The organism is Streptomyces sp. NPDC012769 (assembly GCF_042901205.1).
Taxonomy (GTDB): domain Bacteria; phylum Actinomycetota; class Actinomycetes; order Streptomycetales; family Streptomycetaceae; genus Streptomyces.
Window position 1 is genome coordinate 56,285 of the sequence record NZ_JBIBCP010000003.1, and the last position, 458,378, is coordinate 514,662.

At 73.1% G+C, this 458,378-nt stretch carries 390 protein-coding genes, 2 tRNA genes, 3 pseudogenes and 1 riboswitch (2 of these 396 running past the window's edge); of the genes and pseudogenes, 214 read left to right on the top strand and 181 right to left on the bottom strand.

The window, feature by feature from the left end:
• The 7 genes from ACFY7C_RS15600 to ACFY7C_RS15630 form a co-directional block, all read left to right on the top strand.
• Nucleotides 1-5 carry the 3' portion of a class I SAM-dependent methyltransferase gene (locus ACFY7C_RS15600; RefSeq protein ID WP_389649686.1) on the top strand. It extends 922 nt beyond the left edge of the window, so the window shows 5 of its 927 coding nt (coding positions 923-927); the start codon falls outside the window, past its left edge; it ends in the stop codon at nt 3-5.
• Nucleotides 6-350: 345 nt separating this feature from the next.
• Entirely contained in the window at nt 351-1,178 is an 828-nt protein-coding gene (locus tag ACFY7C_RS15605) for a BTAD domain-containing putative transcriptional regulator (protein ID WP_389649689.1), read from the top strand.
• Nucleotides 1,179-1,238: 60 nt separating this feature from the next.
• Entirely contained in the window at nt 1,239-1,703 is a 465-nt protein-coding gene (locus ACFY7C_RS15610; RefSeq protein WP_389649692.1) for a group II truncated hemoglobin, read from the top strand.
• 303 nt (nt 1,704-2,006) lie between these two features.
• Nucleotides 2,007-3,233: a Cmx/CmrA family chloramphenicol efflux MFS transporter gene (locus ACFY7C_RS15615; RefSeq protein ID WP_389649695.1), complete on the top strand. Its 1,227-nt coding sequence runs from the start codon at nt 2,007-2,009 to the stop codon at nt 3,231-3,233.
• A gap of 110 nt (nt 3,234-3,343) precedes the next feature.
• Nucleotides 3,344-4,093: a methyltransferase gene (locus ACFY7C_RS15620; protein WP_389649698.1), complete on the top strand. Its 750-nt coding sequence runs from the start codon at nt 3,344-3,346 to the stop codon at nt 4,091-4,093.
• Nucleotides 4,094-4,172: 79 nt separating this feature from the next.
• Entirely contained in the window at nt 4,173-5,630 is a 1,458-nt protein-coding gene (locus tag ACFY7C_RS15625; RefSeq protein WP_389649701.1) for an NAD(P)/FAD-dependent oxidoreductase, read from the top strand.
• A gap of 294 nt (nt 5,631-5,924) precedes the next feature.
• Nucleotides 5,925-6,332: a RidA family protein gene (locus tag ACFY7C_RS15630; RefSeq protein ID WP_389649704.1), complete on the top strand. Its 408-nt coding sequence runs from the start codon at nt 5,925-5,927 to the stop codon at nt 6,330-6,332.
• Between the two features lie 61 nt (nt 6,333-6,393).
• Here the strand turns inward: ACFY7C_RS15630 and ACFY7C_RS15635 are convergent, their stop codons facing one another.
• Nucleotides 6,394-6,981 carry a flavoprotein gene (locus ACFY7C_RS15635; RefSeq protein WP_389649707.1) on the bottom strand — a complete coding sequence of 196 codons (588 nt, stop codon included), beginning with the start codon at nt 6,979-6,981 and terminating at the stop codon, nt 6,394-6,396.
• A gap of 224 nt (nt 6,982-7,205) precedes the next feature.
• On the opposite strand from ACFY7C_RS15635, the gene ACFY7C_RS15640 reads away from it, so the two are divergent.
• From ACFY7C_RS15640 to ACFY7C_RS15660, 5 genes are all read left to right on the top strand, one after another.
• A complete protein-coding gene (locus tag ACFY7C_RS15640) occupies nt 7,206-10,493 on the top strand; it encodes an amino acid adenylation domain-containing protein (protein WP_389649709.1) in 3,288 nt (1,095 codons plus the stop codon).
• Nucleotides 10,490-12,136 (top strand): GMC family oxidoreductase, encoded by a 1,647-nt coding sequence (locus tag ACFY7C_RS15645; RefSeq protein WP_389649712.1) that lies wholly within the window; start codon nt 10,490-10,492, stop codon nt 12,134-12,136. Before ACFY7C_RS15640 ends, ACFY7C_RS15645 begins: the two co-directional genes overlap by 4 nt.
• A gap of 2 nt (nt 12,137-12,138) precedes the next feature.
• Complete coding sequence (locus tag ACFY7C_RS15650; RefSeq protein ID WP_389649715.1) at nt 12,139-12,888, top strand: thioesterase II family protein; 750 nt, start codon at nt 12,139-12,141, stop codon at nt 12,886-12,888.
• A 4-nt stretch (nt 12,889-12,892) separates the two neighbouring features.
• Nucleotides 12,893-14,035, top strand: coding sequence for an acyl-CoA dehydrogenase family protein (locus ACFY7C_RS15655; RefSeq protein WP_389649718.1), 1,143 nt, complete (start codon nt 12,893-12,895; stop codon nt 14,033-14,035).
• Nucleotides 14,036-14,179: 144 nt separating this feature from the next.
• Nucleotides 14,180-14,782: a helix-turn-helix domain-containing protein gene (locus ACFY7C_RS15660; protein WP_389649721.1), complete on the top strand. Its 603-nt coding sequence runs from the start codon at nt 14,180-14,182 to the stop codon at nt 14,780-14,782.
• An 81-nt stretch (nt 14,783-14,863) separates the two neighbouring features.
• Here the strand turns inward: ACFY7C_RS15660 and ACFY7C_RS15665 are convergent, their stop codons facing one another.
• Entirely contained in the window at nt 14,864-15,850 is a 987-nt protein-coding gene (locus ACFY7C_RS15665) for an NAD(P)/FAD-dependent oxidoreductase (RefSeq protein WP_389649724.1), read from the bottom strand.
• A 127-nt stretch (nt 15,851-15,977) separates the two neighbouring features.
• Here ACFY7C_RS15665 and ACFY7C_RS15670 point away from each other — a divergent pair, with 127 nt between their 5' ends.
• The 7 genes from ACFY7C_RS15670 to ACFY7C_RS15700 all read left to right on the top strand — a co-directional run bounded on the left by ACFY7C_RS15670 (nt 15,978) and on the right by ACFY7C_RS15700 (nt 22,068).
• Nucleotides 15,978-16,835, top strand: coding sequence for a HipA family kinase (locus tag ACFY7C_RS15670; RefSeq protein WP_389649727.1), 858 nt, complete (start codon nt 15,978-15,980; stop codon nt 16,833-16,835).
• A complete protein-coding gene (locus ACFY7C_RS15675; RefSeq protein ID WP_345490587.1) occupies nt 16,832-17,215 on the top strand; it encodes a DUF3037 domain-containing protein in 384 nt (127 codons plus the stop codon). Before ACFY7C_RS15670 ends, ACFY7C_RS15675 begins: the two co-directional genes overlap by 4 nt.
• A 180-nt stretch (nt 17,216-17,395) precedes the next feature.
• Complete coding sequence (fabG, locus tag ACFY7C_RS15680; RefSeq protein WP_389649730.1) at nt 17,396-18,157, top strand: 3-oxoacyl-ACP reductase FabG; 762 nt, start codon at nt 17,396-17,398, stop codon at nt 18,155-18,157.
• 26 nt (nt 18,158-18,183) lie between these two features.
• A complete protein-coding gene (locus ACFY7C_RS15685) occupies nt 18,184-18,951 on the top strand; it encodes an SDR family oxidoreductase (protein WP_389649733.1) in 768 nt (255 codons plus the stop codon).
• A gap of 148 nt (nt 18,952-19,099) precedes the next feature.
• Complete coding sequence (locus ACFY7C_RS15690; protein ID WP_389649736.1) at nt 19,100-20,680, top strand: ABC transporter substrate-binding protein; 1,581 nt, start codon at nt 19,100-19,102, stop codon at nt 20,678-20,680.
• Between the two features lie 104 nt (nt 20,681-20,784).
• Complete coding sequence (gene ung / locus ACFY7C_RS15695) at nt 20,785-21,468, top strand: uracil-DNA glycosylase (protein ID WP_389649738.1); 684 nt, start codon at nt 20,785-20,787, stop codon at nt 21,466-21,468.
• 147 nt (nt 21,469-21,615) lie between these two features.
• On the top strand, nt 21,616-22,068 hold the full coding sequence (locus ACFY7C_RS15700; protein WP_389652659.1) for a hypothetical protein: 453 nt from the start codon (nt 21,616-21,618) through the stop codon (nt 22,066-22,068).
• Here the strand turns inward: ACFY7C_RS15700 and ACFY7C_RS15705 are convergent.
• The 3 genes from ACFY7C_RS15705 to ACFY7C_RS15715 all read right to left on the bottom strand — a co-directional run bounded on the left by ACFY7C_RS15705 (nt 22,065) and on the right by ACFY7C_RS15715 (nt 23,837).
• On the bottom strand, nt 22,065-22,529 hold the full coding sequence (locus ACFY7C_RS15705) for a hypothetical protein (RefSeq protein ID WP_389649741.1): 465 nt from the start codon (nt 22,527-22,529) through the stop codon (nt 22,065-22,067). The two genes, ACFY7C_RS15700 and ACFY7C_RS15705, sit on opposite strands and share 4 nt — an antisense overlap.
• A gap of 119 nt (nt 22,530-22,648) precedes the next feature.
• Entirely contained in the window at nt 22,649-23,176 is a 528-nt protein-coding gene (locus ACFY7C_RS15710; protein WP_389649744.1) for a DinB family protein, read from the bottom strand.
• 52 nt (nt 23,177-23,228) lie between these two features.
• Complete coding sequence (locus ACFY7C_RS15715; protein WP_389649747.1) at nt 23,229-23,837, bottom strand: TetR/AcrR family transcriptional regulator; 609 nt, start codon at nt 23,835-23,837, stop codon at nt 23,229-23,231.
• A 91-nt stretch (nt 23,838-23,928) separates the two neighbouring features.
• On the opposite strand from ACFY7C_RS15715, the gene ACFY7C_RS15720 reads away from it, so the two are divergent.
• Nucleotides 23,929-25,116, top strand: coding sequence for an FAD-dependent oxidoreductase (locus ACFY7C_RS15720; RefSeq protein ID WP_389649749.1), 1,188 nt, complete (start codon nt 23,929-23,931; stop codon nt 25,114-25,116).
• Nucleotides 25,117-25,171: 55 nt separating this feature from the next.
• A complete protein-coding gene (locus tag ACFY7C_RS15725; protein ID WP_389649752.1) occupies nt 25,172-26,077 on the top strand; it encodes a Gfo/Idh/MocA family protein in 906 nt (301 codons plus the stop codon).
• Here ACFY7C_RS15725 and lnt (ACFY7C_RS15730) read toward each other — a convergent pair.
• From lnt (ACFY7C_RS15730) to ACFY7C_RS15745, 4 genes are all read right to left on the bottom strand, one after another.
• On the bottom strand, nt 26,001-27,737 hold the full coding sequence (gene lnt, locus ACFY7C_RS15730; RefSeq protein WP_389649755.1) for an apolipoprotein N-acyltransferase: 1,737 nt from the start codon (nt 27,735-27,737) through the stop codon (nt 26,001-26,003). The two genes, ACFY7C_RS15725 and lnt (ACFY7C_RS15730), sit on opposite strands and share 77 nt — an antisense overlap.
• A gap of 119 nt (nt 27,738-27,856) precedes the next feature.
• Nucleotides 27,857-28,294 (bottom strand): nuclear transport factor 2 family protein, encoded by a 438-nt coding sequence (locus ACFY7C_RS15735; protein WP_389649758.1) that lies wholly within the window; start codon nt 28,292-28,294, stop codon nt 27,857-27,859.
• An 84-nt stretch (nt 28,295-28,378) separates the two neighbouring features.
• Complete coding sequence (locus ACFY7C_RS15740; RefSeq protein ID WP_389649761.1) at nt 28,379-29,254, bottom strand: undecaprenyl-diphosphate phosphatase; 876 nt, start codon at nt 29,252-29,254, stop codon at nt 28,379-28,381.
• A 109-nt stretch (nt 29,255-29,363) separates the two neighbouring features.
• Nucleotides 29,364-29,825: a winged helix-turn-helix transcriptional regulator gene (locus ACFY7C_RS15745; RefSeq protein ID WP_389649764.1), complete on the bottom strand. Its 462-nt coding sequence runs from the start codon at nt 29,823-29,825 to the stop codon at nt 29,364-29,366.
• A 142-nt stretch (nt 29,826-29,967) separates the two neighbouring features.
• On the opposite strand from ACFY7C_RS15745, the gene ACFY7C_RS15750 reads away from it, so the two are divergent.
• Nucleotides 29,968-31,137 carry a thiolase family protein gene (locus ACFY7C_RS15750; protein ID WP_389649766.1) on the top strand — a complete coding sequence of 390 codons (1,170 nt, stop codon included), beginning with the start codon at nt 29,968-29,970 and terminating at the stop codon, nt 31,135-31,137.
• 67 nt (nt 31,138-31,204) lie between these two features.
• On the opposite strand, the gene ACFY7C_RS15755 is transcribed toward ACFY7C_RS15750, so the two are convergent.
• Nucleotides 31,205-31,927: a TVP38/TMEM64 family protein gene (locus tag ACFY7C_RS15755; protein WP_389649769.1), complete on the bottom strand. Its 723-nt coding sequence runs from the start codon at nt 31,925-31,927 to the stop codon at nt 31,205-31,207.
• A gap of 190 nt (nt 31,928-32,117) precedes the next feature.
• Here ACFY7C_RS15755 and ACFY7C_RS15760 point away from each other — a divergent pair, with 190 nt between their 5' ends.
• The 5 genes from ACFY7C_RS15760 to ACFY7C_RS15780 all read left to right on the top strand — a co-directional run bounded on the left by ACFY7C_RS15760 (nt 32,118) and on the right by ACFY7C_RS15780 (nt 37,374).
• Entirely contained in the window at nt 32,118-32,834 is a 717-nt protein-coding gene (locus tag ACFY7C_RS15760) for a DNA alkylation repair protein (RefSeq protein WP_389652662.1), read from the top strand.
• A gap of 239 nt (nt 32,835-33,073) precedes the next feature.
• On the top strand, nt 33,074-34,252 hold the full coding sequence (tuf, locus tag ACFY7C_RS15765) for an elongation factor Tu (RefSeq protein ID WP_389649772.1): 1,179 nt from the start codon (nt 33,074-33,076) through the stop codon (nt 34,250-34,252).
• Nucleotides 34,253-34,727: 475 nt separating this feature from the next.
• Nucleotides 34,728-35,588, top strand: a complete 861-nt coding sequence (locus ACFY7C_RS15770) for a patatin-like phospholipase family protein (RefSeq protein ID WP_389649774.1) — start codon at nt 34,728-34,730, stop codon at nt 35,586-35,588.
• Between the two features lie 4 nt (nt 35,589-35,592).
• Nucleotides 35,593-36,438: a spermidine synthase gene (locus ACFY7C_RS15775; protein ID WP_389649777.1), complete on the top strand. Its 846-nt coding sequence runs from the start codon at nt 35,593-35,595 to the stop codon at nt 36,436-36,438.
• Nucleotides 36,439-36,507: 69 nt separating this feature from the next.
• Nucleotides 36,508-37,374 (top strand): GNAT family N-acetyltransferase, encoded by an 867-nt coding sequence (locus ACFY7C_RS15780; protein WP_389649780.1) that lies wholly within the window; start codon nt 36,508-36,510, stop codon nt 37,372-37,374.
• A gap of 119 nt (nt 37,375-37,493) precedes the next feature.
• On the opposite strand, the gene ACFY7C_RS15785 is transcribed toward ACFY7C_RS15780, so the two are convergent.
• Both ACFY7C_RS15785 and ACFY7C_RS15790 read right to left on the bottom strand, forming a co-directional pair.
• The gene (locus ACFY7C_RS15785) at nt 37,494-38,882 is read right to left on the bottom strand and encodes an MFS transporter (protein ID WP_389652665.1); all 1,389 of its coding nucleotides are present in this window, start codon (nt 38,880-38,882) and stop codon (nt 37,494-37,496) included.
• Nucleotides 38,879-39,967 carry a hypothetical protein gene (locus tag ACFY7C_RS15790; protein WP_389649783.1) on the bottom strand — a complete coding sequence of 363 codons (1,089 nt, stop codon included), beginning with the start codon at nt 39,965-39,967 and terminating at the stop codon, nt 38,879-38,881. Before ACFY7C_RS15790 ends, ACFY7C_RS15785 begins: the two co-directional genes overlap by 4 nt.
• Before the next feature lie 109 nt (nt 39,968-40,076).
• On the opposite strand from ACFY7C_RS15790, the gene ACFY7C_RS15795 reads away from it, so the two are divergent.
• The 3 genes from ACFY7C_RS15795 (at nt 40,077) to ACFY7C_RS15805 (ending at nt 44,154) form a co-directional block, all read left to right on the top strand.
• Nucleotides 40,077-40,514 (top strand): DUF4442 domain-containing protein, encoded by a 438-nt coding sequence (locus tag ACFY7C_RS15795; RefSeq protein ID WP_389652668.1) that lies wholly within the window; start codon nt 40,077-40,079, stop codon nt 40,512-40,514.
• Nucleotides 40,515-40,781: 267 nt separating this feature from the next.
• Nucleotides 40,782-43,349, top strand: coding sequence for a glycoside hydrolase family 3 C-terminal domain-containing protein (locus tag ACFY7C_RS15800; RefSeq protein WP_389649786.1), 2,568 nt, complete (start codon nt 40,782-40,784; stop codon nt 43,347-43,349).
• Between the two features lie 49 nt (nt 43,350-43,398).
• Nucleotides 43,399-44,154: a DedA family protein gene (locus tag ACFY7C_RS15805; protein WP_389649789.1), complete on the top strand. Its 756-nt coding sequence runs from the start codon at nt 43,399-43,401 to the stop codon at nt 44,152-44,154.
• A 113-nt stretch (nt 44,155-44,267) separates the two neighbouring features.
• Here ACFY7C_RS15805 and ACFY7C_RS15810 read toward each other — a convergent pair whose 3' ends face one another.
• Nucleotides 44,268-44,831, bottom strand: coding sequence for a gamma carbonic anhydrase family protein (locus ACFY7C_RS15810; protein ID WP_389649792.1), 564 nt, complete (start codon nt 44,829-44,831; stop codon nt 44,268-44,270).
• Between the two features lie 123 nt (nt 44,832-44,954).
• Here ACFY7C_RS15810 and ACFY7C_RS15815 point away from each other — a divergent pair, with 123 nt between their 5' ends.
• A complete protein-coding gene (locus ACFY7C_RS15815) occupies nt 44,955-45,839 on the top strand; it encodes an acyltransferase (RefSeq protein WP_389649795.1) in 885 nt (294 codons plus the stop codon).
• Nucleotides 45,840-46,113: 274 nt separating this feature from the next.
• On the opposite strand, the gene ACFY7C_RS15820 is transcribed toward ACFY7C_RS15815, so the two are convergent.
• Nucleotides 46,114-46,983: an EamA family transporter gene (locus ACFY7C_RS15820; protein ID WP_389652670.1), complete on the bottom strand. Its 870-nt coding sequence runs from the start codon at nt 46,981-46,983 to the stop codon at nt 46,114-46,116.
• A 104-nt stretch (nt 46,984-47,087) separates the two neighbouring features.
• On the opposite strand from ACFY7C_RS15820, the gene ACFY7C_RS15825 reads away from it, so the two are divergent.
• A complete protein-coding gene (locus ACFY7C_RS15825; RefSeq protein WP_389649798.1) occupies nt 47,088-47,660 on the top strand; it encodes a helix-turn-helix domain-containing protein in 573 nt (190 codons plus the stop codon).
• A 78-nt stretch (nt 47,661-47,738) separates the two neighbouring features.
• A complete protein-coding gene (locus ACFY7C_RS15830) occupies nt 47,739-48,314 on the top strand; it encodes a YbaK/EbsC family protein (RefSeq protein ID WP_389649801.1) in 576 nt (191 codons plus the stop codon).
• On the opposite strand, the gene ACFY7C_RS15835 is transcribed toward ACFY7C_RS15830, so the two are convergent.
• The gene (locus ACFY7C_RS15835; protein ID WP_389649804.1) at nt 48,307-48,726 is read right to left on the bottom strand and encodes a CoA-binding protein; all 420 of its coding nucleotides are present in this window, start codon (nt 48,724-48,726) and stop codon (nt 48,307-48,309) included. The genes ACFY7C_RS15830 and ACFY7C_RS15835 overlap by 8 nt on opposite strands.
• A 147-nt stretch (nt 48,727-48,873) precedes the next feature.
• Between ACFY7C_RS15835 and ACFY7C_RS15840 the strand changes: the two genes are divergently transcribed.
• The 3 genes from ACFY7C_RS15840 to ACFY7C_RS15850 are packed head-to-tail and all read left to right on the top strand — an operon-like array spanning nt 48,874 to nt 53,972.
• Nucleotides 48,874-49,500, top strand: coding sequence for a YigZ family protein (locus ACFY7C_RS15840; protein ID WP_389649807.1), 627 nt, complete (start codon nt 48,874-48,876; stop codon nt 49,498-49,500).
• A gap of 54 nt (nt 49,501-49,554) precedes the next feature.
• The gene (locus tag ACFY7C_RS15845) at nt 49,555-50,727 is read left to right on the top strand and encodes an exonuclease SbcCD subunit D (RefSeq protein ID WP_389649810.1); all 1,173 of its coding nucleotides are present in this window, start codon (nt 49,555-49,557) and stop codon (nt 50,725-50,727) included.
• The gene (locus ACFY7C_RS15850; protein WP_389649813.1) at nt 50,724-53,972 is read left to right on the top strand and encodes an AAA family ATPase; all 3,249 of its coding nucleotides are present in this window, start codon (nt 50,724-50,726) and stop codon (nt 53,970-53,972) included. Before ACFY7C_RS15845 ends, ACFY7C_RS15850 begins: the two co-directional genes overlap by 4 nt.
• Here ACFY7C_RS15850 and ACFY7C_RS15855 read toward each other — a convergent pair.
• The 3 genes from ACFY7C_RS15855 to ACFY7C_RS15865 form a co-directional block, all read right to left on the bottom strand.
• A complete protein-coding gene (locus ACFY7C_RS15855) occupies nt 53,962-54,411 on the bottom strand; it encodes an Lrp/AsnC family transcriptional regulator (protein WP_389649816.1) in 450 nt (149 codons plus the stop codon). The genes ACFY7C_RS15850 and ACFY7C_RS15855 overlap by 11 nt on opposite strands.
• An 83-nt stretch (nt 54,412-54,494) precedes the next feature.
• Complete coding sequence (locus tag ACFY7C_RS15860; protein WP_389649819.1) at nt 54,495-56,225, bottom strand: DUF885 domain-containing protein; 1,731 nt, start codon at nt 56,223-56,225, stop codon at nt 54,495-54,497.
• Between the two features lie 59 nt (nt 56,226-56,284).
• The gene (locus tag ACFY7C_RS15865; protein ID WP_389649822.1) at nt 56,285-56,782 is read right to left on the bottom strand and encodes an Lrp/AsnC family transcriptional regulator; all 498 of its coding nucleotides are present in this window, start codon (nt 56,780-56,782) and stop codon (nt 56,285-56,287) included.
• 60 nt (nt 56,783-56,842) lie between these two features.
• Here ACFY7C_RS15865 and ACFY7C_RS15870 point away from each other — a divergent pair, with 60 nt between their 5' ends.
• Nucleotides 56,843-58,033, top strand: a complete 1,191-nt coding sequence (locus ACFY7C_RS15870; RefSeq protein WP_389649825.1) for a trans-sulfuration enzyme family protein — start codon at nt 56,843-56,845, stop codon at nt 58,031-58,033.
• 40 nt (nt 58,034-58,073) lie between these two features.
• Here ACFY7C_RS15870 and ACFY7C_RS15875 read toward each other — a convergent pair whose 3' ends face one another.
• From ACFY7C_RS15875 to ACFY7C_RS15895, 5 genes are all read right to left on the bottom strand, one after another.
• Nucleotides 58,074-59,510 carry a GNAT family N-acetyltransferase gene (locus tag ACFY7C_RS15875; RefSeq protein WP_389652673.1) on the bottom strand — a complete coding sequence of 479 codons (1,437 nt, stop codon included), beginning with the start codon at nt 59,508-59,510 and terminating at the stop codon, nt 58,074-58,076.
• Between the two features lie 85 nt (nt 59,511-59,595).
• Entirely contained in the window at nt 59,596-62,280 is a 2,685-nt protein-coding gene (locus ACFY7C_RS15880) for a DUF6493 family protein (RefSeq protein ID WP_389649828.1), read from the bottom strand.
• The gene (locus ACFY7C_RS15885) at nt 62,277-63,665 is read right to left on the bottom strand and encodes an SWIM zinc finger domain-containing protein (protein WP_389649831.1); all 1,389 of its coding nucleotides are present in this window, start codon (nt 63,663-63,665) and stop codon (nt 62,277-62,279) included. Before ACFY7C_RS15885 ends, ACFY7C_RS15880 begins: the two co-directional genes overlap by 4 nt.
• A 104-nt stretch (nt 63,666-63,769) precedes the next feature.
• Nucleotides 63,770-65,365, bottom strand: coding sequence for an alkaline phosphatase D family protein (locus ACFY7C_RS15890; RefSeq protein ID WP_389649834.1), 1,596 nt, complete (start codon nt 65,363-65,365; stop codon nt 63,770-63,772).
• Between the two features lie 231 nt (nt 65,366-65,596).
• On the bottom strand, nt 65,597-67,111 hold the full coding sequence (locus ACFY7C_RS15895) for a PLP-dependent aminotransferase family protein (protein WP_389649837.1): 1,515 nt from the start codon (nt 67,109-67,111) through the stop codon (nt 65,597-65,599).
• Nucleotides 67,112-67,246: 135 nt separating this feature from the next.
• Between ACFY7C_RS15895 and ACFY7C_RS15900 the strand changes: the two are divergent.
• Nucleotides 67,247-68,161, top strand: a pseudogene (locus ACFY7C_RS15900) (DMT family transporter); the annotation flags it as partial.
• A 33-nt stretch (nt 68,162-68,194) separates the two neighbouring features.
• On the opposite strand, the gene ACFY7C_RS15905 reads toward ACFY7C_RS15900, so the two are convergent.
• Complete coding sequence (locus ACFY7C_RS15905) at nt 68,195-69,118, bottom strand: alpha/beta fold hydrolase (protein WP_389649840.1); 924 nt, start codon at nt 69,116-69,118, stop codon at nt 68,195-68,197.
• A 140-nt stretch (nt 69,119-69,258) separates the two neighbouring features.
• On the opposite strand from ACFY7C_RS15905, the gene sigJ reads away from it, so the two are divergent.
• Complete coding sequence (gene sigJ, locus ACFY7C_RS15910) at nt 69,259-70,140, top strand: RNA polymerase sigma factor SigJ (RefSeq protein WP_389649843.1); 882 nt, start codon at nt 69,259-69,261, stop codon at nt 70,138-70,140.
• Between the two features lie 304 nt (nt 70,141-70,444).
• On the top strand, nt 70,445-71,185 hold the full coding sequence (locus tag ACFY7C_RS15915; protein WP_389649846.1) for a GntR family transcriptional regulator: 741 nt from the start codon (nt 70,445-70,447) through the stop codon (nt 71,183-71,185).
• A 308-nt stretch (nt 71,186-71,493) separates the two neighbouring features.
• Here ACFY7C_RS15915 and ACFY7C_RS15920 read toward each other — a convergent pair whose 3' ends face one another.
• Entirely contained in the window at nt 71,494-72,651 is a 1,158-nt protein-coding gene (locus tag ACFY7C_RS15920; RefSeq protein ID WP_389649849.1) for an ROK family transcriptional regulator, read from the bottom strand.
• 164 nt (nt 72,652-72,815) lie between these two features.
• On the opposite strand from ACFY7C_RS15920, the gene ACFY7C_RS15925 reads away from it, so the two are divergent.
• Complete coding sequence (locus ACFY7C_RS15925; protein ID WP_389649852.1) at nt 72,816-73,184, top strand: hypothetical protein; 369 nt, start codon at nt 72,816-72,818, stop codon at nt 73,182-73,184.
• A 94-nt stretch (nt 73,185-73,278) separates the two neighbouring features.
• Complete coding sequence (locus tag ACFY7C_RS15930) at nt 73,279-74,415, top strand: barstar family protein (RefSeq protein WP_389649855.1); 1,137 nt, start codon at nt 73,279-73,281, stop codon at nt 74,413-74,415.
• A gap of 68 nt (nt 74,416-74,483) precedes the next feature.
• Here ACFY7C_RS15930 and mug read toward each other — a convergent pair whose 3' ends face one another.
• The 3 genes from mug to ACFY7C_RS15945 form a co-directional block, all read right to left on the bottom strand.
• Nucleotides 74,484-75,068, bottom strand: coding sequence for a G/U mismatch-specific DNA glycosylase (mug, locus tag ACFY7C_RS15935; protein ID WP_389652676.1), 585 nt, complete (start codon nt 75,066-75,068; stop codon nt 74,484-74,486).
• Complete coding sequence (purB, locus tag ACFY7C_RS15940; RefSeq protein ID WP_389649858.1) at nt 75,065-76,507, bottom strand: adenylosuccinate lyase; 1,443 nt, start codon at nt 76,505-76,507, stop codon at nt 75,065-75,067. Before purB ends, mug begins: the two co-directional genes overlap by 4 nt.
• Nucleotides 76,508-76,580: 73 nt before the next feature.
• Nucleotides 76,581-77,369: an SGNH/GDSL hydrolase family protein gene (locus tag ACFY7C_RS15945; protein ID WP_389649861.1), complete on the bottom strand. Its 789-nt coding sequence runs from the start codon at nt 77,367-77,369 to the stop codon at nt 76,581-76,583.
• 62 nt (nt 77,370-77,431) lie between these two features.
• Between ACFY7C_RS15945 and ACFY7C_RS15950 the strand changes: the two genes are divergently transcribed.
• Nucleotides 77,432-78,448, top strand: a complete 1,017-nt coding sequence (locus ACFY7C_RS15950; RefSeq protein ID WP_389649864.1) for a maleylpyruvate isomerase family mycothiol-dependent enzyme — start codon at nt 77,432-77,434, stop codon at nt 78,446-78,448.
• A 124-nt stretch (nt 78,449-78,572) separates the two neighbouring features.
• On the opposite strand, the gene ACFY7C_RS15955 is transcribed toward ACFY7C_RS15950, so the two are convergent.
• The 8 genes from ACFY7C_RS15955 to bioB all read right to left on the bottom strand — a co-directional run bounded on the left by ACFY7C_RS15955 (nt 78,573) and on the right by bioB (nt 86,427).
• Entirely contained in the window at nt 78,573-79,592 is a 1,020-nt protein-coding gene (locus ACFY7C_RS15955; RefSeq protein WP_389649867.1) for a hemolysin family protein, read from the bottom strand.
• The gene (locus tag ACFY7C_RS15960) at nt 79,589-80,929 is read right to left on the bottom strand and encodes a hemolysin family protein (RefSeq protein ID WP_389649870.1); all 1,341 of its coding nucleotides are present in this window, start codon (nt 80,927-80,929) and stop codon (nt 79,589-79,591) included. Before ACFY7C_RS15960 ends, ACFY7C_RS15955 begins: the two co-directional genes overlap by 4 nt.
• 192 nt (nt 80,930-81,121) lie before the next feature.
• On the bottom strand, nt 81,122-81,559 hold the full coding sequence (locus ACFY7C_RS15965; RefSeq protein WP_389649873.1) for a GNAT family N-acetyltransferase: 438 nt from the start codon (nt 81,557-81,559) through the stop codon (nt 81,122-81,124).
• Nucleotides 81,560-81,642: 83 nt separating this feature from the next.
• Nucleotides 81,643-82,524 (bottom strand): TIGR03621 family F420-dependent LLM class oxidoreductase, encoded by an 882-nt coding sequence (locus ACFY7C_RS15970; RefSeq protein WP_389649876.1) that lies wholly within the window; start codon nt 82,522-82,524, stop codon nt 81,643-81,645.
• A 27-nt stretch (nt 82,525-82,551) separates the two neighbouring features.
• The gene (locus ACFY7C_RS15975; protein ID WP_389649879.1) at nt 82,552-82,896 is read right to left on the bottom strand and encodes a VOC family protein; all 345 of its coding nucleotides are present in this window, start codon (nt 82,894-82,896) and stop codon (nt 82,552-82,554) included.
• Nucleotides 82,897-83,061: 165 nt separating this feature from the next.
• The gene (bioD, locus tag ACFY7C_RS15980; protein WP_389649882.1) at nt 83,062-83,778 is read right to left on the bottom strand and encodes a dethiobiotin synthase; all 717 of its coding nucleotides are present in this window, start codon (nt 83,776-83,778) and stop codon (nt 83,062-83,064) included.
• Nucleotides 83,779-83,875: 97 nt separating this feature from the next.
• A complete protein-coding gene (locus tag ACFY7C_RS15985) occupies nt 83,876-85,156 on the bottom strand; it encodes an adenosylmethionine--8-amino-7-oxononanoate transaminase (RefSeq protein WP_389649885.1) in 1,281 nt (426 codons plus the stop codon).
• 8 nt (nt 85,157-85,164) lie between these two features.
• A complete protein-coding gene (gene bioB, locus ACFY7C_RS15990; RefSeq protein ID WP_389649888.1) occupies nt 85,165-86,427 on the bottom strand; it encodes a biotin synthase BioB in 1,263 nt (420 codons plus the stop codon).
• 142 nt (nt 86,428-86,569) lie between these two features.
• Between bioB and ACFY7C_RS15995 the strand changes: the two genes are divergently transcribed.
• Together ACFY7C_RS15995 and ACFY7C_RS16000 are read left to right on the top strand one after the other, a co-directional pair.
• Complete coding sequence (locus tag ACFY7C_RS15995; protein WP_389649891.1) at nt 86,570-87,799, top strand: 8-amino-7-oxononanoate synthase; 1,230 nt, start codon at nt 86,570-86,572, stop codon at nt 87,797-87,799.
• A gap of 33 nt (nt 87,800-87,832) precedes the next feature.
• A complete protein-coding gene (locus ACFY7C_RS16000) occupies nt 87,833-88,444 on the top strand; it encodes a hypothetical protein (protein WP_389649894.1) in 612 nt (203 codons plus the stop codon).
• Between the two features lie 71 nt (nt 88,445-88,515).
• Here ACFY7C_RS16000 and ACFY7C_RS16005 read toward each other — a convergent pair whose 3' ends face one another.
• A complete protein-coding gene (locus tag ACFY7C_RS16005; protein ID WP_389649897.1) occupies nt 88,516-88,779 on the bottom strand; it encodes a hypothetical protein in 264 nt (87 codons plus the stop codon).
• 61 nt (nt 88,780-88,840) lie between these two features.
• Nucleotides 88,841-89,260, bottom strand: a complete 420-nt coding sequence (locus tag ACFY7C_RS16010) for a VOC family protein (protein ID WP_389649901.1) — start codon at nt 89,258-89,260, stop codon at nt 88,841-88,843.
• 288 nt (nt 89,261-89,548) lie between these two features.
• Here ACFY7C_RS16010 and ACFY7C_RS16015 point away from each other — a divergent pair, with 288 nt between their 5' ends.
• Nucleotides 89,549-89,980, top strand: coding sequence for an ATP-binding protein (locus ACFY7C_RS16015; protein ID WP_389649904.1), 432 nt, complete (start codon nt 89,549-89,551; stop codon nt 89,978-89,980).
• A 7-nt stretch (nt 89,981-89,987) separates the two neighbouring features.
• On the opposite strand, the gene ACFY7C_RS16020 is transcribed toward ACFY7C_RS16015, so the two are convergent.
• From ACFY7C_RS16020 to ACFY7C_RS16030, 3 genes are all read right to left on the bottom strand, one after another.
• On the bottom strand, nt 89,988-90,464 hold the full coding sequence (locus ACFY7C_RS16020) for a C40 family peptidase (RefSeq protein WP_389649906.1): 477 nt from the start codon (nt 90,462-90,464) through the stop codon (nt 89,988-89,990).
• 3 nt (nt 90,465-90,467) lie between these two features.
• Nucleotides 90,468-90,667, bottom strand: a riboswitch (cyclic di-AMP (ydaO/yuaA leader).
• A gap of 314 nt (nt 90,668-90,981) precedes the next feature.
• Complete coding sequence (locus ACFY7C_RS16025) at nt 90,982-91,287, bottom strand: hypothetical protein (RefSeq protein ID WP_389649908.1); 306 nt, start codon at nt 91,285-91,287, stop codon at nt 90,982-90,984.
• Nucleotides 91,288-91,294: 7 nt separating this feature from the next.
• On the bottom strand, nt 91,295-91,924 hold the full coding sequence (locus ACFY7C_RS16030; protein ID WP_389649911.1) for an ATP-dependent Clp protease proteolytic subunit: 630 nt from the start codon (nt 91,922-91,924) through the stop codon (nt 91,295-91,297).
• 56 nt (nt 91,925-91,980) lie between these two features.
• Here ACFY7C_RS16030 and ACFY7C_RS16035 point away from each other — a divergent pair, with 56 nt between their 5' ends.
• Nucleotides 91,981-92,265, top strand: coding sequence for a type II toxin-antitoxin system Phd/YefM family antitoxin (locus ACFY7C_RS16035; protein ID WP_389649914.1), 285 nt, complete (start codon nt 91,981-91,983; stop codon nt 92,263-92,265).
• A 91-nt stretch (nt 92,266-92,356) separates the two neighbouring features.
• Here ACFY7C_RS16035 and ACFY7C_RS16040 read toward each other — a convergent pair whose 3' ends face one another.
• Nucleotides 92,357-93,346: an ABC transporter permease gene (locus ACFY7C_RS16040; RefSeq protein WP_389649917.1), complete on the bottom strand. Its 990-nt coding sequence runs from the start codon at nt 93,344-93,346 to the stop codon at nt 92,357-92,359.
• A 119-nt stretch (nt 93,347-93,465) separates the two neighbouring features.
• On the opposite strand from ACFY7C_RS16040, the gene ACFY7C_RS16045 reads away from it, so the two are divergent.
• From ACFY7C_RS16045 to ACFY7C_RS16075, 7 genes are all read left to right on the top strand, one after another.
• Nucleotides 93,466-94,086, top strand: coding sequence for a TetR/AcrR family transcriptional regulator (locus ACFY7C_RS16045; RefSeq protein WP_389649920.1), 621 nt, complete (start codon nt 93,466-93,468; stop codon nt 94,084-94,086).
• Nucleotides 94,087-94,227: 141 nt separating this feature from the next.
• Nucleotides 94,228-94,530, top strand: a complete 303-nt coding sequence (locus tag ACFY7C_RS16050) for an urease subunit gamma (protein ID WP_389649923.1) — start codon at nt 94,228-94,230, stop codon at nt 94,528-94,530.
• Nucleotides 94,531-94,546: 16 nt separating this feature from the next.
• Nucleotides 94,547-94,888, top strand: coding sequence for an urease subunit beta (locus ACFY7C_RS16055; RefSeq protein WP_389649926.1), 342 nt, complete (start codon nt 94,547-94,549; stop codon nt 94,886-94,888).
• Nucleotides 94,881-96,602: an urease subunit alpha gene (locus ACFY7C_RS16060; RefSeq protein ID WP_389649929.1), complete on the top strand. Its 1,722-nt coding sequence runs from the start codon at nt 94,881-94,883 to the stop codon at nt 96,600-96,602. The genes ACFY7C_RS16055 and ACFY7C_RS16060 overlap by 8 nt, the downstream gene beginning before the upstream one ends.
• A gap of 9 nt (nt 96,603-96,611) precedes the next feature.
• Complete coding sequence (locus tag ACFY7C_RS16065) at nt 96,612-97,274, top strand: urease accessory protein UreF (RefSeq protein ID WP_389649932.1); 663 nt, start codon at nt 96,612-96,614, stop codon at nt 97,272-97,274.
• Between the two features lie 26 nt (nt 97,275-97,300).
• Entirely contained in the window at nt 97,301-97,978 is a 678-nt protein-coding gene (ureG, locus tag ACFY7C_RS16070; protein ID WP_389649935.1) for an urease accessory protein UreG, read from the top strand.
• Complete coding sequence (locus tag ACFY7C_RS16075) at nt 97,966-98,763, top strand: urease accessory protein UreD (protein WP_389649938.1); 798 nt, start codon at nt 97,966-97,968, stop codon at nt 98,761-98,763. Before ureG ends, ACFY7C_RS16075 begins: the two co-directional genes overlap by 13 nt.
• On the opposite strand, the gene ACFY7C_RS16080 is transcribed toward ACFY7C_RS16075, so the two are convergent.
• The 3 genes from ACFY7C_RS16080 to ACFY7C_RS16090 form a co-directional block, all read right to left on the bottom strand.
• The gene (locus ACFY7C_RS16080) at nt 98,758-98,901 is read right to left on the bottom strand and encodes a hypothetical protein (RefSeq protein WP_389649941.1); all 144 of its coding nucleotides are present in this window, start codon (nt 98,899-98,901) and stop codon (nt 98,758-98,760) included. The two genes, ACFY7C_RS16075 and ACFY7C_RS16080, sit on opposite strands and share 6 nt — an antisense overlap.
• Nucleotides 98,902-98,972: 71 nt before the next feature.
• Complete coding sequence (locus tag ACFY7C_RS16085; RefSeq protein ID WP_389649944.1) at nt 98,973-100,004, bottom strand: NAD-dependent epimerase/dehydratase family protein; 1,032 nt, start codon at nt 100,002-100,004, stop codon at nt 98,973-98,975.
• Nucleotides 100,005-100,068: 64 nt separating this feature from the next.
• A complete protein-coding gene (locus ACFY7C_RS16090; protein ID WP_389649947.1) occupies nt 100,069-100,782 on the bottom strand; it encodes a lysophospholipid acyltransferase family protein in 714 nt (237 codons plus the stop codon).
• Between the two features lie 95 nt (nt 100,783-100,877).
• Here ACFY7C_RS16090 and ACFY7C_RS16095 point away from each other — a divergent pair, with 95 nt between their 5' ends.
• Complete coding sequence (locus ACFY7C_RS16095) at nt 100,878-101,864, top strand: DUF3048 domain-containing protein (protein ID WP_389649951.1); 987 nt, start codon at nt 100,878-100,880, stop codon at nt 101,862-101,864.
• Between the two features lie 3 nt (nt 101,865-101,867).
• Here ACFY7C_RS16095 and ACFY7C_RS16100 read toward each other — a convergent pair whose 3' ends face one another.
• From ACFY7C_RS16100 to ACFY7C_RS16120, 5 genes are all read right to left on the bottom strand, one after another.
• Entirely contained in the window at nt 101,868-102,077 is a 210-nt protein-coding gene (locus tag ACFY7C_RS16100; protein WP_389652804.1) for a hypothetical protein, read from the bottom strand.
• Nucleotides 102,078-102,175: 98 nt separating this feature from the next.
• Nucleotides 102,176-103,129, bottom strand: a complete 954-nt coding sequence (locus ACFY7C_RS16105) for a cytochrome c oxidase assembly protein (protein WP_389649954.1) — start codon at nt 103,127-103,129, stop codon at nt 102,176-102,178.
• A 102-nt stretch (nt 103,130-103,231) separates the two neighbouring features.
• Entirely contained in the window at nt 103,232-104,260 is a 1,029-nt protein-coding gene (locus tag ACFY7C_RS16110) for a 6-phosphofructokinase (RefSeq protein ID WP_389649957.1), read from the bottom strand.
• A gap of 188 nt (nt 104,261-104,448) precedes the next feature.
• Complete coding sequence (locus ACFY7C_RS16115) at nt 104,449-105,177, bottom strand: glutamine amidotransferase (RefSeq protein ID WP_352075341.1); 729 nt, start codon at nt 105,175-105,177, stop codon at nt 104,449-104,451.
• A gap of 31 nt (nt 105,178-105,208) precedes the next feature.
• Complete coding sequence (locus ACFY7C_RS16120; RefSeq protein ID WP_389649961.1) at nt 105,209-106,450, bottom strand: MurT ligase domain-containing protein; 1,242 nt, start codon at nt 106,448-106,450, stop codon at nt 105,209-105,211.
• Between the two features lie 114 nt (nt 106,451-106,564).
• On the opposite strand from ACFY7C_RS16120, the gene def reads away from it, so the two are divergent.
• The gene (gene def, locus ACFY7C_RS16125) at nt 106,565-107,125 is read left to right on the top strand and encodes a peptide deformylase (protein ID WP_389649963.1); all 561 of its coding nucleotides are present in this window, start codon (nt 106,565-106,567) and stop codon (nt 107,123-107,125) included.
• Nucleotides 107,126-107,200: 75 nt separating this feature from the next.
• Here the strand turns inward: def and ACFY7C_RS16130 are convergent, their stop codons facing one another.
• Nucleotides 107,201-107,851, bottom strand: a complete 651-nt coding sequence (locus tag ACFY7C_RS16130) for a TetR family transcriptional regulator (RefSeq protein ID WP_389649966.1) — start codon at nt 107,849-107,851, stop codon at nt 107,201-107,203.
• 173 nt (nt 107,852-108,024) lie between these two features.
• Here ACFY7C_RS16130 and ACFY7C_RS16135 point away from each other — a divergent pair, with 173 nt between their 5' ends.
• Nucleotides 108,025-109,281, top strand: a complete 1,257-nt coding sequence (locus ACFY7C_RS16135) for an acyl-CoA dehydrogenase family protein (RefSeq protein ID WP_389649968.1) — start codon at nt 108,025-108,027, stop codon at nt 109,279-109,281.
• A gap of 25 nt (nt 109,282-109,306) precedes the next feature.
• Here ACFY7C_RS16135 and ACFY7C_RS16140 read toward each other — a convergent pair whose 3' ends face one another.
• The gene (locus ACFY7C_RS16140; protein ID WP_389649971.1) at nt 109,307-109,804 is read right to left on the bottom strand and encodes a VOC family protein; all 498 of its coding nucleotides are present in this window, start codon (nt 109,802-109,804) and stop codon (nt 109,307-109,309) included.
• A gap of 129 nt (nt 109,805-109,933) precedes the next feature.
• On the opposite strand from ACFY7C_RS16140, the gene ACFY7C_RS16145 reads away from it, so the two are divergent.
• Nucleotides 109,934-111,283: a cytochrome P450 gene (locus ACFY7C_RS16145; RefSeq protein ID WP_389649973.1), complete on the top strand. Its 1,350-nt coding sequence runs from the start codon at nt 109,934-109,936 to the stop codon at nt 111,281-111,283.
• A 33-nt stretch (nt 111,284-111,316) separates the two neighbouring features.
• Here the strand turns inward: ACFY7C_RS16145 and ACFY7C_RS16150 are convergent, their stop codons facing one another.
• The 5 genes from ACFY7C_RS16150 to ACFY7C_RS16170 form a co-directional block, all read right to left on the bottom strand.
• On the bottom strand, nt 111,317-113,023 hold the full coding sequence (locus ACFY7C_RS16150) for an alpha/beta hydrolase (protein ID WP_389649976.1): 1,707 nt from the start codon (nt 113,021-113,023) through the stop codon (nt 111,317-111,319).
• 131 nt (nt 113,024-113,154) lie between these two features.
• Nucleotides 113,155-114,432, bottom strand: coding sequence for a sensor histidine kinase (locus tag ACFY7C_RS16155; protein ID WP_389649979.1), 1,278 nt, complete (start codon nt 114,430-114,432; stop codon nt 113,155-113,157).
• Nucleotides 114,429-115,100 (bottom strand): response regulator transcription factor, encoded by a 672-nt coding sequence (locus ACFY7C_RS16160; RefSeq protein WP_389649982.1) that lies wholly within the window; start codon nt 115,098-115,100, stop codon nt 114,429-114,431. Before ACFY7C_RS16160 ends, ACFY7C_RS16155 begins: the two co-directional genes overlap by 4 nt.
• A gap of 123 nt (nt 115,101-115,223) precedes the next feature.
• Nucleotides 115,224-115,994: a putative protein N(5)-glutamine methyltransferase gene (locus ACFY7C_RS16165; protein WP_389649985.1), complete on the bottom strand. Its 771-nt coding sequence runs from the start codon at nt 115,992-115,994 to the stop codon at nt 115,224-115,226.
• A complete protein-coding gene (locus ACFY7C_RS16170; protein WP_389649988.1) occupies nt 115,987-116,469 on the bottom strand; it encodes a glutathione peroxidase in 483 nt (160 codons plus the stop codon). The genes ACFY7C_RS16165 and ACFY7C_RS16170 overlap by 8 nt, the downstream gene beginning before the upstream one ends.
• A 37-nt stretch (nt 116,470-116,506) precedes the next feature.
• Here ACFY7C_RS16170 and ACFY7C_RS16175 point away from each other — a divergent pair, with 37 nt between their 5' ends.
• Nucleotides 116,507-116,725: a DUF6011 domain-containing protein gene (locus ACFY7C_RS16175; protein WP_389649991.1), complete on the top strand. Its 219-nt coding sequence runs from the start codon at nt 116,507-116,509 to the stop codon at nt 116,723-116,725.
• A gap of 8 nt (nt 116,726-116,733) precedes the next feature.
• Here the strand turns inward: ACFY7C_RS16175 and ACFY7C_RS16180 are convergent, their stop codons facing one another.
• Together ACFY7C_RS16180 and ACFY7C_RS16185 are read right to left on the bottom strand one after the other, a co-directional pair.
• On the bottom strand, nt 116,734-117,597 hold the full coding sequence (locus ACFY7C_RS16180) for an acyl-CoA thioesterase (protein WP_389649993.1): 864 nt from the start codon (nt 117,595-117,597) through the stop codon (nt 116,734-116,736).
• Nucleotides 117,598-117,609: 12 nt separating this feature from the next.
• Nucleotides 117,610-120,183 (bottom strand): DEAD/DEAH box helicase, encoded by a 2,574-nt coding sequence (locus ACFY7C_RS16185; RefSeq protein WP_389649996.1) that lies wholly within the window; start codon nt 120,181-120,183, stop codon nt 117,610-117,612.
• Between the two features lie 95 nt (nt 120,184-120,278).
• Here ACFY7C_RS16185 and ACFY7C_RS16190 point away from each other — a divergent pair, with 95 nt between their 5' ends.
• On the top strand, nt 120,279-121,070 hold the full coding sequence (locus tag ACFY7C_RS16190) for a metal-dependent hydrolase (RefSeq protein ID WP_389649999.1): 792 nt from the start codon (nt 120,279-120,281) through the stop codon (nt 121,068-121,070).
• Between the two features lie 82 nt (nt 121,071-121,152).
• Here ACFY7C_RS16190 and ACFY7C_RS16195 read toward each other — a convergent pair whose 3' ends face one another.
• Complete coding sequence (locus ACFY7C_RS16195; RefSeq protein WP_389650002.1) at nt 121,153-121,617, bottom strand: Lrp/AsnC family transcriptional regulator; 465 nt, start codon at nt 121,615-121,617, stop codon at nt 121,153-121,155.
• 93 nt (nt 121,618-121,710) lie between these two features.
• Between ACFY7C_RS16195 and ACFY7C_RS16200 the strand changes: the two genes are divergently transcribed.
• Both ACFY7C_RS16200 and ACFY7C_RS16205 read left to right on the top strand, forming a co-directional pair.
• Nucleotides 121,711-122,523, top strand: coding sequence for an LLM class flavin-dependent oxidoreductase (locus ACFY7C_RS16200; protein ID WP_389650005.1), 813 nt, complete (start codon nt 121,711-121,713; stop codon nt 122,521-122,523).
• The gene (locus ACFY7C_RS16205) at nt 122,520-122,954 is read left to right on the top strand and encodes a nucleoside deaminase (protein ID WP_389650008.1); all 435 of its coding nucleotides are present in this window, start codon (nt 122,520-122,522) and stop codon (nt 122,952-122,954) included. Before ACFY7C_RS16200 ends, ACFY7C_RS16205 begins: the two co-directional genes overlap by 4 nt.
• A gap of 115 nt (nt 122,955-123,069) precedes the next feature.
• Here ACFY7C_RS16205 and ACFY7C_RS16210 read toward each other — a convergent pair whose 3' ends face one another.
• Together ACFY7C_RS16210 and ACFY7C_RS16215 are read right to left on the bottom strand one after the other, a co-directional pair.
• Entirely contained in the window at nt 123,070-124,851 is a 1,782-nt protein-coding gene (locus ACFY7C_RS16210; RefSeq protein WP_389650011.1) for an ABC transporter ATP-binding protein, read from the bottom strand.
• Nucleotides 124,848-126,725 (bottom strand): ABC transporter transmembrane domain-containing protein, encoded by a 1,878-nt coding sequence (locus tag ACFY7C_RS16215; RefSeq protein WP_389650014.1) that lies wholly within the window; start codon nt 126,723-126,725, stop codon nt 124,848-124,850. The genes ACFY7C_RS16210 and ACFY7C_RS16215 overlap by 4 nt, the downstream gene beginning before the upstream one ends.
• A 153-nt stretch (nt 126,726-126,878) precedes the next feature.
• Here ACFY7C_RS16215 and ACFY7C_RS16220 point away from each other — a divergent pair, with 153 nt between their 5' ends.
• Nucleotides 126,879-128,486, top strand: coding sequence for a peptide-N4-asparagine amidase (locus ACFY7C_RS16220; protein ID WP_389650017.1), 1,608 nt, complete (start codon nt 126,879-126,881; stop codon nt 128,484-128,486).
• 61 nt (nt 128,487-128,547) lie between these two features.
• Here the strand turns inward: ACFY7C_RS16220 and ACFY7C_RS16225 are convergent, their stop codons facing one another.
• The 3 genes from ACFY7C_RS16225 to ACFY7C_RS16235 all read right to left on the bottom strand — a co-directional run bounded on the left by ACFY7C_RS16225 (nt 128,548) and on the right by ACFY7C_RS16235 (nt 133,574).
• Entirely contained in the window at nt 128,548-129,945 is a 1,398-nt protein-coding gene (locus tag ACFY7C_RS16225; protein WP_389650020.1) for a Gfo/Idh/MocA family protein, read from the bottom strand.
• A gap of 184 nt (nt 129,946-130,129) precedes the next feature.
• Nucleotides 130,130-133,063: an FAD-binding and (Fe-S)-binding domain-containing protein gene (locus ACFY7C_RS16230; RefSeq protein ID WP_389650023.1), complete on the bottom strand. Its 2,934-nt coding sequence runs from the start codon at nt 133,061-133,063 to the stop codon at nt 130,130-130,132.
• A gap of 67 nt (nt 133,064-133,130) precedes the next feature.
• Complete coding sequence (locus ACFY7C_RS16235; protein WP_389650025.1) at nt 133,131-133,574, bottom strand: MarR family winged helix-turn-helix transcriptional regulator; 444 nt, start codon at nt 133,572-133,574, stop codon at nt 133,131-133,133.
• A gap of 92 nt (nt 133,575-133,666) precedes the next feature.
• Between ACFY7C_RS16235 and ACFY7C_RS16240 the strand changes: the two genes are divergently transcribed.
• Complete coding sequence (locus ACFY7C_RS16240; protein WP_389650028.1) at nt 133,667-135,502, top strand: ABC transporter ATP-binding protein; 1,836 nt, start codon at nt 133,667-133,669, stop codon at nt 135,500-135,502.
• 322 nt (nt 135,503-135,824) lie between these two features.
• Complete coding sequence (gene mltG / locus ACFY7C_RS16245; protein ID WP_389650031.1) at nt 135,825-136,706, top strand: endolytic transglycosylase MltG; 882 nt, start codon at nt 135,825-135,827, stop codon at nt 136,704-136,706.
• Here mltG and ACFY7C_RS16250 read toward each other — a convergent pair.
• Complete coding sequence (locus tag ACFY7C_RS16250) at nt 136,663-137,778, bottom strand: NAD(P)-binding domain-containing protein (RefSeq protein WP_389650034.1); 1,116 nt, start codon at nt 137,776-137,778, stop codon at nt 136,663-136,665. The two genes, mltG and ACFY7C_RS16250, sit on opposite strands and share 44 nt — an antisense overlap.
• Nucleotides 137,779-137,852: 74 nt before the next feature.
• Here ACFY7C_RS16250 and ACFY7C_RS16255 point away from each other — a divergent pair, with 74 nt between their 5' ends.
• Entirely contained in the window at nt 137,853-138,269 is a 417-nt protein-coding gene (locus ACFY7C_RS16255; protein WP_389650037.1) for a secondary thiamine-phosphate synthase enzyme YjbQ, read from the top strand.
• Nucleotides 138,270-138,597: 328 nt separating this feature from the next.
• On the opposite strand, the gene ACFY7C_RS16260 is transcribed toward ACFY7C_RS16255, so the two are convergent.
• On the bottom strand, nt 138,598-139,881 hold the full coding sequence (locus ACFY7C_RS16260) for a PucR family transcriptional regulator (RefSeq protein ID WP_389650039.1): 1,284 nt from the start codon (nt 139,879-139,881) through the stop codon (nt 138,598-138,600).
• 223 nt (nt 139,882-140,104) lie between these two features.
• Between ACFY7C_RS16260 and ACFY7C_RS16265 the strand changes: the two genes are divergently transcribed.
• Nucleotides 140,105-141,406: a lipase family protein gene (locus ACFY7C_RS16265; protein ID WP_389650042.1), complete on the top strand. Its 1,302-nt coding sequence runs from the start codon at nt 140,105-140,107 to the stop codon at nt 141,404-141,406.
• Between the two features lie 109 nt (nt 141,407-141,515).
• On the opposite strand, the gene ACFY7C_RS16270 is transcribed toward ACFY7C_RS16265, so the two are convergent.
• Both ACFY7C_RS16270 and ACFY7C_RS16275 read right to left on the bottom strand, forming a co-directional pair.
• Nucleotides 141,516-142,703 carry a helix-turn-helix domain-containing protein gene (locus ACFY7C_RS16270; RefSeq protein ID WP_389650045.1) on the bottom strand — a complete coding sequence of 396 codons (1,188 nt, stop codon included), beginning with the start codon at nt 142,701-142,703 and terminating at the stop codon, nt 141,516-141,518.
• 88 nt (nt 142,704-142,791) lie between these two features.
• Nucleotides 142,792-142,974 (bottom strand): hypothetical protein, encoded by a 183-nt coding sequence (locus ACFY7C_RS16275; RefSeq protein WP_389650048.1) that lies wholly within the window; start codon nt 142,972-142,974, stop codon nt 142,792-142,794.
• Nucleotides 142,975-143,211: 237 nt separating this feature from the next.
• Here ACFY7C_RS16275 and ACFY7C_RS16280 point away from each other — a divergent pair, with 237 nt between their 5' ends.
• The 8 genes from ACFY7C_RS16280 to ACFY7C_RS16315 all read left to right on the top strand — a co-directional run bounded on the left by ACFY7C_RS16280 (nt 143,212) and on the right by ACFY7C_RS16315 (nt 154,082).
• Nucleotides 143,212-144,168, top strand: a complete 957-nt coding sequence (locus ACFY7C_RS16280) for a DUF3068 domain-containing protein (RefSeq protein ID WP_389650051.1) — start codon at nt 143,212-143,214, stop codon at nt 144,166-144,168.
• Nucleotides 144,169-144,513: 345 nt separating this feature from the next.
• Nucleotides 144,514-145,686: a glycosyltransferase family 4 protein gene (locus ACFY7C_RS16285; protein ID WP_389650053.1), complete on the top strand. Its 1,173-nt coding sequence runs from the start codon at nt 144,514-144,516 to the stop codon at nt 145,684-145,686.
• A complete protein-coding gene (locus ACFY7C_RS16290) occupies nt 145,679-146,428 on the top strand; it encodes a class I SAM-dependent methyltransferase (RefSeq protein ID WP_389650057.1) in 750 nt (249 codons plus the stop codon). Before ACFY7C_RS16285 ends, ACFY7C_RS16290 begins: the two co-directional genes overlap by 8 nt.
• 37 nt (nt 146,429-146,465) lie before the next feature.
• Entirely contained in the window at nt 146,466-150,749 is a 4,284-nt protein-coding gene (locus ACFY7C_RS16295) for an alpha-(1->3)-arabinofuranosyltransferase family protein (protein ID WP_389650060.1), read from the top strand.
• Complete coding sequence (locus tag ACFY7C_RS16300; RefSeq protein ID WP_389650062.1) at nt 150,746-152,137, top strand: condensation protein; 1,392 nt, start codon at nt 150,746-150,748, stop codon at nt 152,135-152,137. Before ACFY7C_RS16295 ends, ACFY7C_RS16300 begins: the two co-directional genes overlap by 4 nt.
• The gene (locus ACFY7C_RS16305) at nt 152,134-152,949 is read left to right on the top strand and encodes a class I SAM-dependent methyltransferase (protein WP_389650065.1); all 816 of its coding nucleotides are present in this window, start codon (nt 152,134-152,136) and stop codon (nt 152,947-152,949) included. The genes ACFY7C_RS16300 and ACFY7C_RS16305 overlap by 4 nt, the downstream gene beginning before the upstream one ends.
• A 3-nt stretch (nt 152,950-152,952) precedes the next feature.
• Nucleotides 152,953-153,858 (top strand): DMT family transporter, encoded by a 906-nt coding sequence (locus ACFY7C_RS16310; protein ID WP_389650067.1) that lies wholly within the window; start codon nt 152,953-152,955, stop codon nt 153,856-153,858.
• The gene (locus ACFY7C_RS16315; RefSeq protein ID WP_389650069.1) at nt 153,855-154,082 is read left to right on the top strand and encodes a Trm112 family protein; all 228 of its coding nucleotides are present in this window, start codon (nt 153,855-153,857) and stop codon (nt 154,080-154,082) included. Before ACFY7C_RS16310 ends, ACFY7C_RS16315 begins: the two co-directional genes overlap by 4 nt.
• A 65-nt stretch (nt 154,083-154,147) precedes the next feature.
• Here ACFY7C_RS16315 and ACFY7C_RS16320 read toward each other — a convergent pair whose 3' ends face one another.
• The 3 genes from ACFY7C_RS16320 to ACFY7C_RS16330 all read right to left on the bottom strand — a co-directional run bounded on the left by ACFY7C_RS16320 (nt 154,148) and on the right by ACFY7C_RS16330 (nt 161,016).
• Nucleotides 154,148-156,946 carry a glycoside hydrolase family 2 TIM barrel-domain containing protein gene (locus ACFY7C_RS16320; RefSeq protein ID WP_389650071.1) on the bottom strand — a complete coding sequence of 933 codons (2,799 nt, stop codon included), beginning with the start codon at nt 156,944-156,946 and terminating at the stop codon, nt 154,148-154,150.
• 167 nt (nt 156,947-157,113) lie between these two features.
• Nucleotides 157,114-158,478 (bottom strand): PHB depolymerase family esterase, encoded by a 1,365-nt coding sequence (locus tag ACFY7C_RS16325; RefSeq protein ID WP_389650073.1) that lies wholly within the window; start codon nt 158,476-158,478, stop codon nt 157,114-157,116.
• A gap of 243 nt (nt 158,479-158,721) precedes the next feature.
• The gene (locus ACFY7C_RS16330; RefSeq protein ID WP_389650076.1) at nt 158,722-161,016 is read right to left on the bottom strand and encodes a beta-L-arabinofuranosidase domain-containing protein; all 2,295 of its coding nucleotides are present in this window, start codon (nt 161,014-161,016) and stop codon (nt 158,722-158,724) included.
• A gap of 631 nt (nt 161,017-161,647) precedes the next feature.
• Here ACFY7C_RS16330 and ACFY7C_RS16335 point away from each other — a divergent pair.
• The 3 genes from ACFY7C_RS16335 (at nt 161,648) to ACFY7C_RS16345 (ending at nt 165,979) form a co-directional block, all read left to right on the top strand.
• Nucleotides 161,648-163,075 (top strand): non-reducing end alpha-L-arabinofuranosidase family hydrolase, encoded by a 1,428-nt coding sequence (locus ACFY7C_RS16335; protein ID WP_389650079.1) that lies wholly within the window; start codon nt 161,648-161,650, stop codon nt 163,073-163,075.
• 90 nt (nt 163,076-163,165) lie between these two features.
• Nucleotides 163,166-164,836, top strand: coding sequence for a glycoside hydrolase family 27 protein (locus ACFY7C_RS16340; protein ID WP_389650081.1), 1,671 nt, complete (start codon nt 163,166-163,168; stop codon nt 164,834-164,836).
• A gap of 18 nt (nt 164,837-164,854) precedes the next feature.
• On the top strand, nt 164,855-165,979 hold the full coding sequence (locus ACFY7C_RS16345) for a ricin-type beta-trefoil lectin domain protein (protein WP_389650084.1): 1,125 nt from the start codon (nt 164,855-164,857) through the stop codon (nt 165,977-165,979).
• A 100-nt stretch (nt 165,980-166,079) separates the two neighbouring features.
• On the opposite strand, the gene yicI is transcribed toward ACFY7C_RS16345, so the two are convergent.
• The 3 genes and pseudogenes from yicI to ACFY7C_RS16360 form a co-directional block, all read right to left on the bottom strand.
• On the bottom strand, nt 166,080-168,362 hold the full coding sequence (gene yicI, locus ACFY7C_RS16350; RefSeq protein ID WP_389650087.1) for an alpha-xylosidase: 2,283 nt from the start codon (nt 168,360-168,362) through the stop codon (nt 166,080-166,082).
• 178 nt (nt 168,363-168,540) lie between these two features.
• Nucleotides 168,541-168,690 carry a hypothetical protein gene (locus tag ACFY7C_RS16355; protein WP_389650090.1) on the bottom strand — a complete coding sequence of 50 codons (150 nt, stop codon included), beginning with the start codon at nt 168,688-168,690 and terminating at the stop codon, nt 168,541-168,543.
• A gap of 131 nt (nt 168,691-168,821) precedes the next feature.
• Nucleotides 168,822-169,937, bottom strand: a pseudogene (locus ACFY7C_RS16360) (glycoside hydrolase family 3 C-terminal domain-containing protein); the annotation flags it as partial.
• A gap of 420 nt (nt 169,938-170,357) precedes the next feature.
• Between ACFY7C_RS16360 and ACFY7C_RS16365 the strand changes: the two are divergent.
• The 6 genes from ACFY7C_RS16365 (at nt 170,358) to ACFY7C_RS16390 (ending at nt 179,142) form a co-directional block, all read left to right on the top strand.
• On the top strand, nt 170,358-172,034 hold the full coding sequence (locus ACFY7C_RS16365; protein WP_389650092.1) for an extracellular solute-binding protein: 1,677 nt from the start codon (nt 170,358-170,360) through the stop codon (nt 172,032-172,034).
• Nucleotides 172,034-173,113: an ABC transporter permease gene (locus ACFY7C_RS16370; protein ID WP_389650095.1), complete on the top strand. Its 1,080-nt coding sequence runs from the start codon at nt 172,034-172,036 to the stop codon at nt 173,111-173,113. The genes ACFY7C_RS16365 and ACFY7C_RS16370 overlap by 1 nt, the downstream gene beginning before the upstream one ends.
• Nucleotides 173,110-174,036, top strand: coding sequence for a carbohydrate ABC transporter permease (locus tag ACFY7C_RS16375; RefSeq protein WP_389650097.1), 927 nt, complete (start codon nt 173,110-173,112; stop codon nt 174,034-174,036). The genes ACFY7C_RS16370 and ACFY7C_RS16375 overlap by 4 nt, the downstream gene beginning before the upstream one ends.
• Before the next feature lie 105 nt (nt 174,037-174,141).
• Nucleotides 174,142-176,388 (top strand): 1,4-beta-glucanase, encoded by a 2,247-nt coding sequence (locus ACFY7C_RS16380; protein WP_389650100.1) that lies wholly within the window; start codon nt 174,142-174,144, stop codon nt 176,386-176,388.
• Nucleotides 176,388-178,355 (top strand): beta-galactosidase, encoded by a 1,968-nt coding sequence (locus ACFY7C_RS16385; RefSeq protein WP_389650103.1) that lies wholly within the window; start codon nt 176,388-176,390, stop codon nt 178,353-178,355. The genes ACFY7C_RS16380 and ACFY7C_RS16385 overlap by 1 nt, the downstream gene beginning before the upstream one ends.
• 70 nt (nt 178,356-178,425) lie before the next feature.
• Nucleotides 178,426-179,142 (top strand): hypothetical protein, encoded by a 717-nt coding sequence (locus ACFY7C_RS16390; RefSeq protein WP_389650105.1) that lies wholly within the window; start codon nt 178,426-178,428, stop codon nt 179,140-179,142.
• Between the two features lie 163 nt (nt 179,143-179,305).
• Here ACFY7C_RS16390 and ACFY7C_RS16395 read toward each other — a convergent pair whose 3' ends face one another.
• From ACFY7C_RS16395 to ACFY7C_RS16410, 4 genes are all read right to left on the bottom strand, one after another.
• Nucleotides 179,306-180,310, bottom strand: coding sequence for a LacI family DNA-binding transcriptional regulator (locus ACFY7C_RS16395; RefSeq protein ID WP_389650108.1), 1,005 nt, complete (start codon nt 180,308-180,310; stop codon nt 179,306-179,308).
• A gap of 143 nt (nt 180,311-180,453) precedes the next feature.
• Entirely contained in the window at nt 180,454-181,968 is a 1,515-nt protein-coding gene (locus tag ACFY7C_RS16400) for a glycoside hydrolase family 43 protein (protein WP_389650110.1), read from the bottom strand.
• 52 nt (nt 181,969-182,020) lie between these two features.
• Nucleotides 182,021-184,156: an alpha-galactosidase gene (locus ACFY7C_RS16405; protein ID WP_389650113.1), complete on the bottom strand. Its 2,136-nt coding sequence runs from the start codon at nt 184,154-184,156 to the stop codon at nt 182,021-182,023.
• Between the two features lie 203 nt (nt 184,157-184,359).
• Nucleotides 184,360-185,238 (bottom strand): helix-turn-helix domain-containing protein, encoded by an 879-nt coding sequence (locus ACFY7C_RS16410; RefSeq protein WP_389650115.1) that lies wholly within the window; start codon nt 185,236-185,238, stop codon nt 184,360-184,362.
• 104 nt (nt 185,239-185,342) lie between these two features.
• On the opposite strand from ACFY7C_RS16410, the gene ACFY7C_RS16415 reads away from it, so the two are divergent.
• Complete coding sequence (locus tag ACFY7C_RS16415) at nt 185,343-186,533, top strand: Gfo/Idh/MocA family protein (RefSeq protein WP_389650118.1); 1,191 nt, start codon at nt 185,343-185,345, stop codon at nt 186,531-186,533.
• Here ACFY7C_RS16415 and ACFY7C_RS16420 read toward each other — a convergent pair.
• Both ACFY7C_RS16420 and ACFY7C_RS16425 read right to left on the bottom strand, forming a co-directional pair.
• Nucleotides 186,530-188,935 (bottom strand): SpoIIE family protein phosphatase, encoded by a 2,406-nt coding sequence (locus tag ACFY7C_RS16420; RefSeq protein ID WP_389650120.1) that lies wholly within the window; start codon nt 188,933-188,935, stop codon nt 186,530-186,532. The genes ACFY7C_RS16415 and ACFY7C_RS16420 overlap by 4 nt on opposite strands.
• A gap of 181 nt (nt 188,936-189,116) precedes the next feature.
• Nucleotides 189,117-189,920 (bottom strand): helix-turn-helix domain-containing protein, encoded by an 804-nt coding sequence (locus ACFY7C_RS16425; RefSeq protein ID WP_389652679.1) that lies wholly within the window; start codon nt 189,918-189,920, stop codon nt 189,117-189,119.
• 160 nt (nt 189,921-190,080) lie between these two features.
• On the opposite strand from ACFY7C_RS16425, the gene ACFY7C_RS16430 reads away from it, so the two are divergent.
• From ACFY7C_RS16430 to ACFY7C_RS16445, 4 genes are all read left to right on the top strand, one after another.
• Nucleotides 190,081-190,896 (top strand): phytanoyl-CoA dioxygenase family protein, encoded by an 816-nt coding sequence (locus ACFY7C_RS16430; protein WP_389650123.1) that lies wholly within the window; start codon nt 190,081-190,083, stop codon nt 190,894-190,896.
• The gene (locus ACFY7C_RS16435; protein ID WP_389650126.1) at nt 190,893-191,237 is read left to right on the top strand and encodes a hypothetical protein; all 345 of its coding nucleotides are present in this window, start codon (nt 190,893-190,895) and stop codon (nt 191,235-191,237) included. The genes ACFY7C_RS16430 and ACFY7C_RS16435 overlap by 4 nt, the downstream gene beginning before the upstream one ends.
• A gap of 79 nt (nt 191,238-191,316) precedes the next feature.
• Nucleotides 191,317-194,181, top strand: coding sequence for a glycoside hydrolase family 3 C-terminal domain-containing protein (locus ACFY7C_RS16440; protein ID WP_389650129.1), 2,865 nt, complete (start codon nt 191,317-191,319; stop codon nt 194,179-194,181).
• 173 nt (nt 194,182-194,354) lie between these two features.
• Nucleotides 194,355-195,338 (top strand): acetylxylan esterase, encoded by a 984-nt coding sequence (locus tag ACFY7C_RS16445; protein ID WP_389650131.1) that lies wholly within the window; start codon nt 194,355-194,357, stop codon nt 195,336-195,338.
• A gap of 34 nt (nt 195,339-195,372) precedes the next feature.
• On the opposite strand, the gene ACFY7C_RS16450 is transcribed toward ACFY7C_RS16445, so the two are convergent.
• From ACFY7C_RS16450 to ACFY7C_RS16460, 3 genes are all read right to left on the bottom strand, one after another.
• A complete protein-coding gene (locus tag ACFY7C_RS16450; RefSeq protein ID WP_389650134.1) occupies nt 195,373-197,529 on the bottom strand; it encodes a glycoside hydrolase family 9 protein in 2,157 nt (718 codons plus the stop codon).
• A 100-nt stretch (nt 197,530-197,629) separates the two neighbouring features.
• On the bottom strand, nt 197,630-198,910 hold the full coding sequence (locus tag ACFY7C_RS16455) for a glycoside hydrolase family 6 protein (RefSeq protein ID WP_389650137.1): 1,281 nt from the start codon (nt 198,908-198,910) through the stop codon (nt 197,630-197,632).
• A gap of 96 nt (nt 198,911-199,006) precedes the next feature.
• The gene (locus tag ACFY7C_RS16460; RefSeq protein ID WP_389650140.1) at nt 199,007-199,972 is read right to left on the bottom strand and encodes a glycoside hydrolase family 6 protein; all 966 of its coding nucleotides are present in this window, start codon (nt 199,970-199,972) and stop codon (nt 199,007-199,009) included.
• A gap of 349 nt (nt 199,973-200,321) precedes the next feature.
• Between ACFY7C_RS16460 and ACFY7C_RS16465 the strand changes: the two genes are divergently transcribed.
• The 14 genes from ACFY7C_RS16465 (at nt 200,322) to araD (ending at nt 218,246) form a co-directional block, all read left to right on the top strand.
• Complete coding sequence (locus ACFY7C_RS16465) at nt 200,322-201,335, top strand: LacI family DNA-binding transcriptional regulator (RefSeq protein WP_389652682.1); 1,014 nt, start codon at nt 200,322-200,324, stop codon at nt 201,333-201,335.
• A gap of 302 nt (nt 201,336-201,637) precedes the next feature.
• Nucleotides 201,638-202,948: an extracellular solute-binding protein gene (locus ACFY7C_RS16470; protein WP_389650143.1), complete on the top strand. Its 1,311-nt coding sequence runs from the start codon at nt 201,638-201,640 to the stop codon at nt 202,946-202,948.
• Nucleotides 202,949-203,070: 122 nt separating this feature from the next.
• Nucleotides 203,071-204,075, top strand: a complete 1,005-nt coding sequence (locus ACFY7C_RS16475; RefSeq protein ID WP_389650146.1) for a carbohydrate ABC transporter permease — start codon at nt 203,071-203,073, stop codon at nt 204,073-204,075.
• A gap of 13 nt (nt 204,076-204,088) precedes the next feature.
• Entirely contained in the window at nt 204,089-204,997 is a 909-nt protein-coding gene (locus ACFY7C_RS16480; RefSeq protein WP_389650149.1) for a carbohydrate ABC transporter permease, read from the top strand.
• Between the two features lie 50 nt (nt 204,998-205,047).
• Nucleotides 205,048-206,493 (top strand): GH1 family beta-glucosidase, encoded by a 1,446-nt coding sequence (locus tag ACFY7C_RS16485; RefSeq protein WP_389650151.1) that lies wholly within the window; start codon nt 205,048-205,050, stop codon nt 206,491-206,493.
• Between the two features lie 290 nt (nt 206,494-206,783).
• A complete protein-coding gene (locus tag ACFY7C_RS16490; protein ID WP_389650154.1) occupies nt 206,784-207,776 on the top strand; it encodes an ABC transporter substrate-binding protein in 993 nt (330 codons plus the stop codon).
• A 72-nt stretch (nt 207,777-207,848) separates the two neighbouring features.
• Nucleotides 207,849-209,417 (top strand): sugar ABC transporter ATP-binding protein, encoded by a 1,569-nt coding sequence (locus tag ACFY7C_RS16495; RefSeq protein WP_389650156.1) that lies wholly within the window; start codon nt 207,849-207,851, stop codon nt 209,415-209,417.
• Entirely contained in the window at nt 209,414-210,529 is a 1,116-nt protein-coding gene (locus ACFY7C_RS16500; RefSeq protein ID WP_389650159.1) for an ABC transporter permease, read from the top strand. The genes ACFY7C_RS16495 and ACFY7C_RS16500 overlap by 4 nt, the downstream gene beginning before the upstream one ends.
• Complete coding sequence (gene yjfF / locus ACFY7C_RS16505; protein ID WP_389650162.1) at nt 210,526-211,533, top strand: galactofuranose ABC transporter, permease protein YjfF; 1,008 nt, start codon at nt 210,526-210,528, stop codon at nt 211,531-211,533. Before ACFY7C_RS16500 ends, yjfF begins: the two co-directional genes overlap by 4 nt.
• Nucleotides 211,534-211,633: 100 nt before the next feature.
• Nucleotides 211,634-212,701 (top strand): aldose epimerase family protein, encoded by a 1,068-nt coding sequence (locus tag ACFY7C_RS16510; RefSeq protein WP_389650165.1) that lies wholly within the window; start codon nt 211,634-211,636, stop codon nt 212,699-212,701.
• Between the two features lie 111 nt (nt 212,702-212,812).
• Nucleotides 212,813-213,859: a LacI family DNA-binding transcriptional regulator gene (locus ACFY7C_RS16515; protein WP_389650167.1), complete on the top strand. Its 1,047-nt coding sequence runs from the start codon at nt 212,813-212,815 to the stop codon at nt 213,857-213,859.
• Nucleotides 213,860-214,204: 345 nt separating this feature from the next.
• Nucleotides 214,205-215,911: a ribulokinase gene (gene araB / locus ACFY7C_RS16520; protein ID WP_389650170.1), complete on the top strand. Its 1,707-nt coding sequence runs from the start codon at nt 214,205-214,207 to the stop codon at nt 215,909-215,911.
• Between the two features lie 74 nt (nt 215,912-215,985).
• Complete coding sequence (gene araA, locus ACFY7C_RS16525) at nt 215,986-217,494, top strand: L-arabinose isomerase (protein WP_389650173.1); 1,509 nt, start codon at nt 215,986-215,988, stop codon at nt 217,492-217,494.
• A gap of 38 nt (nt 217,495-217,532) precedes the next feature.
• Nucleotides 217,533-218,246: an L-ribulose-5-phosphate 4-epimerase AraD gene (gene araD / locus ACFY7C_RS16530; protein WP_389650176.1), complete on the top strand. Its 714-nt coding sequence runs from the start codon at nt 217,533-217,535 to the stop codon at nt 218,244-218,246.
• Nucleotides 218,247-218,304: 58 nt separating this feature from the next.
• Here araD and ACFY7C_RS16535 read toward each other — a convergent pair whose 3' ends face one another.
• From ACFY7C_RS16535 to ACFY7C_RS16545, 3 genes are all read right to left on the bottom strand, one after another.
• Nucleotides 218,305-219,732: an endo-1,4-beta-xylanase gene (locus ACFY7C_RS16535; protein WP_389650179.1), complete on the bottom strand. Its 1,428-nt coding sequence runs from the start codon at nt 219,730-219,732 to the stop codon at nt 218,305-218,307.
• A 344-nt stretch (nt 219,733-220,076) separates the two neighbouring features.
• Nucleotides 220,077-222,296, bottom strand: coding sequence for a glycoside hydrolase family 3 N-terminal domain-containing protein (locus tag ACFY7C_RS16540; protein ID WP_389650181.1), 2,220 nt, complete (start codon nt 222,294-222,296; stop codon nt 220,077-220,079).
• A 9-nt stretch (nt 222,297-222,305) separates the two neighbouring features.
• Nucleotides 222,306-223,319, bottom strand: coding sequence for a LacI family DNA-binding transcriptional regulator (locus ACFY7C_RS16545; protein WP_389650184.1), 1,014 nt, complete (start codon nt 223,317-223,319; stop codon nt 222,306-222,308).
• Nucleotides 223,320-223,582: 263 nt separating this feature from the next.
• On the opposite strand from ACFY7C_RS16545, the gene ACFY7C_RS16550 reads away from it, so the two are divergent.
• From ACFY7C_RS16550 to ACFY7C_RS16580, 7 genes are all read left to right on the top strand, one after another.
• Nucleotides 223,583-224,875: an extracellular solute-binding protein gene (locus ACFY7C_RS16550; protein ID WP_389650187.1), complete on the top strand. Its 1,293-nt coding sequence runs from the start codon at nt 223,583-223,585 to the stop codon at nt 224,873-224,875.
• Entirely contained in the window at nt 224,868-225,857 is a 990-nt protein-coding gene (locus ACFY7C_RS16555) for a carbohydrate ABC transporter permease (RefSeq protein WP_389650190.1), read from the top strand. The genes ACFY7C_RS16550 and ACFY7C_RS16555 overlap by 8 nt, the downstream gene beginning before the upstream one ends.
• Nucleotides 225,854-226,684, top strand: a complete 831-nt coding sequence (locus tag ACFY7C_RS16560; RefSeq protein ID WP_389650193.1) for a carbohydrate ABC transporter permease — start codon at nt 225,854-225,856, stop codon at nt 226,682-226,684. Before ACFY7C_RS16555 ends, ACFY7C_RS16560 begins: the two co-directional genes overlap by 4 nt.
• Before the next feature lie 200 nt (nt 226,685-226,884).
• Nucleotides 226,885-228,360, top strand: coding sequence for a non-reducing end alpha-L-arabinofuranosidase family hydrolase (locus tag ACFY7C_RS16565; protein WP_389650196.1), 1,476 nt, complete (start codon nt 226,885-226,887; stop codon nt 228,358-228,360).
• 217 nt (nt 228,361-228,577) lie between these two features.
• Nucleotides 228,578-230,128 carry a sigma-70 family RNA polymerase sigma factor gene (locus tag ACFY7C_RS16570; RefSeq protein WP_389650198.1) on the top strand — a complete coding sequence of 517 codons (1,551 nt, stop codon included), beginning with the start codon at nt 228,578-228,580 and terminating at the stop codon, nt 230,126-230,128.
• 279 nt (nt 230,129-230,407) lie between these two features.
• Complete coding sequence (locus ACFY7C_RS16575) at nt 230,408-232,771, top strand: non-reducing end alpha-L-arabinofuranosidase family hydrolase (RefSeq protein WP_389650200.1); 2,364 nt, start codon at nt 230,408-230,410, stop codon at nt 232,769-232,771.
• A gap of 39 nt (nt 232,772-232,810) precedes the next feature.
• Nucleotides 232,811-235,435: an RICIN domain-containing protein gene (locus ACFY7C_RS16580; RefSeq protein WP_389650203.1), complete on the top strand. Its 2,625-nt coding sequence runs from the start codon at nt 232,811-232,813 to the stop codon at nt 235,433-235,435.
• A 99-nt stretch (nt 235,436-235,534) separates the two neighbouring features.
• Here ACFY7C_RS16580 and ACFY7C_RS16585 read toward each other — a convergent pair whose 3' ends face one another.
• Nucleotides 235,535-235,747, bottom strand: coding sequence for a hypothetical protein (locus tag ACFY7C_RS16585; RefSeq protein ID WP_389650206.1), 213 nt, complete (start codon nt 235,745-235,747; stop codon nt 235,535-235,537).
• A gap of 136 nt (nt 235,748-235,883) precedes the next feature.
• The gene (locus tag ACFY7C_RS16590; RefSeq protein ID WP_389650208.1) at nt 235,884-237,392 is read right to left on the bottom strand and encodes a DUF4246 domain-containing protein; all 1,509 of its coding nucleotides are present in this window, start codon (nt 237,390-237,392) and stop codon (nt 235,884-235,886) included.
• Nucleotides 237,393-237,521: 129 nt separating this feature from the next.
• On the opposite strand from ACFY7C_RS16590, the gene ACFY7C_RS16595 reads away from it, so the two are divergent.
• Both ACFY7C_RS16595 and ACFY7C_RS16600 read left to right on the top strand, forming a co-directional pair.
• The gene (locus tag ACFY7C_RS16595; protein WP_389650211.1) at nt 237,522-238,304 is read left to right on the top strand and encodes an SAM-dependent methyltransferase; all 783 of its coding nucleotides are present in this window, start codon (nt 237,522-237,524) and stop codon (nt 238,302-238,304) included.
• A gap of 189 nt (nt 238,305-238,493) precedes the next feature.
• A complete protein-coding gene (locus ACFY7C_RS16600; protein WP_389650214.1) occupies nt 238,494-239,534 on the top strand; it encodes a substrate-binding domain-containing protein in 1,041 nt (346 codons plus the stop codon).
• Here the strand turns inward: ACFY7C_RS16600 and ACFY7C_RS16605 are convergent.
• Genes ACFY7C_RS16605 through ACFY7C_RS16615 form a run of 3 tightly spaced genes read right to left on the bottom strand, consistent with a single transcriptional unit; the run spans nt 239,518 to nt 243,055 of the window.
• Entirely contained in the window at nt 239,518-240,228 is a 711-nt protein-coding gene (locus tag ACFY7C_RS16605) for a sulfite exporter TauE/SafE family protein (RefSeq protein WP_389650217.1), read from the bottom strand. The genes ACFY7C_RS16600 and ACFY7C_RS16605 overlap by 17 nt on opposite strands.
• The gene (locus ACFY7C_RS16610; RefSeq protein WP_389650220.1) at nt 240,225-241,619 is read right to left on the bottom strand and encodes an amidohydrolase family protein; all 1,395 of its coding nucleotides are present in this window, start codon (nt 241,617-241,619) and stop codon (nt 240,225-240,227) included. The genes ACFY7C_RS16605 and ACFY7C_RS16610 overlap by 4 nt, the downstream gene beginning before the upstream one ends.
• On the bottom strand, nt 241,616-243,055 hold the full coding sequence (locus tag ACFY7C_RS16615; protein WP_389650223.1) for a uracil-xanthine permease family protein: 1,440 nt from the start codon (nt 243,053-243,055) through the stop codon (nt 241,616-241,618). Before ACFY7C_RS16615 ends, ACFY7C_RS16610 begins: the two co-directional genes overlap by 4 nt.
• 614 nt (nt 243,056-243,669) lie before the next feature.
• On the opposite strand from ACFY7C_RS16615, the gene ACFY7C_RS16620 reads away from it, so the two are divergent.
• From ACFY7C_RS16620 to ACFY7C_RS16635, 4 genes are all read left to right on the top strand, one after another.
• Complete coding sequence (locus ACFY7C_RS16620) at nt 243,670-245,043, top strand: nucleobase:cation symporter-2 family protein (protein ID WP_389650226.1); 1,374 nt, start codon at nt 243,670-243,672, stop codon at nt 245,041-245,043.
• Nucleotides 245,044-245,104: 61 nt separating this feature from the next.
• Nucleotides 245,105-245,803, top strand: a complete 699-nt coding sequence (locus ACFY7C_RS16625) for a helix-turn-helix transcriptional regulator (protein ID WP_389650229.1) — start codon at nt 245,105-245,107, stop codon at nt 245,801-245,803.
• 150 nt (nt 245,804-245,953) lie between these two features.
• A complete protein-coding gene (locus tag ACFY7C_RS16630) occupies nt 245,954-247,513 on the top strand; it encodes a carboxylesterase/lipase family protein (protein ID WP_389650232.1) in 1,560 nt (519 codons plus the stop codon).
• 274 nt (nt 247,514-247,787) lie between these two features.
• Nucleotides 247,788-248,747 carry a MurR/RpiR family transcriptional regulator gene (locus ACFY7C_RS16635; RefSeq protein WP_389650235.1) on the top strand — a complete coding sequence of 320 codons (960 nt, stop codon included), beginning with the start codon at nt 247,788-247,790 and terminating at the stop codon, nt 248,745-248,747.
• Nucleotides 248,748-248,994: 247 nt separating this feature from the next.
• Here the strand turns inward: ACFY7C_RS16635 and ACFY7C_RS16640 are convergent, their stop codons facing one another.
• Together ACFY7C_RS16640 and ACFY7C_RS16645 are read right to left on the bottom strand one after the other, a co-directional pair.
• Entirely contained in the window at nt 248,995-250,029 is a 1,035-nt protein-coding gene (locus ACFY7C_RS16640) for a TolB-like translocation protein (protein WP_389650238.1), read from the bottom strand.
• Entirely contained in the window at nt 250,026-251,432 is a 1,407-nt protein-coding gene (locus ACFY7C_RS16645; RefSeq protein ID WP_389650241.1) for an MFS transporter, read from the bottom strand. The genes ACFY7C_RS16640 and ACFY7C_RS16645 overlap by 4 nt, the downstream gene beginning before the upstream one ends.
• A gap of 603 nt (nt 251,433-252,035) precedes the next feature.
• Here ACFY7C_RS16645 and ACFY7C_RS16650 point away from each other — a divergent pair.
• From ACFY7C_RS16650 to ACFY7C_RS16690, 9 genes are all read left to right on the top strand, one after another.
• Nucleotides 252,036-253,244, top strand: coding sequence for a hypothetical protein (locus ACFY7C_RS16650; RefSeq protein WP_389650243.1), 1,209 nt, complete (start codon nt 252,036-252,038; stop codon nt 253,242-253,244).
• Nucleotides 253,241-254,023 (top strand): WecB/TagA/CpsF family glycosyltransferase, encoded by a 783-nt coding sequence (locus ACFY7C_RS16655; RefSeq protein WP_389650246.1) that lies wholly within the window; start codon nt 253,241-253,243, stop codon nt 254,021-254,023. Before ACFY7C_RS16650 ends, ACFY7C_RS16655 begins: the two co-directional genes overlap by 4 nt.
• Nucleotides 254,023-255,279 (top strand): nucleotide sugar dehydrogenase, encoded by a 1,257-nt coding sequence (locus ACFY7C_RS16660; RefSeq protein ID WP_389650249.1) that lies wholly within the window; start codon nt 254,023-254,025, stop codon nt 255,277-255,279. The genes ACFY7C_RS16655 and ACFY7C_RS16660 overlap by 1 nt, the downstream gene beginning before the upstream one ends.
• A gap of 5 nt (nt 255,280-255,284) precedes the next feature.
• Nucleotides 255,285-256,388 carry a non-hydrolyzing UDP-N-acetylglucosamine 2-epimerase gene (gene wecB, locus ACFY7C_RS16665; protein ID WP_389650251.1) on the top strand — a complete coding sequence of 368 codons (1,104 nt, stop codon included), beginning with the start codon at nt 255,285-255,287 and terminating at the stop codon, nt 256,386-256,388.
• A 112-nt stretch (nt 256,389-256,500) separates the two neighbouring features.
• Nucleotides 256,501-257,364, top strand: a complete 864-nt coding sequence (locus ACFY7C_RS16670) for a chain length determinant protein (RefSeq protein ID WP_389650254.1) — start codon at nt 256,501-256,503, stop codon at nt 257,362-257,364.
• A 14-nt stretch (nt 257,365-257,378) separates the two neighbouring features.
• Nucleotides 257,379-259,010 (top strand): oligosaccharide flippase family protein, encoded by a 1,632-nt coding sequence (locus tag ACFY7C_RS16675; RefSeq protein ID WP_389650257.1) that lies wholly within the window; start codon nt 257,379-257,381, stop codon nt 259,008-259,010.
• Nucleotides 259,000-260,058 carry a hypothetical protein gene (locus ACFY7C_RS16680; RefSeq protein WP_389650260.1) on the top strand — a complete coding sequence of 353 codons (1,059 nt, stop codon included), beginning with the start codon at nt 259,000-259,002 and terminating at the stop codon, nt 260,056-260,058. Before ACFY7C_RS16675 ends, ACFY7C_RS16680 begins: the two co-directional genes overlap by 11 nt.
• Nucleotides 260,059-260,198: 140 nt before the next feature.
• Nucleotides 260,199-260,867, top strand: coding sequence for a class I SAM-dependent methyltransferase (locus tag ACFY7C_RS16685; protein ID WP_389650263.1), 669 nt, complete (start codon nt 260,199-260,201; stop codon nt 260,865-260,867).
• Nucleotides 260,860-261,651, top strand: a complete 792-nt coding sequence (locus tag ACFY7C_RS16690) for a glycosyltransferase family 2 protein (protein ID WP_389650266.1) — start codon at nt 260,860-260,862, stop codon at nt 261,649-261,651. The genes ACFY7C_RS16685 and ACFY7C_RS16690 overlap by 8 nt, the downstream gene beginning before the upstream one ends.
• Here the strand turns inward: ACFY7C_RS16690 and ACFY7C_RS16695 are convergent.
• Both ACFY7C_RS16695 and ACFY7C_RS16700 read right to left on the bottom strand, forming a co-directional pair.
• Entirely contained in the window at nt 261,630-262,574 is a 945-nt protein-coding gene (locus tag ACFY7C_RS16695; protein ID WP_389650269.1) for a glycosyltransferase, read from the bottom strand. The two genes, ACFY7C_RS16690 and ACFY7C_RS16695, sit on opposite strands and share 22 nt — an antisense overlap.
• Nucleotides 262,571-264,622 (bottom strand): O-antigen ligase family protein, encoded by a 2,052-nt coding sequence (locus ACFY7C_RS16700; RefSeq protein WP_389650272.1) that lies wholly within the window; start codon nt 264,620-264,622, stop codon nt 262,571-262,573. The genes ACFY7C_RS16695 and ACFY7C_RS16700 overlap by 4 nt, the downstream gene beginning before the upstream one ends.
• Before the next feature lie 44 nt (nt 264,623-264,666).
• On the opposite strand from ACFY7C_RS16700, the gene ACFY7C_RS16705 reads away from it, so the two are divergent.
• The gene (locus tag ACFY7C_RS16705) at nt 264,667-265,395 is read left to right on the top strand and encodes a hypothetical protein (RefSeq protein WP_389650276.1); all 729 of its coding nucleotides are present in this window, start codon (nt 264,667-264,669) and stop codon (nt 265,393-265,395) included.
• Here the strand turns inward: ACFY7C_RS16705 and ACFY7C_RS16710 are convergent.
• The 8 genes from ACFY7C_RS16710 to ACFY7C_RS16745 all read right to left on the bottom strand — a co-directional run bounded on the left by ACFY7C_RS16710 (nt 265,370) and on the right by ACFY7C_RS16745 (nt 277,050).
• Nucleotides 265,370-265,978: an acyltransferase gene (locus tag ACFY7C_RS16710; RefSeq protein WP_389650279.1), complete on the bottom strand. Its 609-nt coding sequence runs from the start codon at nt 265,976-265,978 to the stop codon at nt 265,370-265,372. The two genes, ACFY7C_RS16705 and ACFY7C_RS16710, sit on opposite strands and share 26 nt — an antisense overlap.
• Nucleotides 265,979-266,038: 60 nt before the next feature.
• Nucleotides 266,039-267,085: a glycosyltransferase family 2 protein gene (locus ACFY7C_RS16715; RefSeq protein WP_389650282.1), complete on the bottom strand. Its 1,047-nt coding sequence runs from the start codon at nt 267,083-267,085 to the stop codon at nt 266,039-266,041.
• A 28-nt stretch (nt 267,086-267,113) separates the two neighbouring features.
• Complete coding sequence (locus tag ACFY7C_RS16720) at nt 267,114-270,371, bottom strand: DUF4082 domain-containing protein (RefSeq protein ID WP_389650285.1); 3,258 nt, start codon at nt 270,369-270,371, stop codon at nt 267,114-267,116.
• A 61-nt stretch (nt 270,372-270,432) separates the two neighbouring features.
• On the bottom strand, nt 270,433-271,557 hold the full coding sequence (locus tag ACFY7C_RS16725) for a DegT/DnrJ/EryC1/StrS family aminotransferase (protein WP_389650288.1): 1,125 nt from the start codon (nt 271,555-271,557) through the stop codon (nt 270,433-270,435).
• Nucleotides 271,557-272,261: a NeuD/PglB/VioB family sugar acetyltransferase gene (locus tag ACFY7C_RS16730; protein ID WP_389650291.1), complete on the bottom strand. Its 705-nt coding sequence runs from the start codon at nt 272,259-272,261 to the stop codon at nt 271,557-271,559. Before ACFY7C_RS16730 ends, ACFY7C_RS16725 begins: the two co-directional genes overlap by 1 nt.
• A complete protein-coding gene (locus ACFY7C_RS16735; RefSeq protein ID WP_389650294.1) occupies nt 272,258-274,405 on the bottom strand; it encodes an aminotransferase class I/II-fold pyridoxal phosphate-dependent enzyme in 2,148 nt (715 codons plus the stop codon). Before ACFY7C_RS16735 ends, ACFY7C_RS16730 begins: the two co-directional genes overlap by 4 nt.
• Entirely contained in the window at nt 274,402-275,538 is a 1,137-nt protein-coding gene (locus ACFY7C_RS16740) for a Gfo/Idh/MocA family protein (protein ID WP_389650297.1), read from the bottom strand. Before ACFY7C_RS16740 ends, ACFY7C_RS16735 begins: the two co-directional genes overlap by 4 nt.
• 39 nt (nt 275,539-275,577) lie before the next feature.
• The gene (locus ACFY7C_RS16745; RefSeq protein ID WP_389650300.1) at nt 275,578-277,050 is read right to left on the bottom strand and encodes a sugar transferase; all 1,473 of its coding nucleotides are present in this window, start codon (nt 277,048-277,050) and stop codon (nt 275,578-275,580) included.
• 352 nt (nt 277,051-277,402) lie between these two features.
• On the opposite strand from ACFY7C_RS16745, the gene ACFY7C_RS16750 reads away from it, so the two are divergent.
• From ACFY7C_RS16750 to ACFY7C_RS16760, 3 genes and pseudogenes are all read left to right on the top strand, one after another.
• Entirely contained in the window at nt 277,403-278,290 is an 888-nt protein-coding gene (locus ACFY7C_RS16750) for a glycosyltransferase family 2 protein (RefSeq protein WP_389650303.1), read from the top strand.
• A gap of 113 nt (nt 278,291-278,403) precedes the next feature.
• Nucleotides 278,404-279,693 (top strand): glycoside hydrolase family 6 protein, encoded by a 1,290-nt coding sequence (locus ACFY7C_RS16755; protein ID WP_389650306.1) that lies wholly within the window; start codon nt 278,404-278,406, stop codon nt 279,691-279,693.
• Between the two features lie 106 nt (nt 279,694-279,799).
• Nucleotides 279,800-279,937: pseudogene (locus tag ACFY7C_RS16760) on the top strand (hypothetical protein); the annotation flags it as partial.
• Here the strand turns inward: ACFY7C_RS16760 and ACFY7C_RS16765 are convergent.
• Both ACFY7C_RS16765 and ACFY7C_RS16770 read right to left on the bottom strand, forming a co-directional pair.
• The gene (locus ACFY7C_RS16765; protein WP_389650309.1) at nt 279,892-281,250 is read right to left on the bottom strand and encodes an exo-alpha-sialidase; all 1,359 of its coding nucleotides are present in this window, start codon (nt 281,248-281,250) and stop codon (nt 279,892-279,894) included. The pseudogene ACFY7C_RS16760 and the gene ACFY7C_RS16765 overlap by 46 nt on opposite strands.
• Nucleotides 281,251-281,373: 123 nt before the next feature.
• A complete protein-coding gene (locus ACFY7C_RS16770; protein ID WP_389650312.1) occupies nt 281,374-282,084 on the bottom strand; it encodes a helix-turn-helix domain-containing protein in 711 nt (236 codons plus the stop codon).
• Nucleotides 282,085-282,206: 122 nt separating this feature from the next.
• Here ACFY7C_RS16770 and ACFY7C_RS16775 point away from each other — a divergent pair, with 122 nt between their 5' ends.
• From ACFY7C_RS16775 to ACFY7C_RS16795, 5 genes are all read left to right on the top strand, one after another.
• Nucleotides 282,207-283,841 (top strand): amidohydrolase, encoded by a 1,635-nt coding sequence (locus tag ACFY7C_RS16775; RefSeq protein ID WP_389650315.1) that lies wholly within the window; start codon nt 282,207-282,209, stop codon nt 283,839-283,841.
• Nucleotides 283,842-283,959: 118 nt separating this feature from the next.
• Nucleotides 283,960-284,373: an SseB family protein gene (locus ACFY7C_RS16780; RefSeq protein WP_389650318.1), complete on the top strand. Its 414-nt coding sequence runs from the start codon at nt 283,960-283,962 to the stop codon at nt 284,371-284,373.
• A complete protein-coding gene (locus ACFY7C_RS16785) occupies nt 284,370-285,026 on the top strand; it encodes a hypothetical protein (protein ID WP_389650321.1) in 657 nt (218 codons plus the stop codon). Before ACFY7C_RS16780 ends, ACFY7C_RS16785 begins: the two co-directional genes overlap by 4 nt.
• 2 nt (nt 285,027-285,028) lie before the next feature.
• A complete protein-coding gene (locus tag ACFY7C_RS16790; protein ID WP_389650324.1) occupies nt 285,029-289,798 on the top strand; it encodes a putative T7SS-secreted protein in 4,770 nt (1,589 codons plus the stop codon).
• Between the two features lie 13 nt (nt 289,799-289,811).
• Nucleotides 289,812-290,561 (top strand): hypothetical protein, encoded by a 750-nt coding sequence (locus ACFY7C_RS16795; RefSeq protein ID WP_389652685.1) that lies wholly within the window; start codon nt 289,812-289,814, stop codon nt 290,559-290,561.
• 5 nt (nt 290,562-290,566) lie between these two features.
• Here the strand turns inward: ACFY7C_RS16795 and abc-f are convergent, their stop codons facing one another.
• A complete protein-coding gene (gene abc-f / locus ACFY7C_RS16800; RefSeq protein ID WP_389650327.1) occupies nt 290,567-292,198 on the bottom strand; it encodes a ribosomal protection-like ABC-F family protein in 1,632 nt (543 codons plus the stop codon).
• A 250-nt stretch (nt 292,199-292,448) separates the two neighbouring features.
• Nucleotides 292,449-293,225 (bottom strand): SGNH/GDSL hydrolase family protein, encoded by a 777-nt coding sequence (locus ACFY7C_RS16805; RefSeq protein ID WP_389650330.1) that lies wholly within the window; start codon nt 293,223-293,225, stop codon nt 292,449-292,451.
• Nucleotides 293,226-293,394: 169 nt separating this feature from the next.
• Between ACFY7C_RS16805 and ACFY7C_RS16810 the strand changes: the two genes are divergently transcribed.
• The gene (locus ACFY7C_RS16810; protein ID WP_389650334.1) at nt 293,395-295,455 is read left to right on the top strand and encodes a SpoIIE family protein phosphatase; all 2,061 of its coding nucleotides are present in this window, start codon (nt 293,395-293,397) and stop codon (nt 295,453-295,455) included.
• 29 nt (nt 295,456-295,484) lie between these two features.
• On the opposite strand, the gene ACFY7C_RS16815 is transcribed toward ACFY7C_RS16810, so the two are convergent.
• The 6 genes from ACFY7C_RS16815 to ACFY7C_RS16840 all read right to left on the bottom strand — a co-directional run bounded on the left by ACFY7C_RS16815 (nt 295,485) and on the right by ACFY7C_RS16840 (nt 300,619).
• Complete coding sequence (locus ACFY7C_RS16815; RefSeq protein ID WP_389650337.1) at nt 295,485-295,937, bottom strand: SRPBCC family protein; 453 nt, start codon at nt 295,935-295,937, stop codon at nt 295,485-295,487.
• A 70-nt stretch (nt 295,938-296,007) separates the two neighbouring features.
• Nucleotides 296,008-296,634, bottom strand: a complete 627-nt coding sequence (locus tag ACFY7C_RS16820) for a DinB family protein (protein ID WP_389650339.1) — start codon at nt 296,632-296,634, stop codon at nt 296,008-296,010.
• Between the two features lie 101 nt (nt 296,635-296,735).
• Nucleotides 296,736-298,694 carry an ABC transporter permease gene (locus ACFY7C_RS16825; protein WP_389650341.1) on the bottom strand — a complete coding sequence of 653 codons (1,959 nt, stop codon included), beginning with the start codon at nt 298,692-298,694 and terminating at the stop codon, nt 296,736-296,738.
• A 166-nt stretch (nt 298,695-298,860) separates the two neighbouring features.
• Nucleotides 298,861-299,256 carry a molybdopterin-binding protein gene (locus ACFY7C_RS16830; protein ID WP_389650343.1) on the bottom strand — a complete coding sequence of 132 codons (396 nt, stop codon included), beginning with the start codon at nt 299,254-299,256 and terminating at the stop codon, nt 298,861-298,863.
• 85 nt (nt 299,257-299,341) lie between these two features.
• The gene (locus tag ACFY7C_RS16835; RefSeq protein WP_389650345.1) at nt 299,342-300,115 is read right to left on the bottom strand and encodes an HAD family hydrolase; all 774 of its coding nucleotides are present in this window, start codon (nt 300,113-300,115) and stop codon (nt 299,342-299,344) included.
• A 30-nt stretch (nt 300,116-300,145) separates the two neighbouring features.
• The gene (locus tag ACFY7C_RS16840) at nt 300,146-300,619 is read right to left on the bottom strand and encodes an Lrp/AsnC family transcriptional regulator (protein WP_389650348.1); all 474 of its coding nucleotides are present in this window, start codon (nt 300,617-300,619) and stop codon (nt 300,146-300,148) included.
• Nucleotides 300,620-300,865: 246 nt separating this feature from the next.
• On the opposite strand from ACFY7C_RS16840, the gene ACFY7C_RS16845 reads away from it, so the two are divergent.
• Together ACFY7C_RS16845 and ACFY7C_RS16850 are read left to right on the top strand one after the other, a co-directional pair.
• Nucleotides 300,866-302,566 (top strand): FUSC family protein, encoded by a 1,701-nt coding sequence (locus ACFY7C_RS16845; RefSeq protein WP_389650351.1) that lies wholly within the window; start codon nt 300,866-300,868, stop codon nt 302,564-302,566.
• 291 nt (nt 302,567-302,857) lie between these two features.
• Nucleotides 302,858-303,904, top strand: a complete 1,047-nt coding sequence (locus ACFY7C_RS16850) for a lactonase family protein (protein ID WP_389650354.1) — start codon at nt 302,858-302,860, stop codon at nt 303,902-303,904.
• Between the two features lie 112 nt (nt 303,905-304,016).
• Here ACFY7C_RS16850 and ACFY7C_RS16855 read toward each other — a convergent pair whose 3' ends face one another.
• Both ACFY7C_RS16855 and ACFY7C_RS16860 read right to left on the bottom strand, forming a co-directional pair.
• Nucleotides 304,017-304,934, bottom strand: coding sequence for a sirohydrochlorin chelatase (locus ACFY7C_RS16855; protein ID WP_389650357.1), 918 nt, complete (start codon nt 304,932-304,934; stop codon nt 304,017-304,019).
• A 98-nt stretch (nt 304,935-305,032) separates the two neighbouring features.
• On the bottom strand, nt 305,033-306,085 hold the full coding sequence (locus ACFY7C_RS16860) for an N-acetylglucosamine kinase (RefSeq protein WP_389650359.1): 1,053 nt from the start codon (nt 306,083-306,085) through the stop codon (nt 305,033-305,035).
• Between the two features lie 114 nt (nt 306,086-306,199).
• Here ACFY7C_RS16860 and ACFY7C_RS16865 point away from each other — a divergent pair, with 114 nt between their 5' ends.
• Nucleotides 306,200-306,877 carry a uracil-DNA glycosylase gene (locus ACFY7C_RS16865; RefSeq protein WP_389650361.1) on the top strand — a complete coding sequence of 226 codons (678 nt, stop codon included), beginning with the start codon at nt 306,200-306,202 and terminating at the stop codon, nt 306,875-306,877.
• A 57-nt stretch (nt 306,878-306,934) separates the two neighbouring features.
• Here the strand turns inward: ACFY7C_RS16865 and ACFY7C_RS16870 are convergent, their stop codons facing one another.
• Nucleotides 306,935-308,020, bottom strand: coding sequence for a WD40/YVTN/BNR-like repeat-containing protein (locus ACFY7C_RS16870; protein ID WP_389650364.1), 1,086 nt, complete (start codon nt 308,018-308,020; stop codon nt 306,935-306,937).
• Nucleotides 308,021-308,195: 175 nt separating this feature from the next.
• On the opposite strand from ACFY7C_RS16870, the gene ACFY7C_RS16875 reads away from it, so the two are divergent.
• The 3 genes from ACFY7C_RS16875 (at nt 308,196) to ACFY7C_RS16885 (ending at nt 309,838) form a co-directional block, all read left to right on the top strand.
• Nucleotides 308,196-308,549, top strand: coding sequence for an ArsR/SmtB family transcription factor (locus ACFY7C_RS16875; protein WP_389650367.1), 354 nt, complete (start codon nt 308,196-308,198; stop codon nt 308,547-308,549).
• A gap of 74 nt (nt 308,550-308,623) precedes the next feature.
• The gene (locus ACFY7C_RS16880; RefSeq protein ID WP_389650370.1) at nt 308,624-308,944 is read left to right on the top strand and encodes a hypothetical protein; all 321 of its coding nucleotides are present in this window, start codon (nt 308,624-308,626) and stop codon (nt 308,942-308,944) included.
• A 54-nt stretch (nt 308,945-308,998) separates the two neighbouring features.
• The gene (locus ACFY7C_RS16885; protein WP_389650373.1) at nt 308,999-309,838 is read left to right on the top strand and encodes an arylamine N-acetyltransferase; all 840 of its coding nucleotides are present in this window, start codon (nt 308,999-309,001) and stop codon (nt 309,836-309,838) included.
• A gap of 32 nt (nt 309,839-309,870) precedes the next feature.
• On the opposite strand, the gene ACFY7C_RS16890 is transcribed toward ACFY7C_RS16885, so the two are convergent.
• The 4 genes from ACFY7C_RS16890 to ACFY7C_RS16905 form a co-directional block, all read right to left on the bottom strand.
• Nucleotides 309,871-310,473 (bottom strand): ankyrin repeat domain-containing protein, encoded by a 603-nt coding sequence (locus ACFY7C_RS16890; RefSeq protein WP_389650376.1) that lies wholly within the window; start codon nt 310,471-310,473, stop codon nt 309,871-309,873.
• 41 nt (nt 310,474-310,514) lie between these two features.
• The gene (locus ACFY7C_RS16895; protein WP_389650378.1) at nt 310,515-311,111 is read right to left on the bottom strand and encodes a heme-binding protein; all 597 of its coding nucleotides are present in this window, start codon (nt 311,109-311,111) and stop codon (nt 310,515-310,517) included.
• Between the two features lie 138 nt (nt 311,112-311,249).
• Nucleotides 311,250-312,626, bottom strand: a complete 1,377-nt coding sequence (locus ACFY7C_RS16900) for an FAD-dependent oxidoreductase (protein WP_389650381.1) — start codon at nt 312,624-312,626, stop codon at nt 311,250-311,252.
• A 133-nt stretch (nt 312,627-312,759) separates the two neighbouring features.
• A complete protein-coding gene (locus ACFY7C_RS16905) occupies nt 312,760-313,416 on the bottom strand; it encodes a DUF305 domain-containing protein (RefSeq protein ID WP_389650384.1) in 657 nt (218 codons plus the stop codon).
• A gap of 224 nt (nt 313,417-313,640) precedes the next feature.
• Here ACFY7C_RS16905 and ACFY7C_RS16910 point away from each other — a divergent pair, with 224 nt between their 5' ends.
• Nucleotides 313,641-315,179 carry an LVIVD repeat-containing protein gene (locus ACFY7C_RS16910; RefSeq protein ID WP_389650387.1) on the top strand — a complete coding sequence of 513 codons (1,539 nt, stop codon included), beginning with the start codon at nt 313,641-313,643 and terminating at the stop codon, nt 315,177-315,179.
• On the opposite strand, the gene ACFY7C_RS16915 is transcribed toward ACFY7C_RS16910, so the two are convergent.
• From ACFY7C_RS16915 to ACFY7C_RS16930, 4 genes are all read right to left on the bottom strand, one after another.
• Nucleotides 315,137-315,907 (bottom strand): TetR/AcrR family transcriptional regulator, encoded by a 771-nt coding sequence (locus ACFY7C_RS16915; RefSeq protein WP_389650389.1) that lies wholly within the window; start codon nt 315,905-315,907, stop codon nt 315,137-315,139. The two genes, ACFY7C_RS16910 and ACFY7C_RS16915, sit on opposite strands and share 43 nt — an antisense overlap.
• A gap of 129 nt (nt 315,908-316,036) precedes the next feature.
• Entirely contained in the window at nt 316,037-316,711 is a 675-nt protein-coding gene (locus ACFY7C_RS16920; RefSeq protein WP_389650392.1) for a phosphatase PAP2 family protein, read from the bottom strand.
• Between the two features lie 155 nt (nt 316,712-316,866).
• A complete protein-coding gene (locus ACFY7C_RS16925) occupies nt 316,867-317,805 on the bottom strand; it encodes a M56 family metallopeptidase (RefSeq protein ID WP_389650395.1) in 939 nt (312 codons plus the stop codon).
• Between the two features lie 91 nt (nt 317,806-317,896).
• A complete protein-coding gene (locus ACFY7C_RS16930) occupies nt 317,897-318,502 on the bottom strand; it encodes a DUF5134 domain-containing protein (protein ID WP_389650397.1) in 606 nt (201 codons plus the stop codon).
• Between the two features lie 185 nt (nt 318,503-318,687).
• Between ACFY7C_RS16930 and ACFY7C_RS16935 the strand changes: the two genes are divergently transcribed.
• Entirely contained in the window at nt 318,688-319,239 is a 552-nt protein-coding gene (locus ACFY7C_RS16935; protein ID WP_389650400.1) for a GNAT family N-acetyltransferase, read from the top strand.
• Nucleotides 319,240-319,323: 84 nt separating this feature from the next.
• Here the strand turns inward: ACFY7C_RS16935 and ACFY7C_RS16940 are convergent, their stop codons facing one another.
• On the bottom strand, nt 319,324-320,007 hold the full coding sequence (locus ACFY7C_RS16940; protein ID WP_389650403.1) for a glycerophosphodiester phosphodiesterase: 684 nt from the start codon (nt 320,005-320,007) through the stop codon (nt 319,324-319,326).
• 280 nt (nt 320,008-320,287) lie between these two features.
• Here ACFY7C_RS16940 and ACFY7C_RS16945 point away from each other — a divergent pair, with 280 nt between their 5' ends.
• The 5 genes from ACFY7C_RS16945 (at nt 320,288) to ACFY7C_RS16965 (ending at nt 324,980) form a co-directional block, all read left to right on the top strand.
• Nucleotides 320,288-321,694 (top strand): DUF6421 family protein, encoded by a 1,407-nt coding sequence (locus tag ACFY7C_RS16945; protein WP_389650406.1) that lies wholly within the window; start codon nt 320,288-320,290, stop codon nt 321,692-321,694.
• A 65-nt stretch (nt 321,695-321,759) separates the two neighbouring features.
• Nucleotides 321,760-322,521, top strand: coding sequence for an SDR family NAD(P)-dependent oxidoreductase (locus ACFY7C_RS16950; protein WP_389650409.1), 762 nt, complete (start codon nt 321,760-321,762; stop codon nt 322,519-322,521).
• Nucleotides 322,518-323,597 carry a threonine aldolase family protein gene (locus ACFY7C_RS16955; protein ID WP_389652688.1) on the top strand — a complete coding sequence of 360 codons (1,080 nt, stop codon included), beginning with the start codon at nt 322,518-322,520 and terminating at the stop codon, nt 323,595-323,597. Before ACFY7C_RS16950 ends, ACFY7C_RS16955 begins: the two co-directional genes overlap by 4 nt.
• Nucleotides 323,598-323,683: 86 nt before the next feature.
• Nucleotides 323,684-324,277, top strand: a complete 594-nt coding sequence (locus ACFY7C_RS16960; RefSeq protein ID WP_389650412.1) for a transglutaminase family protein — start codon at nt 323,684-323,686, stop codon at nt 324,275-324,277.
• Nucleotides 324,278-324,287: 10 nt separating this feature from the next.
• Entirely contained in the window at nt 324,288-324,980 is a 693-nt protein-coding gene (locus ACFY7C_RS16965; RefSeq protein WP_389650414.1) for a B3/4 domain-containing protein, read from the top strand.
• A gap of 42 nt (nt 324,981-325,022) precedes the next feature.
• On the opposite strand, the gene ACFY7C_RS16970 is transcribed toward ACFY7C_RS16965, so the two are convergent.
• Nucleotides 325,023-325,760 carry a lysophospholipid acyltransferase family protein gene (locus ACFY7C_RS16970; protein WP_389650417.1) on the bottom strand — a complete coding sequence of 246 codons (738 nt, stop codon included), beginning with the start codon at nt 325,758-325,760 and terminating at the stop codon, nt 325,023-325,025.
• Between the two features lie 222 nt (nt 325,761-325,982).
• On the opposite strand from ACFY7C_RS16970, the gene ACFY7C_RS16975 reads away from it, so the two are divergent.
• From ACFY7C_RS16975 to ACFY7C_RS17000, 6 genes are all read left to right on the top strand, one after another.
• Nucleotides 325,983-326,303, top strand: coding sequence for a TlpA family protein disulfide reductase (locus tag ACFY7C_RS16975; RefSeq protein ID WP_389650420.1), 321 nt, complete (start codon nt 325,983-325,985; stop codon nt 326,301-326,303).
• A 189-nt stretch (nt 326,304-326,492) separates the two neighbouring features.
• On the top strand, nt 326,493-327,104 hold the full coding sequence (locus ACFY7C_RS16980; RefSeq protein ID WP_389650423.1) for a flavin reductase family protein: 612 nt from the start codon (nt 326,493-326,495) through the stop codon (nt 327,102-327,104).
• A gap of 198 nt (nt 327,105-327,302) precedes the next feature.
• On the top strand, nt 327,303-328,088 hold the full coding sequence (locus ACFY7C_RS16985; protein ID WP_389650425.1) for an electron transfer flavoprotein subunit beta/FixA family protein: 786 nt from the start codon (nt 327,303-327,305) through the stop codon (nt 328,086-328,088).
• Nucleotides 328,089-328,178: 90 nt separating this feature from the next.
• Nucleotides 328,179-329,141, top strand: coding sequence for an electron transfer flavoprotein subunit alpha/FixB family protein (locus ACFY7C_RS16990; RefSeq protein ID WP_389650427.1), 963 nt, complete (start codon nt 328,179-328,181; stop codon nt 329,139-329,141).
• 166 nt (nt 329,142-329,307) lie between these two features.
• Nucleotides 329,308-330,597 (top strand): DUF6986 family protein, encoded by a 1,290-nt coding sequence (locus ACFY7C_RS16995; protein ID WP_389650429.1) that lies wholly within the window; start codon nt 329,308-329,310, stop codon nt 330,595-330,597.
• A gap of 97 nt (nt 330,598-330,694) precedes the next feature.
• Nucleotides 330,695-332,695 (top strand): protein kinase, encoded by a 2,001-nt coding sequence (locus ACFY7C_RS17000; protein WP_389650432.1) that lies wholly within the window; start codon nt 330,695-330,697, stop codon nt 332,693-332,695.
• A gap of 51 nt (nt 332,696-332,746) precedes the next feature.
• Here ACFY7C_RS17000 and ACFY7C_RS17005 read toward each other — a convergent pair whose 3' ends face one another.
• Complete coding sequence (locus ACFY7C_RS17005) at nt 332,747-333,784, bottom strand: LacI family DNA-binding transcriptional regulator (protein WP_389652691.1); 1,038 nt, start codon at nt 333,782-333,784, stop codon at nt 332,747-332,749.
• 172 nt (nt 333,785-333,956) lie between these two features.
• Between ACFY7C_RS17005 and ACFY7C_RS17010 the strand changes: the two genes are divergently transcribed.
• Nucleotides 333,957-334,901: an ROK family protein gene (locus ACFY7C_RS17010; RefSeq protein ID WP_389650435.1), complete on the top strand. Its 945-nt coding sequence runs from the start codon at nt 333,957-333,959 to the stop codon at nt 334,899-334,901.
• 95 nt (nt 334,902-334,996) lie between these two features.
• On the opposite strand, the gene ACFY7C_RS17015 is transcribed toward ACFY7C_RS17010, so the two are convergent.
• The gene (locus tag ACFY7C_RS17015) at nt 334,997-335,176 is read right to left on the bottom strand and encodes a hypothetical protein (protein ID WP_389650438.1); all 180 of its coding nucleotides are present in this window, start codon (nt 335,174-335,176) and stop codon (nt 334,997-334,999) included.
• Between the two features lie 144 nt (nt 335,177-335,320).
• Between ACFY7C_RS17015 and ACFY7C_RS17020 the strand changes: the two genes are divergently transcribed.
• Nucleotides 335,321-336,412, top strand: coding sequence for an NUDIX domain-containing protein (locus tag ACFY7C_RS17020; protein WP_389650441.1), 1,092 nt, complete (start codon nt 335,321-335,323; stop codon nt 336,410-336,412).
• A 65-nt stretch (nt 336,413-336,477) separates the two neighbouring features.
• Here ACFY7C_RS17020 and ACFY7C_RS17025 read toward each other — a convergent pair whose 3' ends face one another.
• A complete protein-coding gene (locus ACFY7C_RS17025) occupies nt 336,478-337,200 on the bottom strand; it encodes an MBL fold metallo-hydrolase (RefSeq protein ID WP_389650443.1) in 723 nt (240 codons plus the stop codon).
• Nucleotides 337,201-337,284: 84 nt separating this feature from the next.
• On the bottom strand, nt 337,285-338,649 hold the full coding sequence (locus ACFY7C_RS17030; protein WP_389650446.1) for a dipeptidase: 1,365 nt from the start codon (nt 338,647-338,649) through the stop codon (nt 337,285-337,287).
• 170 nt (nt 338,650-338,819) lie between these two features.
• Here ACFY7C_RS17030 and ACFY7C_RS17035 point away from each other — a divergent pair, with 170 nt between their 5' ends.
• Nucleotides 338,820-340,199 (top strand): geranylgeranyl reductase family protein, encoded by a 1,380-nt coding sequence (locus ACFY7C_RS17035; RefSeq protein WP_389650449.1) that lies wholly within the window; start codon nt 338,820-338,822, stop codon nt 340,197-340,199.
• A 61-nt stretch (nt 340,200-340,260) separates the two neighbouring features.
• Here the strand turns inward: ACFY7C_RS17035 and ACFY7C_RS17040 are convergent, their stop codons facing one another.
• The gene (locus ACFY7C_RS17040; RefSeq protein WP_389650452.1) at nt 340,261-340,758 is read right to left on the bottom strand and encodes a nitroreductase family deazaflavin-dependent oxidoreductase; all 498 of its coding nucleotides are present in this window, start codon (nt 340,756-340,758) and stop codon (nt 340,261-340,263) included.
• 151 nt (nt 340,759-340,909) lie between these two features.
• Here ACFY7C_RS17040 and ACFY7C_RS17045 point away from each other — a divergent pair, with 151 nt between their 5' ends.
• The 3 genes from ACFY7C_RS17045 (at nt 340,910) to ACFY7C_RS17055 (ending at nt 343,764) form a co-directional block, all read left to right on the top strand.
• The gene (locus ACFY7C_RS17045; RefSeq protein ID WP_389650455.1) at nt 340,910-341,614 is read left to right on the top strand and encodes a TetR/AcrR family transcriptional regulator; all 705 of its coding nucleotides are present in this window, start codon (nt 340,910-340,912) and stop codon (nt 341,612-341,614) included.
• A gap of 123 nt (nt 341,615-341,737) precedes the next feature.
• Nucleotides 341,738-343,012, top strand: a complete 1,275-nt coding sequence (locus ACFY7C_RS17050; RefSeq protein WP_389650458.1) for a sensor histidine kinase — start codon at nt 341,738-341,740, stop codon at nt 343,010-343,012.
• 86 nt (nt 343,013-343,098) lie between these two features.
• Nucleotides 343,099-343,764: a response regulator gene (locus ACFY7C_RS17055; RefSeq protein ID WP_389650460.1), complete on the top strand. Its 666-nt coding sequence runs from the start codon at nt 343,099-343,101 to the stop codon at nt 343,762-343,764.
• Nucleotides 343,765-343,795: 31 nt separating this feature from the next.
• Here the strand turns inward: ACFY7C_RS17055 and ACFY7C_RS17060 are convergent, their stop codons facing one another.
• Together ACFY7C_RS17060 and ACFY7C_RS17065 are read right to left on the bottom strand one after the other, a co-directional pair.
• A complete protein-coding gene (locus ACFY7C_RS17060; protein ID WP_389652694.1) occupies nt 343,796-344,539 on the bottom strand; it encodes a maleylpyruvate isomerase family mycothiol-dependent enzyme in 744 nt (247 codons plus the stop codon).
• A 212-nt stretch (nt 344,540-344,751) separates the two neighbouring features.
• A complete protein-coding gene (locus ACFY7C_RS17065; RefSeq protein ID WP_389650463.1) occupies nt 344,752-345,981 on the bottom strand; it encodes an MFS transporter in 1,230 nt (409 codons plus the stop codon).
• Nucleotides 345,982-346,188: 207 nt separating this feature from the next.
• Here ACFY7C_RS17065 and ACFY7C_RS17070 point away from each other — a divergent pair, with 207 nt between their 5' ends.
• The 3 genes from ACFY7C_RS17070 to cpt all read left to right on the top strand — a co-directional run bounded on the left by ACFY7C_RS17070 (nt 346,189) and on the right by cpt (nt 348,913).
• Nucleotides 346,189-347,424, top strand: coding sequence for an ROK family protein (locus ACFY7C_RS17070; protein WP_389650466.1), 1,236 nt, complete (start codon nt 346,189-346,191; stop codon nt 347,422-347,424).
• Between the two features lie 167 nt (nt 347,425-347,591).
• Entirely contained in the window at nt 347,592-348,299 is a 708-nt protein-coding gene (locus tag ACFY7C_RS17075; RefSeq protein WP_389652697.1) for an SAM-dependent methyltransferase, read from the top strand.
• Nucleotides 348,300-348,370: 71 nt separating this feature from the next.
• Nucleotides 348,371-348,913 carry a chloramphenicol phosphotransferase CPT gene (cpt, locus tag ACFY7C_RS17080; protein WP_389650469.1) on the top strand — a complete coding sequence of 181 codons (543 nt, stop codon included), beginning with the start codon at nt 348,371-348,373 and terminating at the stop codon, nt 348,911-348,913.
• A 6-nt stretch (nt 348,914-348,919) separates the two neighbouring features.
• Here the strand turns inward: cpt and ACFY7C_RS17085 are convergent, their stop codons facing one another.
• Entirely contained in the window at nt 348,920-349,501 is a 582-nt protein-coding gene (locus ACFY7C_RS17085) for a DUF4865 family protein (RefSeq protein WP_389650471.1), read from the bottom strand.
• Between the two features lie 17 nt (nt 349,502-349,518).
• On the bottom strand, nt 349,519-350,118 hold the full coding sequence (locus ACFY7C_RS17090; RefSeq protein WP_389650474.1) for a TetR/AcrR family transcriptional regulator: 600 nt from the start codon (nt 350,116-350,118) through the stop codon (nt 349,519-349,521).
• 190 nt (nt 350,119-350,308) lie between these two features.
• Here ACFY7C_RS17090 and ACFY7C_RS17095 point away from each other — a divergent pair, with 190 nt between their 5' ends.
• Together ACFY7C_RS17095 and ACFY7C_RS17100 are read left to right on the top strand one after the other, a co-directional pair.
• Nucleotides 350,309-350,617: an SHOCT domain-containing protein gene (locus tag ACFY7C_RS17095; protein ID WP_389650477.1), complete on the top strand. Its 309-nt coding sequence runs from the start codon at nt 350,309-350,311 to the stop codon at nt 350,615-350,617.
• A 271-nt stretch (nt 350,618-350,888) separates the two neighbouring features.
• The gene (locus ACFY7C_RS17100) at nt 350,889-351,287 is read left to right on the top strand and encodes a DUF6083 domain-containing protein (RefSeq protein ID WP_389650480.1); all 399 of its coding nucleotides are present in this window, start codon (nt 350,889-350,891) and stop codon (nt 351,285-351,287) included.
• Between the two features lie 72 nt (nt 351,288-351,359).
• On the opposite strand, the gene ACFY7C_RS17105 is transcribed toward ACFY7C_RS17100, so the two are convergent.
• Together ACFY7C_RS17105 and ACFY7C_RS17110 are read right to left on the bottom strand one after the other, a co-directional pair.
• The gene (locus ACFY7C_RS17105) at nt 351,360-351,923 is read right to left on the bottom strand and encodes an ATP-binding protein (protein WP_389650483.1); all 564 of its coding nucleotides are present in this window, start codon (nt 351,921-351,923) and stop codon (nt 351,360-351,362) included.
• A gap of 196 nt (nt 351,924-352,119) precedes the next feature.
• Complete coding sequence (locus tag ACFY7C_RS17110; protein WP_389652699.1) at nt 352,120-352,446, bottom strand: hypothetical protein; 327 nt, start codon at nt 352,444-352,446, stop codon at nt 352,120-352,122.
• Nucleotides 352,447-352,702: 256 nt separating this feature from the next.
• On the opposite strand from ACFY7C_RS17110, the gene ACFY7C_RS17115 reads away from it, so the two are divergent.
• Nucleotides 352,703-353,821 (top strand): PLP-dependent cysteine synthase family protein, encoded by a 1,119-nt coding sequence (locus tag ACFY7C_RS17115; RefSeq protein WP_389650486.1) that lies wholly within the window; start codon nt 352,703-352,705, stop codon nt 353,819-353,821.
• On the opposite strand, the gene ACFY7C_RS17120 is transcribed toward ACFY7C_RS17115, so the two are convergent.
• The 3 genes from ACFY7C_RS17120 to ACFY7C_RS17130 are packed head-to-tail and all read right to left on the bottom strand — an operon-like array spanning nt 353,781 to nt 355,670.
• Nucleotides 353,781-354,281, bottom strand: a complete 501-nt coding sequence (locus ACFY7C_RS17120) for an SRPBCC family protein (RefSeq protein ID WP_389650489.1) — start codon at nt 354,279-354,281, stop codon at nt 353,781-353,783. The genes ACFY7C_RS17115 and ACFY7C_RS17120 overlap by 41 nt on opposite strands.
• A 58-nt stretch (nt 354,282-354,339) precedes the next feature.
• Complete coding sequence (locus tag ACFY7C_RS17125; RefSeq protein WP_389650492.1) at nt 354,340-354,774, bottom strand: SRPBCC family protein; 435 nt, start codon at nt 354,772-354,774, stop codon at nt 354,340-354,342.
• Nucleotides 354,771-355,670 (bottom strand): DeoR/GlpR family DNA-binding transcription regulator, encoded by a 900-nt coding sequence (locus ACFY7C_RS17130; RefSeq protein WP_389650495.1) that lies wholly within the window; start codon nt 355,668-355,670, stop codon nt 354,771-354,773. The genes ACFY7C_RS17125 and ACFY7C_RS17130 overlap by 4 nt, the downstream gene beginning before the upstream one ends.
• A gap of 168 nt (nt 355,671-355,838) precedes the next feature.
• Here ACFY7C_RS17130 and ACFY7C_RS17135 point away from each other — a divergent pair, with 168 nt between their 5' ends.
• Complete coding sequence (locus tag ACFY7C_RS17135) at nt 355,839-358,382, top strand: hypothetical protein (protein ID WP_389650498.1); 2,544 nt, start codon at nt 355,839-355,841, stop codon at nt 358,380-358,382.
• Here ACFY7C_RS17135 and ACFY7C_RS17140 read toward each other — a convergent pair.
• From ACFY7C_RS17140 to ACFY7C_RS17160, 5 genes are all read right to left on the bottom strand, one after another.
• Complete coding sequence (locus tag ACFY7C_RS17140; RefSeq protein ID WP_389650501.1) at nt 358,352-360,772, bottom strand: right-handed parallel beta-helix repeat-containing protein; 2,421 nt, start codon at nt 360,770-360,772, stop codon at nt 358,352-358,354. The genes ACFY7C_RS17135 and ACFY7C_RS17140 overlap by 31 nt on opposite strands.
• A gap of 140 nt (nt 360,773-360,912) precedes the next feature.
• On the bottom strand, nt 360,913-361,530 hold the full coding sequence (locus ACFY7C_RS17145) for a hypothetical protein (protein WP_389650504.1): 618 nt from the start codon (nt 361,528-361,530) through the stop codon (nt 360,913-360,915).
• A 171-nt stretch (nt 361,531-361,701) separates the two neighbouring features.
• Nucleotides 361,702-362,535 (bottom strand): MOSC domain-containing protein, encoded by an 834-nt coding sequence (locus ACFY7C_RS17150; RefSeq protein WP_389650507.1) that lies wholly within the window; start codon nt 362,533-362,535, stop codon nt 361,702-361,704.
• 37 nt (nt 362,536-362,572) lie between these two features.
• Nucleotides 362,573-363,115 (bottom strand): DUF6643 family protein, encoded by a 543-nt coding sequence (locus ACFY7C_RS17155; RefSeq protein ID WP_389650510.1) that lies wholly within the window; start codon nt 363,113-363,115, stop codon nt 362,573-362,575.
• Between the two features lie 347 nt (nt 363,116-363,462).
• On the bottom strand, nt 363,463-364,638 hold the full coding sequence (locus ACFY7C_RS17160; RefSeq protein WP_389650512.1) for a glycosyltransferase: 1,176 nt from the start codon (nt 364,636-364,638) through the stop codon (nt 363,463-363,465).
• Between the two features lie 58 nt (nt 364,639-364,696).
• On the opposite strand from ACFY7C_RS17160, the gene ACFY7C_RS17165 reads away from it, so the two are divergent.
• The 7 genes from ACFY7C_RS17165 (at nt 364,697) to ACFY7C_RS17195 (ending at nt 372,489) form a co-directional block, all read left to right on the top strand.
• On the top strand, nt 364,697-365,482 hold the full coding sequence (locus ACFY7C_RS17165) for a glutamate racemase (protein WP_389650515.1): 786 nt from the start codon (nt 364,697-364,699) through the stop codon (nt 365,480-365,482).
• Nucleotides 365,483-365,542: 60 nt separating this feature from the next.
• A complete protein-coding gene (locus ACFY7C_RS17170; RefSeq protein ID WP_389650517.1) occupies nt 365,543-366,115 on the top strand; it encodes a hypothetical protein in 573 nt (190 codons plus the stop codon).
• An 81-nt stretch (nt 366,116-366,196) separates the two neighbouring features.
• Nucleotides 366,197-367,795: an apolipoprotein N-acyltransferase gene (gene lnt, locus ACFY7C_RS17175; protein WP_389650520.1), complete on the top strand. Its 1,599-nt coding sequence runs from the start codon at nt 366,197-366,199 to the stop codon at nt 367,793-367,795.
• Between the two features lie 73 nt (nt 367,796-367,868).
• Nucleotides 367,869-368,351 (top strand): NUDIX domain-containing protein, encoded by a 483-nt coding sequence (locus tag ACFY7C_RS17180; protein ID WP_389650523.1) that lies wholly within the window; start codon nt 367,869-367,871, stop codon nt 368,349-368,351.
• A gap of 55 nt (nt 368,352-368,406) precedes the next feature.
• Nucleotides 368,407-369,240, top strand: a complete 834-nt coding sequence (locus ACFY7C_RS17185) for a 3-hydroxybutyrate dehydrogenase (RefSeq protein WP_389650526.1) — start codon at nt 368,407-368,409, stop codon at nt 369,238-369,240.
• 101 nt (nt 369,241-369,341) lie between these two features.
• The gene (locus ACFY7C_RS17190; protein ID WP_389650529.1) at nt 369,342-371,231 is read left to right on the top strand and encodes a helix-turn-helix domain-containing protein; all 1,890 of its coding nucleotides are present in this window, start codon (nt 369,342-369,344) and stop codon (nt 371,229-371,231) included.
• Between the two features lie 58 nt (nt 371,232-371,289).
• On the top strand, nt 371,290-372,489 hold the full coding sequence (locus ACFY7C_RS17195; RefSeq protein ID WP_389650531.1) for a CaiB/BaiF CoA transferase family protein: 1,200 nt from the start codon (nt 371,290-371,292) through the stop codon (nt 372,487-372,489).
• On the opposite strand, the gene ACFY7C_RS17200 is transcribed toward ACFY7C_RS17195, so the two are convergent.
• A complete protein-coding gene (locus tag ACFY7C_RS17200; RefSeq protein WP_389650533.1) occupies nt 372,482-373,348 on the bottom strand; it encodes a LysR family transcriptional regulator in 867 nt (288 codons plus the stop codon). The two genes, ACFY7C_RS17195 and ACFY7C_RS17200, sit on opposite strands and share 8 nt — an antisense overlap.
• A 69-nt stretch (nt 373,349-373,417) precedes the next feature.
• On the opposite strand from ACFY7C_RS17200, the gene ACFY7C_RS17205 reads away from it, so the two are divergent.
• Entirely contained in the window at nt 373,418-374,320 is a 903-nt protein-coding gene (locus tag ACFY7C_RS17205; RefSeq protein WP_389650534.1) for a DMT family transporter, read from the top strand.
• Here the strand turns inward: ACFY7C_RS17205 and ACFY7C_RS17210 are convergent.
• Both ACFY7C_RS17210 and ACFY7C_RS17215 read right to left on the bottom strand, forming a co-directional pair.
• Nucleotides 374,309-375,388 (bottom strand): AI-2E family transporter, encoded by a 1,080-nt coding sequence (locus ACFY7C_RS17210; protein WP_389652702.1) that lies wholly within the window; start codon nt 375,386-375,388, stop codon nt 374,309-374,311. The genes ACFY7C_RS17205 and ACFY7C_RS17210 overlap by 12 nt on opposite strands.
• Nucleotides 375,389-375,470: 82 nt before the next feature.
• Nucleotides 375,471-376,439 (bottom strand): NUDIX domain-containing protein, encoded by a 969-nt coding sequence (locus ACFY7C_RS17215; RefSeq protein ID WP_389650536.1) that lies wholly within the window; start codon nt 376,437-376,439, stop codon nt 375,471-375,473.
• 143 nt (nt 376,440-376,582) lie between these two features.
• Here ACFY7C_RS17215 and ACFY7C_RS17220 point away from each other — a divergent pair, with 143 nt between their 5' ends.
• The 6 genes from ACFY7C_RS17220 (at nt 376,583) to ACFY7C_RS17245 (ending at nt 389,089) form a co-directional block, all read left to right on the top strand.
• Complete coding sequence (locus ACFY7C_RS17220) at nt 376,583-377,887, top strand: hypothetical protein (protein WP_389650539.1); 1,305 nt, start codon at nt 376,583-376,585, stop codon at nt 377,885-377,887.
• Nucleotides 377,877-380,087 (top strand): AAA family ATPase, encoded by a 2,211-nt coding sequence (locus tag ACFY7C_RS17225; RefSeq protein ID WP_389650542.1) that lies wholly within the window; start codon nt 377,877-377,879, stop codon nt 380,085-380,087. Before ACFY7C_RS17220 ends, ACFY7C_RS17225 begins: the two co-directional genes overlap by 11 nt.
• Nucleotides 380,084-380,752 carry a 4Fe-4S cluster-binding domain-containing protein gene (locus tag ACFY7C_RS17230; RefSeq protein ID WP_389650545.1) on the top strand — a complete coding sequence of 223 codons (669 nt, stop codon included), beginning with the start codon at nt 380,084-380,086 and terminating at the stop codon, nt 380,750-380,752. The genes ACFY7C_RS17225 and ACFY7C_RS17230 overlap by 4 nt, the downstream gene beginning before the upstream one ends.
• Nucleotides 380,740-381,429, top strand: a complete 690-nt coding sequence (locus tag ACFY7C_RS17235; protein WP_389650547.1) for an FHA domain-containing protein — start codon at nt 380,740-380,742, stop codon at nt 381,427-381,429. Before ACFY7C_RS17230 ends, ACFY7C_RS17235 begins: the two co-directional genes overlap by 13 nt.
• A 95-nt stretch (nt 381,430-381,524) precedes the next feature.
• Nucleotides 381,525-384,764: a hypothetical protein gene (locus ACFY7C_RS17240; RefSeq protein ID WP_389650550.1), complete on the top strand. Its 3,240-nt coding sequence runs from the start codon at nt 381,525-381,527 to the stop codon at nt 384,762-384,764.
• On the top strand, nt 384,761-389,089 hold the full coding sequence (locus ACFY7C_RS17245; protein ID WP_389650553.1) for a CHAT domain-containing protein: 4,329 nt from the start codon (nt 384,761-384,763) through the stop codon (nt 389,087-389,089). Before ACFY7C_RS17240 ends, ACFY7C_RS17245 begins: the two co-directional genes overlap by 4 nt.
• Before the next feature lie 57 nt (nt 389,090-389,146).
• Here ACFY7C_RS17245 and ACFY7C_RS17250 read toward each other — a convergent pair whose 3' ends face one another.
• The gene (locus ACFY7C_RS17250; protein WP_389650555.1) at nt 389,147-390,124 is read right to left on the bottom strand and encodes a serine/threonine dehydratase; all 978 of its coding nucleotides are present in this window, start codon (nt 390,122-390,124) and stop codon (nt 389,147-389,149) included.
• Nucleotides 390,125-390,300: 176 nt separating this feature from the next.
• Between ACFY7C_RS17250 and ACFY7C_RS17255 the strand changes: the two genes are divergently transcribed.
• On the top strand, nt 390,301-392,826 hold the full coding sequence (locus ACFY7C_RS17255; protein ID WP_389650558.1) for an MDR family MFS transporter: 2,526 nt from the start codon (nt 390,301-390,303) through the stop codon (nt 392,824-392,826).
• Here the strand turns inward: ACFY7C_RS17255 and ACFY7C_RS17260 are convergent.
• The gene (locus ACFY7C_RS17260; RefSeq protein WP_389650561.1) at nt 392,727-393,482 is read right to left on the bottom strand and encodes a LysR family transcriptional regulator substrate-binding protein; all 756 of its coding nucleotides are present in this window, start codon (nt 393,480-393,482) and stop codon (nt 392,727-392,729) included. The two genes, ACFY7C_RS17255 and ACFY7C_RS17260, sit on opposite strands and share 100 nt — an antisense overlap.
• Before the next feature lie 35 nt (nt 393,483-393,517).
• Here ACFY7C_RS17260 and ACFY7C_RS17265 point away from each other — a divergent pair, with 35 nt between their 5' ends.
• The gene (locus ACFY7C_RS17265; RefSeq protein ID WP_389650563.1) at nt 393,518-393,925 is read left to right on the top strand and encodes a hypothetical protein; all 408 of its coding nucleotides are present in this window, start codon (nt 393,518-393,520) and stop codon (nt 393,923-393,925) included.
• A 60-nt stretch (nt 393,926-393,985) separates the two neighbouring features.
• Here ACFY7C_RS17265 and ACFY7C_RS17270 read toward each other — a convergent pair whose 3' ends face one another.
• Nucleotides 393,986-395,140 (bottom strand): C45 family autoproteolytic acyltransferase/hydolase, encoded by a 1,155-nt coding sequence (locus tag ACFY7C_RS17270; protein WP_389650566.1) that lies wholly within the window; start codon nt 395,138-395,140, stop codon nt 393,986-393,988.
• A 98-nt stretch (nt 395,141-395,238) separates the two neighbouring features.
• Nucleotides 395,239-396,699, bottom strand: coding sequence for a purine-cytosine permease family protein (locus tag ACFY7C_RS17275; protein ID WP_389650569.1), 1,461 nt, complete (start codon nt 396,697-396,699; stop codon nt 395,239-395,241).
• Between the two features lie 130 nt (nt 396,700-396,829).
• Here ACFY7C_RS17275 and ACFY7C_RS17280 point away from each other — a divergent pair, with 130 nt between their 5' ends.
• Entirely contained in the window at nt 396,830-397,468 is a 639-nt protein-coding gene (locus ACFY7C_RS17280; protein ID WP_389650572.1) for a TetR/AcrR family transcriptional regulator, read from the top strand.
• A 42-nt stretch (nt 397,469-397,510) separates the two neighbouring features.
• Here the strand turns inward: ACFY7C_RS17280 and ACFY7C_RS17285 are convergent, their stop codons facing one another.
• From ACFY7C_RS17285 to ACFY7C_RS17300, 4 genes are all read right to left on the bottom strand, one after another.
• Complete coding sequence (locus ACFY7C_RS17285) at nt 397,511-397,891, bottom strand: BlaI/MecI/CopY family transcriptional regulator (protein WP_389650575.1); 381 nt, start codon at nt 397,889-397,891, stop codon at nt 397,511-397,513.
• 161 nt (nt 397,892-398,052) lie between these two features.
• On the bottom strand, nt 398,053-398,514 hold the full coding sequence (locus tag ACFY7C_RS17290; RefSeq protein ID WP_389650578.1) for an NUDIX domain-containing protein: 462 nt from the start codon (nt 398,512-398,514) through the stop codon (nt 398,053-398,055).
• Between the two features lie 15 nt (nt 398,515-398,529).
• A complete protein-coding gene (locus ACFY7C_RS17295) occupies nt 398,530-399,273 on the bottom strand; it encodes an NUDIX domain-containing protein (RefSeq protein WP_389650581.1) in 744 nt (247 codons plus the stop codon).
• Nucleotides 399,270-400,001: a hypothetical protein gene (locus tag ACFY7C_RS17300; protein ID WP_389650584.1), complete on the bottom strand. Its 732-nt coding sequence runs from the start codon at nt 399,999-400,001 to the stop codon at nt 399,270-399,272. The genes ACFY7C_RS17295 and ACFY7C_RS17300 overlap by 4 nt, the downstream gene beginning before the upstream one ends.
• Before the next feature lie 126 nt (nt 400,002-400,127).
• On the opposite strand from ACFY7C_RS17300, the gene ACFY7C_RS17305 reads away from it, so the two are divergent.
• From ACFY7C_RS17305 to ACFY7C_RS17315, 3 genes are all read left to right on the top strand, one after another.
• Nucleotides 400,128-400,199: transfer RNA gene (locus ACFY7C_RS17305), tRNA-Pro, on the top strand.
• Nucleotides 400,200-400,201: 2 nt separating this feature from the next.
• On the top strand, nt 400,202-402,802 hold the full coding sequence (locus ACFY7C_RS17310; RefSeq protein WP_389650587.1) for a hypothetical protein: 2,601 nt from the start codon (nt 400,202-400,204) through the stop codon (nt 402,800-402,802).
• A 118-nt stretch (nt 402,803-402,920) separates the two neighbouring features.
• The gene (locus ACFY7C_RS17315) at nt 402,921-403,745 is read left to right on the top strand and encodes an arylamine N-acetyltransferase (protein WP_389650590.1); all 825 of its coding nucleotides are present in this window, start codon (nt 402,921-402,923) and stop codon (nt 403,743-403,745) included.
• A gap of 62 nt (nt 403,746-403,807) precedes the next feature.
• Here the strand turns inward: ACFY7C_RS17315 and ACFY7C_RS17320 are convergent, their stop codons facing one another.
• The gene (locus ACFY7C_RS17320; RefSeq protein ID WP_389650593.1) at nt 403,808-404,203 is read right to left on the bottom strand and encodes a hypothetical protein; all 396 of its coding nucleotides are present in this window, start codon (nt 404,201-404,203) and stop codon (nt 403,808-403,810) included.
• Nucleotides 404,204-404,310: 107 nt separating this feature from the next.
• Nucleotides 404,311-405,348, bottom strand: a complete 1,038-nt coding sequence (locus tag ACFY7C_RS17325) for a glycerophosphodiester phosphodiesterase family protein (RefSeq protein ID WP_389652704.1) — start codon at nt 405,346-405,348, stop codon at nt 404,311-404,313.
• Between the two features lie 327 nt (nt 405,349-405,675).
• Here ACFY7C_RS17325 and ACFY7C_RS17330 point away from each other — a divergent pair.
• The 3 genes from ACFY7C_RS17330 (at nt 405,676) to ACFY7C_RS17340 (ending at nt 409,598) form a co-directional block, all read left to right on the top strand.
• Nucleotides 405,676-405,763 (top strand) — tRNA-Leu (locus ACFY7C_RS17330).
• A gap of 178 nt (nt 405,764-405,941) precedes the next feature.
• Nucleotides 405,942-408,455, top strand: a complete 2,514-nt coding sequence (locus ACFY7C_RS17335; protein WP_389650596.1) for a penicillin acylase family protein — start codon at nt 405,942-405,944, stop codon at nt 408,453-408,455.
• A 63-nt stretch (nt 408,456-408,518) separates the two neighbouring features.
• On the top strand, nt 408,519-409,598 hold the full coding sequence (locus ACFY7C_RS17340) for an alpha/beta hydrolase (RefSeq protein ID WP_389650599.1): 1,080 nt from the start codon (nt 408,519-408,521) through the stop codon (nt 409,596-409,598).
• Nucleotides 409,599-409,613: 15 nt separating this feature from the next.
• Here ACFY7C_RS17340 and ACFY7C_RS17345 read toward each other — a convergent pair whose 3' ends face one another.
• The 6 genes from ACFY7C_RS17345 to ACFY7C_RS17370 all read right to left on the bottom strand — a co-directional run bounded on the left by ACFY7C_RS17345 (nt 409,614) and on the right by ACFY7C_RS17370 (nt 415,068).
• Nucleotides 409,614-410,711: a BTAD domain-containing putative transcriptional regulator gene (locus ACFY7C_RS17345; RefSeq protein WP_389650602.1), complete on the bottom strand. Its 1,098-nt coding sequence runs from the start codon at nt 410,709-410,711 to the stop codon at nt 409,614-409,616.
• Between the two features lie 223 nt (nt 410,712-410,934).
• Entirely contained in the window at nt 410,935-412,137 is a 1,203-nt protein-coding gene (locus tag ACFY7C_RS17350) for a mannosyltransferase family protein (protein WP_389650605.1), read from the bottom strand.
• A gap of 28 nt (nt 412,138-412,165) precedes the next feature.
• Nucleotides 412,166-412,570, bottom strand: a complete 405-nt coding sequence (locus ACFY7C_RS17355) for a hypothetical protein (protein ID WP_389650608.1) — start codon at nt 412,568-412,570, stop codon at nt 412,166-412,168.
• Nucleotides 412,567-413,145, bottom strand: a complete 579-nt coding sequence (locus ACFY7C_RS17360) for a SigE family RNA polymerase sigma factor (protein WP_389650611.1) — start codon at nt 413,143-413,145, stop codon at nt 412,567-412,569. Before ACFY7C_RS17360 ends, ACFY7C_RS17355 begins: the two co-directional genes overlap by 4 nt.
• A gap of 211 nt (nt 413,146-413,356) precedes the next feature.
• Nucleotides 413,357-414,277: a factor-independent urate hydroxylase gene (gene pucL, locus ACFY7C_RS17365; RefSeq protein ID WP_389650614.1), complete on the bottom strand. Its 921-nt coding sequence runs from the start codon at nt 414,275-414,277 to the stop codon at nt 413,357-413,359.
• 290 nt (nt 414,278-414,567) lie between these two features.
• Entirely contained in the window at nt 414,568-415,068 is a 501-nt protein-coding gene (locus ACFY7C_RS17370; protein WP_389652707.1) for a carboxymuconolactone decarboxylase family protein, read from the bottom strand.
• Between the two features lie 121 nt (nt 415,069-415,189).
• Here ACFY7C_RS17370 and ACFY7C_RS17375 point away from each other — a divergent pair, with 121 nt between their 5' ends.
• Complete coding sequence (locus ACFY7C_RS17375; protein WP_389650617.1) at nt 415,190-416,110, top strand: pirin family protein; 921 nt, start codon at nt 415,190-415,192, stop codon at nt 416,108-416,110.
• Nucleotides 416,111-416,143: 33 nt separating this feature from the next.
• Here the strand turns inward: ACFY7C_RS17375 and ACFY7C_RS17380 are convergent, their stop codons facing one another.
• Nucleotides 416,144-417,505: a hypothetical protein gene (locus ACFY7C_RS17380; RefSeq protein ID WP_389650620.1), complete on the bottom strand. Its 1,362-nt coding sequence runs from the start codon at nt 417,503-417,505 to the stop codon at nt 416,144-416,146.
• A gap of 98 nt (nt 417,506-417,603) precedes the next feature.
• Here ACFY7C_RS17380 and ACFY7C_RS17385 point away from each other — a divergent pair, with 98 nt between their 5' ends.
• Nucleotides 417,604-418,239, top strand: coding sequence for a TetR/AcrR family transcriptional regulator (locus ACFY7C_RS17385; RefSeq protein ID WP_389650623.1), 636 nt, complete (start codon nt 417,604-417,606; stop codon nt 418,237-418,239).
• A gap of 201 nt (nt 418,240-418,440) precedes the next feature.
• A complete protein-coding gene (locus tag ACFY7C_RS17390) occupies nt 418,441-420,444 on the top strand; it encodes an alkyl/aryl-sulfatase (RefSeq protein WP_389650626.1) in 2,004 nt (667 codons plus the stop codon).
• A 40-nt stretch (nt 420,445-420,484) separates the two neighbouring features.
• Here ACFY7C_RS17390 and ACFY7C_RS17395 read toward each other — a convergent pair whose 3' ends face one another.
• From ACFY7C_RS17395 to ACFY7C_RS17420, 6 genes are all read right to left on the bottom strand, one after another.
• Nucleotides 420,485-423,364, bottom strand: coding sequence for a fumarate reductase/succinate dehydrogenase flavoprotein subunit (locus tag ACFY7C_RS17395; RefSeq protein WP_389650629.1), 2,880 nt, complete (start codon nt 423,362-423,364; stop codon nt 420,485-420,487).
• 42 nt (nt 423,365-423,406) lie between these two features.
• Nucleotides 423,407-424,174 carry an ABC transporter ATP-binding protein gene (locus ACFY7C_RS17400; protein ID WP_389650632.1) on the bottom strand — a complete coding sequence of 256 codons (768 nt, stop codon included), beginning with the start codon at nt 424,172-424,174 and terminating at the stop codon, nt 423,407-423,409.
• Nucleotides 424,171-425,133, bottom strand: coding sequence for an ABC transporter permease (locus ACFY7C_RS17405; RefSeq protein ID WP_389650635.1), 963 nt, complete (start codon nt 425,131-425,133; stop codon nt 424,171-424,173). Before ACFY7C_RS17405 ends, ACFY7C_RS17400 begins: the two co-directional genes overlap by 4 nt.
• On the bottom strand, nt 425,130-426,473 hold the full coding sequence (locus tag ACFY7C_RS17410; RefSeq protein WP_389650638.1) for an ABC transporter substrate-binding protein: 1,344 nt from the start codon (nt 426,471-426,473) through the stop codon (nt 425,130-425,132). Before ACFY7C_RS17410 ends, ACFY7C_RS17405 begins: the two co-directional genes overlap by 4 nt.
• A 14-nt stretch (nt 426,474-426,487) precedes the next feature.
• Nucleotides 426,488-426,715, bottom strand: a complete 228-nt coding sequence (locus tag ACFY7C_RS17415) for a ferredoxin family protein (protein ID WP_226733182.1) — start codon at nt 426,713-426,715, stop codon at nt 426,488-426,490.
• A gap of 84 nt (nt 426,716-426,799) precedes the next feature.
• Nucleotides 426,800-427,567 (bottom strand): GntR family transcriptional regulator, encoded by a 768-nt coding sequence (locus tag ACFY7C_RS17420; protein WP_389650641.1) that lies wholly within the window; start codon nt 427,565-427,567, stop codon nt 426,800-426,802.
• Between the two features lie 352 nt (nt 427,568-427,919).
• Between ACFY7C_RS17420 and ACFY7C_RS17425 the strand changes: the two genes are divergently transcribed.
• Together ACFY7C_RS17425 and ACFY7C_RS17430 are read left to right on the top strand one after the other, a co-directional pair.
• Nucleotides 427,920-429,419, top strand: a complete 1,500-nt coding sequence (locus tag ACFY7C_RS17425; RefSeq protein ID WP_389650644.1) for a DHA2 family efflux MFS transporter permease subunit — start codon at nt 427,920-427,922, stop codon at nt 429,417-429,419.
• Nucleotides 429,420-429,570: 151 nt separating this feature from the next.
• Nucleotides 429,571-430,014 (top strand): hypothetical protein, encoded by a 444-nt coding sequence (locus ACFY7C_RS17430; protein WP_389650647.1) that lies wholly within the window; start codon nt 429,571-429,573, stop codon nt 430,012-430,014.
• Nucleotides 430,015-430,026: 12 nt separating this feature from the next.
• Here the strand turns inward: ACFY7C_RS17430 and ACFY7C_RS17435 are convergent, their stop codons facing one another.
• A complete protein-coding gene (locus ACFY7C_RS17435) occupies nt 430,027-430,374 on the bottom strand; it encodes a YkvA family protein (protein ID WP_389650651.1) in 348 nt (115 codons plus the stop codon).
• Nucleotides 430,375-430,597: 223 nt separating this feature from the next.
• On the opposite strand from ACFY7C_RS17435, the gene ACFY7C_RS17440 reads away from it, so the two are divergent.
• Together ACFY7C_RS17440 and ACFY7C_RS17445 are read left to right on the top strand one after the other, a co-directional pair.
• The gene (locus tag ACFY7C_RS17440; protein ID WP_389650654.1) at nt 430,598-431,245 is read left to right on the top strand and encodes a hypothetical protein; all 648 of its coding nucleotides are present in this window, start codon (nt 430,598-430,600) and stop codon (nt 431,243-431,245) included.
• Nucleotides 431,246-431,472: 227 nt separating this feature from the next.
• Complete coding sequence (locus ACFY7C_RS17445; protein WP_389650657.1) at nt 431,473-431,793, top strand: hypothetical protein; 321 nt, start codon at nt 431,473-431,475, stop codon at nt 431,791-431,793.
• 147 nt (nt 431,794-431,940) lie between these two features.
• Here the strand turns inward: ACFY7C_RS17445 and ACFY7C_RS17450 are convergent, their stop codons facing one another.
• Complete coding sequence (locus ACFY7C_RS17450; protein ID WP_389650660.1) at nt 431,941-432,114, bottom strand: CsbD family protein; 174 nt, start codon at nt 432,112-432,114, stop codon at nt 431,941-431,943.
• A gap of 254 nt (nt 432,115-432,368) precedes the next feature.
• Between ACFY7C_RS17450 and ACFY7C_RS17455 the strand changes: the two genes are divergently transcribed.
• A complete protein-coding gene (locus ACFY7C_RS17455; protein WP_389650663.1) occupies nt 432,369-432,812 on the top strand; it encodes an ATP-binding protein in 444 nt (147 codons plus the stop codon).
• 149 nt (nt 432,813-432,961) lie between these two features.
• On the top strand, nt 432,962-433,774 hold the full coding sequence (locus tag ACFY7C_RS17460) for an RNA polymerase sigma factor SigF (RefSeq protein ID WP_389652710.1): 813 nt from the start codon (nt 432,962-432,964) through the stop codon (nt 433,772-433,774).
• 181 nt (nt 433,775-433,955) lie between these two features.
• On the opposite strand, the gene ACFY7C_RS17465 is transcribed toward ACFY7C_RS17460, so the two are convergent.
• Nucleotides 433,956-434,213, bottom strand: a complete 258-nt coding sequence (locus ACFY7C_RS17465) for a WhiB family transcriptional regulator (protein ID WP_389652713.1) — start codon at nt 434,211-434,213, stop codon at nt 433,956-433,958.
• 277 nt (nt 434,214-434,490) lie between these two features.
• Between ACFY7C_RS17465 and ACFY7C_RS17470 the strand changes: the two genes are divergently transcribed.
• Nucleotides 434,491-434,859: a PRC-barrel domain containing protein gene (locus ACFY7C_RS17470; RefSeq protein ID WP_389650666.1), complete on the top strand. Its 369-nt coding sequence runs from the start codon at nt 434,491-434,493 to the stop codon at nt 434,857-434,859.
• Nucleotides 434,860-434,945: 86 nt separating this feature from the next.
• Here ACFY7C_RS17470 and ACFY7C_RS17475 read toward each other — a convergent pair whose 3' ends face one another.
• Both ACFY7C_RS17475 and ACFY7C_RS17480 read right to left on the bottom strand, forming a co-directional pair.
• Nucleotides 434,946-435,875, bottom strand: coding sequence for an anti-sigma factor RsbA family regulatory protein (locus ACFY7C_RS17475; RefSeq protein ID WP_389650669.1), 930 nt, complete (start codon nt 435,873-435,875; stop codon nt 434,946-434,948).
• Nucleotides 435,872-436,165: an STAS domain-containing protein gene (locus tag ACFY7C_RS17480; protein WP_389652715.1), complete on the bottom strand. Its 294-nt coding sequence runs from the start codon at nt 436,163-436,165 to the stop codon at nt 435,872-435,874. The genes ACFY7C_RS17475 and ACFY7C_RS17480 overlap by 4 nt, the downstream gene beginning before the upstream one ends.
• A gap of 530 nt (nt 436,166-436,695) precedes the next feature.
• Here ACFY7C_RS17480 and ACFY7C_RS17485 point away from each other — a divergent pair.
• From ACFY7C_RS17485 to ACFY7C_RS17500, 4 genes are all read left to right on the top strand, one after another.
• Nucleotides 436,696-440,952: a HAMP domain-containing protein gene (locus tag ACFY7C_RS17485; protein WP_389650672.1), complete on the top strand. Its 4,257-nt coding sequence runs from the start codon at nt 436,696-436,698 to the stop codon at nt 440,950-440,952.
• A gap of 114 nt (nt 440,953-441,066) precedes the next feature.
• Nucleotides 441,067-443,505, top strand: a complete 2,439-nt coding sequence (locus ACFY7C_RS17490) for a SpoIIE family protein phosphatase (RefSeq protein WP_389652718.1) — start codon at nt 441,067-441,069, stop codon at nt 443,503-443,505.
• A 38-nt stretch (nt 443,506-443,543) separates the two neighbouring features.
• On the top strand, nt 443,544-443,993 hold the full coding sequence (locus ACFY7C_RS17495) for an STAS domain-containing protein (protein ID WP_389650675.1): 450 nt from the start codon (nt 443,544-443,546) through the stop codon (nt 443,991-443,993).
• 62 nt (nt 443,994-444,055) lie between these two features.
• Nucleotides 444,056-444,598, top strand: coding sequence for an ATP-binding protein (locus ACFY7C_RS17500; protein ID WP_389650678.1), 543 nt, complete (start codon nt 444,056-444,058; stop codon nt 444,596-444,598).
• Between the two features lie 28 nt (nt 444,599-444,626).
• Here the strand turns inward: ACFY7C_RS17500 and ACFY7C_RS17505 are convergent, their stop codons facing one another.
• Both ACFY7C_RS17505 and ACFY7C_RS17510 read right to left on the bottom strand, forming a co-directional pair.
• Complete coding sequence (locus ACFY7C_RS17505; RefSeq protein ID WP_389650680.1) at nt 444,627-444,875, bottom strand: DUF6479 family protein; 249 nt, start codon at nt 444,873-444,875, stop codon at nt 444,627-444,629.
• A 294-nt stretch (nt 444,876-445,169) separates the two neighbouring features.
• Complete coding sequence (locus ACFY7C_RS17510) at nt 445,170-445,499, bottom strand: hypothetical protein (protein WP_389650684.1); 330 nt, start codon at nt 445,497-445,499, stop codon at nt 445,170-445,172.
• Here ACFY7C_RS17510 and ACFY7C_RS17515 point away from each other — a divergent pair.
• The 6 genes from ACFY7C_RS17515 to ACFY7C_RS17540 all read left to right on the top strand — a co-directional run bounded on the left by ACFY7C_RS17515 (nt 445,462) and on the right by ACFY7C_RS17540 (nt 449,673).
• On the top strand, nt 445,462-447,177 hold the full coding sequence (locus tag ACFY7C_RS17515; RefSeq protein WP_389650687.1) for an RNase A-like domain-containing protein: 1,716 nt from the start codon (nt 445,462-445,464) through the stop codon (nt 447,175-447,177). The genes ACFY7C_RS17510 and ACFY7C_RS17515 overlap by 38 nt on opposite strands.
• Before the next feature lie 10 nt (nt 447,178-447,187).
• Nucleotides 447,188-447,844 carry a hypothetical protein gene (locus tag ACFY7C_RS17520; RefSeq protein WP_389650689.1) on the top strand — a complete coding sequence of 219 codons (657 nt, stop codon included), beginning with the start codon at nt 447,188-447,190 and terminating at the stop codon, nt 447,842-447,844.
• Between the two features lie 35 nt (nt 447,845-447,879).
• Nucleotides 447,880-448,290 carry a WXG100 family type VII secretion target gene (locus ACFY7C_RS17525; RefSeq protein WP_389650692.1) on the top strand — a complete coding sequence of 137 codons (411 nt, stop codon included), beginning with the start codon at nt 447,880-447,882 and terminating at the stop codon, nt 448,288-448,290.
• Nucleotides 448,291-448,361: 71 nt separating this feature from the next.
• Nucleotides 448,362-448,664, top strand: a complete 303-nt coding sequence (locus ACFY7C_RS17530) for a WXG100 family type VII secretion target (RefSeq protein ID WP_389650694.1) — start codon at nt 448,362-448,364, stop codon at nt 448,662-448,664.
• A gap of 2 nt (nt 448,665-448,666) precedes the next feature.
• Nucleotides 448,667-449,026, top strand: coding sequence for an RNase A-like domain-containing protein (locus ACFY7C_RS17535; RefSeq protein ID WP_389650697.1), 360 nt, complete (start codon nt 448,667-448,669; stop codon nt 449,024-449,026).
• An 8-nt stretch (nt 449,027-449,034) separates the two neighbouring features.
• A complete protein-coding gene (locus ACFY7C_RS17540) occupies nt 449,035-449,673 on the top strand; it encodes a contact-dependent growth inhibition system immunity protein (RefSeq protein WP_389650700.1) in 639 nt (212 codons plus the stop codon).
• 31 nt (nt 449,674-449,704) lie between these two features.
• Here ACFY7C_RS17540 and ACFY7C_RS17545 read toward each other — a convergent pair whose 3' ends face one another.
• Entirely contained in the window at nt 449,705-451,183 is a 1,479-nt protein-coding gene (locus ACFY7C_RS17545) for a glutamate--cysteine ligase (protein WP_389650703.1), read from the bottom strand.
• A gap of 85 nt (nt 451,184-451,268) precedes the next feature.
• Nucleotides 451,269-453,071: a SpoIIE family protein phosphatase gene (locus ACFY7C_RS17550; protein WP_389650706.1), complete on the bottom strand. Its 1,803-nt coding sequence runs from the start codon at nt 453,069-453,071 to the stop codon at nt 451,269-451,271.
• Between the two features lie 746 nt (nt 453,072-453,817).
• Between ACFY7C_RS17550 and kdpF the strand changes: the two genes are divergently transcribed.
• The 4 genes in view from kdpF to ACFY7C_RS17570 are tightly spaced (at most 23 nt apart) and all read left to right on the top strand, a layout consistent with a single transcriptional unit that may run on beyond the window.
• A complete protein-coding gene (kdpF, locus tag ACFY7C_RS17555; RefSeq protein WP_331917799.1) occupies nt 453,818-453,907 on the top strand; it encodes a K(+)-transporting ATPase subunit F in 90 nt (29 codons plus the stop codon).
• 8 nt (nt 453,908-453,915) lie between these two features.
• Nucleotides 453,916-455,580 (top strand): potassium-transporting ATPase subunit KdpA, encoded by a 1,665-nt coding sequence (kdpA, locus tag ACFY7C_RS17560; protein ID WP_389650710.1) that lies wholly within the window; start codon nt 453,916-453,918, stop codon nt 455,578-455,580.
• Nucleotides 455,577-457,757, top strand: a complete 2,181-nt coding sequence (gene kdpB / locus ACFY7C_RS17565) for a potassium-transporting ATPase subunit KdpB (RefSeq protein WP_389650713.1) — start codon at nt 455,577-455,579, stop codon at nt 457,755-457,757. The genes kdpA and kdpB overlap by 4 nt, the downstream gene beginning before the upstream one ends.
• A 23-nt stretch (nt 457,758-457,780) precedes the next feature.
• Nucleotides 457,781-458,378: the 5' portion of a potassium-transporting ATPase subunit C gene (locus ACFY7C_RS17570; protein ID WP_389650716.1), read on the top strand. The gene runs 74 nt beyond the window's last position; 598 of the gene's 672 nt are visible here — the first part of the coding sequence; its start codon is at nt 457,781-457,783; the stop codon falls past the right edge of the window.

Genomic DNA, 458,378 nt, shown 5'->3' on the forward strand with positions numbered 1-458,378 from the left:
CCTGATTGTCTCCGTAATTCCTTAGTAGTTCGCGGACGCGTCGGAATAACCCGGAGGAATCGACTCGCATTCGCTCCCGTCCGGCCCCCGATTCGATTCCGATCACGGCTTGGCGCACATTCCCCCGGCATTGTCCCTTCGCGCTCCCGACGGCCCGCGGCGTTCTCGCCGCGGGCCGTTCTCGCATGTCCGCAGGACCGTAGGACGACCACGACCGCAGATTCTTCGGTCAGCCCTACGGTCCCCCCGTATTGAGGGCCCCCTCCCCGCACTTCTACGTTCCTTCCCAGAGCGGTCGCCCCGGCGGAACCGGGAAACCGGACGGGGCACATGCGAGTTACGGAGGACGCGTGAAGATACGGATTCTCGGCCCGCTCGAGGCCGAGGCGGAGGGTGGTCCGGTCGTCCTGACGGCGGCGAAGACACGGCAGATCCTGGCGCTCCTCGCGCTCCACCCGGGACAGCTCGTCCCGGTGTCCACCCTGCGGGAGGAGCTGTGGGGGCCGGTGCCGCCGCGCAGCGCGCACACCACCTTCCAGACCTACATCCTGCGGCTGCGCCGCGTCCTGGCCGCCTCCCTCGGCGGGCCGGACGGGACGGAACGGGCCCGGCGGCTCCTCGCCACCGGACACGACGGCTATCTGCTGCGGATCGCCGAGGAGGACGTGGACGCCTTCGCCTTCCAGCGGGCGGCCCGTGCCGGTCACGCGGCCTTCGCGGACGGCGACAGCGCCCTCGCCTCCCGGCTGCTGCGCCAGGCCCTGGCGCAGTGGCGGGGCCCGGTGCTCGTGGACGTACGGGCCGGGTCGGCGCTGCGGATCCACGCGGCCGCCCTCGAGGAGAGCCGGCTGCTCGCCACCGAGCGGCGCATCGACGCCGAACTCCGGCTCGGCCTGCACACCGAACTCCTCGCCGAGCTCGTCGAACTGACGGAACGGCACCACCGCCACGAGCGGCTGTACGCCCAGGCGATGGTGGCGTTCTACCGCTCCGGGAGGCAGTCCGCGGCCCTCGACCTCTACCGCAGGCTGCGCCGGCGGCTGATCGAGGAGCTGGGCCTGGAACCCGCTCCGCAACTCCAGCGACTGCACCAGGCGATGCTCGCGGCCGACCCCCGGCTCGACGCCGTCACCCACGGCGGCCCGCCCACGCCGACGTTCGACCTGTACGCGGCCTGAGCGCACCGCACCACCACCTCATCGCCCACGACACCGACCACCCACGAAAGAGGCGACACAGTGACCGAGCAGACCCCCACCCTGTACGAGTGGGTCGGCGGCGCCGAGGCGCTGGAACGGCTCACGGAGGAGTTCTACCGGCGCGTCCGCAAGGACGAGATCCTCGCCCCGTTGTTCAAGCACATGGACGACGACCACCCGCAGCACGTCGCGACCTTCCTCGGCGAGGTGCTCGGCGGCCCCGCGCGCTACACCGAGCAGCACGGCGGCTACCCGCACATGGTCTCCCGCCACCGCGGCCGCTCCATCAAGCCCGAGCAGCGGGCGCGCTGGGTCGAGCTGATGCTGGAGGCGATGGACGTCGTGGGCCTCCCGGAGGACGCGGAGTTCCGCTCGGCGTTCGTCGGCTACATCGAGTTCGGCTCGCGCCGCGCCATGGCCAACTCCCAGCCGGACGTCGGCCCTTCGAGCCGTACCACCATCAAGAAGTGGGGCTGGGGCGAGGCCGTTCCCGGTGACGACTGAGCCGGTCGCCGAGGCCCGGAACCGGCCCCGCCGGATCCCGCCCGCACGTCCCGGAATCGGCAACAAATGTTGTCCGTCCGCCACGCTCGGTTCCAGCATGGGGACCAGTAGTGATCACCGTGATCAAGCGGATCACCGAGGCGCCTGCGCCACCCGGGCGGCCGCCCCGGAAGCCCGGCGGCGCCGAGCTCCGCGCGCCCGGCGGACCGGCGCGCGCCCGCCCTGATCCGCCCGCTCCGAACCATCCGACCAAGGAGATCGCCCCATGCGTCCGACCACTCCCCGTCCCCTCGGCGGCAGCCGATGAGCGTCCAGACCGAAACCCACGAGGCGACCACCCGCAAGGCCGGCGACCGGCTGCCGTTCGCGGTCTACCTGCTCGCGTTCAGCCTGTTCGCCATGGGCAGCGCCGAGTTCCTGCTCGCCGGCGTCCTCCCCGACATCGCCGACGACCTGAACATCTCGCTCTCCTCCGCCGGCGCCCTGATCTCCGCGTTCGCCATCGGCGTCGTCATCGGCGGCCCGCCCCTCGCGGTCCTCACCCTGCGCTGGCCGCGACGCACCACCCTGGTGGTCTCCCAGGTCCTGTTCGCCGTCTGCGTGGCGATCGGCCTGGTGACCGACAACTTCGCCGTCCTGATCGTCACCCGCTTCCTGTGCGGCCTGGCCTACGCCGGATTCTGGGCGGTCGCCGCGGTCACCGCGATCGGACTCGTCACCCCCGACCGCACCGCCCGGGCCTCCGGCGTGGTGGTCAGCGGCCTCAGCATCGCCATGGTCGGCGGCGGCCCGGCCGGCGCGTTCCTCAGCCACTTCACCGGCTGGCGGGGCGGGTTCTGGGCCGTGGTCGCCCTCACCGTCCTCGGCGCGGTCGCTACGGCGCTCGCCGTCCCCGCGACCAAGGCTGCCCAGGAACCCAGCGTCCGCCGCGAACTGCGCACGATGCGCCGGCCGCAGCTGTGGGTGGTGTACGCCGCCACGCTGCTGAGCACCGCCGCGTACATGATCTCGTACAACTACCTGGCGGCCTTCCTCACCGACATCACCGGAGTCGACTCCGTGTGGGTGCCGCCGATCCTCGTCCTGTTCGGCATCGGCGCCTTCATCGGCCTGTCCATCGGCGGCCGGATCGCCGACGGACGTCCCCACCACGCACTCCTCATCGGAGCCGGCGGCATCCTCGTCACCTCGGTGCTGCTCGCCGTCCTCGCCGACCACGCGATCGTCGTCGTCGCCCTGGTGCTGCTCCTCGGCGTCGCCGGATTCGTCCTCAACCCGGCCATCTACGGAAGGGTGTTCACCGTGGCGGCCGACGCGCCGACGCTCGCCGGAGCCACCGCCGTCTCCATGTTCCAGCTCGGCATCAGCCTGGTCCCGGTCCTCGCGGGCGTCGCCCTCGGCGCCGGCGCCGGACTGACCGCCATCCCCTGGCTGGGCGCCGGCCTGGCCGTCCTCACCGTCCCGGCCGTCCTGATCGACCGGACGATGGCCCGCCATCAGGCGCGGAGCCCGCGGACGAGCGAGAACTGACCTCGCCCTTCCGCTCCCGGGTCCGCGCTCCGTACCCCACCACCGACCGGAGCGGCGGAGGAATTCTTCCCCCGGAATTCCTCCGGCCGCTCCCCTCAACGGAGGATCCCATGGACAACGAACTCGGTTATGAACTCGGAAACTGGGTGGTGTCACAGATCCAGAGCCCGGACCGTCCGACGCAGACGACCTTCACCCTGCTGGACCAGGAGTGGGACCTGCTTCCCGAGGTGTTCCCTCCCTTCACCGACCCCGGCCCGGGACTGTTCGCCTCCTGGGTGCCGTACGAGAAGGGCATCCGCTTCCTGGAGATGGGCTGCGGCGCGGGCGTCTCCGCGGTGCTCGCCGCCCAGCGCGGCGCCGAGCGCGTGGTCGCCCTGGACATCAACCCGGCGGCGGCCGAGAACGCCCGCCGCAACGCCGCCCGGCACGGCGTGTCCGACCGGGTCACGGCACTGGCCAGTGACCTGTTCGACGCCCTGGAGCCCGCCGAGCCGTTCGACCTCGTCTTCTGGAACACCCCGTTCATCGAGGCGCCCGAGAGCCGCCCGTACGCCGGCCAGATCGAGCGCGCGGTCTTCGACCCGGGCTACGAGATGGTGCGCCGGTTCTTCCGCGACGTGGTGCCCCACCTCGCCCCCGGCGGCCGGGTCTACATCGGCACCAGCGAGGCCATGGGCAACAAGGAGAAACTGCTGCGCGCCGCCGCCGACGCCGGATTCCGGGGCCGCCGCCACCGCAGCGAATCCGTCGAACTCCCCGCGGCGGACTTCCCCGCCTCCCCCGTGGTCGCGGCCCACACCGACGAACGCGGAATCGTCGGCATGGATTTCACCATGTACGAGTTCCTTCGCGGCTGATCCGCCGACCCAGCACCGCCTCCGACGCATTGTGAATTCACGGCAGGGCGACACGACCGCCCCGGAAGATTGGAATGTCATGAGCGCCAACGGGAACGCGAACACCACCGGCTTCGACGTCGTCATCGCCGGCAACGGAGTCCTCGGACTCTCGCTCGCCTGGGTCCTGGCACAGCGGGGACAGCGCGTCGCCGTGCTCGGCCGGCCACACCGCCCCTGGGCCGGTTCGGCCGCCGCCGGAGCCATGCTCGGCTCCTTCGGTGAGGTCACCACCTCGCTGCTCGCCACCGAACACGGCCGGGCCAAGCTCGAGCTCGGCATCCAGGCCACCAAGCTGTGGCCGCAGTGGCTGGCCGAGCTGGAGGCGGGCACCGAGGGCGCCCCCGTGAAGACCGCCGACGGCACCACCGTCATCCTCAACACCATCGGCACCGCCGAGATCGACGACGCCAACTACAACGCCATCCGGGCCGAGCTCGACCGCTACGACGAGCCCTACCAGGACGTCGAGCCCACCGACCTCGACTGGGTGGACGCCGAACCGATCTCCCGCCCGCTGAAGGCCTTCCACATACCCGGCGAGCACGCCGTCAACGCCGCCGCCCTCCTGGAGCGGCTGGAGCAGGCGGCCGTCCGGGCCGGCGCCACCCTGGTCCCCGAGTTCGCCACCCGCGTCGTGTACGAGGGCGAGCGCGTCACCGGCGTCGTCACTACCTCCGGCCGGACCATCGGCGCCGACCAGGTCACGCTGGCCGCCGGAGCCAACAGCCAGGAGCTCCTGGACAGCCTGCCCATCGGCTCCCGCGTCCCCCGCCTGGTCAGCGGCTACGGCGTCTCCTCCCTGATCAAGACCGTGGACGGCACCAACCCGGACAGCGTCATCCGGACCCCCAACCGCTCCTTCGCCTGCGGTCTGCACGTCGTCCCGCGCGGCGACGGGCACGTGTACCTCGGCGCCACCAACGTCATCTCCGTGGAGCCGCGCGACACCGCCGAGATGCGCGACCTGGTCTTCCTCCTCCAGTGCGCCCACCGCCAGGTCCGCCGCAACCTCTGGAACAGCGACGTCGCCAAGGTCCAGGTCGGCAACCGTCCGGTGTCCATGGACGGCTTCCCGCTGCTCGGCCACGGCGGCATGCAGGGCCTGTGGATCATGACCGGCACCTACCGCGACGGCCTGCACCTCTCCCCGCTCCTGGCCCAGGACTTCGCCGCCCGCATCCTCGGCGAGGAGCCGGTCGCCGACCTCGACCGCTTCGCGCCGCTGCGCCGGCCCCTGAAGACCGGCACCCGCGAGGAGATCGTCGACGTCCTCATCGACCACCAGATGGGCATCGGCTACGAGCAGGACTGGACGATCCCGGTCGAGTGGCACCAGTGGATCGAGATGGACCTGCGCCCGGCCACCCTCGCCTGGGCGAACGAGCTGGACCCGGAGTTCACCCCGCCGGCCGAGCTGCTCTTCGCCTCCCGCTTCGACCCCGAGCTGGTCAGCCTGCTGCGCAAGTACTACGCGACCTGCCGCGAGAACAGCTGACCCTCCCCGCTTCTCCTCCCTGCTCCTCCTTCCCGCACCACACCGCCGCCGTGGGGGGGGGGGGGGGCCCCCCCCCCCCCCCCCCCCCGCCCGGAGCGGAGCCCGGCTGGGGGGGCGCGGGGGGGGGCCCCCCCCCGGGGCCCCCCCCCCCCCCGGGGGGGGGGGGGGGGGCGGGGCCCCGACGGCCCCCCCCCCCCCCCCCCCCCCCCCCCCCCCCCCCCCCCCCCCCCCGGCGGGGGGGGGGGGGGGCCCCCCCCCCCCCCCCCCCACGGCACTTCGAGAAAGGACAGTGTCATGGCAGTCGAGGCGATCGACCCGCCCGGTCTTCCCAAGCCCTACGGATGGCGGCAGCTGGCCGTCGGCACCGGCAGCCGGGTGGTGTTCCTCAGCGGCCAGACCCCGCGCACCGCCGAGGGCGAGCCCGTCGGCATGGGCGACCTCGAGGCCCAGACCGAGCAGGTCTACCTCAACATCGCGACCGGCCTCGAGGCGGCCGGCGCCACCTTCGACGACGTCCTGCGCCTGACGGTCTACGTCGTGGACTGGTCGCTCGACAAGTGGGACGCCATCACCGCCGGCGCCCAGCGCGCCGCGGCCAAGCTGGGCGCGGACGTCATCCGGCCCACCACCCTGGTCGGTGTCGCCACGCTCGCCGAGCCCGACTTCCTCATCGAGGTCGAGGCGACCGCCATCGCCTCCTGAACCGCCCCGCACACCCGTGAGGCCCCGCCGGAATCCGGCGGGGCCTCACGCGTCCGCGGGCTCAGTGCTGTTTGGCGAGAAGGTCGTCGATCACCGTGGCCACCGTCTCCGGCGACGGCAGCGCCGGGTGGTGGCTGACGCTGCCCGTGGTCGGATCGAAACCGTCGTGCCACTCCGGCTCGTTGACCAGCCCGCCGTCCTCCCGGATCCGGGCGATGTTCCGCTGCACGGCCGGCTTGTGCCACATCTTGGCGCCCATCACCGGGAAATAGACGACCGGGTAGTCCACCGACAGCGCCACCGTCATCAGACGGTTGGGCGCGGCCCCGCCGGCCGCGGCGGCCAGGGTGTGGGCGGTGGCCGGCAGGACCGCGAGGAGGTCGTGGTCGGCGGCGAGCCGCGACGGCTTGTCCGTCGGCCAGTCCGCCGGCGACTCCCCGTGCACCACCCGCTCGGCGAAGAGCGCCAGGCTCTCGGGGGAGACGAACGAGGCCGCGGTGTGCGTGAGCAGCACCGTGAACGTGCTGCCGGCGATCTGCCGGCGCATCGCCTCGATATACGACGGAAGCCGGGTCACCGCAATCGAACCGGTGGCTCCGACGAGTATGCGTTTCCCGGCTGTCCCCGGGGAGGAGTTCTGAATTTCCATGCCCCGATGATGTCGCCGTGGTCCCGCCGTCGGTCAATGGTCAAATCCGGTCCCGAGTAAGGGAGTCGGGCGCGGGTCCAGCGGCGGTCGAGTGCGGTCCAAACCCTACGGTCATCCCTACGGTCGGACCGTATTGAGGCCCCATACCCGCCCTTCTAACCTCCCTTTTCGTATAGGAATTCGAAAGCCCGTCAGGGCAATCTGATGAAAAGGGGCGGATCTCGATGGAGGATCTTTTCGCGGAGCTGCGCGGCGGGGCCGGCCACCCCCGCCTGGACGACACCCGACTGCCCGACCTCAAGCCGCAGCCGGAGCGCCGTCACGAGCCGTTCCCGCTCACCGACATCCAGCAGGCCTACCTGATCGGCCGCCACAAGGGCCTGGAGCTCGGCGGCATCTCCAGCCAGTACTACCTGGAGTTCGACTGTCCCGGCCTCGACGTGGACCGGCTCACCGAGGCCCTCCGGAAGGTCGTCGCACGGCACGACGCGCTGCGCACGGTGGCGGGTCCCGACCAGACCCAGCGCGTCCTCGCCGCCGACGAGGTGGAACCGTACGTCATCCGCACCGACGATCTGCGGGGGCGCGGCGCCGAGGACCTGGCCGCCGGGATCGAGCGGATCCGGGCCGAACTGACCGAGCAGGTGCTGCCGGTGGACCGGGCGCCGCTCTTCGACATCCGCGCCACGCTGCTCGACGACGACCGGGTCCGGCTGCACCTGGCCGTGGACCTGCTCTTCCTCGACATGCGCGGCCTGCGCCTGCTCCTCGACGAGTGGCGCCGCTTCTACGACGAGCCCGAGCGGAGCCCCGAGCCGCTGGAGCTGTCCTTCCGCGACTACGTGCTCGCGCAGGAGGAACTGCGCGATGACACCCTGGGCCGGGAGGCCGCCGCCTACTGGGCCGACCGCCTCGACACCCTGCCGCCCGCGCCCGAGCTGCCGCTCGCCGCGGCGCCCGAGCAGCTCGGCACCCCCCGCTTCGTACGGCACCGCGCGGTGCTGGCGCCGGAGCGCTGGGCGGCGCTGCGGGCCCAGGCGGGCCGGCACGGCCTCACCCCCACGGGCCTGCTGCTCGCGGCGTACGCCGAGGTGGTGCGGACCTGGTCGCGCCGGCAGGAATTCACCCTGACCGTCACCCAGTTCCACCGGCTGGGCCTGCACCCGCAGCTCGACGCCGTCATGGGCGACTTCCTGGCGCCGAGCCTGCTCGCCGTCCGCGGCGCCGCCGAGGAGACCTTCGAGCAGCGGGCCCGCGGTGTGCAGCGGCAGGCCCTGGAGGACCTGGCGCACTCCGCGCACGGCGGCATCAGGGTGCTGCGCGACCTGGCCCGCCGCAGGGACGACGGCCGGGCCTCGATGCCCGTCGTCTTCTCCAGCACGCTCGGCGCCGGCGACGGGGGGCCGGACGCGGGACGCCTCGAGTCCTTCGGCGAGCTGGTCCACGACCACAGCCGGACCCCGCAGGTGTGGCTGGAGAACCAGATCCTCGAACTGGACGGCCGGCTCTCGGTCAACTGGAACGTCGTCGAGGGCCTGTTCCCCGAGGGCACTCTCGAGGCCATGTTCGAGGCGTACGTGACCCTGCTCGACCGGCTCGTCGACGACGCCTCCGTCTGGGACGCCACCCGCGGGGTCGTGCCGCTGCCGGCCGCGCAGCGCGAGGAGCGGGAGCGGGCCAACGCCACCGCCGAGGACATCCCGCCGGCCCTGCTGCACGAGTTGGTCGCCGAGGCGGCGGCCCGCCGGCCCGACGCCGTCGCGGTCGTCACGCCCGGCGCCGAGACCACCTTCCGCGAGCTCACCGAGAACGCGCACCGCATCGCCCACCGGCTCATCGACGGCCCCGGCGCCGAGCCGAACGAGATCGTCGCCGTGTCGATGCGGCCGGGCGCCGCCCAGTACTCCGCGCTGCTCGGCGTGCTGCACTCCGGCGCCGCGTACGTGGCCATCGACCCGGAACTGCCCGAGGAGCGGCGCCTGAAGCTGCTGGCCCGATGTTCCGTACGGGCCGTGGTCACCGAACCGGAACTGCGCGACTCGCTGGCCTGGCCGCCGGGGGTGACGGTGGTGACCGCCGAGGACGAGGCCACCCGCGCCTGCCCCGTCGAGCGACCCGCGCGCCGGCAGGGCCACGACGACCTGGCCTACGTGATCTTCACCTCGGGCTCCACCGGCGAGCCCAAGGGTGTGATGATCACCCACCGCAGCGCCGCCAACACCGTGCAGGACATCAACCGGCGCTTCGGCGTCGGCGAGGACGACCGGACGATGGCGCTCGCCCCGACCGGCTTCGACCTGTCCGTGTACGACGTCTTCGGCGTCCTGGGCGCCGGCGGCGCGGTCGTCGTGCCCGACCCGGCGCGCGGCAACGACATCGCCCACTGGTCGCAGCTCATCGGCCGCTACGGCGTCACCATCTGGAACAGCGTGCCCGCGCCCATGCGGATGTGGATCGACTCGCTGGGCGACGGGGGAGTGCCGCGCGGCTGCCGGCTGCGGCTCGCCCTGCTGAGCGGCGACTGGATCCCGGTGGACCTGCCGAACAGGATCCGCGAGAAGATCCCCGCGATGCGGGTGATCAGCCTCGGCGGCGCCACCGAGGGCTCGATCTGGTCGATCCACCACCCGATCGAGAGCGTGCGGCCCGACTGGTCGAGCATCCCCTACGGCAAGCCGCTCGCCAACCAGACCATGCACGTGTTCAACCAGTGGCTGGAGCCGTCCCCCGTCGGCGTCACCGGCGAGATCTACATCGGCGGCGTCGGCGTGGCCCAGGGCTACCTCGGCGATCCCGAGCGCACCGCCGAGCGCTTCCTCGTCCACCCCGTCACCGGTGAGCGCGTCTACCGCACCGGCGACCTCGGCCGCTACCTGCCCGACGGCGACATCGAGATCCTGGGCCGCGAGGACTTCCAGGTGAAGATCAACGGCTACCGGGTCGAGCTGGGCGAGATCGAGGCCGCCCTGCTGCGCCAGGACGGAGTGCGTACCGCGCTCGTCACCGCGCCCGCCCACGCCCGTACCGGACAGCGCCAGATCGCCGCGTACGTCGTTCCCGAGCCCGGGGCCGAACCGGACCCGGCCGCACTGCGCGAGGCGCTGACCGCCCTGCTGCCCGGCTACATGGTGCCCAGCCGTTTCCTCACCCTGGACACCCTGCCCCTGACGACGAACGGCAAGATCGACCACAAGGCGCTGCCCACGCCGTGGAACGACGACTCCGACACCGCCTCCGCGCGGGTGGCGCCGCGCAGCCGGATCGAGGAGCGGCTCTTCGCTCTGTGGACCCAGCAGCTCGGCCACGGCGACTTCGGCGTGGAGGAGGGCTTCTTCGACATCGGCGGCGACTCCCTGCACGCCGTGGGCCTGCTCGCGCTGCTGCGCACCGAGTTCGGCATCGAGGCCGACACGGAGCAGGAGATGGTCGAGGGGCTGTTCATGAACGCCTCGATCGCCTCCTTCGCCGATCTGCTCGCCGGCATCGACGAGGCCGAGGAGGTCGCGGCATGAGCAGCCGGCCCGTTCCCGCGGCGGAGGACCGCGAGTGGGAGTACGTGATCGTCGGTGCGGGCTCCGCCGGAGCGGTCACCGCCGCCCGGCTCGCCGCCCGGGACTCCGGGAACGTCCTGCTCATCGAGGCCGGCGAGGACCAGCCGCGGCCCCGTGAGCGGTCCCACCCGCTGGCCGACGCCGGGCGGCTGGTCCTGGCCGGCCACAACTGGGACTACCGGGCCAACCTCCGCACCAGCACCCGCCTGGAGGAGCTGGTCCGGGGCGGCGCGGCGACCCCCGAGACCGGGGAGACCGGCGGCAGGGCGGCGGCCCGGGCCCTGCGGGAACGCTTCCCGTACCAGCTCGGCAAGGTCGTCGGCGGCGGCTCCGCCGTCAACGGCGCCATCGCCCTGCGCGGGCTGCCCCGCGACTTCGCCGCCTGGGAGGCCGCCGGCAATCCCGACTGGTCCTGGGAGCGCGTGCTGCCCTTCTACAAGGACATCGAGAACGACGCCGACCACCCCGGCCGGCTGCACGGCGACAGCGGCCCGCTGCCGATCCACCGCACCCCGCGCGACCGGGTGCACCCGCTGGACACGGCGTTCTGGGAGGAATGCAACCGGCAGGGCGTCGGCGACCTCCTCGACCTCAACGACGGCCACGAGGCCGGCGTCGGCCCGATCCCCGGCAACGCCGTCGACGGCGAACGCATCGACGCCTCCACCGCCTTCCTCAGCGGCGTCCGCGACCTGCCCAACCTCCACCTGCGCACCGGAGTCCGGGTCACCCGGGTGCTGTTCGACAAGAACCGGGCCGTCGGCGTGGAGACCGAGGCCGACGGCACGCTCACCACCGTCCGGGCACGGCACGTCGTGCTCAGCGCCGGGGCCGTCGGCACCCCCGTGATCCTCCAGCGCTCGGGCGTCGGCGCGGCCGGACTGCTCGGCGCCCTCGGCATCACGCCCGTCGCGGACCTGCCCGGAGTGGGCCGCGACCTGGTGGACCACCCCTCGGTCGTCATCTGGTCGAAGCCGGCCGACGGCGTCTGCACCCCGGGCCTGCCCTGGCGCCAGGTCGCGGCCAGGATGAGCAGCGGCTACGACGACGACGTCGACGTCCAGATGGGGCTGCTCAACAACGTGGAGAGCCACACCATCCCCGGCTTCGTCGACCGGCTCGGCTGGCCGCTGGTCGTCGGCATCTCCGTGATGCTGATGCGCCCCCGCTCCCGCGGCCGGGTCTTCCTGGACAGCGCCGACCCGTACGCCGCCCCGGTCATCGAACTCGGCATCGGCACCCACGACGAGGACGTGGAGCGACTGTGCCACGGCGTGCGCCGCGCCTGGAGCTTCCTGCGCTCCCCGGGCCTGTCGAGCCGGCTGGTCAAGACCCAGTTCTGGAGCGACCGGATGGTCGCCAACGACGGCGTGCTGCGCAGCGGGGTCCGGCACATCATGAACCCGGGCTGGCACGCCTCCGGTTCCTGCCGGATGGGCCCCGAGACCGACCCGTGGGCGGTCGCCGACCAGGAGGGCCGGGTGTACGGCACCGAGAACCTGCGGATCGCCGACGCCTCGCTCTTCCCCACCATCCCCAGCGCGCCCACCAACCTGACCACCCTGATGCTGGCCGAGAAACTGGCCCGCAGTACGAAGGAGTGACCGTGCAGCCCGTATCAAGGCCTCCGGTGCGGCTCTACTGCTTCCCGCACGCCGGGGCGACCTCGCTGGTCTACCGGGGCTGGCAGCCGCTCGGCGAGCCGCACCTGCTGGTCCGGGGCGTGGACGCCCCGGGCCGCGGGACCCGCCGCCAGGAGCGCAAGGCCGCCGGCTACCACGCCCTCGTGCGGTGCATGGCCGAGCAGGTGGTGGCCGACCTGCTCACCGAACGCGAGCGGGTGCCCGGCCTGCGCTGGGCGACCTTCGGCCACAGCTTCGGCTCGACGATGAGCCTGGCCGTGGCCGCGGAGGTGACCCGCCAGGTCGGCGTCGCGCCGGAGCGGGCCGTGCTCTCCGGCGGCATCCCGCCCGGGCTCCAGCGGCCCGGTCCGCTGCTCGACTCCGTGTCCGACGAGGACCTGCTCGCCCGCACCGCCGCCGACGGCGGGACGCCGGCCGCCGTCCTCGCCGACCCGACGATGAGCCGCATCCTGCTGCGGATGCTCCGCGAGGACGACGCCGTCCGGGCCGAGTTCGCCCAGGAGGCGTGCGGGCTGCGGGTGGACTTCCCGCTCACCCTGATCGCCGCCCGCGAGGACGTGCACGCCCCGCCGGAGAAGGTCTGGCAGTGGGAGGCGCACAGCACGGCCCCGGTCCGCCGACTGGAGATCGACGGCGGTCACTTCGCGGCCGTCCAGCGTCCCAAGGACACCCTGACCGCCATCGTCGACGACACCGACCCCGGGGAGGCGTGACCGCATGGCACGCAGCAGGTACGAGGCCGACCACGAGCAGTTCCGGGTCACCTGCCGGGAGTTCCTCCACCGCGAGGTGCTGCCGCACCACGCCCGTTGGGAGCGGGAGGGCATCGTCGACCGCGAGGTGTGGCGCAAGGCCGGGCAGGCGGGCCTCCTCGGCATCGGCGTGGACCCCGCGTACGGCGGTGGCGGCGAGCCCGACTACCGCTACCCGGTGGTGTTCTCGCAGGAGATCATGTGGGCGCGGGCCACGGCGCCCGGCTTCGTCGCCCACAACGACGTCATCGCCACCTATCTGACCGACCGGACCACCGAGGAACAGCGCAAGCGCTGGCTTCCCGGACTCTGCGCGGGCGAGCTCGTCGCGGCGATCGCGATGAGCGAGCCGGACGCCGGCTCCAACGTCGCCGACATCCGCACCACGGCGGTCCGCGACGGTGACTCCTACGTCCTCAACGGGCAGAAGACCTTCATCACCAACGGCGAGAACGCCGACGTCGTCGTGGTCGCCGCGAAGACGGCCCCCGACCGGGGCGCGCAGGGCATCAGCCTGATCGTGGTGGAGCGCGGCACGCCCGGCTTCACCCGCGGGCGGCGCATGGAGAAGCTGGGCTGGCACGCCAGCGACACCTGCGAGCTGTTCTTCGACGACTGCCGGGTGCCGGCCGACAACCTGATCGGCAAGGAGAACGCCGGTCTCGCCTACATGATGGCCGGGCTGCCCAGGGAACGGCTGAGCATCGCCACCGTGGCGGTGGCCGCGGCCGAGCGGATGCTGGCGGACACCCTGGAGTACGCCAAGACCCGCGAGGTCTTCGGCCAGACGGTCGGCAGCTTCCAGCACAACCGCTTCCAGCTCGCCACGATGGACACCGAACTCACCATCGCCCAGGTCTTCCTGGACCACTGCGTCGCCGAACTCAACGCCGGGCGGCTGTCGGTGACGGACGCGGCCAAGGTGAAGTGGTGGACGACCGAGCTCCAGGTCGACATCGCCAACCGCTGCCTCCAGATCCACGGCGGCTACGGCTATCTGAAGGAGAGCGCGATCTCCCGGGAGTGGGCCAACAGCCGGGTGCAGACGATCTACGGCGGGACCACGGAGGTGATGAAGGAGCTGATCGGCCGGTCCCTCGGCCTCTGAGGCGCCCCGCCGCGCCCTGGAGGACACGGCCCCCTGAGGACACCGTGCCCCGCTCCCGGCCGACATGGCCGGGAGCGGGGCACACATGGTCCGAAAACCGCACCTTTGGTTGCGAGTTCGGGAACGGATCGTTCTAATGACGGCGTGGAGCAGTCACCGACGATCACCCAGGCCCTGTCCGCTGTCGGATCCCGGCTCAAGCGGGTGCGTACCGCCCGCGGTGTCACCCTCGCCGCGCTGTCGGAGGCCACCGGTATATCCAAGAGCACGCTGTCGCGCCTCGAAGCGGGACAGCGCCGCCCCAGCCTCGAACTGCTGTTGCCCATCGCCCAGGCCCACCAGGTACCCCTCGACGAACTGGTCGGCGCCCCGGAGGTGGGCGATCCGCGCGTCCGGCTCAAGCCGCACGCGGTGAACGGCAACACCGTGCTGCCGCTGACCCGCCAACCGGGACCGCTGCAGAGCTACAAGATGGTCCTGCCGGCCGGCCGCTCCACCCCCGAGCTGTGCACCCACGAGGGTTACGAGTGGCTGTACGTGCTCTCCGGCCGCCTCCGGCTCGTCCTGGCCGACCACGACCTGGTCCTCGGACCCGGCGAGGTGGCCGAGTTCGAGACCCGGCTGCCGCACTGGTTCGGCAGCACGGGGGAGGGGCCCGTCGAGGTCCTCAGCGTCTTCGGCCGCCAGGGCGAGCGGATGCACGTGCGCGCCCGCCCCACACGCCGGACGCCCGCCTCGGACTCGTGATCCGGAGGCGGGCGTAGGGCGTCGGGGGCGCGAGGCGCCGGACGCGGGACGGAGGCGGCGCCGAGGCCGGCGCTCGTCCGCTCAGGGCGCGGGGACCGACACCTCCGGGGCGTCCGCGGCGGCGCGGTGCGCGGCGAGGTCGCGCTCGATCTCCTCGTCCACCAGGTCGTGGTTGAGGTAGAAGGCGGCGGCCGCGCCCATGCCGGCCGCGGTGACGGCCTGGGCCCGGGGGTCCACCACGTTGCCCACGGCCCACAGGCCGGGGCGGCTGGTGCGGCCGGCCCGGTCGGTGACCAGCCAGCCCTGCTCGTCCTTCTCGCAGCCGAGGCCGTCGAAGGCCCCGTCGTTCGGGGTCATCCTCGGGAACAGGAAGACCCCGGCGCACTCCAGCGTCCGTCCGTCGGCCAGCTCCACCGCGTACAGCCGCCCGTTCTTGGCCAGCAGCGTGGACACCGGTCCCTCGACGACCTCGACACCGCGGGCGTCCATGCGCTCGCGCTCCTCGTCGTCGAGCGGGCGGCTGTGCGGCACGTACACGACGTGCGGCGACCACTGGCGCAGCAGCAGCGCCTGCCCGGGCGAGGCCGGGTGCACGCCGAGCACGACGATCGGCTGGTCGCGCACCTCGTAACCGTGGCAGTACGGGCAGAAGTGCACGTCCTCGCCCCACATCGCGCGCACGCCCGGGATCTCCGGCAGTTCGTCGCGCAGGCCCGTGGCGAGCACCACGTGCCGGGCGTCCAGGGTCGCGCCGCCCTCCAGACGGACCACGTACCCTCCGGCCTCCCCGGCCTCGACCTGGTCCACCCGGCCCTCGATCCGGACCGCGCCGTACCGCGCGATCTCGGCGCGGCCGGCCTCGAGCACGGTGAGCGGGGGGACGCCGTCACGGGAGAGGAAGCTGTGCATGTGGGCCGAGGGAGCGTTGCGGGGCTCCCCGGAGTCGACGACGGCTACGGTGCGACGGGCCCGGGCGAGCACGAGCGCGGCGTTCAGCCCGCCCGCCCCGCCGCCTATCACGATGACGTCGTACGAGGTTCGGTTCCTGGTGTCGTTGGCGCCGGTCATGGCGATCACCTCCGCCGCCAGACTGCGGTCCGCCGCCACACCGGGCAATCTTTGTTGCCGTTCCCGGGACGGCCCCGCCGGACGGGGGATCTCCGAGGGAGCGAGGACGAATGGATAGCCTGGCGGGATGCTTACAGAAGTGACAGCGACCCGCTATGTCACGCCCCTGCGCGAGGGCGGCTCGCTCCCCGGGATCGTCGAGGCCGACGACCTCGGCACGTACGTCATGAAGTTCACCGGCGCCGGACAGGGCCGCAAGACCCTGGTGGCCGAGGTGATCTGCGGGCAGCTCGCCCGCCGGCTCGGACTGCGGGTGCCGGAGCTCGTCACCCTCCAGCTCGACCCGGTCATCGGGCTCTCGGAGCCCGACCAGGAGGTGCAGGAGCTGCTCAAGGCGAGCGGCGGGCTCAACCTCGGGATGGACTTCCTCCCGGGCTCGCTCGGCTTTGACCCGCTCGCCTACGAGGTCGACCCGAAGGAGGCCGGCCGGGTCGTCTGGTTCGACGCGGTCATCAACAACGTCGACCGGTCCTGGCGCAACCCGAACATGCTGGTCTGGCACGGCGACCTGTGGCTCATCGACCACGGCGCGACCATGATCTGGCACCACCACTGGCCCGGTGCCACCGCCTCCGCCGCCAAGCCCTACGACGCCTCCGACCACGCCCTCGCGCCCTTCGCGCCGGACGTCGCCGCCGCGGCCGCCGAGCTCGCCCCGCTCGTCACCCGCGAGCTGCTCACCGAGGTCGCGGCCGACGTGCCCGACGAATGGCTGGTCGACGAGCCCGGCTTCGACAGCACCGACGAGGTGCGGGCCGCGTACGTGGCGGCGCTGCTGCCGCGCGCCGCGACCATCCACGAGCGGATCACCCTCGGACCCCGCTCCGAGCGGCGGCCCCAGCAGCCCCCGGGCTGGCTCGCCGAACGCCTCGCCCCCCGGCCGCACGCCACCGAGCACGCCACCGAGAAGGACAGCACCACGTGACCGACCGCGATGTCTTCGAGTACGCGCTGCTGCGCGTGGTGCCCCGCGTCGAACGCGGCGAGTGCTTCAACGCCGGCGTGGTCGTCTACTGCCGCGCCCGCTCCTTCGTGGCGGCCCGCACCCACCTGGACGAGGCCAAGCTCGCCGCGCTCGACCCGGCCGCCGACGTCACCGGCGTACGGGCCGCGCTGCACGCCGTCGAGGGCGTCTGCGCGGGCGGCGAGGCCGCCGGCCAGGCGGCCCGCGACGACGCCGGCCGGCGCTTCCGCTGGCTGATCGCGCCCCGCTCGACGGTGGTCCAGCCCGGCCCGGTGCACACCGGCCTGACCACCGATCCCGAGGCCGAGGTGGAACGTCTGCTCGACCTCCTGGTGCGCTGAGCGGGCGCGCTGGTGAACACGGAGTGATCCGGTGCACCCGGTGGGCCGTTGACACCGGGTGCCAGGGCTTCTAGCGTCTCGTCTGCGGACGATACTAAGCGGTCGCTCATGTGCGGGAGAGCGGGCGGCACGCCGGTACGGGCCGTATCCAGGGACGATCCAAGGGCGAGGAGAACAAGCATGTCCACCACCGAGCAGCGGGTAGCCGTCGTCACCGGTGCGGCACGGGGCATCGGAGCCGCCACCGCCATCCGGCTGGCCGCCGAGGGCCGCGCCGTCGCCGTACTCGACCTCGACGAGGCGGCCTGCAAGGACACCGTCGAGAAGATCACCGACGCGGGCGGCACCGCGCTCGCCGTCGGCTGCGACGTCTCCGACAGCGCCCAGGTGGAGGCCGCGATCGCGCGGGTCGTCGCCGAGCTCGGCGCCCCGACGATCCTCGTCAACAACGCGGGCGTGCTCCGCGACAACCTGCTCTTCAAGATGTCCGAGGCGGACTGGGACACCGTCATGAACGTCCACCTCAAGGGCGCGTTCCTGATGGCCAAGGCCTGCCAGAAGCACATGGTGGACGCCGGCTTCGGCCGGATCGTCTCGCTCTCCTCGTCCTCGGCGCTCGGCAACCGCGGCCAGGCCAACTACTCCGCCGTCAAGGCCGGTCTGCAGGGCTTCACCAAGACCCTCGCCAAGGAGCTCGGGAAGTTCGGCATCACCGCCAACGCCGTCGCCCCCGGCTTCATCGTCACCGAGATGACCGCGCAGACCGCCGAGCGGGTCGGCATGGGCTTCGAGGAGTTCCAGGCCGCCGCCGCGTCCATGATCCCGGTCCAGCGCGTCGGCCGGCCCGAGGACATCGCCCATGCCATCGCCTTCTTCACGGGCGAGGACGCCGGCTTCGTCTCCGGCCAGGTCCTGTACGTGGCCGGCGGCCCGCTCAACTGACGCCGCGGCGCGGGAGGAGAACGCACATGAGCGTGAAGGAACTGCCCGAGCCCTCGGGCAAGGTCGCCCTCGTCACCGGCGGCAGCCGGGGCATCGGCTACGGGGTCGCCGAGGCCCTCGTCGCCCGCGGCGACCGGGTCTGCATCACCGGCCGGGGCGAGGACGCCCTCAAGGAGGCCGTGGAGCGGCTCGGCGCCGACCGGGTCATCGCCGTGCCCGGCAAGGCGCACGACGAGGCCCACCAGGCCGCCGCCGTCGCCGCCGCCATGGAGGCCTTCGGACGGGTCGACTTCCTGATCAACAACGCCGGGACCAATCCCGTCTTCGGGCCGATCGCCGAACTCGACCTGGGAGTGGCCCGCAAGGTCTTCGAGACCAATGTGGTCTCGGCCCTCGGCTTCGCCCAGCACACTTACCGGGCGTGGCAGAAGGAACACGGAGGGGCGATCGTGAACATCGCCTCGGTCGCCGGAATCGCCGCCTCGCCGTTCGTCGGCGCGTACGGAATGAGCAAGGCGGCAATGATCAATCTCACCCTGCAGCTGGCCCATGAATTCGCCCCCAACGTCCGGGTCAACGCCATCGCCCCGGCCGTCGTGCGAACGAAATTCGCCGCGGCGCTGTACGAGGGCCGGGAGGTCGAGGCGGCCGCCTCCTACCCGCTCGGCCGGCTCGGCGAGCCGCAGGACATCGGCGGTGCCGCCGCCTTCCTGACCTCCTCGCAGTCGGACTGGATCACCGGCCAGACCCTGGTCGTCGACGGCGGCATTTTCCTGAACGCCGGTGTCGGGTGACCGATATCCGGACACTTCCCTGAATTCCTGACCGGTTTGGCCCCGGTTGTTCAGAGAATGCCTCAAGTGCCCCGCCCGGGCCGATCATTGACCTGGCGGGGCGCTGCGGTATCGTCGGCCGACCCCAGGCTGAACGAGGAGCGTGCACGTGTTCAACCGGACCAGTCTGCAGGCCGCTGCAGCCCTTGCGTCCATATCCCTCCTGTCCGGATGCAGTGTGTTTTCGGACGGTGAATCCGCAACGGAACAGAGAATCGTCGTGGGGACGACGAGCTCGCCCTCGACGCTCGATCCGGCCGCCGCCTGGGACAATTCCTGGGAGCTTTTCCGGAATGTCTTCCAGACTCTCGTGAGCTTCCCGACCGGCCGGACGACCCCCGAGTCGGACGCCGCGGACTGCAAGTTCAAGGAGGGCTCCTCCAGCCGGGTCTTCGAGTGCCGGATCCACGAGGGGCTGACCTTCTCCAACGGTCACAAACTGGACGCCGAGGCCGTGAAGTACTCGATCGAGCGGATCCGCACGATCAACCACAAGGGTGGCCCCAACGGCATGCTGGGCTCGCTCGACAAGATCGACGTCATCGCGCCCGACACGGTCGTCTTCCGGCTCAACAAGCCGGACGCCACCTTCCCCTTCGTCCTCGCCACCCCGGCCATGTCGATCGTCGACCCGGCCGAGTACCCGGCGGACCGGCTCCGCACCGACGGCAAGCTGATCGGTTCCGGCCCGTACGTCCTCGACGAGTACAAGGAGAAGGAGAAGGCCGAGCTCACCAGCAACCCGAGCTACAAGGGCTTCGCCGACCGCAAGAACGGCGGCGTGACCATCCGGTACTTCGCCGAGTCCGAGGCGATGGTCACCGCGCTGAAGGCCAAGGAGATCGACGCCACCTACCGCGGTCTGACCGCCGAGGAGGTCGTCGACCTCCAGGCCGACAAGCCGGAGAACCAGGGCCTCCAGCTGGTCGAGTCCACCGGCGCCGACATCCGCTACCTGGTCTTCAACACCAAGGACGCGTCGGTCGCCAAGCTGCCCGTCCGCAAGGCCATCGCCCAGCTCGTGAGCCGCGAGGAACTGGTCAACAAGGTCTACAAGGGCACCGCCGAGCCGCTGTACTCGATGGTCCCCAAGGGCATCGCGGGCCACACGACCAGCTTCTACGACCGCTTCGGCGAGCCCGACCCCGCCAAGGCCAAGGCCATCCTGCGCGCCGCGGGCATCACCAAGCCGGTCGAGCTGGACTTCTGGTTCACCACCGACCGCTACGGCTCCTCGACGGCCCCCGAGTTCGCGGAGCTGAAGCGCCAGCTGGAGGACTCCGGCCTCTTCGAGGTCAGCCTGCACGGCAAGCCCTGGAAGGAGTTCCAGGCCGGCTACCAGAAGGGCGAGTACCCCGTCTTCGGCCGAGGCTGGTTCCCCGACTTCCCGGACCCGGACAACTTCATCGCCCCGTTCGTGGGCGAGGAGAACGTCCTCGGCACCCCGTACGTCAGCCCCGAGATCACCGGTGAGCTCCTCCCCAAGTCCCGGCGCGAGAGCGACCGCGCGGCCGTCACGGACGAGTTCAAGAAGGCCCAGGAGATCATGGTGCGCGACGTCCGGCTGCTGCCGCTGTGGCAGGGCAAGCTCTACATCGCCGCGAGCGAGGACATCGCGGGCGGCGAGCGGGCCCTCGACCCGCAGACCGTCATGCAGATGTGGGAGCTCAGCCGCCGCACCAGCTGGTAGCCGACCGGCCCGGTCCCCGTCGGGACCGGGCGGCGGACGGCGTTGTCAGTGGCCCCCGGTAGGTTCTCGTCTGGAGTAAACGAAGCCCACCGGAGGTTGTTGACGTGACCGACACCGACATGCTGCCCGAGTCCTGGCGCGGCGTCCTCGGCGAGGAGCTGCAGAAGCCCTACTTCAAGCAGCTCACCGAGTTCGTCGAGGAGGAGCGGGCCAAGGGGCCGGTCTACCCGCCGCGCGAGGAGGTCTTCGCCGCCCTCGCCGCCACCCCGTTCGACAAGGTGAAGGTCCTGGTCCTCGGCCAGGACCCGTACCACGGCGAGGGCCAGGGCCACGGCCTGTGCTTCTCCGTCCGCCCGGGCGTGAAGACCCCGCCCTCGCTGCGCAACATCTACAAGGAGATGCAGGCCGAGCTCGGCCACCCCGTCCCCGACAACGGCTATCTGCTGCCGTGGGCCGAGCAGGGCGTCCTGCTGCTCAACGCGGTGCTCACCGTCCGGGCCGGCGAGGCCAACTCGCACAAGGGCAAGGGCTGGGAGAAGTTCACCGACGCGGTGATCACCGCCGTGGCCGCCCGGCCGGACCCGGCCGTCTTCGTGCTCTGGGGCAACTACGCGCAGAAGAAGCTGCCGCTCATCGACGAGAACCGCCACGTGGTGGTGAAGGGCGCGCACCCTTCGCCGCTGTCGGCGAAGAAGTTCTTCGGCTCCCAGCCCTTCACCCAGATCAACCAGGCCGTCGCCGCCCAGGGCCACGAGCCGATCGACTGGCGGATCCCCGACCTCGGCTGAGTCCGGAGCGGTTTTGGTGATGATCAGGTCGGATCCGGCGCGGCGGAGCCACACCCGGCGCCGGATCCGGCACTCTTCGGGCGAGGGGGCCGACGAGAACGCGTGGAGGCCGTAGTGACCGGGCAGCAGGTGGCGGACGACCCCGTCATGACCAGGATCGGGCAGGCGATGATGCTGCTCCACGGCGGTGACCGGGAAGAGGCGCGCAACCGCTTCGGCGAGATCTGGGACCAGCTCGGACCGGACGGCGACCCGCTGCACCGCTGCACGCTCGCCCACTACATGGCGGACGCCCAGGACGACCCCGACACCGAGCTCGCCTGGGACCTGCGGGCCCTGACGGCCGCCGAGGGGCTCGACGAGGACCGGCTGGCCCGCCACGACTCGGCGGCGGCGCTGCGCGCCCTCTACCCCTCGCTCCATCTCAACCTCGCCGCCGACTACGTGAAGCTGGCCCGCCCCGACGCGGCCCGCGTCCACCTGGACCGGGCCCGCGCCGCCTCCGCCGTCCTGGACGACGACGGCTACGGCAACGGGGTGCGGGCCGCGATCGACCGCCTGGAGCTGCGGCTGCGGGGCCTGACGGGTCCGGCCGTCTAGCGCTTCCCGTAGGCGCCCCGGCAGAGCCTCGCCTGGTCGCTCCCCGGGTGCCAGCCGCCGTACCGCTCGCCCAGCTCGCAGACGTCGTCCCGGCCGCGGGGCACCTGCGGGAGCTCGGGCAGCTCGACGTCGGGATGCCGGCGCTGCTGCTTCGGTACGGCGGAGGAGCGCGGCTTCTCGGCGCGGCGCCGCCCTGCGGAGTCGCCCCCGCCGGTCGTGCCCTCCTTGTGCCGCTCGACGGACGACCGCGGCTCGGGCGTGGGGTCGGGCATCGCGGCCTCCAGCGCCTCGCGGGCGGGTCCCTGGACGATCTGGGGCGCGACGTCCTGACCGGTGGTCTCGGCCGAGAGGCGGGGGGCGGGCGCGGGGGCCGCGGGCGGCGGCTCGACCGCGACACAGCCCGACAGGGCGGCCACGGCCATCCCGGCGAGCATCGTCACTGTGGTTCTGGTTCCATGCACCCGCGCAACTCTGCTGGCCGAACCGCCCCCCGCGCGCCCCTACTCGCGGGGAATGCCCCGCATGAGTGATCACCTCGACGCGGGCTGACCCGTGCCGTACGAGAGGGTTCCGGCCCCGCTCAGTCGCCGGTGGCGCCGTCGATGCGCTCCCGGAGGAGGTCGGCGTGGCCGTTGTGCCGGGCGTACTCCTCGATCATGTGCAGATAGATCCAGCGGAGGTTGAACGTCTGCCCGGAGCGGTGCTTCCCGGTGCCGATGTCGTCGAGCCCACGCTCGGCGGCGTTGGCGCGGGCCCGGGCGATCTCGTCCTGCCAGGTGGCGTACGCCTCCTGCCAGGTGTCCTCCTCGGTGACGTGGATGTCCCGGTCCATGTCCTGCTCGGTGCTGTAGATCCAGCCGGCGTCCTCGCCCGCGAGGGTCCGCCGGAACCAGCCGCGCTCGACCTCGGCCATGTGCCGGACCAGGCCCATCAGGTTGAGGTCGGACGGCGGGGCGGAGGCGGTGCGCAGCTGGGCGTCGTCGAGGCCCTCGCACTTCATGGCGAGGGTGGCCCGGTGGAAGTCGAGCCACTCCTCCAGGGCCGCGCGCTCGCCGGTGAGGGTGCCGGGGTCGATGCGCGGGGTGGATTCGGTGCGTTCGGCAGTCATGACCGCATCGTCGCCGATGATCGCCCCGCGCGGCCAGTGGTTTGACGGTGGTTCAGCCCTGGCCGCCGCCCAGCATGCCGCGCAGCAGCTCGTCGAGGCCGGTGCGCAGTTCGGCGGGGCTCGGCACGGCCGAGTGGAAGGAACCGGCCGCGCAGGAGAACATCAGCCCCTCGCACCAGGCGATGAGGGAGAGCGCGTGGCGCTCCGGCGAGGGCGACCCGGCGGCGGCCGTCATCGCGATCAGCGGGCCGTGGAAGACGGCTCCGGCGGAGTCGAAGAAGGAGCGGAGCTCGGGGCGCCGGGTGGCCTCCAGGGCCAGCTCGTAGCGCGAGACGAGCAGGGCCCGGTGGTCCGTCAGATAGCGGTGCAGGGCCCGCGCGAGCGCGTCCACCAGGGCCTCGCGGCCGGCGTCGGCGGCGGGCAGCTCGTGCGGGGCGAGGACGCCGGCCTCCCGCTGCACCTGGCGCCGGACGGCGGTCTCCAGCAGGGCCTGCCGGGTGCGGGCGTGGTTGGAGGTGGAGCCCTGGGGGAGCCCGGCCCGCTCGTCCACGGCTCGGTGGGTGAGCCCGCGCATCCCCCGTTCCACGAGCAGGTCGAGGGCGGCGTCGCCGATGAGCTCGGCGCGGGTGAGCGGGGCGTCGGGGGCCGGTGCTGCGGTCATGGGACCAACTTATCGACCCTCACCTCCCGAGCCGACTACATCTGTAGTACGGTCAAGAAGTCACTACACCTGTAGTCCCCAAGGGGGAGTCATGGAACAGCACCGTGCCGTCGTCGTCGGAGCCGGCATCGGCGGCCTCACCGCGGCCGTCGCCCTGCGGCAGCGCGGCTGGGACGTCACCGTCCTCGAACGGGCCCCGGACCTCGCCCCCGTCGGCGCCGGAATCGCCCTCGCCCCCAACGCCCTGCGCGCCCTCGACACGATCGGCCTCGGCGACCCGGTCCGCGAACTCGCCGCCTGGCAGGGCGACGGCGGCATGCGCCGCCCCGACGGCCGCTGGCTCTGCCGCACCGACGCCGAGGCCGCCGCCACCCGCTTCGGCGGACCGCTCGTCCTGCTGCACCGCGCCACCCTCGTCGCACTCCTCACCTCCGCCCTGCCCGGCACCACCGTCCGCACCGGGACCCCGGCCGGGCTCGACGACCCCGGCGACCCCCGCCGGCCCGCCCGCGTCTCCACACCCGACGGCACGATCGAGGCCGAACTCGTCGTCGCCGCCGACGGCATCCGTTCCGCCGTCCGCACCGCCCTCTTCCCCGGGCACCCCGGCCCCCGCTACTCCGGCTTCACCACCTGGCGGACCGTCATCCCCGCCCCCGAGCGCCCCTTCGCCCCGCACGAGACCTGGGGCCCCGCCCGCCTCTGGGGCAGCCAGCCCCTCAAGGACGGCCGGGTCTACGCGTACGCCATGGCCGCCGCGCCCGCCGGTGCCCGCGCCGCCGACGGCGAGAAGGCCGAACTCCAGCGTCTCTTCGGGGACTGGCACCACCCGGTGCCCGCGATCCTGGCCGCCGCCGAGGAGGCCGGGATCCTCCGCAACGACGTCCACCACCTCATCGACCCGCTGCCCGCCTTCCACGACGGACGCGTGGCGCTCCTCGGCGACGCCGCCCACGCCATGCAGCCCACCCTGGGCCAGGGCGGCAACCAGGCCGTCGAGGACGCCGTCGTCCTCGCCCACCACACCGGCCGCGGCCTGCCCGTGCCGGCCGCCCTCGCCGCGTACACCGCCGACCGGCTGCCCCGCACCACGGCCCTGGTCCGCAAGGCCGCCCGCACCGGCCGGCTCGCCCTGCTCTCCGCCCGCCCCGCCGTCGCCCTGCGCGACACCGCCGTGACCGCCGTCTCCCGCCTCGGCCCCGGACTGATCCTGCGCGGCTTCGACGGCATCGCCGACTGGCGCCCGCCGACCGACGCCGAACCGCCCGGCGTAAGCTGACCGGCGCGCACGCCCCCACGGCGGGGGCCGGGGCACGACGACAAGGGAGACCCACGTGAAGGTCGGCTGCATCGGACTCGGGGACATCGCCCGGAAGGCGTACCTCCCCGTCCTTTCCACCCTTCCCGGGGTCGAACTCCACCTCCAGACCCGCACCCCCGCCACCCTCGACCTTGTCGGCGACAGCCTCCACCTGCCCGCCGCGCGGCGCCACCACGACCTCGACTCGCTGCTCGCCGCCGGACTCGACGCCGCGTTCGTGCACGCCCCCACCTCCGTGCACGCCGAGATCACCACCCGCCTCCTGGAGGCCGGGATCCCCACCTACGTCGACAAGCCGCTCGCCTACGAGTACGCCGAGTCCGAGCGGCTCGTCGAACTCGCCGAGAAGCGCGCGGTCAGCCTCACCGTCGGCTTCAACCGCCGGCTCGCCCCGAGCTACGCCCAGTGCCTGGACCACCCGCGCGAACTGATCCTGATGCAGAAGAACCGCGTCGGGCTGCCCGAGGACCCGCGCACCTTCGTCCTCGACGACTTCATCCACGTCGTCGACACGCTCCGCTTCCTGCTCCCCGGCGAGGTCGAGCACACCGACGTACGCGCCAGGGTCCGCGACGGGCTCCTGCACCACGTCGTGCTCCAGCTGTCCGGCGACGGCTTCACCGCCCTCGGCGTCATGAACCGGCGCGGCGGCTCCACCGAGGAGATCCTGGAGGTCTCCGGGCAGGACACCAAGCGCCAGGTCCTCAACCTCGCCGAGATCGTCGACCACAAGGGCCAGCCGACCGTGCGCCGCCGCGGCGACTGGGTGCCGGTGGCCCGCCAGCGCGGCATCGAGCAGGCGGTCCTCTCCTTCCTCGAGGCCGTGCGCGAGGGGCGCCTGCTCAGCGCCCGCGACGCGCTCCTGACCCACGAGCTGTGCGAGCACGTGGTGCGCGAGACACTCCTCCAGGCCTCCTGAACCTCTGCGCGGCCCCGGCCGCGCCCAGCACGACCAGCACCGTGACGGCCGCGTGCACCGCCCAGTCGCCGAAGCGCGTGTACGGGGTCGTCGCCCGCGAGAGCGGCAGCTCCCGGACGGCGACGGCGCTCACCCCGGTGCCCAGGCCGACGCCCACCGGCCGCCCGTCCGGTCCGTAGGCGGCGCTGATCCCGGTCAGCGTCGCGTGCACCACCGGACGCCCCGACTCCGCGGCCCGCAACGCCGCCAGCGAGGCGTGCTGTTCCGGGGCCCAGCTGTCCTGGAAGGTGGACGTGGCCGACTGGGCCACCACCACGTCGGCACCGTCCAGGGCCAGTCGCCGGGTCATGTCGGGGAAGGCCGACTCGAAGCAGACCAGCGGCCCGACGCGCAGCCCCGGCCGGTCGCCGCCGTCCGGCGCGGGCAGCGTCATCACCACCGGGGCGGTGCCCCGCCGCCGGTCCTCACCGGCCGCCTTGCCGACCGAGGTCACCCAGCCGAGCACGGCCCGCGCCGGGATGTACTCGCCGAACGGCACCAGGCGCATCTTGTCGTAGCGGTCCCCGGTCGGTCCCTCCCGGCCGACGAGGATCGCGCTCTTGAAGATCCCCGGGCGGTCGGAGCGGCGCGCGTCCACGTTGACCAGGATCGGGGCGCCCACGGCCCGCGAGAGCTCCGTCAGACGGGCCGCCAGGTCGGGCCGGGCCCGCAGATCGGCGCCGACGCTGCTCTCGCCCCAGACCACCAGGTCGAGCCGCTGCCCCGCCAGCGTCCGGGTCAGCTCCTCGCCCCGGGCGAACCGCCGTTCGGCGCCGCCCGGCGGATCGAGCACACCGGGCTGGACGACCGCGACCCGTACGATGCCCGCGGTAGGCGGCGGAGCGGTGCCCCACCAGCCGAGGCCCATGACGAGGGCACAGCCCACCAGGCCGGCCGGCCCCACACGGCCGGCACGCTGCGCCGGAGTGGTACGGCGTGCCAGTGCGCCGGCCACGAGCAGCACGACGGCGGTGTTCACCGCCACCACCAGCAGGCTCACCAGCCAGACCCCGCCGAGCGAGGCGAGCCGCAGCGCGGCCGGCACCTGCCACTGGCTGGCCCCGAGCAGCCCCCACGGGCCGCCCAGGCCCTCCCAGGAGCGGACCAGCTCGATCAGCAGCCAGCCGGAGGGGACCGCGAGCAGCGCGGCGACCGCCCGGCGCGGGGAGGGCGTGCCGCCCAGCAGGGCGTGCGCGAGGCGGCCCCAGGGCAGCCAGAGCAGTCCGAGCAGCGCGGCGAGCAGCAGCATGAAGACGTGGAGGCTCGGCATCAGCCAGTGGTGCACGGCCAGCATGAAGCCGATGCCCCCGCACCAGCCGTCCAGTCCGGCCCGGCGCGCGCTCGGCGCCGTACGGACGAGGAGCAGCCACGGGACGAGGGCGAGGTACGCCCACCACCACAGACCGGGTGCGGGGAAGGCGAGCGCGGGCAGGGCGCCGAGGGCGACGGCGAGCGCGGAACGGCCGAGGCCGGGCAGGCGGCCGCGTACGGGGGTGGTGCCCGGTGCGGTGTCGGTCGCGGGGGCGTCCGGGGGCCTGGCGCCGGTGGTGGCGCCCGGGTCATGCCCGGGCGCGGTCGTACGGCCGGCCGGTGCCGGGCGCCGGGCGAACGGAGTCCGCATACCCTGCCTCCAGGTGTCGCCTCCAGTGTGCGCGCGACCGGCCCCGACGGCGCTCAGGCTCGACGGTCCCGCGCCCTCGGGCTCCTTCGGTCCGGCGGGGTCTCGCCTCCGGCGGATCCTCAGGTCCGGCGCCACTTCTCCTCGACCACCACCGAGCGCAGCAGCCAGCCGTCGTCCGACCTCCGCAGCGTGAACGTGTAGCGCCCGCCGCACACGAAGTCCTCGCCCGACGCGAACCGCATGGGGTTCACATAGTCGGCGCGCACGGTCGCGTCGTCGCCCGGACCGCCGCCGAGGTCATGGAGGCGCACCCGCCGGTTGACGATGAGGTGCTGCCGTACGGGAAAGAGCCGCATCGTCTCGGCGAGCCAGTCGGCGACCTCCGAGGCGGGGCCCTCGACCCCGCCCGAGCCGCGGTAGTCCGCGCGCCCGTCGGGCGTGAACAGCGCCCGGTACGCGGCCCAGTCGGAGTCGTCCACGGCCACGGCGTAACCCGTGACCACGTCGTCGATGGCGAGCCGGTCCATCACGTTCGCGAGGTCCACGCGCTGTGTCATCGGTTCAGTGTCGGGCAGCGGCGGAGCGGGGCCAAGAGGCGTGCGCGGACCGCCGCCCGGGGATGTCGCCGGCCCTGTCGGCCGTCAGCCCGCCGACTCGCCCGCGTGCGGGCTGAGGACGTCCGTGCCGACCAGGACGAAGAGGAGGATGCCCAGGATGATCCGGTAGATCACGAAGGGCATGAAGGACTTGGTGGTGATGAACTTCATGAACCAGGCGATCACCGCGTAGCCGACGCCGAAGGCGATGATCGTGGCGAAGATCGTCGGTCCCCAGGAGACATGGCCGCCCTCGCCCGCGTCCTTGAGCTCGTACGCGCCGGAGGCCAGCACGGCCGGGATCGCCAGGAGGAAGGAGTAGCGGGCGGCGGCCTCGCGGGTGTAGCCCATGAGCAGACCGCCGGAGATGGTGGCGCCCGAGCGGGACACGCCCGGGATCAGGGCCATCGCCTGGCAGACGCCGAAGATCAGGCCGTCGCGCACGCCGAGTTCCTTGAGGGACTTGCGCTCGCGGATGGCGCGGTGCCGGCCGCCGATCTCGTCGCGGGCGGCGAGCCGGTCGGCGATGCCGAGCACGACGCCCATGACGATGAGCGTGGTCGCGATCAGCCGCAGATCGCGGAACGGGCCCTCGATCTGGTCCTTGAGCGTGACGCCGAGGACGCCGATCGGGATGGAGCCCACGATGACCAGCCAGCCCATCTGGGCGTCGTGGTCGGAGCGCATCGCCTTGTCGAAGAGCGAGCGGAACCAGGCCGAGACGATCCGCGCGATGTCCTTGCGGAAGTAGATGAGGACGGCGGTCTCGGTGCCGATCTGGGTGATGGCCGTGAAGGCGGCGCCGGGGTCGTGCCAGCCGGCGAAGGCGGCGGTGAGCCGCAGATGCGCGCTGGAGGAGATGGGAAGGAACTCCGTCAGCCCCTGGACGAGTCCGAGGATGAATGATTCGAACCAACTCATGGGGCCAGGGCCGTCCCGTATGTACGCGTGCGGTCAGAAGGTCGGTGCGCAGCGTACCGTCCCGAGGTGACGGGGCCGTTCCCAGGGCTCGGGCTCGGGCCCCGGTGCTTCAGCCGTCCACGGGACCCGTCGCCGTCCAGCCGGGCGCCCGCACATGGGTCGTGAGACTGGCTCGGTCCGCCTCCTCGCCACAGCTCGCGCAGACCACCCGCGGACTGAGCACCGCGCCGCAGCTGTGTTCGAGGACCACCGGCCGGTCGTCGGGGTGCAGATGGCGGTCGCCCCAGGCCATCAGGGTCATGAGGACGGGCCCGAGCTCCCGGCCCGCGGGCGTGGCCCGGTACTCGTAGCGCGGGGGCCGCTCGCTGTACGCCACCTTCTCCAGGATCCCGGCCTCGACCAGGCGCTTGAGGCGGGCGGTGAGGATGTCGCGGGGCGCGCCCGTGTTGCGGGCGATCCGGTCGAAGCGGTGGACGCCGAGGGAGACCTCGCGCAGGACGAGAAGGGAGTACTTCTCGCCGACGAGCGCGAGGGTGTCGGCGATCGAGCAGGGGCGGGGCGCGGCCTTCATGAGCCAAGACTAAGGCAGGCCGATGGGTGAGGGTTTGATAATCCAACCTAGTGGGCTATGTTGCCGATGCGCGAGAGTCCAGTTTTCCAACCCGCTCGGTTTTCCAGCCCGCCCGCCCTTTCGACCCCTCGGGAGCCGTGTCATGCGTGACGCCGTCATCGTCGAAGCCGTCCGTACGCCGACAGGGAAGGGCAAGCCAGGCGGCGCCCTCTCCGACGTCCACCCCGTCGCCCTGCTCTCGCACACCCTGCGCGCCCTGATCGACCGCACCGGCATCGACCCCGCCCTCGTCGACGACGTCATCGGCGGCACCGTCGACCAGGTCGGCGAACAGGCCATGAACACCACCCGCTACGCCTGGCTCGGCGCGGGCCTGCCCGAGACCGTGCCCGCCACCACCGTCGACCGCCAGTGCGGTTCCTCGCAGCAGGCCGTGCACTTCGCCGCGCAGGGCGTGCTGTCCGGCGCGTACGACATCGCCGTCGCCTGCGGCGTCGAGTCCATGAGCCGCGTCCCCATGTGGTCCAACGTGCCGCCCGGCGCCGACCCCTTCGGCCCCGGCGTCGCCGAGCGCTATCCGGGGGGCCTGGTGCCGCAGGGCATCAGCGCCGAGCTCATCGCCGCCAAGTGGTCGATCGGCCGCGCGGCGATGGACGAGTTCGCCGCCGGCTCGCACGCCAGGGCCGCGCGGAGCTGGGAGGCCGGACTCTTCGACGACCAGGTCGTCCCGTACGGGTCCGTCCGCCGCGACGAGTCGGTGCGGCCCTCGACCACCCCCGAGGTGCTCGCCGGACTCCGGCCCGCCTTCCAGGACCCGGTCTTCGCCGAACGCTTCCCGCAGATCGACTGGTCGGTCACCGCCGGCAACAGCAGCCCGATCAACGACGGAGCCTCCGCCGTCCTCGTCATGGCCGCCGAGACCGCCCGGGCCCTCGGCCTGCGCCCGCTCGCCCGGCTCCACTCCTTCGCGGTCACCGGCTCCGACCCGCTGCTCATGCTCACCGGAGTCATCCCGGCCACCGAGAAGGTGCTGCGCCGTGCCGGACTCTCCCTAGACGACATCGACCTCTTCGAGATCAACGAGGCCTTCGCGAGCGTGGTCCTCGCCTGGCAGCAGGAGACCGGCGCCGATCCGGCCAGGGTCAACGTCCACGGCGGCGCGATCGCCCTCGGACACCCGCTGGGCGCGAGCGGCACCCGCCTGACGACGACGCTGGTGCACGCCCTGCGCGCGAGGGGCGGGCGCTACGGGCTGCAGGCGATGTGCGAGGCCGGCGGACTCGCCAACGCGATGATCGTCGAAGCGATGTGAGCGCGGGCCGCGGAACGGGCTGGGGAAGGCCGGGGGAGGGGCCGCCGGGTCGGTGCGGCCGGGGGCGTCAGCCCTCGGGCGCGGCCGTGGCCGCCGCCACCGGCTCCCGCCGCACCGCCGTCTCCCCGGGCGTCGCCGTCACGGCCGCGCCGAGACGGTGCCGCTTGCGCCAGCCCACCACCGCGGCCGCCGAGACCGACAGGACGATGAAACCGGTCGAGACCAGGAAAGCGGGGGAGGTGGGCGAGGTGGCCTGGCTGCCCGCGACCACGTAGGCCAGGGTGTTCGGCACGGAGCCGAGCCCGGTCGCCAGGAGGAACGGCAGGTACTTCATCCGGGAGACGGCGGCCGCGTAGTTGGCCACCGCGAACGGCATCCCGGGGAACAACCGGATCGCCAGCATCGAACGGAAGCCGTGCCGGCTCAACTGGCCGTCCGCCGCCCGCAGCCAGCGCCCCCGCACGTACGGGCGCAAGGCGTCCTGCCCGAGCGTGCGGCCGAGCGCGAACGAGAGGCCGGCCCCGAGCACCGTCCCGCCCAGGGCGGCGGCGAAACCGGCCTGGGTGCCGAACAGCGCGCCCGCCGCGAGATTGAGGATCGGCCGCGGCACCAGGGCCGCCGTGCACACCCCGTACGCGAGCCCGAAGACCAGCACCGCGGCCGCCCCGCCCACCTGCGGCGGCCAGCCCGCCGACAACAGCCGCTGCGGCTCGAAGAGCAGCACCGACACGCCCGCTGAGAGCAGGATCAGGGCGAGGTACGCCAGCCGGGCCTTGGGCGAGAGGAGCATCCGGGGAGAGTAACCGACACCCGTGTGTGATCGCCGTAATGTGCGCCATGCCGCCCGCGCCTACAGTGGGGCCGTGAGCGAGGGCGTGACGAGCGAGCGCACGGGGACCGGGCCGGTGACGGGTGGCCCCTTGACGAGCGGCCCCGTGCCGGGTGATCCCGTGCCGGGTGATCCGGTGCCGGGTGGTCCCGTGACCGCCTCCGCCGAGACGCCCGGCGTCGTCCCGTCCAGCGCCCTCGCCGACACCGTGCTCGCCCGGCTCACGGAGATCTACCCCGCCGCGGGGAACCCGTTCCGGGCCCAGGAGATGGTCGCGTACATGAAGGGCGTGGCCCCCTTCCTCGGGGTGCGCACCCCGGAGCGCCGCGCCCTGTCCCGTACCGTCCTCGACGGCCTCCCCGCCCCCGACGAGCACGACTGCGCGGCCGTCGCCCTGCGCTGCTTCGCGCTGCCCGAGCGCGAGTACCACTACTTCGCCGTCGACTACCTGCGCCGCCACGTGAAGCGCTGCTCCTCCGCCTTCCTGCCGGTCGCCCGCCACCTCGTCACCACCGTCTCCTGGTGGGACACGGTCGACCACCTCGCCGCCCATGTCGTCGGCGGCCTCGTCGCCGCCGACGCCGGCCTCGCCGCCCGCATGGACGAGTGGATCGCCGACGACGACCTGTGGGTGGCCCGCACCGCCCTCCTCCACCAGCTCCGCTTCAAGGACGCCACCGACACCGAACGCCTCTTCTCCTACTGCCTGCTGCGCTCCGACCACCCCGACTTCTTCATCCGCAAGGCGATCGGCTGGAGCCTGCGCGAATACGCCAGGACCGCGCCGGCCGAAGTCCGCGCCTTCGTCACGCGGAACGACTCCCGCCTCTCCCCGCTCTCGGTGCGCGAGGCCCTCAAGAACCTCTGAGCGCCGCGTAATTCGGTCGACGCGGCCGCGCCCGGCGGCCATGATCAGGGGCATGTCCCGGTACGCCTTCCTCGCAGCGCCGTCCGCAGTCGCGGACGCGCCGAAGGCTGCCGTTCTCGTGTGCGGCGGCGACCGAAGCTGACCCTTCCCGGACCGTCCGGCGGACCCCACAGGGGGAGGGTCGGTCCGGCCCCGGGGTCCCCACACACGCTTCGCACACCGAAACGAGCGATTCAGCCATGCCCAAGCAGGCGTACGCGCGCACCAAGCCGCACCTCAACATCGGCACCATGGGGCACGTCGACCACGGCAAGACCACCCTCACCGCCGCCATCACCAAGGTCCTCAGCGAGCGCTCCACCGGCGGACCCACCGCCTACGTGCCCTTCGACCGGATCGACCGGGCCCCCGAGGAGGCCCGGCGCGGCATCACCATCAACGCCGCACACGTCGAGTACGAGACCGACACCCGCCACTACGCCCATGTCGACATGCCCGGGCACGCCGACTACATCAAGAACATGGTCACCGGAGCCGCCCAGCTCGACGGGGCGATCCTCGTCGTCTCCGCGCTCGACGGGATCATGCCGCAGACCGCCGAACACGTGCTGCTCGCCCGGCAGGTCGGCGTCGACCACATCGTCGTCGCCCTCAACAAGGCGGACGGCGCCGACGACGAGCTGACCGACCTGGTCGAGCTGGAGGTGCGGGAGCTGCTCACCGCGCACGGTTACGGCGGCGACGGCGTGCCCGTGGTGCGCGTCTCCGGCCTGCGCGCCCTGGAGGGCGACCCGCGCTGGACCGCGTCCGTGGAGGCGCTGCTCGACGCGGTCGACACCTATGTGCCGGTGCCCGTGCGGTACGTGGAGGCCCCGTTCCTCATGCCCGTCGAGAGCGTGCTCACCATCACGGGCCGCGGCACGGTCGTCACCGGCGCCGTCGAGCGCGGCACGGTCCGCGTCGGCGACCGGGTGGCCGTGCTCGGCGCCGACACCGAGACGGTCGTCACCGGCGTCGAGACCTTCGGCCGGCCGATGGAGTCGGGACAGGCCGGCGACAACGTGGCCCTGTTGCTGCGCGGTGTCCCGCGCGGCGCGGTCCGCCGCGGCGACGTGGTCGCGCGCCCCGGCAGCGTCGTGCCGCACCGCCGCTTCACGGCGCGGGTGTACGTGCTCTCCGCCCGCGAGGGCGGCCGCACCACCCCGGTCACGACCGGCTACCGGCCGCAGTTCCACCTCCGTACGGCCGACGTCGTCGGCGCCGTCGACCTCGGCACCCGTGCCGTCGCCCGTCCCGGCGACACGATCACCATGACCGTCACCCTCGGCCGCCCCGTCCCCCTCGAGCCCGGCCTCGGCTTCGCCATCCGCGAGGGCGGCCGCACGATCGGCGCGGGCACGGTGACCGAGGTGCTGTGACCGGCGGGACGATGGGGCCAGGGCCTCCGGTGACGCCGTGGGCGGTGGCCCGGCCCCGTGCCCCCGTGCCCCGGTGGCCCGGGTCCGGTGGTCCCGTTGCCGGTGTTCCGGTGGCACGGTTCCCGACCTGGCGCGGCGGCCGGCCCCCGCCCGTGGCCCGGGCTCCGGCATTCCGTGCCGGTTGCCCGGGCCTGGGTGCCTCCGGTGCCTCCGGGGACCGGTGCCTCGATGGCCCGGTACCCCGGTACCCCGGTACCCCGGTACCCCGGCCCCGTACCCCGGGGCCCCCGCCCACTGGCCCGGTGGCCTGGTCCCGGGTGTTCCGGCGCCCACGCGCCCCAGTGGCGCGCCTCCTCGCGCCCCAGCCCGCGCTTCGGCGCCCCGCGCCCCGGCACCCCGCCGGCTCGCCCACCGGAGCCCCGGATTCCGACCCCCTGCCCGCCGCCCGGCGGACCGCCTCCGGCAGACTCGGATCATGACCGAGACAGCGAGGCGTACGGCACTGGTACTGGGCGCGGGCGGTGTGGCCGGCGCGGGGTGGGAGATCGGGGTTCTGCAGGGCCTCGCCGAGGCGGGGACCGACCTGACGACGGCCGATCTGCTCGTCGGCAGCTCCGCCGGCGCGGTCGTCGCCGCGCAGATCGCGTCCGGGAAGTTCCCGCTCGACGCGCTCTACGAGAGCCAGCTCACCGCACCCGACGGCGAGCTCCCCGCCCGCTTCGGCATCGGCGGCATCCTGAAGTACACGCTCGCCGTCCTCGGCTCACGCACTCCCGAGGCGTACGGACGCAAGCTCGGCCGGCTCGGGAGCGCCGCGCGGACCGTCGCTCCGGAGGTCCGCCGGGAGGTCGTCGCCGGCCGGCTCGGGCCCGCCGTCGACTGGCCCGAGCGGCCGCGGCTGCTGATCACCGCCGTCGACGCCGACAGCGGCGAACTCGCCGCCCACGACAAGGACGCCGGGATCCCGCTCGTCGACGCCGTCACCGCCAGCTGCGCCATCCCCGGCGCCTGGCCGGTCGTCGAGTGCGCCGGGCGGCGCTGGATCGACGGCGGTCTCCATTCCACCGCCAACGCCCATCTCGCCGCCGGTTACGAGCGGGTCGTCGTCATCGCGCCCAGCGCCACCGGCAACAAGGTGATCCTCTCCCCGGCCCGCCAGGGCGCCGACCTCGCCGCCGCCGGCGCCCGGGTCGAGGTCATCACACCCGACGCGGAGTCCCGGCAGGCCTTCGGCCGGGGCTCCCTCGACCCGGCCCTGCGGACGCCGGCCGCCCGCGCCGGACGGGCCCAGGCCGCCGCCCACGCCCGGGCCGTCGCGGAGCTGTGGGCACAATGAGGGCGTGAACGAGCAGATTCCCGTCATCCGCGACGTCGACTGGGGCACCGCCCGGCTCATGCCCGACGTGGACACCGAGCGGGGCTGGCTGCTCACCGTCGACGGCGCGCCCCAGTCGTACGTCGACCTCGACGACCCGACGCACCTGGAGTTCGAGTACGCCCAGCGGCTCGCCCATGTCGTCGACCTCGCCGCCGAGGAGGGCGCCCCGCTCGACGTCGTGCACCTGGGCGGCGGGGCGCTCACCCTGCCCCGCTACGTCGCCGCCACCCGGCCCGGCTCCCGGCAGCAGGTCGCCGAGGCCGACCGGGGGCTGCTCGCCCTCGTCGCCGAACACCTGCCGCTCCCGGACGACTCCGGGATCACCGTGCACGGCGCGGACGCCCGCGCGTGGCTGGAGAGCGCGCCCGACGCCTCCGCCGACCTGCTGATCGCCGACGTCTTCGGCGGCTCACGGGTGCCGGCCCATCTCACCTCGATCGAGTACGCCCGGCAGGCCCGGCGGGTGCTGCGCCCCGGCGGCACCTACGCGGCGAACCTCGCGGACGGCGCCCCGTTCGCCTTCCTCGGCTCCCAACTCGCCACCTTCGTAGCCGTGTTCCCCGAGATCGCGCTGATCGCCGAACCGTCCGTCCTGCGCGGACGCCGCTTCGGCAACGCGGTCCTGCTCGCCTCCGACCGCGAGATCGACACCGCGCGGCTCGCCCGCCGCACCGCGGCGGACCCCTTCCCCGCGCGGGTGGAACGGGGCGGGGCCCTGACCCGTCTCACCGCCGACGCCCGCCCGGTCCACGACACCGACGCGGTCCCGTCCCCCGTCCCGCCGAGCGGCGGCTTCGGCATCGGCTGACCCGGTGGCCGCCCGTCGCGTTCGGAAACCGGATGCGGCGCGGCGGCGCGGTGGTGTGTGATCGGGGCCATGGGGACGGTTCTGGGAAAGTCGGGAACGGACGGGCTGCGCGAGGCCGTTGACGCGCTGCGCGGGTGGCAGGAGGACGGGGCGCCGACGCAACTGCATCCGGGGGACATCGGCTGGTTCTGGCGGTCGGGTGCCGAGGCGACCGCCGCGGCCGTCCGGACATGGCGCCGCGACGGACGGATCCTCGCCGTCGGCCTGCTGGACGGACCCCGGCTGCTGCGGCTGACGACCGCGCCGGACGCCCGGCGCGACGAGGCGCTGGCCCGGCGGCTGGTGGCGGACCTGACCGAGCCCGAGCGCGGTGTGCTGCCCGAGGGCAGGGCGAACGTCGAGGCGCCGACGGATGCGCTGGTCCAGGAGCTGCTGGCCGAGGAGGGCTGGGGCCTGGACGAGCCGTGGACGCCGTTGTGCCGCGACCTGACGGAACCGGTGGAGGACCCGGGCGTACGGATCGAGGTGGCCGGGCCGGACCGGGCGCCGGCGTTCGCCGCCGTCCACCGGGCGGCGTTCGCCGGGTCGACGTTCACGGACGAGCGTTGGCACGCGATGGCCGGCGGCGTGCCGTACGCCGACGCCCGGTGTCTGGTCGCGTACGACGACCGTGGCGAGGCGGTGGCGACGGTGGCGGTCTGGTCGGCCGGTCCGGGCAGGCCCGGCCTGCTCGAACCGATGGGGGTGCACCCGGACCACCGCCGGCGGGGCCACGGCAGGGCGGTATCCCTGGCCGCGGCCGCCGCGCTCCGGGAGCTCGGCTCGTCCAGCGCCCTCGTCTGCACCCCGAGCTCCAACACCGGCGCCGTCGCCACCTACACCTCCGCCGGCTTCCGGCCCCTCCCCGAGGTCAGGGACCGGCACCGCGACGCCTGACGTCCCGCGGGGCGCGTGTCCGGCCCGCCGGCCGTCGGTGTCCGACGGCCTGTCGGGCCTGTCGGGCCTCTCGGCCTGCCCGGCACGCGCTGCCGCGCTTCGCCTGCCGGCCGGTCCGGCTACGGTGCCTTGAGCTCCGTGGCGGCCCCGGCCGCTCCGGCGGCCGTATCGCATCCCGCGGCCGGACCGACGGCCCCGGCCGTCCCCGGGCCCGTCACCGGTCCCGTGGCCGTCCCGGGACCGGTCGCCGCGACCGCGCCCACCGCTCCGGGTCCGCCAGCCACCTGCTTCGTACGGCGGGTCAGATTCCGTACGTCCGGCACGAGGAGGACCAGCGCCGTGACGACCACGATGAGCGCCGCCGAGCCCCACAGCGCGTTGCTCCGGCCGAAGGCGCTCTCCGCGGGGCCCGCCAGGGCCGTGGACAGGGGCAGCATGGCCGTCGAGCCGAACCAGTCGTACGCCGAGACGCGCGACAGCTTGTCCTCGGGGATCTCCTGGTGCAGCGCGGTCATCCAGGAGACGCCGAAGACCTCGATCGCCACTCCGCTGACGAACATCGCGACCGACAGCCCGACCACGTCGAGCGGCACGGCGAGCGCCGCCGACGGCAGGGCGATCGGGAAGACGCACAGGGTGCCCACGAGCAGCATCCGGCGCGGCTTCCAGCGGGCCATCAGGAGCGCGCCGCCGAGGGTGCCGACGCCGAACGCCGCCAGCGCGAGTCCCCAGGGCCGTGCGCCGCCCAGCTCGTCGCGGGCGACCAGCGGTCCGTAGACCGACTCGGCCGCGCCGACCAGGGCCACCACGATGGAGAACTGGGCGACGATCGACCAGAGCCAGGGGCGGCCGACGAACTCGTCCCATCCCTCCCGCAGATCGGACAGCAGCCCGCCGCCCGGCGCGCGCTCGGGGATGTGCCGGACGTCGAGGAAGGCCCGCAGCGCGCCCGCGACGGCGAAGGCGGCCGCGTCGATCGCGAGGACCCAGCCGGGGCCGACGGCCGCGATCATCGCGCCGCCGAGCGCGGCGCCGCCGATGCCGGCGCCGTGCATGGCCATCCGGAAGAGGGCGAAGGCCCGGCTGGCCTGCTCGCCGCTGACGCTGGACATCAGCATGCCCTCGGCGGCCGGGCTGAAGAACGCCTGCCCGGTGCCGCACAGCGCGGTGAGCAGCATCATGTGCCACAGCCGCGCCTCGCCCGTGAGGACGAGCACGGCGAAGACGGCCTGCGAGGCGAAGTTGAGGGCGTTGGCGGCGACCATCACCCGGTGCCGCGGCACCCGGTCGGCGATCGCGCCGCCGATGAGCAGGAAGAGCACCAGCGGGAGCGTGCGGGCCATCGCGACCAGGCCGACGTCCCCGCCGTCGCCGCCGGACTGGATGACGGCGAACGCCGCCGCGATCAGGGCGCCGTGGGTGCCCAGGTTGGTGACGATCGCGGCGGCGGTCAGCAGGAGGTAGTTGCGCCCGGCCCAGCCGGGTATCCGGGCGCGGGCGCGGGTCAGGACGACCCCGGCGCTTCGGGAGCGAGGCGCACGGTGGAGACGATCTGCTTGATGGTGGCGTCCGGGAGCTCGCCCTTCACGCCCTTGGCTGCGTACAGCACGAAGGAGGAGAAGTCGCCCTTGGCGTTCTTGAAGGAGAAGGCGACGGACTTGCCGTCCGACTCGCACGCGTTGCGCTTCTTGATGCCGGGGGCGACGGCCGTGGCCATGCTGCCCTGGAGACCGGCCGTGGTGGTGAAGGGCACGGCCTTGGTGATCTTGATGGTGCCCTTGGGCATGTGCTGGGCGTAGCCGGCCCAGACCCAGTTGCCGGCCTCGTTGTAGGCCGCCTCGGCGGTGTCCTTGGCGCCCTGGCCGCCCTTGGTGCCGGCCGAGCTCAGGCCCCAGGTCTCCTCGGTGCCGTTCTGGTCGGTGTCGAGCGCGCACCAGTTGCTCTTGAAGTAGGCGGGCGACGACATGGTGATCACCGGGCCGCCCTTCTTCTCGTCCTCGAAGCCCGTGATGGTGGTCGGCTTCGACAGCTCCCAGTCCGGCGGCACGTCGAACAGCGTGCCGTACTTCGGGTTGTAGACGACCTTCCAGCCGGGGATCGTCGGCTGGTGGCCGGCCCCGTCGCGCGGGTTGTCGATCGACGGCGAGGCCGGGGCGGCCGGCGTCGCGGACGCCGACTGCGACGGCTTGGGGTCGTCGGCCTGGTCGTTCTTGTCGTCGCCCTTGCCGAGGACCAGGTAACCGGCGACGCCTGCGGCGGCCAGCACGGCCACGGCGGCCACGATGGCCACCACGGTGGTCTGCTTCTTCTTCCCGCCGTCACCGCCGCCCGGCTGCACCGGGCCCGGCACCGCGTACTGCGGCACGGTCGGCTGCTGGTACGGGTTGGGCTGTCCGTAACCGCCGGGCTGCGCGCCCGGCTGCTGCTGGTACGGGTTGGGCTGCCCATAGCCACCGGGCTGTGTACCCGGCTGTTGCGGGTACGGGTTCGGCTGGCCGTACCCGCCGGGCTGCGCGCCCGGCTGTGCGTACGGGTTCTGGTTCGGGTCCTGCGGGTTCTGCTCGCCCCCGGGCGGCTGCTGTCCTGGCCACATGGCCAGTAACGATAGAGGTGCGGCCGGTGGCAGGCTACGGCCGCCCCCGTGCGGGGATGGCGAAGACTGCTACCCACGGGTAACATCGCGGCCCATGAGCGCAGACCAGATGACCGTCGGCGAGATGCTCGCCGCCACGGTGCCCATGGCCAGGACCCTGAAGCTGGAGTTCCTGGAGACCACCGCCGAGCGCGCCGTCGTGCGCCTGCCGGACCAGGCCGACTACCACAACCACGTGGGCGGCCCGCACGCCGGCGCCATGTTCACCCTTGCCGAATCCGCCAGCGGCGCCATCGTCCTGGCCGCCTTCGGCGACCAGCTGGGCCGGGCCGTACCCCTCGCCGTCAAGGCCGAGATCGGCTACAAGAAGCTCGCCATGGGCGTTGTCACGGCCACCGCCACGCTCGGCCGCCCGGCCGCCGAGGTCGTCGCCGAACTCGACGCGGGGCAGCGCCCCGAGTTCCCCGTCCGGATCGACATCACCCGCGAGGACGGCGCCGTCACCGGCGAGATGACGGTCGTCTGGACCCTGCGCCCGAACTCCTGACCCGCCCGCGGGCCGTGGCGCCGGGTCAGGAGGCGGTGCCGGGGCGCGGCCTGGTGTCCGGACCGCTTCCGGACCGCCTCCAGACCGCTTTCGGACCGCCTCCGGACCGCCTCCTGACAGGGGGCGGGTCCGTCGGCGGACCGGGGCCGGGGCGCGTCCCGGAGTCCTCGACTCCTCGGCACGGCGGCGCCGAATCGGACGAACCGTCACGCATAGTGCGATCAACGCATGATCGCAGGAATCGTGCCGGTTCGAAGGAGCGCCGCCGTGCCCCACGCATCCACCCCGGACCCGCAGGACCAGCCCACGACCGCTCCCGCACCGCGCCCGGTCTCCCGGCGCCGGCTGCTCCTCGCCCTCGCCGGCGCGGCCGCCCTCACCGCCGTCCCCGCCGGCCCGGCCCGGGCCTCCTCCGCACCCGCCGGGCCCGCCGCGCCCTCGCCGGCCGGTGCCCGGGCGGCGCGAGCCGACGAGCGGGTCACCGCACTGCTCGCCCGGCTCACCCTCGACGAGAAGACCTCCCTGCTGCACGGCGCCACCGACCCCGAACGGCTCGGGCAGGCCGGCTACGTGCCCGGAGTGCCCCGGCTCGGCATCCCGGCGCTGCGCCTCGCCGACGGACCCGCCGGAGTGCGGGTCCGAGCGACCGCCACCGCGCTGCCCGCGCCCGTGATGCTCGCCGCCGCCTTCGACCCCGGCCTCGCCCGCGCGTACGGACGCGTCATCGGCCACGAGGGTCGCGCCCTCGGCCAGGACGTGCTGCTCTCCCCGATGGTCAACCTCATCCGCACCCCCTACGCGGGGCGGAACTTCGAGACCTTCTCCGAGGACCCCCTGCTCTCCGCCGACCTCGTCGCCGAGGAGATCCGCGGCATCCAGGCCGAGGGACTGATCGCCTCCGTCAAACACCTCGCCCTCAACAACCAGGAACGCGACCGGAGATCGGTCGACGTCCGGGCCGGCGAACAGACACTCCACGAGACCGAACTCCGCGGCTTCGAGGCCGCCGTCGCCGCCGGCGTGGGCACCGTCATGGCCGCGTACAACAAGGTCGACGGCGCCTACGCCACCGAGAACGGCGCCCTGCTCACCGACATCCTCCGGGACCGGTGGGGCTTCGACGGCTGGGTCATGAGCGACTGGGGCGCCGTCCACTCCACCGGGCCCGCCCTCACCGCCGGCTGCGACATGGAGATGCCCGGCGGCGCCCACTACGGCGCCGCCCTGCGCCGCGCCGTCCGCGAGGGCCGGATCGCCGAATCCGTCGTCGACACCGCCGTCCGCCGCATCCTCTCCGTACGCGAACGCTTCGGCCTCCTCGACGAGAAGACCGCCGTCCGGCCCGAGCGCGACGCCCGGGCCGGGGCCCGCCTCGCGCTCCGCGTGGCCACCTCCGGCGCCACCCTCCTGCGCAACGAGGACGGCACGCTGCCGCTCACCGGCCGCGCCGCCCGCTCCGTCGCCGTCATTGGCCCCACCGGCGCCGTGCCCTTCGTCAGCGGCGGCGGCAGCGCCCATGTCGTCGCGGACTCCGCCGTCAGCCCGCTCGACGCCCTGCGTGCCCGGGCCGGCGACGGGGCCACCGTGACGTACGCCCTCGGCGAGGACGTCCAGGGCAAGCCCCTCACCGACGCCGGTGTCCGCGCGGAACCCGCCCGCTCCCTCGACTCCCTCGACGACGTGGACGTCGCCGCCGGCGAGATCTGGACCTACGACGGCACCCTCGTCACCACGGACGAGGACGACTGGAGCTTCTTCGTCCACCACAGCGGCCGACGGCCCACCGTCACCCTCGACGGCGACGACCTCTACCGGCCCGGCAGCGCCACGTACGCCACCGGCGGGGTCGGCGGTCGCGCCGACGACGGACTGGCCGTGCTCCGCGCCGACCGCCGGCTCGCGGCCGGCCGGCACCGGATCACCGTCACCGCCCAGGGCGGCGCCGACGGCCAGCGCTTCCGGCTGCGCGCCGCCAACGGCGCCACCCGGGCCGCCGACCTCGCCGAGGCCGTGGCCACCGCCCGCGCGGCCCACAGCACCGTCCTCTTCGCCTACGAGGACGCCACCGAGGGCCGCGACCGCACCAGCCTCGCCCTGCCCGGCCGCCAGGAGGCCCTCATCCGGGCCGTGACCGCGGCCAACCCCCGGACGACCGTGGTCCTCAACACCTCGTCGGCCGTCACCATGCCGTGGCTGGCCGACACCGCCGCCGTGCTCCAGATGTACTACCCCGGCCAGGAGGGCGGTCCCGCCACCGCCGCCGTGCTCTTCGGTGACGTCGACCCCGGCGGCCGGCTCACCCAGACCTTCCCGCTCTCCGAGGACGCCCACCCCACCGCCGGCGACCCCCGCCGCTACCCCGGCCTGAACGGCGTCGAGGAGTACAGCGAGGGGATCCACGTCGGTCACCGCTGGTACGACGCCGAGGACGTCACCCCGCTCTTCCCGTTCGGCCACGGCCTGTCGTACACGACGTTCGCCTACGAGCGGATCGGCGCCGTGCCCGCCGGCGACGGGCTGCGGGTCACCTTCACCGTCGTCAACACCGGGCCGCGCACCGGCATCGAGGTGGCGCAGGTGTACGTCGGCCCCTCGCCGGACCTCGCGGCCCTCGGCATCGACCAGCCGCACCGGCTCCTCGCCGGCTACCGGCGGCTCCGGCTCGCCCCCGGTGAACGGCGCCGGATCACCATCCCGGTGGAGCCCCGGACCCTGTCCTCGTGGGACGGGGCCCGGCACCGCTGGGTCCTGGGCACCGGCCGCCGCGAGGTGTGGGCCGGGGCGTCCTCCCGCGTGCTGCCGCTGCGGGCCGAGGCCGTCGTCGGCCCTCGGTGACCGGGTAGGCTGCCGGGGTTCGGTCGCCGATACGGGAGAGGTAACCCGCGTGCACGTCCAGGAGTGGCTGGAGACGATCCCGGCGGTCGCCGTCTACGCGCTGGTCGGGGTGGTGATCGGCCTGGAGAGTCTGGGCATCCCCCTGCCCGGCGAGATCGTCCTCGTCAGCTCGGCTCTGCTGGCCTCCCAGCACGGCGACATCAACCCCTACGTCCTCGGCGCCTGCGCCGTCACCGGCGCGATCGTCGGCGACTCGATCGGCTACGCGATCGGCCGCAAGGGCGGCCGGCCGCTGCTCGCGAAGCTCGGCAGGAAGTTCCCCAAGCACTTCGGCGAGGCCAACATCGCCCTCGCCGAGCGCTCCTTCCAGAAGTGGGGCATGTGGGCGGTCTTCTTCGGCCGCTTCGTCGCCCTGCTGCGGATCTTCGCCGGGCCGCTCGCGGGCGTGCTGCGGATGCCGTACTGGAAGTTCGCCATCGCCAACGTCTTCGGCGGCATCCTCTGGGCGGGCGGCACCACGGCCGTCATCTACTCGGTCGGCATCGTCGCCGAGGCCTGGCTCAAGCGCTTCTCGTGGCTCGGCCTGGTGCTCGCGGTCGTCTTCGGCCTCGCCTCGATGCTCGTCCTGAAGAACCGCGCCAAGAAGGCCGCGGCGGCCGCCTCCACCGAGGCGACGCCGATCGTCGAGGAGCCGTCGGCCGTGGAGAAGCCTTCGGTCGCGGGCGCGGCGCCGGCCTCCGAGGGAGTCCCGGCCTCCGAGGGAGCCCCGGTCGCCGCGCGGGCGGCGAGCGCCGCGGCCGAGTAGGTCCGGGCCCCGGCGGCGAGTGGGCCCGCCCCCGCCGCCCGGAGCGGGCCCCCGCCGCTCCGGGACGGTCGCTCGGGGCCCGACCGCGGCCGCGGCGAGAACGTCTCCCGCCGCTACCCGCCGAAGGCCTCGGCGTGGCTCTTCGCCAGGTGCAGGTACATCTCGGCGTTGAGACGGATGCCCGCCTGCTCCTCCTCGGTCAGCGGGCGCCGCACCTTCGCGGGCACGCCGGCGACCAGGGAGCCCGGCGGCACCTCCATGCCCTGCGGGACGAGGGCCTGGGCGGCCACCAGCGAACCGGCGCCGATCCGCGCCCCGTTGAGGATCGTGGCGCCCATGCCGACCAGGACGTCGTCCTCGATCACACAGCCGTGAACGGTCGCGTTGTGGCCGACCGTCACGCGCGCCCCGATCGACACCGGGAAGCCGGGGTCGACATGGACCGTGCAGTTGTCCTGGACGTTGGCGTCCTCGCCGATCTCGATCGGCCCGCAGTCCGCCCGCAGCACCGCGTGGTACCAGACGCTGGCACGCGGCCCGAGCGTCACCTCGCCGAGGACCACCGAGGTCGGCGCCGTGAAGGCCGTCGGATCGACCTTCGGCTCCTTGCCGCCCACGGCCCTGATCAGAGCCCCCGACACCTCGGACACCCTGGCCGGCTCCGGCACCTCTGCCATGTTCTCGCTCCTGCTCGTTCGGATCGTCGGTCGCGCCTCGGGCGGAACACTAGTCCGGCCTCATGACGGACATCACAGCGCACCGCGGTGATCAGCCACGACGCCGCCGACTACCGTGTCCGGGTGCCCCGGAACAGAAACACGTTCTCATCGCTGACCGCCTGGCGGCGCCGTGTCGTCGCCCGCGCCCTGCAGAGCGGCTGGCGCCGGATCCAGCAGGCGGGCGCCGTGACGGCCGAGCACCCGGGGCGGCTGCGCTTCCGCCGGCTCGGCGAGGGCACCCGGCTCGCCTTCCCCCAGGGCTCCGTCTTCGGTGAGCCGTGGATCGAGATCGGCGCGTGCTGCATCATCGCCGAGCAGGTCACGCTGACCGCCGGGATGCTGCCCGACCTCGACCTCGGGGCGGACACCGTGCTGACCCTCGGCGACGGGGTCGTCCTCGGCCGGGGCAGCCACGTCATCGCGGACGCGCCGATCACCATCGGCTCGGACACCTACTGCGGCCCGTACGTCTACATCACCTCGACGAACCACAGTTACGACGACCCGGACGTCCCCGTCGGCCGGCAGTGGCCGCGCTCGGCGCCCGTCGTCATCGGCCCGGGCTGCTGGCTCGGCACCGGCGCCGTGATCCTGCCCGGCGCCCGGCTCGGCCGGAACGTGGTGGTGGCCGCCGGGGCCGTCGTACGGGGAGAGGTGCCCGACCACGCCGTGGTGGCGGGCGCGCCCGCGAAGGTGGTCCGCTCCTACGATCCCGAGCGGGGCTGGCAGCCGCCGCTGCGCACGCCCGCGCCCCAGCCGATCCCGGCCGGGATGACTCCCGAACAGCTGGCCGCGCTGGCCGAACTGAGCCTCGAGGAGCTCGACCGGCTGAACGGCCTGGCCGGGCCGGCGAACCCGCCGCGGCGGAGCGGCGTGGCCGGGGGAGCGGGTGTTCCGGAGCGAGGCGGGGAGCCCGGGCAGGAGCACAGGCCCGGACCGGTGCACCTGGGCGAGCCCGCGAGCTGAGGGCGGGCAGGGCGCCGGAGTTCCCGCCCGGGCGTGGCAGCGCCGGTGGCCGTGGCGGCGAACCTCACTGAGCAGGCGCATGTCTCCGGGCCGGCGCATGTCTCCGGGCCGGCGCACGTGTCCGGGCCGGCGGACGTCTCCGGGCCGGCGCACCTCACCGGGCCGGTACACGTCTCCGGGCCGGTGCACCTCACCGAACCGGCGCCCCGCACCGAGATAGTGCACTTCTCCGCGCCTGCGCGCCGACGGCGGCACGCGTGGCCCGGGCCGGCCGTCAGCCCGTGGCGAGCAGGACCGTGCCCACCAGCGCGAGGCCCGCGCCCGCCGCCTGCACCGATCGCAGCCGTTCCTTCAGCACGCCGCGGGCCGCCAGGGCCGTCACCACCGGGTAGAGGCTGGCGAGGACGGCGGCGACCGTCACCGGGCCGTGCTGCGCGGCGAGCGCGTAGGTGCCGTTGGCGGCGACGTCCGCGAGACCGACGAAGGCCAGCGCCGGCACCGCCGCCGCGATCGCCCGCAGACCGCCGTCGCCTTCCGGCAGCTCCCGCCCGCCACGCCGGACGGAGAGCCACAGGGCCCCGCCGCCCACGACCACATTGGTCACCCGCTGCACGAACAGGGCGAGGAAGAGGCCGGTCAGCGTCGTGGAGGCCTCGGCGATCAGGGCCATCACCGCGCCGAAACCGAACGCGGCGACCAGGGTGAGCAGCACCGCCTGCCGCCGCACCGGCGCGCCCCGCAGCTCCGGGCCGCCCGCGAGGACCACGCCCGCGATCGCCACCACGATCCCGGCGAACTGGAGCAGCCCCGGCCGGTCGCCCAGGAGCAGGCCGACCCCGACGGGGACGACCACACCGAGGGAGCCGAGCGGGGAGACCACGCCCATCGGGCCGAGGGCGAGGGCCTTGTAGAAGGCGAGCATCGCCGCCGGGCCGACGACGCCGGCCGCGACCGCGTACCAGAGCAGGGGCCCGGCCTCGCTCAGGGCGCCGGTGGCCAGCACCAGGGTGCCGAGGACGACGACGGCGATGGCCTGGGAGACCACGACCACGGTCAGGGCGGGGAAACGGCGGGTGAGCAGCCCGCCCCCGAAGTCGGCGAGACCCCACAGGAGACTGATGGCCAGGGCGAACAACGCCGTCAGTGCCGTCATGGGGAGGGCCTCGCAGTACAGTGCAGTGAACAATCGGGTGCACCACACGGTAGTACAGCCTGTTGAACTCTGTCATTCAAAATATTGGACGGAAAGTGTCGGACCTCGATCAGCTCACCCAGTCGCTCGCCCGCAACCTGAAGCGCTGGCGCAACGAACGCGGCTTCACGCTGGACGCGCTCGCCGCCCGGGCCGGGGTCAGCCGCGGCATGATCATCCAGATCGAGCAGGCCCGTACCAACCCCAGCGTCGGCACCACGGTCAAACTGGCCGACGCGCTCGGCGTCTCGATCACCACCCTCCTCGACTACGACCAGGGCCCCCAGGTCCGCCTCGTCCCGCCGGACCAGGCCGTCCGCATGTGGTCCACCTCCACCGGCAGCCACACCACGCTGCTCGCCGGCACCGAGGCCCGCGGCCCGCTGGAGCTCTGGCACTGGACCCTCATGCCCGGTGACGGCAGCGCCTCCGACCCCCACCCCGACGGCACCACCGAACTCCTCCACGTCACCTCCGGGACGCTCACCCTCGTCGTGGAGGGCGAGGAGCACACCGTCCCGGCCGGCACCTCCGCCGTCTTCGAGAGCAACGTGCCGCACGCCTACCGCAACGAGGGCGAGGAGGCCGTGGAGATGACCATGGCCGTCTCCGTCCCGCCCGCCCGGTGACCCCGTCGGCCCGGCGCCCCCGCCCGCACGCTGAGACGGTCAACCCTCCCCGCCCGCGCGCTTGTTAGCGTGCCGGGCATGCGCGCACCCATCGGAGACTTCGACGACGCCCGGCCCGCCCCCGACTGCCTCGACCTGCTCACCGCACCCGTCGCCGCCGCCGTGCGGTCCTGGAGCGGAACGGTGCCGGCGGACCGGATCCTCTACGTGGACACCGACCCGGCCGTCGCCGACACCGCCGTCTTCGTCGAGCATTACGGACAGCGGCTGCTCGACGAGTCCGCGAACTGTGTGATCGTCGCCGGCAGACGCGGCGAGACCACCACCCTCGCCGCCTGCGTGGTCCGCTCCGGCACCCGCGTCGACGTCAACGGCGTCGTCCGACGGGAACTGGGCTCCCGCAAGGTGCGCTTCGCCCCGATCGAGACGGCGACCGGCGACACCGGCATGGAATACGGCGGCATCACGCCCCTGGGCCTGCCCGAGGACTGGCCGGTCCTCGTCGACGCGGCCGTCGTCGACACCGAGTGGGTGCTCGTCGGCAGCGGCCGCCGGCGCGGCAAGCTCATCCTGCCGGGCAAGGCCTTCGCCGAGCTGCCCGGCGCCGTCGTCCTCGAGGGTCTCGGCGTCGGCCCCGAGCCGGAACTCAGCTGAGCTTCGGTATCTCGATCGCCGGGCATCGGTCCATGACCATGTCCACACCGGCCTCGCGGGTCCGTGCGTACGCCTCGTCGTCGATGACGTCGAGCTGGAACCACACGGCCTTGGCACCGATCGCGACCGCCTCGTCCGCCACGGCCCCCGCGAGGCCGCTGTTGACGAACACGTCGACCACGTCGACCGGGAACGGGATGTCCGCCAGGGACGCGTACCCCCGCTCCCCGTGCACCGTCTCCGCCTTCGGGTGCACCGGCACGATCCTCTTGCCGAAGCGCTGGAGGGTGGCCGCGACCCCGTAGGCCGCCCGCGCCCGGTTGGTGGAGAGCCCCACGATCGCCCATGTGTCGCCGCTCTCCGTGAGGATCCGGCGGACGGTCTCCCACTCGGTCCCGCTCTCCACGCTCATCTGATGCTGCCTTCCGTGAATCGACTGTTCGTCCTGGTGAACGACCCGTGACCGTCGGTCATTCCCGCGCCCGTCCCGATCCGACCCTGATCCCACCCCCATCCCGTCCCGTACGGGACCCCTCCCGCGGGCGCATAGGCTGGCGTGATGCAGGAGCAGTACCTGACGCTCGCCGCCGAGGGCGTCCACGAGACCGAGATCAACCGCTCGCGCTTCATCTGCGCGCTTGCGCCCGTCGCCACCGAGGAGGAGGCGCAGGCCTTCGTCGCGCGCGTCCGCCGCGAGCACCCGACCGCCACCCACAACTGCTTCGCGTACGTCGTCGGCGCCGACGCCTCCGTCCAGAAGGCCTCCGACGACGGCGAGCCCGGCGGCACCGCGGGCGTCCCCATGCTCCAGATGCTCCTGCGCCGCGAGATGCGCTACGTCGCCGCCGTCGTCACCCGCTACTACGGCGGCGTGAAACTCGGCGCGGGCGGCCTCATCCGCGCCTACGGCGGCGTCGTCGGCGAGGCCCTCGACGCCCTCGGCACCGTCACCCGCCGCCGCTACCGGCTCGCCACCCTCACCGTCGACCACCAGCGGGCCGGCAGGCTCCAGAACGACCTCCGGTCCGCCGGCCGCGCCGTGCGCGAGGTCACGTACGGAGCCGCCGTCACCATCGAGATCGGGCTACCCGACGCCGACGTGACGGACTTCACGGCCTGGCTCGCCGACGCGACGGCCGGCGAGGCGACCTTCGAACTGGGCGGGGAGGCGTACGGAGATGGCTGAGCCCGCCCGCTCGGCCACCGGCGTTGTCGTACCCCACCGATACGCTGCGGGACCATGAGGCTTCTGCACACGTCGGACTGGCACCTGGGACGCTCGTTCCACCGGGTCGCCCTGCTCGGCGCCCAGGCCGCGTTCCTCGACCACCTGGTGGCAACGGTGCGCGAGCACCAGGTGGACGCCGTCCTGGTGGCCGGCGACGTCTACGACCGGGCCGTGCCGCCGCTCGCCGCCGTCGAGCTCTTCGACACCGCCCTGCACCGGCTCGCCGACGCCGGCGTGCCCACGGTCATGATCTCCGGCAACCACGACTCGGCCCGCCGGCTCGGCGTCGCCGCCGGCCTCATCGAGCGCGCCGGCATCCACCTGCGCACCGACCCGGCCGGCGTGGGCACCCCCGTCGTCCTCGCCGACGCCCACGGCGACGTCGCCCTCTACGGCCTGCCCTACCTCGAACCGGCCCTGGTGCGCGAGCGGTTCGGCGCCGAGAAGGCCGGGCACGAGGCCGTGCTCGCCGCCGCCATGGACCGCGTCCGCGCCGACCTCGCCACCCGCCCCGACGGCACCCGCTCCGTCGTCCTCGCCCACGCCTTCGTCGCCGGCGGCGAGGCCAGCGACAGCGAGCGGGACATCACCGTCGGCGGCGTCGCCGCCGTGCCGGCCGGAGTCTTCGACGGCGTCGACTACGTGGCCCTCGGCCACCTCCACGGCAGCCAGACCCTCACCCCCCGGGTCCGCTACTCCGGCTCGCCCCTCGCCTACTCCTTCTCCGAGGCCGACCACCGCAAGACCATGTGGCTGATCGAGCTCGGACCCGACGGCGCGATCGACACCGCCGAGCGGATCGACTGCCCGGTGCCCCGGCCGCTCGCCCGGATCCGCGGCCGGCTCGACGACCTGCTCGCCGACCCCGCCCTCACCCGCCACGAGGATTCCTGGGTCGAGGCCACCCTCACCGACCCGGCGCGGCCCGCAGACCCCATGGCCCGCCTCACCGAACGCTTCCCGCACACCCTCAACCTGGTCTTCGAGCCCGAGCGCACCGACGACGACCCGCTCGTCTCCTACGCCACCCGGCTCCGGGACCGCAGCGACCAGCAGATCGCGGAGGACTTCGTGGCCCATGTCCGCGGCGGCACCGGACCCGACCACGCCGAGCGCACGGTCCTCCACGGCGCCTTCGACGACGTGCGGGTGGACGCCGCCGAGCGCGAGGTGAGCGGACGGTGAGGCTCCACCGCCTGTCGATCACCGCGTTCGGGCCCTTCGGCACCACCCAGGAGATCGACTTCGACGCCCTGTCGTCGGCCGGTCTCTTCCTGCTCCACGGACCGACCGGCGCCGGCAAGACCTCCGTCCTCGACGCCGTCTGCTTCGCCCTGTACGGAGCCGTCCCCGGCGCCCGCCAGAGCCCCGGCACCACCCTGCGCAGCGACCACGCCCCCGTCGGGACCTCCACCGAGGTCACCCTCGAACTCACCGTGGGGGAGCGGCGCCTGGAGATCACCCGCAGTCCCCAGCAGCAGCGCCCCAAGAAGCGCGGCGGCGGCTTCACCACCGAGAAGGCCCAGAGCCGGCTGCGCGAGTACGACTCCGAGACCGGCGAATGGCGGGCGCTCAGCAAGTCCCACCAGGAGATCGGCGAGGAGATCACCCAGCTCCTCGGCATGAGCCGCGACCAGTTCTGCCAGGTCGTGCTGCTGCCCCAGGGCGACTTCGCCCGCTTCCTGCGCGCCGACGCCGAAGCACGCGGCCGGCTCCTCGGCCGGCTCTTCGACACCCGCCGCTTCGCGGCCGTCGAGGACCGCCTCGCCGAGCTGCGCAAGGCCGCCGAACGGCAGGTGCGCGAGGGCGACGAACGGCTCCTCGCCCTCGCCCACCGGATGGCCCAGGCCGCCGGGGCGACCGCCCCCGGCGCCGCACCCGTCGAACAGCGCCCCGGCGAACCCGGCCTCGCCGAGGCCGTCCAGACCCGCGCGGCCCTCGCCCGCAGCGACGCCCGCGAAGCCCTCGACATCGCCCACCTCCGCCTCGCCGCGGCCGAACGGCGACAGGCCGCCGCCCGCGCCGCGCTCGACGCCGCCCGCGAACTCGCCGACCGGCAGGCACGGCACGCCGACGCCCTGCGCCGCCAGGAGGAGCTGGCCGTCCGCCGCCCGCAGCGCGACCAGTGGCAGACCGCCCTCGACCGCTCCCTCAAGGCCGACCGGGTCGCCCCCGCGCTCGGCCTGCGCGAGCACGCCGAGCGCGCCCACCGCACCGCGACCGCCGCCCGCGACCGCGCCCGGGCGGTCCTGCCGCCCGACCTCGCCGAGGCCGGCGCCGAACAGCTCTCCGCCGTGGAGCGCCGGCTCCGCGAGGAGCTCGGCGGCCTGGAGGCCGCCCGCCGGGCCGAACGGCGCAGCGCCGAGATCGCCGCCGAGCGCGCAGCCCTCGACCGCGAGGCCCGCGCCGACGAGGAGTTCCTCCTCGACGCCACCGCCTGGCTGGCCGGCTGGGAACCGCACCGGGCCGCGCTCCAGCAGCGCGTCGAGGCCGCCCAGGAGGCCACCGCCCGCGCCGAGCAGCTCGCCGGGCGCCTCGAACCGGCACGCCGACGGCTCGCCGCCGCCCGCCGCCGGGACGATCTGGCCGCCGAACTCGCCACCGCCCGGGAGCGGCTGAGCGCCGCCCGCGAGCGGCGCAACGAGGCACACGAACACTGGCTCGACGTCAAGTCCCGCCGCCTGCGCGGCATCGCGGCCGAACTCGCCGCCGCCCTCGAACCCGGCGCCCCCTGCCAGGTCTGCGGCTCCGCCGACCACCCGGCCCCGGCCCGCGCCACCGCCGACCACGTCGACCGCGCCGCCGAGGACGCCGCCTACGCCGCCTACACCCGCGCCGACGAGACCCGTACCACCGCCGAGACCGCCGTGGCCGCGACCGCCGAGGCCCACGAGGCAGCCCGCCGCGAAGTCCTGGCGGGAGCGCCGGCGGTCCGGGGCCCGGGCGGCGGCCGAGCGGCGGTCGGCGGCGGGGACGGTCCCGCCGGAGCGGCCGCCGGCGGCCCGGAGGCAGGTCCGGCCGGTCCGGCGTCCGGCGCCGACCGGACCCTCGCCGAGCTCGCCCAGGAGGGCACCCGTGACGAGGTCCTCGCCGGGGCGACGCCGGCGACCGGCCCGACCTCGTCCACCGGCGCCGCCGAGCCGGCCGGCGAGCCCACCGTCGCCGAGCTCGCCCACGAGGTCGACGCCCTGGCCCGGGAGCACGCCGAGGCCCACGCGCTCGCCGCGCGGACGCATGCCGAGCGCGAGGCGCTCGCGCGGGCCGAGCGGGAGTACGAGGAGCGGGTGGCCGCACAGCGCGACGCCGAGCGCCGGGTGGCGGCACGGACCTCGCGCCGGGAGGCGCTGGAGCAGCAGCAGGCCGCCCTGGAGGCCGAGCTGTCCGGCTCCCGTGGCGAGTCCGGCAGCGTCGCCGCGCACGCCACGCTGCTCGAGCGGCGGATCGCCCTGCTGACGGAGGCCGCCGAGACCGTGCGGGAGGCCGAACTCGCCGCGCGCGGACTGAAGGAGGCCGACGACCGGCTCGCCGACGCCGCCTTCAGGGCGGGCTTCGACACCCCGGTCGAGGCCGCCGCCGCGCTCCTCGACGAGACCGCGCGCCGCGAGTTCCAGCATCGCGTCGACGCCTGGCAGGCCGAGGCCGCCGCCGTCGCCGACCGCCTCGCCGAGGCCGCCACGGCGGCCGCCGCCGCGCTCCCGCCCGCCGACCCCGGAACCGCCGAGGCCGCGCACACCGCCGCCGAGCGGGCCCTGCGCGAGGCCGACACCGCGCTCGCCGCCGTACGCGAGCGGGTCGGCGCACTGGACCGGCTCTCCCGGCAGGTCGACACCGAGGTCCGCCGGCTCGGCCCGCTGCGCGAGCAGTACGAGCGGGTGGCGCGGCTCGCCGGCCTCACCGCCGGCACCTCCGCGGAGAACGAGCGCAAGATGCGCCTGGAGTCGTACGTGCTCGCCGCCCGCCTCGAACAGGTCGCCGCGGCCGCCACCGCCCGCCTCCAGCGCATGTCCTCGGGGCGCTACACGCTGGTGCACTCCGACGCCCGCAGCGGCGGCCGGCGGGCCGGTCTCGGTCTGCACGTGGTCGACGCCTGGACGGGCAACGAGCGGGACACCGCGACCCTCTCCGGCGGCGAGACCTTCTTCGCCTCCCTCGCCCTCGCCCTCGGCCTCGCCGACGTCGTCACCGACGAGGCCGGAGGGGTCCGGCTCGACACCCTCTTCATCGACGAGGGCTTCGGCAGCCTCGACGACCAGACCCTCGACGAGGTCCTGGACGTCCTGGACTCGCTGCGCGAGCGCGACCGCAGCGTCGGCATCGTCAGCCACGTCGGCGACCTGCGCCGCCGCATCCCGGCCCAGCTGGAGGTCGTCAAGGCGCGGCACGGCTCCGCGGTGCGGCTCCGTACCGGAGGAGAGGCGCTCAGCGGCTGATCGGGCGGCGGGGGAGCGGCGAGGAGTACACCACGCTGGTGGTGACCGGGCCGAGGGCGCCGACCTTCCCGGAGATCTGCTCCAGGTGCTTCATGGACCGGGCGGCGACCTTCATGACGAAGCAGTCGTCGCCGGTGACATGGTGCGCCTCCAGGACCTCCGGAGTCGTGGCGACGAGGTCGTGGAACGGCTTGTAGTTGGCGTGCGGATAGCGCAGCCGGACGAAGGCCAGGATCGGCAGCCCCAGCCGCTCCTGGTCGATGACGGCCGTGTAGCCGGCGATCACCCCGGCCTCCTCCAGGCGGCGCACCCGCTCGGTGACGGCCGAGGCGGACATCGACACGGCCCGTGCGAGCTCGGCGAAGCTGGCGCGGCCCTGCTCCTGGAGGGCCTCGATGATCCGCCAGTCCGTGGCGTCCGGGGTGTATCCGCTGGTCATGGGCGTGACCTTGCAGGGAAAAGCCCGGGAGATCAAGTCCTCCCGGGCTTTCCCACGATGCGGACCGATCCGGAAGCCACCCTTCAGAGCCGCGAGATCTCGTCCACCAGGTCGTCGAGCCCCAGCGGGCCCTGCGACAGGGCCGCCATGTGCCAGGCCTTCGCGTCGAAGGCGTCGCCGTGCGCGGCCCGCGCCTTCTCCCGGCCGAGCAGCCACGCCCGCTCGCCCAGCTTGTAGCCGATGGCCTGCCCGGGGACGGAGAGGTAGCGGGTCATCTCGCTCTCCACGAAGGCCGGCGGGCGGCTGCTGTGCTTCTGGAAGAACTCCTGCGCCAGCTCCGGGGTCCAGCGCTCGCCGGGGTGGAACGGCGAGTCCGCCGGGATCTCGAGCCCGAGGTGCATGCCGATGTCGACGATCACCCGGCAGGCCCGCATCATCTGGCCGTCCAGATATCCGAGCCGCCGCTCCGGATCGCCGAGGAAGCCCAGCTCGTCCATCAGCCGCTCCGCGTACAGCGCCCAGCCCTCGGTGTTGGCGCTGACCTTGCCGATCGTGGCCTGGTAGCGGGAGAGCCGGTCGGCCACGTGCACCCACTGCGCGATCTGGAGATGATGGCCCGGCACGCCCTCGTGGTACCAGGTCGACACCAGGTCGTACACCGGGAACCGGGTCTGCCCGTCGACCGGCAGCCAGGTGCGGCCGGGGCGCGAGAAGTCCTCCGACGGGCCGGTGTAGTACGGGGCGGCGGCGCCGCCGGGCGGCGCGATCCGGGACTCCACCCGCCGGACCCGCTCGGCCAGTTCGAAGTGGGTGCCGTCGAGGGACTTGATCGCCTCGTCCATCAGCTGCTGGAGCCACTCGCGCACCGCGTCCACCCCCTCGATGTGGGTGCCGTGCACGTCGAGGTGGGCGAGCGCCTCCCACGGTCCGGCGCCCGGCAGGATCCGCTCGGCCTCGCGCCGCATCTCGCCCAGGAGCCGGTGGTATTCGGACCAGCCGTACGCGTAGGCCTGGTCGAGGTCCAGGTCGGTGCCGTTGAAGAAGCGCGACCAGCGGCGGTAGCGCTCGCGGCCCACCGTGTCGGGCGCGTCGGCCACCGCCGGGGCGTACACGTCCCGCATCCAGTCCCGCAGCTCCACCACGGCCCGGTCGGCGCCCGCGCCCGCTGCCGCCAGCTCCGTCCGCAGCTCCTCGGAGACCTCCGCCCCGGCCGCGTCGTCGACGCCGCGGGCGAATCCCTCGAACCAGCCGCGGGCCGTGCCGTCGGGGCCGTCGCCGCCCGCGACCGCCCACTCCGTGAGCTGGCCGACGAAGGTGGCCGTCGCCCGGGGGCCGCCCCGCATGCCCCGCTCCAGACCGAGCGCGAGCGAGGCCCGGTAGCCCGTCAGGGCAGCCGGGACCGCGCGCAGCCGGGCGGCCACCGCCGTCCAGTCCGCCGCGGTCGCGGTGGGCAGCATGGTGAAGGACAGCCGCACGCTGTGCGCGGGGGAGCGGAGGTTGCTCACCACGCACAGGCCCTCGTCCGCCTCGTGCACCAGGAGCTGGGCGGTCAGCCGCTCCCGCAGCAGCCGGGCACAGCGCCGCTCCGCCTCGTCCTTCGCGTCCGGCTGCCGCTCGGCCTCGTCGAGGAGGACGAGGGTGCGCCGGGCGAGGTCGGCCACGGCCTCTTGACCGGCGGGCGAGAAGTCGGGCAGTCGGCCCGCGCTCTCCGGGACTCCCAGGAAGGTGCCGGTGATCGGGTCGAGTTCGATGAGCGCGTCGACGTAGGCGTCGGCGACCTGGCGGGGAAGGGCGATGCTGGAAGACTCTGGCATGGGTCTCATCCTGGCCCGTGCACCGCGCCCGCGTCATCCTCGACGGCTCTCATCCGATCTCAGTCGGCTGACATATGAGCGCCCGGCGTGGGCGGGAGCAGGGGGCCGCACTCCCACTGCTGGAAGATCAGCCGCGTCTCCACGCGTGCCACCTCACGCCGCGAGGTGAACTCGTCGAGGACGAGTCGCTGCAGGTCGGCCGGGTCGGCGACGGCCACGTGCACCAAGTAGTCGTCGGGACCGGTGAGATGGAACAGGGCCCGGGACTCCGGCAGGGCGCGGACCCGTTCCACGAACGGTCCGATGAGTTCGCGTCGGTGCGGCCGGACCTGGACGAGCAGCAGCGCTTCGAGCCCCCGGCCGAGTTTGGCCGGATTCAGCTGTAGCCGGTGTCCGAGGATCACGCCGGTGCGGCGCAGCCGGGCCACCCGGTCCAGACAGGTGGACGGAGCCACCCCGACCTCGGCGGCGAGCTCGCGGTAGGTGGACCGGGCGTCGTTCTGCAACAGGCGAAGAATGTGCAGATCGACCGCGTCCAGTACGACAGAATCGGCCATTGGCCGAACGTAGCACGGCGTTTTCCCGCTACGGTCCGGTATTCGTTCACAGTGCGGCGCATGGACACCTCCATGGACGCCTTCGCCGCCCCCACCCGGGCGCTGGCCACCGAAGCCGTGCACGCCGGCCGTGACGACCTCGCCGAGCTCGGCCTGCACGCCCCGCCGCTCGACCTGTCCACCACCTACCCGTCGTACGACATCCGGGCGGAGGCCGCCCGGATCGACGAGTTCGCCGCGACCGGGGCCCGCCCGGACGGTCCGCCGGTCTACGCCCGTCTCGACAACCCCACCACCGGGCGCTTCGAGACGGCCCTGGCCCGGCTGGAGGGCACCGACTCGGCGGTCGCCTTCGCCAGTGGCATGGCGGCGCTCAGCGCCGTCCTGCTGAGCCGGGCGAGCCTGGGTCTGCGGCATGTGGTGGCGGTACGGCCGCTGTACGGGTGCAGCGACCACCTGTTGAACGCCGGGCTGCTCGGTACCGAGGTCACCTGGACCGACCCGGCCGGTGTCGCGGACGCGATCCGTCCCGACACCGGCCTGGTCATGGTGGAGTCGCCCGCCAACCCCACCCTCGCCGAGGTCGACATCCGGGCGCTCGCCCACTCCTGCGGCTCGGTGCCGCTGCTCGTCGACAACACCTTCGCCACCCCGGTGCTCCAGCGGCCCGCCGAGCTCGGCGCTCGGATCGTGCTGCACAGCGCGACCAAGTACCTCGGCGGCCACGGCGACGTGATGGGCGGGGTCGTCGCGTGTGACGAGGAGTTCGCCCGCGGACTCCGGCAGGTGCGGTTCGCGACCGGCGGGGTGCTGCACCCGCTCGCCGGCTATCTGCTGCTGCGCGGCCTCTCGACGCTCCCGGTGCGGGTGCGGGCGGCGTCGGCGACCGCGGCCGAACTCGTCCGCCGCCTCCTCACCGACCCGCGGATCGCGCGCGTGCACTATCCGCGGATCGGCGGGGCGATGGTCGCCTTCGAGGTGTATGGGGACCCGCACGACGTGATCGCCGGGGTCAAGCTCATCACCCCGGCGGTCAGCCTCGGCAGCGTCGACACCCTGATCCAGCACCCGGCCTCGATCAGTCACCGCATCGTGGACGCCTCGGACCGGCGCTCGGGCGGGATCAGCGACCGGCTGCTGCGGATGTCGGTCGGCCTGGAGGACGTCGAGGACCTGTGGCGGGACCTGACCCAGGCGCTCAGCGCCGGGCCCGCCGAGTCCCCGCGCCCGGTGCGGGTCGCGCGGGCGTAGCCGTGCCCCGGCCGTGACCGCGTCCCCGGCCGTGGCACGGCTACGGGCCCGCGTACGGGGTGCTCGGCTGGGCGTCCTCGGCGCCGGCGTGGGCGTCGGCGGGGGCCGCGGTCGTCGCCTGGCGGCCGGCCAGGCGGGCGGTGATGACCAGGGTGCCTTCCTCGATCTGGTAGTCGAGGGGCAGGTTCAGCGCCCGCATGGCCGCCACCATGCCGGTGTTGGACGACTGGGTCACCGCGTAGACGCTGTCGCAGCCGGCCTCCTCGGCCAGGGTCACCAGCCGGCCGAGGAGCTCGGAGCCGATGCCGCGCCGCTGCCAGTCGTCCTCCACCAGGAGGGCGACCTCCGTCTCGTCGCCGTCCCACAGCAGATGGCCGAGCGCGACGACCTTGCCCGAGGCCGTCTGCACGGCGAGGGTGCGGCCGTAGCGGGGGCTGAGGAGATGGTCGAGATAGCGGTCGGCGTCGCCGACGGGCCCGTGGTAGCGCAGGCCCAGGGTGCGGGAGGAGCAGCGGTCGTGCATGGCCCGCGCGGCGGCCAGGTCGCGCTGGTCGGCACGGCGGACGGTGATCTCGTTGCCCTCGGGCAGGGTGAACACGTCACGGCTGCGCGGGACGCGCGGGCCGAGCCGGGCGTCGAGCTCGACCAGGGCGCGGGCGCGGGCGAACTCGGTGGGCGTGAAGGGCAGATAGGGCCGCTCGATGACGATGGTGCCGCCGCCCGGGTCGCGCAGCCGCATCACCGTCTCCTCCAGGACGCCCTCCACCGGCGCGGGTTCACCGGTGGGGCGGCCGGTGAGGGAGACCGGCGGCACGGAGTGGATGGTGCACCGGCCGAGCAGCTGGCGCAGGGCGAGCGGCAGTTCGGCCGCGTCGAGCGCGGTACGGGTGGCGAGCCCGAGCACCCGGGTCGGGGTGTCGACGAGATCGTGGGCGTCGGCCCGCTCGGTCCAGGTGTCGGTGCCGCCGGCCGAGGCGACCGCGCGGGTCAGCGTGCTCGTCTGCAGCCCGGCGGGGGCGCGCAGCAGGAACTCGTCGACGGTGCCCTCGGCCAGCGGATGCGTCTGCAGGGTCAGGATGTCGACGCCGTGGCGGGCGAGCACCGTGCACAGCGCGGCCAGGCTGCCCGGGGTGTCCCGGACGGTGGTCCGCATCCGCCACAGAGTCGTCCCGGCGGTGTCCCCCACGGGGGTGGGGTCCGTGCCGGGAGCGACGGCCGGCGGCAGCGGGGCCTTCCCGCTGCCGCCGGGATCGTCGACGGGCGGCGCATGACTGTGCCTCCGGGCCCACCAGGTGTGGAAGGCGGCGGTGGCCACCAGGGCGATCGCCGAGAACACCAGGAGGTAGGGACCGTCGGGGCCCTTGGCGATGGTCTTGGCGATCGTGTCGGCCACCACCACGGCGGTGAACAGGGCCGCGAGCTCGATCAGGTCGTGCCGCCAGTGGTGGCGGCGAAGGGTGTTCCGCTTGGGCGTCATATCGGTCATGACCTCACTGTGACCCAGCGGTGTTGCGTGATCACGAACGCTTTGTGACTGACGGGTTAAGCGCCGATCTGGGGGTCTAGTGACCGATTTCGACCGCTTCTGACGGCGCTCGATCGGTGTCGTGTCCGAGTGCGGCCGACAGCCGCCGCGCCTGGACCACCAGCTGAGCGGAACCCGCCCGCGCCGCCGTCTCCGCCAGCCCCGGTATCTCCCCCGACCCGCCGCAGCGCTCCACGCACTCGGCGGCCACCGCCACCAGCTCCCCGGTCCCGCGCGGCGGCTGCTCCACCGTCAGCAGCGCCGGCAGCAGCCCCAGAAGCACCGCCCGGACCGTCGCGTACGCCCCGGTCGCGGCGGCCGTACGGGCCGCGTCCGCCAGCCGGTTCGGCTTCACCGTCCCCTCGACCACCAGCGGCGTGAGGCGCTCGGCGAGCAGCGCCGCATCCAGGTCGCCCCGGGACGCCAGGACCAGCAGCGCGTCCACGGCCGTCAGCCGGTCCTCCGCGTGCCGGCAGCCGAGCCCGACGGCGAGCGCCAGATGCACGGCCGGGCCGGCCGGACCGTCGGCCTCGGCGAGCGCCGTGAGCCCCCAGGCCGCGTCCCGCTGGTCCCACTCCGCCCCACCGACCAGCGACGGCAGCAGCCACGCGGCGAGCGTCTCCCGGTCGTCGGGCAGCACCGCCGGCCACAGCGGCTGAAGGCCCGACCAGTGATAGCCGCTGCACCCGCGCGTGATCTCGGTCGGCGCCCCGCCCAACCACTGGAACGCGGGCGGGAACTCCTCCTTGATCGCCCGGCGCTCCCGCACCGCGACCACCAGGCGATCCGCCAGCCACCACCGGCCCGACCGGTGATCGGTCCCGGTGCGGGCCGCGAACCGCAGCCCGGGCGAGAGCGACTCGTCCGCCGTCAGCCAGTCCGCGAGCCGCGCCCCTGCTCGCGTGCCGAGCGCCGCCGCCCGGGCCGCGGCCTCCGGCGCCGAGGGGTCGCCCTTCCGCACCCGCAGCAGCGCCTGCGCGAAATCGAGCGGCAGCGGCTCGACACCGGCGTCCTGGTACTCCCGCAGCCGCTCCACCAGCACCGACGGCTCGATCGCCCCCGTGTGACGCGTCGGTGTGGCGAGCAGGAACGGCACCGGACCCTCGGTCGCCACCAGCCACGCCGCCTCCCACACCCGGGCATCGATCGCCCGGGTCAGGGCCTTGTGCGCACAGGACGGCGCACCGGTCGGCCGCCGTCGGGCGAGGTCGAGCGCCGACGCCCGCACCACGCCCAGCAGCGCGGCGAGCACGGTGAAGATCCCGTCCGACCCCTGGGAGACATGGTCCCGGCCCTCCAGCCAGTACGCCCCCGGGAACGCCTCCCGCACCGCCGCCGCCAGCGCCTCCCGGTCCCGGTGCGCATGCCGTACGACACCGTCCAGGGCCCGCTCGAAGTCCTCGACGGACTCGTCAGGGTGCCGCGCCAGCGCGACCAGGTCCTCGACCAGCTCGGCGACCGTCGCCGGCGCCGGCGCCACTGGCCGGAGCTCCGGCACCGGCGGCAGCACCTCCTCGTACGGTCCGGCGTCGACGGCCACGGACGTGCCGAACACCTCCGCCGCGGCGACCCGGTGCACCGGGCTCAACAGCTGCGCCGCGCCCGCCAGTTCCTCCCGCACCCGCGCGTCCGGTACGTCGGACAGATGGCGGCCCACCAGCTTCAGGGCCCGCTCCTGGATCGCCGTGTCCTCGTGCCCGAACGCGTCCGTGACCACCGGCAGCAGCTCCTCCGCCGCCCCCGGATCACGCCGCAGCACCTTGCCGAGCAAGGGCAACTGGGCCCTCACCAGCTTCTTCTCCGGGCGGAACAGCACCGAACCGGACATCTCCGCCAGATCCCGCACCGGCAGCCCGCCGTCGAGCGCCAGCTCAGCCAGGACCTCCTGCGCGTGCGCGGCCACCGGCGACGGCGCGTCCGCCACCATGCCGAGCCAGTCCGGGATCCGCTTCCGCCGTTCCTCGTCCGTCGAGCCCACCAGCTGGAGCAGGGCCAGCGGGAAGCGCAGATCACGCGCCCGCCCACCGCGCAGCAGCCGGGCCACACAGCCGTCGACCAGCACGGCGCGGTCGATCACCCCCTCGTCGGCGAGCGTCTTCAGCGCGGTCGGCCAATGCGTCGGCGCCTCGGGACCGACCGACCAGGTGAGCCGGTCCGGTGTCTCCGTCAGCTCCAGGACGTACGGCACGAGCACCGGGGTCTGCGGATCGGAGCGCAGTCGCTCCACGAGCCGCCTGTCCGTCATCTCCCGTGTCCAGCCCCGGAGATACCCCTCCGTGGTCGGCACCGCGCAGCCCGAGCGGGCCACCAGCGTGTGCACCAGCCGGAATTCCTCCTCGGCGACCGCCGGACGCTCGGCGAGGCGCTGCGCCAGATCCCCGAGCCATGCCGTGTCCCGGTCCGCGAGCACCTCCAGCACGCCGTCGACCGTGTGCCGGCCCCAGCCGGCGAGCTCCCGGGAGCCGATCCACGCCGCCGCGGCCGCGGCACCCGTGTGACACCCGGCACCGGCCACCCGCAGCGCGCGCTGGGCCTCCCACTGCTCCTCCCAACGGCCGTCGGCCCCCCAGCCGCGCACCTCCTTGCGCAGCTCCTTCAGCCGCGGCAGCACCGCCTTGCGCCCCGCCGCGTCCAACCGCCGTACGACATCCGGCACCGCGGTGTGACGGCCCGCACGGACCGTCTCCAGCAGCTCCTCCACCAGCGTCGTCGTCCCCGTCATCGCACGCCCCCCGCCGTCTCCGCCATCTCCACCACGGCCCCGCGCCGTGCCATCCGCACCGCGAGCGCGTGCTTGCACGGGCCCCGCCGGCCCCGGTACTCCGCCCACCACGCACACGTGCAGCTCAGCCGCCCGTCCGCCGACTCCCGCACCTGGTAACGCCGTTCCGCCGAGGTCACCGAGGCGAGCTCCCCGTCCAGGACCACCGAACCCTCCGCGAGCAGCGCCCGGGCCGCGACCAGACGCGGATTGTGCCGCTCGGCGCGGTCCGCGTCGTACGGCAGCTCGCGGTGGAAGTAGGCGGCCTCCGCCACGTCGTACCCCACGCGCCCCGCCGTGCCCAGGCGGATCAGTGCCGCCCGCACCCGGTCCACGGACAGACCCGCCTGCCCGGCCAGGTCGGCGAGGTCGATCCGCGGCTCCCAGGCGAGCAGCACCGACACCAGCTCCGCGTCCTGCGCCGCCTCCTCCGTGGCCAGCGCCTCCAGGACGCCGCCCTCCCCGGAGAAACCGCGTGCCGGGTCGGGCGACAGGGTCAGAGTCAGCCGCATCCCGGGCAGCTCCACCTCCCAGGCGCTCGGCGCGGGCCCGCCGTCCGGCACCGGTCCGTACACCCGCAGCGCCGTCGCGTGCCGCAGCACCCGATCCAGGGCCACCAGCCGGTCCGGCCCCGCGAGGCACACCGCCCCCGGGACCGGCCGGGTGGTGGGCCGCAGTGTCCGGCCGGAGGGCACCACCCACATCGGGCCCCGGCCCCGCGCCTGGGTCCGCGGCAGCGAGCGCAGGAACCGGACCGCCTCCGCCCCCGACAGCTCCGCCCGCAGGTCGAAGCCGGCGGACGAGACCTGCGCCTCGGCGAAGCCGCGCAGCCAGCGGTCGGGCAGCGGCACCTTCTTCTCCACGACCGGACCGTCGAGCGTGGTCACCGCGAGCTCCTCGGGACCGACCCGCAGATGCAGCGGATCATCACCCGTCAGCCGGGACAGTGCCTCCCGCAGCGGGTTGTTGACGTCCACGTTGGTCGTCCCGTGCCCGGTCCGGGCACCGTCGAGCCCGGCGCTCAGCACGTCGAGACGCGCGTACACCCCGCCGCAGCCGGAGAAGGACTCGAAGCGCAGCCGGTCGCCGTTCCCCGTCACCACCGGGTCCAGCGAACCCGGCCGTATCCGCTGGTGGTAGCGGGCCGCGGCCACGTCGGCCACGGCCAGCAGCCCGCGCGCGGCGACCTGCGGCGAGGTGAGGAAGCCGGAGAAGAACCGGGGACGGGCCTCGGCGCCGCGCGGCGTGAGGCCGCCGGACGTCTCCAGGCCGAGCAGCCGGCCGGAGCCCGCGGGCTCCAGCGCGGAAGGGCGTGCGTAGGCGAGCGCCTGTACGGATCGCGTCATGGAAACGACCGTAGGACCCGGCACTGACAATCGCCCCCGCACGCCCTGCCGGCGCCCGCGCACCCCGCCCCTGACCAGGCGTCACGGGCCGACGGCGGCGGGCGTCACTGCCCGACGAGACCCGGCCGGAGGACCTTGGCGAACAGCACCGTGCCGCCCTCCGCCCGCAGCCGGACCGTCAGTTCCCCGCTGTCACCGTCGATGTCCACCTCGCCGAAGTACTGCGGGCTCTCCATCGGCGACAGATTGGCCCGCTCCGGCGCCCGCACGAAGACCCGCTCCGGGCCGAAGGTGCCGTCCAGCCGGTTCGCCGGGAAACCGCCCGCGGCCAGCGGCCCCGACACGAACTCCCAGAAGGGCGCGAAGTCCTGGAAGACGGCGCGCTCCGGCGCGTAGTGCTGAGCCGAGGTGTAGTGGACGTCGGCGGTGAGCCACACCGTGCCGGTGATCCGCCGGTGCTTGACGAAGCGCAGCAGCTCGGCGATCTGCAGCTCACGGCCCAGCGGCGCGCCCGGGTCGCCCTGCGCGATCGCCTCGAAGTCCGTGGACCCGTCGGGCACCACGAGGCCCAGCGGCATGTCCGCGGCGAGCACCTTCCACACCGCGCGCGACCGGGACAGCTCCCGCTTCAGCCACTCCAGCTGCTCGGCGCCCAGGATGCCGGTGGTGTCGTCGGCCCGCCGGCCCGGCGAGTTGGCGTTCCGGTACGAGCGCATGTCGAGCACGAAGACGTCGAGCAGCGGACCGTAGCGCACGACCCGGTGCATCCGGCCCTCGGTCCGCGTGCCGTCGCCGCGCGCGTGGAGCGTGGACACCGGGAAGTACTCGGCGAAGGCGCGCGAGGCGCGGGCCGCGAGGACGTCGACGTCCTTCTCGGTGTAGCGCGGGTCGTCGAGGATCTGGCCGGGATACCAGTTGTTGCGGACCTCGTGGTCGTCCCACTGGACGATCGACGGCACCTGGGCGTTGAACGCGCGCACGTTGTGGTCGAGCAGGTTGTAGCGGAAGTTGCCGCGGTACTCGTCCAGCGTCTCGGCGACCTTCGACTTCTCCGGGGTGGTGACGTTCCGCCAGATCCGGCCGTCCGGCAGGGTCACGCTGGGCTGGATCACACCGTCCGCGTAGATGGTGTCGCCGCTGCACAGGAAGAAGTCGGGGTCGAGCCGGCGCATCTCCTCGTACGCGCGGAAGCCGCCGATGTCCGGGTTGATGCCCCAGCCCTGCCCGGCGATGTCGCCGGACCACAGGAACCGTACGCCGTCCCGGCGCCTGGCCGGGGCCGTGCGGAACGTGCCGACGACCGGCTCGCCGGTACGGCGCGGGTCGTCGGGATCGGCGAGCGTGACCCGGTAGTGGATCTGCTCGCCGGGCGGCAGCCCGCGCAGCGCGGTGGTTCCGGTGAAGTCCGAACCGGGGCCCAGGAGCGGACCGTGATGGCGGCGGACCCGGCGGAACGACTCGCTCGACGAGGTCTCCACGATCATCCGGGCCGGCCGGTCCGAACGGACCCACACCAGACCCGAGTGCGCGGTGACGTCTCCGGTCTGCACGCCCCAGGCGGCCGTCGGCCGCCCCGAGCGCGCGAACGCCGGGCTCGCGAACACGCCCCCGCCGGCCGTCAGGGCGGCGGCGGACGCGGCGAGCGATCCGCGCAGGACGCTACGGCGGGCGGGAGACGGACCGGGGGTGGACGGGGACATCGAGGCGCCTCCAAGGCGTGGGCGGGGTCGGACCGCCTCATGCCTAGCGCCCGGGAAAGGCGGGGAGCCGAACCCGGAGTGAACAACGGCGCGCGCCGGACCACTTGCGCCCGGCGCGGACGTCTCCTACGCCCGGTCCATACGTCTCCGTCCGTACGTCTGCGGGCGGGCGGCCTCCGTCCGTACGCCTGCGGGCGGGCGCTACGCGGGCGCGCACGCCTCCCCCTCCGCCTACGCCTCCGCGAGGAGCCGCACCCCCAGTGCGATCTCCGTCGGCGTCAGGTGCGCGTAGCCGATGACCAGGCGTACCGCGCCGTCGGCCGGGCGGGCCGTGCCGTAGTCCTCCAGGGGGCGCAGGGCCACGCCCGCCGCCGCGGCCCGCTCCAGGAAGCGGGCCGTGGGTCCGTGCTCCGGCGGCACGCGCGCGATGATGTGCAGTCCGGCGGCGATGCCGCTCACCTCGGTGCCGGGGAAGTGCCGTTCCAGGGCCGTGACCAGGGCGTCCCGGCGCTCCCGGTAGGCGCGCTGGCAGCGGCGCAGCTGCCGGTCGTAGCCGCCGCCCGTCACGAAGCGGGCGAGCACCGCCTGGTCGAGGGCCGGATTGCCGAGGTCCATGGTGCGCTTGCGTTCCACGACCTCCCCGAGAAGGGCCTCGGGCACCAGCAGCCAGCCCAGGCGGAGCCCCGGCGCGAGGGACTTGCTGACCGAGCCGGCGTAGGCGACCCGCTCGGGGTCGAGCCCCTGCAGGGCGCCGACCGGAGCGCGGTCGTACCGGAAGTCGCCGTCGTAGTCGTCCTCCAGGACGAAGCCGTCCACCGACCGGGCCCAGTCGAGCAGTTCGGCCCGGCGTCGTGCCGCGTAGGAGATCCCCGACGGGAACTGGTGCGAGGGCGTCACCACCACCGCCCGCACCCCGGACGCCACCAGGGGACCCGGCACGAGGCCCTCCTCGTCGATGGGCAGCCACACCGTCTCCAGACCGGTCGCGGCGAACAGCCGGCCGTGCTCGGGGCTCCCGGGATCCTCGATCCCCACCGCGCCCAGTCCGCGCGAGCGGAGCGCGAAGCCGAGCAGAGTCGAGGCCTGAGCCACTCCCGAGCACACCACCAGGCGTTCGGGGTCGGCCACCACCCCGCGCCGGCGCGCGAGGAGTCCGGCGAGCGCCGCCCGGAGCTCCGGCAGGCCGCGGGGGTCCGGATAGCCGAGCTGGCGGTGCGGGAGCTCCGAGAGGACGGCGCGCTGGGCGGCTCCCCAGGCGGACCGCGGGAAGAGGGCCAGATCGGGCGTTCCCGGATGGAAGTCCACCCGAACACCGGGTGCGCGCGGCGCGAGATCCCGTACGCCGGGCGCCGCCGCGGCGCGCGTGGCCTCGCCGACCCAGGTGCCCGAGCCCCGGTCGCTGCGCAGATACCCCTCGGCCGTGAGCTGCTCGTACGCCTCGGTCACCAGGCCCCGCGAGACGCCCAGGTCGGCGGCGAGTTCACGGGTCGACGGCAGCCGGGTGCCGGGCGCGAGCCGCCCCGTCCGCACCGCGTCCCGCAGCGACTCCTGAAGCGACCGGCCGCGCTGCCGCGCCGGAGCCGACGCCGCGGGCAGCAGCAGCTCCCACGCCGGCTGCCCGCGCGTGTCCTCGGCGCGTGTGCCCCCGGTCCGTGTGCCCCCGGTCCGCGTGTCCCCGGTCCGTGTGCCCCCGGTCCGCGTGCCCCCGGTCCGGATGTCCTCGGTCTCCATGTCCTCGGTCCGCATGTCCGTGGTCCCCTCCCCGTGCCATCGGCATGAGCCTAGGCTCCCGCCGCAGGACGGGCCTGCGTGGAGTGGTCCCCGAAGACGGCACACAAGTGGACCTCAAAAGAAGGCCGCCCGGTTTCTAGCGTCGGGGGCATGAACGCGAACTCCCTGCGCGGCGCGCTCCTCGTGACCGTCGCCTACGCCCTCGTCGGTGCCTCCTTCACCGCCAACAGCCTGCTCGGCGACTACCCGTACGCGGGCGGGCAGGCCCTGCGCTACGGCGCCGCCTGTCTGCTCCTGCTGCCCCTGATCGGCCGGGCCGGGCTCGGTCGGCTCCGCGCCCTGACCGCCCGGCAATGGCTGCGGCTCGCCGTGCTCGCCGCCGTCGGCATGGTCGGGTTCAACCTCGCCGTCCTCGCCGCCGAGCGCACCGCGGAACCCGCCGTCCCCGGCGTCCTGGTCGGCTGCGCACCCGTCGTGGTCGCCGTTCTGGTGCCGCTGGCGGAGGGGCGCAGGCCCACTCGACCGGTGCTGTACGGGGCGTTGCTGGTCGCCGCGGGCGCCTTCACCGTGCAGGGGTGGGGCCGCACCGACCTGGCCGGTCTCGGCTGGTCGGTGGCGGCCCTGGCGGGCGAGGTCGGTTTCACCGTCCTCGCGGTGCCGGTGCTGCGCCCGCTGGGCCCGAAGCTGCTCACCGCGGTGGTGTGCGGCATCGCGGCCGTCGAGTCGGCGGTGGCGGGGCTGATCGTGGACGGCACGGCCGCCCTGCGGACGCCGACCGCGGTGGAGGCCGGCGCCCTGGTGTGGCAGGCGGCCCTCGCGACCGTCGTGGGATTCGTCCTCTTCTACATGGGCGCCCAGCGGATCGGCATGGAGCGGGCCACCCTGTTCACCGGAGCGATCCCGGTGGCCGCCGCGCTGACCGCCGTCGCCGTCGGGCACGGCTCCTTCGGCCTGCCGCAGGCCGTCGGCGGCCTGCTGGTGGGGGCCGGGGCGGCCCTGGGCACGGGCCTGTTCGGCCCGAGGACCGTGGCCGACGGTCGCCGCGCCCAGGCCGCTCGCCGCGCTCCGGTTGGTCTCAGCGTTCAGACCGGCCCTGGATCAGCCGGCACCGACAGTGCTGCCGGCGTCGGCGTCGGCGCCGACACCCGTGCCCTTGCCGACACCGCCGACACCGCCGACACCGTCGGCACTTCGGACGCTGCCGTCCAGAATCACCCGGGCCACGAGCGCGGGATCGTCGTTCATGGGGACATGACCGCAGCCGGGCAGGCGGACCAGCCGGGCGCCCGGCAGGGTGTGCTTGGCGCGCACGCCCTGACGGCGCAGCAGCAGCCGGTCCCGGCTGCCCCAGGCCACGGTCACGGGCACGGCGGGGACGTCGTCGGTGAACAGTACGTTCCGGCCGGCGGCCAGGGTCTGGTGGAAGCCGGTCGCCCCGCGCAGGGCGAGCGTCTCGGCGACCGCCGCCTCGGGTGAACGGCGGCCGGGACGGGCGTAGATGGTGCTGGTCAGCGCGGTGCGGCCGGCCGCGCTGCGTGACAGTCGCTCGATCATCGGCACCGGCATCGCGAGCGCCGCGCCCCGCATCGCGCGCAGCGTCGTGAACGCGTACCGCCGTTCGCCCTCCGACCAGAAGCCGGCGGGCGAGAGGGCGGTGACCGAGCGCACCAGCCTCTCGCGGCCGAGCTCCAGGGCGAGCAGCCCGCCGAGCGAGTTGCCCGCCACGTGCGGCCGTTCGAAGCCGAGGGCGGCGCAGAAGGCGCCCAGGACCGGCACCACCGTCCCCAGGTCGTAGGCCAGCGGCTCCGGCAGCGCCGGGGAGGTGCCGAAGCCGGGCAGGTCGACCGCGACGACGTCCCGCTCGGTGGCGAGGACGTCGAGCACCGGCTCCCAGGCCTGCCAGTGATGGCCTATCCCGTGGAGCAGCAGCAGCGGTTCGCCCGCACCCCGCCGCTCGTACGTCAGGGTGACCGTGCGGGGCCCGGCCGGGGACTCCACGGCGAACGAGATCTGTGCGGACATGGCTGCTCCTGTCGTCTTGAGACACCCTGTCAGCAAGAATTACCGGTGAGTAGAGTCGAGTTCAAGACGTACGGTCGCAACTGGACACGGACCGCCGTGTCGGATGGGATGGGGGAGTGCCGCCCGAGACGCTGACCCCGATGCCGACCGATCCGACCGACGTGTTCGAAGAACACCGCCCCCTGCTCACCGGCGTCGCCTACCGCATGCTCGGACGCGTCGCCGACGCCGAGGACGTGGTGCAGGAAGCCTGGTTGCGCTGGTCCGCGGACGACCGCGGCGACGTCCGGGAACCCCGCGCCTTCCTCGTACGGATCACCACCCGGCTCGCCATCGACCGGCTGCGCCAGGCCCAGTCCCGCCGCGAGTCGTACGTGGGCCCCTGGCTGCCCGAGCCGATCGTCACCGACTTCGGGCCCGCCGTGCCCGACACGGCCGAGCGCGCGGTGCTCGCAGACTCCGTCTCGCTCGCCCTCCTCGTCGTCCTCGAATCCCTCTCGCCGCTGGAGCGCGCGGTGTTCGTGCTGCGCGAGGCCTTCGGCTTCCCGTTCGCCGAGATCGCGGCCACGCTCGACCGCAGCGAGGCCGCCGTCCGGCAGCTCGCCGGCCGCGCCCGCAAGCACGTCGACGAGGGCCGCCCGCGCTACGACGTCGACCCCGTCCAACGCCGAGACCTCACCGACCGGTTCCTCGCCGCCGCGTCGAGCGGGGACATGGAGGGCCTGCTCGCCCTGCTCGCGCCCGACGTGCGGCTGGTCGGCGACAGCGGCGGCAAGGCCAAGGCCCCGCTGCGGATCCTGGAGAACGCCGAGAAGATCGGCCGCTTCATGGTCGCCGTCTCCGACGGTGCCGAGCACGCCTACGAGGTCCGCCACCAGGAGATCAACGGCGCTCCTGCGCTGCTCGTGCTGGCCGGCGGCAGGGTCGACTCGGTTCTCCAGATCGACATCCGCGAGGGACGGATCGCCTGCGTCTACATCGTGCGCAACCCCGACAAGCTGCTGAGCCTCGGACTCGCCTGACCTCCCTCCGTATCGCCTGACCCTCCGTCTCGCCTGACCACCCTCGACCGACGCCGTCGCCCCGTCTCCGTCCCGGAGGCGGGGCTTCGTGCTGCCGGCGGTTCACCGCTCGGCGCCTCGCGGCCGGACCGCGAACGTCGTGTGAACGATCCAGGGCAGAGGGTCACATTCGGGGGCCCTGGACGCAGGATTGGTCTTGACCAAGGGTGCGTCCAGCCTTATGGTCGCAGAGTTAGTGCAGGAACCTTTAATAAACAAGGGCGCGGAAACGCCGCGGGACACGGCGAATGTGCGGAGGATCAGGGTGGGGACCACGCAGCTCGACACAGTGCCGGAGCCGAAGTACTGGCACCTCAAGACCGTGATCGGCGAAGCCCTCGACTCGGACTTCGCGGTCGGTGAGATCCTGCCCAACGAGCGTGAGCTGGCCGCCCGTTTCGGCGTCGCCCGTGCCACCCTCCGGCAGGCCCTGGAGCAGCTGGAGCTGGAAGGCCGCCTGCAGCGCCGCCGCGGCGTCGGCACCACCGTCGCCCCGCCCCGTGTCGGCGTCGACGTCTCCACCACCCAGCACTCCTGGCCCGGCGTGGGCGAGGACACCTGGCAGTCCGTCGACTCCGCCGACGACACGGCACCCGCCGCCGTCGCCCGCCTCCTCGACATCGACCCCACCGAGCACGTGCACATCGTGCGCCGGCTCCGCGTCACCGAGGGACAGCCCGTCGCGGCCGAACTGCTCTACGTGCCCGCGGACTCGGTGCCCGGCCTCGACGAGCCCGACGCCTCCGACGGACCGGCCCGCGCCCGGGCCGTCCTGCGGGAACTGCGGCGACTCGCCCTCGACGGCCAGGACCGCTCGGTCGAACTGGGCTCCGCCCGCGCCGACGACGCCAAGGAGCTGGACCGCCTGCCCGGCGCCCCGGTCCTCGTCGTCACCACGCGCTACCTCTCCGAGGGCCGCACCGCCGCCGTCTCGGTGGCCACCTACCGCGCCGACACCTGCCGGCTCACCTTCGGCGACTCCGGCGACCTGGCGATGGCCTCCTGACCCGCGGGAGTTCCCGTACGTACGGCTGACGACGACGGCCACGGCCCCGGGCACACGCCCGGGGCCGTCGTCATCGGCGCCCGGCGCCGTTCGGTCGCGTGCACAGGCCCGGTCGTCGTGCCACCGGCCGCCGCGCCCCGGAGACGCGGCCACGTCTCTCGGATACGCGGGCGCGTCTCGTAGTCGGATACGCGGCCACGTCCCGTACGTCGTCGACTCCGCCCGCGTCGGCGTGCTCGGGCACGCGGCCGTGAGCCGTGAGCCGTGAGGCGGGCCCCGGCCGTCGTCGTCCCGAACCGCCCCGCGCCTCAGCGGCGGGCCGTCACCGTGCCGTCCACGGCGAACAGCTGCTCCTCCACGTGCTCGAGTGCCAGCCGCAGCGCGCCCGTGCCCACCGCCGCCTCGCCCAGCATCGACAGCACCACCCGCGGCGGCCGCAGACAGAACCGGGCCAGCTCGTCGCGCAGCGGCTGCAGCACGCCGTCCAGTCCGGCCGCCCAGCCGCCGATCACGACCAGCTCCGGGTCGAGCGCCAGCACCAGCGCCCCCACGTCGTGCACCAGGCGCTGGATGAACCGCTCCACGGCCGCCCGGGCCCCCTCGTCACCGCCCTTGGCCAGGGCGAAGACCTCCGCCACCGCCTGCTCGTCCAGCGGGTGCAGCGGCTCGTCCGTCGTCGAGAGCAGATGCTCCGGGGTGACGCCCCGGCCGAGCAGGTGCAGCGCGCCGATCTCGCCGGCCGCGCCGCCGTAGCCGCGGTGCAGCCGCCCGCCGATCAGCGAACCGGCGCCCGGGCTCAGGCCGGCGAGCACGAACACGATGTCGTCGGAATCGGTCGCCGCGCCCTTCCAGTGCTCCGCGACCGCGGCCGCGTTGGCGTCGTTCTCCACGATCACCGGGCAGCGGAACGACCGCCGCAGCCGTTCGCCGAGCGCCAGACCCGTCCAGCCGGGCAGCGCCGTGCCCAGCCGGACCGTTCCGTCCGCCTCCACGATGCCCGGGGTGCCGACGCCGACCGCCCGCAGGTTCGCCCGCGGCACGCCGGTCCTGCGCAGCACGTCGGCCACCACGGTCCGAACCCGGTCGAGACGCTCGTCCGCCGGGGCGGTTTCCGCGACCTCGCGCGAACCGGCTCCGATGATCCGCCCGTCCAGGCCGGAGATCAGCGCGGCGACCCGGTGCGGCCCGATCTCGACCCCCAGCAGGTGCCCCGCCTCGGCACGGAAGCGGAACCTCCGGGCCGGCCGGCCCTGTCGCCGGGTCTCGCCCTCCTCGGGCGCCGCCTCGACGACGAGACCGCCCTCGATGAGACCCTCGGTCACCCCCTCGACCGTCGGCCGGGAAAGGCCGGTGATCCGGGTCAGATCCGTGAGTGTGAGCGCGTCGGAGCTCCGCAGCGCATGGAGTACCACCGCGGAGTTGATCCGCCGCAGCAGCGATGGATCCCCGCCGGTCAGCCGCCCCACCCTGTGTCCTCCCAGCTCGTGGCCTCTTTGGCCGGATGTTACTCAATGGACCGGTGGGCGGCGAGCGCCGCCCGGCGGCCGCGTGACCCCGCCGCGCGGTCCGGTGGCCGACCGGAGAGCTGACGGGGCACCAACTGTCAGTGCTGCCCGCTTTACTGGGACGCATGACCTTGGCACGGCACGTCGCCACTCTCGACCTGCTGCGCGGACGCCCGTTCCGCGACAGCGGGCACCACCTGGCCGAATTAGCCGCCGCCGACCCCTCCGAGGAGCAGACGGAGGCGGAGCGGACGGCCCTCGCCCAGCTGCTCGCGGCCCGGTGGGGCCCACCGGACCGTCTCGGCCTCGGCACGCTGTCGCTGCGCGCCGGACGGGGCGAGCACATACCCGCCCCCTGGGACCTGCTCGGCGAGGCCGTCCCCGATGTCGAGCTGTGGCGCGCGGACGGCCGGTGGATAGCCCTCGGAGTCGTCCGTGCGGCGGAGGACGCCTACCGGATCCTCCTCTGCGTCACCGCCGTCGATCCGCCCTGAGGCCTTTCGTATCGTAGGGGCCGTCGATGCTGGTCATAGGTGCGGGGGTCGGGTGCGGGTCGAGGATCACACGGGGTGGGACCGGGAGTTCCCGGTGAAGTACCTCCTGGTCCAGGAGGACGAGGACGGGGTGGAGCGGCTCTGGGGGAGGTGTGCGGGCGTCGAGGGGCTGTTCGTCGAGCCGGTTCCGCTGCCGCGCGAGGTCCTCATCCTGCGCGGCTGCCGTCCCGAAGGTCCGCTGAGGGACGCCCTCGCCGAGCCCGGCCTGCTGCCCCGTGGCCTGGGCGACGTGTCCGTCGAGGTCCTGGACGGTGACGACTCCGTGCAGTGGTGGACCCTCGTCGACGCGGTGGTCGTGGCGCACCGGCCCCACCCCGACGACCCGGCGCGCCACGACATCGTGCTCGGTGCCGGCGTCAGGAACGACGACACCTGGCTCGCACGGCTGGAGGCGCCGCGGTTCGACCTCTTCGCGGGGACGACGGTGGCGGCGGCCCCCATGGGTCGCTGCACGGATGTCGAGGGCCTGTTCGGGCCACGGGCCGATCCGGCCCCCGTGCCGCTGGAACTGATCGGCTGCGAGGCCGTGGAGCCGCTGCTCGAGGGGACCCAGCGACCGCGCCGCTGGGCTCGGGGCTGGGCCGATCTGCTGGTCCTGGACCGTCACGGTGCGGTGATGGCCTCCCGACCCGTGGGTCTGGACGTCTCGGGAGCGCGGCCGTCCGTCCTCGGTGACGGGCTCGAGGACGTCACCCTCACCGACGGCGGTGACGACCGGCCGTCGCCGGCGGTCCGCCCGGTATGGGAGAAGTGGTACGAGGGCGCGCCGACGGAGCCCCACACCTGGGCGCCGTACGACGCGCGGGGCAGGGCCGAGTGGCTGGAGCTCACGACCCGGGGATGGAGGGCGCCCCTGTCCGGTCCGGACCGGTCCGGCGGTGAGCATCACCTCGACGGCAGGTTCGTGACGGACGTCCCCGGGCTGCACTGCGCGATCGCCGAGGCGCTGCTCGGGCCGGGCCGCTACTTCGGCCGGGAGTGGAACGCCTTCAAGGACTGTCTGGGCGGGGGCTTCGGGGTGGCGCCGCCCTTCACCCTGGTCTGGCACGACGCCGATGTCGCCCGCCGGGCGCTCGCGGAGGTCGTGGAGGACCCGGAAGGGCGGCTCACCTACTTCGAGGAGATCGTGCGACTCCTCGAACGGCGGGGCGTCACGGTCGTCCTCCGGTGAACCGCCGCCCCTCGGAGCCCTCGGAGCCCTCGGTACCCGGAGCAACGAGGGCGACGCGACCTCCCGGCCTAGGCGAGCCGTCGGTCCGGCAGGCCCGCCGCCTCGCGCAGACGGGCGAACTCCTCCGCCATGGTCTGTGCCGTCCAGTGCGCGTTCAGACCGCTCGGGTTGGGCAGGGCCCAGAGGCGGGTGGTGCCGTGCGGGCCCTCGATCGTGCGCTCCTGCGGGCCCACGGCGGCCTTCTTGTCGCCGAAGGCCGTGCGGTACGCGGTGACGCCGACGACCGCGAGCCAGCGCGGGGCGAGTCGCCGCACCTTCTCCGTGAGGATCCGCCCGCCCTCCCGGTACTCCTCGGCGGTGAGTTCGTCGGCCCGCGCGGTCGCCCTGGCCACCACATTGGTGATGCCGAGGCCGTACGCGAGGAGTTCGGACTGCTCGGCCGGGGCGAGCTGCCGGGGGGTGAGACCGGACAGATGCAGCACCGGCCAGAAGCGGTTGCCGGGACGGGCGAAGTGGTGGCCGGTCGCCGCCGTCATCAGACCCGGGTTGATCCCGCACAGGAGGACCGAAAGGCCGCCCGTGACCACATCGGGGACGAGGCGGTCGCGGGCGGCCTGGAGCTCCTCGGGGGAGAACCGGGTGGTTCCGGTCAGAGGATCGATCCGGGGGTGTAGCCGGCGGCCTCCGGGTGCTGCTTGACGATCTCCTCGATACGGGAGACGACGGCGGCGACCTGGTCGGCGGCGGCACCGGTGAAGGACAGCTTGTCGGCCATCAGCGCGTCCAGCTGCTCGCGGTCCAGGGGGATCCGCTCGTCGGCGGCCAGCTTGTCGAGGAGCTCGTTGCGCTCGGCGCCCTGCTCGCGCATGGCGAGCGCCGAGGCCACCGCGTTCTCCTTGATGGCCTCGTGCGCGAGCTCGCGGCCCACGCCGGCGCGGACCGCGCCCATGAGGACCTTGGTGGTCGCCAGGAACGGCAGGTAGCGGTCCAGCTCGCGGGCCACGACGGCCGGGAAGGCGCCGAACTCGTCGAGCACGGTCAGGAAGGTCTCCAGCAGACCGTCCAGGGCGAAGAACGCGTCGGGCAGGGCCACCCGGCGGACCACCGAGCAGGAGACGTCGCCCTCGTTCCACTGGTCGCCCGCGAGCTCGCCGGTCATCGACGCGTAACCGCGCAGGATGACCATCAGGCCGTTGACGCGCTCGCAGGAGCGGGTGTTCATCTTGTGCGGCATCGCCGAGGAGCCGACCTGGCCGGGCTTGAAGCCCTCGGTGACCAGCTCGTGGCCCGCCATCAGGCGGATCGTCTTGGCGATCGACGACGGGGCGGCGGCCAGCTGCACCAGGGTGGTGACCACGTCGTAGTCCAGCGAGCGCGGGTAGACCTGGCCGACCGAGGTGAAGGCGTGCGCGAAGCCCAGGTGCCCGGCGATCCGCTGCTCGAGGTCGGCCAGCTTCGAGGCGTCACCGCCGAGCAGGTCGAGCATGTCCTGGGCGGTGCCGACCGGGCCCTTGATGCCGCGCAGCGGGTAGCGCCCGAGGAGGTCCTCAAGGCGCGTGTAGGCGACGAGCAGCTCGTCGGCCGCCGTCGCGAAGCGCTTGCCGAGGGTGGTGGCCTGGGCGGCGACGTTGTGCGAGCGGCCGGCCATGACCAGCTCCGCGTACTCGCCGGAGAGCTTGCCGAGGCGGGCGAGGACGGCGACCGTGCGGTCCCGCATGAGCTCCAGGGACAGCCGGATCTGGAGCTGCTCGACGTTCTCGGTGAGGTCGCGCGAGGTCATGCCCTTGTGGACGTGCTCGTGACCGGCGAGGGCGTTGAACTCCTCGATGCGGGCCTTCACATCGTGCCGGGTGACCTTCTCGCGCTCCGCGATGGAGCCGAGGTCGACCTGGTCGAGCACCCGCTCGTAGTCGGCGAGGGCGGTGTCCGGCACCTCGATCCCGAGGTCCTTCTGCGCACGCAGCACGGCCAGCCAGAGCTGCCGCTCCAGCTTCACCTTCTGCTCGGGGGACCAGAGGACGGCGAGCTCCGCGGAGGCGTAGCGGCCGGCCAGGACGTTGGGGATGCGGGGCTTCGCAGTCGCAGCAGTCACGTGTCCAGATTCTACTGGCGATTTCTGCAGGCCAGCGCCAGGGTCCGGGCTGGAGCTTGCTACGAGACGCGCGTCACCGCACCTCCTGCGCGAGCGGCTCGTAGGGCAGCAGCTCCGGGCGCTTGGGGGCGCGGCCGTCGCCCGAGGAGCGGCCGGTGAGGCGGCGGCCGATCCAGGGGACCAGGTGCTGTCGGGCGAAGCGGGCGTCGGCGACCCTGCGGGTGGCCCAGCCCGGGGGCAGCACCGCCGGCAGCGGGGCGCGCCAGTCCTCCTCGGCCGGCAGGCCCAGGCTCTGCCAGACCGCCTCGGCCACCCGCCGGTGCCCCTCCGTGGTGAGGTGCAGCCGGTCCACGTCCCACAGGCGAGGGTCGCCGAGCGCCGGGGCGCCGTACAGGTCGACCACCAGGGCGCCGTGCCGGGCGGCGAGCTCGTCCACGTACGCGAAGAGCTCCTCCATGCGCGGCCGGAAGCGCTCCATGACGGGGCCGTTGCGGCCGGGGCTGCGCATGAGGACCAGCTGCCCGCAGGAGGGGGCGAGCCGCTCGACGGCCTCGCCGAGCAGGGCCTTCACCCGTCCCATGTCGCACTTGGGCCGCAGGGTGTCGTTGAGCCCGCCGACCAGGGTCACCACGTCGGCCTCCATCGCCGCCGCCGCGTCCACCTGTTCCTCGACGATCTGGCCGATGAGCTTGCCGCGCACGGCCAGGTTCGCGTACCGGAAGCCGGGCGTGCGGGCGGCCAGCCGGCCGGCGAGGACATCGGCCCAGCCCCGGTAAGAACCGTCCGGGTTCAGGTCCGACATACCCTCGGTGAAGCTGTCGCCCACGGCGACGAGACTGGTGTAGGTGGCATTGATCTCCATGGCCCAGCGATCATACCGCCCGGTATGGGGCGCTCGCCGACGGAGACCGGGGAGGGAAACCCATGAGCGACGCGTTGCTGAACACGCTGGCCGAGGCACTGGCCGATCTGGTGACCTCGGTCGAGACGGCGGACGACGAGGTCCTGGATCCGGACTCCGCGGTGAAGTGGCTGGAGAGCACCGCGCACGTCCTGGGCCGGCTCCCGGCGGCCGACCGCCGCACGCTCGACGGGCTCTTCCGCGACGCCGCCCTGCGCGAGCCGCCCGGCCCCCGGCGCGACGAGCTCCTCACGGTCTCCCGGGGCTTCGGGCTGACCGAGGACGACCATGTCGTCAACTGCGACCTGGTCGAGTCGTACGTCCAGCGCTTCGTCGCCCTCGTCCGCGACGCGGACCTTGCCACCCCCGTCCCCACCTGCCCCGGCTGGACCCTCGCCGACCTGGTGAAGCACCACGCGACCACCCACCGCTGGATCGAGTACCTCGTCCGCACCCGGGCCACCGAGCGCGTCCCGTCCACGGACGGGCCGCTCGACCCGCCCGAGGACCCCGCCGCGTACCCCGACTGGCTCGCGGCGAGCGCCGAGGTGAGCCTGCGCACCCTGCGCGCCGCCGACCCCGACGCGCCGATGTGGTGCCACGGCGCCGATCCGCACGCGCGGTTCTTCCCGCGCCGACTGCTCTTCGAGGCGGTCGTCCACCTCGCCGACGCCGAGCTCGCCCTCGGCCGCGAGCCTGGACCGATCGACCCGGGCACGGCCGCCGACGGCATCGACGAGTTCCTGGAGAACGTGCCGTACTTCGCCTGGGTCGCCGAGCCCGTCGCCCGGCTGGGCCGGGACGGCGCGAGCCTGCGGCTGACCGCGACCGACACCGGTGCCGTCTGGACGATCACCCTCGGCGGGGGCGGCTTCACCTGGCGGCGCCGGGCGGAGGGCGAGGCGACCACGACCGTCGAGGGCACCGTCGCCGACCTGCTGCTGCTCGTCCACGGGCGCCGTGCGACCGACGACCCGCGCTTCACGCGCACGGGCGACCGCACGCTCCTCGACGCCTGGCGGACCGCGACGGCGCTCTGACCCGCCGCGTGACCGCGCCGGCGCCGCGACGACCGCCGGGTCCCGCGGCGGCGCCCGGACACGGCGCAGGGCCCGGGCGCCTACCGCGTCCCGGGCCCTCACCTCCGTACGGACCGACCGGCGGCTACGGCGCCGAAGGGCGTCCCACCAGTTCGCGCAGCACGTCCTCCATCGTCACCAGACCGGCCAGCTTGCCGTCCTCGTCGAGGACCGCCGCCAGGTGGGTCCGGCTGCGCCGCATCGCCGTCAGGACGTCGTCCATCGGCGTCGCCGCCCGCACCCGGGCGATCGGCCGCATCGCCGACACCGGGAACGGCAGGTGGCGCGGGGTGACGTCCAGGGCGTCCTTCACATGGAGGTAGCCCAGGATCCGGCGGCCCGAGTCGACCACCGGGAAGCGGGAGAACCCGGAGCGGGCCGCCAGCGCCTCCAACTCCTCCGGAGTCGTGTCCATGCCGGCGTACATGACCTTCTCCACCGGCATCACGACATCCCGCACCGGGCGCCGGCCCAGCTCCAGGGCGTCGTGCAGCCGCTCGGCCGCCCGGTCGTCGAGCAGACCGGCGTCACCCGCGTCGGTGACCATCCGGGCCAGCTCGTCGTCCGAGAAGGTCGCCGCGACCTCGCCCTTCGCCTCCACCCGCAGCAGCTTCAGGATGCCGTTGGCGAACGCGTTGACCGCGAAGATCACCGGGCGCAGCGCCCGGGCCAGCGCCACCAGCGGCGGGCCGAGGAGCAGCGCCGTGCGGGTCGGCTCGGCCAGGGCGATGTTCTTCGGCACCATCTCGCCGAGCAGCATGTGCAGATAGGTGGCGACCGTCAGGGCGATCACGAACGAGATCGGGTGCACCAGACCGTGCGGCACGCCGATGGCGTCGAAGACCGGCTCCAGCAGGTGCGCGATGGCCGGCTCGGCCACGATGCCGAGGACCAGGGTGCACAGCGTGATGCCGAGCTGGGCGGCGGCGAGCAGCGCCGAGACGTGCTCCAGACCCCACATGACGCTGCGCGCCCGGCGGTCGCCGGACTCGGCGAGCGGCTCGATCTGGCTGCGGCGCACGGAGATCAGGGCGAACTCGGCACCGACGAAGAAGGCGTTGACGACCAGGGTCGCCAGGCCGATCAGCAACTGGATCGCGGTCATCGGCCGGCCTCCTCGTCCGCGGCACCGTCGTGGGGGAGCGGCGCGTGCATCAGCACGCGGGCCGCCCGCCGCCCGGAGGCGTCCACCACGTCGAGGCGCCAGCCGGCCAGGTCCACGCTGTCCCCGACGGCCGGGATCCGGCCGAGCTCGGTGGCGAGCACGCCCGCCAGGGTCTCGTACGGTCCCTCCGGCACCCTCAGGCCGACGGTCTCCAGCTGGTCGGTGCGGGCCGCGCCGTCCGCGGACCACAGGGTGCGGCCGTCGGCGTCCTCGCCGGCCCGTGCCAGGTCCGGGGTCTCGTGCGGGTCGTGCTCGTCGCGCACCTCGCCGACGACCTCCTCGACGATGTCCTCCAGGGTCGCGACGCCCGCCGTGCCGCCGTACTCGTCGATGACGACGGCCATGGTCTGCCTGCCGGAGAGCCGGTCCAGCAGCTTGTCCACCGTCAGGCTCTCGGGAACCAGCAGCGGCTCGCGCAGCATGTCGCCGATCCCGCGCAGGCGCCGCTCGTCGGCAGGTATCGCCAGCACGTCCTTGATGTGCGCGATGCCGACGACCGAGTCGAGGCTGCCGCGGTAGACGGGGAAGCGGCTCAGGCCGGTCGCGCGGGTCGCGTTGGCGACGTCCTCGGCGGTGGCCTGCACATCGAGGGCGGTGACCTGGACCCGCGGGGTCATCACGTTCTCCGCGGTCAGCTCCGCCAGGTTGAGGGTGCGGACGAACAGCTCGGCGGTGTCCGCCGGAAGCGCGCCCTCCTTGGCGGAGTGCCGGGCCAGGGCGACCAGCTCCTGCGGGGAGCGGGCGGAGGCCAGCTCCTCGGTGGGCTCCATGCCGAGCCGGCGCAGGATGCGGTTGGCGGTGTTGTTGAGATGGCTGATCAGCGGTTTGAACGCGGCGGTGAAGATCCGCTGCGGGGTGCCGACCACCTTGGCCATCGCCAGCGGCGAGGAGATCGCCCAGTTCTTGGGGACCAGCTCGCCGACGACCATCAGGACCACGGTCGACAGGGCGGTGCCGATCACCAGGGCCACGGAGGAGGCGACGGTGGAGGACAGGCCGAGGTCCTGGAGCGGGCCGCGGATCAGCTTGGCGATCGACGGCTCGGAGAGCATGCCGACGATCAGGTTGGTCACGGTGATGCCGAGCTGGGCGCCGGAGAGCTGGAAGGTGAGCGTCTTGCGCGCCTTGAGGGCGCCGGCCGCACCGCGCTCGCCGCGCTCCGCCGCCTTCTCCAGCTCGGAGCGCTCGACGGTGGTCAGCGAGAACTCGGCCGCGACGAACGCGCCGCAGGCGAGCGAGAGCAGCAGGGCCACCAGAAGCAGCAGTACCTCGGTCATCGGTTCACCTCCGTCCCTCGACGTGTCCCATGATCAGTCAGGGGAGGGAGGACCGCGCGATGTCGGCTTCGGGAGGGGCTACTGGGAGGCTCGCCCATGGGCGGACGCTCACACCTTTCGATGGTTCCGGAATACGATCGGATGATCACTTCTGCCCATCCATAGTAAAGGACGGGCAAAGGCCCGAAACGATCACGAGCCCGCCGGAGTGGCGAGCGGCTTCACCCAGCGCGTCCACTGCTCCTCCGGCCCGTACTCCGCCGCCCGCCACGCGGCCCGCCCCCGCTCGTTGCGGTCGAGCACCATCGCGTCCGCGCGCCGCCCGCCGAGCCGTACGAAACGTTCCTCCGCCGCGGCGAGCAGCGCCCCGCCGATGCCGCGCCGCCGGTGCTCCGGGTGGACGGCGAGCCGGTAGAGATGGCAGCGCCACCCGTCGAACCCGGCGATCACCGTGCCCACCAGCTCGCCCGACCGCTCGGCGAGCAGCAGCGCCTCCGGGTCGCGCTCGACGAGCCGCGCCACCCCGGCGCGGTCGTCGCTGATGCTCGTGCCCTCGGCCGCCGTCTTCCAGAAGGCGAGCACGGCGTCGATGTCGGCCGCCCCCGCGGCCCGTATCCGAAGATCGTCCATGGTCGCCATCCCACCACCGGCGGAACCGGCCCGTCGACCCCGTCCCACACCGCGGGACCGGCCTCGGAGCCGCGCGGGGGCACTCACACCCCGCGCTCCTGCCCGCGCAGCTCCGCGATCACCGGACCGAACGCCTCCATCGCGTCGTCGAGCACCGTCAGATACGAGAAGCCGAGCCGCTCGCGCAGCGCGACCAGCCGGTCGGCGATGCCCCGGACCGTCCCCACCGCCAGGATCGGCAGATCGAGCACCTGCTCCTCGGTGAGATACGGCACCAGCGGAAGGAAGTCCGCCACGGCGGCGGCCCGGTCCTCGGTCACCAGCACCCGCTGCAGCAGCAGATTGAGCTCCGCCGGCCGCTCCCGCCCCGCCTCCGCCTCGAAACCGCGATAGGCCGCGACCCGCCCGGCCAGCTCCTCGGCGGTCAGCACCGTCCCCGAGTCACCGGCGAACCGCCCGCCGCTGAACGCCGTCACCTGCGCGTGCCGGGCCGCGAGCCGCAGCACCCGGTCCCCGTTGCCGCCGATCAGCAGCGGCGTGCGCGGAGTGTCCTCGTCACCCTTCAGGGCTCCGGCCAACTCCTCGACCGTACGGGCCAGGTGGTCCACCCGCTCGCCCGGCGGCAGGAACGGGATCCCCGCCTCCTCGTGCTCGGCCCGCACATATCCCGTACCCAGACCGAGCTCCAGCCGGCCCCCGGTCAGCGCGGCCGTCGTCGCCACCTCGCGGGCCAGCAAGGCCGGGTTCCAGAAACCGGCGTTGAGCACGAAGGTGCCCACCCGGACCCGCGTCGTGGCCTCGGCCGCCGCCACCAGCGCGGGGAACGGCGCGGGCATCCCCAGGTGATCGGGCACCAGGACCAGGTCGTAGCCGAGCTCCTCGGCCCGGCGGCAGCGCGCCCGCCACTCGTCAGCGGTGACCGGCGGCCTGAGCATGTTGACGGCGAACCGGAACGGCGACACCACGACGAACCCCCTTCGTTGACCGGCCTCTCAGCCTGACACGAAACAGAATTCGTTGCCCTCGGGATCGCACATCACCTGGAACGCACCGTACTCGTCCGCCACGATCCCGCCCGACCGGCGCGCCCCCAGCGACTGCGCCTCGTCCGCGGCGGCCGACGGATCGCCGGCCGCCAGGTCCAGATGGACCCGGTTCTTCACCGCCTTGCCCTCCGGCACCTTCTGGAACGCGACCCTCACGAACCCCGGCGGGTCGACATACGACCAGTCGGGGCTCCGGTCGACCGGATCCCCGCCGAGGAGCGCCGCCCAGAACCGCGCGAGCGCGGCCGGGTCGGCGCAGTCGAAAACGATCTCCTCCACACGAGCACGCATACCGTCAGCGTACGGAGTCGGGGGCCCGTCGTCGCGTCGGACGGCCGCCTGTCGGAGCGTCAGCCCCTCGCTGTCCCGTCAGACGCCTCCTGCCGGAGCGTCAGGCCCTCACCGGGGGTGCCTCTCGGAGCGTCACGCCCCTCCGGGTCACCGTGTCCCGGAGGGTCACGCCCCCACGGCCGCCGTGAACTCCGCCGCGTCCCAGCCGCCCCCCAGCGCCGGTGCCAGCCAGCTCGGCGCCGCCGCCCGGAACGCCTCGGCGTCCAGCGCGCCGGCGCCCTCGGGCACCGCGCCGAGCAGCGGCGCGCCCGCCGCCTCCGGCAGGTCCTCCAGGTTGCAGCGCATCGCCAGATCAGGGGCGGCCGGCCAACTGCCCACCACCACGCCCAACTGCTCGATGCCGCGCGCCCGCAGCGCCTCCGCGGTCAGCGTGGTCGTGTTCAGCGTGCCGAGCCCGGCCGGCACCACCACGAGCACCGGCGCGCCGAGCAGCCGGGCCGCGTCCGCGAGCGTCCCGCCCTCCTCGTCGAACCGTACGAGCAGCCCGCCGGCACCCTCCACGAGCACCAGGTCGTGCTCGGCGGCCAGCTTCCGCGCCGCCTCCGCGACCTCCACGGGGCCGACCGGCGCGAGCCCGGCCCGCCGGGCGGCGGTCCCCGGCGCCAACGGCTCGGGGAACCGGGCCAGTTCCGCACCGGTCACGGCGCCCGACAGCCGTACCACCTCGTCCGCGTCGCCCGCCTCATCGGGCCCGACGCCCGTCTGCGCCGGCTTCAGGACGGCGACGGAACGGCCGGCGGCGGTGGCGACGGCGGCGAGTGCGGCGGTGACCACCGTCTTGCCGATCTCGGTGCCGGTGCCGCTGACGACGATGACGGTCATGCTGATGTGCCTTTCTTCAGGTGAGTGCCGAGGCCGCGGGCGGCGACGGCGCGGCGCCGCCGCCCGCGGACGGGCGAGGGGAGTGAGGCATCGGGCCTCAGCCCGCCTCCGCCGCCGCGCGGACCGCCGCGCAGACGCGGGCCACGTCGGCGTCGCCCGTCACGAACGGCGGCATCGTGTAGATCAGGTCGCGGAACGGCCGCAGCCACACGCCCGCCCGCACGGCCGCGCGGGTCGCCGCCGTCATGTCGACGTCGTGGTCGAGCTGGACGACGCCGATCGCGCCGAGGACGCGCACGTCCCGGACACCGGGCAGCTCGGCGGCGGCCGCCAGGCCCTCCCGCAGACCCGCCTCGATGCGCTTGACCTCGACCTGCCAGTCCTGGGAGAGGAGCAGGTCGATCGAGGCGAGCGCGACCGCCGAGGCGAGCGGGTTGCCCATGAAGGTCGGCCCGTGGGCGAGGACGGGGACCTCGCCGCGCGAGATGCCCTCCGCCACCCGGCCGGTGCACAGCGTCGCCGCCATCGACAGATAGCCGCCGGTCAGCGCCTTGCCGACGCACATCACGTCGGGGGAGACCCCGGCGTGGTCGGCGGCGAAGAGCGCGCCCGTGCGTCCGAACCCGGTCGCGATCTCGTCGAAGATCAGCAGCACGTCGTGCGCGTCGCACGCCTCCCGCAGCACCCGCAGATAGGCGGCGTCGTGGAAGCGCATCCCGCCCGCGCCCTGCACGACGGGCTCGACGATGACCGCGGCGAGCTCGTCCGCGTGCCGCCCGATCTCCTCGCGCAGCAGCTCCGCGTACGACTCCTCGTACGCGGCGGGCGGCGGCGGCACGAACGCCTGCCGCTGGAGCACGCCCGACCACAACTCGTGCATGCCCCCCTCGGGGTCGCACACGGACATCGGCTGCCAGGTGTCGCCGTGGTAGCCGCCGCGCCAGGTCAGCAGCCGCCGCTTGCCGGAACGGCCGACCGAGCGCCAGTACTGCAGGCACATCTTCGCGGCGACCTCGACCGCGACCGACCCGGAGTCGCTGAGGAACACGTGCCGCAGCGGCTCGGGCGTGATCTCCACGAGCCGCGCGGCGAGCCGGACGGCCGGCTCGTGGGTGAGCCCGCCGAACATGACGTGACTCATCCGGTCGAGCTGGCCGCGCGCGGCCTCGTTGAGCACTGGGTGGTTGTAGCCGTGGATCGCCGACCACCACGAGGACATGCCGTCGATCAACTCGTCGTGACCCTCGGCGGGTTCGGCGAGCCGGAGCCGCACCCCGGACGCGGACGTGACGACCAGCGGTTCCGCCCGGCCGGGCATGGGGCCGTACGGATGCCAGACGTGCGCCCGGTCCAGGGCGAGCAGTTCGTCGTTGCGCATGGTCACCGTTACGCGTTCGGGGCGAGGTCCGTACCGGCGCCGCGACGGCGCACGGCCACCAGGTCGGTCCTGGCGTCCGAGGCGGCCGGCACCCCGGCCGGCGTTGCCGCCGCGGGGGCCTGCGCGTGACCACCGCACGGACCGCAGCCGCCGCCCTCCTCCGCGTGCGAGCCACAGCCGCCGCCCGCCGACGCCTGCGAGCCACAGCCCGCCGAAGCGTGCGAACCGCAGCCGCCGCCCGCGGCACCGGCCGCCGCCAGGGCGTCCACCCGGTGCTGGGGCAGGGTGGTCGTGCCCGCGCCCTCCACCTCGAAGCCTGCGTCGGCGATCATCTCCAGGTCGGTCTTGCCGGCCTGGCCCTCACTGGTGAGGTAGTCGCCGAGGAAGATCGAGTTGGCGATGTGCAGCGCCAGCGGCTGCATCGTGCGCAGGTGCACCTCGCGCCCGCCGGCGATCCGCACCTCGACGTCGGGGCAGACGAACCGGACCATCGCGAGGATCCGCAGACAGCGCTGCGGGGTGAGGTTCCACTCCTTGCCGAGCGGGGTGCCCTCGAAGGGGATGAGGAAGTTGACCGGCACCGAGTCCGAGTCCAGCTCACGCAGCGCGAACACCACGTCGACCAGGTCCTCGTCGGTCTCGCCCATGCCCGCGATGAGACCGGAGCAGGCCGAGAGCCCGGCCGCGTGCGCCTTCTCCACGGTGTCCACGCGGTCCGCGTAGGTGTGGGTGGTGGTGATCTCCCCGTACGTCCCCTCGGACGTGTTGAGGTTGTGGTTGTACGCGTCGGCGCCGGCCTCCTTCAGCCGCTCCGCCTGCCCGTCGGACAGCAGACCGAGGCAGGCGCAGACCTCCACGCCCTCGTTCTGCTCCTTGATGGCCTCGATGGTCTTGCCGACCCGCTCCACGTCCCGGTCCGTCGGACCACGGCCGCTCGCCACCAGGCAGACCCGCTTCGCGCCGCCCGCGACACCGGCCGCCGCGGCGGCCGAGGCCTCGTCGGGCTTCAGCCACGTGTACTTGAGGATCCCGGCGGTCGAGCCGAGCCGCTGGGAACAGTACGAGCAGTCCTCGGGGCACAGCCCCGACTTCAGGTTGACGAGATAGTTGAGCTTCACCCGTCGCCCGAACCACTGGCGCCGCACCTTGCCGGCCGCGGCCACCACATCGAGCAGGTCGTCGTCGGATGTCGCCAGCACGGCGAGCGCTTCTTCACGGGTCGGCAGCTCGCGCCGCAGCCCCTTCTCCACCAGCGTGTTCAGCAGGTCCATAAGGGCTGATCCTTACCTACGGCAGACCCCGGGGCCAAGGAAGAGAAGAACAAACAGACCGGTTTGAAGTGTGTGTATGGCCACACCCTGATGCCGACCCCGGACCGTTAGGGTCTGTGCGCTGCCTACAAAAGGATGCGCCATGCCGCCGTACGCCGAGGACCCGCTGGCCGCCGGACCGGACGCCGGGCCGGCCGACGTGGACGGACCGGACCCCCGCCGGGCCGCGTTCGACTGGACCGAGGCCGCCGCACGGCAGCGCGCGGAGGCCGGTCTGGTGCGGACACTGCGGCCCCGCTCGGCCGAGTCCGACCTCCTGGACCTCGCGAGCAACGACTACCTCGGCCTCACCCGCCGCCCGGAGATCACCGAGGCGGCGGCCGAGGCGGCCCGCCGCTGGGGCGCGGGCTCCACCGGATCGCGGCTCGTCACCGGATCGACACGGCTGCACGCCCGCCTCGAACGAGAGCTGGCCGATTTCTGCGGTTTCGAGGCGGCACTCGTCTTCTCCTCCGGCTACACCGCCAACCTGGCCGCGCTCACCGCCCTCTCCGCCCGGGACGGGCTGATCGTCTCCGACGCGGGCAACCACGCCTCCATCGTCGACGGCTGCCGGCTCGCGCGCGCCGAGACGGCCGTGGTCCCGCACGCCGACCCGGAGGCCGTCGCGAAGACCCTCGGCGCGCATCCCGACCGCCGCGCCCTGGTGGTCAGCGACTCCGTCTTCTCCGTGGACGGCGACCGGGCGCCGCTCACCGCCCTGGCGGAGGCCTGCCGGACGCACGGCGCGGGTCTGGTCGTCGACGACGCCCACGGCTTCGGCGTCCTCGGCGACGGCGGGCGCGGCGCCCTCCACGCGGCGGGCCTCGCGGGTGACCCGGACGTCGTCGCGACCCTCACCCTCTCCAAGTCGCTGGGCAGCCAGGGCGGCGCCGTCCTCGGGCCGGCCCGGGTGATCGAGCACCTGGTCAACGCGGCCCGCACCTTCATCTTCGACACCGGGCTCGCCCCCGCCGCCACGGCCGGCGCCCTCGCGAGCCTGCGTCTGATCGCTGCCGAACCGGGCCTCGCCGCCCGCGCCCGGACGGTCGCCACGACCCTCCACCGGATGCTCACCGAGGCCGGGCTCACCGCCGTCCACCCCGACGCGGCCGTGGTCTCCGTCCGTGCGCCGGGCCCGGGCGAGGCCCTCAAGTGGGCGGCGGACTGCCGCGAACTCGGTCTCGCGGTCGGCTGTTTCCGGCCGCCGTCGGTCCCGGACGGCATCTCACGGCTCCGTCTGACCGCCCGCGCGGACCTCGACGACGCGCAGATCGAGCGGGCCGTCGAGACGATCGTGCGCACGGCGCCCGAGGGGGCGCGGCCGGCCTGACCCGCTGTCAGTGGGGGTGGCTACGGTGATCACATGAGTCTTTCCCTGAGCCCCTACCTGCTCGACATCAAGGCCACGCACGCCCTCGTCGGTTCCGGCGACCAGCAGTTGCTCCAGATCATCCACGACCGGTTCGCCGACGACCTGGCGCGCGACGACGACTGGTTCTCCTCGTCGATCGCCGACGGCGCTCCCACCGCCTCCGAGGCGCTGCGCGCCGTGATCGAGGGCGGGCCCTTCGACGGGGAGAAGCAGTATTCCTTCCAGTATGGCTACGCCTACAAGCGGCTGTGCTCCCTGACCGGGTCCTTCCTGGACAACTCCAGCTTCTCCCCGTTCCGGGGCGACTGGCTGGAGATCGTCGACGAGGGCCTGAAGGCGCTGCGGATCACCGCGGTCTCGGTGGCCGACTTCGGCTACGGCGGCGGCATGCCGGATCCGATTCCCACCTACGACCTGCCGAACTGCGGCGAGTGGACGCACGAGCAGTGCCTGGCGGCTCTTGAGCAGTTCGAGCAGACCAAGCGGGACGGGCACGCCCCGCCGCTGGACCCGGAGGTGGTCGACGCGGTCATGGACGTCACCGGCTGGCTCCGGCACGCGGCGACGCGCCCCGGATTCGGCGTCATCGGCTTCGTCTCCTAGAAGGACACCGAAGCACACCGGACACCGCGGGGGCCCGACGGCGCCGGGCCCCTGGCGTCACTCCTCCGCCGTCACTCCTCGCGTCCCTCCCGTCCCTCGCCGGCCTCGCCCCTGCGCCCGTGCGGGCGGCGCTGCTCCTCGCGGCCGAGGCCCGTGTCCTGGCGCTTGGCGTCCATGCCGTGCTCGTCGGGCGCCGCGTCGCCGCGGCGGCCTCGTACGGCCTCCTCGGCCTCCCGGCGGGCCTCGGCGTCGCCGCTCTCACCGACGGCCTGGGACGGCGTGGTCCGGGGCGGCCGGTCCGCGGGCAGTGTGCGTCGGCGCTCGTGACGGCTCATGATCACCCTCCTGGCTTCCGTTCGGGGTGGGGACGGGTGTGTACGCGGCTGCCCCGCCCCGTCAGGGTGAAACGCGGTCCGGGGCTCCGTGCGCGGGAGCCAGGACGAAGGCGTGCCCGGCGGGGTCGGTGTAGCGGCGCAGGTCGGTGCGCCGGTCCAGCCGGGTGCCGTTCTGTTCGGCGGCCACCGGGCGGGCGCCGAGGGAGATCGCCTCCCGTTCGGCCTCGTCGAGCGCGTCGGGGGCCACGAGGATCCGCAGATGGGCCTGCTGGGAGTCCTCCGGGCGCGGCCAGCTCGGCGGTGCCTGGCCCGGGTCGCGGCGGATGCCCAGAGCGGGGCCGTCGGGGGTGTGGAGCAGGAGCAGATCGGGGTCGCCGTCGGCCGGTGCGACGGTGGCGCCGAGCAGGGTGGCGTAGAAGCGGGCGAGGGGCTCGGGATCGCTGCAGTCGAGGACGAGGACGGGCGTCTTGGGAACGGTCATACGGTGCGTGTGCCCGCTCAAGGCCCGTGCAGGCGTGGCGAGTCGGGCTCCCGGCCCGTCCCTGTCGACCGCTCCTTCCCCTTTGTCCTCGCGAGCCGGGTCGCGAGCCGCGCCGCGAGCCGGATCGCGCTCCGGGGCGCGATCCGCTCGCCCGTCGGACCATTCACTGCTTCGGGCGACAGATATCCGTATATGCCGGTGGATCGCCGTCCAGGGCGGCACGATCGGTGGCACTCTGACGCGAAGCGCAATCCGGGCCCGGCCCGGCGGGAAAGGGACAGCGTCGCCATGGCAGACCACCTGGAAGCAACCGTCACGCTGCCGAGCGATCCCGCTTCGGTCTCGGCCGCGCGGCGACACGTCGCCGAGGTCCTCTCCTCGTGGGGACTCGAGAGCGGGACCGACACCGCGGACGCGGTCCGGCTGATCGTCTCGGAGCTGGCGACCAACGCCGTGCAGCACACCTTCGGGCAGTCGCCCACCTTCACGGTCGACGTCCGCCTGGAGCGGGACGAGCTGCTGCGCATCGGCGTCACCGACAGCCATCCGCGCTGGCCCCGTCGCCTTCCGGCGGCGGTCCAGCAGGACAACGGCCGCGGCATGGTCATCATCCGCTCCCTGACCGCAGAGGCGGGCGGCCGGCTGTCGGTGACGCCGACGGCCGAGGGCGGGAAGACCGTGTGGATCGACCTGCCCTGGCCGGCGGCGGTTCCCGGCTGAGGACAGGTCAGCCGACCCGGCCGTAGAGGACCTTCGACGACCAGATCCGGTCGAGCTTCACCCACGACCCCTTCTTGGGTGAGTGCCAGATCTTGTTGTTTCCCGCGTAGATGCCGACGTGGTACACCCTTCCACCGGAATGGAAGAAGACGAGGTCGCCCTTCTGCCGGCTGGACGCGGAGATGTGCCGGGTCTTGTTGTACTGCTGCTGCGCGGTGCGGGGCAGCGTCTTGCCCGCCTTCTTGTACGAGTAGAGGGTGAGGCCCGAGCAGTCGAACCTGCTGGGGCCCGAGGCTCCGTACTTGTAGGGCGATCCCTTCTTCGAGGCGGCGATGCTCAGGGCCGTGTTGGCGTGTGAGGTCGCGGCCTGGGCCTCTGGCGCCGCTCCTGGGGCGAGCAGCGTGCCGCCGACGGCGGCGAGGGTGAGAGCCGAGACGGCTCCGGCCCGGGACAGCAGGGACGGGACATGAATCTGCGCAGTCATGCGCAACCCTTCGTCAGCCGCCTGTGAAGGATGACCTGTCGGGTTCGGGCAGGCGAAGATGCCCGGCCGCGGCTGCGGCTTCACCCCGAGGAACGCCCCGCACCGTGCGAGTCGTCCCGTGTTGCTCGGGTCCTCCACTCCTGCCGATCCACTCCTGTCGACCAGACGTCCGGGACGGCGGCAGGACTCGGCGTCCGCCCGGACCGCCCCGCCTCGGGTGGCGGGGGCTTGTCGTCGACAGGGATCTTGACCCACAGCCTGGCCCAAATCCGAGCTGAAACGGCGATTTGTGAGGCTCCTCACGACTGATCCATTCGGGTGGACAGTCAGGTTTCGTGATCTTCGATGTTTGCCCGGCGAGCCCGTCACCAGGGGTGGAACGCCCTATTGCGCCAGATGCGTACACCCGTTGCGCAACTCACCTGAGTTCCATGTCGATACATCGACTACGCCGAACGAGGGAGGGTTTCTGCGGTCCGGGTGCCCCGAGTGGACCTCGACACGACACGCGGCACTGTCAACTCGCCTGGTCTCCCGGGACGGTGACGCGCCCCGATCGGCGCTCTCCGTCCAACGTCCGCAGCGCACGCGCCAAGGTGTCGGCGTGCACCTCGCTCTCGCCCCGCAGATGCATGAGCGTCAGCGCGTCGCGCAGCGCCGCCGCGCGCCCGACCAGGGCCTGGGCCGCGCGCAGTGCCCCATAGGTATGCGAGGTCCTGGATGGATTGATTCGGCCCAGAAGGTCGAGGACTTCGAGGTACGCGTCGACGAACTCGCCCTCGGCGCGGGTCAGTGCGGGCAGCGGCGGCAGCTCCGGGAGCACGGCGGGCTCACTCCTTCCCGGCGCCGACGGGCCCGCGGCGGCCCTCGACCACGTGGTCCACCAGGCCGTAGGCGAGCGCGCCCGCCGCGTCGAGCACGGTGGTCCGGTCGATGTCGGCGTCGACGCGTTCGCGGTCCTTGCCGGTGTGCTCCGCGAGCAGTCCGGCGACCAGGGCGCGCTGCCGCAGCAATTCCCGCGCGTGGATGTCGAGATCGCTGGGCTGCCCCTGCAACGGCTCGTCGAGGCTGGGCTGCTGAAGCACGATCCGGGCACCCGGCAGGGTGAGCCGCCGACCCGGCGTGCCGGCGGCGAGCAGCACCGCGGCGGGCCCCACGGCCTGGCCGAGGCAGATGGTCTCCACCTCGCAGGAGACCGTGCTGATCGTGTCGTACACCGAGGTCATGGCGCTGATCGAGCCGCCGGGGGAGTTGACGTAGAGGCTGATCACGCTGTGGGGGGCGGCGTGGTCGAGGTGCAGGAACTGGGCGATCACGTCGTTGGCGGCCGTCTCGTCGATCGGTGTGCCGAGGAAGACGATCCGCTCGTCGAGCAGCTTCGCGTACGGGTCGAGGGTGCGGGTCCCGAGGCTGGTGCGCTCGGTGAACTCCGGAAGGACATATCGCATGGTGCTCCGCATGGCGCTCCTCCTTCTGTAAAAAATGTACAGGATGTACAGGCCGTAAGATGAGGAGCATGGCCTATGAGATTCCGGTGACGCAAGCACGCGCAGAGCTCGCGGATCTGATCAACCGCGTCGTCTACGGCGATGAGCGGGTGGTCGTCACCCGGCACGGAAAGCCTCTCGTCGCCCTGGTGTCCGCCGCTGACCTGGAACGACTCGAGGCGGCGGAAGCGCCGGCCGAGGAGCGGGTGATCAGCTCGGTCTCCGCCGTCCGCGGCATCGCGTCCGCTCCGGGTGAACAGCGCCGCTTCGGCATCGCGGCGCACCACCGCGACCCCGGCGCCCCCGAGGCGTAGAACCCCACACCGAGACCCACGCGGAAAGCCGTGTGCCTCCGCCCGGCGGGACGGAGGCACACGCCTTTGGTGTGGACCGGCGAGGCGGGGCTCAGGCGACCGGCTGCGGTACCGCAGCCGGTGCGGTCTCCGTCGCGGTCCGGCCCGCCGCGCGCCGCGCGCCGACCAGGACGGCGGTCAGTCCGGCCGCGGCCCACACGGCGAGGACGAGCAGCGCGGATCCCGCGCCCGCCCCGTCGAAGTACGCGACCGAGCGCAGGGCCGTGCCGCCCGCGCCCGGCGGGAGCAGTTGGCCGAGCGTGCCGGCCGGGGCGGGCAGCAGTTCGGGCGCGCCGGCGACCCCGGAGAACGGGTTGCCGAGCAGGATCATCAGGACGGCTCCGAGGCCGAGGCCGGGCCTGCCGATCAGTGCGGCGAGCCCCGCGAGCGTCGCGCCGACGGCCAGCACGGTCAGGGCGAGCACGCCCGCCTCCGCCCACCAGGAACCGGTGAACGCGCCGAGCCAGCTGTCCGCGAGGGCGGCGCCGGTCAGGCCCGCGAGGGCGGCGGCGCCCGTGAGGGCCACGGCGACCCGGGCGCCGCGCAGCCCGAGCATGGTGGCGACGATGCCGGAGGCGGCTCCGGCCATGCCGAGCGGCAGCAGTCCGGCCGCGAGGACGGCGCCGCGCGGATCGGCGGCGGAGGCGGGCACGACATCGGTGACCGCGAGCGCGGTACCGGCCGGCAGTTGCCCGGCGACGGCCTCGCGCAGCAGTCCGGCGACGACCGGGCTCGCGGCGGAGGCGGTCAGGAGCTCGGGTCCCCGCGGCGTGACGACGATCGCGCCGTACACCGTCCGGTCCTCGATCGCGGCGCGGGCGGCGGCCTCGTCCGCGTAACGGTGCACGTCGAAGGCCTCCCCGCGGGCGGCGAGCCGCTGCTCCAGGGGCGCGGTGGCGGTGGCGGGCCCGGCGAGTCCGATCGGCAGGTCGCGCGGTGCGGTCCTGGCGGCCGGCCAGGCGAAGGCCCAGAGGGCGAAGGCGACGACGGCGGGGATGAGCAGCATCACCGCGAGGGTCTTGCGGGTGGCTGTGGCGGGCATGACTCCAGCTCGATTCGGGAGAGGGGTAAAGAGAAGGATCGTTCGTTTTGCATCTGGGCCCACTGTCCTGCGGAGGGTCTCGGTTGTCAAGAATGAATATTCGTTTTACGTTGGGCGCCATGGCCCGTGTCTCGCAGGAACACCTCGACGCCCGCCGCCGCCAGATCCTGGACGGCGCCGCCCGCTGCTTCGCCCGCAACGGCTTCCACGCGACCTCCATGCAGGACGTCCTCACCGAGGTGGGCCTCTCGGCCGGCGCCGTCTACCGCTATTTCCGCGGCAAGGACGAACTGATCGCCGCCATCGCGGAGGAGGCCTTCGCGGGAGTCCGCGGTGCCTTCGTGGAGGCGTCCCGGGCCACCCCGCCGCCCACCCCCGACGTGCTCCTGGGCGCGGTGCTCCGCCTCTTCCTGGAGGAGCGGATCCCGGGCGCCGACCGGCAGGCCTTCCCGCGGCTGATCCTCCAGGTGTGGAGCGAGACGCTGCGCGACGAACAGCTCGCCGCGACCCTGGAGGCCGGTTTCCGCGGCATGCGGGAGATCTGGGCCGGCCTCGTCACCGCCTACCAGGAGAACGGGCTGCTGCCGGCCGGCGTCTCCGCCGACCACATGGTCAGGATCCTCATCGCGATCGCCCAGGGCTGCATCGCCCAGCAGGCGCTCTTCGGTGACCTGAGCGTCGAGATCCTGGAGGAGGGGGTCCGCGGGCTCATGTCCATGCGGACGCAAAGCCCCAGTTAACGAGCCGGAAAAACTTCCGCCCTAACGTGCAATGTCTGGCTCGGCAGCCCCTCCGCGTGGCTCAACGCAGCGTTGAAGATCGCTAAGGTCCGCTGCTGTCCGGGAGATGTGATCCCCGGTGGACGACAGTGAGGTGGAAGCGTGCGACTCAGCCCCCACGAGCAGGAACGCCTGCTCATTCATGTCGCGGCGGACGTGGCGGAGAAGCGCAGGGCGCGCGGGGTGAGGCTCAACCACCCCGAGGCCGTCGCCCTCATCACCTCGCACGTCCTGGAGGGCGCCAGGGACGGCCGCACCGTCGCCGAACTCATGGCATCCGGCCGCAAGGTGCTCAGCCGCGACGAGGTCATGGACGGCATCCCCGAGATGATCCACGACGTCCAGGTGGAGGCGACCTTCCCCGACGGGACCAAGCTCGTCACCGTCCATGACCCGATCGTGTGAAGGCGGGCCGGCACCCATGATCCCCGGAGAGATCCTTTACGGTGACGGTCCCGTCGTCCTCAACGAGGGCCGCACCGTCACCCGCCTCACCGTCCTCAACGCCGCCGACCGACCCGTCCAGGTCGGCTCCCACTACCACTTCGCCGAGGCCAACCCCGGCCTCGACTTCGACCGCGCCGCCGCCCGCGGCCTGCGGCTGGACATCGCCGCCGGCACCGCCGTCCGCTTCGAGCCCGGCATCCCCGTCGAAGTCGAGCTCGTGCCGATCGCCGGCCGCCGGATCGTGCCCGGCCTGCGCGGCGAGACCGCCGGCCCCCTCGACCCCGCCACCGGCCCGAACGGAGGCGACCGTGCCTGAGCTGCACCGCGCCGTCTACGCCGACCTGTTCGGCCCCACCACCGGCGACCGCATCCGGCTCGCCGACACCGATCTGCTGGTCGAGATCGAGGAGGACCGCTCCGGCGGCCCCGGCCGCGCGGGCGACGAGGCCGTGTTCGGCGGCGGCAAGGTCATCCGCGAGTCCATGGGCCAGTCCCGCACCACCCGCGCCGAAGGCGCCCCCGACACCGTGATCACCGGGGCGGTGGTCATCGACCACTGGGGCATCGTCAAGGCCGACATCGGCATCCGCGACGGGCGGATCACCGCCCTCGGCAAGGCCGGCAACCCCGACACCATGGACGGCGTTCACCCCGGGCTCGTCATCGGCCCCGAGACCGAGGTCATCGTCGGCAACGGCCGGATCCTCACCGCCGGAGCCGTCGACGCCCACGTCCACTTCATCTCCCCGACCGTCGTCGAGCAGGCCCTCGCCACCGGCGTCACCACCCTCGTCGGCGGCGGCACCGGACCCGCCGAGGGCACCAAGGCCACCACCATCACCCCCGGCCCCTGGCACATGGCCCGGATGTTCGAGGCCCTGGACACCTTCCCCGTCAACATCGGCCTGCTCGGCAAGGGCAACACCATGTCCCGGGAGGCCATGCGCTCCCAGCTCCGCGGCGGAGCGCTCGGATTCAAGATCCACGAGGACTGGGGCGCCACCCCCGCCGTCATCGACGCCTGTCTGGACGTCTGCGAGGAGACCGGCGCCCAGCTCGCCATCCACACCGACACGCTCAACGAGGCCGGTTTCGTCGGCGACACCCTCGCCGCCATCGCCGGCCGCACCATCCACGCGTACCACACCGAGGGCGCGGGCGGCGGACACGCGCCCGACATCATCACCGTCGTCTCCGAGCCGCACGTCCTGCCCAGCTCGACCAACCCGACCCGCCCGCACACCGTCAACACCGTCGAGGAACACCTCGACATGCTGATGGTCTGCCACCACCTCAACCCGGCCGTCCCCGAGGACCTCGCCTTCGCCGAGTCCCGCATCCGCCCCTCCACGATCGCCGCCGAGGACGTGCTGCACGACCTCGGCGCCATCTCGATCATCTCCTCCGACTCCCAGGCCATGGGGCGCGTCGGCGAGGTGATCATGCGGACCTGGCAGACCGCCCACGTCATGAAGAAGCGGCGCGGCGCCCTGCCCGGCGACGGCGCCGCCGACAACCACCGGGCCCGGCGCTACGTCGCCAAGTACACGATCAACCCGGCCGTCGCCCAGGGCATGGACCACCTCATCGGCTCCGTCGAACCCGGCAAGCTCGCCGACCTGGTGCTGTGGGAGCCGGCCTTCTTCGGCGTCAAGCCGCTCCTCGTCCTCAAGGGCGGGCAGATCGCCTACGCGCAGATGGGCGACGCCAACGCCTCCATCCCCACGCCCCAACCCGTCCTGCCCCGGCCGATGTTCGGCGCCCTCGGCCGGGCCGCCGCGGCCGGCTCCGTCAACTTCGTCTCCCAGGCAGCGATCGAGGACGACCTGCCGCGCAGGCTCTGCCTGCACAAGGAGTTCACCCCCATCGGCTCCACCCGGCGCATCACCAAGGCCGACATGCGGGAGAACGACGCCCTGCCCCGGGTCGAGGTCGACGCCGACACCTTCTCGGTGACCATCGACGGCGAACCGGTCGAACCGGCCCCCGCCGCCGAACTGCCCATGGCCCAGCGCTACTTCCTCTTCTGACAGCCCACGATGACCCGTTCCGCACTCCTCGTGCTCGCCGACGGCCGCTTCCCCGCCGGCGGGCACGCCCACTCGGGCGGCGCCGAAGCCGCCGTCAAGTCGGGCCGCCTGAAGGACGCCGCCGACCTGGAGTCCTTCTGTCGCGGACGGCTGCACACCACCGGCCTCACCACGGCCTCACTCGCCGCCGCCGCGGCCCTCGGCGCCGACCCGTACGCCCTCGACGAGGCAGCCGACGCCCGCACCCCCTCACCCGCCCTGCGCGCCGCCGCCCGCAGGCTCGGCCGCCAGCTGATGCGGGCCGCCCGCGCCGCCTGGCCGAGCCCCGAACTCGACCTGCTCGCCGACGCGTTCCCGCGCGGCGCCCACCAGCCCGTCGTCCTCGGCACCGCCGCCCGGGCCGCCGGACTCGGCCCCGAGGACGCCGCCCACTGCGTCGCGTACGAGACGGTCAGCGGCCCCGCGACCGCCGCCGTGCGCCTGCTCGGCCTGGACCCCTTCCAGGCCACCGCCGTCCTCGCCCGGCTCGCCCCCGCCATGGACGAGGTCGCGGCCCGGGCCACCGCCGCGGCGCACCAGGGCCTCGACGCCCTGCCCGCCGCCTCGGCCCCGCTGCTCGACCTCACCGCCGAACAGCACGCGACCTGGCCCGTCCGCCTCTTCGCCTCGTAGCACCCCCCAGCCCGCAAGGAGCCGCCATGCACCTCGACCACGACCACGGCCACGCCTCCGCCGTCTCCGCCGACGCCCACCGGCCCGACGGCAGCCGCCGCGCCCTGCGCATCGGCCTCGGCGGCCCCGTCGGATCCGGCAAGACCGCCACCGTCGCCGCCCTCTGCCGCGAACTGCGCGACACCCTCTCCCTCGCCGTCGTCACCAACGACATCTACACCCGCGAGGACGCCGAGTTCCTGCTCCGCGAGGCGGTCCTGCCGCCCGAGCGCATCCAGGCCGTCGAGACCGGCGCCTGCCCCCACACCGCGATCCGCGACGACATCTCCGCCAACCTCGAAGCCGTCGAGGACCTGGAGGAGTCGGTCGGCCCGCTCGACCTCGTCCTCGTCGAGTCCGGCGGCGACAACCTCACCGCCACCTTCTCCAAGGGCCTCGTCGACGCCCAGATCTTCGTCATCGACGTCGCCGGGGGCGACGACATCCCGCGCAAGGGCGGCCCCGGCGTCACCACCGCCGACCTCCTCGTGATCAACAAGACCGACCTCGCCCCCTACGTCGGATCCGACCTCGAGCGGATGGCCCGCGACGCCAAGGAACAGCGCGGCGACCTGCCCGTCGCCTTCACCTCCCTGCGCTCGGAGGAGGGCGTGACGCCGGTCGCCGACTGGGTCAAGGGCCGCCTGGCGGCATGGACCGCATGAGCCTCACCGCGCGCTCCCTCACCGCCACCGCCCGGATCGTCGCCGGCCCGGACGGCTCGCTCCCGGTCCTGCAGAGCGACGGCCCCCTCGCCCTGCGCCGCACCCGAGCCCCCGGCCCGTACACCCGCGTCACCGTCGTCGGCGCGATGAGCGCCCCGCTCGGCGGCGACCGGCTCTCACTGGCGGCGGAGGTACGGGACGGGGCGCGGCTCCTGGTCGACTCCGCCGCCGCGACCGTCGCCCTGCCCGGCCGCGGCGGCGCCCCCGCCACGTACGACATCGCGCTGACCGTCGGCGCGGACGCCGAGCTGCGCTGGCTGCCCGAGCAGCTGGTCTCCGCGCGCGGCTCCGAGCTGCGGATGCGCACCACCGTCGAACTCGCCGCCACCGCCCGGCTTTCTCTCCGAGAGGAACAAATCCTCGGCCGGTACGGCGAGGAGCCCGGCAGCCTCCTCACCCGGCTCACCGTGCGCCGAGCCGGACGCCTTCTGCTCGATCAGGAACTCGGCTACGGGCCCGCCGCCCCGGCCGGCTGGGACGGCCCCGCGGTCCTCGCCGGCCACCGCGCCACCGGGCAACTGCTCGTCGTGGACCCCGGCTTCGCCGACCGGCCGGCCGAGCCGCGGCTGCTCGGCGAGCACGCCGTGCTCACCCCGCTCGCCGGCCCCGCCGCCCTCGTCACCGCCGTCGCCCCCGACGCCCTCACCCTGCGCCGCCTCCTCGACGAAGCCCTGGAGGGCATCCTGTGGAGCCTGCCGAGCCCTGCGACCCGCCCCGAGTCATGAGCGCACGCGGGAATCCTGACTCGTCCGCCGGTTCCAGCCGGGCAGTCGCAGGGCGCCGCGCCAGGCGGGCCCGGCCACGGCGGCCAGGACGACGGCGAGGCCCCGGTCGAGCGGGACGGGGAAGGGGCGGGGGAGCACCGACGGGACCGGCGGGAGCTCCTCGCCCGGGCCCAAGGGAGGCGGACCCGGCGCCGGCCCCTCCCGCGAAGTCACCGCGACGCCAGCCAGGCGTCCTCCGCGGCGTAGTCGAAGAAGTCCACCTGATACTTCGCCAGACCCGGGAAGGCCTCCCGCCAGTCCCGCCCCGCCACCTGCGCGGCCAGCCACTCCACCGTCGCCGGCAGCGACTCCTCGTACGTCACCACCGGCCGGTAGCCCAACTCCCGCTCGGCCGCCGCCATGTCGTACACCACCGGATGCGCCGCGGTCCACGGCGTCAGGCCCACCGTGCCCCGCGCGGCGCCCTCCACCAGGACCGTCTCGCTCTCCGCCCCCATCACCGCGTCGATCGCCGCACCGATCTCCGCGACCGTCGGCGCCGTCGGATCACCGCCGTTGAGCACCCGGCTGCCCGGCTTGGCGGCGGCGAGACGGATCAGCTCGGCGAGGTTGTCCACGTGCACCGGGTGGAAGCGGGACCGGCCGCCCTCCGCGAGGATCCGCACCGGCCGTCCGTCCAGCGCACGCTTGACGAACCACAGCTCCCGGGGGCCCGGGCAGTACGTGCCGTGGATGGCACCCGCCCGCAGCAAGGTCGTCGGCAGCCGGTCGCCGGCCGCCAGCAGCTCCCGTTCCAGGGCGACCTTCCGGGAGCTGTAACTGTGCTGCCCGGGTGCGACCGTCGCCAGGTCCTCCGGGATCGGCACCGGAAAGCGCGGAAAGCCGTCCGGCTCGCCCTGCGTGTCGAAGCTCCGCCCCCGGTCGTCCTCGTACACCGCCCCGCTGGAGATCACCACCGCCGAACCGATCCGGTCCGCGAGCCCCGTCAACTGCCGCCCGTGCCCGGCGTCATAGGCCACGATGTCCACCAGGACGTCCGTGCCCCCGCCGAGCGCCGCCGACAGCGCCCCGTCCGCGTCGCGGTCCACCGCCACCGACCGGACCTCCGCCGGCCACCGCTCGTCCCGGCCGCCCCGGCGCGAGGCGGCGGTCACCTCCCAGCCGTCCGCGACGAGCGCCCTCACGGCCGCCCGCCCCACCTGTCCCGTCGCTCCCATTACGAACACGCTTCCCTTGGTCATGACGGTGACGCTACGGGCCGGGGGCCGCGCCGCCCAGGACCTTTCGCCGTGCGCGGATTCGCCCTCAGCGTCGCCGTCGCGGGAACTTCCGCGGCGCCGCCTCCGATTCGGCCGCCTTCACCTTCGCCGCGTACTCGTCCACGTACTCCTGCCCGGACAGCGCCAGGATCTCGTACATGATCTCGTCGGTCACCGCGCGCACCGCCGTCTTCTCCCCCTCCAGCCCGGCGTAGCGCGAGAAGTCCAGCGGCGCGCCGAAGCGGATCGTGACCCGCCGGATCCGCGGGACGACCCGGCCGGGCGGCTGGATCTCGAAGGTCCCCACCATCGCGCACGGGATCACCGGCACCCCCGCCGTCAGCGCCATCACCGCGACCCCCACCTTCCCCTTGTACAGGCGCCCGTCGTGCGACCGCGTCCCCTCCGGATAGATCCCGAGCAGCTCACCCTTGGCGAGCACCCCGAGACCCTCCCGGATCGCCGCCCGTCCGGCCTCCTTGCCCGAGCGGTCCACCGGGATCTGACCGGCGCTGCGGAAGAAGGCGGCGGTCAGCCGGCCCTTGAGACCCGGGCCGGTGAAGTACTCCTGCTTGGCGAGGAAGGTGATCCGCCTGCTCAGCACCACCGGCATCAGGAAGTGGTCGGAGAACGACAGATGGTTGCCCGCCACGATCGCCGCGCCCTCCTCGGGAACATGCTCAAGACCCTCCACCCGCGGCCGGAACAGCAGCCTCAGCAGCGGTCCGAGCAGCACGTACTTCAAGACGTGGTAGAACACCGAACAACCCCGTTCGTCGCCCGAAAAGGCCCGTGCACGCCCCCTTTGTATCCGTGGGCGTCCCCGTGGTCCACTGGTGGGGAGGAACGGGACTGATGACAGGCACGCGCGGGCACCGGAGTCCCGGCGCAGCCGCCACCGCCGCCCTGCTGTGCGCGGTGACGGCCGCCGGTCTGTACGGCTGCTCCGATACGGGCCCCTCCCAGCCGCGGCCGACCCCTACACCCGCGCCCGCCACGACCGAGGGGATCTCCCCGCTCACCGGACGCCCCGCCCGGTCGGGCCCGGTCCTCGCCGTGAAGATCGACAACGTGCCGCCCGCCCGGCCGCACACCGGCCTCGACGCCGCCGACCTCGTCTACGTCGAGCAGGTCGAGTCCGGCCAGACCCGCCTGATGGCCGTCTACTCCTCCCGGCTGCCCGACCGGGTCGGACCGGTCCGCAGCGCCCGCGAGTCCGACCTCGGCCTGCTGAGCCAGTTCGGCCGCCCGGTCCTCGCCTACTCCGGCGCCCAGAGCGCCCTCACCCCGCTGATCAAGGCCGCCCCGCTGCACCCGGTCACCGAGGCCGACACCCCCCGCGCCTTCGTGCGCGACCCCGGCCGCAGCGCCCCGTACAACCTCTATCTGCGGCCCGACCGGGCGCTCGCCACCGCGCCCGACGCCACCCACGCCAAGGACATCGGATTCCGCTTCGGCCCCGCGCCGGCGGACGGCACCCCGGTCAACAGCCGTACGGTCCGCTTCCCCGCCGCCCGCTACACCTTCACCTGGGCACCCGCCGAGCGCGCCTGGCACGTCACCATGGACGGCCGCTCCGACGGTCCGCTGAAACCGGCCACCGTCGTGGTGCAACACGTCACCGTGCAGCCCTCGCGCTTCCACGACTTCACGGGCGCCGTCTCCCCGTACACCGTCACCACCGGCTCCGGAACCGCCCAGGTGCTGCGTGACGGACGCGTCCACGAGGCCCGCTGGAGCAGGCCGAGCGCCGAGGCGGGCACCACCTTCACCACCCCCTCGGGCGCGCCGCTGAACTTCGCCCCCGGACAGGTGTGGGTGCTGCTCACCGGCAGCCGGTGACCCTCACGGCTGGGGTTTGGGGCGATGCCGCCGGACCGGGCCCGCACGGGTCTCGCCGCTGTCCGCCGCCGCCATGCCGACCGTGGCCACTCCGAGCACGATCCAGGCGAACCAGAGCCAGCCGCTGCTGCCGAGCGCCACTGTGTACGTGGTGATCAGCACCAGGGCGGCGAAGGTGATCACACCCATCGTCTTCGTGGGACCGGACATCATCGCTCCGCCCTCCTCGAAGCCATCGTGACCCCGGGACAGGGGCGTGCGCCACCCCTGGGACCGCGCTCCTTGCGCCCCCCGGGCGCGAAAGGCGACGGTCAGCGGCCGCCGCGGGTCTGGAGCGAGGCGAGGTACGCGTTGTACGCCTCCAGCTCCTTGTCGCCGTCCCGGTCCGCGGCCCGGTCCTTGCGGACCGCCTGCCGCTGCTCGGAGTGGTACCACTGGTAGACCAGCGCGATCAGCACCAGCACCGACGGGATCTCGCTGAACGCCCAGGCGATGCCGCCCGCCGCGTGCTGGTCGGACAGCGCGTCGATGCCGAGCGAGGCCGGCGGGCTCGCGTAGGCCTTCACCATCGGCTCGCTCGCCATCATCAGCGCGATGCCGAAGAAGGCGTGGAACGGCATGCCCGCGAACAGCTCCAGCATCCGCATCACATAGCCCGGCCGGTGCGGACCCGGGTCCACGCCCATGATCGGCCAGAAGAACACCAGACCCACCATGAGGAAGTGGACCATCATCCCCACATGGCCCGCCTTCGACCCCATCAGGAAGTCGAACAGCGGCGTGAAGTACAGCCCGTACAGGCTCGCGATGAACATCGGGATCGTGAACGCCGGGTGCGTGATGATCCGCATGTACCGGCTGTGCAGCAGCTTCAGCAGCAGCTCGCGCGGACCCGTCGAACCCCGGCCGGCCACGGGGAGCGCCCGCAGCGCCAGCGTCACCGGCGCACCGAGCAGCAGCAGGATCGGCGACAGCATGGAGATCACCATGTGCTGCACCATGTGCACGCTGAACATGACCATGCCGTAGTCGTTGAGCTTCGTGCACATCACCAGGGCGATGGTCAGCACGCCCACCACGAAGAACACCGTCCGGCTCACCGGCCAGGCGTCCCCGCGCCTCCGCAGCCGGGCCACGCCCCACCCGTACAGAGCGAGCGCGGCCAGGCACCCGGTCAGGAAGAAGAGGTCGGGGGAGAACTCCAGGGCCCGCCCCAGCGTGAACGGCGGCAGATCCATGGTCATGCCGTGCCCGCTGTGATCCATCTGTCTACTCCTGGAGCCCGATTCGCGCTTGTTGTCCGCACCAGACTAGAACCGCCCCCGGTCGTGGCGGCGACCGGGGGCGGGTGTCACGGAGCGGAGTCGTCAGAGCACGTTCTCGGCCTCGGCGTAGCGGTCCTCCGGGACCGTCTTCAGGGTCTCCACGGCCTTCGCCAGCGGGACCAGCACGATGTCGGTGCCGCGCAGCGCCGTCAGCATGCCGAAGTCGCCGCGGTGCGCCGCCTCCACCGCGTGCCAGCCGAAGCGGGTCGCGAGAACGCGGTCGTACGCGGTCGGGGTGCCGCCACGCTGCACATGGCCCAGGATCACCGGGCGGGCCTCCTTGCCGAGGCGGCGCTCCAGCTCGACGGAGAGCTGGTTGGCCACGCCGGTGAAGCGCTCGTGGCCGTAGATGTCCTTGCCGGCGGTCTTGAAGTCCATGGAGGAGCCCTCGCGGGGCTTCGCGCCCTCGGCGACCACGACGATCGCGAAGCGCTTGCCGTCCTCGAAGCGGGCACCGACCCGAGAGGTCAGCTCGTCGATGTCGAAGGGACGCTCGGGCACCACGATCGCGTGCGCCCCGGCGGCCATGCCGGAGTGCAGCGCGATCCAGCCGGTGTGCCGGCCCATGACCTCGACGATCAGCACCCGCTGGTGGGACTCGGCGGTGGTCTTCAGCCGGTCCAGGGCCTCGGTCGCCACGGTGACGGCGGTGTCGAAGCCGAAGGTGACATCGGTCGAGGCGATGTCGTTGTCGATGGTCTTCGGCACGCCGACGATCGGCAGACCCGCCTCGGAGAGCAGGTTCGCGGCCTTCAGGGTGCCCTCGCCGCCGATCGGGATGATCGCGTCGATGCCCAGGTCGGCGACGTGGCCCCTGGCCCGCTCGACGCCGTCGACCAGATGGGCGGGCTGCACCCGGGAGGAGCCGAGGATGGTGCCGCCGCGGGCCAGGATGCCGTTCACCGCGTCGAGGTCCAGCTTGCGGTAGTCGGCCTCCAGCAGGCCCTTCCACCCGTCGTGGAAGCCGATGACCTCGTCACCGTGGTCGACGACCGCGCGGTGCACGACGGACCGGATGACGGCGTTCAGACCGGGGCAGTCTCCGCCGGAGGTGAGCACACCAATGCGCATAGCCCAAAAACCTTTGCAACGTGGGCCGACTCCCGGACCACGTCGTCCGGCTGGATCCCCGCCACCCTATCGGTGCCGGGTGGCGGGGCCGAACCGGATGTCCGCGGATTGGACACCGTCTTTACTTACGAATCCATTGTGCGTATGCGCGCTCAGACGTGCGGTGCGAGGCGCTGTGCGACGGGCCGTCAGGCGGGCTGCGTCGCCGCCGCGATGCGCTCCGCGCGGAGCGCCTCGTACCAGCGGTCGTCCGTCGGCGGCAGCGCGTTCACGTCCAGCGCCAGCTTCAGGAGCAGGTCCGCGATCTGCGGGTTCCGCGCCATGACCGGGCCGTGCATGTACGTGCCGAAGACGGTGTCGTTGTACGCGCCCTCGGTGCCGTCGCCGGTGCCGTTGCCGTTGCCGAACACGGTGCGGGCGAACGGGCGGGCGGTCGGGCCGAGGTGGGTGACGCCCTGGTGGTTCTCGAAGCCGGTGAGCTGGGGCAGACCCAGCTGCGGGTCGATGTCGCCGAGCACGTCGCCGACACAGCGGGCGCCCTCGCCGCGGACCGTGGTCACGTCGAGGAGACCGAGGCCGGCCTGGCGCTCGCCGACGTCGTTGACGAACTCGTGGCCGAGGATCTGATAGCCGGCGCACACCGAGAAGATGATCGCGCCGTTGGCCGCGGCCCGGCTCAGGCCGCCGTCGCGGAGCAGCCGCTCGGCCGCCAGGCGCTGGGGCCGGTCCTCGCCGCCGCCGATCAGGTAGATGTCGCCGGAGGTCGGGACCGGCTGGTCGCTGCGCACGTCGACGCGCTCGACGCTGAGGCCGCGCTGGCGGGCACGGCGCTCGACGACGAGGACGTTGCCCTGGTCGCCGTAGGTGCTGAGCAGGTCCGGGTAGACCCAGACCAGACGCAGGCTGCTGTCAGTCATGCTGCAAGTCCTTTTGCGGGGTCGAGTCGGGTCAGTTGCCGACACGGCGGCGGACGTCCTGGAAGGCGGTGTAGTTGGCGATCAGCTCGATCTGGCCGGGCGGCGCCACCGTCACGGCCTCGTCGAGCGTCTCGCACACGCGGAAGTCCACGCCCGCGACCTCCAGGCGGACCGCCAGGTCCAGCTTGCGGTCGCCGATGACCATGATCGGGTGGCCGGCCAGCCGGCCGTAGTCCACGTCCCACAGCCAGGAGGTGTCCGTGCCGTCGGCGCCACGCGCGTTGACGGAGAGGATCACCGGGGTCGGCGGCTGGTCGATCAGGGAAAACGTTTCGAGCCAGCCGGCCGGGTTCTTGGCCAGGAGCAGTCGCAGATCACGCCCCTGGAAGGAGACCACGTCGTAGCGGCCCGCGACCGCCTGCACCTGGTACATCCGCTCCAGGGCCACCTGCGGCGGCACCCCGAAGACCGCGGCGACCGCGGCGGAGGTGGCGGCGTTGGCCTTGTTGGCGCGGCCGGGCAGCTGGAGGTGGATCGGCCAGGCCGAGCCGTGCGGGTCGAGCACGTGGTCGCCGTTCAGCGCCCAGCTGGGCGCGGGGCGCCGGAAGCCGCACTCGCCGCAGAACCAGTCGTCGCCGGGGCGCTGGAGCACACCGCCGCAGGCGGGGCAGGACCAGGCGTCGTCCTTCCACTCCTGGCCGACGGCGACCCACACCACGTTGGGGGAGGAGGAGGCGGCCCACACGATCAGCGGGTCGTCGGCGTTGGCGATGACGACGGCCTTCGTGCCGTTGAGGCCCTCGCGCCACTTCTCGGCCAGCATCCGGGTCTCCGCGGCGCGGTCGAGCTGGTCGCGGGAGAGGTTGAGCAGGGCGATCGCCTTGGGCGTGGTGTCCCGGGCGACGCCGGCGAGGTACTTCTCGTCGACCTCGATGACGCCGTACCGGGCGTCCGATCCGCCGGCCAGGGCGGAGGTGATGCCGGCGGGCATGTTCGCGCCGAGCGCGTTCGACACGACCGGACCGCTGGCGCGCAACGCCTCGGCGATCAGGCGGGTCGTGGTGGTCTTTCCGTTGGTCGCCGACACGAGCACGACGTCCAGATGCTGCGCGAGCCGCCCCAGCAGATCGGGGTCGAGCTTCAGCGCGACCCGGCCGCCGATCACCGATCCGCTGCCGCGTCCCGCTGCTCGCGACACCGCGGCTGCGGCCTTGCCCGCCGTCACGGCCAGCTTGGCGCGCGGCGACAGCGGCTCCGAGTTGCTGCCTGACATCGTCCTTGTTCCTCCTTGCGTCGGTCCGGGCTCAGCCTATCGAGATCCGGCCAGCAGCCCGAACCGCGGCACCGCGCCACGAGGGGGCTGACCCCTGAACGTACCCTTGCGCCCATGCGAAACCGGCTGATCCCCGGCAGTTCCGGCCACGTCCGAGCGATGACGCTCCTCGGCGACCCCGTGCTGCACACCCCCTGCGAGACCGTCACCGACTTCGGGCCCGAGCTCGCCCGGCTCGTCGAGGACATGTTCGCGACGATGTACGCGGCGAACGGCGTGGGCCTCGCCGCCAACCAGGTGGGCGTGGGGCTGCGGGTCTTCGTCTACGACTGCCCGGACGACGAGGACGTCCGGCATCTGGGCCATGTGGTGAACCCGCGCCTGGTGGAGGCCGACGGGGACGTGTTCCGGGGCCCGGAGGGCTGTCTGTCCCTGCCGGGCCTGGAGGCGCCGACCCCGCGCCTCGACCGCGCGGTCGTCGAGGGCGTCCGGCTGGACGGCACCCCGGTCCGCGTCGAGGGCACCGGGTTCTTCGCCCGCTGCCTCCAGCACGAGTGCGATCACCTGGCGGGCGGGGTCTACGCGGACCACGTCACGGGCTGGGCCCGGCGCCGCCTGCTGCGGGCGATCCGCAAGGAGCCGTGGGGGAGCGGCGTGGGGGTGCTGGAGGGCTGACCTCCGAGGCCGCGCCCTCGCCCGCGCGACAGCGTCCGGGCCCGCCGGAAGGTCGCCGGAGCCGAGCGGGAAGGCCTAGAAACCGGGCCCGTCCGCGCGGTCCTGGGCCTGGGCCAGCCGGCCCCACAGGACGTCGGCCAGGGCGCGCACCAATTCCGCGCGGGAGCAGGGGCGTTCGCCGAGCCACCAGTCGCCCGCGGCGTGCATCATGCCGACGATGCCGTGCCCCCAGATCCGGGCCTGCGCCTCGCCGCCCGGGCCGAGGTCGATGCGCTCGGCGATGACCTGGCCGAGCTCCTCGCCCATGCGGCGCAGCAGCGGGGCGGAGTGGCGGCCGACGTCGAAGCCCTGCTCGGACTGGTGCGGCTCCTCGGCGGGGTGCATGAGGAAGCGGTAGACCTGCGGCATGGCCTCGATGGAGGCCAGATAGGTGTCGAGGGTGGACTCGACCCGGCGGCGCCGGTCCGAGGGCGCGTCGAGCGCGGCCCGCAGCGCCGAGAGCAGCGCGTCGGTGTGGCGGGTGGCGAGGGCCCGGTAGAGGCCGCCCTTGTCGCCGAAGTGGCGGTAGAGGATCGGCTTGGTGATGCCCGCCTCGGCCGCGATCGCGTTCATGGAGGCCTTGGGCCCGTCGCGGAGCACCACGCGGTCCGCCGCCTCCAGCAGCTCGCGGCGCCGCTGGTCGGCGGTCCGGTGCTGGTCGGTGGTGGTCCGGTGTGTGGTGTCCATAAGCGTGTCTCCCCGCCCGTACGAATTCCTGAGGCTGTCGCAACGTAACACCCGGGCGGCACCCCGTGCCGTCCGGCCGCCGCCCGGGGGAACCGCTCCGATGCTGGTTGACAGCTCCTACCCACCGGTAACAGACTGCTGTTACCGCAAGTAACATACCGCTGGGAGGGACCATGGGCGAGTTCACGCTCGAACTCAACGACGACCAGAAGCAGGTGCGCGACTGGCTCCACGGCTTCGCCGCCGATGTGATGCGCCCCGCGGCCGCCGAATGGGACGAGCGTGAGGAGACTCCCTGGCCGATCATCCAGGAAGCCGCCAAGCTCGGCATCTATTCCCTGGACTTCTACGCCCAGCAGTTCTTCGACCCCACGGGCCTCGGCATCCCGATGGCCATGGAGGAGCTCTTCTGGGGCGACGCCGGCATCGCCCTGTCCATCGTCGGCACCGGTCTCGCCGCCGTCGGCGTCCTCGCCAACGGCACCGAGGAGCAGATCGGCACCTGGGTCCCGCAGATGTACGGCGACGCCGACGACGTCAAGGTCGCCGCCTTCTGCTCCTCCGAGCCCGACGCCGGCTCCGACGTGGCCTCCATGCGCACCCGCGCCGTCTACGACGAGGCCAAGGACGAATGGGTGATCAACGGCACCAAGACCTGGGCGACCAACGGCGGCATCGCCAACGTCCACGTCGTCGTCGCCGTCGTCGACCCCGAGCTCGGCTCCAAGGGCCACGCCTCCTTCATCGTGCCGCCCCACACCCCCGGCCTCTCCCAGGGCCAGAAGTTCCAGAAGCACGGCATCCGCGCCTCCCACACCGCCGAGGTCGTCCTGGAGGACGTCCGCGTCCCCGGACACTGCCTGCTCGGCGGCAAGCAGAAGCTGGACGAGCGCCTGGCCCGCGCCCGGGAACGCGCCAAGGCGGCCGGCGGCATGGGGGTCCCCCCGGCCGAAGGCTGGGGGAGGGTCAAGAACGCCGCCATGGCCACCTTCGAGGCCTCCCGCCCCGCCGTCGGCGCCATGGCCGTCGGCACCGCCCGCGCCGCCTACGAGGTCGCCCTCGACTACGCGAAGACCCGCGAGCAGTTCGGCCGCCCGATCATCGACAACCAGGGCGTCGCCTTCCAGCTGGCCGACATGCGCACCCAGATCGACGCCGCCCGCCTCCTCGTCTGGCGCGCCTCCTGGATGGCGACCGCCGGCAAGCCCTTCACCTCCGCCGAGGGCTCGATGTCCAAGCTGTACGCCAGCGAGGTCGCCAAGAAGGTCACCGCCCAGGCCATCCAGATCCTCGGCGGCAACGGCTACACCCGTGAATACCCCGTCGAGCGCATGCACCGCGATGCCGCCATCTACACGATCTTCGAGGGCACCAGCGAGATCCAGCGCCTGGTCATCGCCCGCACCCTCTCCGGCATGCCGATCCGCTGACCGCCGACCGCTCGCACGCCGCGGATCACACCACGCAGAACTCGTTGCCCTCCGGGTCCTGGAGCACCACCGCGTAGTAGTCCATGCCCTCCGGCTCGTCCATCGCGTACAGCACCGAGGCGCCCAGCCCCCTCAGCCGGGCGACCTCGGTGTCCACCCGCTCGCGGCGGACGGCGAGCGGCACCCCGCGGCCGCCGCCGACCTTCAGGTCCAGATGCAGCCGGTTCTTGACCGTCTTCGGCTCCGGCACCCGCTGGAACCAGACGCGCGGCCCTGCCCCCTTCGGGTCGACGATCGACTCGGGCAGCTCCCCGGCACCGTCCCCCAGCTCGTCCTCGGGCACGCCGATCGCCCTCCAGTACGCGATCCAGCTCGGGTGGCCGTCCGGCGGCGGCTCCGGTGCATAGCGCAGGGCCTCGGCCCAGAAGGCGACCAGGCGCTGCGGATCCGCGCAGTCGATGGTCAGCTGCACGGTCATCTCGGGTGCGTTCGTCCCGGGTGCGTCCGTCTCGGGTTCGTCCATGACGGCAGCGTCGCAGACACCACTGACAACGTCCGGCCGACGGTCGACGCGCCACCGCCGCGCCGCCTACCGGCAGATCATCTCCTGCGGCAGAATCACGAGGCCACACGTTCATAGGGGGACACCACGATGGCGATACCCGAACTCACCGGACTCCCGCTGCTCGGCTCACTGCTCGACCTCAAGAACGACTCGCTCGGCACCTTCCTGAGGGCCCGGCGCGACCACGGGGACGTCGTCCGGATCAGCGCCGGGCCGCCCGGCATGAGGGGCACCGTCCACTGCGTGTTCTCCGCCGAGGGCGCCCAGCAGGTCCTGGCCGGCGAGGCCGCCAACTTCCGCAAGGACAACGCCTTCTACCAGGAGATCCGCGAGTCCTTCGGCAACGGGCTGCTCACCAGTCAGGACGGCGACTACCTGCGCCAGCGGCGGCTCGTCCAGCCGCTCTTCACCCGCCGCAGCGTCGACACCTACGCCTCCGCCGTCGCCGCCGAGGTCACCCGGCTCACCGACGGCTGGCGCGACCGGGCCGAGGAGACCGTCGACGTCGTCCACGAGATGAGCGGGCTGGCCCTGCGGGCCGTCGCCCGCATCCTCTTCGGCACCGACGTCGAGGAGGCCGTCGGCATCGTCGAGCGCTGCTTCCCCGTGCTCGGCTCCTACGTCTCCAGCCGCGGCTTCGCGCCGCGCAAGATCCCGCGCGACTGGCCCACCCCCGGCAACCGACGGGCCGCAGTCGCCCACGAGGAGCTGTACGCCGTCTGCGACCGGATCATCGCCGAGCGGCGCGCGGCCGGGACGAGCGGCGCGGGGCAGGACCTGCTGACCCTCCTGGTCGCCGCCGGCAGCGACGAGGACGGCGGCTTCGACGCGGCCGAACTGCGCGAACAGGTCCTGGTGTTCCTCCTCGCCGGCCATGAGACCACCGCCACCTCCATGGCCTTCGCGCTGCATCTGCTCGCCCGCCACCCCGACGAGCAGAAACGCGCCCACGAGGAGCTCGACCGGGTCCTGGCGGGCCGCGCGCCCGACGCCGCCGACCTGGACCGGCTGCCCCACCTCACCCGGGTCCTCAAGGAGGCCATGCGGCTCTTCCCGGCCGCCCCCGCCATCGGCCGCCGGGCCGTCGCCGCCACCGAGATCGACGGCCACACGATCCCCGCCGGCGCCGACGTCATCGTCTCCCCGTGGGTGACCCACCGTCACCCCCGTTACTGGGACGACCCGGAGCGCTTCGACCCCGACCGCTTCACCCCCGAGGCCGAGGCGGCCCGCCCGCGCTACGCCTGGTTCCCCTTCGGCGGCGGCCCCCGCGCCTGCATCGGCCAGCACTTCTCCATGCTGGAGTCGGGGATCGCCCTGGCGATGATCCTGCAGTCCTACGAGCTGGTGGCCGTCGACACCGATGTCCCACTGGGCTCCGCGATCACCCTCCAGGCCCTCGGCCCGGCCCGTTGCCGGCTGAAGGCCCGTACCTGACCGGAGTCCGTGACGGACTCCGCCACGGGTCCGTCACGGAGTCGGTGACGGCGTGCAGGTGGTGCCGGGGCGGATCTTCGTCAGCGCGACGAGATAGTCCTCGACCTTCCGGTCGACACAGGCGTCCCGCCCGTACCCCGTGTGGCCCGCCGCGTCGAAGGACAGCAGCATGCCGCCGGGGAACTGCCGCGCCAGGCTCACCGCCTCGCCGTAGGGCGTCGACGGATCGCCGGACGTGCCCACGACGAGGACCGGGGGGACGCCGTCGGCGTTCACCCGGTGCGGCCGCTGACGGCCGGCCGGCCAGTCCTTGCAGACCAGTTCGCCGGTCACGCCGGTGGTGCCGTACGCGCCGGCGGCCCGGTGGGCCGGGGCGAGCGCGTCCCAGTAGGCGCGCTCGTCACGAGGGTGGGGGACGTCGAGGCAGTTGATCGCGATCAGGGCCGCCTCGGAGTTGTCCTCGGGCACGTCGGCTTCGGCGGGCTCGCCCGGTCCGTCGGGCCGGGCAGGCTCCTCCGAGGCGTCCGCCTCACCCGTCCCGCCGCCCTCTTCCGACTCCTCCGTCTCCTCCTCGGTCTCCTCCTCCGCGTCGGTGGCCAGGGCCGCCAGCGCGGTGCCGTCCCCGCCGTCCGCCGCGCGCAGGGCCTCGGACAGGGCCTCCCACTGCGCCTCCGGCGTGTACATGGACAGGGCGAGCGCCGACACCACGCCGGCGGCGTCGAGACCCTCCTCGGAGCCGTCGACCGGCAGCGGCTCGCGCTGCGCCCGCCTCACGAGCCGGTCGATCAGCGCGCGTATCTCCTCGGACGTGGCACCGGGACAGCCCTCGCCGACCGTGTCCGCGCAGGAGTCCGCGTAGTCGTCGACGGCCTTGCGGAAGCCCGTGGACTGGCTCAGCGTGCGCTGCCGCCAGTCGAGCGACGGATCGATCGCCCCGTCCAGGACCATCGCCCGTACCCGGCGCGGGAACTGCTCGGCGTACGAGGTGCCCAGGCTCGTCCCGTACGACCAGCCCACGTACGTCAGCTTCCGCTCGCCGAGCGCCGCCCGCAGCACGTCCAGGTCCCTCGCCGCGTCGTCCGTTCCCACGTGCGGCAGCAGCGGCCCACTGGCCTCGACGCACGCCTCGGCCGTGGCCCGGGCGTCGGCGAGGGCGGCGGCGCGCTCCGCGGCGGTACGGGGATAGAGGGGCGCGGCAGCCGTGTCCGGCGACTCCTCGTCCGCGCCTTCCTTCCCCTCACCCTTGCCCTTCGTACGGCAGGTCAGGGCAGGCCGGCTCTCCCCGACGCCGCGCGGATCGAACGCCACGATGTCGAACCGCTCCCGCACCCCGCGCCCGAGGTCCTCGGCCAGACCGTCCCGCAGGGCCTGGACGCCGCGCTCTCCCGGGCCACCGGGGTTGTACACGAGGGCCCCGAGGCGGCGCCCTGCCGTGGCGGTGGCGGCCCTGGCCACCGGCAGTACGAAGGTCCTGCCGTCGCCGGGCCGGGAGTAGTCCATCGGCACGGTGAGCGACGCGCACTCCAGCTCGCCGCAGGGCCGCCAGGCGAGCTTCTGCCCGTAGAAGCGCCGCAGTTCGGCCCGCTGGGCCGGATCGGCGGTGGCCGCGGCCCCGGGCCCCGGCCGACCCCCGTCCGGTCCGGCCCCGGCCGTGCACGCGGCCAGGGAGGTGGTTCCGAGGACGGCGAGGGCGACGACGAGGGCCGCGCGGGGGCGGCGGCGGGCGTGGGCGCGGATCACGGGGAACTCTCCTTCGGTGGTCGGTCCACCGCAGGATCACGCGCGCATGCTGAGGATTTCCTGAAGGCGGCCGGCGGCGGCCGGCGGCCCGGAGCCCGAGGCCGGTCTCCAGGGGCAGCCGGTCCGCGGCCTCAGTCCGTCGTCGGCAGGCGCAGGACGAAACGAGCGCCGCCGTGCGTGCCGCGGCCCGCCGTGAGCGTGCCGCCGTGGACGTGGGCGACCCAGGAGGCGATGGACAGTCCGAGGCCGGTGGAGCCCGAACCGCTGCGGAAGCGGTCGAACAGGGCGCCCGCGACCTCCGGCGGCAGGCCCGGACCGGCGTCCTCGACCGTCAGCGTCCCGTCACCGGTGACCGTGACCAGCACGTCCGCCGGCAGGCCCGGCGCGTGACCGTGCGCGAGCGCGTTGCCGAGCAGATTGGCCACGGCCCGGCGCACCAGGTCGGGATCGGCGACCACGATCGTGTCCTCGGCCTCGACCCGGACCCGATGGCCCTGGGTCGGAGCCTCCTCGACCACGGCCTCCACCAGCTGGTCCAGCCGCAGCGGCTGGCGCGCCGGGGCGACCGAGCCGGACATCAGCCGGGCCCGGGTGAGCAGCCCGTCGACCAGCCGCCCCATGCCCTCCGCCAGGCCCAGGGTGCGCCGGTGCACGTCCGCGCTGTCCGTCTCGCCGCGCAGCGCCGTCTCGGCGAGCGTCCGCAGCGAGGCCGCCGGGGTGCGCAGGTCGTGGGCGGCGTCCGCGAGGAACGCCTCCTGCTGGGCCAGCGCGACCAGCGCCGGGCGGACCGCCCGCCCCGACAGGACGTGCCCGACGGCCGCGGACAGCAGCACGAGCAGCGCGCAGCCGCCCGTCACCACCCACACGAGCCGACGGTGGTCGTCCCGCTGCGCCGTCGCGTCGGCCACCGTCACCAGCACGCCCTGCGGGCGCGCGTCCTGCGCCGCCTCCGCGTCGTAGAAGGGCATCGCGAACACCCGTACCGGCGCGCCGCTCGTCGATCGCCGGTCGAAGCCCCGCACGTCCTCGGCCCGCACCGCCGCACGGCCGGCCGCCAGGACGACGTCCCGGTCCACGGCCAGGCACGGCTTCGCCGGCGCGTGCCGCACGGTCAGGCCCCGGCCCGCGACCAGGAGCACGGTCAGCGGCGGGCAGTCGATGTTCATCGTGTCCGCGAGGACGGACGTGTCGAGCCGTCCGTCCTCCTCGGTCTCCAGCAGACCGAGGGCCCAGCTGGTGTCCGCGTCCATCGCGTGGTCGAGCTGCTCCCGCCAGCGGACGCTGTCGCTGCGCACGGCCAGCACGGCCATCGTGATCAGCCCGAGGGCGCTGGTGAGCGCGAACAGCAGGGTGATCCGCCGGCGCAGCCGCAGCACGCGCGCGCTCGGCGTGAGGGGCGCCCGCCTCACCGGTCGTCGCCGGGCGCGAGCCGGTAGCCGACCCCGCGCACGGTGTGGATCAGCGGGGGGTCGCCGAGCTTGCGGCGGAGCTGGGACACCAGCACCTCCAGGACGTTGGACTGCGGCTCGGCCATCTCGTCCCAGCAGCTCTCGATCAGCTCGGACCGGGGGACCGCCTGGTCGGCCCGGGCCGCGAGGACCTCCAGAACCGCGAATTCCCTGCTCGTCAGCGTCAGCAGCACACCGGCGCGGCGCACATGCCGACGGGCCGTGTCGATCTCCAGGTCGCCGACGCGGTGCACCGGCGGGCGGACCACGGCGGAGCGGCGGCACAGGCTGCGGACCCGGGCGACCAGCTCGGGCACCGCGAACGGCTTGACGAGATAGTCGTCACCGCCGCTCGCGAACCCCTCCACCCGGTCCGCGACCCTGTCCCGCGCCGTCAGGAACAGCACCGGCACCCCGCGGCCGGCCCGCCGCAGCCCGTCCACATAGGCGGCGGCGTCCCCCGACGGCAGCATCCGGTCGAAGACGGCGCAGTCGTACGCGGTGACGAACAGCGCCTCGTCCGCCTGCGGCAGATCGCCCGCCTCGTCGACGGCGAGCCCGGCGGCCCGCAACGCGGCGGCCACCCCGAACCGGAGGTTTTCGTCATCCTCGACGAGCAGTACACGCACGCGGCCACCCTAGAGCCCCCTCATCCTCGGCACCCCCGACGTGGGGCGGCGGTCAGCGGTCGCCGACGCCGGAAAGGGCCTTCTGCACGCCGCCGGGGCCGTCGTGGCGCCTCGTCCCGCAGGTCAGGAGCCGCGGGTCGCCACGAGCACCGTCGCGTACAGGTCCTCGTCCTCGACGATCCGGGCGGTCAGGCCCTGGGCCGTGACCGCCGCCAGGGCCTGCTCGGCCTGGCGCTCGCTCGTCTCCGACAGGAGGTGACCGCCGGGGGCCAGCCACTCGACCGCCTCGGCCGCGACGCGGCGCAGCACGTCCAGGCCGTCCGAGCCGCCGTCCAGCGCGACCAGCGGCTCGTGGTCGCGGGCCTCCGGCGGCAGCAGCGGGACGTCACCGCTCGGGACGTACGGGACGTTGGCGACCAGCACCTCGACCCGGCCGCGCAGCCCGCGCGGCAGCGGGGCGAAGAGATCGCCCTCGTACACGCGGCCGCCGCGCGGCTCGACATTGCGCCGGGCGCAGCGGACCGCGGCCGATTCGATGTCGGACGCGTGCACCTCGGCGCCCTCGACGGCGTCGAGCAGCACCGCGGCGGCCGCGCCGGAGCCACAGCACAGGTCGACACAGACGGCGCCCGGCCGGGCCAGCGACACCGCCCGCCGCACCAGGAACTCCGTACGCCGGCGCGGGACGAACACCCCGCCGTCGACCTCGATCCGCAGCCCGCAGAACTCCGCCCAACCCACCACGTGTTCGAGCGGCAGGCCCGCGGCGCGGCGCTCGACCATGGTGTCGAGCTCCGCCGGCCCGGCGGCCGCCGCGCCGAGCAGCTCCGCCTCCTCCTCGGCGAAGACGCAGCCCGCGGCCCGCAGCCGCTCCACCACCCCGAGCTCAGACAAGCTGTGCCTCGATCGCGGCCACGACCTCGGGGGCGTCCGGCTCGGTGCGCGGGCGGAAACGGGTCACGACGCCGTCGCGGCCGATGAGGAACTTCTCGAAGTTCCACTGGACGTCCCCGGCCTCGCCCTCCGCGTCCGCGACCCGGGTCAGCTCCGCGTACAGCGGGTGCCGCCCGGCGCCGTTCACGTCCGTCTTCTCCAGGAGCGGGAAGGTCACGCCGTACGTCGTCGAGCAGAAGGTCTCGATCTCCTCCGAGCTCCCCGGCTCCTGGCCCGCGAACTGGTTGCACGGCACGCCGAGCACGGTGAAGCCGCGCTCCCCGTACTCCTTCTGCAGCCGCTCCAGACCGGCGTACTGCGGGGTGAGACCGCACTTGGACGCCACGTTCACGACCAGCACGGCCCGGTCGCGGAAATCGGCGAGCGAGAGCGGCTCGCCGGTGAGGGTCGTCAGCGGAATCTCGTACAGGCTCATGCGGCAGCTCCTCGTAGGAATGAGGTTTGATCTCAGCATGGGAGACGAACCGCTGGCAATCGAGATCGACCCCGGCCCGGAGCCGGAGGAGGGGCCGCGCCGTGTGTGGTGCCGGCTGTGCGGCCGCCCGCTGACCGGCGCCGAGTCCCGCCGCACCGGCCTCGGCCCCGCCTGCGACGCCAAGCTCCACCCGCCGGGCCCGGACATCCGCACCCGACGCCACGAGGTCGAGCAGGACACCCTCCCCGGCGTCTGAGAGGGTCCCTACAGCTCGCGGAACAGGCCCTCCTGGACCACCGACACCAGCAGCCGGCCCTCGCGGTCGTAGATCCGGCCGCGGGCGAGGCCGCGCCCGCCCGTCGCGATCGGCGACTCCTGGTCGTACAGGAACCACTCGTCGGCCCGGAACGGCCGGTGGAACCACATCGCGTGGTCCAGGGACGCCATGTCGAAGCCCCGCGGGCCCCACAGCGGCTCGACGGGGATGCGGACCGCGTCGAGCAGGGTCATGTCGGAGGCGTAGGTCAGCGCGCAGGTGTGCACCAGCGGGTCGTCGCCCAGCGGGCCGACCGCCCGCATCCACACGGCGCTGCGCGGGTCCGCGTCCTTGACCTGCTCCTTCGTCCAGCGCAGCCGGTCCACGTACCGGATGTCGAAGGGCTGGCGGCGGGCCATCCGCTCCAGCGCCTCCGGCAGCGCGCCGAGGTGGTCGCGGATCTCGTCCGCGAGGTTCGGCAGGCTGTCCGGATCGGTGAGGTGCCGGGGCGGCAGCTGGTGCTCGAAGGCACCCGCCTCCGGGAGGTGGAAGGAGGCCGTCAGATTGAAGATCGTCCGGCCCTCCTGGATCGCGGTGACCCGCCGGGTGGTGAAGGAACGCCCGTCGCGCACCCGCTCCACCTGGTAGACGATCGGCACGCCGGGGCGCCCCGGCCGCAGGAAGTAGGCGTGCAGCGAGTGCACCGGGCGGTCGTCGTCCACGGTGCGGCCGGCCGCCACCAGGGCCTGCCCGGCGACCTGCCCGCCGAAGACCCGTTGCAGCGACTCCTGCGGACTGCGCCCGCGGAAGATGTTCACCTCGATCCGCTCCAGATCGAGCAGGTCCACGAGCCTCTCGGCGGGATTGGTCACCCTCGTCCTCCTCTACAACGTGCCCACGGACGTCACGCGCACGATCGCCCGGCCCTCCTCGTCCGAGGCCGCCAGGTCCACCTCCGCGCTGATGCCCCAGTCATGGTCGCCGTTCGGGTCGGCGAAGGTCTGCCGGACGCGCCACAGACCGTGCGCCGGGTCCTCCTCGATGGACAGCAGCTTCGGGCCGCGCGCGTCCGGACCGGTGCCGAGGTCGTCGTACTCGTCCCAGTACGCGTCCATCGCCTCGCCCCACGCGTCGGCGTCCCAGCCGGACTCCGCGTCCATCTCGCCGAGCTCGTCCACCTGGTCGAGCGCCGCCAGCTCCACCCGGCGGAACATCGCGTTGCGCACCAGCACCCGGAAGGCACGGGCGTTCGCGGTGACCGGCTTGACCTGGTCGGCCCTCTCCTGGGCCTCCTCCGCGGTCTCGACCTCGGGGTTGGCCAGCTGCTCCCACTCGTCGAGCAGCGAGGAGTCGACCTGCCGCACCATCTCGCCCAGCCAGGCGATCAGATCCTCCAGGTCCTCCGTCTTCAGGTCGTCCGGGATCGTGTGGTCCAGCGCCTTGTACGCGCCCGCCAGATAGCGCAGCACGATGCCCTCGGTGCGCGCCAGCTCGTAGAACGAGGTGAACTCCGTGAACGACAGCGCCCGTTCGTACATGTCACGGATCACGGACTTCGGCGACACCGGGTGGTCGCCGACCCACGGGTGCGACTTGCGGTAGACGTTGTACGCGTGCCAGAGCAGCTCTTCGAGCGGCTTCGGATACGTGATCTCCTGGAGCCGCTCCATGCGCTCCTCGTACTCGACCCCGTCGGCCTTCATCGCGCCGACCGCCTCGCCGCGCGCCTTGTTCTGCTGCGCGGCCAGGATCTGGCGCGGGTCGTCGAGGGTCGACTCGACGACCGACACCATGTCGAGCGCGTACGAGGGGGACTCCGGGTCCAGCAGGTCGAACGCGGCCAGCGCGAACGTCGACAGGGGCTGGTTGAGCGCGAAGTCCTGCTGGAGGTCGACCGTGAGGCGGATCGTGCGGCCCTCGGCGTCAGGCTTGTCGAGCTGCTCCACGACCCCGCCGTCGAGCAGCGAGCGGTAGATCGCGATGGCCCGGCGGATGTGCCGCAGCTGGTTCTTGCGCGGCTCGTGGTTGTCCTCGAGCAGCTTGCGCATGGCCTGGAAGGCGTTGCCGGGGCGGGCGATCACCGACAGCAGCATGGTGTGGGTGACCCGGAAGCGGGAGGTCAGCGGCTCCGGCTCGGAGGCGATCAGCTTCTCGAAGGTGTTCTCCGACCAGGCGACGAAGCCCTCCGGTGCCTTCTTCCTGACCACCTTGCGGCGCTTCTTCGGGTCGTCGCCGGCCTTGGCGAGCGCCTTCTCGTTCTCGATGACGTGCTCGGGCGCCTGCGCCACCACGAATCCGGCGGTGTCGAAGCCGGCCCGGCCCGCCCGGCCCGCGATCTGGTGGAACTCACGCGCCCGCAGCGTGCGGACCCGGTTGCCGTCGTACTTCGTCAGGGCCGTGAACAGCACCGTGCGGATGGGCACGTTGACGCCGACGCCGAGGGTGTCCGTGCCGCAGATGACCTTCAGCAGGCCCGCCTGCGCCAGCTTCTCCACGAGCCGCCGGTACTTCGGCAGCATGCCCGCGTGGTGCACGCCGATGCCGTGCCGGACGTAGCGGGAGAGGTTCTTGCCGAACTTGGTGGTGAACCGGAAGTTGCCGATCATCTCGGCGATGGCGTCCTTCTCCTCGCGCGAGCACATGTTGATGCTCATCAGCGACTGCGCCCGCTCCACCGCCTGCGCCTGGGTGAAGTGGACGATGTAGACGGGCGCCTGCTTGGTCTGCAGGAGTTCGGTGAGGGTGTCGGTGATCGGGGTGAGCCGGTACTCGTACGACAGCGGGACCGGCCGGGTCGCCGAACGGACCACCGCGGTCGGCCGGCCGGTGCGCCGGGTGAGGTCCTTCTCGAACATCGACACGTCGCCGAGCGTGGCCGACATCAGGACGAACTGGGCCTGGGGGAGTTCCAGGATCGGGATCTGCCAGGCCCAGCCGCGGTCCTGCTCCGCGTAGAAGTGGAACTCGTCCATGACGACCTGGCCGATGTCGGCGTCCTTGCCGTCGCGCAGCGCGATCGAGGCGAGGACCTCGGCCGTGCAGCAGATGACGGGGGCGTCGGCGTTCACGGAGGCGTCGCCGGTGAGCATGCCGACGTTCTCCGTGCCGAAGATCTTGCACAGGTCGAAGAACTTCTCCGACACCAGCGCCTTGATCGGCGCGGTGTAGAAGGTCACCTGGTCATTGGCCAGGGCCGTGAAGTGCGCTCCCGCGGCGACCAGTGACTTTCCCGAACCGGTGGGAGTGGAAAGGATCACGTTGGCCCCGGAGACCACCTCGATCAGCGCCTCCTCCTGGGCCGGGTAGAGCGTGATGCCCCGGTCCTCGGCCCATGAGGAGAAGGCCTCGAAGAGGGCATCGGGGTCGGCGGTCGGCGGCAGCTGATCGATAAGGGTCACGCCCCCATCTTGCCTGGATTCCGCCCGGATGAGGGAACCGGCCGAGAGAACGAAGATCACGGAGGATAGGCTGGCCCGTCGACCTGCCGGGGGCGGGTCGGCCGACCGGCCGTCAACTGGGCGCCGGCGCATGAGGAACGGGGCGGGGAACGAGCATGATGGGACCGGCGCACTCGCTGTCCGGAGCGGCGGCCTGGCTCGGGGTGGGGGCGGCCGCGGCGGCGTTCGACCACCCGATGCCCTGGCCGGTTCTGGTCGTCGGCGCGCTCATCTGCGCGGGTGCGGCCCTCGCGCCCGACCTCGACCACAAGTCGGCGACGATCTCGCGCGCCTTCGGCCCGATCTCGCGGGGCCTGTGCGGGATCGTCGACAAGCTGTCCTACGCCGTCTACAAGGCGACCCGCTCCGCCGCGGACCCGCGCAGGTCCGGCGGCCACCGCACCCTCACCCACACCTGGGTGTGGGCGGTCCTCATCGGCGTCGGCTGCTCGACGGCCGCGGTCACCGGCGGCCGCTGGGCGGTCCTCGGGATCCTCTTCGTCCACCTGGTCCTCGCGGTCGAGGGCCTGCTGTGGCGGGCCGCGCGGATGTCCAGCGACGTCCTGGTCTGGCTGCTCGGCGCGACCAGCGCCTGGATCCTGGCGGGCGTGCTCGACCAGCCGGGCAACGGTGCGGGCTGGCTCTTCACCGGCACCGGCCAGGAGTACCTGTGGCTGGGCCTCCCGGTCATCCTCGGCGCCCTCGTCCACGACATCGGCGACGCCCTGACGGTCTCCGGCTGCCCGATCCTCTGGCCCATCCCGGTCGGCCGCAAGCGCTGGTACCCGGTGGGCCCGCCGAAGGGCCTGCGCTTCCGCGCCGGCAGCTGGGTCGAGCTGAAGGTCCTCATGCCGGCCTTCATGCTCCTCGGCGGCGCGGGCGGAGCCTCGGCGCTCGGCTTTCTGTAGGTCTGCCCCGGGCCGCGATCCAGGACCCGACGGCGGCGCGGCTCACCCATGCCGCGCGCATCGGATCGGCGCCCGACCCCGGCTACCGGCCGGGGGCGGATCCGGGCCGAGCCGGTCCGCGCGACGGCAGCGTCTGGCGGTAGACGACGCTCGTCGTCGTGCTGCCGAAGCCCGCCAGCTCGTCCATGAGCGTCTCCAGGTGCTCCATGGACGTCGCGGCGACCTTCAGGGTGTAGCAGTCGTCGCCGGTGGTACGCAGGCACTCCAGGATCTCCCTGCGCTCGGCGAGCAGGCGCCGCAGCGGCTCGTGGCGGTTGCCCGGGTACTTGAGCCGGACGAGGGCGAGCACCGGATAGCCGACCTTCGTCAGGTCGACCACGGCGTGGTAGCCGCTGATGACGCCCGCCGCCTCCAGCTGGCGCACCCGCTCGGTCGTCGCCGACGGGCTGAGACTCACCCGCCGCCCCAGCTCGCTGAGCGAGATCCGGGCCTCCTGCTGCAGCACCTCGATGATCGCCCAGTCCACTGCGTCGAGATTCACGGTCATGTGTCGACAGTACCGGGAAAGTCACGGCACTCGGCCGGAATCACCGGGAAGAACCTCTTCAGCCCACCATGATCACGGGGATAGTCTCCGGTCATGCGAATCGGCGTGAACGTACCGAACTTCGGCCCCGGGACCGACCCAGGCGTCCTGCGCGAGTGGGCCCTCACCGTGGAGGGGCTCGGCTACGACCTGCTCATGGTGTCGGACCACGTGGCCGTCACCCCCGATGTCGCCGAGCGGTACCCGGAGCCGTTCCACGAGGTGTTCACCACGCTCTCCTGGCTCGCCGGCCTCACCACGCGTATCCGGCTCGGCAGCACCGTACTGGTACTGCCGTACCGGCATCCGCTGCTCGTGGCGCGGACTGCCGCCACTCTCGACCGGCTCAGCGGCGGCCGGCTGGTGCTCGGTGTGGGCGTCGGCTGGGCACGCCAGGAATTCGAGGCGCTCGACGTGCCGTTCTCGGCGCGCGGCCGGCTCACGGACGACGCCCTGCGCACCCTGCGACAGGCGTGGCGGACGGACGCCGGGGCGGGCGCGGTGCCGATCTGGGTGGGTGGCAACAGCGAGGCGGGCATCCGCCGTGCCGTCCGCTTCGGTGACGCCTGGCACCCGCTGCGGGGCACGCTCGACTGGATGCGCTCGGTCGTGACCCGGCACGAACTGCCCGGCTTCGCGCCCCGCATCGCCCTGCGGCGGACCGACACACCGGTCGACGCGCCCGACCGCCCCGCCGGCGTCGGCACCCTCGAACAGATCCTGGACGACCTCGACCGGCTCGACCGGCTCGGCGCCCACACCGTCGTACTCGACCCTTACCACGGCGACCCGGACGAGACCCGCAGGCCCCAGCAGGCCTGGCAGACCCTCACCGCCCTGGCCGACCACCGGAGGACAGCACCGTGATCACCCCTGCCGACGAGAGGCTGCTGCGCCGCGCGATCGAGATCGCGGCGCACGCCGTCACCCTGGGAGACGCACCCTACGGCTCCCTGCTGGCCGGCCCCGACGGGGCCGTCCTCGCCGAGGCCCACAACACCGTCCGGCGCGACGACGACATCACCGCCCACCCCGAACTGAAGCTGGCCCGGTGGGCGGCCCGCGAACTCGACCCCGACACGGCCGCGGACACGACGATGTACACCAGCTGCGAGCCCTGCGGCATGTGCGCCGGCGCCATCGTCCGCTCCGGTCTCGGCCGCGTCGTCCACGCGCTGTCCACCGCTCAACTCGTCGCGCTCAACCCCGGGTCGGGCGCCTGGCCCACGGTGCGGCAGGAGGGCCCGGCCCTCTTCGAGGCGGCCCGCGCACCGATCGAGGCCTACTACCGGGCCTGAACCGGCGAGGCAGCGCCGCAGTCCGGGACCGGAGCGGCCGGCCCTGAGCAGGACCGGCCGCGGGAGTGCCTGTTCCGGAGCGGCGGCCGGTGTGCCCACCGCCGCCCCGTCTCCGCTAGCCGTGCCAGGAGCGCCACAGCGCCGCGTACGCCCCGTCCGCCGCCACCAGCCGGTCGTGGCTGCCGAGCTCGCTGATCCGGCCGTCCTCGACCACGGCGATCAGGTCGGCGTCGTGGGCCGTGTGCAGGCGGTGGGCGATGGCGATGACCGTACGGCCGGCCAGGACGCGGGCCAGGGAGCGCTCCAAGTGGCGGGCCGCGCGCGGGTCGAGGAGCGAGGTGGCCTCGTCGAGGACCAGGGTGTGGGGGTCGGCCAGGACGAGCCGGGCCAGCGCGATCTGCTGGGCCTGGGCCGGGGTGAGGGCCAGACCGCCCGAGCCGACCTCGGTCTCCAGGCCCTCGTCCAGGGTCCGGGCCCAGCCGTCGGCGTCGACGGCCTCCAGGGCCGCCCACAGCTCGGCGTCCCCGGCACCCGCCCGGGCGAGCAGCAGGTTGTCACGGAGCGAGCCGACGAAGACGTGGTGCTCCTGGTTGACCAGGGCGACGTGCTCGCGGACCCGTTCGGCCGGCATCCGGGCCAGCTCCGCCGAGCCGAGGGTGACCGTGCCGGCGCGCGGGGCGTAGATGCCCGCGAGCAGCCGGCCCAGCGTCGACTTCCCGGCGCCCGACGGCCCGACCAGGGCGATCCGGGTGCCCGGGGCGACGTCCAGCGACACGCGGTGCAGCACGTCGACGCCCTCGCGGTAGCCGAACCGCACCGCGTCGGCCCGCACCGCCCGCCCCTCGGGCCGCACCTTCGGATCACCGGCCTCGGGCTCGATGTCCCGCACGCCGACGAGCCGGCCCAGCGACACCTGGGCCACCTGCAGCTCGTCGTACCAGCGCAGCACGATCCCGATCGGGTCGACCAGCATCTGGGCCAGGAGCGCGCCCGTGGTCAGCTGGCCGACGTCCATCCAGCCCCGGAGGACGAAGACACCACCGACCAGCAGCACCGATGTGATCACGAGGGTGTGGGTGAGGGTGATGATCGGGAAGAGCACCGAGCGGAGGAAGAGTGTGTACCTTTCCCACGCGGTCCATTCCCGAATGCGCCGGTCCGACAGCTCGACCCGGCGCGTGCCGAGGCGGTGCGCCTCGACCGTGCGGCCCGCGTCCACGGTCTCGGCGAGGACGGCGGCCACCGCCGCGTACCCCGCAGCCTCCGAGCGGTACGCCGAGGGGGCGCGCCGGAAGTACCAGCGGCAGCCCGCGATCAGCAACGGCGCGGCGATCAGCAGCGCGAGCGCCAGCGGCGGTGCGACCACCGCGACCCCGCCGACGAGCAACGCCGCCCAGACCACGCCGATCACGAGCTGCGGCACCGCCTCGCGCATGGCGTTGGCCAGCCGGTCGACGTCCGTGGTGATCCGCGAGAGCAGATCGCCGGTCCCGGCCCGCTCCAGCACGCCGGGCGGCAGGCCCACCGAGCGGACCAGGAAGTCCTCGCGCAGATCGGCCAGCATCTCCTCGCCGAGCATCGCCCCGCGCAGCCGTACCAGCCGGACGAACAGCGTCTGCACCAGGAGCGCGACGGCGAACAGGGCGGCCGTGCGTTCCAGGTGGAGCTCCCGGGCGCCCGCCGTGAGGTCGTCGACGAGCGAGCCGAGGAGGTAGGGACCGGCCATCGAGGCGGTCACGGCGATCGCGTTGACGGCGACGAGCGCCGCGAACGCGCCCCGGTGGCGGCGCAGCAGCGCCCGGACGTACGCCCGGACCGTCCCGGGGGTGCCGACCGGGAGCGTCGTCGCCGACCGGGGTGCGGCCGGGTCGTACGCGGGTGGCGCCAGGCCGATCATGCCGACTCCCCTTCCAGCTCGTCCTGCAACTCTTCCTCCAGCGACTCTTCCCCCGGCGACTCTTCCTCCGGCAACTTCTCCTTCGGCCCTTGCGCCGGCTCGGCGGGTCCCCCGGCGCCACGGGCGAGCTCCTCGTCGGTCTCGCGGGTGACGACCGCCCGGTAGCGGGGCTCACCGGCGAGCAGCTCGCGATGGGTGCCGACCGCCACCGCCGTACCGCCGTCGACCAGGACGACCCGGTCGGCCAGGTCGAGCAGCAGCGGCGAGGAGGCGAGCACCACCGTCGTCCGGCCGGCCCGCAGCCGCTTGACGCCCGCCGCCACCCGGGCCTCGGTGTGCGAGTCGACCGCCGAGGTCGGCTCGTCGAGCACCAGCACCGCCGGGTCGGTGACCAGGGAGCGGGCCAGGGCGAGCCGCTGGCGCTGGCCGCCGGAGAGCGACCGGCCGCGCTCGGTGATCCGGGTCCGCATCGGGTCGCCGCCGGTGTCCACGGAGGCCTGGGCGAGGGCCTCGAGGACGTCCCGGCACTGCGCCGCCTCCAGCGCCCCGGCCGCCGTCACCGCGCCGGAGGACGGCACGTCGAGCAGCTCCGCCAGGGTCCCCGAGAGCAGCACCGGGTCCTTGTCCTGGACGAGGACGGCACTGCGGGCGGTGTCGAGCGGCAGCTCGTCGAGCGGGACACCGCCGAGCAGCACCGAGGAGTGCCCCTCGTCCGCCTCGGCGGGATGGCCGCCGAGCCGGTCCGCGAGCCGTCCGGCCGCGTCCGGGTCGCCGCACACCACGGCTGTGAACCGCCCGGCCGGGGCGAGCACCCCGGTCACCGGGTCGTACAGGTCACCGCCCGGAACCTCCCGCGCGGCCTCGGGCGTCGGCGTGGCCGTCCGGGACAGGGCGAGCACCCGGGCGGCGCGCTTCGCGGAGGGCCGCGAGAAGGAGTACGCCATGGCGATCTCCTCGAAGGCGCGCAGCGGATGGTGGGTGAGCGCCACCGCGCCGTAGACCGTGACCAGTTCGCCGACCCCGATCCGCCCGTCGAGCGCGAGCCGAGCCCCGTGGACGACGACGCCCAGGAGCAGCAGACCCGGCAGCAGCACCTGGATCGCCGCGATCAGCGCCCACATCCGGGCGCTGCGCACGGCGGTCCTGCGGACCTCCTGGGAGGCGGCACGGTAGCGGTCGAGGAACAGCTCCTCGCCGCCGATGCCGCGCAGGACGCGGAGTCCGGCGACGGTGTCGGAGGCCAGCTCGGTGGCCCGGCCCGCCTTCTCGCGCTGCTCGTCGGCGCGGCGGGTGGCGCGGGGCAGCAGCGGCAGCGCGGCGAGGGCGAGGACGGGGACGGCGAGCGCGACGACCAGGCCCAGGTCGGGCTGGTAGAGCACCAGCCCGACGCAGACGAGGACCAGGGCGACGGCGGCGGACGCGAAGCGGGAGACCGCCTCCACGAACCAGCCGATCTTCTCCACGTCACTCGTCGAGACGGCGACGACCTCGCCCGCGGCGACCCGCCGGGTCAGCACGGAACCGAGCTCGGCGGTCTTGCGCGACAGAAGCTGCTGGACACGGGCGGCGGCCGTGATCCAGTTGGTGACGGCCACCCGGTGGACCATGGTGTCGCCCGCCGCGATGGCCAGGCCGAAGGCGACGAGCAGGCCGATGCCGAGACCGAGCCGGCCTCCGTCGCGGTCCACGACCGCCTGCACGGCGAGGCCGACGCCCAGCGGCAGCCCGGCGATGCCCAGCTGGAGCAGCAGGCCCCACAGCAGGCACCTCACCTGCCCGCCGAGCTGTCGCCGGCCGAGCCAGAGGAGGAACCGGGAGCCCGATCGGACGTCAGGTTTTCCCGGGTCGGCGTACGGTAGGTCCTGGATCTGCATGGCGCCCCACGGGTCGTGACCACTGTCCCCGCAAGGTTTGCGCCACGCCCCTCGCCCCGGCAAACGATTTTCCGGCAACGCGCACCACATCCGGCCAAGCCGGGCCCCCGCCCTCTGGACCGCGCCCGCGGGACCGCGCTTCACTCACGACCCATGACACCACGGAAGATCATGAGCATGATCAGCGGCCTCACCCTGGCCGCCGGACTCCTGCTCGCCGCCCCCGCGGCCCACGCGGACCAGGCCCCCGCCACCCCGCCGGCCGAGTTCACCACCGACTGGCACGACCCGGTCACCGCCGCGCCGCCGATCGCCACCCCGGGTACCCGCACCTGCGAGGTCACCCTCGCCGAGGCCCGGTTCCGCGACTTCACCCCGTACCGAGGGAGTTACGCCCCGCCCGAGGAGTGCGGCGACGCCCGCTGGAACAAGGTCGTCCTGCGCCTCGACGGAAAGGTGAAAGGCCGTCAGTACGACCGGCTCGGCTATCTGACCCTCGGCGGTGTCGAGGTCTTCCGCACCTCCACCCCCGAGCCCTCGCCCGACGGCATCGCCTGGTCCGTCGAGAAGGACGTCACCCGCTACCGCGACACCCTCAGCCGCCCGCAGCCCGTCGAGATGCTCATCGGCAACGTCGTCAACGACACCTACACCGGGGTCCTCGACGTCCGCGTCACCCTCACCTTCCACACCGCGCGGGGCGCGGTGAAGCCCGCCGCCGGCACCCCCGACCGGGTCCTGCCGCTCACCGGCGCCACCCTCACCACCCCGCGCAACACCGAGCGGATCCTCGCCGAGGTCTACGCCACCGGTTCGGGCGGCGGCTGCGAGGAGTTCTGGTACCTCACCGTGCCCGACGCCGCGCCCTACTCCTGCAAGGCCACCGACGGGCCCTACCGCGAGGTGCGGATCTCCGTCGACGGCCGTCTCGCCGGCATCGCCGCCCCCTTCCCGCACGTGTGGACCGGCGGCTGGTCCAACCCCTTCCTCTGGTACGTGACGCCCGCGCCGCGCGCCTTCGACGTCCAGCCGATCGTCTACGACCTCACTCCGTTCGCCGCGCTCCTCAACGACGGCCGTGCCCACCGCGTGGAGGTCTCCGTGGCCGGCGTCCCGGCCGGGCAGACCGGCTGGAGCGTCCCCACCAACGTGCTGCTGTGGCAGGACGAGGGCCGCGAGGTCGTCACCGGCGGCCTCGACCGGCACGAGGTCGGCGTCCCGCGCAACTCCTCGGTCCACACGCCCGGTTCGCCCGACGTCCTGGAGACGACGGGCGGCGGTTCGCTCACCGTCGCGGGCCACCTCGACACCTCGCACGGCCGGGTCTCCACCACCGTCACCCGCACCGTCGACCACCACTCCACGCACCGCTGGGGCGCCGAGGAGAACCCGGACGCGCTCAGCGCGCGGTGGACCGACGACGAGACGGTGACCGTCGGCCGCACCGCCACCCGCACCCACCGCACGTACACGATGGACGGCGAGATCACCGTCGGCGCCGACAACCGGCTGCGGACGGTCCTGGCCATCGGCGACCGCGCCGCCGTCGACGTCGTACGGAACGGAAAGCGGCTGTCCTGGTCGCGGCTCGACGACACGTACACCGGCGACGCCGCCTTCACCCTCGGCGTCCCGCGCGAGCAGCGGCGCGCGGTCGGCACCAGCGCCGAGCGCTACCGCCTCCACGGAACCGGCGGCTGCTACGACCGCTCGCTCAGGACCGTCCAGGGCACCCTCGTCGAGGACCTGCGGCGCTGCTGAGACCCGTGGTGTCCGGGCCCCGCGAAGGGGCCCGGACACCGTACGGTTCAGGCGGGACGGATCAGGCGGGCCGGGCCGAGTCCACGCCCGACCGCGACTTGCGCCACTCGCCGCGCGTGAAGTCGGGGATGGGCTGCGGGGCGCCGTTCGCCTTGATGGAGGCGTGGCTCAGCGGCACCGGCGCGGTCCAGGTCGCCGCGTCGTACACGTCGAAGTCCGGTACGAGCCCCAGCCGCATGCACTGCATCAGCCGGAACACCATGATGTAGTCCATGCCGCCGTGCCCGCCGGGCGGATTGGCGTGTTCCTTCCACAGCCAGTGGTCGAACTCGGCCGCGTACGCGCCGAAGTCGCCCCACTGGTGGCCCTTGTGGTCCGGCTCCAGATAGATCCGGGCCGGGTAGTCCTCGAAGACGCCCTTGGTGCCGCCGAGGCTGTTGATCCGGCTGTAGGGGTGCGGGGTGGACACGTCGTGCTCCAGGCGTATCACCCGGCCCCTGGCCGTCTTGACCAGACTGATCGTCCGGTCGCTCTCGATGTACGACTCCTTCCAACTGGGATCGCCCTTCGGCATGTTCGCCGCCCGGTACTCGGCCAGACCCAGCGCGGGCGTGCCCAGGCTGCTGATGCTGACGACCCGGTCGCCCCGGTTGACGTCCATGTAGTTGGCGACCGGCCCGAAGCCGTGGTTCGGGTAGAGGTCGCCGCGCAGCCGGGTGTGCCAGAGCCGGCGCCAGGGACCCTCGTAGTACGTCGGCGAGAACATCAGCGCGCGCAGGTCGTGGTTGTACGCCCCGGCGCCGTGCAGGAGTTCGCCGAACCTGCCGGCGTGCGCCATGCGCAGCACCCGCATCTCGTTACGCCCGTAACAGCAGTTCTCCAGCTGCATGCAGTGCCGCCGGGTCTGCTCGGACAGGTCGACGAGTTCCCACAGGTGGTCCAGGCGCATCGCGACCGGACACTCGACGCCGACGTGCTTGCCGTGCAGCATCGCCTGCTTCGCCTGCTCGAAGTGGAGGTCCCAGGGCGTGGCCACATGGACGAAGTCGACGTCCGTGCGTTCATACAGCCTCAGATAGTCCTCCGGTCCCGAGGCGTAGCCGGCGGGGGAGGGCTGACCGGCGGCGACGACCTTGGCGGCGGCCCGTTCGACCTTCTCCTTCACCGGGTCGCAGAGCGCGACCACCTGGACGCCGGGCAGCGCGAGATAGAGGTCGATCATGCTGCCGCCGCGGTTGCCGAGGCCGACCAGCGCGACCCGGACGGTGGAGCGGCCCTCGAACGGGACACCGGCCATGGTCGCGCCCCGGCGCGGCGGAGTCGAGAGTGTCTCCTCGGCCGGCGGCGCCGCCTCCGCGGAGCCCGTACCCAGGGCACCGAGCCCGAGTCCCGCGCCGGCAGCACCGGTGGTTCTGAGCACGGAGCGGCGGCTGGGGCGCGGGGGAGTGCTGTCGTTCATGGAACCTCCGGTTGCGGTGAGTGCAGGGTGGGTTCATGAATCCCGAACAGGACCTTGGCCGCTGTCGCTCCTGTTGTGCAAGGGCGCCGTTTGGACTTGTGCGCAGGGGTGGTTGGACTCTTCTCCTCCGGTTACCTGTCGGCGGAGGAGAGAGTCGGGGCGGTAGGGGGCAGGGGTGGTGCGGTCAGGGGCGGGTGGCGCGCTCCAGCTCCAGCAGGGCCGAGTAATAGGTGCGGCCGGTCGCGCGGTCCATCCCGACCTCGCACATCCGGTTGGCGGAGAGGTGCGCGTCGAACGGACGCGAGGTGACCTCGGCCGCCTCGCGCGCGGTGGCGGACGCCGTCAGCTCCGGGTGCAGCATGCCCCGGTCACCGGCGAAGGCGCAGCAGCCCGCGTCGACCGGGACGACGACCTCCTCCGCGCAGGCCTCCGCGAGCGCGGTCAGCCGGTCCTCGTCACCCAGGTGCCGCATGGAACAGGTGGGATGGACCACCGCGGAGGCCACCCGCCGGCGCACGTCGAGCCGGGGCAGCAGCTCGTCCGCCGCCCACACGAGCGAGTCGACCACCGTCAGCGCGGCGTGCAGCTCCCGGTTGTCGTCGCTCAGATACGGCACCACCTCATGGGCGAGGCCCAGGGTGCAGGAGGAGGCGTCGACGACCAGGGGCAGCCGGCCGCCGGCGGTCCAGCCCCAGGCGGCGGCCACGATCCGGTCGGCCATCACCTCGTTGCCCCGCGCGTACCCCTTGGAGTGCCAGATCGTCGCGCAGCAGGTGCCGGACACGTCGTCCGGGATCCACACCGGCCGGCCGGCCCGGGCCGACAGCGCCACCACCGCCTCGGGCAGCGAAGGACCGGGACGGCCCGCCGGATCGCCGAAGATCCGGTTCACACAGGCCGGGTAGTACACGGCGACGGCGGCAGGCCGGTGGGTGCGGGGCAGCCGGCGGGCGGGCGCGCCCGGGATCTCGGGCAGCCACTCCGGTACGAGGTCGGGGCGCACGGCCCTGCGCGCGAGGCGGGTCACCGCCGCCGGGAACCGGTCGCCCATCCGGTCGGCGGCGGCGACCGCGAGCCGCGCGGCGGCCTCCACGGCCCGGAAGTTCCGCGCGGCGAGCGCGGCCGCCCGCTCCTCGCGCGGCGAGTGCCGGGCGTGCCGGAACGCCTTCATCAGGGCGCCGGTGTCGATGCCGACCGGGCAGGCCAGCTTGCAGGTGGAGTCCCCGGCGCAGGTGTCGACCGCGTCGTAGCCGTACGACTCCAGCAGGCTCGTCTCGACCGGCGCGCCGTCCGCCTGCCGCATCATCTCCCGGCGCAGCACGATCCGCTGGCGCGGACTGGTCGTCAGATCATGGCTGGGACAGGTCGGTTCGCAGAAGCCGCACTCGATGCACGGGTCGGCGATCGGCTCCACGGTGGGGATGGTCTTCAGGCCGCGCAGATGGGCCTGCGGGTCGCGGTCGAGGACGACGCGGGGGGCGAGGACGCCGTCGGGGTCGATGACCTCCTTGGTCCGCCACATCAGCTCGGTCGCCTTGGGCCCCCACTCCAGCTCCAGGAAGGGCGCGAGGTTGCGGCCGGTGGCGTGCTCGGCCTTGAGGGAGCCGTCGAAGCGCTCCACGGTGAGCTTGCAGAACTCGTCCATGAAAGCGGCGTACCGTTCCACGTCGGCCGGGTCGGCCGCGTCGAAGGCGAGCAGGAAGTGCAGGTTGCCGTGGGCCGCGTGACCGGCCACGGCGGCGTCGAAGCCGTGCCGGGCCTGGAGGTCGAGCAGTTCCGCGCAGGCCTCGGCGAGCCGGGCGGGCGGCACGGCGAAGTCCTCGGTGATGAGGGTCGTGCCGGAGGGGCGTGAGCCGCCGACCGCCGTCACGAAGGCCCTGCGGGCCTTCCAGTAGCCGCCGATCGTCCGCGCGTCACGGGTGAAGACGTTGCAGGCGTCCGCGACCGAGGGCACCGGGGCGACGAGCTCCAGGTCCGCCAGGACGCCGGCCGCGGCCTCCTCGTACGCCGTCAGCGCGGCCTCGTCGGGCGCCCGGAACTCCACGAGCAGCGCGGTCGTGTCCCTGGGCAGCTCGGCCCAGTCGGCGGGCACGCCGGGCACGCGGACCGAGGCGCGCAGGGTGTTGCCGTCCATCAGCTCGACGGCCAGGGCCCCGGCCTCGGTGAAGCGGGGAACGGCGGCCGCGGCGGCCGGCAGGGAGGGGAAGAACAGCAGCGCCGTGGAGACCAGGCGGTCCAGTGGAAGGGTGTCGAAGACGACCTCGGAGATGAAGCCGAACGTGCCCTGGGAGCCGACCATCAGACCCCGCAGGATCTCCACCGGCGTGGCACCGTCGAGGAAGGCGTCGAGCCGGTAGCCGTGGGTGTTCTTGATCGTGTGCTTGGCGCGGATCCGGGCCGTGAGCTCCTCGTCCGCCTCGATCTCCGCCTTCAGGGCCAGCAGTCCCGCGCACAGCCGTGGCTCCGCGCGGGCCAGTTCCTCGTCGGCGACCGGGTCGGCGGTGTCGACGACGGTGCCGCTCGGCAGGACGAAGGTGAGCGAGGCGAGGGTGCGGTAGGAGGTGCGGGTGGTGCCCGCGGTCATGCCGGAGGCGTTGTTGGCGACCACACCGCCGATCGTGCAGGCGATCGCGCTCGCCGGGTCGGGGCCGAGCACCCGGCCGTACGGCGCGAGGGCGGCGTTGGCCCTGACGACCGTCGTGCCCGGCCGGATCCGGGCCCGGGCGCCGCCGTCGAGGACCTCGACGCCCACCCAGTGGCGGCGCACGTCGACCAGGATGTCCTCGCCCTGCGCCTGCCCGTTGAGGCTGGTCCCCGCGGCCCGGAAGACCACCTCGCGGCCCTTCCCGTGCGCGTACGACAGGACGGTGGACACGTCGTCGACGTCCTCGGCCACCACGACGACCTGGGGCACGAACCGGTAGGGGCTGGCGTCGGAGGCGTACTTCACCAGGTCGGAGATCGTGGACAGCACCTTGTCCGGGCCGAGGAGGGCGACCAGCTCCTCCCGCAGGTGCTTCGGGGTGCCCCGGGACTGGAGGTCGGGCACCCGGTCGGGCGCCGCCCGCCGCTTCGTACCGGCTCGCAGGGCCCGCGGGTTCGGCTCCAGTACGGGCATGGCCAGGGCTCCCCTCCGGCGCGACCGTGCCCCCGTCCCGGCTGCCCCCGTCCCGGCGGTCCGGGTCTCAGCAGACCCGCTCCGGGCCTCGGTCGACGAGGGCGGACAGCAGACCTCCGAGCACCTCGCGCTGTTCGACGGTCAGTGGGGCCAGCATGTCCTCTGCGGCGGCGCGGCGCGCGCTGCGCAGTTCCCTCAGCGTGTCGCGGCCGGCGTCGGTGAGCTCGATCCTGACCACCCGGCGGTTCGTGGGGTCGGGCACCCGGCGCACCCGGCCGGCCGTCTCCAGACCGTCGACGAGGCTGGTCACGGCGCGCGGGACCACCTCGAGCCGGGCCGCGAGGTCGGCCATCCGGGGCGGCTCCTCGTAGTGCGCGACCGTCCGCAGCAGACGGGACTGCGCGGGCGTGATGCCGACCGGCTCCAGGTGGTGCTTCTGGATGCGGTGCAGCCTTCGGGTGAGCCGGAGCAGCTGCTCGGCGAGGAGGCCGTCGGGATCGGGGGTGCTCATGCGGGAACAATATCAGGACCTTGTTCATTGTGAGTATAGGTAACAATGAGCTATGCTCTCATCGTCAAGATCTCGCACCCGCGCAGGAGCCCATGCATCCGCACGACGAGTCCACCTGGACACCACCCGCCCGTGACTCCCGACAGCCCGAGGAGCCCGCCCAGCTGCGGCGCATCCTGCGGCTCTTCCGTCCCTACCGCGGCCGTCTCGCCGTCGTCGGCCTGCTCGTCGGCGCCTCGTCGCTGGTCACGGTCGCCTCGCCCTTCCTCCTGAAGGAGATCCTGGACACCGCGATCCCGCAGGGCCGCACCGGGCTGCTCAGCCTGCTCGCCCTCGGCATGATCCTCACCGCCGTGACCTCCGGCGTCTTCGGCGTGCTCCAGACCCTCATCTCCACCACCGTCGGCCAGCGCGTCATGCACGACCTGCGCACCGCCGTCTACGGGCGGCTCCAGATGATGCCGCTCGCCTTCTTCACCCGCACCCGCACCGGCGAGGTCCAGTCCCGGATCGCCAACGACATCGGCGGCATGCAGGCGACGGTCACCTCGACCGCCACCTCCCTCGTCTCCAACCTGACCGCCGTCGTCGCCACCGTCGTCGCCATGCTCGCCCTCGACTGGCGGCTCACCCTCGTCTCGCTGCTCCTGCTGCCCGTCTTCGTCTGGATCAGCCGCCGGGTCGGCCGCGAGCGCAAGCGGATCACCACCCGGCGGCAGAAGCAGATGGCCGCCATGGCCGCCACCGTCACCGAGTCCCTGTCCGTCAGCGGCATCCTGCTCGGCCGCACCATGGGCCGCGCCGACTCCCTGACGAAGTCCTTCGCCCAGGAGTCCGAGCGCCTCGTCGACCTCGAAGTGCGCTCCTCCATGGCGGGGCGGTGGCGGATGTCCACCATCGGCATCGTCATGGCCGCCATGCCCGCGCTCATCTACTGGGCGGCGGGCCTCGCCCTCCAGTCCGGCGGCCCCGCCGTCTCCCTCGGCACGCTGGTCGCCTTCGTCTCGCTCCAGCAGGGCCTGTTCCGGCCCGCCGTCAGCCTGCTCTCCACCGGTGTGCAGATCCAGACCTCCCTCGCGCTGTTCCAGCGGATCTTCGAGTATCTGGACCTCCCCGTCGAGATCACCGAGCCCGCCGAGCCGGTCCGCCTGCCGAAGGTCTCCGGCGAGGTCGCCTTCGAGAAGGTCGGCTTCCGCTACGACCCCGAGGGCGAGGGCCGGCCCACCCTCGACGGCATCGACCTCACCGTCCCGGCCGGCGGCAGCCTCGCGGTCGTCGGCCCCACCGGCTCCGGCAAGTCCACCCTCAGCTACCTCGTGCCCCGGCTCTACGACGTCACCGACGGCCGGGTCACACTCGACGGGGTCGACGTGCGCGACCTGGACTTCGACACCCTCGCCCGGGCCGTCGGCGTCGTCTCCCAGGAGACCTACCTCTTCCACGCCTCCGTCGCCGACAACCTGCGCTTCGCCAAGCCCGACGCCACCGACGAGGAGATCGAGGCAGCCGCCCGAGCCGCCCAGATCCACGACCACATCGCCTCGCTCCCCGACGGCTACGACACCCTCGTCGGCGAGCGCGGATACCGCTTCTCGGGCGGCGAGAAGCAGCGCCTCGCCATCGCCCGCACCATCCTGCGCGATCCGCCCGTGCTGATCCTCGACGAGGCGACCAGCGCGCTCGACACCCGTACCGAACACGCCGTGCAGCAGGCGATCGACGCGCTCTCCGCGGGACGCACCACCATCACCATCGCCCACCGGCTCTCCACCGTCCGCGACGCCGACCAGATCGTCGTCCTGGAGGCCGGCCGAACGGTCGAGCGCGGCACCCACGAGGAACTCCTCGCCCTCGACGGCAGATACGCGGCACTGGTCCGCCGTGACGAACGCACGAACGTGGGAGCGGATGTTCCCCAGAACGTGTGATCGTGCCGCTTTTCGATGCGCAACTCTCTTGTGGCGGCTGATGATGACGGGGCGCAAGCGACGGGCTGCAGACCGCGACTGCGCAGTCCCACAGCAGTTCCGCACAAGGAGAAAGCACCATCATGAACGTCATCACCGACCTGCTCGCCGGCGTCCTCCACTTCCTGGGCTGGCTCGTCTGACCCTCACGCCCGACAGGAAAGCGGCGCCGTCGGCCCCCCGTCCCAGGGGACCGGCGGCGCCGCCGCGCGTACGGGTCGCGAACGAGGAGACACCCTCCGGGCTCCCCGGTTCGGCGATCGGACCGGGTTAGCGTGCGCCCATGACGTACCGGTCCTGGCAGCCCGAACACCGGCCACACCGCGCACGCCTCACCCGGCGCGGCAAGCGCGTCCTCCTCCTGGGCGGCGCCCTGACCGTCGCCGCCGCGCTCACCGTCTCGCTGCTGCTGGTCCTCGGCGGCGAGGGCGCGAAGCGACCGGCCCCCGAGAAGCGGCGCACCCTGCTCATCCCGGAAGGCTGGCGGGGCGGCGAGGTCTTCGCCGCTGTCGACCGCTCCCTCGGCCTCCCGGTGGGTACGGCCCGCAGGGTCGCCCAGACGCCGGCCACCGGCCTCGCCCTCCCGCCCGCGGCGGCCGGCAACCCCGAGGGCTATCTCTTCCCCGCGACCTATCCGGTGGACAGGTCCACGACCCCCGAGGCCCTGCTGCGCTACATGGTCGACACCGCGGGGAAACGCTTCGGCACCGCCCGTATCGCGGAGGGCGCCCGACGGCACGGGATGAGCCTCCACGAGACGGTCATCATCGCCAGCATCGTCCAGGCCGAGGCCGACACCCCTGAGGTCATGGGCAAGGTGGCGAGGGTCGTGCACAACCGGCTCGCCCGGGGGATGCCCCTCCAGATGGACTCGACCATCAACTACGCCCTCGGGCGCGACACCGTCGACACCACCCTCCAGGACACCCGCATCGACAGCCCCTACAACACCTACGAGCGCAGGGGGCTGCCGCCGTCACCCATCGGGAACCCGGGCGACCAGGCCATGAGCGCGGCGATCGCCCCGGCGAAGGGCGACTGGCTCTACTTCGTCACGGTCGGGCCCGGCGACACCCGCTTCACCGCGGACTACGCCGAACACCTCGCCCATGTGGCCGAGTTCAACGAGCGGCGACGGGCTGCGGGGTCCTCGGCGCGTTCCTGAGCAGCGACCGGATCCCGGCGACCGCGGCGCGGCCGGCCCGGTTGGCGCCGATGGTCGACGCCGAGGGGCCGTAGCCGACCAGATGGACGCGCGGGTCCCGTACCGCCCGCGTCCCCTCGACGCGGATGCCGCCGCCGGGCTCGCGCAGCCGCAGGGGGGCGAGATGGTCGATCGCCGCCCGGAAGCCGGTGGCCCACAGGATCACGTCCGCGTCGACCCTCCGCCCGTCGTCCCAGGCCACCCCGGTGGGGGTGATCCGGTCGAACATGGGTCGCCGGTCCAGGATCCCGCGCTCGCGGGCGGCGCGGACGGCGTCGTTCAGCGGCAGGCCGGTGACGGACACGACGCTCTGCGGTGGCAGTCCCCGCCGCACCCGCTCCTCCACCAGCGCGACGGCGGCCCGGCCCTCCGCCTCGCCGAAGGGGCCTTCGCGCCACACCGGCTCGCGCCGGGTCACCCAGGTGGTCGCGGCCGCGACCTCGGCGATCTCCATCAGGTGCTGCGTCCCGGAGGCACCGCCGCCGACCACGATCACGCGCAGACCGGCGAAGGCCTCGGGCCCGGGATACCGTGCGGTGTGCAGCTGACGGCCACGGAAGGACTCCTGCCCCGGATAGCGGGGCCAGAACGGGCGCTCCCAGGTGCCGGTCGCGTTGATCAGGGCCCGGGTGGCGTAGCGGCCCTCCGAGCTCTCCACGAGCAGCCGCCCGCCCTCGCCCTCGCGGACCGCGCTCACCTCCACGGGCCGGTGCACCCGCAGACCGAACGTCTCCTCGTAGTCGGCGAAGTAGTCACCGATCACCTCGGACGACGGACGGGCCGGATGGGCGCCCAAGAGTTCCTTGCCGGGCAGCGCGTGCATCCCGTGGACCTTGCCGTACGTGAGCGAGGGCCAGCGGAACTGCCAGGCACCGCCCGGCCGGGGCGCGTGGTCGAGGACCACGAAGTCCCGGTCGGGCTCGAAGCCCGTACGCCGCAGGTGATAGGCCGCGGACAGACCGGCCTGCCCGGCACCGATGACCACGACGTCCACGTCCCGTGCCCCGGCACCCTGTACCCCGAAATCGTTCACGATTCCACTAACCGTGGGTGGGGCGCGGTTCTTCCCGGCTGCGAGCGGCGGCGGGGTCACGGCAGGATGGGCCCATGTCGTTCAGCACCACGATCCTCCGCCTCGCCACCGGCTCCACGGAGACGGTCACCGACCTCACCGACCACTGCGAGGACTTCCTCAGCCGCGCCGCCGAGGGCCGCGACGGCCTCCTCAACCTCTTCGTCCCCCACGCCACCGCCGGCCTCGCCATCCTGGAGACCGGCTCCGGCAGCGACGACGACCTGCTGACCGCCCTCCACCACCTGCTCCCCGCCGACGACCGCTGGCAGCACCGCCACGGCTCCCCGGGCCACGGCCGCGACCACGTCCTCCCCGCCCTCGTCCCCCCGCACGCGACCCTCCCGGTCGTCGCCGGCCGGCTCGTCCTCGGCACCTGGCAGTCGGTCTGTCTCGTCGATACGAACAAGGACAACCCGGAGCGCCAGGTCCGGCTGTCGTTCCTCGGGTAGCGGTGCGTACCGTCGAGAAGGTGGACAGGCCAAGAGCGCATGGCCCGAGGGTGTGCCCGACCATGACCGCCCCCTCGGTCCGCGAGGTCTTCGCGACGCCCCGGCGGCCGGCCGCCGCCGAGATGCCCGGCACGCCGCCCACACGCCACGAGCGGCGCGTCCACCCGGGCCTTCAGGAGCTGGTCCTGCTGCTGGCCGGCGAGGCGCTCGACGACACACTCCAGCGCGCGCAGGCGGCACATGGGCCGACTTCGCGCCCGGCACCGCACTCCTGGCCGACCTCGCGGTCCCGCGTGGACAGCGGTGAGCCGGCTCGGGGCAGGGCCGTTCAGCCCTGGCGCGAGGGGGCGGCGCCGGGACCGCCTCGCCGTACCGCGTCATGGGCGGCGAGCGCGGCGTGCAGGGTGACCAGGTCGGCGCCCCGGGACGCGTCGAGGCCGGTGAGATCCGTCGCCTTGCGCAGGCGGTAGTCCACCGTGTTCGGGTGGACCTGCAGCCGGGCCGCGGCCCGGCGCCGGTCGAGACTGCAGGCGAGGAAGGTGCGCAGAGTGGTGAGCAGTTCCGGGCGTGTGTCCAGCGGTTCGAGCAGCGCGGCGAGCCCTTGCCTGGCAGGGCTCGGACGGCTCAGCTGGTACTCGAGCAGCACATCGTCGAGCAGGTACAGCCCCGGCCCGTGGCGGGAAGCCTCGGCCACCTCACGTACCTCGCCCGCCAGCCGGGCGGCGGCCGCGACGCCCTCCGGTGGCGCGGCGGCCGCCGCGGCCAGCACCTCGGCGCCGCACATCCGGCCCAGCTCCATGACCAGTCGGGACAGCCGGTCCCGGTCGTCAGGGCCGAAGTCGGCGGCCGGCGCCTTGTGCGGGATGAGGATCAGCCCTCCACCACCTGACAGCACGGACAGCGGAACTCCCACCGTCTGGCGCTGCAGTTCGTTGCGCAGTCGCCGGAGTTTGCGGCGTGCGGCGACCGCGTGGTCCACGCCGGGCACCAGCTCGTCCGGATGCCGTCCCACGGAGATGCTCAGCACCAGGTAGCAGGGCGGCAGTCGGACGCCGGCGCGGTCGGCCGCCGCCTGGGGGCTGCCGCCTTCGAGGAGTCTGGACAGCAGCGACTGCAGGGCGACCTGCTCGTCGCTCAGAGCCGTCTGTCGCTCCTGCACGTACCCGGCGGCGACCTCACAGCTCACCAGTCCGAGATACGTGAGCATGTGACGCTGGACCAGCAACAGGTCGCTCAGATCACCCGGTTCGGCGGCCGGAAAGACGTGGGCGGCGCACTCCTCCGCGCCGATGTGATAGGCGCCCACCACGGCCTCCAGCGGCACTCCCTCGTCGGCCCGCCGGGCCGACGACTCGCGGATCGCCGTCTGCTCCGCCTGATCCGGCAACTCCCCGGTGCGCACCATCTCGGCGAAGCACCGGATGCCGCGGGTCACCTGCCTGGCGATGTCACTGCCGAGCTGTTCCGGCGGCAGCCTTCCGTAGACGGGCAGCCGTTCGATCAGCCGGGCCATGACCGCGCGCTCCAGCGCACCGGCGGCGGCCTGGAGCCGCTCGTACACCGGAACGCCGCCGAAGCGCGGCGCCGAGTCGCGAGCCGCGGCGTTGGACACGGTCACAATCCACCTCGCACATCTCTGTTGCCCGCCCTGGGCGCGCGGCGGCGCACCGCCGCCATCATGTTTCCGGGACATCTCCTACTGGTTGGTAACACGTCAGGCCGGTGCATGGCCAGGTGCCGCCCACCGGCGCGTCGGCCCCCACTCACGAATCGAGGAAGCCTTGTCCAGGAGAGCCGTTCGTCTGATCCCCCTCGCTGTCGTCACCGCGGCGGCCATGACCGCCGCGCCGGCGGCCGGCGCCACCGTGTCCACACCGGCTGCGACCACGGCCACGGCTGCGCCCACCGCGAGCGACCCGTTCTACACCTACGACGGCAGTGAGCCCCTGTCGTCGTTCGCCCCGGGCGCCGTGCTGAAGACGCGGACGCTCCAGTACCACCTCGTCGGCATTCCCACGCCGCTGAAGGCGATCCAGCTGCTCCACCGCAGCACCGATGCCCAGGGACGCCCGGCCGCCAACGTGACCACGGTGGTGCGCAGCCTCACGGGTGACGGCAGCAAGGCCGTGTCCTACCAGTCGTTCTACGACTCGCTGAACCCGGAGGACGGGCCGTCCCGCGCCATCGCCGGCAACCTCAGCCTCGGCGGCGTGATCCCCAACGTCGAGGCCGTCTTCATGGCGCCGCTGCTGGCGAAGGGCTACACCCTCGTCATCCCGGACACCCAGGGGCAGCGCGCCGCCTTCGCCGCGGGGCCCGAGTACGGAACGAACACCCTGGACTCGATCCGTGCCGCGACCAGGTCCGCGGAGACGGGGCTGAGCGACAACACCAGGTTCGGTCTCATGGGCTACTCGGGCGGCGCCATCGCCACGAACTGGGCGGCCGCGCTGGCACCGTCGTACGCGCCCGACGTGAACCGGAAGCTGGTCGGCTTCGCCGAGGGCGGTCTGCTCGTGACCCCGGCGCACAACCTGAAGTACGTGGACGGCTCCCTCTCGTGGTCGGGCGTCATTCCGATGGCGGTCATCGGCGTCTCCCGCTCCTTCGACATCGACGTCAGGCCCTACCTGAACAGCTACGGCCTGAAGGTGTACGCGGAGCTGCAGAAGGGGTCCATCGTCGATGCCCTCGGCCACTATCCGGGTCTGACCTGGAAGAAGATGGCGAAACCCGCGTACGAGAACATCAACTCGGTTCCCGAGCTCGTCACGGCGGTGAACCGGATCAACCTCGGCTCCGCCGCCACCCCGACGGTCCCGGGGTTCATCGCCCAGGGCGACGCGGGCGTCCTGGAGGGCACCTTCAGCAACCACCGGGGGATCGGCACGGGCGACGGTGTCATGGTCGCAGGCGACGTGCGCGCGCTCGCCCGGCAGTACTGCGCCACCGGCAACCCCGCCATCACATACCGGCAGTACGAGCTGCTCAGCCACGTGGGCGTGCCCGTCGTCTGGGCCCCCCTCGCGATGGACTGGCTCGACGACCGCTTCGCGGGGCGGACGGCTCCGTCCGACTGCGGGCGCATCCCCGCGGGCAACTCGCTGGCACCGGAGGAGCCGACGCCGCTGTCCTGACCCGCGTGTGGTCTTGCCGCGCGGATCGCGCGGCAGGACCCGGACCTCATGGCGTGCGCCAAGCGTCAGGCACGAGGTGTCGGGCGGTACGTCTGCCTCGCCCCCGGGGTCAGTCGGGCGGCGGGACGAGATCGCCGCGTAGCCGCCGGGTACGGAGCACCAGCTCCAGCTCGAAGCGGCGGTCCGGGTCGTCCAGGTCGTCACCCCACAGCTCACGGAGCTGCCGCAGCCGGTAGCGCACGGTCTGCGGGTGGACCCCCAGTCGGGCGGCCACCTCCGGGGCACCCCCGCGCGTTTCCAGCCAGGCCAGCAGCGTCTCGGCGAGGCGATGTGCGTGCGCCGGGCCACCGGACTCGTCCAGCTGCGCCAGTCTCCGCCGGGCAAGATCGTCGATCAGCTCACTCGCGGGCAGCAGTACCAGGGCTTCGACGTGCTCGCCGCAGTGCAGCAGCCGCCCTCGCGGCAACAGGCCCTGCTCGATCATCCCGACGGCGGCCTCCGCCCACCGCAGCGACGTGACGGCCTCCGCCACGGGAACCGACGGGCCGATCGCGCCGGACCAGCCGGCGACCGCCCGGTCCAGCAGCTCCGCGCGTCCGGGGGCCTCCGGGTCCGGTACGACGAGGCGTGGCCGCTCGCCCTCCATGTCGACCAGCACCTCCTCTCCCACGGCGGGGGCGACGGCCTCCGCGGCGGGGCGGAGCAGCACGGCCACCGCCACCTTCTCCGGTAGCTGCCAGCCCACGTCGGCCGCGCGGTCGGCGAGGAAGGCTGACGGATCCGAGCGGTGCTCGGCGAGCAGGAGGTCGACGAGAAGCCGTTGCAGACGCAGCCGCTCCCCGGCCTGGCGGGCGATGGCTTCGGCGTAGCCGCGTACCGACTGGGCCACCATCACGTCGAGGTACTCGAAAGCGGACTCGGCGAGCTCGTACATGGCCGAGGACGGAATCTCGGCCTGCTGGCCGATCTCCGCCATGCGCCGCCAGGAAAGGCGCACCCCCAGCCGGTAGATCCCCTGCAGGGAGTCGAGGCTGCGCCCGTGAGCGACCTCGCCGCGCCCGAAGTCCCGGAACATCTCGGGAAGTTCACTCGGCCGGTCCGAGCCCGTGGTCATCTGCTCCACGAAGAGCTCCAGCGCGTGCCGGATCGCCACCAGGGCCTTCGGCTCTCCGGACTCGTCGACGGTGAACACGAGGCCCGGGTACTCCCGCCGGATCGCGGCGAGGATGTCCTGTGCCAGTTCGGGGACCTGCTCCAGGGCCCGGTCGGCGAACTGCTGGATCCGTTCTTGTGGCACGTCGCGCCACGCTGACGAGGCTTCCAAACCACCGCTCCTGGATGTCCGTCTTCATGAGCTCGGTCAGCCGGGCCTTCACAGTCACAAACTAGCCCGCGTCGGGGTCAGGTGTGCCGGAGGGCCCTTGGGTGGGCGGGTCGGGGAATGTGACGAGCGGCACGTTCTGCTGCTCGGGTGTGGCGTCGAGAGCGGCGACGACTCCGAAGGCGGCGCCTGTGGCCAGAGTGGCGGCGGCGACGCAGGTCAGGAGGGCGGCGAGCAGTCTGGACATGAGGATGATCGGCCTCTCAGTCGATGAGGTCTGTCACCCAGCGCGCCGGCCCGGTCCGGCGCGGTCAGTATGCGAGGCGCATTGACAGGTGGTCAAGCTCCACCTAGCTTCGCCGTTCACAGCAGTGTTACTACCGGGTAAGTCGCTCGTCGCCCCGGACAGGCTGTGATCCGTGCGCGCGGCCCGCCCCGCACCGCCCTGAACTCCCGCATCTCGCGTCCGTATCGGAGTACCAGAATGCGTCGTTCAACATCACCTTTGTCCCTGATTCTGCTGGGTGCCGGTGTTTTTCTGCTGGTGTTCACCCAACTGCTCGCCTGGTACGTGGAGCCGCGCGCCAAACGCACCCCGACCGACACGGTCTCCACGACGGTCTTCGAAGGCCGGGGCAGCTACTTCGACACCGGGTCCGTTTCCACGGTGGACGACCAGACGATCACGATCACCCGTCGGGTGCTCGGGGACGTCGCCGCGGGCGAGCGCAGCGGAAACGCGATCTGGGACGTGTCGACCCAGATCGACACGCCGAAGACGCTGCCGCTTGCCGACCCGCGGAAATCCCTGCAGTGGACGACCGAACGCTGGGTGACCGACCGCCGGACGAACCTCCCGGTGCACTGCTGCGAGGAGAAGCCCGGGTTCGAGGGTGAGGCGTACCTGAAGTTCCCGTTCGACGTCGAGAAGCGTACGTACACCTGGTGGGACAGCAGTCTGGGTGCCACGGTGCCGCTGGCGTTCGACAAGGCCACGAGGATCGACGGGCACGAGGGCTACCGCTTCGTCGGTGCCGTCGAGGCCACCGCGACGGGCACCCGGCTGGTGCCCGGAGTGCTGGTGGGCAGCAAGGAGCCGGGGCAGGTCCTGGCCGAGGAGTGGTACTCCAACGCGAGGATCGAGCTGACCGTGGACCCCCGAACGGGGCGGATCATGAACGCGATGATCGCGCCGACGAAGACGCTGCGCGCCCCGGGTTCGAAGAAGGACGCGGTCACCCTGCTGTCCAGCGAGCGGCTGGAGTTCACCGAGGCGACCCGGCGTGAGCAGGTGAGGCTGGCCTCGGAGGACAGTGGCCGGCTGGAGCTGCTCGGCGAGACCGCACCCCTGGCCGGCGGGATCGCGGGAGGACTGCTGGTCGCCGCGGGCGCGGTGCTGCTGATGCGGGGCCGCCGACAGCCGCAACACTCAGAAGAGTGATGAAACAGGGTCTGTCGAACGCTTCGAACTTGTCACCGGCGTGAGTAGCCGGACGAATCGCTTGAACGAACACTGACGTTACCCCTCAGTAAGACCAGTGTTTCCCGGTGGAACGGGCCCTGACCCCAGGGTCTCCCGCCGTACTGGTGTCGGACAGGACACCCTCACATCCGGGTCCGGCACCGCAGCACCCGCAACCGCAGCACCCGCACCCTGCTGTACGCGCACCCCGCTGTACGCGCACCCCGCTGTACGCGCACACCGAGCCAGCCCAGCGCTTCATCCCGGAAGCCCGGCCGTCCCCCCACCCGCCTGCGTCCCGCAGCCCCCAGTTGGAGCACCTCTATGCCCCAGCGCGCGTCCGCCCTGGCCTCCGGCCAGAAGGACTCCCTCTCCCTTCCCGCTCACGCCCCCCAGGCGCCTCTGCCGCGCCGGATCACCTTCCTCGCCCGCCGCGACGTGGCCAACCGTGCCGCCGGCGGCTCGGAACTGCTCATCGACCGGATCGCCGACGGTCTGACCGCCGGCGGCCACGAGGTCACGCTCGTATGCGGCGGCCCCGCCGCGGCACGCGACTACCGGGTGGTCTCCGCGGGGGGTGACGCAGGTCACTTCCTGCGCGCCAGGGGGACCTTCGCCCGCGAGGTCGGCGACTGCGACCTGCTGGTCGAGGTGTGCAACGGCATGCCGTACCTCGCGCCGCTGTGGCACCGCGGACCGACCTTGTGCCTGGTCAACCACGTACACACGGATCTTTGGCAGATGCGCTACCCGGGCCCGGCGGCACGGCTCGGACGCCGGCTGGAGCACTGGGCACTGGCAGGCACGCACCGCGACAACCTGATGGTGGCCGTCTCCGAGTCCACCGCCTCCGAGCTGCGCGGCATCGGCGTGGCCGCGGACCGCATCCGGATCGTCCACAACGGCGTCGAGGACCCGGGCCCCCTGCTGCCCGAGGCGAAGGAGCCGTTGTTCCTGGCCGTCGGCCGACTGGTCGAGTACAAGCGCATCGACCTGCTCCTCAGGCTGTGGGAGCGGGTCCGCCCCGTCACCGGCGGCCGACTCGTCATCGTCGGCGACGGCCCCGAACGGGAGCGGCTCGAAGCCATGGCCGGACCCGCCGTGACGTTCGCCGGGCGGGTGTCGGAGGCCGAGAAGCACCGGCTGATGTGCGAGGCGTGGCTCCTGCTGCACCCCTCCCTCGTCGAGGGCTGGGGCCTGGTCGTCACCGAGGCGGCCGCGCGGGGCACCCCCGCGATCGGTTTCGACATCCCCGGCCTGTGCGACTCCGTCGAGGACGGGGAGACCGGGGTGCTCGCCCGGGGCGAGAGTTCGTTCGCCGCCGCGTGGTGCGCCCTGTCCCTCAGTACCGAACGGCGCGCGGCCATGGGACGTGCCGCCGCGCAGCGCGCCGCACGCTTCCGCTGGAGCGCGACGGTCCGTCAGTTCCAGGAGGTCGCCGCCGAGGCCGCGGCCCGCGCCGCCCTCCGGGGACGCGGCAGGAGCGGCCATGGCTGAGATCGCCGAACGTGGCTTCAAGGATCCGTCGCTGAGACGGTCGGCCGCCCTCTTCCGGGCGTTCATGCGCGAGCCCAGCGACCCCGAGCGGTGCTACAGCCTGCTGGCCCGCGACTCGGTCGCACAGGTGGCACGCCATGTCGACCTGCCCGGCAAGATCGTCGTCGACGTCGGCGGCGGCAGCGGCCACTTCACCGAGGAGTTCCGCCGCCGTGGCGCGCAGAGCTACCTCTTCGAGCCCGACCTGCGGGAGCTGAGCGCCCGCGGCCCGGTCACCGAGGACGCGGTGCTCGCCGACGGCTATCTGCTGCCGCTCGCCGACGGGGCGGCGGACGTCTGCTTCTCGTCCAACGTCCTTGAGCACGTGTCGGATCCGCAGACCTTCATCAGCGAGATGGCACGGGTCACCCGCCCCGGCGGACTGATCTACCTGTCGTTCACCAACTGGCTCTCCCCCTGGGGAGGTCACGAGACCGCGCCGTGGCACTACCTCGGGGCCGACCGGGCTCGCGAACGCTACGAACGGCGCACCGGCCGCCAGGCCAAGCACACGCTCGGCGAGAACCTCTTCCCCGTCCACATCGGCCCCACCCTTCGGCACGTCCGTGCCCGCGACGACGTGCAGGTCGTCACGGCGCGCTCCCGTTACTGGCCGTTCCTCGCGAGCACGATCACCCGGGTGCCGGGACTCCGCGAGATCGCCACCTGGAATCTGCTGCTGATTCTCAGGCGAAGCCCGTGAGGGCGACGCCCATGCGCATGCGAAGCGAGGAACGGTCATGACCACCATGGTCCAGGCGCCCACCTGGGTGCCGCAGCCCGGCCCGACGCCGTCGCAGGCGTCCGGCGAACCGCGCGGACGACGCCTGCTGTTCGGCTTCTGGGCCGTCGTGCTGGTGTCGTTCCTCGCGGTGTCACCGGGGAAGATGACGTTCGAGACCAAACTCGGCGTCGCCCTCGACCCCTGGCGCTTCATCGGCGACCTCGGCTCGCTGTGGAACGGCAACGTGGGCCTCGGAGGCATAGCCAACCAGTACGTCGGCTACGCCTTCCCGGCACTGCCCTACTACGCGCTCATGGACCTCCTCCAGGTGCCGGTGTGGCTGGCCGAACGGCTCTGGCTGTCGATCATCGTGACCGCCGCCTTCTGGGGCGCGCTCCGGCTCGCCGAACGGCTGCCCGTGGGGACGCCCGCGTCCCGTGTCCTCGGTGCCGTCGTCTACGCGCTCTGGCCCACCTTCACGATCGTCATCGGATCGACCTCCGCCGCCGCGCTGCCCGGCGCCCTGCTGCCCTGGGTGCTGCTGCCGCTGACCTCCGCGAAGGCGAGCCCCCGGACGGCCGCCGCGCGCTCGGCCCTGCTGATCCCCTTCATGGGCGGCGTGAACGCCGCCTCGACACTGGCGGCGCTGCTGCCCGTGGGCCTGTACCTGCTCAGCCGCCCGCCCGGCCGGCGTCGGCGGGCGCTGCTCGGCTGGTGGATACCGGGCGTCGTCCTGGCCACCGTGTGGTGGGTGGTGCCGCTGCTCCTGCTCGGCATGTACGGCGAGAACTTCATGCCGTACGTGGAGCAGGCCGACACCACCACCGCCACCATGTCCGCGACCGAGCTGCTGCGCGGCGCCGGCAACTGGGTGGCCTATCTGAACTTCGGTGAGGCCTGGCTGCCGGCCGGCTGGACCGTCGCGACCTCCGTCGTCACCGTTCTCGGTTCGGCGTGCGCCGCGGCCCTCGGCCTCGCGGGTCTGGCCCGGCGGGACCTGCCGGAGCGCCGCTGGCTGATGCTGACCGTCCTGGCCGTCGTCCTGGTCGCGCTCGCCGGGTACGGCGGAGCCTTCGGCGGTCCGCTACACGGTGTCGTCCAGGGCTGGCTGGACGGGCCGCTGAAGCCGTTCCGCAACATCTACAAGTTCCAGCCGGGCCTTGCCCTCGCGCTCGCCCTCGGACTGGCCCATCTGACCGCCGTGCTGTCCGAGAGCCGGGGGTCCCACGCACTGCGCGGTCGCCGCTGGGTACCCGCGACCGTGGCCGTACTCGTCCTGCCGGGTCTGGCGCTGCCGTACGTCAACGGCTCGATCCTGCAGCCCGGGGCGTTCACCAGACTTCCCACCCACTGGGACAAGGCCGCCGACTGGCTCGAGGACAACGCCCCGAACAGCCGGGCACTGGTCGTACCGGCGACGGCGCACGGCATCTACACCTGGGGATCCCCCATCGACCAGCCCTTCGACGTCCTGGCCGAGACCCCTTGGGCGCAGCGTGACTTCGTCCCCTTCGGTACTCCCGGCGCACGCCGTATGACGGACGCCGTCGAGCAGGCGCTGCTGTCGGGCTCCGAGGTTCCGGGCCTCCAGGCGTACCTGGCACGGGCCGGCATGCACGAGGTGGTCGTCCGCAACGACCTCGACCCCGACCAGATCGGCTACGTCCCGCCGCAGACGGTGAAGCGGACCCTGGAGTCGTCCGGCTACCGCAAGGTCACCGGGTTCGGCCCGCTGGTGACCGGTGGACGCATCGCCGCCGACACCCCGCTCCAGGTGCAGGGGCTCTACCCGCGGCTCCAGGCCGTGGAGATCTACGAACCGCGGGACCGCGACGCGCGGCCCGACAGGGTCGGTCTCTCGGCCGTGGCCGACACGGCCGTGGTCAGTGGCGGGCCCGAGGCGCTGCTCCAGCTGTCCGCCGATCCCTCGATGACCGACCGGCCGGCCGTACTGGCCGGCGACAGGCTTCCCGAGGGCCTCGTCGCACCGGTGAAGGCGGTCGCGGACGGGCTGCGTCGAGCCGACACCCGGTTCGGCCTGGTCAACAACAACACCTCGTACACGTACACCGCGAACGAGCGCAATCACTCCGGCAGCCTGCAGAACCCGGGTGAGCAGCCCAAGCAGATCCTGCCGGCGGAGGGCACCGATCATCAGACGACGGCGGTGCTGCGCGGCGCCGAGGCCGTGACGGCCTCCAGCAGTGGGAACTGGCTGTTCCACCTGCCGCAGTACGACCCGGTGAACGCCTTCGACGGCAACCCGGACACCGCGTGGGCCGAGGGCAGCCCGGGTGAGCCGGCCGGACAGTGGCTCAGGGTGGAGTTCTCCCGGCCGACCGCCGTGCCCGCCTCCCTCCGACTCACGCCCCTGCCGGGCGACGCGATGCGCGCGGCGCCCACGGCGGTGCGGATCGAGACCGACCGTGGTTCGGCCGACAGCCCCCTCCAGACGAACGGCCTGCCGCAGACCGTCAAGGCTCCTGCCGGCGAGGCCTCCTGGATGAAGATCACCATCGTCGGCGCGCAGCAGGCGCGCCCGGGCCTCTCCGGGGCCGGATTCTCCGAGGTGTCGATCCCGAACGTGCAGGTGACGCGCATGCTGGCGCTGCCTGCCGACGCCGAGCGCACCGACGCGGCGGCGAGCGTGTACTCCCTCCGCCGCGGCACCGACGCCGGCGGCCTGTCGCCCGTATCGGCCGAGGTGGGACTGCACCGGCGGTTCAGCACCGGGGAACCGGGCGAGTACGAGGTGTCGGCGCGAGCCGTCGCCGTGCCCGGAGCGGCGCTGGACGAACTGCTCGACCGTTCCGCCCCCGGATCGAAGAACCGGGTGACGGCCAGGGTGGACTCCATCAGCCCCAACGGCGCACAACTCAGCGCTCGCAACCTGGTCGACGGTGATCTGACGACCGCGTGGATAGCGGGCGACCGGCCCGTCGTCCACTTGAGCTGGCCCAGGAAGAGGAAGGTCGACGAGATCATCCTCGCGCCGGCGGGCGGGGTGTCCACCCGGCCCGAGCAGGTCATGATCAGCTCCCCGCACGGCGCCGCGGTGGCCGACGTCGACGAGAACGGACGGGTCCGCTTCCCGGCGATCGACACGAACCGGCTGGACATCACCATCAGCAGGGTCGCCCCGCTCACCGTCCACAACCCGGTGGCGAACGCGCAGTTGCAGCTGCCGGTCGGGCTGAGCGAGGTACACGTTCCGGCGCTCGCCGACCTGCGGGTGCCGCGGGCGAAGCCGTCCGCGCGCTTCTCGCTGCCGTGCGGTCAGGGCCCGGACCTCGCTGTGGGCGGTGTCCTGCACAAGACGAAGGCCTCCGGACTCGTCCGGGACCTCACCGAGCGGCGCCCCGTCACCGTCGCCCTCTGCGCGGGGGAGGAGAAGGACGGCACCCTGGAACTTCCGCCCGGCGATCACGAGGTGGAGGCGGGTGACGCGGGCCCGCTGGCGATCACCGACGTCACGCTGACCCGGGGCACTCCGCGGGAACTGGCCGGAGCGGCGGGTCGCGAGGCCACCGTCACCCGGTGGACCGACGACAGCCGGACCGTCTCGGTGTCGGCCGGCTCGGGCGAGGCCACGTACCTGCGGACCTACGAGAACGCCAACGACGGCTGGAAGGCCACCCTGGACGGCAAGGAGCTGAAGCCGGTACGCCTCGACGGATGGCAGCAGGCCTGGGTGATCCCGGCCGGCGCGTCCGGCACGGTGACCATGGAGTTCGAGCCCTCCGGTCCGTACCGGACAGCCCTGATCGGCGGTGCGTTCGCGCTCCTCGCCCTCGTCGTCCTGGCCTTCGTGGGCCGTCGGCGCCACGAGGGTGGGACCGGCGAGGAGCTGCCCGAACCGTCGCCCCCGGGGATGCTGCTCGGTGTGTTCGTGCTGACCGCGGTCGTCGCGGTGGCGGCGGGGCCACTGGCCCTGATCGTGCCCGTACTCGCCGTGGCGGCACGGTTCCGGCCGGGCGTGCTGGTGCCGACCGCGGCGGCGGCGATGGCCGGAGCGGGCCTGGTCGCGGCCTTCGGCGCCGGAGAGCCGGTCGCCACGGGGGCGGGCTCGTTCAGCGCCTTGGCGCAGGTGCTCGCGCTGGTGGCCCTGTCCGCCGCACTGGTGACGGCGGTACGGCCGACGTCGATGGCCGCCGGGCGTGGGCATGGCGACGGGCATGACGACGACGATTCCGACGCACCGGAAGCCGGACGGGTGGTCACGGCCAGGCCGCGCAGCATGGGCGACGGGCACCGTCCCGGGCCGCCCCTTCGGCGACCGGAAGGCGGTGGCCCCTCGTGAGCGAGCCATGGACCGCGCCCACTCCCGGCAGGGTCCGGATTCCCTTCCCGACCGTCGACGAGGTGTCGCGGCACTGCCTCAGCGACGACGAACCGGAGAGCGTGCACATCGAGGTCCACCTGCCCGGACGGGTTGACCAGGCACGGCTGCGGGCCGCGTTCCGGCGGGCGCTGCTGACGCACCCCAGGGTGCTGATGCGGGAGGTGCCCGGCCGTCGGCACCGGCGGTCCTTCGCGTGGGAGCTGACCGGCGAACCGGACAGCGACCCCGTGAGCTTCGCGGGCCGGGGGCCCGTCGCGTTGGCCAGGGCCAGGGACCGCGCCCTGAGCGCATGTCCGCCACTCACCCTGTCGCCGCCGATGCGCCTGGAAGTCGTCGAGGCCGACAGCGGGACCGTGCTGCTGCTGACGATGCATCACACGGCACTCGACGCGCCGTCGGGGCTGCGGGTGCTCGCCACGACCGCCGAACAGTACGGCGGCGCGGACGCCCTCCCCGTCACCGGGCGGGTCCGGCCGGGGCGCTCGGGTCCGGCTCCGAGCGGGACCGGCCGCGCCGTACGTGCGCGCCCCGTACGCGTCGCACCGGACTCCCGCCCCGAGGCGGTACGTGCCCGCGCCGTGGGCAACGGCATGCTGCAGGCGGACCTGCCCGTTCCGCGGCGTGCGGCGCGGACCGGAGCCCATCCTTCCTGGACCGTCAACGACCAACTCCTGGTCGCCGCATCACTGATGGTGGGCCGCTGGAACGTCTCGCAGGGCCGGCCGGCCGGTCCGGTACGGATCACGATGCCCGTCGACGACCGGCCGCGCGGCACGGAGATGCCGATGGGCAACGGAACCCGGCTCGTCGAGGTGGCCATGACCTCCGAGGACCCGCGCGACGAGGACCTGCTGCTCGGTGAGCGGCCGGACCCGGCGGCCGTGGCCCGGCTGCTGCGCAGCACCGCTCGGCGCACCCGCGCGCTGAAGTCGGCCCAGGGCGCCCCCATGGGCGCCGGGGCGAGTCTGCTGACCGCACCGCTGCTCCCGGTCGGCATCCGGGGCGTGCTCACCCGTGGCGCACGGCGGGCGGCGGCGCCCTGGGCGTCGACGGCACTGGTCACCAACATCGGACGCGTGCCGTACGCGCTGGACTTCGGCGACGCCGGCCGGGCGACGGCCGTGTGGTTCTCCGCACCGGCGCGGATGCCGCGCGGGCTGAGCCTGGCGGCGGCTTCCACCGGCGGGCGACTGCATGTGACGCTGCGCTGGTCGCGGGCGCTGCTCGGCGACGCGGCCGGTGCGGACCTGGTGGGCCTGTTCGAGGAGTGCCTTTTGACGACGTCGCTCACCCCGTCCGGAGCGCACGTCCCTCCCACCCAGGACCACCCCACGAGGCCGTCATGACCCTCTCCACCAGCGGCTCCACAGAAAGCGGGACGTCACCCGAGGCGGCGGTGACTCCGGCCGAGGCGGCGGTGACTTCGCCGAGCCGGCCGGTTCCCGGGCTGCGGGACTTCTACGAGAACCCCACCGTTCCCGTCGCCTCCGGGGAAGCCCGCACGCTGCGCCAGGCCCGGATGCTGGCCGATGCGCTCGGGCCCGTCGGGCCCGGCCGCCCGGCCGCGACCGTGCTCGACGTCGGCTGCGGGGACGGCTCGGCGGGCGCGACCGCCGCCCGCGTCCTGGCCGGGCACCGCATCGTGGGGATCGACTGGTCGCAGGACGCGCTGCGCCGGGCGGCGCCGCGCCTGAGCCAGGTCGTCCGCGGCGAGCTGACCGGCAGTGGATTGCCGTTCGCCTCCGGCAGTGCCGACGCCGTGCTGTTCAGCGAGGTCGTCGAGCACCTCGTCGACCCCGACAGTGCCCTCGACGAACTGCGCAGGGTGCTGCGACGCGGTGGGCATCTGATGCTCTCGACGCCGAACCTCGCCGCCTGGTACAACCGCGCTCTGCTGCTCGCCGGAGTCCAGCCGGTGTTCTCCGAGGTGAGTCTGCGCCGCATCCACGGCAGACCGGGCAGCGAGGTGGTGGGCCATCTGCGGCTGTACACGGCACGCGCGCTGCGCGCGTTCGTGGCGGCGTCCGGGTTCGAGGTGGTGGCGGTCGCCGGTGCGCCGTTCCACGGAGTGCCGCGCCCGCTCCGCCCGCTGGACCGCCTGGCCTGCGGGGTGCCGTCCCTCGCCTCCATCCTCCTCGTGCATGCGAGAAAGGTGTAGCCCGTGGTGTGGGGTGTGGCCGCCGCGCTGGTGGCGAACGTCCTGTACAGCACCGGCTTCGTCCTGGAGAAGCGGGCGCTCGCCGGCATGCCGCCGCTGAGCGCCGCACAGCCGGGCCGGGCCCTGATCCTGCTGGCCCGCAGGCCCCTGTGGATCTGTGGGGCCATGGCGCTGGCCCTGGGGTTCGCCGCGCAGCTGGCCGTCTACCGCACACTGCCGATCGCCGCCGCCCAAGGCCTGTTCCTGTCCGGGCTCGTCCTCCTGCTGGTGCTCTCGTCGGTGGTGCTCGGCGAGCGCCCCTCCGGCCGTGAGCGACGCGCGGTGGCCGTCATCGGTCTGGCGCTGGTGATGGTGGTGGCCTCGCTGTACGGGACCAGCGAGGAGATCAGCCGCAGCGCGCCCACGGGCATCCTGCTGGTCCTGTGCGTGCCGACCCTCGCGGCCGGGCTGCTGCTCTACTCGGCCGCGGAGCGGCGCGCCCGCCGGCGCCATCGGCAGCCGACCACAGGAGTGGCCTACGCGGTCGCGGTCGGTCTGATCTACGGCGTCAGCTCGCTCGCCATCAAGGGCGTCTCGGGCCGTCTGGACACCTCGGACCTCCTGGGCTCCGTGCCCGCCCTGCTCGCCTCCCCGTACCCGTACCTCCTCCTGCTGACAGGGGTCAGCGGACTGGTGCTGTCGCAGACCGCGCTCCAGCGCTGCCGGGCCTCACTGATCGTTCCGGTGTGCTCGACGGTGACCTGCGTGTTCACCATCGTGAGCGGCACGATCGCGTTCGCCGAGCCGCTGCCCGAGGACTCGTTGCGGCTGTTACTGCGTCTCGGCGGCACCGTGCTCGCACTGACGGTCCTGCTCACCCTGCCACGACACGACGCGGACACCCCCACTTCCGAAGGAACCCGGCCATGAAGCCTGACAACCCGCTGCTGAAGATCCTCGCCTGCCCGCTCGACAAGGGGCCGCTGATCCTCGACGAGATCGGGGGCGCTCTCTACAACCCGCGCCTGCGCCGCCGCTATCCGATCGTCGACGGCATTCCGCAACTGCTCCCTTCCTCCGGAGTGCCGGACACCGAGGACGAACCGGCCGCCGGCGAGGAGCACGACGCCTCAGCCGGCCGGGACCGCGCTTAGGTCCCGACGGGCCGGCACGGGAAAGCCGGTCCCGATCGGGGCACTCGTCGGTGCGAGGGGAGGTGCTACTGCGAGAACCAGAAGTACAGGGTTCGGCCGTAGTCGCCCGTCGCCGTGGTGGGGGCGCCGCTGGGGCCGAGCGCGGCCGGCGGGTCGAACTTGGTGCCGATCGCCGGGATGGCGTCGAGGAACGACAGATCTCCCTTCGGGAAGGGCGGCGCGGTGTGGCGGGGGTCGGGCCCGAACCGGGGGGTGAAGAGACGCAGGTAGAGGTCCTCGTCCTCGGAGACGACCGTGATGCGTCCGGCCGTGGTGTGCAGGGACGCCCAGCGGACGTCGGCGTGGTAGCCCTTGAACTCCGGGTACTCCCAGCCGTCGGCCCCGGTCGCGGTGTCGTTGTACTGCTTCGTCCAGACGTCCGTCGCGACGCCGCGCAGCCGGTTCTTCCATACCCTGTGAGGTCCGTGGCCGAGCCATGTCACGCCGGTCACCTGCGGTTCGGGATGGTCGAAGCCGACGCCGAAGAAGTCGTGGTCGCCGGTGAGGTGGTAGCGGTAGTCCAGCTGCAGCCAGCCGCTGGGGTGCAGACGCCACCGGACGTGGCGCAGGACGCCGGAGTACTCGGCCTCCACCGTGTAGCCGTGGCCGTCGGGCCCGTGTGCCAGGCGCACGAGGTCGGCCGTTCCGGTGGTGGGCAGCGGCCCGCGGGACAGCGCGAAGTCCCTCCCCCGGTGGGTGACGCCGGCCAGCATGCCCGTCGTGGCGTCGAGCGTGACCGTGGTGTGGCGGGATGTGAGGGTGAGCCTGTCGTCCGCGAGCCGGCCGCGTACGGCCGGCCCCGGTCCCGTCCGTACCAGCCGTCGGGCCTGCTCGGCGGCGGGTCTGAGGAGCCAGGTCCAGCTGCGGATCTCGCGGCCGTCGGCGTCGGTGACGGTGAGCGCCACGGCGTCGGCGCGTCGCCAGCCGGACGGCAGGGGCAGGCGCAGCACTCCTCGCGCGCCGGGCCCGATGTCCGGAGCGGACGCGGTACCTTCGGCGCGCACCGTGTGGCCGTCCCGCCGCTGCGCCGGGGTGCGGAAGTCCACAAGCCGCCAAGTGAACCGGCACATAAGGGTGTTGGTGAAGGCGTAGTGGTTGGTGAGGTGGATCCGCCCGTCAAAGTCGTCCGGCAGGCCGGAGGCGAACCGCTCCGGCTCGGCGAGTTGCACGGGCGACCAGATGTCCTTGATCGTGTAGAAGCTGGCCTCCTTCTCACGGAAGGGGCCGAGGATGCCGTCGGGTGCGGCGTTGCCCGCCACATCGATCCTGCCGCCGAGGTCGTCCCGCACGATGCCCTCGTCGATCAGCGACCACAGGAAGCCTCCGGCGGAGAGCCGTTCACGGCCCATCAGCTTCCAGTAGTCGTCGAGCCCTGACCCGGCGCCGCCGTCGTAGAGGCCGTGGAGGAACTCGGTGGGCATGAAGACGTCCCCCCGTTCCTGGAGGATGCGGCGTGTGCTGTCGTACGTCTCGTAGTGGTCGGTGTTGATGCCGCCGAAGTTCGCCCAGGGGTGGAGAACGGCGCGCCGCTGGGGGTCGTGGCGGGCGTAGTCGGCGTCGAGGGCGGTGTTCCAGCCGCCTTCGTTGCCGTTGCACCAGAACAGGATCGACGGGTGGTTGACGTCACGGGTGACCGTCGAGGCGACGAGGGGTCTGCCCGCCGCCTCGTCGTACGACTTCTGCCAGCCGGCCAGTTCGTCGAGCACGTAGAGCCCGAGTTCGTCGGCGAGGTCGAGGAAGTGCGTGTCCGGCGGGTAGTGGGACATCCGGACCGCGTTCATGTTCATCTCCCGCATCAGGAGGATGTCCTTGCGGCTGATGCGCGCGCTGGTGGCCCGGCCGGAGGTGGGCCAGATGGTGTGCCGGTTGGCTCCCTTGAGGATGACCTTGACGCCGTTGACGTACACGCCGTCGCCGGGGCGCACCTCGACGGTGCGGAAGCCGAATCTCTCGTCGACGCGGTGAACGGTGCGGTCGTCGGCGGAGCGGAGTGCGACCTCGACGCGGTAGAGGTGCGGGGTCTCCGCCGTCCACGGACGGGGGGCGTCGACAGCGGTCCTGAGGGTGACCGTCGTGTCGCCGGGAGCGACGGCCGCGGTGAACGGGGCGCCGACCGGGCGCCCGGAGAGGTCGGTGACCCGGGCGACGAGGCGGCCGGCGGATCCGGTACCCGACAGGTGGGCGTCGATCCGCAGCGTGCCGTCGGCGCGAGCGTCGACGGCGATGCGCTCGATGTGCCGGTGCGGGAACGCCTCCAGGTGGACGGGGCGGTAGAGGCCGCCGAAGTTCCAGTAGTCGCCGAGGCGTTCGGCCCGGTTGACGGAGTCGTCGGTGGACTCCTTGCTGACGGTCACCTCCAGGAGGTTGTCCTGGCCCGGACGCAGCTTGCCCGTCACCTCGTACCGGAACCGGTAGAAGCCGCCGCGGTGGACGGGACCGGTCGGCTCGCCGTTGATCCACGCCTCGGTGTCGGTCATCGATCCCTCGAAGACGAGGAAGACGCGCCTGTCCCGCCAGTGGGCGGGCGGCGTGAAGGTGTGCCGGTAGCGCCCCTTCTCCTCCGGGCGCAGGTTCCACCCGTAGTTGTAGGTGCCGTATCCGTGGAACTCCCAGTTGGACGGGACCGGGATGCTGCCCCAACTGCCGCCGCGCCGCCCGCTGGTGCACAGGAAGCCCCAGTCGACCGGGTGGTCGGCGTCCTCACCGGACAGGTACAGGCGCTCGGTGCGCGTGGAAGCGTCCGTTCGGCGGGCCGTCCCCGCCTCGGTGGCCCGGGCCGAGTCCGTGGGAAGGCCTCCGGCGAGGGCCGCGCCGGCCGCACCCAAGATCAGAACACCACGGCGTGACAATTGCATGACATCCCCAGCTTTCGGAAACCATCGGGAGGGAACGGCGGGGAGGTGCGCGTCGTCGATGGTTCCGGGTCGGCATACGGTCATCGAAGTACTCGCGTCGGCAACCCGCAGATCGGAGCAGGCCCTGGGCGGCGGTGTCAGCCGAGGCGCCACTGCTGGTTGCTGCCGCCGCTGCAGTTCCACAGGTGGACCAGTGCGCCGTTGGCGGTGGAGGCACCGGCCACGTCCAGGCACAGGCCTGACCGGACGCTGGTGATGGTGCCGTCGGAGTTGCGGTTCCACTGCTGGTTGGTGCCACCGTGGCAGTCCCAGATCGCGACCTTGGCGCCGGCCGTGGTGCCGGTCGCGTCGAGGCACTTCGCGCCGCCGTAGACGGTGAGCCGCTGGGTCGACGTGCTGGTCCAGGTCTGGTTGGTACCGCCGTGACAGTCCCAGATGTGCGTCTGGGCGCCGTTGGTCTGCGAAGCGCCGGGCACGTCCAGGCACTTGCCGGAACCGGTGGCGCGGACCGGGCCCGTGGTGGTCCCCCCGGAGCCGTCGAGTCCGAAGAAGGTGATGGCCCGGGCCGCCATGCCGCTTTCGGGCAGGGAGTGCCCGACCCCCTGGAAGCTGTTCGCCTCGACCGGTGCCTGCGAGCCGGCGGAGCCGTAGCGGGTGCGGGTCCAGTTGGCCTGCGGGGAGTCGGTGAACACCGGGGTCCGGCTCACGCCCAGCACGTTCGTCCACTGCTTGATCTCTTCACCGAAGTTCGCGTAGGACAGCGTGTCGTCCTCGGTGCCGTGCCACAGCTGCATCCGCGGCCGCGGGCCGGTGTACCCCGGGTAGGCGTTCCGGACGAGGTCGCCCCACTCCTGCGGGGTCTTACTGATCTTGCCGGTGGAGCAGTCGCTGTTCCAGCCGGAGCCGTCGGTGGTGGCGAAGCAGCCGAACGGCACGCCCGAGAACGCCGCACCGGCCTTGAACAGGTCGGGGTAGGAGCCGAGCATGACATTGGTCGTCATCGCGCCGGACGAGGCGCCGGTGACGTAGACCCGGCCGGGGTCGGCGTTCATGTTCCGCAGGGTGTACCGGACCATCTGGGCGATGCTCGTGGGGTCACTGCCCCCGTCGTGCTTGAGCGCCTGGGGCGAGGAGACGTCGAAGCACTGCCCGCTGACGTTCGCGTCCGGGTAGACGACGATGAACCCGTACTGGTCGGCCAGGCGGGCGAACTCCGTGTTGGTGTAGAAGGTGGGCCCCGTGCCGGTGCAGTAGTGCACTGCCACCACCACGGCCGGGCGTGCCGGAGCGTTGTCGGGCCTGTAGACGTACATCCGCAGGTTTCCGGGGTTGCTGCCGAAGCCGGTCACCTCGGTCAGTGACGCGGCCGACGCGGCCGACGCGGCCGACGCGGTGGTGGCCGAGGTGGCGGTCAGTACGAGCGCCGCGATCAGCGACGAGATCGCCGTCAGCAGGGCTGTCAGTACATCCGTGACGCTTCTCTTCGTGGACTTCCGGGACATGACGGTGTCCTTTCTGGAATCCCGTCCGGCTGGGGATGACCGGGTGGTGAAGCGCTTCGACGGTTTCATCGCACGAGTGTGGTGTCAATGCCTGGGGCTGCGGCCGAAGTTGTCAGTGAAGCGCTTCAACGTGCGCCGGCTACCGCCGTCGCGGGAGCAGATCTGTTGTCGATGTCGAACGAAGGCCGAAAGGTCGAACGCTGTGGAGGAGGGAAGCCGGCGGGGATGCGTATCCTCGGCCGGCTAGTTCCTCACGATGCGCCACCGGTTGTCGGCCGTGCCGTCGTCGGAGTCCTGGACCGCGAACGCACCCACAGCGGTGGAGTCGTTCGCGATGGCGAGAAATCTTCCGCTGTTCTCGTTGCGGATCCGGTAGGTTCCGTCGCCCTGGTCGAGCAGCGTCCATCGGTGGTCGGCGGTGCCGTTGTCCGACCACTGCAGGACGGCCGCCCCGTCGGCCGTCGACATGTTCGAGACGCCGAGCACCTTGCCGCTGTGGGCATTGCGGAAGCGGACCGCGTCTCCGTCGGCGATCATGTGCCAGTCGTGGTCGGCGGTGCCCGAGTCGTTCCATTGCAGAGCGCGGCCACCGTCGGCCGTGGACATGTTCTGGATGCCCAGCACGAGACCGCTGCCCACGTTGGCGAGCCGGACCGTGCCGCTGGTGTTCCAGTAGACGGTGTAGTTGTGGCCGTGCGCGTCGTGGAACGGGCCCAGGCGGACGGGGGAGCCGTCGGCGGTGGCGGTGAAGGCGAGCGAACTGCTGCCGGCCCGTGTGATCGACGACGTGTCCAGCGTCGGGAGGGAGCTGAGCGAGGCGTCACCGTAGTCGCCGGAGAGGACCACCGGGCCGTAGGTGACCGCGATGACGTTCGGGTTGTCGTTGGCCGCTCGCAGGATGACCCGCATGGGCAGCTGGACGGTGACCGTGTCGCCGGAGGTCCAGGAGCGGGTCAGGGCGGCGTAGCCGCCCGGGGTGGTGGCGATGTTCTGTCGCGTGCCGTTGACGCTGATCGTGGCCCCGGCGGTCCAGCCCGGGATACGGACGCGCATGGTCCAGGTGCCGCCGACGTTGCCGGTGACCTGCAGGGTCGTGGTGTCGCTGACGGGGTATGCCGTGGTCTGGGTGACCGTGATTCCGCGCTCCGGCCAGGTGAGCACCGAGGGCACGAACAGGTTCACGATCAGCGTGTCGTCACTGCGGAAGTAGAGGGAGTCCATCAGCCTGGTGTGCATCTCCAGGCCCGTGCCCTGGCAGCACCAGAAGGTGCCGTAGTCGGTGCTCCAGGTGCCGCCGCCCCACGCCGGGCCCACTCCGCGCCGGCCTCCCGGATTGAGCGGAGTGAAGTAGGTGACGTGGCCGTGGTCGTCGGCCGGGTTCTGCTGGCCGATCATCTGGTTGAGCCACGCCCGCTCGTAGTAGTCGAACAGCGCGACCCTGTCCGGGTCCAGCGCGAACAGCTCCCGGGTGAGGGTGAGCATGTTGAAGGTGTTGCAGCTTTCGCACGTGTCCTTGCTGAGGTGGCCGGCGATGGCGTTCGGGGCGCGGAAGTGCTCCGCCTGGCTGTTGCCGCCGATGGCGTAGGTGTGCGCGTCGACGGTGAGGTTCCAGGCGTGGGTGGCGATGTCCCGGTAGCGGGTCGTGCCGGTGGCCTTGTACTCCCGGGCGGCCCCGATCCACTTGGGCACCTGGGTGTTGGCGTGCAGTCCGCTGAGCCGGTCCTGGCCGGACGCCAGGGGGGCGAACACCGCGGCGTGGTCGAACCGCTGGGCGACGGCGAGCCACCGCGCGTCGCCCGTCTGCTGGTAGAGGTCGGTCAGCACGGCGTTCATGCCGCCGAACTCGGTCTGGAGCATGGCCTGCATCTGCTGGCCGCTCAGCCTGCCGGTGCGCCGGTCGACCCATCCGGCCAGGGCCAGCAGCACGTCGCGGGCCTGTGTGCTGCCGATGTGGCGCCATACGTCCAGCAGACCGGCGAGGGTCTTGTGGAGGGTGTAGTACGGAACGTTGCCGTTGCTCAGGGTCCGCTGTTCGAGAGCGGTGAAGTCGGATTCGGGGTAGCCGGAGAGGTATCCGGTGGTGAAACCGGCGGCGCCGTTGTTGGCCTGGCATTTGGCCAGCTCCGCGACCATGGAGGTGGCCTTGTCCCGGCAGACGGTGTCCCCGGTCACGGCGTACAGCTGCGCCCAGGCCGTGAGGAAGTGCCCTTGGACGTGGGTGCGGAAGGGGAAGTCCGGTGCGTCCCAGCCACCGTTGGGGGCGGCGCCGCCGGTGGAGAGCCGGTGATTGGCGCGGAAGTTGTACAGCAGCCGGTCGACGTCGACGAACCGCAGGTAGTTCCGGGTTCGGTTCTGGTTGTCCAGCCATCGGCTTGCGGTGAGCCGGACCCGGCCGAGTGCGAAGGGGTGCGCCGAGACCCCTGAGTCGGCCCTTGCGGGAGGAACGGCCGCCCTCGCGGGAGGTGCGCCCATGAAGGTTCCCGCGGCCGTGGCCCCGGCTACCTGCAGGAGGCGCCGTCTGCTGATGAAGAAGGACATCGTGCACCTTTCGATGACGAGAGAGCGATGGTCCGGTCCCTGACGCCCGACGTCGCGCCACGGCCGTCGGCGGTCATCCGAACGACCGCCGCTCCGTCCTCCGTCGAGGACCCCGGCACGTCGAGCACCCCTCGCTGCGGACACGGCGGTGGCGTGACAGCCGTCCCATGGACGGGAAGGCCTGCCGATGGTCCGACGCGGCGGTGACGGGCCGGGGGGAAGTGATCCTGGGCGTCCCGGGGGGAGGGATGGCCCCCGTACCTCGAACAGCCGACATCCCGAACAGGCCGACGGCCCGACGCCGACGCTGAACGTAAACGGCATCCCGTACGAAGGTCAACGTCTGTGGCGGCTCCGCGAGTTCGCGATCCGGTCGGGGTGCCGAACGCCGGAACGAAACTCGTCGGAAACGTTGACGGCACCTCGGGCCGAATCTATCTTCTGCACGAGGTATCGCACGCTGTTCGTAATTTCGAACAATCAGCTCCTCGTTGCGGCGGTCGACCACACGGACCGGTCGGGCCCGGAGGGCGCGTGTTTCACCGGCACCTCATGCCCACCGCGCCCCGAAAGGGCCCCGGTTCCGGGCCCGGGCGCTCGAACCACTGAATCAAGGATGTGGGAGGTCACTATGCGCAGACGCCGAATCCGCCGGGGACATCGGTTCCTGGCGCTCCCCGCCGTGCTCGCGGCGCTGGTCTCGCTGGCGGCGATGCTCGTCGCCGGACCGGCCCACGCGGCCACCAGCGGCGCCTTGCGGGGTGTCGGATCCGGCCGGTGTCTCGATGTGCCGGGAGCCGGCCAGGCCGACGGCACGAACCTGCAGATCTGGGACTGCCACGGCGGGACCAACCAGCGGTGGACGCTGACGGACGACAACCGGCTGACCGTGTACGGCGGCAAGTGCCTGGACGTTCCGGGCCACGCCACCACGGCCGGGACCCGGCCGGTGATATGGAGCTGTCACGGCGGTACGAACCAGCGGTGGAGGGTCGGCGCCGACGGCACGATCGTCGCCGCCGAGTCCGGCCTGTGCCTGGACGTGTCGGGCGGTGGCGCGGCCAACGGCACCGCGGTGCAGCTGTGGCACTGCCACGGCGGCGCCAACCAGAAGTGGACCGGCCTGTCCGGACCGGGCGACGCCTGTTCCCTCCCGTCGACGTACCGGTGGACCTCGACCGGCCCGCTGGCCCGACCGGCGAACGGGTGGAGCGCGCTGAAGGACTTCACGACCGTGCCGTACAACGGCCAGAACCTGGTCTACGCGACCACGTCCGACGGTTCGTCGTGGGGCACGATGGCGTTCCGTCCCTTCACCGACTGGGCGGACATGGAGACGGCCAGCCAGACCGGGATGAACCAGGGCCTGGCGGTGGCGCCCAAGCTGTTCTACTTCGCACCCAAGAACATCTGGGTCCTGGCGTCGAACGGGTGGGGCACCGCCTGGCCGTTCGCCTACCGCACGTCCAGCGACCCCACCGATCCCAACGGCTGGTCCGCCCCGCAGCCGCTGTTCACCGGCGGCCTTCCCGAGTCCGGCCCCATCGACCCGACCCTGATCGGCGACGACCGGAACATGTACCTGTTCTTCGCCGACGACAACGGCAAGATCTACCAGTCGGCCATGCCGATCGGGAACTTCCCGGGCAGCTTCGGTTCGTCGTACACGACGGTCATGAGCGACACCCCGAAGAACCTGTTCGAGGCGCCGGAGGTCTACAAGGTCCAGGGCCGCAACCAGTACCTCATGATCGTCGAGGCCCGGGGAGCGAACGAGGACCGCTACTTCCGCTCGTTCACCGCCTCCGGCCTGAACGGTCCGTGGACCCTCCAGGCCGGCAGCGAGAGCAGCCCCTTCGCGGGCAAGGCCAACAGCGGTGCCACCTGGACCGACGACATCAGCCACGGGGACCTGATCCGCGTCAACGCCGACCAGACCATGACCGTCGACCCCTGCAACCTGCAGTTCCTCTACCAGGGCTACGACCCCGCCACACCTCAGGACACCCCCTACCAGCGACTGCCGTACCGGCCGGGCCTGCTCACCCTCCAGCGCTGAACCCCGCGGGCACCCGAGCACCGGCTCATGCCCTCCCCGATCCGGCCCGCACTGCGGCCCACGCCGTGCGGGCCAGGAAGGAAGAACCCCGTGGTTCCCCCGTACCGACGATTACCGCGCCTCCTCGCGGCCGCCGCGCTGACGCTCGCCGCCTGCGTCACTACCACTAGCACCGCCACCACCACCGCCACCGCCCACACGAGCGCCGAGGCGGCGCCCGGCAGCCCGGCGCTCACCCCGCCGATGGGCTGGAACAGCTGGAACAGCTTCGGATGCGGGATCACCGAGGCGCAGGTCCGCCAGGCCGCCGACACGATGGTGTCCTCGGGAATGCGGGACGCCGGATACCGGTACGTGGTGGTCGACGACTGCTGGTTCGACCCGCAGCGTGACGCGGCCGGCAACCTGCGGGCCGACCCCACCAAGTTCCCCAGCGGCATGAAGGCGCTCGGGGACCACATCCACGGCAAGGGCCTGAAGTTCGGCATCTACCAGGCCCCCAACGAGAAGACGTGCGCCCAGGGCGTCGGCACCTACCCCGGCTCCACGGGCAGCAAGGGACACGAGAGGCAGGACGCCGCCACGTTCGCCTCCTGGGGCGTGGACTACCTCAAGTACGACTGGTGCTCCGGCAGCGGCACCCTCAGCGAGCAGATCGCCCGGTTCACCCTCATGCGCGACGCCCTGCGCGCGACCGGCCGCCCGATCGTCTACAGCATCAACCCCAACAGCTTCCATGCCCCCACCGGCGCCAGCTACGACTGGGGTGAGGTCGCCGACCTGTGGCGGACGACCGAAGACCTGCTCGACATCTGGCAGAACACCAACACCAACAGCTACCCCATGGGCGTCGGCAACGTTCTCGACGTCACCGCACCACTGGCCGCGCAGTCGGGTCCGGGGCACTGGAACGACCCCGACATGCTGGTCGTCGGCCGCCCTGGCCTCTCCCTGACCGAGTCCCGCACCCACTTCGCCCTGTGGGCCCTGCTGGGCGCCCCGCTCATGGCCGGCAACGACATCCGCACCATGTCCGCCGAGGTGAGCGCCATCCTGCGCAACCCCCGACTGATAGCCGTCGACCAGGACGCGCTGGGGGCGGGCGGACGCAGGGTGCGCGACGACGGCGACACCGAGGTGTTCGCCAAGCCTCTGTCCGACGGCTCGGTCGCCGTGGGCCTGCTCAACAGGGCAGGCAGCCCCAGGACCATCACCGCCACGGCCGCGCAGGTCGGCCTCGCCGGGCAGTCGTTCACCCTCACCGACCTGTGGACCGGCGGTACGTCGACCACCTCCGGCCAGATCTCCGCGAGCGTGCCCGCGCACGGAGTCGCCGTGTTCCGGATGACCGGGGGAAGCCCGCTGGCCGCCAGCACCGCACGTCTGCGCGGCACCGGGTCGGGCCGCTGCCTGGACGTGGACCGTGCCTCCACCGCGGCCGGGACGAAGGCGCTGATCTGGGACTGCCACACGGCCGCCAACCAGCTCTGGACCACGTGGGCCGGCGGCGAGATCCGCGTCTACGGCGACACGTGCCTGGACGCCGCCGGCCAGGGCACCGCCAACGGCACGCCGGTCGTCATCTGGCCCTGCAACGGTCAGGACAACCAGAAGTGGACCAGGCAGGCCGACGGGTCGGTGCGCAACGTCCACGCCGGTCTGTGCCTCGACGCGAACGGGGCCGGCACCGCCAACGGGACCCCCGTCGTCCTGTGGACCTGCAACGGCCAGAACAAGCAGAAGTGGACCACGCTCCCGTAACGAGAGAAGGGAAAGCGCATGAGCAAGTCCTGGATGCGCCCACTGATCACACTATGCGCCGCCGCGCTCGGGGTGACCGGGGTGACGGTGGCAGGGGCGACCCCGGCGGGTGCGGCCTCCGCCGCCTCCGACACGCCCCTACGGGTCATGCCGTTGGGCGACTCGATCACCTGGGGCGTGGGAAGCAGTACGGGCAACGGCTACCGGGGCCCGCTGTGGGACAGGCTCGCGGCGGACGGCCACCCGGTGGACTTCGTGGGCACGGGGCGGGCCGGCTCGATGTCCGATCCCGACAACGAAGGCCACTCCGGCTACCTCATCGAGCAGATCGCCGCCCTCGCCGACGCCTCGCTGACCCGCTACCGGCCCAACGTCGTGACGCTGCACATCGGCACCAACGACCTGAACCGCTCCCACCAGGTCTCCACCGCCACCGCCCGGCTGAAGTCCCTGGTCAACCAGGTCACCGCCGCCGCCCCCGACGCCACCGTCCTCGTCGCCTCCCTGGTCGTGTCCACCAGCGGATCCGAGGAGCAGCACCGCGCCGCCTACAACCGGGCCATTCCCGGCATCGTGAGCGAGGCACAGGCCGCGGGCAAGCGCGTCGCCTACGTCGACATGAGCGCCCTGACCACGGCCGACCTGGCCGACGCCCTGCACCCCGACGACGCGGGCTACCGGAAGATGGCCGACGCCTTCCACCGCGGCGTCCGGGCCGCGGACGGCGCGGGATGGCTGAGGAATCCGGCCCCCGCCCCCGCACGCGTACAGTCCGGCGTCACCGGCAAGTGCCTGGACGTCAGCGGCGCCGGCACCGCCGACGGGACCGCCGTCCAGACGTGGAGCTGCGGCGGCGGCGCCAACCAGTACTGGTCCGCCTACACCGACGGCACCCTGCGCTCCCTGGGCAAGTGCCTCGACGCCGCCGGCTGGGGTACCGCCAACGGCACCAAGGTGCAGCTCTGGGCCTGCCACGGCGGCGCCAACCAGGTATGGCAGCCCTACAACGGCGGCTACCGCAACCCCGCTTCCGGTCGCTGCCTCGACGTCCCGGGCTCCTCCACCGCCGACGGCACACAGCTCCAGCTGTGGGACTGCCACAACGGCTCCAACCAGAGGTGGACCACCCTGACCGCCGGATGACCGATCCTCCAGGGGATCCGAACCCCGTCCGGGCTCGGATCCCCTGGAGGGACGCGGCGTCACGGGTGGGGCCCCGCGGGGCCCCGTCCGACCGGCGGGTTCAGGCCGGGTACGGCAGGTCGGCCTCCGAGGTGCCGGCGGGCCGGGTGTGCGACGTCGCGTTCGGGCTGCCGATCCGCAGCTGCCAGGGGTGCGGGCTGTCGGTGGTCACGTGGAGGCGGTCGCCCGTGCGGCGCACATGGAAGCGGGCGGTCTCCCCGGGGCCGTCGGTGCGCGGGATCACGACGGTGCGCCGCGCCCCGTCGGCGAAGGCGTGGATTCGTAGTTCGACGCCGTCCGCCCAGGCGGAGACCGGGCGCTGGTCGTCCGCGGCGAGCGGGATGACGGAATCGGGGCGGGCGAGCAGCGGCAGGGTGTGGAAGCCGTGCTGCTCGCGCACCCATCGGGGGCCGGTGACCCGGGCGCCGGTCAGGACGTTGGTCCACGTGCCCTCGGGCACGTAGTAGTCGACCGTGCCGTCGTCGGTGAAGACCGGGGCGACGAGCAGGTCGTCGCCGAGCATGTACTGCCGGTCGAGGGTGACGGCTGCCGGGTCGTCGGGGAACTCCAGCACCATCGCGCGCATCACCGGGACACCGGTGGCGTGGGCCTGCTGGGCGGCCCGCTGGAGGTAGGGGGCGAGGCGGTGCTTGAGCAGGGTGAACTCGCGGGTGACCTCGACGGCCTCGTCGCCGTAGTCCCACGGCACGCGGTAGGACTTGCTGCCGTGCAGGCGGCTGTGCGAGGAGAGCAGGCCGAACTGCACCCAGCGCTTGAAGACGGCGGGGGTGGGAGTGCCCTCGAAGCCGCCGATGTCGTGGCTCCAGAAACCGAAGCCGGACAGGCCGAGGGAGAGTCCGCCGCGCAGGGACTCGGCCATGGCGTTGAAGTGGGACTCGCAGTCGCCTCCCCAGTGGACGGGGTACTGCTGGCCGCCGGCGGTGGCGGAGCGGGCGAAGAGCAGCGCCTCGCCCTCACCGCGTACCTCGCGCAGGAGCTCGAAAACGGCTTCGTTGTAGAGGTGGGTGTAGTAGTTGTGCATCCGCTCGGGGTCGGAGCCGTCGTGCCAGACGACATCGGTGGGGATGCGCTCGCCGAAGTCGGTCTTGAAGCAGTCCACGCCCGTGTCGAGGAGGGTGCGGAGCTTGTCGGTGTACCAGGCGCGGGCGGCGGGGTTCGTGAAGTCCACCAGTGCCATGCCGGGCTGCCACAGGTCCCACTGCCACACGCTTCCGTCCGGGCGGCGCACCAGGTGGCCCTCGCGCACGCCCTCCTCGAAGAGGGCCGACTTCTGTGCGATGTAGGGGTTGATCCAGGCGGAGATCCGCAGCCCCCGCTCCTTCAGGCGGGTCAGCATGCCGCTCGGGTCGGGAAAGGTGTCGGAGTCCCAGACGAAATCGCACCACTGGTAGGCGCGCATCCAGAAGCAGTCGAAGTGGAACACGCTCAGCGGGATGCCGTGCGCGGCCATGCCGTCGACGAAGCGGTTGACGGTGGCCTCGTCGTAGTCGGTGGTGAAGGAGGTGGTCAGCCACAGGCCGAGTGCCCAGGCGGGCGGTAGCGCGGGGCGGCCGGTCAGGGCCGTGTAACGCTCCAGGACCTGCTTGGGGGTGGGGCCGTGGATGACGAAATACTCCAGGGTCTGGTCCTCGACGCTGAACTGGACCTGGCCGACCGCCTCGGAGCCGACCTCGTAACTCACCTTGCCGGGGTGGTTGACGAAGACGCCGTAGCCGCGGCTGGTCAGATGGAAGGGGACGTTCTTGTACGCCTGCTCGCTGCTGGTGCCGCCGTCCGCCTGCCAGATGTCCACGGACTGCCCGTTCTTGACGAACGGGGTGAACCGCTCGCCGAGTCCGTACACCAGCTCGCCGACATGCAGGGCGAGTTGGCCCAGCATGTGGTGACGCTCGGCGGCGTCGGTGACGAAGCCGGTGCCGCGCTCGCCCACGGAGGTCAGCACCCGGCCGCCGGCGGAGAACTCCAGGTGCCACGGCTCGGAGGTGTCCACCCGCAGCGACAGCTCACCCGCGTCGAGCTCGACGATCGCGCCGTCCCGGCGCACCTTGCCCACATCCGGCCGCGCGCCGGGCAGCGCGAACTCCGGCCCCCGGCGCACCGAGCCGGCGTGGTGGGTGGCACGCACCCCGATCACGCCCTCGGCCGGCGACCAGCACTCGACCGTCAGCAGCGCGCTGTTGAGCATGCCGCCACGGCCGCGCACCTGCTTCACCGGCGCGTAGAGGGTGACCCGGTGCTCGTCGGCCCGGACCTCCGCGACCTCGGTGGCGTAGCGCGCGGTCACTCCGGGACGCATCAGCCAGTAGCCGTCGGTGAACTTCATCGGGTGGTTTCCTCCGTCCGCGCGTGGTGCGCGGTGATCAGGCCCCGGTAGCTGAGGGACATCGGTTGGTGAAGCGCTTCGACGCTGCCACCCCACAGAGGTGGTGTCAATGCCCGGCAATGAAGCGGACTCCCTTGGGGATCTGCTTCTTTGCCACGCAAGACGTTCCTCACTTCGGTCACTCGATCGAGTGAAGCGCTTCGACGGCCTGCCCAGGGGGTTGCTGCCCTGAGTCGGCGAAGGCGACGCGCGCGAGGCGCACCGGGCCGCGCAGTCCGAGGCGGACGTCGTGCACACCGGCCGCGACGACGACGGGGGCGCTCACCATGGCGTAGTCATAGGGCCCGCCGGGCCTCTACGAGATCCTCGTCGGCGCGTCCAGCGAGGACATCCGCCTGGCCCGGACCGTCGGCCTCGACGGCGAGCCGTCCGTCCCCCGGCCGGTCATGGCGGGCGGGCCACCCGGTGACGTCCCCGAGCGACGTCCCAGAACGCGAAGGCGGACAACGGCACTTGGAAGGCGATCTCCGTGACCTCGCCGGGCGCGAGCGTCACACGCCGGTGCGCGGCCAGTTCCCTGCGGGGGCGTGGCACCGACGGCTCCGCGGCCCGGGTGTAGAGCTGGGCGACCTCGTCCGCGACGACGTCGCCGGTGTTGGCGACCGGGAAGGTCACGTGCACGGTCCCGTCCCCGACGCGAGCCGTGAGGCCCCCGTAGGAGAAGGACGCGTACGACAGGCCGTGGCCGAACGGGAAGAGGGGCTCGCCCTCGAAGCAGAGGTACGTCTGGCGGCTGCCGATCACGTCGTAGTCGAGGAGACCGGGCAGGTCGGAGTCGTCGGCGTACCAGGTCTGCGGGAGGCGGCCGGCGGGGGAGACGTCGCTCGCCAGGATCCGCGCCAGGGCGCTGCCGGCCGCCTGGCCGCCGTGGGCCGTCCACAGCAGCGCCGGAACCTCCGCGTGATCGACCGCGTACGGGTACGCCGAGACCAGCGCCAGCACCGTGTTCGGGTTGGCCGTGCGGGCCGCGCGCAGGAGGCGTTCCTGGTGGGCGGGGAGGGCCAGGGTCGCACGGTCCTCGGTCTCGCGTCCGTTGATGTGGGGATCCTTGCCCGCGACCACCACCACCACGTCCCCCTGCGAGGCGACCCTGTGCACCGCGTCCTCGCCGCTCTCGACGACGACGATCTCGAAGATCTCCCCGTTCCCGTCGGCAACCTTCAGGCCGTCGGCGGCGACAGAGAGGGGGCGACCCGTACCGATGTGCCGAAGGAGGTGGCCGTTCTCGTGCGGTTCCAGCCGGAACGTCTCCTGGACCAACCAGCCTCCGGGCCGGTCGGCGGAGGCTCGGACACGGCCGTCCTCGGCGACGGAGAGATAGCGGCCGTCGGGGGCACGGAGGGTCAGCACGCCCTCGCCCCAGTCGACGAGGGAGAACTCGGTGCCGGTCGCCTCGGTGGTGAGCGGCGGCAGGTCCGTCCGGCCCGCGAGCAGCGCAGGGTCGAGGGCGCCTGCCGCGCCGCGCACCTCCTCCCCGGCGTCCGCCTCCGGAACGTGCAGGAAGGTTCCGGCCGAGGCCGCGACAGGAGGTCGTCGACGCGCTTCGCCAGCGGCAGCTGCCGATCGCGGAAAGGCAGAGGTGTGTACGGCGGATGTGCGGACACGTGGGATCCCCTCACGATGGAGCGGCAGATGCGCTTGAAGCGCTTCGATGCTCATCAGGCCACAGGACACGTGTCAAGAGAGCGGCGGCATCGTGCGCCCGGGCCTTTGGGGAGGCGGCCGGGAGTCGTCTCCTCCTCGGAGGAATCTTGGAAGCGACTCTTGTGCGCCCTTGGGTGTTCACTTAACCTCACTGCAACATCGAAGCGCTTCGACTGCGCCTTTGTGTCGCAGTGGTCGGATGTCCGCTTTCAGCTCAGCCAGTTCCAGTCACGACACCGCAGCCGACGGCTCACCGCCGGGTGTCCGGGTGCGCCACGAAGGGTTGACGCAATGACGCCGAATGCCGCCTCCTCCGGACTGAGCCGGAGAAGCTTCCTCGCCTCCACGGCGGTCGCCACCGCAGCGGTGGCCGGGGGGATGCCGCTCCTCACCGCCTGCAGCGATTCGGGGAGCGGCGGGTCGCGAGAGGGCGCCACGTCGGGCAAGGCCGCGGACAAGCTGCTCCCGACCTACGTCGCCAGCACGATCGTCAAGCCGGACATTCCGTCGAAGAACGGCTCGTCAGCGGGCTACACCGGCAAGGTCGACCTCGCGACCCTCGCCTCCTCGGTCCCGACGAGGCTCGGCACCGGCGCTCCCATCGAGATCATGGCCCCGCTCTGGGGCACCCCGCCGAAGCCCGGGTGCGCGTACTACACGACGCTCGACGCCGCGGCGGGCACCAGGATCACCTGGCAGAACCAGGACGGCAACACCTACGGGGAGAAGCTCGGTGCCGTTCTCGCCTCCAGCTCCATACCCGACATGGTGGTCGTGCCGAGCTGGGAACTGGTCGGCAAGATCTCGAGCGCGGTCACCGCGAAGTTCATGGACCTCGGCCCCTACCTGGCGGGCGACAAGGTCAGGAAGTACCCGAACCTGGCCGCGATCCCGACCGACTCCTGGCGCATGAGCATCTTCGGTGGCGCGCTGCGCGGCATCCCGATGCCCGCCGCTGCCGTGCCCAACATCGTGCCCTTCTACCGCAAGGACATCTTCGACAAGAAGGGCTACACCGTTCCCCGGTCGGCCGACGAGTTCCTCGCCTGGGCCAAGGAGGCCACCAGCGCCAAGGCCAAGGTGTGGGCCTGTGGTGACATGAGGTGGTCGGCGGCAGGCTTCTTCGGTGTCCGCCCCGCCGGGTCGCTCGGCTGGAACATCGGGGACGACGGCAAGCTGACGTACCGCATCGAGCACCCCGAGTACCTCGAACATCTGGAGTGGGTCCGCAAGCTGTTCGCCGCGGGCGTCGTCCACCCCGACGACAAGGCGAACACGGGCGACCCGGGCCAGCGGTTCAGCTCCGGGCAGATCCTGGTCTACAACAACGACATGTCCTCCTGGTACGGCAAGACCACCGAACAGGCGCACTCCAACCCGGACTTCGAGATCCACGGCATGGACTACTTCGGCGCCGACGGCGGCAGTCCGACGCTGTACCCCAGCCAGCCCGCCGGCATCTGGTCGATGATCCGCAAGGGCGCCTCGAAGGAGACGGTCGAGAACGCGCTGGCCGCCGCCGACTTCGCCGCGGCACCCTACGGCACCAGGGAGCGGATGTTCGTCGACTACGGCGTCGAGGGCACCCACTACACGGTCCGAAACGGCGCGCCGGTCAAGAACGATCGGGGCGTCCAGGAGGTGAACAACGCCTGGGTGCTGCTGGCGGCGCCGGCTCCCTACACCGCCCACCCCGACCTCCCCCACATCGCCCGCCTGCAGGTCGAGTGGCAGCAGCGGCAGGGTGCCTTCGTCAAGAAGACGTCCACCTATGGCATGAACATCGTCGAGCCGACCCGATACGCCACCCTCTCCAGCCAGTTCGAGCAGCTGGAGATCGACTTCGTACGCGGCAACAAGAAGCTCTCCGACATCCAGCAGGCCATCTCCACCTGGAAGACCTCCGGCGGCGACAGGTTGCGCGACTGGTACAAGGAGCTCCTCGACAAGAACGGCAGCGGCAACTGATGTCCGTCACGGCCGGGAGGAGGCCCGACGGGACGCGTCCCCCCGCGGCCGTCGAGGAGCCGACGTCCGCGGTCGCCGCGGCCACCGTGAAGGAGAGCGTGCCGCGCACGGCCCGCGGGGCCGGCAAGGCCGGCAGGGCCCGCAAGGCCGGCAAGGTCCCCTTCCGGGTCCGGTGGCGCCGCGACCGCCCGCTCATCCTGATGACGTCGCCCGTCATCGCCCTGCTCCTGCTCTTCAACTACGTCCCGCTGCTCGGCAACGTCGTCGCCTTCCAGGACTACGACCCGTACGTGACCGACAACGGCATCACGGCGGTCTTCCACAGCCCGTGGGTGGGCGTGGAGCAGTTCTCACGGATGCTCGACGACCCGCTGTTCTGGAGCGCCACGAAGAACACCATCGTCCTGTTCGGGCTCCAACTGGTGCTGTTCTTCCCCGTCCCCATCGTCCTCGCGCTGGTCATCAACAGCGTGATCCGGCCCCGGGTGCGGGCCGTTGCGCAGGCGATCATGTATCTGCCGCACTTCTTCTCGTGGGTCCTCGTCGTCACCGTGTTCCAGCAGATCCTCGGCGGCGCGGGCATCATCGCGCAGACCCTCGAGAAGCACGGGTGGAGCGGCTTCGACCTGATGACCGACGCGGACCTCTTCAAGTATCTGGTGACCGCGCAGGCCGTGTGGAAGGACGCCGGCTGGGGGATCATCGTCTTCCTCGCGGCGCTGTCCGCCGTCAGCACCGACCTGTACGAGGCCGCCGCCATGGACGGCGCGGGGCGCTGGCGACGCATGTGGCACATCACGCTGCCCGCGCTGCGTCCGGTGATCGCCCTGCTCCTCGTCCTCAGGGTGGGCGACGCGCTGAGCGTCGGATTCGAGCAGTTCCTGCTCCAGCGGTACGCGGTCGGCGCGGGGGCCAGCGAGGTCCTCGACACCTACGTGTGGAACATGGGCATCCAGAACGGCGACTTCAGCTACGCGGCCGCGGTCGGCCTGGCCAAGGGACTCATCGGCGTCTGTCTCGTCCTGGGCGCGAACAAGTTCGCGCACCTGCTGGGCGAACAGGGGGTGTACAAGAAGTGAGCCTCGACACGCGGCTCATCCGCAGCCTCAGGGCTCCCGCCCGCCCGGTGTGGGAGGAGCCGCCGAGCAGGGCGGGACTCACCGCCAAGGGCGCTTTCCTCGTGCTCTGCTGTCTCGGGGTGCTCGGTCCGCTGTGGATCGTGATCGTCACCAGCCTCTCCCCGAAACCCGTGATCGACCGGGCCGGCGGCCTCGTCGTGATCCCCGAGGGCATCACCTTCGTCAACTACACGGAACTGCTCAGCGGAGGCCAGGTCAGCCGGGCGATCATGGTCTCGGTCGGTGTCACGCTCTTCGGCACCCTGTTCTCGATGACGGTGTCGGTGCTGGCGGCCTACGGCCTGTCCCGGCCGGGGAGTCTGGGCCACCGGTTCTTCCTGATGACCATCATGGCGACCATGTTCTTCGGGGCCGGCCTCATCCCGACGTACCTTCTCGTGCAGTCGCTGGGCCTCACCGACACCTATCTGTCGCTGATCCTGCCGAGTGCCGTCAGTGTCTTCAACATCCTCGTCCTGCGGGCCTTCTTCATGGGGATCTCACCCGAACTCCTCGAGTCCGCCCGCATCGACGGGGCCGGTGAGACGCGCATCCTGCTGACCATCGTCATGCCGCTGTCGCGCGCGGTGCTGGCCGTCATCTCGCTGTTCTACGCGGTCGGGTACTGGAGTGCCTGGTTCAACGCGTCCATCTACCTCAGCGACCAGCAGATGATGCCGCTGCAGAACGTGCTCATCCAGCTGGTCCAGAAGAACACCGAGGCGCCGACCGGCCTCCAGCAGGCGGTCCGCACCGGCCAACTCTCCTCCCTGGGACTGCAGATGGCTGTCATGGTCCTCGCGCTGATCCCGGTCGCGGTGGCCTCCCCGTTCGTCCAGCGGCACTTCAAGAAGGGCATGCTCACGGGAGCCGTCAAGGGCTGACGTCCTCCGAACGTGCCCACGCGGCGGAGCCGCGCGTCGACACGGCGCCCCGCGCCCCTGATCCCCGCTCCATCTCCCCCTTTCGTCTCAGGACCGAGGTATGTCATGAGCACGTTCCACCTCAGCAGGCGCTCCGTTCTCGCCGGTTCCGCTGCCGCCGCCGCGGCCGTCTCCCTGCCCGTGGTTCCGGGGCAGGCGCGGGCCGCCACCCCCTCGGCCGCCCTCTCTGCCGCCCCCTCGGCCGCCGCCGAGAGCGGCTACCGGTGGCGCGGCGCCGTCATGGGCGGCACCGGGTTCATCAGCGGGGTGCTGTTCCACCCGACGGTACGAGGGCTCGCCTACGCCAGGACCGACATCGGCGGCGCCTACCGCTGGGACGACCGCACCGACCGCTGGATCCCGCTGACCGACCACCTCGGCTGGGACGACTGGAACCTCCTCGGCGTCGAGGCCATGGCCGTCGACCCGACCCACCGGAACCGGCTGTACCTGGCCCTCGGCACGTACACGCAGCCCTGGGCCGGCAACGGGGCCGTGCTGCGGTCCGAGGACCGGGGTGCCACCTGGAAGCGCACGGACCTCACCGTGAAGCTCGGAGCCAACGAGGACGGGCGCGGATGCGGTGAACGGCTCCTGGTCGACCCGCGGAACGGCGACACGCTCTGGCTCGGCACCCGGCACGACGGGCTGCTCAAGTCGACCGACCGGGGCGCCACGTGGCAACCCGCCGCCTTCCCCGCCACCCCGAGCGCCACCGGCCAGGGCATCACCCTCCTCGTCGCCGCGGGCCGTACCGTCTACGCCGGTTGGGGCGACTCCGACGGCACCTCCGACCGCCCCAACCTGTACCGCACGTCCGACGGAAAGACCTGGGAGCCCGTCCCCGGGCAGCCGACGGGCACCGCCGCGAAGGTGCCGATCCGCGCCGCGTACGACCGTCTCACCCGCGAGCTGTACGTGACGTACGCCAACGCCCCCGGCCCCAACGGTCAGTCCGACGGCAGCGTGCACAAGCTGCTGACGACGAACGGGAAGTGGACCGAGGTCACCCCGGTGAAACCCGGCGGGGTGACGGGCGACGGCGGGACCGACGCCTTCGGCTACGGCGGCGTCGCCGTCGACGCCCGGCGGCCGGGGACGCTCGTCGTGTCCACCAACAACCGCTGGGCCGAGATCGACACCGTCTCCCGGTCCACCGACGGGGGTCGCACCTGGACATCCCTGAAGGACGCGGCCGTCTTCGACGTCTCCGAGACCCCCTACCTCAAGTGGGGTGGTGACAAGCCCAAGTTCGGCTGGTGGATCCAGGCCCTCGGCCTCGACCCGTTCGACTCCGCGCACGTCGTCTACGGCACCGGCGCGACCCTGTACGGCACGCGCGACCTCAGGCGCTGGGCGCCGCAGATCCGCGGCCTGGAGGAGACCGCCGTCCTCCATCTGATCTCACCGCCGGTCGGAGAGGCGCATCTGATCAGCGGCAACGGCGACATCGGCGTGATGTACCACGAGTCGCTCACGGCATCCCCCTCGCGCGGCATGGCGTCGAACCCCGTGTTCGGTTCGACGACGGGACTCGCCCAGGCCGCGGCCCGGCCCTCGTACGTCGTCCGCACCGGCTGGAGCGGGAGCGCCAACGGCGCGTGGTCGGACGACGGCGGACAGACCTGGTCGCCCTTCGCGTCACAGCCGGCCGCCGCCAAGGACGCGCCCGGCCCGATCGTCACCAACGCCGACGGCAGTGTGCTCCTGTGGTCCCTCGGGTCCTCGAACGGCACCGTCCACCCGGCGTACCGCTCGACGGACAACGGCGCCACCTGGTCCGAGGCCACCTCCGTACCGAAGGGCGCCGTCCTGGTCGCGGATCCCGTGGAGCCGACGCTCTTCTACGCCTACGACACGACCACCGGCGCGGTCCACGCCAGCACCGACGGCGGCCTGACCTTCACCACCACGGCCACCGGCCTGCCCTCGGGCGACGCGCAGTTCCAGCTGACCGCCGCACCGGGACGCTCCGGTGACCTGTGGCTCAGCGCGAAGGAGGCCGGGCTGTACCGCTCCACCGACAGAGGCGCCACCTTCACCAAGGTCGGCAGCTGCCGGTCCGCGCACACCCTGGGCTTCGGCAAGGCCGCCCCGGGCGCCACCTACCCGGCGATCTACATGGTCGGCGCGACCTCGGGCCCCAACGCCGTCCACCGCTCCGACGACGAGGCGAGGAGCTGGGCGCGGATCAACGACGACCAGCACCAGTGGGGCTGGATCGGCCGGGTCGTCACCGGCGATCCGCGCGTGTACGGCCGGGTCTACCTCGGTACCAACGGGCGCGGCGTGCAGTACGGGGAGCCCGTCTGATGCCCGGCCTGAGCGACGCGACCCGCGGCCGCCTTCTCTTCGGCGGCGACTACAACCCGGAGCAGTGGCCCGAGGAGACCTGGTACGAGGACGTCCGGCTGATGAAAGCGGCCGGGGTCAACTCGGTCACCCTCGGCGTCTTCTCCTGGTCGACGCTGGAACCCGCGCCGGGCGCACGTGACTTCCGCAGGCTGGACACGCTGATGGATCTGATGCGGGACAACGGCATCGGCGTCGTCCTCGCCACCCCGACCGCCTCGCCCCCGCCCTGGATGGGCCGGCTGCACCCGGACACCCTGCCCGTCACCGAGGACGGCCGCACCGAGTGGTGGGGCGGCCGGCAGCACTTCTCGCACTCCAGCGCCACCTATCGCCGCTACGCCGCCGCCATCACCGAGGACCTCGCCGCCCGCTACGCCGGCCACCCGGCGCTGACGATGTGGCACATCAACAACGAGTACTGCACCTTCGACCACGGAGACGAGGCCGCCGCAGCCTTCCGCCGCTGGCTGCGCGAGAGGTACGGCACCCTCGACGCCCTCAACGAGGCCTGGGGCACCGCCTTCTGGAGCCAGGGCTACGACAGCTGGGACGGCATCCTGCCGCCCCGCCTGCCCCACTACATGCGCAACCCCACCCAGGTGCTGGACTTCAGGCGCTTCACCTCCGACATGCTCCTGGAGTGCTACGTCGCCGAGCGGGACATCGTCCGCCGCCACACCCCGGACACCCCGGTCACCAGCAACTTCATGCCGCTGTGGACGGGCCAGGACGCCTGGCGCTGGGCCGAGGAGGAGGACGTGGTCTCCGTCGACATCTATCCGGATCCGCGCGACCCGCTGGGCGCCCAGAGCGGCGCCCTCGTCCAGGACATGACCCGCTCCCAGGCGCGCGGGCCGTGGATGCTCATGGAGCAGGCCGCCGGTCCCGTCAACTGGCGGGGCGTGAACCACCCCAAGCCCCGGGGGCTCAACCGGCTCTGGTCCCTGCAGGCCGTGGCCCGGGGTGCCGACGCCGTCTGCTACTTCCAGTGGCGGCAGTCCCGGCAGGGCGCGGAGAAGTTCCACTCCGGCATGGTCAGCCATGCCGGTGAGGAGGGCCGGACGTACCAGGAGGTCCAGCAGATCGGCGCGGAGCTGAAGCGGATCGCCGCCGAGACGGCCGGCCGGACCGTCACCGCGGACATCGCGGTCCTGCACGACTGGCACGCCTGGTGGGCCGGATCCCAGGACGGCCGCCTGTCCGACCAGGTGGACTACCCGGACGTCCTGCGCGCCTGGCACCGAGCCCTCTGGCAGGCGCACCTCACCACCGACTTCGCCCACCCCGAGCACGACCTGACGCCGTACTCCGTCGTCGTCGTGCCACAGCTCTACGCGCTCACCGACGCGGCGATCGACAACCTCCTCGCCTACGTCCGCCACGGCGGCACCCTCGTCTGCGGCTTCCAGACCGGCGTCGCCGACGAGGACGACCGGGTACGCCCCGGCGGCATGGACGCCCGGCTCCGCGAGCTGTTCGGCATCCGCACCCTGCACGAGTGGTGGCCGCTGGACGCGGGGGAGTCCGTCGCCTGCGAGGGCTTCAGGGCGTCCCTGTGGTCCGAGGAGCTGGAGGCCGACGGTTCCGCCGACGAGACCGTGCCGTACCAGGGCGGTGAACTCGACGGATTGCCCGCCGTCCTGCGCAAGGGCCGGGCCTGGTACGTCTCCACGCTTCCGGAGCCGGAAGCGCTGCGCGACCTGCTGGCCCGGATCGCCTCCGCCGCCGGCGTCCGGCCGGTGCTCGACGGCCTCCCCGAACAGGTCGAGGCCGTCCGCCGGGGCGAGGCGCTGTTCGTGCTCAACCACGGCCGCGAGCCGGTGACCGTCGAGGTGCCCGGCACTCACCACGATCTCCTCACGGGGACGTCCGTCACCGACCGGGTCACCCTCGGCCGCTACGGCGTGGCGGTGCTCCGGCCGTGACCACGTCCTCAGTCAGGGGGTCGTGATAGCACCCCCCGCACAATTCCCCCCCACCCATGGAAGGGACACCATGGTCACGAGCAAGCTGCGCAAGGTCACCATGGCGGTGCTGGCGCCGACGATGGCTCTCGGTGCCACCGTCGGCCTGGCCTCCGCCCCCGCTTCGGCAGCGGTCTGGAGCTCCTGCGACCGTTGGGGCAGCACCAGCCTGGACGGCTACAGGCTCTACAACAACATCTGGGGGTCCGGCGCCGGCAGCCAGTGCGTCTGGGCCAACTCCGGCACCGACTGGGGCGTCTGGGCCGACCACCCCAACACCGGCGGCATCAAGTCCTACCCCAACGCGACGAAGACGATCAACAAGACGATCGACTCGCTCGGCTGGCTCACCAGCAACTACAACGTCAGCGTCCCGTCGTCCGGCGCGTACAACACGTCGTACGACATCTGGGACACCGACCACCAATACGAGATCATGCTCTGGGTCAACTACAACGGAGCGGTAGGCCCGATCGGCAGCCATCAGGGCAACGTCACCCTCGGCGGCCACAACTGGAACGTCTACAAGGGCACCAACGGGGCGAACCAGGTGTTCTCGTTCCTGCGGACGTCCGACTCCCACTCCGGCACCGTGAACGTCAAGCCGATCCTCAACTGGATCGCCTACACCAAGGGCTGGATGCCCGGCAACGAGACCATCGGCGACGTCCAGTTCGGCTACGAGATCACCTCGTCCTCCGGCGGACTCGACTTCCGTACCAACAACCTGACCATCAACGGCGGCTGACCCGAACACCAGGGCCGAGGTCCATCCCGCCTTCTCCTCGGGCGGGGTCGACCTCGGCCCGCGGTGTGTTGTGGTGCCGTCCCGCAGGTACTGCGGGACGAGGGCCGGCGGGGCGCCCGCCGTCACGGTCGCACCGCCCCCGTACGTCTCACCGGGCCAAGCGTCAGGGTGCTGATCCCGTACTCGCCCGCACCGTCAACTCGGGTGCGATCAGCGAGACGTCGTCGGTGTCCCGACCTTCGATCTTGGCGACCAGGCGCTCCACCGCCTGCCGGCCCATCTCCTGCGCGGGGATGGAGACCGACGTCAGTGGCACCGAGGCCTGGACGGCCACCTGTTCCGGGCAGATCGCGACCACCGACACGTCCTCGGGGACGGCGCGGCCCTGCCGGCGCAGCAGGGCGAGCAAGGGCTCGACCGCCTGCTCGTTCTGCACGACGAACCCGGAGGTCCCCGGGCGCTCGTCGAGGACGCGGGTGAGGACGGCGGCGATCGCGTCGTAGCCGGCGCCACAGGGCCGGTGCAACACCCTGACGCCCAACTCCCGTGCGCGGGAACGGAGTCCGTCGAGAGTGCGCTCGGCGAAGCCGGTGTGCCGTTCGTAGACCGCGGGGGCCTCGCCGATGACGGCGATGTCGCGATGGCCGAGCGTCGCCAGCTGCTCGACGCACAACGCGCCGGTCGCCCTGAAGTCGAGGTCGACGCAGGTCAGTCCCGAGGTGTCGGCGGGCAGTCCGATCAGCACGGACGGCTGGTCGGCGCCGCGCAGCAACGGCAACCGCTCGTCGTCGAGTTCGACGTCCATGAGGATCATCGCGTCGGCGAGCCCACTTCCGGTGACGCGACGGACGGCTTCGGGACCCTCCTCGCCGGTCAGCAGCAGTACGTCGTACCCGTACGTCCGGGCCGTCGTGGCGACCGCGATGGCGATCTCCATCATCACCGGCACGTACATGTCGGTGCGCAGGGGGACCATCAGCGCGATGATGTTCGACCTGCTGCTGGCCAGCGCCCGCGCGCCCGCGTTCGGGTGGTATCCCAGCTCGCGGATGCTCTGCTCGACCTGCAGCCGGGTGGCCGCGGAGATGGGCCGCTTGCCGCTGAGGACATAGCTCACCGTGCTCGCCGACACTCCGGCGTGCCGGGCGACCTCGGCGAGGGTTACCATCCAGTTCTCCCAGCCCAATGAAGCGCTTCGATCAGTGAGCGTACTGCCGCTCCTGCGTTACACGTAAACCGACCTTATCTTCAGCACACCGCGTTGTCCATCGCGGTTGAAGCGCTTCGATTCGTGACGGCAAGGCCCTCCGTTCAGACGTCGAGGGGCTCGTAGTCGAACCAGTCGAAGCGGACGGTGCCTTCCGCGGCGTACATGCCGATGACCCGGCCCGTGAAGCCGCCGGCGACCTCGGTCGACAGGTAGCGGCCGTCGAGGGTCGCGAGCTCCGTGACCGTGCCGTCGGGCTGCTCGACGCCGAGGGAGACGAGGTCGGGTCCTGTGCACGGTCCGTACGGAGTCGGCGGTTCCGTGATGGTGACGCAGAGGACCACCGGCCCGGCGGGCACGGACCGCGCGGCCACGACCGTGCGCAGGGAGCCGACGCGCGCGACGGCCCGGACCTCCGTGCCGGACACCTCGATCGCGTAGTGGTGCCGCTCGTCGAGCCGGACGGCGAGGCCGCCGCGCCCGTCGGAGGGATCGACCAGGGTGCGCGCCCGGCACGCCAGGTGCTGCTGGCGCCGGCCGGTGAACACCACGTCGGGCTCGTCCAGGGAGCCTCCCCGCGCGCGGAGGGTCAGCCAGCCGGGGCGCTCCTCGGTGGTGCAGTGTTCGGACGGCCGGTCGCGCAGCGAGATCCAGGCCGGTCGCAGTGCGGCGAGGTCGAAGTCGTCCCGCCGCTCCTCGACGGGGCCGGGGGAGAGCGGCCATGGGAGCTCGGGCAGGTCCAGGGCCACCTCGCCGACGACCGGCCAGTCGTCCACCCAGGTCACGGGGGCCAGGAAGGTCTCCCGGCCGAGCACGTGCCAGCCCGGCGTGCCGCCGCCGGGTCGGACGCCGAGCAGCACCATCCACCAGGAGCCGTCGGGGCCTTGGACCAGGTCGGCGTGCCCGGTGTTCTGGACGGGGTGGTCGGTGCCGCGGTGGGTGAGGATCGGGTTGGCCGGACACGGCTCGAACGGGCCGGCGGGCGAGGGGCCGCGGGCGATCGAGACACCGTGGCCGCGCTCGGTGCCGCCCTCGGCGATGAGGAGGTACCAGTAGTCACCGATCCGGTACAGGTGCGGCGCCTCCGGGGCCTTCGCGCCGGGCCCGCCCGACCAGAGCCGGTGCGGCGATCCGTACGTCTGCCCGGTGGACGGGTCGAGACGGACCTGCGATACCCCGGCGACCGTGCACCGGCAGGTGCCGTCCTCCTCCCACGCCAGGTCGGGATCGATACCGGGGACGCCCGGCGCCCGGATGGGGTCCGACCACGGTCCGGCGGGATCGGTGGCCGTGACGATCAGGTTGCCGCCGCCCTCGCTGCAGTTGGTGACGATCAACCAGAAGCGGCCGTCGTGGTGGCGCAGGGTGGGGGCGTAGATCCCGCCGGAGGACGGCATGGAGGTGGGCAGACGCAGCTGCTCCGCCCGGTCCAGGGCGTTGCCGATCTGCGTCCAGTGCACCAGGTCGCGGCTGTGGAAGAGGGGTACGCCGGGGAAGTACTCGAAGCTGGAGCAGGCCAGGTAGTAGTCGTCGCCGACGCGGCAGACGCTGGGGTCGGGGTGGAAGCCGGGGATCACGGGGTTGGCGAAGCGTCGGTCCGGTCGGCGAAGTGGTGGCACCCGGGAGGTCCTCTCGTCGGTTCGTGAGGGAGTCGTGGCGTGGTGGGGGGGGTCAGGGAGCGCCGGGGGCCGTGGGGGTGATGCGGAGCAGGACGGCGGACGGCGCGGTGGGCAGGGTCAGCCTCAGCTCGGCCGTGCCGGGCAGCCAGGTGGATCCGGCCCGACCGGCGGAGGGATAGAGCAGATCGACTCGGGCGGCCGTGTCCCGCAGGTGGGGCAGGTGGAGCGTCGCCGTGGCGTCGGTCCCCGGGCGGCGCCAGGCCGTGAGGTAGGTGGTGGCGGGCGTGCGCACGGCCAGGGCGATCCAGGGGTCGTCCCAGGCGGGAAGGCCCAGTGGCCAGCACGGTACGGCGTGCGGCAGGTCGGCGCGGATGGCCTTGTACACCGCTACCGCCTCGTGGACCAGGGTGCGGGCCTCCCGGTCGAGTTCGGTGATGCGGCCGGAGAGATGAACCCGGCCGAGCAGCGCGTTGGCCATGGTGAAGGCCACCTCGTCGAGGGAGTCCTCCGGCCGGGGGTACGCCCAGACGGCGCCCTGTTCGGGGGTGACGGCGGTGGGTGCGGAGGCGGCGATGGGCGCGTAGAGGTGGAGGTTCTGCTGGTCGCTGGTGGACTGCAGCTGCAGCCGGGAGAGCATGGCGTCGTCCCAGCGCATGCCGCCGGAGGCGCAGTTCTCCACCACGAGGTGCGGGTGCCGGTCGAGGACGCCGTCGAGCCAGTCGAGGTGCGCCCTGTTGTGGCCGAGCAGGCCGTCGCCCGGGGTCTCGCCGGGGTGGGCACTGGTGCCGGAGCCGGGGTCGATGTTGTGGTCGAGTTTGAGGTAGCCGACGCCCCACTCGCCGACCAGGCGGTCCACGACCCGGTCCAGATGGCCGCGGGCGGCCGGGTGGCGCAGGTCCAGGTGGTGCCGGCCGGTCTCCGTGACGCGGACGCCGTCGCGGCGGAAGAACGCCTCGTCGGGCAGGGACGCGGCCACGGGGCTGTGGACGCCGATGACTTCCGGCTCGAGCCACAGGCCGGGAACCATGCCGCGTCGGCGGATGTGGTCCAGTACCTCGTGGATCCCCTTCTCGCCGGGGAAGCGTGAGGCGGCCGGCTCCCAGGAACCGACGCTGGTCCACCAGCCGCCGTCACCGTCGTCGTACCAGCCCGCGTCGATGACGAAGTGCTCGGCGCCGGCCTCGGCCGCCGCGTCGATCAGTGGCAGCAGCTTGTCGGTGGTGGGGTCGCCCATCAGGCAGTTCATGTAGTCGTTGAAGATGACGGGCAGGCGCTGGTGGTCGGTATGAGGGCGTCGCCGGGCGCGCCGGTAGCGGGTCAGCGCGGCGAACGCGGAGTCGGGGCCGCCGTCGGCGCCGAAGGCCAGCGCGGCCGGCACGGTACGGAAGACGGCGCCGGGCTCCAGGGCGTGCCGCCAGCCGTGGTGGGTGTCGGTGGGCCCGAACAGGGCGGCGTAGGCGGCTCCGTCGTGCTCCTGGCACTCCCAGCGCCAGCCGCCGCCGTTGTGCTCGATCTGCCACACCCAACTGCGGCCGGTGCGCCGGTCCGTCAGGCCGCCCATGGGCAGGTGCCCGCAACTGGACCAGGTGCCCCGCCCGTTGAGGGCGAAGCCCGCCTTGCCGTGCCCGTACGTCACGCGTCCGCTGACGCCGGGTGTGGTCCGGCGCATCGGCTGTCGCTGCCAGCGGCACTCGGCGAGCCAGTCGTTGTCCGCCCACAGCAGGTCGGCGGCGTCGACGGCCGCCGGGTCCCGCGGGGTGAGGCAGCCCACCGCGAGCGAGCTGACCGACTCCAGGTGCAAGGTGGTCGGCCCTTCGTTGCGCAGCGTCACTTCACCGCGGAGCACGGGGATGCCGTCCGGTGACCGGTAGGTCACTTCCGCGACGAGGCCGGCTTCCGGGTCGTGGAGATGCACGGTCAGCACGAGCCAGTCGCCGTCGCGGGCCGCGCGGTGGGACCGGTGACGCAGCCGCCCGCCGAGAGCGGTGCCGATCAGGCGGCTGCCCGACCAGTCGCGGCCGTGGCCCGCGGCCGTCACCTCCACCAGGGGGAGGGACGCACCGGGGACTCTTCGCGCCTCGCCGGGCAGCCCGAGGTGCGTGAGGCGCGGGCTGCCGGCGTCGTCGATGACGAGGTCGAGGCCAAGGGCCTCGTGCCCCCAGTGGAAGGTCCCCTGTTCCTGGGTCATGGCGGCCCTTTCGCGGTCGGTGCCGGGCGGTTCCTCGGGTGCGGGGTGTCGAGCAGACCGGAATACGGTGACTGTCGAAGCGCTTCACTTGCAGACGTAAGCTAACGGACGGGTTTCGTGGGAGACAAGGGTCCTCACCGCGAAAAACAGTCCCACGATGGCTGGCGAAGCGCTTCGATCGAGAGGCGTGGACGCAGGGCGATTCAGTGCCGCTCGACCCGACCGAGTCCGCGTCCGTGCCGGAACCGTGCCGGGGTGGTCCCGCACGCGTCGGTGAAGACCCGGTAGAAGCGGCTGACCGAGCCGAAGCCGGCGGCCGCGGCCACCTGGCCGGCGGGAAGGTCGGTGCTCACCAGCAACCGGCGTGCCTCGGCGAGCCGGTACAGCTTCACGTAGTCGCCGATCGTGGAACGCACGACCTTGCGGAACTGGGTCATGGCGTAGGTCGGGTGGAGATGCGCCGCCGCGGCGACGTCGGCGACCGTGATCGGCTCGCGGAAGTGGTGTGCGATGTACCGCGCCATGGACACCGCCTGGCGCAGGGCCGGATCGTCACCGGCGGGCCGATGTGCCGGATCTCCGGCCGTGGCAAGCACCAGGCGCCGGACGCGCGCTTGTATCTCCAGCATCGCGATGCGGCGCGGTTCGTCGTCGCCCGCGGCCAGATCCGCGGCCCACTGGGTGAACTTCGCCGGATCGCTCGCGTCGGCACGGGCTGCGGGAGTGATCATCGGCACGCCCGAGAGCACACGGGCGAGGAGCGGTTGGGGCAGCCCCCAGGCGAGGAACCGGTCGAAGGGCACATGCAGCCAGTGGACGCGCGTCGCCCGGCTCGCCACCAACTGGTGCGGGATCGCGGCCCAGAACACGGCGAGGCCGCCCACCGCGACTTCGAGGAGTTCGCCGCCGTGGAGATAGAGCATCGGCCCGCCACCGGCCACGAAGTTGATCTCCAGGTCGTCGTGCCGGTGTGCTGCCGCCATCGGCGTCGGTCGGCCGGACCAGCCGCGCAGGTATGAGGGTTCGTCGACCAGAGCACCCTGAGGATCCAGGAAGTTCTCGCTTCGAAACGGCGCAGACATCGAGTGTCCTCGTTCCTATCGTCGTGGAGCAGTGCCGCAGCCCGCACCGTCATGCGACCGGCACCAGCTCGCACCCACTCCTACGTTCCTGATGGAGATTTCGCGTGTTCTCACTCGGCATCGTCGGAGCCGGCCAGTTCGCCGGCTCGTTCGCCACACTCTGGCGCCTGCACCCGAGCGTCGGTGACATCAAGGTCACCGACCTGCTCCCGGAGCGCGCCGAGCAACTCGCCACCGAGCACGACCTCGCCGGTACGCTCCCCTCGTTCGAGGACATGCTCGACTCCGATCTCGACGCCATCGCCCTCTTCACCCAGCGCTGGATCCACGGCCCCCTCGCCGTGCAGGCGCTGCGTGCGGGCAAGGACGTGTACAGCGCGGTCCCCATGGGCGTGACCGAGGCCGAGATCGCGGACATCATCGCAGCGGTCGAGGAGACCGGCCGGATCTACATGATGGGCGAGACGAGCTACTACCACCCGGCGGCCGTCTACGCGCGCGCCCAGATCGCCGCGGGAGCGTTCGGCCGGATCTTCTACGCGGAAGGCGACTACGTCCACGACATGGACTGGGGCTTCTACGACGCGTACAAGTACAGCGGCGGTGAGAACTGGAAGTCCACCGCCAGCTACCCGCCGCTGCTCTACCCCACGCACTCGATCGGCGGAGTCCTCGGCGCCTGGCAGACGCACGCCGTGAGCGTGTCGGCGATCGGCGTTCCGGACGAGCGCGGCGACGGCGTGTTCGATCGCGCGATCAGCCGGTTCGACAACGACTTCTCCAACGCCACCGCCCTGTTCGAGGTCGCCGGTGGCGGCAGCTTCCGCACGAACGAGTTCCGCAGGGTCGGGTACATCGGCAAGGAGTCACGCTTCCGCTACTTCGGCACGGAAGCGGTCCTCGAACAACTCGGCTCGATCAGCCTGTGGCAGGACAAGAAGGGCGAGCGCGACATCACCGCGCACCTGCACCCCGCACCCACCCTGACCCCGGACGACCCGGCGCTCTCCCACGTCGCCCCGGAACTGCGCGACGCCTTCGCCTCCGGTACCGCCCCCGTCCACGACCGCTCCCGACTCCCGCGCGAGTTCGCTCACGCGCCCAACGGCCATGAGGGCAGTCACCACTTCCTCGCCGACGACTTCGCCCGCGCGGTCACGACACGAACGCCTCCACCGCTGCACGCGTGGACCGCCGCCCGCTACACCCTCCCCGGCATCATCGCCCACCAGTCCGCCCTCCGGGCCGGCGTGCGCCTCCCCGTCCCCGACCACGGAGACGGACCCACCCCCTAGGGAAGGGCCTGTGCGCACCAGATCGTCTTGCCGTCGGTGGTGTGCCGGGTGCCCCAGTCCTGGGTGAGCTGGGCGACGAGCAACAGGCCCCGGCCACCCTCGTCGAAGGCGCGGGCCCGGCGCAGGTGCGGAGCGGTGTTGCTGCCGTCGAAGACCTCACAGATCAGGGACGTGTCGCGAATCAGCCGCAGCCTGATCGGCAGCCCCCCGTACCGGATGGCGTTGGTGACCAGCTCGCTGACGACCAGTTCGGTGACGAACGACGCCTCCTCCAGACCCCAGGCGTCCACCTGGTCGACGGCGAACTTCCGGGCGCGCGGCACCTGCGCCGGGTCGGGATCCACGACCAGGTCGGCGACGTGCTGGGGGTCCAACGCGTGCGTGCGGGCGAGCAGCAGGGCGGCGTCGTCGGTGCGGCGTTCGGGGAGCATGGCGTCCATCACGGTGTCGCACAGGCCCTCCAGGGAGGGGGCCGAGTGGTTCAGGGCCCGCAGCAGTTCGGCGATCCGCTGGTCGACGTCGCGTTCGCGGCTTTCCACCAGTCCGTCGGTGTAGAGGGCGAGCAGACTGCCCTCGGGCAGCTCGAGCTCGGTGGCCTCGAAAGGCAGCCCGCCGATGCCGAGCGGCGGGCCCGGATGGGCGGCTACCGGTGTCCTGGTGCCGTCCGGGGAGATGATCAACGGCAGCGGATGGCCGGCGCTCGCCAGCGTGAAGCGCCGGGAGACGGGGTCGTAGACGGTGTACAGGCAGGTGGCGCCGGACTCGGCGGTCGGCTCCAGGTCGCCGGCGCGCTGGAGGTCGCCGGCGAGGTGGAGGACCAGGTCGTCCAGGTGGGTCAGCAGCTCGTCCGGCGGCAGGTCGACGTCGGCGAGAGTGCGGACCGCCGTGCGCAGCCGGCCCATGCCGGCCGAGGCGTGCAGGCCGTGGCCGACGACATCGCCGACGACCAGGGCGACCCGGGCTCCGGACAGCGGAACGACATCGAACCAGTCGCCTCCCACTTCCGCGCCGGTCCCGGCGGGCAGGTAGCGGGATGCCACCTCGACCGCCTCCTGGTTCGGCAGCCTCTGCGGCAGCAGGCTGCGCTGCAGGGTCAGCGCGGTGGAGCGTTCGCGCGAGTACCGGCGGGCGTTGTCGATGGCGACGGCGGCTTTGGCGGTCAGCTCCTCGGCGAGGATCAGGTCGTCGGCGGTGAAGGCCTCGGGCCGGTCGAGACGGGAGAAGGCGACGACGCCGAGCAGCGCGCCGCGGGCCCGCAGCGGCACGGTGATCCTGCCGGTCAGCCCGTCCGCGGCGATGGCCCCTTCGATCACCGGGTTGCCCGGTGGCCAGTGGGCCGGGTCGGCGGCGAGCCCGGGCCCGAAGGCCCATTCGCCGCCCTGGCCGGGCCGAGCGGCGAGCTCGACCGTGGACCTGCCGGTGGCCATGCAGCGGGCGGCGACGGAACCGGGAGCGTGGCTGACCGGCGTCGCGGGCCCGGGCGCCCGGTCGGCGTCCTCCTCCGCGCTGTGCCGGGCGGCACGACTGAGCACGACGGTCTCGCCGGGGGCCGACGCGGCGGGCGGTTCCTCCCCGCGCAGCACCTCGTCGAAGAGGTCCACGGTGACGAGGTCGGCGAATCCCGGCACCGGGGTCGTGGCCAGTTCCCGGGCGGTGCCGATCACGTCGAGTGTCAGGCCGATGCCGCCGCCGGCCTTGTTGAGGATGAGCAGGCGCTGCCGAGCCCAGTACTCGGCGCTCATGTCGAATCCCCAGTTGGCGACCGCGCGGACCTTGCCCTCGGCATCTCGGACGGGCCACATGCTGGTGGCCCAGGCGTTGGCGTAGTCGCTGCCGAGCGGGCGGAAGACGGTGATGAGGCGGGCCGGCTCGCCCGTCCTCGCCACCTCGGCGAGCCGGTCGGTGTACGCCATGTCGTCCAGCTCGGGGAACAGCTCGCGGTACTTCTCGCCGAGCACCTGCTCCTCGGAGTGCGCCATCACCCGGCACGCGGAGGCGTTGACCCAGAGGAAACGCAGCTCAGGGTCGTAGACGCCCAGAGCGAAGGGGCACTGCTCGAAGGCCCGGTCGGCGATGACGGGGCGGCGCCCCCACGCCTGGGCGGTCACCACGTGGCCCCGCGCACGGCCGTCCGCGCCGAGCAGCGGATGGGCCGTCAGCACGGCGTCCACCGTGGAACCGTCCCGGTGGCGCAGCGGGACGACTCCCGTGGGGTCGGAGCCGATGCCGAGCTGCTCGGGGGTGCCGGACGGGCGGTCGACCCACAGGTCGGTCACGCGCCGCCCCACGGCCTCCTCCGCCGTCCAGCCCAGCAGCAGCCGCCCGCCCTCGCTCCACCCGCTCACCATGCCGTCCGGGTCGACCACGAGGGTCGCAGTCGGGGCATCCTGCTTGGCAGCCATCTCCACGACCACGCCTCCGTCCGGACAGCGGTGCTCGTCAGGACCGTTTTCCAGCGGCTGGTTCCAGCCTAGGTCCGCCCTGTCCGGCGCGCCCGCTCGGTCACGGCGGGTACGGGACGGCCGACAACGCGTGGTCGAGCGGGAGCCGGTCGAGGCGGGGCGGGCCGCAGGTGGTCCGGAGCTACGGAGCCGCGCCGTCGCGACGGGGGGCGGGGCCGGCAGCCCGGATGCCACGCGGTGATGCCCCGAGCTCACGGCGGCAGGCCTTGTTGAACGCCTGCAGGTCCGGGATGCCGACCGAGGCGGCGACGGCGGGGATGGAGAGCGTGGTGGCCCGCAGGAAATGGCGTGCGCGTTCCATCCGGCGGGCCCGGATGTAGCCGACGACGGTTTCCCCGGTGGCGGCGCGGAAGAGCCGGGTCAGGTGGTTGTGGGAGACGCCGGCCGCCTCCGCGATCTCCGGCACCGTCAGGGACTCCGCCAGCCGCGCCTCGATGAGGGCCGTCGCGGCCGCCACCGCCGGATGCACGGCCCGGGTGCTCGGCTCCCGCGGCGGGGTGAGCCGGGCGATCCGCCACAGGGCGGCCCACACCTCGGCGGTGGCCCTGGCCGGGGTGTTCGGCCAGGCGGCCAGTGCCTGCCCCAACTGCGCGGTGAGCAGGTCGAGTTCGGGTCCGGCGCCCTGGATCACGGAGATGCTGTGGGGTGGGCCCGCCGAGCCCAGGCGGAGGTGGGCGTAGAGGTGCTCGGAGCGGCCCCGGTAGCGGTAACGCACCTCGGTTCCGGGCGGCACGAGACTGACCCGCCCGGGGCGGATCGTGTGCTCGGTGCCGTCGACCGTCAAGTCGGCGTCGTAGCCGTACAGATGGAGCTGCCACAGGTCAGGCAGCGAGAACACGTCCACCCGGACGGCCGGACCGTGCACGCCGATCCCGAGGGCGGCGAGAGTGGGAGGCTCGTCGAGATGGGCGAGGACCGTCTGCATGGGCACGTGTTCTACCACGGCGGAGCCGGCCACTCCTGGGACCCGGCCACTCCCGGGACGCGGTCGTCGACGGACGCGGCGGACGGCGTGGTGAGAATCGACCAGTGGAGGGTGAACGGGGCCCACGCGGTGCGCGGCGGCCGGACCTAGCGTGGCCGTCATGGAGAACAGGCGAGAACTGCTGAGCTCGGTTCGGATGGCGCGCTTCGTGGCGCGCGGCTCGCTGCGGTTGGACGCGGTGGTTCCGGCGGAGATGAACGCCGAGGGCCTGACGGTACTGGCGGACGGGGTGCCGCCGGTGCCGTACGGGACGCCGCTGTCCGACGCGTACGCGAAGGGCTCCTTCGTCCGCAGGCTGCTGGAACTGCCGCGGGTGGCAGGGGCCCTGCGCAGCCTGGTCGGCCCGGATCCGTGGGTGGACCACCACTTCGTGCACACACGCGAGCCGCGCGGCGGCACCGCGCAGGCGCTGCACGGGGACGCCATCATCGACGTCCGGCCGGACGCCTTCGACGTGCAGTTGATGTACTACCCGCAGGACGTGACGCTGGAGATGGGCGGAACGCTCAGCGTGCCGGGCAGCCATCTGCGGCGGATCAACGAATCGGACACCGGCCGCTACCAGAACCTGCGCGGTCAGGACCGGTTGGTCTGCCCGGCCGGCACGGTGGTGCTTCTGCACCACGGCATCTGGCACGGCGGCCGGCGCAACGACAGCGACGTCGTCCGCCACATGTTCAAGATCCGCTTCAATCCCAGGGTGCGTCAACGACGTCTGTGGGACACCTCGGACCTCCACGACCCGCGGGTGGCGGCGGAGCTGGACGTCATGTTCCCGTGGTACGAGGGAGCGACCGGCCGGCTGGAGCGGTACAACCGCATCCTGCTGTGGCGGGAGCTGACCGGCGACGACGGCTTCGACCTCGACCACTGGGTGACCAGGGTCTCCAACCGGCCGAAGGAGACCCTGGCATGACGACCGAAGCGACCCCGCCCTCGTCGGAGGACACCGAAGACGCCACCGTCGCCCCGGTGCCGCGGCAGCAGGTGCTCGTGCTGTACCTGGCGAGCTCGGCGCTGGATTCCCATGTCGTCGGCTGGTCGCGCTACGACGGCACCGGCCGCACCTCGCCCACCACGGGCGACGGTGACGAGCCGCCGTACGAGACGGGGGTGGCCGCGCTGCGGGACGGCTGGCGGCTGTTCCAGGCCTCCCAGCTGATTCCGCCGTACCCGGGGCACGAGTACGACGTCTCCTTCCTCAAGCACGAGTTCTTCTTCGAACGGTTCGTCGACCTGAGGGCGCAGCGTCATTGACAGGTGAGGGAGGCGAATGGGACTGTCGAAGCGCTTCGACGAACGGCCATCGCAACCAGCTCGCCTGAGGGGTTTCCACGTGAGTTCCGCGCCCGCGCCCGCGTCCGTACCTGATCCGCCCGATTTCCGTGATCCCGCGCTGCCCCTGCAGAAGCGCGTCGACGACCTGCTCTCACGGCTCACGCCCGAAGAGCGGATCGCGATGCTGCACCAGCACGTGCCGGCCGTCCCGCGGCTCGGCCTCGCTGCCTTCCGTACGGGCAGCGAGGCCCTGCACGGGGTCTCCTGGATGGGGGTGGCGACGGTCTTCCCGCAGGCCGTCGGCCTCGGCGCCACCTGGGACGAGGACCTGGTGCGCCGGGTCGCCGAGGCCGTCTCGGTCGAACTGCGCGCCTTCCACCACCACCGCACTCCCGCCGTGGGCGACGGCCCCCACAGCCTCCAGGCGTGGGCGCCCGTCCTGAACCTGCTGCGCGACCCGCGCTGGGGACGCAACGAGGAGGGCTACTCCGAGGACCCGGTGCACACCGCCCGGCTCGGCGAGGCGTATTGCCGGGGTCTGGCGGGCGACCACCCGACCTACCTGCGGGCGGCTCCCGTCCTCAAGCACTTCCTCGCCTACAACAACGAGGACGACCGCTGCACGACCTCCTCCGGACTGCGCCCGCGCGTCCTCCACGAGTACGACCTGGCTGCCTTCCGGCCCGTCGTCGCCTCCGGCGCCGCGACCGGAGCCATGGCCGCGTACAACCTCGTCAACGGCCGCCCCTGCCACGTCAGCCCGCTGATCGAGGACGAGCTGCGCCGCTGGGCGCGGCCCACCGGACACGAGCTGTTCGTGGTCAGCGACGCCGAGGCCCCCTCGAACCTGGTCGACCCGGAGCACTACTTCGACGACCACGCCGAGTCCCACGCCGCCGCCCTCAAGGCCGGCATCGACAGCTTCACCGACCACGACGAGGACAGCGCCACGCCGGTCGGCCGACTGCGCGAGGCGCTGGAGCGCGGCCTGATGGCACAGGCCGACGTGGACCGCGCGGTGCGTCGCCAGCTCGAACTCCGCTTCCGGCTCGGCGAGTTCGATCCGGACCTCGACCCGTACGCCGGGATCGGCCCGGAGGTGATCGACTGCCCCGGGCACCGCGCCCTGGCACGGCACGCGGCGACCGAGTCGGTGGTCCTGCTCAAGAACGACGGGCTGCTGCCGCTGGACCCGGCGCGGACACCGAGGATCGCCGTCATCGGCCCGCTCGCCGACACGCTGTGCGAGGACTGGTACAGCGGCACCATGCCCTACCAGGTGACCGTCGCCGACGGCCTCGCCGCCGCCCTCGGCGCCGACGGCGGCGAGGTGACCCGGGTGGAGGGCGCCGACCGCATCGCGCTGCGCTCCCGCACGACCGGCGAACTCCTCGGCAAGAGCGCCTTCGACGTGACCGACTGGGGCGGCGGCATGCTGACCCTCCGCGCCGCCGACGCCGGCGACTATCTGAGCCTCAAGGACGACGCCACCGTGGCGGCCGACCAGAAGGTGCTCAAGAACTGGTTCGTCAAGGAGACCTTCCGGCTCGAACCGGCCGGGGAGGACACGGTGCTGCTGCGCTCCGTGCTCACCGGCCGCTACGCCGCCGTGGACCCGGCCGACGGCCGCGTCACCGTGACCGCCGATGCCCCGGGCTCCGCCGAACGCTGGGCGCGGGAGCTGCTGCGCGACGGCATGGCGGAGGCCCGGGCAGCCGCCCGGGCGGCCGACGCGGCGGTCGTCGTCCTCGGCAACCACCCCATGGTCAACGGCCGTGAGACCGAGGACCGCGCGGACATCGACCTGCCCCCGACGCAGGAGGAGCTGCTCCGCACGGTCGCGGCCGTGCGCCCGGAGACGGCGCTCGTGGTGATGAGCAGCTACCCGTACGCCGTCGACTGGGCCGACGAGCACCTGCCCGCCGTGGTGTGGACCTCCCACGGCGGGCAGGAGACGGGCCAGGCGCTGGCCGCCGTGCTCCTCGGCGAGGCCGACCCCGCCGGGCGTCTCCCGCAGACCTGGTACCGGGGCGACGATCCGCTGCCGGCCCCGCTCGACTACGACATCATCAAGGCGGGCTGGACGTACCAGTACCACGCGGCCGCGCCCCTCTACGCCTTCGGCCACGGCCTGTCGTACACCGACTTCTCCTACCGCGACCTGCGGTTGTCGCGGTCGTCGACCGGCCAGGACGGTGCGGTCGACATCACGGTGACCCTGGCCAACAGCGGTGCCCGGGCCGGCAGCGAGGTGGTGCAGCTCTACGTCCGGCCGCTGGACGCCCGTCACGAGGCGCCCGAGCTGCGCCTGGCCGACTTCCGCAAGGTGCGCCTGGAGCCGGGGGAGAGCAGCGAGGTGACGTTCCGACTGCCCGCCGAACGGCTCGCCCACTGGGATGTCACCACCTCCGCCTTCACCGTCGATCCCGGCGCATACGAGATCATCGTCGCCCGCTCCGCCGGTCACCCGGTCCTCACCGCGCCGCTGACGGTGACCGGGCCGGCCGCGGCGCCCCGGGCCGTCGTGGACCGGCGGACCCCGGCGGTCGACTTCGACGACTACGCGGACGTCACCCTCGTCGACGCCACCCGGACCCACGGTGACGCGGTCACGCCCACCGATCCCGCTCGTCCCGGGACGCTTCTCTTCCGTGACGTCGACCTCGCCGGGGCCGTCCGGATCGAGGCCGAGACCGCCCGCGAGGACGCCGGATCGAGCGAGGCGCGGCTGGTCGTCCGGTCGGGCGACCAGGTACTGGCCGAGCTCGACGTCCCCCTCACCGGCGACCGCTACGCGTGGCGGACCGTCGCGGGCGAACTGCACGCCCCGCCCGAGGGCCCCCACGACCTGCGCCTGACCCTGCACGGTGACTTCCGCCTCTCCGCCTTCCGCTTCGGCGGCCCTGGCAGCGTCGCCGACTGACCGCTCGCGCGCCCGCCCGTGAACCGGCGGCCCGTCCGAAGGGGGGAGGACGGGCCGCCACTCCCGCTCCCCGCCACTCACGCTCCCCGCCGTGCCCGGGACCCGCGAGGGGCGGGGCCCCATGCCACTCGCACCCCCGCCGCCTCGTCCCCACTCCGACCGGAGGACTCCCCATGCCGCTCACCGACCTCGCGACTGACGAGCTCGTCGGCTACCGGCCGCAGCCGACCGCTCCGAACGACTTCGACGCGTTCTGGCGGGACACCCTCGCCGAAGCCCGGTCCTACGACGGGACGATCAAAGTCGAACGGGTCACGTCCGCGCACCTGCTGCACACCGTCGAGGTCGACGACGTGCGTTTCCCCGGCTGGGACGGCGAGCCGGTGGCCGCCTGGCTCCTGCGGCCGCGTGGCACGGAGGGACCGCTGCCGGTCGTCGTCACGTACATCGGCTACAGCGGCGGCCGCGGTCTGCCCAGCGAACACCTCCTCTGGTCGGCAGCCGGCTACGCCCAGCTCGTCGTCGACAGCCGGGGCCAGGGCCACGACACCCCGGACCGGACGGCGGGCGACGGCACCCAGTGGGCCGGGGGATTCATGACCCGAGGCATCGACTCCCCCGAGCACTACTACTACCGGCGGCTGATCACCGACTGCGTACGCGCCGTGGACGCCGTCGCCGGGCTGCCCGGCCTCGACCCGCGCAGGATCGTGGTGACCGGAGGCAGCCAGGGCGGCGGCCTGGCCCTCGCCGTCGCCGCCCTCGCCGGAGACCGTGTGGCGGCGGCGCTGCCGGACGTCCCGTTCCTGTGCCACTTCCGTCGCGCCGTGCGGATCACCGGGGAGGGCCCGTACCCGGAGATCGCCGAGTACCTGCGCCGGCACAGTCGCGACCGCGTGGAGCGGACCCTCGCCACCCTCGACTACTTCGACGGCGTCCACTTCGCCCGACGGGCCACCGCTCCGGCGCTGTTCAGCGTCGCCCTGATGGACCCGATCTGCCCGCCCTCCACCGTCTACGCCGCCTACAACCACTACCGGGGCGAGGACCGCACCATGACCGTCTGGCCCTTCGGCGACCACGGCGGCGGATACGGCTCCAACCCGCCGGTCCAGCTGTCCTGGCTGCGCGAGCGTGGCCTCGCACCGGAACTCTGACCCGCGTGAGCACCACGATGGGGAACCGGTCGGGTCAGGCGCAGGCGCCGGCGTTGAGGGTGAAGGCCGTGGGTGGGGGAGTCGAGCCGGTGTGGGTCCCCTGAATCCCGAAGCTCACGGTCGCTCCCGGGGCGATCGTCCGGTTCCAGTCCGTGTGGCGGGCGCTGACGGCGGTGCCGCTCTGGGTGACGGTGGCGTTCCACGAGCTCGTGACGCGCTGGCCGACCGGAGAGGTCCAGGCCAGCTGCCAACCGTCCACGGCCGCCGGACCGGTGTTCTTGACGGTGACGTTCGCGGTGAAGCCGGTGCTCCAGACACTGTTCACCGCGTACGTCACCGCGCAGGAGGCGGTGGGCGGTTCGCCGCCGGTGGAGGTCCGCTCGGCGGCGTAGGCGGCGAGCCAGGCCAGCGGGGCGTTCCAGTTGACCGCCACCTCGTTGGTCGAGTACGAGTCGATGTGGTCGACGTAGCAGGCGGCGGGGGCGCAGCCGCGCAGCCTCTCCTCGGCCACCGGGTCCTGGAGCGCGCTGTTGGGACCGCCGGCGAGCGAACCGGCGGGCGGGTGGGGCAGCGAGGGGTCGAGCTGGTGTGCCCAGAAGCGGTGGTGCTGGTTCTGGGAGGAGGTCTCGCCGTGGCCGGTGACGTAGGACAGGCCCAGGGCGTTGCGCCCCAGCAGGTAGTCCATGGTCTCCAGGGCACCGGCGCGGTAGCGCGCGTCGCCCGTCAGCTCCCCGGCGACGGCCATGACGACGGCGTCGTTGGCGACCGCGCCGTTCGATCCCCAGAAGTACCCGTCCGCGGGGACGGGTACGGCGTACCCCTGGGCGGCCATCCTGGACAGGTAGCCGTCGGCCGCGGCGGTCACCGAGGCGCGGATCCGGGCCGTGTCGGTGGCGGGCAGCCCGTGCGGGACGGTGGCAAGGACGAGTCGGCCGAGTGCGGCGGTGTCCGCCCAGCCGAAGCCGTACGGACTGAAGGCGTCGGCGGAGGTGTGCCAGGGCGAGGAGGTGACCGCGTCCCGGTAGGCGCTCTCGCCGGTCGCCGCGTACAGCTCGGCGGCCGCCCAGTAGAACTCGTCGGTGACCCGCGTGTCGCCGTAGGGCCCGCCGCCCGTGCTGTCCGAATCCGGTGCGTACAGGGCCGGTTCGGCCCGCGCGGCCGTCCAGGCCTTGCGGGCGGCGGACAGGCAGCGGTCGGCGTACGCCGGGTCGTACGGCCGGAAGACCCGGGCGCACTGCGCGGCGGCTGCCGCGAGGTTGAGGGTGGCCGCCGTGGACGGCCGGTGCAGTTCGCGTGGCTGGGAATCCTGCTCGGGGCGCGTCGGCATGCCGGTCCACGCGGCGTCGTGGATCTTGTGGAACGCCATGCCCGCGTGCGGCTTGCCGTCGGGCACCTGCATCCTCATCAGGAAGTCGAGCTCCCACCGCGCCTCGTCGAGGACGTCGGGGACGCCGTTGCCGCGTTCGGGGACGCGCAGGGTGGAGTCGCCCAGCGCCGCCCCCTTGCCCGCCCGCTCGGCCCGCTCGAAGGAGTTGACGAGCAGCCAGGTGGAGAGACCGCCGTTGACCACGTACTTGCCGTGGTCGCCGGCGTCGTACCAGCCGCCTCGGACGTCCCGGGTGTAGTCGCACACGCCTGCCTGGCAGGGGACGGCGGTGTCGCCCTTGTTGGGTGCGACGCCGAGGTGTCCGGCCGGGCGCGCGTACGCGGGACCCACGAGGGAGGCGTCGATCGCGATGCCGCTGCGCTGGTGGTGGAAGAACGCCATCGCGTCGGAGCGCAACGTGTCGTAGAGGTCCACGCGGATGTCGAAGGGAGCGCTGCTGCTGCCGTCCACCGTCAGGACGTACCCGGTGCCCGCCGTCCGGTACGAGGAGAGGTCCGCCACGTGGACGGACTGTCCGGAGGGGGTGTCGGCGCCGCGCGGGACGGTCGAACCGGAGGCGACCACCGTCCCGGACGCGTTCCGCAGCTGCCAGCCGAGTGCCTGCGTGGCCGTGGTGACGACGGTGGCGCGCTTCGGCCCGTCGGGCAGGTAGCCGACCTGGTTGACGCGTACGGCTGTGGTCGCGGCCGTCGTGGCCGAGGAGGTCGGCGCGGTCGTGAGACCGCCGACGAGGAGCGCGGCCGCCAGGAGGGTGGCGGAGAGGCGCGGGGGGAGGCGGAGCGACGAGGTCGTGTTGGGGGGCACGTGCGACTCCTACGGGATTCGTGGGGCTCGGCGGGAAGAGGGACGGTGTCCGGCCCCGGGTGAGCGGTGTCCCGGAGCCGGACCAGGGCGGAAGCGGGGCTCAGCGGTTGAAGGTCAGCCGCGGTGCCGCGTTGCGGGCCAGTGTGTGTGCCTGGGCGGGCCACCAGGTGCCGGCGGGCGGGTCGACGATGCCGTACTCGGGGTCGATCGTGCCGCCCGTGTTGCGGGTGCAGCTGCCGTCGGACTCGCCGGGGATCTTGATCCACAGGTAGGCGTCGACGAGCGGGACACCGGTGTCGGCCGTCGGGCGCGCGCCGAGGCCGCGGCCGGGCGCGTTGCACCAGATCTCCGGGTCGCCGCTGTACTTGCCGGGCTCCGGAACCCAGGCGCCCAGGCCGTTGCGGCTGGTGTCGATGACGAAGTGGTGCAGGGCGTCGGGGGAGGGGTCGCCCACCGTTCGGTCGAACCAGGCGTCGGTCCAGCGCCACGTGGCGGGGTCGGCGGAGTCGACCGCGTTGCCCGGGGCGCCGTCGTTGGGCGCGGCGGGGGAGTAGTACTGGGTGGCGCACCAGTCGGTGTGGCCGCGGGCGTGCTCGGGTCCTTCGGTGGCGTACCACATGCACTTGGCGATCCAGGTGCCGTAGCGCGCGTTGTGATCGGTGGGGTGGGTGTTGGACACGTTGAGGGCGAAGCCGTCGCTGTCCCGGACGCCGGCGTCGAGCAGTCGTCGTGCCATGTCGCCCACAGGCCGCCACAGGACGTTGCCCGCGTCGAGGTAGACCGCGGTGCGGGCCTTGGACTTGAGGGTCCGGACGGCGTACGCGAGGTCGGCGACGCGGGCCGCGGTGAGTTCGCCGGTCGGGTCCACGTCCGGTCCGCAGTCGCTGGGGAGGAGGGCCAGGCCGTCGGGCTCGACCACGACGACGGCCTTGCCGTCACCGACGCCGGCGGCGAAGGCGTCGATCCACCGGCGGTAGGCGGCGGAGGACGCGGCGCCGCCGCTGGAGTACTGGGAGCAGTCCCGGCCCGGCACGTTGTAGGCGACCAGGACGGGGGTCCGGTTCACCGCCCGGGCTTTGCGGACCAGGGTGCCGACCTTGGCCCGGACCTCGTCGGGTGTGCCCTCGGTGAACCACTGCGCCTGCGGCCAGCTCGCGAGCCTGGCCATGTTCACGGCGTTCGTGAGGTCGCCGTTCCGGAGGTCGGCGAGCGCCTGCTTGGCGGCCTTGCTCTGCGGGTCCACGTAGAACCTCGTGGACCGGTTCATCGCGTCCTCGGTGGGTGCGGCCTGCGCCTGTCCCTGCGTCGCGGTGAGGGCGGCGCAGGCCGCGAGTGCCGCGAGGGCGGCGGTCGCCCGGCGCCGTAGCGTGCGTGGCTTCATGGGGGGCTCCTGGTCGGTGGGGCGGGGGTGAGGAGGGCCTGGGAAGCCTGTGGCCCGGGCGCGGGGCGGCGGACACCGGGCCACAGGAGCGGGACGTCAGTAGCCGTAGATCATCTTGTAGGCGACCTCCGGGAGGAACTGGCCGGCCGTGGAACCGCTCCCGACGCCGCAGTTGCCGTCGGACTCACCCGGAGCCTTGATCCACAGCAGCATCTCGGCACCGCCGCCCAGCCGGGTGGGCGTGCCGATGCGGCGGCCGGCCGCGTTGCACCACTCGCCGTTGGAACCGTTGCCGTTGCGGCTGGTGTCGACGACGAACGGCTTGGTGTAGCCGTAGCGGGCGGCCAGTTCGCTGTTGACGGCGTTGCCGTAGGCGGTGTTCTGGGCGGTGGTGTAGTAGTTCGAGATGTTGAGGGAGAAGCCGTGCGCCTGTCGGAGTCCGGCCTCGTGGAGGCGCTGGGCCATGGTGGCCGCGCTCACCCAGCCGGGGTTGCCGGCGTCGAGGTAGACCCAGGTGTTGGGGGCCTGGCGGTTGAACTCGGCGAGGGCGCCGCTGATCATGCCCTGGCGTTCGCGGATCTGGCTCTGGTTCAGGCAGCCGTAGTCCGCGAGGGAGTCGGGTTCGAGGAGCACGACGGCCGGCCGATGGGCGATCCCGCCGGCGAACTGCGCGATCCAGGTCGCGTAGGCGGAGGCCGACGAGGCTCCGCCTCCGGAGTGCCCGCCGCACGAGTCGCGGAGGTAGATGTTGTACGCGACCAGGACGGGCAGCTTGTCGTGGTGGTCGGCCGCGCCGACGTACGCGCCCGTCGCGGTGCCGATGGTGCCGCTCCAGGAACCGAACCAGCGGGCCATGGGCGTATTGGCGAGGGAGGCGTTGATCGCGGGGGCTCGGCCGTCGCCGGAGTTGGCGGCGACCCACTTCTTCGCGCTGGAGTCCGGGTCCACGTAGAACCCGCTGGTCAGCGTGGTGGGGTCCGCCGCGTGGGCGGACGGGGCGACGGCGAGCGCCAACGGCAGCGCGGAGACGGCTGCGAGGAGGGCGCGGATTCTGCGGCGCATGGCTGTACCTCGGTTTCCTGACGGCGGACGCGTCGCGCGCTCTCGTCCCGAGCGGTGCGACGAACTGAGGAAGTGCGGTGGTACGAGGCCCCCGCGTGGCGGCACATCGGAGGGGACACCAGCACCTGTCGGACCCACCGAACCCGTGGAAGCGCTCCCACTGGAAGCGATCCCAGATGGCGATCGGTGAGGCCGGGGTGTGGCCGTATCGTGTGGCGCTCCTATGGACACTGTCAAGTGTCCGCATTCAAACAGCACTTCACAGGAGGAGGGGAAGGGTTTACAGTCCTGCAACTGGAAGCGCTTCCAGCCTTCCAGGCGTTCAGGCAGGAATCAGGAAAGGCAGGTCATGGCCCAAGGTGTTCCACACCGGCCGTCGACGCTCGACGAGGTGGCCGAGCTGGCCGGAGTCTCCAGGTCGGTGGCCTCGCGTGTGCTCAACAACGCCCCGCACGTCAGCCGTGCCAAACGGGAAGCGGTCGAACGGGCCGTCCATCGACTCGGATACGTGCCGAACCCGACCGCCCGGGCGCTGGCGACCCGTCAGACCGGTGCGGCCGCTCTGGTCGTCTCGGGAGAGGATCCGTCGATCTTCGCGGACCCGTTCTTCGCCCAGGTGATCGTGGGCGCCTCGGCCGCGCTGGAGGAGGCCGACCTGCACCTGATGCTGTGTCTGGCGGCCTCCGACCGGGGGCGCCGTCGCGTGGAGCGGCTTCTCCGGTCCAAGGGGGCCGACGGGGTGATGCTGATGGCGCTGCGCGAGGACGATCCGTTGGCCCGCATGGCGGAAGAGGCGGAGATACCCGTGGTGTTCGGCGGGCGCCCGGTCGGTCTGGATCCACGGTGGTACGTGGACGTGGACAACCTCGGAGGAGCGCGCGCGGCGACCGAGTACCTGATCTCGCTCGGCCGGACCAGGATCGCGACGATCTGCGGGCGGCTGGACACCGAGGCGGGGCGCGCCCGTCACCGCGGCTACCAGGACGCCATGCGGGCGGCCGGCCTCGAACCGCTTCCGCCGGAAGCCGGTGACTTCACCGAGTCGAGCGGCGCGGCCGCCATGGCGGCGCTGTCGGCGCGGCACCCGGATCTGGACGGGCTGTTCGCCGCCAGCGACAACATGGGGGCGGGGGCGCTGCGCGCGCTGCGCGATGCCGGCCGCCGCGTCCCCGCCGACGTCGCCGTGATCGGCTTCGACGACCTTGCCGTGGCCCGGATCGCCGATCCGCCGCTGACCACGGTGCACCAGCCCATAGAGGATCTCGGTCGGGAGATGGCGCGCATGCTCGTCGCGCTCGTCAACGGACAGACACCCACCCCGCTGATCCTCCCCACGCGCCTGGTCATCCGCGCCAGCGCCTGACGGGCCGCCTCGCGCCCGGCCTGCCGGCCGACTCCGTGCTCCGGCCGCCCGCCACGTCGCCGTGCGTTCGTTTCCACGGCCACCCGTTCGCACCGCACAGCCTTCCCTACCGGTGACCTTGACAGCCCGTCAAGGCGACGGCAGGGTTTCGACGCCATCGTTTGGGAGCGCTCCCAATTCCGGGAGGAAGCCCCGAGCGCGTGGCTTCACCCCGGCCTTCGAAGGCCGCCTCGCCCACGCCGACCGCCATCGAGGCGCCCCGCCGGCGTACCCCTCACCCCTTGACGCACCGAGGAGATGTCATGCCCCACCCGACCCAGCCGCGCGCCCGCATCCGCTCCGTCGCACTCGCCTCCGCCGCGGCGGCGCTCGCCCTCGCCCTCACCGGCTGCTCGTCCTCTCCGGACGCCTCCGCCTCCGCCGACGGGAAGATCACCCTGACCGTCGGGACCTTCGGGACCTTCGGGTACAAGGAGGCCGGCCTGTACGACGCGTACATGAAGCTGCACCCGGAGATCACCATCAAGGAGAACCCGACGACCGTCGAGGGCAACTACTGGACCGCCCTGCAGACCCGTCTGTCAGGCGGCGGTCTCGACGACGTCCAGGCCCTCGAGGTCGGCCGCATAGCACGGGCCACGTCCGAGGACCTCGCCGACGCCTTCGCCGACCTGTCCGACGCCCCCGGGGTCGACAAGAAGGCCTACCTGCCCTGGAAGTGGGACCAGGCCACCACCGCCGACGGCAGGACGATCGGCCTGGGCACCGACGTCGGCCCGATGGCCGTCTGCTACCGCCAGGACCTGTTCAAGGCCGCGGGTCTGCCCTCCGACCCCGAGTCCGTCGGCAGGCTGTGGGCGGGCGACTGGGCGAAGTTCGTCGAGACGGGCAAGCGGTACCAGGCCAAGGCGCCCAAGGGCACCTACTTCATGGACAGCGCCACCGGTCTGTTCAACGCCGTCGTCTCCAGCAGCACCGTCCAGTACTACAAGGACGGCAAGCTCGCCTACAAGGACTCGCCCGGCGTCAGGACCGGCTGGGACCTGGCCGTCAAGGCCGTCCAGGGAGGGACCAGCCAGGGCCTGAAGATGTTCGACACCCCCTGGCAGACCGCGTTCTCCAAGTCCACCTTCGCCACCACGGTCTGCCCCTCCTGGCAGCAGGCGAACATCCAGCAGTTCTCCGGCCCGTCCAACAAGGGCAAGTGGAACATCGCCCAGCCCCCGGCCGCCGGCAACTGGGGCGGTTCCTTCCTGGCCGTACCGGCCTCGGGCAAGCACGTCGACGAGGCCAAGAAGCTCGTCGCCTGGCTGACCGCGCCCGAGCAGCAGGTGAAGGTCTTCCAGAAGGTCGGCAACATCCCCGCCAACCAGGCCGCCCACGACCTGCCGGGCGTCGTCGACTACAAGAACGCCTACATCGGCCCCGACGCCGCCACCGGACGGATCTTCTCCACCGCCGCCAAGGCCATCCGGCCCGCCGAGACCGGCCCGCACGCGCAGGACCTGACCGGCGCCTTCAGCACCGGCGTCCAGCTGATGGAGCAGAACGGCAAGAGCCCGCAGGAGGCGTGGAACGCCACGGTGCGCCAGATCGACAGCACCATCCAGTAACGCTCCCCGCCCCCACCTCTTCCCGGCCGCCGTCGCGGGGGAGAGGGCGGCCGGCCACCGGGGAGCCGGCCGCCCCCGCCCCGTACCGACGCGACCGGCCGTGACCACCGAAGGAACCGCTCGTGGCCCACACGACCACACCCAGCCGCAACGGCCCAGCAGGCCGACGGGACGCCCGACCGCCCCGCGCCCACACCTCGGGCCCCTCGGTCCGGCGCAGCCGCCTGCACCGCTGGGACACCAAGGGCACGCCGTACGCCCTCGTCGCCCCCTTCTTCCTCGTCTTCGCCGCCTTCGGCCTCTTCCCGCTGCTCTACACCGGATGGCTCTCCTTCCACCGGGTGAGCCTCTACAACGTCGACCGCGCCGAATGGGTCGGCCTGCGGAACTACACCGACCTGTTCACCGGTCAGGTCAGCCACTACTTCTGGAACGCGCTCCTCAACACCTTCACCCTCGGTGTCCTGTCCACCGTCCCGCAGCTGCTGATGGCACTGGGGCTCGCCCACCTGCTCAACTACCGGCTGCGCGCCCGCGGGTTCCTGCGCACGGCGCTCCTCGCCCCCTACGCGACCTCCGTCGCCGCCGCCACCCTCGTCTTCGCCCTGATCTTCAGCCCCGAGGGGGGCATGGCCAACTGGTTCCTCGGCCTCTTCGGAGCCGGGCCCGTGCACTGGGAGGCCGGTCGCTGGAGCTCGCAGTTCGCGATCTCCGTGATCGTCACCTGGCGCTGGACCGGCTACAACGCCCTGATCTACCTCGCCGCCATGCAGGCCGTGCCGCGCGAGCTGTACGAGGCCGCCGCCCTGGACGGCGCCAACCGCTGGCAGCAGTTCCTGCACGTCACGGTCCCCGCCCTGCGGCCCACGATCCTCTTCACGGTGGTCGTCTCGACCATCGGAGCCACCCAGCTCTTCGGCGAGCCCTATCTGTTCGGGGGACAGAGCGGCCACCAGGGCGGCACCGACCACCAGTACGAGACCCTCGGAATCCTCATGTACGACCAGGGTTTCCACTCCAGCATGCTCGGGCGCGCCAGCGCAGTCGCCTGGATCATGTTCGGCCTGCTGCTGCTCATCGGGCTCGTCAACGCGCTGATCACCCGCCGCCTGCGCGCTTCCCAGTGATGTGGAGTACGACATGACCACCACCGCCCCCGTGTCCGACCGTCCTCACCGGACGCCGGCGCGACCGCCCGTCCGCGCCGGCAGGGCCGGCGGACAGCACCGGGCCGGGCCGCTCGCCCACCTCGTCCTCGGTCTCGCGGCTCTGGCCTCGTTGTTCCCGCTGTACTGGACGCTGGTCGCCGCGTCCACCGACGGCCACGCGGTCGTCTCCAGCCCACCGCCGATGCTGCCCGGCGGCAACCTCGTCGAGAACCTCACCTATGTCTGGCACAACGCCGGCGGGCGCGGCATGGGCGTCGCCCTGCTCAACTCCACGCTCGTCGCGGGGGCCGTCACCGTCAGTACGGTGACCTTCTCCGTGCTCGCCGGCTTCGCCTTCGCCAAACTCCGCTTCCGAGGGAAGAAGGTCATGCTCGGCCTGGTCCTGTCCACCCTCGCCGTGCCCGCACAGCTCAGTGTCGTACCCCTGTTCATCCTGACCAGGCACCTGGGACTGGGAAATCACCTCGGGGCGCTGATCCTGCCGGTCCTGGTCACCGCCTTCGGCGTCTTCTTCATGCGGCAGTTCCTCTCCCAGGCGCTGCCCACCGAACTGCTGGAGGCCGCCCGGGTCGACGGTGCCAACTCGCTGCGCGTCATCTGGCACGTCGTCCTCCCCGTCGCCCGCCCGGCGATGGCGGTCCTGGGCATGCTGACCTTCGTCCAGTCCTGGAACGACTTCCTCTGGCCGATCATCGTCATGAACGGCTCCACCAACCCGACCGTGCAGGTCGCCCTTGCCGGACTGGGAACCGGCTGGTCGACCGACTGGTCGGTCATCACCGCAGGAGCGCTCATGGGCACCCTGCCGCTCCTCGTCGTCTTCGCCCTCTTCGGCCGGCACATCGTCGGCGGCATCACGCAGGGCGCCGTCAAGGGCTGACCTCAGCCCCCTCTCCTCGTCCGACACCTCCGCCCAAGGGAGACTCCGCCATGCCCGCAACCCCCGCCACCGCCCCCGCCGCCACGGCTGTCGACCGACTCCACTTTCCGCCCGGCTTCCTGTGGGGCGCGGCCACCGCCGCCTACCAGATCGAGGGCGCCGTCGCCGAGGGCGGCCGCACGCCGTCCATCTGGGACACCTTCTCCCGCACCCCCGGCAAGGTCGCAGGCGGCGACACCGGCGACATCGCCTGCGACCACTACCACCGCTACGGCACGGACGTCACCCTGATGTCCCACCTCGGTCTTCAGGCGTACCGCTTCTCCCTGGCGTGGCCCCGCATCCAGCCCGGCGGACGGGGCCCCGCCAACGCCGCCGGCCTCGACTTCTACCGCCGGCTCGTCGACGAACTCCTCGACGCCGGCATCCAGCCCGTCGCCACCCTGTACCACTGGGACCTTCCCCAGGCGCTGGAGGACGAAGGCGGCTGGACGGTACGCGAGACCGCCGAGCGCTTCGGCGAGTACGCGGCGCTGGCCGCCGACGCACTGGGCGACCGGGTCGCCCTGTGGACCACGCTCAACGAGCCCTGGTGCTCGGCCTTCCTCGGTTACGGCTCCGGCGTCCACGCCCCGGGCCGCACCGACCCCGCCCTCGCCCTGCGCGCGGCCCACCACCTCAACCTCGCCCACGGCCGCGCCACCGCGGCCCTGCGCGCGACCCTGCCCGCCCACGCCCAGGTCGCGGTCTCCCTCAACCTGCACCACGTCCGGCCGCTCACCCGGGAACCGGCCGACCTCGACGCGGCCCGCCGCATCGACGCCGTCGCCAACCGGGTCTTCACCGGCCCGATGCTCTCCGGCGGATATCCGGCCGACCTCCTCGCCGACACCGCCCACATCGTCGACTGGGGCACCCTCGTCAAGCCCGGCGACGAGGCCGCCACAGGCGCCCCCATCGACCTCCTGGGCATCAACTACTACACGCCCGCCGTCGTCTCGGCCCCGATGCCCGGAGCGGCGGCGGTCGACCACGCCCACGGCGAGAGCGACCACTCCCCGTGGCCCGGCTCCGAGGACGTCGCCTTCCACCTGCCGCCCGGCGACACCACCGACATGGGCTGGGCCATCGATCCCACCGGGCTCTACGACCTCCTCATGGCCACCTCCCGCGCCCACCCCGGGCTCCCCCTGGCGATCACCGAGAACGGCGCCGCCTTCCCCGACATCCCGTCGGCGGACGGCCAGATCCACGACCACGACCGGATCGACTACCTCCGCCAGCACCTCGAGGCCGTGCACCGGGCCATCGCCGACGGTGCCGACGTGCGCGGCTACTTCCTCTGGTCCCTGCTCGACAACTTCGAGTGGGCGTACGGATACGAGAAGCGCTTCGGTGCCGTCCACGTCGACTACACCACCCAGCTGCGCACCCCGAAGCGCAGCGCCCGCTGGTACGCCAGGGCCATCGCCGCGAACGCGATCCCGGGTCTCTGAGCCTCGAGGACCCCAAACCGGACTGTTAACGCTCACAACTTGCGACGGAGATGACTCCATCCGGCGCCTGTCCTCCTCGTATCAAGAACGGGTAACAGCCGCACGAACCCTTGAGTTACGTGTCTGTTAGCGCTCACAATGTGTCGCATTCGGCGGCCCACCGGTCGACGGGGTCGACGCTTCGCTCTGCCTCCGTCCGGCTCGACCACCGCTGTGCAGCCACGCCTTCGCCGGGCCACCCCCTTCCGGGCTCCGCCTGGTACGACGCACGTCCCGAGAGGAACCACGACATGGCCCACAGAGCCCTCCGCATCATCGCCGCCGTCGCCCTGACCGGCGGTGCGCTGACCGCCTGCACCACCGCGCCCGCGGACACCGGTACCCCCGGCAAGGGCTCCGCCGACGGCGAACTGGTGCTCGGGTTCGCCCAGGTGGGAGCCGAGAGCGGCTGGCGGACCGCCAACACCAAGTCCGTACGGGAGGCCGCCGAGAAGGCCGGCGTCACGCTCAAGTTCTCCGACGCCCAGCAGAAGCAGGAGAACCAGATCAAGGCGATCCGCACCTTCATCCAGCAGAAGGTGGACGTCATCGCCTTCTCGCCGGTGGTGGAGTCCGGCTGGGACACCGTCCTGAAGGAGGCCAAGAACGCCGGCATCCCGGTGATCCTCACCGACCGTGCGGTCGACTCGCAGGACACCTCCCTCTACCGGACCTTCCTCGGCTCCGACTTCGTCAAGGAGGGACAGGAGGCCGGCAAGTGGCTCGTGAAGGAGTACGAGGGCACCTCCGAGCCGGTCAACGTCGTCGAGCTCCAGGGCACCACAGGATCCGCACCCGCCAACGACCGCAAGGCCGGCTTCGCCGAGGTCATCAAGGGCGACCCCAAGTTCAAGGTCGTCGCCTCCCAGACCGGTGACTTCACCCGCGCCAAGGGCAAGGAGGTCATGCAGGCCTTCCTCAAGTCCCACGACGACATCGACGTCCTGTACGCCCACAACGACGACATGGCCCTGGGCGCCATCCAGGCCATCGAGGAGGCGGGCAAGAAGCCGGGCACCGACATCAAGGTGATCTCCGTCGACGGGATCAAGGACGCCTTCGTCGCCATGCAGGAGAAGAAGATCAACGTGGTGGTCGAGTGCAACCCGCTCCTCGGCGACCAGCTCATGGAGCTCGTCAAGAAGGTCGCCGCCGGGGACAGCGTCCCGCGACGGGTCGAGGTCAAGGAAGGCGTCTTCACCCAGGACCAGGCCGCGGCCGCCCTGCCCGGCCGCCAGTACTGACCCTCCGCCCGCACCGGACCGGGGGCGGCGGCCGTGCCGCCCCCGGTCCCATCCCTCAGGAGAGGAGGGCGGATGGCAGCCCCACCCACCCCCCGCACACCCGCACCCACACGCACCGACCGGCCGGTCCTGGAGGCCCACGGCATCCGCAAGGCCTTCCCCGGCGTGCTCGCCCTCGACGGCGTGAACCTGCGCCTCTTCCCGGGCGAGGTCCACGCGCTGATGGGCGAGAACGGCGCCGGCAAGTCGACCCTCATCAAGGTGCTCACCGGGGTGCACCCGCCCGACGCGGGAACGGTCGCCGTCGACGGCGCCCTCCACCGGTTCGCCGAACCACTGGAGGCACAGCACGCCGGGATCAGCACGGTCTACCAGGAGGTGAACCTGTGCCCCAACCTCTCGGTCGCGGAGAACATCCTCATCGGGCGTGAACCCCGCCGCCGGGGGCTGATCCACTGGTCGGCCCTCCACGCACGCGCGGCACGGCTCATCACCGAACTGGAACTCGACCTCGACGTCCGCCTGCCACTGAGCGCGCACTCCCTCGCCGTCCAGCAACTCGTCGCGATCGTCAGGGCCGTGGACATCCAGGCGAAGGTGCTCGTCCTCGACGAGCCCACCTCCAGCCTCGACCGGGACGAAGTCGCCCAGCTGTTCACCCTGGTCCGCAGACTGCGCGACCGGGGCGTCGCGATCCTCTTCGTCACCCACTTCCTCGACCAGGTCTTCGACCTGTGCGACCGGGTGACCGTCCTGCGCAACGGCCGCCTCGAAGGCGAGTACCGGATCGACGAGCTGACCCCGGTCACCCTCGTACACCGCATGGTCGGCAGCGAACTCCACACCCTCGACGAACTGGCCGAGACGTCCCACACCGGCACCACGGCCGGCCCCGCTCCCGGTGACACCCCCTTCCTCAGCGCCCGCGGGCTCGCCCGTTCCGGTGCCATCCAGCCCTACGACCTGGACATCCACCGCGGCGAGGTCATCGGCCTGGCCGGACTCCTCGGCTCCGGACGCACCGAGGCGGCCCGGCTGCTCTTCGGAGCCGACCACGCCGACGGAGGAGAGCTCCGGATCGACGGTGAGCGCGCCGCCCTGCGCACCCCGCGCGCCGCGATCGCCCGCAAGATCGCCTTCTGTTCGGAGAACCGCAAGGCGGAGGGCCTGATCGGCGAACTCACGGTGCGCGAGAACATCGTGCTCGCCCTCCAGGCCGCACGCGGCTGGACCAAGCCCCTCTCCCGCGCCCGGCAGGAGGAGATCGCCGCCCGGTGGATCGAGGTCCTCGACATCCGCCCCGCCGCCCCCGAGGCCCAGGTCCGCAACCTCAGCGGAGGCAACCAGCAGAAGGTGCTCCTCGCGCGGTGGCTGCTCACCGACCCCGATCTGCTGATCCTGGACGAACCCACCCGGGGCATCGACATCGGTGCCAAGACGGAGATCCAGAAACTGGTCACCCGCCTGGCCGCGGAGGGCACCGCGGTCCTCTTCATCTCCGCCGAACTCGAGGAAGTGCTGCGGCTGAGCCACCGCGTGGGCGTCCTGCGCGACCACCGGCTCGTCGCCACCCTCCCCAACGACCCGACTCTGACGCCCGAGCGGATCCTGGGCACCATCGCCACCGGAGCCACCTCATGACACCACCTGACGACACCGGCGCCGGAGGGCGCCCGGCCCGGGCACCCGGCGCCCGGCGGCTCGTCGAGCACCGCCTGTTCTGGCCCGCCGCCGTCCTGGCCGCCCTGCTGCTGGGAAACGTCGCGCTCACCCACGACTTCTTCGCCGTCCGCGTCCAGAACGGGCACCTGTACGGCAGCCTGATCGACATCCTCCAGTTCGGCGCCCCGCTGATCCTGGTCTCGCTCGGCATGACGCTCGTCATCGCCACCCGGGGCATCGACCTCTCGGTCGGCTCGACGGTCGCCATCTCCGGCGCCCTCGCCTGCGAGCACGTCGCCACCGCGAAGGACCCGGGAAGCCTCGGCACCGTCCTGTCGGCGATCGCGCTGGCGGTCGGCGTGGCCGCCGTCATCGGACTGCTGAACGGCCTCCTCGTCGCCCGGCTCGGCGTCCAGCCCATCGTCGCCACGCTGGTCCTCATGGTCGCCGGGCGCGGGGTGGCCCAGTTGATCACCGACGGCCAGATCATCAGCATCGCCAGCAGCGCCTACAAGATGATCGGCGGCGGCTACTGGCTCACCCTCCCCTTCGCCGTCCTGCTCGCCGCGGCCCTCGTCGCCGTCACCTCCCTCGTCACCCGGCGGACGGCGCTCGGCATGCTCATCGAATCGGTGGGCGGCAACCCGGTCGCGAGTCGGCTCGTCGGCATCCGGGCGGCCGGCCTGCTCGTCACGGTCTACGTCGTCAGCGCCGTGTGCGCCGCGGTGGCCGGCCTGATGATCAGCTCCAACGTGTCCAGCGCCGACGGCAACAACGCGGGCCTGTGGATCGAGCTCGACGCGATCCTCGCCGTGGTCATCGGCGGCACCGCCCTGACGGGAGGACGCTTCTCCCTCGGCGGTACGGTCCTGGGCGCACTGATCATCCAGACCCTCTCGACCACGATCTACACCCTCGGCGTACCGCCCGAGACCACCCTCGTCTTCAAGGCCCTGGTCGTCATCGTCGTGTGTCTCGTCCAGTCGCCCGCGTTCCGCGCGCGACTCTCACGCCGTCGCCGCCGGGCCGCCCCGGTCCCGGTCCCGGTGGCCGACGACACGGCGGCCCGCCGGCAGGAGGTCCACCCGTGAGTACCACCCTCAGCTCTCTCACCAAGCCGCTCCAGCGGTTCTCAGGTCGGCACACCGCCCGCCTGCCGCTCGTGGTGACGGCCACGCTGCTGGTCGCGATGTTCTCGATCGGATCCGTGCGGTACGAAGGCTTCTTCTCCGCGCAGGTCCTGCTCAACGTCCTGATCGACAACGGCTTCCTGCTCGTCGTGGCGATCGGCATGACGTTCGTCGTCCTCACCGGCGGAATCGACCTGTCGGTCGGTTCCATGGTGGCCCTGTCGACGATGCTGACGGCCTGGCTCGTCGAACAGAACGGTCTCCCGCTCGCCGTGGCGGTACCCGTGGTCCTCCTGGTGGGGGCGGGGGCGGGCGCCCTCATGGGCTGGGTGATCCACACCTTCGAGATCCAGCCCTTCATCGTCACCCTCGCGGGGATGTTCCTCGCCCGCGGCCTCTGCTACATGATCAGCACCGAGTCCATCTCCCTCACCGACCCGACGACCACGCGGATCGCCCAGACACGGGTGCTCCTGCCCGGCGGACTGTTCGTCTCGCCCGCCGTGGTCATCGCCCTGGTGGTGCTGGTGCTCGCCTTCGTCGTCCTCCACCGCACCCGATTCGGCCGCACCGTCTACGCCCTGGGCGGCAACGAGTCCTCGGCCCGTCTCATGGGCCTGCCCGTGGGACGCACCAAGGTCGCGGTGTACGCCGTGAGCGGTCTGTGCTCCGCCCTCGGCGGTCTGCTGCTGACCTTCTACATGCTGTCCGGCTACGCCCTGCACGCCGTCGGCATGGAACTCGACGCCATCGCGGCCGTCGTCATCGGAGGGACGCTGCTCACCGGAGGCTCCGGCTTCGTCCTGGGAACCGCGCTGGGCGTGATGGTCCTCGGTCTGATCCAGACCGTCATCAGCTTCCAGGGCACGCTCAGCTCGTGGTGGACGCGCATCGTCATCGGCGGCCTGCTGCTGGTCTTCATCCTCCTCCAACGGCTCTTCGGCGGCTCCCGCCCGGCGCAATGACCTCCCGGGCGACCGCCCGCGCGACGACCGTGCCCGGAGCGGGGGCGGGGACTTCCCGCCCCCGCTCCGGGCAGCACCCCACACCGGACAAGGAACTCCCATGAACCCGTCCCCTCCCGTCCTCACCGGAGGACCGCCGGTCCGCCGGCCCTGCGCGGACTCCGGGGAACGCTGGACCTTCGGCTTTCCCGGCGGGATCACGGCCGAGGTGCACACCCGCGGCGCCCGCCTCCACGGCCTGTGGGCGCCGGACCGGTACGGCACGCCGGCGGACGTCGTCCTCGCCCCTCGCGACCCGGCCCTGACGGCCACCGCCGCCCGGTACTTCGGCTCCACCGTCGGCCGCTACGCCAACCGCATCGCGCGCGGCCGGTTCTCCCTGGACGGAAAGCCGTACCGGCTGACCACGCAGGAGGACGGCCACTGCCTGCACGGCGGAACCGAAGGCTTCGACACCCGGATCTGGGAAGCCGAGGCCGTGCACACCCCGGAACGGACCGGCGTGCTCCTGCGCCTCCGCAGCCCCGACGGTGACCAGGGCTTCCCCGGAAACCTGGACGTCACCGTCAGCTGCCTCGTCGGCCGCGACGACGAACTCTCCTTCTCCTACACGGCCGTCACCGACGCGGCGACCCCGGTCAACCTGACCAACCACGCCTACTTCAACCTCGAAGGCGAGGGCGCGGGCGACATCCTCGGCCACGAACTGACCGTCGACGCCTCCCACTACACCCCGGTCGACGCGGATCTCATCCCCCTCGGGGACCACCGCCCCGTCTCCGGCACCGCGTTCGACCTCCGGCGGCCGCTCAGGATCGCCGACGCCCTGGCCCGCCCCGGCGCGGCCGGCGGGTACGACCACAACTTCGTCCTGACCCCGCGGGGCGACGGGACACCACGCCGGGCCGCCGTCCTGTACGCACCCACCACGGGCCGCCGCATGGAGGTGCTGACCACGGAACCCGGGCTCCAGGTCTACACCGCGGGTCAGTTCGACGGCACGGTCCTCGGCAAGAGCGGTACGCCCTACGGGGCGGGCGCCGGCATCGCGCTGGAGACCCAGCACTTCCCCGACTCCCCGAACCGCCCCGGTGACCCGTCTCCGGTGCTTCGGCCGGGCGAGGAGTACAGGTCCACGACGCTCCTACGGTTCGGCGTCCGCGACTGACCGTGGGCAACCCAGAAAAATTGTTAGCGCTCACAACAGCGTGGTAACAAGAGGCGCTAAGGTTTTTCCCGTACCGGCAGTCAGTCACGATCAGGGAGAAGGGAGGCGAACGTGGCGCATCCCGCCGAAGACGTCCGCCCGCCGACGATGGCCGACGTCGCACGTGAGGCGGGGGTCTCCCACCAGACCGTCTCCCGGGTGCTCAGTGGTCATCCCAACGTGCGCGCGGCCACGCGGGAACAGGTCACCCTGGCCATCGAGCGGCTGGGATACCGCCGCAACTCCGCGGCGCGTGCCCTGGTGACGCGCCGCACGAGGACGCTGGGTGTCATCGCGGTCAACACCGCCCTGTACGGCCCTGCCAGCACCCTGACCGGTCTGGAGGAGGCGGCCCGGGAAGAGGGCTACCTCGTCTCGACCGTCAGTCTGCGCACCGGGGCGGGCCAGGGGCTCAAGGACGCCATCGACCACCTCGCGGCCTGGGGGGTGGAGGGGGTCGTCGCCATCACCCCGCAGCGCTCGCACGTGCAGGCGCTCGCCGAACTGGACACGCCCTTCCCCGTGGTCACCGTGGAGGGCGGTCATCAGCTCGACCTCCCCGGGGTCTCCCTCGACCAGGAACTCGGCGCCCGCATGGTCACCGAGCACCTGCTCGCCGCCGGGCACCGGAACGTCTGGCACGTGGCCGGTCCCGACGACTGGCTGGAGAGCGAGGCCCGCACCGCGGGGTGGCGCGCCGTCCTGGAGGAGGCCGGCATCCGGCCTCCGCGCGTCCTCACGGGCGACTGGAGCCCGCTGTCCGGGTACCGGGCGGGGCAGGAGCTCGCGGGCCTCGCCATGGCCCGCCGCGGGGAGACGCCGGTCACGGCCGTCTTCGTCGCCAACGACCAGATGGCGCTCGGAGTCCTGAGAGCGCTGCGCGAGGGCGGGATCCGCACCCCCGCGCAGGTGGCCGTCGCCGGCTTCGACGACATTCCCGAGGCCGAGTACTTCCCGCCGCCGCTGACGACGGTCCGTCAGGACTTCGCCGCCATCGGGCGCCGGAGCATCGGCCTCCTGGTGGATCACATCGAAGGGCGCGCCCGGAAGGCCGAGCACCTCCTGGTGGAGCCGCAGCTCATCATGCGCGCGAGCACCCGCCCTCCGGTCGAGGGCTGACGTCACAGGCGTGACGGGCGGTTGTCGCCGCGCACCCCTGTCGTCGGCGTGCCCTGCCGCGAGCCGTCCGCCGTCGGGCGGTGAACGCGCCCGGATCGCCCCCCCGTCGTTCCCTCGCCGGCTGCCGGCCTCATCGGCAGGCCCCCCGGCCTGCCGGCCCATCTCGTACCGAACCGTTCGCGGCTCTCCCGGCCGCCCCCGGCCCCGCAGGTGAGCGCTCACTTCGCAAGCTCCCATCCTCGCCCGATATTCGACAGGATCGCGCCCGACTCTTGTTCACTCCGAATGTGAGCGTTAACAATCAGAGTCCTACCGCAGTCCCGCCCTGATGAGAGAGACCGCATCGTGACCCCACGCGCCCATTCCGGCCCCGCAGCCCCGCACCACCCCGAGGCGTGCACCATCGGAGTCGACTTCGGCACCCTCTCCGGGCGCGCCGTCGTGGTCAGGGTCCGGGACGGCGCCGAACTCGGTTCGGCGGTCCACGAGTACCGTCACGCGGTCATCGAGGACCACCTGCCCTCCTCCGGCGCCCCCCTGCCCCCCGACTGGGCCCTGCAGCACCCCGAGGACTGGCGCGACGTCCTGAGGACCGCCGTTCCGGCGGCGCTCGCCGACGCCGGAGTCGACCCGGCCCGCGTCATCGGCATCGCCACCGACTTCACCGCCTGCACGGTCCTGCCGACCACCCCGGACGGCACCCCGCTCGCCCTGACGCCCGAGTGGGCCGACCGCCCGCACGCCTGGCCCAAACTGTGGAAGCACCACGCGGCCCAGGCCCAGGCCGACCGCATCAACGCCCTCGCCCACGCACGCGGCGAGAAGTGGATCGCGCGGTACGGCGGCAAGATCTCCTCCGAGTGGCAGTACGCCAAGGCCCTGCAGGTCCTGGAGGAGGACCCGGCCGTCTACGCTGCCTGCGCCCGCTGGATCGAGGCGGCCGACTGGATCGTCTGGCAGCTGACCGGCACCGAGTCCCGCAACACCTGCACCGCCGGCTACAAGGGCATCCACCAGGACGGCACCTATCCCTCGCCCGACTTCCTCGCCGGACTCCACCCGGAATTCGCCGACTTCCCCGCCACCCGCCTGGAGCACCCCCTCTCCCCGCTGGGCTCCCGCGTCGGCACCCTGAGCGGCCGGGCCGCACACTGGACCGGTCTCCCCGAGGGCATCGCCGTCGCGGCGGGCAACGTCGACGCCCACGTCGCCGCACCCGCGGCGGGCGCCGTGGAGAACGGCCGGATGCTCGCCATCATGGGAACCTCCACCTGCCACGTCCTCAGCGGCGCCACCCTCGCCGAGGTACCCGGCATCTGCGGGGTCGTCGACGGCGGCATCGTCGAGGGCGCCTACGGCTACGAGGCCGGGCAGAGCGCGGTCGGCGACATCTTCGCCTGGTGGCTCCGCCAGGGCGTCCCGGACCACTACCGCGCCGAGGCCGAGGCGTCGGGCGAGGACCTCCACCAGCTCCTGACCCGCAAGGCCGCCGACCAGCCGGTCGGCGCGCACGGCCTGGTCGCCCTGGACTGGATGAACGGCAACCGCTCCACCCTGGTCGACCACCACCTCTCCGGAGTCATCGCCGGCCTCACCCTCGACTCCCGGCCCGAGGACGTCTACCGGGCCCTGCTCGAATCCACCGCCTACGGCACCCGGATGATCGTCGAGACCTTCGAGGGCGGCGGGATCCCGGTCGAGGAGTTCATCGTCACCGGTGGACTGAGGAAGAACGCGCTGCTCATGCAGATCTACGCCGACGTGCTCCGCCGGCCCGTGTCCGTCGGCACCTCTGAACAGGGGCCGGCACTGGGCTCCGCCATCCACGCCGCCGTCGCCGCGGGCGCCTACCCCGACGTCCGCTCCGCCGCCTCCGTGATGGGCAGCGTCCGGCGCCACGCGTACGTGCCCGACCCCGCACGGGCGGACGTCTACGACGCGCTGTTCCAGGAGTACCGCGCCCTGCACGACCACTTCGGCACCGGAGCGGACCTCCTCCTGCACCGCCTGCGACGGATCCGCAACACCGCCCGCCTGGCCACCACCGGCTGACCGGGGCGCCTCTTCGCCCCGGCCCCCACCCGCCCGACCTCTCCGCCCCAGCACCTCCGAGGAGCACACCCGACATGACGCTCGCCCCGCCCGACCGCGAGATCTGGTTTCTCACCGGCAGCCAGGCCCTCTACGGCGACGACACCCTGGCCCAGGTCGCCGACCAGTCCCGCGCCATCTGCGACACCCTCGCCGGTCAGCCCCGGATGACCGTCCGCCTGGTGTGGAAGCCGGTCCTCACCGACGCGGCCGCCATCCGCGCGGTCTGCCTGGAGGCCAACGCGGACGACCGCTGCATCGGCCTGATCGCCTGGATGCACACCTTCTCCCCGGCCAAGATGTGGATCGCCGGCCTCGACGCCCTGAGCAAGCCCCTGCTGCACCTGCACACCCAGGCCAACCGCCGGCTGCCCTGGTCCACCATCGACATGGACTTCATGAACCTGAACCAGGCCGCCCACGGCGACCGCGAGTTCGGCTTCGTCCAGACCCGCCTCGGTGTCCCGCGCAAGACCGTGGCCGGCCACGTCTCCGCCCCCGACGTCGTCGAGCGCATCGCCGGATGGGCACGCGCCGCCGTCGGCCGGTCCGAACTCACCACCCTCAGACTCGCCCGGTTCGGTGACAACATGCGCGACGTCGCCGTCACCGAGGGCGACAAGGTCGAGGCACAGCTGCGGTTCGGGGTCTCGGTCAACACCTACGGCGTCAACGACCTCGTCGCCGCGGTCGACGCCGCCCCCGACGACACCGTCTCCGCCCTCGTCAAGGAGTACCAGGACCTCTACGCCCTCGCGCCCGAGCTGCGGCCCGGCGGCGAGCGGCACGACTCCCTGCGTTACGCCGCCCGCATCGAAGCCGGCCTGCGCACCTTCCTCACCGAAGGAGGGTTCCGCGCCTTCACCACCAACTTCGAGGACCTCGGGGGCCTGCGCCAGCTGCCCGGCCTCGCCGTGCAGCGCCTGATGGCGGACGGCTACGGCTTCGGCGGCGAAGGGGACTGGAAGACGTCCACGCTGCTGCGCACGCTGAAGGCGATGGCCCACGGCCTGCCCGGAGGCACCTCCTTCATGGAGGACTACACCTACGACCTCACGCCCGGCCAGGAGCTCATCCTCGGCGCCCACATGCTCGAGGTCTGCCCCTCCCTCACCACGGCCACGCCCACCTGCGAGATCCACCCGCTCGGCATCGGCGGACGGGAGGACCCCGTCCGCCTCGTCTTCGACGCGGACCCGGGTCCGGCCGTCGTCGTCGGTCTCGCCGACATGGGCGACCGGTTCCGCCTCGTCGCCAACCACATCGACGTCGTCGCCCCGCCCGAGCCCCTGCCGAAGCTCCCCGTGGCCCGGGCCGTCTGGCGCCCCCGCCCCGATCTGCGCACCTCCACCGAGGCCTGGCTGACGGCGGGAGCACCGCACCACACGGTCCTGACCACCGCCCTCGGTGGCGAGGAGCTCGACGACCTCGCCGAGATGCTGCGGACCGAACTCGCCGTCATCGACGAAGAGACCACCATCCGGCGCTTCACCCGCGAACTGCGCTGGAACCAGGCCTACCACCGTCTGGCCCAGAGCCTGTGAGCACCCCCGCCACCACTCCCACCAGGACGGAGTCCTCCGTGAGCACCGCCGTTTCCCAGGAACTGCGCCGAGAGGTCCTGGAGGCCAACCTCCGCATCCCGCGAGCCGGGCTCGCCACGCTCACCTGGGGCAACGTGAGCGGCGTGGACCGCGAGGCCGGCGTCTTCGTCATCAAGCCCTCGGGCGTGGCCTACGAGGTGCTGAGCGAGGAGGACCTGGTCGTCGTCTCCCTCGCCGACGGGAGCGTCGTGGAGGGCCGTCTGCGCCCGTCCACCGACACGGAGACGCACCGCAGCCTCTACCTGGCCTTCCCCTCCATCGGAGGCGTGACCCACACGCACTCCACCCACGCCGTCGCCTTCGCCCAGGCCCGGCGTCCGATACCGGTGCTCGGCACGACCCACGCGGACACCTTCAACGGACCCGTTCCCGTCACCGCGCCCCTCACCCCGCAGCAGTGCGCCTCGGACTACGAGTACAACACCGGCCAGGTCATCGTGGACCTGCTGGGCGGCGACGACACCCGGGCCCGGGAGGTCCCCGGCGCCCTGGTCGCCCACCACGGCCCGTTCACCTGGGGCGCCGACGCCACCACGTCCCTGGAGCATGCCGTCATCTGCGAGGCGGTGGCCGAGATGGCCCTCCACACCATCGCCCTGGGCACGGTCGAGCCCCCGCAACACCTGCTGGACCGCCACTTCACGCGCAAGCACGGCCCCGACGCCTACTACGGCAACCCTTCCCCTGCCTGACCGCGCCGAGGGGAGCCAGGATCCGTCCTGGCTCCCCCCTCTGGTGCGCCGCGGTGGGTCAGGCGCGGGTCCAGCGCTGGTTGGCGCCGTTCCAGCACGAGTAGAGCTGGATCGGCGTGCCGTTGGCGGTGCCGCCCGCGGCGGCGTCGAGGCACAGGCCGGACTGGACGCCGACGATGGTTCCGTCGGAGTTGAGGCGCCACTTCTGGTTGTCGCCGCCCCAGCAGCCGTAGATCTGCACCTTGGCGCCGTTGCCGGTGCCGGCGGCGTCCAGGCACTTGTCCCCGTAGACCCTGAGCTCACCCGAGGTGGTGTGGGTCCACTGTTGGTTGGTGCGGTTGTTGCAGTCCCACAGCTGGAGCTGGGTGCCGTCGGTGGTCACGGCACCGGGTACGTCCAGGCAGCGGCCCGAGGCGACTCCCTTGATCTGTCCGGAACCCGAAGGGGGAGTGGTGGAGCCGCTGTTGAGCGCGTTGAGGACGGAGGTGTACGCGGGCTTCTTGCTGCCGTCGCCGTTGAACAGCAGTGGCGTGTGCTCGGCTCGCCAGGAGTCGGTGTCGCGCACGCCCCAGACGGTGATGCCGAGGCAGCGGGGAACGGCCAGGCAGTCGTTGGTCACGTTGGCGTAGGTCGTGCCCGAGGCGCCCTGGATGTCGAGTTCGGTGATGGCGACGTCGACGCCGAGGGCCGCGAAGTTCTGCAGAGTGGTGCGGAAGTTGCTGTGGTAGGGGCTGTCGTTGTTGAAGTGCGACTGGAAGCCGACGCAGTCGATGGGCACCCCGCGCTGCTTGAAGTCCCGGACCATCGCGTACATGGCCTGGGTCTTGGCCCAGGTCCAGTTCTCGACGTTGTAGTCGTTGTAGCAGAGCTTGGCCGCCGGGTCGGCGGCGCGTGCGGTGCGGAAGGCGACCTCGATCCAGTCGTTGCCGGTGCGCTGCAGGTTGGAGTCGCGCCGGGCTCCCGAGGTGCCGTCGACGAAGGCTTCGTTCACGACGTCCCACTGGGCGATCTTGCCCTTGTAGTGGGCCATCACGCCGTTGATGTGGTTGATCATGGCCTGGCGCAGCGCGCTGCCGCTGAGGTTCTGCATCCAGGCGGGCTGCTGGGAGTGCCAGGCCAGGGTGTGGCCCCGCACCTGCTTGCCGTTCTGCACCGCCCAGTTGTAGACGCGGTCGCCGGCGGCGAAGTCGAACCGGCCCTGCTGGGGTTCGGTGGCGTCGATCTTCATCTCGTTCTCGGCCGTCACCGAGTTGAACTCGCGGCTCGCGATCGTCGTGTACGTCGAGTCGCCGAGCCTGCCCGACGCGATGGCGGTGCCGAAGTACCGGCCGCTCTGCGCCGCCGCGCTGCCGAGCGTGCTCTCGGCGGCGTGCGAGGCCGGCGGCGCCACCAGCACGGTGGCGGAACCGAGGACGCCGACGATCAGCGCCGCGCAGAGGCCACCTATTCTCCGGCGGACGGTGGACGGGGTGACGTGTGAACGCATGGCTGGACCTCCCGTACGGAAATCACGGATGGATGCGAGCGCGGCGGAAGAAATTCCGCGACGGTGATGTCCGCGTCGGTGGGAAAAGGACGCGGACCATCAGGGCGCAATGATTCGAGGCCGGCACCGCGACACGCAGGAAAAGGGGCGGTAGCGCCTCGGAATTCAGTCTGGAAACACCGCAGGAACATGTCAAGTGTTTCGAAGAGTTTTCGGTAATGCGGCCCGATAATGAGGCGGGCTTGGTCCTTTGGCGGTCCGTCAGGGAATGCCGAAAAGTGCCATGACGAAGCAGTCCCTATCGAAAGTTTTTCGATAGGGACTGCTTCATCGGCGAGGCCGGGTCATGGGACCGGGACGATCTCGACCGGCACGGACAGCACGCGGTCGGCCGCCGGGTGACGCACCGGGCCGCGCAGGGTGAAGGAGCCCTGGAGCGGGAGGTCGCCGCTGGATCGTCCGACGGCCACGCCGATCTCTCCGGGCTCCACTCTCCTGCGCAGGTCGACACCGGTGAAGGAGGTCCGGTCGGCGTGGACGGAGAAGGTGATCCGGGCGGCCTCGCCCGGCCGCAGCTCGACCCTGCCGAATCCGGCCAGCCACCGCCGGGGCCGGACGACGGACGCCTCGGGGTCCGAGAGGTACAGCTGGACCACCTCGGTCCCGGCCACCTCGCCGACGTTGCGTACGGTGACCGCGACGGAGACGGCTCCGTCCGTCGGGGCGACGGGATCCACCGAGAGATCCGAGCAGGTGAAGCTGGTCCAGCTCAGCCCGTGCCCGAACGGGAACAGCGGAGTCGGGTCCACCGAGCTCCAGTCGGTGTGCCCGCCCAACGCGGAGTGCAGGTAGGTGCCGGGCTGTCCGCCGACCTGCCGGGGGATGGAGACGGGGAGCCGCCCGGACGGCTCCGCGGCCCCGCTGATGATCCGGGCCAGCGCCGTCCCGCCCTCTTCGCCGGGGAAGAAGGCCTGGACGACGGCCGCCGCGCGGTCGGCGAGCGAGCCGAGCGCGTAGGGGCGTCCGGAGACGAGGACCAGGACGGTCGGCACCCCGGAGTCCAGCACGGCGGAGGCGAGCGCGGCCTGGTCACCGGGCAGGTCGAGCGTCTCGGCGTCACAGCCCTCTCCCGAGGTGCCCCGGCCGAACATGCCCGCCCGGTCGCCGAGTACGAGCACGTTCACCTCCGGATCCTCCTCGGTGACCGTGAACCCGGCAGCGGCGAGCGCCTCGCCGAGCGTCGGGATCTCCAGCCCGGGGTCGCCGGGCAGCGCCAGGTGGTTGGGGAAGGAATAGCAGCCGAGGAACGCGTGGGGGTCGTCGGCGTACGGCCCGACGACCGCGACCCGGCACGGACGCAGTGGCAGGATGCCGTCGTTGGCGAGCAGCACGGTGGACCGCTCGGCCAGGAGCCTGGCCAGTGCCCGGTTCTCCGGCGGGTCGAGGTCGACGGGCTCGGGCTTGACGGGTTCCCAGTCGGGATCGAGCAGGCCGAGTTCGGCCTTCTGCAGCAGGACCCGCTCGGCGGCCCGGTCGACGAGCTCCGCGGGAACGTCCCCCGACCGTACGAGTGCGGTCAGCGGCTCGCCGTAGCAACGGGCGGTGGGCAGCTCGACGTCGATTCCGGCGGTCAACGCCAGCGCGCCGGCGGCGCCGCGCGACCCGGCGACGCCGTGCCGGGTCTCCAGGAAGGAGACGGAGTAGTAGTCGGCGACGACGACACCGCCGAAACCGAGCTCGTCCCTGAGCAGTCCGGTCAGCAGGTGTTCGTCGGCCGCGACCGGGACGCCGTCCACGTCGGTGTAGCTGTTCATCACCGACCGGGCGCCTCCCTCGCGCAGCGCCCGTACGAAGGGCTCGACCAGCACGTCGGCGAACTCACGCGGACCCGCGGCGACGGGGGCCATGTTCCGGCCGCCGCGCGAGGCCGAGTATCCGGCGAAATGCTTGAGCGTCGCCACCACGCCGGCGCCTTCCAGGCCCTGTACGTAGGCGGTGCCGATCGCTCCGACGAGACAGGGGTCCTCGCTGATGCACTCCTCGGTCCTGCCCCACCGGTAGTCGCGGACCACGTCGAGCACCGGCGCCAGCCCCTGATGGACGCCGACCCGCCGCATCCCCTCGCCGATGGCCCCGGCCATCCGCCGCACGAGCCCGGGATCGAAGGACGCGCCCCAGGCGAGCGGCCCGGGGAAGACCGTGGCCCCGAACGTCATGAACCCGGTCAGGCACTCCTCGTGGGCGATCGCCGGGACACCGAACCGGCCGGACCCGGTCACCTGGCGCTGGAGCGCGGCGAGGCGCTCCATCCCGGCTTCCGCGGTGATCGGCGCGGTGCCGTACACCCGGGTGAGCTGGCCGAGACCGTACCCGACGATGTCGTCGAGGCCCGGGGCGGGCTCGCCGGAATCGTCCTCCATCGGCGCGACGGGTGCTCCGGGATCCGAGGGCAGGGCCCAGAAGCCGGTGAGTTGCCCCACCTTCTCCTCCAGCGTCATCCGACTCAGCAGATCGGCGACTCGCACGGAAGCGGGCAGGAGCGGATCACGCCAGGGCTCGGTCAAGGGGTTCTCCTAGGGACGGGGCGAGGCGGTGGAGAGCCGGATCTTGAGCTCGGTCGAGAGCTCCATCCGGGGGCTGACCAAGGGCTGGTCCTCCAGAAGCTGGAACAGTGTGCGGGCGGCGAGCCGACCCATCTCCTCCAGCGGCTGACGCACCGTCGTCAGCGGAGGCGACAGCCATTCGCACATCGGCAGGTCGTCGAAACCGACCACACTGAGGTCCCCCGGGATGCTCAGTCCGGCCTGCCGGGCGGCCTCGTAGACGCCCATCGCCTGCTGGTCGCTCCCGGCGAAGACGGCCGTCGGTGGCTCGGGCAGGGCGAGCAGCTCCCGGGCACACCGGAACCCGCCCTCGTGCTGGAAGTCGCCGAACCGGATCAGGTCGCGGTCGACCTCGATCCCGGCCCGCTCCAGAGCGGCCCGGTAGCCGTCGATCCGGGCCTGGCTGCAGAGCATCTCCTTGCGCCCGCCGATCGCGGCGATCCGGCGGTGCCCCATTTCCAGCAGGTGTTCGGTGGCGGCGAGGCCGCCCGCCCAGTTGGTCGCGCCGATGCTCGGCACGTCGTTGCCCGGCAGGTCGATCGGGTCGATGACGACCAGCGCCACCCCGCCCCGCTCGACCTGGGCGCGCTGGGCCTGGGTGACCGAGGCGGTGACGAGGATGACGCCGTCGCTGTGGTGCTGGACCGGCAGGGTGGCCCAGCTCGACGGCGTGGCCTCGCCCGGCGGCACGAGCGACACGACGGTGCCGACGCCCCGCTGGGCGCACTCGGCCTCGACCCCGCGCAGTATCTCCACCGCCCACGCGCTGTCCAGACCGCCGATGATCAGGTCGACGAGGCCCGATCTGCGCGCCCTGTTCTGCCGGCCGGGCTGGAGGTAGTTGTGGGATCGCAGCAGTGCCTCGATCCGCTCGCGGGTCGAGGGCGCGACGTCGGACCGGCCGTTGATCACCTTGGAGACAGTGGCCTGGGAGACCCCCGCCTCCGCGGCGATGACCGCCAGAGTCGCACGCTGCTCGCTCAACGTCTCTCCTCCTCGACGCCGCCGGTGGTCGACGGGTATCGCAAACTTTCGAAGAGTTTCTGGGCGGCGCGACTGCTTGTCAAGACCGGGATCACGCGGTGTTCCCAGATAAATCGGTGAGAAGTCTTGACCGTACCGCCCGGCGTTCCTAGTTTGTGGCACCACAGAATTCGAGAGTATTTCGAAAAGTTTTCGAGCGCGACATCGGCACTGACGCCGGCAGTGGCCCGGCACCGAACCCGGCATCCCCTCACGGAGGTCCCATGGCCAGCACCCCCCCGAGCCGACGAAACTTCCTGGCGCTCGCGGGCTTCACCGCACTGTCCGTCTCCATGACCGCGGCCTGCGGATCCGGCGCGTCGGGCGGCGGCCCGTCGGCCGACGGCAAGGTGACGTTCGAGTGGTGGAACATCGCCACGACGGAGCCGGGCAAGTCCCTCTTCCCGCAGATCTCCTCGGCGTTCACGGCCGCTCACCCGAAGGTCGCGATCGACACGACCTCACTGGAGAACGAGGCCTTCAAGTCCAAGCTGACCGCCACCACCTCGTCGGGCAGGCTGCCCGACGTCTTCCAGACCTGGGGCGGCGGTGTGCTGCAGCAGCAGGTCGACGCGGGGCTGGTCGAGGACCTCACCGATGTCCTGGACTGGTCGACCGACCTCACTCCGGTCTCGCTGCAGCCCTACCGGTTCGGCGGCCGCACCTACGGAGTGCCGTACGACATCGGCATGGTCGGCTTCTGGTACAACAAGAAGCTCTTCGCCAAGGCCGGGATCACCGCCCCGCCGGCCACCTGGGCCGAGTTCCTCGACGACGTCAGGAAGCTCAAGGCGGCGGGCATCACCCCGATCGCCCTCGCGGGCAAGGAGAAGTGGCCGGGCCACTACTACTGGGCCTACCTCGCGATGCGCGTCGCCGGCCTCCCCGCACTGCAGCAGGCCGCCACCACCAAGGACTTCACCGGCGCCGGCTTCGTCCGGGCGGGTGTCCACCTCAAGGAGCTCGTCGACCTCCAGCCGTTCCAGACGGGCTTCCTCGGCGCCGGCTACGCCACCCCGGGCGGGCAGGCCGCGACCATCGGCAACGGCAAGGCCGCCATGGAGCTCATGGGGCAGTGGGGGCCGTCGGTGCACAAGGACGCGGGCGCCGGCCTGGGAGCGGACCTGGGCTTCTTCCCCTTCCCCGTGGTCGACGGGGGAGTGGGGCAGGCCACCGAGGTGTTCGGCGGCGGTAACGGCTTCGCGTTGCGCAAGGGCGCCCCGAAGGAGGCGCTGGACTTCCTGAAGTTCCTCGTGCTGGACAACCAGTCCAAGCTGCTGGCCTCCAACGGCTACCTGCCGGTGGTCAAGGGCGCGGAGAGTCAGCTCGCCGACGCCAACAAGAAGGTGGTGGCCGCGAGCCTGGTCAAGGCGACGGGTTTCCAGCTGTACCTCGACCAGGCGTACGCGCCGGCGGTCGGTCAGGAGGTCAACGACAGCGTCGCCGACCTCATAGCCGGGAAGAAGACCCCCGAGCAGGTCACCACGTCGATCACCGAGGCTGCGAAGAGTGCCTAGCTCCCCGTCCGCCCTGGCCGAGAAGCGGACGGAGGAAGCCGCGCCCGCGCACCCGCCCGCCCCGGCCCGGTCGCGCACGCGCGGGTGGGGCGCCTGGGCGTCGGTCGCCTGGTTCCTCGTCCCGGCCCTCGTCCTCTTCCTCGTCTTCGTCCTCGCCCCGATCGTCGTCGCCGTGTGGACCGGCTTCTTCAAATGGGGCGGGGTCGGCCCCATGGACGAATTCGTCGGCTTCGCGAACTACACCAGACTCCTCGACGACGAGGTCTTCCTCGGCGACCTGGGGCGCGGGCTCTACCTGATCGTCCTGTCGATCACGATCCAGCTGCCGTTCGCCCTGTTCACCGCGGTCCTGCTCAACCAGCGGCTCCGTGGCCGGGCCGTCTACCGGATGCTGTTCTTCGCGCCGTACATCCTCTCCGAGGTGGTCACGGCGGTCCTCTTCACGATGATCTTCCTGCCCGGCGCCGGCATGGCCGACCACCTCGCGGGCCTCCTGGGCCTGGAGGGACTGCAGGGCAAGTGGCTCGCCGATCCCTCGACGGTCATGCCGACCCTCTTCGTGGTCATGATCTGGAAGTACTTCGGCTTCCACATGATGCTCTTCCTCGCCGGACTGCAGAGCATCCCGTCCGAGATCCTCGAGGCCGCCGCCATCGACGGCGCCGGCGCCTGGCAGCGCTTCCGGCACGTGACGCTGCCGCTGCTGGGCCCGACCGTCCGGATCAGCGTCTTCCTGTCGATCATCGGGTCCATCCAGCTCTTCGACCTCGTCTGGGTCATGACCGCGGGCGGACCCAATCACTCCTCCGAGACGATGGCGATCGCGATGTTCCAGTTCGGGTTCAAGCGGTACCAGGTCGGCTACGCCAGCGCCATCAGTGTGGTGCTGTTCATGATCAGCCTGGTCTTCTCCCTCTTCTACCAGCGCTATGTGCTCCGCCGTGACCTGAGCGGGGCCGTCACCTCCGGAGGCGGCCGATGAACGCCCGCCGGACGGCACGCGGTCTGTCACTGCACGCCGTGGTCTGGCTGATCGCTGCGTTCGTCGCCGTGCCGCTGCTCTACGCGGTGATCTCCGGGTTCAAGAGCACCGGCGAGCTCACGACGAATCCGTTCGGGCTGCCGGAGCAGTGGAAGACCGGCAACTACACCGGAATTCTCGGCGACGGAATGTTCTGGCGGCAGATCGCCAACAGCGCGGGAATCGCGATCGGCACGACGGTCTGCACGGTCGCGGCCTCCGCGATGGCGGCGTTCGTGCTGGCCCGTTATGCCTTCCGGGGAAGGGAGTTGTTCTATACGCTCTTCACGATCGGGTTGATGTTCCCGTTCGCGGTGGCCGTCCTGCCGCTCTTCCTCATGCTGCGCACGTTCGGGCTGCTCGACAATCCGCTGGGAGTGATCCTCCCGCAGGCGGCTTTCGGGCTTCCCATGACGATCGTGATCCTGCGCGGTTTCTTCCGGACCATCCCGGCCGAGATCGAGGAGGCCGCCACCATGGACGGCTGCGGCAAGCTCCGCTTCTTCTGGAAGATCCTGCTGCCGATGGCGCGTCCGGCGCTCGGTACGGTCTCGGTGCTGGCGGTCGTCGCGAGCTGGAACAACTTCTTCCTGCCGCTGCTGGTGTTCAACGATCCGAAATGGCAGACGATCCCGGTCGGCGTCCAGCAGTTCCAGGGCCAGTACTCGACCGACTTCGCCCTCGTTCTCGCCTACATCGTGCTCGCCATGGTCCCCGCACTCGCCTTCTACGCCGTCGCCGAACGGCAGTTGATCGGCGGCCTCACCGCGGGCGCCACCAAGGGCTGACCGCCCACGCGCACTTCACCCCCGAGGAGACCCTGTGAGACCCGCTCTGGCAGCCGACAGAATGTTAGCGCTAACATCCCGAGCCGCGAACGCCTCCGCCGGACCCCTGGTGGCGGCCCTCGCCCCGTACTCCTGACGACGCGGTCGCCGCGCGGTTCGCCGGAGCCACCTCACCCCCAACCCCCGAAGGAGCCCTTCCGATGCGGTTTCGCCATCCACCCCTGGTCCTGAGTCTCGTCCTCGCGGTCCTGTCGTCCCTGTTGCTCGGGGCCGCCGTCCTCACCGCCCCGCCCGCCGCCGCGGCCACCATCGACACCAACGCCTGGTACGTGCTGGTCAACCGCAACAGTGGCAAGGCCCTGGACGTCCACAACCTGGCGACCGGCGACGGCGCCCGCATCACCCAGTGGACCAGGAATGACCAGAACCAGCAGCAGTGGCAGTTCGTCGCCTCCGGCGACGGCTACTACCGTGTCAAGTCCCGCCATTCCGGCAAGGTCCTGGACGTCCAGAACAGGTCGACCGCCAACGGCGCCGCGATCGTCCAGTGGACGGACGTGAACGGCACCAACCAGCAGTGGCGGCCGGCCGACAGCGCGGACGGCCACATCAGGCTCGTCGCCCGCCACAGCGGCAAGGCCCTCGAGGTCCAGGGCGGCTCCACCGCCGACAACGCGAACGTCGTCCAGTACGACGACTGGGGCGGCGCCAACCAGCAGTGGCAGCTCGTCAAGGTCGCCGACGGCACCCCCGGCACCTGTGCCCTCCCCTCGACGTACCGCTGGTCGTCGACGGGCGCGCTGGCGCAGCCCAAGGCCGGGTGGGCCTCGCTCAAGGACTTCACCGTCGCCCCCCACAACGGCAAGCACCTCGTCTACGCGACGACGCACGGCACCACGGGGACGGGAGTGGGCTGGGGCTCGATGAACTTCACCCCGTTCACCGACTGGTCGCAGATGGCCACGACCGGCCAGAACACGATGTCGAACTCCGTCGTCGCACCCACGCTCTTCTACTTCGCGCCGAAGAACATCTGGGTGCTCGCCTACCAGTGGGGCAGGAGCGCCTTCTCCTACCGGACGTCCAGCGACCCCACCAACCCGAACGGCTGGTCGGCGGAGCAGGAGCTCTTCTCGGGAACCATCGCCGACTCCTCCACGGGTCCGATCGACCAGACCCTGATCGCCGACGAGAGGAACATGTACCTGTTCTTCGCCGGTGACAACGGCAGGATCTACCGGGCGAGCATGCCGATCGGGAACTTCCCCGGCAGCTTCGGCTCGTCGTACACGACGGTCATGAGCGACACGGTGAAGAACCTGTTCGAGGCGCCGCAGGTCTACAAGGTGAAGGGCCAGAACCAGTACCTCATGATCGTCGAGGCCCGGGGCGCGAGCGAGCACCGCTACTTCCGCTCCTTCACGGCCACCAGCCTGAGCGGCGCGTGGACCCCGCAGGCCGCGACCGAGAACAACCCCTTCGCGGGCAAGGCCAACAGCGGAGCCACCTGGACGAACGACATCAGCCACGGCGAGCTGATCCGCGCCGGAGCCGACCAGACCTTCACGATCGACCCCTGCAACCTGCAGTTCCTCTACCAGGGGCGTGATCCCAACTCCGGCGGCGACTACGGCCAGTGGGCCTACCGCCCGGGTCTGCTGACGCTCCAGCGCTGAGGACGCGGCGGGCTCGGTGGTCCCCGAGCCCGCCGTGGTCACGGGCCGGGGCCGCGTCCGGGACCGGTGTCCTCCAGGCACTGACCGGACCGGCCCTGGCCCCGCCGCCCACGGAGCCACGCCGGCGGACCGACCCGGTCCCACGTCGTATTCTTTGCCGACGCAGAGGCAGGTCGTCGCCGTACCCCGGCGGACCGCTTCCCTGGAGAAGGTGGGAATGGGGCTCATCGACGTGGACCACGCGGAGCTGGTCGTCGCGGCGCAGGCCGGTGACCGACGGGCGCGCGAGCAGTTGATCGCCGCGTACCTGCCGCTGGTCTACAACGTCGTGGGAAGGGCGCTGAACGGACATGCCGACGTCGACGACGTCGTCCAGGAAACCCTGTTGCGGGTGGTCCGTGACCTGCCTGCCCTGCGTGCCGCCGAGAGCTTCCGGTCCTGGCTCGTGTCGATCACGCTCCGCCAGATCAACACCCACCTGCACCGGAAACACGCCGCCGCCGGCCGGACCACGGCCATCGACGAGGCGCACCGGATACCGGATGCCGGCGCCGAGCCCGTGGACACGGCGATCCTCCGGCTGCACGTCTCGGACGAGCGTCGGCGCGTCGTCGAGGCCGGGCGGTGGCTCGACCCGGATCATCGGGTGCTGCTGTCGCTCTGGTGGCAGGAATGCGCCGGTTCGCTGAGCCGCGACGACATCGCCGCCGCGACGGGCCTCACGGTCGCCCACGTCGGAGTACGCCTGCAACGCATGCGCGAGCAGCTGGAACTGTGCAGGACGATCGTCGCCGCGCTGGAGGCCGACCCGCGCTGTCCCGGACTGGACGAGGCCGTCGTCGGCTGGGACGGCCTGCGCACATCGGTGTGGCGCAAGCGCATGGCGCGGCACACCCGTGGCTGCCCGGTCTGCGCGGAGACGAGGACGGAGCGGGTTCCGGCCGAACTGCTCCCCCTCGGCCTCGCGACGCTGGCCGTCCCGGCCGGACTAATCTCCGCGCTCGCCGCCAAGGGCCTGCTGTCGGGTACCGCCGCGATCACCGCCGGGCCGGCCGCGGCACACGTCGCCCTCGGCACCGCGACGGGGGGAGGCGGCCTGCACGGCACGCTGAGCGGCAAACTCGCGGCGATCACCGCTCACCCGCTGGTGAGCCTCGCCACCGGCGCCGTGCTCGTCGCCGGCACCGCCACCTATCTGACCTGGCCCGAACCCGCGCCTCGGGTGCCCGCCGTCATCGCCGCCCCCACGGCCGGCACCGCCTCGCCGGCCCCGTCGCGCACCACGACGCCGGACGAACCGTCCCCCGCGAGTCCGCCCGCCGCCGCGGCCACTGTTCCGCTCGGCGCGCGGTCGCTGGAGTCCGTGGACGAACCCGGCCTGTTCGTCACCCATGCCGGCGACCACGCGACGCTCGGCCGGGTCTCCGCGTCCAGCGGCGCGCAGACCCGGAACCGGGGCACCTTCACGGTCGTCGCGGGGCTGGCCGACACGCGGTGCGTCACCTTCCGCGCCGCGGACGGCCGGTACCTTCGCCACTCCTACCTGCGGCTGCGGCTGAGCACCGACGACGGCAGCGATCTGTTCCGTGAGGACGCGACCTTCTGTCCGCGCCCCGGGGCGGCCCCGGGGTCGGTGACCCTGCACGCGCACAACTATCCCGGCTCCGTCCTCCGTCACCGTGACGGAGGCATCTGGCTCGACGGCTCCGACGGAACACGGACCTTCGCCGGGCAGGCGTCCTTCCTCGTGCGCCGGGCCTGGGCCTGAGAGTCGCTCCCGCGCCACGCCGTCTCCCACCGGGCGGTGGGTCGGGTGCCTCGCGCCGCCTCTGCGGGGACGACCGAACCGCGGGGCTCGGCATAACGCTTTCTGCCTGAGACATGCCTCACTGAGCGGAATTCCGGGCGGCGCGACTTTTCTGTTACGCGGCCTCGTGTCCGGCGGCCTCCACTTCAGGGGTGACCTTCCCCCACTGGCATATCCCCCTGAAGAGAGGCCTCCGATGACACGACGCACCCATGTGAACCGCGACCCGCGAGGAGAGGCATGAAGGGCCTGCACCGGCTCCGTCGACGTCGCCGTACCTGGGCGGCAGGACTGTCGGCCGCGGCAGTGGTGACCGGTGTCGTGACGTTCCTCCCCAGCTCCGCCGGCGCGGCGGGCCTGGGCACTCAAGCGGCCCCCTCGGGCCGGTACTTCGGCACCGCTGTGGCCGCCGGCAGGCTCGGCGACTCGACGTACACCGCGATCGCCGACCGGGAGTTCACCATGATCACCCCGGAGAACGAGATGAAGTGGGACGCCGTCGAGCCGTCCCGCGGCAGATTCGACTTCGCCCCGGCGGACCGGATCGTCGATCGCGCCCTGGCACGCGGCCAGCGCGTACGCGGCCACACCACGGTCTGGCACTCGCAGCTCCCCTCCTGGGTGAGCTCCATCCGCGACGCGAAGACGCTGCGCGGCGTGATGAACCACCACATCACCACCCAGCTGACCCACTACAAGGGCAAGGTCTACGCCTGGGACGTCGTCAACGAGGCCTTCGCCGACGGCGTCAGCGGCCGGCTCCGCGACTCGGTCTTCCAGAAGGTGCTGGGCGACGGTTTCATCGAGGAGGCGTTCCGCACCGCCCGCGCGGCCGACCCCTCGGCCAAGCTCTGCTACAACGACTACAACATCGAGAACTGGTCGGACGCCAAGACCCAGGGCGTCTACCGCATGGTCAAGGACTTCAAGGCCCGCGGCGTTCCCATCGACTGCGTCGGGTTCCAGAGCCACTTCGGCGCGGGCGGCCCGCCGGCGAGCTTCAAGAGCACCCTGGCCGGCTTCGCCGCCCTGGGCGTCGACGTCCAGATCACCGAGCTGGACATCGCCCAGGCGTCACCCACCCACTACGCGAGCACGGTGAGCACCTGCCTGTCCGTGGCACGGTGCACCGGCATCACGGTGTGGGGCGTCCGTGACAGCGACTCCTGGCGGAGCGGCGAGAACCCGCTGCTGTTCGACCGGAACGGCAAGCCCAAGCCCGCGTACACCGCCGTCATGAACGCTCTCACGTCCGGCTCCGGTACGACCCCGGCAAATCCGGCCGACCGTACCGGGGACATCAAGGGCGTGGCCTCCGGCCGCTGTGTCGACGTGCCCGGCTCCGCCACGGCCAACGGCGCCCGGGCGCACCTGTGGGACTGCGGCGGACAGGCCCGCCAGCGCTGGACGTACACCGCCGCGAAGCAGCTGAAGGTCCACGGGAACAAGTGCCTGGACGCCAAGGGCAAGGGCACCACCAACGGCACCCCGGTGGTCGTGTGGGACTGCAACGGCGGCACCAACCAGCAGTGGAGCATCAACACCGACGGCACGATCACCGGCGTCCAGTCCGGGCTGTGCCTCGACGCCGTCGGCGCGGCCACCGCGAACGGCACCGGGATCCAGCTGCACACCTGCGCATCCGTCGCCAACCAGAAGTGGACCGCCCCGTCCGGGACGGGCGGCGGAACGTGTGCCCTTCCGTCGACGTACAAGTGGAGTTCGACCGGTCCCCTGGCGCGGCCGTCGCACGGGTGGGCCGCGCTGAAGGACTTCACCCACGTGACGCTGGGCGGCAGGCACCTGGTCTACGGGTCGAGCGCGGCGGGAACCTCGTACGGCTCGATGGCCTTCAGCCCCTTCACGAACTGGCCGGACATGGCGGCGGCCGGACAGACCCCGATGAACCAGAAGGCGGTGGCGCCCACGCTGTTCTACTTCGCGCCCAAGAAGATCTGGGTGCTGGCCTACCAGTGGGGAGCCTCGCCCTTCAGCTACCGCACCTCCGGCGACCCCACCGACCCCAACGGCTGGTCCGCGCCGAAGCCGCTGTTCACCGGCAGCATTCCCCGCACCGACTCCTCCACGGGTCCGATCGACCAGACCCTGATCGCCGACGAGAGGAACATGTACCTGTTCTTCGCCGGTGACAACGGCAAGATCTACCGGGCGAGCATGCCGATCGGGAACTTCCCCGGCAGCTTCGGCTCGTCGTACACGACGGTCATGAGCGACACGGTGAAGAACCTGTTCGAGGCGCCGCAGGTCTACAAGGTGAAGGGCCAGAACCAGTACCTCATGATCGTCGAGGCCCGGGGCGCGAGCGAGCACCGCTACTTCCGCTCCTTCACGGCCACCAGCCTGAGCGGCGCGTGGACCCCGCAGGCCGCGACCGAGAACAACCCCTTCGCGGGCAAGGCCAACAGCGGAGCCACCTGGACGAACGACATCAGCCACGGCGATCTCGTCCGCGCCAACCCGGATCAGACCATGACGGTCGACCCCTGCAACCTGCAGTTCCTCTACCAGGGCAAGTCCCCGCAGGCGGGCGGACCCTACGACCGGCTGCCGTACCGGCCGGGCGTCCTCACCCTGCAGCGCTGATCCGCCCGCCCCACGGTTCCACAAGGAGAAACACCCCCCATGAACAACCCCACCAACGGCGGGCGCCGCGGACGTCACCGCCGCCGCAGGACCGCCGCCGCCCTGCTGCTCGGAGTGCCCGCCACCGTCGTGCCGTACCTCCTGTTCGTGCAGGACGACTCGCAGGCCGCGACGGTCGACGCCCATGCCTACTACCGGCTGGTCTCCGTGCGCAGCGGCAAGGTGCTCGACGTCAACGCCTTCTCCACCGCCGACGGCACGCGCATCCAGCAGTGGACCGACCAGAACACCGCCAACCAGCAGTGGAGGCTGCGGTCCACCGGCGACGGCTACTACGAGCTGGTGAACCGCAACAGCGGCAAAGTGCTCGGCATAGCCGGCGATTCGACCGCCCAGGCGGCTGCCGCCGAGCAGCAGACCGACAGCTCGTCCGCCTCCCAGGAGTGGCGGATCGACGAGGTGAGCGACTCCGGCGCCGTCACCTTCACCTCCCGCAGGAGCGGCCAGGTCCTGGACGTCTCCGGAGGCTCCACGGCCCAGGGCGCGGCGGTCATCCAGTATCCCGGCAGGGGCAGCACCAACCAGCAGTGGAAGCTGGTGAAGGTCGCCGACGCGCAGTCGGCCGCGGCCGGACCGTACACATGGCGCAACGCCCAGGTGGTCGGCGGCGGATACGTCACCGGCCTGGTGTTCAACCCGCGCGAGAAGGGGCTGCTGTACGCGCGCACCGACATGGGCGGCGCCTACCGCTGGGACAGCGCGGCCGAACAGTGGATCCCGCTGACCGACTGGCTCGGTGAGAACGACTGGAACCTGCTGGGCATCGACGCCCTGGCCACCGACCCCGTGGACCCGAACCGGCTCTACCTCACGGCGGGCACCTACACCAACGAGTGGGCCGGCAACGGTGCGATCCTGCGCTCCACCGACCGGGGCCGCACCTTCCGGCGCACCGACCTGCCGTTCAAGCTGGGCGCCAACGAGGACGGCCGCGGGGCGGGCGAACGGCTCGTGATCGACCCCTCGGACAACCGCACCCTGCTGCTCGGCACCCGCAAGAACGGCCTGTGGCGCAGCACGGACAGCGGTGCGACATGGCGGCAGGTCTCCTCCTTCCCCGTCAAGGACGGGGCGAGCAGCGGCGCGGGCATCTCCTTCGTGACGTACGGTCCGGCAGGCAGCGGCACGGTCTACGTCGGCGTCGCCGACAAGTCCACCTCCCTGTACCGCTCCACCGACGGCGGCACCACCTGGCGGGCCGTCCCCGGACAGCCCACCGGCCAGTTCCCGCAGCACGGCGTCCTCTCCGGCGACGGCTCGCTCTACCTGACGTACACCGACGCCCTCGGACCCAACGGCGTGACGGCCGGCCGCGTGTGGAAGCACACGCCGAGCGGCGGGGCCTGGAAGAACGTCTCCCCCTCGCAGGGCGGATACGGCTTCTCCGGACTGGCCGTCGACCCGCGCAAGCCGTCCACGGTGATGGTCACCACCCTCGGCCGCTGGTGGCCGGAGGACGAGATCTACCGGACCACCGACGGCGGCACCACCTGGAAGGCGCTGGCGGCCACCTCGGTTCGGAGCGCCTCCGACGCTCCCTACATCGGCACCCACACCGGGCACTGGATGACCGCCCTGGCCATCGATCCCTTCGACTCCGGGCACGTGCTGTACGGCACCGGCAACGGCATCTGGCGCAGCAAGGACGCCACCGCCACCGACAGCGGCGGCACCAGCCACTGGGCCGTGGGAGCGCGGGGCCTCGAGGAGACCGCGTTGATGGACGCGATCGCCCCGCCCGGCGGCGCCCGAGTCGTCACCGCCATGGGCGACCAGGGCGGATTCCGCCACGACGACCTGACCAAGGTGCCCGCCGGACGACTGGGCAACCCGATGATGACCAACAGCACCGACATCGACTTCGCCCAGTCCAGGCCCTCGATGATGGTGCGCGTCGGCCGGGGCGGCGCGCAGGACGGCGCCTACTCCACCGACGGCGGCACCAGCTGGACCGGCTTCACGGCGGAGCCGGTGGCCGGCGCCCGGGACGGTCATGTCGCGCTCGCGGCGGACGGCTCCACCCTCGTCTGGACCCAGGCCGGCCAGGTCCCGTACCGCTCGACCGACAGGGGGGCGAGCTGGTCCCGGGTCCGCGGCCTGGGCACCGACGCCGTCGTCGTCGCCGACCGTTCCTCGGCCGGAACCTTCTACTCCCTGTCCGGCGGCACGCTCCACGCCAGCACCGACGGCGGCGCGACCTTCACCGCCCGCGCCACGAACCTGCCCGCCGGCCGGCTCACGGCCGTCCCCGGCGTCGCCGGAGACCTGTGGATCGCCGGCGGTGCCGAGGGACTGCTGCACTCCACCGACGGCGGCCGCACCTTCACCAGGCTCACCACGGTGCGGTCCGCGTCCGCCCTCGGCTTCGGCAAGGCGGCACCCGGCGCCTCCTACCAGGCCCTCTATCTGATCGGCACCGTCAAGGACGTCACCGGGGTCTTCCGCTCCACCGACAAGGGCGCCACCTGGCTCCGCGTCAATGACGACGCCCACCAGTGGGGCGCCATCGGCGGCGTCGGCGTCATCACCGGCGACCCGGACACCTTCGGCCGCGTCTACGTCGGCACCAACGGACGCGGCCTCCAGTACGGCGACCCGTCCTGACGTCGACACCGGAGCGGCCGCACGCGTGACGTGAGCGTCGCCATGCCGTCCGCACCGGAATGCCGCCCGCCCGACCGGCGCGACACCCGGTCGTGCCGGTCAGCTGCCGAGCAAGGTGCCCAGCGGCGACAGCTGATTGCCGGACAGGGGGAGCTGGCCGAGGGCGGGCGCGGCTTCTGCCGCAGTCGGTGCCGCGGCCGGGCGGGGCACCGGCGCGTCACCCTCGGCCGGTGCGGCGGCCGCGGCCGCCCCCGCGGAGCCGAGGGCCACGGCCCCGGCCAACAACACGCCACCGATGAGCATGGACTTCATGGGAACGCCTTCCGTATGGAGCACCTGGACGGGCTCGTACGGTCTGGTCAACGAGGCGGCCCGGCGGGGGACACCCCGGGCCGCCGGTCGGTGGCGGCCGTGTCCCCCGAGACCGGCGTCGGGCGCGGCCGGAGCGTCAGTGCTCGCAGAGCGAGAATTCCCGCTCGTAGAGCTGCTCGTTGTGCTCGTCGACGAAGAACTTGCGTTCCCGCATGAGCTCTTCGCGGTACTCCTTGGCCTGCTCCAGCGTCATGGTCGCGGTCGCGGACCACGGTTGCTGCGGCGGCACATCGGACGTCGAGACGATCCTCTCCGACGGGTCGACCAGGAAGAACGCGAGGATCTTGCGGTGTCCCGGGCGGGTGGGGTCCTCCAGGCGGAACGAGCCGACGCGGTGCTGGAGGACGTTCGGGAACGCCAGGCAGCGGCCCGCCGGAGTCGCGGCCGATCCCAGCACCTGGTTCAGCGCGTCCTCGTTCTCCAGGCCGTAGACCTCACGCATCCCGTTGTCGTCGTTCTGCTCGTAGTCGGGGTCGTCGACCGCCGCCCGGAAACCCAGTCGGCTCTCGGTGATGTTCTCGCTGTCCCAGTAGTAGATGCCGGTCGAGACGATCCGCTCGTTCACCATCCCCTCGACGTGCCAGGAACCCCCGGCGTACTCGGGCTTCTCCGGGGTGAGGTGAAGGGTGGCGAGCTTGACGATGACCTGGAGGCGGCGGCCGCGCAGGTCGCACCGGGCCGATTCCTCCGGCACCTCGGGCGGGGTGAAGTCCGGGGCGTCGGGGAGGACCGGGCGGCGGTTGTCCCACCAGTCGTCCTCGGCGATCTCCCATGCGCGGACGGCCTCGGCGTAGGCCGCCTTGTCACTGAAGGAGGCCTTGTCCGGATGCTCCGGCTCCGAGTCGTACCACCCGTAGGGGTCGGCCTCGATCCGCAGCGGACGCGGATGACGCAGATCGGTCAGCACGTTCTCCAGCAGCGGGCGAAAACGCCCGAACAGCTCCGGGAGGACCGCGGCCAGTTCCCGATGAGCCTCCGGGTGGACGTTGTTGACGTACGAAAGGAAGGTGACCTCGCCCTCGTCGCTCACGTCGACGTCCGTGGGCAGCCACTGGAACCGCTCCGAGAACTCGTACGTCGCGTAGCGGTCCGTCGGATTCCGCCACGCCCGCTCGGGCGCACCGCTCACGTCCTTCACCAGGCAGAACAGTGAGGGATGAACCAGGTCGAGCACCTGGCCGTCGGAGCCGGGATGCCAGTCCTTGTCCGCTTCGGGCACGTCCTCCAGAACCCCCACCGCCTCGCGCAGCCGGGACCTCAGCCCGGGGTCGATCAGCGTGTCCGACTGCCATACCCCGTCGACCCCCGACACCTCGACGCCGGTGCGCTCGTCCCGCAGCGCGGCGTAATGCGCGAGTTCGGCCAGCACATAACGAATCTGCGCTTCGGTGAGCCCCTGGTCGACCGCTTCCTTCGTCCACCGGGCGACGATCTCGGCGTCGTTCATCTTCTCGGACCACCCGGGCTTCTCCCGGATGAGCGCGCTCATCCGCATCATCGCGAGTTCCCGCAGTGTCCGGGGTTTCGCGAGCCCTATGGAACGCGAGGAACGAAAAGGCAGCGGGAAAGCGGACAGGCCGGTCAAGGCTCTCGGTCCTTCCAGTCGGGGGGCGGTGGCGGGAAGAATACGTGAGCCCACTGACACCGCCGCCGCGGTCCCGGTCGTGCGGCGGGCGGAAGGCAACTCATCAGGGTGCTGCGCTACGTTGAGGGCGTGACCGACATCGAATCGCGCATCGACACGTCCCGGCCGCACACCGCCCGGATATGGAACTACTGGACCGGCGGCAAGGACAACTACCCCGTCGACCGGGAGGCCGGTGACCGGATCCGGCAGCTGCATCCGGGGATCGGGGAGTACGCGAAGGCGGACCGGCTCTTCCTGGGACGCGCGGTGCGCCATCTGGCCGAGCGGGAGGGCATCCGGCAGTTCCTCGACATCGGGACGGGGCTGCCGAGCGCCGACAACACCCACGAGGTCGCCCAGCGCATCGCCCCCGACGCGCGGGTGGTGTACGTGGACAACGACCCGCTCGTGCTCGCGCACGCCCGTGCCCTGCTCGTCGGGACCTCCGAGGGGCGGACGGACTACCTGGACGCGGACCTGCGGGACGTCGACACGATCCTGGCCGCCGCCTCGAAGACGCTCGACCTCACGCAGCCGGTCGCGCTGATGCTGCTCGGGGTCGTCATCTTCGTCGAGGACGACGAGGAGTCGTACGGAGTCGTCCGCCGCCTCATGGACGCGCTCGCCCCCGGCAGCCACCTCGTCCTGTCCCACACCGTCACCCACCCCGACATGCCGGACGTCGACGCGGCGGTGGCGTTCTGGAACGAGCACGGCACCCCGAAGCTCACCCAGCGCACACCCGAGGCGATCGCCCGTTACTTCGACGGCCTGGAACTGCTGGAGCCCGGTGTGGTGTCGTGCTCCGCCTGGCGGCCCGAGACGCCGGCGCCGGACGTCGCGATGTACGCGGGCGTCGGCCGCAAGTAGCCGGGCCCGGTCCGGCAGGTGCCGCTCGCAGGACACCCCTCGGGGACCGCGCGGCGGGGCAGGCGTGGCGTCTCCCGCCGCCCCCTCGCCCCCGCCGGCGGCCGGGTCGGCGAAGATGGGGGCGGCAGCTGTTCCGTATCACGTCCGCACACGTCCGCACACGTCCGCATCACGCGAGGAGCGAGGGAGATGCCCACTTCCGGGTCCGGGGCGAGACCGACGATCGCCGACGTCGCCAGCGCCGCCGGTGTGTCGCGGACCACGGTGTCCCACGCGCTCAACGGGATCGGGAAGGTCGACCCGCGGACGCGGGAGCGCGTCAGGCAGGTGGCCGCCGAGCTGGGGTACCGGCCCAATCTGCGGGCACAGCGGCTGCGGCGCGGGCAGGCCAAGGCCATCGCGCTCGCCTCCTCCATGCCGTTCGCCGTGGCGGCGGGGCCCTCCCGGCTCGGCTTCTACATGGAGATCGCCGCGGCCGTCGCGGAGAGCGCGCTGCTGCACGGCTACGCGCTGGTGCTGGTGCCGCCCGTGCGGTCCGGTTCGGGGCTGAACTCCGTCGACATCGACGGTGCCATCGTCGTCGAGCCCGACGTGAACGACGAGGCGGCGGCGCATCTGAGGGAGCGCGGACTGCCGTACGTGACGCTGGGCAGGCCCGTGTCCCCGGACGAGGCGGCGCCGTACGTCGATCTGCGCGGCGAGCTCGTCGCCGGGAAACTGCTCGCGCACCTGCGGGAGCAGGGCGCCAGGAGGCCGGCGCTGATCATCGGGTCGGGGGAGCGGCACTCCTCGGTCGACGCCCGCGCCGCCTACGAGCGCCTCGCCGAGGAGTACGGCTGGCCGCCGGTCGTGGCGACCGCCGAGGAGGAGGGCGGCGAGCGGGCCGGTTACGAGGCGTGTGCGCGGCTGCTCGCCGAGCACCCCCGCACCGACGCCGTGTGCGCGCTGGTGGACGCCTTCGCCGTCGGCGCGGTCCGTGCCGTCCGGGACAGCGGGCGCGCCGTACCGGACGACGTCATGGTCGTCACCCGGTACGACGGCCTGCGGGCCCGTACGTGCGAGCCGCCCCTCACCGCCGTCGACCTCCACCTGGACCGGGCGGCCTCCGACGCGGTGGAACTGCTCCTCGGCCGGCTGCGCGGCGAGGTGACCACCGGCGCGGTGGTCACCTCGCCCGAGCCGCGGGTGATCCCGCGCGCGTCGTCGTTGAGGATCACAGCCCGAGCATGAGCACCAGACCGGAGACCAGCGCGAACCCGAGCACCGCGAGACGCGTCCTGCGGGCGTCCAGGCGATGGTGCGACAGACGGCTCAGCCATGCGCCGGCCGCTGTCGCCGGCAGCAGCAGTACCGCCCACCCCAGATCCGCCGGCTGACCCTTCCCCGTCGCGAACAGCAGCACCAGCGAGGCGACTTCGCCCACCAGGAAGCAGACGGCGACGGTGGAGCGCAGCTCGGCCGGCGGCCGGTGCTGGTAGACCAGGGCGAGCGGCGGACCGCCGACACCGGTGGCGGTCTCCGTCAGCCCCGTCACCGCGCCCGCGCCGATGTAGGCGGCCCGGCCGGGCGTGAACGCGGGTGCGGCGAGGCTCGCCACCGCCGCGAGGACCGTGGCGCCGCCCACGAAGAGGCCGAGGCTGCGGTCCGGGATCAGCCAGAGCAGCGCCAGGCCGGCGGGGGTGGCGGCGAGCCGCGCGGCGATGATCCAGCCGGCCCCGCGCACGTCCAGCGCGGCCCGCTCCCGCCACGCCACGTACGCGTTGAGCGGGATCATCGACGTCAGCACGAACACGGGGAGCAGGGCCGGATCCAGGATCCCGGCCACGGGCGCGACGATCAGCGCGAAGCCGAGCCCGCTGCTCCCCTGCACGAACGCGGCGACGGCCACGGTGACGGCGAGGACGGCCAGTTCACCGGCGCTCACGGCGCGGTGCTCCGCGCGCGTGCCGCGCTGGACGTGTCGTGTACGCGGGTGATGGTCGCCCGCTCCACGGCGGCGCGGGCCCGTTCGGCGGCCTGCCGTACGAGGGCGGGCCCGTCCCAGGTGGTCGGCATGCCGCGCCAGAGGCGCATCGTGCCGTCGACGAACACGGCGGTGATCTGGTCGCGGTTGCCGCGTCGCACGAGCTCCCACGGCACGTCCCAGGACAGGGCGAGTTCGGGCGTGGAGACGTCGACGAGGAGGAAGTCGGCGGCCAGGCCCTCGGCGACGGTGCCGGTACGGGTCCCGAGGCCGACGGCGTCGGCGCTGCCCCGGGTGGCGTGTTCGAGCCAGGTCCAGCCGGCGCCGCACGAGGAGTCGCCACTGGCGAGGCCGTACGCGATCCGCTGGGCGAACTCGGCGGCGTCGACGAGCCGGAATCCGTCGCCACGGGTTCCGTCGGTGCCGAGCCCGAAGCGGATGCCGCGCTCGGCCATGGCCAGGGCGGGAGCGACGGCGTTGCCCTTCCAGGCACTGGCGACCGGGTTGTAGCTGACGGCGGTCCCGGTGTCGGCGAGGAGGGTCAGCTCCCGGGGCGTGAGCAGGGTGGCGTGCGCGGCGAGCAGGTGCGGGCCGAGCGCGCCGATGTGGTGGAGGTGTTCGAGGGGGCGCCGGCCGTGCCGTAGCAGGGAGCGTTCGACGGCGGCCAGGTGCTCGTTGACGTGGATCTGCACGGTGGCTCCGGCGTCCGCGGCGAGACCGGCGACGCCGCGCAGCGCGGCGGGGGTCGCCGCCTCGGGGATGGAGACGGCGAGGGAGGGCCGGACGAGCGCGTCGCCTTCGTACCGGGCGAGGTGCTTCTCCGCCCGGTCGAGGACGGCGGGCAGCTCCGTGCCCCGGTCGACGTCGTCGCAGACGAGCCCGAGCACGCAGCGGATCCCGGCGTCGCGGGCGGCGGAGGCGACCACGTCGACGTCCACGTCGGCGCGGGTGCCGGCGTCGGTGACGGTGGTGAACCCGCCGCGCAGGGCCTCGAGGGCGGCCAACTTGGCTGCGGTGTAGGCGGATTCCTCGTCCAGTGCGCCTTCGAGCGGTACCCACACCCGCCGGAAGATCTCCGACGGTTCGCCGAAGGCGAGCGCGGATCCGAAGCTCTGCGTGAGGTGGTGGTGGGCGTCGACGAATCCGGGCATCAGGATATGGCCGGGCAGCCGTGTCGGGTCGAGCCCCGGATGGTTGCGCCGCAGTTCTCCGACGGGCCCCACGGCCTCGAACGAACCGTCGGCGACGACGACCCCGTGGCCGTCGGCGGGCCCTTCGGGCACCAGGACGGCGTCCGGTACGAGGAGGTGCGGGCCGGGCCCGTCGAGGAGTGCGCGGTCGAGCTGGTTCATCGGTCGCCTTCCGGGCGGCTGGAGGCAGGGCGGGCGGTGAGGCGCGGCCTGACGTGGTGGAAGAGGATGTTGAGGACGACGGCCACGAACGCGCCGACGGCGACACCGCTTTCGAGGAGGATGCGGGCGTTCGGCGGGAAGCCCGCGTACACCCCGGGGATGAGGATCGGCAGCAGGCCGAGCGCGAGGGCGACGGCGCAGACGAAGGTGTGGGTGTGCCGGTCGAGGTCGGAGCGGCCGAGCATCTGCACGCCGAGCACGGTGATGACGGCGAAGACGACCATGGCGGTGCCTCCGATGACGGCCGCCGGGATGACGCTGATCGCGCGGGTCACGGGGGCGAGGAAACCGATCGCGATGAGGACCACGCCGGCGGCGGCGGTGACGAAGCGGCTGCGGACGCCGGTGACGCGGACGATGCCGATGTTCTCGCCGCTCGTCACCATCAGCGGCAGTCCGAAGAAGCCGCCGAACAGCGAGGTGAGCGCGTCGCCGCGGATGGTGCGGGGGACGGTGGTGCGCCGGTCGATCTCCTTCCCGACGGCCTCGGCGTTGATGACGGTCTGGCCGGTGGCCTCCGCCATGGAGGCGAGGCTGTAGAGCATCAGCGGCAGTGCGGCCAGGAGGTTGAACTGGGGGGAGCCGAACGGCAGAAGCTCCGGGAGGCCGAAGAGGCCGCCCTCCGCGGCGCGGTCCAGGTCGATGTGCCCCAGCGCCGCCGCCAGGGCGGTGCCCGCGAGGAGGCCGAGCATGACCGCGAGTTGGCGAAGGACGCCGGTGAACAGCAGGTAGAAGAGCACGGTGAAGCCGATCGTCGCCATGCCGAGCCCGAGGTTCACCGGATCGGCGAAGCCCGGCTCGCCGGGGCGGCCGGTGACCAGGACCGCGCCGACCTTCACCAGGTTGACGCCGACGATCACGATCATCGTGCCGATGACCAGGGCCGGGAAGTAGGCCAGCAGCCGCGAGAAGAGGGGCAGTGCGACGAAGGTGAAGAGGGCGGTGAGGAGGACGGCGCCGACGGCCGTGGGCAGGCCGTGCTGTTCGGCGATGGCGATGAAGAGGATGAGCGGGGCGCCGCCCGGCAGCATCACGAAGGGCAGCCGGGGGCCGAAGCGCCACGGCCCGAGGGACTGGATCAGGGATCCCACGCCGGAGAGCACGAAGGCCGCCGAGAGCAGATTGACGGTCAGACCGGCGTCGAGGCGGAGGGCCGCGCTCATCAGGAAGATCGCCGAGATCGGCGTGGCGGCCATGACGAGGACGTGCTGGATCCCGAAGAGGAGGATCCGGCCCAGGGGGCGGGACTCGTCGACGGGGTGGACGTCCTCGGTGTGAACGTCCTCGGCGTGGACGTCCTCGGGGGCGGCGGGGGCGGCGTGGTCCGGGGCGGGTGGCTGGTCCGTACCGGGAAGGGTCTTGCGGGGACTGGACACGTTCGAGCTCCGTTCGGCGTTCGACACGTTCTGGTTCAGCCGCGATCCGGCCCTGGACGGGGAGCCAAAGCGAGTGGCCAAATCGATTTGGCCGTCAGTATGTGAGGGCGCCCGGGGGTCGTCAAGAGGGATGGCTTCTCGTCTTGCTGTCGGCTGACCCTCAATGGTGGCGACGAAATCCGCACTTGAGGTGGCTGCCGACCATCGATTCATAAGTTACCGAGGCGTTTTGGTTAAAAAACCATGTCGCGCTTCTTGCGTGGTGGCCTGCCTGTCCGCAAAGATCGGTCTCCGGCCCGGGCCGTTCGTCCCGGCCCCCTCACGCCTCCATGTCTGGACGCCTGGCCGCGCACCGGTAACCCCGTGCCGCCAGCCGGTGAACCGCCTGATCCGCGCGGCCGCCCGGACCCTTCCTGCGAGGCGCTCCACGCGACCTGCGTCGCGCCCTCCGTGCACGTACCCCCGTGCACGTACCCCGCGTGCGCGTTCCCCTTCGTGCACGGACCCCTCAAGCACCCCCTCTCATTCACCTACCTCACGTTCACCTACTTCAAGGCAAGGCAGAGATGGCACCACTGGCTTCGCGGCGACGACCCGCCACCACCCCGCATCCGGTGGACGAGGTACTCCCGCTCCCCGCCCTCGCGCTCTACGGATTCCAGCACGTCCTGGCGTTCTACGCCGGTGCGGTGCTCGTCCCGGTGATCCTGGGCACCAGCCTCGGCCTCTCGCGCCAGGAGCTCGTCTACCTCATCAACGCGGACCTGGTCACCGCGGGCATCGCCACCATCATCCAGGCGTGGGGCTTCTGGCGGATCGGAGCACGGCTGCCGCTCGTCCAGGGCGCGACCTTCACCGCCGTCTCCCCGATGATCGCCATCGGCCAGGGCGCGGGCGGCGGCACCGCCGGTCTCCTCGTGGTGTACGGCGCCGTGATCACCGGCGGTCTGGCGGCGTTCCTCTTCGCCCCCTTCGCCGCGCGACTGACCGCGTACTTCCCCCCGATCGTCACCGGCACCCTGCTCACCGTCATCGGCATCGTGCTCATCCCCGTGGCACTGGAGAACGTCGGCGGCGGCTCGACACTGGTCGACGGACCCCACTACGGGGACCCGGTGAACCTCGCGTACGCGGGCGGGACGCTCGGGTTCATCCTGCTGGTCATCCGGTTCGGCGGCCCGTTCCTGCGCAGCATCGCCGTCCTGCTCGGGCTGGTGGGAGGAACGGCCGTCGCCTGGCTGCTCGGCGACACCGACCTCGGGGCGGTCCACCAGGCCGACTGGCTCGGCGTCAGCACGCCCTTCCACTACGGGCTGCCGCACTTCTCGGTCTTCCCCATGCTGGCGATGGTCGTCGTCATGCTCATCACCATGGTGGAGACCACCGGAGACGTGTACGCCATGGGCGAGATCACCGGACGGAAGGTCGACGGGGACACGGTCGGCCGTGCGCTGCGGGCCGACGGCCTCGCCACCGTGCTCGGCGGCGTGTTCAACTCCTTCCCGTACGTGGCCTTCGCCGAGAACATCGGTCTGGTCCGCATCTCCCGCGTCACCAGCCGGTTCGTCGTGGTCGCGGCCGGCGTCTTCATGATCCTTCTCGGTCTGGTGCCGAAGGCCGGAGCCGTGGTGGCCTCCGTCCCCCACCCCGTGCTCGGCGCGGCGGCCGTCGCGATGTTCGGCATGGTCGCCACCGTCGGCATCCAGATCCTCGGCAGGGTCGACCTGCGGGAGGAACGCAACGCCATCATCCTGGCCGTCAGTCTCGGCGCCGCCATGCTGCCGACGACCGTCGAGCCCTTCTTCGAGCGCATGTCGACCGAGGTGCGCGCCGTGCTGGGCAGCGGCATCACCCTCGGCACGCTGACGGCGGTCCTGCTGAACCTGTTCTTCCACGTCTTCGAGAGCCGCCGTAGGCGCGAGGACATCGACTGGGACAGCCTCGCCCACGACGACGGGACGGGGTCGCCGACCTTCACGGCCCGCTGACCCCGTCCCCGCTGCGCGGAGGCCGTCGCTCCGCGCAGCCGCCCCCCGAGGTGATCCGCACGTGTCCCACCCTCCGTTCTCACCCGTCCAGGCCAGGGCCGCCCGTCTCCGTATCGGCCTGACCCCCGAACAGGCCGTCGCCGCCATGGCGCAGCTGGGCCTCTACCGCCCGGTGCAAGCACTCCTGGCCTGGGAGTCGGGGGCGATGCCGCCTTCGGAGACCGAACTCTTCGCGCTGGCCGACGCGCTGTGGTGTCCCGTCCCCGTGCTCATGGACCTGACGCCGCGATCGCTGCGCGAGCACCGCCTGGCCCGGCAGTTCACCGCCGAGCGGCTGGCCCGGCGCATCGGCATGGACCCGCACGACTACGCCCGCGTCGAAAGCGACCACCGCTGGCGCGGGACCGACCGGCAGACGCTGCTCCTCGCGGACGCCCTGGGCATGGAATCGGAGGAACTGCTGGGCGTCATCGGCCGGGCCGGGGAACTCGACGGCCTGCTCCGCCAGGCCGTCGAAGGGCGGTGGAAGCAGCACACCGGCTCGCTCGCCTTGCTCGTCGGCGCACCCGAGCGCGCGGTGGCACGGGCGCTGCGCACCCTGCACCAGGAGTACGCCCGCTTCAACGAGCGCTACATGGGCCATCTCGTCGCCCGCAGCGACCAGGCCCGGCTGAAGGAGATCGCCGCGGAACGGACGGGGTGGCTGAACGCGCTGCCGGACCGTTTCCTCCATCTCATCGGCCACGACTCGTCGCGCTGACATCCTCGGTGCGCCCACATCCCCGCCGCATTGACATCGGCGTCGCGTCAATCGAGGTGATCTTGGTGTTGGCGCCGGCGTGCCGGGTGATGGGACGCTTGATCACAGCCTGACCAGGGGCGATTCGGCGTGTGACGAGAGGCGGTTCCGATGGACATCTTCACGACGGAGAACGGCGCGGTCCGGGGGTTCCGGGCCTCCGCCGATGTCGTCGCCGTCCTCGGCATCCCCTACGCCGCCCCGCCCTTCGGCGCCCACCGCTTCCGAGAACCCCTTCCGCCGGCGGCGTGGACCGGAGTGCGGGACGGCACGCGATTCGGCCCGGTGGCGCCCCAGTCGGCGGAGCTGCCCGGAGCGCCCGTGTGGTCTCCGGGCGACGAGGACATCCTCACCGTCAACATATGGACCCCGGCCCCGGCTTCGGCCTCGGCCCTGGACGGCGGGCGTCGTCTGCCGGTCCTGGTCTGGATCCACGGCGGGGCCTACACCTTCGGATCGTCGGCCCAGCCCGACTTCGACGGTACGGCGCTGGCCCGCGCCGGCCTCGTCGTGGTCACCCTCAACTACCGGCTGGGCTTCGAGGGCTTCGGCCATGTCCCGGCGGGCGGAGCGACTCCGTATCCGGACAACCGAGGACTGCTCGACCAGGTCGCGGCGCTGCGCTGGGTGCGGGACAACATCGCCGCCTTCGGGGGCGACCCCGGCAACGTCACGATCGCCGGACAGTCCTCCGGGGCCGCCTCCGCCGCCTGCCTGATGGTCATGGAGCGCGCCCGCGGCCTGTTCCACCGCGCCGTCCTGCACAGCCCGGCCAGCCCCTGCTACCTGCCGGAGACCGCCGCGGCCACCACCCGTGAGGTCGCCGCGGCGGCCGGCTGTCCCGCCACGCCCGAGGGCCTGACCTCCTCGACTCCCGAGGCCCTGGTCGCCGCCTCCGACCGGGTGGTCGACCGCTACCGGCGCGACCCCGCCTCCGGCTCCCGCCACTACGACCCCTCGCTCTACGCGCCGGTCCTCGACGGCGACGTGCTGCCGACCGACCCGCTCACGGGGATCGCCGAGGGCCTGACCGCCCATGTGGACCTGCTGGTCTGCCACACCACCGAGGAGTACTGGCTGCTCGACGCCGTCGGCAGCAGCGCGAAGGTCACCACCGCCGGACAACTCGACCGTTTCGCCGCGGACTTCACCCTGCCCGGCGAGCTCGTGGCCGGCTATCGCGCCGCCATGCCCGACGCCCCGGTCCTCGACGTCTATCTCGCCCTCTACGGCGACCTGCTGTTCGGCGAGTTCGGCAACCGGCTCGCCGAACTCCACGCCAGGGCCGGCGGCCGCGCGTTCCTGTCGCGTTTCGACCGGCGGCGCACCGGCCCGGACGGAGTCGTCCGCGCCTGGCACTGTGCGGACATCCCCTTCGCCTTCGGCAATCTCGACGACGAGCGTCTGGCCTTCCTCATCGGCGGCGCGCCCACCGCGCCGGACCGGGAACTGGCCGACCGCATGGTGCGGGCATGGGCCGATTTCGCCGCCACCGGAGACCCGGGCTGGCCGACGGTCGGCGACGGCTCGCCCGCGCCCGGCTCCGCCGTCCCGGCCAGGGTCTGGCGTACCGAGGAGAAGGTCTCCGGGGACGGGCCCGCCTCCGGGGACCGGCCCGCTGTCCCGCGTGCCCTGTGGGCCGAGGTGGGCCTGCCCCTGCTGCACCCCTGAGAGGGCACGGGAGCCGGCGGAACCCGCACCCGCCCCGAGGCTCGGGCCGTCTGCGCCGCACAGCCCCTGACCTCCGGGCGGTGCGCACCCCGCCGCCCGGCCCGCCGGTGACCTCCGGGCCGGCGACGCCGCACCGCTCCTGACCTCCGGGCGTACGCGCCCCCCCCGCCCGGCCCGGTGGTGCCTCCACGGGGTGCCTCCCGGCGTCTCGCACCCGGGCTGCCCCACGCCGTGAACTATCTTGGGCAGCAGCGAGACGAGAAGGAGGCACCCCGTGCCATCTGGGCAGCAGGCGCGCGCACAGGCGGCCGCGATCACCCCGGGCAGACGCTCGGCGGACGCCCACGCGGAAGCCGAGGCGGAGGCGGAGGCGGGGTCTCCCGCCGAGCGGGTGCGGGCCCTCTTCGGCGGGCACCGGCTCTCGCCGGGTCAGCGCCGCATCGCCCAGTTCCTGATCGACCACCTGACCGAGGCCGCGTTCCTGTCGATCACCGAGCTCGCGGAGCGGGTGGGGGTCAGCCAGCCCTCCGTGACCCGGTTCGCCGCGTCCCTCGGGTTCAGCGGCTATCCGGCCCTGCGGGAAGCCCTCCAGCCCATCGCGCTCAGCGCGGTCGCCGGCGCGCCGGGCGAGGCCGAGGGCGAGGGGCGGCTCCGCAATGAGCTCCAGTCGGCCGTGGACGCCGAGATCGAGAACCTCACGGCCCTGCGGCGCGGGGTGTTCGCCGACCCCGACCGGATCCTGGACATCGGCCGCGAGCTGGCCCGGTCCGTGCCCCTGACGGTCCTCGGCCTGCGGATCTCCGTCTCCCTCGCCGAGTACTTCGCGTACGCCGCGCGGCGCATCCACCCGGACGTCCGGGTGGTGACGCGCGGCGGCAGCGTCGCCTACGACGGACTGCTCCAGGCCCGCGAGGCGGGCGGCACCTGGGTGCTGGCCTTCGCGATGCCCCGGCACGCCAAGGAGACCCTCGCCGTCGTCCGCGCCGCGCGCGCCGCCGGGCTGCGGGTCGCGCTGATCACCGACCTGGCGTTCGGCCCGCTCGTCGACGAGGCCGACGTGGTGTTCACCGCGGGCACCGGGTCACGGCTCGTCTTCGACTCGTACGCGGCGCCGGGGGTGCTGTCCGCGGCCATCCTCCAGGCCATGGCGGACGCGGATCCGGAGCGCACGCAGACCCGCCTGGAGAAGTACGAGCAGGCGGCGGACCAGCACGACTTCTTCCTGGACGACTGAGCCCGGACCCTCTCGCTCCGGATGCGGACGAGGGCGCCCCGCACCTCCGGAATGCATGAAAATTTTCATTCTCTTGCTTTCTCGGCAGTAAGTATATTTACTTGAGAGCGCCCCCACGGGCACGCATGAAACACCTCAGGGTCGCCCCCTCCTCCTCAGACGGCCCTTGTGTGTGAACGGCACGCACCGCGCCTCGCGCGTGTGCACCGTGGCGGCTCCGGTCAACCCCTGGGCCGGAGCCGCCACCTCACCGGACCGGTGCGGGCGGGGCCAGGGCACTCTTCAGGAGGACACGGGGCGTTCCGCCACCGTCGGCCGGGACGGTCCAGACATCGTCGGTGCGCGCACCGGTCTCCGCCGGGAGCGCGTACGCCAGGGTCGCGTCGTCCAGCCACACGGCCTGGTCGTCCACGCTGCGGCGCTCGGCGAGCGGGGTGGATCTCAGGGTGCGCAGATCGAGGACGTGTTCGCGCCAGAGCGCGGCCGTGCCGAGGACCCGCTTCTTGTACGCGACACGGGTGCCGTCGGGCGACAGCGAGGGGCACTCGACGTTCCGGGTCAGGGTCGTGACCGTACGGGCCGCGAGGGAGCCGCGGACCAGATAGGTCTGTTCGCGGGTGCTCAGGGTGGCGTAGAAGGTGTCGTCGTCGGCCGCGAAGGTCACGCCCCAGAAGTTGACGTCCCGGTTGCGGTAGGGGCGGCCGTCCAGGACGACCGTGAACTCCTCCAGGTTCGCTGCGAGCTTCCAGCCGCGGGTGTCGAGGATCGCCGTACGGGTGGAGAAGAAGGCGGTCCCGTACGACTCGCCCTTGACGAAGACGGTCCAGGCGGCCAGCCGGCCGCTGGGGGAGATCCGGGCGCGGCTCGGTATGCCGGCCAGGGGATAGGTCCTGAGCGTGCGCAGCCGCGCGTCCAGGACCAGGGCGCGATAGGACGGGCGGCCGAGGACGGTGGTGGACTGCAGGCAGACCCCGGTGCCGGCCGCCGCGTGGAAGCGCAGACAGCTGACGTCCGAGGCGGTGCGGGTCGCGCCGGCCGGGGCGCCGGCCGGGACCGAGACGAGCCGGTCGCGGTGCGGGCCCGCGGCCGTGCTGCGGAAGACCAGACGGCCCGGCTCGTCCAGGGTGACGGTCCCGCTCGCGAAGGCCGGGCCGCCCGGGCGGGGCCTGTTCTCCTCGGTGGCACGCTCCGCGGCCGAGAGCACGGACCAGGTGCCGATGCCCGCGAGGAGCAGGACCCCGGCGGCGAGGACCAGCAGGCGGCGCAGCGGAGTGAGGGTCATCGCGGATCTCCCGTGAGGCGCGCGGGACGTGAGGGCCGGGCGGGCCGCAGGACGGCACCCGCGACCGTCGCGCAGCAGACGAGTCCCGCGGCCGCCGCGGCGAGCGCCGGGCCGTCGCCCCACGCCGCCCAGGCCGCACCGAAGGCCAGGGAACAGCAGAAGCGGGCCAGGGCCTGGCCGGTGCCGACCAGGGCGATACCGCTGGCCCGCAGCCGCTCGGGCACCACGGCGGCGACCGCCGCGGGCAGCACGCCGTCGGTGGCGGCGTAGAACAGCCCGTGCAGCACCAGGACCAGATACGGCAGGGCGGGCGTGGCCGGCGCCCAGAGCAGCAGCGCGTACGCGAGCAGCAGACCGGCGTGCCCGGCGAGGAACACCGCCCGGCGCCCCACCCGGTCGGCGAGCCGCCCGGCCGGCAGGGCGAACAGCAGGAACACCGCCGCCGTGCCGAGCGGAAGCAGCGGGAACAGCTGCTCGTCGATCCCCGTGCGGCGCTGCACCAGCAGGTAGAGGAAGGCGTCGCTGACGGTGGTCAGACCGAGCAGTACCGCGCAGGCGAACAGCGCCCGCAGCCGCCGGGCCCGCAGCAGCCCGAACGCCGCCCGCAGATCCACCCGCGCCGGCTCGGCCTCCCCGCCCCCGGGGCCCGACCCGCCCCCGGAGCCCGACCCGCCCCCGGGGCCGGCCCCGCCGCCGGGTCCCGCTTCCCCCGTCCCCGAGGCCCGCGCCCCGGGAGCCGCCTCCGGCACCTCCCCGCCGCCGGCCGCGGACTTCTTTCCGCTCGGTACGAAAAGAATCAGCACCAGCACGCCGAGCGCCGCCACGCAGCCGCTGACGGCGAACACCGCGTCGTAACCGCCCGCGGCCACCCCGAGGATGAGGAACGCGAGGATCGGACCGAGCAGCGCCCCCGTGGTGTCCATCGCCCGGTGCACGCCGAAGGCCCGGCCCTGCCGCTCCGGAGGGACGGACAGGGAGATCAGCGCGTCCCGCGGGGCGGTGCGCAGCCCCTTGCCCGTACGGTCGAGCGCGAGGGCCGCGCCCAGCGCGCCGAGGTGGGGCAACAGCAGCAGCGGCTTGCACAGCGCCGACAGGCCGTAACCGATCCCGGCCACCAGCTTGTGGTTCCGCACCCGGTCGGCGAGATGGCCGCCGGTGAGCTGCACCAGCGCGCTCACCCCGTTCTGCATCCCGTCGAGCACGCCGAAGCCCAGCGGACTGAGCCCGAGCCCCATCACCAGGTACAGCGGCAGGACGGCCGTGACCATCTCGGTCGAGACGTCCGTGACCAGGCTGACCGTGCCGAGTGCCAGGACGGTCGGGGAGACCGCCCGGACCGTGCCGCGGGCGCGGTCGGGCGCGGCGGTCGTCCCGCGCGGTGCGGAGCGATCGGCCAGGTACACAGTCGAGGACCCCCCACTGCCGTGAACGGTGGACGCGCGCCCACTGTAACGCCGGACGTCCGCCGGAACGGCGCGATCGGTGCGGCTTCGCGACCGCTTGGCACCAATTCCGCGAAAGGCCTCATCGTCACCGTGTTGTGCGCCTATCTTCCCGTTGTACGCTGCGAGTTGAGCACAACGTTCGCGCTGTGCGCAGGGGGTGTCCGTGGGGGGTTTCACCGGCAGGAGGCCGAAGCGCCGACGCTTCGACGCCGACTGTCCTTCTCATCATGCTCATCAAGATCATCATGCCCGGGGTCGTGACGTCCGGGACCGATCGCGCACCGGCCTGCCCGTGAACCGGGCGTCCGCCGGATAGTCGCGCCGGCACGCGCGGCGGCATCCCCCGGGATGCCGCGATTCCGTTCTGCGCCGTGCCGTCCCGCGCCGTGCCGCCACGCGCCGCGCGGCAGATCGCCGTACCGCCATTTCCGCTACGGCCGGCCGAGAGCCGGCCGAACAGTCAGCCGACCCGGACCAGCCGCTCTGGCCCGGACCGACCCGAGGGGGGTGGGTGTGTCCGTTCGTCCTGCCAACACACCCGAAGATCCACGCAGTTCACGGATGAGACAGCTGGCGCGGGCGGACCGTCCGCTCCATGACCTCGCCACCCGCCTGCTCACGGTGGCCGAGCGCGGACTCCCGCGGATGCTCCTGCCCGACGGCACCGGCTTCGTCTTCACCCGGGCCGGGCGCCCCACGGGCGAAGGCGCGGGCGACGGCGCGGGTGACGGAACGGGCGACAGCTCGTGGACCCTCGAACAGCGCGGCACCAGCATCCGTTACGCCGCCATCACCGTGCTCGGCACCCGCTTCCTGCCCACCGACCGGCAGCGCGCCGTCCTCGGCGGCCGCACCGCCGAGGAGTTCACCGGCCTGCTGATCGAGCGGCTGCCCGGGGTGCGCAACCTCGGCGACGCCGCCCTCGTCGCCTGGGCCGCCGCCGAGACCGGCCACCCCAAGCTCTCCGACGCGCTCGACCGGGTCACCGCCCTCGACCCGCCCGGCCGGCCCCAGTACACCGTCGAGGCCGCCTGGGTGCTCTCCGCCCTCGCCGCCGCCCGCGGCACCCTCGACGTGGAGGACCGCCTCGCCGCCGCCCGCGACCGGCTGCTGCGCGCCCGGATCGACGGCGGACCCCTCTTCCCGCACGCCACGGGACCGGGCCTGAACCCCTGGTACCGCGCCCACATCGGCTGCTTCGCCGACCAGACCTACCCCCTGCAAGCTCTCGCCCGCGCCCACGCCACCGGCCACGACCCCGAGGCCCTGGCCGCCGCCGACGCCTGCGCCACCCGCATCTGCGCCCTCCAGGGCGACGGCGGCCAGTGGTGGTGGCACTACGACGCCCGGCGCGGCACCGTCGTCGAGGGCTACCCCGTCTACAGCGTGCACCAGCACGCCATGGCCCCCACCGCCCTGCTCGACCTCGCCGAGGCCGGCGGCACCGACTTCGCCGAGCCGATCCGCCGCGGCCTGCGCTGGATGACCGAGGTCCCCGAACTCGCCCGCGCCGGCGTCAGCGAACCGATGATCCTCGACGACCTCGGCGTCACCTGGCGCAAGGTCCACCGCGGCGACCCCAGGAAGGCGGTGCGCGCCGCCCGCGGCCTCACCACCCGCGTGCTCCCCGGACTCCGGCTCGGCCCGCTCGACGCGGTGTTCCGCCCCACCGCCGTCGACCGCGAGTGCCGCCCGTACGAGTTCGGCTGGATGCTCCACGCGTGGCTGGGCGGCATCCACGACACCGACGGGGAGGCGAACGGCAGATGACGACACGCCAGAACCTGTTCGGCGTCACCCTCGACGCCCTCACCATGGACCAGACCGTGGCCCGCTGCCTCGACGCCGTACGCTCCGGCGAACGGCTGGAGATAGGCGTCGTCAACGCCGCCAAGCTCGTCAACATGCGCCGCGACCCCGCCCTCGCCCGCGCCGTCTCCGGCTGCGACCTCGTCCTCGCCGACGGCCAGGCCGTCGTCTGGGCCGGCCGGCTGCTGCGCCGCCCGCTGCCCGAACGCGTCGCCGGCATCGACCTGTTCACGCGGCTGCTCGCCGAGGCCGAGCGGGAAGGACTCTCCGTCTACTTCCTCGGCGCCCGGCAGGACGTCCTGGAGAAGATGCTCCACCGGGTCGCCGCCCGCTTCCCCCGCCTGCGGGTCGCCGGAAGCCGGAACGGCTACTTCGACGACAGCCGGCAGCCGGAGATCGCCGACGCGATCGCCGCCAGCGGCGCCGACATGCTGTTCCTCGGCATGACCTCGCCCAAGAAGGAGATCTTCACCGCCGGATACGGCGAGCGCAGCAAGGTGAGCCTCGTGCACGGCGTCGGCGGCTCCTTCGACATCCTGGCCGGAATCACCCGTCGCGCACCCGAACGCTGGCAGCGGCTCGGCCTCGAATGGCTCTACCGCGCCCTCCAGGAACCCCGCCGCCTCGGCCGCCGCTACCTCACCACCAACGTCTCCTTCGCCCTCATGACGGGGCGGGAGCTGCTCCGCCGTACGCCGACCGTCAGCACCGCCAGCACCGTGACCAGGGGGGAATCCTGATGCGAGTCGTCGTCGTGGGACAGGGATACGTCGGCCTGCCGCTCGCCATCCGGGCCGCCGAGGTCGGCCACGAGGTGATCGGCTACGACGTGGACGCCGAACGGGTCAAGAGCCTCACCGCCGGCGAGTCGTACGTCGAGGACGTCTCCTCGGAACGCATCCGCGCCGCCGCCGAGGCCGGGAGGTACCGCGCGAGCGACTCCGTACGCGACTGCGGCGGCTTCGACATCGCCGTCGTCACCGTGCCCACCCCGCTGCACGAGGGCACGCCGGACCTGCGCTACATCGAGGACTCGGCCCGCGCCCTCGCCCGCTACCTGCGCCCTGGCGCCACCGTGATCCTGGAGTCCACCACCTACCCCGGCACCACCCAGGAGCTGTTCGGTCCGCTCCTCGAAGAGGGCTCGGGACTCGTCGCGGGGGCCGACTTCCACCTCGGCTACAGCCCCGAGCGGATCGACCCCGGCAACCCCGTCTGGGGCTTCGAGCAGACCCCCAAGGTCGTCTCCGGCGTGGACGCCGCCTCCCTCAAGGCGGTCAGCGAGTTCTACGACGGACTCGTCGACACCACCGTGCCCGTCGGCTCGCCCAAGGAGGCCGAGCTCGCCAAACTCCTGGAGAACACCTTCCGGCACGTCAACATCGCCCTCGTCAACGAGATAGCGATGTTCGCCCGCCACCTCGACATCGACGTGTGGCAGGCCATCGACGCCGCCTCCAGCAAGCCCTTCGGCTTCATGCGCTTCACCCCGGGACCGGGCGTCGGCGGCCACTGCCTGCCCATCGACCCCTCGTACCTCTCCTGGCGCGTCCAGCGCGAACTCGGCCAGAGCTTCCGCTTCGTCGAACTCGCCAACGACATCAACAACCACATGCCGGACTACGTCACCCGGCGGCTGGTCAGCGCCTTCAACACCCGCAAGCGGGCCGTCAACGGCTCCCGCATCCTGCTCCTCGGCCTCGCCTACAAGAAGAACACCGGCGACGCGCGCGAGTCGCCCGCGCTGCGCATCTCCCAGCTCCTGCTCGACATGGGCGCCGAGGTCAGGGCCGCCGACCCGCACGTGGTCGAGGGCCACCGGGTCGACCAGCGGCTCGCCCGCGTCGACCTCACCGAGGAGGAGCTCGCCGCAGCCGACGCGGTGGTGCTGCTCACCGACCACGACGCCTTCGACTACGGGCTCGTCGAGGCCCACGCCGACTACGTACTCGACTGCCGGCGCCGGCTGAGCGGTCCCAGGATCGAGGTGCTCTGACCCCCATGCGGATCATCTGCGTCGCGGGCGCGCGACCCAACTACATGAAGATCAAACCGGTGATGGACGCCCTGGAGGCCAGGGACGCCGAGGTCATCCTCGTCCACACCGGGCAGCACTACGACCCGGCCATGAACGACGTCTTCTTCCACGACCTCGGCCTGCGCCCGCCCGACCACTTCCTCGGCGTGGGCTCCGGCAGCCACGCCACCCAGACCGGGCGGGTCATGGCCGCCTTCGAACCGCTCGTCGAGGAGCTCGCCCCCGACCTCGTCGTCGTGGTCGGCGACGTCAACTCCACCCTCGCCTGCGCCCTGGTCACCGCCAAGGCCGGCCCGCTGCTCGCCCATGTCGAGGCGGGACTGCGCAGCCGCGACTGGTCGATGCCCGAGGAGGTCAACCGGGTCGCCACCGACCGGGTCAGCGACTACCTCCTCGCCCCCTCCCACGACGCCGCCGACAACCTGCGCGCCGAGGGCTACCGGGACGACCAGATCCATGTCGTCGGCAACGTCATGATCGACACCCTGTTCGCCAACCGGGAACGGGCGAAGGCGTCCGGAGCCCTCGCCGAACTCGGGCTCGTGGAAGGCGAGTACGGGCTCGTCACCCTGCACCGGCCCGCCAACGTCGACGACCCCGAGGTCCTCGCCGGCCTCCTCAAGGGACTCGGGGAGGTCGCCGCCCACTGCCCGCTCGTCCTGCCCGTCCATCCCCGGGCCGCCGAGAAGCTGAACGCGCTCGGCGTGCCCGGCGGCATCCGGCTCGTCCCGCCCGCCGGCTACCTCGACTTCATCGCCCTCCAGGCGGGCGCCCGGATCGTGCTCACCGACTCCGGCGGCGTCCAGGAGGAGACCACCGCCCTCGGCGTCCCCTGCGTCACGCTCCGGGACAACACCGAGCGCCCGATCACCGTCGAGCAGGGCACCAACGTGCTGGCCGGCCGCGACCCCGACCGGATCGTCGCCACCGCCGTACGGCTCCTCGCCGATCCGCCCGCGCCGCGCCGCCCGGCGCTCTGGGACGGAAGGGCGGGCGAGCGCATCGCGGAGGTCCTGCTGGAAGGAGGCACCGCCGGCACCCGCCCGAGGCCCACCGACCACCGTTGAACCGCAGACGTGGTGATCGCGAAGGGCTCACAACCCGGCGCGATCCCACCTATCCTCATCTGCGGGACGGCAGTTGAGCAGCCGCCACACGGGGCGCGCAAGGGGGAACGCCATGGACCTCGCAGAGATCTTCCGGGTCATGTGCCGGCGGTGGTACGTCCTCGTGCCCGGGCTGCTGCTCACCACCGGGCTCGTGGTGGGAGCGTGGCTGCTCGTGCCCGTCTCGTACGAGTCGCAGAGCACCGTCGCCATGCTCAACTCCCGCAAGGGGGCGGCGGCGGACGGCAACCCCTTCCTCAGCATGGAGCCCTCGCTGACCGGCATGGCCGACAGCCTCGCCCGCAACGTCAACTCCGACGCGTCCAAGGCCGAGCTGAGGGAACAGGGCCTCACCCTGAAGTACGAGGCCAAGATCGCGGACAACGCCCAGGGGCCGCTGCTCTGGCTCACCGTGACCGGCGAGGACCGGGCCGCGGTCCTCCAGGGCAACAAGACGCTGATGGCGTTCACCGCCCAGCGCCTGGAGGACCTCCAGGCGGAGCAGGCGGTGCCGTCGGACGCCATGATCCGGATCACCACGATCGTCCCGCCGCAGAACCCCGAGGCCCAGCTCAAGTCCAAGATCCAGTACATGATCATGGGCGCCGGCCTCGGCATCGTCCTCAGCCTGGTGGCCACCTTCTTCACGGAGGCGCGCCGCCGGGGCCGCACCCCGGCGAGGCACCGGCAGGAGGCCCAGCCGGCCCCCGAGGCAGGGGCGGAGCCGGACCCCGAGCCGACCGCGACCGGCCCCGCCCGCCCGGTCGATCTGGGCGGTGACCTCTCCGACGGTCTGCTGACGGGCACGGACGCGCCGGACGAGGACCTGCCCACCGCCGACCCCGAGCGGCAGCCCGACCAGCCCACGGTCCAGCTCCCCGTCCTGCCCGTCGCCGAGCGGCGCCCCGCCAAGCGCCCGCCGTCCTGGGTGAAGTGACGAGGGGCCGCGCCGTGGAGACCGAGACAGAGACCGAGACCGCATCCGGCGACCGGGCGGCCTTGGGGACCAAGGTCCGCTCGGCGACCCGGTGGAGCCTGATCAACACCATGGTCATGCGGCTCGGCAACTTCGCCACCGGCATCGTGCTCGTCCGCTTCGTCCTCGACCCCGCCGCCTGGGGCGTGTACGGGGTCGCCCAGACCGTCCTCATGGTCCTGCTCGCCGCCAACGAACTGGGCGTCACCCTCGCGATCGTCCGCTGGGAGGGGAACGTACGGCGGTTCGCGCCGACCGTCCTCACCCTCAGCGCCCTCTCCAGCGGCCTGCTGTACCTGCTCCTGTTCGCCTCGGCCCCCGCCGTCGCCGCGCTCCTCGGCTCCGACGAGGCCACCGCCGTGCTACGCGTGATGTGCTTGTGCCTGGTCCTGGACGGTCTGTCGCAGGTCCCCGCGGGCGTCCTCACCCGTGAGTTCCGCCAGGGCCGCCGGATGGTCGTCGACGCCCTCAACTTCGTCGTCAGCACCTCCGTGACCCTCGTCCTCGCCTTCCAGGGCTGGGGCGCCATGAGCTTCGCCTGCGGCGCCGTCGCCGGCAACGTGGTGGCCCTGGCGGGCTGCGCGCTCGCCGCCCCCGGCTTCCTCCGCTTCGGCTGGGACGCCGCCCAGGCACGGGCGCTGCTGCGCTTCGGACTGCCGCTGGCCGGCGCCAGCCTCCTCTCCCTCGCCGTGGTCAACGCGGACGCGATGATCGTCGGCGCGGTCCTCGGCAACGTGGCCCTCGGCTACTACATGCTCGCCTTCAACATGGCCGGCTGGCCGGTCCGGGTCATCTCCGAGACCGCCCGCCGGGTCTCCTTCGCGGGCTTCTCCCGGCTCGCCGACAGCCCCAGGGCACTCTCCGAGGGCTTCGCGCGGGCCCTCGGCGTCCTCATGACCGCCACCGTCCCGGCCTGTGTGCTGCTCGGCGCGCTCGCCGGACCCCTCGTGGAGCTCGTCTACGGCGCGAAGTGGCGGCCCGCCGCCGAGGCGCTGCCCTGGCTGATGGCCCTCGGCCTCGCCCGGATCGCCGCCGAGCTCACGTACGACTGTCTGGTCGCCGTCGGCAGGCGCCGCTCGCTCCTGCTCATCCAGGGACTCTGGCTGGTCACCCTCGTCCCGGTGCTGATCCTCGCGGCCCGCGCCGGTGGCATCGAGACGGTCGGCGCCGGCCATGTCGCCGTCGCCGGAGCGGTCGTCCTGCCCGCCTTCCTGCTGGCCCTGCGGCGCGGCGGCGTCGCAGTCCGCGCGCTCGCCCGGGTCTGCCTCCGGCCGGTGCTCGGCGGCGCCGTCATGGCCGTCGCCGTCGTCCTGCTGCGGCAGCGCCTGGGGGAGGGGATCGCCGCCCTGTGCGCCACGTGTGTCATCGGGCTGGCGTGTTACGGCGTGTGCGTGCTGCCCGGCCGCACACTGGTGCGCGGCGTACTCGCCCGGCGGCGCCGGAGCCGGGCGGACGAGCCGACGGCGGACCGGCCGCCCGAGGCGCACGGGGTGCCTGATGCGCACGGGGTGCCTGAGACGCCCGAGGTGCCCGCGGTCGCCGCCGCGCGCGCCGTTCCCTCCGTACCGGTGCCGAAGCGGCCGGCCGACCCGGCCCGTGAGCGATGAGGTGAGTCCCCTGGCCCGACCCGGCCGCCGCAAGGTCCTCGGGGCGGCGCTGCTGAGCGCCGTCCTGCTGTTCTCCCTGTTCACCTTCACCGGGCTCGGCCAGAAGGCGCTCTGCCTCGGCGGCGCCGCCCTGTGCGACTCCCGGGCCATCACCGCGCCCGGCGCCGACGGCTCGCCGCCGCCCGGCGCCGACAGGTCCGACGGCAAGCCGCCCGCGCCCAAGGGCTGCGCGAGCCCCCGGGCCTGCGGCTATCCCGACGACACCACCACCGGCCCGCGGATCAGCACCCTGACCCCGCAGAGCACCGGCAACGCGGCCATCCGCACCGACGGCACCGTCATCCGGGGCTGGGACATCACCGGCTCCCTCGACGTCTACGCCAACGACGTCACGGTCATCGACAGCCGCATCACCTCCACCAACTGGTGGGGCATCAACCTGCGCCCCGGTTACTCCGGACTGCGCGTGCTGTACACCACCATCACCGCCGTGCCCGGCAAGGGACCCAACAACGGGGGATCGGACTACGCGGTCTCCAACATGAGCACCAGCTCGGTCGAGGTCGGACACTGCGACATCTCCGTCTTCGGCGACGCCCTGTCCATGGGACAGGGCAACCTGCACGACAACTACGTCCACGACATCACCCCCTTCAAGAACCTCGACGGGGAGTGGCAGCACACCAACGCCGTCATCAGCAACGGCGGCGGCAAGGGCAAGCTGATCATCCGGCACAACACGCTGCTCAACCCGACCCCGGTCGAGAAGGGCGCCTCCGCCGCCATCGGCCTCTTCGCCGACAGCGCACCCGTCACCCAGACGGTCGTCGACGACAACTGGCTGGCCGGCGGCGCCTACACGCTCTACGCCGGCGGCAAGGACTCCTCCGGGATCGAGGTCACCGACAACGTCTTCTCGCCCCAGTACTACCCGGCGGGCGGCAGATACGGGGCCGTCGCCTACTGGAACCCCACCGGCAAGGGCAACGTCTGGCGCGGCAACCGGATGGCCGACGGCACCCCCGTCGTACCGCCACCGCCCTCCTGAGGGCCGGGCGGCGCGGCCCCGTAAAGTGCGAGGCCGCGTTCCGGGCATCCGCCTGATAAATCCCCTCATCCCCGACTACGGTTGACCGCGATCCACCCCCACCCCACCCCGCTTTCCTCGAACCCCAGGTGGTTGATGCGATGTCCGGCATCCGTGCCCTCCGCGACCGTTTCGTCGACGCGCCCGACTCCCTCGGCGAACGGTTCCGCGCGGCCCGCTGGGAGCGGTTCCGGTCCTGCTTCCCCCACATCGACGGCATGCGGGTGGTGGACCTCGGCGGCACGGCCGAGAACTGGCTCCGTTCCCCGCTCCGGCCGAAGCACGTGCACCTGGTCAACCTGGAGGCGCACCCGGCCGAGCTGCCCGACTGGATCACCGCGGAGATCGCGGACGTGACCGACCCCGGCATCCCCGCCAGGCTGGGCGAGTTCGACCTGGTGGTCTCCAACTCCACCATCGAGCACGTGGGCGGCCCCAGCCAGCGGCGCCGCTTCGTCGCCGCCATCGAGCAACTGGCCCCGCTGCACTGGGTCCAGACGCCCTACCGCTACTTCCCGGTGGAGCCGCACTTCCTCGCACCCGGCTTCCAGTTCCTGCCGCTGGCCGCCCAGGCCAAGCTGGTCCGGCACTGGCCGCTCACCCACAGCCGGCCCGCCACCCCGGAGGAGGGCATGGACGCGGTCATCAACATCGAGCTGCTCACCCGCGCCGAGATGCGCTATCTCTTCCCCCGCTCCGTGATCCTCAGCGAGCGGGTCGCGGGACTCACCAAGTCGCTGACGGCCGTGCGCAACACGGCGCGTGCCTAGCCTGGTCAGGGGCCCCTGGGAGCTGCTCAAGCGGCTCTTCGGCTGGCTCGTGCTCCACGAACTGCGCAACAAGGTCCTGCTCGCCCCGACCGCCCGGCGGCTGCGCCGCTTCGAGGACGCCGAGACCGCCCGGCTCGCCCGGCACCTGGGCCGGCGCCCCACGGCACGCGTCGCGACCGTCATCGCCACCCACCGTCGGCCCGAGGCACTGCTGCGGGCCGTGCGCTCCGCCCTGGAGCAGACCGTGCGCGACCAGGTCGTCATCGTCGTCGACGACGGCGCCGGGCTCCCCGAACTCCCCGCCGACCCCCGGCTGTTCTCCGTCTCGCTCGCGCGCAACACCGGGGTGGCGGGCGTCGTGCGCAACATCGGCATCCGGCTCACCTCGTCGGCGTACGTCGCCTTCCTCGACGACGACAACCTGTGGGAGTCCGACCACCTCCAGGAGGCGCTCGCCGCCCTGGAGGCCCCGGGCGGCCCCGACGGCGTGTACACGGCGCTGCGGAGGGTACGGCCCGACGGCACCGACATGGACGTCCTGTCGGTGCCCTTCGACCGGCGCAGGGCCGCCCACGAGGCCTTCCTCGACACCAACGCCTTCGTGGCCCGGCGCGTCCCCGCCCTGCACTTCAGCAGACTGCGGCGCACCCCCGAGGTGCTGCCCCGGGAGGACTGGGAGCTGATCCGCCGCTACGCCCGCAGGCACCGCGTGGCCCACCTGCCCCGGCCCACGGTGCGCTATCTGGTGAACCCCGCGAGCTTCTACACCTCGTGGCGGGACTGAGGTCCGCGCAGCAGGGCCCCGACCGCGGCCCGCGCCGGCTCGCGGCCGAGCGCCGCCCGGGACAGCTCCCGCAGCAGCACCGCCCCGCGGAAGGCCGCGGTGGCCGCCAGGCCGTGGCGGCGCCGGTAGAGCCGCACCCGGTTCACCACCAGCAGCGACCACAGGCGGGCCGAGACCCGTGAGTCGCCGCCGAGATGGGTCGCCCGCGCCGCCGGCTCCAGCCGGGTCGCGAGGCCGAGGTCCCGGGCCCGCAGGCAGTACGACGTCTCCTCCGAGTAGAGGAAGAAGGACTCGTCCCACGGCCCGCAGGCCTCGACGCACTCCCTGGACAGCGCCATCAGCGCCCCGGTGGCCCAGTCCGCGCACGTCCGCCCGGCGTACGCGGCCGGAGCCGTGACCAGCTCGCTCCAGCGGGGAAAGCGGCCGGCCCTGCGGTTGCCGAGGACGGCCTCGCCCAGCGCCCGGGTCAGGCTCGACTCCCGCCGCAGCGAGTGGATCAGGGCGCCGTCCTCCTCGTACAGCAGCGGCACCGCGATCCCGACCCGGCCGCCGTCCGGCAGCGGGGCGCCGAGGGCCTCCACCAGCGTCTGGGCGCAGCCCTCGCCCATCCGGATGTCCGGGTTGCAGATCAGCACGGCCCGGTAGTCCTCGTCGTCCTCCGTCGCGGCGCGCAGGGCCGCGTTGACGCCGAAGGCATAGCCGCCGTTGCGGCCGGTCTCCACGACGGTGGCCTCGGGGGCGTGCGCGCGGACCACGGCGACGGTGTCGTCCGAGGACGCGTTGTCGGCGACGACGAGCCGCCAGTCGAGCCCCTTCATCCCGGCGGGAAGCGCGTCGAGGAAGCCCGGCAGCACCTCCGCGCTGTTCCAGGTGACGACGATCACGACCACGGGGCCGACCCCTTGCGGTTCTTGACGGTTCATCGGGTCTCCACGAGACGAGAGGAGTCGGGCGTACGGGCGGCTCGCGCGGGCGCCGCGGGCATGGCTTCGCCGCCGGCCGTGGGCTTCCCCGCCGCCTCGTGCCGTACGAAGCCGAGACAGCTCCCACCCAGCCCGAGGAGCAGGAAGAACACCCCCGCGAACATCGGGAAGCTCAGGGTGTCGAAGGTGGCGCCGACCACCAGGGCGACCATCGCCGAGGCGAAGAACGCCTGCCCCAGCTCCCGGTCCGACTCGGAGCGGGCGAGCCGGCGGATCGCGCCGCCGTTGTGCACCCCGGAGAGCCCCAGGAGCAGCAGACAGGCGGCGCCGAGCGCGCCCAGCTCGGCGAGCGTGAGCAGATACTGGTTGTCGGTGAAGAAGTAGCGCTCCGGGGTGAAGGTGCCGAAGCCCCGCCCGAAGACCGGATCCTGCACGAAGTACTCGTAGATCTTGGGGTACTTGACGGTCCTGGCCTGGGTGCTGCTGTCGGCGTTGTTGAGGCTCCCCGAGAACAGCCCCGTGATGGTGCCGATCAGGCCCGGCACCAGGACCTTGAACAGCGCGACCGCCCCGAGCAGGATGCCGATGGCCGCCCAGCGCCGCTCGGGCTTCCACCGCGGCACCATGACGAGCACGACGACCAGGATCCCGATGATCGAGGTCCGCGACACCGTCAGCGGCAGCCCGCCACCGAGCAGCACCACCGGCGCCCATCGCTTGAACCCGCCGAGGTGCCGCCGCGCCGGGTCGAAGGCGTACCAGATCGCGAACGGCAGCAGGATCGCCAGCATGCCGCTGAACTCGAGGGGATGGGCGGTGAGCGAACGGGGCCGGGTGAAGGAGCCGCGGTCGAGGACGGCGACGCTCGCCACGCTGGAGTTCAGGCCCGGGATGCGCAGCGAGTCGGCGATGTTGGTGCCGGTGACGAAGTCGTACAGCCCCAGCGCGGCCACCACCGAGCCCATCACGACCAGCCGGCGCAGCAGCACGTCGAGCCGCTGCCGGTCCTGGATCCCGGCCGTCGTCAGCACGATCAGCGCCACCCACACCAGCAGCACGATCAGGCCCCGGTCGGCGGCCAGGATCTCCTTCTGGGAGCTGATCCGGTCCTGGTTCGCCACGTACGACATCAGGACGGTGAGGGCCAGCACCAGGATCACCGTCCGCATCGAGCGGGTGCCGGGCGCCGGGGCGATCCGGCCGCAGCACCAGGTCGCCAGGTACCAGAAGAGACCGAGGAGCGCGAAGACGTTCGCCGGGGTGCCGGCGCCGCCGAGCGCGGGCAGCGCCAGGTTCGACGGCAGGAACAGGGCCAGCGCCAGATAGCCGGTGAGGACCGCGGTGGCGTCCAGCGGCCGGGACAGCATCCTGCGCACCCGGCCCGCCCCCGGCCGTGGCACCGGGGGAGTGGCGTGGAGGGCCGGCAGGCCCCGCGCCCGGCGGCGGGCCCCCGCCCGGGCCTCCAGCACGAAGGAGAGCACGAAGGCCGCGGTGACACCGAAGACGACGACCGCCGCGACTTTCTGGTAGCGGGACTTGGGCTGCGAGACCGGCTTCTGCGGCGGCACGATCCGCGCCGACTGCACGTAGTAGCCGTCCGGAACCCGGGCCTGCTGCTGAAGGGCCTGAAGCTGCTCGGCGGCGTAGTCCGTGATCGTCCTGGTCTCCTCCAGGACCTTGTCCCGGTCCTCGCCCTTGACCGTCAGGGTCAGCAGCGGCCCCTCCGCCTGGGCGGCGAAGTCGACCCCGTACTCGTCGGTGACCCCGTGGCCGCGCAGCACCACCACCGTCTCCGGCGACTGCAGCGCCCGGATCAGCACATCGGCCGTGCCGATCAGCGAACCGCTCGCGTACGCCAGCGGATTGCCGTAGCTGGGGGCCGGCCGGGCCACCCGGCTGGAGTTGACCAGGGCCAGCTGGCTCTGCGACTCGTACGTCACGGGAACCGTCGTATAGAGGTAGCCGCCCGCGACCAGACTCAACAGGGTCAGCGGCACCATCGCGTACCAACGCCGGGCCAGCACGCGGAAGATCTCGGCGATGCTCACGAACCCTCCCCCGGTTCCCCTCCGTGGTGCCAGTATCGGTGCTGATGGAACCACTGACGGAACGACCGACGAAACGACCGACGGAAGCACTGACAAAACCGGCGGACGCCGGAGCGCTGACTCCCGAGGGCCTGGCCCGCGTGCTGCTGCGCCGCTGGTACGTCCTGGTCCTCGCCGCGCTCGTCACCGCGGCCGCCTGCTACCCCGCGCTGCGGCCCGCACCCCGCTACCAGAGCTCCGCGGTGCTCGTGGTGAAGCCGCCGCGCACCGACAACCAGCCCAACCAGCTGACCAACCTCCAGCCCTCGCTGGCCATGGTCTCCTACGCGGTCGTGCAACGGCTCCAGTCCCCGGCCGGACGCGCCGAGCTGCGCGAGGCGGGGGTGCACGGCACCTACCGGCTCACCCCCCGCAACAGCGGCACCAGCGCCACCCCGTACTACTCGATCCCCACCCTGCAGGTCGAGGCGGAGCAGCCGGCGCCCGAGGACGCCGACCGGGTGGTGCAGTCGATCATCGCGGTCTACGGCCGCCATCTGAAGGCGCTCCAGAGCGAGCAGCGGGTGCCCGCCCATGCCCTCCTCACCGTCGACCTGGTCAACCGCCCCGGCACCGTCGCCCTGCCTCCCAACCGGACCCGCGCCCTGGCCGGGGTGGGCCTGCTCGGCACCCTCGCGGGGGTGATGGCCGTGGTCTGGACGGAGCGGTACGCGACGGCGCGCCGCCGCCGTCGCTCCGGCCGCGAGGTCAGTGCGCCGCACCGTACTCCGTGAGACGGCCGTCCCGCTCCTCGTACAGCTCACCGGTCTCCGGGCACTCCCACAGCCCCGGCCGCTCCGCGTGCGCGGTCAGCCGGACGCCCGCCCTGCCGACCCAGCCCGCCCGCCGGGCCGGGACGCCCATCACCAGGGCGAAGTCGGGCACGTCGGCGGTCACCACCGACCCGGCCGCGACCAGCGCCCAGCGGCCGATGGTCACCGGCGCGACGCACACCGCGCGGGCGCCGACGGCGGCCCCGTCACCGATCCGCACGGCCACCGGCTCCCAGTCGCCGCCCCGCTTCAGCCGCCCGTCGGGGTCCACGGCCCGCGGGTTGTGGTCGTTGGTGAGGACCACCGAGGGGCCGATGAACACACCGTCGCCGAGCACCGCGGGCTCGTACACCAGGGCGTGGTTCTGCAGCTTGCAGTTGTCGCCGATGATCACGCCGGGGCCGACGTACGCGCCCCGGCCCACCACGCAGTTCTCGCCGAGGCGGGCGTCCTCGCGGATCTGGGCGAGCTCCCACACACTGCTGCCGGCGCCGACGACCGCCTTCTCGTCGACCTGGGCGGTGGGCTTGACCCGGTAGTTCACGGATGTGCCTTTCTTTCGGAGAGGAACGAACGAGATCCGGCGGCGTCCTAGGCGAGGCCCCTAGATCCCGCGGCGCTTCCACGACTGCCACCACAGCCACTCGCGGGCACGGTCGGCCACCGCCGACAGCACCAGCGGCTGGAGGTACGGCATGGTCCGCGCGCCGATCCGCCGCCGCAGCCGCAGCGCCCGGTACTCGGGCAGCGTCTCGGCGTCGGGCCGGCACTCGCGGGCGAAGGCCACGAGTTCGTCGACCGGCACCACGTCCGTGCGGCCCCGGTCGTACGCCCGGTAGGCCCGCCGCAGCGCGTGCCGGGCGAGGCGGGTGTGCACCAGGCCGGCCAGCCGGTCGGCCTGCGGGAGCCGGTCGGCGCACTTGTCGAGGACGGCGGCGAACGCGGCCCGCCGCTGGCGGATGTCGTCGAGCTGCCCGCCGAAGTCCGTGGTGGACATGTTGTCGCCGTGCACCCGGTAGAACGCCTGGTCCGCCCCGCGCACATAGCCCACGTCCGCGTGGGCGGCGAGCCGCATCCACATCTCGATGTCGCCGGCGTGCGGCAGCTCCGGGTCGTAGCCGCCCACCTTCCGCTGCAGGCTGGTGCGGACCACGACCTCGGGCGAGGTGATGCAGCCCGTGCCCTCGCGGAAGCGCCGCTCCAGCCACCAGTGGCCCGGGTAGACCACCGAGCCGGTGCTGCGGGTGCGGGCCGCCGGCAGCGGCCCGCCGTGCCGGAAGCGCAGCGGCCTGCCGTAGCAGAAGCCCGCCTCCGGATGCGCGTCGAGCAGGGCGACGGCCCGCACCAGCGCCCCCGGGACCAGCCGGTCGTCGGCGGAGAGCAGGACGACGTAGTCGCCGTCCGCCCATTCCAGCAGGCCCTCGTTGTACGTGGCGATGTGCCCCTTGTTGCGCTCGTGGACCCGCACCTCGATCCTCGGGTCGGAGGCGGCCAGCTTCGCGGCCACCTCCGCCGAGTCGTCGGGCGACGCGTCGTCGATGATCAGGACCCGCACGTCCAGGCCGGGCTGTTCGTCGAGCACGCTGCGTACGCAGTCGGCCAGGAAGTGGCCGTACTTGTAGCAGGGGATCACGACGCTGACAGAGCTCATGTGCTGCGTTCCCCGATTTCGGTCGGGATCAGCCGGTCGTGAAGACCGGGCCGACCCAGTAGTTCGTCGAGTTGTAGGAGCTGTTGGGGAAGACGGTCGTGGCGCCGTACCGGTAGAGGCCGTTGCGGCTTCCCGTCGCGTCCGCCGGTGCGGACAGCGGGTAGTTGAGGTGGGCCCCGGCGAAGTAGCCGCTGTCGGCGGCGTAGTTGCCCTTCGGCGCGTGGTACGACACGACATAGGTGGTCCCGGCCGTGATGGGGACGGGAGTGGCGAAGGTCAGCCGCTGCCAGCCGGTGGCGGTCTCGTCCGTGAAGGTGCCGGTCGCCAGCAGGGTGCCGTCGTCGGTCCACAGGCTGCCGGTGTGCGGACCGGTGTTGGTGGCCCCCTTGTAGAAGGTGACCCCGGTGACCTGGCCGGCCAGCGAGGACCGGAACCGGGTCCCCAGCTCCAGGGAGTTGGCGTCCCCGGTCTCGGCCGCCTTCGCGGGCACGGTCTGCGCGCTCCACAGGGTGCAGGGGCACGCGGCCGGCGGGGGTGTGGCGCTCGTGGTGAAGGTCCAGGTCACCGGCGCGGCCATGGCGTTGCCCCACAGGTCGGCGGCCTGCACGGACACCGTGTAGGCGGTGTCGAGCGCGAGCTGGCTGTTGAGAGTGAAGGCGGCGGTCTTCCCGTCGCCGTCGAGGGTGGCCCGGCCGGGGACGGCGGTGCCGCCGGGCCCCTTCACCGTGAACACCAGGGTGCCGCTGTCGATGCTCCGGTCGAAGGTCGCGGACAGCGGGGCGGTGATCGCCACGCCGGTCGCGCCGGGGGCCGGGGTGCGGCCGGTGACGACGGGCGGGGCGGTGCTCGCCGAGCCGGTCTCCAGGACGGCGTCCACCCAGTAGTTGCTGCCGGGGGAGGCCTGCGACGGGAAGCCGCCGGTGGCGCCGTAGCGGTAGACGCCGTTGCCGCCGTCGGTGCCCGACTGCAGCGCCGTCAGCGGGGCGAGGCCCGCGCCCTTGTCGGTGAAGTAGTGGGCGTCGAAGGCGTATCCGCCGTTGGGTGCGAAGTACGAGGCGATGTACGTGGTGTTCGCCTTCACCGGCACCGGGTTGGCGAACTTCATCTCCTGCCAGCCGGACGCGGTCTCGTTCGTGAAGGTGCCGGTGGCCAGGAGCTGACCGGAGGCGGACCACAGACTGCCCTTGTGCGTACCGGTGTTGGCGGCGCTCTTGAAGAACCGGACGCCGGTGATGGTGCCCGGGACCGAGCTGCGGACCTTCACCCCCAGTTCGACGGAGCTGCCGTCGCCGCCGTTGGGCTTCGCCGGAGCGGCCGAGGCCGGCCACACCGTGCACGGGCACTGCTGGTCGGCGACGGTCAGCGGCACGGTGGTCACGGCGCCGATGTTGACGCTGTCGTCGACCGCGCGGACCTTCAGCTGGACCGGGCCCTGGTTCATCGGGGTCCAGGTGTGGCTCCACGAGCCGGTGCCCTCGGCGGCCCGCCAAGTGGTGCCGCCGTCGGTGGAGACCTCCACCCGGGCCACCACGCCGCCGCCCGAGTCGGCGGCGGTGCCGGTGACGGTGATCGGGCGCAGCGCCGGGACGGAGGCGTTCGCGGCCGGGCTGGTGACCGTGACGGCCGGGCCCGTGGTGTCCGTGGAGGCCGTGGACGCGACCAGGCCGGACTGCAGGGTCTTCGGCTGGAGGCCCATGTCGGCGAGGACGTTCACGGTGGCCTGCTGCATCCGCTTGTCCTCGGTGACCACCCCGCCGGCCGGATCGGCGGTCGGCACGTTCGTCAGGCCCCAGGACCACTGCACGGTGCCGGTGCCGAACACCAGGGCCTTCGACGTCTGGTCGCGGAAGGCGACCAGGCTGTGGGTGGCGGTGCCGTTGCCGTAGTTGTTGCCCCAGTCGAGGAGGTAGTTGCCGTCGGTGATGTCGAGCGTGGTGGACGACATCCGGATCTGGCCCGCCGGCCGGCTCGCGTTCTCGATGTCGCTGTTCCACTCGTAGCCGAGCGTCCCGGCCGGGAAGGTGGCGACCTGGTTGCCGGTCAGTCCGGCGACCGAGGTGTTGCGCCACAGCCGCATCCTGGCGAACGCGGCCGGCACGGTGATGGCGTCGTTGCGCGGGCCGTTCACCTGGAACAGCGAGCCGGTCAGCATGTTCTGCGGACGGTACGGCTCGCCCTCCTTCGTGCTGTCCGGGTCCATCCAGGTGCCCGTCCACACGTTGCTCGGGTCGGGGACGCCGTTGGGCGTCGGGAACTTGAGCTTGGTCTCCTTGTAGCAGACCAGTGTCCGGTTCGCCGTGTTGCTGCCGTCGATGCTCGGCTCCAGGCGGGTCTTCCAGAAGATCTCGTTGCCCGCGAAGTACGTCTGGTGCTGTCCCGCCTTGCGTGCGTTGAGCACGTTGGTGAACTGCTCCTGCGTCCAGTACTCGTCGTGCCCCTGGGACATGAACATCTTGTGGTTCGCCAGCAGCGTGGCACCCCGGGTGGCGGAGTCCAGACCGGAGACGTAGCTCAGGTCGTAGCCGTTGCGCTCCAGCCAGGCGATCATCATGTACTCGGAGCCGTAGATGCCGTTCTCGCCGCCGATGTCCATCGGCCGGTTGTAACTGACCTTGTACGCACGCCCGTCGGGCGCGGGGCCCTGGCCGTCGTACAGGTTGGTGCCGCCCCAGTCGTTGTAGGCCTGCCAGGTCTGGTCGGAGGTCTGCACCAGGATCTCGGAGCGGCTGGCGTCATTGCGCACCACGAACGGGTACGGCATGAGCCCGTTGCCGTCGGCCTGGTCGAAGTTGGCGATGTACAGCCCGGAGACGGCGTCGGCCGGCACCGTCCAGCTCGCGGTGGTGGGCCAGTTGCCGCAGTCCATCAGACCCGTCGGCTGGTCCTTGAGACAGGCGGGCCGCTGCGTGCCGTAGGTGGCGGGATACGTCTGGGCGGCCTGCGCCGGCGTGGACACCAGCCGGGCGCCGTCACCGCCGTACCAGCCCAGACGGTAGATCTTCACGTGGTACGGGGCCGGTGACTGCACCTTGAACGGCAGGGTCTCGCCGGCCTGGAGGCTCGTCTTGGCGGGGAATCCCGCGATGTCGCCCCAGGAGCTGCCGGCGAACCAGTCCGGCATGGGCGTGCCCGGCTTGGAGTTCTCGCAGACGATCGGGTTGCTGCCCGTGCCGCACGGATCGGCGAGCGCGGTCGCGTTCCCGGCGGGCGGCAGGAATATCGCGGCCAGCGCCGCGGCCAGGGCGAACACGGCGCCTCTGACCCGGCGACGGTAGTGGTTGTGCATCGCTGTACCTTTCACGGGCAGTACAGGTCCCGGCCTGCGGCCGGGGTGGGGGAGGGTGACCTCAGCCGAGGGCGTTCACCAGCGCGTCCACGACCCGGCGCTGCTGGTCGTGGGTGATCTGCGGGAAGAGCGGCAGCGAAAGGATCTCGTCCGCCGCCCGCTCCGCGTGCGGGAAGTCCCCGCGTGCGTAGCCGAGATGACGGTAGGCGGGCGTCAGGTGGACCGGGGCCGGATAGTGCACACCGGCCCCGACGCCGCCCGCGTTGAGCTTGCCGACCACCTCGTCGCGGTCGGAGCCGGGCACCCGCACCACGTACAGGTGCCACACGTGGACGTTGCCGTCGGCCGTGACGGGGCGGACCACCCGGCCGGTCTCCGCGAGCGGGGCGAGCAGCTCGTCGTAGCGCCCCGCCGCCGCCCGCCGGGCCTCGTCGCCCGCGCCGAGTCGCCGCAGCTTCGCCCGCAGCACCACGGCCTGGAGGCCGTCGAGCCGGCTGTTGAAACCGGGCACGTCGTGCCGGTACTTGTGGGCGCCGCCGTGGTTGGCGACCGCCCGCACCAGGGCGGCGGCCTCCGCGTCGTCGGTGAGGACCGCGCCCGCGTCGCCGTAGGCGCCGAGGTTCTTGCCCGGGTAGAAGCTGGTGGCGGCGATCCCTCCGCTGCCCGGCGTACGGCCGTGCCGGCTCGCGCCCTGGCTCTGGGCGGCGTCCTCCACGATCCGCACGTGACCGGGCAGCCCTTCGGCGAGCGCGGCCACATCGGCGCACTGCCCGTACAGATGGACCGGAACCACCGCCCGGGTGGCCGCGCCGACCGCGGCCAGTGCGGCCCGGGGATCGATCAGCAGGGTGTCGGGCTCGCAGTCGACCAGGACCGGGCGGGCCCCGGCCCGGGCGACGGCACCCGCCGTGGCGATGAACGTGTTCGCGGGCAGCACGACCTCGTCGCCCGCCCCGACCCCGCTCGCCCGCAGGGCCAGCTCCAGGGCGTCCGTACCGTTGGCGACGCCCACGCAGTGGCCGACCGCGCCGAACTCCGCGTACTCCCGCTCGAACGCACGGACCTCCTCACCGCCGATGAAGGCGGTGTCGGCGAGGACCCGGTCGAAGCCGGCGCGTATCTCCTCGTCGACCTCCGCGTGGGCCGCCCGCAGGTCCACCAGGGGTATCTGGTCCGTCTGGTCCATCAGCCGTTCACTCCTCGTGCAGGGATCGTGAGGGCGCCGCGCGCCGTGAGCTGTTCGAGCGCCGGGGGAGCCGCCGCGCGCAGCCGGCGGGCCGGGGAACCGGCCCACACCTCGCCCGGCGGCACGTCCGCGAGGACCACGGAGCCCATGCCGACCAGGGACCAGTCCCCGACCGTCACGCCCTCCCGGACCAGCGCGCCCGCCCCGATGTAGCCGCCCCGGCCGATCCGGGCGCCGCCCCCGAGCCGTACCCCCGAGGCGAGGGTGGCGAGGTCACCGACCTCGTCGTCATGGGTGAGGACCGTCTGCGGCATGACGGCCACATGGCGGCCCAGCCGCACGGACGCCGTCAGGACCGCGTGGGCGAGCAGCACCGTGCCCCGGCCGACCGTCGAGCTCGCCGACACCGACGCGGTCGGGTGCACCACGGTGGTGTAGCGGTGCTCGGGCAGGCCGAGCCGCCGCACCAGCCGGGCGCGGGAGGCGTAGTCGCGCGGGTTGCCCACGCAGACCACGAAGGACGCGTCCTTGAGCTTGGGCACCCGCTCGGTGCCGCCGAGCACGGGCACCCCGTCGAGCGCGACGCCGTGCAGCGCCGGGTCGTCGTCCAGATGGCCCGCGAGCGGCAGTCCGGCGGCGAGGGCGGCCTGCGCGGTCTCCCGCGCGAAGCCGCCGGCGCCGATGATCACGAGCCGCCCGGTCACCGCCCCGCCGCCGCTTCCCGCCCGGCCGCGTCCCGCAGCACCGCGACCACCCGGTCCTGCTGCTCCTCGGTCATCGTGTGGAACAGCGGCAGGATCAGCGAGTCGCGGCTGATCCGCTCGGTCACCGGCAGCGGCGCCGCCGGATGCCCGGCGTACGCCGGTTCGAGATGGCTCGCCATGATGCCCCGGCGCGCCGAGATCCCGGCCTCGGCGAGGACGCCGAGGAGTGTGTCGCGGCCCACCGGGAAGTCCTCGGCGAGCAGCACCCAGTACGACTGGAAGTTGCTCCGGCCGTGCGCCGGATCCCGCACCGGATCGAGACCGGGCACGTCGGCCAGCAACTCCCCGTACCGCGCGGCCAGTTCACGGCGCCGCGCCACCATCGCGTCGAGCTTCTCCAACTGGGCCAGGCCCACCGCGGCCTGGATGTCGGTCATCCGGTAGTTGAACCCGGTCTCCAGATAGCTCTCCAGGACCGGCGTCCCGCTGGCGTGCCGCTCGGCCGCCGACACGTTCATCCCGTGCTCGCGCAGCCGGCGCAGCCGCGCCGCCCACTCGGCGTCGTCGGTGGTGATCATGCCGCCCTCGCCGGTGGTGAGCAGCTTGCGCGGATGGAACGACCAGGCCGCCAGCAGCGCGCCCCGGCCGACGGAGGCGCCGTCCACGGTGGAGCCGATCGCGCAGGCCGCGTCCTCCACCAGCGGCAGGCCCCAGCCGTCGCAGGCGGCCCGCAGCGCGGAGACGTCCGCGGGCACCCCGCCCTGGTGGACGAGGAGCACGGCCTTCGTCCGGTCGGTGCGCACGGCGTCCACGCCGGCCGCCGTCAGGTTGCCGGTGGCGAGGTCGACGTCCGCGAAGACCGGGACGGCGCCCACGTACCGTACGGCGTTGGCGGTGGCGATGAAGGAGAGCGAGGGGACCACGACCTCGTCCCCGGGGCCGAGCCCGAGGGCGAGCAGCGCCAGGTGCAGGGCCGTCGTGCAGGAGCTGACGGCCACTGCGTGCCGGGCGCCGACCCGGTCCGCGAAGGCCCGCTCGAAGGCGGCGACCCGCGGGCCCTGGGCGACCCAGCCGGACAGCACGGCGTCGGAGGCCGCCTTCGCCTCCTCCTCGCCCAGCCACGGCACCATCACCGGGATCCGCGCGGGCCCCTCGGCGGCCTTCTCGGCGTCCGTCGCGGTCGCGCCCTTCTCGGCCCGCCACCACGCCACCAGGTCCGTCAGACCCGTCCGCAGGTCGATCTCCGCCTTGAAGCCGAGCCGCTCCTCGGCCAGCCGGGTGTCGGCGAGCCGCCGGGTCACCCCGTTGACCGCGCGCGCCGGACCGTGCACCGGCTCCAGGTCGGAGCCCATCACCTCGAGCAGCGCGTCGGCGAGTTCCCGCAAGGACGTCTCGGTGGCGCTCGCCACGTTGAACACCTCGTCGGTGACATCCGCGCGGGCGGCAAGGATGTTGGCGCGGGCGATGTCCCGGACGTCGACGAAGTCCATCGTCTGCGTCCCGTCGCCGAGGATCAGCGGCGGCTCGCCCGCCTCGATCCGCTCCATCCAGCGGATCAGCACCTCGGTGTAGAGCCCGTGGATGTCCATCCGCGGCCCGTACACGTTGAAGTAGCGCAGCGCCACGTAGTCCAGGCCGTACATGGCGTGGAAGCTGCGGAGCATGCCCTCGTTGAAGGCCTTGGCCGCCCCGTAGAAGGTGTCGTTGTTGTACGGGTGGTGGCGCTCGGTGGTCGGGAACGACTCGGCGAGGCCGTACACGGAGGCCGAGGACGAGGCGATCACCTTCTCGACGCCCGCCGCGGCCGCGGCCTCCAGGACGTTGAACGTGCCGTCGACCATCACCTCGTTCGCCAGCCGCGGCTCCTCCGCGCACTGGGTGATGCGGATCGCCGCCAGGTGGAAGACCAGGTCCGCGCCCGCGGTCACCCGCCGCACCGTCGCCGCGTCGCGGATGTCGCCCTCGACGAGCTCGACGACGCCGCTGCCCGTCGCCCGGGCCAGGTTGGCCCGGCGGCCCCGCACCAGGTTGTCGAGCACGACGACCTCGCGCGCGCCCCCCTCGACCAGGAGGTCCGTCACATGGGAGCCGATGGTGCCGGCGCCGCCGGTGACCAGGATCCGCTTGCCCCGAATGTCGCTCAACGCCGTTCTCCCGCCGCTTCGTGTCCGTGCTTCAGGGACCGGTCCGCGCCGGTCCGCAGGCCGACGACCGCACCACGGAACTCCAGGCTCCGCGAGGCCGCCTCCAGAATGTCCAGGACCCTCAGGCCCGCCCGTCCGTCGGTCAGCGGTGCCCGCCGCTCCGAGATCGCCGCGGCGAACTCGTCGACCATGCTGCGCAGCGCCTCCTTCTCCCCGATCGCCGGCGCGATCATGTCGCCGGTCCGGTACGAGATCAGGGCCTGCCTGCGCTCGTCCGCCCCCAGGTCCTGGGGCGTCGCCAGGTCCACCCCGCGGTCGAACACCGCGATGCGCTGTGCCGGGTTGAGGTCGTCCCAGATCAGAGTGCGCTTGGCGCCGCCGACCATGGTGGTGCGGACCTTGGTGGGCGACAGCCAGTTGACGTGCACATGAGCGATGGCGCCCGTGTTGAGCTGGAGCGTGAGGTACGTGATGCAGTCCTGCCCCGCGCCGATCGGATCCGCGCCGTGCGCGGCGACCGCGACCGGCTGCACGTGCTCGGGCAGGATGAAGTCGAGGATGGACAGGTCGTGCGGGGCGAGGTCCCACAGCACGTCGATGTCCTTCTGCACCAGACCGAGGTTGATCCGCACCGAGTCCACGTAGTGGATGTCGCCGAGCGCCCCCTCGTGCACCAGCTCGCGGATCTTCGCCACGGCCGGGGTGTAGCAGTAGGTGTGGTCGCACATCAGGGTCAGGCCGCGTTCCTCGGCCTCGGCGACCAGGCGCGCCCCGTCGGCGTAGGTGGTGGCGAGCGGCTTCTCCACGAGGACGTGCTTGTCCGCGCGCAGGGCGGCGAGCGCCACGTCCAGGTGGGTGCCGGCCGGGGTGGCGACGGCGACCGCGTCCACCTCCGGGTCGGCGAGCACCGCCGCGTAGTCGGCGGTCGCCTGCACCGTGGAGTAGCCGCCGAGCACCCGCTGGGCGCGCGTGACGTCGAGGTCGCACAGCCAGCGCAGCCGGAACCGGTCGCTGCCCTGGAAGTTGCGCACGAGATTCGGGCCCCAGTAGCCGGCGCCGATGACGGCGACCCCGAGGGGTCCTCTCGCCGGGTCCCGCTCCTGCCGCTCGTCCGCTCGGTCCGCGTCGTTCAACTTCTTTCCCCCAAGGTCGTCGTGATGGTGGCGCGCATCTCAGTACGCGCCCGTTCCGCGCAGGACCGCGGGGCCGGTGCGCAGCAGGATCACCGCGTCGAGGCCGAGCGACCAGTTGTCCACGTACGCCAGGTCGAGCCGGACGGCCTCGTCCCACGGCAGGTCGGAGCGGCCGCTGACCTGCCACAGGCCGGTGAGCCCCGGTTTGACGAGCAGCCGGCGCCGGACCTCGTGGCTGTAGCCGGCGACCTCCTCGGGCAGCGGCGGACGCGGCCCGATCAGCGACATGTGACCGCCGAGCACATTGATCAGCTGGGGCAGTTCGTCCAGCGAGTAGCGGCGGAGCGTGGCACCGACCCGGGTCACCCGGGGGTCGTCGCGGACCTTGAAGAGCAGTCCGTCGCTGTTGTGGTTGGCGTGCGCGAGCTCCGCCCTGCGGGCCTCCGCGTCGGGCCGCATCGTACGGAACTTCAGCATGGTGAACTGCCGGCCGTGCAGGCCCACCCGCACCTGCCGGAAGAGCGCGGGGCCCCGGCTGCCGAGCCGTACGGTCAGCGCGACCACGCACATCAGCGGGGACAGCAGCAGGAGCAGCACGGCGGCGATCAGCCGCTCGGCGACCTCCTTCGGCAGCCGGGCCAGCCGGGAGAGCCGGGGCGCCCGCACATGGAGCAGCGGGATGCCGCCGACCGGCCGGACCTCGATGCGCGCGGCGGCCACGTCACCGAGCGCGGGCGCGACCAGGAAGTCGCCCCCGGCGGCGGCCGTGCTCCAGGACAGCCGGCGCAACAGGGCCACGTCGATCTCCGGGGCCGGCAGCACCACCACCGCGGTCCCGCCGCCGAACGTCCTGATCGCGCCCGGCACTTCGTCCACACCGCCGAGCACCGGCACCCCGAACGCGTCGACCGCCTGCGCGTTCAGCGGATCGGTCAGGCACAGCCCGGCGATGTCCATCCCCTGGAGCACCGAGCCCGCCGGAGCGCCGGGGTGCCCGTCGCGCAGCAGCGCGGAGAGGAGTTCGGCGACCCCGGCGGAGGGGCCCACCAGGACGGCGGTCGTACGGTTCCGGCCCCGTGCCCAGCCGCGGCGCAGCCTGCGCCGCGTCGCGAACCGGGCGGCCAGCGACAGCGCGGCGGCCGGCGGCGTCGCGAGGACCATCTCGTGCGCCAGGACGAGGTCGTCCGCGACGCCCCAGCCGAGCACCGCGGCCAGGGCCGGCAGGACCAGCGCGCCGCGCAGCACGCGCCGGTAGACCTCGCTCCCGGAACCGAGGGAGCCGCGGGCGTGGGCGCGGTGCGCGTACAGCACGGCCACCCAGGCCGGCGGCAGGCCGAGGACGACCGGCCAGTGGCCGCCCGCCCGCAGCACCAGCAGGGCGGCGACGAGCGCCGCCACGCCGTCCGCGGTTATCAGGACGATCTGGTGTCTCCTTCGCCACCACAGGCGATGGACGTCGAAATGTGTGGATTCGACACGATGCCGCTCATGCGTGACCGGCAGGACGGTCATCCATTCCCCCCAAGGGCGCTTCGCGCGCACCCCTCCCGAGCCCTCGCGGTCCATCCCCCGGTTCGCCCGCGAGCATGACGACTCACGGGCAGGGGAAGGGCGGCGACGGTCGACGAGGGTACGCGGCTCTTCCGCCTGACTGAACGGTGCGGACCGAGGTCGCAAGTCTCCCCAGCCACGGCCGGGTCCGCACAGGACGCAGAATCCGCCCGGGACACGGGTGTTCGTGACCGAGCGGATCCGGCAGCGCTCAATCTAGAGCAACTAGGGCAGGTCATCCAGGAGTTGTGTGAAACTCCTACCGATACTTGAAGGAACTGTAAGAGTGGGACGGGAAGGTCATACTGGCCGCATGCCCGACGGTCCCAGCATCGTGATCCCCGCGCACAACGAGGAACGCACCCTCGGCCGGCTCCTGGACGGACTCCTGGCAAACCGCCGGGACGACGGCCCCGAGGAGGCGTTCGACGTGGTGGTGGTGTGCAACGGCTGCACGGACGCCACCGCGCGCGTCGCCGCCACCTACGGCCCGCGCGTCCGCGTCGTCGAGACCCCCGTGCCCTCCAAGCACGAGGCCCTGCGCCTCGGCGACGCGCACGCCCGCGGCTTCCCGCGGATCTACGTGGACGCCGACGTCGAACTGGGCGCCGCCGACGCACGCGCCCTGACCGCCGCGCTCCGCGGACCCGGCGCCGTCCTCGCCGCCGCGCCCGAACGCGAGCTCCCGATGACCGGCTGCTCCTGGCCGGTGCGCGCCTACTACCGGGTCTGGCAGCGGCTGCCCGCCGTACGCGAAGGGCTGTTCGGGCGCGGGGTGATCGCCGTCTCCGGAGAAGGCCACGCCCGGCTCGCCGCCCTGCCGCCCCTGATGGCCGACGACCTGGCCGCCTCCCTCGCCTTCGCCCCGGCCGAACGCGCCGTGGTCCCCGCCGCCCGGGTCGTCGTCCGCCCGCCGCGCACCTGGCCGGACCTGATCCGCCGCCGGGTCCGGGCGGCCACCTCGACGGCCCAGCTGGAGGCCCACCAGCACCGGTCCGCCGCCGACGGGGGCACCGCGCCCCCTTCGGCCCGCACCGGCCTCGGCGACCTGCGCGCCCTCCTGCGCGCCGAGCCGACCCTGCTGCCCGCCCTCGTGGTCTTCCTCGCGGCGGCGCTCGTGGCGCGCCGGGGAGCGCGCCGGGCCGTCCGGTCGGGCGACTTCGCGACCTGGCTCAGGGACGAGAGCAGCCGCCAGGACTGAGCGCCGCGCGCCCTTCCCGCCCCGGCGCGCGCCGGGGCGATCGCCCCGTTCCCGCCCGAGGAATGATCACCGCCGCCTACGCTGCACATGATCACTCCAAGGGAGGTCCTGTCATGACGTACCGGATGAGAGGGCGGCGCTCCGCCGCCCTGGCATCGGCGGCCGCCGTCTGCGCCGCCTGGCTCGCCGTCACCCCGACGGCCCGGGCCGAGGCACCGGCCGCCGCGGAGCCGGGCGCCGGCCCGCTCACGGCCGCCACCCGCTTCTATGTGGACCCGGACAACGGCGCCGCCCGCCAGGCCGCCGTCGACGCCGCCGCCGGCGACACCGAGAACGCGGCGAACATGACGGCCCTCGCCGGTCTGCCGCAGGCCGCCTGGTTCACCGGCGGTACCCCCGCGGAGGTCCGCACGGAGGCGTCCGAACTGGTCACCGCCGCCAGGGCCGCCGGACAGGTGCCCGTCGCCGTCGCCTACAACGTGCCGGGCCGCGACTGCGGCCTGTACTCCAGTGGCGGGGCCGCCTCCTCCGCCGCCTACCGCGCGTGGATCACCGCCGTCGCCGAGGGGATCGGCGACGCGCCCGCGGTGGTGATCCTCGAGCCCGACGGCCTCGCCGCCCTGCCCAAGGACTGCGCCGGCTCGGTCGACCCGGACGGCACGCTCACCGCCCAGCGCCTCGCCGACCTCGACTTCGCCGTCACCACGCTCAAGAACCGGCCCGGCACCGCCGTCTACCTCGACGCCGGGAACAGCCAGTGGCGCGCCGTCGGCGACATCGCCCAGCGGCTGATCGACGCCGGAGCGGCACGCGCCGACGGCTTCGCCCTGAACGTCTCCAACTTCCAGCCCACCGACCAGAGCGACCAGTACGGCACCTGGGTGGCCAAGTGCGTCTGGTTCGCCACCGAAGGGCCCGACTGGGCCCGCGGCCACACCGACTGGTGCGCCAACCAGTACTACTCGGGGGCCGCCCCCAACGACGGACAGCCCGGCAACGCCGTGTCCGCCGAGGACCCGACCACCTGGCACTGGACCGACGCCTGGTACGACCGGAACGTCGGCAGCCCCGCCGCCGCGGACCTGCTCCACTTCGTCGTCGACACCAGCCGCAACGGCCTCGGCCCCTGGAAGCCCGCCCCCGGCACCTACGAGGACGCCGAGACCTGGTGCAACCCGCCCGGCCGCGGCATGGGAGAGCGCCCGACCGCCGACACCGGCGTCCCGCTCGTCGACGCGTACCTCTACGTCAAGACGATCGGCGAGTCCGACGGCTCCTGCACCCGTGGCACCGGCGGCACCGTCGACCCCGTGTACGGGGTCGTCGACCCGCCCGCCGGAGCCTGGTGGCCGGAGTTCGCCCACACCCTCGCCCGCAACGCCCGGCCCGCCCTGCGGCAGTGATCCGCGTGCGGCCCCCCGGGTGATCCCCGGGCCGGGCCGGTGGGATCCCGGACGCCGCAGCGGGTATCGACACCAGACACCCCCTCGCGACGGAAGGGAGCCCCCCATGGAGACAGGCAGGAGCGTCGGCTTCGTCACCTCCTTCGACCGCACGGCCGGCTACGGCTTCGTCCTCCCCCTCAACTCGGAGGAGCCGGTCTACTTCCGCACCGACGACGTCGAGCAGGGCCACGCGCTTTCCGAGGGCCAGCAGGTCTCCTTCGTGCTGGTCCTCGGCGAGGGCCGGTTCGAGGCGAAGGAACTGCGCCCCTGAGCCGGAGGGGTGAGCGCGGTGAGCGGTACGCGGCGGAAGGCGATGGTCTCGTACGGGCCGCGCGCCCCGGTCTCGTACAGCACGCCGATCGTCCCCCCGTCCACCCGGACCAGGTCCGAGTAGGCGGCCGGGCGGCGCGAGAGGGTGAGCGCCCGCGCGCTCGTGCGGCCGCCGTCCGCGCTGGTCCACAGGGCCGGGACGGCGCGGGCGGTCGGGACCGAGGGGCCGGAGAAGACCAGCAGACCGGACGGTCCGGGCACGTACAGCAGACTGCCCTGGACGACCGGCACCTCCTCCAGGCCGGGGTGCGGTGCGAAGGGCCGGTCCAGGGTGGCGCCGCCGTCACGGGACCGGCCGGCGACGCGGTGGCCGGGGCCGGTGCCGTGCTGGTCGCGGGCGCTGAGGAAGAGCGTGCCGTCGGGGAGCTCGGCGGCCGTCGACTCGTTGGCGTTCACCGTGCCCTCGTACGTCTCGTCCGTGTAGCCGAGCCGCCAGCTGTGACCGCCGTCGTCGCTCAGCAGGGCGTGCGCCCCGTAGTGGCGCGGCTCGCGGCCCGTGTCGGCGGAGCCCCGCGGGGGAGCGGCCGAGTGGTTGGCGGGGACGACGAGCCGGCCGGCGTACCGGCCGTGGGCCAGCGCGAGGGCGTGCCCCGGGCCCGTCGCGTACCAGCGCCAGCCGGGCTTCCTGACCGAGGACGTGATGTCCCGGGGCGCGGAGAAGCTCCGCCCGTCGTCCGCACTGCGCTGCACGAACACCCGCCGGCCCGTGGCGGCCGTGGCCCGGCCCCGGAGCACCATGCCCTCCGTCACGGCCCCGTCGTTGCCCGCGCTCACCAGGACCACATCACCGCTGCGCGGGTCGACCACCGGCGCCGGATTGCCCCGCGTGTCCCCGTGCCCCGCCGCGACGACCCGCGTCGGCCCCCAGGTGCAGCCGCCGTCGGACGACCGCCGCAGCACGATGTCCACGGCCCCCGCGTCCCCGACGCCGTCCACCCGGCCCTCGGCGAAGGCCAGCAGCGTGCCGGCCCGGGTGCGGACCACGGCGGGGATGCGATAGGCCGCGTATCCGCCGGTGCCGGAGACGTACGGGACGGAGGACGCGCAGGCGGGCTGCGCTCGGCCGCCCCCGTGCGTCCCGCCACCCGCGTGCGCGCCCCCGGGGGCTCGTGGCCCGTCCGCCGCCACGGCCGCGAGGACCGGAACGGCCACCGCCACCGCGTACCACCGTCGTGTCCGTCGCATGCCGCCCACCGCACACCGGGCCGGTGAGGCGGAGCCCAACGGGGGCCTGCCGTAGGGGAGTCGGCGGGTGAAGGAGGGATGAACCGGTCGGCTGCCCACGCGCTCCCAGGACCGCCACGACCGTTACCGACGCCCGTGCGCCGCCAGCCGCGCCTCCACCGCGTCGAGCAGCAGCTCCAGCGCGAACGGATGGCCGCTGCCCCGCATGTCCTCGGCGAGCAGCGGATACGTCGCCGCCACATGCGGATGGGTGTCGGCCGAGAGCTTCCCGTACGCCGCGTGCCAGACCCGCTCGTCGGCCTCGCGGGCCGGCTCGGGAAGGGCGAGGGCGGCGGCGTCCAGTGCGGCGAAGGCCAGCGCCTGGTCCGCGAGCGCGTGATAGATCCTGACCGCCTCCCGGTCCGGGAACCCCGCGCCGCGCAGCACCCCGAGGATCGCCTCGACCACCCGGGTCTCGTGCGTCCGGCCCGTCGTGCGGTGCGCCGCGAGCGCCGCCGCCTGCGGATGCGCGAGATAGGCGGCGTGGATGCGCAGCGCGATCTCCCGCAGGTCGGCCCGCCAGTCGCCGGTGGCCCGCCAGCCCGCCTGCGCCCTGCCCACCATCTCGTCGGCGAGGGCGAGCAGCAGGTCGTCGGTGTTGCGGAAGTAGCGGTAGACCGCGCTCGGGTCGGCGCCAAGCGCGGCCCCCAGACGCCGTACCGACAGCGCGTCCGCCCCGTGCCGGGCGACCAGGCGCAGCGCGGTCTCGACGATCATCCGCTCGGAGAGCACCACGCCCTGCTTGGTGGGGCGACGGCGCCGTCGCCGGTCCTCCGGAACCACTCGTTCGGCCATGCGCGGACCCTACCCGGACGGCTCTTATGACAACACCCTTGACCTGTCATCGGCCCGCCCGGTTGCATGACGCACCTCGTACCGGCCCCGCGCCGGCCCCCTCACCCTCCAGGAGCACGGACATGAGCACGGCCGACCTGGTCTTCACCGGTGGCCCCGTCTTCACCGGCGACCCCGCCCGCACCCGGGCCTCCTCCCTCGCCGTCGTCGGCGAGCGGATCACCGCCGTCGGCCACGACGAGGTCCGCGAGCTGATCGGCCCGCGCACCGAAGTCGTCGACCTGGCGGGCAGGTTGCTCATCCCCGGCTTCCAGGACGCCCACATCCACGCGGTGTTCGGCGGGATGGAGCTCGCCGAGTGCGATCTGAGCGGTACCACCGGCGCCGACGCCTGCCTCCGGCTCGTCGGGGAGTACGCCGCGGCCCACCCCGAGCTTCCGTGGATCACCGGTGGCGGCTGGTCCATGGAGAGCTTCGAGGGCGGCCTGCCCACCCGGCAGCTGCTCGACTCGGTCGTCGCCGACCGGCCCGTCCTCCTGGTCAACCGCGACCACCACGGCTCCTGGGCCAACTCCCTCGCCCTGGAACTCGCCGGCGTCACCGCAGACACCCCGGACCCCGCCGACGGGCGGATCGAGCGCGACGCGGACGGCGTCCCCACCGGTGTCCTCCAGGAGGGCGCCTCCGACCTCGTCTCCCGGCTCGTCCCGCCGAGCACCGCCGCCGACCGCCTCGCCGGACTGCTGCGCGCCCAGACCCTGCTGCACTCCCTGGGCGTGACCGGCTGGCAGGACGCCCTGCTCGGCGCGTTCAGCGGCAGGCCCGACCCGTACGACGCCTACCTCACCGCCGCCCGGGACGGCAGCCTCACCGCACGGGTGACCGGCGCCCTGTGGTGGGACCGGGCCCGCGGCGCCGAACAGATCCCCGAACTGGTCGAGCGACGGGCGGCGTCGCGCCACGGACGGTTCCGCGCCGGATCGGTGAAGATCATGCAGGACGGCATCGCCGAGAACTTCACCGCCGCCATGACCAGCCCCTACCTCGACGGCTGCGGCTGCGCCACCGCCAACACCGGCCTGAGCTTCGTCGACCCCGAAGCGCTGCGCGGCTTTGTCACCGCGCTCGACGCCCTCGACTTCCAGGTGCACTTCCACGCGCTCGGCGACCGGGCGGTGCGGGAGGCCCTGGACGCCGTCGAGGCGGCCGTCGCCGCCAACGGCCGGCGCGGCAACCGCCACCACCTGGCCCACCTCCAGGTGGTGCACCCCGACGACATCGCCCGCTTCGCCCGGCTCGGGGCGCTCGCCAACATCCAACCCCTGTGGGCCGCGCACGAACCCCAGATGGACGAGCTGACCATTCCCTTCCTCGGCCCCGAGCGGGCCGCCTGGCAGTACCCGTTCGGCGACCTCGTACGGGCCGGGGCCACCCTGGTCGCCGGCAGCGACTGGCCGGTCAGCAGCCCCGACCCGCTCGCCGGTCTCCACGTCGCGGTCAACCGCGCCGAGCCCGGTGCCACCGACGGCCGCGTCTTCCTGCCCGAACAGCGCCTGGACCTCACCACCGCCCTCGCCGCCTACACGGCCGGATCCGCCCACGCGGGCGGCCACGACGACGCGGGCAGCCTGCGGGCCGGACACCTCGCCGACCTCGTGGTCCTCGACCGCGACATCCTCACCGCACCGCCGGAGGAGATCGCAGAGGCCCGCGTGGAACAGACCTTCGTCGGCGGCACCCGCGTGTACGGCGCCTGACGGAGCCCACCTCGCCCCGCGAGAAAAGTCACTCGGGAAACCTTCACCAGAACCACGCGCCCGCCATCCGCGTTTTCTTCTACGGTCGATTTCAGCCGACGAGGAGCAGGGAGGGGCCGTGGCGCAGTCGAGGGCGGCGCTCGCCGAGCGCATCGCGGAGCGGAGAAGGGGAGGCGACGATCCCCGCGCACTGGTGGGGGAGATGCGGCGCTCGGTGCTTCTGGTGCCGGTCGCCGACGGAGGCCTCTGGTCGGTGCGCGCGGGCGGGGTGCGGTGGATCTGCGGGTTCACCGACGAGGCCGCGCTCGCGCGGTTCGCGCTGCACCACGGGCGCGGGGACGAGCCGATGGAGTACGCGGCGCTGCTGGGCGCGCGGATCGTCGACGAGATCGTGCCGGCCCTCGGCGAGCCCGCCGGGCTCGCCGTCGACATCGCCACCGAGGACGGGTCGATGTTCTTCCCGCCCGCCGCCGGCATCGTTCCCGACGCGGCGGCCGTGGACACCACCGACCGGACGGGGGAGAGGGCATGAGCGGTGACGGAGCGGACCTCCACCTCGACAAGGCGTCCGTCGCGAAGTTCACCTCGGGCGTCGGCGCGACCATCGACGCGCTCGGCGATCTCGGCGGCGCCACCGGCTCGGTGATGGGCAAGGGCTTCTCGGAGCTGTCGATGACCGGGATGGAGGCCGGACACCACGGTCTCTCGGTCGACTTCGAGGACTTCTGCGAGCGCTGGGAATGGGGCGTGCGCGCTCTCGTACGGGACGCCAGCCAGCTCGCGAACCGGCTGGGCCTCGCGGCCGGCACCCAGTGGGAGCACGACCAGTACATCGCGGGCACCCTCAAGGTGGGCGCGAACTCGATCATGGGCGGGAACCCGCACGCGAGCGAGGAGGACATCGCCAAGCAGGACTGGGGCGAGATCTTCACGCCCGACTACCTGAACCCGGACTGGAGCGCGGAGTCCTTCGACAAGGCCGGCCAGGACATGGCACAGACCTGGAAGGACACCGGACGCACCGTCCTCACGGAGGGCCAGGGCGGGCAGCGCTCGCGCATTCTCAACGAGCTGCTCGGCGTGGACGACGACCAGTGGAACCAGGCACTCGACGACACCTTCGGCCCGTCGCCGGAGGAACGCGTCAAGCAGCAGGATCCGCACGCCGGACACGGGGGTGAGTGACCATGGGCATCGGTGACATCATCAGCGACATCACGCCCGACGCCGTCGAGGACGCCGTCGAGGACGGCGTCGAGTGGGTCGGCAACCGCATCGAGGACGCCGGCAACTGGACGGCGGACCGGCTGGAGGACGTCGGCTGGGAGTCCGGCGCGGACTGGGTGCGCGAGCAGTCCCGGTCCGTCGCCAACCGCCTCGGCGCCGAGGTCGACGAGATGGACCTCGGCCAGACCGAGGACAGGACCAAGCTGATCCACGGCAGCGCCGAGAAGATCAACTCCACCGCCGCGAAGCTCCGCGGCTTCCACATCGCCTTCGACGACACCGGCGACGGCCTCAAGGGCCTCGACTCCGCCCAGCTCAAGGGCGCCACGGCCGAGGCGCTGCGGACGGCCGTGAGCACCCAGCCCCCCAAGTGGTACAAGGCCGCCGACGCCTGCTCCAAGGCGATCGGCGCGCTCGAGCGGTTCGCCGACACCGTCACCTGGGCCCAGGGACAGGCGCAGACCGCGATCGACAAGTGGAAGGAAGGCGTCAAGGCGTCCGAGCAGGCCGCCGACGCCCACAAGAAGAAGGTCGACGACTACAACAGGGCCGTCGAGCGCTACAACGCCCAGCCCGCCGACAAACGCGACCCGTCCACGCTGCCTCCCCGCCCCGGCGACTCCTTCGAGGACCCGGGCAAGAAGCTGATGAAGGAGGCGCAGGACATCCTCGCCGAGGCGCGCAGGCAGCGGAACTCGGCCGCCGAGACCGCGCGTTCGGCCGTCCGCGCCGCCCGTGACATGGCGCCGGAGAAACCCTCGTACGCCGAGCAGCTGCGCGACGGCTACGAGGAGTCGCAGATCATGGGCGACCACGTCGGCGGCGGCATCATCAAGGGCGCCGCCGGCCTCGTGAACTTCGTGCGCTCGGTCAACCCCCTGGACCCGTACAACATCACCCACCCGGCCGAGTACGCCACCTCCCTCAACAGTCTGGCCGCGGGCCTGGTCGTCGCCGTCAACGACCCCGTCGGCACCGGCAGCCAGATGGTCAAGGACTTCATGAAGGACCCGGCCGAGGGCTTCGGCCGGCTGATCCCCGACCTGGCCCTGGCCGCCGCCACCGGAGGCGGCGGCGCGGCCGTCAAGGGCGTCCGCGTCGCGGAGCAGGCCGCCGACGCGGCGCGGCTGCGCAAACTGGTCGACGACAGCCCGGACGGCACGCACAACCGCCCGGACTGCGAGCGCTGCACCGACGGCACCGACCCGGTGGACCTGGCCACCGGCCGGATGTTCCTGTCCCAGACCGATCTGGAGATCCCCGGCATCCTGCCGCTGGTCTTCACCCGCCGCACCGAGTCCGGCGCCGCGACCGGCCGCTTCCTCGGCGCCGCCTGGTCGTCCACCGTCGACGAACGCCTCGAGGTCGACGCCCTCGGGGTCCTGCACGTCACGGCGGACGGACTGCTCGTCCCCCATCCCCACCCGGCCCCCGGGGCGCCTACCCGCCCGGGACCGGGCCGGACCCGCTCGCTCCTGGCCCGCGAGACCGACGGCGACTACACGCTCACCGACCCCGACACCGGAGTGGTGCGCCGCTTCGCGGCCCCGGCCGGAGCCGAACCCGGCGGTGACGGCACCGCCTGGCTGTCCGCCGTCTCCGAGCGAAACGGGCACACGGTCACCGTCGACCGCGCCGAGGACGGCCTGCCGCTGGCCCTCGTCCACTCGGCGGGCCACCGGGTGCGGCTGACCACCGCCGACGGCAGGATCACCGCCCTGTCCCTCGCGGCCGGTGAGGGCGGCGCGGACCTCCCGCTGATGGCGTACGGCTACGAGGACGGCCGGCTGACCACCGTCACCCGGCCCTCGGGAGCCGCGACCGCCTTCCACTACGACGAGCGGCAGCGGGTCATCGCCTGGATCGACTCCAACGGCCGTCGCTACGACTACGTCTACGACGACCGCGACCGCGTGGTCGCCGAGGGCGGCGAGGCCGGCCACGTCCAGATCACCCTCGCGTACACCGAACCGGACGCCGCCACCGGTCACCGGACCACCGTCCTCACCACCGCCGACGGCCGCACCACCCGGCATCTGATCGGCCCGGGCAGCCAGGTCCTGGCCACCACGGACGCGCTCGGCCACACCGTCCGGTTCCGCCACGACCGGGACGGCAACCTGCTGTCCCGCACCGACCCGCTGGGCGCCACCACCGCCTTCACCTACGACGAGGACGGCCGACTGCTCACCGCCGTACGCCCGGACGGATCCGAACTGCGCGTCGCGCGGGGACCGTTCGGGCTGCCCGTCGAGGTCGTGGGCCCCGACGGCGCCCGCACCACGTACACCTACGACGAGCGCGGCAACCGTACGTCGGTCACCGACCCGACCGGGAACACCACCACGTCCGCGTACGACGCGGCGGGCCGCCTCACCTCCGTCACCGACGCCCTGGGCGACACGACCCGGGTGATCTGCGACCCGGCGGGACTGACCGTCGCGGTCACCGACCCGACCGGCGCCACCACCCGGACCGCACGCGACGGACTCGGCCGGCCGGTCCGGGTCACCGACCCGTCGGGCGCGGTCACCGAGCTGGAGTGGAACGCCGACGGGCAGCTCGCCCGGCGCACCGAGCCCGGCGGTGCCACGCGGTCCTGGACGTACGACGGCGAGGGCAACTGCCTCAGCCACACCGACGCATCCGGCGGCATCACCCGCTACGCCTACACCCACTTCGACCTCCCGCTCACCACCACCCGCCCGGACGGCGCCCGCTACGCCTTCGAGCACGACGACGACCTCCGCCTCACCCGGATCACCAATCCTCAGGGCCTGACCTGGAGTTACACCTACGACGCGGTCGGCAACATCGTCGCCGAGACCGACTTCGACGGCCGCACCCTCACCTACCGCGTGGACGCGGCGGGCCGCCTCGCCGCACGGACCGACGCGCTCGGCGGCACCGTCTCGTTCGAGCGGGACGGGCTCGGCCAGGTGGTCCGCAAGACCGTCGACGGCCGGGTGACGACGTACGCCTACGACCGGGCGGGCCGTCTCCTGGAAGCGACCGGACCCGACGGCGAACTCCGCTACCAGTACGACCGCGGCGGACGCGTCAAGGCCGAGATGGTGAACGGCAACCCCGTCGTCTACGCCTACGACGACCTCGGGCGCCGCATCCGCCGCACCACCCCCACCGGCCACGTCACCTCCTACTCCTACGGCGACGACGGACTGCCGGTGCGACTGACCACGGGCGGCCGGCACGTCGACTTCACCCACGACGCGGCCGGCCGCGAACTGGCCCGCGTCTACGGGGAGGCGCTGACCGTGTCCTCGGCCTGGGACGCCTCGGGCCGCCTCGCCGCACAGCACATCGCCGCGGGCACGCGCGCCGTCACCAGCCGCGCCTACGCCTACCGCGCCGACGGCCACCTGGTCTCCGTCACGGACGGCCTGACCGGCCACCGCGCCTTCGACCTCGACCCGCTCGGCCGGATCACCGCCGTCCACGGCCAGGGCTGGACCGAGCGGTACGCCTACGACGACGCCGGCAACCAGACCTCGGCGTCCTGGCCCGCCGGACACCCCGGCAGCGAGGCCACCGGCCCCCGCTCGTACACGGGAACCACCCTCGTCCGGGCCGGCGGCGTCCGCTTCGAGCACGACGCGCTCGGCCGGATCGTGCTCCGCCAGAAGACCCGGCTCTCCCGCAAGCCCGACACCTGGCGCTACACCTGGGACACCGAGAACCGCCTCACCTCCGTCACCACCCCCGACGGGACCCGGTGGACCTACCGCTACGACCCGCTGGGCCGCCGCACCGCCAAGCAACGCCTGGCCGCCGACGGCGAGACGGTCGTCGAGGAGATCCGCTTCACCTGGGACGGCCTCACCCTCTGCGAACAGACCAGCCACCGGCCCGGTCTCCCGCACACGGTCGCCCTCACCTGGGACCACCGGGACGTCGCCCCGCTGGCCCAGACCGAACGCCTCCTGACGGCGGACAGCCGCCAGGAGGAGATCGACCGCCGCTTCTTCGCCATCGCCACCGACCTCGTCGGCACACCGACCGAACTGGTCGACGAGTCAGGCGACATCGTCTGGCGCACCCGGAGCACCCTGTGGGGAACCACCGCCTGGGCCCGGGACAGCAGCGCCTACACCCCGCTGCGTTTCCCCGGCCAGTACTACGACCCCGAGACCGGACTCCACTACAACCACTTCCGCCACTACGACCCCGAGACCGGCCGCTACGCGTCGCCCGACCCCCTCGGACTCGGCCCCGCGCCGAACCCGCTCGGCTACGTCGACAACCCCTACGCGGGGTGCGACCCGCTGGGCCTGGCACCCAAGTGCACCAAGGAGGAGAAGGCCAGGCAGCGAGCGGTCAAGGCAGCCGACGGAGTCATCGACCGGGCCGACGACGGCCGTTTCCGCAAGCACCCCGACTACCACGGCGACACCATGCACGGCTTCAGCGACGAACGGGTCCTGGAGATCCTCAAGAAGCCGGACGCGGTGTACCAGTCGACGGGCGGCGCCGGGAACCTCATCTTCCGGCAGGGCGACGACGTCGTCGTGACCAAGGGCGTCGGCTCGGAGGCCGGTCAGGCCATCACGGCGTACGGACCGTCCGGCGTCCTCGGCGAATCCGGGGCGACGGCCGTCGGCAACGGGGCCAAGGCCACGGACGCCGGCCGGCCGATCACCCACGACGACATCGTGGAGGGCAGGATTCCGGGTAAGAACGGGTTCATGCCCCCGGCGGTGCAGATCAAATGAGGCGGAAGTGACCATGAGAGTGACCATCGGCGGCGACTGGTCCGCGACGGTGACGGCCGAGCCGCTGGCCCTCACCCCCCGGTTCACCGGCAACTCGGTGGACCTCGCCGGGTACGGAAGCCCGGCGGAGCGCGAGCGGTTCCTCGGGGCGACCTTCGGCAGCCAGGCCTGGCTGTGGGACACCCCCGACCTGCTGCGGTTCGACCCGGACAACCGGCGGCTGGTCGGCGCCGAGTTCCAGCTGCCGTACGTGACGGTGAACTCCGACACCGTCGACGACGCCCCGGCCGTCCCCCCGGTGCGGCCGGGCGGGCTGGTCGCGGACGAGGCGCGCGACTTCCGCCTGGAGATGTGCATGGCACTGTGCCGCGAGCCCGGCGACGCGGCGCTGACCTGCCTGCGCGACCTCGATGTGCTCGCCGAGCCGCTGGAGGCCGCGGTCGGCATCGCGCCCGACCTCGCGCTGCTGGTCCAGCGCGGGGCGGTCGTCGGCTGGCGGCTGAACGACCCGGTCCGTCATCTCACCCACGCCTTCGCCGCCCCCGATCCCGCCCCGCCCGCCCCCGCCACCCGCCGTCTGCTCACCACCTGCCTGGACGTGGTCAGCCCGTCCGCGATCGAGGACCTCATGGACGGCGACCCCACCGCCGTCACCCGCCTCCGCGCCGCCGACCAGGCCCTGCGCGCCCAGACCGAGGACCGCCACCGCGCCGACGCGCTGCTGGCGCTCATCGCGAACCTGATGGAGGACTACGGCGGCTGAGGACCTCAGCCGTGGGCCGGCACCGGACGCCCCGCCCGGAGCTCCAGCCGCGCGCCCCCGAAGGACTCGCGGAAACGCTCGTCGTGGGAGACCGCCACCACCGCGCCCGCGAAGCCGGCCAGCGCCGCCTCCAGTTCCTCGACCAGGGACAGGGCCAGATGGTTGGTCGGCTCGTCGAGGACCAGCAGGTCGACCGGGCGGGTCACCAGACGGGCCAGCTCCAGGCGGCGGCGCTGCCCCACCGAGAGCGCCCGCACCGGGACGGCGAGGTCCTCCTCGCGGAACAACCCGAGGGCGAGCAGCTCCTCCGCGTGCTCGTCCGGCGGGCCGGGCCGGCCCTGGGCGTAGGCGGTGAGCAGCGGCACGGGGGCGGCCACGGCGGGCAGCTCCTGCGCCAGGTGCCCGACCCGTGCGGGCAGCCGCACCTCCCCGCTGTCGGGGGCGAGTTCACCGGCGAGCACCCGCAGCAGCGTGGTCTTGCCGGCGCCGTTGGGCCCGGAGACGAGGAGGCGGTCGCCGGGGCCGAGAATCAGTGCGTCCAGGGCCAGCCGGTCGCCGACCGTGACCCCGCTGAGCTCGGCCGCGGCCAGGGCCGGGTCCGCGTCCCCGGCGAACCGGGCCTGGAAGCGCAGGGGTTCCGGCGGCGGCGGTACGGGATGGGCCCGCAGCTCCTCCAGCCGGGTCCGGGCCGCCCTGACCTGGCCGGAGAGCTTGTTCTCGCTGGAGCGCCGGTGCTTGCCGAAGCCCTGCCGCGGATCCCGGCCGGAGGCGGCGAGCCGCTGTCCGGCCCCGGCCACCAGCTCCTCGGTGCGGGCCAGTTCGTCCCGCCACTCCTGGTGCTCCTGCGCCTGCCGGCGGCGGGCCGCTGCCTTGGCCGTACGGTATCCGGCCCAGCCGTCGCCGTAGCGGGCGACGCCGCGGGTGTCCCGGTCGACCTCCAGGATCGTGGTGGCCGTCGCCTCCAGGAACGCCCGGTCGTGGGTGACGGCGACGACGGTGCCGCGATGGGCGCGCAGCCGTTCCCGCAGCCAGCGGACGGCGTCGCGGTCGAGGTGGTTGGTCGGCTCGTCGAGCAGCAGCAGCTCGGCGCCGGAGGCGAGGACGCAGGCCAGCGCCAGCCGGGACTGCTCGCCGCCCGACAGCGTGCCGACGCGGCGGTCGTACGGTACGTGGCCGAGGCCGAGGCCGTGGAGCGCGGCGGCCACTTCGGCGTCGGCACGGTAACCGCCGCGCTCCTCGAAGCGTTCGAGCAGTGCCCCGTAGGCGGCGAGTTCCTCCGGCCCCGCGTCGCCGAGCCGCTCCTCGGCGGCCCGCAACTCACGCTCCGTGGCGCGGAGTTCGGCGAGTGCGGCGTCGACGGTGTCCCGCACGGTGTGCTCGGGGCCGACGGCGAAGGTGTCGCCGAGCGTCTGCGCGAGCCGGGCGACGGAACCGGGGAAGCGGACGGTGAGCTCGCCGGCGTCCGGCGCCTCCGCTCCCGCGATCAGCCGTAGGAGCGTGGACTTGCCGGAGCCGTTCTCCCCGACGACGGCGGCCCGTTCGCCGGGCCGGACGGTGAACGAGACCCGGTCGAGGACCTGGCGGTCTCCGTAGGACTTGGAGACGTGGTGCAGCGTGAGCTGGGCGCGGTCGCGCATGGTGGGAGTCCCTGGGGATGGGTTCGACTGATCCGGGCTGAGCGCCCCTCGGGCGCGGACGGACAACGCGGCCTGCCGCCCGCGCGTGCGCGCGTCAGCGGCTCAAGGCCCTGTCCGGGGCCGGAATCAGAGAAAGAAGTAGTACGAACCCATGCGACCGACTGTAACAAGGCCGGGCCGGTCGCGCCCGCGTGTTTCTCGGCGCGGCCCCGAGTGTGGGCGGACCGAACGGGACTCCCCGTGTGGCCGCTCAGGCGAGGGGGGTCACCGGCAGTAGTTCCGGTCGCTTGGCCGTACGGCCGTCGCCGGACGAGCGGCCGCGCAGGCGGCGGCCCAGCCAGGGGCCGAGGAAGCCGGCCGCCCAGGCCAGTTCGGCGCCGGCCGCGCGCAGGCCGCCGGGCGGTCGTACGGCGGGCGGCGGCAGCGGGCGGGTCCAGGAGTCGTCGCCGCCCGGCAGGCCGAGCGCCTCGGCGAAGGCGGCGGCGATCCGGGCGTGGCCGAGCGGAGCGGAGTGGAGGCGGTCGCGGCTCCACAGCCGGGGATCGGTGACGACCGGGTGGTGGCCTATCTCGACGAGGACGACACCGTGCGCGCGGGCGGCCTCCCGTATGCGCCCGTTGAGGGCGGTGATCCGGGGCGCGACCGGCCGGGCCGCGGGAATCGTCCGGGTGATGTCCGGGAAGGTGAGGGTGGCGACCCGGGCGCCCCGCGCGGTGAGGGCGGCGAACATCGCCTCCAGGTGACCGGCGACCTCGTCGGCGTCGAAGCGGGGACGCAGCAGATCGTTGACCCCGGCGACGACCGTGGCGAGGTCGGGCTCCAGGGCCAGCGCCGGCCCGAGCTGTTCCGCCCGCACCTGCCCGGCCAGCCGTCCTCGTACGGCCAGGTTGGCGTACCGCAGCCCCGGTTCGGACCGGGCGCCGAGCTCGGCGAGCCGATCGGCCCAGCCACGCAGCCCCGCGATGTCGTCGCCGTCCCCGACGCCTTCCGTCTGACTGTCGCCGAGAGCGACGTACCGCAGGTACATGCTCCGCTCCTCACGCACCTCGTCGATTATTCATATTGTTGAGTATAGGGGGCGGGAGTGCGGTCGGGCGATCCGCGCAACGCCTGCTCGAGAGGTCTCGGATAGGGTGATTCGGTAGAGATCGCGGGATTGTGCCCCACCGGGCCCGGCCGATGCGTAGGTCGATGCGTTGGACACTCACCAGTCGCCGAGCAGGGTTCCGCAGCCGCCGCGCGCGGCCGTCGGATACGCGGGCGTGCTCAACGACCTGCTGCCCATCGCGCTGTGGCGCGAGGACGCGCGGGGCCGCGTCGTCGAGTGGTCGCTGGCCGCCCAGGACCTGCTCGGATACCGCCCCGAGGACATTCTCGGGCGGCTCGCCACCCCGCTCCTCGTGCCCGACGCCAACCGCGAGCTCGCCGACCGGCTGACCCGCAAGGTCCAGGCCGGCGAGACCGTCGTCGGAACCCTCCCCGTACGGCATCGCGACGGCCGTCAGGTCGCCATGGAGATGTGGATCGTGCCCGCCGCCGACCCGGACGGCCGGCCCGGCGCCATGCTGATCGCCTTCGAGACCTCCCAGGTCGTCAAGATGCGCGACTCCCTCGCCGCCCTCGAGTCGCTGTTCACCCAGTCGCCCATCGGCCTGGCCACCCTCGGCCCCGACCTGCGGTTCGTCCGCGTCAACAACGCCCTGGCCCGGATGAACGGCGTCCCGCCCGCCGACCACGTCGGCCGCCGCCTCACCGAGGTCGTCCCCGGCGTGAACGCCGACGCGCTCGAAGCCCTGATGCGCCGGGTCCTCGACACCGGCACCGCCGTCGTGGACGCCCGCAGGGCCGGCCGCACCCCGGCCGACCCCGACCACGACCACATCTGGTCCAACTCCTACGCACCGCTCCTGGACCACGGAGGCCGGCCCCTCGGCATCATCGCCTCCCTCATCGACATCACCGAGAGCCAGCAGGCCCACATCGAGGTCGAACGCGCCCGCCACCGCTTCGCCCTGCTCGCCGAGGCCGGGGAACGCATCGGCACCACGCTCGACCTGCGGCAGACCGCGGAGGAGGTCGTCGCCTTCCTCGTCCCCCAGCTGGCCGACTCCGCCGACGTCCAGCTCCTCGAATCCGTCCTCGACCCCGACGAGTCCACCGCCGCCAACCGCGGGATCCTGCGCCGCCTCGCCGCCGGCTTCCCCGACCCGACCGCACCCACCGCCCTCCTCGCCGTCGGCCAGACCTTCCAGATCCCGCTCGACTCCGTCTACGAGTCGGTCATCACCGACGCCCGCGCCATGGACCTGACGGTCGCCGACATACCCGCGCTCCTCAAGGACCCCCGGCTCGAAGCCCTCCGCCGCTACTTCGGCACCCGCATCGGCTCCGCCCGGCTGATCCCCCTGGTCGCCCGCGGCAAGGTGCTCGGCACCGTCTCGGTCACCCGGCTGCGCTCCCGCGAACCCTTCGACGACGAGGACCGGGTGCTCATCGACGAGGTGGCGGCCCGCGCCGCCCTCAACATCGACAACGCGCGCCTCTACACCACCCAGCGGCAGGCCGCCCGCACCCTCCAGCGCAGCCTCACCAACAACGCGCTGCCCGACGTCACCGGCCTGGAGCTCACCGGGCGCTACCTCCCGGCCAGCGACCACGACGTCGGCGGCGACTGGTACGACGTGGTCGCGCTGCCCGGCGGCCGGACCGGCCTCGTCATCGGCGACGTCATGGGCCACGGCATCCACGCCGCCGCCGTCATGGGCCAGCTGCGCACCGCCGTGCGCACGCTCGCCCGCCATGACATCCCGCCCGCGCGCATGCTGCGCTCGCTGGACGCCGTCGTCGCCGACCTGGGCGAGGACGAGATGGCGACCTGTGTGTACGCCGTCCACGACCCGGCCACCGCCGTCCTCACCATCGCCCGAGCCGGGCACCCCCCGCCCGCCGTGGTCACCCCGGACGGTGCCGTCACCTTCCTCGACGGCCCGCCCGGCACCCCGCTGGGCACCGGCGCCCACGAGTTCGGCACCGAGGAGATCGCCCTGCCCGCGGGCGGACTGCTCGTCCTCTACACCGACGGCCTCATCGAGGCCCGCGACCGGGACCTCGACCAGGGCATGGCACGGCTCGCCCGGTCGCTGCGGGACATGGACCGACCGCTGGACGAGCTGTGTGACGAGATTCTGGCGGGGCTCCCCGAGGGACCGGCACAGGACGACGTCGCCATGCTGCTCGCCCGTACGAAGCCGGACTGAGCTCGGGCGTCACGGGGGCGGGGGAGCGGTCAGACCGGGGCGCCGCGCTCCAGAATCTCCTTCAGGTGCTGCTCGTCGCGCGGCATCTCCTTGCGGGCGCGCGGCTTCACGACCAGCGGGACGAGGGCCTTGCCGATGCCGTGCCCCTCGAAGTCGACGGAGAACCTCACCCGCGAGCGCGCCCCGTTGTCCAGCGGCTCGATGGTGCCCCGCACGTCGGGGCGCACGCGCCCGTCCACGCCGTGGACGTGCCAGCTCCGCGGGGGGTCCAGCTCGTCGAGTTCCACGTTCATTTCCATGTCACGCCGCCCGAAGTGCCGGGTGACGGTGACCCTCTGGCCGGAGGTGCCGGGGGCGCCGCCGGTCCGGCGTACGTTCACCGCGCTCTCCTGCCATTCCGGCAGGTGCGTGGGGTCGGTCAGGTACGCGTACACCTCCTCGGGGCGACGGGAGATGTCGACGGAGCCGGTGATCCTGGACATGTCGCCTCCCTGCTTGCGCGAGGAACGGATCTGCCTCCATCGTCCCACGCCCCACCCGGTCGGCGCAGGCTCAGCGGCCGCCGCCCCGCGCCCGGTGGAGGTCCCTGAGCAGGGCGATCTCCGCGCCGTGGTGGAGGAGTTCCTGGTTCATCCACCAGACGATGTCCAGGAACGGGTTCTCGGGGTCGCTGCCGTGCGGGTACGTGCTGAAGCCGACCGTGTCCAGGTCGGCGTCCGTCACCGAGAGCAGCGCCTTCCGCCAGCCGTCCGTGGCCGCCTCGAAGTCGGTGACGGCCGAGGCCGCGTCCCCGCGGCTGCGGAAGTCGTCCCTGGTCAGGCTGTGACCGCCGACCGTGTGGTCGGTACGCAGCGTGAACATCTCGATCAGGTGGCTGAGCCGCCAGGCGAGCGTGGTGAACGGGGCCGGTTCGGGGTGCGGGGGAGGCGTGGTGTCCCGGCCCCACGCGCCGGTGCCCGCCAGGACGGTGGCGCGGGGTCCCGGACCGTCCGCGCGGCGGCGGACCGACCAGCAGTCCGCGACCGGCTCCCACAGGTACTCGTCGTCGGTGATCGGCCCCACCACGACGTCCGTCCCGTTGCCGCTGTCCATCACCGGGCCCTTGAGCCGGTTCACGAGCCGCTCGCGGGCGAAGTCGAACTGCTCCAGGAGGGGGACGAGGCGGGGCGGGATCGTCATCGAACGCTCCAGGGGTGAGGGGCCGTTGCGCCCCGCACCCTGGCACAGAAAGCCCGGCCGGGCCACGCCTTTTCCGGCGTGGGCCAGCACCGGCGAGGACGTCAGAGCGTCACGACCGTGACCTCGGTCGCCTTCACGCCCGTCCACACCGCGGCGCCCTCCGCGAGACCCAGCTCGGCGGCCGCCTGCGGCGTGATCTCCGCGACCAGCGGCGGCACCCGCTCGGACGTGATCAGCACGCGCAGTCTGCTGCCGCTCGCCGTGATCTCCCGTACGGTGCCGGGCCAGACGTTACGGGGGCTGCCGCCGGGCCGCTCGCGGTGCACGGCGACCGCCTCGGGCGGGATGATCGCGAGGACCTCCGTGCCGGGCGCGAGCGGATCGGCGGCGATCAGCGTGCCCCCGCCCTCGGCGAGCACGAGCCCCTCCTCGGCGGCGGTCCCGGGCCAGGCGTTGCGGCCCAGCATCCGCGCGACCCACGGGGAGCGGGGATGCCGCGAGACCTCGGCGGGCGGGGCGTCCTGGAGGGCGCGGCCGTCCTCCAGGACCAGCACCCGGTCCGCCAGCGACACCGCCTCGACCGGGTCGTGGGTGACGATCAGACAGACGCCGCCGAACCCGGCGAGGTGGGTGCGCAGGGTGTGCCGCACCTGGGCGCGGGTGGTCTGGTCGAGGGCGGCCAGCGGCTCGTCGAGCAGCAGCAGCCGGGGACGGGCGGCGAGCGCCCGGGCCAGGGCGACCCGCTGGGCCTGCCCGCCGGACAGCTGGGCGGGCCTGCGCTGGGAGAGGTGGCCGACACCGAGCCGGTCGAGCCAGTCCTGCGCGGCCCGCCGGGCCTCGGCGCGGGGCACCCCGCGGGCCCGCAGCCCGTACGCGGTGTTGGCGAGGGCGGTCATGTGCGGGAACAGCGCCCCGTCCTGGGGCACCCAGGCGACGTGCCGGCGGTGCGGGGGCAGGGCGGTGACGTCGGTGTCGCCGAGGACGAGGTCCGCGTGGGCGCGGGGGGTGAGGCCGAGCAGGGCACGCAGCAGCGTGGTCTTGCCGGCCCCGTTCGGTCCCACGACCGCGATGGTGGTGCCGGGCCCGGCGTCGAGGGTGAGCCGGTCGAAGCCGCTGACCTGGGCGCGCAGCGCCCAGCGCTCGCCGTCCTGGAAGCGCGCGGCCACGTCGGCGGCGGAGGGCGCGGCCGCGATGTCGACCGCGATGTCGGCGGAAGGGCCGGCGGATGGCTCGGCGGCGGGCTCGGCCGGGGCCGGGCGGGCGGGCCGGGCGGCCGTGGGCGTCCCGGTCCAGCGGCCCCGCAGGGCGATGAGGACCGCCATGGCGATGGCGAGCAGCAGCAGCGACACCGAGGTCGCCGCCTCCGGTTCCTCCTGGAGCAGCAGATAGACCTGGAGCGGCAGGGTCTGGGTGGTGCCCGGCAGGTTGCCCGCGAAGGTGATCGTGGCGCCGAACTCACCGAGCGCCCGCGCCCACGTGAGCGCGGCGCCCGCGATCAGTCCCGGGGCGACCATCGGCAGCGTGACGGTGCGGAAGACCCGTACCGGCGAGGCGCCCAGCGAGGCGGCGGTCTCCTCGTAACGGGGCCGCAGTCCGCCGAGCGCGCCCTCCAGGCTGATCACCAGGAACGGCATGGCCACGAAGGTCGCCGCGACCACCGCGCCGGAGGTGTGGAAGGGCAAGGTGAGCCCGAAGGTGTCCTCCAGCCACGGCCCGACGAGCCCGCGCCGCCCGAACGCGAGCAGCAGCGCCACACCGCCGACCGTCGGCGGCAGCACCATCGGGAGCAGGACGAGGGAGCGGACGAACGCCTTGCCCCGGAACGGCACCCGCGCCAGCAGCCAGGCCAGCGGCACCCCGAGGAGCAGCGAGAGCGCGAGCGCCCAGAACGACACCAGGAGCGAGAGCTTCAGCGCCTCCACGGTGCCCGGCCCGGTCAGATGCGCACCGAGCTCGCTCCACTCGGTGCGCACCAGGATGCCGAGCAACGGCAGGAGCAGGAACGCGATCGCGAGCAGCGCCGGGACGGCGAGGACGATCGGGGTGCGGGGTCGGTTCATCGCTGGTTCCTGGTCCGAAGGGGAGTCAGAGCCCGGAGGCGGTCATCCCCGGAGCGAAGGGTCGGGGTCGCGGCGCTGCGGCGGGTGACGGCACGGCCCTGCGGCTTCGGGCCTCGGCCCTGCGCCCGCCGGCGGTCGGTGCGCGGCCGGCTGCCTGTCGTCCCGGTCAGGAGCGGTCGATGTGCACGCTGGTCGACTTCACCCGCGCCGTGGCCTGCATGCCGACCTCCAACCCCAGCTCCTCCACCGCCTCACGGGTCAGGAGCGAGACGAGCCGGTGCGGGCCCGCCTGGATCTCGACCTGGGCGGCGACGTCGCCGAGCTTGACGGCCGTCACGATGCCGGGGAACGCGTTGCGCGCCGAGGTGTACGGCTCCTCCTCGTCCCCCGAGCCGCCCTGCGCGATCTCGATGGAGAACGCGGCGAGGTCACGGCCGTCGATCAGCCGGCGGCCGCTCTCGTCGCGATGGGTGGAGACCCGGCCGGCGTCGGCCCAGCGGCGGGCGGTGTCCGGGCTCACGCCCAGCAGCCGCGCCGCCTGTCCGATGGTGTAGGACTGCATGTGCGCCACGTTAAGCGGGGGGCCGGCTCATCTGCAATCAACTGTGGTTCATCGCCCTGGCATCTACGAGGCACCCTGGAGGAAGCTACGAAGCATCCCGGCTTCGGGCGGGCCGCGCGTCGGCCGACCACTCCACCGCCGACGGTGACGTCGCCGACACCGCCGACCCGGACGACAGCGCCTCCAGTACCGCCAGTGCCGCCTGGGCCGTGAACTCGGCCTGTCCGCCGCGGAAGAGGCGATCGGCGGTGGCGAAGGCCGGCTCGTCCGCCGTCCCGGGCACATACGGCAGTGCCAGGCATCGCATGCCGGCCGCCCGCGCCGCCGCCGCGCCGGGAGGCGCGTCCTCCAGGACCACACAGTTTTCCGGTACGGCCCCGAGCAGGCGGGCCGCCTCGAGGAACACGTCCGGCTCCGGCTTGCCGCGCGGCACCTCCTCGGCCGAGACCAGGGTGGTCAGATACGCGTCGAGGCCGGTGCCCGCGAGCACGGCCTCGATGGCCGCGCGCGAGGAGCCCGAGGCCACCGCCATCGGCACCCCGTCCGCGTACAGTCGCTCCACCAGCTTCCGCATCTCGGGGAAGACGGGCGTCGAGGCCCGGGCCAGCTCCAGGTAGTGGCGGTTGGTCGCGCTGAGGAGCTCGTCGAGCGGGGCGTCGACGCCGTAGCGCTCGGCCAGGAGCTCCAGCGACTCGCGGGTGCCGATCCCGATGAACCGGGTGTGGTCCTCCCACCCGAAGTCCTCGCGCGTCACGCCGTACGCGGAGAGGGTGCGGAGGGTGGCCTCGTAGTAGTTGGGCTCGCTGTCCACGAGCGTGCCGTCGAGATCGAAGATGACCGATATGCGCGCGGTGTCCATGTGTCCAGCCTTCCAGAGGAGGCGGCCGGATCAGAGGGCCTTTCGTCCCATGGCCTCGACCAGCGGCAGCAGCCGGTGCGGCACCCGCTCGCGCAGGGCGATCTCGGTGCGGGTGCGGACCACGCCGGGCAGCTGGATCAGCCGCTGGATCACGTCCTCCAGGTGTCCGGCGTCACGTGCCACCACGCGGGTCAGCAGGTCGCCGCCGCCCGTGATGGAGAAGGCCTCCACGATCTCCGGGACGGACGCGAGCGCGTCCCCGACCTCGTCCAGATAGCCCTGGGTGACCTCGATGTGCACGAACGCGAGGACCGGGTGGCCGAGCGCCGCGGGGGAGAGCACCGGACCGGTGGCGGTGATCACCCCGTCCCGCTCGAGCCGGTCGATCCGTGCCTGGACGGTGCCCCGGGCCACGCCGAGGATCCGCGCGTACTCGCGCACGCTGGTGCGCGGCTGCTCGATGAGCAGCCGGAGGATGCGGGTGTCGAGCTCGTCCACCGCCATGGTCCGTTGGCCCCCTTCTGGTCGTACCTTTCCCTCATCCACTGTACCAATGGCGCAGCCTCCGGCCGGTCGGTTGAGCCACTGGGCGGAGGGATGCTTTCCTCTTGTGAGAGTTGAACAGATGGCGCCGCGCACGCGCCGGACCGGCGAGGTGGCCGGCCCCGGACCCGCGGCGCCTTCGTCATGTGTACGTGCGTGTGCGTGTGAAGAGGGTGTGTGTACGGAAGCGGGGGCGGAAAGACCGTCATGAAGCAGGGGAAGAAGGGCCTCGTGGTCGTGGGCAGGCTGCTGCGCAGGACGTGTGTGGCACCGGATCCGGGCAAGGTCCGGCTGCGCGTCGCGAGCCGCGCCGTCGTCGGCGTCTCCCTCGCCGTCACCGCGGCCGAACTGGCCGGGCTCTCCCTCACCGCCTCCATCACGGCGGGCCTCGCCGCGCTGCTCGCCCTGTTCACCGTGGGCGACCCCACCGTGCGGCGCCAGGCGGTCACCACCGCCCTGCTGCCGCTCGTCGGCTTCCCCGTGCTCGCCCTCGCGACCGCCCTGCACGGCGTGCCGCTGCTGCGCGACACCGCGTGGCTCCTCGTCGTCTTCGCCGGCGTGTACGCGCGCCGCTGGGGGCCGCGCGGACACGCGCTCGGCATCTTCGCCTTCATGCAGTTCTTCATCACCCAGTTCCTGCACGCCCTGCCCGCGCAGCTGCCGGAACTGTTCGCCGCCGTGCTGCTGGCACTCGCGGCGACCTCCGGGGTGCGCTTCCTCGTCTGGTGCATCGAGCGGCGCGTCCCGCCGCCGGCCGCGCCCGCCCCGCTGCCCGGCACCGGCCTGAACCGGCCCACCACCCGGCAGGCCTTCCAGGCCACCGCGGCCTGCGCCGTCGCCCTCGCCGCCGGTCAGCTCCTCTCCCAGGAGCGCTGGTACTGGGCCGTCGGCACCGCCTGGTGGATCTTCGTCAACACGGCCTCGCGCGGCGAGACGCTGGTACGGGGCTTCCGCCGGGTGGTCGGCACGGTCACCGGCATCGCCGCGGGCCTGCTCATCGCCCTCCCGCTGGGCGGCGCGCCCGCGCCGACGGCCGCGCTGGTCGCCGTGTGCGTCTTCGGCATCTTCTACACCGCGCCGCTCTCCTACAGCTGGATGATGTTCTTCGTCACCGTCATGGCGGGGCTGCTCTACGGGCTGCTCGGCGTCCTGCACCCCGGGCTGCTGCTGCTCCGCTTCGAGGAGACGGCGGTCGGCGCCCTCGGCGCGGCCGTCGGCGTGGCGCTGCTGCCCGTGACCACGCACGCGGCCACCAACGCGTGGATCCAGCGGGCCGTGACCTGCGTGCACGCCTGCACCACCGCCGCGGCCCGCCGCCTCGCGGGCGACCCGGACGCCGACCCGGCCCCGCACGCCGCCGAACTCGACCTCCTCCTCGCCCGCGCCCGCCTCACCCTGGCCCCCCTCGTCCACCCCCTGAGCCCCCTCCGCGCCCGCAAGGCCCGCGCCCGCCGCGTCATGGCCCTCCTCGACGACTGCGCCCGCGAGATCCGCGGCCTCGCCGCGGTCGCCGCCGACCCCACCGCATCCCACGACGCCCGCCTCGCCGCCGCGGCCTGGCGCGTCGAGGCCGCGGTCCACGCCTTGCTCCCGACGGAGCCCGGGCCCGCGGTCGAGTCCGCGGGGCGGGCCGATGTCCGGGCCGAGGCCGGGGAGGCCGGTGCCAGGTCTGCTCGCGATTCGGGCGTGCCGGCGGCGGACGCCGGGCCGGTCGGTGCCGGTGCCGGTGCCGGTCCCGGCGGTCGGGCCTCCGTTCCGGCCAGTGCCGAGCCCGGCGCGGACCCGCCGCCCCACCACCCCGGTGCGGAGGCCGCCCTGGCCCACCTCCACAGCCTCGAACGCGCCCTCGCGGACCTGGCCACCCCCCTCCGCACCTCGCCGCGCTCCCCCCTGGTCCCCGCCGCCTGACCCGTCCTCGCCGAGCGCGCCGTCGACGCCCCGGCCGGGCCCGCCCCGGCCGGCCCCACGCGGGCGGCGCGCCGGCGAGCAGAGGGCGACCAGGGTCGCGCTCACCGTGGCCAGGGTGCGCCGCCGGGTCCGTCTGCCGGACGGCACGTCGTCGTCCCGCGTGCCCGTGTCGTCTCCCCGAGAGCCCCCACGTGCTGCGGCCAAGGACCCGACTTGGTCTAGACCTCCTGCTAACGTCGGTTCGGACGACGGCCGGTCGGTACGGACCGGCCCCTGGGAAGGGGAGGCGGCGTGGGCGGTACACGGATCGGGCGGGGGTTTGTGGGGTCGTTCACGTCGGCCGGCGGGCGCGGGGTGGTCGCCGTCGAGGTGGAGGAGGGCAGCGGCGCGCTGACCGTCACCGGCGCGAGTGACGACGTCGCCGACCCGTCCTTCCTCGCGCTCGACGGAGACGTGCTGTACGCGGTGTCGGAGACCGACGCCGGCGCCGTCGCGGCCTTCGACGTCACCGGGCCCGCGCCCCGCCCGCTGGGGGCGCCCGTGCCGGTGGACGGCGCCGGGCCGACGCACCTCGCCGTCGTGGGCGGCCACGTCCTGACCGCGAACTACACCTCCGGCAGCGTCAGCTGCCTGCCCCGCGCCGCCGACGGCACGCTCCGGCCGGTGGCCGGACAGCTGCGCCACGAGGGCTCGGGGCCCGTCGCCGACCGGCAGGGCGGGCCGCACGCGCACCAGGTGCTGCCCGACCCGAGCGGGCGTTGGGTGCTGGCCGTGGACCTCGGCACCGACTCCGTCACGATCGGCGTCCTCGACCCGGTCACCGGCGCGCCGACCCCGCACGGCATCACCGCCCTGCGCCCCGGCACGGGCCCGCGCCACCTCGCCTTCCACCCGGCGGGCACCCACGCCTACGTCCTGAACGAGCTCGAACCCACCCTCACCGTCTGCCGCTGGGACGCCGAGGCCGGTGTCCTCACCCCGCTCGGCGAGACCGCCGTCGTCCCCGAAGGCCCCGCGGCTCCCACGGGGCCCGCCTACCCCTCCGAGGTCGTCGCCGCCCCCGACGGCCGCTTCCTCTGGGCCGCCGTCCGCGGCGCCGACACCCTCGCCGTCCTCGCGCTCGAGGAGGACGGCGCCGGAGCCCGGCTCGTCGCCTCCGTCCCCTGCGGCGGCCACTGGCCCCGCGACCTGACCCTCGGCCCGTCGGGACGGCACCTGTACGCGGCCAACGAGCGCTCCGGCGACGTCACCTGGTTCACCGTCGACGCGGAGACCGGCGTCCCGTCCCGCGCCGGTTCCCTCCCGCTCCCCGCCGCCTCCTGCGTCGTCTTCGGCTGACGGCGCCACGGGGGCACGTGAGTACGGGAAGGGCCCGCACCGGAAGCTGTCGGTGCGGGCCCTTCATCTTTACGGACCCTGTCCGCGGTACGGTCCGTATCAACGGTCCGTGTCAGTGGACCGGCGAACCCTGCTGCGGGGTGATCCCCAGCGTCGCCATGTACTGCGAGAGCGCCAGTCGGCCGATCGCCGGGTACGCCCCCAGCGCCTCGGCCGCCGCGCAGCCCGCCTCCTTCGCCGCCGCGTCGAGCAGGCCCTCGGCCAGCTCGGGGCCGATCAGGTACGGCGCGAGCGCGAGCTGCTCCGAACCGGCGGCGCGCAGCTGCTCGGCGATCGAGGCGATCGAACCCTCCTGGTCGAGGGCCGCCGCCATCACCGGCACCGCGAGGCGGGCCGCCAGCAGCATGCCGGTGATCCCGGCGGCCTGCACCGCCTCCTCGCCGCCGACCGTGGCCAGGATGATGCCGTCGGCCGCCGTGGCGACCGTGAAGAGCCGGGCGCGGTCGGCGCGGGCCAGACCGGCCTCGGACAGCCGCACGTGCAGGGCCTCGGCGAGCAGCGGGTGCGGGCCGAGCACATCGGTCAGCTCGGCGGTGTTGCCGGCGTCCATGACGGCCTGGCGGATCCGCCGGGTCAGGGCGCTGTCGGGGCCCGCGAGCAGCGGCACCACGACCGCCGCGGGGCCCTCGGGGGCGGCGACCTCGCGGCCCGCGGCCACGGCGATCTCGTACCGCTCCGTGCGCAGGGCGGCGGCCCGGGTCAGCACGGCCGCGAGGGTCGGGTACTCGGCGTCGTCGCCGTCCAGGTAGCCGATCACGGCCTCGAGGCCGGGCAGCTCCGAGCGGGCGATGCTCACGACCTCCTCGGCCAGCGAGCGTATGGCGGCCGACGGCACACCGGGGACGGCGAGAACCAGCGCGGGAGCGCCCTCGGGCGCCGCCACGGGTTCAGGGCGACGGTGCCGCCCGGACTGGCGGGGTCGCGGCATTCGTACAGGCAGCCCGGGAGTGGGCCCAGTGGGGGAGCTCATGGCGCCGCATGCTACTGGTTTTGCCCACCGCCCGGTTCGCTGAGGTGCGGTCCCGCGAGTTCTGCCCGTCTATGTCCGAAGTGGCCGGAAACCTTCGGTTATCTGGCGAGTCGCAGCAGGTGCGGGTCCGCCGGCAGCCGGAGCGTGTCCTGCGCGAGCGCGGCGGCGATCGTCACCGCCCCGGACAGCGGGTCGCCCGCCGCGGCGACCACGCGCGCCTCCGGCAGCAGCACACCGAGCTCCGCCCGCAGCGGACCGAGCAGCGGCTCGCCCATCCTGAACAGCCCGCCCGTCAGCGCCACTTCGCCCGAGACCGCCGGCCCGGCGGGACAGACGGCCGCGGCGGCCTCGGCGATGTGGCCGGCCGCCCGCTCCAGGATGCCGGTCGCCACCGGGTCGCCGTCGGCGGCGCAGCCCGCCACCTCCGGTGCGAAGGAGGCCAGGACGGCCGGCCGGTCGGTACGCGGATAGAGCGCCGCCGGCAGACCGGCCACCGGCCCGAACCGTTCCTCGGCGCGCGCCAGCAGCGCCGCGGAACCGCCGCGCCGGCCGTCGTACGCCCGCATCGCCGCCTCGAGTCCGGCCCGGCCGATCCAGGCCCCGCTGCCGCAGTCACCCAGGAGATGGCCCCAGCCGTCCGCCCGGCGCCAGCCGGACAGATCCGTGCCGAGTGCGATCAGGCCCGTGCCGCCCGCGACGACCGCGCCCGGACGCTGGCCGAGCGCCCCGGCGTACGCGGTGACGGCGTCGGCCGCGAGCGCGAGCCGCCGCACGCCCCAGGCCCGTTCGAGCGCTCCCGGCAGTTCGGCCCGCAGCCTCTCGCCGAGCGTGGCCATCCCGGCGGCCCCGACGGCGACCGCGACGATCCGGCCGTCCTCGCCGCCCTGGCCGGCCCCGGTGGCCCGCCCGGCCATGGCCTCGACCGCGGGGAGCACCTGGGAGAGGAGATGGTCCGCGTCGATCCCGCCCGGGCCGGTGCGCACCGGTTCGCCCGACGCGACCGTCTCCAGGACCCGCCCGGCCCCGCCCGCGCCCCCGTTCTCTGCCCCTGCCTCTGCCCCGGCCGCTGTCCGCGCGAGCGCGATCCGCAGTCCGGAGCCGCCGGAGTCCACCCCGACGACGAGACCGTCGGACGCGCTGGATGACCTCATGGCTCGGCTCCCTGCGGCACGGGGACGGACGTCGGCCGGAAGCCTAGTGGGCGAGGTGGCGGAGGCGGGCGGGGCCGATCGGATTGTCGGTGTGGGCCGGTAGGGTGACTGCCCGTGACAGCACGACCGTTGAGTGAACTCGTAGAGCCCGGCTGGGCGCAGGCACTGGCCCCCGTGGCGGAGGAAGTCGCCCAGATGGGCGACTTCCTCCGCACGGAGATCGCCGCCGGCCGGACCTACCTCCCGGCCGGACAGCACGTCCTGCGCGCCTTCCAGCAGCCGTTCGACGACGTGCGGGTGCTGATCGTGGGGCAGGACCCCTATCCGACCCCCGGCATGGCCATCGGCCTCAGCTTCGCCGTCGCCCCCGAGGTCCGCTCCCTGCCCGGCAGCCTGGAGAACATCTTCCGCGAGCTGAACACGGACCTCGGCCTTCCGCGCCCCTCCAACGGCGACCTGACCCCCTGGACCCGCCAGGGCGTGCTGCTCCTCAACAGGGCCCTGACCACCGCCCCCCGCAAGCCGGGGGCGCACCGAGGCGCGGGCTGGGAAGCCGTCACCGAGCAGGCCATCCGCGCGCTGGCGGCGCGCGGCAAACCCCTGGTGTCGATCCTGTGGGGCCGCGACGCCCGCAACGCGCGCCCGCTGCTCGGCGACCTGCCGGCGGTCGAATCGGCCCACCCGTCCCCCATGTCGGCGGACCGAGGTTTCTTCGGCTCCCGACCCTTCAGCCGCACCAACGAACTCCTGGTGCGCCAGGGCGCCCAGCCCGTCGACTGGCGCCTTCCCTAGCGCACCCCTGACTGCCCCCGGCCGCGCCTGCCGCGCCTGCCGCGCCGGCGGCGCCGCTCAGCCGATCACCGCCGCCCGCACGCACAGCACGTCCGGCAGGTGGTCGGCGAGGAGCTGCCAGCTGTCGCCGTCGTCCGCGCTCGCGTACACCTCGCCGTTGCGGTTGCCGAAGTAGACGCCCGCCGGGTCGCCGCCGTCCGTGCACAGGGCGTCGCGCAGCACCGTGCCGTAGTGGTCACCGTCGGGCAGGCCCTTGGTGAGGGGCTCCCAGGTCTCCCCGGCGTCGGTCGTGCGGTAGACACGACAGCGCCGTTCGGCGGGGACGCGGTCGGAGTCGGCGTTGATGGGGAACACATAGGCCGTGTCCGGCCGGTGGGGGTGGGCGGCGACGGCGAAGCCGAAGTCGGAGGGCAGGCCGTCGCCGATGTCGGTCCACCGGCCGCCGCCGTCGTCGCTGCGGAACACGCCCCAGTGGTTCTGGAGATAGAGCCGGTCGGGATCGCCCGCGTCCTGGGCGATCTTGTGCACGCACTGGCCGAACTCCGGGTTCGGGTCGGGCAGGAACACCGCCGACACCCCGTCGTTCGCCGGCGCCCAGTTCGCGCCGCCGTCGCGGGACCGGAAGACGCCGGCGGTCGACACCGCCACCGTCACCGCGTCGGGGTCGCGAGGGTCGGTGACCACCGTGTGCACCGCCTCACCGCCCCCGCCCGGCACCCACCGGTCACGCGTGGGGTGCTCCCACAGCGGGCGCACGAGAGCGAAGGACTCGCCGCCGTCGGTGGACCGGAAGAGCGCGGCCGGCTCCGTCCCCGCGTACACGACGTCGGGGGAGTGCGCCGGTGCGGGGTGCAGCTGCCAGACCCGCTCCAGCGAAGCGCCGGTGTCCTGCGGGAACTTGACCGCCGGCCGGGCCGGCTCGGTCCAGCTCGCGCCCAGGTCGTCGGAGTGGAATACGGACGGTCCCCAGTGCAGGCTGTCCCCGCCGACGAGGATCCTGGGGGTGGCGCGACGGGTGTCGATCCCGATCGAATAGATCGCCTGCGCGTTGAAGTGCGGGTCGTCGAACTCCCATCGGCCGTCTCGCCCGCGGCCGATGAACAGTCCCTTGCGGGTACCTACGGTCAGTAGCACGTCGGTCATGCCGACACCTCCATGACGCCGTTGTCGCGGATACGAGCCAGTCTGCACCCGCCCACTGACAACGACCCCCGGAGGCGGCTCCGGCCCAGGTGAGAGGCGTGTTGCGCCCACCGGAGGGCCACCGGCGCCCTCGTACCATGGTCGTACCATTCCCGAGCCCCGTGGAGCCGCAGCCGTGACGACCGCGACCAACCCCCGGGTCCTGGAGCACCCCGCCCGCGAGGAGATCCGGCTCGAGGCCGTGCTGCACGCGCTGTCGGACCCGGTCCGGCTGCGGATCGTGCGGTGCATGGCCCGCGGCGACGGCGACGCGTTCAGCTGCTCGTACTTCGCCCTCCCGGTCACCAAGTCGACCAGCACCCACCACTTCCGCGTCCTCCGCGAGAGCGGAGTCGTCCGGCAGGTCTACCAGGGCACGGCCAAACTCAACATGCTGCGCCGCGACGACCTCGACGCGCTCTTCCCCGGCCTTCTCCACAGCATCCTGACCGCGGCCGAAGCCCAGGCCGACCGCCTCGGCGACGCCTAGACCCGCCGCCCGGGGGTGGACATGGAGTTCGCTGTGCCTTCCGGCTCCTGCTGCGCCTCCTGGCCGGGCCGGGCATGCGGGGTGGCTGGGACAGCGACGCGGGGCGGCTCGTGCTGGCCGTGCACGCGGCGTACTGGGAGCGGGACGCGCTGCGCGCGGAGGAGGCGGCGGACTGCCTGCTCCTCGTGGCGGACGGCAGGATCGCCGTGCGGACCGCGTGGCAGGCCTCCTCGGAGGCGACGTCGTGCCCGCACGCGGGTGTACGCGTCACTCCCTGGGCACGGAGCCTGCGCCGTCGCGTGGACATCGCCTGCGCGGACGGCTCCTGGCTCACGGTCCGCCTCCCGGGGCCCGCCGCGGCCGACCGACTCCGTGACCTCCTGTCGACCCGCTGAGCGCCCCTCCGACGACTATCCTGATCACCTGGGCTCGGGGCAGCGAGGGGGAGCATGATCGACGTCGACGGGTATCTGGGCGTGCTCGGCGTCGCCCGGTCGGCGGGGCCGACCGGCGAGGCGCTGCGTGCCCTGCACCGGGCACAGGTGGAACGTGTCTCCTACGAGAACCTCGACATCCATCTGGGACGGCCGACGGGCATCGGCGCCGAGGAGTCCGTGGCCCGGATCCTGCGCGGGCGCGGCGGCTACTGCTTCCACCTGAACGGGGCCTTCGCCGCGCTGCTGACGGCCCTCGGTTACGACGTCACCCTGCACCGGGCCGGGGTGCAGGGCAGCCCCGAGGACACCGCGGGCGCGGGCGGCGACCATCTCGCGCTCACCGTGCGGCTCGACGGTGAGCGCTGGCTCGTCGACACCGGGCTCGCCGGCGGCATGCACGACCCCCTGCCGCTGCGCGAGGGCTCCTACACCCAGGGGCCGTTCACCTACGCGATGGCCCCGTCGGCGGCGGAGCCCGGCGGCTGGCGCTTCACCCATGACCCCCGTGGCGCGTTCATGGCGATGGACTTCGCGCCGGAGCCCGTCGAGCTGTCCTCCTTCGCCGAGGAGCACGTCCGGTTGTCCACCTCGCCCGAGTCCGGATTCGTCCGGGTCCTCACCGCCCAGCGCCGCGACGCCACGGGCGTGGACGTGCTGCGCGGCTGTGTGCTGCGCCGGATCGACGCCGACGGCACGCACGAGCGGATCATCGACGCGGCGGACGACTGGTACGACGTCCTCGCCGGTGTGTTCCGGCTGGACCTGAACGACGTCGACGCCCCCGCGCGGGCGGGGCTGTGGCACCGCGTCCGCACCGCCCACCAGGAGCGCGAGGCCGCCGGAAGCCGGTGACGGCCCCGCGGTCCGCCGCCCCGCTTCGGCTTCTATGTGTCCCGCAGCAGCGCCGCCATCGCCTCGAAGCCGCGGCGTTCCGCGTGGGCCAGGGCGGTTGTCCCGTGGGCGTCCGGCAGGTCGCGGTCCGCGCCGGCCGCGAGCAGCAGGGCAACGACCTCCTGGTGGGCCCGGCCGCCGTCGCCGAGGATGACCGCCTCCAACAGTGCGGTCCAGCCCAGGTCGTTGACGTGGTCGACGTCGATCGACGTCTCCTGGAGGACGGCCCGGACATAGGCCACATGGCCGCGTTCGGCGGCGGGGATCACGCTCACCCCGCCGAACCGGTTGCGCAGCGTCACGTCGGGCGCGGGGTCCGCCGTGAGGAGCACCCGCATCATCGCGACGCTCCCGGTGACGCCCGTCACCAGCCACGGGCTGTCGTGCCGCGCGTCCTGCGCGTTCACATCGGCGCCCGCGGCGACCAGGGCCCGCGCCGCGTCCACGTGGTCGCCGAGCGCGGCGAGCAGCAGCGGTGAGCGCAGTTCCTCGTCGCGGGCGTCCGTGCGGGCACCTTCGGCGAGCGCGGCGCGTACGGCCGCGGCGTCGCCCTGACGGGCGGCGGCGAGCAGCCGCAGGTCTGCGGGGGCGGGCATGAGGACTCCTCGGTACGAAAAGGGGCGGGGCGGGAGAGGCGTCAGTTGAGCGCGGCGACGCCGGCCCGGGCGAACTTCTCGTCGAGGTCGCCGGAGGGGGCACCGGCCACGCCGATGCCGGCGATCGGGCCGCCGTTCGCGGTCACCGGGACGCCGCCCGCGAGGAAGAGGGTGCCGGGGATGTCCTTCAGGTTGGGGGCCTGGGCGAGACGGCCGGCGAGGACCGAGGTGGGGGCGTTCCAGGAGACGGCGGTGTACGCCTTCTTGACGGCCGACTCGTAGGACTGCGGGCCCGCGCCGTCGCCGCGCAGGGTCACGAGGGTGGTGCCGTTGCGGTCGACGACGGCGACGGAGACCCGCTGGTTCTCCTTCTCGGCGGCCTTCAGGGCGGCCTGCGCGGCCTCGGTCGCGGCAGCGATCGTCAGGTGCGTCGACCGGGCGGTGTCCGTGTTCTTCGCGTCGGCGTTCTTCGTGTCGGCCTTGGCTGCCACGGCGGCCGCGGGGGCGTCGCCGGCGGCGGTGGCGGCGTTCGCGGAGACCGCGCCGAAGGCACCGGCACCGAGGGCGACCAGGGTCGCGCCGCCGGTCAGGACACGGGCACGCTTCGAGAGCTTCTTCCTGTCCGAGATCTTCTTCATGGTGGATGACTCCTCAGGTGGTCGGCCGGTCGGGAGGCGCCGCGCCGTCCCGCTCTGTCATCCATCCTGGGTCCGCCCCCGCCGCCGGCCGGTCCGCCCGGCGGCTCCTCCTCCCGGCCCGCCCGGCCGACCCCGGGGTCAGCCGATCGGCTGACCCCGCCGCGCCGCGCCCCGCAGTCCGGCCCAGTCGGGGATCTTCACCGGACCCCGGCCCAGCGTGCCGCCCAGGGCCGCCTCGGCCTCCTCGATCGCCTGCCAGCCGGTCCAGAGCACCGGCTCGTGCCCCAGGGCGCGCAGCGCGGCGACCGGGTCGGGCGCCACGGTCCTGCGGGCGAGGACGGGCGCGTCGGCCAGCAGGGAGGCGGCGGTCTCCTTGGCGCAGGGCCGGTTGGTGCCGATCACGCCCGTGGGGCCGCGCTTGATCCAGCCGGCCACGTACTCGCCCGGCGACGGCGTCCCGTCCCTGAGCACCCGGCCCGCGGCGTGCGGGACCGTGCCCCGCGCCGGGTCGAAGGGCAGCCCGGGCAGCGGCGCGCCCTGGTAGCCGACCGCCCGCAGCACCAGGCCGGCCGGGATCTCCTCGTACCGCCCCGTGCCCCGTACCCCGCCCGCCCCGTCCGGTGCGGTGTGCTCGAAGCGGACCGCGGCGACCCGGCCGTCCTCGCCGAGGATCTCCACCGGCCGCAGGAAGAACCGCAGCCGGACCGTGCGGGCGGAGGGCGTGGCGCCGACGGCGCCGGCCGCGTCCGCGGCCTCCGCCCAGCCTCGTACGACCTCCAGATTGCGCCTGCTGACGGCCGGCAGCCCGGAGGGGTCGGCGTACGCGGGGTCGAGGGCGAGCTCCGCGGGGTCGACCAGGACCCGGGTGTCCGGGAGCGCGCCGAGCTCGCGCAGCTCCTTGGTGGTGAACTTCGCCTGCGCGGGCCCGCGTCGGGCGACCATGTGCACCTCGCGCACCCCGCTGGCGCCGAGCGCCACCAGAGCGCTCTGCGGAATGTCGGTCGGCTCCAGCTCCTGGGCCCGCCGGACGAGCAGCCGGGTGACGTCGACGGCCACGTTCCCCGCCCCGACCACCACGGCGCCGGGCCGGTCGAGGCCGAAGTCGTCGTGGACCGCGTCCGGATGGGCGCTGTACCAGGAGACGAACTCGGTCGCCGAGAAGCTGCCGCGCAGCTCCTCTCCCGGCACCCCGAGCCGCCGGTCGCGCGAGGCGCCCACGCAGTACACGACCGCGTGGTAGAGCTCCAGGAGCCGGGCGGGCGTGAGCCCGCGCGCGCCCACCTCCACGTCGCCGAGGAAGGCGATCCGCTCGTCCTCCAGGACCGCCCGCAGGCTGCCCTGCAGCGACTTGATCTTCTCGTGGTCGGGCGCCACCCCGTAGCGCACCAGCCCGTAGGGGCAGGGCAGCCGGTCCAGGACGTCGACCCGGATGTCGGGCACGGCGTTCTGCCCGACCAGGGCCTGGGCGGTGTAGACCCCACTGGGACCGGAACCGACGACGGCGACGCGCAGCACGGAAGCACCCCTTCCCGCCGGGAGACCTCCAGCATGGCACCGGGAGCCCCGCCGGGGGAGTGGGCGCGCGCCGGCGAAACGGCGCGCCACCCGACCGGGCCCGTCCGCCGCCCGCCTCCGCGCCCCCGCCCGCCTACAGCGACCGCATCCGGTCGATCTCCACCGTCTGCTGCGCGATCACGTCGTTCGCCATCTCCTCCACCAGGACGTTGTTGCCCTGGCCGAGCACCTCCGCCGCCATGGTCACGGCGCCTTCGTGATGGGTGATCATCAGCTTCACGAAGAGCGCGTCGAAGGCCCGTCCCTCGGCGGCCTTCAGCTCGGCGAGCTGGGCCGCGGTCGCCATGCCCGGCATGGTGTGGTGGTCGTGGCCGGTCTGCGGGCGCGGGCCGCCGTTGTTCGTCAGCCAGCCCTCCATGGCCGCGATCTCCGGGCCCTGCGCGGCGGCGATGCGCTCCGCGACCTTCCTCACCTGGGGCGACGCCGCCCGCCGCGGCGCCAGCGCGGTCATCGTGAGGGCCTGCCGGTGGTGCGCGATCATCATCTGGACGTAACGGAAGTCGGCGCCGTTGGGTCGCTCGTCGGGCAGCATACGGGCCGCCTCCTCGGGCGAGACGCGCTTGGCCGGCTCACCCGGCCGGCCCGGTACGACGACCGCCGGTCCGCTCGGACCGCCCGCTCCACCCGCTGACCGGTCCGGACCGGGCGCCGACTCACAGGCCCCGAGGGCGAGTACGGCGGTGGTGCTGAGCAGCACCGCGGCGGTGCGGCGGACACGGCGGTTCGACAAGGCGACCTCCACGGGAACGTCGGCAACTCGGGTCACTCGGGTCACTCGGATCGCTCGGGCTCGTGCGGAGCACGAGGAGCACGGGCAGCACTCGGGGCAGGGCGATGGTGCGGCGAAACTTCAGGACGTTCGTGTCGCCATCTGTTGAGATGCGCACGCCAAGGACCATACTGCGCACGTCCATCCGTCGTTCACCTGTGAACGGAAGTCCCAGAGAGGACGGAGTGACTTCGTTGCGTACCACGAGTACCCCGCGCACACGGATCAGAAGCCTGGGTGTGGCGACCGCCGCGGCCGGACTGCTGGTCAGCCTGCTCGCCGCAGGGCCCGCGGCCGCCACACCCGACCCGGGCGCCATCCCCGTACCGGACACCGTCAGCGCGGAACGGGCGGCCGGGGCCCGCGCCGCCATCGCGAGCGGTGAGATACCCGGGGTGGACGAGATCGTCCACACGCCCAACATCGAACACCTCGCCAACATCCCGAAGGACGCCCTCAAGGGCACCAACTCCGACCTGGCCTTCCAGGGCGAATACGCCTTCGCCGGCAACTACGACGGCTTCCGGATCTTCGACATCAGCGACCCGCGGTCCCCGAAGACCGTGGCCCAGGTGCTCTGCCCCGGATCCCAGAACGACGTCTCCGTCTCCGGGAACCTCCTGTTCCTCTCCACCGACTCCTCCCGCAGCGACGACTCCTGCGCCAGCGTCTCCCAGCCGGCCACGGTGAAGGAGTCCTGGGAGGGCATGAAGATCTTCGACATCAGCGACATCGCCAACCCGCGCTACGTCGCCTCCGTCGAGACCGCCTGCGGGTCGCACACCCACACCCTGGTGCCGAAGCGGAACGACGTGTACGTGTACGTCTCCTCCTACGCGCCCAACGCGGCCTTCCCGGACTGCCGGCCGCCGCACGACGGCATCTCCGTCATCAAGGTGCCGCGCGACGCGCCCGAGCGGGCCGCGGTCGTCTCGTTCCCCGTCCTCTTCCCCGGCGACGGCCCGGACGGCGGCGGCAACCCCGGCGGCCCCACCAACCCCGGTGTCTCCAAGACCACGGGCTGCCACGACATCACGGTGCTGCTCAGCGAGGACCTGGCCGCCGGAGCCTGCATGGGCGACGGCATCCTCTTCGACATCAAGGACCCGGCGAAGCCCCGGGTCATCGACCGGGTCCAGGACAACGTCAACTTCGCCTTCTGGCACTCCGCCACCTTCAACCAGAAGGCCGACAAGGTGGTCTTCGCCGACGAGCTCGGCGGCGGCGGCGCGGCCACCTGCAACGCGGAGGTCGGCCCGAACCGCGGTGCCAACGGCATCTACGACATCGTCGGCAAGGGCGACGGGCGCAAGCTGGTCTTCCGCAGCTACTTCAAGATCTCGCGCCACCAGGCCGACACCGAGAACTGCGTCGCCCACAACGGCTCGCTGATCCCGGTCAGGGGCAAGGACATCATGGTCCAGTCCTGGTACCAGGGCGGTGTCTCCGTCTGGGACTTCACCGACTCCCGCCGGCCCAAGGAGATCGCCTACTTCGAGCGCGGCCCGATCTCGGCGACCACCCCCGTCGGCGGCGGTTCCTGGTCCGCCTACTACTACAACGGCTACATCTACTCGAACGACATCGCCAAGGGCTTCGACGTCCTGAAGCTCTCGGACAAGCGCACCGACAAGGCGCAGCGCGTCCGGATGCACGAGCTCAACGTACAGACGCAGCCGGACTACTTCCGCGACTTCGACCGGGCCTCCGGCTCCGACGACTGACCGGAAACGGACGACTGACCCGGAACCGACGAGTGGCCGGAAGGCGACGGCAGTTGCGCGACCACCGGGGACGGCAGCCGGACCGGCCGGCCCCGTAACGCCGTCGGAACCACCTGCGTGCCGCCGGGCGGACCTCCGTCCGGCGGCACGCCCTGCTCCCAGTCCAGCCCGTACCGCTGGAACAGCTCGGCCCGCAGCCGGGGCATCGGCATCGGCGCGCCCGGCAGCAGCACCGCGAACACCGCGCCCATGAGCAGGGCCCGCAGCAGCGGGTAGTCCCGGTCCACGTCCGCGGCGCCGTAGCGGGCCACGGTGTCGCGCAACAGCGCGGCCAGCCGCTGCTGCTCCGGACACTGCACGAACCCCTCGGCCTGGAGGATGCCCGCCATGTGCGTCCGCATGAGCACCGGCCGGTCCTCGGCGAGGCCGAGGATCGCGTCGATGGCCCGGGCCAGCAGCTCCCGGCCGTCCTCGGTGCGCGGCTCGCGCTCCAGCGCCTCCTCCAGCGTGAGGTGCATCAGCCGGTGCACGGCGGACTGCAGCAGCTGCCGCTTGCCCGGGAAGTAGTACGAGATCAGCCCGCGCGCCGAGCCGGCCCGCTCGGCGATGTCGCCGAGCGTCGTGGCCTCGTAACCCCGCTCCGAGACCAGTTCCACCGTGGCCGTCAGGATCCGCTCGCGGGAGCGCCTTCGAAGCTCTTCATTGACCGATGCGCTACGCGGGGACATGCTGGACTCCTGCGTTGACTGGCTCGCAGCCAATATACTCAGCGCGACCTGCCGTCGTGCCCTCGTGGCCGGCGGTGGGGCATGCCGTCTGTTCTGGGCGACGCGGGGGATCGTCCAGAACAGGCGGCTTCATCGTGTGTCTCCCATTCTGCTCCCGTCGTCCGCGCCGGTCGTCGGCGGCCTGCGGGCCTCCAGTCGCCGGTACGCGAGGATCGCCACGGCCACGCAGCACCAGCCCAGGAGCCAGCCGCCCAGGACGTCCGAGGGCCAGTGGACCCCCAGGTAGACCCGGGTCCAGCCGACGCCGACGACCGACACCACGGCCGCCCCGGTGAGCGCGCCCCAGCCCCGCCACTCCTCGCGCCAGCGCAGCGCGAGCACCCACAGCAGCAGCCCGCAGCTGACCGTCGCCGCCATGGCGTGGCCGGACGGGAACGCGGCGTAGTGCGCCGAGTCGACCGGATCGGGCCAGCTCGGCCGCGTGCGTCCCACCGCGGCCTTGATGCCGTGCTGGAGGGCGCCGGCGAGGAGGGTGGTGACCGCCACCCACACGGCGAGTCGGCGCTCCCTGCGCCACCACAGCGTGACGGCGGCCGCGGCGACGAGCGTCCGCATGGTCCACGGGTCCCAGACCCAGTCGCTCAGCACGCGGTTGAGCTGGGTGAACCCTGGTTCGGCGACCGCGCTGCGGTGCAGCTCCTCGGACACGTCCCGGTCGAACGACAGGAGCGGTGACCACCCCACGGCCACCAGGACGAGCAGCAGTACGGCCAGGGCTCCGGTCACGACGGCGGAGATGCGCATGGGCCGATCCTGCCCCACGGGCCCCCCTCGCCGTGCGCGCGGGGCCGCCTGTCGTCCGTATCCGGCCGACGAACACCGGGTCCGTACGGCGCGGATCAGCCCCGGCCGCCCGGCCGGGTCCGTGGCCCGAACCCGACGGCCCGGCCCGGTGCGGCCTAGCCGAGGGCCGTCAGTGCCGGGACGAAGGCCACCAGGACCGGGACCACCGGGACGAAGGCCGCCGCGGCGGTCAGGCGCAGGCGGCGGGCGGCGGTGAGGCGGGGCGTGGCCGTCAGCAGGCGGTTGACGCGCTGCGGCAGGCCGGCGTCGGGTGCCGGGCCGGGGCCGAAGACCCCCCGGTCCTCGTTGAGTTCGACCAGCGCCAGCGCGATGGTCAGCCGTCCGAAGCGGCGCGAGGCCACGTCGTCCGCCGCCAGCTCCACCAGCCGGTGCATCTCGCCCCGGAACGCGGCGAAGACCGGGACCCCCGGGAAGCCGGCCGCGAGCGCCGTGGCACAGTGCAGCAGCCAGTCGTGCCGCGCCCGGGCGTGGCCGTGCTCGTGCGCGAGGACGGCGTCGAGCTGGCGACCCTTGAGACGGCGCAGCGCGGCGGTGGTGACGACCAGGCGCGGAGTCCCGCCGGGCAGCCACCAGGCGTCCGGACGCTCGCCCTCCAGGACCACGAGGCGTTCACTGCCGGAGGGCTCCTCGCCGGGCAACAGCGGCGCCCTCACCAGGAGTTCGCAGCGCCGCTGTTTGCGGCGGGCCCGGGCGCCGCCGATCTCACGGCCCAGCATCGCCCCGGTCCACAGCCCGCCGGCCGCGAGCAGCACGGCGAGCGCCGCCGACCAGGGGCCGTCGGTGCCGAGCTCGTACGCCTCGATCACCGCGCGCGGGGCGGGCGCGAAGACGTGGCCCCGCACCGCCTGCCAGGCGACCGCCGCGCTGAGCGTCATCGACAGCGCGAAACTCAGCAGCACGGCCGCCACGACGCACTGCCACACCCACAGCGCCACCACGGGTTCCCGTTCCACCCAGTCGGCCCGCGCCAGAAGTCGCGGGGCGACGAGGGCGGTCAGGACGCCGAGCGCGAGCAGCGCGAGGGAGACCAACATGGCGCCACCCTATGAGCGCGGTACCAGGCAGGGGTACGGGCTCGCGGTTCAAGTGACGTACGCCACGGTTTGAGTTCGCCGTGCGGGCCCCTCAGAGTGTGAGGAGCATCGCCAGCATCGCGAGCGCCATGGACAGCCGGCACACCAGCGTCAGCTCCGGCCCGGCCCGCCCGGTCGCCGCCCCGCCGGCAGTGCCTCCGCCCACTCCGGTCACGGCCGCCGTCTGCCCGGTCACCGGGACCAGCCGGGCGCCCGAACGCAGCACGTAGACCCCGTAGTACGCGAGCAGCGCCCCTGTCAGCACGGGTATGCCCGACGCCGCGGCCGCGGCGCCGTGCCCCCCGCCGTGCGCTCCGTGTGCGCCGCCCTGCGGCGCGGCCATCACCACCGCCATGTAGACCATGGCGAGCGAGCCGACCAGATGGTGCAGATGGTGGCGCCCGCCCCGCACCGCGCCCATCAGTCCGTGCAGTGCCGCGGCCCCGAACACCGCCGCGTACACCACCCACGTCCACTCCGGGGGGCTGAGTACGGCGGCGGGCAGCGCCATCGCCGCCATCCCGAAGCCCATCACGGCCTCGCTCCCGGCCGCCGCGCGCGCCTCGCCGGCGCTGCCGCGCATGCGCCACAGGCAGAACGTGCCGCTCGCCGCGCACAGCACCACCAGCAGCCAGCCGGACAGAGCCGGTCCGTGCACGCCGGACACCCCCCTCCTCGCGGTCCCCTCCTCGCGGTCCCGGCGGAGTGCATGCCCGGCCCTCGCGGCACCCACGCGGGCGCACAGGCGCGCACAGGTGTACGAGGGGGGAGTGCGGGGCGCGCGTTAGGCTCGGGACGATCGCGTCCGCCGATCATCAGCGCCCGAGGGGAGACCCGCACACCATGGACACCGCCGCGCCCCAGCACACCGGCCGGATCACCTACCGGGACGCCGTCCTGGACGACGTCCCGGCGCTCGTCCCGCTCGTCCAGTCGGCCTACCGGGGCGATTCCAGCAAGGTCGGCTGGACCACCGAGGCGCACCTCCTCCAGGGGCAGCGCACCGACGCCGCGAGCGTCGAGGCGGTCGTCACCGCGCCCGGCAGCCGCCTGATGGTGGTGGAGCGGGACGGCGGGATCATCGCCTGCTGCCAGCTCGAGCACCGGGGCGAAGCCGCCTACTTCGGTATGTTCGCGGTCCGCCCCGAGCTCCAGGGCGCCGGCCTCGGCCGGCAGATCCTCGCCGAGGCCGAGCGGCGGGTGCTCGAGCTGTGGGACGTGCGCGAGATGCACATGGTCGTGATCTCCGTGCGCGAGGAGCTGATCGCCTGGTACGAGCGCCGCGGTTACCGCCGTACGGGCCGGATGTCCCCCTTCCCGTACGGCGACGAGCGCTTCGGCGTGCCGCAGCGGGACGACCTGCAGTTCGAACTCCTGGTCAAGGAGCTCGGCTGACCGTCTGACCGGCTGACGGTCCGACCGACGGACCGGCGGGCATCCGTCGAGAGACGGGGAGACCGGTCCGGTCCCTCGGGCCGCTCAGGCCGTGAAACGGCCCGTGCGGCGGATCTCCGGCCGGTCCGTGGTCGCGCCGTCGAGTCCGAGCGCCCGGGCGAGCCGCAGCTCGTCCTGGGTGTTCACCACCCAGCCGATCACCCGCAGGCCGTCCGCGTGCGCCCGGTCCACGGTGTCCTGGGTGAGGTGCCGGATGTTGAGGACGAGCGCGCCCGCGCCCACGGCGAGAGCGCGCTCGACCACGTCGGACTGCTGCTCGTCGGCGACGAGCGCGGTGCGCACTCCGGGGACGAGGGCGCCGATCTCCGCCAGGGCCTCGTCGTGGAAGGAGAGCACCTCCACCCGAGGGGCGAGGGCGCGCTCGTTGAGCACGCCGGCGAGGGCCCGGGCCGCGGCGACGTCCTTGATCTCCGCCTGGATGGGGGCGCGGACCGCTTCCAGGACCTCCTCGAAGACGGGGACGCGCTCCCCGTCGCCGGCGTCGAGCTCGCGCAGCTCCGCGAGGGTCTTCCCGGCGATCGGGCCGGTGCCGTCGGTGGTGCGGTCGACGTCGGCGTCGTGCATGACGACCAGGGCGCCGTCCTTGCTGAGGTGGAGGTCGAGCTCGATGGCGTCCATGCCCGCCTGCTCCGCGCGGACGAAGGAGAGCAGGGTGTTCTCGGGCGCGACGCCCATGACTCCGCGATGACCGATGGTGAGGAAACTCAAGATCTTCTCGCTTCCGTCGAGGTCCGGTCCCCGCTCCGCCGCTCCCGGTGTGCGGCTCGGTGCGGCGCAGTGCGGCTCGGGGCGCAGCCTAGTAGATGGGGACGAAACGGGAAGTCTCCGTGCGGAAGCCCGTGTTTCTCGCTGCGCAAGCCCGCCGGACAGGAAAATTCGCGGCGACATGGGGGGTCAGGCAGGATAATTTCTCTTGCCCCCTCTTGCGGGGAAGAACCGCGGATGCATACGGTGTCTTGACGCAAGGTTCTCCTGTGGAGGAAGAGGCATGACGGAAATTCTTGTGCAGGACGTGACCGGTGGGGGGACTTCCACCGATGCTCCGGTGATCGACCACCCTGCCTGGCCCGAGCTCAAGAATGCCGTGGAGGAGCTCCGCCCCTGGCAGAGCGCGGACGGCTCCATCGACTTCGAGGCCGAGGGCGCGCCGACCCGCGCCCACGCCGAGCAGACCGTCGAGCGCGTCGTCGCCGCGGTCGAGCGGCTCTCCCCGCTGCTCCCGCACGACGCGGACTACCACCGCGCGCTCGTCGCCGACCTGCGCAAGTGGGCTCAGGGCGGCTTCGAGGTCCCCGACTTCCTCGACGCGCTGCTCGCCTTCCAGCCGGCCGGCGAGCGGGTCGACGGGCTCCAGCACCTCGTCGTCTTCCCCATGTACACCCAGAACGGCAACCCGGACCGCAACCTCGAGGCGGTCGTGCTGCGCATGGTGTGGCCGGAGTGGCTCTCCGAGCTGGAGGCCACCCGCTACGACAACCCGCTGTTCTGCGGCATCGCCTTCGAGGACTTCACGGCCGGCTACGACACCCACTCGGCCGTCCTCTTCCCCGAGACCATCGCCGTGCGCGAGGCCCCCGAGCGCTTCACCTGGGGTGGCATCTTCTGCGACCGCGAGGCCGCCCGCTTCCGCAAGGTCACCGAGGCCGCCGTCGACATCCTCGGCCTCGAGCTGCCCGAGGACATCGCCGCCATGGTCGACGACCAGGAGCGCTGCGAGAAGGCCTTCGTCCTGTGGGACATGGTCCACGACCGCACCCACAGCCACGGCGACCTGCCCTTCGACCCGTTCATGATCAAGCAGCGCCAGCCGTTCTGGATGTACGGCCTGGAGGAGCTGCGCTGCGACCTCACTGCCTTCAAGGAGGCCGTGAAGCTCGAGGCCGAGGGCAACGAGCACGGCCGTGACGTGCAGTACGCGGTGCTCTTCGACCGCATGTTCCGCTTCCCGGTCTCGGGTGACCGCAACCGCAACTACGACGGTCTCGGCGGCCAGCTGCTCTTCGCGTACCTCCACAAGCACGACGTGCTCCGCTGGACCGACAACCAGCTGAAGATCGACTGGAAGCGGGCCCCCGAGGTCACCAACCAGCTCTGCGGCGAGATCGAGACGCTGTACCGCGACGGCATCGACCGCCCCAAGCTCGTGCACTGGTTCAAGGCCTACGAGCTGGTCTCCACCTACCTCGCCCCGCACCCCGGCTCCACCTGGGCCAAGGGCCCCGACGCCCTGGACCTGACGCAGCCGCCGCGCAAGCTCGTGGACGACGTGCTTCCGGACGAGTTTCCGCTCAGCATGTTCTATGAGGCCCTTGCCAAGAAGCTCAAGGGCGTGATCGCCTCCACCAAGGGCATCACCGCCGCGAAGGCGGCGCGCGGCGAGCAGGCCGCCGCGTGACCGGGACGGCACGGGCGAAGGGGTCCGAGGGACCCCTCCAGGAGACGGAGCAGGAGGCGACGACCATGAGCGGCAACGGAAACGGCGGAGCGCTGGACGGAGCCGTCATCGCGGTCGCCGGTGCGGCCGGCCCCGCGGGCCGGGCGACCCTCCTGCGCCTCGCCGACGCGGGGGCGACCGTCGTCGCCTCCGACGCCGACCCGACGCGGCTCGCCGAGGCGGTCGACGCCGCCCGCTACGCGCACGGCGGCTCCACCGTCACCGGCGACACCGTCGACCTGCTCGACCTGGACGCCACCCGCGAGTGGGCCGCCAAGACCGAGAAGGAGTTCGGCCGCATCGACGGTCTGGTCCACCTCGTCGGCGGCTGGCGCGGCAGCCCCTCCTTCCCCGAGACCGACCTCAAGGACTGGGACCTCCTGGAGAAGCTCCTGATCCGCACGGTCCAGCACACCTCGCTCGCCTTCCACGACGGCCTGCTGCGCAGCGGCGGCCGTGGCCGCTACGCCCTGGTCAGCCAGGTCGGCGCGCACAAGCCGCTGGCCAACAACGCCGCGTACAACGCGGGCAAGGCCGCCGCCGAGGCGTGGACGCTCGCCCTCGCGGACGCCTTCCGTAAGGAGGGGGGCGAGGACGGCCCGAAGGCGGCTGCTGCGATCCTGGTGATCAAGGCACTGGTGCACGACGCCATGCGCGCCGAGCGCCCCAATGCGAAGTTCGCGGGCTTCACCGACGTCACGGACCTGGCCGACGCCATCGCCGGACTGTGGGACCGGCCCGCCGAGGAAGTGAATGGACAGCGCCTGTGGCTGACCCCCAAGCCGTGACCGCGGCCCTGGGCTCCAGGACCGACGCCCGTCGTCACCACGACCCGTCGGTCCGGGGCTTCGCCAGCGACAACTACGCCGGCGCCCACCCGGAGGTCCTCGCGGCCATCGCCCTCGCCAACGGCGGCCACCAGGTCGCCTACGGCGAGGACCAGTACACCGAGCACCTGCAGCGGATCATGCACAGCCACTTCGGCCCCTCGGCCGAGGCCTTCCCGGTCTTCAACGGGACCGGGGCGAACGTGACCGCGCTCCAGGCGCTCACCGACCGCTGGGGCGCGGTGATCTGCGCCGAGTCCGCGCACATCAACGTGGACGAGGGCGGCGCGCCCGAGCGGATGGGCGGTCTGAAGCTGCTCACCGTGCCGACGCCGGACGGCAAGCTCACCCCCGAGCTGATCGACCGGCAGGCCTGGGGCTGGGAGGACGAGCACCGTGCGATGCCGCAGGTCGTCTCGATCACCCAGAACACGGAGCTCGGCACCGTCTACACGGTCGACGAGATCCGGGCCATCGTCGAGCACGCCCACTCCAAGGGCATGAAGGTGCACCTCGACGGCGCCCGCATAGCCAACGCGGCCGCGTCGCTCGACGTGCCGATGCGGGCGTTCACCAACGCGGTGGGCGTCGACGTGATCTCGTACGGCGGCACCAAGAACGGCATGCTCTTCGGCGAGGCCGTGGTCGTCCTCAACCCGGACGCGGTCAGCCACATGAAGCACCTGCGCAAGCTGTCCATGCAGCTCGCCTCCAAGATGCGCTTCGTGTCGGTCCAGCTGGAGGCGCTGCTCGCCAAGGACCTGTGGCTGCGCAACGCCCGGCACGCCAACGCGATGGCCCGGCGCCTCGCCGAGGGCGTGCGCGGCGTGGACGGGGTGGAGATCCTCTACCCGGTCCAGGCGAACGCGGTCTTCGCGCGGCTCCCGCACGAGGTCAGCCGCCGGCTCCAGGAGCGATTCCGCTTCTACTTCTGGGACGAGGCGGCCGGCGACGTGCGCTGGATGTGCTCCTTCGACACCTCGGAGGACGACGTGGACGCCTTCCTCCAGGCACTGAAGGAAGAGATGGCACGCTAGGGCTGCCGTGTCGACGTCTGCATGAATATGCGGCCGGACGGAAAGTCATTGACTTCCGTTCGGCCGCGTTCCTATGCTCACCGCGCATGGAACTCATCCAGGGGAACCCCGACCTTTCCGCCTATCTGGCCGCGAGCGAGGTCGTCGACCACGAGCACCCCGTGGTCCAAGAGGCCGCCGACCGGCTGTCGCGCGAACACTCCGACGCATACTCATACGCCGAAGCGGCCTACCTCTTCGTACGGGACACCGTCCCGCACTCCGCCGACTCCGGGAACCTCCGGGTCACCTGGCGCGCCTCCGACGTGCTCGCCACCCGCAACGGCATCTGTGCCGCCAAGTCCCACGCCCTTGCCGCGCTGCTGCGGGCCCGGTCCGTCCCCACCGCCTTCTGCTACCAGCGGCTGACCGACGACGGGGCGAACCCGGTGGTCCACGGACTGGTCGCGGTGAAACTGCCGGGGCGGGCCTGGGCGCGGCTCGACCCGCGGGGCAACAAGGCCGGCATCGACGCGCGGTTCTCGCTCGACGAGGAGCGGCTGGCCTGGCCCGTACGCCCAGAGTTCAATGAAGTGGACTATCCGGTGCTCTATGATGAACCGCATCCGGCTGTCCTGAGCGCCCTGCGGGCCGCGCGGGACCGGCCCCACCTCTGGACGATGCTCCCCAGCGAACTCTGAACGGCGGATCATGACCCTGACCCTCACCGTCTCCGACGAGGTGCGCACCCTCGTACCCGGCTTCACCCACCTCGCCGTCGAGGCCCGCGGACTCGTCAACGGGCCGAGCGACGCGACCAGCTCTGCCCTGCTCGACGACGCCGCCCGCCGGCTCACCGAGCGCCTGGCCGGACGGACCCCGGACCAGGACCCGCACATCGCCGCCTGGCGCGCCGCGTACTCCGCCTTCGGCGCCAAACCCTCCCGCACCCGCAACTCCGCCGAGGCGCTCGCCCGGCGCGCCCTCGCGGACGGCGGACTGCCCCGGATCAACCGGCTCGTCGACGCCTACAACGCGATCAGCGTGGCCCACCTGATCCCGGTGGGCGGCGAGGACCTGAACAGGATCCAGGGCGCCATGAGGCTCGTCCGCGCCACCGGTCAGGAGGACTTCGTCACCGTCGCGGGCGGCGAGGAGGCCGTCGAGCACCCGGAACCGGGCGAGGTCGTCTGGTGCGACGAGGCCGGCGTCACCTGCCGCCGCTGGAACTGGCGCCAGGGGCCCCGCACCCGAATCGACGTCGACACCACCGACGCGCTCTTCCTGCTGGAGTCGCTCGACCCGATGACCCTCGACGAGCTCCGCGCGGCCGGCGAGGAGCTCGCCGAGCTGCTCCAGAAGGTGAGCCCCGGCGCACGGATCACCGTCCGCGACCCGGAGTGACCGGTCCCGCCCGCGGGGCGGGACCCACCCCAGGGAGGGGGCTCAGCCCTCCTCGCCGCGCTCGGCGGCCTTGAGCTCCTCGGGCGTCGGCGCCGTGCCCCCGAGGTGCGCGGGCACCCACCAGGTGTCCGACGCGTCCTTGGGGCGCACGGGGTACGCGCGCTGGGCCGCCTCCAGTAGCTCCTGGACCCGCCCGCGCAGCCGGCGGGTGATCGCGCCCGCGTACTGGTCGGCCGGCGCCTCCACCGGCTCGCCGACCCGGATCGTGATCGGGATGTGGCTGCGCTTGAAGTTGCGCGGCCGGCCCTTGGTCCACACGCGCTGGGTGCCCCACAGGGCCATCGGGATCAGCGGCACCCCGGCCTCCTGCGCGAGGCGCGCGGCACCCGACTTGAAGCTCTTGAGCGTGAAGGACTGCGAGATGGTCGCCTCGGGGAAGACCCCGACGATCTCGCCCGCCCGCAGCGCGCTCAGCGCGTGCTCGTAGGCGTGCTCGCCCTGGGAGCGGTCCACCGGGATGTGCTTCATCGCGCGCATCAGGGGTCCCGACACCTTGTGCCGGAAGACCGCGTCCTTCGCCATGAACCGCACCAGACGCTTCTGCGGCAGTGCGGCGAGACCCGTGAAGATGAAGTCCAGATAGCTGATGTGGTTGCTCACGATCACCGCTCCGCCCTGGCGGGGGATGTGGTGCGAACCCTGAGTGTCGATCTTCAGGTCCAGCGCCTTGAACATCGTGAGAGCGGCGCCGATGACCGGACGATAGACGAGCTCTGCCATCTGGAAGGAAACCCTTCGTCTGTGCCTGGGGATTCTCCCGGCGAAGTTACGCGGCCGTAGGTTTTCGGCTTTGGGGCAGATCGTGCCCCATGTGCGGGCTGGTGACCAGTCCTGACGGCTTCGTACGGGGAGATTCTCGTCACTCGCGGTGGCCGTGGCGGGAATCGAACGGTGCCGTGGGACGCTGCACCGGGTGGGGAAGAGAGCCGAGGAGGCGGACGGATGACCGAGGTGCTGGGCGCGGCGGAACTGGGCGCGGAGCTGGGGGAGCGGGGGACCCTCGTCCAGTTCTCCACCGCCTTCTGTCAGCCCTGCCGGGCCACCCGACGGACCCTCGCCGAGGTGGCCGCCATGGTCGAGGGCGTCGGACACGTCGAGATCGACGCCGAGGAGCGCCTCGATCTCGTACGGGACCTGGGCATCGTCCGTACGCCCACGGTGCTGGTCCTCGACCGGGCCGGCCGGATCGTCCGCAGGGCCGCGGGACAGCCCCGGAAGGTCGATGTCATCGCCGCCCTCGGCCGCGCCATCCGGACGTCGTGACCCTGCTCCCATCTGACGGGACGCACTTGACTGCACACGTCAACGATCGTCAGGCTGGCGCAATGGTGTCAGAACTCCTTCTCTACGGCCGGGCCCACGTGGACCTCGCCCGCAACGCGAGCGCGCGCTGTCCGGGTGCCTGAGGAACCCGCGACCCGCCTCCCGCCGCCCCCGCTGAAGGACAACTCCATGACGGTCTCGCCCGAGCTCCGCACGCGCCCGACGATTCCCCGACCCGCCGACGTCCCCGCCGTCGGCACACCCCGCACCGCCTCTCCCGACCTGCTCCGTTCCGTCTTCCGGCAGCACGCCGCCGGTGTCGCGGTCATCACGGCGCACGGCGAGCGCCCGGTCGGCTTCACCGCCACCTCACTCAACTCCGTGGCCGCCGAACCCCCGATGATCTCCTTCGGCGTGGGCACCGGCTCCTCCAGCTGGCCCGTGCTCGCCGAGGCCGAGCACATCGGCGTGCACATACTCGGCGAGCACCAGCAGGAGCTGGCCACCACCTTCGCCCGCAGCGGCGCCGACCGGTTCGCCGCGCCCACCCGCTGGCGCCGGGGCCCCGAGGGCGTTCCCGTCCTCGACGGGGTGCTCGCCTGGCTGGTGTGCCGGGTGGTGGCCCGCGTCCCGGCCGGGGACCACCGGATCGTCATCGCCGAGGTCGTCGCCGGAGACCCGAGCGCCGGTGACCCGAGCGCCGGGGAGCCGAGCGCCGGTGACGCCGGCGGAGAGGCCTCCCGGCGCGGTGGCCGTCCGCTGCTGTACCACCAGGGCCGCTTCAACGCCCTGCGTGACTGAGAGTTCCCCTGCGGCCCCTGTGGGCGCGTTGGCAAGGTCACACGGCTGAGCGCTTGCTTACTGGTAACGAACTGGGTGTACTGACGAGTAATATTTCGGTCGGGGCCACCGGGGCCCCGACCGGAAACCCGCCCTTCAGGCGCCTATGCTGCGACCAGCAACGCAGCCCAGTTATGACGATGCAGTAGGAGAGCCGGCGTGAGCTTGAGGATCGTTGTCTGTGTGAAGTACGTGCCGGACGCCACTGGCGACCGGAAGTTCGCCGATGACCTGACGGTCGACCGCGACGACGTCGACGGCCTCCTTTCGGAGCTCGACGAGTACGCGGTCGAGCAGGCGCTGCAGATCGCCGAAGAGGCGGACGACGCCGAGGTCACCGTGCTCACGGTCGGCCCCGAGGACGCCAAGGACGCGCTGCGCAAGGCGCTGTCCATGGGCGCCGACAAGGCCGTCCACGTCGAGGACGACGACCTGCACGGCACCGACGTCATGGGCACCTCGCTGGTGCTCGCCAAGGCGATCGAGAAGACCGGCTACGACCTCGTCATCGCCGGTATGGCCTCCACCGACGGCACCATGGGTGTCCTCCCGGCCATCCTCGCCGAGCGCCTGGGCGTCCCGCAGGTCACCCTCCTCTCCGAGGTCTCCGTCGAGGACGGCGTCGTGAAGGGCCGCCGTGACGGCGACACCGCCTCCGAGCAGCTGGAGGCCTCGCTTCCGGCCGTCGTCTCCGTGACGGACCAGTCGGGCGAGGCCCGCTACCCGTCCTTCAAGGGCATCATGGCCGCCAAGAAGAAGCCGGTGGAGTCCCTGGACCTCTCCGACCTCGACATCGAGGCCGAGGAGGTCGGCCTGGAGGGCGCCTGGACCAAGGTCGACTCGGCGGACGAGCGCCCGGCGCGCACCGCGGGCACGATCGTCAAGGACGAGGGCGAGGGCGGCAAGCAGCTGGCCGAGTTCCTCGCGAGCCAGAAGTTCATCTAGCCGATCTCCCGGGGCGCGGCCCCGGGACCGGCGGGCTCGCGCAGAGCCACCAGACCGCCCCCTTTTTCGTTCGCAGGAGATTGAAGTCCCATGGCTGAGATTCTCGTCTACGTCGACCACGTCGACGGAGCCGTCCGCAAGCCCACGCTGGAGCTGCTGACGCTGGCCCGCCGCCTGGGCGAGCCGGTCGCCGTCGCCCTCGGCAACGGTGCCGCCGACACCGCCGCCGTCCTCGCCGAGCACGGTGCCGTCAAGGTCCTCACCGCCGACGCCGCCGAGTTCGCCGACTACCTCGTCGTCCCGAAGGTGGAGGCCCTCCAGGCCGCGTACGAGGCCGTGTCCCCGGCCGCCGTGCTCGTCCCGTCCTCCGCCGAGGGCAAGGAGATCGCCGCCCGCCTGGCCGTGCGCATCGGTTCCGGCATCATCACCGACGCCGTGGACCTGGAGGCCGGTGACGAGGGCCCGGTCGCGACGCAGTCCGCGTTCGCCGCCTCGTACACGACCAAGTCCCGTGTCTCCAAGGGCACCCCGGTCATCACCGTGAAGCCGAACTCGGCCCCGGTCGAGGCCGCCCCGGCCGCCGGCGCCGTCGAGGCCCTCGCCGTCTCCTTCTCGGAGAAGGCCACCGGCACCAAGATCACCGCCCGCACCCCGCGCGAGTCGACCGGCCGTCCGGAGCTCACCGAGGCCGCGATCGTGGTCTCCGGTGGCCGTGGTGTCAACGGTGCCGAGAACTTCGCGATCATCGAGGCGCTCGCCGACTCCCTCGGCGCGGCCGTCGGCGCCTCGCGCGCCGCCGTCGACGCCGGCTGGTACCCGCACTCCAACCAGGTCGGCCAGACCGGCAAGTCGGTCTCGCCGCAGCTGTACATCGCGGCGGGCATCTCCGGTGCCATCCAGCACCGCGCCGGCATGCAGACCTCGAAGACCATCGTCGCCATCAACAAGGACGCCGAGGCCCCGATCTTCGACCTCGTCGACTACGGCGTGGTGGGCGACCTCTTCGACGTCGTTCCGACGCTGACCGAAGAGGTCAAGACCCGCAAGGGCTGATGACCAACGGCTGACCAGCGGTTCTGTCGGTCCCGGGGCCGCACGGCGAACTCTCGCCGTGCGGCCCCGGGCCGTTTCGGACAACCATTGACGCAGGTCCCGACGGACTACTAACTTCGCCATACGGATTGTTGATTCCGTGCAGCGGAAAACAGGAGGATGTGGGATGGGTCAGCAGGAGAAGGTGTCGACGAGCCTCGCGGGCGCGGTCAGCGAGGGCATCAGCGCCTCCCTCGCCAGCGTCGACGCCGAGCTGGACCGTCGTTACCCGGGTGACCCCGGCACCCGTCAGCCCGTCCACACCGTCTACGTGCCCGGCAACGTCTTCGACGCCGGAACCATCCGCTCCTGGGGCGACCAGGCCCTCGCCGCCCTCGACGAGCACGCCCCCGACGCCGCCACCTTCGCCGCCGTCCTCGGCCTCGCCGACGACCTCGCCGAGGACGTCTACGGCCGCGTCCGCGCCAAGCTGGAGCGCGAGCCCATCGAGGACCTCCGCGTCGACTTCGAGGACGGCTACGCCGGCTCCGACGAGGACCACGACGCCGCCCGCGCCGCCCGGATCATCACCGACGCGTACGCGGACCTCAGCGCCGCCCCGTACATGGGCATCCGCATGAAGTGCATGGAGGCCGCCGTACGCGACCGCGGCATCCGCACCACCGACGTCTTCCTCACCGGCCTCATGGAGAACGGCGGCCTGCCCGACGGGCTCGTCCTCACCCTCCCCAAGGTCACCTACCCCGAGCAGGTCACCGCCTTCGTCCGCCTCCTCGAAGCCTTCGAGAAGGCCCACGGCCTCGACGCCGGCCGCCTCGGCTTCGAGATCCAGATCGAGACCAGCCAGGCCATCCTCGCCGCCGACGGCACCGCCACCGTCGCCCGCATGATCGACGCCGCCGAGGGCCGCGCCACCGGCCTGCACTACGGCACCTTCGACTACAGCGCCTGCCTCGGCGTCTCCGCCGCCTACCAGGCCAGCGACCACCCCGCCGCCGACCACGCCAAGGCGATCATGCAGGTCGCCGCCGCCGGCACCGGCGTACGCGTCTCCGACGGCTCCACCAACGTCCTCCCCGTCGGCCCCACCGCCCACGTCCACGAGGCCTGGAAGCTGCACTACGGCCTCACCCGCCGCGCCCTGGCCCGCGCCTACTACCAGGGCTGGGACATGCACCCCGGCCACATCCCCACCCGCTACGCCGCCGTCTTCGCCTTCTACCGCGAGGGTTTCCAGGCCGCCGCCAAGCGCCTGTCCGCGTACGCCAACCACGCCGGCGGCGACGTCATGGACGAGCCCGCCACCGCCAAGGCCCTCAGCTCCTACCTGCTGCGCGGCATCGACTGCGGCGCCCTCGACACCGCCGAGGTCGACGCCCTCACCGGCCTCACCCGCGCCGACCTCGACCGCTTCGCCGCCCCGCGCCGCGGCGACCTCACCGCGACGAACCAGTAGCGGCCAGGCCCGCAGCGGCGAAGGCCCGCGCGGGGCCGCCGCCTCCGCCCCGTACCCTGTACGCGTTCACAGCAGCCGGACAGGGAACGGGGCACGGGTGTCTTCGGGGGAGTACGAGCGGCTTGCCGGCCGCTATCGGGTCGTGCGGCAACTCGGGCGCGGCGGCATGGGAGTCGTCTGGCGCGCGGTCGACGAGGTCCTCGGACGCGAGGTGGCCGTCAAGGAACTGCGCACCTACAACGACGCGTCCGGGCCGGAACTCGACGGCCTGCGGCTGCGGATGCAGCGCGAGGCGCGGGCCGCGGCGCGCGTCCGCCACCCCGGAGTGGTCGCCGTCCACGACGTGACCGACCACGAGGGCCGGCCCGTCATCGTGATGGAGCTCGTCGACGGCCCCTCGCTCGACGGAGTCCTCGGCGAGCGCGGCACCCTCCCGCCGCGCGAGGTCGCGAAGATCGGCGCCGCCGTCCTGGAGGCCCTGGCCGCCGCCCACGACGTCGGCGTGCTGCACCGCGACGTGAAGCCGGGCAACGTCCTGCTCGACCGGGGAGGCCGGGTCGTCCTCACCGACTTCGGCATCGCCGCGATGGAGGACCCCGACGACGGTTCCGCCACGCATCTGACGCGCAGCGGCGAGATCGTCGGCTCGATCGACTACCTGGCGCCCGAGCGCGCCCAGGGACAGCAGCCCGGTCCCGCCTCGGACGTCTGGGCGCTCGGCGCGACCCTGTACGCGGCCGTGGAGGGCGCCTCGCCGTTCCGCCGCACCTCCACCTGGTCGACGCTGAACGCCATCGTCGTCGAGCCGCTGCCCGAACCCCGCAACGCGGGCCCGCTCATCCCGGTCCTCCGGCAGCTCATGCACAAGGACCCGGCACAGCGCCCCGACGCGCGGACGGCGGCGCGCCTGCTGAGGGCGGTGGCCGACGGCCAGGAGCCCGCGGCCCCTCCGACGGCCGGACCCGGCACGCCGCCGGGCGAGCCGTCCGCGTGGCACGGCGGCGCACCGCCCACCGCGAGCACCCCGCACGCGAGCCCCCCGCACCTGTGGGTGCCGACCGAGCCCGGCGCCGTACCGCTCCGGCCGGAGGGCGGCGCGGGCACCCCGGGGAATCCGTTCGGCGAGGGCGCCCGGCCGACGGCGCCGACGCCCGCCGGTCCGGTGAGCGCGTACGGGACGGGCGGCCCGAGCCCGTACGGCATGGCGGGCGGCCCCACCGCCGGCCCGGGAACCCCGTCCGGATTCGGCGGGCCGACCCCCTACGACGCGCCCGGCGGGCAGGGCACGGGGCCGACCAGCGGCGGCCCGCAGTGGCAGTCGTCCGGAGGGCCGGCGGCCGCGCCGTACGGAGTGCCGGGCGGGACCACCGTCCCGACCCGGCAGGCCGGCCGTGCCGGGCGGCGCCGCTCCGGGGTGCTGGTCGCCGCCGCCGTGGCCGCCGTCCTGCTGGTCGGCGGTGGCGTGACGTACGCGCTGATCGGACGGGACGGCGGTACGCAGCAGGAGCAGCTGGCCGACGGGCGGTCGCCGGTGGGCCCCGATGCCGACCAGGGACGCGTGCTCGACCCGGGCGCACCGGGAGCGGACGGGACCGCGACCGGCACCCCGACCCCCTCGGCCACGCCCTCGAAGGAAGGCGAAGGCGCGAGGAAGTCCGCCTCCCCGTCGCCCTCGGCGAGGACGACGAAGGCCCCCGTCCCGGGCGGCGCGTCCGGCGGTACGACGACGGGCGGGAGCACCGGCGGCAGCGGCGGGGCGACCGGGGGCTCGACCACGACGGGCGGTGGCGGAGGCGGTACGGGTACGACGCCCGCGCCCGTCTGCTTCCCCAAGGGCGGCGGGAAGTACGACTGCCAGGTGTGGCGCACCGAGAAGACGTACAGCCACGGCGGTGGCCAGATGGGCGTCCTGAACGCCGGCACGAACTACTTCTACTGCCAGGCCGACCTCGGCCGCCGCGAGACGTACGGCCAGTGGACCAACGTCTGGTGGGCCAGGACCGACGACGACAGCGGCAACACCGGCGTGTACTTCAGCGTCGTCTACATCAAGGGCGGCGACAACGACCAGCCGGTGCCGGGCCTGCCCGTCTGCTGACCCCGGCCGACGGCCGTCGGCGGACGGGCGGGGCGCCGAACCGCGCGGCCGTCAGGCGGGGGGCGGCGGCGGGATCTCGCCCGAGCCGCGGGCGATCAGGCGCGTCTCCAGGACCACCGTCGCCGGTGCCTCCTCAACCCCGTCGAGGCGCCGGAAGAGCCGTTCCGCCGCGGTTCGTCCGAGCGCCGCCGCGTCCTGCGCGATCACGGTGATGCCGAGCAGGTCGGCGAGCTCGATGTCGTCGAAGCCGACGAGGGCCACCGGCCGTCCGCGCTCCGCGAGGACCCGTACGGCGGTGACCGTCACCCGGTTGTTGCCCGCGAAGAGCGCCGTCACCGGCTCGGGCCCGGACAGCATCGCCGCGACCGCCTCCGCCACCCGCTCCGGGTCGGTCGTCCCGAGCGACACCCACGCGTCGGCCACGTCGAGGCCCGCGTCCGCCATGGCCGCGCGGTAACCGCGCAGCCGCTCCGTCGCGGTGTGGATGCGCGGCCGGTCGCCGATGAAACCGATCCGGCGGTGGCCGTGCGCGATCAGGTGCGCCACGCCCGTCCGGGCGCCGCCGAAGCTGTCCGAGAGCACCACGTCCGCGTCGATCCCGCCGGCCGGGCGGTCGACGAAGACGGTGGCCACACCGGCCCGGATCTCCGGCTCCAGATAACGGTGGTCGGTGCCCGCCGGAATGACGATGAGTCCGTCCACGCGCCGCGCGCACAGCGCGAGCGCCAGCTCCTGCTCCCGGTCCGGGTCCTCCGCGCTGGAGCCGTTGATGAGCAGCGCGCCGTGCGCCCGGGCGACCTCCTCGACGGCGCGGCTGAGCGGACCGTAGAAGGGGTCGGCCAGGTCCTCCAGGACCAGCCCGACCGACGCCGTGCGTCCCTTGCGCAGCACCCGTGCGCTGTCGTTGCGGCGGAAGCCGAGGGCGTCGATGGCCTCCTGGACGCGGCGTTCGGTGTCGGGGGTGACACCGGCCTCGCCGTTGACGACCCGCGAGACGGTCTTGAGGCCCACGCCGGCCCGGGCGGCGACGTCCTTCATCGTGGGCCGATTGCCGTAACGGTGCTCGGGGCGGCGGGCGATGTCGGCCACGGTGCGCGGTTCCTCCGTCGTGTGCGGGGTCATCGGTCCCGATCTCGGTCGCGGCCTGGGGCCGGGCTCCCGGTCTCGATCTCGTTGCTGTCGAGCATAGGGCCTGGACAACGTTGTCAGAGCCGGGAAGACTGTAGGTCACACCCACTGCCCCCACGGAGACACGGAGCCCATGCGCACTGACCTCGTCGTCGCCCTCGACATCGGCGGCACCAAGATCGCCGGAGCGCTGGTCGACGGTGACGGCAGGATCCGCGTCCGGGCCCAGCGGCCCACCCCGGCGAGGGAGGACGGCGAGACGGTGATGCGGGCCGTGGCGGCCGTCCTCGACGAGCTGTCCGCCGCGCCGCTCTGGGAGTCGGCGACGGCCGTCGGCATCGGCAGCGCCGGTCCGGTCGACGCATCGGCGGGCACCGTGAGCCCGGTCAACGTGCCCGGCTGGCGCGCCTTTCCCCTCGTCGAGCGGGTGCGCCGGGCGACCGGCGGACGGCCCGTCACCCTCGTCGGCGACGGCGTCGCCATGACGGCGGCCGAGCACTGGCGGGGCGCGGCGCGCGGCCACGACAACGCGCTGTGCCTCGTCGTCTCCACGGGCGTCGGCGGCGGGCTCGTCCTGGACGGACGCATTCACCCGGGCCCCACCGGCAACGCCGGTCACATCGGCCACATCAGCGTGGACCTCGACGGTGACCCGTGCGCCTGCGGAGGGCGGGGCTGTGTCGAACGGATCGCCAGCGGCCCGCACATCGCCCGCCGCGCCCTGGACGAGGGCTGGCGCCCAGGACCCGACGGCGACACCTCCGCCGCGGCGGTGGCAGCCGCCGCCCGGGCGGGCGACCCCGTGGCCGTCGCCTCCTTCGACCGCGCCGCGCGGGCCCTCGCGGCCGGGATCGCCGCCACCGCCACGCTCGTCGAGGTCGACATCGCCGTGGTCGGCGGGGGAGTGGCCGGCGCGGGCGAGGTCCTCTTCGCGCCGCTGCGGCGCAGCCTCCGCTCGTACGCCACGCTCTCCTTCGTGCGGGGACTCACCGTGGTCCCCGCGCTCACCGGCACGGACGCGGGTCTGCTGGGCGCGGCCGCCGCGGCGCTTCCGGAGAGCGCGGCCGGCCGAGCCTGACGGGCCGAGCCCGGCGGGCGTCGGCGCCGTGCCCGCCCGCCGCGGCGCGGAAGCGGGCCGCGCCCGTGTGCGCGTGCGCCTCCCTGTCCGTGGCCTCAGCCCCGTACCGACTCCGGGGAGCGCTGTTCCACGATCACCAGGAAGGTGTCGGTCGCCAGATCCATGACCACGCGCGCGGGCAGGCCCTCCTCGCGGCGCGCGTTGGCGAACTCCTCCGCCGGCCAGCTGCCCCGCGGCCCACCGGCCGGAAAACGCTCCAAAACCGTACGGTCCATCTCCGCACCCCCTCGTGCTCGCCGTTTCCAACGACGGTCCCTCGTGAAGTGTTACGCCGGGGCACGGGAGCGCGGTTCCCCCGGGGGGTTTCCGTGGCAGGGTGGTGCGGGCAGTCCACTGGGGCCAACCGAAGAGGGGGAATCGTGATCGTCTGGATCAACGGTGCGTTCGGCGCGGGGAAGTCCAGCACCGCGCGCGAGCTGGTCGATCTGATCCCGAACAGCACGTTGTACGACCCGGAGCTCACCGGCGGCGCGATCGGCCTGATGCTCCCGCGGAAACGTCTCGCGGAGGTGAGCGACTTCCAGGACCTGCCGATCTGGCGCCGTATGGTCGTGGACACCGCCGCCGCGCTGCTCGCCGAGGTGGGCGGAGTGCTCGTCGTGCCGATGACGCTGCTCCGCCAGGAGTACCGCGACGAGATCTTCGGGGGGCTCGCCGCCCGGAGGATCGAGGTGCGGCATGTGGTGCTCACTCCCGACGAAACGATCCTGCGTGGCCGGATAGACAGCCGTGCCGCCTTCGCCGGCGACACGGACCCGCAACAGACCGGTGCCGGCACCCCTCAGGGCGGCGAGACCGCGGCCGAGGCCGTCGACCGCGCCCGCCGCTGGTGTCTCGACCACATCGACCCGTACCGCGCCGCGCTCGACGGCTGGCTCTCCGCCGACGCGTACGCCGTCGACAACTCCGCGCTCACGGCCGCCGAGACTGCCCGGGCGGTCGCCGACGCCGTCACGGCCGGCCACGCGGCGCCCTGCGGCATCGTCCAGACCCCCGAACCCACCGGCGAGACCCTGGCCGCCGGCGTGCTCCTCTTCGACGAACAGGACCGCTTCCTGCTCGTCGACCCCACCTACAAGCCCGGCTGGGAGTTCCCCGGCGGCGTCGTCGAACGCGGCGAGCCGCCCGCCCGCGCCGGCATGCGGGAGGTCGCCGAGGAGATCGGCCTCCAACTCGACACCGTCCCCCGGCTGCTCCTCGTCGACTGGGAACGCCCCCAGCCCCCCGGCTACGGCGGACTGCGCCTCCTCTTCGACGGCGGCCTCCTCCCCGCCGCCGACGCCGACCGCCTCCTGCTGCCCGGCGCCGAGCTCCGCGCCTGGCGCTTCGTCACCGAGGAGGAGGCCGCCGACCTGCTGCCCCCGGTCCGCTACCACCGCCTCCGGTGGGCCCTGCGCGCCCGTGAACGCGGCACGGTCCTGAACCTGGAGGCGGGCGTCCCGGTGGGCTGACGGGCCGTCCGTCCCGCCCCCGCCCGCTCCCGCGGCGAAGGCGTCCGCTCGCCTGACACCTCTTCTCAGGCGGGTCCCTCCCCTTGAGCCGACGCCTTCGTCAGCCGCTCCGCCGTGTCGGCCGTCACCGGTTCGCCGTGCCCGCAGCACAGCACCGACGGGCGGAGTCCGGCCAGCCGGCGCATCGAGGCCAGGGCCTCGGCGCGGTCCACGTGGAAGACGCCGAACATCACGTCCGGGACCGACGCCACCGTGTCGCCGGTGAACAGGACGCCGTGGCGCGGAAGATGGACCGCGAGGGAGCCGGGGGTGTGGCCGGGGGTGTGGAGGGCCACCGCGCCGTCGCCGAAGCCGAGCGCCTCGCCGTCCGCGACCTCCCGGTCCACCCGGGTCGGCGGGGCCTCGGGGATGGCGAGGCCGTGCGCGTACAGCGGCAGCTCCCAGTCGAGCAGAACCGGTTCGGGGACCGGGAGTTCGCCCCGGATCACCGGCGCTTCCAGGGCGTGCGCCAGGATCTCGGCGCCGAAGCGGTCCGCGATCTCCCGCGCCGCGCCCACGTGGTCACGGTGGCAGTGGGTGAGCACGATCCGTCGGATGCGGGACGGATCGAGGCCCGCCCCGCGCAGCCCCGACTCGATCGCGTCGGCCGAGCCCGCCCAACCGGCGTCGATCAGGGTCAGTTCGGTGTCGCCCCCGGTGCCGTCCTCCGCGCCGTCGCGCCACAGATACGCCTGGCCGATCGGGAAGCGGAGCATGTGCAGGCGAGGAGTGATCTCTACGAGGTCCATGCCGCGAACGTACGTCCACGGCACCGACCCCGGGCCCGGTCTACGCTCTGGGCGAGTTCCGCCCAGAGCGTGACCGCGGCGGCATCAGGCCTTCGAGCGCGCGTAGTTCAGCAGGAAGTGGGCCTCCGCCACCGACAGCCGCTCCAGCTCCTGCGGCGAGACCGACTCGTTCACCGCGTGGATCTGCGCGTCCGGCTCGCTCAGGCCGATCAGCAGGATCTCCGACTCCGGGTACAGCGTCGCCAGCGTGTTGCACAGCGGGATCGAGCCGCCCATGCCCGCCGTCTGCATCTCCTCGCCCGGGTACGCGACCTTCATCGCCTCCGCCATCGAGACGTACGCCGGGCTGGACGTGTCCGCCTGGAACGCCTGGCCCTGGCCGACCTGCTCCAGGCTGACCCGCGCGTTCCACGGCGTGTGCTTCTCGATGTGCGCGTACAGCAGCTCCGTCGCCTTCGCCGCGTCCTGGCCGGGCGGCACGCGCAGGCTGATCTGCGCGCGGGCCGTCGCCGGGATCGACGGCGTCGCGCCCGCCACCGGGTGGCAGTCGATGCCGATGACCGTCACGGCCGGCCGCGCCCAGATGCGGTCGGCGACCGTGCCGTTGCCCGGCAGCTCCACCCCGTCCAGCACCTTCGCGTCCCTGCGGAAGTCGGCCTCCGGGTACTGCAGGCCCTCCCACACCGCGTCCGCCGGCAGCCCGTCGATGACGGTCGAACCGTCCTCCGCCCGCAGCGAGTCCAGTACGCGGATCAGCGCCGCCAGCGCGTCCGGCGCGGCCCCGCCGAACTGCCCCGAGTGCAGGTTGCCCTGGAGCGTGTCGATGGTGACCCGGATCATCGTCATGCCGCGCAGCGTCGCCGTCACGGTGGGCAGCCCGACCCGGAAGTTGCCCGCGTCGCCGATGACGATCGCGTCCGCCGCGAGGAGCTCGGGGTGCGCCTCCGCGTACCGCTCGAGACCGCCCGTGCCCTGCTCCTCGGAGCCCTCCACGATCATCTTGACCGTGACCGGCACCCCGCCGTTCGCCTTCAGGGCGCGCAGCGCCAGCAGGTGCATGATGAAGCCGCCCTTGCAGTCGGCCGCGCCGCGCCCGTACCAGCGTCCGTCCTCCCGCTCGGTCAGCTGGAACGGCGGCGTCACCCACGCCGACTCGACCAGCATCGGCTGCACGTCGTAGTGCGCGTAGAGCAGGACGGTCGGCGCGCCGGCCGGGCCGGGCAGCACGCCGTACACCGACTGCGAACCGTCCGGGGTGTCGAGCAGCGCCACGTCCTCGAAGCCCTCGGCGCGCAGCGCGTCCGCCACCCAGTTCGCGGCGGCCTCGCACTCGCTGCGCGGAGCGACGGCCTCGTCCGCGACCGACTGGAAGGCCACCAGCTCCGTCAGCTCCGCCTTCGCGCGGGGCATCAGGGATGCGACGGTCTCGGCGATCGGATTCGCGGTCATGGGCACGCTCCTGGTGGGTGCGACGTTGTCAGGACGACGCCGTGTATCGGTTGTACGGCGAACGCATGGCCGATCCTACGGCGCAGGGCGACACGGCCGGGCCCCGCTACCGAGCCGTAGGATGCGTGCAGAGCAGGAACCACCGGTCGGATCAGGAGCAGAAGCACATCGTGAGCAGCGAGAACGCAGACGCCGGAGCGGCGGAGACGGGCGCGACCGGAGCGGCCGGAGCGGGCGCGGGGGCGGTGGACCCGGACGAGGACCGCACCGTCTGGGACGTGGTCGTGGTGGGCGCGGGGCCCGCCGGCGCCTCCGCGGCGTACGCGGCGGCCGTCGCCGGACGCCGGGTGCTGCTCCTGGAGAAGGCCGAGCTGCCCCGCTACAAGACCTGCGGCGGCGGCATCATCGGGCCCTCGCGCGACGCGCTGCCGCCCGGCTTCGAACTGCCCCTGCAGGACCGGGTGCACGCCGTCACCTTCTCCCTCGAAGGCCGCTTCGCGCGCACCCGCCGCTCCCGCCGCATGCTGTTCGGCCTCATCAACCGGCCCGAGTTCGACGCCCGGCTGGTCGAGCACGCCCAGAAGGCGGGCGCCGAGCTGCGCACCGGCGTCACCGTCACGCGCGTCGAACAGCACGGCCCGGCCGTGCCGGACCGCCGGACCGTCGCCGTCGTCCTCGCCGACGGCGAGACCGTGTTCGCCCGCGCCGTGGTCGGCGCCGACGGCAGCGCGAGCCGGATAGGCGCGCACGTCGGTGTGAAGCTCGGCCAGGTCGACCTCGGTCTGGAGGCGGAGATCCCGGTTCCGCCGTCGGTGGCCGAGGACTGGAAGGGCCGCGTCCTCATCGACTGGGGGCCGCTGCCGGGCAGTTACGGCTGGGTGTTCCCCAAGGGCGACACGCTGACCGTCGGTGTCATCTCGGCGCGCGGCGAGGGCGCCGCCACCAAGCGCTATCTGGAGGACTTCGTCGCGCGGCTCGGCCTCGCGGGCTTCGAGCCGGCGATCTCCTCGGGACATCTGACCCGTTGCCGCACCGACGACTCGCCGCTGTCCCGCGGCCGGGTCCTGGTCTGCGGCGACGCGGCCGGCCTTCTCGAGCCGTGGACGCGCGAGGGCATCTCGTTCGCGCTGCGCTCGGGACGGCTCGCGGGGGAGTGGGCGGTCCGGATCGCCGAGGCGGGCGACGCGGTGGACGCGCGCCGGCAGGCGCTCAACTACGCCTTCGCCATCAAGGCCGGGCTGGGCGTGGAGATGGCCGTGGGCCGGCGGATGCTCGCCGTGTTCGAGCGGCGCCCGGGACTGCTGCACGCGGCGATCACCGGACTGCGGCCCGCGTGGCGGGCGTTCACGGACATCACGCGCGGCGCGACGACGCTGGCCGGCCTGGTCCGGGGCAACGGTCTGGCGCACCGCGCCCTCGACCTGCTCGACCGCCGGATGGACACCTCGGCGGGCGTCGGACCGGCGGGACGGGGTGTGGCGCCGCGGACGGAGGACGGGGTGGCGGACGCGGATCGGCCCGCCGAGGGGAACGTGCCGGAGGCGTCCTAGTACGTGTTGTCGGGGCCTGACCAGGCTCGATCGGGCGGTGCGGAGGTTCTCCGTACCGCCCTCACGCGTTCGGGGCGGAGGTGACGTGAGGGGTGGGGGTGATCCGGAAGACGGGGTACCGGGGCGCGACGGCACGCAGCTCCGCGTCGGTGGAGTCCGGGCCGACGCCCTTGAAGAAGACGCCGACCTCGGCCTTCCAGCGCACGAGGTAGGCCCGCAGCAGCGCGGGCTTGTCGTCGTCCGCGATCTCGACGGCGGTGAACGGCTGCACGTGCCTGCCGAGGTGCAGCTCGCCACCGCCCGCCGCCCGCATGTTGTGGGTCCACTGGACGTGGCCGCGCGGGGCGATCAGGTACTGGACGCTGTCCACCGTCAGCACGTTGACGGGGGTGCGGCGCCATTCGCCGCTCTTGCGGCCGCGTACGGCGAGGACGCGGGAGCCCCAGACGCTGATGCCCCGGCGGGTCATCCAGGCGACCGCCCGGTTGACGACGTTGATCGTGAACCAGCCGGGCTTGAGGACATGTGCGGAGGGGGCCGGCTGCTGCGTGGCGGTCATCGAGGATCTCCCTGAGAGAAGAGAGTGGAGCGCTGCTCTGAAGTGTGAGCACTGCTCTCGCTTGAGGACAGTGTGCACGGGGCGCCGCTCACAAGCAAGAGCAGTGCTCTCTTTTCGGTGCGGTGCTCCGAACCGTGGCAGACTGCTCTCCATGACCACCGTTCAAGGAGCCCGCGCCCGCGCCCGGATCGAGATCACCGCCGCCATCAAGGACGAGGCCCGCCGCCAGCTCGCCGCCGAGGGCGCCGCCAAGCTCTCCCTGCGCGCCGTCGCCCGCGAGCTCGGCATGGTCTCCTCGGCGCTCTACCGCTACTTCCCCAGCCGCGACGACCTGCTGACCGCGCTCATCATCGACGCCTACGACGCCGTCGGCGCCGCGGCCGAACGGGCCCACGCCGCCGCCGAGGCCGCGGCCCCCCGCGATCACCTCGCCCGGTGGACCGCCGTCTGCCGCGCCGTCCGCGCCTGGGCCGTCGAGCACCCCCATGAGTACGCGCTCATCTACGGCTCCCCGGTCCCCGGCTACAACGCCCCCCAGGACACCGTCGCGCCCGCCTCCCGCGTCGGTCTCCTCCTCGTGTCCATCGCCCGCGCCGCCTACCGCGACCAGGGCATCGCGCTGCCCCCGCTCCCGGCCACCCTGCACCCCGAGGCGGAACGGCTCGCCGCCGACCTGGCCCCCGATCTCCCGCCCGCCCTCGCCGTCGCCCTCGTCTTCGTCTGGGCCCAGCTCTTCGGCCTGATCTCCTTCGAGGTCTTCGGCCAGTTCAACCGGATCGTCGAGGACCGCGACGCCTTCTTCGCCACCGCCGCCGAACGCCTCGGCCGCGAGACCGGCCTCCTCCCGAGGCCCTGACACGGGGCCCGAGGCCCCGACACCGCGATCGAGGTCGGGTCGCCGCCGTACTCCCCGGGGAGTACGGGTGACCACCCCGCCCGGCGGACGCTCCGGCCCCATGAGCCCGTCTAGCGTGGCCGCATGGACGAACAGCCGACCGGTACCCCGGCCACCGGCCCCCGTGGCCCCTGGCACGGCGGGCCGTGGGGGCGGGCCGCCGTGCGCGGAGTCGAGGCCCGGTTCGGAGGCGGGCTCGGAGGCGGTGCCGAGGGGACCCCGGGCGGGCTGCCATGGCGGTCCACGCTGGCGGTCGCCGTCTTCGTGTCCGTCGGTACGGGCTTCGCCGGGCGCGGCCAGCTCGATCGCGTGGCGCTCGACGGCCTGGGGCGGGTCCTGCTCCTCCTCGGGGCCGCGCTGCTGCTCCTGCGCCACCGTCACCCCGTGCCCGTGGTGTTCGGGGTGTCGGCGGTGACGCTGGCGTACCTGGCCGCGGGCTACCCGTACGGTCCCGTCTTCGTCACCGTCGCCCTCGCCTGCTTCGCCGCCGTCGTCCACGGGCACCGCCGGGCCGCCTGGTGGGCGCTCGGGCTGCTGTGGGCCGGACATGTGGTCGCGGCGCACTGGCTCTACGGGTATCTGCCGCCCGACGGCGACGGCCCCGCCCCCTGGGGGCAGGAGCTGCCGGTCGCCGCCTTCGTCGTGGCGATCCTCGCCGCCTCCGAACTCGCCAGGGTCCGCCGCGAGCAGTGGGCGCGGGAACGCGCCGAGCGGGCCGCCGCCGAGCGCCGCCGCGCCGACGCGGAGCGCCTGCGGATCGCCCGCGAGCTCCACGACGTCCTCGCCCACTCCCTCTCCGTGATCAACGTGCAGGCCGGCGTCGGCCTCGCCCTGCTCGACTCCGACCCCGGCCAGGCCCGCAGCGCCCTCACCACCATCAAGGCGGCCAGCAAGGAGGCCCTGGGCGAGGTGCGGCAGGTGCTCGACACCCTCCGCGCCCCCGGCGACGCGCCCCGCGCCCCGGCGCCCGGCCTCGACCGCCTGCCCGAGCTGGTCGAGCAGGCCGCCGCCGCGGGACTCGCCGTCCGCACACAGACCGAGGGCCGACGCAGGCGCCTTCCGCCCGGCACGGAGCTCGCCGCCTTCCGGATCGTGCAGGAGGCGCTGACCAACGTGGTGCGCCACTCCGGTTCGCGCGCGGCGCTGGTCGTGCTCGCCTACCGCCCCGGCGCCCTCGACCTGCGGATCGACGACGAGGGACCGGCCACCGGCGGCGACGCGGGCGGCAGCGGCAACGGACTCGCCGGAATGCGGGAGCGGGCCGCGGCGCTCGGTGGCACGATCGAGGCGGGCACCCGGCCGGACGGCGGCTTCCGGGTGCGCGCCCACCTCCCCGTCGGACCCGAGGAGTCTGTGTGAGTCCCGAGAGTCCCATGAGCCCCGACGGTTTCGTGAACCCGGCGAATTCCGTGAGCTCCGGGAGCCCCGCGAGTTCTGCGCGCCCCGTGATCAGGGTGCTGCTCGCCGACGACCAGTCGCTCGTACGGGCCGGTTTCCGCGCGCTCCTGGACGCCCAGCCGGACATCGAGGTGGCGGGCGAGGCCGCCGACGGCGAGGAGGCCGTGGCCCGGGTGCGGGGACTGCGCCCGGACGTCGTCCTGATGGACATCCGGATGCCGCGCCTGGACGGTCTCGCCGCCACCCGCCTGATCACCGGCGACCCGGAGCTCGGCGCCGTCAGGGTCGTGATGCTGACGACGTTCGAACTCGACGAGTACGTCTTCGAGGCCATCCGCTCCGGTGCCTCCGGCTTCCTCGTGAAGGACACCGAGCCGGAGGAGCTGCTGCGCGCCCTGCGGGCGGTGGTGCGGGGCGACGCGCTGCTCTCGCCCGGGGTGACCCGCCGGCTCATCGAGGAGTTCGCGGCCCGCTCCAAGCCGCCCGCTCGGGCCGCCGGGCTCGACGAACTCACCGACCGCGAACGGGAGGTGATGGCCCTCGTCGGCATCGGACTGTCCAACGAGGAGATCGCCCGCCGCCTGGTCGTCAGCCCGCTCACCGCGAAGACGCACGTGAGCCGCACCATGGTGAAGCTCGGCGCCCGCGACCGGGCCCAACTCGTCGTCCTCGCGTACGAGTCGGGCCTCGTCCGTCCCGGCTGGCTGGGCTGAGCGGGCTCGGCCGGCGGGGGGCGTACCGGGTCTACGACCAGGTGACGGCGGAGTTCTCCCGCCACAGCCGGGCCAGGGACGCGTCGCCGGTGACGGTCACGGCCTCCTGCGGCAGCCGGTTCCACAGCGTCAGATAGAGCCGGTCGGCGGGGCCGCTCAGCTCGCAGTCGGCCGGCCCCTCGGCGTCGGTGCGGGTACGGGGCGGCTCGGGCGACAGCCGTACGGTCCAGACGTCACCGGTGTCGGTGGCGCGGACCCGCAGCGTGCGCGGCTCGGGCGCGCGGACCCGGCTGCGGTCGCGGGTGTGGAAGGCGCGGAGGAGCTCGTCGACGCCGTCCGCGGCGAGGGCCGGGTCCACCCGGCCGGGCCCGGCGGCGAGCGCCGACTCGGCGTCGGCCCGGTGCACGGTCGTCTCGTGCGCCTGGCGCCGCGCCCAGAACGCGAGCGGCGACGGCGCCGGCAGGAAGGTCCAGCACTCCAGCTCCGCGGGCGCCTCGCGCAGGGCGGCGACCAGACGGGCGTGCCCTTCGCGGACGTACGAGAGGAGCGCGTCGCCGTCGAGGTCGGTCTCGCCTCCGTCGGGGTGGTACGACGTGTGACCCTCCACGACGAAGGCGGTGGCCCAGCGGTGGACCATCGTGGTGTGCCGCAGCAGGTCACGGACCCGCCAGTCCGGGCAGGTCGCGACCTCGGCGTCCGGTCCGGCCGCCGACGCGGCGTCCAGGAGGGCCTTGCCGGCGGCGTCGAGCGCGTCGATGTGCGCGTCGGTGCTCAGGTTGTCCATGCCTGGGATTATCGCCTCACGCCCCTGTCCCCGGGGGGCCGTTGCGCTTCAGCCGGCGCTCCGACCGGCGGCCTGACAGGCGGCGCGCCCCGGCCGTCTTGCGGCCCGGCCGGTCCGCCCCGGCCGGTCCGGCCCGGGCGTCGATCGGCTCGTCGTGGGGCCGCTCCCGGACCGTTCCCGGACCGCTCCCGGACCTCTCCGGCTCAACTCGGCCCGGCCGCCCGGCTGTTCCGTGCGGCGTAGCCCATCGCGGCCGCACCGGCGGCGAGGGCGGCGACGGTGGTGAGGGCCACCGGCAGCGAGAACCAGTCGGCGAGGAAGCCGATCGACGGCGGCCCGAGCAGCATGCCGCCGTAGCCGAGGGTGGAGGCGGTCGCGACCCCGCTCGGGCCCGCGAGGGCACCGGCGCGGGCGACGGCGACGGGGAAGATGTTGGCGAGGCCCAGGCCGGTCACGGCGAAGCCGAGCAGCGCGGCCCACACCGTCGGGGCGAGCGCCCCGAGCAGCATCCCGGCGGCGGCGGTGAGGCCGCCCGCGACCAGGGTGCGGGTCTGGCCGAGCCGTTCCAGCAGGGCCGTTCCCGAGAGGCGTCCCGCGGTCATGGTCAGGGCGAACAGCGAGTATCCGGCGGCCGCAACGCCCGGGTGCGCGTGGAGGTCCTGCGCCAGGTGCAGGGCGCCCCAGTCGGCGAGCGCGCCCTCCCCGTACGCCGTGCAGAGCGCGATCACGCCGAAGACGAGCACGGTCCGGCGGCTGCCCCCGGAGCCCGCTCCCGCAGGGGCCGTCGGGTCCGCGGGGAGCGACTCGGGTACGGCGGGGGAGGGGTGGCGCAGGAGCACGGGACCGGCGACAGCGGTCAGGAGGAGTCCGGCCGCGGTGAGGCCGAGCAGATGCGCCGTGGGCGACAGGCTCCCGGCGACGAGTCCGCCGAGGCCGGCGCCGAGCATGCCGCCGAGGCTGAAGGCGGCGTGGAAGCTCGGCATCACGGGCCTGCGCAGGGCGGTGACGAGGTCGACGGCGGCACTGTTCATGGCCACGTTGATGCCGCCGTACGCGGCGCCGAACACGAGCAGGGCCAGCCCCAGGGAGAGTGGGGAGCGGGTGAGGGCCGGCAGGGCCAGGGAGAGGGAGAGCAGGACGGCGGTGGCGACGGTGACGGGATGGCTGCCGTAGCGGCGGCAGAGCCGTCCGGTGAGCGTCATGGTGACGACGGCTCCGGCGGAGACGCCGAGCAGCGCGAGCCCGAGGTCGCCGGCGGAGGCGCCGGTCTGCTGCTTGATGGCCGGGATGCGGACCACCCAGCCGGCGAAGAGGAAGCCGTCGAGCGCGAAGAACAGGGTCAGGGCGAGGCGGAGGCGGGTCAGGGAGAGGGAGGCGGTGTCTCCGCGGGATCCCCCCGATGCGGCCGTCCGTACTTTGTTTAGTAGCGGCACAAACTCAGGATAGGGGCCTCCGCCCGACCGTTTCAACCCGTCGGCCGCCCCGACGCTCGGTGAGAGGGCCGGGGTGGCCCGAGCATCCGGCCCGCGGGTCCGGAAGCCGACCGGAGGCGAGCCGGAGAGGAGCGGGAGGGGACCCGGAGGGGGCCGGGGAGGGGTAGGGGCGTCCCCGGGCGGGGCGATCATGGGAGACTCGGCCCCATGAACGGCAAGGCGACGACGGCGACGCGGACACGGCTGGACAGGGGGCGCAGTGCCCTCGGCCCCGCGCTGGAACTGGTGCACACGGGCAGGGCGCCCACCCGCGCCGTTCTCACCGCGGAGCTCGGTGTGACCCGCGCCACCGCCGGAGCCGTCGCGGCCGAACTGGAGGCGCTCGGCCTCATCCGCGTCGACTCCAACCCCGGCGCCGCCGCCGGTTCCCAGGGCCGGCCCTCGCATCGCCTCGCGGTCGCCGAGAAGGGCCCCGTCGCGCTCGCCGCCCAGGTCCACTCCGACGGCTTCCGCGCCGCCCTCGTCGGCCTCGGCGGCACCATCGAGGCCACCGCGCCCGGCTGCGTCACCGTCTCCGCCGACCCCGCGCAGGTCCTCGGCGCCGTCGTCGAGGCCGGGGCCGCGCTGCTGCGCGCCAGCGGACGCCGCTGCGTCGGCGCCGGGCTCGCCGCGCCCTCCGCAGTCGCCGAACCCGAGGGCACCGCCCTCAACCCCCTGCACCTGGCCTGGCCCGCCGGGGCGCCGGTCCGCGAGATCTTCGCCGAGCAGGTCCGCGCCGCCGGCATCGAGGGCCCCGCCTTCACCGGGAACGACGTCAACCTCGCCGCCCTGGCCGAGCACCGCCACGGCGCCGGGCGCGGGGCCAAGGACCTGCTCTGCGTGGCCACCGGCCACCGCGGCGTCGGCGGCGCGCTCGTCCTCGACGGCCGTCTGCACACCGGCAGTTCGGGCCTCGCCCTGGAGGTCGGCCACCTCACCGTCAACCCGGAGGGCCGCCCCTGTCACTGCGGCTCCCGCGGCTGCCTGGACGTGGAGACCGATCCGCTCGCCTTCCTCACCGTCGCCGGCCGCGACCCCGGCCCCGAGGTCTCCCTCCTCCAGCAGGCCCGCGACCTGCTGCGCGACCACCGTGACGACCCCGGAGTGCGGGCCGCGACCGAGGAGCTGATCGACCGGCTCGGCCTCGGTCTGGCCGGCCTCGTCAACATCCTCAACCCGGACCGGATCATCCTCGGCGGCCTGCACCGCGAGCTCCTGGGCGCCGACCCCGACCGCCTGCGGGCCGTGGTCGCCGACCGCAGCCTGTGGGGCCGCAGCGGCGGCGTACCGATCCTGCCGTGCACCCTCGACCACAACAGCCTGGTCGGCGCGGCCGAACTCGCCTGGCAGCCCGTCCTGGACGACCCCCTTAAAGCGCTGGGCGGCCCGACCGTCGCCGAGTAGGGTCCGAACCCATGACCGACCCGAACGCCACCGTCGCATCCGTCGCCTCCGTCGCCTCCGTTCCCTCCGTTCCCTCCGTTCCCTCCGTTCCATCCGGCACGGCCTCCGCCGCCGAACCCGGCGCCCTCCCGCCGCGCCTCGGCGCCGGACTCACCTTCCACGGCCCGATGTCCGAGGTCCGGGCGGAACGGATCGTCGCCCGCCTCGCCGCGGCCTCGCCCGGCACGGTGCTCGACATCGGCTGCGGCTGGGGCGAGTTCCTGCTGCGGCTGCTGGCCGCCGTTCCCGGCGCCAAGGGCCTCGGCATCGACATCAACGGTGACGACCTCGCCCTCGGCCGGCGCCTCGCCGCCGCACGCGGTCTCGCCGAACGCGTCGAGTACGCCGAGGAGTCCGGGTTCGCCACCGCCCGCGGCCCCGCCGACACGGTCCTGTGCCTCGGCTCCAGCCAGGCGCTGTGCGACCCCGAAGCCCCGTACGATCCGGCCGTCGTCCTGCGCGAACTGCGCCGTCTCGTCCGTCCCGGCGGCCGGGTCCTGCTCGGCGAGGGGTTCTGGCAGGCCACTCCCACCGACGCCGAACTGGCCCGGATGTGGCCCGGCGCCTCCGCCGGCGACCACCTGCCGCTGGACGAGCTGGTGGACCTCGCGATCGAGGCGGGTTTCCGGCCCGCGTGGGTCGAGACGGCGAGCCAGGAGGAGTGGGAGGAGTTCGAGTCGGGCTACCGCCACGAGACCGAACTCTGGCTCGCCGCCCACCCGGACCACCCGTCGGCCGCCGAGACCCGCGCCCGCGTCGACCGCCAGCGCTCGGCCTGGTTCGGCTACCGCTCGTTCCTCGGCATCGCCTATCTGACCCTGGTGCCGGTCGACTGAAAGCGCTCGCTGACCAGCTGACCCGCCGAAATACGTTTGATGCCCCGCGCGAACCGGCCTACCGTGGCGCGATGGCCACTCGGATGATCATCCTCAACGGCGGTTCCAGCGCGGGCAAGTCGGGCATCGTACGGTGTCTGCAAGCCGTGCTCCCCGACCCCTGGCTCGCCTTCGGATGCGACTCGTTCGTGGACGCGCTTCCCGCGGCGATGCGCTCCTCGGACGACGGGATCGTGTTCGCGGACGACGGCGGGGTGAGCGTCGGGGACGACTTCCGGACACTGGAGGCGGCCTGGACGGAGGGCATCGTGACGATGGCCCGGGCCGGTGCCCGGATCGTCGTCGACGACGTCTTCCTCGGCGGCGCCGCCTCACAGGAACGGTGGCGCAAGGCCCTCGGCGACCTCGACGCGGAGGCGCTGTGGGTCGGCGTCCGGTGCGACAGCGCCGTCGCCTCCGGCCGGGAGATCGCCCGGGGCGACCGCACCCCGGGCATGGCCGCCCAGCAGGCGGAGCTGGTCCACCAGGGCGTCGTCTACGACCTGGAGGTCGACACCACCCGTGCCGAGTCCCTGGAGTGCGCCCGCCTCATCGCCGCCCGCGTCGTCCGCTGACCCGTCTCACCACAGCTTTCCCCGTCCCAGCCGCCCGCGCTCCGGCGCCGACAGGTGCAGCACCTGGAAGCGTTCGTCCCCGTCCGGCGGTTCCGGAGCCGCCCACAGGGTGAAGGACAGCAGCTCCCAGTGGCGCGGGTCGACGGCGAGGGCGCTCGCCACCACCCCGTCCGCCGCCGCCTCCCGGGCGTGACGGGCCACGGCGTCCGCGACGGCGTCGCCCGGAGCCGCTCCCTCGGGCAGCGGCTGGCGGCGGCGGGTCGCGGCCCGGGGTGTCGCGGAGGTCGCCGGGCCCTCCTCGTAGGCGAGCGCGGTCCAGTGCCGGACGACGGGCCGGCCGAAGTCGCTGACGATGCCCTGGAAGCCGGGCCCCCACAGGAACGCGTTCATCCCGGCCGGGGCCGCCCACAGATAGAACGGGGCGTACTGGTTGACCGGCGAGCCGTCCTCCCGCTCCCGTATCAGATACGCCTTGAGGCCCAGGCCCGGGAAGTCGTCGAGGAGGTGCCCCCGGGTCGCCACCCGCCTGCGGATGATCTCCATGTCGTAGTCCGCGGGCAGGGCGATCTCGTACTGCATGGCGTGCACGGTTCGGGCTCCTCGGGTCAGGGCGTTCGCGGGCTCGGGGACAGCGGGGCGAGCAGGGCGAGCAGGCCGCGTACGGCGGTGTCGAAGGGTGCGGGGGAGCCGGAGGCGCGGGCGAGGACATAGCCCCCCTGGACCGTCGCGACGACGGTCGAGGCGATCTCCTCCGCCCGCAGCGGGCCGGTGAACTCCCCGCTGTCCAGGCCCTCCTGGACGATTCCGGCGAGCCGGCCGCGCAGCCAGTCCAGCGTCTCGTCGACCGGCGCGCGCAGCTCGTCGTCGGCGATGACCTCGGGGTCCATCGTCAGCCGGCCCACCGGACAGCCGCGCAGCACATCGCGCTCTCGCAGCAGATACGCCTCGATCCGCGCGTGAGCGGACCCCTCCCCGCCGAGCACCGTCTCCGCGGCGGCCCGCATCTCGTCGGCGGTCCGCCGGATCGCGGCGAGGGCGAGGTCGGGCTTGCCGGCGAAGTGGTGGTACATGCTGCCCTGCCCGGCGCCGGCGGCCTGCTGGATCGCCTTGGGGCTGGTGCCGACGTAGCCGCGCTCCCACAGCAGGGCGCGGGTGGCCTCGATCAGTCGCTCGGACGTGGTGGCGCTCATGAGGTCACTGTACATACCAGTAGGTACAGAGTCGAGGAGCGGCCGCCCCGGCCCCGGCTGCTCCCGCCGTCGTACGCGCGAAGCCGCCGGCCGTACGACGCCCGGGAGCCCGCTCGCGGGCCAGTCTCGAAGCACCACCGAAGGATCCGACCGAAGGATCCGTCAGAGGCATCTGACACAAGCACGCACGAGGAGCTGACCGACGATGAACACCCTCGCCCACGCGGGCCCCGGCCCGTGGATGCTCTTCCTCCCGCTCGTCTGGGCGGCGGTGATCATCGCCGTGATCACCGTCCTGCGCCGCTTCGGCCCGCGCCGCGGACGCGGTCCGGGAAGCTTCGGCGGCCCCGACGCCTCCCCCGACGCCTCCCGTGTCGCCGAGCGCTCGCCGATCGCGCTGCTCGGCCACCGCTTCGCGGCGGGCGAGATCGATGAGGACGAGTACTGGCGCCGACTGACCGTCCTCGAGGAGCAGTTCGGGCGCCCCACGGCGGACAGGAGGCACCGGCCCTGACCCGTGCGCCCGAGGCCGCCTCTGTCGGAGCGGCGGCGGCCGGGTGCGCGTCCCGCGGCCGCCGCGTCGGCAAAACGGCGCTAGGAGCACCGCCCGACGCGGTGGCGCGGCCGCGCCCCGGTGCCGCGTCCCCGGCCGTGACGGCTGGGGCGCTCGCGGTGGTCGGGTGGCTCGTGTGGCGGCTCGCGCCATCGGGCGCATCGTGCGTCACCGAGGGCCGTGCCCGGTTCGCGCCCTACCGCCCGACGGCGGCAGGGCCGACCCTCGCCTCATGGGGGAACTCGACACAGCACGTCAGGCCGCCGCGGTGCCACCGGCCGCCGCCGGCGCCGCCACCGAGACCGTGTGGGCGGCCGTCGACCGTCAGCAGGCGTACGACGAGGGGGCCGACGGCCCGGCGCCGCCCGAGCCGCCGCGGTGCCGGCGCTGCGGGCGGCTCTGCGACCGGCGCCCCACCTACTACGGCGCCCACGTGCTGCTCGAACCCGATACGAGGAGGGCGGCGCATCTGGTTCCGGCCGGGCACCGCTGGTACGTGGACCGGGACGGCCGAGCCTGGAACGGCGGCGCCGCCGAGCCCGCGCCAGGCGCGCACTGCCTCGTACCGCACCGGGTGGAGTGCCCGGCGCTCGTCCTCGTGGAGAACGCGCCGACCACCGCACACGGGTGAGGTCCTCCCGGACTTCTAGGCTCCGTACTCCCGTACTCCCGTACTCCCGTACTCCCGTACTCCCGGCCGTCCTCAGTGCGACGCCAGCGCCGTCCGCGCGACCGCGGGCGTGCGCAGGGGCTCGTCCGGGGTGCCGAAGGGGAGGGTCTCCAGGGGGCGTTCGGTGAAGGGGCCCGTGGTGGTGGCGCCGTAGACGGCGAGCTCGCGCGGGGTCGGGGTGACGGGGGAGGCGGGGGCCTGGAGCGTGAACCAGACGACCTTGCCGGAGTCGCCGTGCGGGCGGGCTCCCCAGCTCTCGCTCATGGCCTCGATGATGGCCAGGCCGCGTCCCGAGGTGGCGAACTCGTCGCCGTCGCCGCCCGCCGCGCCCATGTCGGGCAGCCGCGGGTCGTTGTCCCGCACGGAGACGGTCAGCCGGTCGAGCAGCAGCTCGACCTCGACCGTGCACGTCTTGTCCGGCTGCGCGTGGCGGTGCACATTCGTCAGGAGCTCGGTGACACCGAGCGTGGCATGGTCGATCAGTGCGTCGACCTGCCAGTGGCGCAAGTGCGCCGACACGATTCTGCGGACCTGTCCGATCCGCGACGGCAGGGCCTGGAGCTCCACCGTGCAGTATCTGCTGGGCTCACTGATCACGGCTGCGACTCCCCGAAGTAGGTCCGGAAGAAGACGGAGATTCGGATCTGTCAATGCGATGTAGCAGGGCGGCGGCTGCTGCGCAGCGTCACCGCCGGTCAACCCTGGGTGAGGTGGTTCCAGCCTGAACCAGTGGTGACCGCCCCGCAACTCAACGGCGCCCCGCCGCAGGTCAGCGGTGTGTCGCGAGCACCGGTCAGGAGGGGTCGGTGGCCTTCTGCAGCGCTTCGAGCAGCCGCCCGGAGCCCGAGATCCGGTAGCGCGTGCCGTTCACGGTCGCCACCGCCTCGTCCGGCTTCGCGAACCACGGCCGCCCCGCCCGGACCGCGCCCAGCGGGGCGCTGTCGATCTCGCTGCCGTAACTCGTCAGGAGGGACAGCCGTCCGTCCTCGATGCGCACCTCGCCGGCGCGGGTCAGCGACCGGGGCCAGCGGTCGATCCGTACCCCCGTCGCCATGAACTCGGGCTCCGAGACGGGCTCCGGCAGGGAGTCCGAGGTCGACTCCGAGATCGACTCCGGCATCGGCTTCGGCATCGGCTCCGACATGACTCCGCCCCCTTCGCGCAGACTGCTTCCCCCAGTGTGCCGGGCCTGCCCCGCCGGCACCAGAAGGCCCTGCCCGAGGCCCTGCGCGAGGCCGTCCACAAGGCACTCCTATGGACCCTCAAAGAGAACGTTTGCCCAGGTGAGAGGGGTATCGTCGGCAGTGGGAAACCCGGCAGCGGGCACAACCCGGCAGCGGGCACCCCGTGGGCACCAGGAGAAGAGGCACGGACGCATGACCACCATCGACAGCCCCATGGCCACCGTCGACGTCGACCGCAGCGACCCCGACTACCGGTCCTGGCTCAAGGAGGCCGTGCGCAAGGTCCACGCCGACGCCAACCGGTCGGCCGACACCCACCTGCTGCGCTTCCCGCTCCCGGAGAGCTGGGGCATCGACCTCTACCTCAAGGACGAGTCGACCCACCCCACCGGCAGCCTCAAGCACCGCCTCGCCCGCTCGTTGTTCCTCTACGGCCTGTGCAACGGCTGGATCCGTCCCGGCGCCCCGGTCATCGAGGCCTCCAGCGGATCGACCGCGGTCTCCGAGGCGTACTTCGCCAAGCTGATCGGCGTTCCCTTCATCGCCGTCATGCCACGCACCACCAGCCCGGAGAAGTGCCGCCTCATCGAGTTCCACGGCGGTCAGTGCCACTTCGTGGACGACTCGCGCACCATGTACGAGGAGTCCGCCGCGCTCGCCGAGCGCACCGGGGGCCACTACATGGACCAGTTCACCTACGCCGAGCGGGCCACCGACTGGCGCGGCAACAACAACATCGCCGAGTCGATGTACCAGCAGCTGAAGCTGGAGCGCTACCCGGAGCCCGCCTGGATCGTCGCCACGGCCGGCACCGGCGGCACCTCGGCGACGATCGCCCGCTATGTGCACTACATGCAGTACGACACCCGGATCTGCGTCGCCGACCCGGAGAACTCCTGCTTCTTCGACGGCTGGACGCACCACGACCCGCACGCCACCTCCGACTGCGGCTCCCGCATCGAGGGCATCGGCCGGCCCCGGATGGAGCCGAGCTTCGTGCCCGGCGCCATCGACCGCATGATGAAGGTGCCCGACGCGGCGAGCATCGCCGCCGTCCGCGCCCTGGAGGCAGCCATCGGCCGCAAGGCCGGCGGCTCCACCGGCACCGGACTGTGGAGCGCGCTGAAGATCGTCGCCGAGATGGTCGCCGAAGGCCGTACCGGCAGCGTCGTCACCCTGATCTGCGACCCGGGCGACCGCTACCTCGACAAGTACTACTCGGACGAGTGGCTGACCGCCCAGGGCCTCGACATCGAGCCGTACACCGCCGCTATCGACCGGTTCCTGGCGACGGGTGTCTGGCCGGAGTGAGCCGCCGGTCCAGGCGGCGGACCGCGTCCCGGAACGACAGACCCATCCCCGGCCGGGCCAGCCGCAGGCCGACCGCGAAGGGACGGCTGCCGTCCGCTGCCATCGTCCACCGGACCCGGGTGCCGCCCGCGACGGGGGACAGGGTCCACTCCTCCAGCAGGGCCGTGACGCCGGGCGCGTTGGTCGAGTCGACCCGGTAGGCGTAACGCGCCTCCGGGTCGGCCGCCATCACCGTCTCCTCGAAGAAGACCCCGCCGCGCAGCCGGACCGTCCGCCCCGCGCCCTCGCCCGTCGGGGCGGCGGACCTGACCGCCGAGAACCACGCGGGCCAGCTGCCCACCTCGACCGCGAGCGAGCGGTAGACCGCGGTGGGCGGGGCGGCCACCTTCGCCGAGAACACCAGGCGGACGGGAGCGGACGCGATGAAGTCGAGCTCCACCGGCCTCAGTCGGCGTGCCATGGACCGTACCTCCGTGGGGACGGGGCTGCGGGGAGCGCACACCCTAGCTGACGGCCGTTCAGTTGCCCAGCAGTCCGTCCAGCGCCCTGGCGAACAACAGCCGTCCCACCGCCGCCAGTACGGGGTCGAGGGCGGCCGGCACTCCGCGCAGCCGCAGCTCCTCGACCCACAGCACCCGGCTTCCGGAGCCCTCGCCCCCCACCTCGAACACGGCCGAACCCCGCACCGCCCGTCCGAGCTTCTCCAGCCGGCACACGCCCGGCAGACCCACCTCGGGCGGCTCGAAACGCACCACTTCCATGGGGTCGTCGAAGGCGAGGCGCCCCACGCCCGTCCGCGCCGTGAAGCGGGTGCCGACGCCGGCGGGGCCCTCGGTGAGCACGGTGGTCCTGGTGAACGGGATCCGAGCGCCGTGCGCCGGCCAGTCCGTGAGCCGCCGCCACACCTCGGCGGGCGGCAGCGGCACGGTCCGCTCGATACGGAACCGGCTCACTCCGCCTCCGTCCCCGTCGTCTCTCCCGTCTCCTCCGCTTCCTGGGCGGCGTGCTCGCCCTCCTCGCCCTCGTGGGGTTCCTCGCCCGCCACCACGAGTCCCGGCAGATGCTCCGCCATCTCCTCGCGCACCCGCGGCGACAGCCCCCGGTCCGTCACCAGCGTGTCCACCTCGTCGAGCGTCGCGAAGGAACTCAGACCCACCGTCCCCCACTTGGTGTGGTCCGCGACGACCACCACCCGCCGCGCCGACCGCACCAGACGCCGGTTGGTCTCGGCCTCGGCCAGATTCGGCGTCGACAGCCCGGCCTCCACCGAGATGCCGTGCACGCCGAGGAACAGCGCGTCGAAGTGGAGCGAGCGGATCGCCTGGTCGGCCACCGGGCCCACCAGGGCGTCCGACGGCGTCCGCACCCCGCCGGTCAGCACCACCGTCGCCGCCCCCGCCCGGGCCTCGCCGCCGGAGCCGGCGTACTGCGCCTCGTAGAAGACGTCCGCGACCCGGACCGAGTTCGTCACCACCGTCAGGTCCGGCACGTCCAGCAGATGCCGGGCCAGCGCGTACGTCGTCGTGCCGCCCGAAAGGGCGATCGCCGTGCCCGGCCGCACCATCGCGGCGGCGGCCCGGGCGATCTCCTCCTTGGCGCCCAGCGCGAGCGCCGACTTCGCTTCAAAACCCGGCTCGTGGGTGCTCGCCTCGACCACCGGCACGGCACCGCCGTGCACCTTGGCCACCACACCCTGCCGGGCCAGCGCGTCGAGGTCCCGGCGCACCGTCATGTCGGACACATGGAGACGGCGGGTCAGCTCGTTGACCCGTACACCACCGCGCCGGCGTACCTCGTCGAGAATCAGGGCGCGCCGCTGCTCCGCGAGGAGGTTCTGATTGTCACTCACCGCCGGGGCCGGTCCTTTCCGAAGGGGAACTGGGAACTGGGGGACTGAAGGAAGGGGTAAAGGCGTAGAGGGACGTCGGATTCGGTGAGGACCGTGCCGTGCGGCGCGGCCGTCCGCGATCCTGGTGCCCGCCGTCGCATCCTCCCATCCAGAGAGCGAGTCCCCGAAGTGTCCCCTGCCACACCCGACCCGAAGAGCGGGGGTGCGGCGCTCGAACTGCTCGTCCACGGCGTGGGCGGAGCCACCGCGGCCGACATGCTGGACGACCCGCGCACGGTACGGGTCACCGGCGACCGGACCGCGGCGATGCACCGCCGCAGGGACGACGTCGACGCCGAGGACCACCCCGAGCGGTACGCCGACCGGCCCGTCCCCGAGGCGTACTGCTGGTCCAACCTGACCTCCGGCAACGGGACCCGCGCCCTGTGGCTGCTGCTCCTGCCGTTCATGGTCGCCAACCTCGCCCACTGGATGCGCCCGCCCACCGAGGGCCGCGCCGGTCTCGTACGGCTCTACGGCGTCCTGGTCCGGCTCGTCGCGCTCACCCTCACCGTCCTGCTGACCGCGGCGGCCTGCGAGGTCGCCCTCGACCTCACGGCCTGGCAGTGCGCGGGCTCCGGGCCCTGCGCCGGCCAGCGGTCCTGGCTCGGGTTCCTGTCCGCCGAGCGCGCCGGCTGGTGGTCGCAGCCCGGCCGCCGCCTCGCGCTCGCCGCCCTCGTCCCCACCGCCCTCGTCGGACTCCTCTGGTACCTGTCCAACCGCACCTGGAGCGCCTACGAGGCCCAGCGCCCGCCCTCCGGTTACGAGACGGACCCGGCGGCACCCGACGGCCCCGCCGCCCCGACCGAGGCCGCCCCCGACCAGGCCGCGGACACGGAGGCCGCGGACATGGCGGCCGCTGAGACCGAGGCCGTGGACGCGGCGGCCGTGGACGCGGCGACCCCCGCCGCACCGCGGCCCGCGCTCGGCCGGCCCGGCTTCTGGTACGGGCGCCGGCTCGTCGCCCGGCTGCGCGCCGCGCACACCGCCGCCGGGTTCCTCACGGTCGCCGCCGCCCTCGCCGGGGCCGCCGCCGGGCACGACCAGCGGGCCGTCGCCGGCTCGGCGCGCGAGGTGATCGGCTGGGCCGTCCAGGGCGGCATCGCGGTGCTCGCCGCCGTCGTGCTCTGGGTGGTCTGCCGCCGAGGCCGCAGCGAGCACCGGCTCGACCTGAGGGTCGAACGCGCCCTGGTCTCCTGGCTGCCCGCCACCGCCCTGCTGCTGCTCGCGCTCACCGCCGTCCACACCGCGTGGGCCCGCCCCGGCTGGCGCTCCTCCGGCACGCTCCCCGGCGACACCGTCTTCGGCGTCCTGACCCTCGCCCAGGGCGGACTCGTCGTCGCCCTCGGCGTGGTCGCCCTGCTGCTGCACCGGCCCCGCCGCCACCCGCGCACCGTCCTGTACGGACTCGGCGGCCCGGCCGTCGCGATGCTGGCCTGCGCCCTCGGCGGGGTGATGTCCGGCGGTGTCGCCCAGCGCGTCGCGGACTGGCTCGACGGGCCGGGCACCCCCGGCGCGGGGGACGGACTCATCACCGGACCGCCCGTCCTGCTCAGCTGGCAGGCCTCCGTGATCCCGGTCCTGCTGCTGCTCCTCCTCGTCCCGAGCGCCCTGCTCGTCGCCCGCACCGTGCTCGCCGCCCGCCGGCTCCGCCCGGTCGTCGACGCCGCCTACGGCACCGAGGACCCGGACCGGCTGCGCACCGACCAGATCGCGGCGGGCCGCGCCCGCGCCGGGCTCACCGACGCGGCGCCCGTCCTCGTCGGCGTCGTCTCCGGCGCCACCCTGCTCCTCGGCGCCGCCTCCGTCGCCGGTGCCTGGGCCAGCGACAACGTCCCCGGCCGGGCCTTCGACGGCGCCCACCCGGCGATCGCTTCGGCCGCCACCGCCGCCCAGGCCCTGGGCTCCTGGATGATCGGCTTCGGCTTCCTGCTCTTCGTCACCTGGGGCCGCCGCGCCTACAAGGACGCCTCCGCGCGCCGCACCATCGGCATCCTGTGGGACGTCGGCACCTTCTGGCCGCGCGCCGCCCACCCCTTCGCCCCGCCCTGCTACGCCGAGCGGGCCGTCCCCGACCTCACCTGGCGGATGAGCTCCTGGACCCGGCAGACCGGCGGACGCCTCGTCATATCCGGCCACTCCCAGGGCAGCGTGCTGGCCGCCGCCGCGGTCTGGCAGCTCCCGCCCACCACCCGGGGCCGGGTCGCGCTGCTCACGTACGGCTCGCCGCTCGAACGGCTCTACGGGCGCTGGTTCCCGGCCTACTTCGGCCCCGCGTCCCTGCGCGCGCTGCACCGCACCGTGCACTGCTGGAGCAACCTCTACCGGTCCACCGACCCCATCGGCGGCCCCGTCCGGGTCCCGGCCGAGGGCGACCGGCCGGCCGTCGACCGGGCCGAACTGCTCGACCCCGTCGCGTACGGACGCACCCGGCGGCATCCGCTGCCCGAACCGATCCTCGGCCACTCCGACTACCAGGCCGACCCGGCCTTCGCCGACGCCCGCTCCGCGCTCCTCGACCGGCTTCCGCCCGCGCTGCCGCGGCAGCGCGACGCCGAGCCGCAGCTCCCGAGCGACCCGCCGCAGGGAATCCCGCTTCAGGGAAACCCGCTCCCGGGCGACGCGGCTCGGAGCAGCCCGCTTCAGGGCAGCTCGGGCAGGTCCTCGGGGTAGAGCAGGGTCAGGTCGTCCGTGCTCGGCTCGGCGAGCGCGGCGACCCGGCCCGCGTGCCGTTCCACCATCGACTCGAACGTCTGCCGAGCGGTACGGCCGTTGCCGAACGTCGGGCCCTTGGGCAGCGCGGTGAAGTACTTCACCAGCGCCTCGCCGCTGCCCGGGGCCAGCCGGTACTCGTGCTCCTCCGCCTGCTGCTCCACGATCCGCAGCAGCTCCTCCGGCTCGTAGTCGGAGAAGCTGATCGTCCGCGAGAAGCGGGACGCCACACCCGGGTTGACGGTCAGGAAGCGCTCCATCTCCGCCGTGTACCCGGCGGCGATCACCACGACCGCGTCCCGGTGGTCCTCCATCAGCTTCACCAGGGTGTCGATGGCCTCCCGGCCGAAGTCCCGCCCGGAGTCCTCGGGGGACAGCGCGTACGCCTCGTCCACGAAGAGGACTCCGCCGCGGGCGCGGTCGAAGGCCTCCTGGGTACGGATCGCGGTCGAGCCGATGTGCTCGCCGACCAGGTCGACCCGGGACACCTCCACCAGATGGCCGCGCTGAAGGACGCCGAGGGACGCCAGGATCTCCCCGTACAGCCGGGCCACCGTGGTCTTGCCCGTCCCCGGGTTGCCGGTGAAGACCAGATGGCGCCGCGCGGAGACCGCCTTGAGCCCGGCCTCCTGGCGCCGCCGGCCCACCTCGATCATGTTGGTGAGGGTCCGCACCTCGTGCTTGACGCTCTCCAGGCCGACCAGCGCGTCGAGTTCGCCGAGCACCTCCTGCGAGGAGCGGGCGGTCGGCGGCTCGGACGCGGGGACCGGCACCGCGGCGGGCGTCACGGAGGGCGTCACGGCGGGGGAGCGGGGCACCGGGAGGGCGCCGAGGAGTCCGCCCGGCTGGGTGGCCGTCAGCACCGATCCGTCCGGGGCGGACGGGACCCGCGCCTGGCTCTCGTCGCTGGTGCAGTCCTCGGCGACCGGCCCGTCCTCCGGGAACTCGTAACCACCGCGCGCGCACCGCTCCGTGCGGCACTTGCGCAGCGTCGTCCGGCAGCCGTCCATGACGTGGAAGCCGTAGCCGCCGCTGCCCGTCACCCGGCAGCCGTGGAAGGAGCCGCGGCCCTCGGCCGACACGTAGAACCCGGCCTCGGCGGGGGAGGTGACGGTGCACCGCTCGATCGTCGGGTCGGCGCCCTTGGTGACGATGACGCCGGTCTGCACGGAGTCGATCGTGCAGCCGCCGAGGGTGCCGCCGCTGCCGTGGTCCCGGAACCAGGCGCCCGTGGACGCCTCCCGGATCCGGCAGTCGTCCAGTTGCGCGGTCGCCCCGTCGCTCACCGACACGGCGGTGTTGCGCACCTGCGACAGGTCGCTGTCGACGACGTCGGCGCGCGATCCGCGGTCGAGCACGAACAGGGCGTCGGGCACGTCGTGCACCCGGCAGGAGTCGAGCACCACCGTCGCCCCGTCGCTCACCCAGACGGCGGGGTAGTCGCCGGTGCTGTCGTGGATCTCGCACTGGTTGGCGTCCACCCGGGTCCCCGGGTCCCAGACGGACAGCCCGTTGCGCCCGAAGCGCCGTACCGACGAACGGGTCAGCGTGAGGACCGAGCGGGAGCGCAGGTCGACGGCGTTCTCGGGGATGTCGTGGATGTCGCAGTCGGAGAGGGTGAGCACCGCGTCGGTGTCGAGGGTGATGCCGTCGGCGGAGGTGCGGTGCACGGTGGAGTCGGTGAGGTGGGCCGTGGCCCGCGCGGCGATCTGCAGACCGGAGCCCTTGATCTCGTACACCTCGCAGCCGATGCCCTCCAGGCCGCTGCCCTCGCCGTTGACGGTGATGCCCGCGCCGGAGGCGTGGTGCACGCGGCACCGTTCGAGCCGGGGGTGGGCGCCGCCGCGCACCGAGATCCCGGACTGGCCCGCGGCCACGACCTCGCACTCCTCGAACACGCCGCCGGCGCCGTCGAGTACGGCGATCCCGACACCGGCCGGGTTGTCGACCGTGCAGCGGCGGACCGTGGGCCGGGCCGCGCCGCGCACCTCGAGGCCGGCGGCCGAGCGGGTCACGATCCGCACGTCGAGCAGTTCGGGGGTGCCGTCCTCGACGAGCAGTGCCGGAGCGGCCGCGTCCTGCCCCTCGACGTGCAGGTCCTGCAGGGTCGCCGAGGCCCGCACCGTCAGCGGTACGCCGTCGGCGGGCGCGATCCGCACCGGGCCGTCGCCGCCTCGCAGGGTGACGGCCCGCCGGACGACGAGGTTCTCCCGATAGGTGCCGGGGGCCACGGTGAGGACGTCCCCGTCGCCCGCGGCCTCCAGGGCCGCGGCGAGGGAGGCGTACTCGCCCGTGCGGCGCCGCCACCGCGACGTGCCGGTGTGCGTCACCTGGACCGTGCCCTGTGCCATGGGTGTGCTCTGCCCCCGCCTCGTGCGTCGACGCTGAACCCGGATCCGAGGAAGGGGATCCCGGATCCCGGATCCGATGCCCCACCGTAGCGCGCGCGGCGCCGCCGGGTTGACGGGTCGCCGGCCCTCCCTCCGCGGCGTCAGCTGCCCGCGCCCGTACGACCCCAGTCCGGACCGACCTCGGCCCACGCGCGGTCGAGACGGTCGTATCGCCGCCGGAGCAGCCGGTGGACGGCCACCCGCCTGGCGGACTCGACGAGGAAGCCGGCGAGCAGTGCCACGGTGAGCCCGGCGATCAGCGCGTGGGCCCGGGCCGTCTCGGGGTGCATCGGCGGGGTCACGGCCCGCCCGGTCCGGTCGGTCCACAGCGGGAAGTGGTCGCCGGGGTCCGCCTGCTCCCGCGTGGTGGTCACGGTGCCGGTCCGCCGGGTGCCGTCGGGCGCGGTCCAGGCGGCCACGACGGCGGGTCGGAGCCGCCGCTCCCCGGCCGTGTCCGCGGGCCGCTGCCCGGTGGCCCCGGCCTCTCCGGTCTCGGCGGACCGCACCACCCGGGCGACGGTCGGGACGCGTTCCTCGTGCTGGGCGCGGACGGAGCGCTGAAGTGACTCGTTCGCCGAGGTGCCCACCGCCCAGCCGGCCAGCGGCACGGCCAGGCACAGCAGCAGGGCGGCCGTCAGGGCCACCCAGGCCTCGACCAGGTCCGTGGTCCGGCGCAGAGGGTTGTGCCGCCAGCGCCAGAGTCCGGTGGCTGCGCGCACGCTGCGCACCCCCTCGTCTCGTCGACGGCCCGCCAGGGGCCCTTCGGCGGTTGCCGCTCTTCCAACGAGTGTGCCCCGGGGGTGGGTTCCTCGCCTGTCGGAGGGAATCGCCCGGCGCGAGGTCGACGCGACGAGGCCGTGGACGCGGCCCAGGGGGTGTCTCCCCGTTCGTCAGTCGAGGATCTTGACCGGGTCGCCGACCCGGATGACGCCGGGGTGCTCGGGCACCAGGTTCTGGCCGAAGATCAGCCGGCTGCCGTCCTTGCGGTGCCGGGCCAGGGTGCGCAGGGGCTCCTTGCCGCGTTCGCCCGTCAGCTGGTCGGTGGTGGTGACGACGCAGCGGCCGCAGGACCTCGCCACCCGGAAGGCGACGTCGCCGATGGACAGCCGACGCCAGCCGTCCTCGGCCCAGGGCGCGGTGCCGTCGACGACGACGTTCGGCCGGAAGCGGTTCATGGGCAGCGGGCCCTCGTCGGCGTGGTCGCCCTGGGCGATCAGGGAGTTGAGGGCGTCGAGGGAGGAGGTGGTGGTGACCAGCAGCGGATAGCCGTCGGCGAAGCTGACGGTCTCGCCGGGCAGGGCGTAGTCGGGGTCGACGGGCCTGCGCCGGGCCGGGTCGTCCATGTGGACGAGCCGGACCTCGCTGTCCAGATAGGCGCTGAACCAGGCGTCCGCGGCGGGAGCGGCGGGGACGGCCCGGACCGTCGTGCCGAAGACGTCCACCGGAATCGTGCCGTCGGCGGCGGCCGGGCGCGGCACCTCGACCGTGAGCGGCTCGCGGCCGGGCCCGGAGAGCGTGACCCCGCCGTCCGGGAGGAGCGCGGCCGACGCCAACGCCAGCCGGGCGTGCTGGCGTTGGGTCACGACCTTGCCCGCGGTGTCCACCACGGTCCAGCGGCGGTCACCGGCCAGTCCCCATGGCTGGACCTCCGCCTCGGCGGGGGCGAACCCGCGCAGAGCCTTGACCGGGTGGACATGGACGGAGTGCAGGACAGGATTCGACATGGCCTCATCCTGCCAGTCGCTCCGCCGTCCTCGAAGGTCAGTACCCCCGGCCCTGGTAGGGCTGGTTGTACGGGTCGTCGTACGGCGCGGCCGAGGGCGCCGGGGCCGGCCGCGGGGCCGCGGGGCGCATCGCCTCGTACCCGCCGGCCATGGGGCGCGGCGGCTGCGGCGCCTGGGGGCCCGGGTAGCCGCGCGGGGCGGTGGGCTGCTGCGGGATGTACGGGGCGGGGGCGGCGTGCTGCAGCGGCAGGGGCGCCATCTGCGCGGCCGGGGTCATCTGGGCGACGGGCGCCATCTGCGGGGCGGGCTGGGGATAGCCGTAGCCGCCGCCGTGGCCGGCGTACGCGGGGGTGGGCTGCGGGCTGGGCGCCGCCGGGAGGGCGGGCAGGGCCGCGGGCAGTGCCGGCAGGTAACTGCTGCTTCCGGAGAAGCCGCTGCCGGTGTCGTACGCGGAGGGCACTCGGATCGGGGCGATCTGAGGCGTGCCCCGCTCTGCGACGAGGGAGTCGTAGATCGGGGTGTCGGGGAACGACGGCGCGGTGTAGTAACCGCCTCCGTAGGTGGAGCGCGGGGAGGTCATGGCCATAAGTTAAGCCCACGATGTGGTGGTTGGGGAGACCGATAAGAGGGTTGTTTGACGGGTTCTTTGAGGCTACCGATCGGCAATGTGAGCGAAACTGGCAAAAACGGTCGCCCGGCGAGTAAGGGATCTTGAAAACCCCGAGCTCGGGAGGGGTTACCGGCGGGTTGCAGGGGGTGACCGGCATGCCCGGTCTCAGCTCCGTGTAAAGGAATCTTGATGCCGTGACAGACGCGATGGCGGCCCGCGTTCACGCTTAAGGGAGTCAATCTTCCGCTGACCGCGCGTGAGGTGCGGGCGGAATTGGCCCGGCGTTCAGGAACGGTGTGCTTTCCGGCGCTCTCGCGTCAGCGGTCGGGCGCCGCCTCGGGCCGCGCGTACGTACGCCCCTTCCAGGCCGCGCCGCGGCCCCGGTGGTGCTGGACGGCCGAGTCCACCGTCATCACCAGATAGAGGAGCGCCGTGAAGGGCAGCAGCGGCGCGAGCCAGGGCGGCTGACGGTAATAGCGGAGCATCGGCAGATACGTGCCCGTCATCACCGCCCAGGCGAGTCCCCCGGCCCACGCCGCGGATCCGTCCCCGGCCGCAAGGCCGGCCACCAGGGCCGCGGGCGGCACGAGATAGACCAGCGCGAGGCCCGCGACCGTGCCGAGGAGCAGCAGCGGGCTGTGGCGCAACTGCGCGTACGCGCTCCGCGAGACCATCCGCCACAGATCTCCCAGGCGGCGGTACGGGCGGACGCTGTCCACCCGCTCGGCGAGCCCCAGCCAGACGCGGCCGCCCGCCCGCCGTACCGCCCGGGCGAGCGACACGTCGTCGATCACGGCCTGCCGGATCGCCTCCGGCACCCGGGCCCGCTCCGCCGTCTCCGCACGCAGCAGCACACAACCGCCCGCCGCCGCCGTCGCCCGCGGGCGCGGCCGGTTGATCCAGCGGAAGGGATAGAGCTGACAGAAGAAGTAGACGAAGGCCGGCACGATCAGGCGCTCCCAGCCGCTCGCCACCCGCAGCCGCGCCATCTGCGACACCAGGTCGAGGCGGTGTCCCGTCGCGGCGGCGACGAGCAGCCGCAGACTGTCCGGCTCGTGCGCGATGTCCGCGTCCGTCAGGAGCAGGAACTCGGGGGAACGCGTGCGCGCCAGCGCCATTCCGTGGCGCAGCGCCCACAGCTTGCCCGTCCAGCCCGCCTCCGGCTCGCCCGGCGAGACCACCGTCAGCGCCAGCCCTCCGTGCCGGCGCGCCAGCTCCTCGGCCAGCCGCCCGGTGCCGTCGGTGCTCCCGTCGTCGACGAGGATCACCTCCGCCGGACCCGGATAGTCCTGGGCGAGCAGCGACGGCAGGCTCACCGGCAGCACCTCGGCCTCGTCCCGGGCCGGGACGACCACCACCACCCGCGGGGGGCGCTCCGGACCGCCGACCGGGCGGGGGAGGCGCTGGTCCGTGCGCCAGAAGAACCCCTGGCCGAGGAGCAGCCACCCCCAGACGGCCAGCGAGGCGAACGCGATCCAGGCAAGCGGGCTCATTCGCCGCAGTCTGCCCCAGATTGCCGGGGAATCAAGGGTGGTCGGCTAGGGTGACCGGGTGAAGATCGCCCTCATGGACTCCGGAATCGGCCTGCTCCCGGCAGCGGTGGCCGTCCGCCGCATGCGGCCCGACGCGGATCTGGTGCTCTCCTCCGACCCCGACGGCATGCCGTGGGGCCCGCGCACCCCCGAGGACCTCACCGAGCGTGCCCTCGCCGTCGCCCGCGCCGCCGCCGCGCACCGGCCGGACGCCCTGATCGTCGGCTGCAACACCGCGACCGTCCACGCCCTGCCGGCGCTCCGCGCCGCACTGGAGCCCCGCATCCCCGTGATCGGCACCGTCCCCGCGATCAAGCCCGCGGCGGTCGGCGGCGGCAAGGTCGCCATCTGGGCCACCCCCGCCACCACCGGCAGCCCGTACCAGCGCGGGCTGATCCGCGACTTCGCGAACGGCGCCGAGGTCACGGAGGTGCCCTGCCCCGGTCTCGCCGACGCCGTCGAGCACGCCGACACCGACGCCGTGCGCCGGGCCGTCGCCGCCGCGGCCGCGCTCACCCCCCGGGACGTACGGGCCGTCGTGCTCGGCTGCACCCACTACGAGCTCGTCGCCGAACTCATCCGTTCGGCCCTGCACCGCACCGACGGGCCGCCGGTCGTTTTGCACGGCTCCGCCGGGGCAGTCGCCGCACAGGCGTTCCGGCGGATCGGCGCCGAGGCCGACCCCGAGGCGGCCCCGACCGGCGCCCTGACCGTGCTCCTGAGCGGCCGCGAGGGCGTGCTCCCGCGGACCGCGCTCGGCTACACCGAGGGGCGCTTCCTGGGGGCGGCGACCGCCGCGCACTGAACGTCACCGAACGACTCCGCCCGGGGCGCCGTCGCAACGGAACGTGCGTAGGCTGTCACCATGAGGGACCAATCCCAGAACCAGGGTCCCGAGGGACCCGCACCCCCGGTCTGGACCGGTCGCGCGACCAACCGGATGCAGTGGCTGCCGGCCATCGGCGGAGTCGCCTGCATGGCGCTCGGCGTCACGCTCGCGGTCGCCTCCCCGTGGACCTCCGGCATCGCCCCGCTCCTGATGGCCGTGGTCGGCTGCGTCGCCGCCGGCCTCCTGGTGCTCTTCGGCACGCTGGCCTTCGTCCACGTCGCCGTCCGCGTCGACCACCGGGCGATGGAGGTGCGCTGCGGCCACATGGGCGTGCCGCGCCGCCGCATTCCGCTCTCCCACGTCGTCGGCGCCGACTTCGCCCCCTCCGTCACCCCGCGCCAGTGGGGCGGCTGGGGCTACCGCTGGCGCCCCGAGATGGGCACGGCGGTCGTCGTCCGCCGTGGCGAGGGCCTGGTCCTGCGCCTCGGCGACGGCCGCACCTTCACCGTCACCGTCGACGACGCCGAATCCGCCGTCGACGCCATCCGCGCTCTGCTGCCCCACCGCACACCCCCGCCGACCCCCACCGGGCCGGCCGGCGGTGGCTGAGCGACGGGCCGGGATGCCCGCACGACCCGTGGCCGGGGCCGCACTGCTGCCACGGGCGGGACGCGCCGTAGACTCCGGCAGGTGAGCACCACCATCGCCCCCGCCGACGTGCCCGAGACCCCCGCCGTTCCGGAGCGGGGCCGCGGCCCCCGGCGGCTGTTGCGGCCCGGCGCGGCCGTGCTGGCCGGGGTGCTGCTCTTCCTGAGCTTCCCGCCGCGGCCCTTGTGGTGGCTCGCGGTGCCCGCCTTCGCGCTGCTCGGCTGGACGCTGTGGGGCCGCCGGCCGCGGGCCGGGTTCGGGCTGGGCTATCTGACCGGGCTCGGCTTCCTGCTGCCGCTGCTCGTCTGGACCGGCGAGGAGGTCGGGCCGGTGCCGTGGCTGGCGCTGGCCGCGGTGGAGGCGCTCTTCGTCGCGGCCGTCGGCCTCGGCGTCAGCGCCGTGTCCCGGCTGCCCGCGTGGCCCGTGTTCGCCGCCGCCGTGTGGATCCTCGGCGAGGCGGCCCGGGCGCGCGTGCCGTTCGGCGGCTTCCCCTGGGGGAAGATCGCGTTCGGGCAGGCGGACGGCATCTTCCTGCCCCTCGCCGCGGTCGGCGGCACACCGGTGCTCGGCTTCGCCGTCGCCCTCTGCGGCTTCGGCCTGTACGAGGTGCTGCGCCAGGTCCGCGCCCGCCGCTCCGGCGCCCTGGAGACCGGCCCGCTGGTCGCCGCCGCCCTCGCCGTGCTCGTCCCCGTCACCGGTGCCGTCGCCGCGCTGCCGCTCGTGTCCGACGCCGCCGAGGACGGCACGGCCACGGTGGCCGCGGTGCAGGGCAACGTGCCCCGGCTCGGCCTCGACTTCAACGCCCAGCGGCGCGCGGTCCTCGACAACCACGCCAACCGCACCAGGGAGCTGGCCGCCGAGGTGAAGGCGGGCCGCGCACCGCGGCCCGACGTCGTCCTGTGGCCGGAGAACTCCTCCGACATCGACCCGTACGCCAACCCCGACGCGTACCAGGTCATCGACCGGGCGGTACGGGAGGTGAACGCGCCGACCGTCATCGGCGCCGTCATCGCCCCCGAGACCGGCAGCCTGCGCAACACCCTCATCGCCTGGGAGCCGGGGAAGGGCCCCGTCGCCGAGTACGACAAGCGGCACGTCCAGCCCTTCGGCGAGTACATCCCGATGCGGTCCTTCGTACGGATCTTCAACAGCGACGTCGACCGGGTCCGCCGTGACTTCGGCGCGGGCACCAAGGTCGGCGTGTTCGACCTCGCCGGTACGAAGGTGGGCCTCGCCACCTGCTACGAGGCGGCCTTCGACTGGGCGGTACGGGACACGGTCACGCACGGCGCCCAGCTGATCAGCGTGCCCAGCAACAACGCCACCTTCGGCCGCAGCGAGATGACCTACCAGCAGCTCGCCATGTCCCGGGTGCGCGCCGTCGAGCACAGCCGCAGCGTGGTCGTGCCGGTCACCAGCGGCGTCAGCGCGGTCATCCGGCCCGACGGCACGATCGTGGCGCAGACGAAGCTCTTCACCCCGGACGTGCTGGTGGAGAAGGTGCCGCTGCGCTCCTCGCTGACCCCGGCGACCCGCATGGGCACCCTGCCCGAGGCGCTGCTCGTCGCCGTCGCGGTGGCCGGCCTGGGCGGGGCGGCGGTCCGGTCCGCGCGCGCCCGCAGGGCCGACCGCCAGGCCTGAGGCCCCGCCCGGGCCCGGTCCGACCGGACCGGGCCTCGGCCGACCGCCGGCAGTGATCATCTAGGGTCGAGGCATGGGCACCCCTGACTTCATCCGCGACCTTCGCGCCACCGCCGGCCACCAGCTGCTGTTCCTGCCGGGGGTGTCCGCCGTCGTCTTCGACGACCGGGGACGCGTCCTGCTCGGCCGCAGGGCGGACACCGGGACGTGGGCGATCGTCGGCGGCATCGTCGAGCCCGGCGAGCAGCCCGCCGCCTGCGCCGTCCGCGAGGTGTACGAGGAGACCGGCGTGCGCTGCGAGGTGGAGCGGGTCGTGCTGGTCCAGACCCTGCGCAAGCCGGTCGTCTACCCCAACGGCGACCAGTGCCAGTTCATGGACGTCTCGTTCCGGTGCCGGGCCGTCGGGGGCGAGGCCCGGGTGAACGACGACGAGTCGACGGAGGTCGGCTGGTTCGAGCTGGACGCGCTCCCGGAGATGAAGCGTTTCTCGCACTTCCGCATCGAGCGGGCGCTCGCCGACGAGCCCACATGGTTCGACACCACGCCCCTGGGCTGAACTGTGTGCCCGGCACACATCGGTCGGAGGTGGGGCGCTTCATAAGGTGCGGAGCATGAGCGCCCCCACCACATCAGGGCCCGTCCCGTCCCAGGCCCCCGCGCCCCGGCCCGCCACCGGGTCCGTCACCCTCGACCTCTCCGGGCGCACCGCGCTCGTCACCGGCGCGGCCGGCGGCATCGGACGGGCCTGCGCCCTGCGGCTCGCCGCCGCCGGAGCCCGGGTCAGAGCCGTCGACCGGGCCGCCGAAGGACTCGGCGCCCTCACCGAGGCCGCGCGCGGACTGCCCGGACAGGTCGAGAGCCGGCTGCTCGACCTCACCGACCTGGACGCCGCGGAGGCCGCCGCCGCGGGCGCCGACATCCTCGTGAACAACGCCGGACTCCAGCTCGTCCGCCCCATCGAGGACTTCCCCCCGGACGTCTTCCACACCGTCCTCACCGTGATGCTGGAGGCACCGTTCCGGCTGATCCGGGGCGCCCTCCCGCAGATGTACGCACGCGGCTGGGGCCGGATCGTCAACATCTCCTCCGTCCACGGGCTGCGCGCCTCCGCCTACAAGTCCGCCTATGTGGCCGCCAAACACGGCTTGGAGGGCCTCTCCAAGACCGCGGCCCTCGAAGGCGCCCCGCACGGCGTCACCTCCAACTGCGTGAACCCCGGTTATGTGCGAACGCCGCTCGTCGAGCGCCAGATCGCGGACCAGGCCGCCGCCCACGGGATCCCACCGGAGCGGGTGGTGGCCGACGTCCTGCTGAAGGACTCGGCGCTGAAGCGGCTCATCGAGCCCGAGGAGGTCGCGGAGGCCGTGCTCTACCTCTGCACGCCGCAGGCCTCCTTCGTCACCGGCGCCTCGCTGGCCCTCGACGGAGGCTGGACGGCCCACTGAGCGCCGCAGCCGTTGTCCACAGGCGGTTGTCCCTCCCCCCGACTCCGTCCGGGGGCCCCAGGGGTGGTGCGACCTCCCGAACGGCAGGTATCCCTGTGACCATGACCCACGAACAGGCCGTCTACCTGGAGCTCCTCGCCCGCGGCGCCGCGACCGAGGCGTACGACCGGCCCGTGCTGCTCGCCCGTGCGAGCGGCGCGGGCCCCGAGGAGCTGGCCGGCCTTGAGCAGGCCAAGCTGCTCGCTCTCAGGGTGCGTGCCGAGCTGGAGGGCCGGCGGCGCCGCGAGGCCGAGCTGTCGGCGCTGTTCGAGACCGCCCACGACCTCGCGGGCCTGCGCGACCTCGACGACGTGCTGCGCGCCATCGTCCAGCGCGCCCGCTCCCTGCTCGGCACCGAGGTCGCCTACCTCAGCCTCAACGACCCGGCGCGGGGCGACACGTACATGCGGGTCACGGAGGGCTCGGTCTCGGCCAGGTTCCAGCAGGTGCGGCTCGGCATGGGGGAGGGGCTCGGCGGGCTCGTCGCCCAGACCGCGCGCCCCTATGTCACGGACGACTACTTCCGCGACGAGCGGTTCCAGCACACCGAGGCCATCGACAGCGCCGTCGGCGACGAGGGCCTGGTCGCCATCCTCGGCGTGCCCCTCACCCTCGGCAGCCAGGTCATCGGCGTCCTCTTCGCCGCCGACCGCAGGGCCCGCGTCTTCGAGCGGGAGCAGGTCGCCCTGCTCGGCTCCTTCGCCGCCCACGCGGCCGTCGCCATCGACACCGCCAACCTGCTCGCCGAGACCCGCTCCGCCCTCGCCGAGCTGGAGCGGGCCAACGACATCATCCGGGAGCACAGCGGCGTCATCGAGCGGGCCTCCGAGGTCCACGACCGGCTCACCGAGCTCGTCCTGCGCGGCGGCGGGGTCCACGACGTGACCGCCGCCGTCTCCGAAGTCCTCGGCGGCACCGTCGAGTTCGTCGAGCAGCGGCCGGGCCCCGCCAGGATCTCCGAAGGCCACGCCACCCGGGACGGCGACGACTGGATCGCCGCCGTCGCCGCCGGCGGCGAGACCTTCGGCACCCTCGTCCTGCGCGGGCGCCCCGACCTCGACCCCGTCGACCTGCGCACCCTCGAGCGGGCCGCCCTCGTCACCTCCCTGCTGCTGCTCGCCCGCCGCTCCGCCGGCGAGGCCGAGCAGCGGGTCCGCGGCGAGCTCCTCGACGACCTCCTCGACGCGCCGGACCGCGACCGGCGGCTGCTGCGCGAGCGCGCCGCCCGGCTGCACACCGACAGCGACGCCCCCCATGTGGTGCTCGCCGCCCGCATCGACCGGGCCGGCGCCGGTCCCGACCCCGACCCCGGCGGCCGGGAGAGCGCGGACCGCCAGCGGCTGCGCTCGGCCGCCTCGCACCTGGCCGCCACCCGCCACGGCCTGGCCTCGGCCCGCGACGGAGGCACGGTCCTGCTGCTGCCCCTCGGCCCCGGCGAGAGCGCGGCGGAACTGGCCCGGCAGACCGCGAAACACTTGGGCGGAGCCCTGCGCGAGCCCGTCACCGTCGGCGCCTCCGCCCCCGTCGCCGCACCCCTCGCCCATCCCGACCGGGTGGCCCCCGCCTACGAGGAGGCGCGCCGCTGCCTGGACGCCCTGCGGCTCCTGCACCGCCAGGGCGAGGGCGCCGCCGCCGAGGACCTCGGCTTCCTCGGTCTGCTGCTCGCCGACACCCGCGACATCGAGGGCTTCGTCGACCGCACCATCGGCCAGGTCATCGCCTACGACCGCCGCCGCGGCACGGACCTGGTGCGCACCATGGACGCCTACTTCGCGAGCGGGATGAGCCCCGCCCGTACCAAGGACGACCTCCACGTCCACGTGAACACCGTGGCCCAGCGCGTCGAGCGGATCGGCAGACTGCTCGGCCCCGACTGGCAGGCCCCGGCCCGCGCCCTGGAGATCCAGCTGGCCCTCCGCCTGCACGCCCTGTCCGACGCCGTCATACGCTGACCGGGCTCCAACCCGCTCTAGCCCAGCCGCCGAACCCCACGGCCCAGGAGGTCGCCCGATGTCCGGACGTCCCACAGACCTGCCGCTCTCCGGCATCACCGTCGTCAGCGTCGAACAGGCGGTGGCCGCCCCCTTCGCCACCCGCCAGCTGGCCGACCTCGGTGCCCGGGTGATCAAGGTCGAGCGGCCGGGCGGCGGCGACTTCGCGCGCCGGTACGACACCACCGTGCACGGGGAGTCGAGCTACTTCGTGTGGCTCAACCGTTCCAAGGAGTCGATCACGCTCGACCTGAAGACGGAGGCCGGCCGCGAGGTCCTGGAGCGGCTGCTCGGCGCGGCCGACGTGTTCGTGCAGAACCTGGCGCCCGGGGCGGCCGCCCGGCTGGGCCTCGCCCCCGAGGCACTCGCCGAGCGGTTCCCCTCGCTGATCCCGGCCGGCCTCTCCGGATACGGGACGAGCGGGCCGTGGGCCGAGCGCAAGGCGTACGACCTGCTCGTGCAGTGCCAGACCGGCCTGGTCTCGCTCACCGGCAACGAGCACGGCACCGCCCGGGCCGGCGTCTCGGTCGCCGACATCGCCGCCGGCATGTACCTCTACAGCGGCATCCTGACCGCCCTGTTCACCCGCGCCACCACCGGCGTCGCCCGCGCCGTCGAGGTCTCCCTCTTCGAGGCCCTCGCCGAGTGGATGCACCAGCCCGCCTACTACACCCGCTACGGCGGCACCCAGCCGCCGCGCATCGGCACCCGGCACGCCACCATCGCCCCCTACGGCGCCTTCACCGCCGCCGACGGCAAGGACGTGCTGTTCTCCATCCAGAACGAGCGCGAATGGGTCGCCCTGTGCGAGCGGTTCCTGGAGCGGCCCGCGCTCGCCGTCGACCCGCGGTTCGCCACCGGCTCCGACCGCGTCGCCCACCGCGAGGAGCTCGACGCCCTGGTGGCCGAGCGGTTCGCCGCACTCGACAGCGCCACGGCCGGCAAGCTCCTCGACGAGGCGGGCATCGCCAACGCGGGCGTCAACGACATGACCGAGTTCCTGGCCCACCCCGTCCTCGACGCCCGCGAGCGCTGGCGGGACGTCCGCATACCCGGCGGCGCCCAGGTGCCCGCCCTGCTGCCGCCGGCCGACCTCGCCGGCACCAGCCCGCGGATGGACGCCGTCCCCGCCGTCGGCGAGCACACCGCCGACCTCCTCGCCGAACTGGGCTACGGCCCGGCGGACATCGACGCGCTGCGCGCCCGTCAGGTCATCTGACCGAGCCGGGACCCCGGTAGAGCGCGCTGAGCAGCTCGATCACCGGCTGTGCGGCGGGATGCGGATCGTCCCGCCACCAGGCCAGGCGCACCGCGACCGGCTCGGCGTCGCGCACCGGCCGGTAGACCACGCCGGGCCGGCGGTACTGACTGGCCGTGGCCTCCGCGCTCATGCCGATCCGGCGGCCCGTCGAGATCGCCGTGAGCCAGTCGTCCACGTCGTACGTCTCCTCCGTCGCCGGCCGGGAGTCGGGCGGCCACAGCTCCGGCGTCGTGGTCCCGGTGCGCCGGTCGATCAGCAGTGTGTGCCCGCTGAGATCGGCGAGCCGCACCGAACGGCGCCGGGCCAGCGGCTCGTCGGCGGCCATCGCGCACAGCCGCCGCTCGAGGCCCACGATCGCCGAGTCGAAGCGCCGGTCCGCCGGCGGCCTGCGCAGCACGGCCAGGTCGCACGAACCCTCGGCGAGCCCGGCACTGGGCGAGTTCACCCGGACCAGCCGGAGCTCGATCTCGGGATGGGCGGCGGCCCAGCGGCGCTGGAACGCCGGGGTGTGCCGTCCCAGCGCCGACCAGGCGTAGCCGATCCGCAGGACGCGTTCCCCGGACGCCGCCTCCCGGACCAGCTCGTCCGCCTCCGCCAGCACCCGCCGGGCATGCCCCACCACCCGCGTCCCGGTGGCCGTCGGCGTCACCGAGCGGGAGGTGCGGCGCAACAGCCGCACGCCGAGAGACCGTTCCAGGGAAGCCAGGGTCCGGGAGACCGCGGCCTGCGAGACGCCGAGCGCGAGCGCGGCGTCCGTGAAGGTGCCCTCGTCGACGATCGCGACGAGACACCGCAGCTGCCGAAGTTCCACATCCATACGACAAGCGTATAGATGGAATCCGGTCATGCATTTTGTGCAAGCGCCGGCGACGAGGACCATCGGGCCATGCCCGCAGCCCCCGTCGCACCCGCCGCGGTGAACCGAACCCCCACCGCCCACCGCACGTCCCCGGCCGGAGTGGCCGCCATGCTCGGCAGCGGCCTGTCCAACCAGATCGGCGCCGCGACCGGCTCCCTCGCCTTCCCCGTCCTCGGCCCCGTCGGAGTCGTCGCCGTCCGTCAGTACGTCGCCGCCGTCGTCCTCCTCGCCGTCGCCCGCCCCCGGCTGCGCGACTTCACCCGCCACCAGTGGCAGCCGGTGATCCTGCTCGCGGTCGTGTTCGGCACGATGAACCTCTCCCTCTACACGGCCATCGACCGCGTCGGCCTCGGACTCGCCGTCACCCTGGAGTTCCTCGGCCCCCTCACCCTCGCCCTCGCCGCCACCCGCCGCCGCGTCGACGCCTGCTGCGCCGTCCTCGCCGCCGCCGGCGTCGTCATCCTCATGCGCCCCCAGCCCAGCACCGACTACGTCGGCATGGGCTTCGGCCTCCTCGGCGCCGTCTGCTGGGCGGCCTACATCCTGCTCAACCGCACCGTCGGCAGCCGCCTGCCCGGCGCCCAGGGCAGCGCCGCCGCGGCCGCCCTGTCCGCCCTGACCTTCCTGCCCGTCGGAGCCGTCGTCGCCCTGCGCCACCCGCCGACCGCCGCCTCGCTCGGGTACGCCGTCGCCGCCGGCGTCCTCGCCTCCGCCGTTCCCTACCTCGTGGACCTCTTCACCCTGCGCCACGTCCCGCCCGCGGCCTTCGGCCTCTTCATGAGCGTCAACCCCGTCCTCGCGGCACTCGTCGGCCGGATCGGCCTCGGCCAGCGCCTCGGCTGGGCCGACGCAGCCGCGATCGGCGCCGTCGTCACCGCGAACGCGCTCAGCATCCTCACCTCACACCGCCGACCGCCCTCAAGGGGCTGACTCCGGGGCCCGCTCCGCCGCGCGGGCCCCGCGCAGGGCCGTGTGCACCGACCACACCACCGACACCAACGGCACCGCCACCACCGCCCCGACGATGCCGGCCGCGATCGAACCGGCGACGACCGAGACGGCCACCACCAACGGGTGCAGCCGTACGGCCCAGCTCATCACCAGGGGGTGGAGCAGATGACCCTCGATCTGGCCGATCACCACGATCAACGCGATCACGACCAGCGCCACGAAAGGCCCCTGGGACGCCAGCGCCACGACCGAGGCCACCGCGAGCGCGATCGGCGAACCGATCAGCGGGACGAACGCGGCCGCGAACTCCAGAAGCGCCAGCGGCACCGCGAGCGGCACCCCCAGCAGCCACAGGGCGATCCCCACGAGCACCGCGTTCGTCGCCGCCACCAGCACGATCCCGTGGGTGTACCCCGTGAACGTACGCCACGCCGCCCGGCCGCCGAGATCCACCCGGCCCCGCACGGACACGGGCAACTGCTCCCGGAACCACGCCCACTGGCGGTCGCCCGCGTGGATGAAGAACACCGAGGAGAACAACGCGAGCGCCAGCGTGGTCAGCACCGCCACCGCGTGGTGCGCCCCGCTCACCGCTTCACTGACCAGCGTCGAACGATGGTCGGCGAGGAACTGCCCGATCCTCGACTGCACGTCCGACAACGCGTGCTGGTCCAGCCGGAACGGCGGCTGCTCCAGCCACCGCTCGATCCGGCCCACGCCGTCCCGGAACTCGCGCACCAGTGTCGTCCGCTCGCCCGCGACCGCCTCGCCGACCAGCGTCAGGACGCCCAGGACCAGGGCGATGCCGCCGAGCAGCGTCAAGGCCACCGCGAAGGGGCGGGGCAGCCCGCGCGCGACCAGGTTGGCGACCGGCCGCAGCAGCGCGGTGACCACGAGCCCCAGGAACACGGCCACCCCGATCTCGTGGAACCTCCCGAGCAGGGCGAACAGGCCGTAGACGAAGGCGCCGACGACGAGAAGGCGCCACGCGTAGGCGGCGGCCGTACGGAGGAAGGGGGCGACCGCGGGGGGAGAGCCTGGCTGCATGGCCATCGACGTACCACCCGGCCGCCCCCGGGCCACGCCCCGGGCCGCACATTCCCCCGACCGGGTCGTGCCGGCGGCCCCGCTACACCCAGCGGTACGTGTCGTCCGTGATCGCCGGGAGGGCGGCGTCGGTGACCGCGGTGTCGGGCCCGAGGGCGGCCAGCCGCGGCCCGAGGGGCGGGAAGACGGGCAGCTCCGCCGCCGCCCGGTGGTCGACCCACACGATGTGCCCGGTCTCGCGGCCGCCGTCCGGCAGCTCGTCGAACTCCTCGGTGGCCAGCCCCGCCCGTACCGCGGGATCGATCCGCAGCCGGTAGATCAGGTGCAGCTTGCGCGGCGGCGGTGTCGGCCCGGGCCGGCTGACCCGCTGATCGGCCACCCACACCAGCTCGCCCCCCTCGGCCCGCCCCACATCGAGCCCCAGCTCCTCATGGAGCTCCCGCGCGAGCGCCTCCCCCAGGTCCTCGCCCGGTTCGACGTTCCCGCCGGGAGGGGTGTAGTGGACGGAGTCGGCACGGTCACGGCGGATGAGCGCGACCTCGTTCCCGCAGTAGACGAGCGCGGCGACGCGGATCTTCAGCGTCGCGAAGGGCGGCGGAGAGGGCGCCGGGGCGGGTGCCGCGGCGGGCAGGCGGGGAACGGCGGGCGCGTCGTCGCCGCCCGCGCGGGACACCTCCGGCTCGGTCCCGTCCACTCGGGACACCTCCGGCTCGGTTCCGTCCGCCGTCCCCGTCAGCGCCGCCGTGCGCAACGCGCTCAGCATCGGCAGGAGTACGGCGTCGGCGGGCGGCTCGCCGGTCGTCGGCCGTAGCCGGACGCCCGTCGGCGTCAGGGCGCGCCGCGCGGGATGGTCGGGCGGGGTGAACGGCTTGATCAGTTCGCGCAGGTCACGGGCCGCGGCCACCGGATCCGACTCGGCGTCCTCCAGGATCTCGATCAGCTCCGCCCGGGCCTCCGCGTCGAGCAGCGGATACAGCTCGCGCCAGTGCCGCTGGATGGTCTCCACGGCCACCGCGAGGAACGCCGCCCCTCCCTGCGGGTCGAAGGCCACCGCGACACCACCTCTCCGTGATCACCGACACCGTAACAGCCCCCCGACGGGCGGCGATTGATATCGGACGACCGGCTCCGCGCACCCGGCGCGTGAGGCATCATGGGTGTCCGGCATCACACGCGGCCCCCGGGGGAGGGTCCTTGAGCAACTCCGCGGCATACCAGTGGACCTACGTCGACGTGGAGGCCGAGCGACGACGCGAACTGCGCGCCCAGCTCGCCCAGGAGTCGGCCCGATCACGCGACCTCCGCGCCCAGGCCAAGGCACTGCGCCGGGTGCACCGCACCGCCCGCGTCGACGTGCCCGTCGTGACCGCCGCCGCCCAGGCGGACTCGGCGGAGCTCGCCCGGGCCCTCGAATCGGCCCGCCGGATCAACGAGCGGGCCGAGGCCGAACTGGGTCGCGCCGCCGCGCGCATCTGGTCCGCACCCCCCGAGGAGACGGATCACGGCCAGGCCGTACCCGACCGGGCAGCCGGGACGGGGGCGGCGGCCGCCCACCGGGAGGCCCGAGCGGCCGCCGAGAGGGCGGACCGGGCGACGGCCGCCCGCGAGGCCGCCCTCGCCGAGGCCGAGGCACTGCTCGAACGGGACGGCCCCGCCTGCGACCCCGCCGACCTGCCGGTCTTCGCGCGTCGACTGGAGGCCCTGCGCCGGGCGGGCAGCGCCGATTCCGCCCGCACCCTCCTGGCGGACCTGGGCGTCCTCGTCCACCGCTCGGCCGTCCGGCGGCGCGATGCGGCACGGGCCGCCGCGCTGCGGGCCGCCCTGCTCGACCACCTCGAGGACGCCTCGCCCGAGGACCGGCGCCGCCTCGCACCGCTCGTCACCGACGCACCCGACCCCTCCGACCTCGCGGACGAGGTGCGCCGGGCCGTCGCCCGCGAGACCACCGCCCGGCACCGGTCCACCGTCGCCGACACCCTCATGCAGGTGCTCCGTGAGCGGGACTACGCCGTCGGCGACGACTTCGCCGACCTGCTCACCGAGGACGGCAGCGTCGTCGTGCCCTTCGCGCCGGGCGCCGAGGAGGAGACCGGCGCGGGGGAGTCCGACGCCGGGGAGGGCGGCATGCCCGACGGATACGGGCTGCGCGTCACCCTCGCGGCCGACCGGGCCGGTCTGACCACCGCACTCGTCCGGGCACCGAGCACCGCCTCGGACGCCGCCGGCGCCGATGACGCCGCGGCCGCCGAGGTCGACGCCGAGGTCCAACGCTGGTTCTGCGACGAGCAGTTGCCCCGCCTCGAGGACGCCATCCGCGAGAAGGGCGTCGCCCTGGACCGCACCGCCGTCCTGCCGCCCGGCGTCCGGCCCACCGCCGAGGCCCCCGACGCGCCGTGGCCGGACCGGGCCAAGGACGGCGACCGCGGCACACGACGGCGGAAGAACAGGAACCGGTCCGCGCAGTCCCCCACGTACCAGGAGCGACAGCGTGAGCGCTGACGACGACACGGCCTTCCGGAAGGCCGGCGACGGAGACCCGTTACGGAAACCCGCCACCCCGCCGGCGTCCCCGCCCCCACCTCCGCCGACCGCCGCACCCGTGGCCCCGGCCTGGATCCGCGAACTCGACATGGCGCTCGCCGTCTACCCGCAGGTCCTGCTCACCGGCAACGTGCGCGACCAGTTCCTGCTGCCCGAGGACGGCGAGGGCGGCGTGGCCGCGCCGGAGCCGGGCCGGCCCCTCATGCCGTACAGCCTGGAGGAGGTCATCGAGTCCGTCTGCCGCGCCCGCGGCTACGGCGCCCTGGCCCGGCAGGACAACGTGATCGACCGGGTGGTCGCCTGGCGGCTGACCGCCGACCCGTTCGCCTTCCCGCCCGCGCTGCGCCGGATGGCGGAGGAGGACGCCCGCGCCGAACAGGAGGGCGCGGTGGACGGGCGGGATCCGGACGAGGACGACGACGTCGAGGCGGGTACCGCCCGGCTGCGCGAGATCATCATCGGCGCCGTCCGGCACCGGGGGCCCGCCATCGGCCTCATCGTGCCCTACACCGACCGGCTCGGCTCCTCGCGCGGACCCGTCTCGGGGGAGGCGGCGCGCCTCCTGGCCACCGTCGAGGAGCTCGGGCACACCGCCCAGCCCGTCGCCGGTGACGGTGGCGTCACGCCGTACAACACGATCTTCTGGGTGGTGGAGAAGCAGGAGGACCTGCCGCTCGAATTCGCCATCGGCAGCCGGGCGTTGCGGGTGATCTCCGTGCCCGAGCCACCGCACGACCAGCGCCACGCCGCCGGGCGGTACGTGGTCGACCGGCTCGCCGGGCACCAGACCCGCGACACCGGCGAAGCCGTGCCGGAGGAGGCCCGCGCCCGGGCCGCCGAGGCCCTCGCCAAGTCCTCGTACGGCCTCGGGGTCGGCGAGATCCTCGCAGTGGGCCGGATGGCGGCCGACCGGCAGCTGCCGCTCGGCCGGCTCGACGAGGCCGCCCGGCTCTACCGGGTCGGCGTGCTCGACAACCCGTGGGCGACCCGGGCCGTCCGCGAGAACATCATCAACGGCGAGAAGTACCTCAACGCCCATGTCATCGGCCAGCCGCACGCCGTCCGCCGCACGGTCGAGATCTTCATGCGGTCGGCGGCAGGACTCACCGGCGCCCAGTCCTCCAGTTCGCCGAGCAGGCCGCGCGGCACCCTCTTCCTGTCCGGGCCGACCGGCGTCGGCAAGACCGAACTCGCCAAGGGCGTCGCGAAGATGATCCTCGGCGAGGACGCCCGGCCGATCCGCTTCGACATGAGCGAGTTCGCCGAGGAGCACGCCCGCGACCGGCTGATCGGCGCCCCGCCCGGCTTCGTCGGACACAGCGCGGGCGGTGAACTGACCAACGCGGTGCGGGCGCACCCCATGAGCGTCCTGCTGTTCGACGAGATCGACAAGGCGCACCCGAGGCTGTTCGACCTCTTCCTCCAGATCCTGGAGGACGGCCGGCTCACCGACGGCCAGGGCGCCACCGTCCACTTCACCGAGTGCGTGCTGATCTTCACCTCCAACCTGGGCGTCAACGCACAGGTGGTACGGGCGGCCGAGCGGCGCGGTGCCAAGGGCGCCGACCGGCGCGGTGACGGTGACGGCGGCGACGGGAGCGGGGGCGGCGAGGGCGGTGAGGCCGGCGAAGGCACCGACGGTACGGGCGGTGCGGGCGGGGCGGGGGGCGAGGACGCAGCGGAGCGCGCGGCGCGCGAGCGGGCCCGCCGGCAGCCCCGGCTGACCCGGCACGACAAACCGGAGGCGGTCAGGGACGCACTCCGGTCGGCGTTCGACACGTTCTTCAACGAGCACATCGGACGGCCCGAGCTCCGCAACCGCTTCGGTGACAGCTTCGTCCCCATGGACTTCATCCAGCCCGCCTCCGTGCCGCTGATCCTGAACAAGGCGCTGGACTCGGTCACCGCCCGCGTCCGCGAGGTCCACGACGCCGAGCTGAGGCTGTCCGACGACGCCTGGGAGGTGCTGCGCGTCGAGGCGGCGGGCCGGCTCGACCACGGCGGCCGCGGTGTGGTCACCGCCGTGGAGTCGGCCCTGGTCAACCCCCTCTCGCGCGAGCTGTTCCACCGGCCGCCCACCCCCGGGGAACACATCGAGGTCGAGGCGGTGGAAGGCGAGGGCGAGACGTACGCGCTGCGGATACGGCGGTGGACGTGACCGGCCGGACCATCAGGGTCTCCGACGTCCTCGGACCCGTCACCGCCCTCGGGCCCGGCCGGCGACTCGGCGTGTGGGTGCAGGGCTGCCCGCTGGCGTGCCCCGGCTGCATGTCCCGGCACACCTGGGACCCGCGCGGCGGCCGGGAGGTCGAGGTCGAGCGACTGGCCGAGGCGTGGCGCCGCGCCCTCGCCGACGGCTACGACGGACTGACCGTCAGCGGCGGCGAGCCCCTGGAGCAGCCGGCGGCGCTGGCGGACCTGCTCGCCGCCGCCGACCGGGAACGGCGCGCGGCCGGCCGCACGGACGCCGACCTCCTCGTCTACACCGGTCGCGAGGACGACGAGATCGCCGGTTCGCCGCGGGCGCGGGCCGCGCTGGACCTCGCGGACGCGGTCATCACGGGCCGGTACCGCGCGGGCGAACCGACCCGCCTCGTCTGGCGGGGCTCGGCCAACCAGCGGCTCGTCCCCCGCACGCCCCTCGGCCGGCTCCGTTACGAGCCCCATCTGCGGCGGGAGGCCGACCGCCCCGAACTCCAGGTGCGCGTCACCGATACGGAGGTCCGGGTGATCGGCGTGCCACGTCCAGGCGAACTAGGATCACTGGAACGGGAGTTGGCCTCCCGAGGAGTGACCTTTCGGGAGAACACATGGCGACCGTGACCCGCTACCGGTGCCCGGTGACACCGGACGAGTGCCCCACCTCGACCACCCGCGGCTTCTGCCCCACCCACGAGTGGGAACGACTCGTCCCCGAACGGGTCTTCCTGGCCGACGAGGTGGAGGAGACGGCGGTGCAGCCTGTCGTGTCCCGGGCCGCCCCGGGCGGGGGAGAGGGGGAGGTTCGGGGTCGGGGGCCGGTCGTGACCGAGCGGCCCGTGACCGTGGCGCCCGAGCAGGTGCACGGCGGGGAGGGCGAGGGCGACGGGGAGGGCCAGGACCGGCGCGCGAGTGGGCACGGCGAAGGGGCCGGGCGGGTGACCGGGATCGAGCCCACGGTGCGCTCGGCACCCGCGCGCCTCGCCCTGGTCCTGGCCGGCACGCTCGTACCCCTGCGCGGCGAGGGCGAGGCGCCCACCCGGCTCGGCCGGGACGCCCCCGAGTGCGCCCATGTCAGCGGGCTCGACCGGCTCGACCAGATCTCCCGCGAACACGCCGAGCTCTACTGGGAGTCGGGCCAGCTGTACATCCGCGACACCCGCTCCAGCAACGGCACCTTCGTCGACGGCAAGCGGATCCACGGCCCCACCCGGCTCTGGCCCGGCACGCACCGGCTTCGGCTGGCCCAGGACGTCGACCTGACCGTCGTCGAGCTCGACGACTTCGGGGCCCCGGTCTAGCCGGCGCCCGGAGCAACGCCCGTACACCCCCCACGCCCTTCCCACGCACGACATCCGTACGGACCCGGCGGCCTGCCGGGGAACGGGGACACCTCATGGCCGACAACCCGACCGAAGACCCGGCGAACGGCAGCCCGCCGCCCCGGCGCGGCCGCCCGAGCCCGCCCACCCGCAAGCAGTGTGACGCCAACGTCCCGCAGCCACGACGGGACAGCCCGCCCACGCGCGTCCAGCCGACGTCCTCCTCCGCCAAGGCCGAGCCGAGTCCGCCCACGCGCGTCCAGCCGACGTCCTCCTCCGCCAAGGCCGAGCCGAGTCCGCCCACGCGCGTCCAGCCGACGTCCGCCCCTTCCTCCGGCAGGGCCGAGCCGAGCCCGCCCACGCGCGTCCAGCCGTCGCAGACCCCCACCCCGATCCCCACCCCGACCTCCACCCACGACTCCGAGGCACCCACCGGCGCCGTCTCGCACGGCGATCCGCCCACGCGCCGCGAGCCGGGCAGCACCCCGCACGCGGAGTTCCCCGAGGCGTTACGCGACCGCTACCAGCCGATCGGCATCGCGGGCGCGGGGAGCGAGGGGACGGTCTGGCACGTGCGGCTCGCCGACGGGCGCGAGGCGGCGGTGAAGATCGCGCATCTCGGTCAGTCGATGGACATGGACACCCTCGACCACCTCGCCACGCCCGACTTCCGGCGGCACGTCCCCGCGATCCTCGAGTTCGGCGAGCTCCCCGTCGGCGCCGCCCGCTGCGGCTGGGTCGCCATGGAGTATCTGCCCGACACCCTCGACGACCACCTCGCGGGGCGGTCGCGCGACGGCGCCCGCCAGGGCGAGCGGGCGCACACCGAGGAGACGGTCCGCGAGCTCACCGAACTGCTCGACTTCTGGCAGAGCCGCATCGACCGCAACCCGCTCGACCTCAAGCCCGCCAACATCCTCGTCAGGCCCCGCCCCCGGGGCCGCCACGAGTTCGTCGTCGCCGACTTCGGCGGCATCGCCCGCTTCACGGCCAGCCAGAGCTACCGCGACGTCCAGATCACCGCGCTCTACATGGCACCGGAACAGATCGTCAACCAGAACCACAAGGCCACCCCCTGGTGGTCCCTCGGTCTGGTGCTCTACCAGGTGTTCACCGGCCGGCCGTTGTACGTGCTCGACGACGAGGCCCGGATCACCGACACGGCCTGGACCCGCCGGCTGATCATCAGCAACGAGGTCGACCTCACCGCCGTCACCGACCCCCGCCAGAACCTGCTGCTCCAGGGCCTCCTCACCAAGGACCCCGACGACCGGTGGACGGCGGCGGAGGTACGGCGCTGGCTCAAGGGCGAGACACCGCGGGTCGTACGGCCCGACATCCCCGACGCACCGGCCACCGCACGCCACGCCAACCGGCCGATCACCTTCCGCGGCGAGGCCCACCACGAGGCCGAGAGCCTCGCCGCAGCCATGGCCCGGTACTCCCAGGAGGCCGCGGACTGGCTGGCGGGCGGCGGCGGCCGCAGACTCGCGGACTGGCTGCGCGACGAACTGGACGACACCGCCTACGACATCGGGCAGCTGAGGGACCTCCACCAGGGCCCGAACCGGCCCGTCCGCGCCGCCGTCGCGGCCCTCGCGTTCGTCGCCGTGTTCGCGCCCGACGCCACCCCGCAGTACCGCGGCCGGCGCGTCGACGCCGAGGGCGTCGCCCGGATCGCCCAGGGCGGCGACGCCGTCACGTTCATCGACGAACTGCTCGGCGCCTCGGTGCCCACCGTCGCCGCCGGCTTCCGCTGCGGCCACGACGGCTGCGAGGGGCGCTGTCGGCTGCTGCTCGCCCTCGGCGACGAACTCCCGCGCACGGTCGAGGGCGTCCGCGCCGAGGCCGCCACGCTGGGCCACCGCGACGGCCGGACCGCCGACCTCAGCCCGTACGAGCGGAACGCCGCGTACGGTCTGGCCGCGGCGCTCCTCGTCCGCCCCCAGGACCGGAAGCGGGCGCTGCTGCCGCTCACCGGGCTGCCCGGTGCCCTGGCTCCGCTGGCCGCCAAGGCCCCCCTGCTGCTGCTCGTGCTCCTCGCCCATCTGAACGCCGTCCGGCACCGGGTCGGTGCCACCCTGCGCCGCGGCGGCCCGGACGCGGTCTTCCTGCGCCGCTGGGCGGGCCTGCACCGCAGGGCCGCGGCCGGATCGCCGACCACCGTCTCCGGGCGGACGGCCCTGGTCGCGGCGGCCGTGCTGCTGCCCCGGCTGCTGCGCGCCGACGCGCTCGGACAGGACCACGAGGTCACCCTCGCCGAGTGGTGGTCGACCGCCTGGCCGCCGCTGCTGCGCCGAGCCGGCGCGGCCGCCCTCCTCTTCACCTCGGCGTGGTCGCTGATGTGGAGCGGTGCCGTGGCCCGTACCGTCGTCGACAGCGGCATCGGCTGGGCCGCGCTGAAGCCGGACGAACCGCTCGTCGTCCCGCTGACCCGGGCCGCCGACGCGGCGGCCGCGACCCCGGGCGGTCTGTGCGCGGTCGCGCTGGTCGCCGCCGCCGTCTTCGCCGTCCCCCGGGCCCGCGTCCCGGTCCGCGCGCTCGTCCTGTGCGCGGCCCTCGCGCTCGCCGTCGGCTACCGCCGCCCGGACCTGCCCCCGCTCGACCTGCTGCACGCCCCCGACTGGCTGGTGGAGCGGGGCCGGCAGCTGCTCGGCGGCTGGCGCAGCTGGAACGGTGTGGCCGCCCTCGCCGTCCTTCCCCTCTGCCTGATCACGCTGACCTGGGCGTACCAGCTCCTCGGCCGGGCCCGGGCGGACGAGGAGCAGCAGGCCGGACTGCGGCGCGAGCGAGCGGAACGGCGCCGGGCGCGCGCGGGCCTGCCGGGCCGTCCGTACCAGAACGAGGTGCAGTGGCGCATGGGCTCCGACGGCCTGCGCGACCGCGTCCTGTTCGCCCTCGCCGCCGTGGCCACCCTCGTCGTCGTCCTGTGGGCGGCCGTGGAGTTCCGGGTCGCCCTCACCGGCGAGCACCCGACACCCGCGTCCTGGGGCACGGGGCAGGAGGGAGCCGCCTACCAGTCGCACTACCTGGTGGCCTGCGCCGTGCTCTGCGCCCTCGCCGCCCTGTGCACCCCGCGGACCGCGCGCCGGATCTTCGGCTGGGGCCTCGCCGGCGTGGTCGTCTTCGGCGCCTGGCCACCGCCGGTGGAGCCCGCCCGGGCCGTGAGCGTGCCCGTCTGGGAGGCGTTCTTCGCGGAGACCGCCGCGACCTGGGGCCACGCCGCGTTCTGGGCCGCCCTGCTGCTGGCCCTGCCGCTCAGCGCCGCCACCGGCTCCTTCGCCCTGCGCCGTACCAGGAGCGCGGGACGATGACGGGATCCGACGACCGGTGGCGGGAGACCGCAGGGCCGGAGCTGCCCACGGAGGGCGCCGGACCTGCGGAGGCTGCCGCGCCTGCCGAGCCGGAGGTGCCCGCCGAGGGCGCCGATCCGGCGGAACTGGTCGCCGCCGCCCAGCGGCTGCTGGAGCACCACGACGAGCAGGACCGGCCCGAGGACGCCGCCCGCTCGCTGTGGCGCTGCCGCGACGTCCTGCTGCGCGCCCGGGACCTGCTCGAAGAACGGGGCGCGCGGACCGACCCGTACCAACGGGCCTTCGTCCGCTACCTCCACGGCCTCACGCTCTCGGTGGGCTACTGGCAGGCCGTCACCGGACAGGCCGAGGCGTACGGCGTGGAGGACCCCTTCGCCCTGAGGCGGGAGGCGACACCCCTGCTCGCCCTGAGCCGCGCCCTCCTGCCGGAGGACGACCCCGCCCACGCGCACGCCTGCGTACGGCTCGCGCTGTTGCTGCACGATCGGTACGAGAACCCCGAAGAGGGGGCGGGGACGGAGGAGACGGACGGCGACGACGGGCCGGACGACCTGGAGGAGGCGCTCGCCGTCTTCGAGGAGGGGTTCCGGCTCCTCGACGAAGAGCCGCACCCCGGACTGCTCGTCAGCTACGGCTGCGCCCTCGCCGACCGCTACGACCGCGACCGGGACCCGGTGGACCTCCGGACGGCCGCCGCTCTCCTGGAGGAACTCCTCCAGGTGATGCGCCCGGCCGAGCCCGCCGAGTTCTTCGGGCAGGCCGAGCCGGCCGACCTCGGCGAGTCGGCCGAGGCGGATCAGCTGGAGGCCGAGACCCGGGTCCGTCTGGTCCGGCTGCTCCAGGCATCCGAAGAGCCCGACGACGTCGAACGGGCCTCCCACCACCTGGAAGTGCTCGCCGCCACCGCTCCCTCCGACCATCCCGCCCGGATCTTCGCCGCCGGTCACCTCATCGACGTCTATCAGAACCGCGGCGGCGGCAGGGTCCGCCCCGAGGACCGCGCCGCCCGCCTCGCCCGGCTGCGCGACCTGCACCGGCTGATCGACCCCGAGGACCCCGACCACGCCCGTGCGACGGCACTGCTCGGCGCGGCCCTCGCCGAGCGGCCCGAACCGCCCTCCGGATCCGCCGACAGGGATGGTGGGAGCGGTGACGGCGGCGGCGACGGGAGCGGACCGGTGGCCGTCCCGGTCGACCCGGCCGGTCAGGGCCCGACCGACGCCCACCACGAGGCCGTCGTCCTGCTCCGGCAGGCGCTCGGCGGACTCGCCGACGAGGACCCGCTGCGGGCGAGCGGGCACGCGGCACTCGGCAGCCTGCTCAACTCCCTCCACGACTACGAGCCCGAGCGGTACGACGTCGCCGAGGCCGCGTTCCACCTGGAGCGCGCCGTGGAACTCCACCCCGACGACGGCCCGCTGCGCAGCGAGCTGATCAACCACCTCGCCCACGCCACCCTCGCCGACGACCGCGGGGCCCGCAGGATCGAGCACATCGACCGGACCATCGCCCTGCTCAACGAGTCGATGAGCACGCCCTCCGAGACACCCGGCTTCGGCTCCCACGCCCACGGGGCGTACGCCGCCGCGCTCAGTCAGCGCCACGCGCTGACGCACTCCAGTGACGACCTCGACGCCTCCATCCGCCATCTCACCGCCGCCTTCCGGCAGACCTCCGTCTCCGACGTCAACCGGGTGGTCTACCTGCAGAACCTGGGCGTCGGCCTCTACCAGCGCTATCTCGCCGGCGGCGACCTCCAGGACCTGCACACGGCCTACCGCTACCTGGGCGAGGTGGCCGGCGCGGTGTCCGGCGGCGTCAGGGTCTTCACCGGCCACCGGCTGGTCGAGCGGGACCGTCCGTTCCTCGAACACGGCCTGGTCCAGATGCGGTTCATGCTCGCCTTCATCGAGCGCGACACCGAGGGCATGGCGGCCTCGGTCGCGGCCATGCGCCGGCTGCGGGACTCCCTCGACCCGGACGACCCCCGCCGCGCGCCCATCGAGGCGGACTTCGGCCTGAGCCTCTTCATCAACGCCTACTTCAGCGGAAGCGTGCAGGACCGGATCGACGGACTCATGGCCATGGTCGAGAGCGTCGAGTCCTTCCCCGAGGACCATCCCGACCGGCCGCGGCTGCTGCTGAGGACGGCCGGCGCGCTGATGGTCAGCTCGTACACCCCGTACAACGCCCGGGGCATCGAGACCGCCGAGCGCATGCTGCGGGAAACCCTGGCGGCCATGTCGCCGGACAGTCAGGAGGGGCTGCGGGCCACCGCCCTCCTCGCCGTCCTCCTCTTCAACCGCTTCCAGCGGACGGGTGTGCCGGCCGACGCCGACCGGTCCGTCGAGATCGCCCGCGAAGCACGCGAACGGATGAGCCGGCGGGCCCCGACGCCGATGAGCAGCCTGGTCGGTTACGTCCTCGCCGAGGCACTCCGCGCCCGCGCCGCCGCCACCGCGGACCCTGCCACCACCGGTCCTGACACGGACGGCGTACGGGCCGCCGGGGCGGGGGCCGGCAGGGGCCGGGACGACGACCTGCGGGACGCGCGCGAGGCGGGGATCGCCGCGCTGCGCGAGGCAGCGAGCGTGGTCCTGCTCCAGGCCGCCGCCGAACCGGCGCTCCAGATGGCCCGCACCGCGAGCGACCGGGCCCTGCAGTTCGCCCGCTGGTGCCTCGCCGACGGAGACCTGCGGGGCGCCCTCGACGCCCTCGAACTGGGCCGGGGCCAGGTCCTGCACGCCGCCACCACCACCTCCGACCTGCCCGCCCTGCTGCGGGAGGCGGGCCGCCCCGATCTCGCGGAGGAGTGGGACGGCGGCCCCACCGCCTCCGCCGGCGCCTCCGTCGCGGGGGCGGTGGCCGATCTCGGTGCGCTCCTGGAGGGCGCCGGTTCGGGATCGCTGCTCGGGGCGCTCGGCGAGGGCATGGAACCACCGCTCCCCGACGACCTGCGGCAGCGCGCGCTCACGGCCCTGGCCCGTTCCGAGGCGGGCACCCGGCTCACGGCGCCGCCGCCCACCGAGGAGATCGCCGCCACCCTGCGCCGGGCGGACGCCCACGCCCTGGTCTACCTCCTGCCACCCGGAGGCGCCGGCCACCTCCCCGCCGGTACGGGAAGCGGCGGCACCGCCGTCGTCGTGACCCGCGACGGCGAGATCGGCACCGTCGACCTCGGCCTGCTGAGGCGGCGCGGCCTTGACGTCCTGACGGCCTACCGGGAGGCCCACCGGGACCGTCAGACCCTGCTCGACGCCACCGATACGGTCGACGCCGCCGACCCCCACACCGGCCCCGGGCCCGGTCCCGATCCCGTCGCCGCGGCCGCCCGCAAGGCGGAGCTGGAGGCGGCCCACGCGCGCTGGCAGGCGGCGCTCGCCGAACTGTGCGACTGGGCCGGGCCCGTGGTCATGGCCCCGCTCGCCCGCTCACCCCTGATCCGCGCGGTCGGCCCCGACCCCCATCTGGTCCTGGTGCCGTTCGGCGAGCTCGGCGGCATTCCCTGGCACGCGGCGGTCCTGAGCAGCGGTCTGCGCGACGGCGGCCGGCCGGTCCGTGCCGTCGAGCGGATGACGGTCTCGTACGCGGCCTCCGCCCGCCAGCTCCAGGAGGTGACCCGCCGCCCGAGGCTCCCGCTCGACGGCTCGCCCGTGATCGTCGGCAACCCGGACGAGACCCTGCCCGGCGCCGCCGCGGAGGCCCGGCAGATCCACGCCGCCCTTTATCCGGACGGGCTGCTGCTCGGCCGGGTCCGCAAGGCGAAGGGGCCGGGCTCGCCCACCGAGGTCCTGGCCGCCCTGCCCGGCCGTGAACGCGCCGGGGCGTCCGTGCTCCATCTCGCCTGCCACGCCCGTCCTTCCGGACTGTCGCCCCTGGACGCCTGTCTCGTCCTCGCGGCGCCACCCGGCGGGCCCGCGGAACGGCTGTCGGTCCGCGCGATCCTGGAGCAGGCCCGTGGCCGCCCGCCCGGTGCGCCGGGCGGCCTCGTCGTGCTCGACGCCTGCGTCAGCGACCACCTGGCGGGGGACTTCGACGAGTCCCTCACCCTCTCCACGGCCTTCCTCGCCGCCGGAGCGACCGCCGTCGTCGGATCGCGCTGGGAGGTGCCCGACGGTCCGACCGGCCTGATGATGTACGTCTTCCACGACCGCCTCCGCCACGGCGTTCCCCTCGCGCGGGCCCTGCGCGAGACCCAGCTCTGGCTCCTGGACCCGGACCGCCGCCCGCCCGAGGGCATGCCCCGGGCCGTCGCCGACATCCTCCACGACACCGACCCGGCGGCCCCGGAGCTGTGGGCCGCCTTCGCCTGCCAGGGGTACTGACGTCTGCGGCAGGCGGGGCGGGGACCCGCCCCGGGCCGCGGCCGACCGAGACGCTCCCTAGACGTCCGCCACCAGGTCCGTCGGGTCGGTGTTGGCGCCGCAGAGGACCACGCAGACCTTCTCGCCCGGGGACGGGCGGTAGGCGTGCGGGAGGGCGGCCAGGGCGGTGGCGGCGGCGTGTTCGACGGCGAGACGGCGGTCGTCCCACAGCGCCCGGCGGACGCGGACGATCTCGTCGTCCGGGACGAGGACCGAGCGGACACCGTCCTGGAGGGCGGCGTGCAGGGCCGCGGCGGAGGCACGGCGGGCGCCCAGGGAGTCCGCGGCGACCGAGTCGACCGGGACGTCGACCGGAGTGCCCGCCTCCAGCGCCGCGTCGAGCGCCCGGCAACGCTCCGGCTCGACGGCGACGGTACGGATCCCGTGCTGCCGGGCCGCCGTGGCGACCCCCGCGAACAGGCCGCCCCCACCGACCGAGACGACGACCGTGTCCAGATCCGGGACGCGGGCGTGGATCTCCTCCAGGAGGGTGCCGGCCCCGGCGGCGATGAGCGGGTGGTCGTACGCGTGCGAGGCCAGCGCCCCGCTCCGCGCCGCGAACGTCTCGCAGGCGGCCAGCGCCTCCGCGTACTCCGTGCCGACGAGCCGGACCTCGGCGCCGTACCCCACGAGCCGGTCGACCTTCACCTTCGGTGCCGTCACGGGCAGGAAGACGGTGGCCCGCACGCCCTGCTCCCGGGCGGCCCACGCGCAGGCGAGCCCGGCGTTGCCGCCGGAGGCGATGGTCACCCCGGCGTCCGGCAGGGTGCCGGCCTCGGCGTGCGCCCGGAGGAAGTTCCACGCGCCGCGCGCCTTGAAGGACCCCGTGTGCTGGAGGAACTCCAGCGCGAGGAACAGCTCGTGGCCGTGGCCGGACGCTCCGGGCTCGGCGGGTGCGACCGTCACGGGGCGGACATGACCGGCGACGCGTTCGACGGCGCGCTTCACCTCGCCGTAGGACAGGGCCTGCGCCTGGCTGCTCCGGGGAGATTCCATACCGCCGATCATGACACCCGGTGCCCCCACGCGACCAGCGTCTCCCGCTCCCGGGCCTCCAGCTTCTCCCGCCTCCGCGCCCGGCGGGCCCCCCGTCGCCGCGCCCGGCGGTGCGGCCGGGGGAGTTCGGGCGATCACCTGACCGTCGTAGGAGAGTTGCACTATCTTTGCGTCCCGTGGACCAGTTGACCGCCGAAGATCCCACCCGCCTAGGGCCGTACCGACTGATCGCCCGCCTGGGCGCCGGCGGAATGGGCCTGGTCTATCTGGGCCGTTCCGAGGGCGGACGCACCGTGGCCGTGAAGGTGGTGCAGGCAGAGTACGCCGGGAACGCCGAGTTCCGCAGGCGGTTCGCGCGTGAGGTGGCCGCCGCGCGCAGGGTCGGCGGGAGCTGGACGGCCGCGGTGCTCGACGCCGACCCCGAGGCCGCCGTGCCCTGGGTGGCGACCCAGTACATTCCCGGCCCCGACCTGCACACGGTCGTGGCCGAGGACTTCGGCCCGCTGCCCGAGTACTCCGTCCACGCCCTGGCGAACCGCCTCGCCCTCGCCCTGCAGGCGGTCCACGAGGCCGGTCTGATCCACCGGGACCTCAAGCCCTCCAACGTCCTCGTCACCGTCGACGGCCCCCGCGTGATCGACTTCGGCATCGCCCGGGCGATGGACAGCCTCGCCGGGGACAGCCTGCACACCCGCACCGGCATGCTCATCGGATCGCCCGGCTTCATGTCGCCGGAGCAGGTCCGCGGCCTCGAACTCACCCCGGCCAGCGACGTGTTCTGCCTGGGCGCCGTGCTCGTCTACGCGGCGACGGGGCGGATGCTCTTCGGCGCCACGGACACCGGACTCAACGCCCACCTGTTCCGGGTCGCCGAGGAGGAGGCGGACCTCACCGGCGTACCGGACTCCCTGGTCGACCTCGTACGGGCCTGCCTGTCCAAGGATCCCGCCGGGCGGCCCACGCCCCGGGAGGTGGCCGAGGCCACGGCGACGGACCGCGCGTCGGAATGGCTGCCCGGCTCGGTGCTCGCCCAACTTGGACGGCACGCGGCTCAGTTGCTGGACTTCGCCCCGCCGGCCCCGCCGACACCGGTGCCTCAGGCGCCGTCCGGTCAGGCCGTGCCGGCCCAGCACGATCCCCGGGCCGCCCTCGCCCGGCCCGTACCGCCGGCGCCCGCCTACGCGCCCACCGCGCCCGCCCACGGCGGCCCCGCAGCCGGCTTCGGCCCACCGGCCCAGGGGGGATTCGGCCCGCCGTCGGGGCAGCCGGCCGGCCCGGCCGCATGGGCCGCCGCGACCGCCCCGGCGAGCCACGACCCTCGTACGAGGCGCTGGTGGGCCTTGGCGGTGGCCGCCTTCGTACAGCTCCTCGTGGCCATGGAGGTGGCCGTCTTCACCGGCATGGTGCCGGTACTCCACGCCGACCTCTCCATGGACAGCGACGCCCTCGGCCTGATGTTCCAGGTCCATGTCGTCGCCCTCGCCGGACTCCTGCCGCTCGGCGGGCACCTCAGCGACGTACTCGGGCGCAGACGCGTCCTCGTCATCGGTCTGGTCGGCTTCATCCTGGCCGGTGCGCTCGGCGGCACGGCGGCCGACGCCGGGTTGCTGATCGCCGCCCGCGTCCTCCAGGGCGTCTCCGGCGCGCTGCTCACCCCCGCCGCGCTGTCCCTCGTGGCCGCGTCCTTCACCGACCCGAAGGAGCGCCGTACGGCCTTCGGCGTCTACGTCGCGCTCGCCGGCGGCGGCGCGGCGGTCGGCATGCTGGTGAGCGGAGCGTTCCTGGAACTCCTCGGGTCGTGGCGTCTGGCCGTGTACGCCGGCATTCCCCTCGCCTTCGCCGCGCTCGTCGGCACACTCGCCCTGGTGCGCGAGCCGTCCGCCACGGCCGGCGCCGTCCGCTTCGACCCGCTCGGCGTGCTGGTGGGCGGCGCCGGGCTCGCCGCGCTCGTGTACGGACTCGGCCAGGCCGGTTCCGAGGGCTGGACGCACGCGCCGGCCGTCCCGCTCGTCGCCGCGGGGCTCCTTCTCCTCGCGTGCTTCCTGTGGTGGCAGGGCAAGGCCCCGGCGCCGCTGATCGCTCCGTACGCCCTCGGGGACGGCCGCCGAGCCGGATCCCTCGTCGCCCTGACGCTGCTGGGCGTCGGCACGTTCGCCCTGACCGAGGTGCTCGGCCAGGGCCTGCACTACGTGCTGGGTCACCCCCCGATGACGGCCGGACTGCTCGCCCTTCCCTGGCTCGTCGCGACGGTCGTCGCCGCCACCCAGATCTCCGCCCGCCTCGCGACACAGGGCGCTCCCCGGCTCCTCGTCGCCGGCGGCGCGGTGCTCATGGCCGTCGGGCTCGTCCTGCTGACCTGGGTCGGACCCGGCTCCGCGTACGTCACCCACGTCCTGCCCGCCCTGCTGCTCAGCGGGTTCGGCACCGGCATGGCCCTCGTGCCGCTCTACGTCGCCGCCACCGAGGGCATCGCGCCCCAGCACACCGGCGGCGTGGCGGCGGCCCTCGCGGTCGCCGTGGAGATCGGCGCTGCGATCGGGGCGGTGGTCTTCGGCACCGTCCTGCGTGGGGTCGAAGTCCACTTCACGGGAGTGCTGAGGGCCTACGGCACCAGCTTCTGGTGGGGCGCGGGCGCCGCCCTGCTCGCGGCCCTCGTCGGCGCTCTGACGATGACGCCCCGCAGACCGGACGGCGTGCGGTAGGGGCAGAGGAGAGGCAGAAGAGGGCCGCCCGGAACGGGGAGGCTCAGCCAGGGGACGGACTCCCACCCGGGCAGCCGGGTGAGGGTCCGCCTGCCGTCGTGGGGAGAGCCGTCTCGCGCGGAGCCGTTCGCGAGCGGCCCGTCGGAGGAGCCCGCGAGCAGGCCGAGGCGGTGCACCTGGGCACAGACGTCCGCCAGGGCGGTCAGCGCGGGCCGGTCGCCACCGGCCGTCGGCCACACCACGGCCAGGGTGCACTCCGTGAGGTCGGGCACCGGCAGATAGCGCAGGTCCGGGCGGGGACAGAGCCGGGCGGCCGCGGACGGCACGAAGGCGACCGCCCCGCCGAACGACACCACGGACAGGAGCGACTCGAACCGGGAGACCCCGTGGTCGGTGTAGCGGACCGGCTCACCGTCCGGGCGGGGATCGGCGGCCCAGAACTCCCTGGCGCCCCGGAACGTCCCCGGCGCCTGACCGACCACCGGACGGCCGGCCGGCTCCGCCAGGGTCACCGACGGGCGCCCGTCGGCCGGCGGATCCGACGCGGCCACGCACACCAGGCGCGGCTCCACCACCAGCGGCGCCACGCGCAGCCCATCGGGGACGGGCAGATACGCGAAGGCGGCGTCGATCTCGCGGTCCTGAAGGGCCGACATCTGCTCGGCGAAGTCGAAGACCCGTGGCGGGCGTGGTGGGCGAAGGACGCGTCGGCGCCGCCGTCATGGTGTTCCCGCTCGGCGCGCTGGGCTTCGCGATCGTCCCCGGCCTGCAGGCGCGGGTGCTCGGCGCCGCCGCCCACACCCACCTTGGCGCTCGCCGTGAACTCCTCCGCGTACCAGCTCGCGGCGGCGTGCGCCTCCTGGCTCGGCGGCCGGGTCATCGAGAGCCCGGCCTGGGACCGCGCGGCATCTACCCGGTGGCCGCCGCCCTCACCGTCCTCGGCATCCTGGCGAGCCTGCTCGCCTGGCGTCAGGACCGCCGTACGGCGACGGCCAAGTCCGTTCCCGCAGCCGCAGCCGCAGCCGAATCCGGCGCGGACGCCGCCCCGGACGCCGCTCCGGGGGCCGCTCCGCGGGCGACGGAGGCCCCCGCGCCCTGACGCCGAGCGCCCCGCCCTCGGCCCCCGGGCCCCCGGCCCCTCGGCGCGCCGGCTCTCCGCTCAGGCCGTCAGCCGGATCCAGGGCCGGGTGCGGTGCTCGGCCGGTGTGCCGTCGAGGATTCGGGCCGTGCGGGAGGCCGGGTCGAGGACGACCGTGGCGAGACTCGCCCAACGGCGGCCGATCGGAGCGGCCATGTCCGGGACACAGGTCACGGGCGGCTCGCCGGGCCCGGTGACCAGCTGCCGAAGCAGCTCGTCACCGGGCCCCGCCTCCTTCACCCTCTCGTCGAGCGGCTCGCGCCGGCCCGGCGGGCGGGTCAGCCGGTCACGCAGGAAGCCGAACCGCTCCCCGGAGTCGGGCTGGTAGAGCCAGGTCTTCTCCCGCGCGGCCGGTTCCCCGGTGAGGAAGTGGTTGGTCCGCAGATGCGTGCCGTCGCCCACCCGACGGGCCTCGAAGACGCCCACCGGACTGATGTCGAGCAGGACGGCGCTGTCCGGGTCGAAGAGCATGAACGAACCGGACGACGTGACCGGGGCGGAGCGGACGATCTCCCGCGCGTGGGCGACGCTCTCGGCCTCCTCCAGGACGAGTGCGGCGAGCACATGGACGGGGACGCCGCCGACGCGGTCGTCGTGATGCCCCAGGATGTTGAAGTGCAGCGCGAGCCCGGCGCTGTTGACGCCGATCTTGGCGAGGATGCCGTGCTCGGTGAGTCCGACGTAGCGGTGGGCCCCGCCCGCCGATTCCAGGGTGTGCCAGGAGGCGGCGAGTTCGATGTGCCAGTCCCAGGTCTGGACGCCGACGTGGGTGGTTCCCGCGCCGTCGGCCGTACGGACCCGGCGGACGATCGTGGAGCATTCGCCCGGCGGTACGGCGGCCGAGCGGGCCAGGATCTCGGTACGGGCGTTGAGCGCGGCGATCCGCCAGGGCTCGACCCCGGCCCCCTCGGCGATGCCCTCCAGCTCCGCGCGCAGCACCGGACGGAAGGCGTCGACCGCGTCCAGGGCCCGCCGGGCGTCGTCCCGGACCGCGCCCGGTCGGATGCCGCCGAGGGCGAACAGCCGGTCGTACGTCTCGATCGCGCCGTGCAGCGGCGGGGTGAGCCGCCGTCCCCGCTCGTACCCCCGGCGGCGGGGGTCGGGGTCGGCGACGGCCACGTGCGGCCGGTGCTCGGGGCGGGGGAACGGGGCCGGGGCCGGCGAGGCGATGGTCACGGGTGTGGGCTCCTGAGGGGTGTACGGGGAGGGGTGGCGCGGGCGATCGTTCGGGGCCCGCCGGGGCTCGGGGCGGTCGCGTTTCGGGCGGGTCGCGGTCAGCTTCGGGCGGTCGCCGTCGTGGGCGGCAGTGTGCCCAGGATCCGGGAGAGCGACCAGTAGAGGAGAGAGGAGCCGAGCAGGCCGACCGGGACGGCGAGGTTGAGGCCGTCCAGGCTCGCGGAGACGGGGCCGGCCCAGAAGGCGGAGCTCGCGCACAGGGCCGCCGCTGCGGCGCCGGTGACGGTGGCGAGGACACCGGCCCAGTTGACGCCGCCGCGATACCAGTAGGGGCCGGTACGGCTCTGGTCGTGCAGGGCCGCGCCGTCGTAGCGGCCCCGGCGCAGCACCACGTCGGTCGCGTACACGGCCATGGTGGGGCCGGTGATGATCACGACGAGTTCCATCATGGCGTTGACGGCGGTGAGGAAGTCGAACACCAGGATCGCGAACAGGGTCATCGCCGTGCCGATCACACCGACGACGACCACCGCGGCGACGCGGGGGAGCCGGACGCCGATCGACTGCAGGGACAGGCCGGCGCTGTACGCGGTCATGCCGTTGTTGGCCATCGTGTTCAGGACCACGCCGATGACGAGGACGGGCACGAACCAGCCGGGCATGACGCTCTCCAGGGCGGCCTGTGGGTCGCTCATGTCGAGCGTCGTGGCCGCGAGCGCGCCGACGCCCGTGAACAGGACGCTCGGCAGGAACGCCCCGGCCGCGGTCCACAGCGCGACGGCCGTCCCACCGGTCTCGCGCGGCAGGTAGCGGGCGAGGTCGGGGCTGTTGGCGTACGACAGCGGGGCGGAGGCCACGAGCGTGAAGCCGGTCGCGAGGGCGACGGCGTGGCCGAGCCCGGTGAGGGGTTCGGCCGGGGCGTACGACCAGTCGGCGCGCAGGGCGACGAGGACCGAGACGACCAGGAAGACGAGGGTGAGCAGGACCGTCAGGGCCGAGTAGAGGCGCACGATGGTCGCGTGTCCGTAGATCGCGACGAGGACGGTGCCGCCGGCGATCAGACAGATCACGACGGTGTCGAGGCCGGCGGATTCGGGCAGTCCGAGCCGGCCGGCGAGGCCGATCCCGGCGACGGAGGCGGCCGACCAGTTGAGCGCGAGGTAGAGGGCGGAGATCAGCCAGCCGGTGACCGCGACGACCGCCTTGTTGCCGAGGACGCCGTAGATCGCCCGTGACACCACCGAGCCGGTGGTGCCCGAGGCGGGGCCGCTGATCGCGATGAAGCCGGTGAGCAGCCAGCACAGGTTGCCCACGACGGTCACGGCCAGCGCCTCGACGAGGGGGAGGCCGATGAGGACGAGGGTGGCGCCGACCACGAAGCTGAGATAGCTGACGTTCGGGGCGGCCCAGAGCGCGAAGAGCTCGCGGGGCGAGCCGTGCCGCTCGGCGTCGGGCACGCAGTCGATGCCCCGGGTCTCGACCTGTCCGGCCCGGTCGACACCGGTGGGCGCGGAGTCGGTCCGGCCGGCCACGTCGTGGCGTGCGGGGGAAGAGGCCATGGAGGTGTCCTTGTCCGAGGAGGGCGCCGGGTGCGCCGGCCGGCGAGTGACGGGTGACGGGGGCAGGCGGGAGCTTTATTGGTGCGGTAACCAATAGCTTGTTGGTGCGTCATCCAATAGGCTGTGCGGTGTGACGTCAACCCCCCGGAGCACCCGCATCCGCAAGCCCCCCGCCGAGCGGCGCGCGGAGATCCTGGACACCGCCGCCCGCCTCGCCCTGGAGCACGGCCTCGAGCGGGTCACCATGCAACTGGTGGCCGGTGAGCTGGGCGTACGGCCCGGTCTGATCAGCCACTACTTCCCGGCGATCGACGCCCTGCTCTGCGAGGCCTTCGCCCGCGCCGTCACGCGCGAGCGCGACGCCCTGCTGCCGGACGCGGACCGGGCGCTGCCGCCCGTGCGCCGGATGGCCCGCTTCCTCGACCGCGTCGGCGACGCCGACTTCGCCAACCTCGGGCGCCTCTGGCTGAACGCCCGCCACCTCGCCCGCTACCGGCCGAACCTGCGGCGGGTGGTCGCCGAACAGGAGGCGGTGATGCGGGAGATGCTGACCGCTCTCATCGAAGACGGCGTCCGCGCGGGCGACTTCGTCACCGACGACCCGTCGGCGGCCTGCGTGGTCGTCCTCGTGACCATCGACGGTCTCGACTCGTACTCCAACGTCGACGACGACGTGGCCCCGTGCCACCCCGTCCTCGACACCCTCGTCGTGCGGGTCGCGGAACGCGAACTGGGTCTGCCGCAGGGAGCGCTGAGCAGCGGAGGCTGATCCTCGCGGCGCCCGGGTCCGCGACCTGGGCCGCCCAGGGGTCTACGGGCCGGGGCGCGGTCCGGCCCGGCCGGTGACGGTGCGCAGGGCGGCGCGCAGCGCGGCGAGTTCGTGCTCGTCGAGGTTCTCCACGAAGCGGAGGAGCACGGCGGACAGGTCCTCGCCGGCGCGCAGACCGTCCTCCATCAGTGCCGCCGCGTACGCCTCCCGGGTGGCCGGGGCCCGGTACACCCAGACGCGGCCGTCCCGTTCGCGGGTGAGATAGCCCTTGTGGAACAGGATCGTGGTGACGGTGGTCACGGTGGTGTACGCGATGTCCCGGTGCCGGTTGATGTCGTCGACGATCTCGCGCACGGTGGCGGGGCGGTTCCACCGCCAGAAGCGGTCCATGATCTCCGCCTCCAGGTCCCCCAGCCGACGCATGGGCCGCTGTCCTCTCCGCCGACGTCTCCCCGTACGAACATTCCCGGCACGCATAGTAGACGCGCAGCTCATGGGGCCGGGGTCCGCGGCACCCGCCCCGTCCCGCCCCGCCCCGTCCTGCCCCGCCCCGTCCCGGCCCGCCGAGTCCTGCCCGGTGGCGTTCAGCCCGCGCGTACGAGATGCAGCGCTTCCGCGGCGGCCGGGGAAAGCTCCGCGGGGCTCAGCTCCGACAGCGGCCGCCAGGCGACCGCCTCCGTCGAGCCGCCGGACTCCAGGGCCTCCGGCGGTGCGCCGGGGCCGAGCGTCACCTCGTAGAAGAGCGCGACGAGATGCCAGTGCACCCCGTTCCGTACGACGGTGTACGACCGGGCGTCGAGCAGCCGGGCCTCGACGAGCTCGAGGCCTGTCTCCTCCCGCAGCTCGCGCGCCAGCGCCTCGACGGGCTGCTCGCCGTGGTCGATCCCGCCGCCCGGAAGATGCCAGGTGCCGGGGGCGAAGACCGGTGAAGCCTCGGAGAGCCGGGTGAGCAGCATCCGTTCGTCCTCTACGGCGATCGCGTAGGCAGACGTGCGCGAGCGCGCCCGGGTTCTGGCATCCGTGCCCATCCCGTCACGATCCGTCACGGCCCTCGTCGCTCCTCATCGGTTCTCGGTGGACCGGTCGTACCGGTCGTACCGGTCGAGCAGTTGGGGCAGATAGTCGGCCCCCGGACCCAGGAGCGCGGCCTCCGTGGACGACGACACGAAGGCGATCGCGTCGAGCTCGTCCTCGGTGAGCGCGGCGTGCCGACGCCGCACCAGGGCGGCGGGCAGGGCCGGAGCCAGGAAGTGGAAGCCGAGGCTGCCGAAGCGGGCCTGCCGGGTCACCGCCCACAGGCGTGGCGCGTTCTCCGGCAGCCGGACGCCGAGCTCCTCCGCGAGCTCGCGGACGGCGTGCCGTCGGAGCACCGCCAGGTCCAAGAGGGCCCCGGGCGGCGGAGGTTCCGCCGCGCCGCCGGGCAGCGTCCAGCGGCCGGGCGCGGCGGTGGCGGCGGAGCCGCGGCCCACCACCAGGCCCTCGTCGGTGGGCAGCAGCACGGTCACGAAGACCGAACCGGGCACCTCCTCGGCCGGGCGGAGCGCGCGCAGCGCCCGGTACCGGTACGTCATCCTCGCCCACCGCACCGTGCAGCGCTCCGGCGCCGGCCGGTCGAGGCCCAGGCTCGCGACGAGGGGCCCGTCGAAGGTGGCCGGGTTGCGGGCCGTGGTCCGCACCCACAGTCGGTCGACCTCGCGCCGCTCCTCCGGCGACAGCGAGGGCGGCGGGCACTCGGCGAAGCCGATCCCCTCGGTGTCCACGAACGCGACGGGCTCCGCAGCGGGCGCCGAACCGGACCCGCTCATGCCGCCGTGTCCCATGCCGTCGTCAGTCCTTCCAGCCACGCGGGCGGGAGTTCGGCCGCGTCCCACTCCTCGCGCAGGCTCTCCGGCGTCGTGGTGAGCCGTTCCAGGACGGCGATGCTGGTGGGGGAGTGGAGCAGGGAGTAGCGGCCGTGGATGGCGATGGGGCTGCCCGGGCCGAACTCCGCGTACATCCGCTCCACCCGGGCGCGATGCGTCGACGCGAACTCCGTGAGCCGGCCCGCGTACCCGGCCCGCCCGCGCGCGCTCATCGTGCCGAGGACGGCCGTGAGGACCTGCTCGGAGACCTCCGGGTCGAGGTCGGAGACGGTGGTGAAGGAGAGATAGAGCGGCAGGACCACCACCTTCGCCCGTTCCAGCTCCATCCGGCCGACCGGCGGCCGGGGCTCAGCGTCGGCGGCGGGCCCGTGGGCGCCCACGACCTGACGCAGGGTCCGCTCCGCGATGCCGCCGAGCCCGTCGGCCACGGTGTGGGCACCGTCGAGCCAGCCGGACGTGTAGGGCTCGCCCTTCTCCACGGGCGCACGGCGGGCGAGACCGTCGAGCTCCTCGTGGGCGAGGGCGAGGGCCCCGGCCTCGACGAGCCCGATCAGCTCCTCGGCGTCACCGGAGTAGACCCCGGCCCGGGCGAGCAGCTGGACGAGGGTCTTCTTCGCGTTGAGGACGTCGGCCGCGTCCAGCCGCTGCCGGCCTTCCTCGGTGGCGTTCATGGGGTCCTCCTTGTCGCATGGGCCGCGCCGCCGTGAGCCTACGTGGCCGCGATGTCCGCCCGCTCCCGGGCACACGGGAAAACCCGTTGTCCGGCTCGTGGCGGCGTCACTAACGTCGGGTGGCGACGACGTGTAGCTCAGCAGCAGAGCGCCGGGCTCGGGACCCGGAGGGCGCGGGGGCGGAACCCGCCACGTCGGCTATGAACGCAGACAACGCCTACGGCGCAGACGATCCCCGCCACGCCGACGAGGCCTCCAGGGCCGACAACGCCGATCCGGTCGCCGACAAGGGCGACGACGCGGACGCCGAGCAGCAGCCCCCGGCGACGACGTTCCGCTCCTACGCCGAGGGCCGGCTGGCCCGCGCCTTCGTCACCGCCCACACCCACGCGGACCCCGCCACCAGGGACCGGGCGCAGGACCGGATACGCGGCTGGCGCCAGGTGCTCGCCGGCGTCGCCGCAGGCACCCTCCGCATCGGGTCCCGCACGCCCGTGTCCGGGCTGCCCGCCTGGGTGACGCCCGAGGTGCTGCACGGCGGCTTCGCCACCGGCTCCGCCCGCGCGGAGGGCCCGCTGCTCCCGTACGAGACGGCGGCGGCCCGGCGGGCGGGGGTGCCGGAGGAGCGCGCGGCCCTGTTCGCCCACTACCTCACCGAGCCCGGCCTGCGCGAGCTGTGGGACCTGCTGGACTCCGGCCGCTACGAGGTGACGCTGCCCGAGGAGGCCGCCCTGCTCACCGTGGCCTGGCTGGTACGGGAAGGGACGGCGGCCGCGGCGCTCGAACTCGTCCTGGAACTCAGCCCGTTCGCCGACCGGCTGCGCTTCACCCCGCGACCGGCCGAGGTGCCGGCCCCGCGACCCGGCGCCGTCCACCGCCGTACCGTCGGCGACGCCGTCTCCGCACTCGTCCGGCGCGAGCTCAGCCCGGCCGTCGAGGCCCAGCGGGAGGCACTCACCATCTGGCGGCCCTTCACGGACGACCTGCTCCGCCACTGGCTGGAGACGGCGACCCCGGACGGCCGCGAGCCCGGGCGGGGGCCCGACCGGGAGGACGAGCGGGAGGACGGCCGCGCATCCGGTCGGGAGTCCGGGCGCGAGGCAGCCCGCGGGCTCGGGCGTGGGTCTGGGCACGAGGCAGTCCGGGAGCCCGGCGGGGAGAGCGGCCGCGAGCCCGTCCGGGTCCTCGACCGGGAGCCGGACGCGGGCTGGCGGGAGCGCGGCGCCGAGCTCCTCGCACGTTACGCACGGCTCGCCCGCCAGCACACCCGGTGCGGCAGGCACCGCGACCCCAAGAGCAACGAGGGCATCCTGCGGGCCGCGCTGGAGGAGACGGTCGCGGGCCGGCCGCTGGACGCGCGGCGGCTCGGACTGCTGCGGCACGCCGTCGCGTCGATGGTGCGGAAGCGGGGACTGCCCGGTTCCGCACGGCACGCGGCCCTCCGCCGCGCCCAGGCCGCGCAGGCCGCGTTGCCGTCCCACCGCGATGTGGCACTCGTCGTCGCGGAGCGGCTCTCGGACCTGCCGCAGCAGACCGGCGTGGCCGACATCGAGCCGCTCGTGGCCCCGGTCACCCGGGCCGAGTCGGAGCGCACCGGCCTGCCGACGGGGACGGCGGTGCCGTCGGCCGTGCGGCGGCACGTCGAGGGGGCACTGAGCGCGCCGCTCGCCACCCTGGTGGCACGGGGCATCGTCCCGTCGGCGGAGGCGATGGCCGAACTCGTGCCCCCGATCGTGGCGGAGGAGACCGCCGCGGCGTACCCGGACCTCTCGCTCCGGACCCTGATGGCCGCGCACTACCGCGCCTTCCGCAACCGCCGATCGCTGCTGCTGCTCGACCTCCAGCGTCAGGTGCGGCCCGAGGAACTGCCCTGGGTGCGGGCGGTGGAGCCGTACCGCCGCGAAGAAGGCGTGGACGACGGTGCCGGCCGCGGCCGCCGCGACGGCAGGGCGGCCGCGCGGGCCGCGGTCCGGGAACTGGCGGAGGCGGCGATGGCCGGCTTCCCCGGCACCCTGCTGCCCAACCCGCTGGTACGGGAGCTGAGCGTCCTCGTCCGCCGCACGGGCGACGACGCCCCGCTGGTCGAGGAGCTGGCCGCCGACATCTTCATGGGGACCTTCGCCCGCAAGTTCCTCACCGCGGCGGACATCGCGGCCGAACTCCTCGGCGGCGGCTCGCTGTACGAGCGGTACTACGGCATCGACTACGCGGCCGTCCGAGCCCTCGCCGGCCGGAGGGGCGACGCCACCGGGATGACACCCGAGTTCGCCGCGCTGTGCCACGAGCGGGCCGGGTCCCCGAAGGACAGCTGGTCCGTCGCGGCCAACGGCACGGTGATCGAACAGGCGCAGATCCTCACCACGCACAACCTGGCCACCCTGGTCCACCGGTTCGGGGCGGAGCCCGAGCCGGGCTGGGCGGAACTGGCCCGCCGCTGCCACACGACGGTGTGCCGTCTGACGGAGCGCGCACAGCACACCCCGTACCCCCTGGCCACCCTCAAGGACACCGCCTACGCCTGGCGGCAGATGGTGTTCCACCTGTCGCTGTGCGAACCGGCGGAGCGGGACGCGTTCCTGGCCCGGCTCCCCGACGAGACGGCCCGCCACCGCCCGGTCGTCGCCGCGCGCCTGGCGCCGGCCCTGGAGGGCCTGCGCCTGGTGGCGGCCGGAGGGTCCTTCGCCGACGACGGCACGGCGGACGCGGGCCGGGCCCGCCGCCTGACCGGCTGGACCGTCTCGCGCCACTGGCTGCACCCGGCGTCACCGGTGTCACCAGCGTCATCCGCCGCGCCGTCGTAGCGCGGACGATTCCCCCCGTACCTCCCCTCCGCTCGGGCCGAAGTCCTAGGACCGGCCCGGCGACCGATACGACGTCAGGCCGAAGCGGTGGCAGCCTCCGACTGCGTACGGTGGGCGCATGAGCATCGACCTCCGCGCCTACCTCGACCGCATCGGCCTGCGTCTCCCGGCGGACTCCCGCCCCACTCTCGACGTGCTGCGGGAGGTGCACCGCGCGCACATACAGGGGATCCCGTTCGAGAACCTGGACGCCGTCCTCGGCAGCGCGCCCTCCCTCGCACTGCCCGATCTGGAGGCCAAGCTCGTCCGGGGCGAGCGCGGAGGCTACTGCTACGAGCACAACACCCTGCTGGCCGCGGCCCTCACCGCCCTCGGCTTCCGGGTCACGCTGCTCACCGCCCGCGTGCTGGTCGGCGCCCGGCCGGGCGAGATCCGGCCCCGTACGCACATGCTGATGCTGACCGACGTGCCGGGCGAGCCCGTGCCGTACGTGACCGACGTCGGCTTCGGCAGCATCGGCGCCCTGCTGGAGCCGCTCCCGCTGACCGTCGGCCCCGAGCTGCACGACGCTCCCCGCCGGCACCGGCTCGTCCACGCGCCGCACGACGGGCCGCTGGAGCTGTGGGTGCTCCAGACGTACCTGCCGGCGGAGGGCGAGTGGGAGGACCAGTACTCCTTCACCGTCGAGCCGTTCGAGGCGGCCGACTACGAAGTGATCAACTGGCACATCGCCACCAACCCCCGCTCGCCGTTCGCCCGCGGGGTCTACGCCCAGCGCACCACCGCCGACACCCATCTCTCGCTCAGCGGACTCCGCCTCACCGAGACGGCCCCCGACGGCACCCTCAAGGAGCGGGATCTGGCGGACGCCGACGAGGTGCTGCGCGTCCTGCGGGACGACTTCGGCATCCGGCTCCCGGACGGCACCCGCCTGCCGGAGTGACGGCCCGGGCCGCCGGGCCGGCCGCCGGGCCTCACGTGTCCCCGTGTGTCCCGGCCCGTCGGCTATCGCGGTACGACCACGACCTGGACGTCGTCCTCGTAGACGATCCGCCCCGGATCCGCCGACTCGACCCGCACGCACGGCACGCCGTGCGCGGCCAGCAGCTCCAGATAGCCCGGCACCCGGTCGAGCAGGTGGGTGGCCGTCGTCTTGAACCAGGCGACGGCACCGGGGTTCACCCGGTGGTCGTAGACGGTCGGGTCGGTGAGGGACGGATCGGGGTAGGCGGCGTCGTACCAGTCGTTGGCGGCCCGCCAGAAGCGGTGCTGCTCCTCGCTGAGCCGCCCCTCCCGGGCCAGGCCGTTGGCCAGCGCGAAGACGCCGGGGAAGTGCCCGCGCGGGCTGCGCACGGTTCCCTGGTAGCGCACGAACAGCGGGGACGAGGTCGTCTGCGGCATCGCAGCAGTATCCCGGATCCCCCCTGGACCCGCGGGCCCGGATCAGTCCTGGACCCGCGGGCCCGGGTCCCCCTGGACCCGCGGGCCCGGGCCCGGCCCGCGGGCGGTCAGTGCTCGTCGTACGCCTTCGGCAGTCGCATGCCGCGCTCCGCCATCACCCGGCGGAGACGGTCGGGGTGGTTGGTGATGATCCCGTCGACGCCCATGTCGATCAGCGCGCCCATGGTGGCCGGGTCGTCGCAGGTCCACGGCACGAGCCTCAGACCGCGGGCGTGTGCGGCGGCCACCATCCGCGGCGAGGGGTAGAAGCGGAAGTCCGGGTCGGCGACCGTGCCGTTCTGCGGGAAGCCGTAGACCGGGGAGAGGGCGGTCAGGCCGGGGATCGTGGCGGCCGCCGCGACGAAGTCGCCCCCGTAGTCGTCGGCGTCGATGCCGCCCAGCCACGGGGACGCGCCGGGCTTGCCCACCTGGAGGAAGTCGTGGTTCGTCAGCGCGACGAGCGGATACCGCGGCGCGATCCGGTGCATCTCCTTCAGCGCGCCCCAGTCGAAGGACTGGACGGTGACCTGACGCCCGATCCCCGAGGCGTGGATCTCCTCGTGGACCCGTCGGACGAAGACGGCGCGCGGCGCGGTCTGCTCGGGGGCGCCGGCCTCGACCTTGGTCTCGATGTTCAGGGTGACCCCGTGGGCCCGGAACCGCTTGACGAGGCCCAGCACGTCCTTGAGCTCGACCATGCGGGCCCCGGCGATTCGCTCCTGCTCGGGGAAGCCGGGCAGCCGCTGATAGCCGCAGTCCATGCTGCGCAGCTGCCGCAGCGTCAGGTCCTTCACGTACTTGCCGACGTACGGGTACATCGGGTCGCCCGGTGTCACGGGCCCGGTGTCCTGGCACTTCTGGGCGCTGACCTTGCGGTCGTGGGTCACCACGACCTTGAGGTCCCTGGTGATCTGCGTGTCCAGTTCGAGCGTCGTCACCCCGAGCCGCAGGGCCTTGGCGAAGCCCTCCAGGGTGCTCTCGGTGGTGAGTCCGAGGCCGCCGCGGTGCGCCTGGACGTCGAAGTGGGTCTTCTGGGGCAGCGGCCCGGCGGCGGCGGGCCCGGTGACGGGCTGCGAGGCGGCCGGCGCGGCGAGGGCCGGCGTCATCGCCAGCGCCGTCGCCAGCACCACGGCCGGGACGACAGCCGGGACGATGGCCGACGTGACGGCCGGGACGACGGTCGTACGGGGCGGAAACATCGGGACCTCCCGCTCTCTGGGCGAACGCGACCCCGTGACCGTAGAGCGGCGGACCCGCCGCCGGAAGGCGGTCGTACGGCGGGCATGTGAACGCCGGCGGAACCGGCGGTCCGCCCCGGGCCGCGGCCACCCCGCGCACCGCCCTGACCACGGGAAACGTGGTGCGGAGCGGCTCGAACACCTGGTAGATTGTTCTCCGTCGCCGCGGCCAGCACCGCGTACGGCACACACCCTGTCCGGGTGGCGGAATGGCAGACGCGCTAGCTTGAGGTGCTAGTGCCCTTTATCGGGCGTGGGGGTTCAAGTCCCCCCTCGGACACCATGGTGACGACGTTTCCCCGTTCGTCCCGCATCTCCTCACCGCATACCGGTCGAGCCCAACGGCGCGACCGGTATGTCCTCATTCCCCTTCAGCCGTTCCCCTTCATCGGGATTTCATCGCTCCTCCCTAGCGTGGCCGCCTGCCGACGAAGGCCCGGACCACAGGGGAGGACGGTGCGATGGCGCGGAGGAGAAACAGGGCGAGACTGCCGCTGGCGGTCATGGCCGCGGTGGCGGTGATGAGCACGACGGCGGCGACGGGGTCGGTGCCTACGGGATCGTCGTCCCCGGGATCGCCGTCCGCCGGCTCGCCGGCCGTGGCGCAGGGCCCGGAGAAGCCGACGATCCGTTACACCGAATACGGCATCCCGCACGTCATCGCCTCGGACTGGCAGGGGCTGGGAGCGGGTTACGGATACGCCGCCGCCAAGGACAACATCTGCACGCTGGCCGACACATATCTGATGGTCAACGCCCAGCGGTCCCGCCACCTGGGGCCCGAGGGCAAGGCGAGCCCCGGACAGCACCAGAACGGCACCACCAATCTCCACAGCGACCTGTACTTCCAGCGGATCAAGGACAACCGGGTGGTGGAGCGGCTGCTCGACCAGCCCGCCCCCGACGGGCCGGAGCCGGAGGTCAGGGAGGCCATCACCGGCTACGTCCAGGGCTACAACAGGTATCTGTCCGAGACGGGCGTGAACGGCATCTCCGACCCCGCCTGCCGCGGCGCGGCGTGGGTGCGGCCGATCACGGAGCTGGACGTCTACCGGCACGCGCACGCCGAGATCATCATGGGCAGCGCCGAACCGCTCCTCGACGGCCTGGTGACCGCCGCACCGCCCGGCGCCTCGGCCGCCGAGGCAGCGGGCGCGTCGGCCGCCGCGCCGGCGGCGACCTCGCCCGCGCGGACCGCGGAGAAGATCCGGGACGCGCTGGCCGTCAGCCGCCGGCAGAGCATGGGCAGCAACGCGTTGGCGGTCGGCTCGCAGGGCACGTCAGGCGGCACCAGCATGCTGCTGGCCAACCCGCACTTCCCGTGGCAGGGCAAGAACCGGATGTGGCAGAGCCACCTGACCATCCCGGGGAAGCTCAATGTCTCCGGGGCCAGTCTGCTCGGACTCCCCGCGGTGAACATCGGCTACAACGACGACGTCGCCTGGAGCCACACGGTCGCCACCGTCGCCCCCTTCGGGCTGTTCGACGTACAGGTGGATCCGCTGAACCCCACCATGTACCTGGTCGACGGCGCCTGGGAGAAGATGACCTCGCAGCGGGTCGGGGTCGACGTACGGAACGCGGACGGCTCCCTCGGCAGGGTCACCAGGACCCTGTGGTCCACCCGTTACGGCCCGGTCACGACGTCCATCCAGGGCGTCCCACTGCCCTGGGTGGTCAGCGCGCACGCGGTGCGCGACGCCAACATGGACAACCTGCGGGCGCTGAACACCTGGTTCCGCCTCGACCAGGCCACGGACGTCCACGACGTCGTGAGCACCCTGGAGACCACCCAGGGCGTCCCGTTCTTCAACACCGTCGCCTCCGACCGCAAGGGCAACGCGCTGTACGCGGACATCCAGGCCACTCCGAACATCACCGACGAGCACGCGCGGTCGTGCCTGACCGAGACCGGGAAACTGCTGTTCAACCAGCAGCCACGGCTGCCGAACGTGCCGCCGATCTCGATCTTCGACGGCAAGCGCGGCGCGTGCGACTGGCCCGACGACCCGAACGCGGTCGCACCGGGCCTCCTGGACCCGCACCGGCAGCCCCGCCTGATCCGCTCCGACTTCGTCGGCAACGCCAACGACAGCCCGTGGCTGGCCAACCCCGAGCAGCCGCTGTCCTTCCCGCGGGTGATGGGCGACAGCGCGACGCCCCGGTCGCTGCGCACCCAGGAACTGATCCTGACCGCGCGCAACCGGATCAACGGCACCGACGGCCTGCCGGGCCGGGGATTCACGCCGGAGAGCATGGGGCGGTTGCTGTTCGCCGACAACAGCAGGGCCGCCGACCTGGCCCTGGGCGCCACGGTCACCATGTGCCAGAACGTCCCCTTCGGCCTCGTCCTGGTGGACGGCAACCTGGTCGACGTGAGCGAGGCCTGCCCCGTCCTGGCCGCCTGGAAGGACCACGACTACACGAACGACAGCCGGGGATCCTGGCTGTTCGCGAACTACTGGGCCCTGCTGCTCAACGGACAGGGAGTCGAGAAACTGCCGTGGCGGGTGCCCTTCGACCCCAAGGATCCGGTGCACACGCCCAATTCGCTGGACACCGGAAGCTCCGCGCTCCGCGACGCGCTCGCCCGGGCGGTCCTCGCGCTGCGCAAGGCCGGCATCCCGCTGAACGCGCCGCTCTCGGACGTCCAGCGGATCACCCGGGGCGGCGAGCGGATCCCGATCCACGGAGGGATCTCCGAACTGGGCGTGCTCAACGTGATCACGCCCGGCCAGGTGGACGGCAAGCCGGACATCGTCTTCGGGTCGAGCTTCGTCCAGCAGGTGCGCTTCACCGCCGACGGCCCGCCGCAGGCCTTCTCCGTCCTGGCCTACTCCCAGTCGGCCGACCCGACGTCGCCGCACCACGCGGACCAGACCAGGCTGTTCTCGGCCGGCCGGTGGGTGCCCGAACGATTCACCGAGGAGCAGATAGCGGCCTCACCGGTCCTGCGGATCAAGGTCCTGTCCTGAGGCCGACTCACGGACGCCGACGCACACCTACTGACGCACACCTACTCACGAGGGGGTAACACGGTGAAGAGAACAGGCAACTGGTGGCGCGTGGGGGTGGCATGGGCGGTCGCCGTCGTCGCCGTACTCACGCCGGCGGCGGGATCGGCACAGGCCGCGGAAGGCACCGCACCGCCACCGATCGCGGACGGCTTCGGCCTGACCCAGGTCGCCCCGGCGACGGGCGGACCCACCGACTTCCACCTCACGGTCACCACGCCCGAGGTCTCGGGCGAACAGCACATCAAGATCATTCTTCCGAGGGGGTACCACGACGACCCGGGCCGCCGTTACCCGGTGCTGTACTTCCTGCACGGTTCGCCCGACGACCCGGTCCAGCAGACGTATCCGGCGCTGTCCATGTCGGACGACATGATCACCGTCATCCCGGACGGCGGTGCTCGGAGCTGGTACGCCAACTGGCTCAACCAGAAGACGGTGCTGGGTGCCCAGAACTGGGAGAACTTCCACCTCAAGCAGGTGATTCCGTTCATCGACGCGAACCTGCGGACCATCCCCGCCAAGAAGTCCAGGGCCGTCGCCGGGGTCTCCATGGGCGGCTTCGGCGCCTTCCACTACGCCCAGGCCCGCCCCGACCTGTTCAGCCAGACCGCGTCCCTGTCCGGGGACATCGACCTGTCGGCCAACTCCATGGACCTGCGGCTCGCCGTCGTCGCCTCCGTCACGGACGCCCTGGGCGCGGTCTGCGCCTCGGCGTCGGGCTACTGCGACCCGAACGACTCGCCCTACAAGCCGGGTGTCGACAGCGACGCCCTGTTCGGCTCGCCGTATCCGGTGTTCAACATCGACTGGCGGTGGAACGAGGTCGACCCGTCGCAGCACATGGACCGGCTCGCCGGCATCGGCGTCTCCATCTACACGGGTGACGGCGGCGGTTCGCCCGGCAACATGGAGTTCTGGGTGTCGGGCGCGGCCAAGAACGTCAAGGCCCGCATGGACGCCCTGGGCATGCCGTACCACTACGTCAACTACGGTGACGGCTCCGGCTGGGGCACCCAGTGCGACGGCGGGCACAACGCCGGCTGCTGGGAACAGGACCTGCGGGATCTGATCCCCCGGCTGGAGCGGTCCTTCGCCTCCTGACCGTCCGGAAGCCGGTCATCCCGCCAACCGCCGGATGCCGGCGCGGGTTACGGGTGAGGGCGAGGGTGGGGTGCGGGGTGCGGGGTCGAGGCCGGTCTCGTCCCCGTACCGGACCGTCCGGTACGCGCGCCGCAGCATCCGGCCGGGCGGCACCCCCAGTTCCCCGGCCAGTCGGCGGCGGGCGCGGTCGAACACGGCCAGCGCGTCGGCCCGGCGACCGCTGCCGTACAGCGCGCGCATCAGCATCGCCGCCACCGACTCGTTGAGGGGGTGCGCGGCGGACAGGGCGACCAGCTCGTCGATCACCTCCACGTGCCGGCCGAGACGCAACTGCCACTCCAGCTTCCGTTGGAGGAGGACGATCCTGCGCTCGGAGAGCCGCAGCCGTTCGAGTCCGGCGAGCGGCCCGGGCAGGCCGGCCAACGGCTCCCCGCCGAACAGGTCGAGCGCCCGGGCGCACAGGCGGACCGCCTCGGCCGGGTCGCCGGCCCGTTCGGCCGCTCCGCTCTCCCCGAGCAGGCGCTCCATGCGTGCCACGTCCACGTCGACCGCGCCGGAGACCAGCCGATAGCCGCGCCGGTCGTGCTCGATGACGGGGTCCTGGTCGTCCCCGCCCCGCAGGGCCTTGCGCAGGCGGTAGACGTACACCGGCACCACGTTCGCGCCCGGCGGCTCCATCCCCCAGACCCCGTCGAGCACTTCCTGCCGGCTGAGCGTCCGCCCCGCGCACAACGCGAGCGCCGCCAGTACGGCCTGCTGGCGCAGATGCCCCAGGTCCAGCCGGCGCCCGTCCCGCCACGCGCGCACCGGTCCCAGCACCGATATCCGCAGCTGCGGCCCGGCCGCCCGCCCGGTGACGGCCCACGGGCGGGGGCCGTGGCCGGGGACGACCAGGCCGCAGTCGAAGGCGTGGACGACGGCGGCCGCCCGGTCGCGCAGCCCGAGCGTCCCGAGGATCCGCGCGAGGTGGCCGGCCACGGCCTCCTCGGAGAGGGCGAGCGCGGCGGCGATCTCGTCGTCCCGTAGACCGCATCCGACCGCGGCGAGCACCTCGCGCTCCTGCCCTCCGAGAACGGTGCCCGTCGCTCGGCCGGTGGTGACGGTCGTCGGCATCGCTGCCCCCTGGGTTCCCGGTCCGGTCGGACGGTCCGGCGGACGCCGCCGACACGGTAGGGGCGTGAGCACGGGACACGGCATCCGGAAGGATCCGGAGTGACACGCCGGAGTGACACGTCGGAGTGACACGACGAGGGTGTGAACCCGGGCGCCACGGCGGGGGTGCGCACCCGGGGCGGCACGGCCGACCGACACGCGACACGCACCACACCCGGCGCGGTCAGCCGGCCCAGCGGCCCGAGAGGAAGGTGACGGCGAGGACGGTACCCAGCGGCGCCGCCAGACAGAGGTAGGCGGTGGTCGTCCTGGTGCCGCGCAGGCTCCGGACGGCGAGCAGGGTCCACAGCGGCCACCAGAGCAGCGTGCTGCGGGCGACCGACATGTACCAGTACGAGGTGCCCAGGGCCCACAGCGTCAGCGCGATGTACACCGCCTCCGCCCACCGGCGGCGCCGCACCAGCACGGCGAGCAGCAGCAGCCCGAGGACCATGGCGGCCAGGTCGGCCTGGAAGAGGGCCGCGTAGCCGGTCGCCTGGGTGTGGTCGAAGGCCTCGTGCCAGGTCTGCGCCCAGGCCTCCCACGGCGGCCTGAAGAAGCGGTACCAGCCGCGCTCCTGCGCGTGCTTCCACGCCATGGGGTCGCCGGTCCGCTCGTACAGGTACCAGAAATAGAGGAGTGCGGGCAGCAGGGGCAGAGCGAGCCAGAGGGCCCGCAGCCGCCGCGCGCGGACCGTGGTGAGGAAGTGGACGGCGAGAGCGGCGGCGAGGAAGAGCCCGCTGACGCGCACACCGGTCGCGAGCGTGGCCAGGACGGCGGCGAGGGGCCAGTTCCCGCGCTGCGCGGCGAGCCAGGCAGGGAGGGCGAAGGCGAGGAAGAGGGCCTCGCTGTAGCCGACGGCCAGGAAGACCGCGCAGGGCGACAGCAGCAGGAACAGGGCGGCCCGGCGGCCCGCGCGCGATCCGGGCGGCAGATGGAGTTCGGCGATACGGGCGAGGGCCACCACGGCGACGGCACCCGCGACCAGGGAGATGAGCAGCCCGGCGACCGTCCAGTCGGGGACGACGGTGTGCACGGCCCGCAGGAGCAGCGGGAAGCCGGGGAAGAACGCCTCCCGGTTGTCCCCGCCGGGGAAGTAGCCGTCCCGCGCTATGTGGAGGAAGTGCCCCCAGTCCCAGTGCTCGAACGGGGCGAGGACGGGCTCGGGCACCCGGGTGTCGCCCTGGGCGGGGAACAGCCAGCGCGTGCAGTACGCGGTCAGCCACACGGCCGCGCGGGTGACGACGTACAGCCACAGGACCTCGAGGTCGGCCGGGCGCAGGCGGGACAGCGGGGACAGCGGGGACGTGGGGGACGGGGGAGGCGTGACGGCGGGCTCCGGCGGTGCGAGGGCATGCCGAGGGGAGGGCGGTGCCGTGACCGGCATGGGCGAGTCTCTCCGAGGGGTCGGGACGTCAGCGGCGGGGTGCGGTGGAGCCCGCGGCCGGCGCGGTCGTGCCGGGGGTGGAAGTGGGCGGGTTCGGCGGCGCGCTCTGCGTCTCCTGGGCGCCGGGGCCGGGGCGTGACGTGGTGGGGTCCGGTGTGGGGCCCGGCGCGGAGCTGGTGGCCGATCCGGTCGAGGGGCTCGTGGCGGGGAGGGCGGGGCCGGTGCGGCCGGGCACGAGGACGACGGCCGTGAGCGCGCCGAGTGCCATCACGGTGGTGACACCGGCCGCGGCCAGGGCCACGCGCCGTCGGTGGGAACGCCTGCCCCGGGCGACGACATCGGCGACCGGGAGCGGAGCGGCGTGGTGCCGGCCGTGCTCGGCCGCGGCGCGGAACAGGGCCCTCAGGGCGGGGTCCGTGGAGTGGTCGTTCACCGGGATCCGGCCTCCTGATCGTCGTCCTGGTCGGTTCTCTGCTCGTCGCACTGCTCGGTTTCCGGCCCGGCGTCGGGCCCGGCGTCGGGTCCGGGGCCCGGTGGGTGATCCCGCAGCCGGTCGGCGAGCGCGATCCGCCCGCGGCCGAGGTGTGTCTTGACGGTGCTGGCGGACAGACCGGTCTCGCGGGTGATCTGCTCGACGGTGAGGTCGCACAGATAGTGCAGGGCGAGCGTGCGCCGCTGCTGGACCGGCAGGGTGCGCAGGGCCTCGACCAGCACCACGTGCTCGGGACCCGGCCCGGGCGTGTGCGAGGGCGTCTCGCGCCGGCTCCACGCGTCGGCGGTGCGCCGCCGGAAACGCCACCGGCTCACGGCCAGCCGCCAGGCCACGGTCCGGATCCACGCCTCGGGACCGGCGTCGCGGTCGAGCTGCCGCCGCCGGTTCCAGCCCTTGACGAACGCCTCCTGGACAACGTCCTCCGCCTCCTGCAGATCGCCGAGCATGACGTACAGCTGCCCGGTGAGCCGCCCGACCGCATGGACGTAGAACTCTTCGAACTCTTCGACGGTCAAGGGCAACTCCCGGGTCTCTCGCTTCACCGGGCATACGCCTGTCACGACCCCGACGGTCTACACCCTCCCCGAAGATCCTGTGTGAGCCCCGTCACGCACGCCCGTCGCCGGACGTGAAGCCGTCGCCGGCCACGAAACCGCGGCCGGACACGAAACCGCCGCCGGGGACTCCCCGGCGGCGGTGCATCGGCGGTGTGGCGGTGTGGGACGGTCAGGCGGTGATCCAGTCGCTGGTCGCGATGACCGGCTGCACGCCGTCGCGGTGAATGGTGCCCTCGATCAGGCCGTACATCCGGTCGGCCGCGTAGTAGACCTCGTTGTCGTTCTTCAGGCCGAAGGGCTCGAGGTCGACGAGGAAGTGGTGCTTGTTCGGCAGGTTGAGGCGGACCTCGTTGACCGTCGGGCAGTGGTCGAGGACCCGCTCGGCCATGGCGTTCAGGGTCTGCTGGAGGGAGTAGCTGTACGTCTCCGCGAACGCCTCCAGCATGTGGCGCCGGACCTGCTTGTAGGAGCGGTCCCAGTCGAAGTCGACCGTGCCGGAGGCGGCCACCGAGTGGGCCCAGCGCGCGGTCACCTTGGTGGCCAGGATGCGGTCGTACGCCTCCTGGAGCGTGGTGTACCGGTCCTTGATGAAGCCGTGGAACTCGGAGTTGGTCGAGTTCATGACGGTCAGGTCCTTCAGACCGGAGATGACCTGGAGCTGACCCGTGCTGCCGCTGTACGTGATCTGCGCGGTCCGCACCTCCTGGCCCCTGCGGACGAAGGAGTGCTGCTCCGGGCGGGTCGGGACCGGTATGCGGTCCCAGGCGAACTCCTCGACGCGGATCTGCGCCTCGTGGATCACGGGCTGGGAGTCCACGAAGTGCCTGGCGAGCAGGATGCCGAAGGCCTCGGGGGACTCGACGCCGTGCTCCTTGGCGAAGGCGTAGACGGTGTTCTTCGTGGTGTCCGTCGGCAGGCAGTTGCCGTTGTCGCCGGTCAGGTGGACCTCGCGGAACTCGCCGCGCAGGGCGACGGAGACGTTCAGGTCGCGGATCTCGTGCCAGGCGCCCTCGTTGCCCTGGCGGGTGATCTTGACGATGCGGTTCTCGGCCTTGCCGTACTGGTTCTGGGCCAGAACGTGCTTGCTCATGGTGCGGCTCCTGCGGGTACGCGAATACGTGGAAACGTGTTTCCCGTACGCCCGGCGTCCAGCGCGCACGCACATCGCACGCCGCGCTCCCCGCCGTCCGGCCTCGCGCCCCGGGGCCGCCCCGGGACTGACACGCATCCCGGTCCGTAGGTGACGCCAGGGATTTGAGCACGTCGACCCCGCGTTCGGCAAGAGGTACGGCGCCGCCGGCGGTCCGCCCGGTCGAGAGGACATCCCCTGGGCCCGACAGGACATCCCCTCCCCGAGAACCGGCCCGGGTCCCCTTCCCGTCAGCCCTCCCGGTGGTGGTGGGCGGACTCCCGTACCGGGTGCTTGCTCAGGATGGAGACCCGGTTGAAGGCGTTGATGGCGATCGCCACCCAGATCACGGCGGAGATCTCCTCCTCGCCGAGGACCGCGAGGGCCGCGTCGTACGCGCGCTCCTGCGCCGAGGCGTCCGCCGGGTGGGTGGTCGCCTCCGCCAGGGCGAGGGCGGCGCGCTCGCGGTCCGTGAAGAGCTCGGTGTCGCGCCAGGCGGCGAGGACACCGAGGCGCCGGGTCGTGTCACCGGCGCGCAGGGCCGCCCGGGTGTGCACGTCGAGGCAGTAGGCGCAGCCGTTGAGCTGGGACACGCGGAGGTTGACCAGCTCCACCAGGGTCCGGTCGAGCCCCGCCTCGGCGGCCGTCGTGCGGACCGCCTCGGCCGTCTGGAGCAGGGCGTGGTAGGCCTTGGGGCTCTGCTTGTCGACGAACACCCGTCGGCCGGGGGGGACTTCCGCCGTATCGCTCATGCCGCGATCGCTCACTTTTGTGCTCCTTCGCCGGTCCGTGCGCGTCATGGACGCAGGGGCTATCATGACGCATGGTTGTTGAAATCGAAACTAAATGAGACTTCTTGGGGAGAGATCCGGAATGAGCACCGTGGACGTCGAGGTCGAGGTCCTGTCCGCCCGAGACGTGCCGCTGGGCGGCCCCCGCGCGATGACCGTACGCCGCACCCTGCCGCAGCGCTCGCGGACCCTGATCGGCGCCTGGTGCTTCGCCGACCACTACGGCCCCGACCGCGTCGCCGACTCCGGCGGCATGGACGTCGCCCCCCATCCGCACACCGGACTGCAGACGGTCAGCTGGCTCTTCGAGGGCGGGATCGAGCACCGCGACAGCCTGGGCAGCCACGCCTTCGTACGCCCCGGCGAACTCAACCTCATGACCGGCGGCCACGGCATCAGCCACACCGAGGTCTCCACCCCGGACACCACCGTCCTGCACGGCGTCCAGCTCTGGGTGGCGCTGCCCGAGGAACACCGCCACGCCGCCCGCGACTTCCAGCACCACGCGCCCCACCCGTTCCGGGTGGACGGCGCGCGGCTCCGGGTGTTCCTCGGCACCCTGGCCGGCGAGACCTCCCCCGTACGCACCTTCACCCCCCTCCTCGGCGCCGAACTCCTCCTCGACCCGGCCGCCACCGTCACCCTCCCCGTGGACCCGGCCTTCGAGCACGGCGTCCTCGTCGACGAGGGCGACGTCCACCTCGCCACCACCCTCCTGCGCCCGGCCGAACTCGGCTACGTCGCCCCCGGCCGCGACACCCTGACCCTCACCAACACCTCCGACCACACCGCCCGCCTGATCCTCCTCGGCGGCCCGCCCTTCGACGAGGAGATCATCATGTGGTGGAACTTCATCGCCCGCACGGACGAGGAGATCCGCCAGGCGAGGGAGGACTGGACGACGGGCACCCGCTTCGGCGAGGTGCGCGGCTACCCCGGCTCGCCCCTCCCCGCCCCCGAACTCCCCACGACCCCCTTGAAGCCTCGTCGCAACCCGCGTTGACCTGGTCCTCCCTCGTCAGGGCCCGGGCGGCTGTCAGAGGCCGGCCGACGTGAGGATGTGGTCCATCCGGTCCCGGGGGAGTACGGGGTTGGCCGCTGCGTCGTCGGCGACCTCGGGGTCCGAGTCCGCCAGGAGACGCTCCAGCAGTTCGGCGGTGACGTTGGGGTGACGGGCCGCGCCCCGGCGCAGCAACGGCTCGTCGCAGACCGCGAACCGCCGTAGCTCCGGAACGGGCAGTTCGGGGTCCTCCAGGGCGAGGGCACGGACCCGCGGATCCGCCTCGTTCGCGAAGTCGCGCAGCGCCTCGCGCGGGAAGTTGGGGTGGTCCACCAGCAGCGGCCGGATGTGGAAGACCTCGCCGTGGCCGCGAAGCAGCCGCAGCAGGACCTGGGGTGGTGTGTCGGGCCGGCGGGCGGCGGTGCGGCGGACGGAGACGTCCGGGTCGTCGTCCAGCCTCCGCCATGCATGTTCCGGCAGGTCCCGGCCGGCCGCCACCACTCGCCGGAACACCGCATGCGGACAGTCCAGGTAGGCCAGCCGCTCGGCGAGCGGTGCGTCCCGCAGCCAGCTCGGTTCGTTGTGCGACCAGCGCAGAGCGATGCGCGCGTCGATGCTTCCGGCCGCTGCCTCGGCCTCCACCCGCGCGAGCAGCCGGTCCCGGGTCTCGGGCGTGACATGGCGACCGTAGGCCACCGCGACACGCACCGACGGGTCTGCGCAGTCCTGCAGGCGGGCCACCATGTCAGCGGTCAGGTGCGGGTTGCCGGCCACCGCGTGCAGCACTTCTTCGGCCCCGGTCGCCAGCAGCCGCTCGAACTGCTCGGACGTCAGCGGGAGGCGACGCGCGACGTTGGCCCGGGTGGCCGGATCGGAGAGGCAGCGCGCATGGTGCTCCGGCGGAACACCCGGCCGCTCCGCCCGCGTGGCCGAGGCCCGTACCCCTGGGTCCACGTCGTCGAGCAGCGCCACCTGTACGGCCATCGGCCGGTCGCGCCAGGACTCCGCGACCATCGCGCGCAGCTTGGGATCGGAGTCGGCCGCGAGTTCCGCCGGCGGCCGGCCGTAGACCTCGACCAAGGCCTCGATGTCCATCGGCACCCCGCGCTCCACCATGGTCCGGACGAAGTCCGCGCGGGCGTCGCGGATCGCCGCGTCGGGGTGTTCGGCGATCCGCCGGCGCATCGCCGAGGAGATCCGGCGCCCGTGCAGGAGGACGGCCGAATCGCTGCCGCCGTACGTCAGGAGGGCCTCGGCCACCACGTCCGGCAGCTGTCCGTCCCGCACGGTCAGCCCGTCCCGGCCGGCCTCGTGCGCGGCCAGCCGCGTCATGACCTCCACCGGGGCGGCCGAGTTGCGCCCCAGGCCGGATAGTTGCGGCTGCTCGAGATGAACCATGCGCCCACGCTAGCCGGACACGGCCGGTGACCCGCGTCCGGACCGACCCCACGTCACGTCGGCCGAGCCCACCACCCGGCGCTGTCACGATGGGTGGCGTGAGCGCACAGGATGAACGGGACAGCAAGGGAAGCTCGGCGGGGCGGGAGCGCCGGTGGCGGCGGGATCCGGAGCGGACCCACGCGGTGTTGGTGGACGCCCTGCTGGAGTTGATGGCCGAGGAGCAGGCGGAGCCCACGCGGAAGGCGGTGGCCGAGCGGGCCGGGGTGTCCGAGCGCACGGTGTTCGTGCATTTCGCCGATCGGGAGGCGCTGCACGTCGCGGCCGCCGAGCGGCAGGCGGAACGCTGGCGGGCGCTGGCCGAACCGGTGCCGCCCGAGTGGGCGACGACACGCAAGGTGCGGGCGCTGGTCGCTCAGCGCAGCCGGATGTACGAGGTGATGACACCGATCCGCAAGGTGGGACTCGGCCTCGAACCGACCTCCCCGGGGCTTCGCCGCGTGATGGCGCGGGGAGACGCCTGGTTCCGTGAGGACCTGGCCGAGATCTTCGCCCCGGAGCTGCGACGGGTGCCGCGCGCGCGGCGGCCCGGGGGACTGCTGGACGCTCTGGAGGCGGCCTCCTCGTGGGCGGCCTGGGACCACCTGCGCAGCCGGCGGGGGCTGGACGCGGATGACGCCTGCTCGGCGGTGCGCCGGACCCTCCGAGCGCTGCTGGCCGCGGTGGAGGACTGAGCGCCGTGGGGCGGTGGCGGCGGCCCTTCCCGTAACCGCGTCGCGTCCGCATCCCTTGACTGCTATTGCAGTCGTACTGCAATAGTGACCCTCGTGCGGCGCGGCCTCGACACGGCCGGTGAACGCGTCACCGTGCTCTCCCGGCACCGGCGCTGTCGGCCTGTCCACCGCCCCCGACCGACGAGAAGGGTGTGTACTGGCATGACTCCCATGGACCGGCGCGGGTTCGTCGCCACGGCGGTGGGCGCCGCGGCGGCAGCCGTATCGCTGAACCCGCAGACCGCCGAGGCGATCCCGCTCCCCGGACGTCACCGCCCCGTGACTCCGACGCCCACCCGGACCGACGGGCTGCCCTATGACGACCGGGCCGACTTCGCCGACGCCGACCGGGGGTTCATCGCCGCGTTCACCGGCGGGCCGATCACCACCGCTGCCGGCAAGACCGTCTGGGACCCCGGCGCGTACCGCTTCCTCGCCGATGCCGATGGTGATGGCGATGCAGGTGCCGACGCCCGTGCCCGTGCCCGTACCGGTGCCGCGAGCCCGCCCGACAGCGTCGACCCGAGCCTGTGGCGGCAGGCCCGGCTCCTCTCCCGCCAGGGTCTCTACGAGGTCACCGAGCGGATCTACCAGGTACGCGGCCTGGACCTGTCCAACATGACCATCGTCGAGGGCGACACCGGCATCATCGTCATCGACCCGCTGATTTCCGCCGAGACCGCGGCCGCCGCGCTCCGGCTCTACCGGGACCACCGCGGAGACCGCCCGGTCCGGGCGATGATCTACACCCACCCCCACGTCGACCATTTCGGCGGCTGCCGCGGCGTCCTGCCCGACGGCGCCGGTGACCTTCCGATCCTCGCCCCGCAGGGCTTCATGGAGCACGCGGTCAGCGAGAACGTCTACGCCGGTCCGGCCATGGCCCGCCGCGCCGCCTACATGTACGGTGCCCAGCTGCCCACGGGTGCCACCGCCCAGGTGGGCTGCGGACTCGGGCTGAACGTCTCCCTCGGCACCGTCGGGCTCATCGCCCCCACCCGGTACATCGGCGCCACCGGGCAGGAGGTCACCCTGGACGGGGTGCGCATCCGCTTCCAGATGACTCCCGGGACCGAGTGCCAGGAGGAGATGAACTTCCTCTTCCCCGATCTCCGCGCGGTCTGCATGGCGGAGAACGCCACGCACACCATGCACAACATCCTCACCCTGCGCGGCGCCCAGGTCCGCGACGCCCACGCCTGGGCCGGATACCTGACCGAGTCCATCGACCTCTACACCGGCACGGCCGACGTGGCCTTCGCCTCCCACCACTGGCCCACCTGGGGCAACGAGAACATCGTCACGCTGCTCACGGCCCAGCGAGACCTCTACGGCTACATGCACGACCAGACCGTCCGCCTGATCAACCAGGGCCTCACCGGCAACGAGATCGCGGAGAACTTCCGCCTCCCGCCCCAGCTCGACCAGGTGTGGGCCAACCGCGGCTACTACGGCTCGATCAGCCACAACGTCAAGGGGATCTACCAGCGGTACATGGGCTGGTTCGACGGCAACCCCGCGCACCTGTGGGAGCACACGCCGAGGGAGGAGGCCCGCCGCTGGGTCGAGTCCCTCGGAGGCCAGGCCGCCGTACGCGCCCGCGCCCGGCACTACGCCGACCACGGCGACCCGCGCTTCGCCGTCACCCTGCTCAACCACGCCGTCTTCAACGACCCGAAGGACGCCAAGGCCAAGCGCCAGCTCGCCGCGCTCTACACCGAACTCGGCCAGGCCGTCGAGAACGCCGTCTGGCGCAACTTCTACCTCACCGGCGCCCAGGAGCTCATCCACGGCGTCACACCCAGCACCAGCGCCACCCTCGGCCCCGACATGTACCTGGCCCTCACCGTCGGGCAGCTCATCGACGGCCTCGCCGTCCGCGTCGACGGACCCAAGGCGTGGTCACTGCGCCTCGCCATCGACTGGCACATCGGCGACGACTACTGGCACCTCCGCCTCGCCAACGGCCTGCTCACCTGGACCACCGACAGCAGGCCCGCGCCGGACGCGGGCCTGACCATGACGATGACGAAGCCTCAACTCCTCGCGCTGCTCGCCGGCAAGGGAACCGGCGGCATCGCCATGAGCGGTGACCCGACCCTGCTGCACCGCCTCCTGTCGGTCCTGGCAGCCCCCGACCCGGACTTCCCGATCGTCACGCCCTGAAGCCGCGGCCGCACGGATGCCCCTCCCCACGCCCCCGGTCTCACGAGCCGGCACGGGCCGCGTACGCGCGGACGTCGGCGTCCGGGTCGGCGGTGGCCGTGGCGAGGGCGGCGCGGGCGTCACGGTCGGCGCGGTGGTGGAGGAGAGAGAGGACGGCGGCCTTGCGGACGTCCGCGTCGGGGTCGGCCAGCGTCCCGGCGAGGGCCGGGACGGCCTGGGCGGGCGGGGCGGCCCGGAGGGCGGTCGCGGCGCCCGCCCGGACCTGCCAGGCCCGGTCGTCGAGGCCGGACACGGCCAGGGCGGCGTAGTGGGGAGGGCAGCCCGTGACGGCCAGAGCGGACAACGCGGCGCCACGGACGAGCACGTCGGGGTCGTCGAGGAGCGGGCCGAGCGGAGCCGGGGCCGGGGCATGCACAGCCGCGAGACCGCGGGCCACCGCGACCCGGACCTCACGGGCCGGGTCGGCGGCGGCCACCGCCAGTTCCGCGACCGCGTCCACCGAGACCAGGGCCCGGACGACGGCGATGCGCACCTCGACGTCGGGGTCGTCGAGTGCGGCGGCGAACACCCCCGCGTCACCCAGCCGCAAGGCGCGCAGCACGTCGAGCGCGGCCGCCCGGACCGCCGGGTCGGCGACACCCAGCGCCTCGCGCAGCCCGGCGGCCAACGCGGCCTCGGCGGGCAGCACTTCGACCAGCTCGCGCAGCGCGGCCGCGGCGGCGGCCCGTACCTGCGGTGCGGTGTCCCGCAAACGCTCGGCCAACGCGGGCCCGGCGCCGGCCGGCACCGTCTCACCGAGCGCCACCACGGCGGCCGCCCGCACCGCCGGATCGGCGTCGGCCAGGAAGGGGCGGAGCGCCTCCAGATCGGGCGCCTCCTCGGCGAGCGCGAGAAGGCGCAGGACGGCGGTGCCGGGCGAGGGACCGGGGGCCTGGGGCACGGCCGGGGCCGTCGCGGACGCCCCGGGCGCCTCGGCCGCGACCGGCAGCGCCGCAGGCAACCCGGGAGCCTTGCCGGCCCTGTCCGCGTCCAGGCCCGCCCCCGCCCCCGACGCCTCAAGCGCCTCGCCCTCGACCGGCATCGAAGTCGCCGTGGGCGCGCCCGGGCGGGCGGCCGGAGCGGCGGCGCGTGGGCCGGCCGTCGCCACGGGCACCAGGGTGACCTCGCCCAGCCGCCGTTCCGGCCCGGGCGTCGGCGTGAACTCCGGGACCGGTACCACATACCGCTCGACCGGCCGCGCGGTGAACTCCATCGCCCCCGAGGCGGACTTCCTCAGGTCGAGGTGGTGCAGCCAGCCCGCGTCGTCCCGCTCCGGGTGGTCGAGCCGCTCGTGGTAGAGGCCCCATCGGGACTCGGTCCGCGCCAGTGAGGCCCGGGCCGCCATCTCCGCGCAGTCGCGGATGAAGCCGACCTCCGCGCACCGCATCAGTTCGTGCGGGGTGCGCGCCCCCATGCCGGCGATCTCCTCCGACATCCGGGTGAAGGCCTCGACCGCGAGCGACAGCTTCGCCCCCGTCTTCGGCGGCGCCACATAGTCGTTGACGAACCGCCGCAGCTTGTACTCGACCTGGGGCTGTGGTGGCCCGTCCGGGTGGCGCAGCGGCCGGTAGACGAGCTCGTGGGCGGTGGCCAGCTGGTCCTGGGGCAGCTCTCCCTCGTACGCCCGGTACCGCGCGGCGTCCTCGCCGGCCAGGTCGCCGAAGACGAACGCGCCGATCATGTAGTTGTGCGGTACGCAGGCCAGGTCGCCGGCCGCGTACAGCCGGGGCACGGTGGTGCGGGCGTGCGCGTCCACCCGTACCCCGGAGGCCGAGTGACCGCCGCACAGTCCGATCTCCGAGATGTGCATCTCGATGTCGTGGGTGCGGTAGTCGTGGCCGCGGCCCTCGTGGAACGTGCCGCGGGTGGGCCGCTCGGTCGTGTGCAGGATCGATTCGACGGCGGTGATGGTCTCCTCGGGCAGGTGGCTCAGTTTGAGGTACACCGGGCCGCGGTCCGAGGCGAGTTCGGCGGCGAACTCGGACATCATCCGGCCCGACCAGTAGTCCGACTCCACGAACCGTTCGCCGTGCCGGTTCACCTGGTAGCCGCCGAACGGGTTCGCGACGTACGCGCAGGCCGGCCCGTTGTAGTCCTTGATCAGCGGGTTGATCTGGAAGCACTCGATCCCGGTGAGCGCGGCCCCCGCGTGGTAGGCCATGGCGTATCCGTCGCCCGCGTTCGTCGGATTCTCGTACGTCCCGTAGAGATAGCCCGACGCGGGCAGCCCGAGCCGGCCGCAGGCCCCCGTCGCCAGGATCACCGCGCCCGCCCGGACGACGACGAACGCGCCGGTACGGGTGTGGAAGCCGGCCGCGCCGATGGCCCGGCCGTCGTCGGGGTGGGTGAGCACCCGGACCGGCATGACACGGTTCTCGATGCGGATCCGTTCGCGCATCTCGCGCCGCCGCAGCTGCCGGTACAGGACCTTCTTGACGTCCTTGCCCTCCGGCATCGGCAGGACGTACGAGCCGGACCGGTGCACCTGGCGGACCGCGTACTCGCCGTGCTCGTCCTTCTCGAACTTCACCCCGTACGACTCCAGGCGCTTGACCATGTCGAAGCCGCGGGTCGCGGTCTGCCGGACGGTGGACTGGTCGACGATGCCGTCGTTGGCGCGGGTGATCTCGGCGACGTAGTCGTCGGGCTCGGCCCGGCCCGGAATGATCGCGTTGTTGACCCCGTCCATGCCCATCGCGAGCGCCCCGGAGTGCCGGACGTGCGCCTTCTCCAGGAGCAGTACGGACGCGCCGCGTCCGGCGGCCGTCAGCGCGGCCATGGTGCCGGCGGTGCCGCCGCCGATGACGAGGACGTCGCAGGACAGTTCGGTCGCGTCGGCGAGGGCGGGGATGGCCGGAGGGCTGTCCACCAGGGTGTCCACGGGGTGCCTTTCAGGTGCTTCGGGATGGTTTCGTGCGGAGGGTCAGAGGGACTCGAGGATGCGGCGGCGCAGCTCGGCCGTGGCGGGGGCGTGCTGGGCCTCGCGCTCACGCGGGTGGCGCACATCCAGCACCTGTCCGGCGCCCAGCAGGAGGACCCGGTCGCCGAGGTGCAGGGCCTCGTCCACGTCGTGGGTCACGAAGACGACGGTGGCGCCGGTGCCCCGCAGGATCTCCACCAGCAGGTCCTGCATCCCGGCGCGGGTGTGCGCGTCGAGCGCGCCGAAGGGCTCGTCCATCAGGACGGCTCGGGGCCGGCCGGCCAGGGCGCGGGCCAGTTGCACGCGCTGCCGCTGTCCGCCGGACAGCTGGTGCGGCAGCTTGTGGGCGTGCCCGCCCAGGCCGACCCGGTCCAGCCAGTCGTCCGCGACACGCCGTCGCTCGACCCGGGGGACCTTGCGGATCGCCAGCGGCAGTTCGACGTTGGCACGGACGGTCCGCCAGGGCAGCAGGGCGTCGTGCTGGAAGACCAGCGCCCGGTCGGCGGCGGGCCGTCCGATCGGCTCGCCGTCCTGGGTGACCTGTCCGTCCAGTGGGGGCAGCAGCCCGGCGAGGGTACGCAGCAGGGTGGACTTGCCGCAGCCGGAAGGCCCGACGACGGCCAGCAGTTCGCCCGGTGCGATCCGCAGCGTGACGGTGCCGGGCACGGCGGCGCCGTCCGGGTGGCCGAGCCGCACGCCGTCCAGGGCGAGTGCGGCACCGGCGGGCGGAGAGGGCGTGGCGGGCGGCTCGGGCGTGGGTGCGATGCTCACCGGACCGGCTCCTTCCGGGCGACGGTGGTGCGGACCGGGGAGGCGGGTCCGCGGGCGCCGGCGGCGGTTGGGGCCGAGGCGGCGGTACGGGCTGATGCGGCGCTACGGACCGTGGTGGCGGCCCGGCGGAACGACGGGCGCGGGGATCCGGCGGCGCCCCGTGCGGCCGGGCGGGGCAGCCAGGAGGTGGCGTGGCGGCCTATGACCTCCACCGTGGTCGAGGTGAGCCAGCCGAGGACGCCGATGGTGGCCATCCCGACGAACACGCCGGGGTAGTCGACGATCGTGTACTCCTGCCAGGTGCGGTAGCCCACCCCGTACTCACCGGAGATCATCTCGGCGGAGATCACACAGATCCACGAGACGCCGATGCCTACCGACAGGCCCCCGAAGACGCCCGGGAGAGCGCCCGGCAGCACCACCGAGAAAAGCACCCGCAGCCGGCCACCGCCCATGGTGAGCACGGCTTCCTCCCAGACGGGGGTGAGAGCCCGCACGGCGTGCCGGGTCGACACCAGCACCGGGAAGAAGGCGGCGGTGAAGGTGATGAACACGATGCCCTGCTCGTTGGTGGGCAGCAGCAGGATGGCGACCGGGACCAGGGCGATGGCCGGCACCGGCCGCACCACCTCCACGAGCGGCCCCAGCAGGTCGGCGGCCCACCGGGACCGGGCGACGGCCGTGCCGACCGCCACCCCCAGCACCGCGGCCAGCAGGAAGCCCAGCACGATGCGGCGCAGACTGTGGCCCAGGTCCTGCCAGTACGGGCCGGTGCCGACCCGGTCGGCGAAGGCGGCGGCCACCTCGCCGACCGTGGGGAACTGCTCGAACCGCAGCCAGAGACTGACGTCCAGTGAAGTCAGCAGCTGCCACAGCCCGAGCGCCGCGGCCAGCGAGGAGACACGGAGCAGTCGGCGGCCGAGGCTCGTGCGGGCCGTCCCCGTGCGGCCCGCGCTCATGACGCCAGCCTCAGGGCGTCCGCGTATCGGATGATCCGGGCCCCGGGGCGCCCGGCGGCGTACCTCTCGGCGCCGGCCCGGGTGACGAACGCGCGAAGTTCGGTGCCGTCCGCGACCCAGACCGCCCGGTCGGCGAACCAGAGGGTCCCGGTCACCGCGTCCGGCACGTACGCGGCCCGGACGTCCGCGCCCTTGACGGCCTTCAGCAACGCCTCGGGGCTTTCGAAGGTGCGCGTGGTGCTCGCGCCCTTCGGCCACAGTTCGGACCTGGCGGCGGTGGCCACCGGGTACGAGGGGGACGTGACGGCCCTGTTCAGCGGTGCCGGGTCGACGAAGGCGTCCACGTCGACGTCACGCACCAGCCCGGCGGATTTCAGCACCGGCACGTCCTTCTTCAGCGCGGCGATCAGCTCGGGGCGGAGCTCCGGGTCGAAGGTGGCGATGCCGTGGGCGCCGTTGTAGAGGTAGACCACCTCGGCCGGCAGCCCGGTCACCTTCGCCACCGACTCGGCCGCCGCCACGGGATGGGCGCGCAGATGATCGGTGGCCCGCCGCTGAGCTCGGAGGAAGTCGTCGAGGATCCCACCCCGCTCCTCGGCGAACTTCTCCCGGACGGTGACACCGTGGAAGGTGGGCAGGTTCAGCTCCGCCCCGTCGTACAGGGCCGTGGCCTTGCCCTCGAACGCCAGCTTCCCTGGCCAGGCGACGAACTGGGAGAGCACGTCGACGCTGCCGGCCGCCAGGGCCGACGCGCCCACGCTGGGCTGCTGGTTGAGCTTGCGGACGTCCTTGTCCGGGTCGATGCCGGCCTGGCGGAGGGCCCTGACCAGAGTGCCGTCGGCGGCCGAACCGACGCTCGTGGACACCTTCTTGCCGCGCAGGTCGGTCAGTGACCGCAGGGGCGAGCCGGGGCGGGTGACGATGGTGTTCAGGCCGCCGCGGAGGTTGTAGCCGGTGACCGCGACCAGTCGCGTCGGCTGCTTCAACTCCCTGCCCCGCGCGGCGTTGATCAGCAGCGGGAAGTCGCCCATCGAACCGATGTCGATCTTCCCGGCCGTCATCTGGGCCGTGATGGGGGCGCCGGTGGCGTAGTCCTGCCACTCGACCCGGTAGGTGACGCCGTCCTTCTTCCCGCGGGCCGCCAGCTCCTCCTCGAAGTAGCCGAGGGAGCGAAGCAGCGTGCCCGCGGTGACGGTGTTGATGGTCTTGGACTGGTAGCCGACGGTCACGGTGACGGTCGACGAGTCGGCGCCTGCCGCGCCGCCGCCGCAGGCGGTGGCCAGGGGGAGCAGCAGCGCGGCCGGGAGCAGGGGAAGGAGCCGGATTCTCGTGCGGGGCATGGCGGTTCGGCCTTTCACCGGAGCAGGTAGGGCATGTTGACGGTCACCGCGCCGGTGGGGCAGCGCGCCGCGCACGGGCCGCAGTACCAGCACTCGTCCACGTGCATGTACGCCTTGCCGTTGTCCTCGCGGATGGCGAGCGAGTCGAGCGGACACATGTCGACGCAGAGCGTGCAGCCGTCGATGCATCGGGACTCGTCGATGGTCACGGGAACGTCCGCGCGCTGAGGAACAAGAGGCATGGCGGTCTCCAAGGCCCGAAAGGGCGGGGAACGAGAAGGGAACGGGGGGAATGCGGTGCCTGTCGGCGCTGCCGGGGGAGAAGGTCAGAGGGAGCGGCGCAGCACGCCGCTCATGGTGATGCGGTCGCCGCGGAACCGGATGAACTCGAGGTCCACCGGCCGGCCGTCGGGCAGATGGGTCAGCCGTTCCAGCATCAGCACGGCGGCCCCGCGCGGAGCCTGGAGCACCGCCGCGGAGTGCGCGTCGGCGTTGACCGCCTCCAGGGTGATCTCGGCATGGCCCAGCGGACCACCGGTCAACGCCTCCAGGAGCCGGAAGACATCCGTGTTCTCCAGGTCGCAGTCGAGCAGCGCGCCGCCCACGTCCATGGGCAGATAGGACAGGTCCAGGGACAGCGGCAGTCCGTTCAGGCGGCGCAGCCGCTCGATACAGAGCACGTCGCTGTGCTCCGGCAGACCCAGCCGGTGAGCCACCGGGCCGGGGGCGGTGACCGGCCCGACGGTGCGGACCTCGTTGGTGACCCGGCCGTGCTCGCGCAGGGTCTCGGCCAGGCCCTGGAGGCGGTCCAGTCCGTGCGGGTACTTCTCGCACACCACCACGGTGCCGATGCCCGGTTGGCGGTCGACGATGCGCTCGCCGCGCAGCAGGTCCAGGGCCTGCCGCACGGTGTTGCGGCTGGTGCGGTAGTCGGCGGCGAGCACGTCCTCCAGGGGCAGGATCCCGGCGGGGAAGCCGCCTGCCAGGATCTCGCGGCGCAGCACGTCGGCGAGCTGCCGGGCCCGGTCCGCACGCAGCTGCCGGCGGCGGGCGGCGGCGACCGGGCCGGCTGACGGGGTGGGTTCGGGTGGCATGGCAGGGAACGTACCGGGGGAGCGCCGCCGGTGGTGTTGCCGCAGTATTGCGCCACCTGACGAGCCGTACGCACCGCCCTGACCTGGGACTTCACCGGCCTCCCCGGTAAGACCCGCCACCTGGGCGTCCACTACGTGGACCGAAGGCGGCTCGCCATGCGGTCGTCCCCGGGCCGCGTCGGCCGACCTGTCTCCAGGATCCGGGCCGGCGGTCGGGACCGGGTCGGCAAAATCGTTTGAGCCTCGGCGGCCTTACCGGCAGGATCAGGTGACACCGATGAGTTCTTCCCGCCGCCGTGGTCTGTGAATGTGTCGCGCCCCCGCGGAGGACACTCACACGACGGAAGGCACCATGCTCGCACCGAACGCAACACCAACGCCCTCGCCCGCCCGCGTCACCGCCGTGCTGCGGATTCTCGTGCTGTCCACGTTCGTGGTGCTGCTCAACGAGACGATCATGGTCAACGCGATCCCGCGGCTCATGCGGGAGTTCGAGGTCACGGCGGCGGCCGCCGGGTGGCTGTCCACGGCCTTCATGCTGACCATGGCCGTCGTCATCCCGGTGACGGGGTGGTTCCTCCAGCGCGTGACGACCCGGACCGCCTTCGGCCTGGCCATGGCACTGTTCCTCACCGGCACGGCGCTGGCAGCGGCCGCGCCCGCCTTCCCCGTGCTGCTGGCCGCCCGCGTCATCCAGGCCAGCGGCACCGCCGTCATGATGCCGCTGCTCATGACGACGCTGATGACCCTCGTGCCTCCGCACGACCGCGGCCGGGTCATGGGCAACATCACCCTCGTCATCTCCGTCGCCCCCGCCCTGGGCCCGGCGGTCTCCGGTGTGCTGCTGCAGCTCGGGTCATGGCGACTGCTGTTCCTGGCCGTGCTGCCCATCGCCGGGGCCATGGCCATATTCGGCCTGCGCCAGCTGGTCAACGTCGGCGAGCCGCAGGCGGGCCGGATCGACTGGCTGTCCGTCCTCCTGTCGGCGGCGGGCTTCGGCGCCCTGGTCTACGGCCTGAGCGGGCTCGGCGCCGCGGACGCGGACCAGGCCACCGTGCCGCCGTCGGCCACGACCGCGGTCGGTGCCGTGCTGGTGGGCCTGTTCGTATGGCGACAGCTGTCACTGCAGCGCACGTCCACACCGCTGCTGGACCTGCGCAGCCTGACGTATCGTCACTTCTCCGTGGCGCTCGGCCTGATGTGCCTGTCGTTCATGGCGCTGATGGGCGCGTTCATCCTGCTGCCGATCTACCTTCAGGACGTCTGCGGCCTGAGCTCGCTGCAGACCGGCCTGCTGCTCATCCCGGGCGGCCTGACGATGGGCCTGCTCGGACCGCAGGTCGGCAAGCTCTACGACCGGCTCGGCGCACCGCGCCTGGTCGTGCCCGGAGCCGTACTCACCGCGCTGTGCCTCGGGCTGTTCGCCTTCGCGGGCGAAGAGACCTCGCCGTGGCTGATTCTCGCCCTGCACGTGGCCCTGAGCGCCGGTATGGCGTTCGTCTTCACCCCGGTCTTCACCTCCGGCCTCTCCGTGCTGCCGCCTCACCTCTACGCACACGGCTCCGCCATCCTGGGCTCGCTCCAGCAGGTCTCGGCCGCCGCGGGCACCGCCCTGGTCATCAGCGTCATGTCGGGACGGACCGCCGCGGCCGCAGCCGACGGCGCCGCCCCCACCGGCGCACTCGCCTCCGGCATCCAGTGGGGATTCGGCGTCGGCGCCGTGCTCGGCGCCCTGGCCATCCTGATCGCCCTCCTCGTCCGCACCCCGCCCACTCCGCCGCAGCCCGCCGCGCCGGAGCCCCAGGACGAAGACGGCACGACGACGAACAAGACCGCCCCCACCACCATCTGACGCCCGGCCGGGCGGGTACACGACACCCCCGCCCGGCCCCGTGTTGGCCGAAAGCCGCATTACCGCTGTGCGGTGGCATCGCTACGTTCTTCGGGATGGGCGGCGCGCTTCACGCGCGGCGCCCCGCCGGCACGACGACAGGGGGAGACTCGTGCGACGCATCTCGACGTACCTCATCGCGCTCATGGCGCTGGTCGGTTTCGCGGTCCTCGGCACCTCGTCACCGGCCGCCGCCGCGGCGGCGGGCAACCCGTGCGGCGGCTCGCCCTACGCCTGCGCGGACGGCAAGTTCTACGCGTGGAACGGCGACAACGGTTCCCGCTGCGAGTGGGTCGGCAACGCGCCGACGCTCGGATCCTGTACCAACAAGAACTACCTGGTCGGCAACTACGGTTACCCGTGCTCCGGATGCGACTGGATCCGCCTCTACTGGGGCTCGTCCTACACCGGAGCCTACTTCTGCATCCCGCCCGGCTACGGCTACGGGCAGGCGACCTCCCCGAACCTGACGTTCAACAAGGGCAGCGGCCTCGCCGGATACGGGGAGAGCATCTGGTACAACGCGGCCTCGGCGAGGTGGAGCGGCCCCTGCTGACCCGGCGGGCCGTTACGCGCCGCCAGGTTCCTTCGTACTCCCCGCGACTCCCTCGAAGCCGCGGCGCGAACCGCGCTGCCCCGTCGCGTCGACGCCGCTCCTGGCGGCAGCCGCGTGCAACGCCCGCAGGGCGAGGAGGAGTACGCCGATGTCGTCCAGGTAGACCGGGTCCGGGATCAGGTCGATCGGGGAGACGGTGTAGACGACCGCTGACCAGAACAGGGCCTTGGACTGCAGTGGGACGCCGGCGTCCTGAAGGAGGCGGCGGGTTCGGAGCACGCGGATGAGGAGAACGGCCGCGCAGGCCGCCACCGCGAGGGCCAGGACGGCGGCCACGACGAGCCAGGCGGTGCTGTCCATGAGGTCTCCTCCACCGTAACGCCCGGCCGCGGGGAGCGGCCGCATCGTCCGTAAGGCTACGACGCCTCGGGGGCATGGTGCCCCCGAGGCGTCTCTGCGCGAGTGGCACCGGCGCCACTGACGGACGTCGGGTTTGAGGGTCCGAGAACCGGCAAGCCGAAGTGACAGGCGCCGAACAAGCAGTGACGAACAGCCAGCCGGAGTCATCTCCAGGAAGGCAGCCATGTCGACCCTGACCGCAGTTCTCATCATCGGGGCGACGGTCGCCGTGCTACTGGCGGCCGGTGTCCTGATCCGGGCCCGGACGGGCGCGGACAGCGGCGCACGCTCCCTCAAGCGCCGCTTCGGTCCCGAGTACGACCGCACGCTCGAACGGTACGGCGGAGACCACGAGACCGCCCGGCACGACCTGCGCGAGCGCGTCGAGCGGTACGGCGGGATCCGACCCGTGCCGCTCGAACCGGCGATCCGTGAGCACTACGTGGCCCGCTGGACCACGCTCCAGGAGCGCTTCGTCGACGCGCCGCGGCAGGCGGTCGCCGACGCCGACGAGCTCCTCGCGCGGATCGCCGCGACCCGGGGCTTCCCCGATCCCGACCGGCGCGAGGAACAGCTCGCCGCCCTGTCGGTGCACCATCCGCGCCATGTGGAGGGGCTGCGCACGCTACGACGTGCGGTGCACTCCACATCGGCCTCCACGGAGGAGTTGCGGGAGGCGCTGGTCCACGCACGTGCCCTGTTCGAGGATCTGACGGCGGCCGCGGCCGGGACTTCGGCCCGGACTCCGGCCGCCACGGAGGCCGCCCGCCCCCGCCCGGCGTCCGGCCGGCACCGCGGACACCTCCTCAAGCCGAAGGGAAGTGATGCCTGATGCCGCACGAGCACCGGTACCAGCGGACAGCGGGCGAGGCCGAGCGAGCCACGCGGCACGAACCCGCGCCCCCGGGGGCCCCGGGCGCCGCGCCCGCGCCCGTGCCCGCCCCGCCCCCCGCACAGCCGGTCGTCGCGCCCCTGTCGCGGGCGCCGCAGTCCACCGTCCCGTCCGAGGACCCCAGTGCCACGGGCCGGAGCGGCGGGAGCCGTACGCACACTCCCGCCGTGACCCCCGCCGCACCGCGCGGACGGGACACGACCGACCACCGGCTGCTCGACGACGGCGAACGCGACCGCCTCGAACAGCGCCTGCACCACGCCCTGGCGGTGTTCGTCGACTCGCCCCAGGCCTCGGTCACCGAGGCGGCAGAGGTCCTCGACGCGGCGGAGCACCAGCTCGTCGCCGCCCTCAAGGACCGCCGCGCCGCGCTCCGAGCGGGCTGGCAGGGGACCGGCGAACAGAACGGTGTGAGTCCCGACACCGAGCAGCTCCGGCTCACCCTGCGGACCTACCGTGAGGTGACGGAACGGCTGCTCCGGGCGTGACCGGGCGCCCCGGCGCGGAGGACGGCGGAAGCCCCCCTGGATCCCAGGGGGGCTTCCGCGGTGCCGGCCTTCTCAGCCTGACGAGTCGCTCGACGAGTCGGCTCGACGAGTCGGTCGGAACAGGCCGACTCGTCGAGCGGTCGTGCGTCAGTGCTTGAAGGCGTCCTTCGTCTTCTCCTTGGCCTGGCGCGCGTCGCCCTTCGCCTGCTCGGCCCGGCCCTCCTCCTCGAGGCGCTCGTCGCCGGTCAGCCGCCCGGCCGCCTCCTTGATCTTGCCCTTGGTCTGCTCGCCCTTGGCCTTCATCTTCTGCTCACCGGACACAGCCGATCACTCCTTGTCCGTTCGGCACATCTGACGCATATGCGCCTGACCGGAAACCGCGGGGGTAAACCCGGTGGGGAAGCGGGCACCGATTTCCCCTCCGACAGAAAAAATTCGTGCCGTCGAAGGGATGTCTGACGGCCTCCGGGGCAGGCCACCCCGGGAGGTCGTCCGTACGCTGCGGTCGTACGGCGGTCGTACGAAGGTCGTACGGCGGTGGGTGAGGACGGCGGCCCCGGGAGGAAGGAGCGGCGATGGTTGAGGTGATCACCAGGAGAGGCGCGGTGCGTCGGCCGTCGCTGTCGGCGAGCGTGACCTACGGGGACGCCGACACGGGAGACGGGACGATCGCGGCGGCCCGCGATTTCGTGGCCGAGTTCCTCACCGCCGCACCGGGCGCCGGAGGCGACCCGGTGCCCCGGGAGCGCGTCGATCTGGCCCGCCTGGTCGTGAGCGAGCTGGTGACCAACGCGGTGCGGCACGCCCCCGGCCCCTGTCGGGTGCTTCTCGAACGGTTCGAGGACGCGCTGGACATCTCGGTGGCCGACCGGCTCGAGGCCGCCCCCGTGCCGCGGCCCCACGACCCCCACCGCATCGGGCAGCACGGTCTGGAGATCGTGCTGGCGGTCTGCGAGAGCGTGAGCGTGGAGCCGTATCGGTCAGGGAAGCGCGTCCGCGCGCGGCTCTCGCTCACATGATGCGACTCGGTGAGATTTTTTTGACATGCGCCGCCGAAGTGGGGGTAGGTGGACCACTCACGGGGGCAACGGCTGCCATTGGACGAGGGAAGGTCATCAGAGTGCCGACTGAGGTGACGACGGAGACGAGGGCTGGTGTCGAGACCGGGATGGAGGACCTTCCCGTACTCGAATCTCCCCGCAAGGTCGCTCCGAAGGACGCGCGCGAGCTGTCGAAGGTGTTCTTCGACAAGCTGGCGGTGACGGAGGAGGGGACCCATGAGTACCAGTACGTGCGGAACACGCTGATCGAGATGAACATGTCCCTCGTCCGCTACGCCGCCGGCAGGTTCCGGGGGACCCGTGGCGACGAGATGGAGGACATCGTCCAGGTCGGCACCATCGGTCTGATCAAGGCCATCGACCGGTTCGACCTGTCCCGGGAGGTGGAGTTCACCAGCTTCGCCGTCCCCTACATCGTCGGCGAGATCAAGCGCTTCTTCCGTGACACCTCCTGGGCGGTCCACGTACCGCGCCGGCTGCAGGAAGCCCGGGTCGAGCTGGCCAAGGCGACCGAGGAGCTGAGCTCCCGACTCGGGCGCGCGCCGACGGTGGCGGAGCTGGCGGCCCTGATGAACCTCTCCGAGGACGAGGTGATCGAGGCGCGGATCGCCGCCAACGGCTACAACTCGGCGTCGCTCGACGCCGCCATCGGCCCCGACGGCGAGGACGACGCCACGGCCCTCGCCGAGTTCATCGGCGTGGAGGACCCCGCGCTCGAGCTCTTCGAGGACTTCCACACCCTCGCGCCGCTGCTCGTCCAACTCGACGACCGCAGCCGCCGGATCCTCCATCTGCGCTTCGTCGAGGAGCTGACGCAGGCGGAGATCGGCCAGGAACTCGGCATCTCCCAGATGCACGTCTCCCGGCTGCTCTCCCGCAATCTGGCACGGCTGCGCAAGGGCATGCTGGACCAGTCGTAACCCGTCGGAGGACCTACGGCCTACGGACCTACGGCCTACGGACCTACGGCCTACGGACCTACGGCCTACGGACCTACGGCCTACGGACCTACGGCCTACGGAACGGCCTCACCACCCCCTCCGGTGAGGCCGTTCCGTGCCACCGCGCGTCTCTCTGTCACCGCGCACCTCCTCGAGGGGTTCATTCCGCCTTGTTGGCCCGCCTGCGCACCCGCCGCTTCAGCGCCTGACGCTCGTCCTCGCGCAGGCCGCCCCACACGCCCGTCACCTGGCGGGAGTCGTCCATCGCCCAGCGCAGGCACGCCTCGCGCACGGGGCAGTGCCGGCAGATCTCCTTGGCCTCCTCGGCCTGGACCAGTGCCGGTGCGCCCGTGCCCACCGGGAAGAAGAGGTCGGGGTCGGCATCCTGGCAGGCCGCACGCGCGCGCCAGTCGTCCAGCATCGGTTCCTCCTGTGTCTACGGTCGTACGAACAGGTACGAGGCCTTGGGCGTCGTCACCGGTTCCGCCGTGAAGTCGCGCCGGTCCGACCGGCGCCGTACTTCCGCTCGTAACCCCGGACACGGATTTCACGCACGGTCTCTGTGAGGGGGACGTGAAACCACGCGCCGGGAATGCGTGCCGGGTGGCGGGGCAGACGGAAAAGGCACACGAAAGGGGAGGGTCGCAGCGATCCGCCGGCTCTCCCGTCCTTGCCAACCCGAGGAGTGGTGTCGCGTGACTGAGGACGTGTGGAGCTACAAGTCGACCGCCGGCCATCCGGCCGGTGCCGAGTTGACCGGCTACAAGGTCGAGGCGATCGACGGCGGCATCGGGAAGGTGGACAAGTACTCCGACGCGGTCGGTGACGCCTATCTGGTCGTGGACACCGGGGTGTGGATCTTCGGCAAGGAAGTCCTCATCCCGGCCGGTGCCGTGGTGCGGGTCGATCCGGACGACCGGACGATCCATGTCGACCGGACCAAGGAGCAGATCAAGAACGCCCCCGAGTTCCACCGCGAGACGCACCTCGACGACCCCGACTACCGCCGGCAGCTGGGAACGCACTACTACGGCCTCGGCGGGCCCTTCGGCCCGATGGTCTGAGCGGTCGTCCGCGGAAGGGCCCGGACTCGACGAGTCCGGGCCCTTCCGCGTGCCGTCGCACCGGCCGGGCACCCGCCCCGCACGCGCTACAGGCCGAGATAGAAGCGGACCGTCGTGCCGTCGGCGCCCGTGTGGACGCGCACCAGGTCGGCCACGTAGTGCACCAGCATGAGGCCCCGTCCGCCGATCTGCCCCGGCTGCGGGGGGCGGCGGCCCGCCAGGGGGTCGGACAGCCGGCCGGCGTCGCGGATCTCGCACACGAGAGACCCGTCCTCGCTCCAGACCGCCAGCGTCCCGCGCCCACCGCCGTGCACCACGCTGTTCGTCGTCAGCTCGGCGACCGCGAGCTCCACGTCGCCAAGACGCGGCCCCGCCAGGCCGAGTCGCGTCGCCTGGGCGACGGCGAACCGGCGGGCCGCCGGGAGCTCGCCCCCGCCGAAGCCGAAGACGGCGGAGTCGGCCACGGGCGACAGCGCCTCGTTGTACCTGGAGACGACCGCCTCCCAGTCGTACGCGTCGCTGTCCTCCTCACGGCCGTCGCTGATCAGGGTGGGGTGGGTCATGCGCGCGTCGGCGATCACCTGCGGATCCAGCCGCGCCTCGTCGTACGGGCACAGGATCGTCACCGCGCGGCCCTCGAAGGCCGCGTTGATCAAGGCCTCGTGCTGGGCGCACGCCGGGTACTCCACCGCGCTGCGCCCGGCCCAGATCGGCTCGCCGATGATCCGCACCCGCCCCTGCGGGTGGGCGTCGGCGAAGCCGCGCAGCACCCGGGGGATGATCCGCCCCGGGTTGCGACCCACATCGGTCATGTCCAGGAACAGCACGCCTTGGGCGTCCGCGCCCAGTCCGTCCCTGATCAGTTCCAGATGGGGGCCGGGCACCGCCACGGCCAGCGGCTCACCGCTCGCCAGACCCTTGCGCAGGAAGTCCACCGTCTGCCGCGTGTACTCCTGTTCGGTGCGGTAGAACAGGGCGGGGTGCAGGAACCTCTCTTCGGTGCTCACCGTGCTCATCGCTGCACCACCTCGATCTGCGGCAGGTCCGGCCAGAACATCTCCAGCACCCGCAGCAACTGGGGTGGAGGGTGCTCCACCACCATCCGCCCCTCGGGCAGGCCCATGGCCGTGACCGCCAGCGCCGTCACCCCTGCCACGTCGACGAAGGCGACGTCCGACAGCTCCACGTAGGAAACCCCCGTGTGCTGCCGGGCCAGGTCGGACAGAGCCTCCTCCCAGGACCGGCGGGTGACCTCGCTGATCTCACCGCCGGCACGTATCCCGGAACGACCGGGCAAGGGGCTCACCTCCAACGCGGCCCTCGCCGACGCCGTCACGCCGGGCCCGCCCACCGCATGCGGGACATCCACCCTCGGACTCCTCCACCATTCACCAGTCGGCTGACGGTCTTCTCGGCGCGCCGGGTGCAACAGCCAACGTCTCCGGCCGAACACCTTATCGCGGCGGGTCACCCGCACCGACCGGGTGGTGTGCGCCGGGCGCGTCGACGCCCCGCTTCCGGCCCGCTCGGCCGTGGCGGCGCCGCGGCCGTGACGGCCGTCACGGCCGCGGGCCCGAGACGAGAGGGGAATGCCCCGCGGTTTAGCGGGCAGGGACTCTTCGACCGGGCGGGAGTCTGTTCCGGGACGGCCCGGGCGGGTTTGACCGGTCGCGCAAGCGGTGGGGTAGCCTCCGGGGCGGTACGCGCCCCGGCATCTGGCGGAACGTCAGGTGGTGGTCGGGGGGAGGATCGGGCGGGTCGGAACACCGGCCCGGCGTTCTACGGAGGCGACGTTCGATGGCTGGCTCTACAGCGCCCGGAAGTGCACGGACGGGTATGGACGCGGAGTCTTCGGCTGCGCAGGTCGGAGAGTCCGAGCTGCGCCTGCTGCTCGCGGGGCTGACGGCGGTGCGTGACGGTGACTTCGGCACGCGGCTGCCCTCCGACGCGGACGGGCTGCTGGGCGAGATCGCCCTGGTCTTCAACGGCATGGTCGACCAGCTGTCGCGCTTCACCTCGGAGGTCACGCGGGTGGCCCGGGAGGTCGGTACCGAGGGAAGGCTCGGCGGCCAGGCGCAGGTTCCGGGCGTCTCCGGTACGTGGGAGGACCTGACGGACTCCGTCAACGCGATGGCCGGCAATCTGACCACCCAGGTGCGCGACATCGCGCAGGTCGCGACCGCCGTCGCGAAGGGCGATCTGTCGCAGAAGATCACCGTGGACGCCCGGGGCGAGATCCTGGAGCTGAAGAACACCGTCAATACGATGGTCGACCAGCTCGGTTCGTTCGCCGGCGAGGTCACGCGTGTCGCGCGAGAGGTCGGCACCGAGGGCATCCTCGGCGGCCAGGCCGATGTCAAGGGAGTCTCGGGCACCTGGCGTGACCTGACGGACTCGGTGAACTTCATGGCCGGGAACCTGACCAGCCAGGTCCGGGCGATCGCGCAGGTCGCGACCGCCGTGGCCGACGGTGATCTGTCGCAGAAGATCACCGTGGACGCCCGGGGCGAGATCCTGGAGCTGAAGAACACCATCAACACCATGGTCGACCAGCTCGGCTCGTTCGCCGGCGAGGTCACGCGCGTCGCGCGCGAGGTCGGCACCGACGGCATCCTCGGCGGCCAGGCCGACGTCAAGGGCGTCTCCGGTACCTGGCGTGACCTGACGGAGTCGGTCAACGTGATGGCGGACAACCTCACCGCCCAGGTCCGGGCGATCGCCGAGGTCACCACGGCGGTGGCACAGGGCGACCTGACCCAGAAGATCCGGGTGGACGCCAGGGGCGAGATCCTGGAGCTGAAGGAGACCATCAACACGATGGTCGACCAGCTGTCCGCCTTCGCCGACGAGGTCACGCGTGTAGCGCGCGAGGTCGGCACCGCCGGCAACCTCGGCGGCCAGGCCACCGTACGAGGGGTCTCCGGCACCTGGAAGGACCTGACCGACAACGTCAACGTGATGGCGTTCAACCTGACCGGCCAGGTCAGATCGATCGCCCAGGTCGCCGCCGCGGTCGCCCGGGGCGACCTCTCGCAGAAGATCACGGTCGAGGCGGAGGGCGAGGTCGCCGCGCTCGCCGGCGTGATCAACACCATGGTGGACACCCTGTCGGCGTTCGCGGACGAGGTGACGAGAGTGGCCCGCGAGGTCGGCACCGAGGGCATCCTCGGCGGGCAGGCCCGGGTGCCGAACGTCGCCGGGACGTGGAAGGACCTGACGGACAACGTCAACTTCATGGCGCACAACCTGACCAGTCAGGTGCGCAACATCGCCCAGGTGACCACGGCCGTGGCCCGCGGCGACCTGACCCGCAAGATCGACGTGGACGCGCGCGGCGAGATCCTGGAGCTGAAGACCACCATCAACACGATGGTGGACCAGCTGAGCTCCTTCGCCGCGGAGGTGACCCGCGTCGCCCGCGAGGTCGGCAGCGAGGGCCGGCTCGGCGGACAGGCGGAGGTCGCCGGTGTCTCCGGCACCTGGAAGCGCCTGACGGAGAACGTCAACGAGCTGGCGGGCAACCTCACCCGGCAGGTCCGGGCCATCGCCGAGGTCACCAGCGCCGTGGCGGCCGGCGACCTCACGCGGTCGATCACCGTGGACGCCTCGGGCGAGGTCGCCGACCTCAAGGACAACATCAACTTCATGGTGGAGTCCCTGCGGGAGACCACGCGGGCCAACGAGGAGCAGGACTGGCTCAAGACGAACCTGGCCCGCATCACGGCCCTGATGCAGGGCCGGCGCGACCTGACCGTGGTGGCCGAGTCCATCATGGACGAGCTGACGCCGCTGGTCTCCGCCCAGTGCGGCGCCTTCTACCTGGCCGAGGACACCGGGGACGGCACCGTCCTCAAGCTCGTCGCCTCCTACGCCTTCCCGGACGGCGCCCGGCCGACCCGCTTCAGGCTGGGCGAGTCCTTCGTCGGCCAGGCGGCGCGCGGCAGACGCCCCATCGCCGTCGACGACCTGCCGGCCGACTACCTGCCGGTCGCCGGCGGCCTCGGCCGGACCGAGGCGCTGTCGCTGATCGTCCTGCCCATCGTGGTCGAGGAACAGGTCCTGGGCGTCATCGAACTGGCGTCGGTGCACCGGTTCACGCAGATCCACCGGGACTTCCTGGACCAGCTGATGGAGGCGATCGGGGTGAACGTGAACACGATCGTCGCCAACGCCCGCACCGACGAGCTGCTCGGTGAGTCGCAGCGCCTGACCGCCGAGCTCCAGGCCCGCTCGCAGGAGCTCCAGGCCCGTCAGGAGGAGCTGCAGGCCTCCAACGACGAGCTGGAGGAGAAGGCGGCCCTGCTGGCCGCCCAGAACCGCGACATCGAGACCAAGAACCTGGAGATCGAGCAGGCCCGCCAGGAACTGGAGGAGCGCGCCCACCAGTTGTCGCTCGCCTCGAAGTACAAGTCGGAGTTCCTGGCCAACATGAGCCACGAGCTGCGGACCCCGCTCAACAGTCTGCTCATCCTCGCGCAGCTGCTCGCCCAGAACCCGTCCCGCAACCTGACCGCGAAGCAGGTCGAGTACGCCGGCATCATCCACTCGGCGGGCTCCGACCTGCTCCAGCTGATCAACGACATCCTCGACCTGTCCAAGGTCGAGGCCGGGAAGATGGACGTCAACCCCGACGTCGTGCCCGTGGCCGGCCTCCTCGACTACGTCGAGGCCACCTTCCGCCCGCTGACCGGCCAGAAGAACCTCTCCTTCACCGTCCGCACCTCGCCGGATGTGCCGGACGAGCTGCTCACCGACGACTACCGGCTGCGGCAGATCCTGCGGAACCTGCTCTCCAACGCGGTCAAGTTCACCGAGCAGGGCGGCGTCGAGCTGCACATCGAGCCCGCCGACGAGACCCGGATCCCCGACATCGTCCGACGCGACGGCCTGGTCCTCGCGTTCCGGGTGAGCGACACCGGGATCGGCATCGCGCCCCAGCACCTGGAGACCGTCTTCGGCGCCTTCCAGCAGGCCGACGGCACCACCAACCGCAAGTACGGCGGCACCGGGCTCGGCCTGTCCATCAGCCGCGAGATCGCCTACCTCCTGGGGGGCGCGATCACCGCCGAGAGCACCCTCGGGAAGGGCAGCAGCTTCACCCTCTACCTGCCGGCCGCCCGTACGGACTTCGCCGAGACCACGCCCGTACGACCCCTGGAATCGCGCGAGCAGGTCGCCCTCACCGGGACCGACCGGCACGACGAGGACCCGGCCGGCACCACCATGCCGGCACAGCAGCGCCGCCTCCTGGTGGTCGAGGCACGGCCCAACGGCCTGCTGTCGCTGGTGGCGGAGAGCGCCCTCGGCGACCTTCCCCGCCAGGCCGAGGCGCCCGGCCGGCGCGGTGTCGAGGTCATCACCGCGGTCGGCGCGCAGGAAGCGGCGGCCACCCTGGCCACCCAGCCGTGCCACTGCGTCGTCCTCGAACTGGACCTCGCCGACGGCGCCGCCCTCACCCTCCTGGAGGGGATGGAACGCGACCCGGCCCTGCAGTCGGTGCCCGTCCTGGTCCACAGCGGCCGTGGCGTCGCGTCCGAGGACGAGCGCCTGTTGAAGCGGCAGGACGGCGCGCGGCTGCTGGAGCTGATCACCAGCCTCGACGAGCTGCGCGAGCGCATCGCCCTGCACATGAGCGCCGACCGGCCCGGTGACGTCGTACCGCTGGTGCGCGGCACGGACTCCGCGGGCGCCGTGTGGCAGTCGGACGTGGACGCGTCGCTGGTGGGCCGGACCGCCCTCGTGGTCGACGACGACGACCGCAACCTGTTCGCGATCACCGGCATCCTCGAACTGCACGGCATGCGCGTCATGCAGGCGGAGAACGGACGGGCGGCGCTCGACACCCTCGGGGCGCACCCCGACATCGACGTGATCCTGATGGACGTGATGATGCCGGAGATGGACGGCTACACGGCCACCGCCGCGATCCGGGCGATGCCGGAACACGCCCGGCTGCCCATCATCGCGGTCACGGCCAAGGCGATGGTCGGGGACCGGGAGAAGAGCCTGGCCTCGGGGGCCACCGACTACATCACCAAGCCGGTCGATTCCGGGGAGCTGATCAGCCGCATCAAGCACCATCTGGCGCTGTAGCAGGCGCGTCGGCCGACAGCACCCCACGGAACCGAGGAGCGTCCTCTCGTGCAGCAGCATTCCGAACCGCCCGGTACGCGCGACCGCGTGGCGTCCGTCCCCGCCTCCGGCGGGATGACGGTCGGGCCCCAGCGCGAGGCGGGCGTGCGGCTGACGTCCGGCCCCGGACATGACGCCGAGCCCGCGGCCGGGCGCGGTGGGGACGTCTCCATCGTCGGCCGGCTGGCGACCACCGTCGAGCGGCTGCGGCAGGAGCTCCAGCGTGCCCATGCGGACGCCGCCGGACGTGCCCTGGTGGAGATGGCCGTGGGCATGCTGATCGAGCGGCTGCGCTGCGGTCCCGCCGAAGCCGCCGTGCAGCTGTCCGACCTGGCCGCCCAGGCCGACGTCTCCGTCCTGGAACTCGCCGCCGATCTCGTCAACCAGGCCGCCGCCGACCGCATCTCGGCGATCGCCCGGGACTTCGTCCAGTCCTCGGCGGAGCCCGCGAAGGACTCCGTCGCCCTGCGGCTGCGCTGCGCCGAGGCGCACGCCCTGGCCGGAGGGGACACCGCCGCGGCGGCCCGCTCCATGCTCGACCAGGCGCTCCGGCCGCTCGGGGCCGTCGCCGTCGCCGTCTGGGCGGCCCACCCCGACCAGTCCCTGTCCCTGGCGGGCAGCGCCGGATTCAGTCCCCAGGAGGCCACCCGCTGGCGGCACGTGCCGCCCGGTGTTCCCACGCCCGCCCGCAGAGCGCTCGACGAGCGGGCCGCGGTCGGCTACGCCACCCTGGCCGACGCCGCCCTGCCGTCGATCGGGCAGCACGACGTCGGGGGCGGGCGCATCGCCGTCCCGGCCGGGATCGGCGGGCGGCTCACCGGCGTCCTGGAGATCTGCTGGCCGGACGCGCTGCCGACGCTGTCCCAGTCGCTGGAGCGGCAGTTCGAGGCGCTCGCGGAACTCGCCGCGGCGACCCTGGAAACCTGGGGCGACCGCGGCGGCGCCGAACCGGCCGGCCCCGACGCGCAGCTGGAGGACCTCCGGGAGCTCGTCGACGGCCTCTCCGACCCCTGCCTCGTCCTCCAGGTCGCGCCGGACAGCGCCGAGCTACCGCTCGACTTCGTCATCCGTTACGTCAACCCGGCGTTCGTCGACTTCGCCGGCCGCCCCGTCGGCGCCATCCTGGGGGCCCGCCTCCTCGAGGCGTACCCGCTCGCGGCGGAGACCGGCGGCCTCATGGAGAAGGTCGAGCACGTCTTCGTCACCGGCGAGCCGTTCCGCGCCGCGGACATGAAACTGACGGCCATGGTCGAAGGGGTTCCGCTCAGCGCCCGGGCCAAGGTCAGCATCAGCCGGCACGGCGACAGCCTGGCGCTGGTCTGGCGCCTGGACGACGGAACGCCCCGGGTGGCGCGACTGCTCCAGCACGCGCAGCGGCTCGGCCGGATCGGAGGCTTCGAGGAGAACCTGCAGACCGGTCAGATCGCCTGGAACGAGACCGTCTACGAGCTCCACGGCCTGTCGACCACCGCTCAGCCGATTCCGCTGGACCAGCTCGCCGACCACGCCCACCCCGACGACCAGCACAGCATCGGCCGGTTCCTGCGCACCCTGCTGCACCACGAGCGGCCGGCGTCCACCGCGTTCCGGCTCCAGCGCCCCGACGGTGTCGCCCGCCACATCCGTATCGTCGCCGAACCCGTGCACGACCCCGACGCGGGCCTGCGGCTCGTCCGCGGCGCCTACCAGGACATCTCCGCCCAGCACTGGACGGAGGTCGCGCTCGCCGCGACACGGGACCAGCTCGCCCAGACCGCGCAGCAGGCCGCCGAGGGCAACCGCCTCGTCCTGCAGCTGCAGCACGCCATCATGCCGCCGACCCGCGGCACCGTGGACCTCCACGACCTCCAGGTGGCCGTCCGCTACCGCCCGGCCGAGAAGGAGCACCTGGTCGGCGGCGACTGGTACGACACCCTGGCCCTGCCCTCGGGTGAGGTCCTGCTCTGCGTGGGGGACGTCGCCGGCCACGGCATCGACGCGGCCACCGGCATGGTCGCGCTGCGCAACGCCCTGCGCGGCCTGGCCGCCACCGGAGCGGGCCCCGCGCAGCTGCTGACCTGGCTCAACAGCATCACGCACCGCCTGACCGAGAACCTCACGGCCACCGCGGCCTGCGGCCTGTACGACCCCGCGACCCGCCGCCTGCGCTGGGCGCGTGCCGGGCACCTGCCCCCCGTGCTCCTGCGCGAGGGCCGCGCCACGCCCCTTCCCCAGCTCGGCGGTATCCTCCTCGGCGTGCTGGAGCAGGCCGAGTACGACGAGGACGAGGTCCACCTCCAGCCCGGCGACGTCCTCGTGATGTACACCGACGGCCTCATCGAACGCCGCGACCAGGGCCTGCAGACGTCCCTGGCGAACCTGGTCGCTCTGACCGAGCGGGCCGACGCCGAGTCCGGGGAGCGCCCCAACGCCCTTGAGGCGCGCCTGGACCACCTCCTGCGCTACAGCGGCTCGGACACGGACGACGACACGTGCCTCGTCGGCGTCTCGGTTCAGGGCGCGGAGCGCGGGTAGAACCTTTTCCGTTCGTACGCAAGGAGCACACCATCACGATGCGAGCCGACAACGGGCAGGAGACCGCGGCGCAGCGCGAACCTCAGGCGGAGGCGCCGCCGGCGGAGGCGCCACGCGCCGCGGCGCCGCGCGCCGAGGTCGCGGTGACCCTGCGCACGCACCACACCGAGACGGGCGTGGCCGTGTGCACGATCGTCGGTGACCTCGACTTCGACACGCTGGCATCCGTCGAGGAGGAGCTGACCGGACTCGTCGAGGAGCGGACCCCGCCTCGTCCGTCCGCCCTGGTGGTCGACCTCGCGCAGGTCGGGTTCTGCGACTCCTCCGGCCTGAACCTGCTGCTGCGCACCCGCGCGGCGGCCGTCGCCGCGGGGATGGACCTCCGGCTGGCCGCGGTCGCTCCCGCCGTGCGGCGGGTTCTCGAACTGACCGGTGCCGACACGGTGTTCTCTCTCTACGATTCGGTCACGGACGCAATCGCGGCGTGACGGGCTCCCGCACGGCCCGGCACCCGTACCAGGCATCACCGACGCCGAAGGGAACCCGACACATGACGATCAGCGGGGGCGCCCGGGACGGCGCGGAGGCGCAGACCGACACGCCGGCGTGCGAGGCGGTGCCGGGGACGGCGCGTCGCCCGCGGTCGCCGCGCCCGGACCGTCCGACGAACCCCGTCGCCGCCTGGCGGCAGCTGCGACTGGCGGGGCTGCCCTCGCCCGCCGGGCGCGCCCGGGCGTTCACCGAGCAGGCCCTCGCCGACTGGTCCTGGTCCGCGGCCACCGCCGGCGTGGACGCCGACGTGGCCGGTGACATCGTGCTGGTCGTGGCCGAGCTCGTCGCCAATTCCGTGGCGCACGGCGGCGGAGCGCTGGAGCTCGTCCTGGACGCCTCCGCGCACCGCCTGCGCGTCGAGGTCAGCGACCGCGACACGCTGCTGCCCGCCCCACGCCGCTCGCACGATCCGACGCTGCCCGGCGGCCACGGCCTGTTCATCGTCGAGCGGGTCACCGACCGGTGGGGCGTCGAGCGGCACGGATGGGGCAAGACGGTGTGGGCCGAGGTGGACGTCAAGCGCCTGGCACCCGGCGACTGAGCCTCTCGGCGACGACGGCCCCGCCGGCTCAGCGGCGGGAGTCACCGAGGTCCTGGTCCTCGTCGGGTGTCGTCCAGGAGTCGTCGCGGCCCCGCCGGCCGTGCGCCTGCGTGGGGTCCCCGACGGGGCGGCGCCGGCGCGCGACGCGACGGCTGCCCCACAGGAACGCGCCGATGAGAACGGCGACGACCACCACGCCGATGACGATCGCGAAGACCACGGCGTTGGATCCGGCCGATGCGAGCACGGGGACGGACGCGGTTGCGGATGCGGTCATGATCACCTTTCAGCGTGTCGGGCGGGCCGTGGCAGGTTCGGCCACGGGCGCGAGGGGCGTAAGCGGCGAATGTCCCGTCCTGGCCCTCGCAAACGCCCCCGCGGGGGTGAAGACCGCCGACGATTTCCGGACGACGCCCCTACCCCCGAAGTGCCGGGTTCGCAACTCCGGAGTGGAGGTCCATCCGCAGGTCAGCCTGCGTTCGATTCATTTCGGCCAACTGTGCGAGTGATCCAGGAACTTGGCGAGTTCACCTGCTAGCGTCTCGAACAGTCCGACAGAGCCGGGGGGATCTCATGGGACGAGGAACGGGGACGCGCGCCCACCGTCGTGAGGCGGACGGGGCGACCCGGTGACCCCGCCCACACCCGGCCCGACCAGCACACCCACGCCGAGCCCGAGCACCAGCCCGAGCCCGAGTGCGACTCCGCAGCCCGGCACCACGCCGACTCCGGGAACGACGCAGCCGCCGTCCCCGCAGCCGTCGGGTACGCCCAGCGCCGAGCCGACGCCCTCGCCGAGCCCCAACGCGCCGCCGAAGCCCCCGGGCCCGCCGCCCCAGCTGCCTCCGGCCACCCCGCCCGCGGTGTCCAACCCCTGGACGGCCCCCGGCGGCTTCGACATCCAGCCGCTCCACCTCTACCAGGTGTCGGCCGCCCTCGCCGTCGAGCAGGGGTCGTTCCACAAGGCGCTGACCCAGTTCCTCGACGTTCACGGCCACTACTCCCGGGTCGGCGGCGCCGGCACCGTCACGGCCGAGTTCGCCACCCAGTACGCCGCGGTCATCGCCCTGCTCATGGAGGTGCACGGCAAGGCGGTCGTCGCCATCGGCGGCGCGGCGGTCGGCTTCACGACCACGGCCAACAACTTCCGGCAGGCGGACGCGGCCACCCACCCGCTCAATCCGCCCTTCGCGCCGCAACCGCCGCCGCAGGTCATCACCGCACCGCCGGCGTACGCGGCCCCGCCGGCGTTCGGCGTCCGCGACGGCAACCCCGTCGACGACTTCCTCGACATCTTCGACGGCGACGTCCCCGGCTCCCTCATACGCACGGTCATCGAGGAAGCGCTGGGCGCCGGCCGCGCGCTCGAGATCCTGCCGCTCCCGAACTACCTGAGGGTCAACGAACTCTCCCAGGCGTGGCTGCCGTACCAGACCGGCCTCGGCACCATCCAGGGGCAGCTCACCGGCACCGTCGACACCATCACGGACAACGCCAACGGCGACTGGCACGGGGCGATGCTGGAGTTCGTGTCGTCGCTGTGGGGCACGAAGGCCTGGGGCAAGAACACGGCCGGCTACGAGTGGGGCCACAAGCCGGCGACCGGGGCGGGCACCAGCCTTCCGGTCTTCGCCGTCCTCAGCACCACGGCGCAGATGCTGGCCCAGGCCCTCCGCTCGTACGCGGAGGCCGCCGAGAAGGTCCGCACGGAGCTGCGCGAGATCCTCTACAAGGCGATCAAGGACGCCCTGGCGCTCCTGGAAGCCACCGACTTGAAGGGCTTCCTGGGAAACATCGCCGAGCGCCTGAAGAAGCTGTGGAAGGGCCTGGGCGCCGCCGTGCTCCTCAGCATCGACACGGAAGCCGTCAACCGGGCCGTCGCCACCTACGAGACCGCGCTGCGGGAGCAGACGGAGGTGGTGAAGAAGCTGCTGGAGCCCCTGCGGGAGGCTTCGCGGGCGGTTCCGACCTTCCAGGCGCAGTCGGCGAGGGCCGAGGCGTTCGGCGCGCGGTCGCTCTTCGAGTTCGACCGGTCGATCGTCCCGCTCAACGAGCAGTCGCGGGACCCGAACAACCGGTTCGGCATCGACCTCGCCTCGATGGAATGGGAGACCAACCCCTACCAGGCGTCCCCGAACGACCCGCTGAAGCCGGGCAAGGACGCGCACACGATCGACCGGCATGTCGGCCTCACCGTGGACCAACTGCGGATGCGCGTCCGGGACCAGGGCGTGGACGCGTCGGCCTTCCCGGATCTGCCGGCCGCCCAGAAGCACGTCCAGGCCGCCTTGAACGACCCCGCCAACATCCAGACGGTCCAGAACTGGATGGACAGGCAGAAGCAGAGAGTGGCCAATGGCACCTTCAGCCCCGCCTCCTCGCCGGATCTCCGAGCCTTCACCGTGAGGGACGCGAACGGCAACCCGGTCGTGACGGGGTCCTCCGTCACGCAGTCCGACTTCGCCGCCCAAGGCTTCGGCGCCCAGCCGAAGCAGGTCCACAGCGTGAAGCTCGTCCTCGCCTACTCGCCGGAGTCCGGGACCTTCTATGTCCGCACCGCCTTCCCGACCCCGCCGTAACATGCGCCCCGTGACCTCGAAACACGACGATTTCTTCACTTCCGGCACGGTGGGGCTCCTCCTGGACGTCGCCCTCGCGTCCCGCAACCCAGGGGCCGCACCACTGGAGGACGAACTCCGGCGGTTGTCGCGCTTCCTGCAGGACTCCTCGGCGACCGTGCAGATGATGCCGCTGGTCGCGCTGGCCTCGCTGCTCGACCTCCTGGCCGACGAGGTCGGCACGGAGGCGTTCGGGACCAGGCCCGCCGCGTATCGCGAGGCGCTTGCTCGGGCGGCCGGCGACGATCCGCCGGCGGACTTCCTGCGCGCGCTGGCCGCACTCGTCCGTGACCGGCAGTTCGTCTCGTACCCGGACCTGACGGAGCTGCCGCTCTCCATCTGGGAGGCAGGTGCCCGTTTCTCGCTGACCTCGGCCTTCATCTCGTCGATGATCTCGGGGGAGTACGACAGCGTGGACGAGGCCCTGGATGAGATCCTGACCAGCGAGCACCCCGACTGCCACGAGCGACTCGGGAACCTCGCCGGCGAGTTGCAGCGGCTCCTCTACCTGTTCCGCACGCCCGCCGAACTCGACGCGGCATTCGCCGACGCCGCGCCCTACGTCACCCACGCCCGGGTCCGCCTCCTCCTCGACGCCGTCCACGCCCACTTCGCCGAGCAGCACTGACCGCCCACCCCGTCACACCGGAAGGAGCCGCCGCCATGTCCACCGAACCGAACCTCGACGTGACGGACGAGGACCTGAAGCGCCTCGCGGACGACCTGGACGCCATGCGGTCGCACATCGACGGCCAGGTGCGCCGGATGGACGCGATCGTCGACCGGGCCGAGGCACGGTGGCGCAGCGAGGCGGCGACGGCCTACCGCAAGCTGCACCGGGAGGCCGGCGCCGACGCCGTGCGCATACGCGAGATCCTGGGGGTCCTGGCGAAGGCCGTGCGGATGAGCCGGGACGGGTTCACCCGGCAGGAGCTGGACATCCTGCGGCAGTTCCGGGCCGAGATGAAGAAGGTCGACATCGACGCGGAGGTACGAGAACTGTCCGGCGAGGGGCCGCGCGGCACGGGGCCCGGCGGCGGGACGGCACCGACCAGCAGGATCAACGACATCTGACCGTACGGTGGAACGGACATCCGTCCACCCGTACATCCGCACCACCGCACGTCCGTAAGGCAGGGGGAAACGTGAACGACGACGGCTCGATCTCCGTCGACCTGGTCGCGCTGCGCGAGATCGCCGGCGACCTCGAGGACATCCTGGCCAAGCTCAACGAGCGCCTGGCCGCGCTGTACGACCGTACGGTGCCGGTCGTCCTGGCCTGGCAGGGCGAGGCCCGCGAGGCCTTCGTCGACGAACTCGACCGCTGGGACCGGCAGGTGGAGGACCTCCAGGCCGCGCAGAAGTGGCTGCACGCCATCGTCTCCACCGGACACGCCAACTACTCCGCCGCCCATCGGGCGACCCTGCGCGGCTGGGGCGGTGCCTGAGCATGACGACCCCTCCCACCCCTCCCGCACCCCCCACCCCTCCGGTCCCCGCCCGCGCCGACCGCGCCGCGACCTTCCCGGACCGTGCGACCGCCCAGTGGGCCACCCAGCAGGTCATCGCCCTGAACGAGCAGGTCATCCACCGCTGGCTCGCCCAGTCCACCCGGCAGCGGCTCGTGATCGAGGCCGCCTGGCCCTCCCGGCCCGATCCGGTGGGGACGCTGATGACCACCGGGATGGCGCTGGCCGACCAGGACCCGATCCCGGTGCGCGCCGCCCGGGTGGTGCTCCGCCGGACCGCGTCCACCGAGCCCGGCGCGTACCCCTTCACCGTCCACTCCTCCCTGCCCGTCGAGCTGTAGAGGCCCCCGTGTCCCTGAACCCCGCCGAGCACGACCGCAAGTACGGCGAGCTCGACCAGGTCGTCCGCGCCCACCTGGGCCTCGGCCCGCACGCCCCCGAAGCGGTGGCCGGCTATCTGCGGCACACCTGGCGCACCCGGCCCTGGGCCCTCGCGGTCGCCGCCGAGCAGCTGCGCACGCTCGCGGAGAACCCGCCAGGGCGGCTCCGGCTGCGGCTCGGCGAGTACTACCGGCTGCCCGACCTGGGGCTGCCGCCCGAGGAGGTGGGGGGCTGGCTGACGGGCCTCGCCGACCGGCTCGACGAGAGCCTGGCGAACGGCCAGGCGCCGCCGCCCGGCCCGCCCGTCACCCCCTGGGAGTGGCGGGCCCGTTTCCCCGAGCTGGCGCAACTGCTGGGCGGCTGGTTCACCCAGGACATGCCGGAGGAGTTCGGCGACCACGAGTCCGCGCTCGCCGACTACCTGGAGGGCACCGATCCGGGGCTCGTCGCCCAGCTGACGGGGGAGCTGCACGACCTGCTCGCCCTCGGCCTCGACGAGGACGGCCTCGCCCAGGCGCTGGTGACGCTCGGCTCGGAGGTCGAGCCCCCGGTGCCGTACAGCCCCGGCGCCTGGCTCGCCATGCTCGCCGTACTGCTGCGCGGCTGACCGGCCGTCCGCGCCGCACGGGGACCGTGGCTCATTCGACCGGCCAGGTGTGGGCCGGGGCGTTCATGTGCATGTAGTCGAGGTACTGCCGTGTCATCCGCCGCAGTGCCTGATGGCGGCTGCCGTGGCCGTGATCGAGGAGGTGGTGGAAGGTCTCGGACTGCCACACCGCGCCGTTCCGGCCGCTGACGCACCGCTGCTCGATGATGCCGAGCAGCGGCTCGCGCCAGGCCGTGTCCATGCCCCACCGCTCCAGCCCCCGGTCGGCGAGCGGCAGCAGCCGGCGCAGGACGAGTTCGGTCGCGGGCACCTCGCCCATCCCGGGCCAGTACAGGTGCGCGTCGATTCCGTGCCGGGCCGCGGCATGCAGATTGTCCTCGGCCGCCGAGAACGACATCCGCGACCAGACGGGGCGGTCCTCCTCGGCCAGGGCGCGGACCAGCCCGTAGTAGAAGGCGCCGTTCGACAGCACGTCGGCCACGGTGGGGCCGGCGGGCAGGACGCGGTTCTCCACCCGCAGGTGCGGGACGCCGTCGACGACGGCGTAGACGGGTCGGTTCCAGCGGTAGACCGTGCCGTTGTGCAGGGTGAGCTCGGCGAGCTGGGGAACCCGTCCGCGGTCGAGCGTCTCCTGGGGGTCCTCGTCGTCGCACAGCGGCAGCAGCGCCGGGAAGTACCGCGCGTTCTCCTCGAAGAGATCGAAGACGCTGGTGATCCACCGCTCGCCGAACCACACCCGGGGGCGGACGCCCTGCACCTTGATCTCGTCCGGCCGGGTGTCGGTGGCCTGCTCGAACAGCGGAATCCGCGTCTCACGCCACAGCTCCTTGGTGAACAGGAACGGCGAGTTCGCGGCCAGGGCCACCTGCACCCCGGCGATGGCCTGCGCGGCGTTCCAGTAGTCCGCGAACTCGTCCGGCGAGACCTGGAGGTGGAACTGGGTGCTCGTGCACGCCGCCTCCGGCGTGATCGTGTCGGCGTACGTGCGCAGCCTCTCCACCCCGTCCACCTCGATCAGCAGGTCCTCGCCCCGCGCGGCGAAGATCTGCTCGTTCAGCAGGTGGTAGCGGGGATTCTCGGACAACGCCGCGAGGCCCACGTCCTTCAGCTCCAGCGTCGGCAGGATCCCGATCATGACGAGGTGCGCCCCGATCGCCGCGGCCTTGTGCTCGGCGTGGTTGAGCGCGTCCCGTATCTCCTGCTCCCAGGAGTCACGGCCACCCGCGGTGAGCTGCCGCGGAGCGATGTTGATCTCCAGATTGAACCTGCCCAGCTCACTGGACCAGGAGGGATCCGCGATCGCCTCGAGCACCTCCGCGCTGCGCAGGGCGGGCTCGGCGTCCGCGTCCACGAGGTTCAGTTCGATCTCGAGCCCGACCTGCGGCAGCTCGAAGTCGAAGCGCGATTCCCGCAGCAACCGGGCGAACACGTCGAGGCACGTGTGCATCTTGTTCCGGAACCGGCGACGGTCGTCACGGGTGAACACCAGCGCCGGGACATCGCGTCCCATACGGGCCTCCCGGTGCCTGCGGCACGGTCTCAGGGCACGGGTCCCCAAGGGCAGGAACCCTCTCCTTCAGCGTCCCCCACAGGCCTCAGGACGGCATGTTCTGCTCCGCCCAGACCACCTTGCCGGTGGCGGTGCGACAGGAGCCCCAGCGGCGACACAGCATGTTGATGAGCTGAAGCCCCCGCCCGCCCTCGTCGCTGAGGTCCACGTGCTGGATCTGGGGCAGATCGGGTCCTGTGTCCGAGACCTCCACGACCAGGCGCTCCCCGCGCAGCAGCCGCAGCAGGCCGGGGCCGTTCCCGTAGCGCAGCGCGTTGCCGACGAGCTCGGACACGACGAGCTCGGACACGTCGGCGAGCTCGGCGAGACCCCAGGCGGCGAGCTGCTCGGTGACCAGGCCCCGGGCGACGGAGGCGGCCCGTCCGTCCTTCGGCAGCTCCCACACCCGTAGGTCTCCGGCCGGGAGCGCGGCTCCGGTGGTGATGAGGAGCACGGCCTCGTCGAAGCGGGCGGCGGCGGCCGGAGCGCACTCCACCAGGCCGCCCCGCTCCAGCGCCCCGGGCGGCAGGCCCAGCGCCGCCGACCGGAGCCGCTCCAGCTGGGTGTCCACGTCCTCCTCCCGGGTCTTGACCAGGCCGTCCGTGTACATGACCAGGTGGGCGCCGTCGGGGACCCGCAGCCGCAGCGGGTCGTACGGGATCACTCCCGCCCCCAGCGGCGCGCCGGTCGGCACGGGGACGAACTCGGCGGAGCCCTGCCCGTCGATCAGCAGGGGCGGCAGGTGCCCGGCACTCGCCAGGGTGTAGGTGGAGTCGGCGGGGTCGTAGACCGCGCACAGGCAGGTGGCGACCTGCTCGTCCTCCAGGTCGCGGGTGGCCAGGTCGAGCCGTGCGAGGATCCGCTCGGGGGCCATGTCCAGCGTCATCAGGGTGCGGCCGACGGTCCGCAGGCGCCCCATGGTGGCGGCCGCGGGCAGCCCGTGCCCCATCACGTCGCCGACCATGAGCGCCGTCCGCCCGCCGGGCAGGCCCATCACGTCGTACCAGTCCCCGCCCACGCCGTGACGGGCCACCGACGGCGCGTACTCGGAGTGCACCAGCAGGCCCGGCGTCGCCGGGGTCACGCGCGGCAGCAGGCTGCGCTGCAACGAGACGACGTGCTCGCGCTCGCGTCCGTACAGTCGCGCGTTGTCGATGAACACGGCCGCCTTGGAGGCGAGCTGTTCCGCCAGGGCCAGGTCGGTGGAGGAGAACGGCGGTGTTCCCGGGCCGCGGACGAAGTCGGCGCTGCCGAGGAGCAGCCCACGGGCGATCAGGGGGACGGCGAGATAGCTGTGCACCCCGGCGGCACGCATCTTCGACGCCGCGCTCGCGGTGGGCGCGACACGGATGAAGTCGTCGTCCCGCATGCGGCTCAGCAGAACCGGCTTGCCCTGCCGGAGGCAGTACCGGTGCAGCAGGGTCTCGTGCGGCTGCTCGGCGTGCACGAACGTCTCGCCGACCGGGGTCGGCTCCAGGGAGGAGAGCTCCTCGATGGCGCACAGCGCCGTGGCCCGCATGGCCGGAATGCCCGGCTCCGTCCACCGGGCGCCCTCGTCGCCCCGCAGGACGCTCTCCAGGATGTCCACGGCCGCGCCGTCGGCGAAGCGGGGCACGGTGAACTCGGCGAGCTCCTGCGCGGTGCGCTCCAGGTCCAGGGTCGTGCCGATCCTGGAGGTCGCGGAATTGAGCCAGGCGAGCCGGCTGCGCGTGGTGAACCGGTCCGGTGGCAGCACGCCCCTGCTCCGGCGGAACCGCACGTTCCCACCGGCCGGGCGGCGCACCGGCTCCGGGTCCCGCCCGGCCGAGCCCCGGCTGTGCAGACGCCGTCTGCCGCTCCCGCCGTTCACCCTTTCGGCCCCCAACAGGACTCGACACCATGTGGTGCCAAGTGTGCACCGCAAACGCCTCCCGCGCCTCCCACCAGGAGCCATGAGGCAGAATGCCCGGCATGACGATGTGAAGAGCACCTGCCCAGCGCCACCGGTGGCTCAAGGACGGGACCTGGGAGACGATCCCCGACGGCGATCGGCGGATCTGCGCGCGCTGCGGGACGCCCGTGCGCTCGTACCGGTACCGCTTCCACCCACCCGAGTCGCCTCTGTACGAACGGTGCGTCGGGCTTGCCTGGTGTTCCGGCTGCCGGGTCTACTCCGGCTCGATGGTGCACGTTCCCCGACATCGCGTCCTCGTCGACGCTCTGGCGTCGCTGCCTCCTGACCAGCGGGAACGCATCGAGCGGAGCGAGACCAGGTTGATCGACCATCTGGACCGACAGCTTCGGGACGGTCGCTGAGGGGTATCCGGTCGATCAGGCCGGATCAGTCGGTCCGCAGCACCGGGCCCCGGGTGCCGAGGGCGCCGCCGTACGGGATGCGTCAAGACGGCAGGGGGCGGCGTCAGGGGGGCGTCAAGGGCGGCGGGGACGTGGCCGAAAGACGGTTTCCTCGTCTTCGGCGCCGTACGGACAGCTCCGTACGGCCCGTCGTCCCGTCCATTGACTCCAGGAGCTCACGATGGCCGATCTGGCCTTCGTCGTCACCACGGTCGCGGTCTTCGCGCTGGTGGCCTTCATCGCCAAGGGGGTGGCGAAGCTGTGACGGTGGAAAACGTCGTCGGCCTGATCGTCGCCGCCGCCCTGCTGGGATACCTCGTCCTCGCGTTGGTCAAGCCGGAGAGGTTCTGAGCACAGCTATGAGTCCCCTCCTGGCCGGCATCCTCCAGCTGCTCGCCCTGGTCGTCGCGCTCGGTCTGTCGTACCGGCCGCTCGGCGACCACATGGCCAAGGTCTACTCCTCGGAGCGCCACCTGCGCGTCGAGAAATGGATCTACAAGGGCATCGGCGCGAACCCGGACGCCGAGATGCGCTGGCCTGCGTATCTGCGCGGTGTGCTGGCCTTCTCCCTCGTCGGCGTCCTCTTCCTGTACGGCCTCCAGCGGCTCCAGGGCTCGCTGCCCGGCTCGCTCGGCTTCGTCTCCATCGACCCCGACCAGGCGTTCAACACGGCCGCGTCGTTCGTCGCCAACACCAACTGGCAGTCGTACTACGGCGAGCAGGCCATGGGCCACGTCGTGCAGACCGGTGGCCTCGCGGTGCAGAACTTCGTCTCGGCGGCCGTCGGCATCGCGGTGGCGGTCGCCCTCGTACGCGGCTTCGCCCGCTCCCGTACCGGCGAACTCGGCAACTTCTGGGCCGACCTGGTCCGGGGCGTCGTACGGATCCTGCTGCCGATCTCGGTGATCGGCGCACTCGTCCTCGTCGCGTGCGGCGCGATCCAGAACTTCTCCGGCATCCACGAGGTCGGACAGTTCACGGGCGGCACCCAGCAGTGGAACGGCGGCGCGGTCGCCTCCCAGGAGGTCATCAAGGAGCTGGGCACCAACGGCGGCGGCTACTTCAACGCCAACTCCGCCCACCCCTTCGAGAACCCCGGCGGGCTCTCCAACCTCTTCGAGATCTATCTGATCCTCCTCATCCCCTTCGCGCTGACCCGCACCTTCGGCCGCATGGTCGGCTCGCTCCGGCAGGGCTACGCGATCCTGGCGACGATGGCCACGATCTGGCTCGTCTTCACCGCCCTGATGACGGCGACCGAGTTCCACCACGGCGGCCCGGCGTTCGACCTCGCCGGCGGCGCGATGGAGGGCAAGGAGACGCGCTTCGGCATCGGCGGTTCGTCGCTCTTCGCCGTCGCGACCACGCTGACCTCCACGGGAGCGGTGAACTCCTTCCACTCCTCGTACACCGGCTTCGGAGGCGGCATCACCCTGCTGGGGATGCAGCTCGGCGAGATCGCGCCCGGCGGCGTCGGCTCCGGCCTCTACGGCATGCTGATCATGGCGGTCATCGCCGTGTTCATCGCCGGTCTGATGGTCGGCCGCACACCCGAGTACCTGGGCAAGAAGATCGGCACGCGCGAGATCAAGTTCGCCGCCTGCTACCTCCTGGTCACCCCGGCGCTCGTGCTGTGCTTCACGGCGGTCTCGTTCGTCCTGGACACCCCGGCGCACTCGATGACGAACACCGGCGCCCACGGCTTCTCCGAGATCCTCTACGCCTACACCTCCGGCGCCAACAACAACGGCTCCGCCTTCGCCGGCCTGAACGCCGACACCCAGTGGTTCAACACGACGATCGGCCTCGCGATGCTGCTCGGCCGCTTCCTGCCCATGGTGTTCGTCCTGGCGCTGGCCGGCTCCCTCGCCGGACAGACCCCCGTCCCCGCGACCCCGGGCACCCTGCGCACCGAGAAGCCGCTGTTCGCCGGGCTGCTCGTCGGCACGATCACCATCATCACCGGTCTCACCTACTTCCCGGCGCTCGCCCTGGGCCCGCTCGCCGAAGGACTCGCGGCATGACCACCCACGTGACGAAGAACGAGGACACGATGTCCACCTCCGCCGCCCCCTCGACCGAGGCGCCCCACGGCGACCTGCCCGGTGACCACCTGCCCGCCGACGGGTCCGCCGCTGTGCCCGGCAGCCGCCCGCCCGCCGGCCGGGTCGGCGGTGGCCTGTTCGACCCCCGGCAGCTGGTGACGTCCCTCCCCGACGCCCTCCGCAAGCTCGACCCGCGCGTGATGGTCAGGTCCCCGGTCATGTTCGTGGTCCTGGTCGGCTCGGTGCTCACCACCGTCCTCGCGGTCAGGGACCCCGGGAACTGGTTCGGCTGGGCCATCACCGCCTGGCTGTGGCTGACCACCGTCTTCGCCAACCTGGCCGAGGCGGTGGCCGAGGGCCGGGGCAAGGCGCAGGCCGACACCTTGCGCAAGGCCAGGACCGACACCGTCGCCCGCCGCCGCACCCGGGCGGGTGAGGAGCAGGTCCCGGGTACCGAACTGCGCGTCGGCGACCTCGTGGTCTGTGAGGCCGGTGACGTGATCCCCGGCGACGGGGACGTCGTCCAGGGCGTGGCCTCCGTGGACGAGTCCGCCGTCACCGGCGAGTCGGCCCCGGTCATCCGCGAGTCCGGCGGCGACCGCTCGGCCGTCACGGGCGGTACGAAGGTGCTGTCCGACCGGATCGTCGTCAGGATCACGACGAAGCCCGGTGAGACCTTCATCGACCGCATGATCAGCCTGGTCGAGGGCGCCGCCCGGCAGAAGACCCCCAACGAGATCGCCCTCAACATCCTGCTGGCCTCGCTGACGATCGTCTTCCTGCTCGCCGTCGTCACCCTGAAGCCCTTCGCGATCTACGCCGGGGCCGACGGTCAGACCTCGATGATCGTCCTCACCGCGCTCCTGGTCTGCCTGATCCCGACCACCATCGGGGCCCTGCTCTCCGCGATCGGCATCGCCGGCATGGACCGGCTCGTGCAGCGCAACGTCCTCGCCCTGTCGGGGCGCGCCGTCGAGGCCGCCGGCGACGTGTCGACCCTGCTGCTCGACAAGACCGGCACCATCACCCTCGGCAATCGGCAGGCCGTCGCGTTCGTACCCGTACGAGGGGCGACGGAGGCGGAGGTGGCCGATGCCGCCCAGCTGTCCTCGCTCGCCGACGAGACCCCCGAGGGCCGCTCGATCGTCGTCCTCGCCAAGGCGCGGTACGGGCTGCGCGAGCGGCACCAGGGCGAGCTCGACCACGCCACGTGGATCGAGTTCACCGCCCGGACCCGCATGTCGGGCGTCGACGTGGACGGCCGGGCGGTTCGCAAGGGGGCGGCCGGCTCCGTGATCACCTGGGTCGAGGAGCGGGGCGGCACGGTCGCCCCCGACGCCCGGGAACTGACCGACCGCATGTCCCAGGCCGGCGGCACGCCGCTGCTCGTCGCGGTCAGCGACGATCAGGGCGCCCGCGTCCTCGGTGTCGTCCACCTCAAGGACGTCGTCAAGGAGGGCATGCGCGAGCGGTTCGACGAACTGCGCCGCATGGGCATCAGGACCGTCATGATCACGGGTGACAACCCGCTGACCGCCAAGGCCATCGCCGAGGAGGCGGGCGTCGACGACTTCCTCGCCGAGGCCACCCCCGAGGACAAGATGGCCCTGATCAAACGCGAGCAGGCCGGCGGAAAGCTGGTCGCGATGACCGGCGACGGGACGAACGACGCCCCGGCCCTCGCCCAGGCCGACGTGGGCGTGGCGATGAACACGGGCACGTCGGCCGCCAAGGAGGCCGGCAACATGGTCGACCTCGACTCCGACCCGACCAAGCTCATCGAGATCGTCGAGATCGGCAAGCAACTCCTCATCACCCGAGGAGCGTTGACGACCTTCTCGATCGCCAACGACGTCGCGAAGTACTTCGCGATCATCCCCGCCATGTTCGCCGTCGCCTATCCGTCCCTGGACAGGCTCAACATCATGCGCCTGGCCTCGCCCGAGTCCGCGATCCTCTCGGCCGTCGTCTTCAACGCGCTGATCATCGTGGCCCTCGTGCCGCTCGCCCTGAAGGGCGTGCGCTACCGGCTGGCCGGCGCCGACGCGATGCTCCGACGCAACCTCGGCCTCTACGGAATCGGCGGCCTCGTCGCCCCGTTCGTCGGCATCAAGGTCATCGACCTGCTCCTGTCCCTCATCCCCGGACTGGGTTAACCCGGAAAGCGTGCTGATCGACCATGAACAACTCCGTGGGAAACGCCGGGCGGTCGGCGGCGGCCGGACTCCGCGCCCTCCTCGTCCTCACCCTCCTGTGCGGGGTGCTCTACCCGCTCGCCGTCACCGGCGTCGCCCAGGTCGCCTTCCCCCACCGGGCGAACGGCTCCGAGATCAAGGACACGAGCGGCAGGGTCGTGGGATCCGAACTCATCGGCCAGCGCTACGACCTGCCGCTCGGGGACGGCGAAGAGAGCCCGGCCCCCGACCTGAGGTGGTTCCAGCCGCGCCCCTCCAACGGCCTCGGCACGAACAGCGTCAACACGCGGTACGAGCTGATCGTGTCCGGTGCGACCAACCGCTCGGGTGACAACGCGGAGCTGATCCGGTGGGTGACGGAAGCCAAGGCCGCCGTCGTGAAGGACAACTCCACCGCCACGTACACGGTGCGGCCGTCGGACGTCCCCGCCGACGCCGTGACCTCCTCCGGCTCGGGCCTTGACCCGCACATCTCCCCGGCGTACGCGAGACTGCAGGTCCACCGGGTGGCCGAGCGCAACCACCTGCCCGTCGCCGTCGTCGCGCAGCTGGTCGCCGACCACACCGACGGCCGCGTCCTCG

What these genes read in the sequence shown, in the direction of transcription:
- ACFY7C_RS15615 (WP_389649695.1), top strand. Translation starts at nt 2,007, where the DNA reads ATGAGCGTCCAGACCGAAACCCACGAGGCGACCACCCGCAAGGCCGGC.
- ACFY7C_RS15620 (WP_389649698.1), top strand. Translation starts at nt 3,344, where the DNA reads ATGGACAACGAACTCGGTTATGAACTCGGAAACTGGGTGGTGTCACAG.
- ACFY7C_RS15625 (WP_389649701.1), top strand. Translation starts at nt 4,173, where the DNA reads ATGAGCGCCAACGGGAACGCGAACACCACCGGCTTCGACGTCGTCATC.
- ACFY7C_RS15630 (WP_389649704.1), top strand. Translation starts at nt 5,925, where the DNA reads ATGGCAGTCGAGGCGATCGACCCGCCCGGTCTTCCCAAGCCCTACGGA.
- ACFY7C_RS15635 (WP_389649707.1), bottom strand. Translation starts at nt 6,981, where the DNA reads ATGGAAATTCAGAACTCCTCCCCGGGGACAGCCGGGAAACGCATACTC.
- ACFY7C_RS15640 (WP_389649709.1), top strand. Translation starts at nt 7,206, where the DNA reads ATGGAGGATCTTTTCGCGGAGCTGCGCGGCGGGGCCGGCCACCCCCGC.
- ACFY7C_RS15645 (WP_389649712.1), top strand. Translation starts at nt 10,490, where the DNA reads ATGAGCAGCCGGCCCGTTCCCGCGGCGGAGGACCGCGAGTGGGAGTAC.
- ACFY7C_RS15655 (WP_389649718.1), top strand. Translation starts at nt 12,893, where the DNA reads ATGGCACGCAGCAGGTACGAGGCCGACCACGAGCAGTTCCGGGTCACC.
- ACFY7C_RS15665 (WP_389649724.1), bottom strand. Translation starts at nt 15,850, where the DNA reads ATGACCGGCGCCAACGACACCAGGAACCGAACCTCGTACGACGTCATC.
- ACFY7C_RS15670 (WP_389649727.1), top strand. Translation starts at nt 15,978, where the DNA reads ATGCTTACAGAAGTGACAGCGACCCGCTATGTCACGCCCCTGCGCGAG.
- fabG (WP_389649730.1), top strand. Translation starts at nt 17,396, where the DNA reads ATGTCCACCACCGAGCAGCGGGTAGCCGTCGTCACCGGTGCGGCACGG.
- ACFY7C_RS15685 (WP_389649733.1), top strand. Translation starts at nt 18,184, where the DNA reads ATGAGCGTGAAGGAACTGCCCGAGCCCTCGGGCAAGGTCGCCCTCGTC.
- ACFY7C_RS15700 (WP_389652659.1), top strand. Translation starts at nt 21,616, where the DNA reads ATGACCAGGATCGGGCAGGCGATGATGCTGCTCCACGGCGGTGACCGG.
- ACFY7C_RS15710 (WP_389649744.1), bottom strand. Translation starts at nt 23,176, where the DNA reads ATGACTGCCGAACGCACCGAATCCACCCCGCGCATCGACCCCGGCACC.
- ACFY7C_RS15715 (WP_389649747.1), bottom strand. Translation starts at nt 23,837, where the DNA reads ATGACCGCAGCACCGGCCCCCGACGCCCCGCTCACCCGCGCCGAGCTC.
- ACFY7C_RS15720 (WP_389649749.1), top strand. Translation starts at nt 23,929, where the DNA reads ATGGAACAGCACCGTGCCGTCGTCGTCGGAGCCGGCATCGGCGGCCTC.
- lnt (WP_389649755.1), bottom strand. Translation starts at nt 27,737, where the DNA reads ATGCGGACTCCGTTCGCCCGGCGCCCGGCACCGGCCGGCCGTACGACC.
- ACFY7C_RS15735 (WP_389649758.1), bottom strand. Translation starts at nt 28,294, where the DNA reads ATGACACAGCGCGTGGACCTCGCGAACGTGATGGACCGGCTCGCCATC.
- ACFY7C_RS15740 (WP_389649761.1), bottom strand. Translation starts at nt 29,254, where the DNA reads ATGAGTTGGTTCGAATCATTCATCCTCGGACTCGTCCAGGGGCTGACG.
- ACFY7C_RS15745 (WP_389649764.1), bottom strand. Translation starts at nt 29,825, where the DNA reads ATGAAGGCCGCGCCCCGCCCCTGCTCGATCGCCGACACCCTCGCGCTC.
- ACFY7C_RS15750 (WP_389649766.1), top strand. Translation starts at nt 29,968, where the DNA reads ATGCGTGACGCCGTCATCGTCGAAGCCGTCCGTACGCCGACAGGGAAG.
- ACFY7C_RS15755 (WP_389649769.1), bottom strand. Translation starts at nt 31,927, where the DNA reads ATGCTCCTCTCGCCCAAGGCCCGGCTGGCGTACCTCGCCCTGATCCTG.
- tuf (WP_389649772.1), top strand. Translation starts at nt 33,074, where the DNA reads ATGCCCAAGCAGGCGTACGCGCGCACCAAGCCGCACCTCAACATCGGC.
- ACFY7C_RS15770 (WP_389649774.1), top strand. Translation starts at nt 34,728, where the DNA reads ATGACCGAGACAGCGAGGCGTACGGCACTGGTACTGGGCGCGGGCGGT.
- ACFY7C_RS15780 (WP_389649780.1), top strand. Translation starts at nt 36,508, where the DNA reads ATGGGGACGGTTCTGGGAAAGTCGGGAACGGACGGGCTGCGCGAGGCC.
- ACFY7C_RS15790 (WP_389649783.1), bottom strand. Translation starts at nt 39,967, where the DNA reads ATGTGGCCAGGACAGCAGCCGCCCGGGGGCGAGCAGAACCCGCAGGAC.
- ACFY7C_RS15795 (WP_389652668.1), top strand. Translation starts at nt 40,077, where the DNA reads ATGACCGTCGGCGAGATGCTCGCCGCCACGGTGCCCATGGCCAGGACC.
- ACFY7C_RS15810 (WP_389649792.1), bottom strand. Translation starts at nt 44,831, where the DNA reads ATGGCAGAGGTGCCGGAGCCGGCCAGGGTGTCCGAGGTGTCGGGGGCT.
- ACFY7C_RS15830 (WP_389649801.1), top strand. Translation starts at nt 47,739, where the DNA reads ATGCGCGCACCCATCGGAGACTTCGACGACGCCCGGCCCGCCCCCGAC.
- ACFY7C_RS15835 (WP_389649804.1), bottom strand. Translation starts at nt 48,726, where the DNA reads ATGAGCGTGGAGAGCGGGACCGAGTGGGAGACCGTCCGCCGGATCCTC.
- ACFY7C_RS15840 (WP_389649807.1), top strand. Translation starts at nt 48,874, where the DNA reads ATGCAGGAGCAGTACCTGACGCTCGCCGCCGAGGGCGTCCACGAGACC.
- ACFY7C_RS15845 (WP_389649810.1), top strand. Translation starts at nt 49,555, where the DNA reads ATGAGGCTTCTGCACACGTCGGACTGGCACCTGGGACGCTCGTTCCAC.
- ACFY7C_RS15855 (WP_389649816.1), bottom strand. Translation starts at nt 54,411, where the DNA reads ATGACCAGCGGATACACCCCGGACGCCACGGACTGGCGGATCATCGAG.
- ACFY7C_RS15860 (WP_389649819.1), bottom strand. Translation starts at nt 56,225, where the DNA reads ATGCCAGAGTCTTCCAGCATCGCCCTTCCCCGCCAGGTCGCCGACGCC.
- ACFY7C_RS15865 (WP_389649822.1), bottom strand. Translation starts at nt 56,782, where the DNA reads ATGGCCGATTCTGTCGTACTGGACGCGGTCGATCTGCACATTCTTCGC.
- ACFY7C_RS15870 (WP_389649825.1), top strand. Translation starts at nt 56,843, where the DNA reads ATGGACACCTCCATGGACGCCTTCGCCGCCCCCACCCGGGCGCTGGCC.
- ACFY7C_RS15875 (WP_389652673.1), bottom strand. Translation starts at nt 59,510, where the DNA reads ATGACGCCCAAGCGGAACACCCTTCGCCGCCACCACTGGCGGCACGAC.
- ACFY7C_RS15880 (WP_389649828.1), bottom strand. Translation starts at nt 62,280, where the DNA reads ATGACGGGGACGACGACGCTGGTGGAGGAGCTGCTGGAGACGGTCCGT.
- ACFY7C_RS15885 (WP_389649831.1), bottom strand. Translation starts at nt 63,665, where the DNA reads ATGACGCGATCCGTACAGGCGCTCGCCTACGCACGCCCTTCCGCGCTG.
- ACFY7C_RS15890 (WP_389649834.1), bottom strand. Translation starts at nt 65,365, where the DNA reads ATGTCCCCGTCCACCCCCGGTCCGTCTCCCGCCCGCCGTAGCGTCCTG.
- ACFY7C_RS15895 (WP_389649837.1), bottom strand. Translation starts at nt 67,111, where the DNA reads ATGCGGACCGAGGACATGGAGACCGAGGACATCCGGACCGGGGGCACG.
- ACFY7C_RS15905 (WP_389649840.1), bottom strand. Translation starts at nt 69,118, where the DNA reads ATGTCCGCACAGATCTCGTTCGCCGTGGAGTCCCCGGCCGGGCCCCGC.
- sigJ (WP_389649843.1), top strand. Translation starts at nt 69,259, where the DNA reads ATGCCGACCGATCCGACCGACGTGTTCGAAGAACACCGCCCCCTGCTC.
- ACFY7C_RS15925 (WP_389649852.1), top strand. Translation starts at nt 72,816, where the DNA reads ATGACCTTGGCACGGCACGTCGCCACTCTCGACCTGCTGCGCGGACGC.
- ACFY7C_RS15945 (WP_389649861.1), bottom strand. Translation starts at nt 77,369, where the DNA reads ATGGAGATCAATGCCACCTACACCAGTCTCGTCGCCGTGGGCGACAGC.
- ACFY7C_RS15950 (WP_389649864.1), top strand. Translation starts at nt 77,432, where the DNA reads ATGAGCGACGCGTTGCTGAACACGCTGGCCGAGGCACTGGCCGATCTG.
- ACFY7C_RS15955 (WP_389649867.1), bottom strand. Translation starts at nt 79,592, where the DNA reads ATGACCGCGATCCAGTTGCTGATCGGCCTGGCGACCCTGGTCGTCAAC.
- ACFY7C_RS15960 (WP_389649870.1), bottom strand. Translation starts at nt 80,929, where the DNA reads ATGACCGAGGTACTGCTGCTTCTGGTGGCCCTGCTGCTCTCGCTCGCC.
- ACFY7C_RS15965 (WP_389649873.1), bottom strand. Translation starts at nt 81,559, where the DNA reads ATGGACGATCTTCGGATACGGGCCGCGGGGGCGGCCGACATCGACGCC.
- ACFY7C_RS15975 (WP_389649879.1), bottom strand. Translation starts at nt 82,896, where the DNA reads ATGCGTGCTCGTGTGGAGGAGATCGTTTTCGACTGCGCCGACCCGGCC.
- bioD (WP_389649882.1), bottom strand. Translation starts at nt 83,778, where the DNA reads ATGACCGTCATCGTCGTCAGCGGCACCGGCACCGAGATCGGCAAGACG.
- ACFY7C_RS15985 (WP_389649885.1), bottom strand. Translation starts at nt 85,156, where the DNA reads ATGCGCAACGACGAACTGCTCGCCCTGGACCGGGCGCACGTCTGGCAT.
- bioB (WP_389649888.1), bottom strand. Translation starts at nt 86,427, where the DNA reads ATGGACCTGCTGAACACGCTGGTGGAGAAGGGGCTGCGGCGCGAGCTG.
- ACFY7C_RS15995 (WP_389649891.1), top strand. Translation starts at nt 86,570, where the DNA reads ATGCCGCCGTACGCCGAGGACCCGCTGGCCGCCGGACCGGACGCCGGG.
- ACFY7C_RS16000 (WP_389649894.1), top strand. Translation starts at nt 87,833, where the DNA reads ATGAGTCTTTCCCTGAGCCCCTACCTGCTCGACATCAAGGCCACGCAC.
- ACFY7C_RS16005 (WP_389649897.1), bottom strand. Translation starts at nt 88,779, where the DNA reads ATGAGCCGTCACGAGCGCCGACGCACACTGCCCGCGGACCGGCCGCCC.
- ACFY7C_RS16010 (WP_389649901.1), bottom strand. Translation starts at nt 89,260, where the DNA reads ATGACCGTTCCCAAGACGCCCGTCCTCGTCCTCGACTGCAGCGATCCC.
- ACFY7C_RS16015 (WP_389649904.1), top strand. Translation starts at nt 89,549, where the DNA reads ATGGCAGACCACCTGGAAGCAACCGTCACGCTGCCGAGCGATCCCGCT.
- ACFY7C_RS16020 (WP_389649906.1), bottom strand. Translation starts at nt 90,464, where the DNA reads ATGACTGCGCAGATTCATGTCCCGTCCCTGCTGTCCCGGGCCGGAGCC.
- ACFY7C_RS16030 (WP_389649911.1), bottom strand. Translation starts at nt 91,924, where the DNA reads ATGCGGAGCACCATGCGATATGTCCTTCCGGAGTTCACCGAGCGCACC.
- ACFY7C_RS16035 (WP_389649914.1), top strand. Translation starts at nt 91,981, where the DNA reads ATGGCCTATGAGATTCCGGTGACGCAAGCACGCGCAGAGCTCGCGGAT.
- ACFY7C_RS16040 (WP_389649917.1), bottom strand. Translation starts at nt 93,346, where the DNA reads ATGCCCGCCACAGCCACCCGCAAGACCCTCGCGGTGATGCTGCTCATC.
- ACFY7C_RS16045 (WP_389649920.1), top strand. Translation starts at nt 93,466, where the DNA reads ATGGCCCGTGTCTCGCAGGAACACCTCGACGCCCGCCGCCGCCAGATC.
- ACFY7C_RS16055 (WP_389649926.1), top strand. Translation starts at nt 94,547, where the DNA reads ATGATCCCCGGAGAGATCCTTTACGGTGACGGTCCCGTCGTCCTCAAC.
- ACFY7C_RS16065 (WP_389649932.1), top strand. Translation starts at nt 96,612, where the DNA reads ATGACCCGTTCCGCACTCCTCGTGCTCGCCGACGGCCGCTTCCCCGCC.
- ureG (WP_389649935.1), top strand. Translation starts at nt 97,301, where the DNA reads ATGCACCTCGACCACGACCACGGCCACGCCTCCGCCGTCTCCGCCGAC.
- ACFY7C_RS16075 (WP_389649938.1), top strand. Translation starts at nt 97,966, where the DNA reads ATGGACCGCATGAGCCTCACCGCGCGCTCCCTCACCGCCACCGCCCGG.
- ACFY7C_RS16085 (WP_389649944.1), bottom strand. Translation starts at nt 100,004, where the DNA reads ATGACCAAGGGAAGCGTGTTCGTAATGGGAGCGACGGGACAGGTGGGG.
- ACFY7C_RS16095 (WP_389649951.1), top strand. Translation starts at nt 100,878, where the DNA reads ATGACAGGCACGCGCGGGCACCGGAGTCCCGGCGCAGCCGCCACCGCC.
- ACFY7C_RS16100 (WP_389652804.1), bottom strand. Translation starts at nt 102,077, where the DNA reads ATGATGTCCGGTCCCACGAAGACGATGGGTGTGATCACCTTCGCCGCC.
- ACFY7C_RS16105 (WP_389649954.1), bottom strand. Translation starts at nt 103,129, where the DNA reads ATGGATCACAGCGGGCACGGCATGACCATGGATCTGCCGCCGTTCACG.
- ACFY7C_RS16110 (WP_389649957.1), bottom strand. Translation starts at nt 104,260, where the DNA reads ATGCGCATTGGTGTGCTCACCTCCGGCGGAGACTGCCCCGGTCTGAAC.
- ACFY7C_RS16115 (WP_352075341.1), bottom strand. Translation starts at nt 105,177, where the DNA reads ATGACTGACAGCAGCCTGCGTCTGGTCTGGGTCTACCCGGACCTGCTC.
- ACFY7C_RS16120 (WP_389649961.1), bottom strand. Translation starts at nt 106,450, where the DNA reads ATGTCAGGCAGCAACTCGGAGCCGCTGTCGCCGCGCGCCAAGCTGGCC.
- def (WP_389649963.1), top strand. Translation starts at nt 106,565, where the DNA reads ATGCGAAACCGGCTGATCCCCGGCAGTTCCGGCCACGTCCGAGCGATG.
- ACFY7C_RS16130 (WP_389649966.1), bottom strand. Translation starts at nt 107,851, where the DNA reads ATGGACACCACACACCGGACCACCACCGACCAGCACCGGACCGCCGAC.
- ACFY7C_RS16135 (WP_389649968.1), top strand. Translation starts at nt 108,025, where the DNA reads ATGGGCGAGTTCACGCTCGAACTCAACGACGACCAGAAGCAGGTGCGC.
- ACFY7C_RS16140 (WP_389649971.1), bottom strand. Translation starts at nt 109,804, where the DNA reads ATGGACGAACCCGAGACGGACGCACCCGGGACGAACGCACCCGAGATG.
- ACFY7C_RS16145 (WP_389649973.1), top strand. Translation starts at nt 109,934, where the DNA reads ATGGCGATACCCGAACTCACCGGACTCCCGCTGCTCGGCTCACTGCTC.
- ACFY7C_RS16170 (WP_389649988.1), bottom strand. Translation starts at nt 116,469, where the DNA reads ATGAGCCTGTACGAGATTCCGCTGACGACCCTCACCGGCGAGCCGCTC.
- ACFY7C_RS16175 (WP_389649991.1), top strand. Translation starts at nt 116,507, where the DNA reads ATGGGAGACGAACCGCTGGCAATCGAGATCGACCCCGGCCCGGAGCCG.
- ACFY7C_RS16190 (WP_389649999.1), top strand. Translation starts at nt 120,279, where the DNA reads ATGATGGGACCGGCGCACTCGCTGTCCGGAGCGGCGGCCTGGCTCGGG.
- ACFY7C_RS16195 (WP_389650002.1), bottom strand. Translation starts at nt 121,617, where the DNA reads ATGACCGTGAATCTCGACGCAGTGGACTGGGCGATCATCGAGGTGCTG.
- ACFY7C_RS16200 (WP_389650005.1), top strand. Translation starts at nt 121,711, where the DNA reads ATGCGAATCGGCGTGAACGTACCGAACTTCGGCCCCGGGACCGACCCA.
- ACFY7C_RS16210 (WP_389650011.1), bottom strand. Translation starts at nt 124,851, where the DNA reads ATGATCGGCCTGGCGCCACCCGCGTACGACCCGGCCGCACCCCGGTCG.
- ACFY7C_RS16215 (WP_389650014.1), bottom strand. Translation starts at nt 126,725, where the DNA reads ATGCAGATCCAGGACCTACCGTACGCCGACCCGGGAAAACCTGACGTC.
- ACFY7C_RS16220 (WP_389650017.1), top strand. Translation starts at nt 126,879, where the DNA reads ATGACACCACGGAAGATCATGAGCATGATCAGCGGCCTCACCCTGGCC.
- ACFY7C_RS16225 (WP_389650020.1), bottom strand. Translation starts at nt 129,945, where the DNA reads ATGAACGACAGCACTCCCCCGCGCCCCAGCCGCCGCTCCGTGCTCAGA.
- ACFY7C_RS16230 (WP_389650023.1), bottom strand. Translation starts at nt 133,063, where the DNA reads ATGCCCGTACTGGAGCCGAACCCGCGGGCCCTGCGAGCCGGTACGAAG.
- ACFY7C_RS16235 (WP_389650025.1), bottom strand. Translation starts at nt 133,574, where the DNA reads ATGAGCACCCCCGATCCCGACGGCCTCCTCGCCGAGCAGCTGCTCCGG.
- ACFY7C_RS16240 (WP_389650028.1), top strand. Translation starts at nt 133,667, where the DNA reads ATGCATCCGCACGACGAGTCCACCTGGACACCACCCGCCCGTGACTCC.
- mltG (WP_389650031.1), top strand. Translation starts at nt 135,825, where the DNA reads ATGACGTACCGGTCCTGGCAGCCCGAACACCGGCCACACCGCGCACGC.
- ACFY7C_RS16255 (WP_389650037.1), top strand. Translation starts at nt 137,853, where the DNA reads ATGTCGTTCAGCACCACGATCCTCCGCCTCGCCACCGGCTCCACGGAG.
- ACFY7C_RS16265 (WP_389650042.1), top strand. Translation starts at nt 140,105, where the DNA reads ATGACCGCCGCGCCGGCGGCCGGCGCCACCGTGTCCACACCGGCTGCG.
- ACFY7C_RS16275 (WP_389650048.1), bottom strand. Translation starts at nt 142,974, where the DNA reads ATGTCCAGACTGCTCGCCGCCCTCCTGACCTGCGTCGCCGCCGCCACT.
- ACFY7C_RS16280 (WP_389650051.1), top strand. Translation starts at nt 143,212, where the DNA reads ATGCGTCGTTCAACATCACCTTTGTCCCTGATTCTGCTGGGTGCCGGT.
- ACFY7C_RS16285 (WP_389650053.1), top strand. Translation starts at nt 144,514, where the DNA reads ATGCCCCAGCGCGCGTCCGCCCTGGCCTCCGGCCAGAAGGACTCCCTC.
- ACFY7C_RS16290 (WP_389650057.1), top strand. Translation starts at nt 145,679, where the DNA reads ATGGCTGAGATCGCCGAACGTGGCTTCAAGGATCCGTCGCTGAGACGG.
- ACFY7C_RS16295 (WP_389650060.1), top strand. Translation starts at nt 146,466, where the DNA reads ATGACCACCATGGTCCAGGCGCCCACCTGGGTGCCGCAGCCCGGCCCG.
- ACFY7C_RS16305 (WP_389650065.1), top strand. Translation starts at nt 152,134, where the DNA reads ATGACCCTCTCCACCAGCGGCTCCACAGAAAGCGGGACGTCACCCGAG.
- ACFY7C_RS16315 (WP_389650069.1), top strand. Translation starts at nt 153,855, where the DNA reads ATGAAGCCTGACAACCCGCTGCTGAAGATCCTCGCCTGCCCGCTCGAC.
- ACFY7C_RS16325 (WP_389650073.1), bottom strand. Translation starts at nt 158,478, where the DNA reads ATGTCCCGGAAGTCCACGAAGAGAAGCGTCACGGATGTACTGACAGCC.
- ACFY7C_RS16330 (WP_389650076.1), bottom strand. Translation starts at nt 161,016, where the DNA reads ATGTCCTTCTTCATCAGCAGACGGCGCCTCCTGCAGGTAGCCGGGGCC.
- ACFY7C_RS16335 (WP_389650079.1), top strand. Translation starts at nt 161,648, where the DNA reads ATGCGCAGACGCCGAATCCGCCGGGGACATCGGTTCCTGGCGCTCCCC.
- ACFY7C_RS16345 (WP_389650084.1), top strand. Translation starts at nt 164,855, where the DNA reads ATGAGCAAGTCCTGGATGCGCCCACTGATCACACTATGCGCCGCCGCG.
- yicI (WP_389650087.1), bottom strand. Translation starts at nt 168,362, where the DNA reads ATGAAGTTCACCGACGGCTACTGGCTGATGCGTCCCGGAGTGACCGCG.
- ACFY7C_RS16355 (WP_389650090.1), bottom strand. Translation starts at nt 168,690, where the DNA reads ATGGTGAGCGCCCCCGTCGTCGTCGCGGCCGGTGTGCACGACGTCCGC.
- ACFY7C_RS16365 (WP_389650092.1), top strand. Translation starts at nt 170,358, where the DNA reads ATGACGCCGAATGCCGCCTCCTCCGGACTGAGCCGGAGAAGCTTCCTC.
- ACFY7C_RS16370 (WP_389650095.1), top strand. Translation starts at nt 172,034, where the DNA reads ATGTCCGTCACGGCCGGGAGGAGGCCCGACGGGACGCGTCCCCCCGCG.
- ACFY7C_RS16380 (WP_389650100.1), top strand. Translation starts at nt 174,142, where the DNA reads ATGAGCACGTTCCACCTCAGCAGGCGCTCCGTTCTCGCCGGTTCCGCT.
- ACFY7C_RS16385 (WP_389650103.1), top strand. Translation starts at nt 176,388, where the DNA reads ATGCCCGGCCTGAGCGACGCGACCCGCGGCCGCCTTCTCTTCGGCGGC.
- ACFY7C_RS16390 (WP_389650105.1), top strand. Translation starts at nt 178,426, where the DNA reads ATGGTCACGAGCAAGCTGCGCAAGGTCACCATGGCGGTGCTGGCGCCG.
- ACFY7C_RS16395 (WP_389650108.1), bottom strand. Translation starts at nt 180,310, where the DNA reads ATGGTAACCCTCGCCGAGGTCGCCCGGCACGCCGGAGTGTCGGCGAGC.
- ACFY7C_RS16405 (WP_389650113.1), bottom strand. Translation starts at nt 184,156, where the DNA reads ATGACCCAGGAACAGGGGACCTTCCACTGGGGGCACGAGGCCCTTGGC.
- ACFY7C_RS16410 (WP_389650115.1), bottom strand. Translation starts at nt 185,238, where the DNA reads ATGTCTGCGCCGTTTCGAAGCGAGAACTTCCTGGATCCTCAGGGTGCT.
- ACFY7C_RS16420 (WP_389650120.1), bottom strand. Translation starts at nt 188,935, where the DNA reads ATGGCTGCCAAGCAGGATGCCCCGACTGCGACCCTCGTGGTCGACCCG.
- ACFY7C_RS16425 (WP_389652679.1), bottom strand. Translation starts at nt 189,920, where the DNA reads ATGCAGACGGTCCTCGCCCATCTCGACGAGCCTCCCACTCTCGCCGCC.
- ACFY7C_RS16430 (WP_389650123.1), top strand. Translation starts at nt 190,081, where the DNA reads ATGGAGAACAGGCGAGAACTGCTGAGCTCGGTTCGGATGGCGCGCTTC.
- ACFY7C_RS16435 (WP_389650126.1), top strand. Translation starts at nt 190,893, where the DNA reads ATGACGACCGAAGCGACCCCGCCCTCGTCGGAGGACACCGAAGACGCC.
- ACFY7C_RS16445 (WP_389650131.1), top strand. Translation starts at nt 194,355, where the DNA reads ATGCCGCTCACCGACCTCGCGACTGACGAGCTCGTCGGCTACCGGCCG.
- ACFY7C_RS16455 (WP_389650137.1), bottom strand. Translation starts at nt 198,910, where the DNA reads ATGAAGCCACGCACGCTACGGCGCCGGGCGACCGCCGCCCTCGCGGCA.
- ACFY7C_RS16460 (WP_389650140.1), bottom strand. Translation starts at nt 199,972, where the DNA reads ATGCGCCGCAGAATCCGCGCCCTCCTCGCAGCCGTCTCCGCGCTGCCG.
- ACFY7C_RS16465 (WP_389652682.1), top strand. Translation starts at nt 200,322, where the DNA reads ATGGCCCAAGGTGTTCCACACCGGCCGTCGACGCTCGACGAGGTGGCC.
- ACFY7C_RS16470 (WP_389650143.1), top strand. Translation starts at nt 201,638, where the DNA reads ATGCCCCACCCGACCCAGCCGCGCGCCCGCATCCGCTCCGTCGCACTC.
- ACFY7C_RS16480 (WP_389650149.1), top strand. Translation starts at nt 204,089, where the DNA reads ATGACCACCACCGCCCCCGTGTCCGACCGTCCTCACCGGACGCCGGCG.
- ACFY7C_RS16485 (WP_389650151.1), top strand. Translation starts at nt 205,048, where the DNA reads ATGCCCGCAACCCCCGCCACCGCCCCCGCCGCCACGGCTGTCGACCGA.
- ACFY7C_RS16490 (WP_389650154.1), top strand. Translation starts at nt 206,784, where the DNA reads ATGGCCCACAGAGCCCTCCGCATCATCGCCGCCGTCGCCCTGACCGGC.
- ACFY7C_RS16495 (WP_389650156.1), top strand. Translation starts at nt 207,849, where the DNA reads ATGGCAGCCCCACCCACCCCCCGCACACCCGCACCCACACGCACCGAC.
- ACFY7C_RS16500 (WP_389650159.1), top strand. Translation starts at nt 209,414, where the DNA reads ATGACACCACCTGACGACACCGGCGCCGGAGGGCGCCCGGCCCGGGCA.
- ACFY7C_RS16510 (WP_389650165.1), top strand. Translation starts at nt 211,634, where the DNA reads ATGAACCCGTCCCCTCCCGTCCTCACCGGAGGACCGCCGGTCCGCCGG.
- araA (WP_389650173.1), top strand. Translation starts at nt 215,986, where the DNA reads ATGACGCTCGCCCCGCCCGACCGCGAGATCTGGTTTCTCACCGGCAGC.
- ACFY7C_RS16535 (WP_389650179.1), bottom strand. Translation starts at nt 219,732, where the DNA reads ATGCGTTCACACGTCACCCCGTCCACCGTCCGCCGGAGAATAGGTGGC.
- ACFY7C_RS16550 (WP_389650187.1), top strand. Translation starts at nt 223,583, where the DNA reads ATGGCCAGCACCCCCCCGAGCCGACGAAACTTCCTGGCGCTCGCGGGC.
- ACFY7C_RS16560 (WP_389650193.1), top strand. Translation starts at nt 225,854, where the DNA reads ATGAACGCCCGCCGGACGGCACGCGGTCTGTCACTGCACGCCGTGGTC.
- ACFY7C_RS16565 (WP_389650196.1), top strand. Translation starts at nt 226,885, where the DNA reads ATGCGGTTTCGCCATCCACCCCTGGTCCTGAGTCTCGTCCTCGCGGTC.
- ACFY7C_RS16570 (WP_389650198.1), top strand. Translation starts at nt 228,578, where the DNA reads ATGGGGCTCATCGACGTGGACCACGCGGAGCTGGTCGTCGCGGCGCAG.
- ACFY7C_RS16575 (WP_389650200.1), top strand. Translation starts at nt 230,408, where the DNA reads ATGAAGGGCCTGCACCGGCTCCGTCGACGTCGCCGTACCTGGGCGGCA.
- ACFY7C_RS16580 (WP_389650203.1), top strand. Translation starts at nt 232,811, where the DNA reads ATGAACAACCCCACCAACGGCGGGCGCCGCGGACGTCACCGCCGCCGC.
- ACFY7C_RS16585 (WP_389650206.1), bottom strand. Translation starts at nt 235,747, where the DNA reads ATGAAGTCCATGCTCATCGGTGGCGTGTTGTTGGCCGGGGCCGTGGCC.
- ACFY7C_RS16600 (WP_389650214.1), top strand. Translation starts at nt 238,494, where the DNA reads ATGCCCACTTCCGGGTCCGGGGCGAGACCGACGATCGCCGACGTCGCC.
- ACFY7C_RS16610 (WP_389650220.1), bottom strand. Translation starts at nt 241,619, where the DNA reads ATGAACCAGCTCGACCGCGCACTCCTCGACGGGCCCGGCCCGCACCTC.
- ACFY7C_RS16630 (WP_389650232.1), top strand. Translation starts at nt 245,954, where the DNA reads ATGGACATCTTCACGACGGAGAACGGCGCGGTCCGGGGGTTCCGGGCC.
- ACFY7C_RS16640 (WP_389650238.1), bottom strand. Translation starts at nt 250,029, where the DNA reads ATGACCCTCACTCCGCTGCGCCGCCTGCTGGTCCTCGCCGCCGGGGTC.
- ACFY7C_RS16650 (WP_389650243.1), top strand. Translation starts at nt 252,036, where the DNA reads ATGAGACAGCTGGCGCGGGCGGACCGTCCGCTCCATGACCTCGCCACC.
- ACFY7C_RS16655 (WP_389650246.1), top strand. Translation starts at nt 253,241, where the DNA reads ATGACGACACGCCAGAACCTGTTCGGCGTCACCCTCGACGCCCTCACC.
- ACFY7C_RS16660 (WP_389650249.1), top strand. Translation starts at nt 254,023, where the DNA reads ATGCGAGTCGTCGTCGTGGGACAGGGATACGTCGGCCTGCCGCTCGCC.
- wecB (WP_389650251.1), top strand. Translation starts at nt 255,285, where the DNA reads ATGCGGATCATCTGCGTCGCGGGCGCGCGACCCAACTACATGAAGATC.
- ACFY7C_RS16670 (WP_389650254.1), top strand. Translation starts at nt 256,501, where the DNA reads ATGGACCTCGCAGAGATCTTCCGGGTCATGTGCCGGCGGTGGTACGTC.
- ACFY7C_RS16685 (WP_389650263.1), top strand. Translation starts at nt 260,199, where the DNA reads ATGTCCGGCATCCGTGCCCTCCGCGACCGTTTCGTCGACGCGCCCGAC.
- ACFY7C_RS16695 (WP_389650269.1), bottom strand. Translation starts at nt 262,574, where the DNA reads ATGAACCGTCAAGAACCGCAAGGGGTCGGCCCCGTGGTCGTGATCGTC.
- ACFY7C_RS16705 (WP_389650276.1), top strand. Translation starts at nt 264,667, where the DNA reads ATGGAACCACTGACGGAACGACCGACGAAACGACCGACGGAAGCACTG.
- ACFY7C_RS16715 (WP_389650282.1), bottom strand. Translation starts at nt 267,085, where the DNA reads ATGAGCTCTGTCAGCGTCGTGATCCCCTGCTACAAGTACGGCCACTTC.
- ACFY7C_RS16720 (WP_389650285.1), bottom strand. Translation starts at nt 270,371, where the DNA reads ATGCACAACCACTACCGTCGCCGGGTCAGAGGCGCCGTGTTCGCCCTG.
- ACFY7C_RS16725 (WP_389650288.1), bottom strand. Translation starts at nt 271,557, where the DNA reads ATGGACCAGACGGACCAGATACCCCTGGTGGACCTGCGGGCGGCCCAC.
- ACFY7C_RS16745 (WP_389650300.1), bottom strand. Translation starts at nt 277,050, where the DNA reads ATGACCGTCCTGCCGGTCACGCATGAGCGGCATCGTGTCGAATCCACA.
- ACFY7C_RS16750 (WP_389650303.1), top strand. Translation starts at nt 277,403, where the DNA reads ATGCCCGACGGTCCCAGCATCGTGATCCCCGCGCACAACGAGGAACGC.
- ACFY7C_RS16755 (WP_389650306.1), top strand. Translation starts at nt 278,404, where the DNA reads ATGACGTACCGGATGAGAGGGCGGCGCTCCGCCGCCCTGGCATCGGCG.
- ACFY7C_RS16765 (WP_389650309.1), bottom strand. Translation starts at nt 281,250, where the DNA reads ATGCGACGGACACGACGGTGGTACGCGGTGGCGGTGGCCGTTCCGGTC.
- ACFY7C_RS16770 (WP_389650312.1), bottom strand. Translation starts at nt 282,084, where the DNA reads ATGGCCGAACGAGTGGTTCCGGAGGACCGGCGACGGCGCCGTCGCCCC.
- ACFY7C_RS16775 (WP_389650315.1), top strand. Translation starts at nt 282,207, where the DNA reads ATGAGCACGGCCGACCTGGTCTTCACCGGTGGCCCCGTCTTCACCGGC.
- ACFY7C_RS16785 (WP_389650321.1), top strand. Translation starts at nt 284,370, where the DNA reads ATGAGCGGTGACGGAGCGGACCTCCACCTCGACAAGGCGTCCGTCGCG.
- ACFY7C_RS16790 (WP_389650324.1), top strand. Translation starts at nt 285,029, where the DNA reads ATGGGCATCGGTGACATCATCAGCGACATCACGCCCGACGCCGTCGAG.
- ACFY7C_RS16795 (WP_389652685.1), top strand. Translation starts at nt 289,812, where the DNA reads ATGAGAGTGACCATCGGCGGCGACTGGTCCGCGACGGTGACGGCCGAG.
- abc-f (WP_389650327.1), bottom strand. Translation starts at nt 292,198, where the DNA reads ATGCGCGACCGCGCCCAGCTCACGCTGCACCACGTCTCCAAGTCCTAC.
- ACFY7C_RS16805 (WP_389650330.1), bottom strand. Translation starts at nt 293,225, where the DNA reads ATGTACCTGCGGTACGTCGCTCTCGGCGACAGTCAGACGGAAGGCGTC.
- ACFY7C_RS16815 (WP_389650337.1), bottom strand. Translation starts at nt 295,937, where the DNA reads ATGTCCAGGATCACCGGCTCCGTCGACATCTCCCGTCGCCCCGAGGAG.
- ACFY7C_RS16820 (WP_389650339.1), bottom strand. Translation starts at nt 296,634, where the DNA reads ATGACGATCCCGCCCCGCCTCGTCCCCCTCCTGGAGCAGTTCGACTTC.
- ACFY7C_RS16825 (WP_389650341.1), bottom strand. Translation starts at nt 298,694, where the DNA reads ATGAACCGACCCCGCACCCCGATCGTCCTCGCCGTCCCGGCGCTGCTC.
- ACFY7C_RS16830 (WP_389650343.1), bottom strand. Translation starts at nt 299,256, where the DNA reads ATGCAGTCCTACACCATCGGACAGGCGGCGCGGCTGCTGGGCGTGAGC.
- ACFY7C_RS16835 (WP_389650345.1), bottom strand. Translation starts at nt 300,115, where the DNA reads ATGGACACCGCGCGCATATCGGTCATCTTCGATCTCGACGGCACGCTC.
- ACFY7C_RS16840 (WP_389650348.1), bottom strand. Translation starts at nt 300,619, where the DNA reads ATGGCGGTGGACGAGCTCGACACCCGCATCCTCCGGCTGCTCATCGAG.
- ACFY7C_RS16845 (WP_389650351.1), top strand. Translation starts at nt 300,866, where the DNA reads ATGAAGCAGGGGAAGAAGGGCCTCGTGGTCGTGGGCAGGCTGCTGCGC.
- ACFY7C_RS16855 (WP_389650357.1), bottom strand. Translation starts at nt 304,934, where the DNA reads ATGAGCTCCCCCACTGGGCCCACTCCCGGGCTGCCTGTACGAATGCCG.
- ACFY7C_RS16860 (WP_389650359.1), bottom strand. Translation starts at nt 306,085, where the DNA reads ATGAGGTCATCCAGCGCGTCCGACGGTCTCGTCGTCGGGGTGGACTCC.
- ACFY7C_RS16870 (WP_389650364.1), bottom strand. Translation starts at nt 308,020, where the DNA reads ATGACCGACGTGCTACTGACCGTAGGTACCCGCAAGGGACTGTTCATC.
- ACFY7C_RS16880 (WP_389650370.1), top strand. Translation starts at nt 308,624, where the DNA reads ATGCGGGGTGGCTGGGACAGCGACGCGGGGCGGCTCGTGCTGGCCGTG.
- ACFY7C_RS16885 (WP_389650373.1), top strand. Translation starts at nt 308,999, where the DNA reads ATGATCGACGTCGACGGGTATCTGGGCGTGCTCGGCGTCGCCCGGTCG.
- ACFY7C_RS16890 (WP_389650376.1), bottom strand. Translation starts at nt 310,473, where the DNA reads ATGCCCGCCCCCGCAGACCTGCGGCTGCTCGCCGCCGCCCGTCAGGGC.
- ACFY7C_RS16895 (WP_389650378.1), bottom strand. Translation starts at nt 311,111, where the DNA reads ATGAAGAAGATCTCGGACAGGAAGAAGCTCTCGAAGCGTGCCCGTGTC.
- ACFY7C_RS16915 (WP_389650389.1), bottom strand. Translation starts at nt 315,907, where the DNA reads ATGTCCCCGCGTAGCGCATCGGTCAATGAAGAGCTTCGAAGGCGCTCC.
- ACFY7C_RS16920 (WP_389650392.1), bottom strand. Translation starts at nt 316,711, where the DNA reads ATGCGCATCTCCGCCGTCGTGACCGGAGCCCTGGCCGTACTGCTGCTC.
- ACFY7C_RS16925 (WP_389650395.1), bottom strand. Translation starts at nt 317,805, where the DNA reads ATGTTGGTCTCCCTCGCGCTGCTCGCGCTCGGCGTCCTGACCGCCCTC.
- ACFY7C_RS16935 (WP_389650400.1), top strand. Translation starts at nt 318,688, where the DNA reads ATGGACACCGCCGCGCCCCAGCACACCGGCCGGATCACCTACCGGGAC.
- ACFY7C_RS16945 (WP_389650406.1), top strand. Translation starts at nt 320,288, where the DNA reads ATGACGGAAATTCTTGTGCAGGACGTGACCGGTGGGGGGACTTCCACC.
- ACFY7C_RS16950 (WP_389650409.1), top strand. Translation starts at nt 321,760, where the DNA reads ATGAGCGGCAACGGAAACGGCGGAGCGCTGGACGGAGCCGTCATCGCG.
- ACFY7C_RS16960 (WP_389650412.1), top strand. Translation starts at nt 323,684, where the DNA reads ATGGAACTCATCCAGGGGAACCCCGACCTTTCCGCCTATCTGGCCGCG.
- ACFY7C_RS16965 (WP_389650414.1), top strand. Translation starts at nt 324,288, where the DNA reads ATGACCCTGACCCTCACCGTCTCCGACGAGGTGCGCACCCTCGTACCC.
- ACFY7C_RS16970 (WP_389650417.1), bottom strand. Translation starts at nt 325,760, where the DNA reads ATGGCAGAGCTCGTCTATCGTCCGGTCATCGGCGCCGCTCTCACGATG.
- ACFY7C_RS16975 (WP_389650420.1), top strand. Translation starts at nt 325,983, where the DNA reads ATGACCGAGGTGCTGGGCGCGGCGGAACTGGGCGCGGAGCTGGGGGAG.
- ACFY7C_RS16980 (WP_389650423.1), top strand. Translation starts at nt 326,493, where the DNA reads ATGACGGTCTCGCCCGAGCTCCGCACGCGCCCGACGATTCCCCGACCC.
- ACFY7C_RS16990 (WP_389650427.1), top strand. Translation starts at nt 328,179, where the DNA reads ATGGCTGAGATTCTCGTCTACGTCGACCACGTCGACGGAGCCGTCCGC.
- ACFY7C_RS16995 (WP_389650429.1), top strand. Translation starts at nt 329,308, where the DNA reads ATGGGTCAGCAGGAGAAGGTGTCGACGAGCCTCGCGGGCGCGGTCAGC.
- ACFY7C_RS17010 (WP_389650435.1), top strand. Translation starts at nt 333,957, where the DNA reads ATGCGCACTGACCTCGTCGTCGCCCTCGACATCGGCGGCACCAAGATC.
- ACFY7C_RS17015 (WP_389650438.1), bottom strand. Translation starts at nt 335,176, where the DNA reads ATGGACCGTACGGTTTTGGAGCGTTTTCCGGCCGGTGGGCCGCGGGGC.
- ACFY7C_RS17025 (WP_389650443.1), bottom strand. Translation starts at nt 337,200, where the DNA reads ATGGACCTCGTAGAGATCACTCCTCGCCTGCACATGCTCCGCTTCCCG.
- ACFY7C_RS17030 (WP_389650446.1), bottom strand. Translation starts at nt 338,649, where the DNA reads ATGACCGCGAATCCGATCGCCGAGACCGTCGCATCCCTGATGCCCCGC.
- ACFY7C_RS17040 (WP_389650452.1), bottom strand. Translation starts at nt 340,758, where the DNA reads ATGACCGCCACGCAGCAGCCGGCCCCCTCCGCACATGTCCTCAAGCCC.
- ACFY7C_RS17045 (WP_389650455.1), top strand. Translation starts at nt 340,910, where the DNA reads ATGACCACCGTTCAAGGAGCCCGCGCCCGCGCCCGGATCGAGATCACC.
- ACFY7C_RS17050 (WP_389650458.1), top strand. Translation starts at nt 341,738, where the DNA reads ATGGACGAACAGCCGACCGGTACCCCGGCCACCGGCCCCCGTGGCCCC.
- ACFY7C_RS17070 (WP_389650466.1), top strand. Translation starts at nt 346,189, where the DNA reads ATGAACGGCAAGGCGACGACGGCGACGCGGACACGGCTGGACAGGGGG.
- ACFY7C_RS17075 (WP_389652697.1), top strand. Translation starts at nt 347,592, where the DNA reads ATGTCCGAGGTCCGGGCGGAACGGATCGTCGCCCGCCTCGCCGCGGCC.
- cpt (WP_389650469.1), top strand. Translation starts at nt 348,371, where the DNA reads ATGGCCACTCGGATGATCATCCTCAACGGCGGTTCCAGCGCGGGCAAG.
- ACFY7C_RS17090 (WP_389650474.1), bottom strand. Translation starts at nt 350,118, where the DNA reads ATGTACAGTGACCTCATGAGCGCCACCACGTCCGAGCGACTGATCGAG.
- ACFY7C_RS17095 (WP_389650477.1), top strand. Translation starts at nt 350,309, where the DNA reads ATGAACACCCTCGCCCACGCGGGCCCCGGCCCGTGGATGCTCTTCCTC.
- ACFY7C_RS17100 (WP_389650480.1), top strand. Translation starts at nt 350,889, where the DNA reads ATGGGGGAACTCGACACAGCACGTCAGGCCGCCGCGGTGCCACCGGCC.
- ACFY7C_RS17110 (WP_389652699.1), bottom strand. Translation starts at nt 352,446, where the DNA reads ATGCCGGAGTCGATCTCGGAGTCGACCTCGGACTCCCTGCCGGAGCCC.
- ACFY7C_RS17115 (WP_389650486.1), top strand. Translation starts at nt 352,703, where the DNA reads ATGACCACCATCGACAGCCCCATGGCCACCGTCGACGTCGACCGCAGC.
- ACFY7C_RS17120 (WP_389650489.1), bottom strand. Translation starts at nt 354,281, where the DNA reads ATGGCACGCCGACTGAGGCCGGTGGAGCTCGACTTCATCGCGTCCGCT.
- ACFY7C_RS17140 (WP_389650501.1), bottom strand. Translation starts at nt 360,772, where the DNA reads ATGGCACAGGGCACGGTCCAGGTGACGCACACCGGCACGTCGCGGTGG.
- ACFY7C_RS17150 (WP_389650507.1), bottom strand. Translation starts at nt 362,535, where the DNA reads ATGTCGAATCCTGTCCTGCACTCCGTCCATGTCCACCCGGTCAAGGCT.
- ACFY7C_RS17155 (WP_389650510.1), bottom strand. Translation starts at nt 363,115, where the DNA reads ATGACCTCCCCGCGCTCCACCTACGGAGGCGGTTACTACACCGCGCCG.
- ACFY7C_RS17160 (WP_389650512.1), bottom strand. Translation starts at nt 364,638, where the DNA reads ATGAGCCCGCTTGCCTGGATCGCGTTCGCCTCGCTGGCCGTCTGGGGG.
- ACFY7C_RS17170 (WP_389650517.1), top strand. Translation starts at nt 365,543, where the DNA reads ATGAGGGACCAATCCCAGAACCAGGGTCCCGAGGGACCCGCACCCCCG.
- ACFY7C_RS17180 (WP_389650523.1), top strand. Translation starts at nt 367,869, where the DNA reads ATGGGCACCCCTGACTTCATCCGCGACCTTCGCGCCACCGCCGGCCAC.
- ACFY7C_RS17185 (WP_389650526.1), top strand. Translation starts at nt 368,407, where the DNA reads ATGAGCGCCCCCACCACATCAGGGCCCGTCCCGTCCCAGGCCCCCGCG.
- ACFY7C_RS17190 (WP_389650529.1), top strand. Translation starts at nt 369,342, where the DNA reads ATGACCCACGAACAGGCCGTCTACCTGGAGCTCCTCGCCCGCGGCGCC.
- ACFY7C_RS17195 (WP_389650531.1), top strand. Translation starts at nt 371,290, where the DNA reads ATGTCCGGACGTCCCACAGACCTGCCGCTCTCCGGCATCACCGTCGTC.
- ACFY7C_RS17200 (WP_389650533.1), bottom strand. Translation starts at nt 373,348, where the DNA reads ATGGATGTGGAACTTCGGCAGCTGCGGTGTCTCGTCGCGATCGTCGAC.
- ACFY7C_RS17205 (WP_389650534.1), top strand. Translation starts at nt 373,418, where the DNA reads ATGCCCGCAGCCCCCGTCGCACCCGCCGCGGTGAACCGAACCCCCACC.
- ACFY7C_RS17210 (WP_389652702.1), bottom strand. Translation starts at nt 375,388, where the DNA reads ATGCAGCCAGGCTCTCCCCCCGCGGTCGCCCCCTTCCTCCGTACGGCC.
- ACFY7C_RS17235 (WP_389650547.1), top strand. Translation starts at nt 380,740, where the DNA reads ATGGCGACCGTGACCCGCTACCGGTGCCCGGTGACACCGGACGAGTGC.
- ACFY7C_RS17240 (WP_389650550.1), top strand. Translation starts at nt 381,525, where the DNA reads ATGGCCGACAACCCGACCGAAGACCCGGCGAACGGCAGCCCGCCGCCC.
- ACFY7C_RS17245 (WP_389650553.1), top strand. Translation starts at nt 384,761, where the DNA reads ATGACGGGATCCGACGACCGGTGGCGGGAGACCGCAGGGCCGGAGCTG.
- ACFY7C_RS17250 (WP_389650555.1), bottom strand. Translation starts at nt 390,124, where the DNA reads ATGGAATCTCCCCGGAGCAGCCAGGCGCAGGCCCTGTCCTACGGCGAG.
- ACFY7C_RS17260 (WP_389650561.1), bottom strand. Translation starts at nt 393,482, where the DNA reads ATGTCGGCCCTTCAGGACCGCGAGATCGACGCCGCCTTCGCGTATCTG.
- ACFY7C_RS17275 (WP_389650569.1), bottom strand. Translation starts at nt 396,699, where the DNA reads ATGGCCTCTTCCCCCGCACGCCACGACGTGGCCGGCCGGACCGACTCC.
- ACFY7C_RS17285 (WP_389650575.1), bottom strand. Translation starts at nt 397,891, where the DNA reads ATGCGTCGGCTGGGGGACCTGGAGGCGGAGATCATGGACCGCTTCTGG.
- ACFY7C_RS17295 (WP_389650581.1), bottom strand. Translation starts at nt 399,273, where the DNA reads ATGAGCGGGTCCGGTTCGGCGCCCGCTGCGGAGCCCGTCGCGTTCGTG.
- ACFY7C_RS17300 (WP_389650584.1), bottom strand. Translation starts at nt 400,001, where the DNA reads ATGAACGCCACCGAGGAAGGCCGGCAGCGGCTGGACGCGGCCGACGTC.
- ACFY7C_RS17310 (WP_389650587.1), top strand. Translation starts at nt 400,202, where the DNA reads ATGAACGCAGACAACGCCTACGGCGCAGACGATCCCCGCCACGCCGAC.
- ACFY7C_RS17315 (WP_389650590.1), top strand. Translation starts at nt 402,921, where the DNA reads ATGAGCATCGACCTCCGCGCCTACCTCGACCGCATCGGCCTGCGTCTC.
- ACFY7C_RS17320 (WP_389650593.1), bottom strand. Translation starts at nt 404,203, where the DNA reads ATGCCGCAGACGACCTCGTCCCCGCTGTTCGTGCGCTACCAGGGAACC.
- ACFY7C_RS17325 (WP_389652704.1), bottom strand. Translation starts at nt 405,348, where the DNA reads ATGACGCCGGCCCTCGCCGCGCCGGCCGCCTCGCAGCCCGTCACCGGG.
- ACFY7C_RS17335 (WP_389650596.1), top strand. Translation starts at nt 405,942, where the DNA reads ATGGCGCGGAGGAGAAACAGGGCGAGACTGCCGCTGGCGGTCATGGCC.
- ACFY7C_RS17345 (WP_389650602.1), bottom strand. Translation starts at nt 410,711, where the DNA reads ATGCCGACGACCGTCACCACCGGCCGAGCGACGGGCACCGTTCTCGGA.
- ACFY7C_RS17350 (WP_389650605.1), bottom strand. Translation starts at nt 412,137, where the DNA reads ATGCCGGTCACGGCACCGCCCTCCCCTCGGCATGCCCTCGCACCGCCG.
- pucL (WP_389650614.1), bottom strand. Translation starts at nt 414,277, where the DNA reads ATGAGCAAGCACGTTCTGGCCCAGAACCAGTACGGCAAGGCCGAGAAC.
- ACFY7C_RS17370 (WP_389652707.1), bottom strand. Translation starts at nt 415,068, where the DNA reads ATGAGCGATACGGCGGAAGTCCCCCCCGGCCGACGGGTGTTCGTCGAC.
- ACFY7C_RS17375 (WP_389650617.1), top strand. Translation starts at nt 415,190, where the DNA reads ATGAGCACCGTGGACGTCGAGGTCGAGGTCCTGTCCGCCCGAGACGTG.
- ACFY7C_RS17380 (WP_389650620.1), bottom strand. Translation starts at nt 417,505, where the DNA reads ATGGTTCATCTCGAGCAGCCGCAACTATCCGGCCTGGGGCGCAACTCG.
- ACFY7C_RS17390 (WP_389650626.1), top strand. Translation starts at nt 418,441, where the DNA reads ATGACTCCCATGGACCGGCGCGGGTTCGTCGCCACGGCGGTGGGCGCC.
- ACFY7C_RS17405 (WP_389650635.1), bottom strand. Translation starts at nt 425,133, where the DNA reads ATGAGCGCGGGCCGCACGGGGACGGCCCGCACGAGCCTCGGCCGCCGA.
- ACFY7C_RS17410 (WP_389650638.1), bottom strand. Translation starts at nt 426,473, where the DNA reads ATGCCCCGCACGAGAATCCGGCTCCTTCCCCTGCTCCCGGCCGCGCTG.
- ACFY7C_RS17415 (WP_226733182.1), bottom strand. Translation starts at nt 426,715, where the DNA reads ATGCCTCTTGTTCCTCAGCGCGCGGACGTTCCCGTGACCATCGACGAG.
- ACFY7C_RS17420 (WP_389650641.1), bottom strand. Translation starts at nt 427,567, where the DNA reads ATGCCACCCGAACCCACCCCGTCAGCCGGCCCGGTCGCCGCCGCCCGC.
- ACFY7C_RS17425 (WP_389650644.1), top strand. Translation starts at nt 427,920, where the DNA reads ATGCTCGCACCGAACGCAACACCAACGCCCTCGCCCGCCCGCGTCACC.
- ACFY7C_RS17435 (WP_389650651.1), bottom strand. Translation starts at nt 430,374, where the DNA reads ATGGACAGCACCGCCTGGCTCGTCGTGGCCGCCGTCCTGGCCCTCGCG.
- ACFY7C_RS17440 (WP_389650654.1), top strand. Translation starts at nt 430,598, where the DNA reads ATGTCGACCCTGACCGCAGTTCTCATCATCGGGGCGACGGTCGCCGTG.
- ACFY7C_RS17455 (WP_389650663.1), top strand. Translation starts at nt 432,369, where the DNA reads ATGGTTGAGGTGATCACCAGGAGAGGCGCGGTGCGTCGGCCGTCGCTG.
- ACFY7C_RS17460 (WP_389652710.1), top strand. Translation starts at nt 432,962, where the DNA reads ATGGAGGACCTTCCCGTACTCGAATCTCCCCGCAAGGTCGCTCCGAAG.
- ACFY7C_RS17475 (WP_389650669.1), bottom strand. Translation starts at nt 435,875, where the DNA reads ATGAGCACGGTGAGCACCGAAGAGAGGTTCCTGCACCCCGCCCTGTTC.
- ACFY7C_RS17485 (WP_389650672.1), top strand. Translation starts at nt 436,696, where the DNA reads ATGGACGCGGAGTCTTCGGCTGCGCAGGTCGGAGAGTCCGAGCTGCGC.
- ACFY7C_RS17490 (WP_389652718.1), top strand. Translation starts at nt 441,067, where the DNA reads ATGACGGTCGGGCCCCAGCGCGAGGCGGGCGTGCGGCTGACGTCCGGC.
- ACFY7C_RS17495 (WP_389650675.1), top strand. Translation starts at nt 443,544, where the DNA reads ATGCGAGCCGACAACGGGCAGGAGACCGCGGCGCAGCGCGAACCTCAG.
- ACFY7C_RS17500 (WP_389650678.1), top strand. Translation starts at nt 444,056, where the DNA reads ATGACGATCAGCGGGGGCGCCCGGGACGGCGCGGAGGCGCAGACCGAC.
- ACFY7C_RS17505 (WP_389650680.1), bottom strand. Translation starts at nt 444,875, where the DNA reads ATGACCGCATCCGCAACCGCGTCCGTCCCCGTGCTCGCATCGGCCGGA.
- ACFY7C_RS17510 (WP_389650684.1), bottom strand. Translation starts at nt 445,499, where the DNA reads ATGTCGAAGCCGCCGGGGGCCGTCCAGGGGTTGGACACCGCGGGCGGG.
- ACFY7C_RS17525 (WP_389650692.1), top strand. Translation starts at nt 447,880, where the DNA reads ATGTCCACCGAACCGAACCTCGACGTGACGGACGAGGACCTGAAGCGC.
- ACFY7C_RS17535 (WP_389650697.1), top strand. Translation starts at nt 448,667, where the DNA reads ATGACGACCCCTCCCACCCCTCCCGCACCCCCCACCCCTCCGGTCCCC.
- ACFY7C_RS17545 (WP_389650703.1), bottom strand. Translation starts at nt 451,183, where the DNA reads ATGGGACGCGATGTCCCGGCGCTGGTGTTCACCCGTGACGACCGTCGC.
- kdpA (WP_389650710.1), top strand. Translation starts at nt 453,916, where the DNA reads ATGAGTCCCCTCCTGGCCGGCATCCTCCAGCTGCTCGCCCTGGTCGTC.
- kdpB (WP_389650713.1), top strand. Translation starts at nt 455,577, where the DNA reads ATGACCACCCACGTGACGAAGAACGAGGACACGATGTCCACCTCCGCC.